Here is a 461373-nt window from a genome sequence, read left to right as displayed (position 1 = left end):
AAGCCGTTTGACGAAGTTGATGGCCCTCATTTCGCGGAGCAAGGACGAATTGAAGCTGATCTCATTGATCCTGTTCTGGAGCGAGGGACCATCGAGCGGGATCTCTTCGCGTTCCAGCGGGTTGATGTTCACAATCAGGATGTCGTCGGGCAAATGCGGAAGATAGAGCGGAAAAAGCGCGGGATTTCCCGTGTAACCGCCATCCCAATAGGATTCCTCGCGCTCGGTCTTTGGGTCGTATATCTCGATCGCTTCGAACAAAGTAGGCAAACAGGCAGAGGCAAGGATCGCCTTTGACGACAACTCGGCCCCCGTGAAAACGCGGATCTTGCCCGTGCGCACATTGGTGGCGCAGATATGGAGCTCGGGCCCCGAGGAGGAACAGATCGCCTCCCAATCGAACCGCGACGTCAGCTTTTCCAAAGGATTGCGGATGAACGGTCCATACATCGCAGGTGTCATCATGCGCGCTGCCGCATCGAAAACCGCATAGAGCGGCGAATATTCGATCGCTTTGGTGACATAGTGCGCCGTATCGCTCCATGGCGTGATCCATTGGGCCATGCGCGGGTCCGTCACTGCTCCGACCTGCTCCCACAGATCGCCGAGCGCGGCGCGCGCGCCGCCCCGTCCGCCCGTCGCCCAACCGCTTTTGAAGGCCGCCGCGTTCAAGGCACCCGCCGAGGTGCCCGAGATCGCCGCGACCTCGATGTCCGTCTCCTCTAGAAGCCGATCCAATGCGCCCCATGTCAGAGCGCCATGCGCCCCGCCTCCCTGAAGCGCGAGGTTGAGACGGATCAAAGCGCCGTCCACCCACCGTCAACGCTGATGGTGGTGCCCGTGATCTGGGCCGCTGCGTCGGAGCACAGGAACACCGTCGTGCCGCCGATTTGCTCTACGGTCGCGAATTCCTTGGACGGCTGGCGCTCAAGCATGACCTTCTTGATCACCTCGTCACGCTCCATCGCGTATTTCTTCATCGTGTCGGGGATCTGCGCCTCGACCAGCGGGGTAAGCACATAGCCCGGACAAATGGCGTTGCAGGTGATCGGCTCTTGGGCGGTTTCCAATGCAGTGACCTTGGTCAGACCGACAACCCCGTGCTTGGCCGCGACATAGGCCGATTTATAGGGCGACGCGGTCAAACCATGAGCCGACGCAATGTTCACCACGCGGCCCCAGCCCGCCTTGCGCATCATCGGCAGAGCGGCCGCGGTCGTGTGAAAAGCAGAAGACATATTGATCGCGATGATCGCGTCCCACTTCTCGAGCGGAAATTCGTCAATCGGCGCGACATGCTGGATACCTGCGTTGTTCACGAGGATATCGCAAACGCCCGCCTTTTCGATCAGGGCCCGCGCCTCTTCGGCTTTGGAGAGGTCCGCTTGGATATAACGCACTGCAACGCCGAACTCTTTGGCAAGCTCGGCGGCAAGGGCATGGTCCTCGTCTCGGTCGGTAAAGGAATTGATGACAAGGTCGGCACCGGCCCGCGCCAGCTCTCTGGCGACGCCCAGACCGATGCCCGAGTTCGATCCTGTCACAACTGCTGTTTTTCCGTTCAACGACATGCGCGCACTCCCTTTGACTTGCACTTACGGGGGATAATGCTGCAGATGCGAAATAGTTCAACACATTGATTCCCTTTTGTGCGATTCTCTGGTTCGAACCGATCAAAAAGCCGTGTCGGAAATCTCTCGAAGCCCAAGAAAAAAACGCCAGCACGAGGCTGGCGTTAAGTTATTGAGGCAGGTTTCATACAGGCAAGAAACCTATCGAGCAGTAAGGCCTTTATAAGCAATCTCTTGCCCGCCTCCAAGCTAAAAGTTTGAAAAGATTCAAAACCCCCTCTACGGTTTGTGCAACGGACATAAGGATTTGGGGGATTGTCTCTGAAATGGCATCAAAGTTTCTAACAGGTTTTCGTGCATCGGTTGCGGCTCTGGCCGTGATCGGCGCGGCCTCTTTCGCAGCAGCAGAACCAAAGCACGCAATAGCTATGTATGGCGAACCGGAGCTCGCACCCGATTTTGTGTCGCTCCCCTATGCCAATCCCGATGCGCCGACAGGCGGGCGGATGGCCACCGCCGAGGTGGGCAGCTTCGACAGCCTCAACCCCTATGTGCTCAAGGGAAACAAACCCTGGCAGCTTCCCTATCTCATGGCCGAGACGTTGATGGGGCGCACTTTGGACGAACCTTTCACGCTTTACGGGCTTTTGGCCGAATCGGTCGAGACGGGTCCCAACCGTGAATGGGTCGAATTCACCCTGCGGCCCGAAGCCAAATTCTCGGACGGGAGCCCCGTGACGGTCGAGGATGTCATGTGGTCCTACGAGACGCTCGGCACCCAAGGCCATCCGCGCTATCGCGGCTTCTGGGGCAAAATCGCCTCGATGGAGCAAACGGGCGAGCGCTCGGTGCGTTTCACCTTCAACACCGAGGACCGCGAACTTGCGCTTCTGGCGGGGATGCGCCCGATCCTTCAAAAGTCGCAGTGGGACGGTGTGAACTTCGAAGAAGACGGCTCGGGCATCGTGCCGATCACGTCGGGTCCCTATGTGGTGAACGGCTATGAAATGGGTCGTTACATCGAATTCACCCGCAATCCCGACTATTGGGGCAAGGATGTGCCCTTCCGTCGTGGCACGGCAAACCTTGATACTCTGCGGCTCGAGTTTTTCGGTGATGAAACCACCGCGTTCGAAGCCTTCAAGACGGGCGTGACCAACTTTACCCGCGAATTCAACGTGGCCCGCTGGGAAAGCCAGTATGATTTCGCCGCCGTCCAGAGCGGGGATATCCTCAAGGCCGAGCTGACCCATCAACGCCCGTCGGGGATGACGGGTTTTGTGATGAACACGCGGCGTGCGCCCTTTGACGACTGGCGCGTGCGCGATGCCTTGCTGCATGCGTTCAACTTCGAATTCATCAACGAAGCGATCACGGGCAGCAAACAAGAGCGGATCACGTCCTATTGGTCCAACTCGCCCTTGGGCATGAGCCATGACGCGGCGACGGGCCGCGTTCTCGAATTCCTCGAACCCTTTGCCGCTGACCTCGTTCCCGGCACGATCGAAGGCTATTCTCTGCCCGTGTCGGACGGGTCGGAGCGCAACCGAGAAGGTATCGGCAATGCGCTTGCCCAGCTTGAAGAAGCCGGATGGAAGGTCGATGCAGGAGGCGTGTTGCGCAATGCCGAAGGCAAGGCTTTCGAGTTCACCGTTCTGTTGCAGACGGGCGCAAGCGAAACCAAAGCGATCATCGACATTTATGTTCAGGCACTCAAGCGGATCGGGATCGACGTTACCGTCAACTCTGTCGACAGCGCCCAGTATAAAGAGCTCACCGACGCCTATAACTTCGATATGACCTATTTCCAGCGCGGTCTGTCGCTGTCTCCGGGGAACGAGCAATATGCCTATTGGGGCAGCGAATACGCCGATACTCCCGGCGGGCGGAACCTCATGGGGATCAAGTCCGAAGCGGTGGATGCGATGATCAACACGCTTCTGACCTCGGAAAGCCAAGAGGATTTCCGCGCGGCAACCCATGCGCTTGACCGCATTCTGACTGCAGGGCGTTATGTGATCCCGATCTATCAGTGGAACATCAACCGCGTGGCCTATGCCAAGGATCTGCATTTCCCCGAGCGTATGCCGATCTTCGGCGATTGGCCCGGTTGGCAGCCCGATGTCTGGTGGTCGGAATAAAACGAAGAAAGGCGGCCTTAGGGCCGCCTTTTTCATTGGCTTGGCAATGAGTTAGACGAGAGATGTCACCCAAAGGATGGTCGCGTCGTCGGCGCTTGTAGAAATGACGTTATGACCCATTGTCGCGTCATAATAGGCGCTGTCGCCGCGCTTCATTTCGACGGGTTCATAGAACTCGGTATAGAGGCGGACCGTGCCCGTGAGCACATAGAGAAACTCTTCCCCGTCATGGCGCACCCATCCGTCAAACTCGTCCATCGAGCGGGCGCGGATGCGGGCACGATACGGAAGCATGTTCTTCTTGGTGAGCTGGTCGGCCAATAGCTCGTGCTCGTAGGTCGCCGTCACCTGCTCTTGTCCGTCGCCCGTGCGGGTTACGGTCATGCGGCCGTTGACCTGACCTTTGGTCGGGGGCGTGAAAAGCTGCGGCACCGAAATCCCGAGCCCCACAGCGAGCTTTTTGAGCGCGTCATAGGTCGGGGACATTTGACCGTTCTCGATCTTGGAGAGCGTCGAACGCGCAAGGCCCGCTTGCTGCGCTGCCTGTTCGAGGGTCCAGTCGCGTTCTTTGCGCAACTCGCGCACCCGAAGCCCGAGATCGAGAGGAACCGAAGTTTCCTCATGGCCGTTTTCGCGGGCAATTCGGATCAGCGATGCGTTTTCACTTTTAACCATGGCGCACATATAGCCTCAGCGATCTCGGTCTTGCAACTGTCATGAGGGACCGCTAGCCAGAGGCATGCTAAGCCTGTTTGACGAGGGCGGATATGCGCCCTGCCCCAACCCATTCAACTTTGCGGCCCATGTCTTGCGCCATGCGTCAAGCCGCCCCGACAAGATCGCTTTGGCGGTGCTTGGTCCTGCGCGCGCCGAACGTTGGAGCTATGCAAAGATCGAAGCCGCCGTGCGCGGCACCGCGACGGGGCTATTGCGGCTCGGACTGCAGACGGGCGACCGCATTCTGATGCGGCTGGGAAATACGCCCGATTTCCCGATCCTCTATCTGGGGGCTATCGCGGCAGGTCTTATCCCCTGTCCAACCTCGGCCATGCTGACGGGTCCCGAAATCACGGGGATGGCCGCAACCTTGAAGCCCGCGCTTGTCGTCGCGGCCCCCGATATTGCGGTTCCCGATGGATACGCGACGCTTGGACTCGAGGATTTGCGTGGGTTTTACGATCTGCCGCCTGCGGACTACGCGATGGGAGACCCCGAGCGCCCCGCCTATATCATCTTTACCTCGGGCACCTCGGGCAAACCGCGCGCAGTGGTGCATGCCCATCGGGCGATCTGGGCGCGTCAGATGATGATCAACGGCTGGTATGATCTTGGCGAGAATGACCGTCTTTTGCACGCAGGTGCGTTCAATTGGACCTACACGCTGGGAACCGGACTCATGGACCCGTGGTCGGTGGGCGCAACCGCGCTCATTCCTGCGGCAGGCATGAAGGCCGAGGCGCTCCCGCTTCTTCTCAAACGCCACGACGCAACTATTTTCGCCGCTGCCCCAGGGGTTTACAGGCAACTTCTTAGAGCGCCGATCCAAGCGATGCCCAAGCTGCGCCATGGCCTGACTGCGGGCGAGAAACTCCCCGAGAGCCTCCGCGCGCAATGGCAGGATGCGACAGGGACCAGCCTTCACGAAGCCTTTGGAATGTCGGAGGTTTCCACCTTTCTGTCGGGAAGCCCCGCGCGACCCGCACCCCAAGGCGCGTTGGGTTATCCCCAAACGGGACGCCGTGTTGCGATCCTGCGCGATGGTGCGCCCGTTCCGCGTGGCACTTCGGGTCAGATTGCGGTGCACAAAGACGACCCCGGTCTCATGTTCGGCTATCTGGACCAAGCCGAAGAAACCCGAGCGCGGTTCGACGGCGACTGGTTCCTCACGGGTGACGAGGGGTATATGTCCGAGGACGGCGCGATATTCTATGCGGGCCGCAATGACGACATGATGAATGCGGGCGGCTATCGCGTCTCGCCGATCGAAGTGGAGAGCGCCCTCGCCCAGCATCCCGCAATTTGCGAGGTCGGCGCCTGTGAAGTCACCGTCAAGGAAGGCACAAGCGTCATCGCCGCCTTCTATGTCGGAACCGAGGATCTGACCGATACTCTTGCCGATTTTGCGGCCGAGCGGCTTGCACGCTACAAATGCCCAAGGATATTCGAGCGCGTCGACGAACTGCCTCGCGGCGCGAACAACAAACTTCTGCGCAAAGTCCTGCGCAAAAACTGGGAGACCGCACATGGTCAAACTTGATATTCTCTCCGATCCCGTTTGCCCGTGGTGCTACATCGGCAAAACCTATCTTGAACGCGCGATGGAAAAGGCGGGGGATCACCCGTTTATCATCGAATGGCACCCCTATCAGCTTGATCCGACGATCCCCGAAGGCGGGGTCGAGCGCACCCCCTATATGGAGCGCAAATTCGGTGGCAAAGAGGGATGGAAAAACGCCTATATGCCGCTTGTCGAACACGCGGCCAAAGCGGGTGTGCAGCTCAACCACGATCTGATCACACGGGTGCCAAACACGCTTGATGCCCACCGCCTCATCCATTGGGCAGGCATCGAGCAAAAGCAGACCTTTGTCGTCAATGCGCTCTTCAAAGCCTATTGGGTCGAGGGGCGCGATATCGGAGACCACGAGGTTCTGGTCGATATCGCTTCAAAAGCAGGGCTCGACGGTGCGATGATCGGGCGGCTCCTTGCCTCGGACGCCGACAAAGACGAAATCAAAGCCCGTCAGGAACATAGCCGCAAGATGGGCGTGTCCTCTGTGCCCACCTTTGTCGTCGCCAACCAGCATGTGGTTCAGGGCGCACAGCCTGCGAGTCTTTGGGAAAACGTCATTGCGGATCTCAACACCCAATTGGCAGAGCGCGAATAGCCCTCTGCCCATCGTTCGACCCAAAGAAAAAGGGCCCACCGAATGGCGGGCCCTTTTCCAATTCCGATATCCGAGCGATTAGCGCTTCGAGAACTGGAACGAACGGCGAGCTTTTGCTTTACCGTACTTCTTACGTTCAACAACGCGGCTGTCGCGGGTCAGGAAGCCAGCGGCCTTGAGAGCAGCGCGGAGCGAGGGATCGTAAAGCTGGAGCGCCTTGGAGATACCGTGCTTGACTGCACCAGCCTGGCCCGAGAGACCGCCACCGGCAACGGTAGCCATCACGTCGAACTGACCGTCAACGCCAGCAACCTGGAACGGCTGACGCAGGATCATCTGGAGAACGGGACGAGCAAAGTAAGCGCTCATCTCTTTGCCGTTCACGGTGACTTTGCCCGAACCCGGCTTGATCCAAACGCGAGCGACAGCGTCTTTACGCTTGCCGGTTGCGTAGGAACGGCCAAGCTCGTCACGAACCGGCTCACGGTTTACCGCTTCTGCAACCTGAGCGGCAGCGCCGCCGGCGATTGCGCCGAGCTCTTCGAGAGAGTTGATTTGATCGGCCATGTCTTAGACCCTCGTGTTTTTCTTGTTCATCGACTTGACGTCGAGAACTTCGGGCTTCTGGGCTTCCATACCGTGCTCGGTGCCAGCAAAGACGCGAAGGTGCGTCATCTGCTTGCGCGAAAGACGGTTGCCGGGGAGCATACGCTTGACCGCCTGCATGACGACGCGCTCGGGGTGTGCACCCTCGAGGATCTGGGCAGTGGTGCGCGACTTGATGCCGCCCGGGTGGTTCGTGTGCCAGTAGTTCGGCTTTTCACGCTTGTTACCCGTGAGCTGGATCTTGTCAGCGTTGATCACGATAACGTTGTCACCCATGTCCATGTGGGGGGTGAAGGAGGGCTTGTGCTTACCGCGCAAGCGCATGGCGATGATCGAAGCGAGACGGCCCAGAACAACGCCTTCAGCGTCGATCAGGATCCATTTCTTTTCGATATCTGCCGGAGTAGCAGAGAAAGTTTTCATGGTTCACCAATAATAGGTCATGGAGGCGAGGCCTCCGTCTTTCGGATGGGCGGGTTATAAACGCACTGCACCCACAGTCAAGCGGACTTATCATAAATAAAATAAGCAAAAACAATAGCTTGCAAAAGTGGTATCAATTTACCCCATAGTTTTAGACAGTTATCCGCTCAGGCGGGTTGTCCAAAAGGGTCCTGAGCGTGACCATCGCCTGTTCAAAACGGTTTTCGGGAATCGATCCGTTGATGGCAATCCGCACCGCATGAACGGTTTTACTCTTTCTCAGGCCGAATTCCTCGGATGATTTGAGGAACACGCCCTGCGCTTCGACTGCGTGACAGAATTCGCCGCTGCGCCAGCCGTAAGGCAATTCGAGCCACAGGAACGGCACGTCCTTTTGCCAGCGCAATTGATAACCGCCGAGATAGTTTACCGCCGTGCGCAGCAAGCGATCCATCTTGTCGCGACAGCGTTCAAGGATTTCAGGAAGATCGGGATGTTCGAGGATCGAAGCATAGGTCGCCGTGATGATCTCGGGCACACCGAATGAATTGAAGGTCATCGAGCGCACCAAAGCATTCGCCCACCCCTGCGGCGCAACCACAAAGCCGATGCGCAGCGCAGCGGAAATCGACTTGGAGGGCGAGGTCGTATACCAGCCGAGTTCGGGGACGAGCTGGCGATAGCTCGGCCCGAGGAACGGCCCGTTGCGGTAACAGTCGTCGTCAATGATATGCACGCCATAGCGGCGGCACATCTCGGCGATCTGGTGACGCCGTGCGACCGACGTCATGCGGGCGGTCGGATTGCAGACATCCGCCGAGGCACAATACATCTGGACGGCGTGTTCCTGAATGAGCGCTTCAAACTCCTCGATGATCGGCCCCTCTTCGTCCCAAGCCACACTATGCACCTGTGCACGGCAAAGCTCGGCGGCACGGCGAAAGCCCGCATAGGTCAATTCGTCTACGATGATCGAAGGCTGGCCACCCTTGAACACGGTTTGCATGATCAAAACGATGGCATGCTGGCCGCCGTGAGTGATCACCACGTCGCTCTCGGAAAACGGCCCGATAGGCGCCGTGCGATTGGCCGCAACAAAGGCGGCATGGGCGGGCGCGTGGCTTTCGCGTGTCGGATACCGCAAGAGCCTGTCGCTTGCGACCGAGTTGGCATAGCGGTGCATCGCCTCGCGGATCAGTTCGGACTGACCTTCATCAGGCAAACGAGGGCTGAGAAGCGTCACCCCCGTTTCATGCATCGAGTCGTTTCTTTCGATCTTTTGTATTGGTACAAACGTGCCCCGCCCCACTGTCGCATCGAGGATCCCCGCATCGACAAGGTTCTTGTAAGCTCGTGCCACAGTCCCCGGTGTGACCCCCGCCTGCCAGCCGAGATCTCGCACCGCAGGAAGCCTATCCCCTTGTTTTAGTTGCCCTGAACGGATGGCCTGACGGATCGCGAGTTCGAGCGCACGGTATTTCGGACCGGTGCAATCCTGCAAATTCGGGAGCCAAATTGTATCCATCACAATGTATTCCTAGACAACCTTTACGGGGATTTGTATCGCTTTCGTATAGGGTATTCCCCCTATTGTATCAATACAAATTGTCGAGAAAGATCATGGCTACGGTTACAAATATCCTCCCGCTCAACACGATTGTCATCCCTGCACCGACGACCACTGTCGCCCGCGCGCTTGTGGCAACCGCGGTGGCGGTCGAGACTTGGGCCATGCGTCGATCGACCCGAAAACATCTCAAGGATATGCCCGACTATCTCTTGCAGGACATCGGCCTCACTCATGTGCAAGCCGATCAAGAGACTCGGAAAGTGTTTTGGAGGGCCTGACATCCCCGGCTCTTCCTGAACTAGGCGGGGATTTCCCCGCCTTTTTTTCTGGCCTTTTCAGCGTTCAGGCGGGATCGAATAGGTCATGGACGCGCGCGCCACGGGTTTTGCTTCGGCGCCTTCGTTGAAGAGCCGCGCTTCGCAAACCGCGAGGGAACGGCCGAGTTTAAGCACCTCGACACGCGCCAAAAGCGTCTTGCCCGCTTCGGGCTTGCGCATGAAATCGATCGCCGCATTGGTGGTGACGGCCAAGGCCTTGGGGCCGATCCGAGCAAGGATCGCGTAATAGATCGCGCAGTCGGCCAGCATGAACATAGCCGGCCCCGAGATCGTGCCACCCGGCCGAAGGTGACGTTCACTCGGAGCGAGGCTGACCAACGTTGTATCTTCGGTCAACTCCAGTATCTCGAACTCAGAGGCCGCTTGCGGGAACTCTGCCGCGATAAAGGCGCTCAGGCCGCTTATGTCGAATGCAAGTGCCATTACAATTCGTAAAGATCGCGGAATTTGGCATCGAGATAGGCCAGGAGCGGCGCTTCACTCGGCGCCTGCCCCGTCGCCCGCGTGACGAGATCGCGCGGTGCATAAAGCCCGCCGTGACGCTGCACCCGCTCGGCCAGCCAGCCTGTGGCGCGCGACAGATTGCCTTGGGCCAGATCATCGTCGAGATCGGGAATATCCGCACGAAGCGCTTGATGCAGGCATCCCGCATAAACGTTGCCCAGCGAATAGGTCGGGAAATATCCGAAGAGCCCGACAGACCAATGCACGTCCTGCAAGACGCCGTTCGCGGGTTTATCCACCGCAAAGCCGAAGTCGGAGGCAAAACGATCGTTCCACGCCCCCTCGAGATCGCGCACTTGCAAATCGCCAGAGACGAGCGCGCGTTCTAGATCAAAGCGCAACAGGACATGAAGGTTATACTGCACCTCGTCGGACTCGGTGCGGATGTAGCCGTTCTCGATCTTGTTGATCGCGCGATACAGCTCTTCGCCCGAGGCAATGCCGAAATCCCCGAAAGCATCGCGCATCTGTCCATAGAGCCAGCCCGTAAAGGCGCGGCTCCGCCCGAGTTGGTTTTCGTAAATACGGCTTTGGCTTTCGTGCACACCCATCGAAACACCGCCCCCAATCGGGCTCAGGAGATATGCGTCGTCGATGTTCTGTTCGTAACAGGCGTGACCGACCTCGTGGATCGTCGAATAGAGACAGTTGAAGGGATCGGTCTTGCTGGTGCGGGTGGTGATGCGCACATCCTGTCCCGACCCGCTTGAAAACGGATGCACGGCCTTGTCGATCCGGCCACGGCTCAGGTCATAGCCGAAGGTCGTCGCAATCTTTTGGGTGAGGACCATCTGGGCCGCTTCGTCGAACTCGCCCGAAACGCCCTTGGGCTTAGGCTGTTCGAGGATCGCGGCGCGCAGGTCCACAAGTCCGGGACGCAGAGCATCGAACATCGCCGCAAGCTCGGCAGAGGTCGCACCCGGTTCGTAATCATCAAGAAGCGCATCATAGATGTTGCCGTCCTTGGCAAGAGCGGCGCCTTCCTCGCGCTTGAGGTCGAGGACTTCAGACAGGGTCGGAGCAAAGGCGGCAAAGTCGTTCGCGGCACGCGCCTCGGCCCAGATACCTTGGGCTTTGGAGGTCACTTTCGCGATCTCTTCGGCAAGTCGCGACGGGATCTTGGACGCGCGCTCGAAACTGCGGCGAATATCGCGCAGGTTCGCGGCTTCCACCTCGGAGCTTGCCTCGGCTTTGGCAAGCCACTCGCCGACCCGTGGATCGGTGCGGCGCGCGTGGAGCACGGATTCGATTGCAGCAAATTCTTCTGCCCGTTGATCCCCCGCCCCGCGCGGCATCATGGTTTCCTGATCCCAGCCCAAACGCCCTGCAATCTGGGCAAGCGCGTTGGTCTGGCGGGTAAAGGCCAAAAGCTCGGAATAAGCGCTCATGCTGCGGCTCCACGAATGGATTGGGCAAGAGGGTAACGCGACAGATAGCGCGCCCGAAGGATCAGCACCCAAAGCAAGACTGCGCCGATCTGGTGCGTGATGGCAAGATGCACGGGCGCCGAATAGAGCGCGGTAACGATCCCCAGCGTGACCTGAAGCAGCATAACTGCGAGAACCGCGTTAAAGGCGAAACGGGTCTTGGCATTGCCCGACTTGGAGGCGCGTCTCCAGACCACGATCCCGTAGATAAAGAGAAGATAACCCGCCATGCGGTGCATGAACTGCACAAGGCCTGCGTCTTCGAAGAAATTGCGCCAGATCGGGCTGAGCGTGAAAGGATCGGGCGGAAAGAACCCGTCCCCCATCAAAGGCCATGTCGGAAAGGCGCGGCCCGCATCGATCCCCGCAACCAGAGCACCAAGGAGGATTTGCAGAAATGCGAAATGCATCAAGCCCGTGGACATGCCGAAAAGTTTCGGCTCGCCCGCCCGTCTCGCCTGCAACAGGTCGGCCTCGCTGCGTCCAAGCAGGAACACATACCAGCCGATAAACCCGAAGATCACGAACGCCATGCCGAGGTGGGTCGCAAGGCGATAGGAGGCAACGTCAAGCATACCTTCCTGAAGCCCAGAATGCACCATCCACCAACCGATCGCGCCCTGACATCCGATCAGAACACCGATGAGGAAAAGCCGTTTGGTCCAGCCCGTCGGGATTTGCTTGCGCAGCGCAAAATAGGCAAAACCAAGCGCCCAAACGAGACCGATAGTGCGGCCAAGCTGGCGATGCCCCCATTCCCACCAATAGATCGTTTTGAACTCTTCGATCGTCATCTGGCTGTTCTGGAGCTTAAATTCGTCCGTCTGCTGATAGAGCGCGAATTCAGAGGCCCAATGCGCATCGCTCAGTGGCGGGATCGCACCCGATACGGGGTTCCATTCCGTAATCGACAAACCGCTGTCGGTCAGTCGCGTCATGCCGCCGACCGCGATGATCAGCGCCACAAGCGCAAAGATCACCATAAGCCAGTTGCGGATGGAATTGCGCGCCCCGCGCCCTTTGGCGTCGATGCCGCCCGGCGCTGCCGTTACCTTGGGTGCGTTGCCGACCTCTTCGAAAATGCTGCGTGGTGTCTTTGCCATGCTTGGGTGCCGCCCTTGAATTCACTTTGGGCTGCAACCTATTGCGGCAAGCCGCCCGCGACAAGGGATCAGCCGCGATCTTTCCAGCGGACCATCTGTCGCATTATTCCGTGCATCATCTGAACATCCGCGCGGGTAAAGGGCATGCGGCTCCAGAGATTGCGCAGGTTCTGCTTCATATGGGCGGCTTTTTGTTCGGGAAAGAAGAAGCCCGCCTCTTCGAGCCGCTCTTCATAATGTTCCGCCAGACGCTCGACTTCGTGCTGTTCGGCCCATTCCCCGCCCATTTCCATGCGCTCGTGCACGATTTCGGTGCTGGCGCGGCGCCATTCATAGGCGCTCAGAAGCACGCATTGACCAAGGTTGAGTGACGAAAACTCGGGGTTCACGGGGACGTTGATAATGGCATTGGCCAGCGCGATATCGTCGTTTTCCATGCCCGCGCGCTCTGGTCCGAACATCACGGCGACTTTACCGCCTGCCGCGATTTTCTCAGCGGCTTCTTTCATCGCCGCTTCGGGCGAAAGCACAGGTTTGGTAAGCCCGCGCGGACGCGCCGTTGTCGCATAGACATAGGTGCAATCGGCCACCGCCTCGGCGGTCGTCTCGTAAAGCTGCGCTTCGTCCAAGAGCCGCCCTGCCCCCGACGCCATCGCAACGGCGCGCGAATTGGGCCAGCCGTCTCGCGGGCTTGTGATCCGCATCCGGTCAAGGCCGAAGTTCCACATTCCGCGCGCGGCGGCTCCGATGTTTTCGCCCATCTGCGGGCGAATGAGAACAAAGGCAGGTTGGGGCAATCCAGTCGGCATGGGCAATCCTTGGCTAATCGCGGCCCTGATAGGACGCACCCGCTTCCAGATCAAGCATACCTTTGCGCAAAGCCTTTGTAGCCAAGCGCAATTTTCCAAGATATACGCCCCCGAGACTCAAATATCGGAGATGTGACATGGCAAGCGATGCAGTAGACCTTCCGCAACTCTATCTGATCACCCCTTCGGATTTCGAACTTTCCACATTCAGCAATGATCTTGCCGCCTGTCTTGATGCGACCGAGATCGCTTGCGTGCGTCTCTCGCTTGCGACGCGCGACGAAGACCGTCTGTCGCGTGCAGCCGATGCGCTCCGCGAAATCACCCATGCGCGCGATATCGCACTGGTGATCGACGATCATGTGGCGATGGTCGAGCGTCTTGGTCTCGACGGTGTGCATCTGACCGACGGAGCACGCTCGGTTGGCAAGGTCCGCAAAACACTTGGCGAGGATGCCATCGTCGGCGCCTATTGCGGCAATTCGCGCCACGACGGCATGACCGCAGGGGAGTTGAACGCCGATTACGTAAGCTTCGGCCCACTTGCGAAAACTGCGCTTGGTCACACAGAGCCCGCAGAGCTCGAGCTTTTCCAATGGTGGTCGATGATGATCGAAGTGCCCTGCGTGGCCGAAGGCGCTCTGTCTCTCGATCTCGTCCGTCAGCTGTCCCAGCACACCGATTTCTTCGGGTTTGGCGACGAAATCTGGAAGACCGACAGCCCAGCCCAGACGCTTCTTGCCTTCCGCAAGGCGATGGAAGGTTAAGCGGTCAGAACACCCGCCTCTTCAAGGCTCGACCGCACCGCCGTTTCCAGATCCCGCGCAAGGACCTTGCGGTCCTTGTAATCGGCGACATTGACGGGGGCATGATAGACCAGTGTCACGCTGCCCTGTTTCGCAGCGGACAGCGTTTCCAAAAGATGGGTGCCGAAATCCATGTCGCCCCACCAGCCGTATTGGCGGGGGTCCTCTCCCTCTGCTGCACGATAAATCACCGAAACAGGCTGGATGGCGAGCGTATCGCGCAGCGCCTCGTCGAAGAACGCCGCAAAGAGCGTCGGCTTGAAGGGCAGGACACGGCGGCCATCGGTCGATGTGCCTTCGGGGAAAAACAAGAGCTTATGACCCGCGGTTAAACGTTCTTTGAAAATCTGGATATGCTTGGCCGCTTCGCGCGGGTCGCGGCGGATAAAGACCGTGCCCGTCGCCCGCGCAAGCCACCCGATCCCCGGCCATTTCGCGACTTCGGCCTTGGACACGAAGTAGATCCGCTTGCGACCATTGAGCGCAAAAATATCGAGCCAACTTGAATGGTTCGCCACCACTGCCCCCGGGCCCGTCATCGGCGTGCCTTGGGAATGATAGCCGATCCCGAGAATGCGAAAGGCATTCAGGCACACAAACTGGGTGATATAGGGGGTCAAGGGGCGCTTGACCCCGAACAGGGGGCGTTCGATCAGACGCACAAGAAGCAAGAGGATCAGGCAGCCGAACACCAAAATCCCGAGCGGAATCCCCCGATAGAGCACACGCACCCAGCCCATCAGGCTGATCGGCTTGTGTTCGGGTTCATCTCCCGGTCTCCATGTCATGCTCATGCTGGGGTCCTTTTGCTGTAAACTGCGCGCTGGCTTTCAGTCATTCGGGCGACATCCAGAATGAGGAGAACATCCGTCGAGTTGAACGCATGGTCAACAAAGGCGCCGTCCCCGACAAATCCACCGAGCCGAAGATAGGCCTTGATCAAAGAAGGAACCTTGAGCATGGCCGCACGGCGATCTTCAACAGGCATTGTAATGTCGGAATAGGCAAGCGCGTCGGGTCCGACAGCCACAGCGCGCAGATCGGGCGGCGCGCGGTGATTTTCGCTCAAGAGCGCAAGAGAAGGCCCGATGGCTTTGGTGTCCGTCCCTTGGAAAGAGGCCGTGCCGAACAGGATTTCCGTCTTGGTTGCGATGACATGATCCGAAACGGCGGACCAAAGCAAAAGCATTGCCTGTCCGCCCCGATAGTCGGGATGAAGGCACGAGCGCCCCAATTCGAGCAGCTTGCGCCCAGAGGACAAAAGCGGGCCCAGATCGAACTCGGCCTCCGAGTAAAACCCGCCCGCAGCCTTGGCCCGTGCCTCGTCCAAGAGACGATAGACACCGACTACCCTGCCCCGATCCTTAAGAAGAAGGTGGAGCGCGTGGGCGTCGAATGCGTCGCTTTCGATGCGTGCCTGATGATCGACCCCCTGACCCGCAGTCCCGAATTCGCGCACAAAGACATCATAGCGCAGCCTCAGCGCTTCCAGATGCTCGTCCTCGGTCTGGGCAAAGGACACGGTGAATTCGGGTTGGGTCAGGGGCATAGAAATTTCAGTAGAATTCGTTCTAGGTTGACGGATTTTTAACTTTATCGCCCAATGATTGCGTTAAGTTTACAGACGAACGATCATGAGCATGACCCGAGACCCATCAATCACCACTTTACCCTCATCGGGAAAGTTCACGGTGATACGGCCATTGATATTGGATTGGACCTGTCCCACGCCCCATTCGGGACAATCGGGATGGCGCACCAACATACCCGGCTCGAGGATCGAATTCAGCTCTTTCATCGCTTTCTCATGTCTTGGGGGCGCCTATGTATGAAGACACATTAGCAGCCTTGATCGGGTCGCGCATCTGTCATGACCTTGTCAGCCCCCTTGGCGCGATCGGCAACGGGGTCGAGCTTTTGGGCATGACGGGTGCCTCTTCGGGTCCTGAAATGGACCTCATCACGCAAAGTGTCCAGCACGCAAATGCGAAACTGTCGTTCTTTCGGCTTGCCTTCGGTGCCCATGGCGAGACTTTGATCAAGCCTGCGGATATGCGCAAGATCATTGCCGATTACACCCAAGGCACCAAGAACGATGTGACTTGGGCCATCGACACTCCGCTGACCCGATCACAAAGCCGACTTGCTCTCTTGGGGGTTCTTTGTCTTGAAACCGCGCTGCCTTTTGGAGGCAAGATCGAGGTGAGCCTGTCGGGAGACGTGTTCTGTCTTTATGCCAAGAGCGAGCGGCTTCTTTGGGACGATGCACTCTGGAAGCGGCTCTACACGCGCGATGTGACGGGGCTCTGCGCTGCGCAGGTGCAATTCGGGCTTTTGGCCAAGGGGCTGCCAGAACTCGGACGCCATGCCACGATTGTCGGCAACGAGACAGAGCGCGTGCTCCGTCTCGCTCCTGCCTGAGTTAGCTGCGGATCGTGCCGTTCCCGCGCACGAGGTATTTGAAGCTGGTCAGCTGTTCGACACCCACGGGGCCACGTGCATGCATTTTACCCGTCGCGATGCCGATTTCAGCGCCCATACCGAATTCACCGCCATCGGCGAACTGGGTCGAAGCGTTGTGCATCAGAATCGCGCTGTCGATCTCGTTGAAGAACCGCGCGACGACGGCGGGATCTTCGGCAATCACGCAATCGGTATGATTGGAGCTGTATGTGCGGATATGGGCAATCGCTCCGTCGATCCCGTCGACGATCTTGGCGGCGATATCCATATCGAGATATTCGCGGCCCCAATCGTCCTCGGTTGCGACATCGGTCCCGACAAGCCCTTCGCCGGCGTGAACGCGAACGCCCTTGTCCATCAAGGCCTTGACCAAATCCGCACCAAGGCTTTGGGCAATTTTGTGATCGAGCAAGAGACACTCGGCTGCGCCGCAAATCCCTGTGCGGCGGGTCTTGGCGTTGAGCACGACCTTCATCGCCTTTTCCGCGTCGGCCGAAGCGTCGACATAGACGTGCACAATGCCTTCGAGATGCGCGAACACAGGAACGCGGGCTTCGCTCTGCACCAGCCCGACCAGTCCCTTACCGCCACGGGGTACGATCACATCGATATACTCGACCGCGTGAAGCATCGCCTGAACGGCGGCGCGGTCACGGGTGGGGACAAGCTGCACACTATCGGCGGGCAAATTGGCTTTGACCAAACCGTCGACGATACAGGCGTGGATCGCGCGCGAGGAGTGGAAGCTCTCGGAGCCGCCGCGCAGGATCACCGCGTTCCCCGCCTTGAGGCAAAGCGCAGCGGCATCGGCGGTCACGTTCGGGCGGCTTTCGTAGATCACGCCGATCACGCCCAACGGCGTGCGCACACGCTGGATGTTGAGCCCAGTCGGACGGTCCCAATCGGCAATGACTTCGCCAACAGGATCACGCAGTTCGGCCACGGCACGAAGACCGTCGACGATGCCGCGAATACGGTCTTCGTCAAGCATCAGGCGGTCCATCATCGCGTCGCTGAGGCCTTTGCCTTTGCCGAACTCAAGATCCTTGAGGTTGGCTTCGATGATATCGTATCGGCCTTTCCAGACGGCCTCGGCCGCACCGATGAGAGCGGCATGTTTGCGCTCGGCACTCGCGGTCGCAAGAACCGTCGCGGCGGTGCGCGCCCGCGACCCCAGATCACGCATCATTTCGGAAATATCGATCGCGTCCGTCATGACACTCTCCTTAAATAACCATGTCGTCACGATGGATGAGCGCGGCTCGACCTTCGTAACCTAAAATGCTTTCGATCTCGGCAGAGCGGCGCCCCATGATCAATCGCGCCTCGGCGGCGGTATAGCGGGCAAGGCCGATGCCCAAATGCTCGCCTTGGGTCCCGAGAATTTCAATCGGATCACCGCGCCCGAATTGCCCCTGAACCGAGGTCACCCCCGCAGGCAAGAGGCTCTTGCCGTTCTGGAGCGCGGTCATCGCGCCCGCATCAAGGTGAACGCTGCCCTTGGGCTTCATCGAGCCGATCCAGCTTTTGCGGGCATCTTTGGGGTCGACATGCGCTTTGAACCACGTGCAGTTCGCACCGTTTTCAAGCGCAGTCAAAGGGTTAATGGTCGATCCTAATGTGATCGCCATATCGCAACCCGCGTCCGTCGCCATCCGCGCAGCAAGAAGTTTGGTGATCATCCCGCCCTTGGAGAGGCCCGAAACGCCCTCTCCTGCCATAGCTTCGATTTCGGGGGTCAAACGCTCGACCACGTCGAAACGCTTGGCGGTGGGGTCGATGTTCGGATTGCCACTGTAAAAACCGTCGACATCCGACAGAAGAATGAGCTGATCCGCCCCGACGGTCACGGCCACCTGAGCGGCAAGCCTGTCGTTGTCGCCATAGCGGATCTCATCGGTCGCGATGGTGTCGTTTTCGTTCACGATCGGCGTAACGCCGAGCGACAAAAGCGTTTCCATCGTGGCGCGCGAATTGAGATAGCGGCGGCGGTCCGCGCTATCTTCGAGCGTGACAAGCACCTGTCCCGTGACGATCCCGAGCGGGGCGAGCACCTCTTCATAGGCCCGCGCAAGCCGGATTTGACCGACAGCCGCAGCCGCTTGCGATTGTTCAAGCGCAAGGTTCCCCTTGGGGAGCCCCAGAACACCGCGACCAAGGGCAATCGACCCCGACGACACAAGGACGACATCGGTGCCACGCGCCCTGATCCGCGCCACATCCTCGGCCAACGACACAAGCCAGTCCTGACGCAATGCGCCGGTGTCACGATTTACAAGAAGCGCCGAACCGATTTTGACAACAAGCCGTTTGGCTTCACTTAGGGTCGCCAAGGCGCATCCTCCTCATCGCCTCCACGTTCGGCGGCGCGGCCCGCTTCGATTTCGCGGCGCAGAGCGCGCAACACATCGGTGACGCCTTCACTCGTCGCGCCCGACATCAAAAGCACTGTCTCGCCTGTCGCCTCTTCCAGTTCGGATTTGAGGAAGGCGCGCTCTTCATCGTCAAGCGTGTCGATCTTGTTCAGCACGGTGACGCGCGGCTTGTCGGCGAGATCGCCACCATAGGCCTCAAGCTCGCCGATGATGGTCTCATAGTCGCCCACCGGATCACCGGAGGTTCCATCCACAAGATGCAAAAGCACGGCGCAACGCTCTACGTGCCCGAGGAACATATCGCCAAGACCGCGCCCTTCGGAGGCGCCTTCGATAAGACCGGGAATATCTGCGACAACGAATTCATGACCATCGACCGCGACGACCCCGAGATTGGGAACGAGCGTGGTAAAGGGGTAATCGGCGATCTTGGGACGTGCGTTGGAGGTCGCGGCAAGGAAGGTCGACTTGCCCGCATTCGGGAGCCCGAGAAGACCCGCATCGGCAATCAGCTTGAGCCGGAGCCAGATGGTCCGCTCGATTGCGTCCTGACCGGGGTTGGCGCGGCGCGGCGCCTGGTTCGTGGCGCTTTTGAAGTGCAAGTTGCCCCATCCGCCGTTGCCACCCTTGGCCAGAACGATCCGCTGACCGACCTCGGTCAGGTCGGCGATGACGGTTTCCTCGTCCTCGTCGATGATCTCTGTGCCGACGGGAACGCGCAGGATGATGTCATCCCCGCTGGGACCCGTCCGACCGTTGCCCATACCAGGGCGTCCGTTCTCGGCAAAGAAGTGCTGTTGATAGCGAAAATCGATCAGCGTGTTCAATCCGTCGACCGCTTCAGCGATCACATCACCGCCGTGGCCGCCGTCGCCGCCGTCTGGGCCGCCGAACTCGATGAACTTTTCTTTTCGGAAGGACACACATCCGTTCCCGCCCGCGCCGGAGCGAATGTAAACTTTTGCCAGATCAAGGAACTTCATGTGTGGTGCTTTCAATAAAAACTTAGGTTGTTGCACTAGTCTATTCGGCAGCGCTTCTCAAGGTGCGGCTTGGCTTGCAACATGCCAAACGACAAAAAGGCCACCGTTCGAGCGGTGGCCCCTTGGAATTTCCATCGGGGCCAGCCGCATGCCGCCCCGTCAGCCGCGTTTTATCGCGTCATCTTGAGCGTATAGGTCCAGGTTGGGACCTTGCTGTTGCGCGCCACCGAAAAGGCTTCGGCGTCGCCCAGATATTCGAACCCGCAATTGGTCAGGACACGCGCCGATCCGGGTGCATCCTGAAACACTTCGGCAAAGAGCGTCGCCGCCCCGTGCGGATTTGCTGCGACCATGGCCTGAACCGCAGCCGTTGCTACACCCGTGTTCCAGAAGGCAGGCGCGACCCAATAGAAGATCTCGCTCTGACTGCGCTCCATCCGCTCGAGGCTGATGATGCCCATCACCTCGGATGAACCGAAATCCGAACCGTCGATCGCCCAGACATCCTCGCTCCGGTCCTCTTTGAGCGCACGCTCGATAAAGGCTTCGGTGCTGCCCGGCGGCAAAGGATGCGGGATCGAGCGTGTGCCAAGTGCCACGCGCTTGTCCGCCGCATACATAGAGATCAGACCTGCATCGGACTTGCGCAGCGGACGCATCACGAAACGCTCTGCCGCAACGACAGGTTGAGACCACGTTTTATCCAACATATGCTTTCCTCCTCGAAAAGCTAACGACCTGTGCACTGCTCCCATTAGGCACCGTCTACAAACTATTTATGTCACTGACGAAAAACAAAAAGGGGACCGGCAGTGCCGATCCCCGATTTTCTGCAACCTTTAGGGTTTCGGCTTACTCAGCGGCCTCCGCCACGGGGAGAACCGAAATAAAGGTGCGGCCCTTGAGGCCGGTGTGGAACTTTACAGCGCCGTTGGCAGTCGCAAAGAGCGTGTGATCTTTGCCCATGCCTACGTTCTGACCAGCCCAGACTTTGGTGCCGCGCTGACGAACGATGATGTTGCCAGCAACAACAACTTCGCCACCGAACTTCTTAACGCCGAGACGACGACCAGCGGAGTCACGACCGTTACGGGATGAACCGCCTGCTTTCTTGTGTGCCATTGGGGATTACTCCTCTACTTTGGCAGCTGCTTTCTTGGCAGCCGGCTTTTTCTTCGGGGCAGCTTCGACGACCTTGGTCGATGCGCCGATCGCAGCTTTTACACCCGACTTGTCTGCACCCGACTCAACGATGTCGGTGATGCGGACGAGGGTAAGTTGCTGACGGTGACCACGGGTACGCTTGGAGCCGTGCTTACGACGACGCTTCACGAAGCTGATGGTCTTTTCGCCTTTGATCTGGTCGATCACTTCAGCCTGAACGCCGGCACCTGCAACAAGCGGAGCACCAACGGTCGAACCGATCATGAGAATCTCGTTGAACTGGATTTTGTCGCCAGCTTCGGCGGCCAGTTTCTCGACACGCAGTACGTCGCCTGCAGCGACTTTATACTGTTTGCCGCCGGTTTTGATAACCGCAAACATATGATATTCCTTCATTTTCCGCGTCGGCAGGTCCCTCTTGCGAGGCGTTCGATGCACCTAAGTGCTACCCTTTGACAGCGCGCCCGTTTGGGCGAGATTTTCAAGTGTCCCGACAGAAGACCTGTCGAGATGGCGGCTTATCGTGAGATTTCCCCCAAAAGTCAACAGCCAATAGGCCCGAAACCCCAGTCTTTCCTAGAGCTCGGATTGTTTCATCCGCGCCGCTGCTGCCGCCCCGACCGCACGATTGAGCGCATTGAAGAGATCGTCATAGGCGACGAACAGCGCCTTGTTGAGCGCCCTGCCCGCCTCGGTTCGGCTAAAGGCGATGTAATTTTCAAGATCGGCTTCGGACAACGGGCTGTAGGCAAGGTTGAGGAACCCATAAATCCATTCGGTCGTCGAGGCGCGGATTTCGGCCTCCTGATTGGCAACATCGCTCAGGAGTGTGTCGGCCGTGGTCTGGCCTTCGAATGCGCCATTGTCGAGGAGCCCCATAAAGAAGGCATAATTCCCGTTCATGCCGCCGACCACATTCATTTCGATCAGGTCGTTTACTTCGACGAACTCCTGAATGAGGCGCATCTTGGCGGAAGGATCGGCAAGAGCCTCGGCCCCCGAGGCCTTGGCCGCGTCCGAGACCGCATCATCAAGCATTGCCGTGCGCGCCGCGACCTCGAGTTCGACAATCCGCGCGCCCGGATCGGTTTCGAAATAGGCCGTGATTGCACCGAGATCTTCGCCGTCGAGTTCACGGGCAAAGCCCGAAATCAACTGTTCACGCATCCAGTCGGCGCGATAGATCGCCTCCAACTGCGCGTCCCAAGCCGCATCGCCCGCGCCAAAGAACATCTCGGCGATATTCTCGCCATAGGCAAAGCTTTCCTGACGCATCACCTCGACGATCTGGTCCTGCCCGAGAAGCGCAAAGAGTTCTTCCATCTCAGCGGGCTGCACTTCGGCGGCGGCCGGCATTGCCGCGGCGCAGGAAAAAGCAACGGCTCTTATAGCATTCATCATCTGCAAAACTCCCCGATCTGCTTCATATACTAATGGGCCAAGCCGAGACTTCCAAGCAAATGACAAAGAGTTCAGCACCTTGGAGAGGGATTTCGCACAAAAATGTAAATTACCTCTTGCACCCGTTTCGAGGTATCAGTAAACGCCCCTCACCAAGACCGCGGAGAGGTGCCGGAGCGGTCGAACGGGGCGGTCTCGAAAACCGTTGTGGGTGCAAGCCCACCCAGGGTTCGAATCCCTGTCTCTCCGCCATTTTGCATCCCAGTTACTAGATGCAATCATTCAAAAAACTGAGTAATATCAGTGCGTTGAAGGCGCAATACCCAAATAAGACGTCCCCAACACCGCATACTGCTTTGATTTTTGCTACGGTTTTTGCTACGGTATCCCATATTTTTTTGGAGCCCGTATGTCTCTTCTTATCCGCAACAATGTTTATTATCTTCGTCGTCACGTTCCAACTCAGTATCAGTCCATTGAGCGGCGAAAAGAGGTTTGGATTTCACTAAAGACTGACTCGCTCAAAGAAGCCCAAGCTAAAGAACCTATAGTCTGGGAAAAAATGATCAGAGGATGGGAGGCGTTGCTGCAAGGCAATAGCGCAGATGCCTACGAACGGTTTGCTGGCGCCAAATCACTCGCAAACAATCATGGCTTCGATTACCTACCCGCGAAACAGGTCGCAGAACTTCCAATCTTCGACCTCCTGAAACGCATCGATGTCGTTAAAAGAGGCGGTGACCACTTGGCGCCCGCCATCCTCGGTGCATATGAGGCCCCCTCCCTAACGATCTCAGGCGCACTTGAAGAATACTTGAAAATCACGCCTGACTTGATCCTCGGAAAAAGCGAAGACCAAAAGCGTAAGTGGGCTAATCCGCGCAAGAAAGCCATCAGTAATTTCATCGACGTCGTAGGTGATATTGAACTCTCAAAGTTGAACCGCACACATATGATGCAGTTCCGCGACTGGTGGGCTGGGAGAATACAAACAGAAAATATGACACCTAACTCAGCGAACAAAGATTTCGTGCACTTGGTTGGCATACTGAAAAAAGTAAATGACCTTCAAGGACTAGGACTAGATCTCCCAATCAACGGCTTGAAGTTGAAGGAAAGACCAAAAGCAGAGCGACTACCGTTCTCCGATGAGTGGATCAAAAACCGTTTGATGCCAGAAGATGCCCTCCGGGGCCTCAACGCGGAAGCAAGAGCAATATTTTTGGGAATGATCAACACCGGTTACCGTCCGAGTGAGGCAGCAGGCCTAACGCCAGAGCGCATTCGCCTCAACCATGAAACTCCTCATATTCTCATCGCTCCAGAGCCGGGCAGGCAGTTAAAGAACAATACCTCTCGCCGTGTGATACCGCTGGTCGGGATCTCATTGAAAGCATTTAGTGATTTCCCAAATGGTTTCCCTCATTATCGAGAACGCACTTCATCTCTATCTGGCACACTCAATAAATTCCTTAGAGAGAATAATTTATTCGAATCCGATAACCAAGTGGTCTACAGCTTACGTCACAGTTTTGAAGATCGGATGATACGAGCGGGTATCGACGAAAGAGTGCGCCGTGAACTCATGGGGCACTCGCTTGGCCGACAAAAATACGGCCAAGCAGGCGGATTAGAATTTATAGCAAGCGAACTTAGCAAGATCGCTCTCTAGGCATCAATTGACCGAAAAGATCTTGCGCGCTCAAGCGCAGCTTTCTCCGCCTTCACAGATTCATGCTCTTTTTCCAGTCTTCTAAAAATCGGCAAGTAAGCCTCATTGCTATCGAGACCCCCTGCAACTGTTGCCATAGATGCTTGTAATTCAGCTTCGAGATCGTCCAACCTGGACCTGTAAGATTCAATTTTTCCTATTCTCATTAATTAATCCTTAGGGCCCTAAGGCGGGCAAACCCGAAGGAACAACTCCTTCCCTAGGTAAAATTGACTCAATGATTTCGTAACTATTAACATCTTGGCCAAAATCGATTTGGCCCTTATAAATAAGCAAAAAAAAGATTGATCAGACATATTTGATTACCTCCAGACCACTGCATGATGACCTTTTGGCTGATCGAATTATTTTCCCATCAATCCGGCTTTGGAACTGGTTGAGGAATTCGCGCCGCACGATCTATTCCACGCGAACGAAATCAACGGTAAGGCTCGAGCCACTCTTTGCCGATCACTCAAAATTATTATTATAAAAATACCACCTGAACCTCGGGCAGTTGCCTGGCTGCAAGGCTCAAAAATAAATTCAGGGAACCTGTAACTTTTAATCGTGGTATGTTGGCAAACAGGTTGGCTACCTGCGTCCTCACATCTAGGCGGTTGCTTCGACTGCGTCTGGATCCTGGTACAGCAGGACAACGGACACCGCACGGATCTGCTCACACACAGGTTGATTGGCTTCCCTGACCCTCGTGATTGGTTAATTCGAATTATCCGCGCGGCTTTCTGCTCGGTCTTGAAGGACAACCGAAAGCACCACTTTAGAGCAAGCACTGATCTGCGTGCTCAAAACCCTTCGTAAGCTTAAGTGGGAAAACTCAACGCTCGGACCAGGGCGTTTTATAATTCGCCACTCCGAAGCTTTTGCAAGCAGTGTTGATTTGCAAAGAGATTCATCACAGCCAGCAACGGCAAACCTACATGGTCGGACACAGATCCCGAGGTTGAATGAATAATTCAAGGACCACTTCGAAAATATTCAGCATCCTTCTCGCCTGACAGGCGACTTGATCAAAATTTATAAAACTGCAGCCTACCTCAGGCACCCCTGTTGCGCGGCTCCACGAAGGCCCTCGGACCAGCATACTACGTTTACTAGCTTCAGGCAGCTCAGCTTACCTGAATCGATCCAAAGTTAAGTCCACTAGTCATTGAGAGCTGGGTAAAAACCTGAAGGACTCGTTAAGATGCAATTTCTTTAAGCAAAAAATTAATACCTTGTAACTATTTTACCGCTTATGGATTTACTTAAGCGGAGGCATGTAATGTGCCATTTTCAAGCATCTGAAGCGAGCCCAAGCATCGCTACGGATAAATTTATTTCGGAGAACTTTGCGGATAAATATCCGACGATCTTTTACGCAGAAGACCTTTTCAAGGAGAGAGTGAATAGCTGCCGAGGGATCATATCAAAGGATCAACTTGATGCGCTCGAAGACGGTAAATTTATTACGCCAACTGCCCATACCAAGCACTTTGCATGGTTAGCAACGATTGAGTTGGCCAATAGAAAAGTCACAGAAGCCATCCAAGGAACATCCGACCCAATAGGTAACATCGCTCATGTTGGCGCTATCAGCGGAAAGGTTCGCCTTGAAACATTCAAGCACGCAAACTCCAACCTAGTCCCTAGCCAGCACTACAAGAAAGCGGCGCAAATCCGAGCAGACTTTGAATCCTATGCTCGTCAAAAGATGCGCAGGAGCAACGGACTAGAATATCACATCTTAACAGTTGGACCCCGCGTCATGGCTGACGGTGTCGGCCAGCAGGTCAACCAGCTCAATGAAAAAATTAAACTTCTGAGGCAAGAACTTAGGAGGCATCATCAGTCAGAAATAATTCTGACCACCATTGAACTTGCCTCTTCAGCAAAAACAAACAGCTTCCATGTCCACGCTAACTGTATTTTGGAGATGCCCCGAAAAGCGCTCTACGACGCCCATGCGCGCCAGAGAAGACTAGACTGCATTGACGATGCGTCTTCTTATCAACCAAACGCTGGGCCTGTTAGAAATATTCAAGCCGTCGCAAAATATATTACAAAATCTGACGACATCCTAAAGATCGCTTCCCTCGATCAATCGACTATCAGAACCCTAGCTATCGCCATGAAAGCAAAGCAAATGTTCCGGCCGGGCGGTCCCTTCGCTGACTATCGGCGCTCGGAACAATATAAACTGGAAGCTCCCGCTAAGGTCAGGAGCGGTAATCGGCAAGCTCTACTTATGGTGAGAAAGGATCCCAGAACGGAAGGTCCCGAAAAATCTAATTATTCAAGAAGACCTTTGGAAGCTGACAAGCATGCCGATGATCGTCCCATAACCAATATCCTATGCGGCAGATATATGGGGTATTCTCCCGGATTTTACTTCAAAGAACCAATTCTCAGGATCAAAAATTATGATCCCAACACATCCGACATAGCGAGCCGGGCTCGGCTTAAATCTCATCTGGCACAGAAAGATTTGTTTTCATTCGAGCGCAACTCTGGGATGACTGCGGCCAAAGCTGTCGAGTTTTCAGACTGCCTGACAGATTTGCTTACCAATATTAGTGATTTGAAAGCCGATATAGAGGCCAAATTGATCTCAGAGGCCCTAGTAGCGACCCTTGAGAGTGACACATCAGATAGAAGACTTTCAGCGAAGCGAGCACCTATCGAAGAGCGGTCGCATGATGAAGTAATCGAACAAATTCTGCCATCAAGCAATGACCTTAAAGAAGTCTGGTCGTGGACATCATGTTTGGCAATTCAGCGTCCGATCGCAGAATTTAAGGACTTTACGCCTGCCAACATGCCTCCCCCAGAAAGAAATAGCTACTTTTACTGAGATAACTCTGCTTACTATATGTTCACTATATCACCGGTAATTATTCATTTTATAAATTTTTCCAACCATAAATATTTATAGACCAACTAGCACTTGCCATGCCCCGAAGTTCTATAAATTCTAGCATAGATATGGGAATGGTATCTATATTAGACCTTCCACCACATCCCTTACTATGCCCGCGAGCTCAAAACCTCTGAGTTCGACCAACGCTTTAAGCCTAGCCCTCTTACCCAATTTCTAGTTCTTAACTCACACAATCGGCGACATCAGCCATTAAACTAGACAGTGTTTCAGGTTGTAGCCTCAGTGCCTCGGGTAACTCCAAAATAACCTCCTCGAGAACCTCTGCAGTAATTAATGCCATTTCACAGCCATAACTGGCTCTCGTCCCGTCTGGGTTTTGCTCTAGCCATTCTTGATAGTCCTGCTCTTCAAAATAGCCCACTGCTGCTAGGCCTATGATTGGGGTCGCAGCTATAAGCCTTTGGAGCCGAGATTTTGCTTTAGCTTTCAGAACAGCCCTAGATATGTCTTTTCGATGAGATATCGCGGACGCCGCGACTGAAGCGGACAGAGCCGCTGATAGGCTAAATACGAATACTGCCAAAGATAATGAAGTTACCGCAAGCGATACAACCAAGATCAGAAGTATGATAGACTTTCGGGCTAGACCTAAGAGCATTCAAACGACCAACCGTGCTTCCTGCTACAAATCATTCGGATGCCTCGCTGACTAGTGAAACTTTCCCAATTTGGGAGTTTGGTCCAAAGTCCTTGTGCTTCAACATCCCATTTTCGATATAGAGCTTATCGATTTCGTATTTTTTCCAGGCAATCGCTTTCAGACTATCATCGTGTTCATCCGCAATCAGAAGGTATCGCTCCCCTTCAAGCTCTACAATTTTCAAGAATTCAGGATCAGCGTTACTAGCAAGATTATCAACAATCTCATTAACTACCTTCGGATCGTCGACCCTATCGACCGCAAAATAACATACGCCTTCGTAAGTCAGCACACCTGCCCCAACAAACAAGCCCGCAATAATGGTTGCAGGTGCCATTACGATCGCAGCGGCTGTGCCTATCAAGCCTCCCGTGCCACCCATGATTCCAACAGTTCCGGCGGCCGAGGCACCTCCTGCAGTGGATCCAATCATAGTGGCACCAGTCACCGCATTAGTTAGTGTGTAGAACCCAGCCGCTTTGGCGCCCAATCCAGCTGTTGCTAGTGCGCCAGCTGATGCCGCCGCGGCACCTGCGCCAATACCACCGATTAATTGACTTGGCCGATAATCACAGGCTCCCGCTGCGACCATTGATGGCACCACAACAACCGCTGACACAAGCGCCAAGCTTGATTTTAACTTAACCATCGAGGTATCCCACAAAAACAAATTATCGTATCAGTTTAGCTCGAAAAATTTATTTATAAAATAATTTTCAATTTCTCCGTCGAGTTACAAAAGTAATGCGTTCCAGTCTCCACATTCAGAATACACTTCAACCGAAGTCGAGCCCCCTTGACCTGCCCCCCACCTGTCCCTCGTTCATAACGAGAGTCTGCGGGTTTGTGCTGATGCGCGCAGAAGTTTGATCTCGCTCCAAGAAGCCTGCATTATGACGCGTCGCGCTTGGGAAAACCATAACGAAAGGTATTTTGGTGGTTCTCTGGTTCGGCTTGGCGCGCCATTCTTTTCGACACCACCGGAAATGCAACACATCACTAACATTGAGCAAACCGGCACGAAGTCGCTCAATGAACTTCTCGCGTATTATCCTGTGTCCGATAACGCCAAACTGGAAGATTGGCATGAATTCATCACGAGGGCGCAGTTGAAATCCACTGAGATCGAAAGGCTAAAATTGAGGCTTGAAGGTCCAAAACCGTTCCCCCGCTGATTAAAAAATTTTTTGAAAGAAACTCATATTTTTTAAACTGCACTGAGTAGATATTCGGTGAAGCTTCATGGCGTGAACGATGCTTGCCCATTGCGGACTTGCCTGACTTGCTTAGCGAACATGCCATTCGTCATTCGCACACGTTCTGATTGCCGAGCTTGTAGCCGCCTTCAGGTTCATCTACTTTCAATCCAGACCCATCTGAAGGGACATTCCCGAATGCTCAAAGATGACTTTATGACGTGAGAGAACTCGCCCACCAGCGCAAATTAGTTGAAAAGACGGCTAATCAGTTCGCGCCCTAAGGTAAAGGGCCCGAATTTAAGGTTGGAGGGGTGTGGTGCTTTCGCAAGAAAGAGATCAACCGCTGGACAGCCCAGCAGCAAAAAGAAGAGAAACAAAAATGACAGGCCAGCAGCAACGAGAAGAATTACACCGCCAGATCTGGGCTATCGCTAATGATGTGCGCGGGGCCGTCGACGGATGGGATTTCAAGCAATTCGTCTTGGGCGCTCTCTTTTACCGGTTCGTCAGCGAGAACTTCACCACCTACATCGAAGGCGGTGATCCGAGCGTCAACTACGCGGCCATGCGTGACGCGGATATCCCCAATGAGGTTGTCGACGATGCTGTAAAGACGAAAGGCTATTTCATCTACCCCTCACAGTTGTTCAAGAATTTGGCCAAATCCGCAAACACCAACGAAAGCCTGAACACGGACCTCGCTGCAGTCTTCAAGGCAATCGAAGGTTCGGCAAATGGCTATGCCTCTGAGCAAGACATCAAAGGCCTGTTCTCGGATTTCGACACCACCAGTAACCGCCTCGGCAATACCGTTGCACAAAAGAACGACCGCCTTGCCAAAGTTCTCAAAGGAGTGGAAGGGCTAAAGCTCGACTTCGCGGACGCGCAAGGCGACCCCTTCGGTGATGCTTACGAATTCCTGATCTCCAACTACGCCGCCAACGCGGGCAAGTCGGGCGGCGAGTTCTTCACGCCCGCGCATGTGTCCAGGCTGATCGCGCAGCTCGCCATGCACGGCCAAACCCGCGTGAACAAGATCTACGACCCCGCTTGCGGCTCTGGCTCGCTCCTCTTGCAGGCCAAGAAGCACTTCGATGACCACATCATTGAAGACGGCTTCTTCGGGCAGGAAATCAACTACACCACCTACAACCTCGCCCGCATGAACATGTTCTTGCACAACATCAACTACGACAAGTTCAACATCCAGCACGGCAACACGCTGGAAGACCCGCATTTTCTGGACGACAAACCCTTTGACGCCATCGTCTCCAACCCGCCCTATTCGGTGAAATGGAAGGGGTCGGACGACCCGACCCTAATCAACGACGAACGCTTTGCCCCCGCGGGCGTCTTGGCCCCAAAATCCAAGGCCGATTTTGCCTTTGTCCTGCACGCGCTGCATTACCTCTCGTCGCGAGGCCGCGCGGCGATTGTCTGCTTCCCAGGCATCTTCTATCGCGGCGGGGCGGAGCAGAAGATCCGCCAATATCTGGTCGACAACAACTATGTCGAAACCATCATCGCGCTGGCGCCCAATCTGTTTTTCGGCACCACCATCGCGGTGACGATCCTTGTGCTGGCGAAAAACAAGCAAAACACCGATGTGCAGTTTATTGATGCCAGCGGCGAGGCGTTTTTCCGCAAAAGCACCAACACCAACCTGATGGAGGACCGCCACATCGACGAGGTGCTGCGGCTCTTTGCCAGCAAAGAGGCAGTGCCGCATGTGGCGCAGAACATCAGCCAGCAAAAGATCATGGATAATGATTATAACCTCTCGGTCAGCGCCTATGTGGAGCCAAAGGATACGCGCGAAGTGACGGATATTGTCACCCTTAACGCCGATATTGCGAAGACGGTGGAACGGATCACCGATCTACGCGCGCAGATCGACGCGATCGTGGCGGAGATCGAGGCGTGAGTGGTTTGGGCTATCTGGAGCGCCTTTTGGATGGGGCGGCGGTGGAATGGCTGCCGCTTGCGAGTATCGCGGGCTACTCAGAAACTCGTATTGGTTTCCAAGCCGTAGATAAATCCAATTATGTAGGAGTTGACAATCTCGTTCAAAACAGGGGCGGACGGGTTGAATCTAATTACGTTCCCACCAGCGGAAACCTAACCGAATACCGTGAAGGCGATATCCTAATCGGTAACATCAGGCCGTATCTTCGAAAAATTTGGCTGGCTGATCGGAGCGGCGGAACGAATGGTGATGTGCTGGTCGTCAATCTCAAATCGCCAAGCATTTCACCCAGCTATCTTTATCAGGTATTGTCCGACGAAAAGTTCTTTGAATACAACATCCAGCATTCTAAAGGGGCGAAAATGCCCCGTGGAAGCAAATCAGATATTCTGCAATACCTCATCCCCATCCCCTGCCCAGAGGACCCGCAGAAGTCATTGGCGATTCAGGGGGAGATTGTGCGGATATTGGACGCGTTCACCGCGCTGACCGCAGAGCTTACCGCAGAGCTTACCGCCCGCAAAACCCAATACAACCACTACCGCAACCAACTCCTCAGCTTTGACGGCGGGGATGTGGAGTGGAAGACGCTGGGGGAGGTTTTCCATCTGCGCGCGGGTCAGCATATTAGCGCAACGGGCATCGAGAAAGAAGCGTCCGATTCACATGCTTTTCCCTGTTTTGGGGGAAATGGAGTTCGTGGCTATGTGCAAGAAAAAAGTCACGTGGGTGATTTCCTGCTAATTGGTCGCCAAGGCGCATTGTGTGGGAATGTCCAGCGAGCCAAGGGCGCTTTTTATGCAACGGAACACGCTGTTGTTGTCAGGGCAACTGAGGCTATGAATGTAGATTGGGCCTATCATTACTTAACGATCATGAACCTAAATCAATATGCATCCCAAGGATCGCTGCCAGGTTTAGCGGTTGGAAACTTGCAAAATCTGAAAATTCCCGTCCCCTCCCTCGCCGAGCAAGCCCGCATCGCTAACATCCTCGACACATTCGACACGCTGACCACCTCCCTCAGCGAAGGCCTGCCCCGCGAAATCGCGCTGCGGCAAAAGCAATATGAGTATTACCGCAATCTGCTGCTGAGCTTTCCCAAGGGGGATAAGGCATGACCAAAACCCTTGAAGAAATCGCCAAGCAGCTGCGCGATGCCAATAAAAAAGTCCAATTGATATACGCTTTCAACGGCACCGGCAAAACCCGCCTGTCCCGCGCGATGAAGAAGCTGATTGCCCCCAGGATCGAGGGTCACGACACCCCCGCCCGTAACAAGATCCTCTACTACAGCGCCTTCACCGAAGACCTGTTCTACTGGGACAATGATCCAGTCGATGATTATGAATATAAACTTATGATCCAGCCCAACACTTTTATTGACTGGATTTTGCAAAACAGAGGTCAAGAGCACAATATCGTCAGCAATTTCCAGCGCTACACGAGCCGGAGCGTCACCCCAACGTTCCCGCCTGAGACTGTGGTTAAAATCATTGATGATAAACGCACCAACGTCCTAACCCACAAAGAAGTGCGATTTGCATACACCGGCGGGAACAACATTCAGGAAAACATAAAGATTTCCAAGGGCGAAGAAAGCAATTTAATTTGGAGCATCTTCTATGCGCTCTTACTAGAGGTCAATGAGATACTCAAAGAGCCCGACCCAGCCAACCGCGACGACAACGAATTTGATCAGCTCGAATATGTGTTCATTGATGATCCTGTCAGCTCCCTTGATGAAAACCACTTAATAGAATTGGCTGTTGATCTCGCAGGTTTGATATCATCTAGTCGATTTGAAAATGGCCGCGGCGTGAAATACGTTGTGACTACACACAATCCGCTGTTCTTTAATGTTCTTTGCAAAGAGTTGAACGGCGCTGCGCGATACCTCCTTAGGAAAAATGCCGCCGGAACATACTCACTTGAGGCCAAGAATGGCGCTGCCAACAAAAGCTTTGCTTACCACCACCATCTTATTAGTGAACTGAAAGAAGCAATTGCCAAAAATGAAGTGCAGAAGTTCCATTTTAATTTACTTCGCAACATATATGAAAAGACAGCGAACTTTTTGGGGTATGAGCATTGGACCAAACTTCTCTCGACGGCTCCAGCCGGTCGTGCGGAATATTTGAAGAAACTGACAAACCACTTTAGTCATCGCGAACTTTCATTTGAAGAAGTAGCGGAACCTACAGATGTTCAAAAGGAAGACGTGGCGGTTCTTTTGGAAAATTTGATTAACAACTACGGTTATTGGAAGCAGGACGCGCAGGATGGTTGAGACTCTGACCCCCATTGCCGAGAGCAAGAATTTCATCGTTCTGGACGCCTACAAGCGCATCGAGGATACCGCCAAGGGCTACCAGAGCGAAGATGATCTGGAGCGTGAACTGGTTCGGGATCTGGTCGATCAGGGCTATGAGTTTCGTTCCGACATCACCTCATCTCAGGCAATGCTCGCCAACATCCGCCTGCAATTGCAGGACCTGAACAGCGTCGTCTTTTCAGATACTGAATGGGCGCGTTTCGTCGAGACTTATTTGGATAGGCCCAGCGAAGGGATCCTCGACAAGACTCGCAAAATCCATGACGATTACATCCATGATTTTGTTTTTGACGATGGGCGTATTCAGAACATCCATTTGGTCGACAAACGCAACAAGGCCCGCAACACGCTGCAGGTGATCAAGCAGTTCGAGCAAACCGGCTCTCATGCGAACCGCTATGATGTGACGATTTTGGTGAACGGTCTGCCGATAGTGCAGATCGAGCTAAAGCGGCGCGGAGTGGCAATCCGTGAGGCATTTAATCAGATCCATCGATACAGCAAAGAGAGCTTCAACAGCGAGAATTCACTCTTTAAGTTCCTGCAGCTCTTCATCATCTCGAACGGCACCGACACCCGATATTTCGCCAACACCACGAAGCGCGACAAAAATAGCTTCGACTTCACGATGAATTGGGCGCAATCAGACAATGGCTTGATCCGGGATCTGAAGGACTTCACCGCGACCTTCTTGCAAAAGCGCACGCTTCTGGATGTGTTGCTGCAATACTCAGTATTCGATGTAAGCGATACCCTGCTGGTCATGCGACCCTACCAGATCGCCGCGACGGAACGCATTCTGTGGAAGATACGCAGTTCTTTTCTGACCAAGACTTGGAGCAAGCCTGAAAGCGGCGGCTTCATCTGGCACACCACGGGTTCAGGAAAGACCCTGACCAGCTTCAAAACCGCAAGACTGGCAACTGAACTTGATTTCATCGACAAAGTGTTCTTCGTAGTCGACCGCAAAGATCTCGATTACCAAACTATGAAGGAATACCAACGATTTTCTCCCGACAGCGTCAACGGATCGGAGAGCACTGCTGGGTTGAAGCGCAATCTGGAGAAGGACGACAACAAGATCATCGTTACCACGATCCAGAAGCTGAACAACTTGATGAAGGCAGAAGCGGATTTGCCTGTCTACGACAAGCAGGTAGTGTTTATCTTCGACGAATGCCACCGTAGCCAGTTCGGCGAGGCGCAAAAGAACCTGAAAAAGAAATTCAAAAGGTTCTATCAGTTTGGTTTCACTGGAACACCGATCTTCCCGGAGAACGCTTTGGGCACGGAAACCACCGCCAGCGTGTTTGGGCGTGAGTTGCATTCATACGTGATAACCGATGCCATCCGTGATGAAAAAGTCCTAAAATTCAAAGTCGACTACAATGATGTGCGGCCGCAATTCAAAGCCTTTGAAAGCGAACAGGACCAGAAAAAGCTAAGTGCTGCAGAAAACAAAGAAGCCCTGCTGCATCCGGAACGGATCACGAAAGTTTCAGAGTATATCCTCAACAATTTCCGCCAGAAGACACACCGATTGAAGTCCGGCAACAATGGCTTCAACGCCATGTTTGCGGTCAGTAGCGTGGATGCCGCAAAGTTATACTATGAGGTGTTGCGCACCTTACAGGTAAGCACCGACAAACCCCTTAAAATCGCGACGATCTTCTCTTTCGCCGCGAATGAAGAGCAAGATGCCGTCGGAGATATTCAGGACGAGAGTTTCGATGTCTCAGCTATGAATAGCAGCGCGAAGGAATTTCTCAGTTCGGCGATCAACGACTATAATGCCAATTTCAAGACAAGCTTCGGCGTCGACGGTCAAGGATTCCAAAACTATTACCGAGACTTGGCGAAGCGCGTTAAGTCCAGAGAAGTCGACCTTCTGATCGTAGTCGGAATGTTCCTTACTGGTTTCGACGCGCCAACTCTAAATACTTTGTTCGTCGACAAGAACCTGCGATTTCACGGGTTGATGCAAGCCTTCTCTAGGACGAACCGGATCTACGACGCGACCAAAGCGTTTGGCAATATAGTCGCCTTCCGCGATCTCGAACAAGCTACCATTGATGCGATCACGCTGTTCGGGGACAAGAACACAAAAAATGTCGTTCTCGAAAAGAGCTATCACGAATACATGAAAGGTTTCCACGATCGGGAAAATGGGGATGCCCGACGCGGTTTCGTCGACATTTTGAATGAACTTGAAAGCAGCTTTCCAAACCCAGGTGAGATCAACAGGGAGACAGATAAGAAAGCGTTTGCGAAGCTGTTTGGTGAGTATTTGAGGGCCGAGAATATCCTGCGGAATTATGATGAGTTTGCAGCGCTTCAAGCTTTTCAAAGTTTGGATGTCAATGATGCAATGGCTGTCGAGAGTTTCAAGGCGCAGCACTATCTGAACGACGACGACCTGCATGAAATGGCGAAAATTAATCTTCCAGCAGAACGCAAGATCCAGGACTACAAGTCGACCTATAACGACATTCGCGACTGGTTGCGGAAAGAGACAAGTGCAAGCGATGACGGAAAGTCTAACATCGACTGGGACGATGTGGTGTTTGAGGTTGATCTCCTCAAGTCGCAGGAAATTAACCTCGATTATATCCTCGAACTGATTTTCGAAAAAAGCAAGAAGTCGAAGGACAAGGCAGGACTGATTGATGAAGCCCGCCGCGCCATTCGAGCCAGCCTCGGCAACCGAGCAAAAGAGAGCCTAATCGTTGACTTCATCAATCTGAAGGACCTTGATCAACTCGACGACAAAGCAAGCCTGATAAATGCGTTCTTCGCCTTCGCTCGGCAAGAGCAACGACGCGAAGTGGAGGAGATCATCGCTTCAGAAGATCTGAATCGCGTGGCGGCAAAACGCTATATCGCAATGTCGGTCAAACGGGAGTTCGCATCTGATAATGGGGCCGACCTAAATGCCATATTGCCTAAAATGAGCCCGCTGAACCCGCAGTTCCGAAGTAAGAAGGCGATAGTATTTGAGAAGATTTCCGCCTTTGTTGATAAGTTCAAAGGTGTCGGTGGCGAGCTATGAGCGATCTGAAACTCTTCCGGATTGGCGGAACGGACGTCTGCGAGGTGCATGGCACTTCGCTCGCGCTTGAGAAATCTCTGCAAACGCTCATCGAGGAGAACCTAGAGACCTTTCTCGGTGTCCACTTCTTGGCGTCCGAGTTTTCCACTGGCCGCGACCATGGAGGGCGGATGGACACGCTCGGCATAGATGAAAATTCCTGCCCTGTGATCATCGAATATAAGCGTTCCTCTAACATGAACGTCATAAATCAGGGCCTGTTTTATCTGGACTGGCTTGTGACGCACCGCGGCGATTTTGAGATGCTGGTATTGAAGAAGTTCGGCGAGAAGGTCGCCCAATCAGTCGAATGGTCATCGCCGCGCCTTATATGCATCGCGGGCGACTTCTCTCGTTATGACGAGCATGCGATCAAGCAGATGAACCGCAACATCGAACTCATCCGCTACATGAAATTCGATGATGACCTGCTGCTGTTGGAACAGGTTAATGCGGCCTCTGCTCCGCTGAACGGCGTGATCGCGGCAGCTAAGGCTGAGAGCGGAGCCGACAGCGGGCAAAAGCAGAAATACACCACCGTGTCGCAGTATCTCGACAGGGCGGACGTTGAGCTGCGCGCCCTCTTTGATACGGTAAAGGAGCATCTTGAAGGGTTGGGGGATGACGTGCAGTTCAAGGTGCTGCGCTTCTATTTCGCGTTCAAGCGGATCAAGAATTTCGCCTGCGTCGAGATCAAGACCCAGGAGCGCAAGTTGATCGTCCACGTCAAGGTTGACCCCGACACTATCGCGCTGGAAGACGGCTTTACCCGCAACGTGCGCAATATCGGCCATTTCGGCACCGGCGATCTGGAAATCACCATCCGTTCGATGGAAGATTTCGAGAAAGCCAAGCCATTGTTCGAGCGCAGCTATGAGAATGCGTGAGGTCGGGTGATGGCGGAACCCCACACCCTCACCCTGCCCGACCCGATGCTGCAACGCGGGTTCTGGCTCTTTGTCTGGCGGATCGACACGCCGAAGGGTGAGCGCCAGTATGTCGGGCGCACCGGGGACAATAGCAGCCCTTATGCGACTACGCCCTACACGCGGATGGGGCAGCATCTGGGATTTCAGAAAGCCTCCAACAGCCTTCGTCGCTTACTTACCGAACAGGGCATCGAACCGGAAAAATGCGCCCAGTTCGATCTGGTATCCTATGGGCCGATTTTTCCGGAGATAGGGAAGACCGATGAGCAGGATCACGGTGAGCAGATGGAGCTGCACAAACCTATTCGCGACCGGATTGCGGCACTGGAACGGGACCTGCGCGACGCATTGTCCGATGCTGGCTATTCGGTTCTCAACGTGGTGCGCAGCAAGGGGCCATCCGATCCGGACAATTGGTCGGCAGTTCTGGCGGCGTTTTCAGCCAACTTCCCGAAGCTGATTGAAGGGCGTGCCGATGGGTGAGCTCCTCCCCGAAGACCGCCAGATCTGGGTGCGCGCATTTTACAGCTTCAACCCCGAAGAAGCCGGTTACATCGGCTTCACCCACGAAGCTCAGCGCGAAGACATGCTGTCAAAGATGAAGGACGGGGATCTTGTCCTCATCTACGGCGCTGTAGACTCTCTCACTGACACCGATCTTCAGCGGCAGGCCCTTGGCTTCATGGAAGTCAAACTGGAGCGATGCCATGATATGGACCGGCAGACTGAGGAGTCGAGGAAATGGAAGCTAGATCATGGTTTTCAGGATCGGTGGACTTACGGCTTGAAGGTTGTCCGTGCATGGCGCGTCACAAACCGGGTTCACATCAAGACGATTGCGCCGATAGCCTATGACAGCAAGAAGCGGTTTGAGAGAACAACCAAGGCTGTCCTGCTTGAGCCAGATGAAAAGCGCAGGGCGCTCAGCCACCATGTCGGGCAGGTGAACGTCTACGGTGAACCGCCCATCGCAGCGTATGAACTCGTCAGCGGCTATATGAACGACCTGCTCAAGCCGTCCAAGGGTATTCCTCCTAGCTTCGGGGACCGCACCTCCACCCATGAAGATGGAGAGAACCACCTCTATCTGATGAAGCTGTCAGCGAATGCGGAGGCGCTGCTTGGAAAAACAGGCCCTCATGTCGGCAAAGCTCTGGTGAAGATAGGCAGATCAAATGATCCGAACCGGCGGTTGCGCGAAGTCAATGGAGGGTTCCCTGATCGCGCGGTTTGCAGATGGGAACTCAAGCATAATCAGCCATTTGAAGACGGCGATACGGCACACAACTACGAAACAGAATTGAAAGAGCTCTTTGACAGAGAATTCACCTCACAAGCTGGAGAGTTCTACACCGGTGATTGGTCTGCGATAGAGCGGGCGTTCCAAACTTTTTGTTTTTCCAAAGTGCCTAAAATTCTCGCTGCGCCTGGTAAAGCCAAGGGCGTGAGATAAAAAACGATTCTGTCATGTAACTGAGCCAGATCGAAATCGAAAACTTCAAAGGCGTTGGCTCTCAACATGGGATCTAGCTACACCCGATCATGCTTTTGTTCGGACCCAATAGAACGGGGAATAGTATGATCTTTAGGACATTATTTTATGTCAGCGAGAATCTGGAAAGGATGAACCCCGACTCGGTTCAAACGATTGCGTGCGGTCTTATCGATCTTGGCGGCTTTTAGAACCTGATCCATGGTTCCAGCCCTGAAGTTCGGATTCAACGTCGATTAGACCGATGATCTCTTCATCGACATCAACTACCTTCAGGATGGCTCACAGTGGCGTTGTTACCCTGTTTTGGGGTTCAATTTACCCCAACTGAAAAATTCACCCAAACCCAACTTGGACGCCAAAGCGCTATACGCCAACAACACTCACTAAAGATTGCAACTATATAATATTAAGAAATAACCCAAAGCCCGCAACTAAACAGGTGCAGGATGTGCGCAGTATGAACTACATTTTTGCCAAACAGCCTTTGTATGCCGAAGCCAACCTAGCTGACATAACCGATACAATCAGTCTCTACCTGGCTTCCAACCAGATTGATGTTTCTATTTTCCTCCATCTTTCAATAACTTAAAGCTTCTTTCAAAGAAAATCCCAGCCGTTTGCGGACATAGGCTTAGGTTCCGACCGACTGTTGGAGCCGAAAACGTAATGCAATTTTCGAAGTTATCGTCATTGCACCTCGGCATAACGGCATCTTCCGGTGATACTGGTTCGTCAGCAATCCAGCTAAGATCGACTTCCTCATCGATACTTTCATGCTTACTCTTGCCTCTCTGCCGCGAATTGCTGCGTCGGGAGACGCTGACAAGTTCCACAACCCTTTCGCCATTAATTCGTCTCAATACGGGCTTGCGATTAAGTGCATCCAAGCTTTCACTTAAAGACTGAAGTGTGCCGCCTAACTCATTGAAACACCGACGATAGCAAAGCTCGTAGTAGCTGCGAATTTCTGGACCGGTGAATTTACTCAGGAAGCTGGTTTCAGTCATTTTGACTGTTCTAGAAACCAGACTTTCAAGGCTTGCTACCTTTTCGACAACGAAGTGATCGCCTAAGTGAAACCTTATGTCGTCTGCTTCACGAAGTGCTTGCCTGCCAAAATTATTATTACCAGCCTCTGAAAAATATTGGACCTCGACCAACATCACCATATTCAACTCGAGTTGCCCCAAACCGGCACTTTCGGTCTCAGTAATTTTCGTGGCGATGGGTGTTGCGTTCGTAAAGCCCTGTAGTGCTGCTGAAATATGGATCTTCGCCTTTCGAACGATATCTCTCTTTTCAAGCAAATCCTCGAGTGTTGCGCTCACCGGGTTGCGCAACGATATGTGGAAGAAGCTCGACCCTAGTTCTTTTGCTGCTTGATAGTGATAAGCAATCAAAGCTGCGAAATCATGTTCTCGCGTTAAGCGGTAGTGCTGCAGGCAGCGTGTCGAAAGCGCGCCATTTTTGGTCCACAAATCTCGGAGCCGTTCATCGTCCAGGAGATGGCTCAGGACATAATCATCCTGAGCTTTTATCCTATCCTCGCCTCTTAGAGTAATTGCACTAATCGTCATCTCCTACTCGCACCACGCCGCTCTTTCGCATGAGACATGGTCGGTAAGATGCAAGAAACGTTTAAGATTTTAGGTTTCTTGCAAAATTTTTCTCAGTTTCCCTCCAAGCATGGAGGATCTCATGAAGACTGGGCAATTCACCGGTGGTGTCGAGCCATCAATGACAGCGGCAACAGCGCAGCGTTACCGAAATACTTGGAGGCAATTCGAAGCTAGGTTCCGGAGAGAAAAAGGGTTGGGCAACGACGCTCTGATTGATCAAAGGGACTTTGGAGAGTTCCTGCTGAGCATCAAGCTTATAGTCAAACCACAGACTTGGCGAAATTATGAAGCAGCGATCCTCTTCGTTATTCTCGAGAACCCCGACTATCAGGATGTTCTGCAATCCATAATCTTTGGTAAGCAAGCCGATAAAGTCATTGCAGGAACTCAGCTCGATACGAGACTCAAAAGGACTAGCGCTCGAAAAGCCCGTTACGTGACACCAGAAGACTTTGAAAAGCTTCACAAGGACATCGGAAGGTCGTTAAAAAATCTCAACCGTGAACGTCTTTATCATCTGATGACGGCCACGCTCCATACTGGTCTCAGACCCTGCGAGTGGCCAAGCGCGAGGCTATTAAGATCGCCAGAAAATGCCGCCCTTTTTCTAAAGGTAAGCAATGCAAAGGCGACCAATGATCGAGCAAATGGGACCAGTCGCACAATCAATCTCACTCGACTGCCGAACAAAGTCATCGAAGCGATTGCCTTTACCGTCGGCTGGGCCTCCCCCTTAAAGGATCACGATCCAGATCTGGCCGCAGGTTATCCGAAGACCCTGAAACGGATCAGGGCGATGCTAGCGCGCTCCTGTCAGCGGGTGTTTCCGAAGCGCAAGTCATTGATATGTCTTTATACCTTAAGACACCAATTCATAGCCAACATGAAGCAGACGCTCCATGAAAGAGCTGAAGCTGGCTTTGACGTCGATCTTCGAACGATTGCTGCGTTAGCAGGTCACTGTTCAACCGCTACCGCCGAGCGACACTACGCGAGGCGTAGCGGTGCCTGGCCGAAAAATTTCCGCAATAGTTACGTTCGGGCGATAACCACAGAAGTTGAAACTGTGAGGCTCGTGGAAAAACCCGCGCCGTGGATAAGCAACCATAAGTCCCAGGATATTCGCAGCAATTGATAGAAGAAAGCTTCGAGCGATTTGGGTCTCGGCGTCGACACACATCCTTTCCCAGCGCTATGAGCGTAAAATCTTGAAATAGCCCTAGTTCCGTGTTTGCATCAAATTGAGACAGCCAAAGGAGGGGCGCATGAAACGGGCTAAAGTCTTCATTAGCATAGTATTCCTGCTTGGCCTCATGTCACCGGCACTCAAAGCCGAGACAACGCGATACGGCGGTCTTTATCATTTTAGCGATACCCCGAGAGCCATCTTCCTTTTGGGAAAGATTGAACAAAATGACTCGTTTGAACTTAGGCGAGCGATGCGCAATCACGATATCGACTTAGTGGTCTTGGGTAGCCCGGGCGGAAATCTCTACGAAGGCCTTCAGATTGCCTCCATTATCCACGACAACAATTTGAATACATATGTTCCTGGAGGTTGGAACTGCGAGTCATCTTGCGCGACGGTCTTCTTAGGCGGAAATGCTCGAATGCTGATCGGCGACCTTGGAGTTCACCAATTTTACACTCCGGATCAAGATCAAAAGAACGCAAACCTTGGCACGGCCACCAAAGATACACTTTATACGACCTCTGAAATTATTGGCATCATGAACGAATTCGAAACCCCACCGTTCGTGTATGAGAAGATGTTTGGCACAACCGATATTTACTACTTCAGTGGTTCTGAGAAACTGCGCTTGAGCCGCAACATAGACGATGCAGCATTCTTGGGTGCCATAGCAGAAGTGGATCCTTTCATCGAACGCAAACGCTCCGAATTGCTCGAACTCAGAAATATTCATCGATATGAGATAGCGTCCTCAACGGCACCACTTCCGCAACCCAAGCCAGAAACTAAGGCCCCTAGCAATGGAACTTCGAACTTTCCAAACGTCGATTTCTTTGGGGGCGACCTTACCCAACAAGGCTATCGCAATGTAAGTATGTCGCAATGCGACGCGATATGCCGATCAAATCCTAGTTGCGCAGCTTGGAGTTACGTAATCTCTACAAATTGGTGCTGGCCAAAATCCAGAGTGACGAACATGTCGATATCGGACGATGTCATAAGCTCAATAATAGATTACTCGCGAATTGACCAAACCATCTTCGATCGCCCATTCCTGGAGGCAACGGGAATCGACATTAGAGGATACGACATATTCCCTCAAGGTTTGAGAAATACGAGCTTGGACCAATGCCGATCAATTTGCGAGCGCAACGATTCATGTCTTGGGTTTTCGTGGGTAGCCAATAAAAATTGGTGCTTCCCGAAGTATGACATAGGCGAGTTCGACAACCGTATCGGAGTGATTTCGGGGGTCTGGGCTCCCAAGTAATCCATCAAGAAAGCTTCATCCGAAAACTATTCGCCAGAGCGATTTGCGCCTGTAACTGGCGCCCATCCAATCCACCCAATGCGAGTTCGACCTCAATCGCACTTCTGACATTTTCAACACTGTCGAGGTCATACTCAGAGCGAAAGTTTGAATAGACTAAGAAGGTGTTGCCTGCATTAATTGCGAGCCTCGCCGCTTCGCTTAACCCATAGCCCTGCGTTATCGCACCCATCTGCATATCATCGCTGAAGACTGGTCCTACATATTTGAGATCCCCCCTGAGAACCGAGCTCAAAGCGGGTGAAAGCGAGAAAGGAACATTTGGTCGCAGAGCAAGCTTATCGTTGATAATATGGCTGCTCATAATAGCATCTACATAGCCGTCTGCGATCATCTGCAAGTATGGCTCAAGTTCATCGGATCGCCAAGTTTCCGAAACGTTCGTCACTCCCATGTGAGAGTCAGAGACAGAGCTACCATGGCCGGGGAAGTGCTTCAGGCATGTGGCAACATTCGCGTTTCGGTGAGCAGCAACAATGATTTTTGCTATCCGGGTAACCAACTCAGGATCATCACCAAAGGATCGACCGAGTTTTCCAATAATCGGGTTATCAGGGTTTAAATTAAGATCTACCACCGGCCCGAAGTTTACATTGATCCCAACCAAGCTCAGTTCTCGAGCTCTCGCAGTAAAATAGTCGAGCATATCATCTTCAGTCATCTCCGATCCCGATATCTCAGATGCGGAGCCCCATTTCAAGAAGCCGTTCTCCGGACCAAGTCTCGCGACCTTTCCTCCTTCTTGGTCGATTGCAATGACTGGCGATAAATCAGCAGCGGCCTCTTTCAGCCTGGAGGTAAGTTCCAACAGTTGTTCTGGAGACTTAATATTGCGCGCCAAGAGTAGGACGCCTGCAAGATTGCCGCTCGCGAGCATCTCGCACACGCGTTCGACTTCCGGATCGCCTGGTTTCGTGCCGCGAAAACCAGCGATAATGACTTTGCCGGTCTCAATCGCATCAGCCTCAGATTGGTATTCCTCAGCTGCAAACAAGGGCCGCAGACAAAAGGCCGAGGCCCCAGAAAGGAAAAGACGCCTGGCTAGCACTTCAACTCCAAAAATTATTATCTATTAAATATAACGCCTTGAGGGGTTTTCTTTATGTTGGAACACCTACTCCTGAACCATGAAGTAATACATTTTTCCGAGGATCGATCAATTGGTAGAGCGCAAAAATATAGTCGCGATTAATTGTGCCGGCGGAATAACGAGAAACATGACGATCTTAGGAAGATCCTGAAAAACTCTGAGACCGAACATACTGCCTTGCTAGGATTGGGCCTGTCGACCGGAACAGTTTTTGCTTGATAGATCACCCTCAAACGCAACCCTAGCAGCCTCCGTTAGACCATACCTCGCTATATATTCCAGCAGAGCCTTCTCAAGCTCAGCAACCCTTTGGGAACATTTACATTGAACTGTCGATCTTGGTTCTGAAACAATCATTCCATCAATATTCATTCAAATTGTTAACGAATTGTTAATGACCACCTTGGACTATCCATCCCACACAACTTGGTTCAAAGAGGTATTCCTATGAGTTTTGTAGAAGGCAAAGCGAAATCTTCAACGAGTAATATCTCCGAGAAAACTATAAAAAGAGACGGGCTGCCCGACAAAGTTCCTGCTTCAATGCGTCAAATCTGGTTGTCATTGCAGTGCAGACTTGAAGAATGCCCATTTAATCGCCAAGAGGAAATTAATCTCCTGGTCCCGAGAACTTACCCCTACTTTTACGGATTAATGACGGGGTATCATATAGGCGTCTATCGACCGGACGAGAGAACCTGCACTTGGATCGCTAGATATCTTGATGCCAACAAGAAATATCACCAACACGCTCTTGGACCTGTTTCACTTCGAAGCCACCAAGGTATCACTCTTGAGCAAGCCATAATAAGTGCACTGATTTGGTTCAACGACCCAAAGGTTCCGGCTCAAGCATCACATGCGCGCGTTCGAGGTAGAATTAAAGAGATTGGATATTGCCCGCTTCCTAACAGCGTTCCGACAATTGGATCGGTGCTTAGAGATTACTTCGAGTGGTGTCAGTTGAGCCGAACCCCGAAAGGTTACTACAACGCATTGGTTCTAATGAACTATCACGTTATCCCAAATTTTGGTTCGATTGCGATCGAAGAGCTAACCGCGGAGCACATCGTCCTCCTTGCCAGACAAGTGGTCAACACCCCGGCACGTTTTGGTTTCATGCCGCATCACATCAATGATATGCACTCTGACCTCAACCCCGATGAACTGCGAAAGCGCAAGCGCACCTATAATGTCGTGATCGGTCTGCTTAGATCAGCTCTTACTTATGCGTATGAAAATGGAACTATCTCAGATGAAAGGAAAATCCGCCTTTTGCGCCGCGTCCCTGTCATCCGTTTCACGCAGGTCCAATTCTTAAACCAGAGCCAAATATCAGCCCTCCTCGAATTTAGCCCTCCGGCTCTTCAGACACTGATAAAAGCGGCACTGTATACTGGTTGTCGAGTTGGTGAATTGGCTCGGATTAAGGTAAAAGATATCGGCAAAGGTGGCTTTGGAATTCGGATAGGCGCCTTCAAGCTCGGTCACGGCAGGTTTGTATTTCTTCCAGAAGAAGGCATGGAGTTCTTCAATGGGCTATGTAAAGGCAAGAGCGCAGATGACCTCGTTTTACTGTCAGCCAATACGAAGCAATGGAGGAGGCAGCATTCGAAACAATTCAACGTCGCTCGAGCTCGAGCAGGTCTCGACAGCACCTTCGTTTTTCATGGGTTACGTCACACTTATGCGAGCCATATGCTGATGAACGGGCTTTCGATTGAAGTCCTCTCCCGGCAGCTTGGACATAGAAGTATCTTGACTACCTTCGAAAGCTACGGCCACATTGCGGACCGCTATCGCGAACAAGCAGTCCGCGATCATTTCTCATCTTATGGGTTTGAAACAAACATTGAAGAGCTCCAAGGACAAAACTGGCTTGCACCGCAGCTATCTGAACTCGAGCTTGGTCAGCATACTCGTCCAGCTGCTCACTGGGCTAAATATCCAGAGGCGCTCTTGAATGCCTTTGGCGATACTTAGTGAAGAACGAGCGTCAGTTTCCACAATCGTTGCACCAGAATTCACAACCATCAGGCCACTCACGAGCGAGACCCTCAGACACAAGAATATTTCCAATATTTATTCCATTGGAGAAAACATCCACCAGGTCACGCCCCCTCGCCCCTTTAATGCCCTTGGGATGAATCGTAATCTCTGTCGTGTTCCATAAATCGATAAATCTGTTACTGGCACGGGCCGCGAGATCGCGTTCGAACTGTCCACCACAGATACCTGTCTGAGGCTCGGGCGTGTCATACCCTGCAATTCGATATTTGGTGCCATCGAGCCAGAATGTGTCGCCGTCGACAACACAAGTAATGCGCTGACCATTTCCGCATTTCTCAATGGCTGCGACGGGTGATGCAAAAAGGGCCCCCGCGAGGCTAAAGCAAACAATTCTTAACATGGGTTGACCGGCATTCGACTTTTTCAAATTTCTTCTCCCTTGAGTTGCAATTTTCCAGAATTTCATTCAACGTATCTAGAGTCTTTTTGACGTATGCACAGCATGATGGTGAGGCATTGCTCCCCCTTTGGCGGCCTCAGGTCAATCTACTAGCGGATGCGAGCATGATTGAAGTGATGAGGAGGTCTGAAGTGCATAGAATAGGCACAACATTGCTGATCTGCCTTTTAGGCAATACCGCCGCAGCCGAGAGTTGCCAGTTCGTGTTCTTACAAACTTTTATCTCGGCTCAACGGGTCGATTTCACGGAAGACCAGTCGAGCGCTGAGCTTACTCTCCGAGAGCCTGCCGTCGGGGATCCGATTACGATCGAATTAAATCGTGAGATCGTCACAGAAGTCGATAAAGCCACTTCGTTCTCTATGCTAATTGGGTCGACGACGATAAAAAGTGGAAAAATCACGAATGAAATCAACGTGTCAATTCAAGATCCCAAAAGCGGTTCAAAAATACGGCTCTTCGGAATCAACTACAAAAACCTGATCGAAGGCTTGAACCCCGAAGAAGGTTTCCTTGGTGGCACGATGTATTGCAATCAGTAGCGAAGTCGATCGCTTGGGGTGGGCCAAATCATTCTCGGGCCCATGTTCAATCCACTTCTGCTAGACCTACAGAATATAGTGATGCAATCCAACTGCGGCTTGGTTGCAGCAGCCAATTAACCTTCGACATCCCCTCGCGGCCCGATGCAGGCATTCGCCGTGAGTGCAAATCTGTCGCCACGGCTTCCAAATTTCGGACCTTGGAACAAACCTTTGCCTTAAAGCGTTTCCATTTTACGTAGAAGCCTATCCGGCCTCGCAAAAGTAGTTCCAGCATTCCTGAGGTGTATAGAGATCGCAGATTTCGCTGATGGCTTCGAACAGTCCGGTGAATGACCGCGCTCCAATGCGCCTCAGGTGGGCTTTGAGTTTTGAGAACGCCATTTCTATGGGGTTCAAGTCCGGGCTGTAGGGCGGCAAAAACAGGAACCAATAGCCGTGAGCGCGAAGGATCGCCTCGGCTTCTTTGTTGCGATGGGTGGCCAAGTTTTCGAGGACGACAGCGGTTCCGGGTTCGATCTCGGGTATCAGGACGTCTCGGACGTTAGCGACAAACGCTGGGCCGTCCATTGCACCCTTGATGACCCAGGGAGCGACAAATTCGGATGGACCCAAGCCGGCAATCAGTGTCTGGGTGCCCCATGATCTAAAAGGAGCGGATGCTGTCAGCCGTGTGCCTTTCAAGGAGCGACCGCGTATCCGCGTCAGATTGGTTTTGACCGATGTTTCGTCAATGAACACAACGCGTTCAGGCATTGCGCTGATCGCAGGAACACGATGTGCAAACCAATCAGCTCGCGCGCGCTTTACCCTTGCGCGCATGCGTTCATCCGCAATGAGGCTCTTTTTTTATAAGTATAACCCAACCGCTTGAGGGCTTGATCTAAGCCGGAGACAGACGCGGTCACGTCATGCCCATCCGCAAGAGCACCCTGAAGCTCCTTGAGCGTGATATCTGGATCTTGATGGATCAATTCAACCAGAAAGACATGGTAGGGGGCCAGCCTGCCATGGCAAGAATTGCGCGGGTTATCGGCTGGTGTCAGGCTCAGCCACCGTTTGAGCTTTTGAGATAGGCGCGACGCCGATGCCGCGGAAATCATCAATCGACGACCGATCTCTCGACCTGTCAAACCTTGACCAAAGAGCAACTCAAAACGGGCTCGAATATCGGCAGAAAGCAGGTTGGGCATGATCTTATCCTCCTAAACAGGATGAATCAGAAAAACAGCCCGACGCGAATCCCATTTGATTCAATGAAAGCTGAAACCGCTTTAGCCACCATTGCGGTATCCTTAGGTGCAGATTGCTCGGCTGCACCTCACTTATGCCTACTGCTGACATAATATCTCTCCTGTCCGAGAAATTTATATTTCTCGGTTGTTTGCTCTTGCCTGATTCTCTGGAGAGATGTAGATTCAACCCATCTTAGCGAGTTGAGTTTGAGGTTAAGTTCTGAGGTTGCTTTGACGCCAATCGCTGCAACCAGACACCAGTTCTCTTCCTTTATCTCTCCAAAATGAAGCGGTCGGGTTTTCCCGGCCGTTTTATTTATTGGATATTCTCTGTGGTCCTCCCTTCATTCGTTTCGTTTGTTGCTACAATCCGGGCGATGTCTTCGCGCGGAATTTCTGGGGACCAATCTGGAATCTCATGCAAATTGATCTCAAGAATATCTCCTTGGGCGTCAGCCGCCCTGAAGACCAGATACTGATGGTCGACTTTAAAGCGTTTCGAGATTAACCTGCGACATATCCTGCAGCTTTGAAGTAGTTCGAGCACTCTTCTGGTTCGTTTTCATCGCAGATTGATCCAATTGCCGCAAAGACTTCGGTGAAGGTTCTGGCACCGATCTTTCGAAGGTGTGCTTTGAGTTTGGAGAAAGCTTGTTCGATCGGGTTCAGATCCGGTGAGTATAGCGGCAGGTAAAGGAACCAGCAGCCGTGTTCGCGCAAAGCCTGCGCGGCCTCCTTGTTCCGATGCGTGGCGAGGTTATCGAGGATTACGACTGTGCCGGGCGCGATCTCGGGGATCAGCACTTCGCGGATGTAGGCGGCAAAGGCGGTGCCGTCCATCGCGCCCTTGATGACCCAAGGTGCAATCAGCGCTTCTTGGCTCAGGCCCGCGATGAGCGTCTGCGTCCCCCAGCTTCCGAAGGGTGCATCCATTGTCAGTCGCTCGCCTCGTTGGGACCTGCCCCGCAAGCGGGTCAAGTTCGTCTTCACTGCAGTTTCATCAATTAAGACAACACGATCCGGCAAGGTGGCTATTGCAGGAAGTCGATGTTTGAACCAGTCCGCTCGCCGTTGTCTTACCTTGGCTCGGCGACGCTCAGTGGCAACCAGCGACTTTTTTTATACGTGAAGCCGAACTGAGACAGTAAGTTGGCGATGGAGGAATGATGCACCCGCACGCCCTCGGCTTCGGCAAGTGAATCGCGAAGCTCGAAGAGAGTAATATCGGGGTCCTGTGCAACCAGTTTTTCGAGAAAGGCCTGATGTGGTGCCAGCTTTCCTTTACCGGGCGGAGGTCCCTGGCGAGCAGGTTCGGCATGGCCTTCTATGCTCACCTGCCGGGCCCACCGCGCACCAGTTGCAGGTGATAATTTAAGACGCAGCGCCGCAGCGCGCCCGCTTAACCCTTCTTCAATCAATCTCTGAAACCGCGACCGAAGAGCCAAAGGAAAAGGTGCCGACATAATCAATCCTCCCAAAGAGGATGAATCACATCTGACCTCAAAAGGGAATCTCCCGCGATTCACGTCAAAACCGAAACGCTCTAACTGCGGGCAACCTTGCAGTTACACCCTGAAAGAACAAAAAGTGAATTCAGGTGTATCAATTACGGTTGTCTCCTACTTAGCATGCAGTCTCGCTTTGTCTTTAAATTTGCTACGAGTTCCGCTACGGTTAGGGATTTTTAATATCACCCAATATACTGATTTTAAACAATAAAATTTTCAAATTTCATTGAGTTGACGGACTGTCTCTCCGCCATATTCCCCCTAGAGCGATGAAAAATCAGCGGGTTGCCGCTGGAGCGGCCCATGCGCTGCATGAGCCGAGGCGTTGCTTTGGCGATTAGAACTGATCCGCTTCGAACACCGTGTGGATCACGTGGCCTTCGAACATTTCGAAAAGCTTTTTGGAAACTTCTTTACTCTCCCAACGGGTGGGCGAAGCAAGGGCTTCTTCGATATGGGTGCGGGTTTCGAATTTCATGGCCATGACAAGCGGAAACGGGCTCTCGGGATCGTCGCTTTCAACCTCGCGGTGCACCCGTAGCTCGAGAAGATGCGGGAAAGCGCCCCAGAGGGGAACGAGATTGTCGCGCCAATGTGCATGGAAGCTCTCCTCCATGCCTTCTTTGATTTTACCTTTGAAGAAGGCGCAGCGAATATACATCTTTCGGTTTCCTTGTGTGGGATGTGCTCGGCACAAGCAGTGCAGGCCGGAACCCAAATATGCAAGGGATTGCATGGGTCGAGAGCGTAAGACTTCCTAAAGTCAGGCTACGGTTTCTCTTCTGCCGCTTCGACCACGGGAACAAAAAAACCGGTTTTCACGCGCTCCATCACCGCACTGCTGCGAAAGCGCTTTACGTTCTCTTCGGCAAAGAAATAGCGGCGGGTAAAAGCTTCGTAGTCGGCCATATCCTTGGCCGAAACGATCAGAATGAAATCAGCGCTCCCCGTCACATAATAGCATTGCATGACCTCGGGCGCGGACTCGATGCGCGCCTTGAAGCGGTCGATATCGGCAATCCGTTCGTTTTCGAGCGAAACCTCGACAATAAAGGTGATCCCCCGCCCGACCTTCTGGGGATTGAGAACTGCGATCTCTTTTTCAATATAGCCGCTTGATCTGAGCCGCGCGAGCCGCTTGCGGCATGCATCGGCAGAGAGCCCGACCAAGGGCGACAAGGCCTCGGCGGTGACGCGCGCGTCACGCTGAATGGCTTCGAGAATAAGGGCGTCGAATCGATCCATAAGCCATCTGGATCGGATTTTCGGCCTGATTGATAGAGAATTCACAATCACGCGCCGAAATTCGGCCTGAACGGGACCGAGATGACCGAAAATCCGCCCACCAAGGGTCAAATCATCCGAAAAGGGGCAGCGTGAATTTGCTAGGCTCCCGGAAAACCATGAGGAGCAGCCTTTGCCCAAGACCATCCCCAACCCGCTACGTGGTCAGACCCTTGATCTTGGCGTTCCGCTTCCCTGTCATGATGCACGCGGGGTCGAGACGCTTCTTGGGCGATGCCCTGCCTATCGGCAAACGCCGCTGATTCAGGTCCCACAGCTTGCCGCCCGAACCGGCGTGAGCGAAGTCTGGGTCAAGGACGAAAGCAACCGCATGGGTCTTGGGAGCTTCAAGGCGCTGGGCGCGGCTTTTGCCATCGCGCGCGAGGCTTGGACCCTTGGAAACACGGGGCCTTCGGCGCTATCGGGGCGGACCTATGTCACCGCCAGCGCGGGAAATCACGGTCTGTCGGTTGCCGCAGGTGCCGCGCTTTTCGGGGCACGTGCCGTGATTTACCTCTCGAAAACCGTTCCCGATGCTTTTGCCGAGCGACTACGCGCAAAGGGCGCCGAGGTTGTGATCCAAGGCGAAACCTATGAAGACAGCATGGCGGCAGCGATGGAGGCCGCTTCGGTTCAGGGGTGGACGCTTTTGTCCGACAGCTCGTGGCAGGGATATATCGAGATGCCCTATCGGGTGATGGAAGGCTATCTCATGCTGGCGGAGGAAACCGTCCGGCAAATGCAAACGCCCCCGACGCATATCCTCCTTCAAGCAGGGGTCGGCGGGCTTGCAGCAGCGGCGGCGGCTCTCTTCCGCAAGGCTTGGGGCGATGCGCCTGTCATCATCGTGGTCGAGCCGGAATACGCCCCCGCCATTCAACAAAGCCTTGTTGCCGGTCGGGCGATCGACACGACAGGCCCCGTGTCGAACATGGGCCGCCTTGATTGCAAAACGCCATCGCTCATTGCGCTTGCAGGACTGGCGCGGGATGCCGATCTTGCTTGCACCATCACCGAAGACGAAGCGACCGAGGGGGTGAGAGTTCTGGCGGAGCTTGGGATCGAGACAACGCCTTCGGGCGGCGCGGGGCTTGCGGCTTTGATCGCGGGGCTTGATCTTTCGCCGGATGCCCGTGTCCTTACCATCGTAAGCGAAGGGGCTGCCTGATGGAGCGCGCCTCGCTCGTCTTTCCTGCCGCCGAGTTCGAGGGCCGTTTGACCCGACTTAAACAACGTATGGAACAGGATACTCTCGATGCGCTGCTTCTCACCGCGCCTTCCGATATCTTTTATGTCACGGGGTTTTTGACGCGGTTTTGGGAAAGCCCCGCTCGGCCGTGGTTTGTCATCGTGCCCGCCTCGGGTGAACCGGTCGCAGTCATTCCCTCGATCGGACGCGATCTTATGGGCAAGACTTGGATCACCGATATCCGCACTTGGGATGCGCCCGATCCCTTTGACGATGGCGTCACCCTTTTGTCGCAGACCCTGAGCGAGGTTACGCCCCAAGGCGCAAGGATCGGAGTTCCGATGGGGCTCGAGACGCATCTGCGCATGCCGCTGGCCGATTTTCACAAGGTCGGGACACAGATCGGGACGCGACGCTTTGTGGACGCCACGCAGACGGTCCAGCGGGTGCGCGAAATCAAAACCGAGCGCGAAATCGAAAAGATCGAAACCGCTTGTTCCATTGCGGGCCGCGCTTTCGATCAGGTGCCCGCATTCGCCACCCAAGGGCAACCGCTCGACAGCGTATTCCGCAGGTTCCAGATCGCACTGCTCGAGCAAGGTGCGGATTGGGTGTCCTATACGGCGGGCGGCGCAGGACCTGACGGATACGGCGATGTCATCTCCCCTGCCCCTGCGGTGCCTTTGCAAAAGGGTGACATCCTCATGCTGGATACGGGCGCGGTCAAAGACGGCTATTTCTGTGATTTCGACCGCAACTACTCCGTCGGCCCGATTTCGGGCGAGGCCAAGCGCGTGCACGAGGCGCTTTGGCTCGCGACCGAACATGTCATTGAAACCCTGACAGTCGGAATGCGGGCCTGTGACGTGCACAGACTGCTTGTGGGATCGCTTGAAAAATCGGGGGTGACGGCAGGCGGGGGTCGGCTCGGCCACGGGCTCGGGGTCACATTGACCGAATGGCCGTCCTTCACGCCGCTCGATTCAACCGAGCTTGTCGCGGGAATGGTTCTCACACTCGAACCTGGAGCAATGGTGCGCGAAGGAACCTATATCGTGCACGAGGAAAACATCCTTTTGACCGAATACGGCGTGCGTCTTTTGTCGCCACGCGCACCCTTTGACATGATCGAGGTCTAGATGGAACGCTCGCCCTATAGTCTTGGAACCGACGCACGCCCCAAAATCGGGGTGATCGTGCTGGAAGCCGACGAAACGCTCGAAGACGATCTGCGCACCGTTTTTCCGGTGTCCGAAGCCAAACTGCACCTGAGCCGCATCCCTTCGGACCCAGAGGTGACGGTGGACACATTGGCTGCGATGGAGCGCGCCCTTCCTGCGGCTGCGCGGCTTCTCCCGACCGAGGCCCATTTCTCCGTCATCGGCTATGGCTGCACGTCGGGCACGAATGTGATCGGCGAGGCCCGCGTCGCCGAACTAGTGAAAAGCACGGCCCACACCGAGGCGGTGACGAACCCACTTACCGCAACATTCGAGGCACTGCGCGCCTTGGGCGTTGCGCGGCTCGGTCTTGTCTCGCCCTATATCGAAGAGGTGGCCGAGCCGCTCAAAGCCACGTTCGAAAGGCGCGGGCTTGTCGTTCCCCATGCGGTTACATTTGGCGAAAGCAGCGAATCTCGGGTTGCCTGTATCGACGAAAACTCGCTGAGGAACGCCGCCTATCGCATTGTTGAAAAAGAAAAAGTCGATGCGATTTTCATGTCCTGCACCAACCTTCGCACGCTTTCGCTCATCGCACCCCTCGAGGCCGAGATCGGCATTCCCGTTCTCAGCTCCAACCAGACTTTGACATGGCATCTTGCACGTCTGGGCGGGGTGACGGCTGAAAAACCACAGTTCGGACGCCTTTGGACCAAACCGCTTCCGCTCTGAGCTTTGCCTTGGTGTTCGAACGGTCTAGACTGCGGCAAGCCCGAGGAGCCCGAGTTTGCGCGAAGCAGATCTATATCCCCCCGTCAAAGCCTATCTCGAAGCCCAAGGCTATGAGGTGAAGTCCGAGATCGGCGCATGTGACGTTGTCGCCATGCGCGGGGACGAGCCGCCCGTCATCGTCGAACTCAAGCTCACCTTCTCGCTCGGCTTGATCTTTCAGGCGATCGAGCGCCAAACCGTCAGCGATGCAGTCTATATGGCGGTTCCCGTTTCGAAAGACCGCGGCTGGAAGCTGCGATACAAGGATATCGTGCGGCTTTGCAAAAGGCTCGGTCTGGGGCTTTTGGCGGTCGATGTCGCAAAAGGCACGGTGCAGGCGCATGTCGATCCAGAGGATCATGCACCCCGCAAGAACCGCAGGCGTCAGACACGGCTTTTAAGGGAGTTCGAACGGCGCGTAGGGGATCCCAATACGGGCGGCACCACGCGCGCAAAACAGATGACCTCCTATCGTCAGGATGCTTTGCGGTGCCTTGTGCGGCTCTCGGTCGGCCCCTCTGCCCCCGCAGCAATCAAAAACGCGCTCGGGGTCGAGCGGGCGGGTGATATTCTGCGCGCAGACCACTATGGCTGGTTCGAAAACATCGAAAGAGGCATATACGGCATCACGCCCAAAGGCCGTGAGGCTTTGGACGAGTTTGCCGAAGACATAAAAGCGCTCGGGCTTTAGTCCGCCATCGGCTCGGAGGTGATCACCTCGGCTCCGTTCTGGATTTCGGTGTAAAAACAGCTGCGCCGATTGGTGTGACAGGCAGGCCCCGTCTGGTTGACCTCGACCAGAATGCAGTCCCGATCACAATCGACGCGGAACGAGACAAGCTCTTGGACATGGCCCGATGTCTCGCCTTTGATCCAGAACGATTGGCGCGAGCGCGACCAATAGGTCACTTTGCCTGTCTCAAGGGTTTTCTGCACCGCTTCAGCATTCATCCAAGCCATCATGAGCACTTCGCCCGAGCTTGCATCCTGTGCGATCGCGGGGATCAGCCCTTTTTCATCATACTTTAGCGTCAAAGGATCGAAGCCCATCGTAAAAACCCTTTTGCCCTCGTCTGTTGCGCCCTATCTATGACATGCAAGTGCGAAAGGTAAACTCCGTGTCCGAGAATTCCGATCTGATCAAACTGTATTCGTCGCGCATTCTGGCGCTGACGGCCGATATTCCGCATACCAAACGGCTGGAAAATCCCGATGCAACGGTCAAGAAACGCTCGCCTTTGTGCGGCTCGACCGTGACCGTGGATATTAATTTCGCCGATGGGGTAATCAAAGACTTCGGACAGGACGTTAAAGCATGTGCGCTCGGTCAGGCATCGGCGGCCATCCTCGGGGCCGTTGTGATCGGCCGGACGCAAGAAGAAATCGAGCGCGCACGCGCTCAACTCCGCGCCATGCTCAAAGACGAAGGGCCAGTGCCGGATGCCCCATTCGACGCGTTGGAAAACCTCATTCCGGCGCGGGACTACAAGAACCGACACGCCTCGATCATGCTGGCGCTTGATGCAACAGCCGAGGCGATAACACAGGCAAAGCTCGCGACCTGACCCCACTTCTCGGGGCGCGAGCCCAAAGGGAGAATTGGATGACGTTGCAAGGACTAATCAGCAAAGCCTCCGATCGGCAGGGAAGCAGCAATCTCGACGAAATCACCAACGTCGGTTCGAGAATGGCTTTCGACGTGGTCGATCTTGCCGGCTTTCTGGATGAGACAGGGGTCAAGGCCCGTAATCAGCTCGTCCAAATGGCCGAGCTTCGGACCCAAGCCGAATTGATCCAGACAGCGAATGCTTCGGTTCAGGAGGCAATCGCGGAATCGACGACCTCCAGCCGTGAAACTCTGTCGAAGCTCAACGAGACGCTGCAAACGATCCGCGCCTCCAACCAGAAGAACGAGGATATCGCGCGTTGGGTCGCCTCGATCAGCGAACGGATGCAAAACATCGAAACGGCACTGCACGGTGTCGAAAAGCTCAACTCCGAAATTTCCGGGATCGCCCGTCAGGTCAATATTCTCGCCATCAATGCCAAGATCGAGGCTGTGCGTGCGGGTCAATCCGGGCGCGGCTTTGCAGTGGTTGCCGAAGCCATCACCGAGCTGTCACGCTCGACGACGCGCGCAGCGGCCGACGTGACCGACGGTATCGCCTCACTCGCCGAAGACCTCCGTGCCTTTGGCGCCGAAGCGCGCGGCGTTGCGAGCGATGCGAAAGTCGTCATCCAGAGCTTCGGCGGCACCAACACCCTTATGGACGGGATCGCGCAGCAAATGCATGGAACCGTTGCCAAGGGCGAAGACATGCAGCACCGCGCCGAGAGTATTTCCATCGCCGTCAGCACCTTTATGCCCGTGATCGAAGCGCTCGAGGATGCCTCTCAGGAAACATCCGATGGCGTGGAGCGATCACGCGAGCGCATCCACAATCTCGTGGATGACAGCGAGCGCGTGGTCAAGCTCGGCATTGCAAGCGGCGGTGTCACCGAAGATCAGAAGTTCATCTCTTATGTGACAAATGCAGCCAAAGAGATCAGCAGCGCCTTTACCCAAGCGGTCGAGCGCGGCGAAATTGCGATGTCGGATCTCTTTGATCGCAACTATGTGCCGATCCAAGGCAGCAATCCCGAACAATATATGACCCGCTTCACCAACTTTACGGATCGGCTTTTGCCCAAGTTCCAGGAACCCGCACTCAATCTCGATTCTAGGATCGTCTTTTGTGCCGCCGTGGACCAGAACGGCTATCTTCCGACCCACAACCACAAATTCGCCCGTCCGCAGAGCCCTGATCCGGTCTGGAACGCAGCAAATGCGCGCAACCGCCGTATGTTCAATGATCGTGTCGGTTTGAAAGCGGGCCAGAACCGCGACCAGTTCCTGATGCAGGTCTATCGCCGCGACATGGGCGGCGGCAATTTCGCATTGATGAAGGACCTTTCCGCTCCGATCATCGTCAAAGGCAAGCTCTGGGGCGGATTGCGCCTCGCCTACATCATCTAAGCCGCAAAAGAAAACCGCCGCACATCCGGGACGGGATGGCGGCGGGCAGGAAACGTATTCGTGTGGGAACCGGACACTTTGGGGTCAAAGACCCCGTGGACGGGACAGGCAGGTCGTCAGCGCGGTTTACGGGACTAAAGCGCGCTCTGTGTCCGGCACGAAACGTCAGGCAGAAAAGAGGCTAGGAAGGCAGAGCGAGCCATAGAGAATGATCGCCAAAGCAGCGACGCCAAGGGCATCTGCAACAAGGGTCTCACGCGAACGGGTCAATACGGTTTTAATGTCTTGGGCCATTGGACTGCTCCTTTGTTCCTGTTGCTACTTTGTTCTCACATGATTAACGTCCTGTAAAGAACTTTTTGAGAACAAAAGTGAACAAAAAGGGTCGTGAGCGCCTAACCCACTGATATTAAACGGATCGCTTTGTCCTGCTCCATCAGCCAAAGGAGAACACGAACCGCTTCTCCGCGCTTGGATCGAAGGCTCGGGTCATCCAGAAGAAGCTTTCTGGCATCGGATTGGGCCACCTGCATGAGTCGCACCTGCGATTCCAAATCGGCGATGCGGAACCGCGGCACACCCGACTGGGCAGTGCCGATCACATCGCCTGCCCCGCGCATGGCAAGATCCTCCTCCGAAATGCGAAAGCCGTCTTCCGTTTCGCGCAGAATTTCAAGACGCCGCTGACCGCTCTGGGTCAGGGGCGGTTGATACATCAATAGACAGGTCGAGGCCGCCGATCCCCGCCCGACGCGGCCGCGCAGCTGGTGAAGTTGCGCAAGACCGAAATGCTCGGCCCGTTCGATCACCATGATTGAGGCATTGGGCACATTGACCCCGACCTCGATTACGGTCGTCGCGACAAGAACCTTGGTCTCGCCCGCCACAAAGCGCGCCATCGCGGCATCCTTGTCGGCCGGCGGCATTTGCCCGTGCACCAGCCCGACATTGCCCTCGCCCAAAGCGGCACGAAGAAGCGCGAAACGCTGTTCTGCGGATACGAGGTCCGAAACCTCGCTCTCCTCGACGAGTGGGCAAACCCAATAGGCCTGCCGCCCCGAAGCCATCGCCGATCGAAGTTTCGCGACCACCTCGTCCAGCCGCCCGGTGCTGACCAGAGCCGTTTGCACCGGCGTTCGTCCGGGCGGCTTCTGGTCAAGAACCGAAACATCCATATCCCCGTATTGCGCAAGCGCCAAAGAGCGCGGGATCGGGGTTGCGGTCATCACCAGAACATCGACCGCATGGCCTTTGGACCCAAGCTCCATACGCTGGGCAACACCGAAGCGATGCTGTTCATCGATCACGGCAAGCCGAAGATCATGGAACTCCACATCCTTTTGGAACACTGCATGGGTGCCGACCAGAATATGGATGTTCCCCTCGCGAAGCGCTTTTAACTTGGCCTCGCGCTCTTTCCCCTTGTCGCGTCCCGTCAAAATCTCGAGAACGACCCCCGCCGCCTCGGCCAAGGGTTGCAATCCATCAAGATGCTGGCGGGCGAGGATCTCGGTCGGGGCCATCATCACGCCTTGCCCGCCCGCCTCGACCGCCACCAAGAGCGCCATAAGGGCCACAAGCGTTTTACCCGAGCCGACATCCCCCTGCAAAAGTCGGTTCATCCGCTGCGGCAACGCCATATCCGCAGCGATTTCATCGATGGAACGGCTCTGAGCGTCGGTTGGGGCATAGGGCAAACTTGCAAGCACCTTGGCCCGCAGCCGCCCATCGCCGCGGTTTTCGATCCCCTTGGCCCGCCGCACCGACTGGCGTGCAAGGGCGAGCGTGACCTGATGGGCAAAGAACTCGTCATAGGCAAGGCGCTGGCGTGCCTTGCTCTGGCCCGATAGATCCGCCCCGCTTTGCGGCGCATGCGCCGCGGTCATCGCCTCGGACCACGTGGGCCAGCCCTCGCTTGCGATCAAAGCCGGATCGGCCCATTCGTCAAGCTCGGGTGCAAGTGCAAGCGCCGAGCGTGACGCGCGATACATCACCTTTTGCGTCACGCCCGCCGTCAAAGGGTAAACAGGCTCATAGGCTGGGATATCGAGCGCCTCGTCGGGCTTCAGGATGAAATCGGGGTGCACCATCTGCGCAACCCCGTCAAAAAGCTCGACCTTACCCGAAACGACGCGCCGTGCCCCGACGGGCAACTGTTTTTCAAGATAATCGCCCCGTGCGTGAAAGAAAACGAGCTGCAATGTGCCGCCTGCATCGCTTGCCGTGATCCGATAGGGGCGCGACTTGTTTGCGGGTTTATGGTGCGACTGAACGGTAATTTCCACCGTGACCGTCGCAGGAAGCAGCGCCTCGCGCACAGACGCGATCGGGCGTCGATCCACCCCGCTGTGCGGCAGCGTAAAGAGCACATCGCGCGGCTTTTCGATATCCAGATGCTCCATCAAGGCAGCGATCTTGGGCCCGACCCCATCGAGAGCAGTCAGCTTGCCGAACAGCGGAAAAAGGATTTCGGGACGTCCGCTCATAGGCCCGCGATGAGCGCGATCCACGCATCTTCGTCAATCGTTTCGATCCCGAGCTCTTCGGCCTTTTTCGCTTTGGAGCCCGCGCCGGGTCCCGCAATCAGAAGATCGGTCTTGGCACTGACCGAGCCTGCAACTTTGGCCCCCAGCGCTTCGGCGCGAGATTTCGCCTCGGCGCGTGTCATTTTTTCGAGGGTGCCCGTAAAGACAAGGGTTTTACCGGCAACAGGGCTTCCGCTCGTATCCCGAAGTTCGACGTCCTCTACGTCGAGCTGCGCCACAAGCCGATCAATCGACGCGCGCTCTGCCGCTTGGTGAAAGGTGGTGACGACCGAGGCGGCAAGGACCGATCCTACGCCGTCGATGCTCACCAACTCCTCCCAAGCGGGACCCGACCCCACCTCGGCCGAGGTCATGGCACTCTCGAATGCGGCCCAGCTGAGGTAATGATTGGCCAAAAGCGCCCCGCCGTTTTCGCCAAGATGACGGATGCCAAGGGCAAAGAGTAACCGCGCAAGCGGTATTTTCCTTTTGCTATCAATCGCCTCAAAGAGTTTCTTCGCGCTCTTTTCACCAAACCCGTCGCGGTTTTTGAGCTTGGCAAGATTGCCGGCATCCCGCTCGGCCAGCGTGAAAATATCCGCAGGTTCCTTGATCGGCAAAACTTCGTCGTGAAAGAACATCTCGATCTGCTTGGCACCAAGCCCTTCAATGTCGAACGCGCCCCGAGAGACAAAGTGTTTCAACTTTTCAATGGCTTGCGCGGGACAAATCATGCCGCCCGTGCAGCGGCGCACAGCGTCGCCCTCTTCTCGGACGGCATCCGATCCACATTCGGGGCAAGTCTTCGGAAAAACATAAGGCTCCGCGTTTGGCGCGCGTTTACCAAGATCGACATCGGCAATTTTCGGGATGACGTCGCCCGCACGGTAAACCTGCACCCAGTCACCGACACGGATGTCGCGGCCTTCGCGGATCGGCTCGCCTTTGCTGTCGCGCCCTTCGATGTAATCCTCGTTGTGGAGCGTGGCGTTCGAGACGACAACGCCGCCGACCGTGACGGGCTTGAGCCGCGCCACAGGGCTGAGTGCGCCCGTTCGGCCGACCTGAATGTCAATGGCCTCGAGGGTCGTCCAAGCAAGCTCGGCGGGAAACTTATGCGCGGTCGCCCAACGGGGCGTGGTCGAGCGGAAACCGAGCCGCTGCTGGAGGCTCAGCGCGTTCACTTTGTAAACGACACCGTCGATGTCATAGCCAAGGGTCGCGCGCTGCGCTTCGATGCTCTTGTAATGGGCCAGCATCTCTTGGGGAGTTTCGCAGAGTTTGGTGAGCGGATTTGTCTGAAAACCCAGCGCCTTGAGCCGCTCGATCGCGCCGAATTGCGTCTCGGCCAGAGGTGCGCTCAGATCCCCCCATGCATAGGCAAAGAACCGCAGCGGGCGCGCTTCGGTGATCTTGGGATCAAGCTGGCGAAGAGACCCCGCCGCAGCATTCCGCGGGTTGGCAAAGGTTTTGCCCCCCGTTTGCGCATGCCGTTCATTGAGCGCGGCGAAATCCGCATGGGACATATAGACTTCGCCCCGCACCTCGAGAACATCGGGCGCACCTTGGAGCGTTTGCGGAATATCCTTGATCGTCAGAGCGTTGGCGGTCACATTTTCACCAACCTCGCCATCACCGCGCGTTGCGGCCTGAACCAGCTTGCCGCCTTCATAGCGGAGCGAAAGCGAGAGCCCGTCGATTTTGGGCTCCGACGTATAGGCCAGAGGGTCTTGGGCGCCCAAGTTCAGGAACTTGCGAACACGGGCATCGAATTCGGCGACTTCGTCATCCTCGAACAGGTTGCCGAGCGAGAGCATGCGCACAACGTGACGCACTTTGCCGAAACCCTCAGAGGGCGCAGCGCCGACCTGATCCGACGGGCTATCGGCACGTTTGAGATCGGGAAAACGGCTTTCTATTTCGGCGTTACGGCGCTTGGCGGCGTCGTAATCGGCATCAGACAAAACCGGCGCATCATCCGTGTGATAGGCAAGGTTGGCCTCTCCCAAGAGACGCGCAAGGCGATCAAGTTCGGCCCGCGCCTCGTCCCGAGTGAGATCGACAACGGCTTTGCTCTCAACAATGGCGTCTTGCACAGTCTTCCCCTAGCTCTATCGCCGCCTGCGCGGCACATCCTAGTTCTAGGGGGAGCCTCCCGCCACGTCCAGAGGGCGCGGCTCAAGCCGTTTGTGCCAGCCGCGCAGGTTCGGGATCGCGCAGCACATAACCCCGCCCCCAAACCGTTTCGATATGGTTTTCGCCACCCGTGGCTTCGGTAAGCTTTTTGCGAAGTTTGCAGATGAAAACGTCGATGATCTTGAGCTCGGGTTCATCCATTCCGCCGTAGAGATGGTTGAGGAACATCTCTTTGGTCAACGTTGTCCCCTTGCGAAGCGACAACAGTTCGAGCATCTGGTATTCCTTGCCCGTCAGGTGAACGGTATTCCCCTCGACATCAACCGTCTTGGCGTCGAGGTTCACATTCACGCGGCCCGTTTTGATCACCGATTGCGAATGCCCTTTGGACCGGCGGATGATCGCATGGATCCTCGCGACAAGCTCTTCGCGGTGGAAGGGCTTGGTCATATAGTCATCCGCTCCGAAGCCGAACCCCTTGAGCTTGCTTTCCGTGTTGTCGTCCCCGCTGAGGATCAGGATCGGCGTCTCGATCCGCGCCATACGCAATTGGCGCAAGACCTCGTGCCCGTTCATATCGGGAAGGTTGAGATCAAGCAGGATCAGATCGTAATCATAGAGTTTGGCAAGATCGATCCCCTCTTCGCCAAGGTCCGTCGAATAGACATTGACGTTGGCGTGGGTGAGCATGAGTTCAATGCTCTTCGAGGTAGTGGGGTCGTCTTCGACAAGCAACACGCGCATCGGCTTCTCCGTTGGATCTCCATTTCGCAACCAGTCTACTCATCAAATGGTTAATCACCCGTTACCGTGGAGAAACGATCGCATACGCAATCTAGGGTTGTCTATAGCGTTGTAGCGCCGTTGCCCGAAGCGCCGCCTCGCCATGGGTGTTGACGGCATTTTCCCATTCAGCGAATTCCTCCTCGCTCAGCCCATAGAGCGCCAGCGCTTCTTCTCTTTCGATCAGTCGGGCCCCGACCGCCCGCACCACGGCCGCCTTGCGCGAGGCCACCCAGCGCCGCACCCCCGCTTTGGGAAGATCGGCGCGGGTCATGGTTGTTCCATCGGCCAGCGTGACGATACGCGGCCCGTTCACCTTTTTCAGATACATGTCTCACCCCTTTGTGATCCGTATCGTGAAAATTACGGCGCGGAATTTAACGAGACCTGAAACCGCCCCTTGAGAGTATCTCGCATTTTCATATATTCCGACGCACCTCGGCCCTATGAACAAGGAGAGGCCCATGCCCCTCGAGACGCCCCTCAATTCCCTCGGCTTTGCCAAGCCGCCCAGCGAAACCCGCGTCGTCGTCGCGATGTCCGGCGGGGTCGACAGCTCTGTCGTGGCCGCGCAGCTTGCCGAAGAGGGCTACGACGTGGTGGGTGTCACGCTCCAGCTTTACGACCACGGGGCGGCGCTTGCGAAAAAGGGCGCCTGCTGTGCGGGCCGCGATATCCATGATGCGCGCCGCGTCGCCGAAGAGATGGGCTTTCCGCATTATGTCCTCGACTACGAGAACATCTTCAAAGACGCGGTGATCGACGAATTCGCCGAGAGTTACCTTGCGGGGGCGACGCCTGTGCCCTGCATCCGCTGCAACGAGCGGGTCAAGTTCAAGGACCTTCTCCAGACCGCCAAGGACCTTGACGCGGACTGTATGGCGACGGGCCATTACATCCAGCGCAAGATGGGCGCCAAGGGCCCCGAGCTGCATTGCGCGACGGATGCGAACCGTGACCAGTCCTATTTCCTCTTTTCCACCACGCCCGAGCAGCTTGATTACCTGCGCTTCCCGCTGGGCCACCTGCCGTCCAAGGACGCGACTCGTGCGCTTGCGGCGAAATACGGGCTGGCCGTGGCGGACAAGCCCGACAGTCAGGACATCTGCTTTGTGCCCAACGGCAACTATGCCTCGGTGATCGAGAAACTCCGCCCCGGTGCCGCCGAGGAAGGCGAGATCGTGGACACCGAAGGCAACGTGCTCGGCACCCATCGCGGCGTGATCCATTACACCATCGGCCAGCGCCGCGGTCTGGGGATCGGGGGCCTTGCCGACCCGCTCTATGTGGTGCGGCTCGATGTGGACAAGAAACAGGTGGTGGTCGGCCCCAAGGACCTCCTTGCCACGCGGACGGTCCCCGTGCGCGAGATCAACTGGCTTGGGGATGAACCCTTCGAGAGCCGCAAGGAGTGGCATGTCTCGGTCAAAGTCCGCTCGACCCGCCCGCCCGCCGAGGCCATCATCCGCCCCCTCTCGGCCACGACAGCCGAGGTCGAACTTATGACCGCCGAAGAAGGCGTCTCCCCCGGTCAGGCCTGTGTCTTCTACGAGACCGACAGCAGCCGCATTCTAGGCGGCGGCTGGATTTGGCGGGGGTGGTGACAACAATCTTGAGTTGCTAAACCAGATGAAAAAAGCAATCCTCGTTGAAAACGGGGAAAAATGCTTTGCTTATAGATTCGCTCGAATACTACAGTGTATTTTCAGAAAATTTTAAGGGAACACCGCATGGGTGGCACCGCATTCTGAATTGCAACTTTCTTGTAGGAGAAAACAGCACTGGAAAATCTAGCTTCACTCAATTGATCGAACTACTAGATTCAAGACACCACCTTCATTACTTTGATGTACTTGGTTCAGTGGACGGTATAGAAACTGTATTTGACGTAGTTTCGAGGTTGAGCGGCTCAAAAGAGTTCACTGTTGGTTTTATCACGAGAAGGAAAAATCAAGAGAACGGCAAATTGAATGGCAGACTGATTACCTATAAAGTAATTGGCGAAAACCTAAAAATACAAAAGATTACACTTCTAAATGAAAATGCTATAAGTCAACTAACAAGGACAAAAAGAAAAGGCAAGAATTCGATAGGTTATCGCTCAAGTCATTTTGATCCTCTTGAATTTGAAAACACTGACGAAGTTCGTAGCCACCTGCAAAAACACCACTTCGAGAAGCCTAAAAGGTTTCAAAAATACAGAGATATCGATTCACCCCCACTAAACGATGGCTGGGATTGGGTATATTCGATCAATCAATTTGAAGAAAATCCAACATGGAGAGAATACCCTCCACTTGAAGGTGTACTTGCTCATGGTCCAATGAGAGCAATACCAAACAGGATGCACCACGGAGTAAAAAATAGATTCACCAAAGATGGCAAGCATACTCCATATATGCTCAAGGACTTGCTGGCTGACAATCCAGCACTTTCGAATTCCATCAATAGCTTTGGACAAAGCAGTGGGCTTTTTGATGCAATTGAAGTAAGCACAATCAAAACAAAAATTAAGGGAAACCCGTTCGTTATCCAAGCAAGAAAAGGAAATAAATACTTCTATATTGATGAACTCGGCTTTGGTGTTGGACAGGTGCTCCCGATTATCGCAGATATTCTTGTCTACGACAGAGGAAGCGCTTTCCTAGTTCAACAACCTGAGCTTCATTTGCACCCCCGCGCGCAAGCCGCGCTCGGAGACTTATTTCACAAAGCCTCAGCAAAACGAAATATATTTATCGTTGAGACACATAGTGATTTTCTAATCGATAGATTTAGAATATCCAATGCCAAATCAGATCAAAAGGTTTCAGCTCAAGTTTTGTTCTTCCACAAAGAAGAGAGTAGAAATGTGGCGTTTGAGATTAATATTGGTGGCGATGGAAAATTTAGCGAAGCACCAACAGAGTTCAGGGATTTCTTTTTAAAAGAAACCCTCGATAAACTGGAGTACCTTTGATGAAAAGGTATATTCTTGACACGTGCGTTGACATAAAACCAGACCAAGCCAACTATCCGAAATATTTTTTTGATGACCTGAAATCGTCTAAATTCACTGTCAAAATAGTAATTGGTGGCTCTAAGTGCTTGAACGAAATCGCAACAAAAAGATCACTCGCTGAGTTAGTGAATTACCTAAGCGATATAGGAAGAGTAATAAAAATAGAAAAAGAAAGAGTTGACAGCTCTGAAACTGAGATAAGAGAACGCATTCTAAGAAAATTTGGAAAAATTGATGCAGCCTGCGATGATCTACATATTTTCGCATTGGCTCGTGAGAGCAATTGCTTATATGTAATCTCACGAGACGACAGAATGGCAAAATGTCGTGACATAATTAGAAACAACATTGGACACAAACACTGCCCCAATATTAAAATTATCGCTAGTGAAGAAACATATAAGATGTCAAAAGTCTAATATTCACTTACCCGCCACCTTCTCCGCCAAGTCCCGCGCAATCGCAAACGCGCCCTTGATCTTGTCGGCGTCCTTCACCCAGTCGCGGCGGATGACGATCTTGTTGTCTTTGACTTTGGCGAGGCCCTTCTGGTCGTTGATGAACTCCACAAGACCCGCAGGGGATGCGAATTTGTCGTTGTGGAAGCGGATCGTCGCGCCTTTGGGGCCGCCGTCGAGGTGGCTGATCCCTGCCTTTTTGCACATGGCCTTGATCCGCACGATGAGGAGGAGCGTGTTGACCTCTTTGGGGAGTTTACCGAAGCGGTCGATCAGCTCGGCGGCAAAGCCTTCGAGTTCCACCTTGGTCGACAGATCCGAGAGGCGGCGATAAAGCCCGAGGCGCACGTCGAGATCGGGGACATAGCTCTCGGGGATGAGAACGGGCACGCCGAGGTTGATCTGCGGCGCCCATTGGCCCGTGTCGTCGCCCAGCATGCCTTCGCCGCCGCCTGACTTGATGCGGGCGATCTCGTCCTCGAGCATCTGTTGATAAAGCTCGAAACCGACCTCGCGCATCTGGCCCGACTGCTCTTCGCCAAGGAGGTTCCCTGCCCCGCGGATATCAAGGTCCTGACTGGCAAGGGTGAAGCCTGCCCCAAGGGTGTCGAGGCTCCCCAGAACGCGCAGACGCTTCTCGGCTTGCGGAGTGAGTTTGGCACGCGGTTTGGTGGTCAGATAGGCATAGGCGCGAATTTTCGAGCGGCCGACGCGCCCCCTGATCTGATAGAGCTGGGCAAGGCCGAACATATCCGCACGGTGCACGATCATCGTGTTGGCGGTCGGAATGTCGAGACCGGATTCCACAATCGTGGTCGCGATGAGCACATCATATTTGCCGTCGTAAAAGGCGTTCATGCGGTCATCAAGCTCACCCGCCGCCATTTGCCCGTGGGCAATGACATAAGTGACCTCGGGGACTTCGCGTTTGACCCAATCCTCGATCTCGGCAAGGTCGGTGATGCGCGGCACCACGAAGAAGGACTGCCCGCCGCGATAATGCTCGCGCAGAAGCGCCTCGCGTAGGGTGACGGTGTCGAACTCGGACACATAGGTGCGGATCGCCAGACGGTCGATGGGCGGTGTGCCGATGATCGAAAGTTCGCGCACGCCCGAGAGCGAAAGCTGGAGCGTGCGGGGGATCGGTGTTGCGGTAAGCGTCAGCACGTGGATGTTCGAGCGCATCTGCTTGAGGCGCTCTTTGTGCTGGACGCCGAAATGCTGTTCCTCGTCGATGATGAGAAGGCCGAGGTTCTTGAACTTCACCGACTTGGCAAGGAGGGCATGGGTGCCGATGACGATATCCACCTGCCCGTTCGTCATGCCCTCGCGGGTGCGGGCGGCGTCACCTGCCGACACAAAGCGCGAGAGCGGCGCGACATTGATCGGAAAGCCGCGGAACCGCTCGGCAAAGCTCTTGTAATGCTGGCGGGCAAGGAGCGTGGTCGGCGCGATAAGCGCAACCTGAACCCCCGACATGGCGGCAACAAAGGCGGCGCGGATCGCGACCTCGGTCTTGCCGAAGCCGACGTCGCCGCAAATAAGACGATCCATCGGCGAACCGCTGTCCAGATCGTCGAGCACATCCGCGATGGCCTGAAGCTGGTCATCGGTCTCGGCATAGGGGAAACGCGCAAGGAATTGGTCCCACATCCCGTCAGGCGGCGTGAGCACGGGCGCTTTGCGCAGGTGACGCTCGGCCGCGACACGGATAAGCCGTTCGGCCATCTGGCGGATGCGTTCCTTGAGCCGTGCCTTTTTCGCCTGCCATGCGCCGCCGCCCAGACGGTCGAGAAGCCCCTCTTCATGGCCAAAGCGCGAGAGGAGTTCGATATTCTCGACAGGCAGATACAGCTTGGCGTTTTCGGCGTATTCCAGTGCAATGCATTCATGTGCTGCGCCGGCCGCAGTAACCACCTCGAGCCCGAGGAAACGACCCACACCGTGATCGACGTGGACGACGAGATCCCCCGGAGAGAGGCTCTGGGTTTCGGTAAGGAAATTCTCGGCGCGGCGCTTTTTGCGGGTCTGGCGGATCAAACGGTCGCCAAGGACGTCCTGCTCTGAAATGACGGTGAGTTCTTTGGTTTCGAACCCGTGGTCAAGCGGCCAGACGGTCAGATGGATACCCGATTTTCCGACGCGAGAATGATCGGTGATCTCGATCGTCTCGCCGATGCCTTCATCCTCGAGAAGTCCCATGAGGCGCTCTCGCGCGCCCTCGGAATAGGAGGCGATGACGACGGGTCCCTTGTCCAGCTTGGTCTTGATATGGGCCGTGAGGGAGCCGAAGAGGCTAATGCTTTCTTGCTGGCGTTCGGGGGCGAAATCGCGACCGATACGACCGCCTGCGTCGATGACGCCCGGACCGAGAGATTGCGGCAGAGCGGTGAATTGCAGAACGCGGCGCGCACCGACCTTGGCGTCCCATGCCACATCATCAAGATAGAGCGTTTCGGGCGGTGCGGGTTTGTAAACGCTGTCCACGCGGCTCTTTTGCTTGAGTGCGAACATACGGGTTTCGTATTGGTCGGTGATCGACGTCCAGCGGGCATCGCGGCTTGCCGCCATTTGATCATCGAGCGTGATCGTTGCTTTGGGCAAATAATCGAACAAGGTTTCAAGCTCGTCATGGAAAAACCCGAGCCAGTGTTCGATCCCTGCGTGTTTGCGCCCGGCAGAAACGGCCTCGTAAAGAGGATCATCGGTGCCAGCGGCCCCGAATTCGATGCGGTAGTTCTGACGGAAACGCGTTATGGCCGCATCGTCGAGGATCACCTCGGAAACGGGCGCAAGTTCGACGACCGAAAGCTTTTCTGTGGTGCGCTGCGTGGCGGGATCAAAACGGCGCGCGGCGTCGAGTGTATCACCGAACAGATCAAGCCGAACAGGCCCCGCTTCGCCTGGTGAATAGATGTCGATGATACCGCCGCGGATCGCGTAATCCCCCGGCTCCATCACGGTCGGGCTTTGGGTAAAGCCCATACGCACGAGGAAACGGCGCAGCCCCTCTTCATCGATGCGGCTCCCCACATGAGCGGTAAAGGCCGCCTCGCGCAGGACCGAGCGCGCGGGGATTTTCTGTGTTGCCGCGTTGAGCGTTGTCAGAAGGATGAACTTTTCAGGCATCCCATGCGCAAGCCCCGCCAAAGTCGCCATCCGCGCCGCAGAAATATCGGCATTGGGAGAGACGCGGTCATAAGGCAAGCAGTCCCATGCAGGAAACACCACGACGGGCATCGAGGGATCGAAATATTCAAGCGCCGCCTGCATCGCCGCCATACGCTTGTCGTCCCGCGCGATATGGAGCACGGGTCCGCCCGACTTGGCGACTTCGTTGAGAATGAGACGGGCGTCAAACCCTTCGGGAGCGCCGCTGACGGTGATATGGTTCATGGATTGCATGGCACTCACCTACCCCGACAACGGGTTTTGTCAATGGCTCCGTACGGGTCAAAATCCGTGGGGCACCAAAAGGTTCTGATACATCCCGAACATCGCGGTCACAAAGATCGTCGCAAGGCCGACGATCTGGACAACAAAGCGATGACGGCGCAGCAGCGAAAAGAGCTGTTCGTCCCGCGGGATTTGCTCGACGATGATCGTCGCAAGCGAAAGACGCAGCGCCGCGACAAAGGCGCTCGGCCCCACAAGAAAGAGAACCGCTTGGGCAAATTCGATGCGGTACCAAGCCGCGAGCACAAGAAGAGATGTGACGATAAAGGAAAAGACCCCAAGGCCCACAAGCCCGACGCCCCGCGATATGGCCAAAAGCCGCCGCGCGTTGATCATCAAAAGGATCTCGAGATCTTCAAGGGCCTGCCCGCCCTCGCGGCGCGCGCGCATCACCATATCGTTCGGCACGCCAAGCACAAAGTAGCTCGCCGAAGACCAAATCACCGCAAGCCCGATCCAATACCAAAGATTGGAAAACGAGCGCAGGTCTATTACTTCGAAAATCGTGTCGAATAGCGTCATATGCGTTAAGCTACGTCTTTAGAGTTGAAGCGGACCCTAACGGCTCGCTTGAACAAAGCCCAGACTTGTCGTGAGGGAAAATACATGGCACCCGTGTGCTGTGACATGAAAGGCATTGAGATGAAACCGACCGTTGCGCCCTATCCGATGACCCGCTTGCGCCGTTTGCGCAAATCCCCCGCTCTGCGCGCTTTGACGCGTGAAAACACGCTCACGCCCGATGATTTCATCTGGCCGGTGTTTCTTATGGCGGGCAAGGATGACGAGACCGTTATTCCGTCGATGCCCGGTGTCACGCGCAAAACCGTCGACCGCGTCGTCAAAGCCGCGCAAGAAGCCTACGACCTCGGGATCCCTGCAATCTGTCTGTTTCCCTATACCTCGATGGAGCATCGCACCGAAGATTGCGCTGAGGCATGGAATCCGAACAATCTCACCAATACGGCCATTCGCGCGATCAAGGACGCAGTCCCCGAGATTGCAATCATGACCGACATCGCGCTCGATCCCTATAACATCAACGGCCATGACGGCTATGTTCAAGACGGTGAAATCCTGAACGATGAAACCGTTGAGGCCTTGGTCAAGATGGCTCTGGCCCAAGCGGAAGCAGGGGCCGATATACTTGGCCCTTCGGATATGATGGACGGCCGGATCGGCGCCATCCGCTCGGCGCTGGAAAGCGAAGGACATCAAAAGGTTGCGATCCTGTCTTACACCGCGAAATACGCCTCGGCCTTTTATGGACCGTTCCGCGACGCGGTGGGCGCAAGCGGCGCGTTGAAGGGCGACAAGAAAACCTATCAGATGGACCCCGCCAATTCCGACGAGGCGCTGCGACTGGTCGAACGCGACCTCATGGAAGGCGCGGATATGGTCATGGTGAAACCCGGAATGCCCTATCTCGACATTTGTCGCCGCGTCAAAGACACCTTTGCCGTGCCGACCTATGCCTATCAGGTTTCGGGCGAATACGCGATGATCCAAGCCGCCGTTCAAAACGGTTGGCTCGACGGTGAAAAAGTCATGCTCGAAAGCCTTTTGGCCTTCAAACGTGCGGGCTGCGACGGCATTCTCACCTATTTCGCGCCCCAAGCGGCAAAGGCGCTATACCGCTGATCCCTCTCGCGCCTGTATCTTGGAGATGACAGGCGCGAAAATACCGCCTATAGTTCAAACCCATAAAGAGCGGCCAAGCCGCCATTCATAACGAGGCAAATATGAGCAGCTTCTCCAGAAGAAACTTCGCACTTGGCGCACTCGCGCTGACGGGACTTGGTGCCTGCGCAAACGGGATCGGGAGCAACGGTGCGTCGATGATCGATGCCCGCGTGAACGAAACACTCCGCTACATGTATGCCAATTACCCGCAAACGCAGGGTCTTTCGCAACAGGCGGCGGGTATGCTTGTCATGCCGCTCGTGACCGAAGTCGGTCTCGGGATCGGCGGCTCTTATGGTCGCGGCGCGCTTCAGGTCGGCGGCACATCGGTTGATTACTACTCCTCAAGCTCGGCAAGCGCAGGTCTTCAGATCGGCGGGCAACAATACAGCCACGTTCTGTTCTTTATGACGCAAGACGCGCTGTTGGACTTCCGCCGTAGCCCCGGTTGGGCGCTGGGCGCGGATGTGGAATATGCCTTTGTCGACGCGGGCGAGACGATCCGCGCAGAAACCACCACGTCGCGTGCGCCCGTCATTGCGGTTGTCTTCGGTCAGGCTGGCTTCCGTGTCGGCGTGTCGCTCGAAGGCACGAAGTATACGCGCATCATCCCGTAACGGTCGCAACCTCGATCCACGCTGCGGCGCGTTTGATCGCGTCGATATCTTGCGGAAAATCAATGACCTGCTCAGAGCGCTCCATGGCGCTTTGGGCAATTTTTTTGGCGGTGTCCCGTATCGCGGGATGTGGATGTGCCGCCAGAGACCTGAGCCTGTTTTGAAGAAAGACCTGCACTTCGACCTTGTCGGCGCCATCGCGGGCGATAAGCTCGAACGGCTCGGACAAAAGCGCAGCGACATCGACCTCGGGCATCCAGACCTTGGTGCAGGGCGCGGGCTTTGTCTCGGTGATCTCCAGATCCATCAGGATTGCGGAAATCCGCCCCATAATGTCGATCGCCGTCCCACCGTCGTTGATCCCCGGAGAAAGCGCTTTGCTGGCAATCTCCGCAAGCATGAGAAGCCCGAACACAGGGTCCTGATCTGCGTCACGTTCGGATGAAATATCAATGTAACTCCAAACCTTTATCGCACGCTCTTCAACTGCAGTGGTAAAACCGACCGGCTCGCCCCGCTGAACATAATCCCCGACACTAATGGTAATATAGACCGCTTCGCCGTCGCTCATCGCCTGATCGAGACCATGGGGAAAAACGCTTTTCACAAAGCCGCTTTTTGGCGCCATGAGAGGGCGTGCGTGGTGCGGAATCTGGACATCGGGCGTTAGGGGATGCGCTCCAAGAGCGGGGTCCTTCACGCGCGCCTCGAGCGCGGTTCGCGCGAGGTCTTCGATACGGTCGGCGGTGTTCCCAAGGCTCCCGAAGGTTTGGAGATGGAAGATCCAAGTCAGGATCATCCAGACGATCAAGCCGAAAACCGCAAGCGTCACCACGTAAAGAACGACAAGCTCCCGCTCGCCGTAGAACCCTGTTTCGCGCAAGATGATCGACAAGAGCGCATAGATATAGGCTCCGACGAATGTCGCCAGAACGGATTGCGTGCGATTGTCGCGAAGCTGCATCCGATGGGCGCGCGGGCTCCATTGAGACGAGACGGACCGATGCACCGACACCATGACGGACAGCGAAAAGGTCGTCACCGCAAGCATGGAGTTGGCGAGGATATTCAAAAGAGTGTCGACGGAACTGGCACCGATCTTTTGCGCCAGCGTCGCGGGGATGAACGCCCCTGCGACCTTGGCCACCAAAGTGGCCAGAATGCTCAGCAATCCGATCAGCAGGACACGGATAAAGAGGTTTCGCGTTAATCTCTTGAAACGTTCAATGAATGTGGTGAACAATTACGGTCCCTCGTTTATGACTTAACCCGTTCCGCTCGGAAAAGTTCCAAGGTGCCCTATGACCCCTATTCTTATTCTTGCTGCCGGTCGTTCGTCACGCATGCGCGGCGCGGACAAGCTGTTGGAAATGGTCGATGGGCTTCCTCTGCTTCGTCGTCAGGTGAACGCGGCGCTTTCGACGGGTGAGCCTGTTTTTGTCGCGCTGCCGTCCCTGACGCATCCCCGCGCCAAAGCGATTGCCGATCTCAGCGCTACGCTGATCGAGGTTCCGACCGCCGATCTGGGCATGTCCGAGAGCCTGAAAACAGGGGTCCGCGCCCTGCCCGCCTCGGCTTGGTTCATGGTTCTTCTCGCTGACCTTGTGGGGCTGACGAGCGCCGATCTGAAACAAATGCTCGACTATATGCCGGGCAGCGACACGCTTATCTTGCGCGGCGCGGATCAATCGGGCGCTCAGGGGCACCCGATCCTCTTTGAAACAACCTTGCGGCCCATGTTTGAAACACTTTCAGGCGACAGCGGAGGCGCCGAGATTATCCGTGCGCACAAAGTGCGCCTTGAACTTGTGACCTTGCCTTCGGATCATGCGACCCTTGATCTTGATACTCCCGAAGATTGGGCCGCTTTTCGCGCAATCCCCCGAACATAGGAAATCCCGCCCGCAAGCCCCCTTGCGGACGGGATTGTGTCTGATCCCCACCAACCAGACGGAGCCTCGGGCGGTCGAACCGCCCGAAGCCTTGTCTCTTACTTGTTGATGAGCAACTTGGCTTCGTGACGCTTGAGGGCGCGGCGGGCCGAGTTGTAGTCCTTGATGCCTTCGCGGGTGCGCAGCTCGGGGAAGAGCTCGAAGATTTCTTCGCGCGAACCGTTGCCGATACCCTTGAGGCTGTAGTCACCGGGCTGGAAGCTTTCAGTCCAGGCCCCGTTCGACAGCACCACTTCGTGACGTTCGAACATGAAGTGGATGTAGGTCGTCTTGGGCTGCTCCACGTTGACGATGCCTTGCGAGCCGACGAGGTGCTTGGCTGCGGCCAGAACTTCGCGCTCTTCGAAGTAGAGCTGCGTCAGGTCCGAGGCCACAAGCACACGGTGGTTCGGCGAGACGATCATATCGCGCTCAGGAAGACCGTTGCCCAGCGAGCCTGCCTTGATGAGAACCGGCTTGAGATGCGGGCTCTGTTCAAGCTGACCGAGCGAAAGCTCTTTCTGACCGATCCAGGCGATTTCCTGGATACCGTTGTCACGGGTGATGACACGGTCGCCGACGCGAAGCTCTTCGACCAGACGTTCGCCCTGCGGGGTCGCGATCGTGGTGCCCGGCGTAAAGCAGGGGATCACGTTCTCGATCTCGGAGAAGTTCATCGTCGAGCCGTCGAGGAAGGTTACGACGCCCTTTTCAGGATCGTTCTGGTCATAGGTGATGAAGTCCACCGCAGAGCCACGCAGATCGAGAACGTCGATATCCTTGTCGTCGGGATCTTCGCCGCCGACCACGACGTCGCCGCCGGTGCCGCCAAGGAAGGTATCCGAGCCGAAGCCGCCGAAGAGGTCGTCTTCGCCTTCGCCGCCGGTGATGGTGTCGGTCCCGTCGCCGCCGTAGACCGCGTCGTCATCGATCCCGCCGTCGAGGAAGTCGTTTCCAAGACCGCCAAAGATCGTGTCGTCGTCGTCTTCGCCGTAAACGGTGTCGTTGCCTTCACCTGCATCGATGGTGTCGCGGCCGTTGTTGACCACACGGTCTCCATCCGCATTCGGGATGTTGATGAAGTCCGGGAAGGACCCGTCAAGTCCGCCGTAGATGAGGTCGTCACCTTTGCCGCCGTCGATGGTGTCGTCGCCTTCACCGCCGATGATGGTGTCGTTGCCGTCACCGCCGTCGATGGTGTCCTTGTCGACGCCCGCGTCGATGTAGTCGTCACCTGCCCCGCCGTCGATGCTGTCGGCATCGTCGCCGGTGGTGATGGTGTCATTGCCATCGCCGCCATAAACGGTGTCGAGATCATCGAGCGGATCGGTGTCCGCAGTCCACAGACCCGGATAACCGAGATCGGGACGCAGCTCGCCGCTGGTGGTGTCGATCACATCGTCACCGTCACCGCCATAGACTTCATCGTCGCCCTGACCCGCAAGGATGGTGTCATCCCCGTCGAAGCCATAGACCAGATCGTCATCACCGACATCACCCGGAAGGATCGCATCGTTGTTGTCGATCATGTCGCCATCGGGATCACCCGTGTAGGCCAGATCGATGAGATCGTCGCCGGCAGTGCCTTCGACCGTGCCGTCAGGCGTCGGCTCGACCGGGATCGTCAGATTGACGGTTGCCGTGTCAAAGCCGCCACGACCATCAGAGATCGTGTAGTCGAAGGTGTCGGTGCCCGTGAAGCCCGCATCCGGCGTATAGGTCAGGGTGCCATCGGGGTTGATGACAACCGTGCCATGCGCAGGATCGGTGACATTGACCACGGTCAGCGGATCGCTGTTCGGGTCGGTGTCGTTCGAGAGAACCTCGATAAGCACCGCTTCGTCCATCGGCGTCGTGGCGTTGTCGTCCACGGCGTCAGGCGCGACATTGGTGTTCTCGACGGTGATCGACACGGTCGCCGTATCGGTCAGGCCTTCTTCGTCTACGATGGTGTATTCGAAGCTGTCCGGACCGGTATAGCCGGGCTCGGGTGTGTAAACGATCGTGCCATCAGGGTTGACCGTTACCGTGCCGTGGAGCGGCTCGGTCACAGTGCCCTCGAGGATGCTGAGCGTATCCCCATCCACGTCGGTGTCGTTGGCCAGAACGTCGATGGTGATCGGGTTGCCCTGATCCACGGTGCGCACATCGTCAACAGCATCGGGCGCGGTGTTGTCCTGAACCGTGACCGTCACGGTGGCCAGATCCGTCGAGCCGTCGTCATCCGTCACCACATAGGTGAAGGTGTCGGTGCCCACGTAATCCTCATCCGGCGTGTAGGTCACAGTGCCATCGGGATTGAGCGTGACGGTGCCATGCTCGGGCTCGCTCAGGCTATTCGGAACAACGCTCAGGGTATCGCCGTCGGCGTCCTCGTCGTTGCCCAGAACATCGATCACCACAGGACGGTTCGGATAGGTCGAGGCCGCGTCATCAACCGCATCGGGCGCAGTGCCCGGAACGATGGTGACGGTGACTTCGGCCACATCAGTGTTCCCGTCGTCGTCGGTGACGGTGTAGCTGAAGGTATCCGTGCCCGTGTAGCCCGTGTCGGGTGTGTAAACGATCGTGCCGTCAGGCTGGATCACAACAGAGCCATGTGCCGGATCGGTCGCGCTGTTCGGAACGACGGTGAGGGTGTCGCCATCCTCGTCCATATCGTTGCCGAGCACGTCGATCGTGACAGGCTGGTCCTGATGCGTGCTCTCGACATCATCGACCGCAACGGGGTTGGTATCGGCGAGCACATCCACAGTGACCTGTGCCGTGTCGGTGTTACCGTCCTCGTCGGTGATGGTGTAGAGGAACGTATCCGTTCCCATGAAGCCCGTATCCGGCGTGTAGGTCACAGTGCCGTCGGGGTTGAGCGTCACAGTGCCGTTCGCAGGATCGGTCAGGCTGTTCGGAACGATGCTGAGGTCATCCCCATCTTCGTCGGTGTCATTGGCCAAGAGGTCCATGACAATCGGCTTTTCAAGATAGGTGGTGTCCTGATCGTCCGCGGCAACCGGATCGGTGTCGGGCGCAACAGTCACAGTCACGGTCGCGGTATCGGTGAGCCCGTCTTCATCCACAATGGTGTAGGTGAAGGTATCGGTGCCCGCGTAACCGGCCTCCGGCGTATAGGTCACGGTGCCGTCGGGGTTGAGAACCACGGTGCCGTGCGACGGGGTGCTCAGGCTGTTGGGAACAACGCTGAGAGTGTCGCCGTCTTCGTCCGTGTCGTTGCCCAGAACGTCGATGATGACAGGAACCTCTTGGAAGGTCTCGTCCGCATCGTCGGTCGCAACCGGTGCCGTGTTCGGAAGAACATTGACCGTAACCGTCGCCGTGTCGGTGTTCCCGTGCTGGTCAACAACCGTGTATTCAAAGGTGTCGGTGCCGGTGAAGCCGTCATCGGGCGTATAGGTGACAGTGCCGTCCTCGTTGAGAACCGCGGTGCCGTTGGCAGGATCGGTGACCGAGTCCTCGACCACATCGAGCGGGCCGCCTTCATCATCGAGATCGTTCGCAAGAACATCGATGGTGATCGGCTTGTCCTCATAGGTGGTGCCTTGATCGGCCACACCATAGGGGTCTTCACCCGTGCTCACAGTGACGGTCGCCACATCGGTCGCACCCTTGGCGTCGGTGATGGTATAGGTGAACGTTTCGGTTCCCATATAGTCATCATTCGGCGTGTAGGTGAATGTGCCGTCCTGGTTGAGAACAACGGTTCCGTTCTGCGGCTGGGTGAAGTCGGTGATCGAGAACGTATCGCCTTCTTCATCCATGTCGTTGGCCAGCGCATCGATGACGACAGGCGTCTCGAAGGGCGTGTAGGCCATATCGTCCACAGCATCGACCGCGTTGTCGGGCTCACCCGCCGTCACATCGATGGTGACCGTTGCAACATCCGTCGCGCCGTTCTCATCGGTGATCGTGTAGGTGAAGCTGTCCGTGCCCGTGTAACCCTCCTCGGGGGTATAGACGATCTTGCCGTCCGGACCCTTCGAGAGCGTGCCATGCTCGGGCAGCGTGTTGATCGCAGTGAGATCGAACGCATCCCCTTCAGGATCGCTGTCGTTGCCGAGCACGTCGATGGTGACAGGCGTACCTTCCTCGGTGCTCGCAGCATCATCGACCGCATCGACCGCGTTGTCGGGCTCACCCGCCGTCACATCGATCGTCACAGTCGCAACATCCGTCGCGCCGTTCTCATCGGTGATCGTATAGGTGAAGCTGTCGGTGCCCGTGTAACCCTCCTCGGGGGTATAGACGATCTTGCCGTCCGGACCCTTCGAGAGCGTGCCATGCTCGGGCAGCGTGTTGATCGCAGTGAGATCGAACGCATCCCCTTCGGGATCGCTGTCGTTGCCGAGCACGTCGATGGTGACAGGCGTACCTTCCTCGGTGCTCGCAGCATCGTCGACGGCATCGACCGCGTTCACATGCTCCACATTCACGATGACGGTCGCCGTATCCGTGCCACCCTGACCGTCCGACACGGTATAGGTGAAGGTATCGGTGCCAGTGTAACCGTCTTCGGGCGTGTAGGTCAAGGTGCCGTCGGGATTGACCACAACCGTGCCGTGCATCGGCGTTGACGTATCGATGATCTCCAGCGGATCGCCGTTCGGGTCCTGATCGTTTTCAAGAACCTTGATGACGACGGGGGTCTCTTCCCCGGTGGTCGCAACATCGTTGCAAGCCTCAGGATCAAGATTTTCCTCCGGTGTCACATTCACCGTGACCGTTGCCGTCGAGGTCAGACCCTCTTCGTCAGCAATCGTATAGGTGAAGGTGTCGGTTCCGGTGAACCCGGCGACAGGCGTGTAAACGAGCTTACCGTCTACGAGCTCGACCGTGCCATTACCGCTCGTTGTGTTCGTGGATTGCACCGCGATGATGTCGCCATCAACGTCGAAGTCATTGCCAAGAACATCAATCGTAACGGGCGTCCCTTCTGTCGTGCTCTCCTCATCGTCGTTCGCCACCGGATCATCGTTCTGCGGCGTGACGGTGACCGTCACCGTGGCGGTGTCGGTGTTGCCGTCGTCATCGCTCACCACATAGGTGATCGTGTCGGTGCCGTTGAAGTTCTCGTCCGGGGTGTAGTTGATCGTGCCGTCGGGGTTGACCGTGACCGTGCCGTGCTCGGCCGTCGGCGTGCCGACGATCGACAGATCATCGCCGTCTTCGTCCGTGTCATTGCCCAGAACATCGAGCGAGGTGATCGGCTCGTCTTCCAGCGTCTCGGCCGTATCATCCGCAGCCACAGGCGTGCTCGAGGGCGTCACGGTGACCGTCACGGTCGCCGTATCGGTGTTCCCTTCCGCATCCACCACCGTATAGGTGAAGCTGTCGGTGCCGGTGTAGTCTTCCTCCGGCTGATAGGTCACGGTGCCGTCGGGATTGAGCGTCACGGTGCCATGCGCCGGCGTGCCGAGCGAGCCCGGAACAACCGTCAGAGGCTGGCCTTCCGCATCCGTGTCGTTGCCGAGCACGTCGATGACCACAGGCTTGTCCTGATAGGTCGTCGCAGCGTCCTCCACCGCATCCGGATCCTGATCGGGCGAGACGCCCACGCTCACCGTCACGGTCGCCGTGTCGGTCGCACCGTTCTCATCGGTGATCGTATAGGTGAAGCTGTCGGTCCCCACAAAGCCGTCTTCCGGCGTGTAGGTCACCTGACCGTTCTGACCCATCGACAATGCGCCATGGCCCGGGATCGAGAAGCCCGTCACCGTGAAGCTGTCGCCTTCGGGGTCCACGTCGTTGCCCGTCAGGTTGATCACGACAGGCGCGCCCTCGGTGGTCTCGGCCGTATCATCGACCGCATCCACTTCGTTCACATCCGCAACAGAGACCGTCACAGAGCCCGTGTCGGTGCCGCCCTGACCGTCCGAGACCGTATAGGTGATCGTGTCGGTGCCGGTATAGCCCTCCTCGGGGGTGTAGACGAGCTGGCCGTTCGGGAGAACCTCGACCGTGCCGTGCTCGGCCGTCGGGGTCCCCAGAACCGAGAGCGGATCGCCGTCCACATCCGTGTCGTTGCCGAGCACGTCGATGGTGACGGGCATATCCTCGTCCGTCGAGGCGGTGTCGTCGTTCGCCACCGGATCATCGTTCTGCGGCGTGACGGTGACCGTCACCGTGGCGGTGTCGGTGTTGCCGTCGTCATCGCTCACCACATAGGTGATCGTGTCGGTGCCGTTGAAGTTCTCGTCCGGGGTGTAGTTGATCGTCCCGTCCGGGTTGACCGTGACCGTGCCGTGCTCCGCCGTCGGCGTGCCGACGATCGAGAGATCATCGCCGTCTTCGTCCGTGTCATTGCCCAGAACATCGAGCGAGGTGATCGGCTCGTCCTCGAGCGTCTCGGCCGTATCATCCGCAGCCACAGGCGTGCTCGAGGGCGTCACGGTGACCGTCACGGTCGCCGTATCGGTGTTCCCTTCCGCATCCACCACCGTATAGGTGAAGCTGTCGGTGCCGGTGTAGTCTTCCTCCGGCTGATAGGTCACGGTGCCGTCGGGATTGAGCGTCACGGTGCCATGCGCCGGCGTGCCGAGCGAGCCCGGAACAACCGTCAGAGGCTGGCCTTCCGCATCCGTGTCGTTGCCGAGCACGTCGATGACCACAGGCTTGTCCTGATAGGTCGTCGCAGCGTCCTCCACCGCATCCGGATCCTGATCAGGCGAGACGCCCACGCTCACCGTCACGGTCGCCGTGTCGGTCGCACCGTTCTCATCGGTGATCGTATAGGTGAAGGTGTCGGTCCCCACAAAGCCGTCTTCCGGCGTGTAGGTCACCTGACCGTTCTGACCCATCGACAATGCGCCGTGGCCCGGGATCGAGAAGCCCGTCACCGTGAAGCTGTCGCCTTCGGGGTCGACGTCGTTGCCCGTCAGGTTGATCACGACAGGCGCGCCCTCGGTGGTCTCGGCCGTATCATCGACCGCATCCACTTCGTTCACATCCGCAACAGAGACCGTCACAGAGCCCGTGTCGGTGCCGCCCTGACCGTCCGAGACCGTATAGGTGATCGTGTCGGTGCCGGTATAGCCCTCCTCGGGGGTGTAGACGAGCTGGCCGTTCGGGAGAACCTCGACCGTGCCGTGCTCGGCCGTCGGGGTGCCCAGAACCGAGAGCGGATCGCCGTCCACATCCGTGTCGTTGCCGAGCACGTCGATGGTGACGGGCATATCCTCGTCCGTCGAGGCGGTGTCGTCGTTCGCCACCGGATCATCGTTCTGCGGCGTGACGGTGACCGTCACCGTGGCGGTGTCGGTGTTGCCGTCGTCATCGCTCACCACATAGGTGATCGTGTCGGTGCCGTTGAAGTTCTCGTCCGGGGTGTAGTTGATCGTGCCGTCGGGGTTGACCGTGACCGTGCCGTGCTCGGCCGTCGGCGTGCCGACGATCGACAGATCATCGCCGTCTTCGTCCGTGTCATTGCCCAGAACATCGAGCGAGGTGATCGGCTCGTCTTCCAGCGTCTCGGCCGTATCATCCGCAGCCACAGGCGTGCTCGAGGGCGTCACGGTGACCGTCACGGTCGCCGTATCGGTGTTCCCTTCCGCATCCACCACCGTATAGGTGAAGCTGTCGGTGCCGGTGTAGTCTTCCTCCGGCTGATAGGTCACGGTGCCGTCGGGATTGAGCGTCACGGTGCCATGCGCCGGCGTGCCGAGCGAGCCCGGAACAACCGTCAGAGGCTGGCCTTCCGCATCCGTGTCGTTGCCGAGCACGTCGATGACCACAGGCTTGTCCTGATAGGTCGTCGCAGCGTCCTCCACCGCATCCGGATCCTGATCGGGCGAGACGCCCACGCTCACCGTCACGGTCGCCGTGTCGGTCGCGCCCTTCGCATCGGTGATCGTATAGGTGAAGGTGTCGGTCCCCACAAAGCCGTCTTCCGGCGTGTAGGTCACCTGACCGTTCTGACCCATCGACAATGCGCCGTGGCCCGGGATCGAGAAGCCCGTCACCGTGAAGCTGTCGCCTTCGGGGTCCACGTCGTTGCCCGTCAGGTTGATCACGACAGGCGCGCCCTCGGTGGTCTCGGCCGTATCATCGACCGCATCCACTTCGTTCACATCCGCAACAGAGACCGTCACAGAGCCCGTGTCGGTGCCGCCCTGACCGTCCGAGACCGTATAGGTGATCGTGTCGGTGCCGGTATAGCCCTCCTCGGGGGTGTAGACGAGCTGGCCGTTCGGGAGAACCTCGACCGTGCCGTGCTCGGCCGTCGGGGTCCCCAGAACCGAGAGCGGATCGCCGTCCACATCCGTGTCGTTGCCGAGCACGTCGATGGTGACGGGCATATCCTCGTCCGTCGAGGCGGTGTCGTCGTTCGCCACCGGATCATCGTTCTGCGGCGTGACGGTGACCGTCACCGTGGCGGTGTCGGTGTTGCCGTCGTCATCGCTCACCACATAGGTGATCGTGTCGGTGCCGTTGAAGTTCTCGTCCGGGGTGTAGTTGATCGTGCCGTCGGGGTTGACCGTGACCGTGCCGTGCTCGGCCGTCGGCGTGCCGACGATCGACAGATCATCGCCGTCTTCGTCCGTGTCATTGCCCAGAACATCGAGCGAGGTGATCGGCTCGTCTTCCAGCGTCTCGGCCGTATCATCCGCAGCCACAGGCGTGCTCGAGGGCGTCACGGTGACCGTCACGGTCGCCGTATCGGTGTTCCCTTCCGCATCCACCACCGTATAGGTGAAGCTGTCGGTGCCGGTGTAGTCTTCCTCCGGCTGATAGGTCACGGTGCCGTCGGGATTGAGCGTCACGGTGCCATGCGCCGGCGTGCCGAGCGAGCCCGGAACAACCGTCAGAGGCTGGCCTTCCGCATCCGTGTCGTTGCCGAGCACGTCGATGACCACAGGCTTGTCCTGATAGGTCGTCGCAGCGTCCTCCACCGCATCCGGATCCTGATCGGGCGAGACGCCCACGCTCACCGTCACGGTCGCCGTGTCGGTCGCACCGTTCTCATCGGTGATCGTATAGGTGAAGCTGTCGGTCCCCACAAAGCCGTCTTCCGGCGTGTAGGTCACCTGACCGTTCTGACCCATCGACAATGCGCCATGGCCCGGGATCGAGAAGCCCGTCACCGTGAAGCTGTCGCCTTCGGGGTCCACGTCGTTGCCCGTCAGGTTGATCACGACAGGCGCGCCCTCGGTGGTCTCGGCCGTATCATCGACCGCATCCACTTCGTTCACATCCGCAACAGAGACCGTCACAGAGCCCGTGTCGGTGCCGCCCTGACCGTCCGAGACCGTATAGGTGATCGTGTCGGTGCCGGTATAGCCCTCCTCGGGGGTGTAGACGAGCTGGCCGTTCGGGAGAACCTCGACCGTGCCGTGCTCGGCCGTCGGGGTCCCCAGAACCGAGAGCGGATCGCCGTCCACATCCGTGTCGTTGCCGAGCACGTCGATGGTGACGGGCATATCCTCGTCCGTCGAGGCGGTGTCGTCGTTCGCCACCGGATCATCGTTCTGCGGCGTGACGGTGACCGTCACCGTGGCGGTGTCGGTGTTGCCGTCGTCATCGCTCACCACATAGGTGATCGTGTCGGTGCCGTTGAAGTTCTCGTCCGGGGTGTAGTTGATCGTCCCGTCCGGGTTGACCGTGACCGTGCCGTGCTCGGCCGTCGGCGTGCCGACGATCGAGAGATCATCACCGTCTTCGTCCGTGTCATTGCCCAGAACATCGAGCGAGGTGATCGGCTCGTCCTCGAGCGTCTCGGCCGTATCATCCGCAGCCACAGGCGTGCTCGAGGGCGTCACGGTGACCGTCACGGTCGCCGTATCGGTGTTCCCTTCCGCATCCACCACCGTATAGGTGAAGCTGTCGGTGCCGGTGTAGTCTTCCTCCGGCTGATAGGTCACGGTGCCGTCGGGATTGAGCGTCACGGTGCCATGCGCCGGCGTGCCGAGCGAGCCCGGAACAACCGTCAGAGGCTGGCCTTCCGCATCCGTGTCGTTGCCGAGCACGTCGATGACCACAGGCTTGTCCTGATAGGTCGTCGCAGCGTCCTCCACCGCATCCGGATCCTGATCGGGCGAGACGCCCACGCTCACCGTCACGGTCGCCGTGTCGGTCGCGCCCTTCGCATCGGTGATCGTATAGGTGAAGGTGTCGGTCCCCACAAAGCCGTCTTCCGGCGTGTAGGTCACCTGACCGTTCTGACCCATCGACAATGCGCCGTGGCCCGGGATCGAGAAGCCCGTCACCGTGAAGCTGTCGCCTTCGGGGTCCACGTCGTTGCCCGTCAGGTTGATCACGACAGGCGCGCCCTCGGTGGTCTCGGCCGTATCATCGACCGCATCCACTTCGTTCACATCCGCAACAGAGACCGTCACAGAGCCCGTGTCGGTGCCGCCCTGACCGTCCGAGACCGTATAGGTGATCGTGTCGGTGCCGGTATAGCCCTCCTCGGGGGTGTAGACGAGCTGGCCGTTCGGGAGAACCTCGACCGTGCCGTGCTCGGCCGTCGGGGTCCCCAGAACCGAGAGCGGATCGCCGTCCACATCCGTGTCGTTGCCGAGCACGTCGATGGTGACGGGCATATCCTCGTCCGTCGAGGCGGTGTCGTCGTTCGCCACCGGATCATCGTTCTGCGGCGTGACGGTGACCGTCACCGTGGCGGTGTCGGTGTTGCCGTCGTCATCGCTCACCACATAGGTGATCGTGTCGGTGCCGTTGAAGTTCTCGTCCGGGGTGTAGTTGATCGTGCCGTCGGGGTTGACCGTGACCGTGCCGTGCTCGGCCGTCGGCGTGCCGACGATCGACAGATCATCGCCGTCTTCGTCCGTGTCATTGCCCAGAACATCGAGCGAGGTGATCGGCTCGTCTTCCAGCGTCTCGGCCGTATCATCCGCAGCCACAGGCGTGCTCGAGGGCGTCACGGTGACCGTCACGGTCGCCGTATCGGTGTTCCCTTCCGCATCCACCACCGTATAGGTGAAGCTGTCGGTGCCGGTGTAGTCTTCCTCCGGCTGATAGGTCACGGTGCCGTCGGGATTGAGCGTCACGGTGCCATGCGCCGGCGTGCCGAGCGAGCCCGGAACAACCGTCAGAGGCTGGCCTTCCGCATCCGTGTCGTTGCCGAGCACGTCGATGACCACAGGCTTGTCCTGATAGGTCGTCGCAGCGTCCTCCACCGCATCCGGATCCTGATCGGGCGAGACGCCCACGCTCACCGTCACGGTCGCCGTGTCGGTCGCGCCCTTCGCATCGGTGATCGTATAGGTGAAGGTGTCGGTCCCCACAAAGCCGTCTTCCGGCGTGTAGGTCACCTGACCGTTCTGACCCATCGACAATGCGCCGTGGCCCGGGATCGAGAAGCCCGTCACCGTGAAGCTGTCGCCTTCGGGGTCCACGTCGTTGCCCGTCAGGTTGATCACGACAGGCGCGCCCTCGGTGGTCTCGGCCGTATCATCGACCGCATCCACTTCGTTCACATCCGCAACAGAGACCGTCACAGAGCCCGTGTCGGTGCCGCCCTGACCGTCCGAGACCGTATAGGTGATCGTGTCGGTGCCGGTATAGCCCTCCTCGGGGGTGTAGACGAGCTGGCCGTTCGGGAGAACCTCGACCGTGCCGTGCTCGGCCGTCGGGGTGCCCAGAACCGAGAGCGGATCGCCGTCCACATCCGTGTCGTTGCCGAGCACGTCGATGGTGACGGGCATATCCTCGTCCGTCGAGGCGGTGTCGTCGTTCGCCACCGGATCATCGTTCTGCGGCGTGACGGTGACCGTCACCGTGGCGGTGTCGGTGTTGCCGTCGTCATCGCTCACCACATAGGTGATCGTGTCGGTGCCGTTGAAGTTCTCGTCCGGGGTGTAGTTGATCGTGCCGTCGGGGTTGACCGTGACCGTGCCGTGCTCCGCCGTCGGCGTGCCGACGATCGACAGATCATCGCCGTCTTCGTCCGTGTCATTGCCCAGAACATCGAGCGAGGTGATCGGCTCGTCTTCCAGCGTCTCGGCCGTATCATCCGCAGCCACAGGCGTGCTCGAGGGCGTCACGGTGACCGTCACGGTCGCCGTATCGGTGTTCCCTTCCGCATCCACCACCGTATAGGTGAAGCTGTCGGTGCCGGTGTAGTCTTCCTCCGGCTGATAGGTCACGGTGCCGTCGGGATTGAGCGTCACGGTGCCATGCGCCGGCGTGCCGAGCGAGCCCGGAACAACCGTCAGAGGCTGGCCTTCCGCATCCGTGTCGTTGCCGAGCACGTCGATGACCACAGGCTTGTCCTGATAGGTCGTCGCAGCGTCCTCCACCGCATCCGGATCCTGATCGGGCGAGACGCCCACGCTCACCGTCACGGTCGCCGTGTCGGTCGCACCGTTCTCATCGGTGATCGTATAGGTGAAGCTGTCCGTGCCCACAAAGCCGTCTTCCGGCGTGTAGGTCACCTGACCGTTCTGACCCATCGACAATGCGCCATGGCCCGGGATCGAGAAGCCCGTCACCGTGAAGCTGTCGCCTTCGGGGTCGACGTCGTTGCCCGTCAGGTTGATCACGACAGGCGCGCCCTCGGTGGTCTCGGCCGTATCATCGACCGCATCCACTTCGTTCACATCCGCAACAGAGACCGTCACAGAGCCCGTGTCGGTGCCGCCCTGACCGTCCGAGACCGTATAGGTGATCGTGTCGGTGCCGGTATAGCCCTCCTCGGGGGTGTAGACGAGCTGGCCGTTCGGGAGAACCTCGACCGTGCCGTGCTCGGCCGTCGGGGTCCCCAGAACCGAGAGCGGATCGCCGTCCACATCCGTGTCGTTGCCGAGCACGTCGATGGTGACGGGCATATCCTCGTCCGTCGAGGCGGTGTCGTCGTTCGCCACCGGATCATCGTTCTGCGGCGTGACGGTGACCGTCACCGTGGCGGTGTCGGTGTTGCCGTCGTCATCGCTCACCACATAGGTGATCGTGTCGGTGCCGTTGAAGTTCTCGTCCGGGGTGTAGTTGATCGTGCCATCGGGGTTGACCGTGACCGTGCCGTGCTCGGCCGTCGGCGTGCCGACGATCGACAGATCATCGCCGTCTTCGTCCGTGTCATTGCCCAGAACATCGAGCGAGGTGATCGGCTCGTCCTCGAGCGTCTCGGCCGTATCGGGGTTCGCAACGGGGCCGTCGTTCACCGGCGTCACCGTCACAGTCACCGTCGAGGTCGAGGTCACGCCCTCTTCGTCGCTGATCACATAGGTGATCGTGTCGGTGCCGTTGAAGTTCTCGTCCGGGGTGTAGTTGATCGTGCCATCGGGGTTGACCGTGACCGTGCCGTGCTCCGCCGTCGGCGTGCCGACGATCGACAGATCATCGCCGTCTTCATCCGTGTCATTGCCCAGAACATCGAGCGAGGTGATCGGCTCGTCCTCGAGCGTCTCGGCCGTATCGGGGTTCGCAACGGGGCCGTCGTTCACCGGCGTCACCGTCACAGTCACCGTCGAGGTCGAGGTCACGCCCTCTTCGTCGCTGATCACATAGGTGATCGTGTCGGTGCCGTTGAAGTTCTCGTCCGGGGTGTAGTTGATCGTGCCATCGGGGTTGACCGTGACCGTGCCGTGCTCCGCCGTCGGCGTGCCGACGATCGACAGATCATCACCGTCTTCGTCCGTGTCATTGCCCAGAACATCGAGCGAGGTGATCGGCTCGTCTTCCAGCGTCTCGGCCGTATCGGGGTTCGCAACGGGGCCGTCGTTCACCGGCGTCACCGTCACAGTCACCGTCGAGGTCGAGGTCACGCCCTCTTCGTCGCTGATCACATAGGTGATCGTGTCGGTGCCGTTGAAGTTCTCGTCCGGGGTGTAGTTGATCGTGCCGTCCGGGTTGACCGTGACCGTGCCGTGCTCCGCCGTCGGCGTGCCGACGATCGACAGATCATCACCGTCTTCGTCCGTGTCATTGCCCAGAACATCGAGCGAGGTGATCGGCTCGTCTTCCAGCGTCTCGGCCGTATCGGGGTTCGCAACGGGGCCGTCGTTCACCGGCGTCACCGTCACAGTCACCGTCGAGGTCGAGGTCACGCCCTCTTCGTCGCTGATCACATAGGTGATCGTGTCGGTGCCGTTGAAGTTCTCGTCCGGGGTGTAGTTGATCGTGCCGTCCGGGTTGACCGTGACCGTGCCGTGCTCCGCCGTCGGCGTGCCGACGATCGACAGATCATCGCCGTCTTCATCCGTGTCATTGCCCAGAACATCGAGCGAAGTGATCGGCTCGTCTTCCAGCGTCTCGGCCGTATCGGGGTTCGCAACGGGGCCGTCGTTCACCGGCGTCACCGTCACAGTCACCGTCGAGGTCGAGGTCACGCCCTCTTCGTCGCTGATCACATAGGTGATCGTGTCGGTGCCGTTGAAGTTCTCGTCCGGGGTGTAGTTGATCGTGCCATCGGGGTTGACCGTGACCGTGCCGTGCTCCGCCGTCGGCGTGCCGACGATCGACAGATCATCGCCGTCTTCGTCCGTGTCATTGCCCAGAACATCGAGCGAGGTGATCGGCTCGTCCTCGAGCGTTTCGGCCGTATCGGGGTTCGCAACGGGGCCGTCGTTCACCGGCGTCACCGTCACAGTCACCGTCGAGGTCGAGGTCACGCCCTCTTCGTCGCTGATCACATAGGTGATCGTGTCGGTGCCGTTGAAGTTCTCGTCCGGGGTGTAGTTGATCGTGCCATCGGGGTTGACCGTGACCGTGCCGTGCTCGGCCGTCGGCGTGCCGACGATCGACAGATCATCGCCGTCTTCGTCCGTGTCATTGCCCAGAACATCGAGCGAGGTGATCGGCTCGTCCTCGAGCGTCTCGGCCGTATCGGGGTTCGCAACGGGACCGTCGTTCACCGGCGTCACCGTCACAGTCACCGTCGAGGTCGAGGTCACGCCCTCTTCGTCGCTGATCACATAGGTGATCGTGTCGGTGCCGTTGAAGTTCTCGTCCGGGGTGTAGTTGATCGTGCCGTCCGGGTTGACCGTGACCGTGCCGTGCTCCGCCGTCGGCGTGCCGACGATCGACAGATCATCGCCGTCTTCGTCCGTGTCATTGCCCAGAACATCGAGCGAAGTGATCGGCTCGTCTTCCAGCGTCTCGGCCGTATCGGGGTTCGCAACAGGGCCGTCGTTCACCGGCGTCACCGTCACAGTCACCGTCGAGGTCGAGGTCACGCCCTCTTCGTCGCTGATCACATAGGTGATCGTGTCGGTGCCGTTGAAGTTCTCGTCCGGGGTGTAGTTGATCGTGCCGTCGGGGTTGACCGTGACCGTGCCGTGCTCCGCCGTCGGCGTGCCGACGATCGACAGATCATCGCCGTCTTCATCCGTGTCATTGCCCAGAACATCGAGCGAGGTGATCGGCTCGTCCTCGAGCGTCTCGGCCGTATCGGGGTTCGCAACGGGGCCGTCGTTCACCGGCGTCACCGTCACAGTCACCGTCGAGGTCGAGGTCACGCCCTCTTCGTCGCTGATCACATAGGTGATCGTGTCGGTGCCGTTGAAGTTCTCGTCCGGGGTGTAGTTGATCGTGCCATCGGGGTTGACCGTGACCGTGCCGTGCTCGGCCGTCGGCGTGCCGACGATCGACAGATCATCACCGTCTTCGTCCGTGTCATTGCCCAGAACATCGAGCGAGGTGATCGGCTCGTCTTCCAGCGTCTCGGCCGTATCGGGGTTCGCAACGGGGCCGTCGTTCACCGGCGTCACCGTCACAGTCACCGTCGAGGTCGAGGTCACGCCCTCTTCGTCGCTGATCACATAGGTGATCGTGTCGGTGCCGTTGAAGTTCTCGTCCGGGGTGTAGTTGATCGTGCCGTCCGGGTTGACCGTGACCGTGCCGTGCTCCGCCGTCGGCGTGCCGACGATCGACAGATCATCGCCGTCTTCATCCGTGTCATTGCCCAGAACATCGAGCGAAGTGATCGGCTCGTCTTCCAGCGTCTCGGCCGTATCGGGGTTCGCAACGGGGCCGTCGTTCACCGGCGTCACCGTCACAGTCACCGTCGAGGTCGAGGTCACGCCCTCTTCGTCGCTGATCACATAGGTGATCGTGTCGGTGCCGTTGAAGTTCTCGTCCGGGGTGTAGTTGATCGTGCCATCGGGGTTGACCGTGACCGTGCCGTGCTCCGCCGTCGGCGTGCCGACGATCGACAGATCATCGCCGTCTTCGTCCGTGTCATTGCCCAGAACATCGAGCGAGGTGATCGGCTCGTCCTCGAGCGTTTCGGCCGTATCGGGGTTCGCAACGGGGCCGTCGTTCACCGGCGTCACCGTCACAGTCACCGTCGAGGTCGAGGTCACGCCCTCTTCGTCGCTGATCACATAGGTGATCGTGTCGGTGCCGTTGAAGTTCTCGTCCGGGGTGTAGTTGATCGTGCCATCGGGGTTGACCGTGACCGTGCCGTGCTCGGCCGTCGGCGTGCCGACGATCGACAGATCATCGCCGTCTTCGTCCGTGTCATTGCCCAGAACATCGAGCGAGGTGATCGGCTCGTCCTCGAGCGTCTCGGCCGTATCGGGGTTCGCAACGGGACCGTCGTTCACCGGCGTCACCGTCACAGTCACCGTCGAGGTCGAGGTCACGCCCTCTTCGTCGCTGATCACATAGGTGATCGTGTCGGTGCCGTTGAAGTTCTCGTCCGGGGTGTAGTTGATCGTGCCGTCCGGGTTGACCGTGACCGTGCCGTGCTCCGCCGTCGGCGTGCCGACGATCGACAGATCATCGCCGTCTTCGTCCGTGTCATTGCCCAGAACATCGAGCGAAGTGATCGGCTCGTCTTCCAGCGTCTCGGCCGTATCGGGGTTCGCAACAGGGCCGTCGTTCACCGGCGTCACCGTCACAGTCACCGTCGAGGTCGAGGTCACGCCCTCTTCGTCGCTGATCACATAGGTGATCGTGTCGGTGCCGTTGAAGTTCTCGTCCGGGGTGTAGTTGATCGTGCCGTCGGGGTTGACCGTGACCGTGCCGTGCTCCGCCGTCGGCGTGCCGACGATCGACAGATCATCGCCGTTCGGATCGGTATCGTTGCCCAGAACGTTGATCGAATTCAGAGGCTCATCTTCGAGCGTGGTGGCAAAATCCGGGTTTGCGGTCGGAGCTTCGTTTTCGGGCAGCAAAATCTGCTCGATTTCGGTGAACTCCATCGTATCGACGACATTGCCGAAGCTATCGAGGAATTCGACAGTGCCCGAAGTGGAGTCACCATCTGCATCCACGGTTTCATTGACGATGCGCACAGCACCTGCACCGCGCAGATCAAGTGTATCGAAGTCGTCACCATCGGTGCCGCCGTCGACGACATCACCTGCGGTGCCGCCGATGAAAGTATCGCGATCATCGCCGCCATAGAGCGTATCAGCGTCCGCGCCGCCCGTGAGGGTGTCGTTGCCTGCGTTCCCGAAGATGACGTCGCTGCCATCACCGCCGTCGATCGTATCGTCACCGGGTTCGCAAGCCTCGACAGGAACGTCCGAATAGACGGGAGCGTCATAGTAGACATCAGTGATGTTGATGCCCGAATTATGGGTGCCGACCTGTTCGTGCGTGATTTCAAGGCGGACGATCGGTCCTGCGATGTTGATGAGGCCCGAGAGGTTCGGATCGGTATCTTCGCCGCTCATCGCTTGCGAGGAGATGAGGGTTTCGGTGCCCGCTACGCCGTCAAGATCCTGAACCGTGATGTTTGCACCGGCTTGAACATCGACAGGCACAAGGTTGCCGTTCGCGTCATAGGCTTTGACCACGACCTTGGAATTGAAGTCGATATCGTTCACACGGAACGAGACATCCCGCACTTCATCCGAGAAATCGAGACTATAGGTGACTTTTTCGCCATGTGCGTCGAGCTCGGAAGAGAGCGAGCTGTAGGGGTCGATGGTTTCGGTGCCCGTGTCGACCGAATGGACCTTTTGCTGGTTGTTCGCAAAAGTCGAAATCGGCGTTCCGCTGTCGGTCGTCGCTTCAAAGGTGACGTTGACGCGGCCCGTATCCTGGGTGAAGCCGCCTGCAAGGTTGTCACCGTTGTCGATCGGGTTGGTCCCGTTCGGATCGTCGGCAAGGTTCCATTCAAAGCTTTCGCGCACATAGCTCTCGACGACGGGCGGGGTCGTGACCATATCGCCGCTGTCACCATAGATCGTGTCGTTGCCGGTGCCGCCCGTGATGCTGTCGTTTCCGCCGTTGCCGTAGATCAGGTCATCGCCTGCTCCGCCGTCGATGGTGTCGTCGCCGCAATCATCGCCGGGGGTCGAGCCGTCGAGAGAAACGAGTTTCACGTTGTCGATCGAAACACCGTAGCTGTCGGCTGTGCCTGCACCTTGGAATTCGAGACGGTCACTGCCGTTGCCACTGCCTGCGGTGACCTGGAAGGTGTAGTGATCCCACGAGGTGTCGCCATTGGCATTATAGGGGTCGATCGTGGCGATGAGCTCGCCGTTCCAATAGACCTTGACGATGTTTTCATCGGGACCGTCGATCGAGGTCTTCTCGGGTGAATCGTTCACATCGAAAGAAACTTCATAGGTTTGACCATCGGTCAGACCCTGAACATCCTGACCAACGCGGATATTGCCCGAAGAGGCATCCAGATCGAGCCAGTTCTGGCCATCGGTCGCCTCGATCCCGTCACGACCGTCATTGTGAATGTCCATGTCGTTCACGGTGCTGGTCGAAGTCCAACCCGGAATAACGCCGTCACCGACATAGCCATAGCTGGTCTGAGTCAGGCCCGAGATGTTCTCGAAAGAGCCGTTGACGATGAAATTGCCGTCGCTCGGCACGTTCGAAGGTTCGTCACCATAGATCGTGTCGTTGCCGATACCGCCCGAAATGCTGTCGTCGCCCGAGCCGCCGAAGAGAACGTCGTTACCCTCGTCACCCGAAACCGAGTCATTGCCGACTTCGCCGAAGATGGTGTCGTCGCCGAGACCGCCCGAAAGCGTGTCATCCCCGCCGACGAGAGTCGCGGGATCAACGGCAATCGGCGTGCCCGTATCGTAGAACACATCCGTGATGATGATGCCCGAGCCGAGCGATCCGGCCTGTGCATGGAGTATTTCGATCCGCGCGACGGGGCCGTTGATTTCGACCAATGCGGAAGTCGAGGCAGTCGTCGGGCTCTGGTCTGCATCATTGGTGCTGGTCAAAAGGTCATTGCCCTTGAGACCATCCGCGTTGGAGACGCTGATATCGCCGCCGACGGTGAATTTCACCGCCACTTCGTTACCGTCCGCGTCAAAGGCGCGAATACGGACCGTGGAATCGGTGTCGATGTCGTTGATCCGGAAATCGACGTTATAAACTTCGTTCGAGAAGGCGAGCTTATAGGTCGCGCTTTCGCCATTGGCGTTGAGATAGGACTTCAGACCCGAGGTCGAGTCGATCGTTTCCGCGCCATCGTCGATGTCGGAGGTCAGCTGGGTGACCTCGGTATAGGTGGTTTCGGGCGAGCCGCTGTAGGCGGTCTTGCTGAACGAAACGTTCACGCTGCCGGTATTTTGGCTGAAGCTGCCGATATGGTCGCCTTCGTCGATCCCGTTAAAGTCCAACAGATCCGGATCGGGGGCTTTGTCCCACTCGAAGCTTTCGCGCGGTCCCGTCGTTTCAACGACGCCTGTCGCGAAATTGCCAAGCGTGCTGTCGCCATAGATGAGGTCGTCGCCTGCGCCACCTGTGGCGATATCGTCGCCTGCACCGGCATAGACTTCGTCATTGTCTGCGCCTGCGTAAATCGTGTCGTTCCCCGCACCCGAAACGATGATGTCGTCGTCACCGACTTCACCCTGCAAAAGGGCGTCGTTGTTGTCGACTTTATCACCGTCGGGATCACCAGTGTAATTCGCGTCGATAAGGTCGCCGTTCTCGGTGCCTTCGACAACACCTTCGCCGTTGATGTTGTATTCCGGCGCAGGCGCGCAGGAGATCGAACCGAACTTGAGATCGAAGTCGTAATCTTTGGAGCAGTTGAACAGCGTGAAGCCGACGCAGGGCACATCGCAGACAACCTTTACAAGACCGTCGATCAGCTCGAATTTCGCATCGACCAGATTGCCGAAGACGTCGGTGAATTTGATATCGCAGAGCTTCCCGGGGCCACAGTCGCTCAGGTCGATGTCAAAAAGATTGAAGCTGATGTCTTTGAGGCAGCTGTCGAAATTCACATCCAGGCTGGTGTCGAACGACCCGCCGCTGAGAAAACCGCAGTCATACCCGTTATAGGTCGTGCTTCCGCAACTTCCCGATGTGGTGGTGTTGTACGAGGTCGAATTCCCGTCGAACCAAGAAAGTCCGTTCCAGAGGCAGCTCGTCCAGTTCAGCAAATACGTCATACTTCAGTCTCCAAAGGCCCCGTCGAATGAAGTCACCCGACGATCTTTGCGAAATACGATGCTGCCCTATTTGTCGGGGCAAGCGAACGCACCTCGCAGCGCACTCAAGGTGCGACACGTTGCACAAATCAGCGTGGAAATAATCTCCGCGCAGACACCACTCGTTCGTTTGGCCGAAACCAAACATAGTCGCCCCATTCGACTATATGCCCCCCAGATGGGCTAGTTATTCATATCCAAAAGTATCAAAGCAAAAAAGAGAAAAAGAGCGCACAACCTACAGGAAACTTTGCCACATTTCAGCAACAACGGCGGATTGTTCGGGAATTGTAGACAAAGTGCGCATTTTGTTTCCAAAACGATCATCAAAATCAGGGCAAAATAACGCATTATCAATAACTTGATCGTTACCAATTCGTGTAAAAAATCTACCTAGGCAAGCCTGATACAGCGGACAGCACACCACCCAGCGTGGAATGCTCTCGGACGATCTTCGAAACAATCGCCGCAGATGCGCTCAAATGTTGGCGAAATGGGGTGTAAACGTGGCGCAGCTCGTCCGGTTTTGGACATAATTCGGAGCGTTTTGAGCCCGAGTCACGAATCGCGATCCCGATTTCGAGCATTGGTGAAAGAAGGGCTGAAACGGGGCCGCGCGCCCCAAAACAAAACGGGGCCCGCGCGACGCGAACCCCGTTTTTGTTGTGGTGCCGGTGGGGAGACTCGAACTCCCACGAGGGGTTACCTCGGCGGATTTTGAATCCGCTGCGTCTACCATTCCGCCACACCGGCACTTGCCCTTCCACTACCGCTCTCGGTTTCCAACGTCAACGGGCATTCAAAACTTATAAGCGATTGACCGAAAACGTATCGCAGCTCGCAAGCTCGCCGCTGTTGAAACCTGTCTGGAACCAACGTTGCCGTTGATCCGAAGTGCCGTGGGTAAAGCTGTCGGGGCGGACCACCTGCCCCGCACCGCGTTGCAGGGCATCGTCTCCAATTTGCCCGGCCGCATTCATTGCCTCGGCAATATCGCCGCGTTCAAGCGTGCCGAGATCGTCTTGGGCCGCTCTGGCCCATATCCCCGAGAAACAGTCGGCCTGAAGCTCGATCCGCACGGAAATCTCGTTCGATCGGGTCTGATCGACCTGAGCGCGGATACGGTTGGCATCCCCCAAAATCCCGAGCTGATCCTGAACCGAATGGGCGACCTCATGCGCGACCACATAGGCAGCGGCAAAGTCACCTTTTGCACCCAGTCGCCCCGAAAGCGTGACAAAGAAATCCGTGTCGAGATAGATCATCTTGTCGGCAGGGCAGTAGAACGGCCCCGTGGCCGCATTGGCCGCGCCACAGGCCGAGCCCGTCGCCCCCGAAAACAGAACGAGACGCGGCGGATCATAGGCTCCGTCGACCTGCTGCTCGAAAATGCGGGTCCAGACGAGTTCGGTATCGGCAAGGGCCACCGTCACGAACTCGGCCCGTTCTTGATCGGCGGCGCTCAGCTCGCCTTGGGTCTTGGGGGCCTGCAGCGACCCTTCGAGCAAGGGTGTGACATCCACCCCCAGAAAATAGCCGATAATCACCACGGCAACGATCCCGAGGCCACTCATTCCACCAACCGAAGTTGCTCCAGACCGCCGCCGGTCGATCACATTGCGGCTCTTGCGCCGACCACGCCACTTCATCCCGAGTTCTCCGTTCACGATTTTTTGCAATTATGAGATGCATGCTGCCGTGCATTTCGCCTTCAAGCAAGGTTGACGTGAACCCGAAGCCGTGGCCTAAGCAGTCGCAAAACGCAGAAAAGAGCACAAATGATCCGTCCTCTCTATAACTGGACCATGTCCCTTGCCGAAAGCCGCTATGCCCTCTGGGCGCTTGCCGCCGTCGCCTTTGTCGAGTCGTCCTTCTTTCCGATCCCGCCCGACGTGCTTTTGATCCCGATGATCATCGCCGCGCCGCGCAAGGCGTTCCTCTTTGCCGCCATCGCGACAGCGGCTTCGGTCTTGGGCGGGCTCTTCGGCTATTTCATCGGCTATGCGCTCTTTGATACCATCGGCCAGTCGATCCTCGAATTCTACGGCAAGGCCGCCTACTTCGAAGAGTTCCGCACCCGCTACAATGAATGGGGCGCTTGGGCGGTGCTGATCGCGGGCGTCACGCCCTTCCCGTTCAAGGTGATCACGATCGCCTCGGGCGTCACCGCACTCAATCTGCCTGTCTTTATCGTGGCATCCATCGTCGCGCGGGCATTGCGCTTTTTCCTTGTCGCGGCGCTTCTTTACCGTTTCGGCGCGCCGATCCGCGACTTTATCGAGCGCCGCCTCGGCCTTGTTTTCATTGCCTTTTGCGTCATTCTCTTGGGCGGCTTCTATCTGGTGAAATTCCTATGACACGCACCAAACTCATTCTTCTGGCCGCAGGCGGCTCTATGGCGCTCCTCGGCGGGGCGTTCCTCTTCCAACTTGCCGGTTATCCGCCTTGTGCCATGTGCATCTGGCAGCGTTGGCCCCATGCAATTGCCATCGTGATCGGCGCCATTGCACTTGCCTATCAGCACCGCATTATGGCGTGGCTCGGTGCTCTTGCGGCCTTTACTACGGGCGGCATCGGCATCTATCACACAGGCGTCGAGCGCGACTGGTGGGAAGGCCCGACAAGCTGCACGAGCGCAGGAAGCGGGATCAGCGGTCTCGGCGCGGGCGATCTGCTCTCGACCGAAGGCCCCAAGTTGATCCTCTGCGACGTCGTCAGTTGGGAGCTCTTCGGCATATCCATGGCGAGCTGGAACGCGATTTTCTCGATCGCACTCGGACTTCTCTGGGTCGCAGCGGCGCGCAAACGCGCCTAACGCCGCCCCCCACGTCTGGTCGAGAGCAGGAGATTGGTCTCGCTGCTCTTGATCCCTTCGATCCGCCGGATCGCGAACAGCACCTGATCGAATTCTTCGAGCGTCTTGGTGCCGATTTCAACGATCAAATCCCAAGTGCCGTTGGTGGTGTGAACGCTTGTCACCTCGGCCAGCCCCGTGATCCGCGTGATGATCCGCTCGATTCCGCGCCCTTCGATCCCGAGCATCATCAGCCCGCGGACGGGCGAGACCACAAGATCACCTTTGGTCAGAACCGTGTAACCCGCGATTTGCCCCGCGTGTTCGAGCCGCGCAATCCGCGCCCGCACCGTCGTGCGCGTCACCCCTAGACGTGCGGCAAGCTCCGAAAGACTGGCACGCCCGTTGCGTTTGAGCGCGGCGATCAGGTCATTATCCAGTTCATCCATCCATGCTGTCCATTTTGATCAATGATGGCTCATTTTGCACATTTTGGTCGCTTAATCCATTCGTATTTCGCGCGCATCTTGGAGGCATGACACAGAACATCTTTCTCATCGGCGCACCTGTAGACAGCGGCAAACGCACGCGCGGTTGTCTTATGGGACCTGACGCCTTTCGCACCGCGGGCCTTGCCGAGGCTCTGGGGACCCTTGGCCATACGGTTACCGATCTGGGCAATATCGCGCCCGACGACGTGCCCCCGATGACACACGCGAACCCTGCGGTTTACCGCATTGCGGAAACGGTGGGCTGGACCACTGCGCTGGCGCGGGCCGCAATTGACACCGCCCCCAAGGGTCTGCCGATCTTTCTGGGCGGGGATCATGCCTTGGCCTTGGGCACGGTTTCGGGCATGGCAGCCCATGCGCATTCCGTCGGCAGACCGCTTTTCGTGCTCTGGCTTGATGCGCACAGCGATTATCACACCCCCCTGACGAGCGAGACGGGCAATCTTCACGGCACGCCTCTGGGCTATGTCACGGGACGCGAAGGCTTTGACGCCTTCCCGCCCCTTGTGGCCCCTGTGCCGACCGAGAACCTCTGTCTGATCGGGCTTCGCTCGGTCGACGCAGAAGAGCGCAGCGCCCTGAGCCGAACAGACGCCGATCTGGTGGATATGCGCCGCATCGACGAGGTCGGGATCAGTGCACCCCTGACCGCGTTTCTCGAGCGCGTCGCGGCGGCGGACGGGCTTTTGCATGTCTCTCTCGATGTGGACTTTCTCGACCCTTCGGTTGCCCCCGCCGTCGGCACCACCGTTCCGGGCGGAGCCACGGTGCGCGAGGCGCATCTCGCCATGGAGCTGCTCTGCGACAGCGGTCTCGTGACCTCGCTTGATCTGGTCGAGCTGAATCCTTTTCTGGACGAGCGCGGCCGCACGGCAAGTCTTATGGTCGACCTTGCCGCTTCGCTCCTTGGGCGGCGCGTCTTCGACAGACCGACGCGGAGCTACGCATGACAGCCCCGTCACAGCGCGCGCTCGTGCCATTCGTGTCGGTAGAGCACATGATGCGGCTCATCCATCACATCGGACTAGAGCCGTTTCTTGTCGATCTTGCCGCGCAGATCGAAGCCGATTTCGAACGGTGGGAGAGCTTTGACAAAACCCCGCGCGTGGCCTCCCATTCGAAAATCGGCGTCATCGAACTCATGCCGACCTCGGACGGAGAGCTTTACGGCTTCAAATATGTCAACGGACATCCGTCGAACGCCAAACACGGGCTTCAGACGGTGACAGCCTTCGGGCTTTTGGCGGATGTGGCGACGGGCTATCCTGTGCTCTTGACTGAAATGACCCTTTTGACGGCGTTGCGCACAGCGGCGACCTCGGCCATGGCGGCAAAGCATCTTGCGCCCAAAAACGCGCGCACCATGGCCATGATCGGCAACGGCGCACAGGCGGAATTCCAATGCATCGCCTTCAAAGCGATCTGCGGGATAGAGGCAGTCAGTCTCTATGACATCGACCCGAAGGCCAGCCGCAAATGCGCCGAAAATCTACAATCATCGGGCTTGGAAGTCACACTCTGCGGCTCGGCGCAAGACGCGCTCTTGGGCGCCGACATCGTCACCACCTGCACCGCAGACAAGCAATATGCCACGATCCTGACCGATAACATGGTCGGAAGCGGCGTCCATATCAACGCGATCGGTGGCGATTGCCCCGGCAAGACCGAGCTTCACCCCGATATCCTTCGCCGAAGCGCGATCTTTGTCGAATATCCCGAACAAACCCGCATCGAAGGCGAAATCCAGCAGCTTGCCCCCGATCATCCGGTCACCGAGCTTTGGAAGGTCATCAGCAAAGCCGAGCCGGGCCGAACGTCGAGCGACCAGATCACACTGTTCGACAGTGTCGGCTTTGCAGTCGAAGATTTCAGTGCGCTTCGGATGATCAAAAGGTGCCTGAGTGGCACCGACTTTTATATCGAGCTCGATCTTCTGGCCGATCCCGACGAGCCGAAAGATCTCTTTGGAATGTTCGCCCGTGCGCGACCCGAATAGCTCGGATCATCGCCCCTTGCGGCGCAGAGTTCCGATGTTCTGGAACCACACCAAAAAGAGGAAATAAGGCAAATCTTTCCAGTGGGTTAACACAAATATACAAATAGCCTTGTGCAATCCGTCCCTCTGGCATTGCACCCTATATGATGGCTCTGTTATAGTCAGCCAAACAACATATAGAAGCCCTTCGGCAGACAGGCGAAAAACGTGAACGATACCCCGGAAACCCCTGAAAACGAAGAAGAAACTGCGCCTTCGCGTCCGGTTTACTCTGGTCCCACCGTTTCGATCATCGACGAGATGAAGACCTCCTATCTCGATTACGCCATGAGCGTGATCGTGTCCCGCGCGATCCCCGATCTGCGCGACGGGTTGAAACCGGTGCACCGCCGCATCCTCTATGCGATGCACGAAGTGGGCAACACGCACGACAAGCCCTATCGCAAATCAGCGCGTCCTGTTGGCGATGTGATGGGTAAATACCACCCGCACGGCGACTCTGCGATCTATGACGCTCTTGCCCGTATGGCGCAGGACTTTTCGATGTCGCTGCCGCTCCTTGATGGTCAGGGCAACTTCGGCTCGATGGACGGCGATAGCCCTGCCGCGATGCGCTATACCGAAGTGCGCATGGACAAACCCGCAGCCTATATCCTTGCCGATATCGACAAGGACACCGTGGATTTCGTCGACAACTATGACGGCAAAGACAAGGAACCGAGCGTTCTGCCCGCCCGCTTCCCCAACATGCTCGTCAATGGTGCGGGCGGTATCGCCGTGGGTATGGCGACCAACATTCCGCCCCACAACCTTGGGGAAGTGGTCGATGCGACCCTTGCTCTGATCGACAATCCCGATCTGTCGATCGAAGAGCTGATCCAATATGTGCCCGGCCCCGACTTTCCGACGGGCGGTCTCATGCTCGGCCGCTCGGGCGCGCGCAAAGCCTATCTCGAAGGGCGCGGCTCGGTGATCATCAGGGCCAAGACCCACACCGAGGAAATCCGCAAGGACCGCTTTGCCATCGTCATCGACGAGATCCCCTATCAGGTGAACAAATCGGCGATGATCGACAAGATCGCCGAAGCCGCGCGCGACAAGCGGATCGAAGGCATCGCCCATGTGCAGGACGAATCCGACCGCAATGGCGTGCGCGTGGTGGTCGAGCTCAAGCGCGACGCGACCGCCGAAGTCGTGCTCAACCAGCTTTTCCGTTACACCCCGATGCAGACCTCCTTCGGCTGTAACATGCTGGCTCTGAACGGCGGCCGTCCTGAAACCCTCACGCTTTACGGGTTCCTTTCGGCCTTTATCAGCTTCCGCGAAGAGGTTGTGGCCCGCCGCACCGCCTATGAACTTCGCAAGGCCCGCGAACGCAGCCACATCCTGTGTGGTCTTGCCGTGGCTGTGACCAACGTTGACGAGGTCGTGGCAACGATCCGCGCCTCTGCCGATGCAGCCGATGCCCGCGACAAGCTCATGACCCGCCGTTGGCCCGCCGAAAGCATCGTCGAATATCTCAAGCTGATCGACGACCCGCTCCACCCTGTGAACGAGGACGGCACCTATAACCTCTCCGAGGCACAGGCGCGCGCGATCCTCGAACTGCGTCTTCAGCGTCTGACCCAGATCGGTGTCAAAGAAGTCACCGACGAGCTTCAGGAATTGGCGGGCAAGATCAAGGAATACCTTGAAATCCTGTCGAGCCGCGAGCGCATCATGGGCATCATCTCGGACGAGCTGCGTGAAGTGCGCGAGCTTTTCGCCGTGCCGCGCCGCACCGAGATCGTGGATTGGGCCGGTGACCTCGAAGACGAAGACCTCATCGAGCGCGAAGACATGGTCGTGACCGTCACCTCGGGCGGCTATATCAAGCGCACCGCTCTGGCCGAATTCCGCAGCCAGAAACGCGGCGGCAAAGGTCTTTCGGGGATGCAGACCAAGGAAGAGGACGTCGTCACGACGCTCTTTGTGGCCAACACGCATACCCAGCTTTTGTTCTTTACGACCGACGGGATGGCCTACAAGCTCAAGACTTGGCGTCTTCCGCTCGGCGGGCGCACGGCCAAAGGCAAGGCGATCATCAACATCCTGCCGATCCCGCAGGGCGTTTCGATTGCCGCGATCATGCCCGTCGACCGTCCGGACGAGGAATGGGACGATCTCCAGATCGTCTTTGCGACCTCGGATGGTGACGTGCGCCGCAACCGCCTTTCAGACTTCACGAATGTCATGCGCAACGGCAAAATCGCCATGAAGCTGCCCGAAGGGGTCGAGCTGGTGAATGCGCGCATCTGTTCGGAAGACGACGATGTGATGCTCGTGACCAACTCGGGCCGTGCGATCCGCTTCCAGTCCACAGATGTGCGCGTCTTCAACAGCCGCGCCTCGACGGGTGTGCGCGGTATTCGTCTCAATGGCAACGACAAGGTCGTGTCCATGTCGGTCATCCGCCACTTCGAAGCCGATCCGCAGGAACGCGCCGCCTATCTCAAGATGCGCCGCGCTATGGCGGGTGTGACCGAGGACGACGCCACCGACGAGGATGACGCTCCCGCAGGCGAGCTTTCGCCCGAGCGTTATGCCGAAATGTCGGCGGCGGAAAACCTGATCCTGACGATCACCGAAAAGGGTCTGGGCAAGCTCACCTCGTCGCATGACTATCCGATCCGCGGACGCGGCGGCATGGGCGTGACCGCCTTTGAAAAGACCATGCGCGGCGGGGATATCGTGTCCTGCTTCCCTGTCGATCTTGAGAACCAGATCATGCTTGTCACTTCGACGGGTCAGTCGATCCGCGTTCCCGTCGAGGGTATCAGCTTCCGCTCGCGCTCGGCGGGCGGGGTCAAGGTCTTCAACACCGCGAACGGTGAAATCGTTGTGTCGGTCGCCCGCGTCGAAGAACAGGCCGAAGACGGCGAAGAGCCAGTTGCGGAATAACGACAGAGACAAACCTTTTGATCAAGGCCGCCGTCAGGCGGCCTTTTCTTTTGTCGGGCCACCGAAATTGGATGTGCGTAAATCCATGGCTGATGTTCGATTTTAGCGAATTCGCGACCGTCCTTTTAGCGACTAGGGTTCCGATGGGGACTTTAACGCAAAGGAAAGACAAATGAATTCTCTCAACACTTACGGCGCACTTCTCGCGCGTGTCTTTATGGCCGCGATTTTCATCATCGCAGGTCTTGGCAAACTTGGAGACGTGCAAGGGTTTGCAGGCTATATGGCCTCGGGCGGCGTGCCTGCCTTCTTGGCGTGGCCTGTTATCCTATTCGAAATCTTGGGCGGCCTTGCGCTTCTGCTCGGGTTCCAGACCTTTATCGTGGCGCTTGCCTTGGCCGGCTTTTCGCTTTTGTCGGGACTTTTGTATCATTTCGTGCCCGCCGATCAGATGCAGATGACCATCTTCTTCAAGAACGTTGCAATGGCCGGCGGCTATATCGCTATCGCTCTTTTGGGGGCAGGTCCGCTCTCGATCGATGCCAAGCGCGGCAAATAATCGAAAAACGGGGTCGCCTCGACGGGCGACCCTTTTCTTTTGGGCTCTTTCCTTTTGAACGGCCCAAGGCTACATCCCGCCTATGACACAGGAACTCCATATCATCGGCGGCGGAATGGCCGGCTCCGAGGCCGCTTGGCAGGCCGCAAACGCAGGCATCAAAGTGGTGATCCACGAGATGCGTCCCAAGGTCGAAACCTTTGCCCATCGAACTGGCAATCTTGCCGAGATGGTCTGTTCGAACTCGTTCCGCTCGGACGACAACGAACAGAACGCAGTGGGCCTTTTGCATTGGGAGATGCGGCAAGCAGGCGGGATCATCATGGAAACGGCGGCCAAGCACCGTCTTCCTGCGGGGGGCGCGCTGGCCGTGGACCGCGATCCGTTTGCCGAGAGCGTGACCGCCGCGCTCAAGGCGCACGAGAACATCAGCGTGTCCTACGAGGAGATCACCGAGCTTCCCAGCGAAGGCCAGTGGATCATCGCCACAGGTCCCCTCACCTCGCCCGAACTTGGCGAAGCGATCCGCCGTGAGACAGGCGCCGAGGCGCTTGCCTTTTTCGACGCCATCGCGCCCATCGTCTATTTCGAGAGCGTCAACATGGACGTGGCGTGGATGCAGTCGCGCTATGACAAGGGCGAGACCGAGGAAGAGCGCACCGCCTATCTCAACTGCCCGATGACCAAGGACGAATACGAGGCCTTTATCGACGCACTACTCGCCGCCGATAAGACCGAGTTCCACGAGGGCGAAACGGCAGGCTATTTCGACGGCTGCCTTCCGATCGAAGTCATGGCCGAACGGGGCCGCGAGACGCTCCGCTTTGGTCCGATGAAGCCCATCGGGCTGACCAACGCGCATGACCCCGACAACAAACCCTATGCCGTTGTGCAGCTGCGCCGCGATAACGCATTGGGAACGCTCTATAATATCGTGGGTTTCCAGACCAAGATGAAATACGGCGCACAGACCGAGGTGCTCCGCATGATCCCCGGTCTTGAGGAGGCTCAATTCGCGCGTCTGGGCGGTATTCACCGCAACACCTTTATCAACTCACCCACGCTGCTTGACGCTGAAATGCGGCTCAAGTCGCGTCCGAACATCCGTTTTGCGGGCCAGATCACAGGCGTCGAAGGCTATGTGGAAAGCGCGGCGATGGGTCTTTTGGCGGGGCGTTTGGCCGCCGCAGAGATGCAGGGCCGCAGCGTTGCGCCGATCCCGAACACCACCGCGATGGGGGCACTCGTGACCCATATCACGGGCGGGGCCGATGCGAAGACCTTCCAGCCGATGAACGTCAACTTCGGGCTTTTCCCTCTGCTCGAAGGGATGCGCGGCGGACGCAAAGGCCGCAAGGACCGCTACAAGGGCTATACCGACCGCGCGAAGGAAGATTTCACCCGTTGGTTGGCGTCTGAATTCGCATGACCTATGTGACCCGATTTGCACCGAGCCCGACGGGACCGCTGCATCTCGGGCACGCTTATTCGGCGATCCTTGCGCATGACATGGCTGTGCAGCACGGCGGGCGATTTCTCTTGCGGATCGAAGATATCGACCGCGAGCGATCCAAGCCCGAATGGGAAGCCCAGATCTACGACGATCTCGCATGGCTTGGTCTGAGTTGGGAGACGCCCGTTTTGCGCCAATCGGATCGGTTGGAAACCTATGGGCAAGCGCTCACCACGCTTTGGGATCGCGGGCTCCTTTATCCCTGCACCTGCACGCGGCGGGATATTTTGGACTCCGCCTCTGCCCCGCAAGAAGGTGTGCCGCACTTCGGTCCCGACGGCATCGTCTATCCCGGAACCTGTCGCGCCGAAGTCTCGGGTCCGCTTCCCTCCGAGGTGACGCTTCGGCTTGATGTTGGCAAGGCGCTTGACCTGATCAAAGAGCCTTTGACCTTTACCGAAGAAGGCCGAGGTCCCGACGGTGAAACAGGAGCCATCATCGCCCAAGACCTTCTTTCTACGGTCGGGGATATCGTCTTGTCGCGCAAAACCTTCCTCGGCTCCTATCACCTCTCAGTGGTTCTCGATGATGCGGCACAAGGCGTGACCCATGTCGTGCGTGGACAGGATCTTTTCGAGGCGACAAAAATACATGTTCTCCTTCAGAGTCTTATGGATCTTCCAACACCGACGTATCACCACCACGCCTTGATCCGCGACGAGAACGGCAAGCGGCTTGCCAAGAGAGACGACGCCAAAGCCATTGCCAAATTCCGCGCCGAGGGTGCAACGCCAGAGGACATCCGCCGCTTGGTCGGCCTTGCCTAGACCACATCTGCGCGAGTGCTTTGTCACATCTCTGGACAACGCCGAAGGGCCAACCATATTGCTTGTTATACAAAGCGCAAAGGAGCCCACATGTCAGGTTACTTCAAGAACCCGGATGTCATCGCCACACTGTCGGACATGGAATTCTATGTCACACAGGAAAGCGGAACCGAGCGGCCCTTTACCGGCAAATACAACGACCACAAGGAACCGGGGATTTACGTCGACATCGTGTCGGGCGAACCCTTGTTCGTCAGCTCCGACAAATTCGAGAGCGGCTGTGGTTGGCCGTCGTTTTCCAAACCTGTCGAGCCTGCGCATGTCACCGAACTTCGCGACACCTCGCACGGCATGATCCGCACCGAAGTGCGCTCGACCCATGGCGACAGCCATCTTGGTCATGTTTTCAACGACGGCCCGCGCGAGCGTGGCGGTCTGCGCTATTGCATCAATTCGGCCTCGCTGCGCTTCATCCATCGCGATGATATGGAGGCAGAAGGCTACGGCGCTTATCTCGATCAAGTGGAGGATATCTGATGGCTCAGGAACGGGCGGTTTTGGCGGGCGGCTGCTTTTGGGGCATGCAGGACCTTATTCGTCGGCACAAAGGTGTGATCGCCACCCGCGTGGGATATACGGGCGGAGATGTGCCCAATGCCACCTATCGCAATCACGGAACCCATGCCGAAGGCATTGAAATCATTTTTGAAAATGCGGTGACAAGCTACCGTGAGATTCTGGAGCTTTTCTTCCAGATTCACGATCCGACGACCCCCAACCGTCAGGGCAACGATCTCGGGATGTCCTATCGCTCGGCGATCTATTATGTGGACGAGGCGCAAAAGGCGACGGCGCTCGATACCATTGCCGATGTGAATGCCTCGGGTCTCTGGCCCGGCAAAGTCGTGACCGAGGTCGCACCCGTCGGCGATTTCTGGGAGGCCGAGGAAGAACATCAGGACTATCTGGTGAAACACCCCAATGGCTACACTTGCCATTTCCCGCGCCCGAATTGGGTGCTTCCCAAACGTGCATAAGAAAACGGCCCCGATCGGGGCCGTTTTTCATTCCTCTTCGTCGGGCGATGCTTCGATGTTCGCATCGACATCGCCGTCCCATTGATTGTCGTCGTCCCTTCCTCTGAACCCGCGCGCGACCACGAATTTTTCGGAGCTGTCCGAACGTGACGACGGCGGCTTGATGTTGACCACCGACTTGAACTTGCGCTTGAGCGTATGCATCAACTCGCCCTCTGCGCCGCCCGCCAACACCTTGGCGACAAAGGTGCCGCCTGGTGAGAGCACGTCGAAGGCAAAATAGGCCGCCGCTTCACAAAGCGCGATGATGCGAAGGTGATCGGTCTGCTTGTGGCCAGAGGCAGAGGCCGCCATGTCGGACATCACCACATCGGCCTCACCGTTGAGCCATTCCTTGACCTGAAGATCCGCATCGTCCGCCAGAAAGTCGAGCGTATACATCTGGGCACCCGCGAGCGGTTCCAGCTCCTGAAGATCGATCCCGAGCACGGTGCCGATACGCTTGTTTTTTCTATCGCCCAAGGCATTGACGCGTTTGACCGCGACCTGACACCATCCCCCCGGTGCACAGCCAAGATCGACAACACGTGCGCCGGGCACGAGAAAGCGGAACTTGTCGTCAAGCTCCATGATCTTGTAAGCCGCGCGCCCACGATAGCCTTCGGCCTTGGCGCGTTTGACATAAGGATCGTTAAGCTGACGCTGGAGCCAACGCGTCGACGAAAGCGTCCGTCCACGCGCAGTTTTGACCTTGACCACAAGATCACGCTGGCCGCGGCCGCTTGTATTCTTTTGTCCCGGTTTCTTTGCCATCGTCTTCTTCCATCTGGTTCAGAGCGCCTAATGCCTTAATACGGCGCGTCTTCCAAGACCCCGTCCGCACTCATCTGCGCATAGAGCAATCCCTCGCGCAGCCCCCGATCCGCAACCGAGAGCCGATTGGTCGGCCAAATCCGCATCAAGGCCTGAAGGATCGCCGAGCCCGACATGATCAGAGCCTGCCGATCCCGCCCGATGCGGGGATCGTTCTTGCGACCGTTGGGCCCGAGATTGAGATAATCGCGGATCACCTTGTCGATCTGATCGCTCGTCATCCGAAGTCCGTCAACCTTGGTGCGGTCATAGCGGCGAAGTCCCAGATGGCTTGCCGCAACCGTAGTAACGGTCCCGCTCGTGCCGATGATCTGGAACCCTTCTTTGGCCTGCTCTTTGGCATAGGGCGAGAATTTCGACAGATGCTCTTCGAAATACCAGCTCATGAGCGCAAAGCGCGCCGCATCGTCATCCACGTCCTGAAACTGGTCACGCAGTGTCGCCACGCCCAAAGGCACGGAAATCCAATCTACCACCCGCGCCGCCGCAAAGGGACCCGGGTCCTGAACAAATCCGCGATGGAGCCGCATGATGGCACCCGGCCGCTCTCGACGCGGGACTTGGGTAAGGTCGATCCAGACAAGCTCGGTCGAGCCGCCGCCGATGTCCACGACAAGAAGCTGGCGCGTCTTGGTCGACACCAGAGGCGCACAAGAGATCACGGCAAGGCGCGCCTCTTCCTCGGGTGAAATGATCTCGAGATTGAGCCCCGTTTCCCGCCGCGCCTGATTGATGAACTGTTGGCCGTTCTTGGCACGCCGACAGGCCTCTGTCGCGACAAGCCGCATATGTTGGACGTTGTGACGCTGAAGCTTCTGGCGACAAATGCGCAACGCATTGATCGTGCGCGTCATCGACGCACGGCTCAGTTTGCCCGAACTTTCGAGCCCTTGGCCCAATTGGACCGATTTCGAAAAGCTGTCGACCACGTGAAACTGACTGCCCTTGGGTTGGGCAATCAACATGCGACAACTATTTGTGCCCAGATCGAGCGCCGCATAGAGCGGTGGCTCGTTCTGAACGAGAGGCGCGGGGCTTTCGACCGCTTTCGGGAATGCGCCCGCACCTTGGGGACGCTTGGGCGCCATAGTTACGCCCTCCAATATCGAGTTACCTCCACCCTATGCCTCTGTCGGCCTCTGTGCAAGTGGCGTGAAGCCCCCTCATCACCGTCATGAGTTTTTTGAGACCAAGCAGAACTCGCCTCCGGCTTTGATCTTTGCTAGGTGGTCCAAGTCGTAAGACGTGCGCACCATGTCGAAAACCGACCATGTGTCGGAAAGCGGCAAGGATAGAAGCAAAGCATAGGTCAGGTGGGAATCAGAATATGCCCGAAGTCACTATCATCTACTGGCGAGACATCCCCGCTCAGGTCAACGTCGGCAAAGGCCGTCGTGCGGCCAAGGTCGTTCTTCCCGAACGGTTCGAGCAGGCGATCGACCGCGCAGCGATGAAAGCCGGCGCGGACAAGACCGACGACTACCTTGCAGACTGGCGCCGCGCCGATCCCGTGAATGTGGAAGGCGAAAGCGATCAGGCTGTTGCCGAGGCAGAGGCCGCAAGGCTCGACGCCGAGTATGACCAAGAGCGTATCAAAGCGCTCATTGCGAATGATGGCTGGAATTGACCGGCCCTATGTCCCTTCACGCCCGTCTTACGGAGGCACTCATGTCCCTTTTGCCGTTCAAGAAAAAAACCGTTGAAACCGGTCCTGCTCCGGTCAATCCGGCTGTCGAGGCCTTCCTCAAGGGCTATTCCATCGAAGTGATGCCGCGCACCGCCGAAAAGGTCGAGAGCTTTGGCGATCTTCTGCCCAAAGGCACACGCGTCTACATCGCCCACATCGACGGCACTCCGATCGAGGACATGGTGGCAACCGCTGCGCGTCTGCGTGACGAAGGCTTTGACCCGATGCCGCATTTCCCTGCCCGCATCATCAAGGATGCCGCAACCCTCGAAGACTGGGTCAACCGCTACTCCTCCGAAGCGGGCGTCACTCAGGGTCTCATCCTTGCGGGCGGAGTTGCCGAACCTGTGGGCGAATTCCACTGTTCGATGCAGCTTCTCGAAACCGGTATCTTCGACCGCGCAGGCTTCAAGCGCCTCCACGTTGCAGGCCACCCCGAGGGCAACAAGGACATCGACCCCGATGGCTCGGACAAGAACGTCATGGACGCGCTGCGCTGGAAGCAGAAATTCCGCGAAACGACCGATGCCGACATGGCGCTGGCGACCCAATTCTGTTTCGATGCTGGCCCCGTGATCGAATGGGCGAATGCACTCAAGACCGCTGGCGTCGAAATTCCGGTGCACATCGGTGTTGCAGGTCCCGCCAAGCTCCAGACGCTGATCAAATTCGCTATTGCCTGCGGCGTGGGCCCCTCGCTCAAGGTTCTGCAAAAGCGCGCTATGGATGTGACCAAGTTGCTCCTGCCCTACGAGCCGAACGAGTTCATCACCGAATTGGCCGAATACAAAGCGGCGCACCCTGATTTCAACATCGAACAGGTCCACTTCTTCCCCCTCGGCGGCATCAAGACCAACGCCGCATGGGTCACCGAAAACGGCGGCGCCTCGGGCGTTCCCGCAAACCAAGCTTAAGGACGTACTATGACCCGCACGGTAATCGAATCCGCAACCAAGACAGCCATCATCGGCTTTGACCAGCCGTTCTGCGTGATCGGCGAGCGTATCAACCCGACGGGCCGTAAAAAGCTCGCGGCCGAGCTTGAAGCGGGCGACTTCTCGACCGTAGAAGCCGACGCTCTGGCGCAGGTGGCCGCTGGTGCGACCGTCCTCGACATCAACTCGGGCGCCGTCTTCACAAACAAGATGGCTGAAGATCCGCGTTATGCCGACAACAACTTCGTCGAGCCGCCCTTGATGAAGGAACTCGTCGAGCGCGTTCAGGCCATCACCGATGCGCCGCTCTGCATCGACAGCTCGGTCCCCGGCGCGCTCGAGTCCGGTCTCGCCGCTGCCAAGGGCCGCCCCCTTCTGAACTCGGTCACGGGCGAAGAAGAGCGTCTCGAACTCGTTCTCCCGCTCGTCAAGAAATACAACGTTCCCGTTGTGGCGATCTCGAACGACGACACCGGCATTTCCGAAGATCCCGATGTCCGCTTTGCCGTCGCCAAGAAAATCGTAGAGCGCGCCGCCGACTTCGGCATTCCCGCCCACGACATCGTCGTTGACCCGCTCGTCATGCCGATCGGCGCAATGGCGACCGCAGGCCTTCAGGTGTTTGCGCTCGTGCGTCGTCTTCGCGAAGAGCTCGGCGTCAATACAACCTGCGGCGCGTCGAACATCTCCTTCGGTCTTCCCAACCGCCACGGCATCAACAACGCCTTCCTCCCGATGGCGATGGGTGCCGGTATGACCTCGGCGATCATGAACCCCTGCGCCCTGCCCGTTGCCGCTTCCAAGATCGAAGCGAAAAAGCTCGAGCTCGCAGAAGCAGGGATCATCGTTCCCGACGATATCGACCTCGAAACCTTCTGCCGCATCACGGGCCTCGGCTCGACCAAATCGCGCGCAGGTTCGGAAATGGAAGCCATCCGCGCCGCCAACTTCCTGACCGACAACGACCCTTCGGGTGGTGAATGGATCCGCTTCAACCGTGCGGTTGCCGCCGGCGGTGCAGATGACGCGGCAGGCGGCCGTCGTCGCGGGGGTCGTCGTCGCTAACAGCGACGACCCTTCAAGTAAAAGCGTAAAGCCCGCGATTTCGCGGGCTTTTCCTTTTGGTCACGCAGGTCGGACGCGAGGGGCGATCCGATCCAGATCAAGATTGAGCTTTGCCTGATAATCATCTGCAATCGCACGGATATTCGGACCGCCGCTCGTGATCAGGTTGACGTGTTCGAACGGATCGGCCTCACTGTCATAAAGCTCTTCTCCGCCCTGCCAATAGACCGTATAGCGATGCGCCCGCGAGCGCAGGGTAAAGGCCAAATTCTCGCTCCCATCTTCGGGCCAGTTGCCCCAGACCGAGACGACATGATCGCGCGCGATCTCTCCTTCGCCGCGCAAAATGGGCGAAAGGTCCAGACCGCTCAGCTTGTGCTTTGCCTGCCCCCCTGCCTGCCCGATCACGGTCGGGAAAATGTCGAGAAGCGACACAGGTGTCCTGCTGCGCCCGCATTCGATCCCGGGACCAGCAAACATCAAAGGCACACGCAGCGCCCGTTCCCAAAGCGTGAACTTACGGAACGCCAGTTTTTCTCCGAATTGCCAGCCATGGTCGGACCAGAGCACGATAAGCGTGTTGTCCATCTGGCCCGTCTCTTCCAAACGGTCGAGCACCTGTCCGAGCAAGGCATCCGCATAAGAGATCGAGGCGAGATAGGCACGGACAAAGTCGTTGTATTCCCCGAATTTCTTGAGAATCCAGCCGATCCGCCGATTGGCGAAGACGGCACTCTCGGGCGGGAGCCCGTCAAGCGCGGCCTTATTTCCGGGCCGGAACTGCTTGCCCGTCAGCCCCGGCGGGACATCCACAACCTCGGGATAGAGGTCGAAGTATTCCTGCGGCACGATAAAGGGCAAATGCGGGCGATAGAGCCCGAAGCCCCAGAATTTGCGATCGTCACCTGCTTTGATCCGCTCGCACAGCCAATCGGTGTTCGCGGCGTCGAAACAGCCTTCGTCATCGGGAACGGGTCCGAAATCGCTCAGACGGCCCAGCTCGCCCGCTCCGACTGCCCGACTGATCACTTCGTATTTCTTGTGATGAACGCCTCTGTGATACTCGTCCCAATCTTCGGGATCATAACCGCGCACATCCTTGTGAAAGATTTTGCCCGCGCCGATGGTTTCATAGCCCGCGTCGCGCATCACTCCCGCAAGCGACAACCGCCCGCCGCTCGGATAGCCGTCGCGCCATGTCTCGTCGTTCGAGTAGATCCCCGTCTCCCACGGCGCCTGCCCGAAAAGCGTGGCGGTTCGCGACGGAGAACAGGCAGGAACGGGCGCATAGGCATTCTCGAACACCATCGCTCTTTTTGCCAAACGCATCAGGTTCGGCGTTTTGACCTGTGGATGACCGCCGAGCGGTTCGATCCAGTCGTTCAGATCTTCGATAGAGGCGAAAAGGATGTTCATAAGGCGACCCTAGCGAAACCGAACCGAGCGGCAAGGGTATTCGCTAGGGTTGTGCCCGCTTTCAACGCAGGTCTCAGTCCTTTTTGACCGCGATCCAGGCGTCCCATGGTCCAAGGGCGATTTCCGCCCCCGACGCTTTGGCCGTTCCAAGGTCTTGGCCCACGTCGTCCCATGCGCCCACGGGCTTGGCAAGGGTTGCGGACGCATCACTCAGGTTAAAGGCACAGAACAGGGTCTCGTCGGTGCCAACGCGAGAGAAATGGACGATGGTCCCCGTCGCGGCCAATCCCTCGTGCGCACCCGAACGGAGCGCCTCGTGCGCATGACGCAGCGCGATGGCCTTGCGGTAATGATGGATCAAAGCGCTCGGGTCCTCTTCCACTGCAGCAACGGCGCGTTCCAGATGTTCGGGCGGCACGGGAAGCCAAGGCTTTGCCTCAGAGAAGCCGCCGTTGCGATTATCCCGCTCCCAGACCATCGGTGTGCGGCACCCGTCACGGCCTTTGAACTCGGGCCAGAACTCGATGCCATAGGGGTCTTGCAGATCCTCGAAGGCGATATCCGCCTCGCCAAGACCAAGCTCTTCGCCTTGATAGAGACAGACCGATCCGCGCAGCGACATGATCAAAGTGAGGAACAAGCGCTGTGCCTTCGGGTCGAGCGACCAGCGCGAGGCATGACGCACGACATCATGGTTCGAAAACGCCCAGCACGCCCAGCCTTCGGGAGCCACGCTATCGAGCCTGTTCAGGACCTCGACGAAACGGGCGGCCGTGGGGCGCTCGGGGGCAAGGAATTCAAAGGCATAGCACATCTGCATGCGGTTATCGCCCTTGGTGTATTCGCCAAGGATTTCGAGCCCCATCTGGCTATCGCCCACTTCTCCGACGGCCGCGGCGCCATAGGTCTGCATCACGGCCCGAAGCCGCTCGAGGAAAACCACGTTCTTGGGGTGGTTCTTGTCATAGAGGTGACGCTGGTGGTTATAGGGATTCACCGCAGGCGCGGTGTCGGCGTTGCGCTCGGCCTTGGGCAGGGGCGGGTTATCGCGCAGCTGTTCGTCATGCATATAGAAGTTGATGGTATCGAGACGGAACCCGTCGACCCCGCGCTCGAGCCAGAAGCGGGCAGCATCAAGGAGCGCGTCCTGAACCTGTGGCTCGTGGAAGTTGAGATCGGGCTGCGAGACGAGGAAGTTGTGCAAGTAATACTGCTCGCGGCGCGCATCCCATTGCCAAGCCGAGCCCCCGAAGATCGACAACCAGTTGTTCGGCGGGGTGCCGTCCTCTTTCGGTTCGGCCCAGACATACCAATTCGATTTATCGTTCTGGCGGCTTGCGCGACTCTCGACAAACCACGGATGCTGGTCAGAGGTATGGCTCAGGACCAGATCGATCAGAACGCGCACCCCATTGGCATGCGCGGTTTCGATCACCGCGTCAAAATCCGTCAAAGTGCCGAAGAGCGGGTCAACATCGCAATAGTCCGACACATCATAGCCGAAGTCCTTCATCGGCGATTTGAAGAACGGAGAAATCCAGATCGCATCAACCCCGAGCGAGGCGATATAAGGCAAACGCTCGACAATACCGCGAAGATCGCCGACGCCGTCACCGTTGCTGTCTTGATAGCTGCGGGGGTAGATTTGATAAATGACGGCACCGCGCCACCAATCGGGGTTTGCGATGTTATCGGCGCGGGTCAGTGCTTTGGCGGACATGGACATTAAACCTTGGGACGCGAGGATGGATCGGATCACTCTTTCTAGGCCGTCTTGACGCCAAAAGAAAGGTTCCGATACTTCTCATATCCAAAGCGATTTGGAAAGGTAGTTTATTAATCGTTTTGGCGTAAAGTTGCGGCAGATGTCATGAAAACCGCGCTAAAATCCTATCCCGTTGCCCCTTTGCTTGCGTCCGCAGTTCTGGCAGTCTAGACCAAATTTGAAGGCGCTTTGGATCGGGAAATGAACCTCAAACAATTGTCGGATATGCTTGGCTTGAGCCCCACAACGGTGAGCCGCGCACTGAATGGTTATCCCGAGGTGAGCGAGGATACCCGCGAACGGGTGCGTCTTGCTGCGCAGAAATACGACTACAAGCCCCATGCAAGGGCACAGAGCCTTGCTACGGGGCGCGCCTTTGCCATCGGTCATGTGATCCCGATTTCGACCCACCAGTTCGTCGTGAACCCCATCTTCGGCGACTTTATCGCGGGTGCGGGCGAAACCTATGCAGCCAACGGATATGAAACCGTCCTGAGCATGGTATCGGATGATGACGAGCTCAGCGCCTATCGCCAGATCAAAGCACGCGGCTCGGTGGACGGCGTGGTCGTGCACGGCGCAAAAAGCCAAGACCCCCGCTTTGATTTGCTACGCGAGATAGGCTTGCCTTTTGTTGCGCATGGGCGATCAAGCGGCGAGACCGAGCCCTATGCATGGGTCGATGTGAACAACCAAGGCGCATTCGAACGGGCAACGGCATTTCTTCTTGATCTCGGGCATCGCAAGATCGGGCTGTTGAACGGCCCCGAGTCCATGGACTTTGCCCTCAGACGTCGTAACGGCTTCGAAGCTGCCCATGCCGCGCGCGGGATTACGCCTCTGGCATCGCTCATGGCCTCGCAAGAGATGACCGAAACTTATGGCTATCGCGAGGCAAGCCGCATGCTGGCCTCGGACACGCCCCCGACCGCCTTTGTGGTCTCTTCGCTGATTTCGGCGCTCGGGGTGCGGCGGGCAATCGAGCGGCTCGGCCTACGGATGGGGCGGGACGTTTCGGTCGTGACCTATGACGACGCCCTCTCCTATCTGCCCAACGGGGATGACGTGCCTGTCTTTACCGCCACCCGTTCGTCGGTGCGCGAAGCAGGACGGATCGCGGGACAGATTTTGATCGATTTGATCAACAATCCGGGCGCTCCCCCAAAAACGCGCCTTCTCGAGGCGGAGCTTATGGTAGGTCAATCGACAGGCCCTTGCCCGACTTCGGGTTGAACCCGCTTTCGCGCTCTACGCTTGCACCTTGAGCGAAAGCGCAATAACAACGCGACTGATAACGCTAACATGATTTTCCCGGAGACTCTCATGGCCCACCCGTCGAACACTCTTTCCCTTGTCGCAGACATCGGCGGCACGAATACGCGCGTGGCCTTGGCGAACGGTGGCGAAGTGCTTGAAAACACGATCCGCCGCTATTCGAACGAAGACTATCCGGGCCTTGAAAGCGTTCTTCGCAAATACATTGCCGAAGAAGGCGACGTCGATCCGATCGCGACCTGCGTTGCCGTTGCGGGCCCCGTTCACGACGGCAAGGCGACGATGACCAATCTTGACTGGACCATCGACAAGGACACTTTGCTGCGCGCCACCAATGCCGAGCATGTGGCCATCCTCAACGATCTTCAGGCACAGGGTCACGCGATTGGCCACATCAAGGCGGACAAACTGCGCGAGATCCTTCCCGGTCAGTCGGGCAACGAACATGCGGCGAAACTTGTGATCGGCGTCGGCACCGGCTTTAACGCTGCGCCCGTGTTCGACACCGAAGCGGGCCGTCTCGTGCCTCCGTCGGAGTCGGGGCACGTGAACCTTCCCGTGCGCGACGAGCGCGACCTGCGCCTCTGTCACTTTATCGAAACCGCACATGGCTTTCCCTCTGTCGAAGATGTGCTTTCGGGGCGCGGCTTGACCCGTCTTTATGCCTTTCTCGGACAGGAAGCCGGGGATTTCCGCGAAAAATCGGGCAAGGACATCATGGCGTCGGTTGCGGCCAAGGATGACCCGCGATCCGTCGAAGCGGCAAAACTCTTCACGCGTTTTCTCGGTGCGGTTGCTGGTAACCTTGCGCTGACCCAGCTCCCCTTTGGCGGCGTCTATATCATCGGCGGGGTTGCCCAGGCCTTTGCGCCTTACCTGAGCGAATTCGGCTTCGGTGACGCGTTCCGCGACAAGGGACGTTTTGCAGGGTTCATGGGGAATTTTGCTGTCTCGGTCGTCGAGGATGATTATGCCGCTCTCACAGGATGCGCGGCCCATCTCGTCGCTCTGCGCAGCAGCCACTAACCAAGCTGGCTCTGGACCGTATCGGTCAAATCCTTGAGCGAGAACGGTTTGGGAAGAAAGACCGAATTGGGGATCCGCTCGCGGTTTTCGCCAAAGGCTTCTTCGGCATAGCCGGATACAAAGACGACCTTTGTCTCGGGGCGTGCGCGAAGGGCTTCGCGCACCCACGTCGGCCCGTCTTTGCCCGGCATGATCACATCCGTCACAAAAAGATCGACGCGGGTTTTGTCGTCGCGCAGAAGATCGAGCGCACTCTCGCCGCATTCCGCCTCGAGAACGGTATAGCCGCGCAGTTTCAAGGCGCGGCTGGCAAAGGCCCGCACGGGGGCCTCATCCTCGACCAGAAGAACCACGCTATCCGTCTCGCGCGGGCCGCTGCGCTCGGGTAAAGTGGTGACTTGGGCGGGGATGACACTTTCGCTCTTGGCGAGATAGGCAGGAAGATAGATCGAAAAGACGGTCCCGACGCCGACCTCGCTCTCTGCAAAGATAAAGCCGCCCGTTTGCTTGACGATCCCATAGGCGGTCGAAAGCCCGAGACCCGTCCCCTCACCCGTGCGCTTGGTGGTAAAAAACGGCTCGAATATTTTGCCGATTTTATCGGGGCTTATACCGACACCTTCATCTATTACCTTGACCAGAACATAGCTGTCGGCGGGCAGCAGAGCCCGATTGCGGCGGATCGGCTTTTCAAGGATGACGTTTTCGGTTTCCACCCGAATTTCACCTCCCGAGGGCATGGCGTCGCGGGCATTGACCACGAGGTTCATGATCACCTGTTCAAGCTGCCGCTTGTCGACGCGGATCGGCCTCAGATCGGGGTCATGGTGCAAGACGAGTTTAACCTTCTCGCCGACCAGCCGATTGAGAAGATAGGTCAGATCGGACAAGGTATCGCGCAGGTCGATCACCTCGAAATTGAGGTTCTGCTTGCGGGAAAACGCCAACAATTGCCCGACAAGAGAGGCCGCCCGATTGGCATTTTGATGGATCTGGATAAGGTCGGCATATTCGCTGTCCTGCTGGTCGTGCTTGAGCAGCAAAAGATCACAGTGCCCAGAGATCGCAGTCAGCAAGTTATTGAAATCATGTGCAACACCACCCGCGAGCTGGCCGATGGCCTGCATCTTCTGGCTTTGGACGAACTGCGCTTCGAGCGATTTGAATTCCGTCATGTCGTTGAGGGTCGCGATCACGTATTTCTCCTCTGGGTCCCCTGCTTGCGCCAAGGCGACCTGCACAAAGAAATCGCGGTTGTCCCCCGTTCCGCGCAGGAATTGCCTTGCGCCGCTGCCACGACCTGCGGCCACTTCGGCGAACCAATCGGTGATCGGGCGTCCCAACCCTTCGAGGATATCCGAGATGCGCGCTCCATCGGGCAGCTGGGCGCCCAAAAGCTTGGACGCCTCGCGATTGCGCGCCACCACCTCTCCCGTATTGGCCACAAGGATCAATGGCACAGGGATCAGCTCGAGCGCGGCCCAGTTTTCGACGATGTTCAGCTTGGGCAGCTTGTCGGCACCTGGGAGGATATAAACCTCGGTGCGGCCACCGCTTTTTTCGAGTGTCGCAACCATCGCCATGACGTTGCGGTCGGCGCATTTCACCTGATGCATCCCGCCCGACACCAGAGGAAGATCGCGAAACACTTGATCGAGCCGTTTCGCGCGTTCTCCGATCAGAACCCGCATCTTGTCGTTCATATAAAGGATCGTGCCGCTTGGCCCCACCGTCATCGTAGGGAGCGCATCCGACCCGCTCCCCGTCGCGCCATCGGGTTCGATCAAGCGCCAGACATAGGCATCGCTCTCGAACTTCGTAACACCCAGCCGAACCGTCCCGCGTTTGGTCGCGATCGTCTCGCTTGCGTGACCAAACTCGTCTGCCTTGGCCTGAAGCTGGATCAGGAGCATGTTCGACTGGGCAATATAGGGAGCAAGTAGCTCGCTCACCGAGACAAGCCCCGAATGTTCGAAAGACGCGTTGGAAAAGAGCACAACGCCGTCCCCGTCCGCCATAAAGCTCGGCACGATGTCGTGTTCAACAAGTCTGCGTGCATCGGAGAGCCGTTTGCGACTGCGCAGAACCCGCGCCCACTGGACGACGAGAATCCCAAGGAACACGCCACCCGAAAGCGCAACCACGCTCCATCCGAAAAGCGCAAGCTCTCGGTCGGTCGCGCGGGCAGAAAACCACGCAACGCAAAACCACGAGACCAAAGAGGCGATAAGTACGTTTCGAGCGTTGAAACGGGCAAAACTTTTCAAGACGGACCTCCAACCTCCGATAGACTAGCGCCCGAATATTACTTCGGAGTTAACGCAAGGCGAGGTTAATCAGGATTGGAGATAAATCAACTATAAGTTGAAATCAGACATTCCGTTCGAGAATTGCCAGATAGAACCCGTCGCCCCGCTCAGAGGGCACAAGCTTCATTCTATCAATAACTTGCCAGCGGCCCTCGCTGCAAAATGCATCGACTATCGCGTCATTCTCGCAGGAAAATACCGAACAAGTCGCATAGGCGAGACGACCGGAGGGCGCGACATAGGCTGCGGCGGAACGAATGACATCTGCCTGAATCCGCGTCAGATCCTCCAACCGCTGGGGTGTCAGCCGCCATTTGGCATCGGGAGTGCGCCGCCATGTTCCCGAACCGGAACAGGGAGCATCGGCAAGGACTAGGTCGTATTCCCCGTCCCCGAGATCGTCAGGACTTCGAAGGTCAACCGTCGCTCCTGCGCGCTGGCTTCTCGCGGGAAGGTCGCCCATCCGTCTCGGATCTATGTCATGAGCAGTGACGCTATACCCCATCGCGGCCAGCGCAAGTGACTTGCCGCCCCCGCCAGCGCAATAATCGAGTGCGGCGCCTTGCCCCGCAAGCCGATGGACCGCCGCTTGCGAAGAGGCGTCCTGAAGCTCGACCAATCCGCTCTCGAACGCGGTCGAGGCGCGAATGCGGCGCTCGTTGGCGGTCACGACAAGTGCGGTTTCGATGCCTTCGATGCGCTTCGCTTCGATGTCGTCGGATGCAAGAGAATTGAGCGCCGTCGCCACATCGGCTTTGAGCGTATTGACCCTCAGGAAAATCGGTGCGCGTTCTCGCAGCGCCATCAGCGCCGGCTCGGCTTGCGCCTCAAGATCGGTCTCGAACATGGGCATGAGCCAATCGGGGCAATCCAGCCGAACTGCAGCGGGAAGGGTCTCTAGGAGAGGAGTGGCGCGCTCGGTCTTGGTGAGAGGCGAAGGGGCATGGCCGATCCCGTTGAATAGATCATCGAGAGGCGCACCCTGCGCTTTGAGCGCACCGATCATGAGGCCCCTGCCCGTTTCAGCCCCGCCAAGCGCGGCAAAGGACCGACGACAGCGCAGCGCATCATAGACATAGTCGCGGATGGCGTTGCGGTCCTTGGACCCCGCAAAACGCGAACGGCGCGCCCAAGCGGTCAAAGACCTCTCGGCAGGCGCGCCGTCCAGAATTTCGTCAAGCAGCTCGATTGCTGCCGCAATGCGGGCTGCCGGTTGCATTAGCCGATCCGGTAGTTCGGGCTTTCGCGGGTGATCTGCACGTCGTGGACGTGGGATTCCTTGAGCCCTGCACCGGTGATTTTGACAAAGGTGCAGTTCTTGCGCATCTCTTCGACGGTCGCGCAGCCGGTATAGCCCATAGATGCACGAAGACCGCCGACCATCTGGTGCAGAACGGTTGCAACGCTGCCCTTATAAGGCACCTGACCTTCGATCCCTTCGGGGACGAGCTTGTCGCTGGCGGCGTCTTTCTGGAAGTAACGATCCGCAGAGCCGCGGGCCATCGCACCAAGCGACCCCATTCCGCGATAGGATTTGAACGAACGGCCCTGATAGAGGATCACTTCACCCGGAGACTCGTCGGTGCCGGCGATCATCGAGCCAACCATCGCGACCGATGCGCCAGCGGCGATTGCCTTGGCGAAGTCGCCCGAAAACTTGATGCCGCCGTCCGCAATGATCGGCACATCTCCTGCGACCGAGGCACAGTCCATCACGGCCGAGAGCTGGGGCACACCGACACCTGCCACCATGCGGGTGGTGCAGATCGAACCCGGCCCGATCCCGCATTTCACGGCGTCCGCACCTGCATCGATAAGGGCTTGGGTCGCAGCAGCCGTTGCCACGTTGCCCGCGATCACCTGGACGTTGCTGACGGCTTTGATGCGGCGCACCGCGTCGATCACGCCAGCCGAGTGACCATGTGCGGTATCGACCACGACGATATCGACGCCTGCGTCGATGAGAGCCATCGACCGCTCAAAGCCTGAATCCCCGACAGATGTCGCGGCAGCCACGCGCAGACGACCAAGTTCGTCCTTGCAGGCGGTGGGGTTGAGCACGGCTTTCTCGGTATCCTTGAGCGTCAAAAGACCCGTCAACTTGCCCTTGCCATCATGAACGAGCAGCTTTTCGATCCGGCGCGCACGCATGAGGCTCTTGGCCTCTTCAAGATCGGCAGGCTCGGCGAGCATCGCCAGATTTTCAGAGGTCATCATCGCCGAAACGGGCGTCTCGGGCGAAGAGGCGAACCGCATGTCACGGTTGGTCAGGATACCGACGACGCGGCCCTCTTTGTCGACGACGGGAAAGCCAGTGAAGTTATACCGCTCGACCAGCTCTTGGGCATCGGCAAGCGTCTGATCCACGGTCAGCGTGACTGGGCTATAGACGATCCCGCTCTCGAAACGCTTGACGCGGCGAACTTCGCGAGCCTGTTCTTCGATGCCGAGGTTCTTGTGGATCACGCCCATGCCGCCAGCCTGCGCCATCGCAATCGCCATGCGCGCCTCGGTCACGGTATCCATGGCTGAGGACAAAAGCGGAATGTTCAGACGAATGGAACGCGTCACATTCGTGCGCGTATCAGCCGTAGAGGGCAGCACGCTCGAGGCGGCTGGGACCAACAATACGTCATCAAAGGTGAGGGCCTCGCGAATCTCCATCTGGCGTCTCCGTGGAATGCTTCGTTTGGCAAGTCCCTATTACATGGATCAACTTGATGGGAAAGGCCTTTGGGCCATTTTATTTGGGCGATGACGGGAACGAGCATATAAATGCCGTGATCCCCCTTTCCCATCCGGTCCTTTTGCCTATCTTGCACCCAAATGCATTTAGGACTGTCCGATGACCAACGACCCTCTCGTCATATTCACGCCCTCGGGTAAACGCGGCCGCTTTGCGGTTGGAACGCCGATCCTGACGGCGGCGCGCCAACTCGGCGTCGACCTTGATTCCGTCTGCGGCGGACGCGGGATCTGCTCCAAGTGCCAGATCACGCCCTCTTACGGCGAATTTCCCAAGCACGGCGTTACGGTGCACGAGGACGCCCTCTCGGTCTGGAACGCCGTCGAAGAACGCTATGACCAGATCCGCGGGCTCAAGGAAGGGCGCCGCTTGGGATGTCAGGCCAAAGTGCAGGGCGATGTGGTGATCGACGTTCCGCCCGAAAGCCAGGTCCACCGCCAAGTGGTGCGCAAAGCCGCAGCCGCCCGCGATATCGTCATGGACCCCGCGACCAAGCTTTACTACGTCGAAGTGGCCGAACCCGATATGCACGAGCCGACGGGCGATTTCGAACGCCTGTGCCGCGCGCTCAAGGACCAATGGCAGGTCGAGGGCGTCACCGCCTCGCTCGCCGTGATGCGCAAACTTCAACCCGCATTGCGCAAGGGCGAGTGGAAAGTCACCGTGGCCCTCAACAAGGGGCACAACGACACCAATTTCCGCGTGCTCGACATTTTCCCCGGCTTTGACGAGGGCCGTATCTACGGCCTCGCCATCGACCTTGGCTCGACGACCATCGCGGCCCATCTTTGCGATCTTCGCAACGGGCTTGTCGTGGCCTCCTCGGGGATCATGAACCCGCAGATCCGCTTTGGCGAAGACCTTATGAGCCGCGTGTCCTATTCCATGATGAACCCCGGCGGGGATCAGGAAATGACGCGAGCGGTGCGCAGCGCCATCAACACGCTTACAATCGAAATCGCGAAAGAGGCCGAAATCGACGCCAAGCGCATCATGGAGACGGTATTCGTCTGCAACCCCGTGATGCACCACCTGTTGTTGGGCATCGATCCTGTCGAACTCGGCCAAGCGCCCTTTGCGCTCGCCACCTCGCACTCGGTCTCGCTCGACGCCATGGAACTCGAACTGGATGCGATCAATGCTTCGGCTCGGGTCTATGTTCTGCCGTGCATTGCGGGCCATGTGGGCGCCGATGCTGCCGCTGTGGCCCTCTCGGAAGAGCCGGGCAAATCCGAAGACCTCGTTCTCATCGTGGACGTGGGCACCAACGCCGAAATCCTTCTAGGCAACACGACACGCGTTCTGGCCTGTTCGTCGCCGACGGGCCCCGCCTTCGAAGGGGCGCAGATCAGCAGCGGCCAGCGCGCCGCGCCTGGCGCCATCGAGCGGATCGAGATCGACCCCATCACCAAAGAACCGCGCTTCCGCGTGATCGGATGCGAGCTGTGGTCGGATGAAGACGGCTTTGCCGAACAGACCAAAGCCACAGGCGTCACGGGGATTTGTGGTTCGGGTATCATCGAAGCGGTTGCCGAGATGCGCGCCGCGGGGCTTGTCGACAACAAGGGCCTCATCGGATCTGCCGAGCAGACGGGCACCGAGCGTGCCATCGCCGAGGGTCGCACCAACAGTTATCTGATCTATGACGGCACCGATGCAGGTGGCCCGCGTATCACTGTTACCCAAGGCGACATCCGCGCCATCCAGCTTGCCAAATCGGCGCTCTATGCGGGCGCGCGGCTTTTGATGGACGAAATGGGCGTGGATGTGGTGGACCGCGTGACGCTCGCAGGGGCGTTCGGCGCACATATCAGCCCCAAACACGCGATGATCCTCGGGATGATCCCCGACGTGCCGCTGGACAAGGTCACCTCTGCGGGCAACGCCGCAGGCACGGGCGCGCGCATTGCGCTCTGCTCCAATGCCGCCCGCGCCGCGATCGAAGAAACCGTCACCAAGATCACAAAGATTGAGACCGCCATCGAGCCGAAATTCCAAGAGCATTTCGTCAATGCGAACGCGATCCCCCACGCGACCGATCCCTTCCCCAACCTGAGCGGTGAGGTCACCCTGCCCCAGTTGAATTTCAACGACGGTGGCGGGGATCGGGGCGGACGTCGCCGTCGCCGCTGATCACGTCAAAAGCCGCTCCTTTCGGGGCGGCTTTTCTCTTTCGGGGCCTCTTGACGATGGGCCTTCGCGGCGATACCTGATCTTTGGAACTGCGGGTATGGTGAAAAGGTATCACGAAAGCTTCCCAAGCTTCAGTTACGGGTTCGATTCCCGTTACCCGCTCCAAACTTTCCCCCGATTACTTGCGCTTTTTCACCCGTCCCGGCGTTGTGCCGAAGCGGCGCGTGAACACCTTGGAAAAATGGTGCTTCGAGGAAAAACCGCAGGCGACGGAAACCTCCCAAAGGCTCATTTCGGTGCTGGCAAGCAGATTGCGCGCATGTTCGAGCCTGAGGTTCAGATAGAAGCGCGCGGGCGGCATTCCGAGGATATCCCCAAAGAGCCTCTCCATCTGGCGACGCGACAGCCCGACCCGCTCCGCGATATCGTCAAGCGGCATCGGGTCCTCGCGGTTTTGCTTCATCAACTCGACCATGGCCGAAAGCGCGGGATTGCTCACCTGCGCCACCGCAGCCAGTGACGAGCGCTGCGGCATATCCCGCCCGATGGTCACACGGCGCAGGCACATGTCCGAGACGACGGCGGCAAAGCGCTGGCCATGGTCAGACGCAACGATATCGAGGAAAAGATCGGTCGCAGCCGCGCCCCCGCCGCTCGTCATCACGCGATCGTCGATCTCGTATTTGTTCAGCGTCGGAGCAAGCTCGGGAAATGTTTCGATAAAGGCGGGTTGGTTTTCCCAATGAAGCGTAAACTTGCGCCCCTCCAGCACACCCGCGAAAGCCAAGGCCACCGCGCCTGTGCACAGCCCGCCGACCTGTCCGCTGTTGCGGTAATGGCCGCGCACGGCGGCCACGATCTGTTGATCCCCCGCAGCGGCGGGTTGATTGCCCGCACATACGACCAGCACGTCATCGCGCGCGGGCGGAGAAAAGGCGCTGTCGACATGGATCGCGATTCCGCTCGAACTCGACACGGGCTGGCCATCCATCGAAACGACGGTCCAGCTGTAGAGCGGTTTTTGCGAAAGCTGGTTGGCGATGCGTAGAGGCTCGACCGCCGAGGAAAAGGCAAGAAGTGTGAAGGACGGACAGAGGACAAAGACAAACCGCTTGGTCCCCTTTGCTTGAATTCCAGAGTCGAAATACGCGGCACCACTCGGCACCAAAGGCTGGCGATCCATCAAGATCACTTCTCCGCTGTTCACAGCGTTCTTAATAGCCAATCTCGACGTTGTTCACCATTGTAAAGATGAAGCCCCTGATATCACCAAAAATTTTGCGCCCCTGCGACAGCTTGCCACTTGGAAGCTTGCGTCTCGGACCCATCTGGAACCCTGCGAACACTAAATGGGGTATCAAATGTTTAAAGGACTGTTTCTCTCGCTCGTTCTCATCATCGGCGGGATGCTCGGATTGCCTGCCCTGATGCTGGCGATGGTCTAACGGAAAAGAGCGGCCCAAGTGCCGCTCTTTTGCTTTCGGGGGGATTAGGTGGGCATCCAGCCTTCATAGGTCGGATCACCGTCCTTCATCGGTAAACTCACAAGAAGCCCGCTGCGCGCCGACTGATAGACCGCGCTCACAAACTCGATCGAGCGTCGCGCCTCTGCGATATTGACGAACTCGGACTCGAGACTTCGCATTGCATTAAAGACCTGACGCGAAAATCCGACCTGCCCACCCTCTTGCTCGGGTGTTGCGGCAATCACAGCATCGACCTGATCCTGAGTGACAGGAGCACGAGCGGTAAAGGTCCAGTCCCCTTCGGCAGGCGCATAAGGATCGGAGCCGCTCTCGGCGGTGAGCCCCTCGAAGCAGAACCGCAAACGCGTCGTGTTCGTCGCGCCGCCCAAAGTCACCGAACTTGTCGCCAAAGCACCAGAGGTCATCTGGATCGCGAGCGCGGCGCAGTCCTCGACCTCGATCTCGTTCACGCGGGTGTCGACCTTGGCATAGACGTTATCGACCGCACCGAGCACAAAAGACAAAAGATCATGCATATGGATGGCATGACCGAGGATGGCGCCGCCCTGCTCACCTTTCCATGTGCCGCGCCAATCGACGGCGTAATAGACCGCATCACGGTTCCAGTGGGTCTCCATCGACGCGACAAAGGCACGCCCCGCAAGTCCGCTCTCGATGAGTGCTTTAAGACGCGCGATGCCGTTCCCGAAACGATACTGAAAGACAGGATAAACCGTGCGTCCCGTTTCCTTGGAAATGGCGATAAGACGATCCACATCGGCCACCGAATTCGACAAAGGCTTTTCGCAGATCACATCCTTGCCCGCCTGCATCGCTTTGGCAGTAAAGGAAAAATGAAGATGTGGCGGAAGACAGATATCGACCAGCTCGATATCGGGGTCGGAAAGGATCTCGTCGAAATCGGCGGTCACTCTGGTTTGGCTTTGCGGCACGACAAACGCCTCGGCCCGTGCGACATTGGTGTCGCAAATCGCCGAGACTTCGAACAGATCGGGCAGTTGAAGATAGGCATTGTAATGCTTTTGCCCGATCCCCGCACCGATGATGGCAACATTCACTTTCTTCATTGCAAGGCTCCTTCGGCCAGCATTTGGGCGCGAATGGCGATGTCCATCGCGCGGAAGGTATGGGCTTGGGTCACAGCCGTTTCGGTGCGGTTTTTGATGTCGGCGCAGATACGGGCAAAATAGGGAAGCGGCATATCGCGGCAGTCGATCACCTCGGCCCCGTCTTCGTTCGCGATCAAAAGCTGGTCGCCTTTGTTCCCGTTCGCCAGATCAATATACTTGCGCAGCTCGATATGGCCCTTGTCGCCCATGATGGTCAGCCGTCCGTCCCCCCACATAGGGAGCCCCTTGGGCGTGAACCAATCAACGCGCACATATCCGTGGCCTTTGTCGCCCTGAAGCACGAATTCGCCAAAGTCCTGCATGCCCGGATAATGCGGAAGGGTCTTGTTCGCCACGGTCGCATGTTTGATGGTCACATCGGTCGAGCCTGTGAAATGCAGGAACTGATCCACCTGATGCGAAGCGATATCGGTGATGATCCCGCCATAGCGTTTGCGCTCGAAGAACCACGCAGGACGGGTCTGAAGATTCTGTTTGTGCGGACCGAGGCCGACGGTCTGGATCACGGTGCCGATGGCCCCAGAAGCCACAAGCTCTTCGGCTTTGGCCACACAAGGCACTTGAAAACGCTCGGAAAAGTTCACGGTCCAGATACGGCCCGTCTCTTCCACGGTCTTGCGGATGTCGGCAAGCTGTTCGAGCGTCGTGCAGCCCGGTTTGTCGACCATCACATCCTTGCCCGCGCGCATCGCCTCGATTGCGAGAGCGGCGCGGTCCTCGGGAACCGCCGCAATCAGGATCATGTCGACCGTCGGATCGTCGAGGATCTCGCGGCGGTCGGCAACGCGGGTCATAGCTGGATATGTCTCGCGAAACTTCTCGGGGAGCGCCCAATCCTCGGAGGTCCACCATTTTTCGGCCGAGCAGCCCTCTTTGAGCATATTGCCGAGCATGCCGAAAATATGGCCGTGGTCGATCCCGATCGCCGCAAGTTTCAAGCCTTGTCCCGAAGACATCTACAATCCCTTTTCTACTATAACGCGCTGTCCCGTCGCGCCAGATTTAACAATTGCCTCGATCAGGGCATGAACGGCCAAGGCGCTTTGCCCGCTCGCTACGGGTGCGCATCCGCTGTCGATGCAGTCGAGAAAGTCTTTGATCACGGCCCTATGCCATGCGGAGGTAAAGGCCATGGGATCGCCCCCCGCCCCCGTCGCTTCGGCGGCGCCGATGGTCTCGGTCTCGCCGCCGTGCCATGCGAGGACAAGCTCGGCAGAGCGCAGCGTGACCGAAACATGCGCATAGTGGAGGATGATCTCTTCGGTGCGTCCCGGATAGGTTGCGGTCGAAGCAAAAATGCTCCCCATCGCGCCGTTTTCGAACCTAAGACCGGCAGTGACGAAATCTTCGGTCTCCATCTTGTGAAAGGCCGAGGTGTGACACATGGCCGTGACCTCGGACACGGGACCCGCAAACTGAAGAGCAAGGTCCATCGTGTGGATCGCCTGACTGATCAGCACGCCGCCACCGTCCCGCGCAATCGTGCCGCGTCCCGGTTCGTCGTAATAAGATTGCCCACGCCACCACGGCACAGAAATCTCGACCAACCGCAGCGGGCCGAAGTCGCGTTCGCTCAAGTGCGCCCGAAGGCGCAGCGCAGAGGGCCGCACGCGATGCTGGAGCACAATCCCCAAAGGCACGCCTTTGGCCTCGCAGAGCGAAACGAGATCACGCGCAGCAGCAAGGTCTCGTTCGACAGGTTTTTCCATAAGGATCGGGATGCCCGCCGCCGCCAATGCCTCGACATAGGGCCGTCTGACGTTTGGCGGTGTGATCAGCACGGCTGCATCGGGTTTAGCACCGATCAGATCGGCGATGTCGGAAAACACAACTGCGCCCGCAAAGTGGTCTTGATGCCGCGCCAGAAAGCGCTCGGCACTTGGCGCGCTTCGGGCAAGCACGCCCAGAAGCGTCAGGTCTTGGTGCAGCGCGGCAAAACTTTCGGCATAGGCGGAAGCCACCATGCCGCAGCCGATCAAGGCGATAGATTTAGGCCTTTGTGTCATGCCCACCCCAGTTTGATACCGCGCGCATCCAGCATCTTTTGCACATCGACGGTGCCGCCGCTTTCGATCGACATATTCGCAGCAATCCCTGTGAGGATGGACCAGCCCCCCGCCACATGATCGGACGCGCGCCCGAAACGGTCGGGCTCCATATTCTCGGGATCGAAAATATATCCAAGCATAACGGGGTCTGCGCCCCCATGATGTCCCTCTGCGGTGGGCACATCGATCTTTTGGGGGGCTTGCCCCGCGAGATGCAGCTCCGTCCAGACAGCGTCCTTGCCCGCACGTGCCCGTTCACCGCCAAAGACGCCGTGCACTTCGACATGTTTGTGGATCAGCTCGCCCTTGGTGCCCTGAAAACGGATTTCCAGACCTTCCCAAGGCGAATAGGCGGTCAGCGTGTAATTCGCACTCGCCCCCGAGGCATAGGCGATATGGGCCTGCATGGTGTCCTCGATCCCGATCTCTTCGTCAAAGACACACAAATCGCGGAAATAGCCGTCCTCGTGCTCGGCCTCGCGGTAGAGCGGACGAAGCGCGGCATCCGCGTCCATATCCAGTTCAAAGTCGCATTTATCCGCAACTTTGCAGGTGGCGCAGCGCGGACCGCGACCTTCTAGCCCGAACTCGACCGCCGTTTCTGGACGATAGAACGCGCGGCGCCCCGAGGCCGTCACTTTGGTCGGAACCGACCCCAGCCACCAGTTCAAAAGATCGAAATGATGCGTGGATTTATGCACCAAAAGACCGCCCGAGTTTTCCTTTTGGCGATGCCAGCGGCGGAAGTAATCGGCGCCGTGCACACGGTCGAGATGCCAGCGAAAATCCACGGCCGTGATCTCGCCGATCGTGCCGGACGCCAGCATCTCCTTGATCTGGGTGCGCGCGGGTGAATAGCGATAGTTGAAGGTCACGCGCACCTGACGACCCGTCCGGCGCTGCGCTTCGGTGATCTGGCGCAGCGACGAGAGGTCGATCGTCATAGGTTTTTCGCAGATCACATCGCAGCCCGCCTCGAAGGCGCGCACGATGTAATCCGCATGGAGGAAATCAGGCGTGGTCACGACCACTGTGTCGGGCTTTTGCTCTTCGATCATCTGATCGAAAGCCGACGCGTCATAGGTGGCGATCCCGTTTGTTCCTTTTTTTGCAGCGGCTTGTGCCGCAATGTTCAAGCGATGGGGGTTGCTGTCGCACATGGCGACGATTTCGTGTTTCCTAGAATAATCCTCGGAAACGGAGTCGCGGAACATCGCATGACGCGAGCCGCAGCCGACGATGGCCAGTTTCATTCTTCCAATGCCTCATGTTCGAACGGGACGCGATCACCATCGTGATCAAAGATATGGACATCACTCGGTTCAAAGCCGAAGCTGACGGTCTGTCCCATCGCGTATTTTTCCTTGCCGTTTGTCTGGACCAGAACCTTCTGACCCGAAGGCAAGGACGTATGGAGAAGGATTTCGCTTCCCAGATACTCGACCAAATCGATCTTTGCCCCGACTGTGACCGACCCTCCGTCCAGCACAAAGGCCTCGGGACGGATACATACGGTTACGCGATCGACGTTCCGCTCGAGTCCCTTGATCTCGAAACCGGAAAAATCGGCCATGGAAATGTGAATGCCGCCCGCACCCTTGGTGGCTTTGGCTTCGAACATATTGATCTTGGGCGAGCCGATGAAACCCGCGACAAAGAGATTGGCAGGACGCGTATAGAGCTCTTGCGGAGTGCCGACCTGTTCGATTGTCCCTTTGCGCAACACAACGATACGGCTGGCCATAGTCATGGCCTCGACCTGATCGTGGGTTACATAGATCATCGTGGTGCCGAGTTTGTTATAAAGCGATGCCAGCTCGACCCGCATTTGCACGCGCAACTCTGCATCAAGGTTCGAGAGAGGTTCGTCGAAGAGAAACAGCTTGGGTTCACGCACGATCGAGCGACCAATCGCGACACGCTGTTTCTGCCCGCCCGACAACTGCCGCGGCTTGCGCTCGAGAAGCGGCTCGATCTGGAGAACACGCGCGGCTTCGTTGACACGGGCGTCGATCTCGGCCTTCGGAAGCTTCATGTTCTGGAGACCGAAGGCAAGGTTCTTGCGCACCGACATATGCGGATAGAGCGCGTAGGACTGGAACACCATCGCAAGCTCGCGCTTGGAGGCGGGCAGATCGTTGACGATCTTGTCCCCGATGGTGATGGTGCCGTCCGTGATGTCCTCAAGGCCCGCGATCATACGCAGCAAGGTAGACTTGCCACAGCCAGAAGGCCCGACAAGCACCAGAAATTCACCATCGACGATGTCGAGTGTCAGGCCCTTCATGACGCTGACTGCGCCATAAGATTTGCCGACATTGCGGAGGGATAATCCTGCCATTTTCATATTTCCTTATTTCATGCCTGACGTGGCAATGCCGCGCACAATCAATTTCTGGAACGCCACAAAGAAGATGATGACAGGCACCAGAGAGAGCACGGACATCGCGAACATCTGCCCGTATTGCGACTGGCCATCCACATCGAGGAAAAGCCGGAGCGCGAGAGGCACGGTGTAAGATTTGATATCGTTGAGATAGATGAGCGGGGCGAGGAAATCCTCCCAGACCCAGATCAGCGAAAAGATCGCAGCTGTGCCCATTGCAGGCAGCGAAAGCGGAAGGATGATTACCCAGTAAATCTTGAACGGCGAACATCCGTCGATCATGGCCGCTTCGTCGAGCTCGCGCGGGAGCTGGCGGAAGAACTGCACCATCAAAAAGATGAAAAACGCATCCGATGCCAGAAAACGCGGCACAATGAGCGGCAAATAGGTATCCACCCAGCCAAGATTGAGGAAGAGCACATACTGCGGGATGAGAACCACGTGATAGGGGATCATCAGGGTCATCATCATCAGCGCGAAAAAGAGGTTCTTGCCGGTAAATTCGAGCCGCGCAAAGGCATAGGCCGCGAACGAACAGGACACGAGATTGCCGATCACCGACAGCACCGTGACAATCGTCGAGTTCGTATAGAACACCGAGAAGGACTTGGGCAGCGCGTTCCAGCCATCGATATAATTCGACCAGACGAACTCGGACGGCCAAAGACCGAGCTGGCCGAAGATCTCGTTCTCGGGCTTGACCGAGGCCGAAAACAGCCACAACAGCGGGTAAAGCATGATGAACGACAAGACGATCAGGAACGCGTGCTTCATCAGCCGAGCTTGACGGGCGCGCTTTTGCTGGACGAGACGCAGCGCATGGGCGACCTCTGCGGCCCGTTCCATTTCGGCGGTCATATCAGTCGCGGTCGTTTTCATAATGCACCCAATACTTCGAGGTCAGGAAGGAAATCGCCGTGAAGAACGCGATGATGATCAAGAGCACCCAAGCCAGTGCCGAGGCATAGCCCATTCGGAAGAACTTGAAGGCTTCGTTGAAGAGATAAACCGTGTAGAACAACAAACTGTCCGCAGGCGCCCCCGTCCCGTTCGAGATGATGAAGGCCGACGAGAAGGTCTTGAAGGCTTCGATCGTCTGCAACACGAGATTGAAGAAGATCACGGGCGCAAGAAGCGGCAGGGTGATACGGAAGAACTGGCGCGGCTTCGAGGTTCCATCGATCTCGGCAGCCTCGTAGAGATCACGCGGAATGCCGCGAAGACCTGCGAGAAAGATCAGCATCGGCGAGCCGAATTGCCACATCGCCAGAATGACCAGAGTATAAAGCGAGGTCGAAGGCTGCGAAATCCAACCGATCCCTTCAATTCCGAAGAGACCGAGAATGCCGTTGATCACGCCGTCGATCTCGAAAAGTTCGCGCCAGAGGATCGCGATTGCAATCGAAGCGCCAAGCAGCGACGGAAGATAGAAAATCGCCCGATAGACCCCGATAGAGCGAAGCCCCTTGTCCAGAAGCATCGCCACCCCGAGCGCCATGGCAAGTCGCGCAGGCACCGAAAGAAACACATAGGTAAAGGTAACGTTCAGCGCCTTCCAGAAACGGCGGTCGCGGGTGAACATGTAATCATAGTTTTTCAAGCCCACCCAGCGCGGGTCCGAGACCATGTCGTAGCGGGTGAACGACAGATAAAGCGAGGCAAGAATGGGTCCGAGAGCCAAAAGGAAAAAGCCCAGAAACCAAGGCGTCAGGAAAATATACCCCGGCGCATTTCGAGCAAGAAAACGTTTCATGACGTGCCAATCGTTAGAAAAGGGCTGACCCGAAAACTCGGATCAGCCTGCAAGGTCTTAGCGCGCGCGGTCGATGATATCCTGCGCTTCCTGAATGAAGTCGGCAGCGGCATCCTGCGCCGACATCTGGCCGAGCACGACCTCGGTTCCCACGCGCATAAAGGCGTCGCGCACTTCGCCTGCGCCTTTGGGCTGCGGAAGCGGCAGCGGGCCGACCTTGTCCTGGATCGCGTTGAAGTAATCGACCGACAGCTTTTCGGCGGGCGTAAAGCTCGGGGCCAGCGCGGCACGCACATTGGCATTTGCGGGAATACCGCGCTCCAGACCGAGAATCTGGGTGCTTTCGGGATCGTTGATCCAATTGTTCATATAGGCAATCGCCGCTTCGGGGTCCTTGGTGTCACGGGTGAGCGACATGAACATCGAAGGTTTGATGAACTGGGCGAAACCGCCACCGGGCTTGTGCGGCACCATGGCGGCGCCGATCTCGTCGGTCATCAGCGACTGGATCGCGACAAGCTGGTTCGACCAGAAGAGCGACATTGCGGTCTCGCCCGTGACGATACCCGAGTCCGACATCTTGACGTCAAGGATCACGGTCTTGTCTGCAGGAGCGACAACACCCGCATTGCGCAGATCGCTCCAATACTGCCAGTAGGAAGCAACGTCTTCGACGGTGCCGGTGATATTGCCGTCAGCGTCATAGAAATCACGGCCTTCCTGACGGGTCCAACCTTCGAGATTTTCGATGGCAAGCGAGAAGTCGTCCGCGCCGCGCGCGCCCGTTTTCGAGGTGATCTGTTCACAGGCTGCGGCAAAGTCGTCGCGGGTCCAGTTGATCACATCCGCCGAGACACCCGCCTCTTCGAAGAGCCGCTTGTTGAAGGGGATCACCTGACTGTTCGAACCGATGTTGAGCGCGTAAAGCTTGCCGTCGACCATGCCGCCCGAAAGCGGACCCTTGTCGAAGTTGGAAAGATCAAGGCCGTTGCCGATATACTCATCCAGCGGCAGAAGCGCGCCACGATAGACGTATTCAAAGAGATACCGATAGTCCATCTGGACCAGATCGGCCATGTTCTTGCCGGCCGTCTGGGTTGCCATTTTGGTCCAGTAGTCGCCCCAACCGATGGTTTCGCCCGACACTTCGATTTCGGGATGGCTCTTCTGGAAGGCTTCGATCACTTTGAACGTGCGCTCGTCACGGTTCGGGTTGCCCCACCAGAAATGGCGGATCGTGCGATCTGCGGCAAATGCAGGCATCGCAGGAAGCGCTGCGGCTGCGGCAAAGCCGCTGATCGTTCCGAGCGCGTGACGCCGAGACATCTTAGTCATTGTATTTCCTCCCTAAGTCCGGTTGTTCCCGGTGTTTTGAAAGTCGCGGCCCGCTCCACCTTTGGGCCGATCAAAGCCTCAGATGTAGGTCCTGAGGTATTCAGACAGACAGAGCATCGCCATCGCCTGCCCGTAGGGCATCGAGGTCCGCGGGATCTGTTTGTAAAAGTCGAAGTCGTGTCCCATCGCCGTGCCGAAGGACACATTGAGAAGCTCGCCTTGCGCGTTGATATTGCCGACGACGGCCTCGACCGCTTTCTCGGCAACGGGTGCGAAACTCGGGTCGAGGTATCGAAGCCGCACCGCCTTCATCAAACCATAGGCAAAGCCCGCGGTTGCCGAAGCCTCGACATAGCTGGACGGATCATCAAGGAGCGTGTGCCACATGCCCGTTTCCTGATCCTGCATGGCCTTGAGCGCCTCGGCCTGACGGCGCAGGGTCGACAAAAGATGCTTGCGGATCGGATCGCCTTCTTTGAGGCCGATCATGTCGATGAACTCGGGGATCGCGATCGTCACCCAAGAGTTGCCCCGCGCCCAAAGTGCACCCGCGAAATTGTGGTTCCCTTCGAAGGTCCAGCCGTGGAACCAAAGGCCCGTCTTGCTGTCCATAAGATATTGAATATGCGTCAGGAACTGGAACTTGGCCTCTTCGACATATTCGGGGCGATCGAGCACCAGACCGATTTTGGCAAGCGGAAGAACACTCATCATCAGCGTGTCGTCCCACATCTGGCCGGGATTGACGCTGTTATAAGTGATGTGCTGGAGCCCCCCTTCCGCGACGCGGGGCATCGTATACATCACCCATTCCGCCCATTCTTCGAGAAGAGGACGCCATTCCATCCGTTCTTCCTGCTCATAAAGACAGGCAAGCGTCAGGAACGGGGCAACCGTATTGATGTTCTTGGTCGGCGTGCCTTCTGCAAGGCGATCACGGAACCAATCGTCGATGATCGTTTTCGCGGTCAGGTCACGGGTTTGCTGATGGTATTTCCAAAGCCCGTAAAGACCGATCCCGTGGGTCCATTCCCACCCAGCCCAGCCTTTGGTGTCGATCTCGCGGCCGTCCTCCAGCTTGAGAATGAACTCGCCCGTCTCGTCCTTGATGTTGATGAGATTGTCCGCAAGGCGGTCGATCAAACCGCAAACCTCTGGGCGCGAGATAAAGTGCTCTCTCTGGCGAAGTAGCGGATGCATTGGGGTGAGGCTCCATCGATCGAAACGTTCAAAATAGTGTTTCGAATAGTTTGGACTCAACTTTCTCGATAAATCAACATATTTCTAAGCTAGTATGCCAGATTTTTAATATTGGTATTTCAATGCTTTAAGGATATACATTCAAAAAAACATGTTCTTCGTGAATTTTTTTCGGAACGGCGTTTCACTTTTTAAGGTGCGGCAAATGACGAATACTGAACACAAATCCGACAATGTCGCAGCCGTTCTCAAGGTTTTTGCGGTGCTGGAATCACTTGTCGACGATCGCCGCGCCAGCCTTGCCGAACTTGCCAGCCGTGCGATGACCTCAAAGGCGACAGCGCACCGCTTGCTCAATACGATGGTGGATCTGGGGTATGTGGAGCGCGACGAGGATACGGATCGCTATGCCCTCACTCTCAAGCTTTTCAGCCTCGGCGCGCGCTCGATCCAGGATCGCTCCGATCTTCTTTGGGCGGCGGATCACGTCATGGCCAAACTGTCGCGTTTGACAGGCGAGTCGATCAATCTCGGCATTCTGGACAACATCGACGAGAGGGTCGTCTACACGCACAAATACGACAGCCACTATAGTCTTTCGATGCAGTCGGTCTTGGGCAAGCGCAATCCGCTGCACTCGACGTCACTGGGCAAAGCGCTGCTCGCATGGCGGGACCCGAGCGAAATCGAAGATCGTATGTCCAGAATGGCGTTCGAGGTCTCTGCGCCCAATACGATCCGAACGCCCGATCAACTCAGAGAGTCGCTCAGACGCGCGCGCGAGCTTGGCTATGCCGAGGAAATCGAGGAAAGCGAAGCCGGGGTGCGCTGTCTTGCGGTCCCGATCTTCGATCATCTGGGACGGACAATCGCCGCAATGTCGATTGCCTTTCCGCTCTTTCGCTTCAGCGAAGAGAAAAAGCCCGCCTTGGTGCAAACACTCAAGGATCTCGGGCTCGAGGCATCGATGTCTCTTGGTTTTACGCCGAACATCCGCGACCGCAAACTCGGCAGCAGATAGAAAAGCCGCCCCTTTCGGGGGCGGCTTCCACAGTCTCAGAGACCGCTTTTCTGGAGATACCCGACCAATTGCGCGGTGGAGCCGTCTTTGCCTGTGGCCGGTTCTTTGCCTTCGACAATCGGCTGGAGCGCAGTGGCGAGCTCTTTGCCAAGCTCCACCCCCCATTGATCATAGGAATTGATCCCGAGGATCACACCTTCGACAAAAACACGATGCTCGTAGAGCGCAATGATCTGCCCAAGGGTAAAGGGATCAAGCTTGGGGTAAGCAATGGTGACAGAGGGGCGATTGCCGCTGAACACGCGGTGACGGGCCTGACGGTCCAATTCATCGCCTTCGAACTTGTCTTTGACCTTGGCGGTTGCCTCGGCAAGATCGCGTCCCTTCATCAGGGCCTCGGATTGCGCAAGACAGTTGGCGACCAAGAGCTGGTGCTGGTGGTGCAAGGCATCATCATGCCCGCGAGCCGCCACAAGGAATTCGCAGGGGATGACCCGCGTGCCTTGGTGGATCAACTGGTAGAAAGCGTGCTGCCCGTTGGTGCCGGGTTCGCCCCAAACCACAGGACCCGAGTTGAACGGCAAGTCCTTGCCGTCCATGCTCACGCCTTTGCCGTTGCTCTCCATCTCAAGCTGTTGGAGATAGGCGGGAAGCCGCGCCAGACGGTTGTCATAAGGCAGCACAGCGCGCGTCGCATAGCCTGCGATCTGGTTGTGCCAGATACCGACGAGAGCGAGGAGCGCAGGTAGGTTTTCGTGCCATGAGGCAGCGCGGAAATGGGTGTCCATTGCCTGACCGCCGCGTAAAAACGCATGGAAAGCGTCCTTGCCGATGGCGATCATCAGCGCAAGACCGATCGGCCCCCACATGGAATAGCGGCCACCGACCCAATCCTCGAACCCGAACACGCGCTCGGCGGCAATGCCGAAGGCTGCGGTTTTGTCGCCCGCCGTGGAAAGCGCCGCAAACTGGGCGGCGGGGTCTTTGACCGTCTCGCTCATCCATGCCTTGGCAGTGCGGGCGTTGGTCATGGTCTCGATGGTGGTAAAAGTCTTAGAGGCGACGATCACCAAAGTGGTTTCGGGGTTACAACCTGCCAGCACCTCGGAAATATCGGCGGGGTCCACGTTCGAGACGAAATGGCAACGCGGTCCGTCATGATAGGGCGAGAGCGCAATCGTCGCCATTTTCGGCCCGAGATCAGATCCACCGATCCCGATGTTGACCACATCCGTGATCTTGCCGCCCTGCCCTGTGTATGCGCCAGAGCGCACGGCTTCGGCAAAGGCACCCATGCGGTCCAGCGTCGCGAGGACTTCGGGCATCACGTCCTGACCATCGACCAGAACAGGCGCGCCATCCAAATTGCGAAGCGCGGTATGAAGCACGGCGCGGCCTTCGGTTTCGTTGATTTTGGCCCCATTGAACATCGCTTCACGCTTTTCGGCGACTTTGGCGGTGTCCAGAAGTTGGATCAAAAGACCGAGGCCTTCTTCGTCGATATTCGTCTTGGAATAATCGAGCAGCATGTCGCCTGCCTGCGCGGAGAACCGACCTGCGCGGGAGGCGTCGAAGAGAGACAGGATCTTACGGTCTTTGACCGAGGCGTAGTGGGAGAGGAGTATATCGAACATCTTATTTTTCAGCCCAGTGCACGGTGGCACCTTGGAGGATTGCAGCAACAGGAGCGTCGGTGGGATCAAGCTTTTGCGCGGCCTCGAGCGCCGCGCGTTTTTCGGCCCCCGTGATCACGATATGGCGGTTGATCGCGCCGTTCAAAACATGCGCCGAAAGGGTGATCCGCGGCTCGGGCGCACCCGGGGCGCGCATCGGATAGAGGATCTCCTCGCCCGTCAAAGCCTCTTGCAGACGGTCCGCCCCCGGGAAGATCGAGGCGGTGTGCATATCCGCCCCCATTCCGAGGAGACACACAGTCAAAGGCAGATGCGGCGCGATACCCGCCGAAAGCGCGGGAAGTTCGTCCTCCGCGCTTCCCCCTTCGGCGAAAAGCGGCAGGAGCCTCGCTGCCGAGGCACGCCCCGTCAGCAAGCGGTTCTTCAAAAGACGCGTGTTCGAACGGTCCGAAGTCTCGGGGACCCAGCGCTCGTCGGTCAGCATCACATTCACACGCGACCAATCCAGATCGGCGGCACAAAGAACGTCGAATATGGGTCCGGGGGTCGTGCCGCCCGGAACCGCTAAAGTCACCGTCTCTTCGTGATCGAGAGCGGCCGTCAGTTCACCTGCGATGATGTTCGCAAGGTCGATCATCATCATTTCGACATCGGGGTATTCTACGAATTGCATCGGCTTACCCCTTGATATCGCGCCAGCGGCGTCCGTCGCGGTGCATCAGCATAAGGGCATCGTCGGGTCCGGCAGACCCCGCGTCATAAAGCTTGGGCACATCGTTGCGCTTTTCCCAGCCCTGAATGATCGGATCTGTCCACGCCCATGCCGCTTCAACCTCGTCGCCGCGCATAAAGAGCGTTTGATTGCCGCGGATCACGTCCATGATCAGACGCTCATAGGCATCGGTGACATCCTCTGCATCGGGGCCGAGCGCTTCGGAGAAGGTCATATCCAAAGGCACGTCGATAAGACGCATACCGCCCGGACCGGGTTCCTTGATCGTCACCTGAAGATCGATCCCCTCGTTCGGCTGAAGCCGGATCGCGAGGATATTGCGGTGACGGGCCTCGTCTCCCTCAAAAATTGAATGGCCAAGATCCTTGAACACGACCGCGATCTCGGAGGAACGGGCCTTCATCTTTTTGCCCGTGCGGATGTAGAACGGCACCCCTGCCCAACGCCAGTTGTTGATATGGCACTTCATGGCAATGAAGCTCTCGGTAAAGGAGCGCGGGTTCTCGGCATCCTGACGATAGCTTTGGCCGCCTTCGTGGGCATCATATTGACCGCGCACGATGTGGTGGTTCTCGACGGGCTGGAGTGCACGGATCACCTTGAGCTTTTCGTTGCGCACTTCGTCCGCTTCGAATTTGCTGGGCGGCTCCATCGCGATCAGGCACAAAAGCTGCATCAGGTGGTTCTGCACCATATCCCGCATCGCACCCGATTTGTCGTAATAGGACCCGCGACCGCCGACCCCGACCGTTTCGGCGACGGTGATCTGGATGTGATCGACATAATGGTTGTTCCAGAGCGGCTCGAAGAGCACGTTGCCGAAACGCACGGCCATAAGGTTCTGGACCGTCTCTTTGCCGAGATAATGGTCGATGCGGTAAATCTGGGTTTCGTTGAAATGCTCGGCCAGCGTTGCGTTCAGCGCCCGCGCGGTCGCCAGATCACGGCCAAAGGGCTTTTCGACAACGATCCTGCTGTCGGCATTGGCGATTTCGTACTTGTGAAGACGCTCGGCGATTGCGCCGAACAGCGATGGCGCGACCGAGAAATAGAACGCCCGCACGACATCCAAGCGCATCAGATCGCGCAGTTGCGTCCAGCCGCCCTCGCCCATCGCGTCGATGGGAACATAGTGGAGACGCTCAACAAACCGCTCGATGCAGTCGGTCTCGTTTTTTTCCCGTCCGCCGAATTCGGCAATCGCTTCGCGAACGAGGGTCCGGAACCCTTCGTCGTCCATTTCGCCCCGCGCTGCGCCGATGATCCGAGACCCTTCGGTCATCTGACCTGACAGAAAACGGCGGAAAAGTCCGGGGAGAATCTTGCGGCGTGCAAGATCACCAGTGCCACCAAAGATCACCAAGTCGAAGTTATCGACGGGAATGACGCGCGAAACCATTTGTATTCTCCGCTGTTTCCTCAGCGCGTTAGCGCTAACGACGCCCTCTTACCGAGTGTGTCAAAAAATGTCTAGCGTTACGGGGCATTTTCCGCGCAACTCTCGAACGAGATTACCTTTCTATGCCGAAGCCGCAGCCGCTACCACTCCTTGAACGACTTGAGCGCTCAAATAATAAGATGGTTTCTTGCGATTTGCTTAATCTTCAAGCTCTGAGTCCCAATATAGGTAATCCAGCCAAGAATTATGAAGCTCGCCGCGCCGAAACGGCACCTTGCGGGCGGTCGCATCGAGTTGATGCACCGACGGCTTGAAGGGTTTGCGCAGAAGCTTCATGCGCGCCTGTTCGGGGGTTTTGTTCGCCTTGCGCAGGTTGTCTTTGGAACAGGCGGTCGCGATATTGTCCCATGTGGTCAACCCGCCCTTGGAGCGCGGCTGCACATGGTCAAAGGTCAACTCTTTGGCGGGGAATTGTTCGCCGCAATATTGGCACCTGAATTCATCCCTCAGAAACACGTGATAGCGGGTGAAAGTGACTCTCTTTCGTTTGCGATAGGACTTGAGAGCAACCACAGACGGAACCTGAAACGTCTCGGAGGCGGAGTGGATCTCCACATCCTCGTAGGCGCGGATCTGGATCACCCGCTCTTGATGCACGGCCACAAAGGCATCCTGCCAGCTCCAGACCGACAAGGGCGCATAGCTAAGGGGTTGCATATCCGCATTGAGAACGAGCGTGCGAAGCCCTTCGATCGGGGAGTGGATCATGCGCCGCCCTCCGACAATGCCGATCCCGAAAAACAACAAAAGCGCGAGACGGCCTCGCGCTTTGCATCGGAATTCAAGTCAGTGCGGCCATCGGCCGTGCCCGTCACTTGGGTGACGGTACAAGGGATGAGGCAGGCCCTCTGCCCCGATCTGCGTCTTTGGGTCGTTCCGGTCATGAGTGAGTCCGTCCTCGCTCTGTCTGCTTCCTACCAGCACCAGAGCGGGAGCCCCGCTCCTGCCGATAAGTCGACTATATATCGCATCACAAAGCTGACAAGCCCTAGATATGCGCGCCAGCCTTGGAAGCATGATTAATGGCCGAATGTCACAGAGCTGTGACGAGAACGCAGGCAAAACGCCGATTATTGGCGTTTGCCGATGATCGCGATGTAGGCAAAATCATCGGTGCCGCGCTGCGCATAGCCCGCCCCTGAAACCACGGTGCCGCTTTTCCCGTGCAGACTTCCGTAAATCGGAACCGAGCGGGTCGAAGCGGCATCGCCGGGAACGGAATAGGTTCCGTTCGCCCCCGAATAGGTGCCGTCGGCGGCAAAAACGAGGTTCGTGTTGCTATAGCTAGCACCTGCCGTGTTGGCGGTGATGTTGCCTTGGTTGGTGATCAGGTTGGCGTTGAGCGTAAAGGTGCCCTCTTCGGTCGTCATCGACGACAAAGCGGCGGTGTCATAGCTCATGACGGCGGCACCCGTATACTCGAAGCTGGTCCCGATCGGCAGCGCACTGGCCTTTTCCCCGCCGACCACGATGGCCTGAGAGGTGTTGTCGCCGAATTTGCCGTAAATTCCCGCCACGTCCTTGTAGAAATAGGCAGGCACATCCAGCACCGAACCATCGGCATATTTGACTTTGACCGTGCCCCGTACAAAGCCGTTTGCGTCCGCACTCAGCCCATCCATCGACGCAAGCGACACCGCGGCCAGCCCCGCCGCATCCTCGACATCGCGGACCGCCGCGACAAAGGTGTTGTCGCCCGAGCTTGCCCGAACAAGACCGAACCCGCTTGTTGTGCCAGAATCCAGAATGGTGACTTTGGGAAGACCGCCGGAACAGGCGGCCAATAGGCTACAGGCGCTCAAAAGCGCAAAGACTCGGGTTTTCATCGGTTTGCCTGCTCGTTTGCTTTTTTCAAAGTCTACAACAGGCAACCCCTTGGGTCCAGCCTTGTGACGGCTCAGGCATAGCCCAAGCGATCCCGCATAAAGGCAAGCGCCACCGAAAGCCCGTCCGGGGCGATACCGTGCGCGGTTCTCTTCATCACATGGGCGTAAACTTCCTTCCATCCCGCCTTCTGGAGCGCCTCGGCGGCCTCTGGAAGAGCCTGGATCGGCACCACATCGTCCTGATCCCCATGCACCAGAAGAACAGGAGGACGGCACTGAAGTTCGTCCTCTAGGAGTTCAGGCTCGAGCAGACGCCCCGAAAAGGCGCAAATCCCCGCAACCTCGTCCTCGCGGCGCGGAAGGACGTGGAGCGCCATCATCGTGCCTTGGGAAAATCCAAGGACCATCACTTGTTCGGGCAAAAGGTCCTCGTCCACCATTACCCCGTCGAGAAAGGCATTCAGATCTTCGGCCGCGCGATAGAGCCCCGCACGCGATTCTTCCTCGCTCGATCCGTCGATCCAAGGGATCGGGAACCACTGATAGCCGAAAGGCGCACCTGCACAGCTTTCCGGGGCATCGGGTGCAAGAAAAAGAGTGTCGGGAAGATGTTCGCCCAAAGGATCGGCAAGCCCCAAAAGATCGGCGCCGTTTGCGCCATAGCCATGGAGAAAAATGACTGCCGAGCGAATCTCGCCCGATACGGGGTCGCGGCGTCCGGATTGTAGGGCTCGTGTCATCGCTGGTCTCCTTTGGTGCGGTCGCGCAAGTAGTAGTCCCACAAAAGCCGACCCGCAACCGCCCGCCACGGCGACCATGCCTCGGACATCGCGCGAAACTCTTTTTCCGTCGGTCGGGTTTCGAGCGCGAAAAGCTCCTGCGCCGCGGCCTGCATCGCCAGATCGCCCGCTGCGATCACATCAGGCCGCCCCAACGCGAACATCAGGTAAATCTCGGCGGTCCAACGCCCGATCCCTGTCACTTCGACCAGACGGGCAAGCGCCTCATTGTCGGGCATCTCATCGAGCGCGTTGAAATCTATTCCGCTGTCCGCCAGAGCTTTGGCGTAACGCTGTTTTTGCCGCGTGAGCCCGAGCGCACCGAGCGTTTCAGCACTCGCCGCTCGGATATTGGCGGGATCGTGCATGTCGGCGGCCACCAGCCGCGCCCAAACGGCTTCGGCCGAGGCCACGCTCACCTGTTGTCCGACAATCGCCCAGAGCAGAGTGGCAAAGCCTCTTTCCTGACGCCTGAGCGTGGGCGCGACCAACCGCAGAACCTCGTTGAAGCGCGGCTCGATCGCGACCAGCGCCTCGACCACTTGGGTCAGAGCCGCATCGGTGAGGATCAGCGGCATCGGGCGCGAACCCATACTTCGGCCTCTTCGACGGTTGCGACCACGGGTCCGACCTCCATCTCGGGCCGCTCGATAACGATGATCGAAAGGCCCAACTCCTCGGCCGCGCGGAGCTTTGCATCGCTGCCACCCGAGTTTTTGGTGACGAGATAGCCAACCCCCAGCATGGACAAAAGCGCCTTTTCCGCCTCCACGGATTTTGAAGGAAGGCCGAAGACAAAGCGGCCCCTCTCGAAAGGAAACTCCGCGCCCGTATCCTCGACGACCCTGACAAAGACTTCGGCTTTGCCCAAGGCGTCGAACTCTTGCAGGGTTTGTCGCCCCGTGGCCAAGAACACCCGTGCGCCTTGCGGCACGGCGGCGGCGGCGGATGCGGCGTCGCGCACGCTGTGCCATGTCGGCTTGACCGTCCATGCAGGGCGCTCAAGCCGCAAATAGGGAATACGCGCCTGCGTGCAGAGCCGATACGTCCGCTCGGTGATCCGCGCTGCAAAGGGATGGGTCGCATCAACAACGACCCCTACCCCATTGTTTTTGCAAAACTCCAGGAAACCGTCACCCCCACCGAAACCACCGATGCGCGTCGGCACGCCAAGCGTCATAGGCGCTTCGGTGACACCTGCGAGAGAAGCCGTGAGCTCGAGATCCGCGATGCGTCGACAAAGCATGCGGGCCTCGGTCGTCCCCGCAAGAACAAGGATCATCGACCCGCACGGGCAAGGATGGTGCCCGCTCTATCGATCACAACCACATCCACCTCGGGCCCTGCGTCCTGCAGGAGCGCGAGCGCACTCAGCCGCGCCTGCTCTGCCACCCAATCCGCCAAGGGCGCACCGATGATCTCATAGGCTTCAAGGACCGTATTCGCACCCGCGATCTCGGGCCGCCCAAGTGCCTCGGCCAGCTTGGCAAAATCGACCTGAGAGCGCGAGGAATGGAGGTCCACCGCCCCTTGGGCAAGTTTGGCAAGCTTGGCGATCCCGCCGCCGATGGTGATCCGCGCGACAGGGTTCTTGCGTAGATATTTGAGCATACCGCCCGCGAAATCTCCCATATCGAGCATGGCATGATCGCTCAGGCCGTGGAGCGCCTGAACGACTTTTTCCGACGTCGCCCCCGTGCACCCCGCCACATGGGTCAGACCGCTTGCACGTGCCACATCGACACCGCGATGAATGGACGCGATCCAGGCCGCGCAGGAAAACGGACGCACAATCCCCGTCGTGCCGAGGATGGAAAGACCGCCGACAATTCCGAGCCTCGGGTTCCATGTCTTTTGCGCGAGCGCAGCTCCGTTGCGAACGCTGATCGTGATTTTGATGTCGGGCACCTGCCCGAATTCCGATGCCAATTCGGCAACGACTTCGTCCATCATGGCGCGCGGCACGGGATTTATCGCAGGCTCGCCAACAGCGATGGGCAATCCCGGCTTGGTCACGGTGCCGACACCTTCGCCCGCCGCAAAGACGACGCCGCCCTCCGAACGCTCGACCCGCGCAAGGACCAAGGCCCCATGCGTGACATCGGGGTCATCGCCCGCATCCTTGATGATTCCCGCTTCGGCCCAATTCTCGCCGACGGCTTGCGTTTCGATTGCAAAGCTCGGTGTTTCCCCACGCGGCAGGGTGATCGAAACCGACGCAACCTCTTGACCGCCCCACAAACGCAAAAGCGCCGCCTTGGTGGCGGCGGTGGCGCAGGCGCCGGTGGTCCAGCCCCGACGCAATTCCTTTGCGGGTGTCTCGGTCATGAAAGGCACTATAGGTCAGCAACTTCGCGCCGCCAATCGCCATCTTGCCGCTCTGAAAAGAGGCGGCAAATCGCCCTAGTAGGTCGCAACTTGCCTTTCCGACAGCGCCGAGAGACTGCATAAGGAACCTATGACTGACTCGCTCTCTCTTCCCGGCCACGATTGGCCCGAACTCAAGCCCGGATGGGTCTGGCTCTGCGGTGCAGGTCCGGGAGACCCCGGCCTTTTGACGCTCCATGCCGTCAATGCCCTGCGTCAGGCCGATGTGGTGGTCTATGACGCATTGGTGCAGGAGAGCATCCTTGAGTGGGCGCCCAAGGCCGAGCATATCTATGCGGGCAAGCGGGGCGGTAAACCCTCGGCGAAACAACGCGACATCTCGCTCCACCTTGTCGAGCTTGCACGAGAAGGCAAACGAGTGCTTCGGCTCAAGGGCGGCGATCCTTTCGTGTTCGGTCGCGGCGGAGAAGAGGCCCAGACCCTGATCCAGCACGATATTCCCGTCCGTATCATTCCCGGCATTTCCGCAGGGATCGGCGGCTTGGCCTATGCGGGTATTCCCGTCACGCACCGCGACGTGAACCAGTCGGTGACCTTTGTCACAGGCCATGACCAGTCGGGCAACACGCCGCAATCCCTCGATTGGAATGCGATCAGCCGCGGCTCGCAGGTGCTTGTGATCTACATGGGGATGAAACATCTCGACCAGATCATGACCTCGCTTCTCGAAGCGGGCCGTCCATCGAGCGAACCCGTTGCCATTGTCACCAACGCCACAACGGACGCGCAACAGGTGCTTGAAACCACCCTTGGAAGCGCCGTTGCGGATGTCGCTGCCTCGGGTCTCGAGCCGCCTGCAATCATCTGTGTCGGGCGCTCGGTTCTCATGCGGCAGGTTTTGGATTGGCAATCCCTTGCCAAGGGAGAGGTGCCGCGCAATCTCGACCCCTTGGGCCGTGGCCGACCCGCCGAAAGCGCATGACCACGGGCGTGATCGTTGCGGCCCCGTCCTCGGGTTCGGGCAAAACGACCCTGACGCTCGGGCTGCTTCGCGCCCTTCGGAACAAGGGCATCGCCATTCGCGGTGCCAAATCGGGTCCCGACTATATCGACCCGCAGTTTCATTCTGCCGCCTGCGGCAGTCCCTGTCTCAACCTCGACGCATGGGCGATGACGCCCGAACGCATCCTGTCCTTGGCCCAAGGGCCGCTTGTGATCGAAGGGGCGATGGGTCTTTTCGACGGCGCTCCGCCCGACGGCAAAGGCGCAACGGCGGACCTTGCGCGGTTCTTGCGATTGCCTGTGATCCTTGTCATCGACGCGGCACATATGGCCCATTCGGTCGCGGCGGTTCTGCGCGGTTTTGCAAGCCATGACCCCGAGGTCCGCGTCGGCGGCGTCATCCTGAACAAGGTCGGCTCGCCGCGACACGAAGCGATGCTGCGCAGCGCAATCGCGCCGCTCGGGATCCCAGTGCTGGGCGCGATTCTGCGGACGCCCACCATCACCCAGCCTTCGCGGCATCTGGGGTTGGTCCAAGCTCTCGAACACCCCGATCTCGAAGCCTTTATCGAAGCAGCTGCGCGTCTTGTGGCGCAGAACGTCGATCTTGACGCGGTTGTCTCGCTTATGGCGCCCCTGCCCAAAGGTCCAACACCCAAACCGCGTGCCCCCGCCCAGCGGATTGCAGTCGCCAGAGACGAGGCCTTTGCCTTTGCCTATCCGCACCAGCTCGGAGATTGGCGCGCGGCGGGTGCCGAGATCACCTTTTTCAGCCCCTTGGCCGATGAAACCGTGCCAAAGGCCGATTTTGTCTTTCTCCCCGGCGGCTATCCCGAGCTGCATGCAGGCCGTCTGGCCGCCAGCCATCGCTTTCTGGATTCGCTAAGGACTGCCGCGCAAGACACTGTTATCTATGGCGAATGCGGGGGGTATATGACCTTGGGCGAAGGGCTGATCGACAAAGACGGCGTGCGCCATCGAATGGCGGGGCTTCTGCCTCTTGAAACCTCGTTCGAGACGCGCAAGTTGCATCTGGGGTATCGGAGTTTGACCTCGGATCACGGGCCCTATCAAGGCTACGCAAAGGCCCATGAATTCCACTATGCAACAACGTTGCGTGCCGAGGGCGATCCCCTTTTTGCCGCCAAAGATGCCGAAGGAAACGACCTCGGCGCGATGGGATTGCGAATGGGTAATGTCTTCGGGTCCTTTGCCCATATCATAGATTTTTGATTATTCGGCTGGACAACCCCGAACCGCCTCAATACCGATTTGGGCATGATGGACTCAGCCTATACCGATGACCGCCGCGCCAAGCGCAACGTAGCCGTTCTTGTCGGAGCGCAAGCGATCATCGGTGCGCAAATGCCGATGATCTTTGCGATCGGCGGCCTTGCGGGGAGTATGCTGGCCCCGAACCCCTGTCTTGCGACGCTGCCGATCTCGGTGATCGTTTTCTCGTCGATGACCACCGCGCCATGGCTTTCGCCCTTGATGCAGCAGAACGGGCGGCGCTTCGGTTTCATGCTCGGTGCCTTTTCGGGCATGGTCGGCGCAATGATCAGCGCCTTGGGGCTCTATATGGGGAACTTCTACCTGTTCCTCGTCGGCGCCTATTTCACAGGCATCTATATGTCCGCCCAAGGCTTCTATCGGTTTGCCGCGACAGATACGGCGTCGGATGCGTTCAAACCCAAAGCCATTTCTTATGTGATGGCTGGGGGGCTGGCTGCGGCCATTGTCGGACCGCAAATGAACAAGGTGATGATGAACGCGCTCGTCGTTCCCTTCCTCGGAAGCTATCTGTCGGTGATCGTGCTCAACCTGATCGGCATGGTGCTCTTTATGGCGCTGGATCTGCCCAAAGGCAGCAAGAACGCCCCGACAAGCGCCACTGAAATGGTCGCCCGCACCCGCAAGGAAATGCTGCGCGACCCCAATATCATCGTCGCGATCATTGTCGGCATGGTGTCCTATGCGCTGATGAACCTTGTCATGACCTCGACTCCGCTTGCGGTGGTGGGCTGCGGGTTCGGCGCAAGCGACGCGAACGATATCGTCTCGGCCCATGTTCTTGCGATGTATATCCCGTCGTTCTTCACCGGTCATCTTATCGCCCGTTTCGGGGTCAAGTCGATCATGACCCTCGGGCTTTTCATCCTCGCCTGCGCAGGCGCGGCAGCGCTTGCGGGTGTCGAACTCTCCGAGGCGGGACAGCCCAGCCTAGTGAGCTTTTACGCAGGCCTGATCCTGTTGGGTATCGGCTGGAACTTCGGCTTTATCGGGGCGACCTCGATGCTTGCCATGGCACATAAGCCGCACGAACGGGGCGTGGTTCAGGGCATGAACGATATGATCGTCTTCGGCTGCGTCACGATCGCCTCGCTCGCGTCTGGCGGTCTGATGAACTGCTCGGGCGGCTCACCGATCGAAGGCTGGACGGCCGTGAACCTTGCGATGCTACCCTTCCTTGCCTTGGCTGGCGGCGCGCTGATCTGGCTCACGATGCGGCCACAGACGAATGACTAAGCGGTATACGACCAATTATACCGATACCCTGATCCGCGTGGCCGAGGACTGCAAGGTGGCCCAAGGCACGGTGCCGGCAAAAGCGGGCACCATAGCTGCGCTCCAATACGAAATGCTCCGCGACGCGCCCTATGCTTTTACGAGCGACGCGCTTTTGATTGCGGTCGAGGCGCGGCGCAAGGACATCCCGAACGAAGACCTTGATGCCCTCGTCGATGCCTTTCACAGCCGCGGCCAAGCCTGTCTTCGCGCCTCGCCTTTGGCCAAGACCTATGGTTGGGGTTTCCACCATGACGCCGAGGGCAAGGTCGCCTTGGTCGATATGGCATCGCCGCGCTACGCCGCCCTCATCGAGGACGAGCAGACCGCCAAAACACAGGCCATGCGGTCGCGCCGCTAGATCACCACGTCCCGCGCAGCGTGCGCCAGACAAGACCCGCCCGACGCTGGAACTCGGATGTGCCGAGCGCGCCTTCGGCGACACGCAGCGGCTCGCGTGCTGCTTGGCCTAGGATCGCCTTCGCCCGCCACGCCGCCCGCAGCGCGGGAGCAGCAGTGCCGAGCGATCCTTTGACCCCAGACAGATCGGCAAGCGCCGCTTTCGCCAGAGCCGCCACCGCCTCGGGTCTTCCGTCGGGGAGCGGCGCCCAGCCCCGCGCTTCAAGGTCGGGAACAGCCATGAACCAAGAGGCCAAGGCCGATGCGCGTCCGACTTTGCGGATATCGGCTTCACGGTCTTTCGGCGCACCGAGGGCAAAGGCCGAAGCCCACATCAACCCGCCCCCCGTTTTTTCCAGATAGTCAAAGAGCTGTGCGTCGTCGTCGAACGTTTCTTTGTAAATGTCCCAGCGCCGCGCCTCGACCATCTGATCCAGAACCACGGGATCAAGCCCTGTCTCGACAACCACTTCGGCCAAGGGCGTCGAGACCTCGTGTGCGCGCACCGGACCACCTTTGGCGATCTCTTCGATCACATCGCGCCACCATTGAAGCCGCATTTCGGCGATCATCGGCTCTTTGGTCATCCAAGGTGCGCGGGCCACTTCGAGGTTGAACGCATAGAGCACAAAAAGACGTCCGCGCACTTCTGCGGGCGCGGCCATCGCCGCCAGAAACCGATCCGGATCGCCGCGCTCGACAAGAGCGGCACAGGCATTGATGCTCATTTTGTGTTCCTAGGCCGTCGCCGCGCCATCGCGCCAGAGTTTCCAGTTGATCGCATCGAGAAGCGCCTCGAATGAGGCATCGATCAGGTTCTGTTTGACGCCGACGGTGGACCAACGACGCCCCTTGGAATCCTCGAAGTCGATGATCACGCGGGTGATCGCCTCGATCCCGCCGCTGGTGATCCGCACCTTGAAGTCGACAAGCTCCATATCCTCGATCAAGGCCTGATAGGGTCCAAGGTCCTTGGCCAATGCGTTCGAGAGCGCATTGACGGGTCCCGCATCCTGTTCCTTGTCGGCATGTTCGTTTTCGTAAAAGCTCGTTACCTTTTGCGTGCCGATCCAGACCGAAACGACGGCTTCAGAGACCGTGATCACCTCACCTTTGGCATTGCGGCGGCGCTCGGAAATCACGCGATACCGATCCACATCGAAGAAGGGGCGCGGCTGATAGAGCATTTCGCGCGCGAGAAGCTCGAACGAGGCTTGCGCGGTGTCATAGGAATAGCCCTGCGCCTCGCGTTCCTTGATCACATCGAGAAGACGCGCCAATGCAGGATCTTTGGGGTCGACCTCGATCCCCGCCTCGGCCAAGCGGCTGCGCAGGTTCGATTGACCCGCCTGATTGGACATCGGGATGATACGGCTGTTGCCCACAAGCGAAGGCTCGACGTGCTCGTAGGTCGTCGGATCCTTGAGGATCGCGCTCGCGTGGAGCCCCGCTTTGTGCGCAAAGGCAGAAGCCCCGACATAGGGCGCCTGTTTTGCAGGGACGCGGTTCAGGATATCATCGAGCATACGGCTGGTTTTGCGCAGACCGACAAGCGCCTCGGCAGTGACGCCCGTGTCATAGGCCGATTTGTAAGGCTCTTTGAGAAGCAGGGTCGGAATGATGGTGGTGAGATTGGCATTGCCGCACCGCTCGCCAAGACCGTTGAGCGTGCCTTGGATCTGGCGCGCGCCCGCATCCACAGCGGCAAGGCTGTTGGCAACCGCGTGGCCCGTGTCGTCATGGGTGTGGATACCGATATGGCTCCCGGGAATGCCCGCTTCGATCACTTTGCCGACGATCTCTTTGACCTCCGACGGGAGCGTGCCTCCGTTGGTGTCACACAAGACAACCCAGCGGGCGCCCGCATCATAGGCCGCACGGGCCGCTTTGAGCGCATAGTCGGGATTGGCTTTATAGCCGTCAAAGAAATGCTCGGCGTCGAACAAGGCCTCGCGCCCTTCGGCCACCATATGCGCGACCGAGGCGCTGATGTTCTCGAGGTTCTCGTCCAATGTGATCCCGAGCGCGGTGGTCACGTGGAAATCGTGGGTCTTACCCACCAGACAGACCGCAGGGGTGCCCGCGTTCATCACAGCCGCCAGAACATCGTCATTCGCAGCAGAGCGCCCTGCCCGTTTGGTCATGCCGAATGCGGTAAGGGTCGCGCGGGTCTTGGGCGGCGCGTTGAAAAAATCGCTGTCGGTCGGGTTCGCACCGGGCCAGCCGCCTTCGATGTAATCGACGCCAAGACGATCAAGCGCCTCGGCAATACGGTTCTTTTCGGCGGTCGAGAACTGCACCCCTTGGGTCTGTTGCCCGTCACGAAGGGTCGTATCAAAGAGATAAAGCTTTTCCTTGGTCATTTGAGACCCTCCAGTTTCGCGGCATCAAAGCCCGCGCTCGGTGCAAGCTCGACGCCTGCTTTGGACATACGCACTTCGACCCCTGCATCGAGAAGCGCGGTTTTGAGCGCATCAACGGCCGAGAAGTCCTTGGTTTCCATGGCAGCTACGCGCAGAGCGGCGAGCTTGTCGGCCAAGGGGGTCAGATCGATGCCCACCTCCACCCAATCTCCCATTTCAGGAAGCAACAGGCCAAGCATCTGTGCCGAGGCGAGCATGACTCCCTTTTCAAAGAAACAATCCTTTTGCGGGTTGGCCGCGATCTCTTTGGCCATCGCGTGTAGACGTGTTATCGCACCAGCGGTGTTGAGGTCGTCGGCAATCGCGTCAACCACATCCTGGTCGGCACCGCTGGCCACGGCGCCCTCCAAAAGCTTGCGCCAGTTGCGCAGGGTTTGCTCTGCTTCTTGGCGCTTTTTCTCGGTCCAATCCATCGGCTTGGAATAATGCGTCGAAAGCATGACGAAGCGGATCACTTCGCCAGCGACGCCCTGATCCAGAAGATCGCGGACGGTAAAGAAGTTGCCCAAGGACTTGGACATCTTCTTGCCCTCGATCTGTAGCATCTCGTTGTGGAGCCAGAACCGCGCGAACTCGCCGTGCGGATGGGCGCATTTGGACTGGGCAATCTCGTTTTCATGGTGCGGGAACTGGAGATCGTTGCCGCCGCCGTGGATGTCGAAGGACGCCCCGAGAAGCTCGTAGGACATGGCCGAGCATTCGATGTGCCATCCTGGACGTCCACGTCCCCACGGGCTGTCCCAGCCGGGGGTATCGGCATCGGAAGGCTTCCAGAGGACGAAATCCATCGGGTCTTCTTTGAAGGGCGCGACCTCGACACGTGCGCCTGCGATCATATCATCGACCGAACGCCCCGAAAGCGCGCCATAGTCCTTGTAGGACCGCACCCGAAAGAGCGCGTGCCCTTCCTTTTCATAAGCATGACCATCGACGATCAGCTTTTCGATCATGGCGATCATCGCCCCGATCCATTCGGTCGCGCGCGGCTCTTGGTTCGGACGCAGCGCCCCGAGCGCATCCATATCCGCGTGATACCAACCGATGGTTTCCTCGGTCCGTTCGACGATCAGCTCTTCGAGCGTGCCCGAGGCCCCTGCCTCTTTGCGGGCAAGTGCGGTCGCGTTGATCTTGTCGTCCACATCGGTGAAGTTGCGCACATAGGTCACCGCATCCGCGCCGTAGACATGGCGAAGCAAACGATAAAGCACATCGAACACCAGCACGGGCCGCGCATTCCCAAGGTGCGCCCGGTCATAAACCGTCGGGCCACAGACATACATGCGCACGTTTTGCGGGTCCAATGGCTCAAAGACCTCTTTGCGGCGGGTCTTGGTGTTGTGAAGCTGGATCGTCGTCATAGGTCTCTCGCACACGGGGTTTCGCCGCGGGCTTAGCAACTTATGCGTCTGAGTGAAACGTGAAAGAGCGGCCCGCGTGACTATGTCAGCAGGTAATAATGCAGCCGATAATGATCTGGTTCATGCTCTTCATGCCGATATCGTTAGCACCGCCGTTACATCGCGTCCAGCATTTCCTTGAGCTTGAGGATGGTGTTCATGTTGCGGGCGGTCATTTTGGTCTTGCCCGTCACCTTGGCAAGCTTCTCGGCCAGCTTGGAACGGCCTATTCCATCGGGCGCATGCAGCCAGAGCATCCGGCCGACTTGGGCAAAGTTTTCAGTGTCCGACCTAAGCTCCTCGACCAACCCCCAATCGACCTCGGGTTCGTCCCAGCAAAAGAAGCCGTGGAGCTGGTTTCCAGCCTCGAACGTGAAAGGATTGCCCGCAATCGCCGCGAGATACCTTGCCTCGTCAAAGCAAAGCGCCTCGACCGTTGCGCCGACCAACTGCGACAGCGTTTCCTCGACCAGCGCTGTGACATCGCCTTGCCCCACAAAAACGATGTTGCCTGACGCGATATAGCTTTTCACCGAAGTCAGCCCCGCCGCTTGCAAGGCGGCGCAGGCCTCCTTCATCGGCATTTTACCGGTGCCGCCGACATTCACGGCGCGTAAAAGGCATACGTAATTGGTCATAGCGTCTCCCAACCTATGGGCGAACTCTAACCTAAACGGGGCAATGCGCCACCCTGCAAAAGAGCGAATTTCAGCGGTTCGCAAGCATCGCAGTCGTCGCAATCCCGCCGCCTAGGACGGGTCTGCTCACTTCACCGCCGCCCACGGGCGCCGCGACACCCGTTGTGGAGGGGCAAGAGGTCGTCAGTCCCCGCGCCACACGGACCGCGAGAAAGGCAAAAGCCTGCGCTTCGAGCATATCACCGTTGAGACCATGGTCCTCGACCGGTGCAACAGGACAGTCGAGCGCCGTTTCCAGCATTTTCATCAGGGTCGCATTATGACGCCCCCCGCCCGTCACAAGAACTTTGGTCGGCAGTTCCGGACAAAACTCCATCGCTTTGACCACACTCATCGCGGCACAGGCCGTCAGTGTCGCCGCCGCATCCTCGGTCGTCAAAGCGGCCACATCCTCTTTCAACGCGGCAAAAGCGTCACGATCGAGCGACTTGGGCGGCACACGGTAAAAGAACGGGTGCTCCAGAAACCTGTCGACGATGTCGGAGATAACCTCGCCTCGGCTGGCAAGCGCCCCGCCCGCATCGCAGTCGATCCCCAAACGCAAGGAGACCAGATCATTGATCGGCGCATTCGCGGGACCTGTGTCGAAAGCGAGCAAGGCGCCCTCTTCGTCGGGACGATCGAAGCGGGGATCGACAAAGGTGATATTGCCCACACCGCCAAGGTTCAAAAAGGCGATAGGTGCGTCCGCTTTGATGAATTTGGCCAAGGCGAAATGGAAAAACGGCGCAAGCGGCGCGCCTTCGCCGCCGAAACGCACGTCGGTCGAGCGGAAATCCCAGACCACGGGTGTTTCAAGAACTTCGGCCAAAAGTGCACCGTTCCCGATCTGGAGCGTGCCGCGTCCCTTGGGGTCATGTGCCACGGTCTGACCGTGAAAGCCGACAATCTCGATATCCTCAAAGCCCGCGAGAACCTCGGCATGGAGGTTTTCGACCACTTCGGCGGCCAGATCGAGAGCCGCCCCTTCCCAGTGGCCCAAGGCCGCGCGAAGCGTTTCGCGCTCGGCCTCGGAATAGGCGCGATAATCGAATTCGCCAAAGGCTTCGATCCGCTCGCCATCGGTGAAAACAACGGCGGCATCAACCCCGTCGAGCGAGGTTCCCGACATCGCTCCGAGCGCCTTTACGATATTGGCCTTCAACATGTGCTTCCCCTTACCCGATCAGGCGCTTATAGAGTGCCGCGAGATTTAACCAAGGACAAGACGATGACCTACCATCCCAAATCCGAATTCATGGCAGTTATGATGGAACGCGGGTTCCTTTCGGACTGCACGGATTATCAAGGCCTCGACGAGGCACTGAGCAAGGGCGTGGTTCCGGCCTATATCGGCTACGACGCGACGGCGAAATCGCTGCACGTCGGCCACCTGCTCAACATCATGATGCTGCGCTGGCTGCAAAAGAGCGGTCACAAGCCGATCACGCTGATGGGCGGCGGCACCACAAAGGTAGGTGATCCGTCCTTTCGCGCAGACGAGCGCCCGCTGCTGACCCCCGCGCAGATCGACGAAAACATCGAGGGTATGAACAAGGTCTTCTCCCGCTACCTCGACTATGGCTCGGGTGCGACAGACGCCGTGATGCTCAACAACGCCGAATGGCTCGACAATCTTAATTACCTCGAGTTCCTGCGTGACATCGGTCGTCATTTCAGCGTCAACCGCATGCTGTCCTTCGAGTCCGTGAAATCCCGCCTTGATCGGGAACAGTCGCTCTCGTTCCTCGAGTTCAACTACATGATCCTTCAGGCCTATGACTTCCTCGAGTTGAACCGCCGTTACGGCTGTCTGCTCCAGATGGGCGGCTCGGACCAGTGGGGCAACATCGTCAACGGGATCGACCTGACGCGCCGTGTGCTCGACAACGAGATTTACGGCCTTACCTCGCCGTTGCTCACGACCTCGGACGGAAAGAAGATGGGCAAGAGCCAAGGCGGCGCAATCTGGCTCAACGCAGAAATGCTGAGCCCCTACGAGTTCTGGCAGTTCTGGCGCAACACCACCGATGCGGACGTTGGCCGCTTCCTCAAGCTCTATACCGAGCTTCCTGTCGAAGAATGCGAACGCCTCGGTGCGCTCGAAGGCTCGCAGATCAACGAGGCCAAGATCGTGCTCGCCAACGAAGTCACCACCCTCTTGCACGGGGCCGAAGCCGCGGCGGATGCCGAGAAAACCGCGCGCGAGGTCTTTGAAAAAGGCGGTGTGGGCGATGATCTCCCCACCCTCTCGCTCGATGCTGCAGAAGTGGCCGAGGGCATTTCTCTTGCGCAACTCGTTGTGCGCTCGGGTCTGGCCAAGACCGGCAAGGACGGGAAGCGTCTGATCTCCGAAGGCGGGCTCAAGGTCAATGACGAGACCTGCACCGATGCGGGCCGTATGTTTGCAGCAGCCGATTTTGCCGAGGCGATCAAGCTTTCGGCCGGCAAAAAGCGCCACGCGCTCGTCAAACTCGGCTAAGCGGGCCTCAAACCTGATGGATAAGGGCGGCCAATGTGCCGCCCTTTTGCTTGGCGTCCCTCCCGATTTGATCTTGCCAGCGGCAGTTATTCGGTAAACCTTGCCGCAAAGTCGGGCGCGCAAAGGCCGCCATTTGATCTAGGAACCAGAACCATGGATAATTTACGCGGCGCGCTCTTGATGGTGCTCGCAATGGCGGGCTTTGCGCTTGAGGATATGTTCATCAAGCAAACCTCGGGAGAGATGCCGACGGGTCAGGTCCTGATGCTCCTTGGACTGGGCGGCGGGCTCGTCTTTGCACTCCTTGCCCGACTGCGCGGCAAATCCATTTTCTCGCGCGATTTCTTTCAAAGAAACGTTCTTGCCCGCAATTTCTTCGAAATGCTGGGCACGGGCGGTTACGTTCTGGCCTTCACCCTCTCGGAACTGACGACCGCTTCGGCGATTGCGCAGGCCATGCCGCTCTTCGTGACACTGGGGGCCGCGATTTTCCTTGGACAAGAGGTCGGCTGGCGGCGATGGAGCGCCATCGGCGTCGGCTTTATCGGGGTTCTGATCGTGATCCGTCCGACCACCGAGGGGATCGAACTGACTGCCCTCCTTGCGGTGATCGGCACTTTCGGTCTGTCGATGCGCGATGTGGTGACGCGCAACATGCCCAAGCATATCGACAGCCTTCAAGTGTCGAGCTGGGCCTTTTTGCTGATCATCCCCGTCGGTTTTCTCATGATGCTTGTGATGGGCCACGACCTTGGACCGATCAGCAGCGCCTCGGCCCTTAGCATGGGGTTTGCGGTCGCGGTCGGCGTGACGGGTTACTATCTTCTGGTGCTTGCGACCCGTATCGGGGACATGGCGGTGATCGCCCCGTTCCGCTATGCGCGGATCATTTTCGCGCTCTTCATCGGGTATACCGTTTTCGATGAAAGACCCGATCTTTTCACTTATGTTGGCGCTATCATAATTATTTCATCGGGACTTTACACTCTCTACCGAGAATCCCGTAGTCGTGCTTCACAGGCACGAACTAAGTGACTATAGAGCACTCGACACAACCCCGCATATCCAGGACAGGACTTGCCCTATGAGCATTATCATCGACATTCACGCCCGCGAAATCCTCGACAGCCGTGGTAACCCCACCGTTGAAGTTGACGTGATCCTTGAAGACGGCACCATGGGCCGCGCAGCCGTTCCTTCGGGTGCCTCGACAGGCGCATACGAAGCCGTGGAAAAGCGCGACGGCGACAAGTCCCGCTACAAAGGCAAAGGCGTCCTCGAGGCCGTCGCAGCCGTGAACGGCGAGATTGCAGAAGCCATCATCGGCATGGACGCAACCGAGCAGGTCGAAATCGACGAAACCATGATCGAGCTTGACGGCACCCCGAACAAGGGCCGTCTTGGTGCGAACGCCATCCTCGGCGTGTCGATGGCCGTAGCCAAGGCCGCAGCAGAATACACCACCCAGCCGCTTTTCCGCTATATCGGCGGCACCTCGGCCCGCGTTCTGCCTGTGCCGATGATGAACATCATCAACGGCGGCGAGCATGCGGACAACCCGATCGACATCCAAGAATTCATGATCATGCCGGTTTCGGCCACGAACATCAAAGAAGCAGTTCGCATGGGTTCGGAGGTGTTCCACACCCTCAAGAAAGAGCTCCACGACGCAGGTCTTGCCACCGGCATCGGCGACGAAGGCGGCTTTGCCCCCAACATCGCCTCCTCGCGCGAAGCACTCGACTTCATCCTCAAGTCGATTGAAAAAGCAGGCTACAAGCCGGGCGAAGACATCTATCTCGCGCTCGATTGTGCCTCGACCGAATACTTCAAGAACGGCAAATACGAGATGAAGGGCGAAGGCCTCTCGCTCACCTCGGCTGAAAACGTCGACTACCTCGAAGCACTCTGCAACGACTATCCGATCATCTCGATCGAAGACGGTTGCGGCGAAGACGACTGGGAAGGCTGGAAGCTCCTGACCGAGCGTCTTGGCGACAAGATCCAGCTCGTCGGCGACGATCTTTTCGTGACCAACCCTGCCCGTCTTGCCGAAGGTATCGAAAAAGGCGTTGCCAACTCGATGCTCGTCAAGGTGAACCAGATCGGTTCGCTCACCGAAACGCTCAAGGCCGTCGATATGGCGCACCGTGCACGTTACACCAACGTCATGTCGCACCGCTCGGGCGAAACCGAAGATGCGACCATCGCCGATCTCGCCGTTGCGACCAACTGCGGCCAGATCAAGACCGGCTCGCTCTCGCGTTCGGACCGTCTGGCCAAGTATAACCAGCTGATCCGTATCGAAGAGATGCTCGGCGCGACCGCACAATACGCGGGCCGCTCGATCCTCAAGAAATAAGACCAACCACAGGTCGAAACGAAAAGCCCCGCGATATGCGGGGCTTTTTTGTTATTCGGTGACTTTCTTGACGAACTGGGACTTGAGCCCGATTTGCCCGATACCGGGCACTTTGCAGTCGATGTCGTGATCCCCTGGAACCAGACGGATACCGCGCACTTTAGTGCCGACTTTGACCACTGTGGACGAGCCCTTGAGCTTGAGATCCTTGATCACCGTGACCGTATCGCCATCGGCCAGAAGATTGCCGACACTGTCGCGGATTTCGCTGCCGCTCTCATCGCCGCCCGCAGCGGTCCATTCGTGCCCGCATTCGGGACAATTGAAGAGCGAATCCACCTCATAGGTGAATTCGGACGAACATTCGGGGCACGGGGGCAAGCTATCAGTCATAGAGCCGCTATAGACCCGCGATCCCCCCATGAACAACAAAATTAATGTCGCATGGCGCTGGCTCTTGAGATCACCCTGCGGTCCGCATATATCTTGGATGTCCTTCGGGACTATGGACATAAACGCGCTCGTAATAAGCGGATCGGACCCGGGGGCGGTACCCGGCGGCTCCACCAAACATCCTTCATTTGGGGATCATGGGGCCGAAACAGGATCGACGAACGTCTAAAGGGGTTTTGCTTTGTCCCGGTGAGATACCACCGTTATCGGTTCAAAAAGTATAGTTGCAAATGACAACCGTGCTCCGGTAGCTCTCGCTGCGTAAGCAGTGCGAAACACCGAAAATTAAGCCCTTAGGCCTAGCAGCTTAAGGCGGGGTTCGGAGGTACCTGGCAACAGAAACCTCCACTTTCTCCTAACTTGACGCTCCTTGAAGCCCACTCAACGCAGAGTGAGACAGTGGTCGATCTTGGTCATATGTGTCACCGACCGACGGTCGGGCGTCCAGACAAGGCGAACCATGACATCCGAAAGCACCAGCTCGCGCAGTTTGCGGTAGCTGCACACCGATGACACGACCATCGTGTCGGGCGGCGGCGTGGCGTCCAACGCAATCGTCAGCTGCGCCGTATCGCTGCGCACCGAGATGATCCGAGCCTCGGCATCCCACGGCAAATGCTCCATGCTTTCAAAGGCTTGATGCTGCGCCGCAAGCATTCGGGCAACCTTTTCCTGATTGCGAACCCCTTCTTCGAAGATATGCGAAAAGAACAGCATGGAGATCAACCCGATAAGAGTAAGACCGCCCAAGACCGACACGATGATTTTCGCCATAGAGACCTCTTGCACCTGAATGCCCCCCAGCCTCTTGCAACTATCATACCGCTTTTCGGCCCGTTCCATAGCCGCTTGTGCAAGCGCAGCGCTCCAAGATACTTTCGCCTCTTTCATCCCCCATCGAATCCCGTATGTTGAGCAAAAGACAACCGAGGGATGGATCCAGTGAGCCGTTCAATTGATTATGGGAACCTGATGCACGCGGCCATGCGTGGCCTCATCCAAAAGGTTCTGACCGAAGTTTCGAAGAACGGGCTTCCCGGGAACCACCATTTCTTCATCACTTTCGATACCATGCACCCCGATGTCGAACTGGCCGATTGGCTTTCGGATCGTTATCCGGGTGATATGACCATTGTTCTCGAACACTGGTTCGAAAACCTCGAAGTCACAGACGAGGGGTTCTCGGTCACGCTCAACTTCGGTGACAGCCCCGAGCCGCTTTATATTCCCTATGACGCAATCCGCACCTTTGTAGACCCGTCGGTCGAATTCGGTCTTCGTTTCGAAACCCAAGAGGATCAGGACGACGAGGATGAAGACGACGAAGAGGCACCGATGGATGTCGACGTCGAAGAAGAAAAAGCCGACAAGCCCCACAAGGCCGAAGTCGTGAGCCTCGATAAATTCCGCAAGTAACGGAAAATAAAAGAGATTTGATGAAACGTCGATCCCTTTGGGGTCGGCGTTTCTGTTTGACCCGATTCATCCACAGAATTCTCGGGGCCGACCGCTTGGCAGATCACCACACGCCGCGCTAGATTGGTCTTCCGCAGACTCACCGAGGATAAGATGTCGTCCATCGTCAACCTGAACAAAGCCCGTAAAGAACGCGACCGCGCCGAAGAGAAAGCGCAGGCCGATGCGAATGCGCTCAAGTTCGGCCGCACCAAGGCACAGCGTCTCCTCGATGCCACGCGCGAGGCAAAGATGCGCAGCCATCTGGACCAACTCAAGTTCGAAGACGAATGACCGAGCGTCCCGTCAAGCGCTCGCTCACGCTTCGGGGGCACCGCACCTCTGTTTCGCTCGAGGATGTATTCTGGACCGCCTTTCGCAACGCGGCCAAAGAGGACGGGATCGCGCTCAACGAGCTTGCCGCGATGATCGACGAAGAGCGCGGAGATATCGGGCTGGCCTCAGCGATCCGCGTCTGGCTTTTCCAGCGCGCCGTTGCGCGGGGTCACGCGTAGCCAGATACCGTCTTTGGCGCGGACAGTGAGATGCGCGACAGGCACAGGATCGCGCCCCTCGACCACCTCGAACCGATAGGACCGGAGCAGCATCGCAAGCAACAGCGGTCCCTCGACCATGGCAAAGCCCGCACCGGTGCAGACCCTCGGACCCGAAGAAAACGGCATATAGGCGTCACGAATGGCGCCGCGATCCGCATCCGCCTCGAAGCGCGTTGGATCAAACGCGTCGGGTCTCTCCCAAAGCCGCTCGTGACGATGTAGATGCCAAGGGCTGAGAACCACCTGGGCACCGGGTTTGACCGCCCTGCCCCTGAACTCTTCGGGACAAGTGGTTTCACGCACCATCATCGGAACGGGCGGATAGAGGCGCAGGGTTTCACTGAAGACATTGCGCGTCACGCGGAGCTTGGCAACGGCCGAAAACTCGGGGACGAGGGCCTCGGCCTCTTTGGCGATCCTCTCCTGCCACTCGGGATAGAGCGCGCAAAGATAGAGCGCCCACGCCAGCGCAGAGGCGCTTGTCTCGTGTCCTGCAAGAAAGAAAATCGCCACCTGATCGACCATTTCAGGCACGTCAAAGGTTTTGCCCGTCAAAGGGTCCTCGGTCGTCATGATCTTGGTCGCAAGATCGTCGGGCGCATTGCCCGTTTCGATCAGAGCCAGACGACGCGTCGTCAGATCGGTGATCAAACGACGGATCACCTTGGCTGTGCGCTTGGTCTCGGACGAGAAAAAGCGCGGCATCCATTTTGGCCCGCGCACGAACGCAGCAAGATTGAGGATGGGCTGACTGCGCTGATGGGCGCGGAATTCTTCGAAAACCCGCGTTGCCGTCTCGTCTTCGATCGGTAGAGAAAAGAGCGTGCGAAAGATCACATCGGCGGCCAGATGGCTTGTCTCTTGCTCGATCTCCAATGGCCCGCCATCGGCCAAAGGAGCAAGCCGCGCCACCGCGCTTTCGCCTGCGGCCCACATCGCGGGAAAGGTATCGCGAAGCCTACCACCTGCGAAACTCGGATCGATGATGCGCCGCTGGCTTTTCCAGACCTCACCATTGGTGAGGAACACCGACTCCCCAAGGATGGGGCGCAATCCTGCTCCGACACGATCCGACTTGGGAAAATCATCGGGCCTTTCGTTGAGGACACAACGGATAAGCGCAGGATCATTGACCAGATAGCTTTGAAAGAACGGCGTGCGGAACTGCGCCATCCAAGCGCGATAGAGTTTGGAAGGCTGGGCCGAAAGGATGTCCTCGCGGAAGAGCCGCAAATAGCGCCAGAGCGACACCTTTTCAGGACGTGAAGGAGGTTTGGGCGGGATCATGTGTTGACCGATGTATAGCGATTGAGCGGCCGCTCGATCCGGCTTTTCGACGGGGGGCGATCCTTGAACCTTTCGGCAAGTGTCTTGGGCCCCGCCGTGATCTGGAAATAGTCGTAATCCTTGGGCCGATCAAAAGCGCAAAGGTATTGAAAGTGGAGACGGAAAAACCGCCAGCGCAATTCCGACCAACGCTCGGGCGAAAGGCTTTGGGTAAAGGCGGCGGAAATGACCAGCGGCCATTTCTTCTTATCCTCGCGCGCGACACCGCTCACCGAAACAGGGTCGCAGAGCGCAAAGGCGCAGCCATCCCCCGGAGCTGTGACATCAACCCAAGCAACAAGGTCCTGTTCGCTCAGCATCCGAAGATCGGCACGCAAACGACCTGCATCACGCAAGAAGGATACCATCGGCACCACCTGACCCAGTGACAGGAACCCCAACGCAGGCCCAACCTCTGGCACTGCGCCCGCGCGCAAGATATCGGCAAGGATCGAGACCGCCAGATGCGCACCCGACGAATGCCCCACAACCAGAACTTCGTCGACATCGGAGGAAAGCGCCTCGATGATTGCGCCCCTGAAGCGGGACATTCTCGCTTTCAACTCGGGTGGGTTCGCCCCGTTCCAATGGGCGGAATAGGCATAGTCATGCATCAGGTAATAGGCGAAAAACCTGTTGTCCTTGGACTTGAACCACCGAAGGACTGCGATCGTGGTCATCGGAAACAAGGGCACGGACAAAAGGAAGAACACAGGCCGATATGCTTCCACCACTTCGGGGATCGGGATCATCAGCCCCGCGACAAAGACCGAGAGCGCTTGGAACACCCAAGTGCAGAACGCCCCGATCAAAAGCGCGACCACCAATTGAAGCAGAAGCATTCCGACGGGATAAAGCGCGGCGATGATCGGCCCCTTGCGCAGAAACATCAGCCGAAAGAGAGCACCGCTCGCCAGATAGGTCCAAGCCGTGCGCACAAGTTGGAGATAGGTCGCGGGGATCGTGTTCTCCATGCTGTCCCGCACAATGTCCGACCAGACCAGCACCTCGACCTTGGTGTCGACCTTCGCCCCGTCGATCTCGGCTTCGATCTGCCAGCCGTAGCGGGCCCCGCTTGCCGGAGACAGTGACAGCGCATACCCCGAAATCGCAGCCTGATCGGCGCCTTCTTTGCGATAGAGTTCGCGATAGCGGCGCGGATGGATCGGATCATAGCCCGGGATATAGAAAACCTGACGCTTTCGCACCGGCCTCGCGGTCTCTTGCTCCGTCATGATGGGTCTCTTGTCCACTCTTTTGGAGCAGTCTAGCGCTCAAAACTTGTAAATATAAGAGTGGAATTTACCCCAAAGTTGCAAGTCCCGGGAACGTCTCAAGTAGCCAGAAGGAAATGTCCGAGAATTTCCCGGTGAGCATGAGGATTCCCACAATCAGGAGCAAGGTTCCCGAGAGTTTTTCCACGGTCCGCATATGCCGCTTGAGCCAATTCATCGGTCCTTTGAGCCGCGGGAAAAAGGCCGCAACAAGAAGGAACGGCAACCCCAAACCGATGGCATAGACTGCAAGTAGAAGCGTGCCTTTGGCCATATCGGCTTCGGAGGCCGCAAGACCGAGGATTGCGCCGAGCACGGGCCCGAGACAGGGTGTCCAGCCAAAGGCGAAGGCCAACCCCAAAAGATAGGCGCCAAAGGCACTCCCGCCTTGATCCCCAGCATCGATCCGCGCCTCGCGGTTCAGGAACGGAATGCGGAAAACCCCGATGAAATGAAGACCGAAAATGATGATGATCACACCGGCTATCGTGATCGCCACATCCTGAAAGGACAGGAAAAGCCGTCCCGCCGCCGAGAATGCGAACCCGAGCAGAAGAAACACGGTCGAAAGCCCGAGCACAAAGAACACGGCAGAAAGAAACACTTTTCCGCGCGCGCTGCTTTCCCCTTCCATTTGGGTCACGGACACGCCGCCCATATAGGCCAGATAGGGCGGCACAACAGGAAGAACGCAGGGGCTAAGAAACGAAAGTACCCCCGCAACAAGCGAAATGCCCATCGCGACGAGAAGTGAAGCGTCAAGAAATGTGCCTGCGTCGAACATATCTGGTCCCCTTTTCCATCGGACATAAGGCAATCCGTGCCCCGCGTCACGCGTCAAGCGGTCACATTCGAGTAAGCGCCTGAAACGAAAACGCCGCCCCGAAGGACGGCGTTCTTATGAACTCAGAGGGTCCACCAGCCCTTGCGTTTGGGCTTTGGCTTTTCCTCGGCTTTGGGGGCCTCGGGCTCTGCCGTCACCAATTCAGGCTCGGGCGCAGCTTCTGCGGGCGGCTCTTCAGCCACAACAGCGACAGCCGCTTCCGCTTTGACCTCGACAGGTGCCTCCGCTTGGGCGGGTTCCGCTTCGATCGGAGTTTCGGCAACAGCCTCTTCCTCGGTCTTTTTCTTGCGGGTTGCGGTGCGCTTGCGCGGGGCGCGCTTCGGTTTTTCCTCGGCCTGAGGCTCTTCGGTCGGAGCGTCGGTCGCAGCTTCGGCGGCAGGCGCTTCTGCCTGTGCCTCGGCCTCTTCGGCGTCCTTTTTCTTGGAGCGGCTACGGGTCGAGCGTGCGCGTGTCTTCTTGGCGGGCTTTTCCTCGGTCTCCGAAGGTGCGTCTGCCTCTTCGGAAGGTGCAGCCTCGCCGGGCTCTTCGGTCACTTCGGCAACGGCTTCGGGCGCTACGGTTTCAGACGTCTCATCGTCCGTTTCATCGCCTTCGGCGTCGTCCGACTCGTCGGACTCGCCGTTTTCGGACCCGTTCTCGGCGTTCTTGCCCGAACCGCGACGACGACGACGACGACGCTTTTTCTTCTTGGGCTTATCCTCTTCCGAAGCCTCGACAGTCTCTTCTTCGACCTCTTCCACCTCTTCTACGATGTCGTCGTCGTCCTCTTCGAGAAGAGCGGCAGACACCATTTGGACGGGAGCGGCTTCGGGAACGATACGCGTTGCGGTCTTGAACTTCTCGACAGCGAAATCGGGCGAGATAAGCGTCGGATCACATTCTATCCGCACGGCCATACCATAGCGCGCTTCGATGTCCGCGATATGCTCGCGCTTCTGGTTCATGAGGAAGTTGGCGATACCGATGGGCGCACGCACGAGAACCTCGCGCGAGCGACCGCGAACGCCTTCTTCTTCGAGCTGGCGAAGGATCAGGAGCGCGACGTTGTCGTCCGAACGCAAAAGGCCCGTTCCATGGCAATGCGGGCACGGCTGGGTCGTGGCCTCGAGCATACCGGGGCGCAGACGCTGACGCGACATTTCCAAGAGGCCAAAGCCCGAAATACGGCCGACCTGAATGCGGGCACGGTCGGTCTTGAGCTTGTCCTTGAGACGCTTTTCAACGGCGGTGTTGTTCTTGCGCTCGTCCATATCGATAAAGTCGATGACGATCAGACCCGCAAGGTCACGAAGGCGCAGTTGACGGGCAACCTCTTCGGCGGCTTCAAGGTTGGTCTTGAGAGCGGTCTGCTCGATCGACCCTTCCTTGGTGGCGCGGCCCGAGTTCACGTCGATCGCAACAAGCGCTTCGGTCACACCGATGACGATATATCCGCCCGAAGGAAGTTGGACCGTCGGGTTGAACATGCCCGAAAGATAGCCCTCGACCTGATAGCGCGCAAAGAGCGGGAGTTGATCGGCATAGGGCTTCACGTTCTTGGCGTGGGACGGCATGATCATTTTCATGAAGTCCTTGGCCGTCCGATAGCCTTCGTCGCCTGCAACGATCACTTCGTCGATCTCTTTGGAGTAAAGATCGCGGATCGTGCGCTTGATGAGGTCGCCCTCTTCGTAAATCTTGGCAGGCGCAGCGGATTTGAGCGTCAGCTCGCGGATCTGCTCCCAAAGGCGCTGAAGATATTCATAGTCGCGCTTGATTTCGGGTTTGGTCCGCTGGCTCCCTGCGGTGCGCACGATAAGACCTGCGCCCTGCGGCACTTCCATCTCGCTCGCGATTTCCTTGAGACGTTTGCGGTCGGCTGCATTGGTGATCTTGCGCGAAATGCCGCCACCGCGTGCGGTGTTGGGCATAAGAACGCAATAACGGCCAGCAAGCGAAAGATAGGTGGTCAGAGCCGCGCCCTTGTTGCCGCGCTCTTCCTTGACGACCTGCACCAGAAGGATCTGGCGCACCTTGATGACTTCCTGGATCTTGTAGCGCTTGGGACGCGGCTTGCGCACGGGGCGCACGTCTTCGCTGTCGTCCTCGTCGGCGACGCTTTCGATCTCGTCGTCTTCGTGCTCTTCGTCGTCCTCGTCTTCATCTTCGTCGACGTCAGAGGCGCTTGCGCCCTCTTCGGTCCCTTGGATGTCGGCGACGTCCTGAGCCTCGACGCCCTCGTCCGAAGGCTCTTCGTCCGCGGTCGGGGTTTCGACGGGAGTCTCGTGAACGGTCATCATCGGGCTGTCGCCCTCGTGATCGTCCTCGTCGTCAAAGTCGATGGTTTCCATGCCCGCAATCTCGCGGCGCGGCGCGCCGTCGTCATCGCCTGCGACCTCTTGGGTTGCGACGATATCGTTCGATGCGGTGTCGGACGCTTTGGAGCGTGTGCGCGAGCGACGACGACGCGAGCGCTTGGGCTTGTCGTCCTCTTCGTGCTCTGCTTCGGCCTTGAGGCTTTCTGCATAGGCACGCTCTTCTTCCATCAGAGCTTCGCGGTCCGCGACAGGGATCTGATAGTAATCGGGGTGAATCTCGGAAAACGCGAGGAACCCGTGACGGTTGCCGCCGTAATCGACAAATGCAGCCTGTAGAGAGGGCTCTACGCGGGTTACTTTTGCGAGATAGATATTACCAGCAAGCTGGCGCTTAGATTGGCTTTCAAAGTCAAATTCCTCGACCTTGTTGCCGTCTACCACGACGACGCGGGTTTCTTCCGCGTGTGTGGCATCGATGAGCATTTTCTTTGCCATTGTATCCGTTTTTCGCACGCAAAAGCGGCCTCTCCCCCGGAGGGGCGGCGGTCGGCTTTGCGTGGTTATCTGTTATGGCGATGAGCGTGTGAACACAAAGCGGGCCCCTCGGGGCCTCCACATTTATGCCTGTTACGAGCACGCGTTGCATCGCGGTTCTTCTCCGACGCCCTTGGGCGCCCGTTAATAGGCCCGGCGCGTCCGATTGAAACCTCGCGCAGCCAGGGCGTTCTTCTGACCATTTCAAGGTCATGTATATCTGCGACAGAGCGGCGCCTTGGCCCGTTTTTCTCTGGAACAGTGAAACTTTCCGAACCTCACCGCGCACCGTAGCGCGAGCGTCCGTAGATCATACATAGCGGAGGGCTGGGGATAATTTCAATGCCCAAGTTACAAAGCCCCGCATTTCGCAGGGCTTTATAGCGAAAATCAGAGATAATCCGAGCGCTGCAGACCGTATTTCGCCATTTTTTCGTTGAGCGTGCGTCGCGGCAGACAAAGTTCGTCCATCACAGCCACGATCGAGCCTTTGTGGCGGCGCATCGTGTTGTCGATCAGCATCCGTTCAAAGGCTTCGACGAATTCCTTGAGCGGCTTGCCCTCGGTGGTCATCGCGGGGCGCCCTTCTTCGTCGCTGTCGCTCATGAGCAACGACGCGATGGTGCCCGAACCGCGACGGCTCTGGAGCACGGCGCGCTCGGCCACATTGATGAGCTGGCGCACGTTGCCGGGCCAAGGCGCTTGCAGGAGCTGTGCGGCCTCTTGCGCGGTGACTTGTGGCGCGTCGCAGCCATATTCATCGGCAAATTGCTCTGACAGCGCGGTAAAGAGCGTGAGGATATCCTCGCCGCGCTGACGCAGCGGCGGGACGGTGATCCGAAGCGCGGCAAGACGGTAAAAGAGATCGGGACGCAGCACGCTTTCGCAGGTTTTGTTCTGTTCCTGAAGGTTACAGATCGCGACGATCCGCGTCTCGGCAGGCGTCCCCTGCTCGTTGATCGCAGTCAAAAGACGGGCCTGAAGCGACTGGCTCAGCGCCTCGATATCCTCGAGCACCAGAGTGCCGCCACGGGCCTCTTCCATTGCGGGGATCGGCTCGTCCTCTTGGGCGGGGCCAAAGAGACGGCGCACAAGCGTATCCTCGTCATAGGCGGCGCAGGAGATCAGAACGAATTTCTTGTTCGCGCGCGAGCCGACTGCGTGGAGCGCGTGGGCGACGAGCGTCTTGCCCGTGCCTGTTTCGCCTTCGATCAGGACGTGACCATCGGCCTGCCCCAGATCGAGAATGTCTTCCTTGAGGCGCACCATCGAGGGGCTTGCCCCGATCAGCTTTTGCATCAGCGCAGAGCCGTCGGAGAGCTCTTTGCGCAAGGCGCGGTTATCAAGCGTCAAGCGCCGCGCGTTCGTCGCCTTTTTCGCAAGCTCGGTCATGCGGTCGGGATTGAACGGTTTTTCAAGGAAATCGAACGCGCCGATCCGCATCGCCTCGACCGCCATAGGCACATCGCCGTGCCCCGTGATCATGATTACGGGAAGAGTGCTGTCCAAACCCTTGATCTTACGGAGGAATTGCATCCCGTCCATACCAGGCATCTTGATGTCGCTGACCACGATACCGGGATAATCCGAGTTGATCCCCTTGAGCGCCTCTTCGGCACTGGCAAAGGTTTCGGTGTCAAAGCCCGACAGCGCGAGCCATTGGCTGATCGACTGGCGCATGTCCTTTTCGTCGTCAACGATCGCGATTTTCATGGCTTTGGTCATTTGGCTTTACTCCGCCGCTTCAAGGTCTTGTCTTAAAATAGGAAGCTGAACTTCAAATACAGCCCCGCCGTGTTGACCATTTCGTGCGGTCAGACGGCCCCCATGGTCGTTGACGATCCCCGAGGAAATGGCAAGCCCCAGCCCCGTGCCGTCGCCGGGCTGCTTGGTTGTGTAGAACGGCTCGAAGAGCGCATCGAGATCATCGACCCCCGGACCATTATCGCGCACCGTCAGACGCACGGTTTCCCCGACTGCAAGGATCACGTCCACTGTGGGTTCGGTCACGCCTTTGGTGGCGTCCAGAGCATTACGAAGCAGGTTGATGATCACCTGCTCAAGGCGCAAACGATCCCCCGAAATCATCGCAGGCTCCGACGGCATCGTGCGGGTGATGAGCACTTGGCGGCTCTTGAGTTGCGGCTCCATCATGGCAAGCGCAGAGGCCACAGCGTCCCTAGTATCAACGGGTTGAAAGCTGTCCGAGCCTTTGCGGGCATAGGATTTGAGCTGCTTGGTGATCGCACCCATCCGCTCGATCAGATCGTCGATCCGCTGGAAGGACGAGAGCGCCTCTTCGGGCCGCTTGCGCTGCAACAGGAGCCGTGCACCCGCCAGATAGGTCTTCATCGCGGCCAAGGGCTGGTTCAACTCGTGGCTGACCGCCGCTGACATCTCGCCCAGAGCGGCAAGCTTTGAGGACTGCGCCAGCGATTGTTCAGCAACTTCGAGGGTCTTTTCGACCTTTTCGCGTTCGGCGATTTCCCGCTGGAGCCGCAGGTTCAATGCGCGAAGCTCCGCCGACTCGCGCTGGAAAAGCCGCATGCGGTTCTCGTTCTTGCGTGAACGGACAAAGAACGAGAGCGCCAGAAGGATCGCAAACCCCATGATTTCGAGCGCCAAGGCCCCGTTGACCTTTTCGCGCACCGAATCATAGGTGGTGAAACTGACCATCTTCCAGCCCTGGAACGGGATGCGCGTCTCGCGGCGCATCACGGCTTCCCCCTTGAGATAGGCATCCACCGAAAGCGCCGCCCAATCCTGTGTCGCGCGAAGCGCGCGTTGGATGGCGGAGGGCGCGGATTGACGGGCAAGCGCTGAGGCTTCATCCAGCCCGCGCCAACGCGGCTCGGTGGCCAGAATGATCTGGCCCGCACTGTCGGCCACGAAAACCGCGTCCGAAATCCCCGCCCAGCCCCGTTCGAGCTTTTGAAGATCGACCTCGACCGTGATCACGCCGAACGCGCCCGTGGTGTCGTCCATTCGGCGGGAATAGAAAAACCCGTAGCCGCCCGTCTCTTTCTGGAAAGTGGTGAAAATGGTCGCATTGGCCCGCAAAGCGTTCACAAAATAAGGCGCGGTGCGGTGGTTTTCGCCAAGTCGGTTGCGGTCGGTCGCGGCGACAGTGCGCCCGTCCTTATCAAGAAGCATCAAGGACGCAGCACCGATCTCGTCGACAAAAGACAAAAGCCTCTGGGTCGAAAGCGTATATTCCTGCGCGCGCAACGCGTTGAGCAGCTCGGGATCGCGGGCCAGAAGCTGCGGCACGATCGAATTACGCTGAAGTTCGGAAATCAGGTTGGCGGCATAAAGCGTCATCCGCAGTTCGGCGCGGTTGCGGGTCGTCTCGGTGAAACGCTCGGTCAGGAAAAGATTGGTGAAATACATCACCCCGATTGCGACAACCATGAACAAAACGAACGCCAAGCGCCCGAGCCAACGCCCGAGCTGCCTTTGCCCATTTCTCATTGTCGCAAATTTTGCCATGCGCCGAGTTTACGCCCGCGCTCAGGCCGCAGCAATACGCAGCCCTTAGGCCGAGACGACCTGATCGATCAATCCGCGGAAAAGCGCCTGTCCGTCGGTGCCGCCGTGCTGGCCGTCTGCGGCGCGCTCGGGGTGCGGCATCATGCCGAGAACGCGGCGGTTTTCCGAGAGCACGCCCGCGATATCGGCTTTTGCACCGTTCGGGTTGTCGACATAGGTAAAGGCGATACGGTCATCACCCTTGAGCGCGGCAAGCGTCTCGTCATCGCAGAAATAGTTGCCGTCATGGTGGGCTACGGGGATCGAAACGACGCTGTCTTTTTCATAGCCGCGGGTAAAGGCGCTGTCCGAGGTTGCAACCTTGAGATCGACGGACTTGCAAACGAACTTGAGCCCTGCGTTGCGCATCAAGGCACCGGGAAGAAGACGGGTCTCGGTCAGAACCTGAAAGCCGTTGCAGACGCCAAGTGCATAACCGCCGCGGTTCACGTGCTCGACAAGACCGTGGCACACGGGCGATTGGGCCGCGATGGCACCGCAGCGCAGGTAATCCCCGAACGAGAAGCCACCAGGCACCGCAACAAGGTCCATTCCCTTGGGAAGCCCTTCGTCCTTGTGCCAGACCATCGTGACGTCGGCGCCTGCATTGCGCAGAGCAACAGCCATATCACGGTCACAGTTGGACCCCGGAAAAACGATGACGGCAGCTTTCATGACAGGGACTCCGCAGCAAGGATCAAAGGTTTGCCCGCGACATACTCCGTGGCCGCCCAAGGCTCAAGTCCTTTGGCTTGCCGAGCGGCGCGGATCGGACGAAAACTGGCGATATTTCGACGCTTCGCCCAAAGAAAAACCGCACCAAAGCATCCTTTGGCGCGGTTTCGTCTCTTATCCCGAAAAGATCAAAGAATTTCGATGGAGTAGCTCTCGATCACGGTATTGGCGAGAAGCTTCTCGCACATTTCCTTGATGGTGGCTTCCGAGGTGCCGTCCGCAAGATCGAGCTCGATGACTTTGCCCTGACGGACGCCTTCGACCCCGCCGAAGCCCAAGGCGCCGAGCGCGTGGCGCACGGCCTCGCCCTGAGGGTCCAGAACACCGTTCTTCAGCATGACATAAACTTTGGCCTTCATCTCGAGAGGCTCCCTTTCTCGTCTTTCTTCAGCGCGATCAGTTGATCAGCGTAGGTTTGGTTGCATGGGTGACGTTCGAAGGCAGAACCCCGAGACGGCGCGCCACTTCAGTGTAGGCGTCTGCTAGGTTGCCCAAGTCGCGACGGAACACGTCCTTGTCGAGCTTCTGGCCCGTTTCGATGTCCCACAGGCGGCAGCTGTCGGGGCTGATCTCGTCGGCAACAACCAGACGCGGGAAATCGTTTTCCCAGATGCGGCCGATCTCGATCTTGAAGTCGATGAGCTTGATCCCGACGCCGTGCATCACGCCGGCAAGGAAGTCGTTCACGCGCAGGGCAATCGACACGATATCGTCGAGATCCTGCTGCGACGCCCAACCAAAGGCGACGATGTATTCTTCGGGCACCAGAGGATCACCCAGAGCGTCATCCTTGTAGGAGAACTCGACGATGGGACGCGGAAGCTGCGTTCCCTCTTCGAGACCGAGGCGCTTGGCCATAGAGCCAGCAGCATAGTTGCGCACGATCACTTCGAGCGGGATGATCTCGACATGACGGCAAAGCTGCTCGCGCATGTTGAGACGCTTGATGAAGTGGGTCGGAATGCCAACAGCCTGAAGTCCGGTCATGAAGAATTCGGACAGACGGTTGTTGAGAACGCCCTTACCCTCGATCACGGCCTTTTTCTCGGCATTGAAGGCGGTCGCGTCATCCTTGAAATACTGGACAATGGTTCCCGGCTCGGGGCCTTCGTACAGAATTTTTGCTTTGCCTTCGTAAATCTTTTTGCGGCGCGCCATGAGCGATCCCTCGTCTTGTCACTGACGTTGGTGCAGTGAGTCATTCGTGCCTATAAGCCAAGCCCCCCGTCACCGCAAGAATTGCCAAGTCCGCAATGCGGTCAAAATCGCACCAAAGCGCATATAGTATGGATCATCGCCCCGAAGGGATGTGATTTTCGGCCTTTTGGGTTTGAAAAAGGACGCACTCCGTGCCATGTGCCAGATCAAAGCTAAACCGAAAAGGCACTTCCCATGACGAACGCGCTTTCAAAGCTGCTTGAGACGAACGACTGGCTGATGGCTGATGGTGCAACGGGCACCAATCTATTCAACATGGGCCTCAGCTCGGGCGAGCCGCCCGAATTCTGGAACGTGGACAAGCCCGACAACATCCGCAAGCTCTACAAGGGCGCGGTGGACGCAGGCTCCGACATCTTCCTGACCAACTCTTTCGGCGGCAATGCCGCGCGTCTCAAACTGCACAACGCGCAAGGTCGCGTGGGCGAATTGAACCGCGTCGCAGCAGAAATCGGCCGCGAGATTGCGGACGCGTCGGGCCGCACTGTCGTTGTTGCAGGCTCGGTCGGCCCCACGGGCGAGATCATGGCACCGATGGGCAACCTCACCCACGAGATTGCTGTCGAGCTGTTCCACGAGCAGGCCGTCGCCCTCAAGGAAGGCGGCTGCGATGTGCTCTGGGTGGAAACCATTTCCGCAGTCGAGGAATTCAAAGCCGCTGCAGAGGCATTCGCCCTTGCCGATATGCCGTGGTGCGGCACCATGAGCTTCGACACCGCAGGACGCACGATGATGGGCGTGACCTCGTCCGATATGGTCAAGATGATCGGCAAGCTACCCAACCCGCCGATCGGCTTTGGCGCGAATTGCGGCGTCGGGGCATCCGACCTGTTGCGCACCGTGCTCGGCTTTGCTGCAGCAGGCGCAGAGCAGCCCATCATTTCCAAGGGCAACGCGGGTATTCCCAAGTATCACGACGGTCATATCCACTATGACGGCACGCCCGCGCTGATGGCCGACTATGCGATCCTTGCCCGCGACTCGGGTGCACGGATCATCGGCGGATGCTGCGGCACCCAGCCCGAGCACCTCGTCTCGATGCGCCGCGCCTTGGAGAACACCCCCAAAGGCGACCGCCCGACGCTTGAAACCATCGCTGAAAAGCTCGGGGCCTTCAGCTCGGCGTCGGATGGCACGGGCGACGACGAAGGATCGGCGCGCCGCACAGGCGGCGGTCGCCGTCGCCGCTGATCGCAAAGACCGAAGGGCGGGAATTTCCCCGCCCTTTTTTATGGCCTCCTGCCGCGCCCTCTTGCGTCGTTGCGCCAGCCGCGCGAAGTCGGGAACCGTGCAAAACACCCTGCCCCGCCCACACATGAATGATCCGCATGATCACCCCGCGAATATTTCATTTGAACCTTAGTCGTTTCGGGTGCAGTCAAGGTCGCAATCGGCCCAGACCAAGCGCCTGATTTGTCGCAAATCGGAAATCAGGGCAGATTGCCGCATCAAAGAGAGTGACCCATGTCCGACGAAGACGATATCATCCTTTCCGACCTGAACGACGAAGATCTTGTCGCCCAGATGTATGACGACCTTTACGACGGTCTCAAAGAAGAGATCGAAGAAGGTGTTCAAATTCTTCTTGAACGCAACTGGACGCCCTACCGCATCCTGACCGAGGCTCTTGTCGGCGGCATGACCATTGTCGGCGCCGACTTCCGTGACGGTATCCTCTTCGTTCCCGAAGTGCTTCAGGCTGCAAACGCGATGAAGGGCGGCATGGCCATCCTCAAGCCGCTGCTTGCTGAAACCGGCGCACCGCGCATGGGCAAGATGGTGATCGGCACCGTCAAGGGCGACATCCACGACATCGGCAAGAACCTTGTTTCGATGATGATGGAAGGCGCAGGCTTTGAAGTCGTCGATCTCGGCATCAACACCGCCGTCGAAGAATACATGGAAGCGCTGAACAACGAAAAGCCCGATATCCTCGGCATGTCCGCTCTTCTGACCACCACCATGCCCTATATGAAGGTCGTGATCGACACGATGGTCGAAATGGGCATCCGTGACGACTATGTGGTTCTCGTCGGCGGCGCACCGCTGAACGAAGAATTCGGTCGCGCGATCGGTGCGGACGCTTACTGCCGCGACGCCGCTGTGGCTGTTGAAACTGCAAAGCAGTTCATCGCCCGCAAGCACAATCAGGGCGTCGGCACGCACTAATTCGGGGTCCAGACCCTCTCTATCGGACCCCGCGCCTTACCCGCGCGGGGTTTTCTTTTTCCCGAGGCACCACATGCTGAACGATCTCGACCTGACCAAAGACGGACTCGAAGCTTCGGGTAAAGGCCGCGTCCTTCTCATCGCCTGCGGTGCGCTTGCCCATGAGATCCTTGCGCTCAAGCGGATCAACGGTTGGGATCACCTCGATCTTCAGTGTCTCCCCGCGATCCTCCATAATTCCCCCGAAAAAATCACCGACGCCGTTGCCGCGATGATTGGCAAACGCGGCGGAGACTATGATCGCACCTTTGTGGTCTATGCCGATTGCGGCACGGGTGGACTTCTCGAAGCGAAATGCGCGGAACTGGGCGTTCAAATGCTCAAGGGACCGCATTGCTATTCTTTCTTCGAAGGCAACGACACATTTGCCGCGCACGGCGAGGTGACGTCCTTCTACCTCACCGACTTTCTCGCACGCCAGTTCGATGCCTTTGTCTGGAAGCCGCTCGGCTTGGACCGTTTTCCCGATTTGCGGGATATGTATTTCGGGAACTACGAAAAGCTGGTCTATCTCGCCCAGACCGACAATCCCGAACTGACCGCGCATGCGGAACGCTGCGCCGAACGCCTCGGCCTTGCCTTCGAGCGGCGTTTTACGGGATACGGCGATCTTGCAACCGAGCTGGCGGCCGTGGCTCAGGCCTGAGCCGCGACCATCTGGATGCGTTCGATCATCGCGCGCACGCCGTTGGAACGCTGCGCGGAAAGATGATCATTCAGCCCGAGCCGACCCAATTCGGCGCGTGCATCGACCCGCGCAACCTCGCCCACCGGCAATCCGTTGAACAAGGCGGCCAGAACAGCGATCAAACCGCGCACGATCATCGCATCACTGTCGCCGCGAAAGCTGAAAACGCCATCCGTCGTATCGGGCAAAAGCCAAACCTGCGAGGCACAGCCGTCGACCTTGGTTGCGGGCACCTTGAACGCGTCTTCGAGTGGCGGCATCGCCTTACCCATGTCGATCACATGGCGATAGCGATCCTCCCAGTCGTCAAGAAATTCAAAGGTCTCGGCAATCTCTTCAAACGCTTCGGTGGCCATTGGTTTTCCTTTCCGCTTGTCCCTGATCTAGGCAACCTCTGTGCAAAGGTCCAGAGGATGCTTTTCAAGTCCTGCGCTTTGAGCTACCCAAGGGGCAAGGAAATGAAAGGGAACCCAATGAACCGCCCTCTTGCTTTGCTGTTGGTTGCTTCGGTCGCCGTGTCCGGCTGCTCGCGCATTTCAAATTCGAAAATCAACCCGATGAATTGGTTCGGAAGCAAATCGGAAACGGCGGTCATCTATGAAGCAGGTCAGGCCCCTGCTCTCGTGCCCACGCGGGGCGCAGCCACAGTCGATCAGCGGGTTCTGATCGAGAGTATTTCGGCGGTCGAGCTGGCCCGGATGCCCTCGGGTGCGATCCTGCGTGCAACGGGCCTTGCTGCCAGTCAGGGTGCCTATAATGCCGAGCTGGTCTTTGTCGGGGCAGAAGGCGCAACCGCGACCTATGACTTCCGCATCGAAACCACGAGCGGCGTTCAGGTTCAGGGCGCTGCCGCGACACGCGAAGTCACCGCAGCAGAAGTGATTTCGCCGGAGGCGCTGCGCACCTATCGCAATTTCGTGGTCAAGGGTGCGCGCAACTCGAAAGCCGCGCGCTGATCTTCAAAGACGGATTGGAACGACCTTGTTCCCTTTGGTGGCAAGAGCAATCTTGCCCTCGCAAAGCAACAGCGCATCCTCGCCGAAGACCTCGCGGCGCCAGCCTTTGAGTGCATCGACATCCCGCTCGCCTGCTGCAATGAGATCAAGATCGGAAGCGGTAGCAATCAGCTTTTGCGCTACGTCTTCCTGATCGGATTTGGCCTTGAGCAGCACCCGCAAAAGATCGGCAAGCGCAGGGTTCACCTGAAGCTTTTCACGCGACAAGTCGGGCTTGGGCATTTTTTCGGCAGGCATCTCGACCCCCGCCTTGATGGCCGCCATGATCCCGTCTGCAATCTCGCCCTTGCGCGCTTCACGCAGCAAAAGCCGCGAACGGCCAAGGTCTTTTTCCGTCATCGGCTTGGTCGAAGCCAGTTCGACAAGGGCATCATCCTTGAACACACGGCTGCGGGGGATGTTGCGTTCTTGGGCGTATGTCTCGCGGAACTTCGCAAGCTCTTTGACGATGGCGAGAAAGCGGCCCGAATTCGTGCGGGTCTTGACCTTTTGCCAGGCTTCGTCAGGGTTCGATTGATAGGTCGCGGGGTCTTTGAGCACCGCCATTTCCTCGGCCACCCAACGTTCGCGGCCCGATTTGGCGAGACGGGCAGAAAGCGATTCATAGATGTCGCGAAGATGGGTCACATCGGCCACGGCATAGGTCAGCTGCGCATCCGTCAAAGGGCGGCGCGACCAATCGGTAAAGCGCGAGGATTTATCGACATCGGCTTTTGCGATCTTGCGCACCAGGGTCTCGTATCCCACCTGCTCGCCATAGCCGCAGACCATCGCGGCCACCTGCGTATCAAAGAGCGGCTCGGGGATTACACCCGCATCAACAAAGAAAATCTCGAGATCCTGACGCGCGGCGTGGAACACTTTGACCACATCGGTGTTTCGGAAAAGAGCGTAAAGCGGTTCAAGAGAAAGCCCCTCGACCAGAGGATCGACGATCACCGCGTCCTTGCCCGATTTGTCCTGATAGGCGAGCTGCACCAGACACAGCTTGGAGTAATAGGTGCGTTCGCGTAGGAACTCGGTGTCCACCGTCACGTAGGGACGTTTTGCGGCCTCTTCACAAAAGGCGGCAAGCGCCTCGGTCGTGGTAATCGTCTTCATGCCAGTCCGTTTCACTGCACCGCTACACGCGGCGATCACCGCTCCTTAATCGAAGCCCGCGCAAATGAAAAGCCGCCCCCATTTGAGGAGGGCCAATCAGGTCGGAATGTCGTAAGAAAGCCCCAAATTCTCGGAAATCCGTCCTAGACGCCCAGTCTGATCGGGGTTTTGTCCCCGAGCGCAAAGCGGCGCAACACCTCGGGATAGAGCTTGTGCTCCCATTCCAGAAGCCGCGCGGCAAGGCTCTCGGCGGTATCGTCGGGACGGATCGCGATCATCGCCTGCCCAAGGATCGGCCCACCATCAAGCTCGGCCGTGACCTCGTGCACAGAGCAACCGTGCTCGGTGTCGCCTGCCTCGATTGCCCGCTCGTGGGTATGAAGCCCCTTGTATTTGGGGAGAAGCGAGGGATGGATATTCAGCGTCTTGCCTTCCCATTTACGGGTGAACTCGGGCGTCAGAATACGCATAAAGCCCGCAAGACAAACGATATCGGGGTCCGCCGCGGCAAGCACGCGGTCAAGCTCGGCTTCGAAAGCCTCGCGGTCTTTGCCAAATGCTTTGTGGTCGACAACGGCGGTCGGCACGCCCAAGGCCTCGGCCTTGGCCAAACCGCCGGCATCCGGAACATTGGAGATCACCAAGACAGGCCGCGCGGGGTGATCGCCGGTCATCGAATTGACCAGCGTCACCATATTCGAACCACCGCCTGAAATCAGGATGGCGACGCGTTTGCTCACAGGATGGAACCCGAGTAGCGCACGCCCTCGCCTTCGGTCACTTTGCCGATGACCGACACTGTTTCACCTTCGGCGCGCAAAAGCTCTGCAAGAGCGTCGGCACGGTCCGCGGCAACAACGGCGATCATACCGATGCCCGAGTTGAAGGTCTTGAGCAGCTCGGCCTCTTCCATGTTGCCGACACCAGCAAGCCATTTGAACACAGGCGGAAGCTCCCACGAAGTAAGGTCGATATCCGCACCAAGCCCTTCGGGAAGAACACGAGGAAGGTTCTCGGTCAAACCGCCGCCCGTGATATGGGCCAGAGCATGCACGCCGCCCGCACGGTAAGCGGCAAGCGCCTGCTTGACGTAAAGACGGGTCGGAGCAAGAAGCGCTTCGCCAAGCGTGCCATCCGAGAAGGGCGATGCATCACCCCACGATAGGCCGGATATTTCGACCAGACGGCGAACAAGCGAATACCCGTTCGAATGCACACCGTTCGAGCCGAGCCCCAAAAGAACGTCGCCCTCTTGCACGCCAGCCGGAAGATCCTGACCGCGTTCCATCGCGCCAACGGCAAAACCTGCTAGATCGAAGTCGCCGTCATGATACATGCCCGGCATTTCGGCAGTCTCGCCCCCGATCAGTGCACAGCCCGACTGCGCACAGCCTTCGGCAATGCCTTCGATGATACGGGTCGCGCTGTCGAGTTCGAGCTTGCCCGTCGCGAAATAGTCGAGGAAGAAGAGCGGCTCCGCCCCTTGGCAGACCAGATCGTTCACACACATTGCAACAAGGTCGATGCCGATCGTGTCGACATTGCCTGTGTCGATGGCGATACGGAGCTTGGTGCCTACGCCGTCGGTTGCGGCGACAAGGATCGGATCGGTATAGCCCGCACCCTTGAGATCGAACAGAGCCCCGAAGCCGCCAAGACCCGACATAACGCCCGAACGCGAAGTACGCTTGGCAGCGGGTTTGATCCGCTCGACCAGAGTGTTGCCTGCGTCGATATCAACGCCAGCATCGGCATAGGTAATTCCGTTTTTACCGCTCATGGGGTCCCCGCTTGCTTGGGCTAAAGATTGGATGGCCGCTCGTTACCGCAACTCGCTCAAAAGGGCCAGTGACAACTTGACCATCGGCCCAGCAATAGCTAGGCAAGCGCTTGGGGGCCTGTAGCTCAACGGTTAGAGCAGAGCGCTCATAACGCTTTGGTTGCGGGTTCAAATCCTGCCGGGCCTACCAAACTTTCCCCTATTGCTATTTGCTTAGAGCGCAATGACAATTTCGGCTTTGAGCCCGCCAAGGGTCGTGCTGTCGGAGAGCCGAAGCACCCCGCCATGAAGCCGCGCGATATCCGCGACAATGGCAAGTCCAAGCCCGACCCCTGTGCCCGCGTTCTGGTTTCGCGCAGGATCGAGCCGCGTAAATGGCTTCATCGCTTCATCTCTGGCTTCGGCGCGAATCCCCGGACCGTTGTCTTCGACCTCGAACCTGAGCGTGCGCTCGGTCCGCACGATCGAAATTTCGACCCGTGTCCCACCATAGCGGAGGCCGTTCTGGATCAGGTTTTCAAGCGCCCGCTTGATCGACAGCGGTCGCATAGGCACAGGTTTGTCGTCAGGGAGTTCCACCCGCCCGATGCCGACATTCTGTCCCGAACGTTCATTTGCCTCGATCACCTCGAGCAAAAGGCTCTTGGGATCGGTCGGGGTAAGAACGGCCCCCGCCTCGGCACGGCCATATTCAAGGAAGGCATCGATCAGATGCTCCATATCCTGAACGTCCTTGCGCATCTCTTCGGCCTCGGCATCGTCGAGAAACGAGAGGGCAAGCTTCAATCGGGTCAATGGCGTGCGTAGGTCATGGCTGATCCCCGAGAACATAAGGTTCCGGCTCTGATTCATCCGCTCGATCCGCGCCCGCATTTCGAGAAAGGCCGTGCCCGCCGCCCTCACTTCAAGTGCGCCTGCGGGGGTATAGGGGCGCAGTCGCCCCTTGCCGAATTCCGTTGCCGCCTCGGCAAGACGGGTGATGGGCCGCAATTGATTGCGCAAGAAAATAAAGGCGATCACAGTCATCAATAGCCCTGTGAGGACGAGAAGCACGATAAGCTGGTGCGGATTCGCCGCCGACACGCGCTGGCGATCCGATCTGATGCGCCATGTCTGCGCACCCGCATCCGCATAAAGGATCACCGCATTCTCTTCGGTCAGATCAACCGCGCGCACCATAGGGATTTTGGCGCGCAGATTTGCAACCACCTGCGCCCCCGTCAGATCGTAAAAGTGCCAGCGGTCCGCGTCGGGGATCGTCTCTGCCTCGGTCAATTCAAGACCCAGGGAGGGCGCCGCCTCGGGGTGGGTCATCGCATAGATGGCGGTTTCGGAGAAACTCACGGTGAGCGCCCCCGTCATCCCCGCGAAATGCTTTTGCACGAATGAAATCGTGACCGCGATCTGGAGCGTGATGACAGGCAACAACAGGATCAAGGCGGCCCGCCCATAGAGCCCGCGCGGCATGTAGGTTTTCAAGCGCTTGAAGATCATGGCCTAGACGCTACCCTGCGCGCAACAAACATGGAAGCAGGATCACATCATGACCCCCTCGCCCGCCGTCGGCATCCCGCATGACCTTGAACCTGATCTGCGCCTGATCATCGCCCCCAATCCCGGACCGCTGACCTTTTGGGGGACCAACACCTATATCCTCGGCCAAGGTCCGTTCGTCGTGATCGATCCCGGCCCTATGTCAGAGTCGCATCTCGGGGCGATCCTTGACGCGACACGAGGGGACATCAGCCATATTCTCGTCAGCCACACCCATGCGGACCACTCCCCCCTTGCCCGCCCGCTCGCCGAGAGGACCAAGGCCAAGACCTATGCCTTCGGCGCGTCGCGTGACGGGATGAGCGCAGTGATGCGCGCGCTCGAAGCAAGCGGGCACGGCCAGAGCAGCGAAGGTCTCGATCACGACTTTCGGCCCGACATCAGACTGGGCGACGGCGAAGCGCTCGAAACTCCTGCAGGACGGATCACCGCCCTCCACACCCCCGGACATCTGGGGAATCATCTTTGCTTTGCATGGCGCGATGTGATCTTCAGCGCAGATCACGTGATGGGCTGGGCCACGAGCCTTGTCTCGCCGCCCTTCGGCGATCTCACCGATTTCATGGCTTCGTGTGAAAAACTGCTCGACCATCCGGCGCGGCGCTATTTTGCGGGACATGGTGCGCCGATTGATCAGCCACTGGATCGCGTGCGGGCCTTGATCGATCACCGCAGACTGCGCGAGTCACAAATTCTGGCAGCCCTCGAATCCGGTCCGACCACGATCGAGGCCCTCACCCCCCGACTTTATGCCGACGTTCCAAGCGATTTGCACCCTGCCGCCGCCCGAAACATCTTTGCGCATCTCATTGATTTGACGCAAAGAAATATGTGCAAAGCCTCAAATCCCCTTAATTTTAAGTCCGTTTTCGAAGGCCTTTGAAGAAAAATCAAAATCGGTGGATTTTTTCACCAAAACCCTCTTGCAGCCCCAAAACACCATAGCTATACACCCCCACATGTTCCGGCGTAGCTCAGCGGTAGAGCAGTTGACTGTTAATCAATTGGTCGTAGGTTCGATCCCTACCGCCGGAGCCATAATCCCAAGATCTGGGATTTGAGAGAGACCCGCTTCGGCGGGTTTTTTCGTTTTTGGTCCCTTGATTTTCTCTGCCTCCATCAGCCGCGCAACGCAGCATGGGGATCAATGCCGCTCCATCTCGGAGTTCGTTGCCCACAGCAAAGGTATAGGGCCGCGGGAAACTGCGAAAATAAGGTTTCACGGGCATACCAAGACGACTATCCTCGAACCCTGCTTACGAGGAGGAAACGTGAAGAACATCCAAGCGCAAGCTCTGATTATCACTGTTGTTTCGGTGCTTTACACCCTGAGCTTTTGGCTCATGGACGTTGTGGTCGTTCCGCTTCAGACGCTGATTTCTCCAAGCCTGACAGACTATGCCTTGCTTGTATTCCTTCCCCATGGGGTGCGCGTTCTGACCGCATGGCTGTTCGGTTGGCGCTCTGTGCTCTATCTCCTTGCGGCTGCGGTCGTCGGTCATTTCGTCGTGACGCCCGATGTCGCAATCACGTCATCCAAAGCTCTGACATGGCTTGTCGGGGCGTCGTCGGGTTGGCTTGGAATATCGGTGCTGCGGCTCTTGGGGGTCCCGCTTGGACCAGATCTTGCTTCGATCGGCCGCGATACTTGGCGCTACCTGATTTTCGGGGGCATCGTGTCGTCGCTCTTCAATTCGATCGGCCACGGGCTCGTTTACCAGACAGAAATCTTTTCCGAGCTCTTGCGCCCCGTGCTCTTCGCCTTTGTTTTCGGGGACACGACGGGAACGATTTTGTGTTTCGGCTTAGCCCTCGGGCTCTTTCGGGCGCGTCATTTGTTCGGACGCCCTTAGGACGGGACGCAAACTCGCCGCATATTGAGACTAGCAGGCCTCAGATCACCTGATACTTGCCGGAACGTTCGGTGCCGATACGCTGGATGATCTTCTTGTCGGACAGCACGGTGAGTGCGCGGAACAGGGTCGGACGGCTGATGAATTGCGTCAGCTCGTGCGACTGGATATCCTCGATATTCGCTATGCCGTCCTTGGCCGACAGGAGCGTGATCGCATAAAGGACGTCGCGCTGCGCCTCGGAGAGCTCGGCAAGACCGAGGTCTTTTTCCATCTCGAGCAACATGGAACGCATTTTCGCAACGGCACTGGTAAGCATAGGTTCCTATCCTTTTGCAAAGATCATTTTGACACTTGGCAACTTGACTTGACTGTCATCTTGATACTACCAAAGAGAGAGGCGGTCAATTTGTGTTCCCATTTTCGTTATGCGTGTAAGACCTCCAGCGTATCGAGTAGAAGCGCCTCTTTTTCGCTCTTGCGGAAAAGAGGCGGGTTTCTCCCGCTCCACCGCCCAAGCCCCTGAACCCGTTATTTGTTTTGGGACGCGGCAGGGAGCGTGAAACAAATCTCTGTCCCCTCCGAACAATCGGGATCAACCCAGATCTTTCCATGATAGGCAGCGACGATCTTGGCACAGATCGCCAGCCCGATACCCGTTCCTGCAATCTGGTCGCGTGCGTGAAGTCTCTTGAAGACGCCGAAGACTTTGTCGCGATGCTTCTCGGGGATACCTATTCCGTTGTCCTTGACCACAAAGACGATATCCCGTCCAACCAGACGGGTGAAATATTCGATCTCGATCGGACCTTCGGAATTGCTGTACTTCACTGCATTGTCGATCAGGTTCTGTGATATCTGCTTGAACTGTAGTCGGTTCACATTCAGCATCGTGAAATTGCCATAGCTGAAACGGGTTTCCCGCTCTGGCTTTATGAGTTTTGCAGACTCGAAGCATTCCTGAATGACGGGCACCGGGTCGATCCGGTCACGCGGGATACTCTCGTCATCGCAAATGGTGTAGGCGAGCAAATCCTCGATCAAGAGCCCTGCCCTGTCGCCGGCATCACTGAGAATATCCAGATACTGCTCGGCGACCTTGTCCTTGAGATCGGTGGAATAAAGTTGGGATCTGAGCCGCTTGGAAAAGGTCGACACCATGCGGAACGGCTCTTTGAGATCGTGCGAACAAATATAGGCGAATTGCGAGAGCTCGCGGTTCTGCTGCTCGAGCTTGGCCATGATCTCCTGATTTTGCTTGTTCAAAGCCTGCAGCTCATGCAACCGCGCACGGGCCAGGATCGTCCGGTTCGCGCCAAACCCGACCACGAAAGCAATGAACGGCACAATCCAGCCAAGCGAGAGCGGTCCGAAGTTCGCGGTAAACACCGGGGTTGCGAAGAGTGATAAGGACCAATTGCGATTTCCCAAAACAAAGTCTTTGACCACGGTCCGATTTGGGTTCAGCTGGCTGACTGCAGTCGATCCGAGCACCTGAATGTCCTCGATCGAAAGCCCGACAAACACCTGCTCCAAAGTGGCGCGAGAGTTGAAAATCACGCCCATCGGCCGCGAAACAACAACGAGGACGGGGCCGTCCTCCGCGTCGCGCTCCATCGCAAAATACAGAAGATAGGGCTTACCGCTTTCCTCGACCCCGCCCATAACCCGTAGATCGAGACTGGAAGTGTCGCTGATCTCCAAGCCCACCGAAAGCCGAGGATCAACCTCGAGCGCAAAGGCTTCCAGAATAAAGGCCTCAAGTGTCCCTCCGTTTCGCCGCACAGGATCATAAAGCGCCAGACCACCGTCCAATGCTTGGAATATCCGTGCATAGCCAAACGCAGATTGCCGCTGAGCGAGGTCGTTTTGTTGCGCAAGAACTTGTGAAGCCGCGCCCGCAACCAGTGCAACGTTTTGCTCGAGCGTATGCGCGACGATCGCAGCGTCGCTTTGAAGGACCTTGGCGGTTGTATCCTGCGCAATCAGCCGCTTTTCCTCGGATGCCAAGACCCCGAAGAAGAGGATCGCAATGGTAATGGCGTACTCCTTGAGACGCAGCACCCGCGAAACATCCTCAAGGTTGCGCACCGTTGCCAGTTTCGGCCATTGCGACAGGCAGAGCAGCACAATCGAGAGGGCTGTCTGGACCGACATCTGATCCGGTTTGCCCGAGAAATGTCCTACGCTCGAAAAGCTCAACAGGTTATCGAGAACACCGATGACCCCCATCCAGAGCGCCAGAAACCGAAACAAGTCGGCGATAGATGTATTCGTTCCCTTGGTGCGGATCACTTGATCGAACGCGATAAACCCCAAAGCCATCGCCGTCTGATCCCCCATCCCGACCCTGTAATGAGCATCGGAATGAAACAGAAAGTCGATGTTGTAATGGGTCAGGCCGACGAAATAGGCCATTTTGGCACCGCAAATCCCGAGTGCGACCAGCGAGAGCGCAAGCCTGAGAGGCAAGACTTTGCCCCCCAAAAGAGCCGATGCGGCAAGCAACGAAACACAGAGAGCCGAATTAAAGGACATGCCGTTGCCCAGAATCTGCGCAAGATCGTTGAGCACGACAGGGCGCATGATCCAGAAGACCAAATCAGTAAGAGCAAGCGACAAGACAAGCACCTGCAACGCGCCGAAGATCAGGCTCTGGACAAGTGTTCTACTGGTGCTTTGGCCCGACATGCTCGATCCCCGCTCGTGCTAAATCGGGATCGTGAGGGTCAGACGCGCTCGCCCCTCCTCGGAAAGATGGATTGCGGCATCCCCCCCGCATTTGACCGCAGCAACCTTGATCAGGAATGCCAAGGGCACATGCCCTTCCGAGCAGTCAAAGTAGTTCTGTTTCACAGGGACAAAAAAGCGCTCGAGCGCGCGCGGCCTGATGGATTGGGTCAGGAAATCGGCGCCAAGAACGATGGCGCTGCCTTTCTCGCTTGCGACGGCTGAGATCCGACCGACGCCGCCCACGCCCCAAACCCGAACCGCATCGGCCAAGAGCCGACAAATTCGGTCGAAAACGCCACGAGGGAGTTGAGGTGCGAGATCGTCGGACAGACAGGTCTCGACGAGAACCGCGCCTCCCAGGGCAAACGATTGGAGCTGCCGCGAAACGGGAACTGCCACCACGTCCTTTGGCTCGATCATAAATTGAAGCGCACCAACCAGAACACCAAGCTGCGCCGCGCCTTCGTCGGACGCGTCGATGATCAGAGGGAGAATCTCGTTCTCGTCACGCCCACCCGAAAGGATCGCGGCGGCCCCGCTGATTGTGCGAAAAGGTGCCGCAATATCGTGACTGAGCGCCCGCACCAAGAGACCCAAAACGTCTGCTTCAATCGGTTGCATGTTACCTCGGGGGAAGGCCGACAATATTAAGCCAGAACTGCTCGATCTGGCGGACAATCGAAAAAAAGGCCTCTGCCCCCAGAGGCTTGGTTACAAAACAATTCGCATGGAGATTATAACTCTTGAGCCGATCTGCCTCGGCTGCCGAACTGGTCAAAACCACAACGGGAACGCGCCTGAGTGTTTCGTCCTGCTTGATGATCTCGAGAACCTCGTAACCGTCCACCCCCGGAAGGTTGAGATCAAGCAAGATCAAATCGACCGGCGAGGCCTCTTCGTAGTCACCGCGCCGATAGAGGAAATCGAGAGCCATTTCGCCTGTGCCGACCACAGTCATATTGTTCCGAATTTTTGAATCCCTGAGTGCCTCTTTCGTCAAAAGGACATCCCCGGGATTGTCCTCGACCAGCAGCATGTGAATTTGATCCATACAATTTACCTTCTCAAATGCATCAAGGCATTGCGGCTGGGGATGTCGGCGGCTCCGACCCGAACCCGAAAACTCTTAACCAGTCACAAAACCAGCGATACTTACTTCACACGTCGTCAGGCCCTTACGAGCCGAAGTCGCAAAGAACTGTCTCTAATATGATTGGGCCAGTATCATTCTGACACGATCAGAATACCCTTTGGGCCATTTTAATACCCCAAAGGATACACCCGCACCCCGAATGCGAAAAGCTTGGTTCGCACCGCTGACGTTTCGATTAAGGATATGTAGATATACTTTGGGATATAAAATACGTCGGAATTGCCGAAAGACAGCAACCTTGAATTGACTCGCCTACGTGCCGCTGAGCCTTAGGGAAGCAAATCGGACAACACCGAACGGCTTTGCGCTCGGCGCTCAAACAGAAACGGTGCAGGTTTGTGTCGAGCCGTGCTTTCTCGGCCTGAAACCGCGCTTTTACTTGGCATCGCAATAGGTCACATCGAATGATGTTGTGGTGGAGATAGCGGATATAAGCGCGGCTCTCGATGATGGGACCTGCGCTGATCTCGACCCGTTCGAATCCCCCATGCCACCGACCAGCGCCGTGCGCAGGGCATTGTCCAAGTTCCGGCCCGCAAGCCAAAATACCCCGAGGTCATATCCGCAGGAAATCAAAGGCCCCGTGCCTTCGCTAGATCAGCTGTAACGCTCCACCGTTTTGGCCATGTCGTCGCTGTAACGGTCGCCGAACGCAAAGCCGACGGGGAGAATGTTTTCGATCTCGGCAATCTCGTCGGCAGTGAGCGTAATGCAATCAGCCGCGACCCAATCCCCGAGATGATCTGCCGTCCGCGTGGCAGGGATCGGTATCTGGTTGTCGCCCTTGGCCAAAAGCCACGCCAAGGCAAGCTCGGCCGTAGTATAGCCCTTGTCGGCAGCATAGGCGCGGAATTTGTCGACGATCGCCTTGTTGCGGATATAGTTATCCCCTTGGAAGCGCGGGATATTGGTGCGGAAATCCTGTGGTTCGAAACTCTCGGGATAGGCGCGACCGAACACGCCGCGCGCGAGCGGCGAGAACGGGACAAAGGCAACGCCCAGCTCTTCACAGGCCTGGATCATTCCGAGTTCGGGTGCACGTGTCCAAAGCGAATACTCGCTCTGAACCGCCATGCAGGGATGCACCTCATGGGCACGGCGGAGCGTATAGGGCGCGACCTCGGAGAGGCCGTAACCGCCGATCTTGCCCTCTTTCACAAGATCGGCAAGCGCCCCGACCGCCTCTTCGATCGGGGTCAGGGGATCACGGCGATGCAGGTAATAGAGATCCACATACTCCACCCCCAGGCGCTTTAGCGACCCTTCAAGTTCCGAGCGAATATGCGCGGGCTCGTTGTTGGTCGGGCGCTCGGGATTGCGCTGGATGCCCACTTTGGTGGCCAGCACCATTTTGGCTTTGCTCTTCTTGAGCCAAGTGCCGATCACTGTTTCGGACCGCCCCATGCCATAGACATTGGCGGTATCGAGGAAATTGATCCCCGCCTCGACAGCGGCATCAAGACAGGCGTGCGATGTGGCTTCGTCGGTTTCACCGAAAACCCCTGCAAAACTCATGCAGCCGAGACCGATTGCCCCGACCATCGGGCCGCCTGTGCCGAGCTGTCGCTGTTTCATCGCCGAACCTCTTTGATATCGCCTTTGCTAAAGTGCCGCGATGACAAACCGTTCAGACAATAGGAGTCAACGCCCCACGTTGGACCATGCACGTAAAACGCATCCATGCATCCGCCCGACTTGGCGGTTTTCAGACGGTGACTTTGGGGCTAAGGTCCGAGCAACGCCATCAAACGGAGGACGCATGTCTTTTCTCGTTTCGCGCTATACCAGCCTCGTTCTGGTCACGTTTCTCTTTGCCGTCACCTTTGCCTTCGAGCAAAGCGCCGCCCTAGTGGTGATACAGGTTCTTCTGGCGGGGATCATCCTGCTCGGGATTTGGGACATGACCCAAACCCGCCACGCGGTGCTTCGCAATTATCCGATCCTCGGACACGTGCGCTATTTCTTCGAAATGATCCGCCCCGAGATCAGACAATATCTGCTCGAAGCCGACGACGAAGAGGTTCCCTTTTCCCGCGATGCCCGCGCGCTGGTCTATCAGCGCGCCAAGAACGTCGAGGACAAGCGGCCCTTCGGCACCAAAAAGGCGGTCTATGGATCGGGCTATCAATGGCTCACCCATTCGATCCAGCCGATCGAGATCAAGAACACGGACTTCCGCACGACCGTGGGTGGACCCGATTGCAAAAAGCCTTATGACATCTCGCTCTACAATATTTCGGCGATGAGCTTTGGCGCTTTGTCGGCCAATGCGATCACCGCGCTCAACCGTGGGGCCAAAATCGGTGGTTTTGCACATGACACGGGCGAAGGCGGGATCAGCCGCTATCACAAACAGGGCGGCGATCTGATCTTTGAAGTGGGGACAGGATATTTCGGATGCCGGGACGACGACGGGAATTTCAGCCCCTCAGTCTTTGCCGAAACCGTCGCCCCCGATCAGGTCAAAATGGTCGAGATCAAACTCAGCCAAGGCGCGAAACCCGGCAAGGGCGGGATGCTGCCCGCCGCCAAGATCACGCCCGAAATCGCCGAAGCCCGCCATATTCCGATGGGCAAGGACTGTCTGTCGCCTTCGAGCCATTCCGCTTTTGACTCGCCCATCGGGCTTTGCAACTTCATCAAGCAACTGCGCGAGTTGTCGGGCGGCAAACCCGTGGGCTTCAAGCTCTGCATCGGCCACCGCCGCGAATTCATGTGTATCGTCAAGGCGATGCTGGAAACAGGCATCACACCCGACTTTATCGTCATCGACGGCAAAGAGGGCGGCACAGGCGCTGCGCCTCTCGAATTTGCCAACCACATGGGCATGCCCTTGGTCGAAGGGCTTGTCTTTGCCCACAACACCCTGCGCGGTGCAGGCCTCCGCGACAGGATCAAGCTTGGCGCGTCGGGCAAGCTCATCAGCTCGTTCGACATCGCGCGCACCCTCGCTCTCGGGGCCGATTGGGTGAACTCAGCCCGTGGCTTCATGTTCGCGGTGGGCTGTATCCAGGCCCAGGCCTGCCACACGAACCACTGCCCGACAGGGGTCGCGACCCAAGACCCGATCCGCCAGCGAGCGCTTGTCCCCGAGGACAAAGCAGAGCGGGTCGCGAACTTCCACCGAAATACGCTCAAGGCACTTGGCGATATGACGGGTTCGGCGGGGCTCACCCATCCGGGTCAATTCAGCCCCTACCACTTCATCGAGCGCGAGAACGACCGCGACATGGTGACGTTGAACGAAATCTATCCCTACATGCCGAACGGCTTTCTTTTGCGCGAAGACGACGAACGCTTCGGCTATCTCAGCCGTTGGAAACGCGCCTCGGCCGATAGTTTCAGACCCAAAGACGACGGCATCTGACATAGCGCCCGAAAACGCGAACGCGGGGCAAAAAAGTGCGCCCCGCGTCAATTGTATACAATGGCACACATTGACAGAAGGCCCCACCTTTTATAAGCCGTGGCCAATCGCGAGCGACATTATCGAATTCGCCACTCGCTAAACCGCACCCCGCCGCTAAGCCATTTGCAACGCGGCCCCACTGGACGGAGAACTGGGCACCATGGCAACGACCAAAACCCCCGATATCATCTACACCATCGTCGACGAAGCTCCCGAACTGGCAAGCGCATCGCTTCTGCCGATCATCCGCTCCTTCGCTGGTGCAGCCGGCCTGAGCGTCGAGACCCGCAACATTTCGGTGGCTGCGCGTATTCTCGCCCTGTTCCCCGAATATCTCACCGAAGAGCAGCGCGTCAGCGACGATCTTGCCGAGCTTGGCCAGATCGTGAAAACGCCCGAAGCCAACGTGATCAAGCTTCCCAACGTGTCCGCTTCGATGCCGCAGCTTTCCGCCGCGATCAAAGAACTCCAGTCCAAGGGATACAACATCCCCGACTATCCGACCGACCCCAAGACCGACGAAGAAAAGTCGGTCGCGGCGCGCTATGATGCGGTCAAGGGCTCGGCTGTGAACCCCGTCCTGCGCGAAGGCAACTCGGACCGCCGTTCGGCCAAAGCCGTCAAGGAATACGCCAAGGCGAACCCGCATTCGATGGGCGAATGGACCGCGGACAGCAAGACCACCGTCGCTTCGATGGCGGGCAACGATTTCTATGCCAACGAAAAATCGGCCACCATCACCGCCGCTCAGGCAGGGGCCGCCAAGATCACCTTTACCGATGCTTCGGGCGCTGAAACCGTGCTCAAGGACGGGCTGAAGTATATCGAAGGTGAAATCGTCGATGCGACCTTCCTCTCGGTCAAAGAGCTGCGCAAATTCATCAAGCAGGAAATCGCTTCGATGGAACCGGGCGTTCTCTTCTCGGTGCACCTCAAGGCCACGATGATGAAGGTTTCGGACCCGATCATCTTTGGGCACTTCGTGTCGGTCTATCTCGAAGACTTCATCGCCAAGCACGGTGCGAAGCTCGCGGAACTCGGCTTCAACCCGAACCAGGGTCTTGGCGACCTCGAAGCCAAAATCGCAGGCCATGCCGATCTCGAAGCCGATTACAAGGCCGCCATGGCCGCCCAGCCCGCCATGTATATGGTGAACTCGGACAAGGGCATCACCAACCTGCACGTCTCGTCCGACGTCATTATCGACGCTTCAATGCCTGCCGTGATCCGCGCGGGCGGCATCGGCTGGGGGCCGGACGGCAAGCCTGCTCCGACCAAGTGCTGCATCCCCGACAACTGCTATGCGCCCGTCTATGACGAGACGATCAACTTCTTCAAAGCCAACGGCAAACTGGACGTCACCACCTGTGGCGCGGTTTCGAACGTCGGCCTGATGGCACAAAAGGCCGAAGAATACGGCTCGCACCCCACCACCTTTGAAATGAAGGCCGACGGGATCGTGCGCATCGTTCTCGCCTCGGGCGAAGTGCTCCACGAGCATGCGGTCGAAAAAGGCGACATCTGGCGTTCGGCCACCGTCAAGAAAGAGCCCATCGACGACTGGATCCGTCTTGCCGTCCGCCGCGTCAAGGCCACCGGCCTCGGTGCTTTCTGGCTCGATGCCAACCGTGCACACGATGCCGAGCTGATCAAATACGTGACCCCCGCGCTCAAGGCAGCAGGTCTCGACATTCCGGTCATGGCGCCGCGTGAAGCAACCCGCTGGACCCTCGAGAACATGGTTGCGGGCAAGGACGTCGTCACCATCACGGGCAACGTTCTGCGCGACTATCTCACCGACCTCTTCCCGATCCTCGAGCTTGGCACCTCGGCCAAGATGCTTTCCATCGTCTCGCTGATGCAGGGCGGCGGTCTGTTTGAAACGGGTGCAGGCGGCACGGCCCCCAAGCACGTCCAGCAGGTTCTCGAAGAAAGCCACCTGCGTTGGGACTCGCTCGGTGAATTCTGTGCGCTCGGTGAAAGCTTTGCCTTCCTCGCCGATGTGCGCGGTGTTGCCAAAGCAGGCGTTTACGCCAAGGCCATCGACGAAGCGATCCAGAAGCTGCTCGTCAACGGCAACTCGCCGCAGGGCCGCGTCGGTCAGAACGACAACCGCACCTCGCACTACTGGTTCGCCCGTTACTGGGCCGAAGCCATGGCCGCCCAGACCGAAGACGCAGGCCTTGCCGCGCATTTCGCTCCGATCGCCAAGGCTCTCGTCGATGGCGAAGCAGCGATCATCGCGGAAATCCATGCGTCGGCCGGCAAGCCTGCCGATCTCGGTGGCTACTACCTCCTCGATGCGGCCAAGACCGCCGCTGTGATGCGTCCTTCGGCAACGCTGAACGCGATCATCGGCTGAGCGCAGTCGACTTAGAAACAGGAGAGAGCAGGCTTCGGCCTGCTTTTTTCATTTGTGCCCGCTCAGGCAGGAAAGAGCCACGCCTCGGCATCCCGCGCGATCATCGCCGCCGCGTCGATCAAAGGCGCTCGGAACACCTCGAGCGCCTCCAGACTGTGACGCTGCACCGACGAAGTCACGGAGAGACCGCCGATCACCCGCCCTGCCCCCGTCAGGATCGGCACCGCGATACAGATGATACCCGCCTCGTGCTCCTCTCGGTCATAGGCCACGCCCGCCTTGCGGATCGCGGCCAATTCTGCCCTCAGCGCCTCGGTCCCCATGAGGGTCGAGCGCGTGTGTTGGTAAAAGGCCTGACGCTTGAGCGCCGCGTCAAGCTCGGCTTCGCCGAGGAAAGCCAGCATCGCCTTGCCGACGCCCGTGCAATAGGCGGGGCCGACTTTGCCCGCTTGGGAAAACATCTCGATGGGCCGAAGCGCGTTGCGCTTGTCCACATAGAGCACCTGCCCCTGATCAAGCTGCGCCAGATGCACCGTTTCCCCAACCTTGGCGGCCAGCGCCTCGATCACGGGACGCGCAACGGGGCCGAGAGAGCTTTGTGACCAAGCCGAATGCGCAAGCCGCACCAGCCGAAGGCCGAGCGCATAGGTCTGGCGTTCGGGCGAAAAGGTCAAAAGCCCCTCTTTCACCAAAGACTGCAAAAGCCGATAGAGCGTTGCCTTGGGATAATCCGCCTCGTCTTGCACCTCGACCAAGCGGACGGGCCGCCCTTTGGAGGCGACAAGGTCGAGAACCGACATTGCTTTGCCGACTGTGCCTTCCGACATGGATTCACCTTGACTCTGACGCGGCCCTGAGGCCAAATTCCATTATTCGATAACGTGTTTCATTATTTGAAACAAGAGCAAAGGATCTCGGATGGCTTCCACCGCTACGTTTCACGATCTTGAAGGGGCTTCGGTCTTTATCACGGGCGGAGGCTCGGGTATCGGAGCGGCTTTGACCGAAGGCTTTCTTCGCCAAGGCGCCAAGGTTGCCTTTATCGGCCGCTCGGATGCTTCGGCCTTTGTCGCGCAGATGGAGCAGGAAACAGGGTCCCGCCCGCTCTTTATCCAAGGCGACATCACCGATACCGCCGCGCTTCAGGCTGCGATCGAAAAGGCCAAAGAAGCACACGGCCCGATTTCGGTTCTTGTGAACAACGCCGCCAACGATCTGCGTCACACCACCGCCTCGGTCACGTCGGACCAGTGGGACGATCTCATTGCGGTGAACCTCAAGGCCTATTTCTTTGCGATTCAGGCCGCCGTGCCCCAGATGAAAGAATTGGGCTTCGGCTCGATCATCAACTTCAGCTCGATCAGCTATATGATGGGCAACGCCGAATATCCCGTCTATGTGACCGCCAATTCGGGCATCAACGGCATGACCCGCGGCATGGCGCGTGAATTCGGTCCCGACCGTATCCGCGTCAATGCTCTCGCTCCGGGATGGGTGCTGACGCAAAAGCAGCTTGATAAATGGGCCACGCCAGCGGGACTCGCTGCGCATCTAGCGCGTCAGTGCCTCAAAGATCATCTCGAACCCCAAGACATCGTGGACGGCGTTCTCTTCCTCGCCTCCAAAACCAGCAAGATGATGACAGGTCAGTCCCTTGTGATCGACGGCGGCGTGGTGGTGACAGGATGAGCGCGCCCGATTGGATTGCCGTTGATTGGGGCACCTCGCAACTTCGCGTCTGGCTGATGAGCGACGCGGGCGAAGTGCTGGCCTCTCATACCTCGCCCAAGGGCATGGGGAAACTCACCCCGCCCGAGTATGAACCCACCCTTCTCGAACTCGTCGTGGCGGCCCTGCCCGAAGGCCGCACAACGCCCGTGGTCATATGCGGGATGGCGGGGGCGCGTCAGGGCTGGCAAGAAGCGCCCTATGCCAAAACGCCCTGCGAGCCGCCTTCGGCGCTCACCGCGACCAAGGTTGCGACAAAAGACCCGCGGCTTTCGGTGCATATCCTTCCCGGCGTATCCCAAGACAAACCCGCAGACGTGATGCGCGGCGAGGAAACCCAGATCAAAGGCTTCCTTGCGAGCGAGCCGAAATTCGACGGTGTGATCTGCCTTCCCGGAACACATTGCAAATGGGTGCATATCAGCGCCAATGAAATCGTCAGCTTCCGCACCTTTATGACGGGAGAGGTTTTTGCCGCGCTCAGCGAACACACGGTCATCAGGCATTCGATGGGCGAAGGCTGGAACGCCGAAGTTTTCGAGGAGGCGGTCTCGCGCGCCATCTCGTCGCCCGCAACGGCCCTTGGCGATCTCTTTTCATTGCGGGCGGAAACACTGCTCTACGGACTGGACCAAGCCTCTGTGCGCGCACGGCTCTCGGGACTTTTGATCGGGGCGGAGCTTGCCGCTGCAAAACCCTATTGGCTCGGCCAAGACGTTGTGATCCTTGGGGAAAACAAGCTTGCCGAAGCCTATCTCTCGGCGCTCGGCGCCCAAGGCGCAATGGCCCGCCTCGCCCCTTCGGGTCCGACCACTCTCGCGGGCCTCGCTTCCGCTTATCTTAGCCTCAAGGACACCAAATGACCCGCGAAATCATCGCCATTCTGCGCGGCCTCACCCCCAAGGACTGCATCGAGATCACCGATGCGCTCATCGAAAACGGGATCACCAAGATCGAGGTCCCGCTCAACTCGCCCGATCCCTTCGACAGCATCGCGCGGATGGTCGAGCACGCGGGCAACGCCGCGCTTATCGGTGCGGGCACGGTGCTCACTACGGCTGACGTTGGCCGTCTGGCCGAAATCGGCGCTCAGATGGTCGTCTCGCCCGATGCGAACCCCGACGTGATCCGCGAAACCAAAGCGCGGGGTCTTCTCTCTTATCCCGGCGTTCTGACCCCGACCGAGTGCTTTTCGGCGCTGCGGGCCGGCGCCGACGGGCTCAAGATTTTTCCAGCCTTCAAACTTGGCACCGACGGGCTCAAGGCCATTCGCGCTGTTCTCCCGTCCCAGACCCCGATCTATGCGGTGGGCGGGGTTGGCCCCAGTGATTTTGCCGACTGGCGCACAGCGGGCGCGCAGGGCTTCGGCATCGGAACAAGCCTCTACACTCCTGGTCTGAGCGCGACCGAGGTCGGCAAACGGGCCAAGGCCATGTCGGATGCTTTTGACGCAGCATTCGGCTGAGAGCTGGATTGCTACACCATTAAACCGAAAAATATGAGCGATTTTGCGCCGTATTTACAGAATTGATACAAAAATCCCAATGACATAGGGCATCGGGACCGCTATCCCTTTGCGCGAGTTCATACTAATTGCGTTGGGATAAGGTCATGAAAATTGCAGTTCTCGGTGGTGACGGTTTTTGCGGATGGCCGACCGCGCTTCATCTTTCGAATGCGGGACACGAGATCCATATTCTCGACAACCTGAGCCGCCGCTGGATCGACACCGAGCTTGGGGTCCAGTCGCTCACTCCGATGGACTCGATTCAGGAGCGCTGCCGCATCTGGAAGGAAGTGACGGGCGAGACGCTCCATTTCCACCTTCTGGACATTGCCAAGGACTACCAGCGCCTGCGCCAATGGCTCGACGCCGAGCGGCCCGATGCGATCATCCACTTCGCCGAGCAGCGCGCCGCGCCCTATTCGATGAAGTCGGACATCCACAAGACTTATACCGTGAACAACAATGTCGGCGCGACGCATAACCTTTTGACCGCGATGGTCGAAGCAGGGATCGACGCGCATCTCGTGCATCTTGGAACGATGGGCGTCTACGGCTATTCCACTGTCGGGGCTGCGATCCCCGAAGGCTATCTTGATGTCGAGGTCGAAAAGATCGACGGCGGCAAGGCCGAGCTTGAAATCCTTTATCCCACGCGCCCGGGATCGGTCTATCACATGACCAAATCGCTCGATCAGATCCTGTTCCAATTCTATGCCCAGAACGACGGACTGCGGATCACCGACCTGCATCAGGGCATCGTCTGGGGCACGCATACAGACCAGACCCGCCGCCACGAACAACTTATCAACCGCTTCGACTATGACGGCGATTATGGAACGGTGCTGAACCGCTTCCTCATTCAGGCCGCGATCGACTATCCTTTGACCGTGCATGGCACGGGCGGCCAGACCCGCGCCTTTATCCATATTCAGGACACGGTGCGTTGTATCGAGCTTGCGCTTCAGGACGCGCCCAAATCTGGCGAGCGCGTCAAGATCTTCAACCAGATGACCGAAACGCACCGCGTGCGCGACCTGGCCGAACTGGTGGCGGGACTCACGGGGGCCAAGGTCGCCTATCTTCCCAATCCGCGCAAAGAGGCGGCCGAGAATGACCTTATCGTCAAGAACAACGGCTTCCTTGCCTTGGGATTGAAGCCCACCACCCTTGCCGACGGACTTCTGACCGAAGTGGTCGAGGTCGCCAAGAAATACGCCCACCGCATCGACCGCAAGCGCGTCCCCGCCGTATCGGCATGGACCAAGGACATCGCCAAGCGCGTTGAAATCGATCCCGAGGGCAAGCGCCTTAGATCGGTATCATGAACGGTCTGACCGCAGAGAGAGAGGCGCGGTCGCCCCGCGCCTTTGTCACGCTTGTGACCAATGCCGATTTTGCGCGCGGGGCCAAGGCCTTGGTGCGGTCTTTGACGCTCACAGGTACAAAGGCGGACATCGTTGTCCTACACACAGGCGGCGTCGATGCGGCATCGCTTGCCCCGCTCCGCGATCTTGGGGCGCGGCTCGTTGCGACCGAGCTTCTTCCCACGTCAGAGGCATTCAACGCGGCCCACACCCGCGACAGGCTCCACGCAAACGCGCCCTTTACCAAAGGCACCAAGCCCGCGTTCCATACCCCGCTCGATAATTTCTGCAAACTGCGGCTCTGGCAGCTCGACTATGAGGCTTGCGTCTTTCTCGACGCCGATACGCTGGTGCTTCGGAACATCGACAGGCTGTTCGACTATCCCGAGTTTTGCGCCGCGCCCAATGTTTACGAAAGCCTTGCCGATTTCCATCGGATGAATTCGGGCGTCTTTACCGCGCGTCCCTCGGGCGCGACATTCGACGCCATGCTCGAACGGCTTGATACACCTGATGCCTTTTGGCGGCGCACCGATCAGACCTTTCTCGAAGCTTATTTCCCCGACTGGCACGGGCTTCCTGTGTTTTACAACATGTTGCAATACGTCTGGTTCGCCATGCCCGAGCTTTGGGACTGGAAGGCGATCAAAGTCCTTCATTTCCAATATGAAAAACCGTGGGAAGACCATGCCAAGGCCGAGAGGCTTCGCCCCTTGATCGACCTGTGGCGGGCCTATGAAAGCGGGATCGACATCCCCGATCTTGCGTCACTCAAGGGCCCCAAGGAATGAAAGTCGCAATCACAGGCGCAAGCGGCCTTGTCGGGCGCTTCTTTGTGGATTGGGCTTCGGGTGCGGGTCACGAGGTCCGCATCCTATCGCGCGAGACGGGCTATCGGCTTGGGGATCGCCCCGATCTCGGGGGGATGGATCTTGTCGTCCATTGCGCCTTTGCCCATGTCAAAGGGCGGTATCGGGGCGGCGAAGGCGACGATCCCGAAGGCTTCATCCGCGCCAACCTCGACGGCAGCATTGTGCTCTTCGAAGCGGCGAAAACCTCTGACGTGCCCCGTGTGGTATTCCTGTCCTCGCGGGCGGTTTACGGCGATTATCCCGCAGGGACCGAATTGGCCGAAGATCTGCCCCCCCGCCCCGACACGCTCTACGGGCGGGTCAAACTCCAAGCGGAAGAGGCGCTTTTGACGCTTTCGGACACCCATTTCATCGGTCAGTGCCTTAGGGCTACTGGCGTTTATGGCGCGCTAGGGGCCGACAACAAATGGGCGGGCCTGTTCGAGGATTTCGCAAGCGGCCTTACGCCGCCGCCCCGTGCCGCCACCGAAGTGCACGGCGCCGACCTTGCCCGAACGATCGAGGCTCTCGCGCTTGCTCCTAGCGGGGTCTATAACGTGTCGGACATCACAATTGATACACATGATATCCTTGGACGTGTGGCGGCCCTGACGGGCTGCGCCACACCTCTTCCCGCCCGACAAACGACCCCGGTCAGCGCGATGAACACCGCGCGGCTCGAAGGTTTGGGCTGGAAGAAAGGCGGATGGGAGCGACTGGACGAGACGCTCCCTCTCCTCATCAGGCGTTGAGACGGCGAAGCTCCGCTTCGTCGCGCACAACCGCCGTAAGGGGCAGATTGCTCACCTGCATGATCCCGGGAAGTCGGGTGTCCTTGGACGGTAGGTTCAGAACCTTTTCCTGCATGATCGCGCTGCATGCCTCGATGTCATCAGGAAGATCAGAAGGCTGGACCAACTCGCCGATGGTGATGTTGAACTGCTGTTTGCCCTTGTTGAACATCTCGTAGAACAGGGTGATGTCACGCAGGTTGGTATGCACCTTGTCGAAAAGGTAGAAGAGCCACGAATTGCGCGCCTGCATGTTGATCGGCAGGATCGGCACGTCGAACTTCTTGGCAAAGGAGAACGCACCCGCCATCCACGCCCGCTCGTGAAGCGTGATCCCGCGCCGTTTGGCAATTCGGCCCGATGGGAAAATCACACAGATCTGCCCCTCTTCATAGGTCTTGCGATAGGCCGCCATGGTCTGCCGCACCGTTGCGACCGACCGCTTGTCGGCGCGCCATTCGACGGGAACGATGAACTCCTCGAACTGGGGCAGAACCTTGAGAATGTCGCGGTTCGTGAACACACGAAGATCGCTGCGCACCTGCGAGATCACATAGTCCATAATGATCCCGTCACCGATCCCCGTGGGATGGTTGGCCACAACGAGAACGGGTCCCTCCTTGGGGAGGTTCTCAAGTCCTTTGATCGTGACTTTCTTGGCGAGCTTGTCTTTGAGATCGCCCATCAACTGGTCGATCGGCAAATCCTTGTAGTATTCCCCGACTTCGAGCGTCGGCTCGAACCGCAGGAGTTTCGACAGAAATTCACGCAAAACCCAGATGTGCGGCTTCTTATCAAAGAACCATGGTGCGCGTTCCAATAGAAGCGTTTCAAATCTCTGTCGCACTACAATTTCCTCGTCGAGACATCTTGCGCAGGATTTATCGTATCGCGCGTGAACAAGAAAGCCCTATCAGAGCCAGTCGAAATCGGTTTCCCAGTGGATTGATACACCGATCTGGGGCTTATCATTGCTGAGCAAAGAGCCGATCCCGTTCAGACCCGCCGCATTGGTGGAAAAGAGATCAACCGTAAAGGGAACATCGTCAAAGCTCTTGCGCAGACCGACCGCCCAGACGGGGTCGTCGTTCCGCAGCGGCGTAACTTCGGCAATAGCGGTCAAGCTGTCGCTGAAGTCATAGGACAGTCCAAGACCAAGCCCTGCCCGCAGCTCTTTTGCAAAGGCCGCAAAGCGCGGGTTGAGGGTCACTTCAAGATCGCCGAACCGCTTGGAGGCCGAGCCTTCGGCATAAATCACGCCATTGGTCGGTTTCTGGATGTCACGGCCCGCAAAGACACGGAAGCCGAGGTTGAACGGATGGCCATAGGCCACGTCCATCGCCTGCCACCGCCCCCCGACGAAAAAGCGCGTATCCTCAACCGCTTCACTGCGGAAATTCGATCCCGTGCCGAGCGCGAAATCCTCGAAGGCGAGTTCGAACTGGAAATCGGGGTCGATAGTATGGAAAAGGGCAATCTCTTTTTGTCCTGCCGATCCGTAAGAGAGCCGCGCGCGGAAACGGTCCGAGGCAAGCGTATGGGGCGAGGTCACGGTAAAGCCATCGGCAAAACGCTTTGCCACAGGGGCGTTGCGCTCTGCGGGGCGGAAGGTGACGGCGCTTTCGCCGACCCCTTTGCCGCTCGGGATATAGGTCAGAAGGAAGCCGAAGACGGGATTGACCTTGTCCGGATAAAAGAGCCAGTCATCACCGACGGGCAATGGGCTATAGGCATTGGTCACATAGACGTTGATCGCACTTTGCGGGGTCAATGTGTATTGACCGCCCAAGGTATAGAGATAGGATTTGCCGCCCTGATCCTGTGCGTCGATCCCACCTGCGAGATTGCGTTTGAGGACCTTGGCCGCGCCATAGGCAAAAACGCGGTCCGACACACGATACGCCGCCCCGAGCGAGGCAAAGCCGCGACCGCCGAAGCCCGTTTCGCCCTCGACCGTGGTGCCCGCGTGGGAATAGCCCACCTCGCCCGACACCCAAAGATCGTCCGAAAGCCGATAGGTCACAGGAAGGCTGAGCGTGCCCGAGAAGAACTGCGGCTTGGCCCCCGCGCCCAGAACCGCACCACTGCGGTAATAGTTGAACTCGCCTCCGGCAAAGACCGACGCCGACAGGCGCTCGGTCTCGAGCAGCTGGTATTTGAAATCCAAACCCATCGTCAGTTGGGTGATGTTCTCGCTGCGCGAATGGATCGGCGCGGCAGGCGGATCGTCATAGATCGACGTATTCCAGCCCAATTGCCAATCGCCCTGACCGCGATAGCGCCAGCCACCGAAATAAACCTGACGGCCCGTGCCACCGCCCGACACGCTCGGCGCGGTCTGGGCAGAGCCCACATAGGGCCTGAAGGTGGATTTGGGTTGCAGCTGACCATTCATCATGCCGACAAAGCTCTCGGGGAGGTCGGCAAAGGGATAGCGATCCTCGGCCAGCGCTGCGCCCCCAGTCACAAGAGCCAGAGCACTGAGAGCGGATGTAAGAAAGCGGCGGGCACCCGCTGCATTGGTCTTGGATGAAAACGTCATGGCAATCCCACCTTTAGAATGATGCCCTCCTGCGCCCCTATTGCCCGTTTTTCAAGCAACGAGACCGCAAAAACCCGCATCAAACCCGAACTGTGACTTTTGCGCTGGCTTACTTGCGCTCGGCAGAGAGCCCGAACCCCATAAGCCGCGTTTCGATCGATGAGACAGGGGCCGTGGCCGACGGGAAATGGAGCGTCATCGGAAGACTGCGGATATTGAGGATCGAGCCGTGCCCCGGTCCGCGGCGGATATGATAACGCCCGCTACAAACAAAGCCCTCCTCGCCTTCTTTGGTTGCGCCCTGCATCTCAAGGTCGACAATGCGGCGGCCATCGTAAAAGGTCAGCGTCTTGCCGCAAATCTGCGCGCTCATCGCGGCGGCGAGAACCTCCATAGGCGATACAACGGGCTCGTCCACCGCGCCTGGCACCGAAAACTCGGTCCGGTCCTCCACAGGATCGACCGACACGGTGGCCACGCTCTGGCCCGCGAACCCGATTTCGATGAGGCGGCGATCTCCTTTGGCGCTGATACGGTCCGCGACATAAGCGTCACCGCTACGCTCGGCCTTGAAGGTGCCGTTGAACGCATCAAGCGGCATCCCGTCGGTCACTGCATCCACGGCATTCACCGTGACCGTCATAGAGCCGATCGAGCCGCCGAAACCGCGCAGATCGAAGTCGAGACTTTCCGCACTCAGAGCGGTCGCACAACAGCAGCCGATCAGCAACCCAACCAATTTACCCGAAAAAGTCATGAATACCTGAACGTTCTTAAAATATCTGGCCCTGAGTGCCACAGCGCTTTGCGTTCACCAAGCCCAAATCGCGGCATCGGCGAAAAGTCGAGCATCGCTACCACGCTGCGGCGTCCGATCCGAGATGCCGCGCAGGCTTTGCCCAGTCCAAGGTGCGCCCTCCGATGGTCAAAGGCGCATGGATACGCCGCGCAGGCCCCCAGTCGGTCGCCTCAACCTGCGCTGCAAGGTCGTGCTCCGTCTCGGGCGCAAGATCGACCTGCGGGCCACCGCTGGAGGACATCAGAAGATCCGCCGTTTTCGCAAGCGAGAGGCGCAGCGTGCACCCCCGTCCCGTGGCTTGGCGCAGAGCCAGACCATGCAGCACAGCCGCCGCATCGAGATAGCCGCACCCATGATCGAGCGCCTGAACGGGAAGCGGGACGGGGCGCGTCTTTTGCGCGTGGACCATCCCACGATGCGCAATCCCTGAACTCATCTGCACGAGACTGTCGAAGCCGCGCCGCTTGGCCCAAGGGCCGCTCCAGCCATAGGCACTGTGCGAAACCTCGACCAATCCCGGACGGATCGCATGCATCTCTTCTGAGGACAGCCCGAACCGCGCAAGAGCGTCGGGCCGATAACCATGCACGATCACATCGGCCTGTCGAAGCAGATCGCAAAATCGGGTGCGTCCCTCTTTCGCTCCAAGATCAAGACGCGCAAGTCGCTTGCCGAGCGTAACTTCGGGGATCACAGCGCCTTCGTCCCAGTCAAGCGGATCGATGCGCAGGACATCCGCGCCCAGCCCCGCCAGAAAGCGCGTTGCGATGGGCCCAGCGAGAATCCGCGTGAGATCAAGCACCTTGAGCCCCGAGAGCGTCGCGCCACGCGGGGTCCAGCCCCCGCCCTCTGCGCGAGTGATTTTGTGGAACAGGGGTTCGAGCGCAACGGCCGCGCCTTGCGGATGGGCGCGCCATGCCTCGGTCGAGCGCATTTGCGCGGCAACCCCGCCTTGGGCGATCACAGCCGTTTCAAGAGCCTCTGCGTCCCATTTTGCGACCGCTCGGGCCACGGTGTCACGCGACCTGTGCGGGCCGAGCACCTTGAGCGCGGCGTCGCGGTGGTGGGGGGCATTGGTGTGAAGTCTGATCCAGCCGTTTTCGGTTTCGTAATCCCCCGCGATCGGGTCCCAAAGCGGCGGCAGTTCCCAGCCTTGTGGCCGGATCGTCATGCCGAACCAGAGCGAGGCAAGACGGCGGTCCACCGTGACCCCGTCCCCGCCGAAAAGGCGCGCCGCAGCCCGACCCGCCGCACCGACCGTCACAACCGCAAAGTCGCTGACAGGGAAAGCCGAGGGCAAATCGCCGATGCCGGTCACTGTCAGGACCGTTTCGTCCGAAACGCCGAGAGCCGCTTCGACCCGCTCCAAAATAGCCTGCATCACATACTCCAAGCCGATGAGGCCAGAGTGCTGCACCGCAGAACCAAGATCAAGCCGCTAGATCGATACCCGCTCGAGAAGCCGCGCGCGATCGATTTTGGCCTTGGGCTCGTGCAAAACGACCTCGCCGCGATTGACGGCATAGAACTCGTCGGCAAGACCAAAGGCAAAGTCGAAATACTGTTCGACCAGCACCACCGCAATCTCGCCCTCGTCCCGAAGCTGCGCAATCACGCGGCCGATCTGCTGGATGATATTGGGCTGGATCCCTTCGGTCGGCTCGTCCAGCAGCAACACCCGCGGCCTTGTGATCAACGCCCGCGCAATCGCCAATTGCTGTTGCTGGCCGCCCGAAAGATCCCCGCCGCGCCGATGGAGGAAATCCTTGAGGATCGGAAAGAGGTCGAAGATCCTATCGGGCACCTTGTGCTCCGACTTGGGAAGGCACGCAAACCCGCTTTCGAGGTTTTCCTGCACCGTCATCAACGGGAACACCTCGCGTCCTTGCGGCACATAGGCGATCCCCGCCCGCGCAGCCCCGAAAGCGCTCAGATGATCGAGCGGTTTGCCATCGAGCGTGATCGTGCCCCCCGCATAGGGGTGACGCCCTGCAATCGCCTTGAGCAGCGAGGTTTTGCCCACCCCGTTGGTGCCCATCACCGCCGTCACCTGACCGGGCTTGGCCGTCATGGAAATGCCGTTGAGAATTTGGCTCTGGCCGTATTTGAGAGTGAGGTCTTTTATTTCCAGCATCTTAGCGCCCCAAATAGACGTCGATCACGTCCTGGTTCTTGGTCACATGGTCAAGCGAGCCTTCGGCAAGGACCGAGCCTTCGTGAAGGACTGTGACCTTGCAATTGAGGCGGCGCACGAATTCCATGTCATGTTCCACCACGATCACCGCCCGCGTTCGGGCCGCCCGCACCAGAAGATCGGTGGTCTGCTCGCGCTCGGCGGGGGTCATCCCTGCGGCAGGTTCATCGACCAACAGCAGCCGCGGGTCCTGTGCAAGAAGCATCCCGATTTCGAGCCATTGCTTTTGCCCGTGCGAAAGCTCCCCCGAGGGGCGGTCGAGGTGATCGAAGAGTCCGATTTCCTGCGCAAGCTCTTCGATCCGCGCGGCATCCTGTGCCGAACGGCGATAGAACAGCACGGCAAAGGGGCCACGATCCCCCTTTAGGGCCATCGCAAGGTTCTCGCGCACGCTTTGCGCCTCGAAGACGGTGGGTTTCTGGAACTTGCGGCCGATGCCCGCGCGGGCAATCTGGCTCTCGCTCATCCCGAGGAGGTTTTCGGACCGCTCGCCCCACAAAACGCGCCCTTCGTCGGGTTTGGTTTTGCCGGTGATGATGTCCATAAAGGTCGTCTTGCCCGCCCCGTTCGGACCGATCACGGCGCGCAGCTCGGGCTGGCCGATCTGGAGCGAGAGGTTGTTGATCGCGCGAAATCCGTCGAAGGTCACCGAGATGCCCGAAACTTCCAACAAAGTGCTCATGGCTGACCCTCCTCTTGACGCCATGCGCCGTCATCGGGGCCGAAATCCCCCTGCCTGTTGATCGCGACATAATCGAAGAGACCGCCGATCCCTTTGGGGAAGAAAAGCGTGACCGCGACAAAGGAGAGCCCAAGCAGCACCAGCCACCAATCGGTCCATTTGATCACGTAAAATCCGAGATTGATGTCGGGGGCGCTCCCGCCTGTGAACCACGACGACAGGAGCGAGACAAAGGCCGCACCGATGACAGCGCCGTAAAGCCGTCCGCGCCCGCCGATGGCGACCCAAACCGCGAGATAGATCGAGGCGATAGGAGCGATTTCGGCGGGGTTGATGATGCCTGCCTGCGGGTAATAGAGAGCGCCCGCGACACCGGCGACCATCGCAGTTACCGTAAAGACAAAGAGCTTATAGGTTTCAACGTGATAGCCAAGGAACCTCACGCGGGATTCGTCGTCGCGGATGGCACGGATCACGCTGCCCATCCTGCCCGAGGTAATGAAGGCGAAGAACACATACCCGAGACCGAGCGCCAGCGCCGAAGCCCAGAAGAACCAGACCGAGAGGACATCCTGTCCGATGTGGGCAAGGCCGGGAATATTCTGGAGCCCCGAAAGGCCGTTGTTCCCGCGCAACCCGCTGTCGTTCTGAAAGAGATAAAGCGAAAGCGCGAGGGTCATCGCTTGGGTCAGGATCGAGAGGTAAACCCCCGTCACGCGGCTTCGGAAGGCAAGCCAGCCGAAGACCAGCGCCAAGAGCCCCGGAACGATCAGGATGGCGAGAAGCTGAAGCCCGAGGCTATCGGCAAAGGACCAGATCAGCGGGAATTCGGACGAGCCGACAACCCCGAAGATCTGGGTGCCGATGGCGTCGGAAAGCTCCTGCGGCGTGGCGGGGAGCGCACCTTGGGTGAGCGAGCCTGCGACGATCTCCTCGGTGCGGGCATACATCAGCCACATGCCGATGGCATAGCCGCCGATCCCGAAGAAGGCGAAATGCCCAAGGCTGAGGATACCGCAGTAGCCCCAAACCACATCCATCGCGATGGCGATGAGACACAGACACAGGGTCTTGCCCAGAGTTTTGACAAAAGAGGTCGAGATGAGCCCTGCCCCCGTCGATTCGGAGAGCACGGTCACGCCAAGCGTAAAGACCGCAAGCGCCAGAAGGAACCAGAGCGTCGAGGGGTTGCGGGTGAGGAACTTTGTCAACATCGGTTCAGTTCCCTGCTGCGCGGCCCTTGAGTGCGACGATGCCGCGGGGCCGGAATTGGATGAAGATGATGATGAAGAGGATCATATAGGTCTGGGCCGCCAGCGTGTTCGACGGGTTGAACCATTCGATCCCCTTTTGCAGGAAGCCGATCAGAGAGGCGCCTGCCAGCGTGCCCCAGACGTTGCCGACACCGCCGACAACCACGGTCATAAAGGACTGGACGATATAGTCCGCGCCCATTTCCGAAGTGACCTTGGCATAAAGACCGATGGCGACGCCTGCGATCCCTGCGATCCCCGACCCAAGGCCGAAGGTGAGCATGTTGATCCGATCGGGATTGATCCCCATCGAAGCCGCCATCCCCGGATTCTGGGTTACGGCGCGCACTTCAAGACCGAGACGCGTGCGCTTGAGGATATAAAGGATCAGGCCGAGGAAGAGCACAGCAAGGACGAAAATCGCGATGCGGATATAGCTGATCGAGACCACATCATTGAACACCAAAGCCCCGTCAAGCCACGAAGGCGACGTCAGGGGACGGGCTTGGGTGCCGAAAATGTTCTTGGCAAGCTGTTGCAAAGCCACGGAAATCCCGAAGGTCGCAAGAAGCGTCTCGAGCGGGCGGTGATAGAGGTGACGGATCACCAGACGCTCCATCGTCACGCCCGCCGCAAAGGTGATGGCAAAGGCCACAGGGAGCGCGACGAGGATCGAAATGGTATAATCGGGGATCACCTGCTGGATCACATAGCCCGTATAGGCGCCCATCATAATGAACTCGCCATGGGCCATATTGATCACGCCCATCACGCCAAAGGTGATGGCAAGACCGATGGCCGCAAGGAAATAGATCGAGGCAAGCGACAGACCGTCAAGCGTCAGGTCTGCCATCTGCATCAGCCCCACGCGGGTTTCGATCCCGTTCAGCGCATCAAGCGCAGCGGCCGTCACTTCGGCATCAGGCTCGGCGTATTGGGTATAAAAGACATGCGAGGCGATGGCCGCATCACGCACCTCGTCGGTGACAAAGGGCGGCACAAGACCGACTTCGGCCAAAGCGGAGTATGCCTTGATCCTTGCCTCTTCGGTATCGAGCTGGTGCACCGGAATGCCCGCCACTTGGCCCTCGACGATATTGGCAACAAGGGCCGCCTTGAGCGCCTCGGGCGTGATGCGCGGCTGCGCCAGACCTGCGGCGGCAAGCTCGGCATAGGCGGTTTCGGCGTCCATGTCCTTTGAAACACGGCGGATCGCGGCGATATTGCCTTCGGGCGCGGTGGCCGCAACGCCATCGGTGGACACCAGAAGCTGGTTGAAGACGGCACGCACATCCACGCTCACGTCTTGCGACAGCCGCTCGATTGCGGTGATCCGCATTTCGGTGTCATCGCCAAAGCGTGCGGTGACAATGTCGAGAAGGCGCGTTTTGCGGGCAAGGATCGCGGTATCCGTTTCGCCTTCGATCGAGGCGGCAAGCGGCGCGAGTTGCTCTGCACTGGGGTCGCGCGCGATCGAGTCGAGCGCCGCCGTGCGCGTCGATGGATCGGGGTCGGACAGTTGGAACTGGACGAGTGCGCTCCCTAGGACGCCGCGCACGCCTGCATTGGGTTTGAGCTGTTCAAGGTCGCGCTTGTCGGCGGTGCCGACCTCTTGGCCCGTTTCGATGTCGACGAGCGTGAGCGGGTCCGTTCCCGCCACATAGTAGAAAAGCCCGTCCGTTTTGCTTTGGTAAACATCTTTGTTCTGCCAGCGCAGAAGAAACTCGGGCGCGGCCTCGAGCCCGCTTTGGGCGAGATCCTGCACCACCACTTCGACGGATCGACGCGAGGGCTTGGCGACCTCGTCTGCGTGGGTTTGGAGAAGGGACTGAAGATCTTGCGCTGCGGCCGAAAGAGCACCGAGGCTCAGGGCACAAGCGATCATAAGGGCGCGGAACATGAGCGCTCTCCTTGGGGGCGGCAGGGCCGCGAGGGGGTATTACGAAGAGGAAGAGACAGGCAGGGAGCGACGCACGCCCCCTGCCCTTTGGGGTCTTAGTAGTTCGAGGTCAGCTGAACACAGGTCTGGGTTTCGGTGTTGTACATACCGCAGCCAAGGTCCTTCCAATCCGAGATCAGAACAGCGCTCTCGGGGAGGTAGTCGGTCCAAGCGTCACCCGCCACTTCTGCGGTCTGCGAGATGATGTCGAACTGGCCGTCTGCGCGGATTTCACCGATCAGAACAGGCTTGGAGAGGTGGTGGTTCACGTTCATCACAGCAGTGCCGCCCGTGAGGTTCGGGAACTCTTGACCATACATCGCGGTGCGAACGGCATCGACATCGGTGGTGCCTGCTGCGGTCACAGCGTTCGCCCACATGTTGAAGCCGATGTAATGCGCTTCCATCGGGTCGTTGGTCACGCGGGCTTCATCACCGATGAACTCGTGCCAAGCCGAGATAAAGGCCTCGTTCTCGGGGGTTTCTGCCGACATGAAGTAGTTCCAAGCGGCAAGGTGACCGACGAGGTTCGAGGTATCGAGACCCGAAAGCTCTTCTTCACCGACCGAGAAGGCCACCACGGGGATGTCTTCGGCCGAAACGCCTTGGGCGGCGAGTTCTTTGTAGAAGCCGATGTTGGCGTCGCCGTTGATGGTCGAGATCACGCCGACCGATTTACCATCCGCGCCAAGCGCCTTGACGTCCGACACAATGGTCGCCCAGTCCGAGTGGCCAAAGGGCGTGTAGTTCACAAAGATGTCTTCGGCGGCAATGCCTTTGGACTGCAGGTAGCTTTCCAGAATGTTGTTCGTGGTGCGCGGATAGACATAGTCGGTGCCAAGCAGCGCAAACTTTTCAACGCCGAGTTCTTCGAGGAAGTAATCGACCGCAGGGATAGCCTGCTGGTTCGGGGCAGCGCCGGTGTAGAAGACGTTCTTGGACGATTCCTCGCCCTCGTACTGGACGGGATAGAACAGAAGTCCGTTGAGTTCCTCGATCACGGGAAGAACCGATTTACGCGATACCGAAGTCCAGTTTCCGAACATCACGTCCACTTCGTGCACGGTGAGCAGCTCGCGGGCTTTTTCCGCAAAGAGCGGCCAGTCGGATGCGGGATCGACAACTACGGCTTCAAGCTCGCAACCGAGGAGGCCGCCCTTGGCGTTCTGTTGCTCGACGAGCATGAGCATCGTGTCTTTGAGAGTGGTTTCGGAAATCGCCATCGTCCCCGAAAGCGAATGCAGCACGCCAACCTTGATCGGACAATCTTGCGCCATGGCCGAGCCGGCGCCCGCGATAATGGCAGCAGTCGAAAGAGCAGAAAGAGAAAGTTTCTTGAACATGTGTTCCCCGTTTTCCGCTACGCAACGTCACAGGTCCAACGAACGCTATGCAACATTCGGTCGGATGCGCTATGAAGGGGCGCAGCATTTTTTGCTGTTGTCGCGTGGGGGTCGGTATCTGCCAGGATGTGGCCCCCCGCGGCTCTTGAGCGATGATCTCGCACCAGCAATCTGCGATTACTCTCGCCCGACCTGCAATCTATCGATTAATAAATAAGCGTTGTTTTCAGGGTCACCGCCTTAAAAACGGTCGATTTACCAGATATCGCCTAAAGATTGTGCGACGCTTCGATGCCCCTGTCGCAATCATGCTTCAAACTGTCCGAATTGATCCCCCTGAACATCTCCCGAGTCATGCCGTTAAGGACTGCATGGTCTGGCACGTTACATGCACCGCGGGTCTTTGCTCGCGCGACGGCTCGGTCCGATATACTCTTTAGGATATATTAATATACAAAATATCCATCACATCCCTCGGTTTGGAGGGTATACTACGTTGAAGTATAGCTATGCCGGAAAGGTCGAAATTGCAGGCGTCCACCTCCCCAAATGAAAAACGCGGGCCCAAGTTACCAAACAGTATCGAGCTCGGTCGGATTTTGGGTGACAACTTCGTCTTCCGTGATTTCGAGATGTCGCAGATCGACGGAATGCGGCGTGCGTTCGAAGTCGATACGGTCAAGCTTTCGCTCTATTCGTTCATCGTGATCGCGTTCTGGCAACTCTGCATCACCTTTGGCGGAAGCCAATTCTATACCGACAATCTTGCGCTTGGCCTTCTTCCCAGCGGGGCGCATATCGTTCTTGTCGCAGGAGCCGTGGTTTTTCCGCTCAGGCTCTGGCATCTGCTTTTTGTCGCCTACACCTTCACCTATTTCACCCCGCTCCTCTTCGACATCTGGAGCTTTCCTCCCCCCGTAGAAAACGGGCTCTCGAAGAGCGAACTCGTCACGTTCCTGTTCGTGCTCAATGTCGGGATCTGTTTGGCAACCGTCGTGCTGATCCGGACGCTTTTCAGCGAACTCAAGAAATACAGCTCTCCGATCAAGATCGATCTCGTGGCGGCGGTCGCGACACAGATCGTCTTTACGACGCTGTTCTTTCTTGCGGTGCTGTTCATCCAGAAATCCGCCACTGTCTTTGCCGCTGACCTTCGCGCGGCTTTCGGGTTCGACGATGCGCTCTGGTCGCTGGCCTATCGGCGGATCGCCTTGGGCGGTGTGACCGCGACGGCCTTTCTCATCGCCATGATCCAGCGCCCGCGCCTCTCCTATCTGCCGAAGATCCTCGTCCTGTCGAGTATCTTTGTGGTTTATGTCGTGGCTCACAGATTGGGTTTTACGGTCCTTCCCGAACTTGAAATCGCGCTCATCATCGCGATTGTCGCACAGGCAGCGAACATCAAATTCGCGCCGCTGGCAATTCTTATCGGTATGTCGCTCTTCACGGGTCTGACGGGCTATGCGATCGGAAGCGCGCCGCCGATCAGCGACATCGACAAATCCATTCTGACCTATGCGACGCTGGTGGTGGCTCTGGCGGGTCTCAACCTCACGTTCCGAAGCTATTCGAGCCACGTCAATCAACAACGCAATTCGAGTCTGCGCCGCCTCAATGCGGTGCGCAACTTTGCCAACGTCGGTCTCTTTGCGGTCAATGTCGATGCCCGCCAGATCAGGTTCGACGCTGTGACCCAAAAGATCTTCGACGCCCCGCCCAAGATGGACCTTGGCACGCTCATGCAGCGCTTCCCCAGAGAAGAACAGACCGAGCTGCGCAATATCCTCTATTACGGTCCGAACGAGACAGGCGATATTCTGGCGCGCTTCAAACACATGGAACAAGACGATGTTTTCTACATCCGTCTGTTCTTGTGGAACGAGATCAACAGCAACGGCCAGCCGATGGTCTATGGTCTGGCCATCGACGTGACGGCGGAGCACAACAACGAAAAGGTCCTCTCGGAGACGCTGGACGAGCTTGAATACCGTTCGGAAAAGATGACCCAGATGTTCTCGATCATCTCGCATGAAATCAGAAGCCCCGCAGCCGTCATTTCGATGCTTATCGACGATCTCGAAGGCAACGACGCCGTGGCAGCGACCAAGCAGAACCTACGCGACGCGACGGACCATCTCTTGAACGTGCTCAACGACATGCGCCAAGCGGTGAACCCCGAAAAGAACCTTCCTGTGAACCTCAAGCCCTTCAACGCCGAAGAGATCACCACCTCGGTTCGCAACACCTTTGCCTTTCAGGCGCGGGACGCGGGTTTCGACATCAGCCTTCATTTCGGCAGCGGCGCTCAGGACGCACGGATCGGGGACTCGACGCGGATCAAGCAGATCCTTGGAAACGTCCTGCGCAATGCGATCGTCCATTCGGGGGGCTCACGCGTCAAGATCAGCTATTCCACCGAAGAAGTCGGCGAGCGGCGGATCGAACATGCGGTCTGGACCATCACCGACAACGGCGTCGGGATCGCCGACAACCAGATCGAGCGTCTCTTCGAGCCGTTCCAGCGCGGCGAGGTTGATCCCCGCAACCGCGTCGACGGAAGCGGTCTCGGTCTTTACATCGTCAAAATCTCGGCTCAGGTGCTGGGCGGTTCGGTCAAATATTTCAGCCCCGTCGAAGGCGGCGCAGGCTATCGCATTTCGATCCCCGCCCCGCTCTATGTCCCTGCCGCCGAAATCGCCGAAGGCGATGCCGTCGACCCGCGCTTCAACCTCAACCGCATCAAGGTGCTCTTGGTCGAGGACAACCGACTTGTCTCGCAGGTTGTCGAAAGCCGCCTTCGCAAGATCGTCAAGGACATCAAGGTCGCGGGCAACGGGCTTCAGGCGCTCGACGTGCTCAAGAGCTATGAGCCCGACCTCATCATCAGCGATCTCTTTATGCCGCAAATGGCGGGGGACGAACTTTGTGCGCAGCTCAGGTCGGACGGTTTCGACAAACCGATTATCGGTCTGACGGCGGCCACGGTGGGCGACGAGATGCATGACTTCCTTGAAGCAGGTGCGACGATCGTTCTGCCCAAGCCTCTTGAAGTGAAACAGCTTACCGGCTTCCTGTGGGGCTATTACAAGAACCACCCCGATCAAGCCGAAGCGGTGTTCGGCGCCGCTCCTTCGGTGAAATCCCATGGCGGAACGCCCGCAAAAGTTTAAGCTCTTTGCATGGAATCGGATCTGACCACCATAAAGGGCATCGGTGACGCCGTTGCAGGCCAGCTTATCGCGGCGGGCATCCGCACGAGCGAAGAGCTCCGCGCCATCGGCGCGCACGCGGCCTATGGCAAGATGCTGCAAAACGGCCTTCGACCGCATTTCATCGGCTATTATGCCTTGGAAATGGCGCTTCAGGGGCGATCTTGGAACGATTGCACGGGGGTGGAGAAGGATCGGTTGCGCATCCGCTTCGATCAACTGAAATCCGAGTGTGCGGGGGACGCGAGCTTGATCCACGAGCTGCGCGCCATCGGCGTGATGATCTGACGCCCTCTGACCTGTGACCAAACGAAAACCGCCCACATGTTTCCATGAGGGCGGTCAATCGTTTCAGGTCAGATCAGCCGATTAGCCGACCAGTTCGAGACCCGAGAAGAAGAATGCGATTTCCTGAGCAGCGGTCTCGGGAGCATCCGAGCCGTGAACCGAGTTTTCGCCGACCGAAAGAGCGAACTCTGCGCGGATCGTGCCGGCAGCAGCGTCGGCGGGGTTGGTTGCGCCCATGACTTCACGGTTCTTGGCGATTGCGCCTTCACCTTCGAGAACCTGAACAACAACAGGAGCCGAAGCCATGAATTCACACAGTTCGCCATAGAACGGACGTGCAGCGTGCACTTCGTAGAACTTGCCGGCCTGCTCCATCGAGAGCTTGATGCGCTTTTGCGCAACGATACGAAGACCTGCGTCTTCGAACTTTGCGTTGATCTTGCCGGTCAGGTTGCGGTTGGTTGCATCGGGTTTGATGATCGAGAGAGTGCGTTCAATAGCCATATCAGAGCCTCGTAAGCGGGGGAGCGATTGCTCCCGATGTTGAAATTGGCGCTGCCCTAACATGGCGCGACCGACTTGAAAAGCCGTGATTGACCGCGCCCCTCGCATGAGGCAAGCAACACCCATGCTCAGGATCAAAGATATCTCGTATTCCATCGACGGCCGCGTTCTGATCGAGAACGCCACCGCCACCATTCCCACCGGCCACAAGGTCGGCCTCGTTGGTCGCAACGGGACAGGGAAAACCACACTTTTCAAGATGATACGGGGTGAACTCCATCTTGATACGGGCGAGATCGAGATCCCGCGCGGCTGGCGGATCGGCGGTGTATCGCAGGAAGTCCCCGGAAACGAGGTCTCACTCATCGACACGGTGCTCAAGGCCGACACCGAGCGCGACTCGCTTCTGGCCGAGTCGGCAACAGCGACCGACCCGACCCGTATCGCCGAGATCCAGACCCGTCTGACCGATATCGACGCGTGGTCGGCAGAAGCGCGGGCAAGTTCGATCCTCAAGGGTTTGGGCTTTACCGACGACGAGCAAAAGATGCCCTGCTCTGCCTTTTCGGGCGGCTGGCGGATGCGCGTTGCATTGGCGGCGGTTCTATTCTCGGAGCCTGACCTTCTCTTGCTTGACGAACCGACCAACTATCTCGACCTTGAAGGGGCGCTCTGGCTCGAAGCTTACCTCGTGCGCTATCCTCATACGGTGCTGATCGTCTCGCACGACCGCGAACTGCTCAACCGTTCGGTGGGCGGGATTCTGCACCTCGAAGACAAGAAGCTCACCTTTTATACCGGCACCTATGACAGCTTTGCCCGCCAGCGGGCCGAAAAGCGCGCCCTGATGGCGCAGGCCGCCAAAAAGCAAGAGGCGAAGCGCGCACACCTGCAAAGCTTCGTCGACCGCTTCAAGGCCAAGGCCTCCAAAGCGAAACAGGCCCAGTCCCGGGTGAAAATGCTTGAAAAGATGGAAACGATCCGTGTGCCCGAGGATGCGGCCCGCACCGTTTTCACCTTTCCTTCGCCCGAAGAACTCTCGCCTCCCATCATCGCGATGGAAGGCGCCTCCGTCGGCTATGGCGAGCGCGTGGTTCTCGACCGTCTCAACCTTCGGATCGATCAGGACGACCGTATCGCTCTGCTCGGTCGCAACGGCGAGGGCAAATCAACGCTGGCCAAGCTTCTGTCGGGTCGTCTTGAAAAGATGAGCGGCGCGATGGTGACCTCCTCCAAGCTGCGCATCGGGTTCTTTGCCCAGCATCAGGTGGACGAGCTTCGCGTTGAAGAAACCCCGCTCCAGCACCTCCTTCGCGAACGCCCCGAAGAAGGCCAGGCCAAGCTTCGTGCCCGTCTTGCAGGCTTTGGCCTTATGGCGGCGCAGGCCGAGACCGAAGTGGGCCGTCTGTCAGGCGGTCAAAAGGCGCGTCTGTCGCTCTTGCTCTCGACCCTTGATGCACCGCATCTTCTCATCCTCGACGAACCGACCAACCACCTTGATATCGAGAGCCGCGAAGCGCTTGTCGAAGCTCTGACCGCTTACACGGGCGCCGTGATCCTCGTCAGCCACGATATGCATCTTCTCAGCCTTGTGGCCGACCGCCTCTGGCTCGTCAAAGACGGCCGCGTTGCGCCCTATGAAGAGGACCTCGAAGCCTATCGAAAGATGCTGTTGAGCGTCGATAAGCCCGAGCAAAAGCAAAAGGCCGAAAAGCCCAAGACCCCCAAGCCGAGCCGAGACGAAATCCTTGCGCTTCGTGCCGAGGTGCGCAAATCCGAAGAGCGCTACAACAAGATCGTCGAAATGCAAGACAAATTGGCGGCCAAGCTTGCCAACCCTGATCTGTATGAATCCGACAAAGTCGGCGAGCTCGAAGTCTGGAACCGCAAATACGCCGAAGTCATGGACGGTTTGGCCCGCGCCGAAGCGCTCTGGATGGCGGCTTTGGAAAAACTCGAGAGAGCCGAAGCTCTTTAGCGGTAAGACACGGTTTCCAATTGCATTTCCCCATTTGTCTCGCGACAGTGCGCGCAAGCAAATGGGAGAGATGCATGACCACGCGCACCGAAGCCACCTTTCCGCCGCCCGTGATGGAAGCCCGCCGCTGGCTCGAGGCCGCGACCTTCACGGCGGACCGCCCGTTGATCAACGTGTCTCAGGCCGCGCCCGTTGCGCCGCCGCCCCCCGAAATGCTCGAGGCGATGGCCGAGATCATCAAGACCGATCCCGCCGCCCATCTTTATGGTCCTGTGCTCGGTCTGCCCGACCTTCGGGCCGAAGTCGCCGCCCGCTGGACGCGTCTCTACAACGGTAGGGTCGAGGCCGCGAATATCGCCATTACGTCGGGCTGCAATCAGGCCTTTGCCGCCACCATCGCCACGCTTTGCACCGAAGGCGACGAGGTGATCCTTCCGATCCCCTATTACTTCAACCACCGCATGTGGCTCGACATGGCGGGCGTCAAAACCGTGGCCTTGCAAACGGGCGCGGGTCTTATCCCAGATGTGGGGGCAGCCGAGGCGCTGATCACTCCGCGCACAAAGGCCATCGTTCTCGTTACGCCCAACAATCCCGGTGGTGCCGAATATCCCAAAGAGACAGTGGCAGCCTTTTATGATCTGTGCCGTGCCCGCGGACTGGCATTGATCCTTGATGAAACCTATCGCGATTTCGACAGTCGCGAAGAGGCCCCACATGCACTTTTCGAACATTTCGACTGGGACCAGACGCTGATTCAGCTCTATTCCTTTTCAAAAGCCTACAGATTGACGGGGCACCGCGTCGGTGCGATCTGCTGTTCGCCCGCGCGTCTTGCGCAAGTCGAGAAGTTCCTCGACACCGTGACGATCTGTGCCAACCAGCTTGGGCAACGCGCCGCGCTTTGGGGCATGCGGAACCTTGACGACTGGCTCAAGGGCGAGCGGGCCGAGATCCTTGATCGGCGCAAAGCCATCGAAGAGCACTTTCCCCGACTTGCGGCCAAGGGCTGGAAGCTTCTCGGGTGCGGTGCCTATTTCGCCTATGTCGAGCACCCTTTCGAGATGCCAAGCCACGCGCTTGCGCCCAAACTCGTGCAGGAAATCGGCGTTCTTTTGCTTCCGGGGACGATGTTCATGCCGCAAAACCACCCCGAGGCGGAACGGCAATTGCGCATCGCCTTTGCCAATGTGGACCGCGCTGGCATTGCCGCCTTGTTCGAGCGCCTCGAAACGCTTGCGCTCTGATCTTGCACCCCCGCCTCTGACCGCCTATTCAGTGGCGGTCGTCGCATCGGCAAAACACGTATTGAAGGACAGGTAAAATGGCAGCGAGCAAGGGAAGCAAGGTCTTTGTATGGATCATCCTCGGCCTCCTTTTCGTAGGTCTCATGGGCTTTGGCACGGTGAACCTCTCGGGAAGCGCAACGCGCCTCGGCACGGTCGGCGAGAAGGACATCTCGATCAACCGCTATTACCGCACGCTCAGTGAACAGCTGAACGCCTTCTCGGCTCAGGTCGGCACCACGGTCAGCTTTACCCAAGCGCAGTCGCTCGGCCTTGACCGTCAGGTCCTTAATGACCTTGTGAACCAGCGCGTCCTTGACAACGCCGCCTTTGAACTCGGCCTTTCGGTCGGTGACGAGCGCGTGCGCGAACAGGTGCTCAACATCTCCGCGTTTCAGGGCTTTGACGGCAAATTCGACCGCGATGCCTATCGCGATGCGCTCAGCCGTATCGGCGAGAGCGAAGCCGAATTCGAAGCAAGCCTGCGCGAAGAAATGGCCCGCACTATGGTTCAGGCCGCAATCATCGGCGGTGTTGCCCCGAGCGAAGCCTATGCCGATCTTCTGCTCGGCTATATTTCCGAGCGCCGCGACGTGACCTATGCCTTTATCGATCCCGCGCTGGTCTCGGCCCCGATTGCCGAACCGACCGAGGCCGATCTGACCGCCTATTACGAGGCGAACCCCGAAGAGTTCACGATCCCCGAAACCAAGGAAATCACCTATGCGTGGCTCACGCCCGAAATGCTGATGGACAAGGTCGAGGTGGACGAACAGGCGCTGCGCGATCTCTATGAAGAACGCTCCGCCGATTACATCTTCCCCGAGCGCCGACTTGTCGAGCGCCTGATCTATGGTGATGCCGCGAGCGCCGAAGCAGCGATTGCGCGTGTCACGGCAGGCGAAGCCACCTTCGAGGATCTCGTTGCCGAGCGCGGCCTTGCCATGACCGACACAGATATGGGCGACGTGGCGATCGACGATCTCGGCGCTGCGGGCGAGACGATTTTTGCTGCCGAAACGGGCGCTGTCGTCGGCCCGCTCGATACGGACCTCGGCCCTGCCCTGTTCCGCGTGAACGCGATCCTTGCGGCCGAAGAAACCACCTTTGAAGAGGCCCGCGACGATCTTCGGGCAGAGCTTGCGACCGCGCGCGCACGCCGCCAGATCACCGACACCGTCGAGAGCCTCACCGACCTGATTGCAGGCGGCGCAACGATCGAAGATCTGGTCGAGCGCTCTGATCTCGAACTCGGAACCATCGAATTCAATGAGACTGTGATCGATGGCATCGCCGCCTATGACAGCTTCCGCACCGCTGCGGCTTCGGCCTCTATCGGCGACTATCCCGAAATCATCGAGATGGCGGACGGCGGCGTGTTTGCGCTCCGCGTCGATGCACTGCGCGAACCCGCGCTTCAGGAACAGGCGGATGTCGCCGATGCGGTTCTCGCTGGCTGGCAGGAAGAGGCCGCGTCGAATGCGCTCTTCAATGCCGCCGAAGCGCTGATCGCCCGTCTCGAGGCAGGCGAGAGCTATGCCGATCTCGGGCTTGTGCCGATGCGCGAAACCGACCTCACCCGCCGCAGCTTTATCGAAGGCACCCCCGTCGGGTTCGGCGCTGCGATCTTCAACATGGACCAAGGCACGAGCCGCTCTTTGGCCGATGATACGGGTCTGACGGTGGTGATCACCCTTGATACGATCAAGGCCCCCGATCTGAACGATACCGACACCATCGCACAGCGTGCCTCGCTTCTGGAGCAATCGGCCGCAGGTCTGTCGCAGGACCTTTTCGATGCGACCCTCGCAACGATCCGCAAGAACACCGAGATCACCCTTGATCAGGCGGCGATCAATGCCGTGCACACCCAACTCCAGTAAGCAGGCGGCACTATGGCACTAAGCCCCGATTTCGAGACCTTCAAAGCCGCTTACGAAGCGGGCAAGCATCAGGTCGTCTATACCCGTCTGGCGGCCGATCTGGACACCACCGTGTCCCTGATGCTCAAGCTTTCGGGAGCGGCCAAGCACAGCTTTATGCTTGAAAGCGTCACGGGCGGGGAAGTGCGCGGGCGTTATTCGATCATCGGGATGAACCCCGACCTGATCTGGAGCTGTGACGGAACCAAGGCGCGCATCAACCGTGAAGCGCGCTATGACGAAGACGCGTTTCGGGACGAGAGCGTTGATCCCCTGACCTCGCTCCGCAATCTGATTGCAGAGAGCAAGATCGAGCTTCCCTCCGATATTCCTGCCTCTTCCGCCGGTCTCTTCGGCTATCTCGGCTATGACATGATCCGTCTGGTCGAGCGTCTCCCCGATGCGAAACCCGATCCGATTTTCGTGCCCGATGCCGTGATGATGCGCCCCACCCTCGTTGCGGTGCTCGACGGCGTCAAAGGCGATGTGATCCTCGTCTCGCCCGCCTATGTGGGCAGCGGGCTTTCGGCGCGTGCCGCCTATGCCCAAGCCGCCGAGAGGGTGATGGACGCGCAGCGCGCGCTTGACCGCCCGATCCCCCACGACAGCCGCGAATACTCCGAGCCGCATCAGGTCGGCGAGCCGACGTCGAACTTCACCCGCGACGGCTTCAAGGCCGCCGTGGAAAAAGCCAAGGATTACATCCGTGCAGGCGACATCTTTCAGGTGGTCCCCTCGCAGCGCTGGACCCAAGAGTTCAAGGAACCGCCCTTCTCTCTCTATCGCAGTCTGCGCCGCACCAATCCGTCGCCCTATATGTTCTATTTCAACTTCGGCACCTATCAGGTGATCGGCGCAAGCCCCGAGATCCTTGTTCAGGTGGCAGGAAGCCGCGTCACGATCCGCCCCATTGCGGGCACCCGTCCGCGCGGCGCCACCCCCGAAGAGGACAAGGCGAACGAGCTCGATCTTTTGTCCGACAAGAAGGAACTTGCCGAGCATCTCATGCTTCTCGATCTGGGGCGCAACGACACGGCCAAGGTCTCCAAGATCGGGACCGTGCATCCCACCGATCAGTTCTTTGTCGAGCGCTATAGCCACGTGATGCACATCGTCTCGAACGTCGTGGGCGAGATAGCCGACGGCGAAGACGCGCTTACCGCCTTTTTCGCAGGTATGCCCGCAGGCACCGTCTCGGGGGCGCCCAAGGTCCGCGCGATGGAGATCATCAACGAGCTTGAGCCTGAAAAGCGCGGCATCTACGGCGGCGGCGTCGGCTATTTCAGCGCGGGCGGCGATATGGATATGTGCATCGCGCTGCGCACCGCCGTTCTCAAGGATGCAAAGCTCTATATTCAGGCGGGCGCAGGCATCGTTTACGACAGCGATCCCGAGTCCGAATATATGGAGACCGTTCACAAATCGAACGCCATCCGCAAAGCCGCTCAGGACGCTACGATTTTCCGAACAGGCAACTGATCCGGTCAGACGAAACGAAAACGCCGCCCCTTGGGGCGGCGTTGCGTTATTGGGCTTTGAGAACCGCCGAAACAGGGGCCTGAGCGACTTGCTCGGCGCGATTGGCCGTCGCCCAGAGGATCAGCGCCGAGAGCGTATCTGGCCGCACGCGCCCCAACAGGACGACGCCGCTTTCCTGCCGCGCGCGAAAGGCGGCTTGGTCGAGGAAACGGCGGATCACCTGCGCCGATTGCCCCTCGCCGTCGAGATCACGATAGACGACGGCAGCGGGCACTTCGGTGTCCTCGGCGGTGCGCAGCGCGGCATTCAGACCGCGTGCGATCGTCACGAACCCGCGCCCTTCGGCGGCAAGCGCGGCCATCCCCTGTTCGGTTGCGGCAAGGCTTCCGAAATCGCCGCTTCCCGTGTCGATCAGCCCGATCGCTTCGGGAAGAATGTTGAAGGTAGCCCCCAGAAGCATCTCGACATCGCTCGCCGTGGCCCCGCTTGCGATATTCGCGACCGCAAGAACTTCGATCCCCGCATTGCGATAGGTCTGCATCCGTTCCGTCGCGTTCGGAAGGCTCGGATCAAGCGCCACCGTCACAGGGAACGGCGAGCCGCGCAGCGCGGCATCCGCATTCGCCATCGACCCGTCATCGAGCAGGACGATGGACATCAGCGGAAGATCATTCGGATTGGCAAATTCGGCCGAGAATTCTTCGAGCGCTTTGACGGTTTCCCGCTCAGTGTCTTCACCTTGGCCCAGACGGATGACCTTGACCCCTTCGGAGCCGCTTGGCATCTGGCCGGCCAAAGTCCCGCTGAGCGAGGTCGGCGGCTTGGACGTAACGGGTTCGGGCGTCACATTGGCCGTGAGATCGACGACCTCTTCGGGAGCCGCTTCCATGCTCTCTTCGCTCGGTGTCGCGGGCTCTTCGGTCACGATGATGATCGGCTCGACCTGAACCTCGAGATTCGTTTCCCCCTCGGGCGTGCTCGGCGGGGTCGCTGCAGGATTGGGAAGCACAGGCTCTTCCGTCGACATATCGACGTTTGCGCCCCCTTCGACTTCGGGAGCGGCCATAGTGCCTTCGGTGCCAGCGACCACGGGCGGTGCGCTGGGTGAGGTATCCGCATCGGGCAAAGCGCTGCCTTCGGGCTGGGCGACGGGTGCCGATACCCCAACCGACGGCGCACTCAGCGCGGGCGGGTCAATCAGGATCTCGGTGTTTTGCGCGGGGGCAATATCGACGGGCACTGCCGCCTCGGGCGCAGGCGCGTCCTCGGTAGGTTCGACTTCGAGTGCCGCATCGCTTGTCGCTTCGGGTGCGGCCACCTCGGCGGGGCGTGTTTCGGCAACATCGGCCGCCACGCTCGGTGCCTCCGCACCGTCCCGCACAGGCGGGTCGAACATCAAGGATGCGACCGAAAATCCTGTCCCTGCAACGACTACCCCAACCAATCCGCCTGAAATCAGTCCTTTCAGCACCAATCCGCCCCCGTTCTTGACTTCATTATTGTCTCTGGACCTTGACGCTGCTTGCACAGTCGGCCCATGTATGGCCCGACTATACATTTATGGGGAGGCCCAACGGTAGCCCCCTTTTTGAACAAGGCCGACCATGCTGCTTTTGATCGATAACTACGACAGCTTCACCTATAATCTGGTGCATTACATCGGCGAGCTTGGTGCCGATGTTGTGGTGCGCCGCAATGATGCGCTCAGCGTCGAAGAGGCGCTCGCGATGAAGCCCGAAGCGATCCTGCTTTCGCCCGGACCCTGCGATCCTGCGCAAGCGGGTATTTGCATTCCGCTGACCATCGCCGCCGCCGAAGCAAAGATCCCGCTCATGGGCGTATGCCTTGGCCATCAGACCATCGGCGAGGCTTTTGGCGGCAAGGTCGTGCGCTGCCACGAAATCGTCCACGGCAAAATGGGCACCATGCACCACGAGGGCAAGGGCGTGTTCAAAGACCTTCCCAGTCCCTTCGAGGCGACCCGCTACCATAGTCTTGTTGTCGAGCGCGACAGCCTACCCGACTGTCTCGAGGTGACCGCATGGCTTGAGGACGGCACGATCATGGGCCTTCAGCACCGCACACTTCCGATCCAAGGGGTGCAATTCCACCCCGAAAGCATCGCAAGCCAGCATGGCCACAAGCTTTTGAACAACTTCCTCGAACTGGCCAACCTCAAGACGAAAGAGACAGCATGAGCGACGCAATCAAACCCCTCATCTATGCCGCTTCCGAAGGTCCGTTGAGCCGCTCGCAGGCCAATCAGGCCTTTGAAATCCTGTTCGAGGGGCAAGCCACGCCTGCACAGGTCGCGGGTCTCCTTATGTCGATGCGGGCACGCGGCGAATCCGTCTCCGAATATTCCGCCGCCGCCGCTGCGATGCGCGCCAAATGCATACCCGTCTCCGCCCCCCAAGGCGCGATGGATATCGTCGGCACGGGTGGTGACGGGATCGGCACGCTCAATATTTCGACCGCGACTGCCTTTGTGGTCGCAGGCGCAGGCGTCCCCGTAGCCAAACACGGCAACCGCAACCTCTCGTCCAAATCGGGCGCAGCAGATGCGCTTGGCCAGCTTGGTATCGACGTGATGGTCGGAGCCGAAGTGGTGGAGCAAGGCATCCTTGAGGCCGGCATCGGCTTTATGATGGCACCGATGCACCACCCCGCGATGAAGCATGTGATGCCCGTCCGTCAGGAACTCGGCTGCAAGACGATTTTCAACATTCTCGGCCCGCTCACAAACCCCGCAGGCGTCAAGCGTCAGCTCACTGGGGCCTTTGCCGTGGACCTCATTTTCCCGATGGCGGAAACGCTGATGGAACTGGGGAGCGAAAAGGCCTGGCTCGTGCATGGCTCGGACGGCACAGACGAGATGTCGATCACGGGCACCACATCGGTGGCGGCCCTTGCCAACGGCAAGATCGAAGGCCTTGAAGTGCATCCCGAAGACGCGGGTCTTCCTGTGCACCGTCTGCGCGACATCCTCGGCGGCTCGCCCGAGGAAAACGGCAAGGCGCTGATCGCCCTTCTGGAAGGTGAAAAAGGAGCCTATCGCGACGCGGTTCTCCTTAATGCGGCGGCGGCCCTTGTGGTCGCGGACAAGGCTGCAACGCTCAAAGAGGGCGTGGAAATCGCCTCGGAAAGCATCGACAGCGGCAAAGCCAAGACCGCCGTCGAAACCCTTGCCCGTATCACCCAAGGGGCCAAGAAATGAGCGATATTCTCGACAAGATCAAAGCCTATAAACTCGAGGAAGTCGCCGAGCGCAAAGCCCGCGTGCCCCTCTCCGAGGTCGAGGCACGCGCCAAAGAGGCCCCCGAGACCCGCGGCTTTCATGCCCGCCTTCAGGACGCCAGCCGCGAAGGCTATGGCCTTATCGCCGAGATCAAAAAGGCCAGCCCTTCCAAGGGTCTGATCCGTCCCGATTTCGATCCGCCCGCGCTCGCCAAGGCTTATGAAGCGGGCGGCGCGACCTGTCTTTCGGTTCTGACCGATACGCCCTCGTTCCAAGGCGCGGACGAATACCTCACGGCGGCCCGCTCGGCTGTGCGCCTGCCTGCCCTGCGCAAGGACTTCATGTATGACACCTATCAGGTCGCCGAAGCGCGTGCGCTTCACGCGGACTGCATCCTGATCATCATGGCATCGGTTTCGGACGCGCAGGCCCAAGAGCTTGAGGACGCAGCCTTTTCTTGGGGCATGGACGTTCTGATCGAGGTGCACGACGCCGAAGAGCTCGAGCGTGCCATCCACCTCAAGAGCCCGATGATCGGCATCAACAACCGCAATCTCAAGACCTTCGAGGTCACGCTCGACACCACGCGCACGCTTGCCAAACGCATTCCTGCCGACCGTATGGTCGTGTGCGAGAGCGGGCTTTTCGTGCCCGAAGACCTCGCCGATATGGCCCGTTACGGCTCGCGCACTTTCCTCATCGGTGAGAGCCTAATGCGGCAAGAGGACGTTGAAGCCGCAACGCGCACGCTCCTTGCCAATCCGCTCCAAGCGGGGGCGATATAAGATGTCGGGCCTTACCCATTTCGACGAGGGCGGCAAAGCCCATATGGTCGACGTTTCAGACAAAGAGATCACCTCTCGCGTCGCCGTCGCCGAAGGCTATATCACGATGAACCCCGCGACCTTTGCGCTCGTGGCCGAGGGACGCGCCGAAAAGGGCGATGTCCTCGGCATCGCGCGGCTGGCGGGGATCATGGCGGCGAAACAGACTTCGACCCTGATCCCGCTGTGTCATCCGCTCCCGATCACCAAAGTGACCGTCGATCTCACCCCCGATGATACGCTTCCTGGCGTGCGCATCTCGGCCACGGTGAAAACCACAGGCAAAACGGGCGTCGAGATGGAGGCCCTCACTGCCGTGAGCGTTGCGGCCCTCACCGTTCACGACATGGTCAAGGCCGTGCAAAAGGACATGGTGATCGGCGGGATCCGCGTCACGCTCAAGGACGGCGGCAAATCGGGAAGGTATGAAGCCGAATGATCAGCGTCGCGGAGGCCCTTGAAAAGCTTTTCGATCTGGCAAAACCGCTCGACAGCGAAGAGGTGCCTCTTCTGGACGCCATGGGCCGCGTGCTGGCCTCGGATGTCAAAGCGCGGCGCACCCAGCCGCCGTTTTCGGCCTCGGCCATGGACGGCTATGCGGTGCGCGGACGCGACGTAAAAGTCGGCGCGACGTTCACCCTGATCGGGGAAAGCGCCGCAGGTCACGCCTTTGCGGGCAAGGTCCCCGAAGGCCACGCCGTGCGCATTTTCACGGGCGCCCCCATGCCCGAAGGCACCGACCACGTGGTCATTCAGGAAGATACCGCGCGCGACGGTGACACGATCACACTGACCGAAAAGCTCGAGTTCGACAGCAACGTGCGCCCCGCCGGCGGGGATTTTCACGAAGGCGATACGCTCGGAGCGCCGCGCATCCTCGGTGCCGCCGATATCGCCCTTCTGGCGGCGATGAACATCGCGCGTGTGCCTGTTGTCCGCCGCCCAGAGGTTGCGATCATCGCCACAGGGGACGAGCTTGTCCAACCGGGGGAAACCCCTGCGCCCGATCAGATCATCGCCTCGAACAACTATGGCATCGCGGCGCGGTTGACCCAATTCGGAGCCCGTGTCCGGCTCTTGCCGATTGCCAAGGACACCGAAAGCGCGCTGCGGCAAACGCTCTTGCTTGCCAAAGGTGCGGATCTTGTCATCACCATCGGGGGAGCCTCGGTCGGGGATTATGATCTTGTCGGCCGCGTGGCCGAAGACATGGGCCTTGAACGCGCCTTCTACAAAATCGCGATGCGTCCGGGAAAGCCGCTCATGGCAGGGCGGATCGACGGCGCGACGATGATCGGACTTCCGGGCAATCCCGTTTCGGCGATGGTCTGCAACGAAATCTTCATTATTCCCTACCTCAGAGCCGTTCTCGGCCTCGGCACATCGCCTGTTCCGCGCCAGATCGCGACCCTTGCCGCGCCCATCGGCGCGAATGGGCCGCGCGAACATTATATGCGCGGGACGCTGGCGCGGGGCCGCGTAACGGTCGCGGACAATCAGGACAGCTCGCTCCTGAGCGTCCTTGCGGCCTCTAACTGCCTCGTCGTACGCGCACCCCGCGATCCTGCCCGAGCGGAAGGCGAAGAGGTCGAGATCATTACAATTTGATCCAAGTTGACACAAAGCAAGAACACCTGTAGAACATAATGCAAACGCGGAGCAGTTGCCGCCTATGTTCGAGGGAGTTCCTCCATGCTGACCAAAAAACAGCTCGACCTTTTGGAGTTCATCCACAAGCGCGTCCAAAAGGACGGTGTGCCCCCGTCGTTCGACGAAATGAAAGAGGCGCTCGATCTTCGGTCGAAATCGGGCATTCACCGTTTGATCACTGCTCTGGAAGAGCGCGGCTTTATCCGCCGTTTGGCCCATCGCGCCCGTGCGCTTGAAATCGTCAAGCTGCCCGACACGATGCAAGGCAAGACCGAAGCCCGCGGGTTCACTCCGCGCGTGATCGAAGGGGATCGCCCCGACAGCATTCCCCCCAAAGCGAAACAGGTCGAGAGCGTCGGCGCGATGGAGCTTCCCGTGATGGGCCGCATCGCAGCGGGTGTGCCGATCGCCGCCATTTCCGAAGTGTCGCACAATGTGGCCGTGCCCGCCTCGATGCTGGGCAAAGGCGAGCACTATGCGCTCGAGGTCAAGGGCGACTCGATGATCGATCTTGGGATCAATGACGGTGACGTTGTGATCATCCGCGAGACGCGCACCGCCGACAACGGCGACATCGTTGTCGCTCTGGTCGAAGACAGCGAAGCCACCCTCAAGCGGTTCCGCCGCCAGAACGGGATGATCGCGCTCGAAGCGGCCAACCCCGCCTATGAAACCCGCGTTCTGCGCGAGGATCAGGTCAAGGTTCAGGGCCGTCTTGTCGGTCTGATCCGCTCCTACTAGTCCAGAGCCTTTCCCCGCTGATATCCCGCACCGAGGTCAGGACGCCGTTGCCCGAGATGGCAAGGGCTCCTGTCTCGGACAATGCCCTTTGGTCAAAGACGCGACAGGGGCGGTCCGCGCTATCCCTCTGATTGGTCACAAGGATCTGCGCCCCGCCGCAACCCTCGAGCGCCAAAAGTGCGGTCTTTCCACTGACGAGCAGCACCTCTGTCGCGCCGACCCCGACGCGCCAGACGCGCGTGCGCTCCTGCGCGATCAGGGGGGCTTCCTCCTGCGCGCGGGGCATCCCGTCATTCTCGAGCCAGCCTTCGGCGGAAAAGCCATCACCCCGCCCTTTGCTGAGGGCGCGCCCCTCGGGTCCGAGAACCCCGATCAATCCGCCCGTATCGCTGATCAATAGGGCGGGTCGCTCGGTCTGGGCCCAAAGCAGTGCCGCCACCAAAAGCGGCACAAGCCCGATCCCGCGCAGCGGCCCTCGGATCACAAGGAGAAGCAGCCCCCCCACTCCGACAAGCGGCAGCACCCAAGGCATCGGCGCGATCACTCCCGATGTCGCACCCTCCAGCCCTGCGACGTGATGTGCAACACCAAGGATCCAGTCGATCCCCGCCGCCATCACGGCGAGTGCGACACCCTCTGCGCCGAACGGCAAAAGGACAAAAGCGGCAAGCGCGGCGGGCATAATGACCAACCCCATCAGAGGCACCGAGACAAGATTGGCCACAAGCCCGTAGTGCGAGACCATATTGAAATGCGCCGCTCCGAAGGGCGCGGTGGCAAGCCCTGCGACCAGCGACGAGGTCAAGAGCGTCACAGGCCAACGCAACAGCCGATTCAAACGTCGAAGGCGCCCGTTCGCTTCGGCAAAGACGGCCACAAGCGCGGTCGTCGCGGCAAAGGACATCTGGAACCCCGGCCCCGTCAGGGCCACGGGCGAGAGCGAAAGCACGATCAGCCCCGCAATCGCCACCGTTCGGAGCGTCAAAGCGCGCCGATCCAGAAGTATCGCGCCAAAGACCAGCGCGACCATGACAAAGGCCCGCTGCGTTGCCACATTGGCCCCTGAAACCGCGAGATAAAGCGCTCCGACCGCCAGAGCGCCGATGGCGGCCCCCTTTTTCGCGCTCCACTCGGGCGGCATCCAAGGTAGCACCACCAAGAAAAGCCTCAAAGTGCCAAAGACTAGCCCCGTCAAAAGCCCCATATGCAGCCCCGATATCGCCAGAAGATGCGCGAGGTTGGTGGCACGAAGCTCTTCGAGCGTTCGGGGATCAAGACCGCTTCGGTCGCCGACGATGAGCGCCGCTGCGACATCCCCTGCCTCGCCGTCCATCCGTGCGCGCAGCCATGCCGCAACGCTCTGGCGGAACCGATAAAGGCCGAGCCCCGCGCCTTCGCCTTCGCGCAGCGCGAGCGCGGGGGTGCGTGTATAGCCCACCGCCCCAAGCCGATCGAACCACGCACTTCGGCGAAAATCAAAACCATGAGGCTCGATCGGACCCGAGGGCGGCGACAGATGCGCGGTCATCCCGACATAGACGCCGGGCTTGGGGTCTATCCATCGTTGATCCCCGTGGAGTGACACCCGCACCCGCTCGGGTGTCTTTTGCGGGTCCATCCATGCCAGAACCACATGGTCGAGGGTCAGCCGCACCGCGTCCGACTGGGATTTGTCGATCTCGACGATCCGCCCCTCGACGGGGCCGTAATAGCGAAACCCGAGCACAGGGGCGGCGGCGAGATAGGCCGACAGACCCGCCGCCGCGAATCCATAGGCGGCAAAGGACGTCACAAAGACCCACCCCTGCCAATCGCGTCCCATCACGGCCAAAGAAACCACGCCACAGACCGCCGCAGGCAAAACCAGCATCCAGACCGACGGCTCCACCCGAAGTGCAAAGAACACTCCGATCCCGCAGGCATAGGAAATAACCTGCCAATAGAGCATCGTGCCCCGCTGGCGCCTCCACGCATGTGCGATTGCATCCTTCACCGCACTTGTCCTTTGTTCGGTGGCTTAGTATCCCCACGCTAAGCCGATCCAGGTTCACGAAAGGTTAAGTCATGTCCGCTCCCGTCGTTACGCGCATCGCGCCCTCGCCCACCGGCTATATGCACATCGGAACCGCGCGCACCGCGCTCTTCAACTGGCTCTTTGCCCGTGGACGCGGAGGCAAGTTCCTCTTGCGGATCGAAGACACCGACCGCGAACGCTCGACCCCCGAAGCCACCGATGCGATCCTGCGCGGCATGGAGTGGCTCGGTCTCGACTATGACGGCGAAGCGGTAAGCCAATTCGAGCGCGCAGGCCGCCACGCCGAAGTTGCGCACGAGATGCTGGCCAAGGGCCATGCCTATAAGTGCTTTGCCACGCAGGACGAGATTCAGGCCTTCCGCGATCAGGCCAAGGAAGAAGGACGTTCGACCCTTTATCGCAGCCCGTGGCGTGACGCAGACCCCGCAACCCACCCCGACGCGCCCTATGTCATCCGTATGAAGGCGCCGCAGGACGGCACGACCGTGATCCGTGATCAGGTGCAGGGCGATGTGACCATCCGCAACGACCAGCTCGATGATATGATCGTGCTGCGCTCGGACGGCACGCCCACCTATATGCTTGCCGTTGTAGTCGATGACCACGACATGGGCGTCACCCATGTGATCCGCGGTGACGACCACCTCAACAACGCTGCACGCCAGATGCTCGTTTACGAAGCGATGGGCTGGCCGCTTCCCGTCTATGCCCATATCCCTCTGATTTTCGGGCCGGACGGCAAGAAACTCTCCAAGCGCCATGGCGCGACGGGTGTCGAGGAATATCAAGGCATGGGGTATCCCGCTGCCGGTATGCGCAACTATCTCGCCCGTCTAGGCTGGAGCCACGGGGATGATGAATTTTTCAGCGATGCCCAAGCGATGGAGTGGTTCGACCTTGGTGGAATCGGTAAATCTCCCTCGCGTTTCGACTTCAAGAAGCTCGAAAACCTCTGCGGTCAGCACATTGCCGCCTCGGACGATGCTGCATTGCTGCAAGAATTGACCGCTTTTACCGAAGCAAGCGGTGAAATTCAGCTTGATGATAGCGATAAAGCTTTGCTTGCCAAAGGTATGTACTGCCTCAAGGAGCGCGCCAAGACATTCCCCGAACTTCTTGAAAAGGCTCACTTTATCCTTGCAAAACGTCCGCTCGAGCTTGACGAGAAGGCGCAAGCGGCGCTCGATACTGTATCCCGTGGTATACTGAATGAATTGACGCCGCAGCTGCAAAATGCTAGCTGGGAGCGCGAGGCACTGGAGGGGGTTGTTGCCGCTGTTGCGGAGGCCCACGGAACCAAACTCGGCAAGCTTGCTGGACCGCTTCGGGCCGCGCTTGCAGGACGTTCCGTCACACCCAGTGTGTTCGATATGATGCTTGTCATCGGACGGGATGAGACTATCAACCGTCTAAAGGATGTGGTCGGCTAATCTGGCGTCCTTGACGGACGTTAACGGAAGCTGGACCGAGTAAACGCACCCCGAGGACGCGATCCTGCGCTTCGGGCCTTTTAGAGGGAAAAGTGATGGCCGATACCAATAAGACTGCGAAACTGACGATCGACGGCAAGGACTATGAACTTCCGATCCTGTCGCCCACTTCGGGGCCTGATGTAATCGACATCCGCAAGCTCTATGCCCAAGCGGGTGTGTTCACCTATGATCCGGGCTTCACCTCGACCGCGGCCTGCGACTCGACCATCACCTATATCGACGGCGACAAGGGCGAGCTTCAGCATCGCGGCTATTCGATCGAAGATCTGGCAAGCAAGTCGCATTATCTCGAAGTTTGCTACCTTCTCCTCTACGGTGAGCTGCCGACCCGCGCCGAGATGGAAAAGTTCGAAACGACGATCACCCGTCACACGATGATCCACGAGCAGATGCACTATTTCTTCCGTGGGTTCCGTCGTGACAGCCACCCGATGGCAACCATGGTCGGCGTCGTCGGCGCAATGTCCGCCTTCTATCACGACTCCACCGATGTCAGCGACGAGCGTCAGCGCGAAGTCGCCTCGCACCGTCTTATCGCCAAGATGCCGACGATTGCTGCGATGGCCTATAAGTATTCGATCGGCCAGCCGTTCGTCTATCCGCGCAACGATCTCGATTATGCGGCGAACTTCATCCACATGTGCTTTGCCGTTCCCGCCGAGGACTACAAAGTCGATCCGATCCTTGCCCGTGCGATGGACCGTATCTTCACGCTTCACGCCGACCACGAGCAGAACGCCTCGACCTCGACCGTGCGTCTTGCCTCGTCTTCGGGCGCGAACCCCTTTGCCTGTATCGCTGCAGGTATCGCCTGCCTTTGGGGTCCCGCACACGGCGGCGCCAACCAGGCCTGCCTCGAGATGCTCAAGGAAATCGGCACCGTTGACCGCATTCCCGAATTCATCGCCCGCGCCAAGGACAAGAACGACCCGTTCCGTCTCATGGGCTTCGGCCACCGCGTCTACAAGAACATGGACCCGCGCGCCATCGTGATGAAAGAGTCGGCTGACGAGGTGCTCGAGCTTCTCGGCGTCGAAGACAACCCGCTTCTTCAGGTCGCCAAAGAGCTTGAAAAGATCGCACTCTCGGACCCCTATTTCATCGAGAAGAAGCTGTTCCCGAACGTCGACTTCTATTCGGGCATCATCCTCGAAGCGATGGGTTTCCCGACCTCGATGTTCACCCCGATCTTTGCGCTTTCGCGCACCGTCGGCTGGATTTCGCAGTGGAAAGAACAGCTTGGTGATCCGCAGATGAAGATCGGCCGCCCGCGCCAGCTTTTCCTCGGCGAAAACCTTCGCAAGTATGTTCCGGTAGACGAACGCTAATTCAGGATCGGGCCGCCTTCGGGCGGCCTTTTCTTTTTCCGATGCCTGCGCTAGGATCGTCCTACGGTCCGCAGTTCACCAAGGCGTCGCCGGTCGCAAGACCACGCTAAACCTGCTTTCATAAAGTTTGATTGCACCTCTTTCGTGCCAATCGACAAGGGCGACCATCGAAGGTCCTTTCGGGACCCACGCGCACACGAGAAAGCAAGTGCTATGTCACGCGATGTGATTCCATTTACCGTGGCCGACATCTCGGTCTTTTCCAAAACGCTCCGCGCCTCTCTCGAAGGCAGCGATCCTTTTCCGACCCATGCCCAGTTTCTGGGGCTGGTTGCCAAGGCGGCGGGCTATCAGAACTATCAACATCTGCGCGCCGAACTCACGGGCGAGATCGAGCTTAACGAAAAACGCCTCAAGGAAGCGCTTCGTGTTTTTGACGCGCAGGGGCGGATGCACCATTGGCCCAAGAAATACTCGATCAGGGCACTTTCGCTCTGGGTGTTCTGGTCGCGTATGCCGCGCAAAGAACTCAGCGAACCCGAGGTCAATGCGATCCTGATCGACGGAAATACCTTTGGCGATCATGTTCTCTTGCGCCGCGAGTTGATCGATCACGGGTTGATGACGCGCACGCCGAACGGGTCGGCCTATCGCAAAGTCGAAAAAGCCCCGCCCCCCGAGGCGCAGGCGCTCATTAGGCGGCTCAAGGGACGCGGCTAGCGTCCCTCGAACTTGGGCGCGCGTTTTTCGAGAAAGGCTTGGACGCCCTCGCGGAAATCGCGCGTCTTGCCCGCTTCGCCCTGAAGTCGGGCCTCGAGCACCAACTGCTCTTCGAGCGTGTTGTTGAGCGAGGCCCTCAGCGCCTCTTTGACAAGGCCATAGGTTCGACTTGGTCCTTGGGCGAGCTGGGCCGCACGTTTGCGCCAATGGGCCTCGAATTCGGCATCCTGAGCGGTCTCGTAGATCATGCCCCAGTCGCGCGCCGTGGCAGCGCTGATCTTGTCGGCGAACAGAGCCGCGCCCATCGCGCGGGCAAGCCCGATCTGACGCGGAAGGTAATAGGTCCCGCCCGCATCGGGGATCAGTGCGATTTTGGTAAAGGCTTGGGTGAAATAGGCGCTCTCGGCGGCCATCACCACATCACAGGCAAGCGCAAGGTTCGCCCCTGCCCCCACAGCCGCGCCATTGACCGCCGCTATCGTCGGCACGGGGCAGTCGTAGATCGCGTTCAGCATCGGCACATATTCGTCACGCAGCACCGCTTCGAGATCAAGGTCGGCGGCATTGCCGCCATCGGCCAGATCCTGCCCCGCACAAAAGGCGGGCGCTGCTCCCGTAAGCATGATCACCCGCGCTTGGGTGCCCATTTTCTCGAACGCATCGCGGATCTCGGAGCGCATCAGGGTGTTGAGCGAATTCATTCGCTCCGGACGGTTCAGCGTGATCACCGCCACGCCGTCCGACTGCTCGAGTGTAATCGCGTGATACTGCATACCCGCCCCCGCTGAAACCATTACAGGTAGCAGACTACAGGATCGCTCCCGCAGGTGAAGCGAAACCGAACGTCAAGCGTCGAGAATTTCCCGAAGTCTTTTTTGCTCGTCTTCGCTCAAATCATCCTCGGGCTTGGCGGTGGCGCGATTGCGCACGGTGACAAAACCGATCCCGCCTGCCAGCACCAGCATCAGGGGTGCGGCCCACCACAAGATGAGATTTGCGCCCGATTTCACAGGTTCGAGCAGGACGTATTCGCCATACCGCGCGACGATGAAATCGACTACTTCCTGATCGGTATCGCCTTCGACAAGACGCTCACGAAGCAGGATGCGCAATTCGCGCGAAATCGGCGCGTTGGAATCGTCGATGTTTTCGTTCTGGCACACAGGGCAGCGCAGGCCTTGGGAAATCTCGCGCGCCCGCGCTTCGAGCGCGGGGTCAGAGAGGATTTCGTCGGGCTGCACCGCGTAGAGCGGTGTTGCGAGAAAGGCGAGAAGGATCAGAAAACGCTTCATTCCGCAGGCACCGCTCTGGTTTTGGATTTGGCGGCACCCGCAGCCACGCGCAAACGCCGATCCGTCAAAGAGATGAACCCGCCGAGTGCCATGAGGATACAGCCGCCCCAGATCCAGTTGGCAAAGGGTTTGATATAGGTGCGCACGGCGTAACCGCCGTCGCTCTGGGGATCACCGATCACCAGATAGATATCACTCAGGAACCCGTTGCGGATCGAGGCTTCGGTCGTCGGCATAGCGGCCACAGGATAGACACGCTTTTCAGGCGTGAGCACCGCGACGACATCCGCCCCGCTGCGAACCGTCATCGTCGCCATCGTCGAGATGTAGTTCGGACCCTGAACCCGCTCGACCCCGTCGAGCGTGATGTCATAGGCCCCAACGGTAAAGGGCACGCCGACCTGCGCCGTGCGGATGTCCTCTTGTTCCCAAGCCGTAAGACCCGCGATTGCAAAGATGGTGACGCCAAGGCCGATATGGGCGGTGGCCTTGCCCCAGTCGGCACGCGGCATACGGGTCATGCGGGCAAGACGCGCAGCAATGCCCTGACGCCCCGAACGCGCCCAGAGATCATAGAGCGCCCCCAGAACAACCCAGAGACCGAGCATGACACCCACGGGGCCAAGCGCGCTCTTGCCGGTCTGGAGCGCAAAGACAAGCGCGCCCAAAGCCACCGACAGGATCGCAATCGGGGTCATCTCCTTGAAGGCGCGCCCCATGCTCCCGCGTTTCCACGCAAGGACCGCACCCAGCGGCAGGACAAGCGCCAGCACCACCATAAAGGGCGTAAAGGCCGCGTTGAAGAAGGGTGCACCGACCGAAAGCGCACGGCCCATGGTCATTTCGGCGACAAGCGGCCAGATCGTCCCGATAAAGACGACAAAGGCCGAGACGGCGAGCAGGATGTTGTTCACCACAAGTGCGGACTCGCGGCTCACAAGGGAAAAGACGCCCTTGGCCTCCATCGCGCCAGCGCACAGGGCATAGAGCGTGAGCGCACCCCCGACAAACACGAACAGGATCGCAAGGATAAAGACCCCGCGCTCGGGATCATTGGCAAAGGCGTGCACCGAAGTGATCACCCCCGAACGCACGATAAAGGTGCCCAGAAGCGAAAAGCCGAAAGCAAGAATGGCAAGCAGGATCGTCCAGCTTTTGAGCGCCTCGCGCTTTTCAACGACAATCGCGGAATGGAGGAGCGCCGCTGCCAGAAGCCAAGGCATGAAGGAGGCGTTTTCGACAGGGTCCCAGAACCAGAAACCGCCCCAGCCCAGCTCGTAATAGGCCCACCAAGAGCCAAGCGCGATCCCGATGGTCAGAAAGACCCAAGCAGCAAGCGTCCACGGACGCACCCAGCGAGCCCAAGCCGCATCGACGCGCCCTTCGATCAGAGCGGCGACTGCAAAAGAGAACGCCATCGAAAGTCCGACATAGCCGAGATAGAGGAACGGCGGATGGAAGGCGAGACCGGGGTCCTGCAAGAGCGGGTTGAGATCCTGACCGTCAAAGGGCGGCACTTCGAGACGGATGAACGGGTTCGAGGTGAGCAGGATAAAGAGATAGAAGGCAACTGAAACCGTGGATTGCACAGCCAAGACCCGCGCCTTGAGCGTTGCGGGAAGATTGCCGCCAAAGAACACGGCACAGGCCCCGAAGAGCGTGAGGATCAAGAGCCAGAGGAGCATCGACCCCTCGTGGTTGCCCCAAACCCCCGAGATTTTATAGAGCATCGGCTTGGCGCTGTGCGAGTTGAGCACCACGAGCCGAAGCGAAAAATCCGAGACCACAAAGGAATAGGTCAAAGCGGCAAAGGCCACCCCGACCAAGAGTAATTGGGACACCGCGGCGGGGTCGCCGACGGCCATCCAGTTGCGCCACCCTTTGTGGGCACCGATCATGGGAACAATCATCTGGACCAAGGCGATGCCGAAGGCCAGAATCAGCGAAAAATGTCCGAGTTCTGCTATCATGTATTCTGTTTACCGCATTCGTTGATAAGGCCCAATCAATTTGGAGCGAGGAGACCCGCGACCACTGGCCTCAGGTCCCGACGATGAACATGCCGCTGAAGGCAATTCCCATAAGAGCCGTCACAAAAGCCCCGACGATCAACCGCACCAACCATTTGAGCGTATCTTCGATCGCGGCAAGTCGCGCCTCGACCGAGAGGCGGTGGACCTCTTCAACGGCGCAATGGGTTTCGAGCGCACCGATCCTGCGCTCTGCGATCTGGTTCCAAGGCTCGGTCACTGTTTCGCCCTCCATTCCTCGAGCGCGGCGTTGCGACCTGGTTCGGCGAGGGTCGCCGCTTCAAGCGGCAACGGCACCTGCAAAGCGTCAAGCGCCTCGACCCGCGCCCTCACCTCGCCCGCCATCCCAGCCGTTTGAAGAACTGACGTCTGGAAATCCTGCGCCTTTGCCTGATGACGGGCGCCGAAGTAGAAGCTGATGATCGCCCCCATGAGCCACCACATCGGTTCGGGCACAAGGACGATGCCCTGCATCCGCCCCGCAAACCAGACCGGATCGCTCATCGCCATGACGAAAAGCCCGATGGTGCCAAAGGCAAGAATGGGACGCGGAAGACGGTTGAGCCCGTCGATCACCCGATCAAAAAGCCCGACGCGGGGCTGACCGAACTCGGCGGCATATTGCGCCAGCGCTTGGGCGCGCATCGCCGCCTCTCGGTCTGCGCCTTTTTCGGCGTTTTCGCGGAAAATGCCCGCCGTTTCGACAATGGCATTGCGCCCTCCGCCAAAGAGAACGTCAAGGAGTTTTCCCATTAGGCCCATTGCGCAACCCTCTGATTATGTTGATCTTCCGTCAGGTGAAAGCGGGTGGAAATGAACGCTTCGGCGCGGGTGATCCAGCCGCCCTTGCCGCCATCCCGCCGCCGCGCGAATTTACGCAAAGGCGCTCGGCGATCGGCCAGAGCGTAGTAGTAATTGCGCCGTTCGATCCCGTAGGCATCGACGAAAAGCGTGCCCGCAGCGCGGAACGCGCGTTCGGTCGCCGCGATGGTCTGCGGCCCGATGGCGCCATCCACGGCAATGCTCTCGCCCATCTGCACCAAAAGCCGCTGGAGAATGCGGATCGCCTGTCCCCCCGCGTTCACATACATGTCGAAGACCGAAGGCTGAAGCGCCTCGGGAAGCTGCGAAATACGCGGCGCATGGAAATAATGTTCGAGGAAAATGTCGGCCGCCAATTCGGGCGTCATAGCCCGCACGTCGGATTTGTCGATGCGCCCGTCGGCGTTCAGATCGCGCCCCAAGCGCCTCAGCGTGCCCAAGGTCACGCCCTGGTTCGTTGCGCCGCCCGGATCATCGGGATCGTCGACAAAGCCGCCTTCTCGGGCGACGATTTCTTTTGCGATGTCTTGGATGTGTGTCATGCTCGGTCCCCAAGTTGATGGGACCAAGCATCACATTCAAAGGTTAATTGGTCGCTGCAGCAGCGTCCGGCTCGACGTAAACGCCCTGTTCCTTGAGCGCGTCGATCACCTCTTTGGGCATATAGGTCTCGTCATGTTTGGCAAGGATTTCAGTCGCTTGGAAGACACCCTCCACATAGCGGCCCTGCCCGACCATGCCCTGACCCTCTTCGAAAAGGTCGGGGAGAATCCCCTTATAGGCAACGGGAATCGATGCGCCTCCGTCTGTGACGCTAAATGTTACGGTCTCGCCTTCGCCGCGCACAAGCGTGCCCTCTTCGACAAGACCGCCGACGCGGAACACCTCGTTCGCAGCGGGCGGCTCGGCAACGATCTGGCTGGGCGAACGGAAGAAGTTGATCCCGTCGCGCATCGCATAGCCGATCAGGCCCGTCGAAACGGCCAGAGCGACAAAGGCCAGAACGATGATCTGGACGCGGCGGCGTTTTTTAAGGGATTTGAGACCACTCATGGGAATACCGGCGCGAGCATCAAGCCCGCTGTTTCGGGAAGGCCGAGCATCAGGTTGGCGTTTTGCACCGCCTGCCCCGATGAGCCTTTGTTGAGGTTGTCGAGCGTCGAGACGACAAGGCCGCGGCCCTTGATCCGGTCGCCCGTGACGCCAAGGAAGCAGAAGTTCGATCCCGTCACATTGCCCATCGAGGGCAGTTTGCCAAAGGGCAGCACTTCGATGAACGGCTCGTCCTTGTATTGGGCGACAAGAGCGGCGTGCATCGCTTCGGGGTCACCCTTGAGATAGCAGCTTGCCAGAATGCCGCGATTGACGGGCACGAGGTGCGGCGTGAACATGATCTCGACCTTGCGGCCCGCAATCAGCGAAAACTCCTGATCGAATTCGCCAAGGTGACGGTGCTTGCCGCCTTGGGAATAACCGGCAACATCGGTCGAACGCTCGGCAAAGAGCATGTTTTCCTTGAGGCTGCGGCCTGCGCCCGAAATTCCGTTCTTGAGATCGCAGATGATGTCGTCAAGATCGATCACACCCGCCGCAATCAGCGGGCGGAGTGCGAATTGAACGGTGGCCGCGTTACACCCCGTCCCCGCAACCAGTCGCGCGGACTTGATATCGTCGCGATAGAATTCGGTCAGACCGTAAACGGCCTCTTTCTGCAACTCGACCGCCACATGCGGCGCACCATACCATTTTTCGTATTCCGCAGGATCACGCAGACGGAAATCGGCACCAAGGTCCACGACCTTGACGGTCTCGGGCAGATCACGCACGAGCGCTTGGCTCAGACCGTGCGGAAGCGCCGCAAAGGCCAGATCAATGCCCGAAAAGTCGATCTCGTCGATGGTGCAAAGCTTGGGAAGGTCGATGTGGCGCAGATGCGGAAACACATCGGCCATCTCCATGCCCGCTTTGCGGTCGGCGGAAAGCGCCGCAATCTTGAGGTCGGGATGTGTCGCGATGATCCGCACCAGCTCTGCGCCGGTGTAGCCGGAAGCACCAAGAATAGCGACGTTATAGCTCATTCGTTTTCCCCTTTGGGACAGAGGTAGTCATCGGTTGCGGGTCTCGCAACGCGAAAGGTTGACGCATCACGCGGATTGGAACTCGACCTTGCGGCGCATGAACTGGGTCGCACGGGCCGAGACCTTTTTCGGATCGCCCGTGGTGAGGAACATGCTCTGGGTGCCCGAGCCGATGAATTCGGGGCGGCGGGCAAGGTAATCGGCAAAGCTTTCAGCCACGATATTGGCTTGGGAGAACACTTTGACATCCGCGCCCAGCGCGTCCTGGAACACCTCTTCCATGATCGGATAATGGGTGCAGCCGAGGATCGCGGCATCGGGGCTCGGCATTTTGCGCTGGAGCGCTTCGACATGGCTGCGCACCAAAGCTTCGGCAAGGATCATATCGCCTTCTTCGATCGCATCGACGACACCGCCACAGGCTTGCGCTTCGACATCCACGCCGATGGCGCGAAACGCAAGCTCGCGCTGGAAGGCACGGCTGCGCACGGTGGCGGGGGTCGCAAAGAGTGCCACATGTTTGACCGCAACCTCGCGCGGCGGCGAGTTGTCGCCCCATTGCCGTTCGGTCAAAGCCTCTATCAGAGGCACAAAGACGCCAAGCACGCGCTTTTCGCGGGGAATCCAGCTTTCCTGCATCCGGCGCAGCGCTGCAGCGCTTGCGGTGTTGCACGCAAGGATCACAAGATCGCAGCCTGCCTCCCAGAGCCGTTCGACGGCAGCGGTGGTCAGGTTATAGACGTCATCGGCATCGCGCACGCCATAGGGCGCGTGCTTGTTGTCGCCGAAATAGACAAAGGGAACATCGGGCAAACGTTTTTCGAGTGCGTTGAGCACCGTCAATCCGCCAAGCCCGCTATCAAATACACCGACAGCCATAATATTTTCCGATCCTGCCTCACGAGTCCCCCGCAAACGCTGGGGTGTTTTCCAACACATAAGACCCTTTGCAGCGGAAATCCATCCGCCGAAACCGCCCTTTTTCTATTCGGCAGCACGGAGCTCCTTGCTGTCAAGACTTGCGAGCAGCGCGGCGCGCTTTTGCGCGGCCTCCTCCATCGCCTTCATCTTGACGGGACCAAAGCCGCGGATGTCCATGGGCAGTCCCGCCAGAGCAAGGGCGGCGGCACTGTTCTGCGCTTCGAGGATGCGTGGAAGGTCGGCCTCGAACTCTTTGATGAGCCGCCGTTCGGCGCGGCGCTCCGCGCTATAGCCAAACACATCGAGCGGCGTGCCCCGCAGCCGTCTCGCACCTGCCAGCGCCTTGAAGAGCGGTGTCATCCCGCGTTTGAATGCCCGTTTCTTTGGGCGACCGTTCTGGTCGGTGCCCCCAAGGATCGGCGGAGCGAGATGATAGGTCAGCCCCCTTACCCCCTCGAACCGCGCTTCGACTTGGGCTGCGGTTTCAAGATGGAGCCGCGCGACCTCGTATTCGTCCTTATAGGTCAACAGCTTGTGATAGGAGCGCGCCACCACTTCCCTAAGCACCGGATCGTGGACCTTGCCCACCAGACGTTCGAACCGTTTGACAAGCCGCTTGCCCTGATAGGCGGCAAGATGGGCCTTGGCTTCGGTCATAAAGTCGGGCGCGGCTTCGGCGGCCTCTGGAGCAAGCTGCGCCTGAAGTCCTGCGAAATCCGTTACCGCCCAGCGCCCGAGCTCGAAGGCCATCAGGTTCTTGTCGACACTGGCCCCGTTAAGACGGATGGCCTCGCGGATCGCCTCGTATCCGATCGGGACAAGTCCCGCCTGAAATCCCGCCCCGAACATCACCATATTCGAAAAGATCGTATCCCCGAGACCCCGTTTGGCAATCTCGGAGGCATCGAGAAACTGTGCCGCCTCGCCGATCCGCGCCTCGAGCGCGACACCGAGCTCGGCGCTCGGGATGCTGAAATCTCGCTTGCGGGTGAATTCGCCGGTCATGACCACATGGCTGTTCACAACCGCTTTTGACCGCCCCTTTTGCAAAAGGTCGAGCGTGCCGGCCCCCGCGCTCACCACAAGATCACCGCCGATGAGCGCATCGCATTCGCCCGTGGCGACCCGAATAGCGGCGATATCCTCGGGGCGTTCGGCGATACGGCAATGGATGAGCACCGCGCCGCCCTTTTGCGCAAGCCCCGCCATTTCCATCATCGAAGCGCCTTTGCCGTCGAGATGCGCGGCCATGGCAAGGATTGCACCGATGGTCACGACACCCGTTCCGCCGATCCCCGTAATGACGAGGTTATGGGTGCGGGCAATCGCGGGCAGGTTCGGCTCTTCGATCTGCGGCAGAGAGAGGGCCTTTGCTTCGGCTTTGCGCGGGATACCGCCCTCAACCGTGACAAAGGAGGGGCAAAAGCCCTTGAGACAGGAAAAGTCCTTGTTACAGGCGCTTTGGTCGATCTCTCGTTTACGGCCAAAGGGCGTTTCAAGCGGAAGCACCGCGACGCAGTTGGACTGCACCCCGCAGTCTCCGCAGCCTTCGCAAACCTTGGGGTTGATATAGACCCGCTTGTCGGGATCGGGGAACTTGCCCTTCTTGCGACGGCGTCGCTTTTCGGCGGCACAGGTCTGGGCATAGACGATGGCCGTGACGCCCTTGGTCTCGCGCATGTCGCGCTGCACCTGATCGAGCTTGGCGCGCTCTTCGACCCGCACGACAGGCGGAAGGCGCTTGCGATCGACCTCTTCCTTTTCGTCATGGACCAGCGCAACCGCTTTGACCCCCATGGCCACAAGTTCGGAGCAGATCTGCTCGGCAGTGAGCTCTCCATCCATCCCCTGCCCGCCCGTCATGGCGACGGCATCGTTATAGAGGATCTTGAAGGTGATATTGGCTTCGGAACTCAGCGCAAAGCGGATCGCCTGAACACCCGAGTGGTTATAGGTGCCGTCCCCCATATTCTGGAACACATGTTCCGTCTTGGAGAACGGCGCTTCCCCCACCCAATTCGCGCCCTCGCCGCCCATATGGGTCGAACCGATGGTATCGCGCTCCATGAACTGTACAAGGTAATGACACCCGATCCCCGCATAGGCGCGGCTCCCTTCGGGCACGCGGGTCGAGGAGTTGTGCGGACAGCCAGCACAGAAATACGGTGTGCGGGCGGCAATCTGGGGGGCGTTGGGGGCACGTAGCCCCGCTTGGACCTTTTCCAGCCCCGCGCGGAGACGGTCCGAGCCGCAGCCTTCTTCTTCGATGATCTGGCCGAGTTTTGCGGCAATGCTGACGGGATCAAGCGCGTATTTCTCGGTAAAAAGAACCTCGGCTTCCTTTTTGCCGCCATAGATACGGGGACGCGCGGGATCGTTATAGAGCGCCTCTTTGATCTGGCCTTCGATCAGTTTGCGCTTTTCCTCGACCACGACGATCAGATCGAGACCCTCTGCCCAGTCGCGGAAGCTCTCCATGTCCAAGGGCCAGACCTGTGCAACCTTATAGGTGGTGATCCCCGCCGATCTGGCGCTTTGCTCGTCAAACCCGAGAAGGTCGAGCGCATGCACAAGATCGAGCCAGTTCTTGCCCGCAGCGACAAACCCTATCTTTGCGCCCTTTTCGCCCCAGACCCGCTTGTCGATCCGGTTGGCACGAGCAAAGGCAAGCGCGGCCTTGCGACGATAATCAAGCGTGCGCGCCTCTTGCGAGACGGGCGATTCATAGAGCCGGATATGAAGCCCGTCCTCGGGTCCATCGAACTTGGGCTCGACGAACTGGAGCCTTTCGGGATCGCCATTGACGACAGACGTCACCTCTACCGTGTCCTTCATGGTCTTGAGACCGACCCAAAGACCGCAGAACCGTGAAAGCGCATAGCCGTAAAGCCCGAGGTCGAGGATTTCCTGAACCCCCGCAGGCGAGACGATCGGCATATTGCTGTCGATCATCGTCATGTCCGATTGGTGCAGCGAGGTCGAGGATTCGCCCGTGTGGTCGTCCCCCATCGCCATGATCACACCGCCCAAGGGCGCGGTTCCGGCGAAATTCACATGCCGCATGACATCGCCCGAACGGTCGACCCCCGGGCCCTTGCCATACCAGAGGCCGAAAACGCCATCGACGCGCCCGTCACCGCGCAAATGCACTTGTTGGGTGCCCCAGAGCGCTGTGGCGGCAAGATCTTCGTTCAGGCCCGCATGGAATTTGATGTCCGCCTTGTCGAGATACGCCTTGGCCAGCGTCATCTGCATATCGACCGCACCCAAGGGCGAGCCGCGATAGCCCGACACATAGCCTGCGGTCCTCAGTCCCCGTTTTTCATCACGGGCCTTTTGCATCAACATCAGCCGCACAAGCGCTTGGGTTCCGTTCAAAAGAACATGCGTCTTTCCCAGATCATATCGATCTTCGAGGGTTACGGCTTCACGACGCATGTTGATCTCCCTTTACTGCCTATAAATTAAACCTAGGTCACACCCTCTGACCTACAAAGTAATATTTCGGTCACATACGCCGTTGCATTTACTTTGGGGACAAGAGTACTGAGCGATTCTTGTGTATGTTAGGGCTGTTTATTCGGGGGCACTATGGACTGGGACAAGCTCAGAATTTTTCACGCCGTTGCGGATGCAGGCTCACTCACCCATGCGGGTGACACGCTTCACCTGTCCCAATCGGCTGTGAGCCGCCAGATCCGTGCCCTTGAAGAGTCGCTTGGAACCACGCTGTTCCACCGCCATGCCCGCGGCCTTATCCTTACCGAACAGGGCGAGCTACTCTTTGATGCCACACGCTCGATGCAAAAGCGTCTCGATGCCGCCGCCGCGCGGATCAAGGACAGCGAAGAAGAAGTGTTCGGCGAACTCAAGGTCACGACGACGACGGGCTTCGGCTCGCTCTGGCTTGCCCCGCGTCTGCACAAGCTCTACGAGAAATACCCCGATCTCAAGATCGACCTCATGCTCGAAGAGCGCGTGCTCGACCTTCCCATGCGTGAAGCCGACGTTGCCATCCGAATGAAAGAGCCCTCGCAGGCCGACCTGATCCGCAAACGGCTTATGTCGGTGCGCATGCGGCTTTATGCGACGCGCGAATATCTCGACACGCACCCGCCCTTCGAAAAGGTCGAGGATGTGCGTCACCACCGTCTGATCAGCCAGAACCCGAACTCTGCCCAAGTCGCGGCAGGGGCTTCGCTCGTTCAGCACCTGATGAACTACGACGTTCATTCGATGCTGACCGTGAACAACTATTTCGGCGTGCTTCAGGCGGTCCTTGCGAATGTGGGCGTCGGCGTACTGCCCGACTATCTTGCCGAGGACTTCACCCAGCTCGTCCGCGTTCTGCCCGATGTCGAGAGCGGCGAGGTGCCTGTCTTCCTCGCCTATCCCGAAGAACTCCGCCAATCGCGGCGCGTTTCGGCCTTCCGCGACTTTGTTCAGGAAGAGATTATCGCGCATCGTCAACGCATTCGCGATAATGCCGCCGCAGCCGAGGCCGCACAGACCCTCTAAGCTATGCGCTTGACGCATAGCGGGGTTGACCAAAACTGAGCCTATTAATTCTTGATCGAACATAGTCTGCACAATATGTGCACAAATGAAGCCGATGATGCTTTCGCGCTCATCACTTCAAACCTCCCTGTTGGACTTCGCCGGGCTGTGTGCCCGGCGTTTTTTTTTGCTTCAACGCTTTTCCAATCTAATCGGGAAAAGCATTTGCCGACCATGCGCCAGATCAAAGACAGCGCTTACGGCTCTTGCCTTTCGTCGACTCGAAGCTGCATGAAAACAAGATCGAGCCAGCGCCCGAATTTTTGCCCGACCTGAGGCAAACGCCCCGTCTCTTCGAAACCGAGTTTGCGGTGCAGGGCGATAGAGCCTTCGTTCTCGGCGGCAATCCCGCCGATCATGACGTGAACCTTGCCCTTGCGGGCGCGTTCGATCAGCTTCTCCATCAAGAGACGCCCCAGACCGCGCCCATGGTAATCTGTGCGCAGATAGACCGAATGTTCGACCGAATACTTATATCCGTCAAAGGGACGGAACGGACCGTAGGACGCATATCCGACGACTTCGCCCTCATCTTCCAGCACCAGAACAGGATAGCCCGCCACCTGACGATCCGCGATCCATGCCCGCCGATTTGCAACATCGACCTCGGTGTCGTTCCAGATTGCAACGGTCTCTCGAACTGCCTGATTGTAGATGCCTGCTACTGGGCCCGCATCTTTGGCAAGCGCGTCACGAATTATCATTTGTTATCCCGGTGTGATCCGCCGCCAGTTAGCTTGGAATAATGGGCCAAAGCAAGCGGCGCATTTGCGAATTTTTTGCCTGAAATCGGCGTCTCGCTCTTTCCCATTTGCCCTCCTTGCCCTAAGAGGTGCGCAATTCCAGCCTCCGGGGGATATCATGGACGAACCGCAAATCACCGATGAACTGATCGCAGCCCACGGCCTCAAGCCCGACGAATACGAGCGCATTCTGGAAATCATCGGTCGCGAACCGACATTCACCGAGCTCGGTATCTTCTCGGCCATGTGGAACGAGCACTGTTCCTACAAATCCTCCAAGCGCTGGCTCCGCACGCTTCCGACCAGCGGCCCTCAGGTCATTTGCGGCCCCGGCGAGAACGCGGGCGTTGTCGATATCGGCGACAATCAGGCCATCGTCTTCAAGATGGAAAGCCACAACCACCCGTCCTACATCGAACCCTATCAGGGTGCGGCAACGGGTGTGGGCGGCATTCTGCGTGACGTCTTCACCATGGGTGCACGTCCCATCGCAGCGATGAACTCGCTGTCCTTCGGCTCGCCCGAGCACCACAAGACGCGCCAGCTCGTCAACGGCGTTGTCGAGGGCGTCGGCGGTTACGGCAACTGCTTCGGCGTTCCGACCGTGGGCGGCGAAGTGCGCTTCCACCCTGCCTATAACGGCAACTGCCTTGTGAACGCATTTGCGGCGGGTCTCGCCGATGCGGACAAGATTTTCTATTCCGCCGCTTCGGGCGTCGGCATGCCTGTGGTTTACCTCGGCGCCAAGACGGGCCGCGACGGTGTTGGCGGCGCGACGATGGCTTCTGCCGAATTCGACGACACGATCGAAGAAAAGCGTCCCACCGTTCAGGTCGGCGACCCCTTCACCGAAAAGCGCCTCATGGAAGCTTGCATGGAACTGATGCAGACCGGCGCCGTGATTTCGATCCAGGACATGGGCGCTGCGGGCCTCACCTGCTCTGCCGTTGAAATGGGCGACAAGGGCGAGCTGGGCATCCGTCTCGATCTTGAAAAGGTTCCCTGCCGCGAAGAAGGCATGACCGCCTATGAAATGATGCTCTCGGAAAGCCAGGAGCGGATGCTCATGGTGCTCAAGCCCGAGCTTGAAGCCGAAGCAAAAGCCGTGTTCGACAAATGGGACCTCGACTTCGCCATCGTGGGCGAGACCATTGCCGAAGACCGCTTCCTCATCATGCACAACAACGTGTGCAAGGCCGATCTCCCGCTCTCCAAACTGTCGTCCACCGCGCCCGAATACGACCGCCCGTGGGTCGAAACGCCCGCCGCCGCACCGATGGCCGATGTTCCGGGCGTTGATCCGATCGACGGCCTCAAGGCGCTTATTTCCTCGCCGAACTATGCGTCCAAGAGCTGGGTCTATCAGCAATACGACACCCAAGTGGGCGGCGACACCGTCAACCGTCCGGGCGTCGGCGCAGGTATTATCCGCGTGCACGGCACGGGCAAATCGATCGCCTTCACCTCGGACGTGACCCCGCGCTATGTCAAAGCCAACCCCTTCGAGGGCGGCAAACAGGCCGTGGCCGAAGCCTATCGCAACCTGACCGCCGTCGGCGCCAAGCCGCTTGCCACCACCGATAACCTGAACTTCGGAAACCCCGAAAAGCCCGCGATCATGGGCCAGTTCGTCGGTGCGATCAAAGGGATCGGTGAAGCCTGCCTTGCGCTCGATACCCCCATCGTTTCGGGCAACGTCTCGCTCTATAACGAGACCGATGGTCAGGCGATTTTGCCGACCCCCACGATCTGTGCGGTCGGTCTTATCGAAAAGACCGAAGACGCGATCCTCGGCAAAGCCAAAGATGGCCATGTCGCCCTCCTCGTCGGCACGACGAACGGCCACCTCGGTCAGTCCGCTCTGCTCGCAGAAGTGTTCAACCGCGAGGACGGCGATGCACCGCATGTGGATCTTGCGGCCGAAAAGGCGAACGGCGACTTCATTCGCGCCAACCGCGCAATGATCGAAGCCTGTTCCGATCTTTCGGACGGCGGCCTTGCGCTTGCCGCCTTCGAGATGGCGGAAACCGCTGGCGTGGGCGTCACGCTCGACGCAGGCGATACCCCCACACTCTTTGGTGAGGATCAGGCGCGTTACCTTATCGCCGCTTCCTTCGATCAGGCCGAAGCCCTGATGGCTGCTGCAGCTTCCGCCGGCGTGCCCATTGCGACCGTCGGCAAGTTCGGCGGCTCGGACGTGAGCTTCGGCGGTGTGTCGGCACCGCTTGCCGAGCTTTCGGCAACGTTCCGTAGCACCTTCGGCGCGATCTTCGGCTAAACGCCGCGTCAAGACCTATCAAAGCGCCGGTGGGGCAACTCACTGGCGCTTTTCTTTTACGCCATCGCTGCTAGGGTCCTGCCATGACTGATATGACCGCACTCATCACCGCCTTCACCACGCTCTTTGTGATCATCGATCCCATCGGCCTTACGCCCTTGTTCGTGGCTCTGACCCAAGGGATGGAACCGTCGCGCCGCCGCGCGATTGCGATCCGCTCTTGTGTGACGGGGGCGCTCATCCTGATCGTCTTTGCCATTTTCGGCGAGGCCTTGCTCGGGTTTGTCGGAATTTCCATGCCCGCGTTCCGCATTGCGGGCGGTATCCTTCTATTCCTCACCGCGCTCGAGATGCTGTTCCAGAAACGAGCGACCCGCCGCAAATCCAACGCGGACGAGGCCAGTGCCGAGGACCACCACGACGACCCTTCGGTCTTTCCCATCGGCATTCCCTTGATCGCAGGACCGGGCGCGATTGCCTCTATGATCCTTCTCACGGGCTCCACCGACAGCGTTGCAGGTTTTGCCGCCGTGATCGGCGTGATGCTTGCCGTTCTGGTGATCGTCTACATCCTCTTTACCTTTGCGGGACTGATCGAGCGCGGGCTGGGCAAGACGGGCGTCGATGTGGTCACGCGTCTTTTGGGCATGCTGCTCGCCGCGCTTGCCATCCAGTTCATTCTTGATGGGCTTGCCACTTTCGGTTTGATCGGATGATCCCTATCTAGGTGATATGGACACCGCAAACTGGCCCTCGATCATCTATCTTCTTTTGCTCCTCTTCTTTATCGGAGGGAGTGCCTTTTCCGCGCGTGGCCGTCAGATCGGCACGACCTTTCGGCAAGTCGGCATTTGGGCGGTGATCTTTGCCGTCACCATCGGTGGCGTCGCGTGGTACGAGAAGAACTCCCAAACGAGTTATGCGGTGAGCGACACCTCGGGCGTCATCGAACTGCGCAAACGCTTTGACGGGCATTTCCACCTTGATGCGGTGATCAACGGTGTCACCGTTCCATTCATCGTCGACACGGGCGCAAGCCAGATCGTGCTGACCCAAGAGGATGCCGAGCGCGTCGGTCTTGATCTGGGCCGCCTTGATTTCACGATGCGCGCACAGACGGCCAACGGCACAGTCGCCACTGCCCCCGTCTTGCTTGAAACCATGGAAGTCGAAGGGCTCCGCGACAGGAATGTCCGCGCCGTTGTCAACGGCGGAGATATGGCGGGATCGCTGCTCGGGATGAGCTATCTCAGCCGCTTCGAAAGCATCGAAATTCAGGGCGAACGGCTGATCCTGCGCCGTTAGCTTTCCGCCTTTTTGATCCAGCGTCCCATGTCCTGCGCCCAGTATTTCGCGGCGCATCCCCCACCCGTAAGCGATTTCCATTGGACGCGCGCCCGCGCCACCGCGTCAGGGTCCATGCCGTCGAATATGACCATAACCCGTTGTGAAGATAGGGTTTCGTCGGGTGAAATCTCGCTCCCGCCGACGCTGACGATACAGCTGGCGCCGTTCGCAGCCGCCTGATCGGGCAAGGTCAGAAGCACGGGCTGAAATGCGTCATGATCGCCGCCCGCGACGCCATGCGGCAGAAAGCTGTCCTTGCCCCCCTGCCAGAGGGCAAGATCGAGATGCTCGGCCATTTCGGCGTTCGAAGTGCGCACTTCCACCGCCCAACCCGCTTCGACCGCCTTGCCCACCAGAATGGGCAAAGTGGTTTCAAGGTTGTCTTCGGTCAGATGGTAAAAGAACGCCTCGCCCATCCCTTAGCCTTCGAAGTTGTCGGCGATAAGACGGTTGAGTGCCATGACGCCCCAGCCCGTCGCCCCCGCAGGCGCAAGGGCGGTCTCGGACTTGACCGACGCCGTCCCCGCAATATCAAGGTGACACCACGGCGTTTCCTCTTTCACAAACCGCTGGAGGAACTGGGCCGCGGTGATCGAACCCGCGGGACGTCCGCCCACGTTCTTCATATCGGCAACCGATGATTTGAGCAGTTTGTCATAGGCCTTGGACAACGGAAGACGCCAAGCGCCTTCGCCCTCGTCGGCAGCCGCTTTGAGGAACTTGCTTGCAAGCACGTCATTGTTCGAAAAGACGCCCGTGTTCTCGTGGCCCAAAGCGATGATGATCGCGCCCGTAAGGGTCGCAAGGTTGATCATCCCGACGGGCTTGAACCGCTCTTGGGCATACCAGAGTACATCGGCAAGAACGAGACGGCCTTCGGCGTCGGTGTTGATCACCTCGATCGTGTCGCCTTTCATGGATTTGACCACATCGCCGGGACGCGTGGCATTGCCGCTAGGCATATTCTCGACCAGACCGACAAGACCGACGACATTGGCCTTGGCCTTGCGCAGCGCGAGTGCTTTCATCACGCCCGTCACGACCCCCGCGCCGCCCATGTCCATGGTCATTTCTTCCATGCCTGCAGCGGGTTTGAGGCTGATGCCGCCCGTGTCGAAGACAACGCCCTTACCGACGAGCGCAAAGGGTGCCTCGTCCGCGCCACCCTTCCATTGCATTACTGCGACATAGGACGGGCTGTCCGAGCCTTGACCGACGCAGAGCAGCGAGCCCATGCCCAATTCGGCCAACTTGTCCTCTGCGAGAATTTCGACCTCGAGCCCAAGATCGCGCAGCCCCTCGATACGGCGCGCAAATTCCGTGGTGGTCAAGACGTTGGCGGGATCATTGGTCAGATCGCGGGTGAGAAAGACCCCTTGGGCCACCGCGTGCAATGTGCTCCATGCCGCTTCTGCCTCGGCAGGATCGGTGAGAGCGATGGTCAAAGCGCCCTTCTCCGCCACAGCTTCGGTCTTTAGCCCATTGTAATTATAGGATTTCAGGGCACACCCGAATGCGACTTCCTCGGCCTTTTTCAAGGCAGGCGCAACGAGCGTGATGCCTGATTTGCCCAGACGTTTTGCCAACGAAGCCCCCGCTTTGCGCAGGGTCTCCGCATCGGCGCGGCGATCGAGTTTTGCAATGATCAGCGCCTCGGCCTCGAGCCCGACTGGGGCGAGAATTTCAGCCACCTCGCCTTCGGAGAGTTTTTCGAAACCTTCGCCCGAAATGAATTTTTCCACCGTTTTGCGGGTGAGCGAGTTCACCTTGCGCCCCGCAAGGTCGAGCTTGCCATCGCTCGTGACAACGATTGCGAGCTTTCCGGTAAGTGCAGCCAGAGCGGTTGCGTCATGGGATACAAAACGGACATCAATCAAATCGGTCAAAGCGGCGCTCCTTCATCGGCGGGTTTACGCAATAGGTAGCCCTTGCCCGCGCCGATTGCCAGATTGGAGTTCAATCGTCTTTTGTATTGGGCTAGTGTCCGCACAAAGAACGACTGCAAATTGGGGGAAATCGAAGCGTGGGAAGATTCGACAGATACATGCTGTCGCGTATGCTGACGCTTTTCGGCTTTTTCGCGCTTGTTCTGGTGTTGATCTATTGGATCAACAATGCCGTCCAGCTCTTTGACAGGCTGATTGCGGACGGCCAATCGACACTCGTTTTTCTTGAATTCAGTGCGCTTTCGCTTCCTGCGGTGATCTTGCGGATTTTGCCGATCGCCGCTTTTGCGGCCGCGCTCTATGCCACCGACCGTCTTGCCGCCGACTCGGAGCTTGTCGTGGTTCAGGCAACGGGCTTCTCGCCGTTCCGCCTCGCGCGTCCCGCGATGGCCTATGCGTTGATCACAGCGCTCTTTACCGCGGTTCTGGCCAATTATCTCGTGCCCACTTCGCTCAAGATCTATTACCAGCGTATTACCGAAGTCTCGGAGAGTTTGACCGCCCGCCTTTTCACCGAAGGCGAGTTCCAGACACCTGTGGACGGTGTGACTGTCTTTATCCGCGACGTGACACCCCAAGGCGAGTTGGTCGATATCTTTGTCTCGGACGCCCGCGATCCCGAGGTGCGCCACACCTATACCGCCTCGCGCGCCTATCTGGTGCGCAATGAAGACCGCCCCCAGCTTGTGATGATCGACGGGATGGCCCAGAGCCTTCGGCTTGGAAACGACAGTCTTCTCGTCACGCAATTCGACGATTTCTCTTATGATCTGAGCGCCTTTGTGACGGGCAACCCATCGCGCACGATCAAGGTCGAGGAATTGACCACCTCTGCGCTTCTGAAGGCCGATGCGGATCTGAGTGCAGCGACAGGTCTTACCATCGAACGACTGACCTATCTGGGGCACGAGCGGATCGCTCTGAGCGGTTTGACCATTGCCGCCTGCATGATCGGCTTCGCGACGCTCCTTTTGGGGGGCTTCAGCCGCTTTGGCGTCTGGCGTCAGATGGTTTTTGCCGTGTTCCTGATTATCCTCGTCAAGCTTGTGGACAGCGCCGCGATCAGCCTTTCCGCGCAGTATCCGCAGGCATGGGCACTTGCCTATGTGCCCTCGCTCTTCGGGTTCGTGATCGTCTGGGTCCTCTTGAGCCTTTCGGGCCGACCCTTCAGCCTTGGTGCGCTTTTGAGAAGGCAGTCGACATGATCCTTCACCGCTATTTCGCGCTTCGCTTTTTCATGTCCTTTCTCACTGTTTTTGCGGTGTTTTTCCTGATTGTCGGTTTTATCGGTGTGGTCGAGCAGATCCGCATTCTGGAAAGTGCGGGACTTGCCGCGACCGAGCTGGGGGCGATGACGCTCCTCGACACCCCAAGACAGATCTATCAGTTCATGCCGCTCATCATGATCATCGCGGCGATCAATATGTTCTTGCGACTGGCCAAAAGCTCCGAGCTGGTCGTCACCCGTGCGGCGGGGCGCTCCGCGCTCAAGACCCTTGTCGCGCCCGCTCTTGTCGCTTTGGCGCTGGGGTGCCTGTCGATGGCGCTCTTCAACCCGATCGTTGCCGCGACCTCCAAGGAATACGAGCGCCGCGCCGCCGTCTATCTCGGGGAAGGCACCATCCTTTCGGTGGCCAAGGACTCGCTCTGGCTGCGTCAGGGCAGCGGCGGCGAGCAAACCGTGATCCGCGCCGAAGGGTCAAACCTCGACGGAACCGAGCTGCGGGATGCGACCTTTATCTCGTTCATCGAAGGCCAAGGCCCGACCCTGCGGATCGAAGCGGCCTCTGCGCAACTGTCGAACGGGGAATGGTTGATCAAGGACGCCAAAGTCTGGCCGCTCAGCGACACGATCAACCCCGAAGCCGATGCAAAACGCTATGCAACCTATACGCTCGCTTCGACCCTGACAGCCGACCAGATCCGCGACAGCTTCGGTTCGCCCTCTTCGATCACGATCTGGGAGTTGCCGCAATTCATCTCGCGGCTGCGCGATGCGGGACTGGCTGCGCGTCGCCACGAGGTCTGGTTCCAGAGCGAGCTTGCCCAGCCGCTTTTCTTGATGGTGATGGTGCTGATCGGCGCGGGGTTCACCATGCGCCACCAGCGCGGCGGCGGCGTGGGACTTTGGGTCATGGGCGGCATCGGCGTCAGCTTCGCGATCTATTTCCTCTATAACTTCTCGAAAATTCTGGGCGAAAACGGGCAAATTCCCATCGCCCTCTCGGTCTGGTCGGTTCCGATCGCAGGGCTGTTTCTGGCCCTTGGCCTGCTTTTGCATCTGGAGGATGGCTAATGTTCCGCGCGCTCCTTCTTGTGCTTCTAGCTCTTTGGCCGCTCCGGGCTGCGGCCCAACAGGCCGCGACCCTGATCGCGGACCGGATCGAAGCAACCGCAGACCGCAAACTGCTCGCCTCGGGCTCTGTCGAAGTGTTTTTCGACGGAACTCTCCTGAGCGCCGAGCGGATTATCTACGACCAGACCGAGGATCGGCTCAGCATCGAAGGGCCTATTCTCATCACCTCGGACGACGGGCAGATCCTGACTGCGCGTCAGGCGACACTGGATGCCAAACTCGAAACGGGCATTTTGCTCGGCGCGCGGCTTGTGCTTAACGAGCGGCTCCAGATCGCGGCCAATCAGGTCACGCGCTTGGGCACCTCGACCACCCAAGCCTATAAGGTCGCCGCGACCTCTTGTGCGGTGTGCGGCACCCGTGCGCCGCTCTGGCAGATCCGCGCGCGCGAAGTCACCCACGATCAAGAGGCCAAGCTTCTCTATTTCAAAGACACCGAGTTCCTGTTGCGCGGCGTTCCGATTGTCGCGCTGCCGCGCTTGCGCATGCCCGATCCAACCCAGACCCGCGCGACCGGTTTTCTCATCCCCGAAATCAGGAGCAACGATCAGCTCGGCATCGGGATCAGGACCCCCTATTTCATCAAGTGGGGCGAGCGGCGGGACGTGACGATCGCGCCTTTCCTGACGGAAACATCCTCGACGCTCGAGCTGAGATACCGTCAGGCCTTTGATCGCGGCACAATCCAGGTCGACGCGGCGGCAAGCCGCGACACGCTGGTTCCGGATCGGCTCCGCAGCTACATCGACGCCCAAGGCCGTTTCGACGTGGGTCAGGACTATGTGCTTGATCTATCGCTGCGCGCCGTCAGCGACAGCGGCTACTTGCTGCAATACGGCTATTCCGACTCGAACCGCCTCGACAGTTCGATCAAACTCTCGCGCTATCTTCCCGATCGGCTGAGCGAGGTCGAATTGGCCTATTATTCGACGCTGACCTCGACCCTGCAAAACTCGAACCCGCCGCCGACGGTGTTCGAATGGCAAAGCGAACGCAAGTTCGACTCCATCGCGGGCGGGACCGCAGTTATCGGCGCCAAACTCGAAGGCGTCGTGCGCAGCGGCACGACCACCGCCTCGTCGCGTGACATCTTCCACTTCGGAGCACGGGCGAGCTGGGATCGTCAGTGGATCGCCCCTCTCGGCCTTGTGGTGGAAAGCGAGGCGGGCTTGATCCTTGATCAATATGCGTTCCGCGATGATACGGTCTTTACCCGCCCCGTGGCACGCGCCACCCCGCGCGGTCAGATCACCCTGCGCTGGCCCTTGGCCAAGAACGGGGCACGGTTCCAGCACGTCATCGAACCTGTGGTCTCGCTCGGATGGTCGCGCACCTATGGAGGCGCGATTCCGAACGAAGACTCGGTGCGCACCGAACTCGACGAAGGGAACCTCTTGAGCCTTGGGCGCTTTGCGGGGGACGATGGGACGGAAAACGGCCCGCGCGGGGCCATCGGGCTTGCTTGGCAGAGTTTCGACGAAAACGGCTTTGCCACGCGGCTTTTGGCGGGACGTGCGTTTCGTGGGACATCGACCGACTTCAGCGCCTCGAGCGGGCTCGAGAGCCTTCGGAGCGACTGGCTGATTGCGGGTCGTCTCGGGCTTGCCAACGGATTCTCGGCGGCAGGTCGCGCCTTGATCAAAGATGACCTTTCGACCGCCAAAGCCTCGGCCGAGATTGCTTGGGCGAACGATCGCGTGGCGCTGACCGCGGCCTATGTCTATCTCGATCCCGATGCGGTCGAAGGGCGGACACAGGCCGTTTCGGAATGGACTTTCGACGGATCGGTGCGCGTCAATGCGCAATGGACCCTTGCCGCGAACGGGCGGTATGACATCGTCACGCGCAAAGCCGCACGCGCAGGGGTCGGTTTCGGCTGGGAAAATGAATGCATCAAAGTCAATCTGACCGCCGACAAACGCTTTACATCATCTTCTACAGTAGAACCGACAACCGATTTCGGTTTATCTATTGAATTGCTCGGCTTTGGTGCCGGACCTGTCGGGGTTGCCGCAGTGCAATCCTGTAAACAATAAAAGAATGAGGCATGCATGCGCTCTTTGACCCGTATGATTTCCGCACTGGCTCTTGGGGCCACTCTTGCGCTTCCGATGACGGCCGCGGCACAGGGGCTTTTCTCGGCGCAGATCACGGTCAACGGCACCGCGATCACGGGCTACGAGATCGAACAGCGCAAACTGTTGCTTCAGGCTTTCAACACCCCCGGTGATCTCGACAAAGTCGCGCGCGAGCAGCTTCTGGATGAAGCGCTCAAAGAGCAGATCTTTTCGCGTGCTGGGCTTCAGATCACCGCAGAATCCCTCGAAGCGGAACTGACCGCTTTTGCTGGGCGCGCCGAGCTTGATCTCGAGCGGTTTGTCGAAATGCTGAGCCAATTCGGCGTCGACCGCGATACATTCGTGACCTTTGTGCGCCGCAACGTGACTTGGCGCGACTATATCCGCTCGCGCTATTCGGATCGCGTTTCCGTAACGGATGCGGACGTCGATGCGGCCCTGAGCACCTCGGGCGGCACAGGCGCGAGCATTCAGGTGCTCTTGTCCGAGATCATCCTCCCTGCTCCGCCCGAATTCGCAGAAGCCGCGATGGAAGAGGCGCAGAACATCGCGCAGATCAAATCCTTTGACGTCTTTTCTTCGGCTGCAGAGCAGCTTTCCGCCGCGCAGAGCCGCGGGGACGGCGGGCGTCTGAGCTGGACCGCGATCGACAATTACCCGCCTGCCATCGGCGCGCTTTTGCTTGAACTCGAACCGGGGGATGTGACCGCACCGATCCCGATCGAAAACGGCATCGTGCTGTTCCAGATGCGCGGCGTGCGCGAGGTGACGGAAAAGCTTCCGACGCCCGTTTCGCTTGAATATGCCGCGCTCTACCTTGCGGGCGGCAAAACCGAAGAGGGCCTTCGGGCTGCGGCAGATGTGACGGCCCGTGTCGACACCTGCGACGATCTTTATACCGTGGCGCGTGATCTTGCGCCCGAGCAGCTTGAGCGCTCGACCCTTGCACTCAGCGAAATCCCGCAAGATGTCGCCATCGAACTGGCCAAGCTCGACGTGAATGAAGTGAGCACCAATCTCACCCGCGCGGATGGGAAAACGCTTGTTTACCTGATGCTCTGCAATCGCAATTTCGCCGCTCCCGAAGAGATCGACCGCGAAGCGGTGCGTGCCGAGTTGTTGTCGCAGCGTCTGTCGGGCTATGCGGACGGTCTCCTCGAGAACGAACGCGCCAGCTCGACCATCGTCGAGCGATGACCATCGCGATCAGTTGCGGCGAACCTGCGGGGATCGGCCCCGAGGTTGCCGCCAAAGCTTGGGCCGCGCTCAAGGATGAACTGCCGATGCTCTGGATCGGCGACCCGTCGCATTTGCCCGATGGTACGCCTTTTGTTTGCGTGGACAGCGCCCGAGATGCCGAACGGCTTAGCGCCAAGGCGCTTCCTGTTCTGGCGATGGATTTCGGAGCGCCCGTGACACGCGGTGTCGCACAACCCGCTCATGCCAAGGGCGTGATCGCCGCGATCGAAACGGCGGTCGGCCTTGTGCAACGTGGGGAATGCTCGGCTCTTTGCACCGCGCCCATCCATAAAAAGGCGCTCGCTGACGGTGCGGGCTTTGCCTATCCCGGACATACCGAGTTTCTTGCGGCCTTGGGCGGCGTCGAGAGGGTCGTGATGATGCTGGCTTGCGACGAGCTGCGCGTTGTGCCGACGACGATCCATATCCCGCTCGAGGATGTGCCGACCGCGTTCACGCCCGAGCTTTTGACCGACACCATCCGCATCACCGCCAAAGCGCTGCAGAGCGACTTCGGCCTTGCCGCGCCGCGCATCGCCGTTGCAGGGCTCAACCCCCATGCGGGCGAAGGCGGCAAGATGGGCTGGCAGGAAATCCGTATGATGCAACCCGTTCTGGACCAGCTTCGCTCCGAAGGCTTCGACCTCATCGGTCCGATGCCGCCAGACACCATGTTCCACAAGCGTGCGCGTGAGGGCTATGACGTCGCCATCTGCGCCTATCATGATCAGGCGCTTATCCCGATCAAGACCATCGACTTTGACGGCGGGGTGAATGTGACGCTCGGGCTTCCCTTTATCCGCACCTCGCCCGATCACGGAACGGCCTTTGGAATCGCGGGACAAGGGATCGCCAACCCCGACTCCATGATCGCGGCGCTTCGTATGGCGCGGAAATTGGCTCTATCGCGCGGCGCCCACACGGGTTAGAGCGGCCCAGAGACTTTAGGCAGAGTGACATCATGAGCCAGATCGACGGACTCCCCCCTCTTCGCGAGGTGATCGCGACCCACCAGCTGAGCGCCAAAAAATCGCTCGGCCAGAACTTTTTGCTCGATCTCAACCTGACCGCAAAAATCGCGCGTCAGGCGGGGGACCTTGCAGGGTCGGATGTTCTTGAAATCGGACCGGGTCCGGGTGGTCTGACCCGTGGGCTTCTTGCCGAGGGCGCGCGCCGCGTTCTGGCCATCGAAAAGGACGAACGGTGTCTGCCTGCGCTGGCCGAAATCGCGGCGGCCTATGACGGGCGGCTCAAGGTGATCAACGGCGATGCGCTCGAGATTGACCCGCTCGAATATCTTACCCCGCCGATCAAGATTGCCGCCAACCTGCCCTATAACGTGGGCACCGAACTTCTGGTGCGCTGGCTTACCCCCAAGGAATGGCCGCCGTTCTGGACCTCGCTTACGCTCATGTTCCAAAAGGAAGTGGCCGAACGCATTGTCGCCAAACCGGGAAGCAAGGCCTATGGCCGTCTTGCTCTTCTGGCGCAATGGCGGGCGGATGCGCGGATCGTGATCGACCTTCCGCCCCAAGCCTTTACCCCGCCCCCCAAAGTGTCTTCGGCCGTGGTGCATCTGACCGCCCTGCCCGCGCCCCGCTTCGAAGCGGATGCCCAGACGCTGTCGCGGGTCGTTGCTGCGGCCTTCAACCAGCGCCGCAAGATGCTTCGGGCCTCGCTCAAGGGTGTTGCCCCCGATATCGAGGATCACCTTGCCGCAGCGGGCATTCCGCCGACCGAGCGGGCCGAGCAGATCGGGCTCGAAGCGTTCTGCGCTTTGGCCCGTTCGATCAAAGGCAACTGACCAAAGAAAAACCCCGCTCCGAAGAGCGGGGTTTTTGTTATTCGGCGGCGGCAGGCTTTTCAGCGTTCTGCGGCTCGCCCCCAGCCTCTTTCGGGGCGCGGGGTTTACGTGGCGCGCGCGGCTTGCGCGGCGCTTTGGCCTTGGCAGGCTTGTTCTCGGGGGTTTCGACGAGCGTGCTTTCGTCGTCGTCCAAAGCCTCGGCACCCTCGTTGAAGTTGCTCGCATCGTCGGCTTGATCGTCGGTCTCGGCCATGTCTTCGGCGTCAGAGCCGCCCGAGGCCTCTTCCTGAGCTTTCATCCGCTCGGAACGTTCACGATCCCGCTCCGCTTGGCGCTGGCGGTTCTGCTCTTCCTGCTCTTCACGGGCTTTGTCGACTTCGCGCTGTGCCTCGGCGAGCATCCGCAAATAGTGCTCGGCGTGCTGTGCAAAGTTTTCAGCGGCCACACGGTCACCAGCAAGCTGTGCATCGCGGTGAAGCTGTGTGTATTTGTCGATGATCTGCTGCGGGGTGCCGCGCACTTTGCCATCGGGGCCCGAGCTGTCGAACACTCGGTTGATGATATTGCCGCCCGAAGGACGATTGTTGCGGTTTTTATTCCGCGACCGTGACTTGGATGATCTCATGAACGCACTTTCGTTCAGCTAATGCTCGTTGCGCTTTAGTCCATCTACGCGCCTGAGGCGGTGTTTGGTCCGTGCGATGTATTGGCGAACATCGGGGGTGAGGCTCAACCTCTCTCCTACCGATGTCGCTGAGTAAACATCTTGAGAGGGCAAACACAAGCGGAAAGTGAGAACAAACCGTCGAAATGCGCCAAAAGTCGCCCTTAGGCGCCGATTTTCCCGAAACAGGCGACAACGCGGTCGCGCCCGTCAAGATCTTTGATGATTTCGATCCGCTCGAATCCCTGTGCGGCAAAAATGGCCCTGACCGCCATGCCTTGGGTCGGCCCGATCTCGAGGAGGACGTCCCCTCCTGTGCGCAGCGGATGGAGCCCTTTTGCGATGGCGCGATAGGCATCGAGCCCGTCCGCCCCATCGGTCAAAGCCATCTCGGGTTCGAAATCGCGGACCTCGGGGGCGAGGTCTGGCATTTCAGAGGCTGCAATATAGGGCGGGTTCGACACGATAAGATCAAAGCTGCCGTCGATCGCTTGGGTCCAGTTGGAGGCGACGAATTGAACCCGATCCTCAAGCCCCAGCGTTCGGGCATTACGCGCCGCCACCAAAAGCGCTTCGGGCGACAGGTCCGCACCGATCCCCACAGCCTCGGGCACTTCGGCCAAGAGCGTGAGAAGGATACACCCCGACCCCGTCCCGAGATCCAGAACCCGCGCAAAAGAGCGGCGCAAAGCCGCTTCGACGAGGATTTCCGTTTCGGGGCGCGGATCGAGCACGAACCTGTTCACTTCGAACGTGCGGCCATAGAACATACGCGAGCCGATCAGATGCGATACGGGCTCGCGCGCACAGCGACGCTGGAGCAAGGCGGCGAATTCCGCCTCGACCTCGATGCTGACAGGCTCGGGAAGAACGAGAGTGAGACGCCCCGCCTCGACCCCCGACGCAAAGGCCAAGAGCCGCCGCGCATCGCGGGGGGCATCGGGAATGCCTGCCTCGGACAACTGACGCACGCCGCGTGCAAGCAGCATAGAGCCGCTTGGACGTGTCACCCTTCCATCTCCGCAAGCATCGTCGCTTGGGCGTCCGAGATCAGCCCGTCGATCACTTCGTCCAGATCGCCCTGCATGATCTGGTCAAGCCGATAGAGCGTCATGTTGATACGGTGATCGGTCATGCGGCCTTGGGGGAAGTTATAGGTGCGGATGCGCTCCGAGCGGTCCCCTGTTCCAACTTGCGACTTGCGATCCGCCGACCGTTCATCGGCAAGGCGCTGGCGCTCCATATCAAAGAGCCGCGTCTTGAGAACCTGCATCGCGATCTCGCGGTTGCGGTGCTGGGATTTCTCGGAAGAGGTCACAACGATCCCCGAAGGAATATGCGTGATCCGCACGGCCGAGTCGGTGGTGTTCACGTGCTGGCCGCCCGCGCCCGAGGACCGCATCGTGTCGATGCGGATGTCGTTGGCGTTGATCTGGATGTCCACGTCCTGTGCTTCGGGCAGAACCGCGACCGTGGCCGCCGAGGTGTGGATACGCCCGCCGCTCTCGGTTTCGGGAACGCGCTGCACGCGGTGCACGCCGCTTTCGTATTTGAGACGGGCAAAGACGCCGTCCCCGACGATGCGGGCCGTGACTTCCTTGATGCCGCCAAGCTCGGTCTGTTGTTCTTCGAGAATTTCGAACTTCCAGCCCTGCCCTTCGGCATAGCGCTGATACATCCGCAACAGGTCCCCCGCAAACAGCGAAGCTTCGTCGCCGCCCGTTCCGGGTCGGATTTCGATAAGCGCGGGACGGCCATCGGCGGCGTCTTTGGGCAAAAGCGCAAGCTGGACAGCCCGCTCTTTTTCCTCGCGCTCCTCTTTGAGACGGGGGAGCTCTTCTTCGGCAAGCTCGCGCATGTCGGGATCACGAAGCATGGCTTCGGCTTCCCCCAGATCGGCGATCACGCGGCGATAGTCGGTGATGGTTTCCACCACGGGCTTTAGCTCGGAATACTCACGGCTCAATTCGGCGATTTCAGCGCCCGAAACCCCGCTCGAGAGTTTGGCCTCTACGAACTGGAAGCGCGCGATGATCTGGTCAAGTTTGTCATTGGGTATCATGGCTCTGCTTTCCCTTATGGGATGCAAACCGTCAAGTGGGTCAAAGCCCCAATTCGCCGAGCCATGCCTTTACGCGTCTGCCGTTGACACCCATATCCGAGCGCCCGAAGCGAAGACGAGCCTCGATCACAAGCTTGCCGTCGACCAGCGAAACCGTCGTATAGTCGGGGAACCCCCAAAGAAGCGAGCGGGTCTCATAGGTGATCCGCCCCTCCTCGACCGAGCCTGCGATCCGCTTGGTGCGCGGCGTAGCAAGCGCAACGCGCTCGACATCGAGCAAGTTGACGGACCCCGCTTCGCGCACGGCGGTAAAGCCGCCCATCTGCGGGTAATCCCCCACAGCGAGCGCCTGAGGCGCTACATGCCAATCCTCGGCGCTCGTGGGGGACAGGCGCACGTAAAAGAGTGCGAAAACAAAAGCGGCGAGGATCAGAAATACGGCGGTTTTCACGAAGGATCAGTCCTTTTTGCGGTGCTTGAGGTTCCAACAGTAGAGCGCGCAAAGCTCCATGGCCACATGTGCCCCTGCGACAGCCGTGATATTTCCATGATCAAAGGGCGGCGAGACCTCGACCACATCGGCGCCGACAAGATTGATCCCAGCAAGATCGCGCAGCATCGCCGCCGCCTGCCAGCTTGCCAGACCGCCCCAGACGGGCGTCCCTGTTCCGGGGGCAAAGGCGGGGTCAAGCGCGTCGATGTCGAAGGTGATATAGGTCGGACGATCCCCGACCATCTTTTTCGCCTCTTCCACCACCCAAGCCGTGCCTTTTTCATGCACCGTGCGAGCATCGATGTAGCGCATACCATGGTAGTCCTCGCATTCGGTGCGGATACCGATCTGGAGCGAGTGCTCTACATCCACGAGGCCTGACTTGACGGCCTTGTACATGAACGTCCCGTGATCGAGACGGTCCATGTCGTCGTCCTGCCAGAGATCGGAATGCGCGTCGAAATGGATCACCGCAACGGGTCCGAACTTTTCGGCATAGGCGCGCAGGATCGGCAGCGTCACAAAGTGATCCCCGCCAAGCACGACAGACCCCGCCCCTGCATTCAGGATCGTGCGGATATGATCGGTGAGCTTTTCGGGAAAGCTCGGTGTATGGGCATAGTCAAAGGCGAGATCACCATAGTCGATGATCGAATAGTCGCCCAACGGATCAAAGCCCCAACCATAGGGCGGATCATAGGGCTGAAGCGTCGAAGCCTCGCGGATAGCGCGGGGGCCAAAGCGCGGTCCAGTGCGGTTCGTCACGCCTTGATCGAAGGGCACGCCCGTGACCGCAAGATCAACGCCGCCAAGGTCCTTGGTATAGAGCCGTCGCAGAAACGAAGTCGCACCGCCAAAAGCGTTCTCATAGGCGAGCCCGCGCTTTTCCTTGCGGGTAAAAGCCAAGTCGATTTGGGTCTTTGCGTCTTCGAGCGCCATTGCTCTCTCCTTTTGATCAAATTATCGAAAGAAAGACCTCTGTCGCAGGTTTCGTCAAGAGCCGAGTGGCAACGCCCGCTCGACAAGTGTCGCAAAGAACGATGCCCCAAGGGGCGCGGCTTCGTCGTTGAAGTTGTATTCGGGGTGATGGAGCCCCGCCGAATCCCCGTTGCCGATAAAAAGATAGGCTCCTGCGCATTGTTCTAGGAAATAGGCAAAATCCTCTGCGCCCATCTCGCGGCCTGCGTTGCGGTCGACGCGGCCCTGACCTGCGACCTCTTCGGCGACATCGGCCGCGAAATCGGTTTTCGCAGGATCGTTGATCGTGGCGGGGTATTCCTTGTGATAGTCGAGCTCGGCCGTGACCCCAAAGGCGGCGGCCTGCCCTGCAACGACCTCGTGCATGCGGCGGATCACCATGTCCTGCACGTCTTTGTCAAAGGTGCGCACCGTGCCGTTGATAAAGGCTCCTTCGGGCACCACGTTGTTTGCACTGCCCGCATGGATTTGCGTTACCGAAAGCACCAGATCCTGAAGCGCATAGTGATTGCGGCTCGGGATGGTCTGGAGCGCTTGGACAATCCCCACAGCCGCCATGATCGGATCGACCGTTTCATGGGGCATTGCGGCGTGCCCGCCCTTGCCCTTGATGTGGATCGAAAAGTCATCGACCGCCGCCATGATCGGACCGGGGGTCGTGTAGAATTCGCCCAATCTGGTGCCGGGCGCGCTGTGGATGGCGTAGATTTCCTTGATCCCGAAACGGTTCAGGACCCCTTCTTCGACCATAATGCCCGCCCCGCCACCGTCCTCTTCGGCAGGTTGGAACACAAGAGCCACGCGTCCCTTGAACCGTCGCGTCTCGGCCAGATAGCGCGCCGCCCCAAGAAGCATGGTCGTATGCCCGTCATGTCCGCAGGCATGCATCCGCCCCTCCACTTCGGAGGCATAGGGCAGCCCCGTCTGCTCTTGCATCGGGAGCGCGTCCATGTCGGCCCGAAGTCCGATCGTCGGTCCTTCGCCCGTGCCGTTGATGATCGCAACGACACCGCTACGGGCAATCCCCTCGTGGATCTCATCGACGCCGAATTCACGAAGACGTTCGGCCACAAAGGCAGCGGTCCCATGGCAATCAAAACCGATTTCGGGGTGGCGGTGCAGCCATTGACGCCAGACTTTCATGTCCTCGGCATAATCGGCGATGCGGTTCAGAACCGGCATGGGTGGACTCTCTGGTTTGTGCGAGTAGGTTTTGATCAAAGAACCCCAAATCGCGAGCCGCCGCAATGGACCAAACGACTTCTGACGCTCTTGTGCACGACCCGAACGGCGGCCTTCCACGGCTTTTGGAGATCATGCGCCGACTTCGGGACCGCGAAACGGGGTGCCCTTGGGACATCGAACAGGATTTCTCGACCATTGCGCCCTATACCATCGAAGAGGCCTATGAGGTCGCCGATGCCATAGAACGCGAGGCATGGGACGAACTTGAAGGCGAATTGGGGGATTTGCTGCTCCAGACCGTTTTCCATTCGCAAATGGCGTCCGAGGCGGGGCTCTTCGATTTTGAGGCCGTGGCCAAGAATGTCTCGGACAAGATGATCAGCCGTCATCCCCATGTGTTCGGGGATGAAAGCCGCGAGAAGAGCGCCGAGCAGCAGACACTTGATTGGGAAAAGATCAAAGCGGCAGAGCGTGCGGGCAAAAAGGAAACCCGAACGCTCGACGGGGTCGCGCGCGGACTTCCTGCACTCATGCGGGCCTTGAAACTCCAAAAACGCGCGGCGCGGGTGGGGTTCGACTGGCCCTCGACCGATGAGGTGATCGACAAGATCGTCGAGGAAAGCCGAGAATTGGTCGAAGCCCGCGACACACTCACCCAGACCGAGATCGAAGAGGAATTCGGCGATCTCTTGTTCGTGATGGTGAACCTCGGGCGGCACCTCGGCGTTGATCCCGAAACCGCGCTTCGCGCCACCAACGCCAAGTTCACGCGGCGCTTCAATGCGGTCGAGGACGCACTTGCCGCGCGCGGGAAAATCCCGAGCGAAAGCACCCTTGCGGAAATGGACGACCTCTGGAACGCCGTGAAAAAGGCAGAAAAATCGGGATCACAAATTTCCGATTAAAAAAATCAGGTATTGACCAAAGTAAAAGACTCAGGTTTATGGGGCCCAGATTTAACAAGGAGCTTCCAATGACTCTTCGCACTCTTCTTCTCGCCGGCGCAGCTGCTGCAACTGCTGTTCCCGCTCTTGCAGACGTCAACATTTACACCACCCGTCAGCCCGAATTGATCCAGCCCGTGATGGACGCTTTCACCGCCGAAACGGGCATTGCCGTCAATCTCGCCTATGTCGAAAGCGGCATCGTTGAACGTCTCAAGTCCGAAGGCGCACGCTCGCCCGCCGATCTCGTCATGACCGTCGATATCGCAAACCTGCAACAGATCGTCGACGCAGACGTCATCCAGCCCGTCGAGAGCGAGGTTCTCACCGCTGCGGTTCCTGCCCCGCTGCGCAGTGCCGATAACCTCTGGTTCGGCCTTACCAGCCGCGCGCGTGTGGTCTATGCCTCCAAGGATCGCGTTGCCGATGGCGAAGTCACCACCTACGAAGACCTCGCCTCGGACAAATGGCAGGGCCGTATCTGTACCCGTTCGGGCGTTCATAACTACAACCTCGCCATGCTGGCTGCTGTGATTGCCCACCACGGCGAGGATTACGCCCGCGAATGGGCCGCCGGCATCAAAGAGAACCTCGCCCGCAAGCCCGAGGGCAACGACCGCGCACAGGTCAAAGCCATCTGGGCGGGTGAATGCGACATCTCGCTCGGCAACACCTATTACATGGGCCAGATGCTTGCCGATCCCGAACAGACCGAATGGGCCAATTCCGTCCGCATCGTTTTCCCGACCTTCGAAGGCTCGGGCACGCATATCAACATCTCGGGCGTTGCGATGACCAAAGCCGCGCCGAACAAGGACGAAGCGCTCCAGCTCATGGAATACCTCGTTTCGCCCGAAGCGCAGGCGATCTATGCCGACATCAACAACGAATACCCCGTTCTCGAAGGGGCCGAGTGGTCCGAACTTGTCCAGAGCTGGGGCAGCTTTGACGCGGACACCACCGATCTGACCGAAGTGGCAAGCCACCGTCCCGCCGCCCTTCGGATCATGGAAGAAGTGAACTTCGACGGCTAATCATCTGAAAATATACATGAAACGACAAGGGGCGCATGAAAGCGCCCCTTTTGCTTTGTTCCGAAAGAGGTGCGACAGGGCACCACATCGTGCCATACCCGAAAATACATAAATAAAATGGCATGAGTATTTTGACCCCCATCCCGCCCCAAGCGCCGCTCTTTGTCAGACTGGCTTTGTCTATCCCCTTGATCGGCTGGATCGCACGCGATGTGATCTATGGCGCACAAGAGAACATCTATTACGCACTCGTCATCGCTTTGGCGGTCTGGGTGCTGGCCATCATGAAATGGGGCATCATCGCTCTGATGATCCCCTATCTCGCTGCGGTCCCGCTGATGTTCATCCTGTTGATCGCGATCTCGAAAGGTTAGCCTTCGGCCTTTTCCTCGAGCGCCAGCCATTCGTCCTCGGCCTCGGCCAAGGCGGTCTGGCGCTGGACGAGCGCGTCGGTTGCCTTTTGGAACTTGGCGGGCTCTTTGGTGAAAAGCTCGGGGTCGGCCATGAGCTCTTCGAGCTTGGCGATCTCGGCCTGAAGCTTGTCCATGATGCCGGGAAGCGCCTCGAGACGGTGCTTTTCGGTAAAGCTCAGGCCCGACTTCTTGGTCTGCGCTTTGGGCGCGGGCTTCTCTGCCTCTTTGGGGGCGGGCTTATCCTTGGCCTCGGGGGTGTCGGCCTCGGGCTTTTGCGCCTGATAGTCGGACCAGCCGCCCGCATAGACCGTCGCCTTGCCGTTGCCTTCCATCGCAATCGTGGTCGTCGCCACGCGGTCAAGGAAGTCACGGTCGTGGCTCACAAGGATCACGGTGCCGTCATAGGTGTCCAACAGCTCCTGCAACAGATCGAGCGTTTCGATATCAAGATCGTTGGTCGGTTCGTCGAGCACGAGAAAGTTCGATTCCTTGGCCATCAGTTTGGCCAGCAAAAGACGCGCCTTCTCCCCGCCCGAGAGCGATTTTACAGGCGCGCGCGCTTGCCGTTCGTCAAAAAGGAAATCCTTGAGGTAAGCCACGACATGCTTGGGCGTGCCGCGCACCATCACCTGATCGGCCTGCCCGCCGACGCGCATATCGGGATCGCCCGTCAGACTGTCCCAAAGCGTCATTTCGGGATCAAGCTGCGCACGGGTCTGATCGAAGATCGCCGTTTCAAGATTGGTGCCGAGCTTGATTGTTCCGCTGTCGGGCTGTTCCTGCCCCAGAAGCATCTTGATAAGGGTCGTCTTGCCGACGCCATTGGGTCCGACAAAAGCGACGCGGTCGCCCCGCTGCACGGTGAGCGAAAAATTCTGGACGATCTGTTTGTCGGCGAAAGCCTTGGAAATCCCGAAGGCTTCGACAACTTTCTTACCTGAAGTCGTCCCCCCTTCGAGCGTCAGAGCTGCGGTGCCCTGACGGCGGATCTGGCCGGCGCGGTCCGCGCGCAGATCCTGAAGCGCGCGCACACGGCCCATGTTGCGCTTGCGGCGGGCAGAGATGCCCTCGACCGCCCAACGCGCCTCGGCCTTGATCTTGCGATCAAGTTTGTGGCGGGCGATGTCTTCTTCTTCCCAGATCTTGTCGCGCCAGGCTTCAAAGCCCTCGAATCCCGTCTCCTGACGGCGCACCTCGCCGCGGTCGATCCAGAGCGTCGCGCGGGTGAGATTGCGCAAGAACGTGCGGTCGTGCGAAATGATCACATAGCCCGCACGGGTGGTCTTGAGCTCCTCTTCAAGCCAGGCGATCGCCTCGATATCGAGATGGTTGGTCGGCTCGTCGAGCAGCATCAACTCGGGTGCCTCGGCCATGAGTTTGGCGAGCGCGGCGCGGCGGCGTTCGCCGCCAGACGCCGTTTCGACCGAGCGCGTGGGATCGAATTTGAGCCCTTCCGCCACCATCTCGACGCGGTAGCGCTCGCTTTCATCAAGCCCGCTTGCCGCATAATCCCCAAGGGTCGCGAACCCCTCCATCGTGGGCTCTTGCTCCATATAACCGACCGTCACCCCGGGAGAAACGACACGGTCCCCCGCATCGGGCTCGACAAGCCCTGCCATGACTTTCATCAGCGTGGATTTGCCCGAGCCGTTCCGCCCGACCAGAGCCACACGGTCCGAAGGCTGGACCACGAGCGAGAGGTCGGAAAACACAGGGTTTCCGCCAAAAGTGAGAGAGATATCGGTGATTTGAAGAAGAGGTGCGCGTGCCATGGCGTCCAGCTAGAACGGCGCGGGCAATCCTGCAAGGGGTTTCATGCGCAAGCGGCGCGGATCGAGCGCTCTCTTGCCCGCGAAATTGCGGCAACGGGCACGGCCGTGAACACATGGAGCGTGCCCATATCGGGGTCGATGACGCCGTGATCACTCACCCAGCCGCCCATCATCAGATAGGTGCGCAAGAGCGAAGGAAGTTCTCTGACCGCCGCCTTTGGGTCTGCCTCGACTTGGGGAAAGTCGAAGCACAGCGGCGCTTTGCGGCGCGGACGCAGCGCTTCGGGTCCAAGGTGATGTGCGTTCAGATGGGCAAATCCGTGGCAAAAGGCCTCGGGATCGGTGCCCTTGAAACTCGTGCACCCGATGAGAAGCCTTGCACCCGTTTGGTCGACGATCTCGGCCAAAGCCCCCCACACCACCCGCAGGACATCGGCATCGCGCACAGAAGGCTCAACGCAAAAGCGGCCCAATTCGAGCATCGGCCCGCTCGCCGCGAGAGGAGAGAGGTCATAGAACTGCGCAACATAGCTTTCGGCGTCAATCCGCTCTTTGGTCAAAAGATGCAAGCGACAGGTCGCCACGAGCGCGCCCTGAGCGGTTTCCACGAGGATATGTTCGAAATGGGGATCAAACCGGTCCGCGTCGCGCCCCTCTCGCCCGATAAAGCACCGATGACGCAATCTCTGGGCCGCATCACGGTCTGCTCCGGTCTCGGCGAGGCGAACACGATATCGCCCCCGCACCAACGAATGCTGCATTCCACGCTCTCCGCGCCAACTGGCCTGCATGTGTTCCATAGGGCAAGTTTACGCCGCGCGGGCGGCGGGGCCTAATGAAATTTCGGTAACGCGCGGCGGGTCGGCGACCTAGTTGATGAACTGGCCCGTATCGATATTGCCGAGGTTTCCGAGCAGCTGACGCAAGAAGGTCTTGTCTGCGGTCGCGCTCGTGGTCACGCGCCGCGAGAGCGTAACGACGTTCCCGTCCTCGAGACCATAGCGCTCGACGTTGGCCACTGCACCTTTGCCGTCAAAGACGACCACGACGACGTCACGTTGGATTTCTTGCGGCTTGAGCGGGCCATAATGGCGGAAATGGCTGGCGACATAATAATAATCGCCACCTTCGAGGAGACCCGTCGCAACAGGTGCACCGATCACATCGACAACGGTTTCGCGGGTATCGACACCGACCTGCACAAGGGCGAGGTCCTCTTCCACGGGGACATAGCCATGTTTACGCACGATCGGGCTACAGGCCACGAGTGCGGTCACAAGCGCCGCGCCAAGAACAAAGCGGCGAAGACCTGCGATCTTGCGACGATGGATGACTGACATGGCTGCTCCCTTGCGTTGGCTTGATGTGCCTTAACATCCCGCTTACATCATCGGGACCCTTTAGTTCAAGAATGGAAGCAGAATGTCCGCCCTGCCCACACATGTCATCCGCCTTGCCGATCTTGCCGGCCGTAAAGATACGGCCTTTGTGCTCACCCCCGAAGCCGAAGAGCGTGCGGCAATCGCCGAGGATCTGGGAATCATCGGCGTCAAAAAGCTCCGCTTCGAGGGCAGTCTGGAGCCTTTGGGCCAGTTCGATTGGGTTCTGAGCGGTAAAATCGGTGCAACCGTGGTGCAGGAATGCGTCGTCACACTCGAACCCGTAAGCACCCGCATCGACGAAGAGGTGCGCCGCACCTATCTGCGCGATTTCATCGAACCCGAAGGCGATGAAGTCGAAATGCCCGAGGACGACTCGGCTGAAGAGCTGCCCAATACGCTTGATATTGCGGCGGTCATGATCGAGTCGCTGGCCCTCGCTCTGCCCCAGTTTCCGCGCAAAGACGGCGCAGAACTTGGCGAAGCGGTCTATTCCAAGCCCGGAACAGCCCCGATGCGCGACGAAGATGCGCGTCCTTTTGCGGGTCTCGCCTCGCTAAAAGAAAGCCTTGAAAAGAAGGACAAAGACGGGCAATAGGGGCCTCGCTTAATTGGGGTTGCGAAATAGCTGAATCGCAGTATGTTCGCGGCCTCTTTCGGATCGAGTCTCGACAGGGTCCGTCATTTGACATATGACGCCCGAGAATTTCATCCGAGACACGAAACAACGGGCCATGGTGCCCCCTAAATCCAAAGGTTGAGACATGGCCGTCCAGCAGAACAAAGTTTCTAAATCGCGCCGCAACATGCGCCGTGCACATGACGCGCTCGTTGCCGCTAACCCCAACGAATGCCCGTCCTGCGGCGAACTCAAGCGTCCGCACCACGTATGCCCGTCCTGCGGCCACTACGCTGATCGCGAAGTCGTTGCACAGGCAAACGAGATCGATCTGGAAGACGACGCAGCGTAAGCTGACGGGATCCGACAGAGATGACGAACGCCCATCAGGATACGTCCGAGGCTAGCGCCAAAACTGTCGTTCTTTCGATTGACGCCATGGGTGGCGATAAAGGGCCTGCGGCTGTGGTCGCGGGCCTCTCTCTGTTTCTGAAACAGGAACCGAGCGCCCGCGCCCTCGTCTTTGGCCGTCAAGAAGAACTTACTCCGCTCATCATCAAAACGGGTCTCGCCACGCGCATCGAAGTGCGCCATGCCGACGACGTCGTAAAGATGACGGACAAGCCGAGCCAGATTCTGCGCTCGGGCAAGAATACCTCGATGTGGCTCGCCATCGATGCAGTCCGCGAGGGCCAAGCCGATGTCGTCGTCTCCTGTGGCAACACGGGCGCATTGATGGCGATGTCCATGCTTCGCCTGCGCAAAGCCGAAGGCGTGAGCCGTCCCGCGATCGCCTGTTTGTGGCCGTCGTTCAACAAGAACGGGTTCAACGTTGTTCTTGATGTGGGCGCCGACATCCGCGCCGATCAGGATGATCTTTTGACCTATGCGCTGATGGGGGCCTCTTATGCTCGCAACGGCATGGGGCTCGACCGTCCGCGCGTCGGTCTTCTCAACGTCGGCGTCGAAGAGCACAAGGGCCGCGCCGAGCTCAAGGTCGCGCACGAGATGATCCATTCCGTCGCCGACAAGGGCGAGTTCGATTATATCGGCTTTGTCGAGGGCGGAGACATCCCGTCCAAAAAGGTCGATGTGATCGTCACCGACGGTTTTACCGGCAACGTTGCGCTTAAAACGGGTGAAGGCACCGCAAACCTGATTTCGGGTGTTTTGCGCGAATCCTTCAAGGCGACGATCTTCAGCAAGATCGCCGCGCTCTTTGCGCTCGGCACATTGAACCGTATGCGCAAGCGGGTCGATCCGCGCCGCGTCAACGGCGGTGTGTTCCTCGGACTGAACAAGACGGTTGTCAAAAGCCACGGCTCTGCCGATGCCACAGGCGTGAGCGCGGCCATCGCGCTTGCCCATCGTCTTGCAAAGGCGGGCTTTTCGGATCGTTTGGCCGCGCGGGTTGCATCTGCCGCTGCCCTTGCGCAAGATACCGTATCAAACGGCAACGCATCGCAAGCCAGCGATAGCTAAGGCGGATAGAAAAATGACTTTGAGAGCAGTGGTCAAGGGCGTCGGGCATTACCTCCCCGAGCGGGTGGTTCCCAACTCTTATTTCGAAGAGAGTCTCGACACCTCGAACGAATGGATTGTCGCACGCTCGGGCATCGAACGCCGCCACTTTGCCGCCGAAGGGGAAACAACCTCCGATCTGGCGACCAAAGCCGCCGAAATGGCACTGGCTTCGGCGGGGATGACGGGCGCGGACCTTGATGCCATCATCATCGCGACTTCGACCGCCGATCTGACCTTTCCCTCTGCCGCAACCATGGTTCAGGCGCGCATCGGCAACACCAAGGGCTTTGCCTTTGACGTGCAAGCGGTCTGTGCGGGCTTTGTCTTTGCGCTGACCAATGCGAATGCTCTGATCCTTTCGGGTCAGGCCCGCCGCGTGATGGTGATCGGTGCCGAAACCTTTAGCCGCATCATGGATTGGACCGACCGTTCGACCTGTGTGCTGTTCGGGGACGGCGCGGGCGCTGTGATCCTCGAAGCCGAAGAGGGCACGGGCGCGAACACCGACCGCGGCATTCTGGCGACGGACCTCAATTCCGACGGCTCTTACCGCGATCTTCTCTATGTCGACGGCGGCGTTTCGACCAAAACGACGGGCGTTCTTCGCATGGAAGGCAAGGAAGTGTTCCGCCATGCTGTCGAAAAGCTTGCCGAAACCGCCCATACCGCATTGGAGAAGGTCGGGCTAGGCTCCGACGATGTGAACTGGGTTGTGCCGCATCAGGCCAATATCCGCATCATCCAGTCCACCGCCAAAAAGCTTGGCGTCGGGATGGATCGCGTGGTCGTCACGGTTCAGGACCACGGCAATACCTCGGCGGCGTCGATTCCCCTTGCTCTGTCGGTCGGGGTCCAGAACGGCCAGATCAAAAAGGGCGATTTGGTCGTAACCGAAGCTATCGGCGGTGGTTTGGCTTGGGGTTCGGTCGTTTTGCGCTGGTAAAATACCGTATTTCCAAGCGCCTCCCCTTCTCTTGGATGTGTTCTTGTTGACTCGGCTTCCTTGCCTCGCCTAGGCTTGCACCGTTACCGAGGGGTTAATGATGTCTAATAAAACACTTACGCGTATGGATTTGGCCGAAGCGGTTCATGCAGAGGTCGGGCTCTCCCGTAACGACAGCGCCAATCTTGTCGAAGCCGTGCTTGGCCACGTTTCCGATGCGCTCGTCAAAGGTGAAACCGTCAAGATCAGCTCGTTCGGCACTTTCTCGGTTCGGGACAAAGCAGCCCGCGTCGGTCGCAACCCGAAAACGGGCGAAGAGGTTCCGATCTCGCCGCGCCGCGTTCTGACGTTCCGCCCGTCTCACCTCATGCGCGACCGCGTAGCTGCAGGAAACAAGAGCTAAGGCAAGCCGATGGGCAAATCTCCCGATGCGTTCCGGACCATCAGTGAAGTCTCGGAGTGGTTAGACACGCCAGCACATGTGCTGCGGTTCTGGGAAAGCAAGTTCACCCAAATCAAACCCGTCAAACGTGCCGGCGGCCGTCGGTATTATCGTCCCGAAGACATGGAACTTTTGGGCGGTATCAAGGCTTTGCTGCATGATCAAGGAATGACGATCAAGGGCGTCCAGCGCCTCTTGCGGCAAGAAGGCGTCAAGCATGTTGCGAGCCTTGGGATGTCCTTGGCCGAAAGTGACGCAATCGAAATCGAAGCGGTGGAAACGGCACCGCAGTCCGATCTAGCAACCCCGCCCTTGCCCGATACGCCGCAGGAGCCGCCCGTGATGGACAGCCCCGCGTCGCAAGAAGCGACCCCGCCGAAGCCCCAACGCAAAATCGAGCGTGCGGTCGACGCGCGCCAGATCGACATGTTCGCAGAAGCCTCGAACGTCGTGCCTTTGACGCCCAAAACGGCTGACCCCGTCAAACCCGATCCTGCTGCGATCCCGAGCGATCCCGAAGACGACGATATCAACGCACCTGCGCGGTTTTTCCGTGTCTATCGCGGTGCCACCAGAGAAGGACTCAGGGCCAAGGCCAAAGACATCGCGCCGCACCTTGATCGACTTCAAACCGTTCTCGACCGCATCCAAAAAGACATCTGAACATGCCTGACATATCTGCGGTCGTTTTCGACCTTGACGGGACGTTGATCGACAGCGCCCCCGATATCCGTCTTTGCCTTAACGCCGTGCTCGCCGATCTGGGTGCCCCCGCGCTGACGCTGCCGCAGGTGCACAGCTTTATCGGCAATGGCGCGCCGCATCTTGTCAAACTTGCGCTTGCCGCCTCGGATCTTGATCCCGCGTTGCATGCCAGCGCTCTGGCGGCTTTCCTTGCGCTTTATGATGATGCGCATGTGGAAACCGTGCTTTACCCGCATGTCATCGAAACACTTGAAACCCTTGAGGCCATGGGCCATCGGCTTGGTCTTTGCACCAACAAACCGGAAGGCCCGACCCGTTTCGTGCTGGAGCGTTTCGGCCTTGCCCGCTTTTTCGACGCGGTGGTTGCGGGCGATACATTGGCGCAGCGCAAACCCGATCCTGCGCCGCTCTTGCATACGCTCGACATGCTGGGCGCGACCCGTGCCGTCTATGTGGGTGACAGCGATGTGGATGCCGAAACCGCGACGCGTTCGGCGATTCCCTTTGTGCTTTTCACCGAAGGTTATCGCAAATCCCCAGTCGAAGCGCTCGACTTTGCGGGCAAGTTCAATGACTTCCGTCTGTTGCCGCAGATCGTTTCGGATCTGATCGGCTAAAGCCGCCGCTTTTCTCGCATTCTATTTCAAATTTCGCCGATTCACGTCTTGCTCTTACCGGCAAATCGGTTAAGAACGCCCTCAGTCGGGCTATAGCGCAGCCTGGTAGCGCGTCCGTCTGGGGGACGGAAGGTCGCAGGTTCAAGTCCTGCTAGCCCGACCAACAAAACCGCCCGCCCGTCCATCGGGCGGGCGTTTTGCTATAGCGCGAGGGGGACAGCATGACCGGAGTTCTTTCATCTCAGGAAATTCGCGGGCTCATTGCCAGCGCCGCCCTTACCGCGACCCCAGAGATCATCGACGCCCAGATCCAGCCCGCGTCGCTCGATCTGCGCCTTGGCACCGTTGCCTATCGCGTCCGCGCCTCTTTCCTCGCTGGCGAAGGCCGCACCGTCGCCGAGCGCATTGCCGAATTCGAAATGCACCGTGTCGATCTGACCAAGGGCGCCGTTCTTGAAAAAGGCTGCGTCTACGTGGTTCCGCTGATGGAGAGCCTCGCCCTACCCCATGGCATCCAAGCGGTCGCCAATGCCAAGAGCTCCACCGGGCGGCTTGACCTTCTGACCCGCACGATCACCGACGGTGGTGTTGAATTCGACAGGATCGCCCCCGGCTACAACGGGCCGCTCTATGCCGAGATATGTCCGCGCTCTTTCTCGGTGCTGGTGCGCCCGGGAATGCGGCTCAACCAGATCCGCTTCCGTCTTGGCGGTGCCGCGCTCTCGGACGAGGAACTTCGCACGCTTCACGCTGAAACACCGCTTGTGAACGGCACAGCCGTCATCGACGACGGTCTTGGGTTTTCGGTCGATCTTGCTCCGAGCCAAGGAACCCTTGTCGGCTATCGCGCCAAACCGCACACGGGCGTCATCGACCTTGACCTGATCGGCCATTACGACCCCGCCGACTTCTGGGAAGAGGTCCACAGCAGCGACGGTCGCATCATTCTCGATCCCGGTGCGTTCTATATCCTCGTCAGCCGCGAAGCCGTGACGATCCCGCCCGCCTATGCCGCCGAAATGGCGCCCTATCTCGCGATGGTGGGGGAATTCCGCGTGCATTACGCAGGCTTCTTCGACCCCGGTTTCGGCCACGCCGATGCAGGCGGCCAAGGCTCGCGCGGTGTTCTCGAAGTGCGCTGCCACGAAGCGCCCTTCGTGCTCGAACATGGTCAAGTCGTCGGCCGTCTTGTCTATGAAAAGATGAGCCATATCCCCGAGACGCTCTATGGCCGCGAGATCAAGTCGAACTATCAGGGTCAGGGTCTCAAGCTCTCGAAGCACTTCAAGAGCTGATCCGTTCAGCGCATTCGCGTAAACATGCGGATCAAGCGGATCGCCTGATTTGCCCGTTTCATATTGGCCTGCGCCGAGGCGCGACGCTGCCGTTCCTGCCCTGTTTCGGCGGGACCCGTCGCGCTCAGTATCTTTTGCACGCCCTTGTTCATCCCCTGCCGCAACAGGCGGCGGAAAATCATGTTGGCTAGTCCGTTCGGGTTCATTTTACTGCTCCGTTCAGTCCTCGAACAATTCGGCCTGATCATCGATGACGTCTTCCTGGTCATCTTCATCATCAGGCGCATCAAAACCGGGTCTGGGCCGGTTATCCAGTAGCCCCGCAGAGCGAAGTTCTTTCAGCCCCGGCAGATCGCGCGCGCTTTCAAGACCGAAGTGGTCGAGGAACTCTTGCGTCACGACAAAGGTCACGGGGCGGCCCGGTGTCATCTTGCGGCGGCCAAAGCGGATCCATTCCATCTCGATCAGCTGGTCAATCGTGCCGCGCGACACCGACACCCCACGGATTTCCTCGATTTCGGCGCGGGTGACGGGCTGATGATAGGCCACGATGGCCAGCGTCTCGATGGCCGCGCGGCTGAGCTTTTTGACCTCGACCGTTTCCTTTTGCATCAGGAACCCGAGATCGGGCGCGGTGCGAATGGCCCAAGCCTCGCCCACACGCACCACCCGAACGCCACGCCCTTCATAGCGGCGCTGCACATGGGCCACGGCCTCGCTCGGGTTGCAGCCGTGCGGCATACGGGTTTCCAACTCGCGCAGGGTCACGGGTTCGGCGGAAGCAAAGAGGATCGCTTCGACCATCCGCTCCTGCTCGCCCATGGGAGGGGCGTCAAAGAGGCTTTCTTCTTTTGGGGTCTCAGCCATCAATCCCTCTTTCTCGGTCGTATCTGGATGGGCGCGAACAATTCGGACTGGCGGATGTCGGCCAGACCTTCCTTGACCAGTTCGAGCGAAGCGGCAAAGGTTGCCGCAGTCGACGAACGGCGGCGGACTTTGTCCCTGTGCCAGCCTTCGGGCAAAAAGGCCGCGATCTCGACCCAATCGCCCGTAAAGCCGATCATGCCGCGCATACGCTCGAGCGCTTGCTCCATCGTGAACACCGCTTCGCGGTCAAGCACAAAGGGGCGGAACTCATCCTTGGTGCGGATACGCGCATAGCCCTGCATGAGATCAAGGAGTGTTGCGGTATAGCGCGTCTTGCGCACGCGCTCGACATTCTCGCCCAAGCCGCGCACAAAGAAATCGCGTCCCTTCTGGTCCCGCGCCATCAGCTTGGCCGCTTGTTCGCGCATGGCCTGAAGCCGTTCAAGCTGGAAGGCAAGGTGTGCGGCAAGCTCTTCGCCCGATGGCCCCTCTTCTTCGGGGTCGGGCGGCAAGAGGAGACGCGATTTCAGGAAGGCAAGCCAAGCCGCCATCACAAGATAATCGGCGGCAAGTTCGAGCCGTAGCTCTTTGGCCTTTTCCACAAAGGACAGATATTGCTCGGCAAGGGCAAGGATCGAGATTTGGCGCAGGTCCACCTTTTGGGTGCGGCTCAGCGTCAGGAGAAGGTCGAGAGGGCCTTCGAATGCACCCACGTCCACAATAAGCGCCTCGGCGGCAAGCCGTTCGCTGACGCTCATCTTGTCTTCGTGGAACAGGTCCTCTTCCATACCCCTCACCGCACCAAAAGCGCTTCAAGTTCCGCTTCAAGCGCCTTTATGTCAACCGTTTCGGGTGGTCTACGCTGCGAGAGCGCGTATTCTGCACGATCCTGCCCCGCAGCGGAGAGGCTGCCGCAGGTCCTAGCGATTGCTTCCATATCTGCGCGTTCGCCGTTGCAGTGGAGCACAAGATCACATCCTGCGCGAAGAGCGGCGACACCCCGTTCCTCGACACTGCCCGAAAGCGCCTCCATCGAAATATCATCGGTCATGATCAACCCGCCAAAACCGATTTCCTCGCGGATCAGGGTCATCATGCGGGGAGAAGTGGTCGCGGGCGCTTCGGGGTCGATGTCCGAAAACACGATATGCGCTGTCATTCCCATGGCCAAGTCGTTCAGCGCTATGAACGGCGCAAAGTCGCGTTCGAAAAGTTCGGCACGTGGAATGCTCACGGACGGAAGCGCCTTGTGGCTGTCCACCGACGCCCGCCCATAGCCGGGAATATGTTTCAGGATCGGAAGAACCCCGCCCGCAAGAAAGGCATCGGCGCACTGCCGCGCGGCTGCAACCACAGTCTCGACATCGCCGCCGTAAAGACGGTTGAGAAGAACGGGATGGGTCTCGGATTCGGTGAGATCGGCCAACGGCGCACAGTTCACATCGATCCCAACGCTCGAAAGATCGTTCGCAATCAAACGGTTGCGCACCCACTGCGCCCGCATCGGATCACGCGCAAGCCGCATCTGGTCCAAAGCAGGAAGAAACTCGCGCCAGTGCGGGGCGCGCATCCGCTGGACCCGTCCGCCCTCTTGATCAATGAGAATAGGGGCGTTCCAGCCCACCGCCTCGCGCAGATCGCGGGTCAGGCGGATGAGCTGCTCAGGCTCGACGATATTGCGCGCAAACAGAATGAACCCCCAAGGCTGGGCGTCCCGAAAGAACGCCTTTTCCCATGCGGAGAGTTCAGGTCCTTCGCATCCAAAGATGAACGCGCCCTTTGGCACTTATCGCACCACGACGGGAACGCAGTCGGTGCCCTCGGCCATCAGAGCGGCGCAGAAGCGGCGCGCGTCCGCGATGTCGGTAAAACCCTTGGCCCGCAAACGGAAGAAGGTCTTGCCGCCGCGTTCTGCTTCTTGGATCACGCGGTCCTTGCCCGCCATAAAATCCGAGAAACGGCCATTGAAGCGCACCCACTCCTGAGCGGCGATCTCGGGGCTTTCATAGGCACCGAGCTGCACAAGGTTTGTCCCGACGGGCAAAGCCTCGGTCGTGACGCTTGCATCGGTGGGCACGGAGACCGAGGCCTGAACCACAGGCGCAGCAGGAGCCGCCGTGCGGGGGCGCAAAATCGGACGCAGCGAAGAGGCGACACCGGGAACGCTGGCGGGAACGATGTCGGCGATGAACTCGGACGAGACGCCGTTGACCGAGGTTTTCGCGGGGATCGCCTCGACCTCGGCTGCGTCGATGGTCACAGCGCCGGCAGCGAGCTGATCGGCAAGGGCGAGAATCTGTTCGGGTGTCAAAGGCGCATCGGATGACGCTTCGACCATCGGCGCGGCTTGGGGTTCCTCGATCGCGGCGGTCATCTGCGACGGCGCAACGGCGCTCGCCGCATCGACCGAAGAGGGCTCAACGCGTTCAGGCATCGGGGCATCATTGGCAACGGCGGCGACAACCTCGCCAGCTTCTGCTGTGGATTGAACCTCGAGATCCTCTTGCGAGAGCGACACAACGGGCGGCGCAAGGACGAGCACTTCGGAATCTTCGGGAGCAGCAGCGCCGCCTTCGGCTGCCACGGCATTGACCGCAAGACCGACGTTGGACGCAATCTCGCCACCGGGGTTTTCGGGCGAAAGCCGCATCGGACCTTCGATGGCACGCACCACGGGAATGCCCGAGACATCCCGCATCACAAGCTTGTAGCCCCATACACCGATGCCGACGATCAGCCCGAGTGAGACTGCCGCTCCTGCAAAGTGAACAAGTTTACCTGCGCTATAAGGGGCACGCGTTCCCGCATACCCTTGAGTGTAGTCTGCCATTTTCGCCTCACTGCCGCCGCGCATTCCTCGCGGCTGGTTTCTTGCGTTGCCTCGATATCCGGCAGCAGCGTGCGCTTTAGCGCATCTCTTTGGCCGGAGTTACGCCCAAGATACCCAGACCGTGCGAAATAACAATGGAAACAGCACGAATGAGTGCAATTTTGACCAAAGTTGTTGCTTGATCGTCCTCTTGGAAGAAGCGGAGCGACGGATCGTCGTTGCCGCGGTTCCAAAGACCGTGGAAATCGGACGCGAGCTCATACAAGTAGAACGCGATACGATGCGGCTCGTGCCCGCGGGCGGCGATTTCCACCAGACGCGGCCATTCGGCAAGCTTCTTGGCGACGTTGATCTCGGCCTCGTGGGTGAGCGACGACAGATCGACGCCCGCCAGAACCGCATCGGACACATCCATGCCCACCTCGGTCGCCTTGCGCATCACGGAATGTACACGCGCACTTGCGTATTGGACATAAAAGACGGGGTTGTCCTTGGATTGCTCCAGCACCTTGTCAAAGTCGAAATCCAGCGGCGCATCGTTCTTGCGGGTGAGCATGTGGAAACGGGTCACATCTGCGCCTGCCTGTTCGACCACATCGCGCAGGGTGACAAAGGTCCCTGCCCGCTTGGACATCTTGAAAGGCTCGCCGTTCTTGAAGAGCTTAACGAGCTGGATCAGCTTGATATCGAGCGGCACGCGGTTGTTCGAGAGCGCCGAAACCGCCGCTTTCATCCGTTTGACATAGCCGCCGTGGTCGGCACCGAAAACGTCGATCAGCTGGTCAAAGCCGCGCTGGCACTTGTCATAGTGATAGGCGATGTCGGGCGCGAAATAGGTCCATGAGCCATCCGATTTCTTGACGGGACGGTCGACGTCGTCGCCATGCTCGCTCGATTTAAAGAGCGTCTGTTCGCGCGGCTCCCAATCTTCTGGCGTTTTGCCCTTGGGCGGCTCGAGCACGCCTTCGTAGATGAGACCATCGCCGCGCAACTGTTCGATCGCGCCTTCGATCTTACCCGTTCCATAGAGCGCCTTTTCCGAAGAAAAGACATCCATTTTGACGCCCAAAAGCGCAAGATCCTCGCGGATCATGTCCATCATGGCAGATGTCGAAAGCTCGCGAACTGTCTCGAGCCATTCGCTTTCGGGCTTATCAAGAAGGCTCTCGCCGAACTTGTCCTTGAGCATCTGGCCCACGGGGATCAGATAATCGCCCGGATAGAGACCTTCGGCAATGGCAGGTTCCAGCCCGTTCGCCTCGCGGTAGCGTTCATAAGCGGAGCGCGCCAGTACGTCGACCTGAGCGCCACCATCGTTGATGTAATATTCCCGCGTGACGTCATAACCCGCGTATTGCAGCAGGCTGGCCAGAGCGTCACCGAACACCGCGCCGCGCGTATGGCCCACATGCATCGGCCCCGTGGGGTTAGCCGATACAAACTCGATGTTAACCTTTGTGCCGCTACCAAGGGTCGAGCGACCAAAGGAGGCATCTGTCAGAGCCTTGGAAACTACCTCGTGCCAGAGTGCGTTCGACAGACGCAGGTTGATGAAACCCGGTCCCGCCACTTCGGCGGTTTCGATCCGTGCATCGCCCACAAGCTTGCCGACAAGCGCCTCTGCGATGTCGCGTGGCTTGAGGCCGGCAGGTTTGGAAAGCACCATCGCTGCGTTGGTCGCCATATCCCCGTGCAGAGCATCGCGGGGCGGTTCGACGGCAACGTTCGCATAATCAAGACCGGCGGGCAGCACGCCATCGGCAACCAAAGCATCAAGGCAGGTTACAACGAAAGAGCGGATATCTGAGAAAAGGTTCATATTTCGACTTTCTGGAGGTTGCCGCGGGTTTAGCACGACCTACGATAAGGTCAACGCTTGTAGTACTTGCGTTTTATTTGATCACGGATGATTACTGTAATTATGAGATTATTCGCTCTTTGCAATCTGGTGCTTATCGGTGTTTTGACCGCTTTTGTCGGCCTCGTCCAAGTGATCGAGCTCAACACGGACGGTTACAGCATCTTCGCGCGGCTCATTTCCCCACAAGACGCGCAAAACGGCGTCAATCTCATCGTGCATTTGCCCGAAGATCTTGCAACCTGCGTCTTTTTGCTGAACGCTGCGTTTGTCTGTTATGTCGCTCGGTCGCTTGGAGCGCCCTTGGCCCATTATTTCGGAGCAACAGGCATCGTGCTTGCCTATCTGAAACTGGGGCTTGAAATCGACCATCACTTGCTCCCCAACAGCCCTTTGTCGGGCATGAGAGGTCATATTCTGACCTCCAATGAGTTCTTTCGCGCAATGGGGTTCTCGCTGACCATTCTGGGATCGGCCGCGATGATCTGTAGTGATCGCGTCTACAAGATCGGGGCCTATGCCATCGCGATCATGACCGCGTTTTCTTTTGCGATTTACAGTTATCTCTATATGACGGTTGATGTTTTCGCTGCCGAGATTTTCCTCGTGGTGCCCTGTATCGGGCTTTTGGCGCTCTACTTCATCCGAACGCTGGACGAAGATCAGAATGATCTGCCGCATATGACCGTCGGCGTCGCGGTTCTCATGGTGTCGAGCTTCGGGATCGAACTCTTCGGTTCGATCCAGAGCGGTAACTTTCAGGCCGAAACGATCTACACAGTCGAGGCACGCAATCTGACCCAGAACAGTTTCTTGATCATGACCTTTTTCGGATCGCTGATCATCTATCTCGGGAAATCCTTCAGCATCCGCGATCAATGGGCGCATGCGACGCTTCTGTCCTTCGGGCTACTGTTGACGTTTTTCCCTGCTTTGTCGCGGGCGCGCTCGGCCGAGGTGGTCCCGACCGTCGAAGATCTCGGAAACTATATTCCGATGCATCCCCTCACCCTCTTGGGCGTCCTGCTGACGGGTGTGTGCATCCTCTATGGCATTTACGCGCTCTTTTTGCCGCAACGCCGCCTCGGGGCGACCTGATCAGTCTTGCTCCTTGGCTGCTTTGTCGGCCTCGGCAACCGCTTGGGCGAGGTCGGGCGGAAGCATCGAAATGATGAATGCGCCCTCGCCTGCTTTGAGCCCTTCGCTGGATGTAACAAGCCGGATCGCGCCCGAGGCTGAAACCACTGCGACCACGAGCGCCCCAGGACGCGCTTCTTGCCAATCGAGAAGGGTGTATTCTTTGGTCAGGCGGGTCACCCGAAAGGCCCATCCTTCCGCGATCTTTCGGGCAAGGCCGTTGAAGGTCTCGCCGCCCGCGAACCCGCGCCCACCGAGCGTCGAGGGGAGCGAGTGGCGCGCACTTTCCCCTTTGCTGCGCGTGACCTGATAGACGTTGTCGCGCCCGAATTCGGGGGCAAGGTCGGTCGCCACAAGGGTATTGTAGGCATCGTTATCGGTCGCCGCGACGATCGTGGCATAGCTCACGAGCTCGATCCGGTCCTCTGCCGCCTCCGACAAAAGATCACCGCTGAACGTCGAGATACCCGCACTGCGGGCCTCGCGCAGATGGCCGTGATTGGGGTCGGTCATAAGCACTGGAACATCGGCTTTCGCGAGCGCCTCTGCGAAACGCACCGACCATGTGGAGCCGCCCACAAGGATGACCCCCGGACGCTCGCCGCCCGTAAGGCCAAGCGCGCGAGCCACAGGACCTAGGGTAAAGCCGTGGAGCACCACCGTCACGGCCACCAGCACAAAAGCAAGCGGGCCGACGAGCGCGCCGCCCTCGATGCCAAGCTCTGTCAACCGCTCGCCGAAGAGACCTGCAACCGCGACAAGAACCACACCGCGCGGCCCTGTGAAGGCCACCAGAAGCTGTTCGCGAAAGGGCACGCCCGACCCGATCAGCGACAAAAACACCGTCGCAGGACGAGCGATCAGGATCACGGCCAGCACAAAGACCGCAGCCCGCCAATCCAGCGCCCCCAAAGCCGCCACATCGAGATTGGCCGCCAGAAGGATGAAAACCCCCGAGACAAGAAGGATCGTCGCGTGTTCCTTGAAGCGCCGCAGCTCTTCGTAGGAGGGAAGCTCGGAGTTCGCGATCACGATCCCCATGATCGTCACCGCCAGAAGCCCGCTTTCATGGAGCATCATATCCGAGACCCCGAAGGTCAAAAGCAGGATCGCGAAGAGGACAGGGACTTTCATGTATTCGGGCACGCGCCCCGCCTTGAACGCGCGGACGAGACCGAAACCACCCGCAAGCCCGAGCAGCGTCGCCATGGCGATTCCGAGACCGAGTTCGAAGACGGCACCCGATGGGCTGACTGCCGTATGCCGCACCACCACATATTCAAAGGCAAAGACCGCCGCCAAAGCCCCGATCGGGTCATTGATGATGGCTTCCCATTGGAGCAGCGCTGCAGGACGTTTGGACAGCCGCGCCTGACGCAAGAGCGGCGCGATGACCGTCGGACCCGTGACGATCATGATGCCACCGAACACCGCTGCGGGCTCCCATCCGAGACCCGCGCCGTAATGCAGGGCAAGCGTCGAAAAGAGCCACCCCAAGGGTGCACCGACAAAAACCAGCCGCCGCACGCCCTTGGCGCGATCCTTGAGCGTATGGAAATTGAGCGTCAGACCGCCTTCGAACAGGATGATGGCCACAGCCACCGAAATCATCGGCGACAGAAGCGGCCCGATATCCCTTGCGGGATCAAGAACGCCCGTGACAGGGCCGATCAGGACCCCCGCAACCAGCATCAGAACGATGGCGGGCATCCTCAAGCGCCAAGCAAGCCACTGTGACCCCACGCCCAAGGCCCCCACCAAGGCAAAGGCCATGACCGTCGGCAGTGCGCCGCTTGCTGCTTCAACCGCCATTTGTAACGCGTGTCCTTTCGATAATATCCGATCCGGTGAGACGCGCATGCTCCTGAATTGCGAAACGATCCGTCATCCCTGCGATATAATCCGAAACGATCCGTGCAAGTTCCACTTCGCTGCGAATTTCGGCAACATCCTTGCGCCATTGTTTGGGAAGGTTCTCGGGGTGCGCCATGAAAAGCGGGAAAAGATCGCGCACCGCGCTGGTCACATGCTTGCGCATCTCCACCACCGAAGGGGCGCGATACATCCGATAAAACAGGAACTTACGGATGACTTTCAAGTCCTCCCAAAGGTCGGGATTGAACTGGATCATCATCCGCCCTGCGTGACGCACATCGGCCACCGAGCGCGGATCGAGATCGGCGAGATTGCGGCGCGAAACCTTGATCACATCCTCGACCAGAATGCCGAAAAAGCGGCGCAGCGCCTCGTGGCGGCGGCGGTAATAGTTGAGATCGGGGTATTTGCGATCCACCTCGGCAAAGCAGTCGTGAAGGATCGGCATCTCGGCGAGTTCATCCGTGCTGAAAAGCTCGGCCCGAAGCCCGTCGTGCAAGTCGTGGTTGTTATAGGCGATATCGTCCGAGAGCGCGGCGACTTGCGCCTCGGCGCTGGCGTGGGTTTCAAGTTCCAGATCGTGGCGCTTGTTGTATTCGGCCAAAGCCCAAGGAATATCGCCCGTCACAGGGCCGTTGTGCTTGGCGATGCCTTCAAGCGTCTCCCACGTGAGGTTCAAGCCGTCCCATTCGGCATAGTGCCGTTCAAGATGGGTGACGATGCGGATGGCCTGCGCGTTGTGGTCAAAGCCGCCATAGGGCCTCATCAACTCTTCGAGAGCGTCCTCGCCCGTATGTCCGAACGGCGGGTGCCCGAGATCATGGGCAAGCGCCACCGCTTCGGTCAACGACTGATCGAGATCGAGCGCCCCCGCGATGGTGCGGGCGACCTGCGCGACCTCGATCGAATGGGTCAGGCGCGTTCGGAAATAATCGCCTTCGTGCTCTACAAAGACTTGGGTCTTGTGCTTGAGACGGCGAAAGGCACTGGCGTGGATGATGCGGTCACGGTCACGCTGGAACGGCGAGCGGAAAAAGCTCTCTTCTTCGGGGAAAAGCCGTCCACGGGCGTCTTCTGCGCGCGTTGCATAGCGGGCTGTCATGCTGTGCCTCAGTCTTGTTGTTTGCCTGTTACCTCTTATATAATCAAAGCACGCTGCAACCGATAGGCCTGAAAATGCTGACGATTCCCCCGACAGTTACCGAACGCGCTTTTACCCGCCTGACCGAAATCGGCGCGGCCTCCGAAGGCAAGGCGCTTCGCATCGCGGTCGAAGGTGGAGGATGCTCGGGGTTCCAATACGAGATCGCGCTTGATGAGCCCAAGGATGACGATCTTGTGCTTGAGGGACATGGCGAAAAGGTCGTGATCGACAGCGTTTCGCTTCCGTTTCTCGCTGGAGCGACCATCGACTTTACCGAAGAGCTGATCGGCGCGCGGTTTGCCATCGACAATCCCAACGCAAGCTCGTCTTGCGGATGCGGAACATCCTTCTCGATGTAAGATTACTTGCGGCCGCCCCGCCAATGGGTCGGCACGATGATCAGCGCCCCGATTGATGAAGCAATCGCGTTCAGACCCGCGCTTCCAAAGCCGACGTTGAACATCACGCGCACGAAATAGAACAGGAACGCGCCCCCCACGCAAATGATGATCGACTGGAGAATCCCGTTGCGGGTAAAGCCGGACTTTTCCGACAGATAGCCGACAATACCTGCAATAACGACGGTTCCGATCAGGGTGGGAAACATGGGGCGGGCTCCGATTGCTCTTGTTGCTTGCATCCTGCCCCTATGTCTTCTCCCTTTGCAAGAGCCGCGCCACGGCGGCGGCTTGTCTTTCGCCGCAGAACCGTTAACGCTTGCGTGAGTGGAGACAGAGGGGGGCTGCGCGCTATGTCCAAGCGCCCGAACGGAAATCTTTGGCAGGCAAGCTGCGCAGAGCGGATCGAGACCGCTCCCTTGATGACGGATCGCCATGTCGATCTTGCCATCGTCGGTGGCGGGTTTACGGGCTGTTCTGCGGCGCTCTTTGCCGCCGAGCGCGGGGCCTCGGTCTGTCTCCTAGAGGGTGCCACGATCGGCTTTGGCGGATCGGGGCGCAACGTGGGGCTTGCCAATGCGGGGCTGTGGCTCCCGCCCGAGGATATCATCGCGGCTTTGGGGCACGAGGCAGGCAACCATCTGCTCGGTGCACTTGCCGCCGCGCCGGATCGGGTCTTCGGCACCATCGAAAAATACGCAATTGCCTGCGAGCCCGTGCGCAAGGGCACGCTTCACCTCGCCCATAGCGCCAAAGGGCTTGCCGATCTCCAGACCCGACATCGCCAAGGGATCGCGCGGGGCTATCCCCTCGCTCTCTTGTCGCAAGAGGAAACCGCTGCCCGCACGGGGGCTTCGGGGTTTCACGGCGCTTTGTTCGATCCGAGGGCAGGCACGATCCAGCCGCTTGCCTATTGCATCGGATTGGCCCGCGCCGCCCAAAGCCTCGGAGCCGAGATTTTCGAACAGACGCCCGTGTTCTCCTATCGCCACGACGGTGCAAATTGGCGGATCGAAACCAAGGAGGCCACGGTCTATGCCAAGGCGCTCCTACTGGCGACGAATGCCTATCACGATTGGATGGGGGACGAGAGCAAACCGCCTCTGGCCCATGTGCATTACTCGCAATATGCCACAGCGCCCCTGAGCGCGGCGCAGCGCGAGACCGTCCTTTCGGGCGGCGAAGGATGCTGGGACACTGCAACCGTGATGAGTTCATTCCGCTTGGATGCCGCAGGGCGGCTGATTTTCGGCGGTATGTGCGACCGCGAAAGCGCTGTCGGCGGTGTGCATGACGTTTGGGCACAAAAGAGCCTTGCGCGGCTCTTCCCCGATCTGGGTCCGGTGTCGTTCGACCATGCGTGGCAGGGCCGGATCACCATGAGCAAGGACTATATCCCGAAAATTCTGGAGCTTGGCCCCAAGGGGCTTTGCTGCATCGGTTACTCGGGACGCGGGATCGGTCCCGGAACCGTCTTTGGGGCCGAATGCGCAAGGGCGCTTCTCGGCAATGACCAATCGGGGCTGCCGCTTGCCTCGATCGCGGGTTACGAGGACCGCTTTGCGAGCGCCAAGAGCCTCTACTATGAAACAGGCGCAACACTCGCCCATGCGATCGCGCCTTCCCCCCTCTCGAGGTGAGCCATGCAGACCGATACCTTTACCCATCAAGCCGAAGAAGACGCGCGCAATGAAAACATCCTGATCTGGGTGAACGGCGCCCTGAAGCCCAAAGCCGAAGCCACGGTTTCGGTCTATGACAGCGGCTTCATGCTCGGGGACGGGGTATGGGAAGGGATGCGGCTCTATCATGGGAAATGGGCCTTTCTGGATGAGCATATGGACCGCTTGTTCGAAGCGGCCAAAGCCATCGATCTCGACATCGGAATGACCCGCGACGCGGTGGTCGCCGCTCTGGAAGAGACACGCGCCGCAAACGGAATGACCCATGATACGCACGCGCGCCTCATGATCACGCGCGGCACCAAAGTAAGACCCTTCCAGCACCCTGCCCTGTCGCGTTCGGGTCCGACGATCGTGGTCATCATGGAGCATTCGCGCCCCGCGATCGGTCGCCCGATCACACTTGCCACCGTGCCGCATTTGCGCGGCTTGCCGATGACCCAAGACCCTAAGCTCAACTCGCACTCCAAGCTGAACTGCATCCTTGCTTGTATCGCCGCAGAAAAGGCGGGCGCGGACGAGGCGCTGATGCTTGATGTGCATGGGTTCGTGAACACCACGAACGCCTGTAACTTCTTTATCGTGCGAAAAGGCGAGGTTTGGACCTCGACGGGGGATTATTGCATGAACGGGATCACGCGGCGCAAGGTGATCGAGCTGTGCCGCGCCAACGGCATTCCCGTCTTTGAAAAGAACTTTTCGCTGGTCGATACCTATGGCGCGGACGAAGCGTTCCTGACAGGCTCGTTTGGGGCACAAACGCCCGTGGCCTCGATCGACGGGCGCAGGATCGGGGACGGGACGCTCGGGCCTGTCACCGCTCGTATCCGCGCACTCTATCACACGTTGGTGGGCGCATGACAAAGCGGATCGCCATGTGGTCGGGGCCAAGGAACCTCTCGACCGCGATGATGTATGCCTTTGCCGCGCGCGGCGACACGAGGGTCTGGGACGAGCCGTTTTATGCGGCATATCTCGACAAAACGGGGCTTGATCACCCGATGCGCGAAGAGGTGATCGCAAACGGCGAGCGTGACGCGGACAAGGTGGCCGAGGCGCTTCTTGCCCCATGTGCGGAGCCGATCTTCTATCAAAAGCACATGTGCCAGCACATGATCGACGGTGTGCCGCGGGGATGGATGAAAGAGGTCACGAACGCCTTTCTTATCCGCCACCCTGCCCGCGTGGTGGCAAGCTTTGCGGCCAAGCATGACGTGCTTTCGCTGACCGATATCGGCTTTGCCCAGCAGACCGAGCTTTTCGAAGAGGTGGCGGATCATCTGGGCCATGCGCCCGTCGTGATCGATTCTGCAGACATCCGCCGCGCGCCCGAAGCGGCTCTGACCAAGCTCTGCGCGGCGCTCGGCATTCCTTTTACCAAGGACATGCTGACATGGGAGGCGGGACCCAAACCCTTTGACGGGGTCTGGGCTTCGCATTGGTATAACGCGGTCCACCGCTCGACCGATCTTCACGCGCCCGAGGGCGAGTATCCGCCCCTCTCGGCAGAGCAATCCCGAACAGTCGAGGCCGCGCTCCCTCATTACGAGCGGCTCGCGGCCTTTCGGATCATCCCGTGATGTGATCGACAAGCGCGAGGTGCTGGGCCAGACCGCCCACCTCGCCAAGCCAATCGGCCACAAGCGCAGGATCATGGGGCGCAGCGCTCACCCCATGCGGGAGCTTGCCATCAAGCGCAGCTTCGACGGCCAGCGACACAGGCACCGACACCAGCCGCGCCATGGCCGTGCCGCGTTCATCGCCCCAAGCATCCATGACATAGGTCTTGTGCCAGAGGGTCTTGCCGTCCTTTTCCGCTTTGAGTGCAACGCACATGATCACGCGGTCGGGCTCGCCCTCGTCATAGGCGTTGTCTTTCCAGAACTGCGCCGACATTTCTCGCATGCGGGCATCACCCTCGGGTCCTTTGAGCGTTTCGATCTCGCGGAACACGGATGCCCATGCCTCGGACCAGCCGTTCAGGCGCAGCGTCCCGCGAACGAAGTCCCGCACTTTCCAAGCAGGATCAAAGCGATAGTCCTTGATAAAGGGAAGCGAGTCACGGTTCGGATAGACCTCGAACGACTCGGGTGTCGGCAAGGGAGCCTCGTAGCTGCTGATCGCATCCCACGGACGGGCCACGTTCAGTTCGGCAAAATCCTTGAGCGATTTCGAGGGCGAGCTGAGCGCCTTGAGCACGCCGTAAGGCGACCAGCTGAATTTGTATTTGAAAGCGTTCGGGATCTTGGGAACGCCGCCACAATAGGAAATGAACGAAAGCGCATTGTCCGCGTCACAGGCCTCGCTTGCGCGATACTCGGCCACTAGCTGATGCGCCATGAGATGGTCGATCCCCGGATCAAGACCGACTTCGTTGACAAAGCAAAGCCCCTTGGCCGCCGCCGCGTCATGCAGGGCGCGCATTTCGGGGGCGATATAGCTCGATGTGACGAAATGCGCATCCGCGGCAAGGCAAAGTTTGGCCAAGGGGACATGCATATCGGCAGGCAGCATGGAGATCACGACATCCCCCGCCGCAACCTCGGCCCCGAGAGCCGCCATATCAAAGGCCGCGATGTTGTCCGTCAGGTCGCCGACCTCTTCCCTGGCCTTTTCGACCGTGCGGTTCCAGACCTTGACGGGATGCCCCCGCGACAAAAGACGGCGGAGGCCGGGCACTGCGGAAAGTCCCGTTCCGCACCAATGGATCGTCATGTTTCTCTCCCTATGTCGGCCCGTCTTAGACGCGGGCGCTGTGTGTATCGAAAAAGGCTTTCGCCCGCGCCCAGACACCCGCGTCGATGTCGGTAAGCGTCAGGAGCGACGGCAAAAGTTGGCCCGCATAGTCGATCGAGCTTTCAACCGGCAGCATCGACGGCAGATTGTCGATGGCGGTCACATCCAGCACAGGATCGCTTGCAACGCGAAGCGCGGGTGCGGCCCAGCTCGTCGTGCGGTCATAGACCTTGATCGGCGAAAAGTCCGAAGTCGGATCACAGGCAATATCCCCGATCACCGAAAGACGGCGCGCGGCGGTCTTGGCGGATGCAGGCACAAAAACAGGACAGCCTTCGTTCGCAAGAATGCAATTGAGGAAGATCTCGTGTTCGAGCACTTCGGGGAATGGACCGCCGGACGCGGTTTCGGCCATATCCCATTTGGTGACGCCAAGACCGAGTTCCGTGCACAGATCGCTTGCGCCCGTCCCCACGCGGCCCAAAGCGCCGATCACGATCACATCGGGACGCCCTGAAACGGCGGCAAGTTCGGACTTGAGTTCATCGACCAGAGCATCGCGCCCCGCATAGACCCCGACAGGACCGCAAAGCGCCCCATGCGCCTGTGCAAGCCATGTCTTGACCGAAACCGCAGCCCCCGCAAATCCTGCCCAATACCCAAAGGCTGCGACGCGGCGACCGTTCTCGGCAATAAGATACTCGAGATCGTAGAGCGTGCCGCCGCCCGCCTTGAACCGTTTCAAGAGCTCTTGGCCTGCGGGCTGGCCTTTGTAGGCGTGGCCAAACATGATGTGGCGATGCCCCAAGGGCGTGCCGTCCTCGGGGAGTTCCTTGAGACCGAAGACGATGGCATCGCGCGGCGCTTCGGGCCAGCTGTTCTCTTCGGCGATTTCGGCGCCTGCTTCGCGGTAACCGTCGATCGCGATGGCACGAACGCTCGAGTCTTCGACGGTGACGCGCAGCCCCTTGTCGATCAATGCGCGCACGCCTTCGGGGGTCAATCCCACCCGTTCTTCGTTTGCGCGCTGTTCGGCGCGAACCCATAAATGCGTCATGTCTCGTTCCCTCTTGGCCGCAGATCACGCGGTCGGCCCGAATATCGGGCCGGTGTGTCGAGAGAGACCTTTCACAACCCGCTCGCGGAATGCAAGCGCTCTAAGGCGGTGCGCCGATCTCAAAGTGGATGGGACTGAAATCGGCGCACCAGAGCAAGTCGGTGTCGACCGCTCATCTTTGCTCTCTCAACCGAAAGAGACGAAACTGGCAAAAGTTTACGGCAACAAAACGGAATAAAACCAATGCGCTAACAAAGGCTTTTCTTTCAGATGATTGTTGACGATCCCCTCATAATCCTCGGCCAAAAACGCGCACGACAGCGCATCTCAGGTTTGGGTCGCAAGAAACCATTTCGGAAAATTCTTGTCTAGAGGGAAAATTCTAGTTTCAACTCTCACATAGGTTAGGATCACACATCGCTGTGCTCGCCCACAAAGGGGCTGCCGCGTCGCGCGGTTTCCCGATATTTCGCGGGCGACATACCGTTTGCCTTGGTGAATGCCTCGTAAAAAGCCGAAAGCGAGGGAAAGCCGCTATCAAGCCCGACCGCCGCGATCTTGTGCGAGGTTTCCGACAGAAGCATGCGCGCATGAGAGAGACGCGCCCGTTGTAGATGCTGCTTGATACTCAGGCCCATCACAAGCTTGAACAGATGCCCCGCGCGCCCCGTCGAGAGGTTCGCCGCTTCTGCGATGTCCGACACGTTGATCGGGATCGTGAAGTTGTCGGCGATGAATTTGAGCATGGCTTCGACATGGAGCATCGCCTGAGCGGTGATCTCCTGTTGGAGCGTCACGATCTTGGGCTCCCTGAGCACCTCCCACCCTTCGAGCGCCATACGGCGGAGCCGATTCTCGATTTCATCAAGATGCATGCGCCGCCATTGCGCGGACTTCTGGCCTTTTTCCGCGATCAGGCGATCGAAAAAGGCGACATCGCTCGCCCCCAGGGATTTCGCCCCAAGAACCGCGCCCGACAGAATCGGTTCGACCATTTCGGTCGGAAGCCCCCAGCGGATGAACTGGCCCAGAGAGAGATAGATGTTGGTGATTTTTCCCGTGCCGTAAACGTTCGCGACCTTGTGCGGCGCAGCCCCCCAAAAGAGGGTGAGTCGCTCGGATTTCAGCGCGATTTCCTCGCCCGAGAAGGAGTAATCCATCGCGCAGCCCTGAAGAAAATTGATCTCGACCGAGGTGTGATGGTGGTAAGGCGTGTCGAAAAGAGAGGGGGTGTGGCGCTCGATCAGGTAGTCATTCGCCTGAGGCACCCGCGTTTTGTCGACTTGTTCGGAAAATGGGACAACATCCGAAATATCAAGTTTTTCACGCTTTACCATGCACTTACCTCCCGAACCTCAACCAACCTATCAAGATGTATTTCCATGGATAATACGATTTCCGGAAAACATCAGTCCGTTTCAGGAAGTCAGGGAATTCGCGCCGCGTCAAGTTGAGCACGTCATTAGGGAGGAAAAATCTGTGACACATACTTTCAAACTTTCCGGATGGTTGCTCACCGGTGTGTGCGCTGCCGCACTGGGCGCTTCGGTCGCGAATGCTGATCCGATGCCCGCCGAAACCTCGCTTTCCGGTCTCGAATACGAATTGATCGGGCGCGACGACATTTACGACTATCGCAAGCTCGACAGCTATGCGCAGGCGCCGTTCCTTGACGAGCTGGTCGCGGCTGGCAAGCTGCCCCCCGTCGAAGAGCGTCTTCCCGCAGAGCCGCTGGTCTTCAAGACCGCTGCGATGTCGGACGGCGTCGGCGTTTATGGCGGCGTCTTCCGTCACGTGATCGGCGGCCGTCCCGAAGGCTTCAACTGGCTTGCCGGCCAGCATCAGGGCTGGGGTGGTATCAACCTCGCCATTCAGGAATGTCTCGTCCGTCAGGGTCCGCGTTGGCAGATCAAAGGCGAAGACCAATCGGGTCCGCTTCCGAACCTTGCCAAGAGCTGGGAATGGAACGCCGATATGACCGAGCTGACCATGCACCTCGTCGAGGGCATCAAGTGGTCCGACGGTGATGCGTTCGACACCGAAGACATCGCCTTCTGGTATGACGACAACGTTCAGGACGAAAACATCGCGTCCCGTATCTCTGCCAACTCCTTCGGCGGCGGTGCCAAGCTTGAAGTAATCGACGCCTATACCTTCAAGTTCGTGTTCCCGACCGCACAGTCGAACACCATTCTCGAAGGTCTTGCCTATATCCAAGGCTGCCCCGGCCCGAGCCATGTTCTCAAGGCCAGCCACCCCAAGTATGACCCGTCCAAGTCCTATGACGACTATCTAAACGCCCTGCCGTCCGACAAAGTGCCTGTTCCGGTTCTCGGCGCTTGGGTGCCCGTCGAGCATCGTCCCGACGAAATCGTGATCATGCGTCGCAACCCCTACTACTGGAAGGTTGACGAAGCAGGGAACCAGCTTCCCTACATCAACGAGATGCACTTCAAGCTCACCACTTGGGACGACCGCACGACGCAGGCCGTGGCCGGCACAGGCGACTGGTCGAACATGGAGAACCCCGGCAACTTTGTCGAAGCGCTCAAGCAGAGCCAGGACCCTGCTGCTCCTGTTTCCGCGAAATTCGGCCCGCGCACCCTTGCTTGGCGCATCGAGCTGAACTTTGCACAGAACATGGCCGAGTCCGATTACGACAAGGAACTCCGCGGTCTCTTCCGCGAGCTGGACTTCCGTAAAGCCGTCAGCCATGCAATCGACCGTGACGCGGTTGGTCAGGCTCTTGCCCGTGGACCGTTCGCCTATGCCTATATGGGCGGATATCCCACCGGTTCGCCCTATTATGACGCGGATGCGACCAACTTCACCCCCTACAACGTAGATGGTGCAAAGGCGCTTCTGGCGGGTCTCGGTCTCACCGACACCGACGGAAACGGCATCCTGAACCTTCCCGGAACCGGCGAAGATCTTGTCATCGACGTGACCTACAAGTCGCAGCGTAACGAAGACCGCAAGCAGGTCGATGCGATCACCTCGCAGCTTGCCGAGGTCGGTATCCGCGTGCTGCCCAAGTCGATCGACGAAACCAGCTTCGATCCGATGCGCAACTCGGGTGACTTCTCCGCAATCCTGCAGCGCGCCAACTTCGTGCTTCCGACCCGTGAAGCCTGTGGCAACCTGCCTGTTTCGGACATCTGCCCTGCGTTCCACCTCACCGGTGCCGAAGGTCGTGACCTTCTGCCGTTCGAAGGTGAACTGGCCAGCCTCGTGACCGAGTTCAACTCGACCGACGATGCTGCCGCTCAGGCCGCAACCGCAAGCAAGATGCAGGCGATCCTGACCGACAACCTTTACAACATCGGTCTGGTTCAGGTTCCTGCCGCGCTTCTGGTCAACAAGCGGATCAAGAACGCCCACCCGGGCACCCCCGTGTTCATGTATGAATGGGCCGAGGATGCTGTCATCCGCGAGCGCCTCTGGGTGCCTGCCGACCAGCAAATCGAAGAGCTCCTCCCCGGAACTGTAGCTGAATACTAAGCTATAGCTTCGCTCGACACCCGCTCCGATGGCCAATCACATCGGGGCGGGACTTTACCAGACCGGGCCGATGTGCCCTCGGGGACGACCAATGGACTTTGTGATTTTCTTCTTCAAACGGATCATCGTCGCGATACCACTCCTGCTTGGCATCTCGATCGTGTCCTTTGCCATTATCCAAGCCGTTCCGGGTGATTATGTGGACACCTGGATCGCGAACACCTCGGCCCAGACGGGCAAATCCTATGACGAGCTTCTGCCGCAGGCGACTGCGATGCGTGAACGTCTCGGGCTGGATCAGCCTGTGGCCATCCAGTATCTCGACTGGCTCAAGAACATTGTCACCGCAGGTGATTTCGGGATGTCGTTCGAACAGAACCGCCCCGTCACCGAAGTGATCGGCACGCGCCTTCCCCGCACCTTGATCCTTGCTGTTTTGACGCTTGTGATCGGTCAGGTGATGGGCGTGCTCCTCGGCATCTATGCCGCCACCAACCAATACAAGCTGGGTGATAACCTCGCGACGCTGATTGCCTTCCTCGGCATTGTGATCCCCAAATTCGTGATCAGCCTCGTGATCCTCTATTTCCTCGCCATTGTCTGGCACTCGCCCTACATCGGCGCCGTGAACTCGCCGCAATACATCCTTCAGGACGGATGGACGCTCGATAAGTTCTGGGACTTCCTCAAGCACGTCTGGCCGGTGCTTCTTGTGTCGGTCTGGGCCGGTCAGGCCTATACGACCCGCATGATGCGCGGCAACCTGCTCGATGTGATGAACATGCAATATATCGAGACAGCACGTGCCAAGGGGCTCTCGCGCGGCAAGGTTCTCTTCAAGCACGCCGTTCCCAATGCGCTCCACCCCGTGATCATGAACCTCGGCACCCGCTTCGATTACATGATCAAGGGCGAAATCGAGATTGCCATCGTGCTCGGCATTCCGACGGTCGGCCCGCTCATCCTCGGCGCCGTTGGAGACCGCGATATGTATGTCGTCTCGGCGATTTTCATGATGGTCGCGATCCTTCTCGTCCTCGGGAATATCTTTGCCGACCTCATGCTTGCCCTTCTCGATCCGCGCGTGCGTCGCGCCACTCTGACCCGGACCTGATGCAATGACCGATATAAACCTCAATGCAGAAGCTGTCAGCGCAGGCGCGAACCTCTCGTATTGGCAACTCGTGCGCCGCCGCTTCATGCGCAACAAATACGGGATGGTGGGCCTGATCGGCTGCCTCTTCATCATCATCACGGCGGTCTTTTCAGGGTTCATCGCCCCCTATGGCCCCGAAACCAAGGACCGCACGGCGATCTATTCGCCGCCGCAAACCATCCGCTTCTTTGCGCCCGAAGGCGGCCTGACCCGCCCCTATGTCATGGGCTTTACCGAAGAGATGGATATGAACACCTTCGAGATCACCTTTGTGCCCGACGAGGCACAGGTGCATCCGTTGGCTCTCTTCGTCAAAGGCGATCCTTGGACCTTTCTCGGGATGACCTTCGAAACCCGCCTGATCGGAACCACGGACGGAAGTTTCGTGCACTTCCTCGGGACGGACTCGCTTGGTCGTGACGTGCTCTCGCGGATGATCCTCGGGACACGCATCACCCTCCTCATGGGGTTTCTGGTGATGGTTGCCGCCTGTTTCATCGGCACGATCGTCGGCGTGGCTTCGGGGTATTTCGGCGGGCGTTTCGATATGATCGTCCAAAGGATCGTGGAATTCGTCAAATCCTTCCCCGATCTTCCGCTCTATCTTGCGCTTGTGGCGATTCTGCCGCGCCGCGCAGAGCCGATGAGTATCTTCATCATGTTCGCGGCGATCCTCGTTCTGCTCCGCTGGGCGGACCTCAGCCGCGAGCTACGCGGCAAGGTGATCTCGATCCGCTCGATGGAATATGTGCGCTCGGCGGTGGCTGTCGGCGCGTCGGACAATCGCATCATCGCCCGTCATATCGTGCCGAACACCTCGTCGCATATCATCGTCTGGGCGACCTATCAGCTCCCCGAAGTGATCCTTCTGGAAAGCTTCCTATCGTTCCTAGGTGTCGGGGTTCAGGCTCCGATGGTGAGCTGGGGTTCCATGCTCAATCAGGTGCGCGACTTCCAGTCTTTTGCCGCCGCCCCTTGGCTCATGGCGCCTGTCGGTATGATCGTAATTTCCGTGTTGGCCTTCAACGCCTTTGGCGATGGTCTGCGCGACGCAATGGACCCCTATTCCAATGACTGATCCCTTGCTCAAAATCGAAAACGTCGTCGTCGACTTCAAGACGGTCACAGGCACGGTCAACGCGGTGCGCGGTGTGTCCTACGAGGTCGCGCGCGGCAAAACTTTGGCGGTCGTGGGCGAATCCGGTTCGGGTAAATCCGTCACCGCGCGTGCGATCATGTCGATGCTGGCCGAGAACGCCCGCGTTGGTCGGGACAGCAAAATCTGGTTCGACGGAGAGGACATCTCGAGTTTTTCCGAGCTTCAGATGCAGAAAATCCGCGGCAACCGGATTTCGATGATCTTTCAGGAACCGCTGACCTCGCTCAACCCGATCTATACCGTGGGCGATCAGGTGGCCGAGATCATCCAGATCCACCGCCCGATGCCCAAAAAGGACGCGCAGGCCGAGGTGCTCCGTCTCTTCAAGGAGGTGCAGCTTCCCAACCCCGAGGCGCGGCTTGGCCAATATCCGCACGAGATGTCGGGCGGTCAGCGTCAGCGCGTGATGATCGCGATGGCTCTTGCCAACAAACCCGACCTTCTGATTGCGGACGAGCCGACGACCGCGCTCGATGTGACGGTGCAGGCGGAAATCCTGACGCTGCTCAAAGACCTCCAGAAAAGCCACAACATGGCGGTGATCCTGATCACCCACGATCTGACCGTGGTGGAAAAGACCTCGGACGATGTGGTGGTGATGCGCTATGGCGAAGTGGTGGAGCGCGGCGCGACCCGAGACGTGTTCTCGAACCCGCAGCACCCCTATACCAAGCACCTTCTGGCAAGCGAGCCAAAGGGGCGTCCCGGACCTCTTGATCCCGATGCGCCCGTGCTGATGGAAGCCAAGGATATGCGGGTGGCCTTTACGCTGGCCTATGGCGGGATCTTCAGCCGCAAAAAGACCGACCTCGTGGCCGTCAACAATCTCGACGTCACGCTCCGCAAAGGCGAGACGCTCGGGATCGTGGGCGAGTCCGGTTCAGGCAAGACCACGCTCGGCATGTCGATGATCCGTCTTCAGGACGCGAACGGCGGGAAAATCCTCTTTGACGGCAAGGACATCAGCACCCTGAGCCGCAAAGAACTCCGCCCGATGCGCACGCGGATGCAGGTCGTCTTTCAGGACCCCTTCTCCTCGCTCAATCCGCGCATGATCATTCGGCAGATCATCGAGGAAGGTCTCATCGTCAACGGGATCGGCGCGAATGCCGCCGAGCGCGAAGAGATGGTGGCCAAGGCGCTCGAGGATGTGCAGATGCCGCGCGACGCGATGCAGCGCTTCCCGCACGAGTTTTCGGGTGGTCAGCGCCAGCGTCTTGCCATCGCCCGCGCGATCGTTCTCAAGCCCGAGTTCATTCTCCTCGACGAGCCGACCTCGGCACTCGATCTGTCCATTCAGGCACAGATCATCGACCTCCTTCGTGACCTTCGCGAAAAACACGATCTCACTTACATGTTCATCAGCCACGACCTCAAAGTCGTCAAAGCGCTCTGTCACAACGTCATCGTGATGCAGCATGGCAATGTCGTGGAAGCGGGTCCCACCGCTCAGGTCCTCGAAACCCCTCAAACCGAATACACGCAGCGTCTTGTCAACGCGGCGTTCAACGTGACTGCCGCCTGACGGGGCGGTGCATTTAGAAGGAAACATCCATGCGTGCACATCCAAAAATCGCTTTTATCGGCGCCGGATCCACGGTTTTTATGAAGAACATTATCGGCGACGTGCTGCAGCGTCCCGCTCTGGCCAATTCGCATGTCGCTTTGATGGACATCAACGAACAGCGCCTCAAGGAAAGCGAGATCGTTTTTGAAAAGCTGGTCTCTTCGATCGGCGCGGGCGCGACACACTCGCTCCACACCAACCAGCGCGAGGCATTGACGGATGCCGACTTCGTCGTCGTCGCCTTCCAGATCGGCGGCTACGAGCCATGCACCGTCACCGATTTTGAAGTGCCGAAAAAGTTCGGCCTGCGCCAGACCATTGCCGACACACTCGGGATCGGCGGCATCATGCGCGGGCTTCGCACCGTGCCGCACCTCTGGTCGATCTGTGAAGATATGACCGATGTGTGCCCCGATGCGCTTATGCTTCAATATGTGAACCCGATGGCGATCAACACTTGGGCGATTGCGGCGAAATATCCGCATATCAAGCAGGTCGGCCTTTGCCATTCGGTCCAGCACACCGCCCACGAGCTTGCCAGCGATTTGCAGATCCCCGACAGCAAGATCCGCTATCTCTCGGCGGGTATCAACCACGTCGCCTATTTCCTCAAGTTCGAGGAAATCATGGAAGACGGCAGCTATCGCGATCTTTATCCCGCGCTGCACAAAGGCTATGCCGAAGGCATCTATCCGCGCCCCGAAAGCAGCTGGAACCCGCGCTGCCCGAACAAGGTGCGCTACGAGATGATGAAGCGCGTCGGCTACTTTGCAACGGAAAGCTCCGAGCACTTTGCCGAATATGTGCCGTGGTTCATCAAGCGCGGCCGCGACGACATCATCGAGCGTTTCGGCATTCCGCTGGACGAATACCCCAAGCGCTGTGTCGAGCAGATCGCGCGCTGGAAAGACCAGCTCGAGGAATACAAGACCTCGGACAGCATCGAAGTGCCGAACTCGGTCGAATATGCCTCCGAGATCATCAACTCGGTCTGGACCGGAACGCCGAGCGTGATTTACGGCAACGTTGCGAACAAGGGCTATATCCCCGCCCTGCCCGAAGGCTGCGCCGTCGAAGTGGCGTGCCTTGTGGACCGCAACGGCATCCAGCCAACCCGCGTCGAGAACCTTCCGCCGCAGCTTGCCGCGATCATGCGTTCGAACATCAACGTGCAGGAACTCACCGTCAAGGCGCTCCTCACCGAGAACCGCGAGCACATCTATCACGCCGCCATGATGGACCCCCATACGGGTGCAGAGCTTGACCTCGACCAAATCTGGGAGATGGTGGACGAATTGATCGAAGCGCACGGCGCATGGCTTCCCGAATGGATTTCGGGGGGCGCAAAGAAAAAGGTAGCCTAAGATGACCGCAGCAGACGGCCAGCCCCCCTTGCACATTGCCATCGTCGGTGGAGGCACGGCGGGTTGGCTGTCTGCGCATCTTTTGCAGGCCGAAGCGAAACGCCTTGGGCGCGCGCTTCGGCTGACCTTGATCGAAAGCTCCAAGATCCCGACCATCGGGGTTGGAGAAGGCACCACCTCGATTTTCGGCGGCGTGCTTCAGGCGCTCGGGTTCGACGAGCGCGATTTCCTTGCCAATACCGATGCCACGATCAAATTTGGCATCAGGCACCGTGACTGGCGGCGCTTGGGTCATTCCTATGACGGGCCGATTGACGATGCCTATGCACTGGCAGACCGCGTGCCGAACGGCGGCGCCTGGATCGACACCTTTTGCGTGGCGGCAGGCCGCTCGGTGACCGAACCCCATGTCTTTGCGGCACTGATGGCGGGCGGCAAAGCACCCGTTGCACAGGCGGGGGGCCGCGATGTGCCGATCAGCCGCTTTCACCACGCCTATCACTTCGATCAGGCCAAGGTGGGCGCCTATCTACGGAGCAAGGCCGAGGGGATCGAAACCCTCGACGCCTTGGTCGAGAGCGCCGAGCGGGACGCGCAAACGGGCGATATTACGGCGCTACGGCTTGATAACGGTCAGACATTCTCGGCGGATTTCTTTATCGACTGCACCGGATTTCGCCGCTCGCTCATCGCCGGCGCTATGGGCGCGAGTTGGGTCGGTTATGGTGACGTGCTCCCCGTCAATCGTGCGATGCCCTTCTGGCTCGACCTCAAAGAGGGCGAGGAACTTCCCGCCTATACGCTCGCTTGGGCGCAAAAGTCGGGCTGGATGTGGCAGATCCCGACCCAAGGGCGGATCGGCTGCGGCTATGTCTATTCCGACCGCCATGTCACCCCCGATCAGGCGCAGGCCGAGATCGAGACCGCGCTCGGCCATCCCATCGAGCCGCGCAACGACATCAAGATCAACGCAGGCCGCCTCTCCGAGGTGTGGAAGGGCAATGTCCTCGCCCTCGGGCTGGCCTCCAGCTTTCTGGAACCGCTCGAGGCGACGTCGATCCACGGGACGATCGTATCGCTCCTTTTGTTCATCAAGCGTCATCTGGCGACGCTCGGCACGCCCGACTCCAAGGGACAAGAGCGCTATAACGCGGCGATAGCGGGACAGGTCGACGATTTCCGCGATTTCATCAACTTGCACTATGTAAGCGAGCGCGACGATAGCCCGTTCTGGCGCGATGTGGCGACGACCTTTATCCAGCCGCAGACCCGCGAGAGGGTCGCCCATTGGCAAAAGCAAATGCCCAAGGCCAGCGATTTCCGCAATGATCTCGATGGGTTACCCCATGTGGAGGAATTGCTCCATTATCCCGTTCTCGACGGGCTTGGCCTTCTGTCGCAAGAGGTCGCCCGCAAAGCGATGGCCGCCGACCCCAAGCTGAGGGACTTTGCGCGGCAAACGGTGGATCACCTGACGCGGCAAGCGAAAGACGCCGCAAGACAGGCAAGATCGCACCGCGACTGGCTTGCCAGCCTGTCCATCTAGGCAAAGAAAAAGGGGGGCCAATCGGCCCCCCAGTGTCACGGATCGGGTGGATTTTTTACCGCCCGGTGGTTTATTGCCTGTATCCCGATCCGCGTCGGGGGCGAACGCATCCGCCCCTGAATTTCATCAGCTGCAACCGCTCGTGCCGCCGCAGGTGTTGCACTTCATGCAGGTGCCGTTGCGCACGAGCGTGTAGTTGCCGCATTCCCCGCAAGGATCACCCTCATAGCCCTGCATCTTGGCCTTGTCGCGGGCCGAGAGGCTGACCGTGCCGCTGGCGACTGCGGTCGAGGCCATTTGCGAGACGGCCGTCGTGGGCACAACGGTTTCGATCACCTCGGCCGTTGCCGCCGATCCGAAGGCAACGCTGCCCCCTGCTCCGCCCTGAAGCACCATCAGCTCTTGGGGCAGACGCTTGCGCAGATAGCCCGTCGAAGAGATCTGCTTGAGCACTTCGAGCGACTTGGTCGCGGCGCTCTCGCTCGGCTGGGCGACGTTGGTTGCCTGATCCTCTTTGTGCAGGTCGTCGAAAGACGCGCCCGACGGCTTCACATGCGCAAGATCGGTGCGGTCAAGGTAAGACACGGCCAATTCGCGGAAGATGTAGTCGAGGATCGACGTTGCTTGTTTGATCGAGTCGTTGCCCTGCACCATGCCCGCGGGTTCGAACTTAGTGAAGGTAAAGGCATCGACGAACTCCTCAAGCGGCACGCCATACTGAAGACCGACCGACACCGCGATGGCGAAGTTGTTCATCATTGCGCGAAAGCCTGCGCCTTCCTTGTGCATATCAAGGAAGATCTCGCCCAGACGGCCATCGCCGTATTCACCCGTGCGAAGATAGACCTTGTGACCACCGACGACCGCCTTTTGAGTATAGCCTTTGCGGCGCTCGGGCATCTTTTCGCGGTGCGAACGCACGGCTTCCTTGATGACGATCTTTTCGATCACCTTCTCGGCAAGCACGGCGGCCTTTTCCTGCGGGTTGCCCGTGGCGAGCACTTCGGCGGCTTCGTCGTCATCCTCGACCAGAGCGGCAGCAAGAGGCTGGGACAGCTTGGAGCCGTCGCGGTAGAGCGCATTCGCCTTGATCCCGAGCGACCAGCTCAGTTCATAGGCCTTTTGGCAATCCTCGATTGTCGCATCATTGGGCATGTTGATCGTCTTGGAAATCGCACCCGAGATAAAGGACTGGGCCGCGGCCATCATGGTGATATGGCTGTTGACCGAGAGGAAGCGCTTGCCCTTCTTGCCACAGGGGTTGGCGCAGTCGAAGACATTCAGATGCTCGTCCTTGAGGTGCGGCGCCCCTTCGAGCGTCATCGTGCCGCAAACATGGTCGTTGGCGGCGTCGATTTCGGCCTTGGAATAGCCGAGGTGACGCAGAAGATCGAAGCTCGGGTCGACAAGTTTCGCAGCGGGAATGCCGAGCGTGTTCTTGCAGAAATCCTCGCCGAGCGTCCATTGATTGAAGACGAAGCGGATATCGAAGGCGGACTTGAGCGCGGACTCGACCTTTTTGATTTCCGCCGGACCGAAGCCGTTGCCGATGAGCGAGGTGTGGTTGATGCCGGGAGCCTGACCGAGCGAGCCATGACCGACCGCATAGGCCACAATCTCTTCGACCTGAGCGGGGCTATAGCCAAGCTTGGTCAAGGCGGCAGGCACCGACTGGTTGATGATCTTGAAGTAACCGCCGCCCGCAAGTTTCTTGAACTTGACGAGTGCGAAATCGGGTTCGATGCCTGTGGTGTCACAATCCATCACAAGACCGATGGTGCCCGTCGGGGCGATCACCGACACCTGAGCATTGCGGTAGCCGTGCTTTTCCCCAAGGGCGAGCGCTTCGTCCCAAGCGGTTTTCGCCAGAGCGACAAGACGCTGGTCGGGGCAATTTGCGTGATCGAGCGGCACGGGCTTGACTTCGAGCGCCTCGTAACCGTCCGAGTTGCCATAGGCGGCGTTGCGGTGGTTGCGAATGACGCGGAGCATGTGCTCTTTGTTGCGGGCATAGCCCGAGAAGGCACCGAGTTCGCCCGCCATCTCGGCCGAAGTCGCATAGGACACGCCCGTCATGATCGCAGTCAAAGCCCCACCAAGTGCGCGGCCTTCGTCGCTGTCATAGCCGAAGCCCATGTTCATCAGCAAACCGCCGATGTTGGCATAGCCAAGACCGAGGGTGCGGAAGTCATAGGAAAGCTGCGCGATTTCCTTGGAGGGGAACTGCGCCATCATCACCGAGATTTCCAGCGTCACGGTCCAAAGGCGCGTGGCATGCATGTATTCTTCGACCTGGAACTGACCGTCCTTGTAGAAGGTCAACAGGTTCATCGAAGCGAGGTTACAAGCCGTATCGTCAAGGAACATATATTCCGAGCACGGGTTGGAGCCACGGATCGAGCCGTCTTCGGGGCAGGTGTGCCATGCATTGACGGTGTCGTGGAACTGGATGCCCGGATCGGCACAGGCCCAAGCGGCGTGGCCGACCTGATCCCACAGATCGCGCGCCTTGATGGTCTTGGCGACGGTGCCGTCCTTGCGGTTGATGAGGTTCCAGTCCGCATCCTCGCGCACCGCTTTGAGGAAGCCATCGGTAACACGGATCGAGTTGTTCGAGTTCTGGCCCGACACGCTCGAATAGGCTTCGCTGTCCCAATCGGTGTTGTAGGTCGGGAATTCGATGCTCGTGTGACCCTGCTTGGCATAGTCGAGCACGCGCTTGATATAGGTCTCGGGGATCGCAACCTTTTTGGCTTCGCGGATCGCGGTTTTCAGACCCTCGTTCACCTTGGGGTCATAAGCATCGGCCTCTGCGCCGTCCCAAGCCTTGATCGCGGCAAAAATACCGTTGAGCTTCTGCTCGTGCATCTTGGAGCCGGCCACGATCGAAGCGACCTTTTGCTCTTCGATGACCTTCCAGTTGATGAATTCCTCGATATCGGGGTGATCCGCATCGACGATAACCATCTTGGCCGCGCGGCGCGTGGTGCCGCCCGACTTGATCGCGCCCGCTGCACGGTCACCGATCTTGAGGAACCCCATAAGGCCCGACGATTTACCGCCACCCGAAAGCTTTTCGCCCTCGCCGCGCAGCGACGAGAAGTTGGTGCCCGTGCCCGAGCCGTATTTGAAGAGACGCGCTTCGCGGACCCACAGGTCCATGATGCCGCCTTCGTTCACGAGGTCATCGGCAACGGACTGGATGAAGCAGGCATGCGGCTGGGGGTGTTCATACGAGGACTTGGATTTGGTCAGAACGCCCGTTTCGTGGTCCACATAGTGGTGCCCTTGCGCAGGGCCGTCGATGCCGTAAGCCCAATGCAGACCCGTGTTGAACCACTGCGGCGAGTTCGGCGCGGCGCGCTGCGTCGCGAGCATATAGCGCATTTCGTCGAAATAGGCGCGCGCGTCTTCCTCGGTGGTGAAATAGCCACCCTTCCAGCCCCAATAGGCCCACGCTCCTGCGAGACGGTCGAACACCTGCTTGGCAGAGGTTTCGCCGCCCATCTCGGCGCCATCGGCAGGCACCGAACGCCAGAGAAATTCAGGCACGCCCTTTTCCTTGACGCGCTTGAGAGCCGAAGGAACGCCCGCCTTGCGGAAGTATTTCTGTGCGATCACGTCGCTCGCAACCTGACTCCACTTGGACGGGATTTCACAATTGTCGAGCTTGAAGACGATCGTGCCGTCAGGATTGCGAATTTCGGAAGTCGCAGATTTGAACTCGATGCTCGCGTAAGCGTCTTGACCGGATTGAGTAAAAAGCCGTTCGATTTTCATTCGACCTATGCCCCTGTAGCGGACCGTCTGAAGCAGCCCTTGATGTTCAACTTTGCAGCGCAGTCCGCGCAGCCCCTACACAACCGACCCGAGGTCAGGGACAAAAAGGTCGTCCGCTCAAGAGCGTTCGTCTCGCCTTTCGGCCTGAAAATCCAAGTTTTGTCCCTAACCGATGCTCACTACATCTAGTGGCAACCCCATCGGCACGCACAAAGTGGCAATCAATGGCTAGTAGGTCAACTTTCTTTTTTGACGAAATATAGCAGATTGCCGCTTGACCGACATTCCGTCGCAGCATCCACCGATTCATCCGCAGACTTATGCACAGCGCTATACTTTGGGGACGAATAGCTCCATCCGAGAAACGCCTTTAGTCCAAGCCGTTTAGAACCCCAGATTGCAGTCGATACAACCTATACCCTAAGCATACGGCTCGGCAGTGATGAAAGTTTAGGCAAAATCAGCAGGTGGAATTTTTTTTTGCGCTCCCCTACTGCCTGTGTCCCTTTGAGAGCAAGCGGCGCACCCGCGCCCTCGCTCGACGAGCGATGGCTAAGTATCTAGAACAATAAGAGTTTTGATCTGCTGCTCTGTTTGCCACTCACACCCCAGAGTTGCAAACCGATTTGCGACACCTCATCGGGCCAAAAGAATCACACTCCCAAGTTTTGTGCATCCAGCCGCGCGAGAGGGACGACACCCGAGGCGCCTTGTGCTATCAACCGAAGCGAAGACCACATCAAAGTGGCGAAGACTTGAGGCGCGAGATGGTTCTACCACATATCGGAATGCTCTGGATCGGCGGCGATCTCAGTTTCCTCGAAATCCTGTGCATCAAATCCTTTGTCGATGCGGGCCATCCTGTGCATCTCTTTACCTATGGAGATGTCGGCAACGCGCCCGAGGGGGTCGATCTTCAGGATGCGCGCGATATCCTCGAGGGACCGCCGTTTCTCAAATACGAGCGCAACGACAGCCTTGCGCTTCATGCCGATCTGTTCCGCCTTCGAATGCTTGATCTGTTGCCGGGGATCATCTGGGCCGATACGGATGCCTATTGTCTTCGCCCGTGGATGCCTGAAAACGGGCATTATTACGCCTTTCAGGCCGAGAACAGCATCGCCAGCGGCGTTCTCGCCTTTCCGTCCCAGAGCGAAACGCTCAAGGCACTGCTTGCTGCGACGAACACCGAATATCCGATCCCCGATTGGTTCAACGACAGGCAAAAGATGGAATTGCTCGCCCGCAAGGAAGCGGGGGACCCTCTCCATGTGTCCCAGATGCCTTGGGGCGTCTGGGGGCCTACGGCGGTGAGCTATTACCTCATGAAAACGGGGGAAATCGAGCACGCTTTACCGCAAGAGGTGCTTTACCCCGTCAGTTTCGAAGAGCGCGGCAAGATGCTTTGGCCCGATCACCTCTCGCCCGAGGATTTCGGCCCCGAAACCACGTCGATCCATTTCTACGGCAGCCGGATGCGGCGGATGATCTCGCGGCGGCACGAAGGACTTGCACCCCAAGGCTCATTGATCGCCAAGCTGCTCGAACGTCACGGCCTTGATAGCCGCGACGCCCCCCTCCCCAACGAAGAACGGGTTGCCCCCGTGGTGGTCCAGACGTCCAAGCGTGACAAGCCCGCCCGCAAGGACCCCTCTGACGAGCGCTTTATCGCCATCACCTGCATGAAAGACGAAGGCGTCTTTATCCCAGAATGGATCGCCTTTCACAAAGCCATCGGGTTCGATCATTTCCTTGTCTATACAAACGATTGCAGCGACGGCACCGATCTTATCCTTGAACGGCTCGCGCAATCGGGGCTCGTCACCCACCGCGACAACACCCGTCAGGACGGGCAGCGCGCCTCCTACCAGATCCGCGCGTTTCGCAAGGCATTCAAGGAAGAGGTCTTTGCCCGTCACGACTGGGCTATGATCCTTGACGTGGACGAGTTCACCAATGTGCATGCGGGCGACAAAAGCATCCGCGATCTGGTCAGAGCCGCGCCGGAAGGGAGCGACATTATCTCGCTGACTTGGAGGCTCTTCGGCAATGGGGGCGTCGAAACGTTCAGCAACGCCTTTCTGACCGAGCAATTCCGGAAAGCCGCGCCCTATCATTGCCCCCGTCCCGCTCAGGCATGGGGTTTCAAGTCGCTGTTCCGCACCGATCGCGTGGAGCGGCTCGGCACGCATCGTCCGCTCATTCCTCTGGGTGCGGATTGGTCCAATGTTCTTTGGGTCAACGGCTCGGGTCAGGAAATGCCCGCACGCTATCATGAACAAACCAAGGGCGGTTGGCGGAGCGGTCCCGATTGCGTCGGCTATGATCTGGGGCAGCTGAACCACTATGCCGTCCGCTCGCGCGAGAGTTTCCTTTTGAAATCCCTCAAGGGCACAGTGCACGGCGGGATCGACCGCAATCGCGACTATTGGGACCGTATGAACCGCAATGAAGAAGAGGACACCTCGATCCAGAGCCTCCTCCCGCGGGTGCGCGAGATTTACGACGAATTGCTGTCCGATCCTGTGCTCAAGGACCTCCATGACAAGGCCGTTGCGTGGCATCAGGAGCGCATCGCAACAGCGCTCTCTATTCCCGAAATCCGCGAGATGTATGACGCTTTAATCTGAGAGAGAGTGGTCGGGGCGATAGGATTCGAACCTACGACCTACGGTACCCAAAACCGTCGCGCTACCAGGCTGCGCTACGCCCCGACTTGTGCGTCTCTACGCGTTCGTTTCGGATTTGAAAACCCCTAACCGTCACAGGGGAAGGCAGCTTTTTCACCGATAGACGGATGCTGGAGCACGTCGCCGACCTTGAGGCCGAGACGCTTGGCCAAGCCCCCGTTGATCTCGAGCACAAAGAGCACGCCCTGCCCGCCGTCGATGATCGTTTCATCCAGCGGTTTGGCGTTCGGATGGATGTGCGTGATCGTTCCCGTCTGGTCCATGAAAATCATATCGAGAGGGATCAGCGTGTTGCGCATCCAGAAGGTAGCGTGTTGCGGGGCGTCATAAACGAAAAGCATGCCCGACATGGTCGGCATGGTTTCGACATACATAAGACCTTTGGCGCGTTCTTCGCCTGAATCGGCAAGATCGACGGAAAAGCGCGCCTGCCCGAAGTCCCCTTTGACAAGAACCTGGTCAGGCGCACATTGCGCGAAAGCACCCGACCCTGCGCCGATTAGCGCAAGGACAAAGCCTGCGATCAAAGAGAGTTTGCGCTTTCCCAGACCAACACCTCGGCGGCCATCTTGCCGCGTTTTCCGTCAAGCACTTTGATACCGATTGCCTCTCCGGGCAAGAGGTCTGCAAGACCGGAACGCCGCAACACTTCAATGTGAACGAAAACATCCTCGGGCGAGCCGAAGACATTCGCAAAGCCGAAGCCTTTGCCTTTGTCGAACCATTTGACGCGCGCCGGCTGCAATTTGGCGGCGGCAAGTTCTGCCGGATCGACTTCTGCAAGATCGGCAAGCGGGGTCACGCTTGGACCTTCGGGCGGGGTGATCTCGACCACTTCGGTGGCCTGAATTCCGCGCTCGGTCTTTTGGGCACGCAGCTGGATCAAGGATCCGTCTGCAATAGTGCTCTGGCCGAAATTGCGCAGAACATTTGCGTGTAGCAGAATGTCCGGCCCTCCGTCGTCAGAGACCACAAATCCGAAACCTTTGGCGGTGTCGAACCATTTGACACGCCCTTGCAACAGGCGGTCTTCACTTAACACTTCAGTCATTTTTTATTCTCCAGCCGCGCCCCCCATCCGGGCGCAACTTTCGTAAGCGACAACAGACCCCTTTTGGTCGGGAAAAACAACCCATTTCCAACACGATGCCATTCACGAAGCGTGAAATTCAGGGGTATAAACGGGTCTCGACCCAAGGGTCATGCAGACTATTGCGCGACCACCTGAAGCGGTCGTGCAACCTAAAGGCGCCATCCGCCCATAGCTCTATCTCGAGAGGCGAAATCCGATAGCCTCCCCAGAACGGCGGGCGCGCGGGATTGATTCCTTCGCGGGCGGTGACCTTGGCCACTTCGGCCATGAGAGTGCCGCGGCTATCGAGCGGCTGCGACTGCTGCGAAGCCCAAGCCCCGAGCCTGCTTTTGAGCGAACGGGAGGCGTAATATTCATCCGCCTTCGGTCCGTCCTCGCGGCTGACAAGCCCGCGCACGCGCACTTGGCGGCGCAGTGTTTTCCAATGCATGACGAATGCGGCTTTGCCCGCACCATCAAGCTCTTGGGCCTTCTTGCTGCCGTAGTTGGTGTAAACGACAAATGCATCGTCTTCGATGTCCTTGAGAAGAACCATCCGCGCATTAGGAAGCCCATTCTCGTCCACCGTCGACAAAGCGATAGCGTTCGGATCGTTCAATTCGGTCTTCTCGGCCTCGGCAAGCCAAGTCCGTGCGATCTCGATCGGATCATCGCCGGCAAAAATGCCAGTCCTATCGCTCATTTGTCCATCCTCGTTAAATCACTAGGGAACGCCCCTTAGATTCTTGCCGCTCACCAATCAATAGTGACGCTACGTTGTAGTAATTCTTGAAGCGTTGGTTTCAATAGCCTAAAGGTCCTCAAAAGCACTATTGGGGCATAGGGGAAGAAGATGTCATCTAATTTGATGCAGGGAAAACGCGGCCTGATCATGGGCCTTGCGAACGACAAATCCATCGCATGGGGTATCGCCAAGGCGCTTGCCGACAACGGGGCGGAGCTTGCCTTCTCATATCAGGGCGATGCGCTGCTCAAGCGCGTGCAACCTCTCGCGGCCCAACTCGGCAGCGATACGGTTCTGCCCTGTGATGTGAGCGATATGGCAAGCATCGACGCTCTTTTTGGCGAGCTTGAAAAGAAGTGGGGCAAGCTCGACTTCATCGTCCACGCCATCGGCTTCTCGGACAAGAACGAGCTTCGTGGCCGCTATGTCGACACCAGCCGTGAAAACTTTACGATGACCATGGATATTTCCGTGTTCTCCTTCACCGCCGTGGTGAACCGCGCCGAAAAGCTCATGACCGATGGCGGCTCGTGCCTGACCCTCACCTACTACGGCGCAGAGCGTGTGATGCCGCACTATAACGTTATGGGTGTTGCCAAGGCCGCTTTGGAAGCCTCGGTCCGTTACCTTGCAGAGGATCTTGGCAAGAAGAACATCCGCGTCAACTCGATCTCGGCCGGTCCGATCAAGACCCTTGCCGCTTCGGGCATCGGCGACTTCCGTTATATCCTCAAGTGGAACGAGTATAACTCGCCGCTGCGCAAGAACGTCACGATCGAAGAGGTCGGCAACTCGGCCCTCTATCTGCTCTCCGATCTCGGAAGCGCGGTGACGGGCGAAACCCACCACGTGGACGCGGGCTATCACGTTGTCGGCATGAAGGCCGTCGACGCGCCCGATATGAACAAAGACTAAGACATGACGGCCGCCGTATTCCTTTCGATCGTTCTGATCCATCTTGCGGCGGCCATTTCGCCAGGCCCCAGTTTCGTAGTCGCGGTCCGCATGGCTGCCTCCGAAGGTTTCAAGGTCGCGACCGCCCTTGCGCTCGGCTTCGGACTGGGCGCGGTGCTTTGGGCCGCAGCGGCGATGCTCGGCCTTGCGCTTGTCTTCCAGCTCGTGCCTGCGCTCTTCATCGGGATGAAGCTCTTGGGCGCGGCCTTCCTGTTCTGGATCGCCTACAACATGTGGAAACACGCCAAGGACCCGCTGGCGGAAGCGCAGCTCGGCACCGAGCCGCGTTCGCTTCTTTCGGCGGTGCGCTTCGGTTTCCTGACCTTTGCGACCAATCCCAAGCCCGCAGTCTTTTTCGGAGCGGTTTTTGTGGGACTCGTGCCCATGGACACGCCAATGCCGTGGCGTCTTGCCATACTTGCAGCGGTTTTCGCCAACGAAACGCTCTGGTATATCTTTGTTGCGCGCGTCTTCTCGACGTCGCGCGCCCGCAACACATATCTGCGTCTCAAAGCCGTAGTCGATCGCACTTTCGGAGGGCTGATGGCTCTCCTCGGCCTCAAGATCGCGCTGACCTAAAGGATCGTTCAATGCCCGTCACAGACCGCCTCCCGCATGAAAAAGGCTTTCACGTCTCGTGGGACCAAATCCATCGCGACAGCCGCGCTCTGGCTTGGCGGCTTGATGGTCAAAGCCCTCTCGAGGGCGGGGCATGGAAGGCCGTTGTCGCGATCACTCGCGGCGGTATGGCCCCCGCAATGATCGTCGCCCGCGAGCTTGATATCCGCACCGTGGATACGATCAGCGTCAAATCCTACAACCACCAGTCCCAGACCGAAGCTCAGGTGCTCAAGGCCCCTGATGCAGAGATGATGGGCGACGGCACGGGCGTGCTGATCATCGACGATCTGGTGGACTCGGGCAAAACGCTTGAACTGTGCCGCGAACTCTATCCGAACGCCCATTTCGCCACCGTCTATGCAAAGCCCAAGGGCCGCCCGCAGGTGGACACCTTCATCACCGAAGTGAGCCAGGATACGTGGATTTTCTTCCCGTGGGATATGGCACTTCAATACGTCCAACCCTATCGCGGCAAGGACTGATCCCGCCTCGATGCCCTGTCTGACGCCAAGCCTCAAATCAGAGTGCAGCCGGTGCGCTGCGCTCTGTTGCGTCGCGCTCAGCTTTGACAAGGGCCCCAAATTCGCCATCTCGAAAGAGGCAGGCACCCCCTGCCCCAACCTCGGCCCCGATCATCGCTGCACGATCCACGAAAACCTTGCCGAACGGGGGTTTCAGGGCTGCATCGACTATGATTGCGCGGGCGCGGGCCAACGCGTGATCGAAGAGCGCTTCAACGGCGAGGACTGGCGGAGCGCCCCCGAGCTTTTGACCGCGATGATGCGCGACTTCGGCGCGCTGCGCCCGCTGCATGAACGGATGCTGATGCTGGAAGCGGCGGGGAAATACGATTTGCCGCCCGAGCTTGAAGCGCAGTGCCAAAGCCTGATCAAGCGTTCGGCGCGAAGCTGGTCCTCGTCGGTCGAGTTGAACAGGGACTTCAAAGCCTTCATTGAAGCGCTGCGACCGATTGCGCAGCCCGATCAATAAAGCGAAGTCTTGGGCCGCTGGCCCTTGCAGCCCCTGAATTGGCGCTCTACATTTTGAGCAACAACAGGAGAAAGACCACATGGCCATTACGGCACTTGAAATCGAAAACCTGATCCGCGAATCCTTTCCTTCGGCCAAGATCACGGTCGAAGGCGATGACGGCCAGCACTTTGCCGCCATGGTCATCGACGAAAGCTTCCGCGGCCAGAACCGCGTGCAACAACAGCGCGCCGTTTATGCCGCGCTCAAGGGTAAAATGGATGGCTCGCAAGGCGAGCTTCACGCGCTCGCACTGACCACAAAGGCTCCCGAATGATGATCACAGCAACCGCTCTCCTGCTCGCGGGCGCGTTGATCGCGATCATTGCCGCCCCTGCCCCTCAACGCCGTCCGGTGCCTGTGCGCGTCGAGCGGCATCGCAACACCCAATTCCGCAAGAAAGGCTGACGCCATGTCTGCTCTGGACCAGATCAAAGAAACCGTAACTTCGAACGATGTCGTGCTTTTCATGAAAGGCACCAAAACCATGCCGCAGTGCGGGTTCTCGAGCCGCGTCGCCGGCATTCTGAACTTTATGGGCGTTGAATATCTCGACGTGAACGTTCTGGCCGACGAGGAAATCCGCGCAGGCATCAAGGAATATTCCGACTGGCCGACCATTCCGCAGCTCTATGTCAAAGGCGAATTCGTCGGCGGCTGCGACATCATCACCGAGATGACGCTCTCGTCCGAGCTCGACACGCTTTTTGCCGACAACGGCGTGACCTTCGACAAGGAAAAGGCGGACGAAATCCGGAAGCACAACAGCTAAGCGGCCCGCCACACCAAAACAAAAGGGCGTCCCTCGGGGCGCCCTTAGTCGTTGAACTCGGTCCTGCTTTCGATCAGCCGACAGGCGCTATAGAGGGTGAACTCCTCGCCGCTGTCGCTGTCGATGGCGTTCACCATCGCCGCGTCGCCCTTGATCCACCAGACATAGCCGGGCATGAACTCGGGCGGGGTGAAACGCACGCCCGATCCCGATACGGAGTGCCTGAGAACCGAGGTATATCCATCCACGGTCACGATGACGTCTTCGCTCTCGAGCGGATAGACCGCTGTGGCGGCCCCGCCGTTCTCGCATTCATAGAGATCGACCTGATACCCTTGGGCGAGTGAAACCGAGGGGAACAGGAGAAGGGCGAAAGCCGCTCCCCTCACTTCGCTTTTGCCTCGACCTGATCGGCAAGGGCTTCGGCGCGCGCGGCAAGTTCGGCAAGCGTTTCTCCGACCGAAGCAGGCACGACGGGCACTTCGACCTTTTCTTTGGGCGCATCAAGGCGGGCTTGCATCTCGGCAATCTTCGCCTCTGCCTCGCGAAGCCGGTCTTCAAGCCCTGCGGTCTTGTCCGCCAGCATCAGCCCCGACATCAGAAGCATCCGCGCTTCGGGCATACGGCCGATCTGCGCGCTTAGCGAACTTGCTTCGATGTCGAGCATTGCGGCGGCAGAGTGCAGGAACTGTTCTTCACCTTCCTGACAGGCGACCTCGAACACACGGCCCCCGATTTTGATCTCGACCTGCGGCATCAGTTTGCTCCTCCTACGATCGGTCGCAATTCGCTGATGATCGCTTCGATCTCGGCGGCATCGGTTGCCCGCGTGACGCGAAGCGCTTCAAGTTCGGCCTGCATGGCGCGGTTGATCAGATGCGGCTCGCTGACATGGGTCTCGGCAACCTGACGGAGTTTGTCGTTGATCTCGCGCAGCTCGGCATTCACCTGACGGAGCTTTTGCAGCTCGCGGTCGAAACGGACGAGTTGCTTTTTGGTGGCATCGGCGGCTTGGGCAACATCGGTCACTTGCGCATCCTGACGTTCCTTAAGCGCTTTGACCCGCTCTTCAAGCTGTGCATTGACGGCGCGCTCTTCGGCAAGTTTCGCTTCGAGTTCGGCGATTTTGGCCGCATTGTCCCCAGTATCATCAGGCGCATCGACGGGCGCAGCCGCCGACGAAAGTTGCGCCACACCGAGCCCGATCCGATCCAGCGCAGCCGTCAATCGTCGTTCCAGTTCAACAATGTCGCTCATGTGCCTGTCCTTCTGCCCGCGGCTCTCCCGAAAGAAGAGCGGCTCAGGTGTCATTCCACTTCCCCTGCATTCGAAGGCAAAAACCCGAATCGGAAGCCGTTTTTCAAAGCGTATGCCATCCCCGCCCCCCCCGCAAATCACTGGATTGGAGCGCGCAACAGGTCACTCGTGCTTGATCTTGCGTCCAACGCTGGTATGACACTGGGCAACACGAAACCCCACGCAGATAAAGGATCGTAGCTTTGGATATTTCCGCTCTACGCCAGGCGCACCCCGAGCACTGGATGAAGGCCACCGCAATTCGGACCCTCACCCTCGATGCAGTCGCAGCCGCAAACTCCGGTCACTCGGGCATGCCGATGGGCATGGCCGACGTTGCGACTGTGCTTTTCGAAAAGCACCTGCGCTTTGACCCCAAGGCTCCGAACTGGCCCGACCGTGACCGCTTCATCCTGTCGGCAGGTCACGGCTCGATGCTGATCTACTCGCTCCTGTATCTCACCGGCTACGAACAAGTGACCCTCGACGAGATCAAGAACTTCCGTCAGTGGGGCGCGAAAACCGCAGGCCACCCCGAGAATTTCCTTCTCGACGGCGTCGAAACCACCACCGGTCCGCTCGGTCAGGGGATCGCCAACTCGGTCGGCTTTGCCATCGCCGAAGAAGTCCAGCGCGCCCGCTACGGCAAGAAAATCGTCAACCACCGCACCTATGTGATGGCAGGTGACGGCTGTCTCATGGAAGGCGTCAGCCAAGAGGCCATCGGCCTTGCCGGTATGCAGCAGCTCGGCCATCTGATCGTCTTCTGGGACAACAACAACATCACCATCGACGGCACCGTCGACATCGCGGACAAGACCGATCAGGTCGCCCGCTTCGCCGCCTCGGGCTGGCACGTCCAGTCGATCGACGGCCACGACCCCGTCGCCATCGATGCCGCGATCGAGGCCGCCAAGGCAGACCCGCGCCCCTCGATGATTGCGTGCAAGACCCACATCGCGCTCGGCCACAAGGCACAAGACACCTCCAAGGGCCACGGCGCTCTGACCGACAAGGACCAGCTTGCCGCCGCCAAGGCCAACTACGGCGTCAACTGGGGCCCCTTCGAAGTGCCCGCAGAGATCAAGGCCCAGTGGGAAGCCATGGGTGCTCGCGGCGCTCAGGCCCGCACCGAATGGGAAGTGGAGTTCTCCAAACTCTCCGAAGCGCGCCAGATGGAATTCAACCGCGCCTATGCAGGCGAGGCCCCCAAGAAGCTCGCCGGCACGATCCGCGCGATGAAAAAGCAGATTTCGGAATCCGCGCCCAAGGTTGCAACCCGCAAATCCTCCGAGATGGTGCTCGAAGTGATCAACCCGATCATGCTCGAAACCATCGGTGGCTCGGCTGACCTAACGGGCTCGAACAACACCAAGACCGCCGATCTCGGCGTCTTCCACCCCGAGAACCGCAAGGGCCGTTATGTCTATTACGGCATCCGCGAACACGGTATGGCGGCGGCGATGAACGGTATGGCTCTGCACGGCGGCGTGCGTCCCTACGGCGGCACCTTCATGTGCTTCACCGACTATGCCCGCGGCTCGATGCGTCTCTCGGCGCTGATGGATCTGCCCGTCACCTATGTGATGACCCACGACTCCATCGGTCTGGGCGAAGACGGTCCGACCCACCAGCCGGTCGAACATCTCGCCATGCTTCGCGCGACCCCGAACACGCTTGTGTTCCGTCCTGCGGACACCGTCGAAACCGCCGAAGCCTGGGAGGTTGCTCTCACCTCGACGCAAACGCCGACCGTTCTGGCTCTCTCGCGCCAGAACCTGCCGACCGTCCGTCTCGAGCACAAGGCCAAGAACCTTTCGGCCCAAGGCGCCTATATCCTGCGCGACGCAGAGGCCGGCAAACGTCAGGTCATCCTGATGGCCACGGGCTCCGAAGTGGAAATCGCACTTGCAGCGCGTGACCTCCTCGAAGCAGAAGGCATCGGCACCCGCGTTGTCTCCATGCCCTGCATGGAGCTCTTCGCGCAGCAGGACGAAGCATACCGCAAGCGTGTCCTGCCCGCAGGGCCCGTCCGCGTCGCCGTCGAAGCCGCAGTCCGTCAGGGCTGGGACCAGTGGCTCCTCGGTGAACGTGGCCGCGAGCAAAAGGCCGCTTTTGTGGGCATGGATGGCTTCGGCGCCTCTGCGCCCGCCGAAACGCTCTATGAAAAATTCGGCATCACAGCCGCCAATGTGGCCGCGAAAGCCAAGGCCCTCCTCGGCTAAGCTCCACGAAAAAGCAAAACAAAAGCCGCGCGAGCATCCCTCGCGCGGCTTTTTCTTGGCCCCGGTTTTCCTTGCCTTTGTGCCTCAAATATCCCGGGGTGAATGCGCCAAAGGCGCAGAGGGGCAGCGCCCCTCCCCCTTCCTGCCGTCTCAGTGCGCGCCCTTCCCCGTCACCAGAGCCAGCGCAGGCCCCACAACGCGGGTTGCGACAGGAATGAGCAGCAGACCGAAAACCACCCCGAAGATCCCGTCGAAAAACGCCGTCACGGCCCAAGCGACAAGCCCTTGCATTCCGCCGACCGCCTCGGCCGCGACCTCTGCCGCATGATCGATCGGCTCATAGGGCCAATGAAGACCGAACTCGTGCAAACCGTGGATCACGATATTCCCGCCGACCCAGAGCATCGCAAGCGTTCCGACAAAAGACAAAAGCACCAGCAAATGCGGCATCGCCTTGACAAGACCGCGACCGAACGCGCGGGTGAGCGACAGCCGTCCGACCTGCGCAAGGTGCAGCCCCACGTCATCGGCCTTTACAATCAAGGCCACCGACCCATAGACCAGAACCGTGATAAAGACCGCCACCACGGCCAAAGTGGCCGCCTCCATCCATATTCCGCTCGGCGGCAGCGACGATAGCGCGATCGTCATGATCTCGGCCGACAGAATGAAGTCCGTCTTGATCGCCCCTGCGACCTTCTCCTCTTCAAGATGGGCTGGGTCCTTAATGTCCATATCCTCTTCGACCGCATGATCGGCATGGGGAAAGACCTTGTGAAAAACCTTTTCCGCCCCTTCGAAACACAGATAGGCTCCGCCCAGCATCAAGAGCGGCGTGATCGCAGCCGGAAGGAAATTGGACAAAATGAGCGCGAGCGGCAAGAGAATGACCAGCTTGTTGCGCAACGAGCCAAGAGTGATCTTGCCGATGATCGGCAATTCCCGCTCGGCCTTGAAACCCGTCACATAGCTCGGCGTCACGGCCGCATCGTCGATCAAGACCCCCGCCGTCTTGCTGCCTGCCTTGGCTGCCGCTGCCGCCACATCGTCGACACTTGCCGCCGCAACCTTTGCAATTCCGGCCACATCATCAAGTAGTGCGAGTAATCCGCTCATGAAAATCCCCTTCTGATTCTCTTGAAATAGATAACGTCCAAAGTTTGCTTGCAACTCGATTGAGTGTTGGCGCAACCGTTAGCGCCAACCTGTGACCCTCGCACGAAGTTACCGCTAACACTTTGACGCTAATTCATTTTTTTCTTCCCTCACAATGATTGACCCGCTACGGGCAGATCAATCTGGACGCTCACAAGGGATCACGAGATGACTGTAACGGTAGGGATCAACGGGTTTGGACGTATCGGCCGCTGCACGCTGGCGCATATCACCGAAGCGGCACGCAACGACATTCAGGTCGTCAAGATCAACGCCACAGGCCCGATCGAGACGAATGCCCACCTTCTCAAATACGACAGCGTCCACGGCCGTTTCGGCAGCCCGATCAAGATCCAGGGCAACACGATGGACCTCGGTCGTGGCCCAATCGATGTGATGTCCACCTATAACCCCGAAGAGCTCGATTGGTCGGGCTGTGACGTGGTTCTCGAATGCACCGGCAAGTTCAACGACGGTCTGAAGTCGGACATCCACCTCAAGCGCGGTGCGAAAAAGGTGCTGATCTCGGCCCCCGCCAAGAATGTCCAGCGCACCGTGGTCTACGGCGTGAACCACCGTCAGCTTCTGGCCGACGACAAGATGGTTTCGAACGGCTCCTGCACCACCAACTGCCTTGCCCCGCTCGCCAAAGTTCTCAACGATGCCATCGGGATCGAGAGCGGCATCATGACGACGATCCACTCCTACACCGGCGACCAGCCCACGCTCGACCGCCGCCACAGTGATCTCTACCGCGCCCGCGCCGCTGCCATGGCGATGATCCCGACCTCGACCGGTGCGGCCAAGGCCCTCGGCGAAGTGCTGCCCGAACTTGCAGGGAAGCTTGACGGCACCGCAATGCGCGTGCCCACCCCGAACGTCTCGGCCGTGGATCTGACGTTCCAGGCGGCAAAGGACGTGACTGTGCACGATGTGAACGAGATCGTACGCGAAGCCGCCCAAGGCTACATGGGCATGGTAATGGCCTATGACCCCGAGCCCAAGGTTTCGATCGACTTCAACCATACCACCCAATCGTCGATCTTCGCTCCCGACCAAACCAAGGTCGTCGGTCGCACCGTCCGCGTGCTGGCATGGTATGACAACGAATGGGGCTTCTCTGCCCGCATGGCCGATGTCGCCGCTGCCATGGGCCGCCTGATCTGATCGAAAGCGGTTGATTTTTGTCTGGTCGCGGCTAGGGTCGCGACCATGAAACCGCTCCTACCCTCCTTCCTGATCTTTGCACTCTTGGTGGCTTTCGTGGTCACAGATCAGGTGCTCGACCTCGGGTTGGGCCTTTTCCTGCTCAAAAAGATTTCAGACCTCATCGAATATGTGAGCTTCTGGCGCTGATTGCCGCTGATTATTGCACTCAGCGGTTGACCTTTTGTCGTGAATCGCGATGTTAGCGCCAACGGTGGCCGGTGGGCGGCCATCCAAGATGTTCCAATCGGAGGTCATCCCAATGGCAATCAAGGTTGCAATCAATGGCTTCGGCCGCATCGGCCGCAACGTTCTGCGCGGCATCATCGAGTCGGGCCGCACCGACATCGAAGTCGTCGCCATCAACGATCTCGGTCCTGTCGAGACCAACGCGCACCTGCTGCGCTTCGACTCGGTCCATGGCCGCTTCCCGCACGAGGTCACCACGACCGAAACCACCATCGACGCAGGCCGCGGCCCGATCGAAGTGACCGCGATCCGTAACCCCGCCGAACTGCCTTGGGGCCACATCGACATCGTGCTCGAATGCACGGGCATTTTCACCGACCGCGACAAAGCTGCGATCCACCTCGAAAACGGCGCATCGCGCGTGCTCGTCTCGGCCCCCTCCAAAGGCGCCGACAAGACCATCGTTTACGGTGTCAACCATGACGTTCTGACCGCCGATGATATCGTCGTGTCCAACGCCTCCTGCACCACCAACTGCCTCTCGCCCGTTGCCAAGGTGCTCAACGACACTGTCGGCATCACCAAAGGCTTCATGACCACCATCCACTCCTACACGGGCGACCAGCCGACGCTCGACACGATGCACAAGGATCTCTACCGCGCGCGCGCTGCTGCGCTTTCGATGATCCCGACCTCGACCGGCGCTGCTGCGGCTGTGGGCCTCGTCCTTCCGGCGCTCAACGGCAAGCTCGACGGCGTTGCCATTCGCGTGCCGACCCCGAACGTCTCGGTTGTCGATCTGACCTTCGAAGCTTCGCGTCCCACCACGATCGCGGAAATCAACGAAGCCATCGTTGCCGCCGCCAACGGACCGCTCAAGGGCATTCTGGGCTACACCGACAAGCCCAATGTATCGATCGACTTCAACCACGACCCGCATTCCTCGACCTTCGCTCTCGACCAGACCAAGGTCATGGACGGAACGATGGTGCGTATCCTGTCGTGGTACGACAACGAATGGGGCTTCTCAAACCGCATGGCCGACACGGCCGTCGCGATGGGCAAGTTCCTCTAAAACGATCAAAGCCGCCCTTCGGGGCGGCTTTTTTATCGGGCCTGGTTGCCTTTGTGCCGAAAATATCCCGGGGGAGTCCGCCAAAGGCGGACGGGGGCAGCGCCCCCCTTTTTTAGCGCAGCTTTTCGTCCAGACGGTCCTTGACCAAAGGCGGCACGAACTTCGTCACATCCCCCCCCAAACGACAGATTTCCTTAACGAGCTTGGACGCAATCGCCTGGTTCTTCGCATCGGCCATCAAAAAGACCGTTTCAATCCGCGCATCAAGAGCGCGGTTCATGCCGACCATCTGGAATTCATATTCGAAATCCGCCACAGCCCTGAGCCCCCGAACGATCACGGTCGCATTCACGTCACGGGCACAATCGATGAGCAGGTTCTCGAACGGGTGCACGATGATTTCACAGCCTGCCGCCGCGCCGATAGGGAGGATTTCGGACTGGATCATTTCGACCCGCTCGTCGAGAGAGAACAAGGGCCCTTTGTCACGGTTGATCGCAACCCCGATCACAAGCCGATCCACCAAGCGGCACGCACGACGAATAATGTCGATATGTCCGTGAGTTACCGGATCAAACGTGCCGGGATACAAGCCAATACGCATAGGGCCCTCGTCAGTGTGTTCTTTCGGGCGCACGCAACATTATTGCGCTGCAAATTGCAAGGGGACGTTTCGTCTCAATTCCCCCTCAGTGCCCCATGATCATTCCTTCGAGCGCATCTTTTTCCATGGAGAGTTCCTGAAGCCGCGCTTTCACCACGTCCCCGATCGAGATAAGTCCAATCACGCGCTCGCCCTCCATCACGGGCATATGGCGGAACCGTCCCTCGGTCATGGTGGCAAGCACGCGATCCGATGTTTCGGCAACGGTGCAGGTGACGATTTTGCGTGTCATGATCGAAGCGATGTCCTGATCCAGCACCGACACGCCGTTCTTGCCGATTTCGCGCACGATGTCGCGCTCGGAAAGGATGCCTTCAAGATCATCGCCTTCGCACGACACAAGACAGGTGCCGATGCGATTGGCCGACATCATCCGCGCGGCATCTGCAACACTGGCCTCTGGCCGAAGCCAATAGAGGTCGTTATTCCCTTTGGAAACAAGTATTTGCTTTACTAACATCGACGCCTCCCTAGTGTTGCTTCATACCTCCAGCGTCCTCCCAACTGCCCTGATCTGTCAAGTGACCTGTAGTTCGAGCCGTTGCACCTCGGATTTCAGTCCTGCGACAAGTGCCGCGGCAAATCGGTTGAGACGCTCCGAGCGCCTGTCCGAAGCGTGGCGCACAAGATAGAAACTGCGCCTGAGCGAGACCGCATCGACCAGCACTTTGCCAAGCTCGGGCGCATAGGGAAGCGCAAAATCGTGCACGATCCCGACCCCGCCTTGCCTGAGCATCTGGAGCTGCACCGCAACCGAATTGCTGGCGCGCTGCACCCCCTGAGCGGCAAGGCTGCCGAGATAATCGAGTTCCTTGTCGAAAATCATATCAGCGATATAGCCGACCACAGGAAGGTTCCTGATATCCTCAAGGTTTGCGGGGCGCGGCAAATCCTGCCGCATCGCCAGATGCAGTTTGTAATCCGTGATCTTTTGCACCGTGAGCCGCCCCGCATCGGGCGGACTCACCGTTATCGCTAAATCCGCCTCGCGTTTCGAGAGGTTGACCACACGCGGCAAGGCGAGGATCTGGAGTTCCAGGTTCGGGTTTTCTTCCTGAATCCTTGCGCAAACCTGCGGCAGCACAAAGTTTGCACAGCCATCGGGCGCCCCGATCCTAATCTGGCCCGAAAGACCGCGCTCGTTGCGCTGTCCCTGATCAAAGGCTTGGGCCAAGGCATCCTCGGCCGCCAGTGCGTGTTCGCGCACCCCCTGCCCCAGATCGGTGAGCGCATAACCCTGTGGCGATTTGACGAACAGCGCCCCGCCGAAGCGTTCTTCGAGCCGTGCGATCCTGCGGCTCAGCGTTGCAGGGTCAAGTCCTGCCATCGGCGCGGCTTTGGACAGGCTCTCGGCGCGGGCAACCGCCAAAAAGACACGCATATCATCCCAGTTGGACATCACCCTACCCTTGCAAAAACGCAAACTGATTTTGAAATACTGCCTCTTTTTCATCAAAAAATGCAAGGCTAAGGTGATCTCAATCCAAACTTCACTCCAGGAGAGTTCGATGCAGGAAATCAGCCATCTGATTAACGGCGAATATGTCAAAGGCACTTCGGGCCGTTTTACCGATGTGTTCAACCCCGCAACGGGCGAAGTTCAGGGCAAAGTGCCGCTCGCTTCGGTCGAAGAAGTCAACGCCGCCGTTGAAAAGGCCGCCGTTGCACAGCGCGCATGGGCTGCCACCAACCCGCAGCGCCGCGCCCGTGTGTTCATGAAGTTCGGCCAGCTGATCAACGAGAACATGGACAAACTTGCCGAAGCGGTCAGCCGTGAACACGGCAAGACGCTGCCTGACGCCCGCGGCGACGTTCAGCGTGGCCTTGAAGTCGTCGAGGTCTGCATGGGCCTTCCGAGCCTCCTCAAGGGCGAATACACCGACAGTGCGGGTCCGGGCATCGACCTTTATTCCATGCGCCAGCCGCTCGGCGTTGTTGCGGGCATCACGCCCTTCAACTTCCCTGCGATGATCCCGCTTTGGAAAATGGCCCCCGCGATTGCCGCAGGTAACGCCATGATCCTCAAGCCCTCCGAGCGCACGCCCTCGACCTCGCTCATGCTGGCCGAGCTCTTCATGGAAGCCGGTCTTCCCAAAGGCGTTCTTCAAGTTGTTCACGGCGACAAAGAAGCCGTGGATGCGATCCTCGACAATGAAACCATTCAGGCCGTTGGCTTTGTCGGCTCGACCCCGATCGCCCAATACATCTATGGCCGCGCCGCCACCAACGGCAAGCGCGCACAGTGCTTCGGCGGCGCCAAGAACCACATGTTGATCATGCCTGACGCGGACATGGAAAAGGCCGCGGATGCGCTTATCGGCGCGGGCTATGGCGCGGCTGGCGAACGCTGCATGGCGATCTCGGTCGCCGTTCCCGTCGGTCAGGAAACCGCCGATCGCCTCATTGCGGCTCTCGTGCCCCGCATCGAAAAGCTCAAAGTCGGGCCTTACACCGCTGGCGACGACGTGGACTACGGTCCGCTGATCACCAAGCAGGCAATGGACCGCGTTCTTGGTCTTATCGACAAGGGCGTTGAGCAAGGCGCAACCCTTGTCACCGACGGTCGTAACTTCAAGCTTCAGGGATATGAGAACGGCTTCTTCGTCGGCCCGACCCTTTTCGACAACGTGACCCCCGATATGGAGATCTATAAGCAAGAGATCTTCGGCCCCGTTCTGTCGACTGTTCGCGCCGAAACCTATGAAGACGCGCTCAACCTTGTGATCGACAACGAATACGGCAACGGCACCGCGATTTTCACCGCCGATGGCGATACCGCGCGCGACTTTGCCAGCCGTGTGAACGTCGGCATGGTCGGTATCAACTTCCCGATCCCTGTTCCGCTGTCCTATTACACCTTCGGCGGTTGGAAAAAGTCGGCCTTCGGCGATCTCAACCAATACGGCCCCGATGCGTTCCGCTTCTACACCAAGACCAAGACCGTCACCGCACGTTGGTTCTCGGGCATCAAGGATGGCGCTGCGCTGAACTTCAAGCCGATGGACTAAGCTGCTGTTCCCTGAGGCAATTTGACTTATGCGGGGCAGCTTCGGCTGCCCTTGCTATTTCAGGCTATGCCTGTGACCTTACCTGCAACCCGTGGATTTTTGGGAGGAGAGCCATGGATTTCGATCTGAGCGAAGAGCAACAGGCGATCTTTGATCTGGCCTATGACTTCGGACAGGACAATATCGCCCCCTATGCCGCCGAATGGGAAACGATGGGCACCATTCCGCGTGACCTATGGACCAAAGCGGCAGAGCTGGGCTTTGGCGCGCTTTATGTCGGCGAAGACCATGGCGGCACGGGGCTGTCGCGGCTTGATGCGGCGCTCGTGTTCGAGGGGCTGGCCATGGCCTGTCCTTCGGTGGCGGCCTTCCTGAGCATTCACAACATGGGCGCAAAGATGATCGAGCTTTACGGCTCGGACGATCTCAAGGCGCGGTTCCTGCCCAAAGTGGCAGGCATGGAAACCGTCGTGTCCTATTGCCTGACCGAGCCGTCCTGCGGATCGGATGCCGCCGCACTCAAGACCCGCGCCGAGCGGGGTGCCGACGGGTATTCGCTCACAGGCACCAAGACCTTTATCTCGGGCGGCGGATACTCTGACGCCTATATCGTCATGTGTCGCACAGGCGAAGCAGGTCCCAAGGGGATCTCTGCCGTGATCGTCGAGAACGGTGCCGAGGGGCTGAGTTTCGGCGGGCTGGAGAAAAAGATGGGCTGGAAGGCCCAACCGACCCGACAAGTGCAGCTCGACGCCGCCAAAGCTCCGCTCGGCAATCTCCTCGGCGAGGAAGGCAAGGGCTTTCGCTATGCGATGGCGGGCTTGGATGGGGGACGGATCAACATCACCGCCTGTTCCATCGGTGCCGCGCAATCCGCCTTGGACAAGACGCTCGCCTATATGAAGGAACGCCGCGCCTTCGGGAGCGCCCTGACCGAGTTCCAAGCGCTGCAATTCAAGCTTGCCGATATGGAGATCGAACTTCAGGCCGCGCGCACCTTCTTGCGTCAAGCGGCGTGGAAGCTCGACCAAGGCGCGCCTGACGCCACCAAGTTCTGTGCCATGGCCAAGGCCTTTGCGACCGAAGCGTCAAGCCGTGTGGCGGATGGCTGTCTCCAGATGCATGGGGGCTATGGCTATCTCGAGGATTACGGCATCGAAAAGATCGTCCGCGATTTGCGCGTGCATCAGATCCTTGAAGGCACAAATGAAATCATGCGCCACATCGTAGCGCGTCAGATGGTGGCAGAATGACCGAGATACACATCCGCAAAGAAGGCCGTGCAGGTCGCATCACCCTTACCCGTGCCGAAGCGCTCAACGCCCTCAGCCACGAAATGTGCCGAGAGATCGAAACCGCGCTCGATGCATGGCGCGATGACCCCGATGTCGCTCTCATTGTGATGGATGCGGACGGCGACCGTGCTTTCTGTGCAGGCGGCGATATTGGTGCGGTTTACCGCTCTGCCAAAGAGGGACGCGCGAACGAGACGGCCGAGTTCTGGAGCGAAGAATACCGCATGAACGCCAAGCTGGCGGAATACCCCAAGCCGATCATCAGCCTGATGCAGGGCTTTGTGATGGGCGGCGGTGTCGGGATCGGCTGTCACGGCTCGCACCGCGTGGTCGAAGAGAAAACCCAGATCGCCATGCCCGAATGCGGGATCGGGCTTGTGCCTGACGTGGGCGGGAGCTTTCTTTTGGCCGAAGCGCCGGGATTTTTGGGGGAATACCTCGGGATCACGGGGGAACGTATGGCTGCGGGCGACGCAATCTATTGCGGCTTTGCCGACTACTTCGTCCCGCGCGAGAAATGGCCCGAGTTGATCGATGTGCTTTGCGCCACGGGTGAAGCCTCACTCGTTCCCGCCATGGCGAGCGCCCATCCGCCCGCTCCCCTCGCTGCGCTCCAAGGCGAAGTCGACGCGGCTTTCAGCGGCGATACCTTCACCGAAGTGGCCGAGACTGTCGAGGCATCGACCTCGGACGCCCTTGCCCGCGCCCGCGCCGCCTTTGCCAAGAATTCACCGCTCTCCATGCGCTGCACCTTCGAGCTGATCCGCCGCGTGCGGACCGAGCCGAACATTCGCTTTGCGCTTGAGATGGAGCATCGCTTTACCACCCGCTCGGTCACAACCGCAGACATCGTCGAGGGCGTGCGCGCCCAGATCATCGACAAAGACCGCAATCCTCAGTGGAAACATAAAAGCTGGCGCGATGTGAGCGACGAAGAGGTCGCCGCATTCTACGCCCCGCAAGACAACCCGAAACTGGAGTTCTAAGCCATGAAGATCGCATTTATCGGACTTGGAAATATGGGCGGCCCGATGGCGCTCAACCTTGTGAAAGCCGGCCACGAGGTCGTGGGCTTCGACCTCGCCGCACGGCCCGAAGGCCTCACCATAGCCGCAACAGGCGCCGAGGCCGCCAAGGGGGCAGACGTGGTGATCACCATGCTCCCGAACGGGGCAATCCTTCGCGCGGTGGCCGCAGAAGTGATCCCAGCGATGGAAAAGGGCGCCGTGCTCTGTGATTGCTCGACCGTCGATGTAGAGAGCGCCCGCTCAGTGGCTGCAGAGGCGGCTGATGCGGGGCTACTGGCTTTGGACGCGCCCGTTTCGGGCGGGATCGGTGGCGCATCCGCAGGCACACTCACCTTTATGGTCGGCGGCACGGACGAGGCCTTTGCCAAGGTCAAACCGCTTTTCGACGTTATGGGACAAAAGGCCGTGCACTGCGGTGCTTCGGGCAACGGTCAAGCGGCCAAGATCTGCAACAACATGATCCTCGGTGTCACGATGATCGCCACCTGCGAGGCTTTTGCCTTGGCCGACAAGCTCGGCCTTGATCGTCAGGCGATGTTCGATGTGGTCTCCACCTCCTCGGGATATAGCTGGACGATGAACGCCTATTGCCCCGCACCCGGGGTTGGGCCCAAGTCGCCTGCCGACAACGGCTATCTGCCCGGTTTTGCCTCGGAACTCATGCTCAAGGATCTGGGTCTGTCGCAGATGGCCGCCGAAGCGGTGGACGCCGATACCCCGATGGGGGAGCGCGCGCTCGAGCTTTACCGCCGCTTCGTCGAGGACGAGGACGGACGCGGCAAGGACTTCTCGGCGATGCTTCCCCGTTTCGAGAAACTTAGCCGCAACGCCTAAATATGATATAAGTCAATTACGGGATGTGTTGGACGATCTAGTATCCCGAATGAAATTCAACAGAATTGGGGCTAAATCAGATGTTTAAGACAAACGAAGGCAAGCTTGACCGCATCATCCGAGTCGTCGTCGGCGCGGCTTTGATCCTTGGGTACTTCATGAACGGGGACGGAGCCTATAGCTGGCTCTATCTTCTCGGGATCATTCCCTTGATCACGGGCCTCATCGGAAGCTGCCCGCTCTATACGATCTTCGGGATCAGCACCTGCCCGATGAAGAAATAAAGCAAAAGGCGCCCCATCGGGCGCCTTTTCTTATTCTGCGGCGATCTTGGACTTGAGCATGGGGCCAAGGTAGCGGCCCGTATGACTTTCCTCGACCTTGGCGACATCTTCGGGCGTGCCCGTTGCGACAACGCGCCCCCCGCCATCCCCGCCTTCGGGGCCGATATCGATGATCCAGTCAGCGGTTTTCACCACGTCGAGATTGTGTTCGATCACCACGACCGTGTTCCCCTGATCCACAAGCTCGTGAAGCACTTCTAGCAGTTTTCGAACATCTTCGAAGTGCAAACCGGTCGTCGGCTCGTCCAGAATGTACAAAGTCCGACCTGTGGACCTCTTGGCCAGTTCCTTGGAGAGCTTGACGCGCTGCGCCTCGCCACCTGAAAGGGTCGTCGCCTGCTGGCCGACTTTGATATAGCCAAGGCCCACGCGGACAAGCGCATCCATCTTTTCGCGGATGCTCGGAACCGCCTTGAAGAACTCTTGCGCGTCCTCGACGGTCATATCGAGAACATCGGCAATGCTCTTGCCCTTGAACTTGATTTCGAGCGTTTCGCGGTTGTAGCGCGCGCCCTTGCAGGTCTCGCAGGTGACATAGACATCGGGAAGGAAGTGCATCTCGATCTTGATGACACCGTCCCCCTGACAGGCCTCGCAGCGGCCGCCTTTCACGTTGAACGAGAAGCGACCGGGTTTATAGCCACGCGCCTTGGCTTCGGGCAGCCCCGCGAACCAGTCGCGGATCGGGGTAAAGGCGCCCGTATAGGTCGCAGGGTTCGAACGCGGTGTGCGCCCGATGGGACGCTGGTCGATGTCGATCACCTTATCAAGATGCTCGAACCCCTTGATCGTCTCGCAAGGTGCGGGGGTTTCGCGTGCCCCGTTCAGCTTCATCGCCGCGTTCTTATAGAGCGTCTCGATGGTCAGCGTGGATTTCCCGCCGCCCGATACGCCCGTCACGCTCACGAATTTGCCGAGCGGGAAATCGACCGTCACATCATGAAGGTTGTTGCCCGAAGCCTTGACCACGGTGAGTTGTTTGCCATTGCCCTTGCGGCGGTCGGTCGGAACCGAAATCTCGCGCTTGCCCGACAGATATTGCCCCGTCACGGAATTGGGGTTGGCGGCAATCTCGGCGGGCGTGCCATGGGCAACCACTTGGCCGCCGTGAACACCTGCCCCCGGACCGATGTCAAAGACATAGTCGGCCTCGCGGATCGCGTCCTCGTCGTGTTCGACGACGATCACCGTGTTCCCCTGATCGCGCAGGTTCTTGAGCGTGGTCAATAGACGGTCGTTGTCCCGCTGATGAAGACCGATGGACGGCTCGTCGAGCACATAAAGAACCCCCGTCAGACCCGAACCGATCTGGCTGGCCAGACGGATACGCTGGCTTTCCCCACCCGAGAGCGTGCCCGCGTTGCGGCTGAGCGTCAGGTAATCGAGACCCACGTTGTTGAGGAATCCCAGACGCTCGCGGATTTCCTTGAGGATGGCGCGGGCAATCTCGTTCTTCTGGTTGGTGAGGCTTTCAGGAACGGTTCCGATCCAGGCATAGGCCTCTTTGATCGACATCTGCACGACTTGGCCAACGTGCAAACCGGCGATCTTGACCGCCAGCGCTTCTTCGCGAAGACGATAACCGCCGCAAGAGCCGCAAGGACGGTTGTTCTGGTATTGCTCGAACTCTTCACGCACCCAAGAGCTATCGGTTTCGCGATAGCGGCGCTGCATGTTCGGGATCACGCCTTCGAACGGTCGCGTGACCTGATAGACGCGGCCGCCTTCATCATAACGGAACATGATCTCTTCGGTGCCCGAGCCATAGAGGAACACCTTTTGCGCGGCCTCGGGAATATCCTTCCAACGGGCGCTCTTGTTAAAGCCGTAATGCTTGGCAATCGCCTCAATCGTCTGGAGGAAGTAGGGCGATTTGCCTTTGCGCCACGGCGCAATCGCGCCATCGGCCACTTTGAGCGTCACATCGGGAACGACAAGACGTTCGTCGAAGAAAAGCTCGACCCCAAGGCCATCACAGGACGGACAAGCGCCGAAAGGCGCGTTGAACGAGAAAAGGCGCGGTTCGATCTCGGGAATGGTGAAGCCGCTTACCGGACAGGCGAATTTTTCCGAGAAGGTAAAGCGCTCGGGCTCCCCCTCGCTTGGAGCGGTTTCAAGGATCGCAATCCCGTCCGCCAGATCAAGCGCGGTGCGCAAACTGTCGGCAAGTCGTGTCTCAAGCCCCTCGCGCACAACGATACGGTCGACCACAACGTCGATGTCGTGGCGGAATTTTTTGTCGAGGGTCGGCGGCTCGTCCAGCTCATAGAAGGTGCCGTCCACCTTGACCCGCTGGAAACCCTGCTTACGCAGCTCGAGCATTTCCTTGCGGTATTCGCCCTTGCGGTCCCGCACGATCGGCGCAAGGAGATAGCCGCGCGTGCCCTCTTCCATCGCCATGACCCTGTCGACCATGTCCTGCACCTGTTGCGCCTCAATCGGAAGGCCCGTAGCGGGGCTATAGGGGGTGCCGACCCGCGCAAACAAAAGACGCATATAGTCATAGATTTCGGTGACGGTGCCGACAGTCGAACGCGGGTTCTTGGAGGTGGTCTTCTGCTCGATCGAGATCGCAGGAGACAGACCCGAGATGTGATCCACATCGGGCTTTTCCATCATGTCGAGGAACTGGCGCGCATAGGCCGAGAGCGATTCCACGTAACGGCGCTGGCCTTCGGCATAGATGGTATCAAAGGCCAGTGAAGACTTGCCCGACCCCGAAAGCCCTGTAATCACAACAAGTTCGTCACGCGGAATATCAACATCGATGTTCTTGAGATTGTGCTCGCGCGCGCCGCGCACTTCGATCTTTTTCAGCTCAGCCATTCTGGCCCCCAAATTGTGCCTGCTACACATAGTCGAGCGGGCGCGAGTCTCCAATGAAAACTGGAGAACATTTAACGAACACGACAAGAAATTACCAGCGTTTTGGCATCTTTTGCGGGAAAGCGGGCAAAATTGATCAGCGCCCCTTTACATTTCATTTTCCTTATATATATATCTTCCACAAGCGAACAGCAAACCAAAGGTGTGTCATGCTCTCGATGTTCAAGTCCTCCTCCCGCCCTGCCCCTCTTGATGTGCAGACCGCGATCTCCAAGCACGCAGCCGACGAAATCGTCGTGATCGACGTCCGCGAAGCCGGTGAAGTCGCGGCCTCCGGCAAAGCCAAGAATGCTGTGCATGTGCCCCTTGCGACCCTGCGTATGAAGGCCGATCCGCGCAGCCCCGAATGTCTTGAAATCTTCAAGAGCGGCAAGCCGATCGCCGTCTATTGCGCGGCAGGTGGCCGTGCAGGCATGGCGATGCAAACCCTCGAACAACTGGGCCATGCCGAAGTGCATAACATCGGTGGCTTCGGTCACTGGGTCCAAGCAGGTGGCCCTATCGGCTGATGTTCCCTTGCCGATAGACCAAAAAAGCCCGCCGAATTGGCGGGCTTTTTCTTTGGTTCCAGCTTCGATCAGAAGTGAAGCGCACGGCCATAGGCATCAAGCACGGCTTCATGCATCATCTCGGACAAGGTCGGGTGCGGGAAGACCGTGTTCATCAGGTCCTCTTCCGTCGTCTCGAGCGCACGACCCACAACATAGCCCTGGATCAGCTCGGTGACTTCTGCGCCGACCATATGCGCGCCCAAAAGCTCGCCCGTTTTCGCATCGAACACCGTCTTGATAAGGCCCTCGGGCTCGCCCAGAGCAATCGCCTTGCCGTTGCCGATAAAGGGGAAGCGGCCGACTTTGATCTCGTAGCCTGCCTCTTTTGCCTTGGCCTCGGTAAGACCGACGGATGCGACCTGCGGATGGCAATAGGTGCAGCCCGCAATCGAGTTAGGCTTGATCGGGTGCGGATGCTTGCCGGCGATCAGTTCGGCCACCATGACGCCTTCGTGGCTGGCTTTGTGAGCAAGCCACGGCGCACCAGCGATATCGCCGATTGCAAAGAGCCCTTCGACACCCGTGCGGCAGTATTCATCCGTCACAACATGTGTGCGGTCGATCTTGACGCCCATTTCCTCAAGACCGAGGTTTTCGACGTTCCCGACGATGCCAACGGCGGAAATGACCGTATCGAATTCCTGCGTTTCGACTTTGCCGCCAACCTCGATATGGGCGGTGACTTTGCCTTTGCCGCGATCAAGCTGTTTGACCATGGCTTTTTCCATGATCTTCATGCCTTGCTTGACGAATTGCTTCTTCGCAAAGGCGCTGATCTCGGCGTCCTCGACGGGAAGCACGCGGTCCATGACCTCGACCACAGTCGTGTCGGCACCTAGCGTGTTATAAAAGCTGGCAAACTCGATCCCAATCGCACCCGAGCCGATAACGAGGAGCTTTTTCGGCATACGCGGCGGCGTCAGAGCGGTTTTATAAGTCCAGACGAGATCCCCATCCGCTTCAAGACCGGGAAGCTCGCGGGCACGCGCGCCCGTTGCAACGACAATCGCCTTGGCGGTGAGCTCTTCGGTGCCCTTGTCGGTTTTGACCGTGACTTTGCCTTTGCCCGAAAGCTTGGCCTCGCCCATGATCGAGGTGATCTTGTTCTTCTTGAAGAGGTGGCCGATCCCGCCCGACAGCTGCTTGGCCACACCGCGCGAGCGCTTGACCACGGCGTCGAGATCATAGCCGATACCGTCCGCCTTGAGGCCGAATTCCTTGGCGCGGTGCATCAGATGGAAAACTTCGGAGGAGCGGAGCATCGCCTTGGTCGGGATACAGCCCCAGTTGAGACAGATACCGCCCAAATGTTCGCGCTCTACACAGGCGACATTCAGACCAAGCTGCGCACCACGGATCGCGGCAACATAACCGCCCGGTCCTGCACCAATGACGATCATGTCGAAATTCTTAGCGGCCATGAGACCCTCCTCCGGTTTCAAAATTAGTTTGACGTTAAACTATTTTTCCAAATTGCGGAATAGGGTCGTTAGCATGGCAGCTATCGAAAATGCGCAAGGCTTGTTTCCTTGTTTTATTTCAAACATTTAAGGGGAAACAAAAGCTGTCTTTGCGCCCTCCGACATCCGCTTGACCAGACCGCCGTATGCTCCTGCATCCAGAAATCTCTGTTCCTCGGACGTTGTTTCACGTCCCAATGCCTCGTTCCGATAGGGAAACCTGCCAAAGGCGCGGATGACGGCGCGGTGCGCTTCGGCGTGGATCACATTGCCGTCCTCGCCGTCCATCGCCGTTCGGAACAGCTCGACCGAACGGTCCTGATCCACGAGGTTTTCCGAATGCATCAGCGGCAGGAAAAAGAACTGGCGGCTTTGCGGCTCGACCTTTTGATCCCAGCCTTCGGCAATGGCATGTTTGGCTGCAGCCCGCGCCAAGGCGTCCGAGGCAAAGGACCGCGCATCACCGCGAAACATATTGCGCGGGAACTGATCGGTCAGGATGAGATAGGCAAGAGCGCCCTTTGCATCCATCAACCAAGGGCCGAAAGCCCCTTCCATCGCATCGATCCAGTGTTTCTCAAATCGCTCGCGGATCTCGGTATCGAGCGCCTCGCCGCCCATATACCATCCCTTGGGCCCGACTTCGTTGATCCAATACTCGGTGATCTGCTCGGCAAGCGTCATTCCTTGGCCCCTTGGCTGTCATCGAGATCGGCGTCGAAATAGACCTCTTGGGCAAGCTCGACTGCGACAGGGGTCGCCGACGGCAGGATCGGCGCATAAGAGACCGTGTCCGACACCGGCGTAAGCGACTTGCGACGCGTCATCCGCCACAGACCATAAACGCCCAGCGCGAGAAGCTGGCTGCCGACATAGAGCCAATAGGCCTCGGCAGAGACGGAGGTCATCACCCAACCGAGGATCAGCGGCCCCGCAATAGCGCCCACCCCGTTGATAAAGAGGAACCCCGCAGAGGCCGCAGCCATATCGGAGCGGTCCAGATAATCATTCGCATAAGCGATAAGGAGCGCGTAAAGCGGGTTCGACGCACCGCCCACAACGGCCGCGCTCACGATGATAAGCCAATAGTGCCCAGGGAAGAGGAACGACAACAGCGCTCCCGCACCGCCCAAGAGCGACAGGATGATGATCAGGAGCCTGCGGTCCATGCGATCTGACAGCCAGCCGACGGGATATTGCAGGAAAAGCGCCATCACATAGATCGACGAGACCATGATCGAAATCTCGCTCACCGTCAGCCCTACACGTGTGCCGTAAACCGCAGACATCCCGAACTGGGCCGCAAAGACCCCGCCGAGAAGCAGCATCCCCATGCAGGCAAGCGGAGAGGTCTTGATCAAGCGGCGCAGCGTGAGCGGCTTGGTCGTCTCGAAGGCGGGCACGGGGCGCACCGACAGAAGGATCGGCGCAAAGGAAAGCGACACGAGGACCGAGGGGATAATAAAGAGCACATAGCCGCTCACATCGCCCAGAACCACAAGGTATTGCGCCAGAATGATCGCGCCCATCTGGGTGATCATATAGAGCGAAAGCGCCTTGCCGCGGTTTTCGTTCGAGGCGGCGTCATTCAGCCAGCTTTCCGACGTGATATAGACCCCGCAAAAGCAAAACCCGATCAACACGCGGCCGATCATCCATGCCCAAGGTTCGGTCAGGGTCGGATAGAGGATGAGAACCGCTGAAATCGTCGAGCCCAGCGCGGCAAAGACGCGAATATGGCCGACGCGGCGAATGAGCGTCGGTGCAATTCTCGAAGCAAAGAGAAAACCGACGAAATAGGCCGACATGACCAACGACATCTGAAAGGTCGTAAACCCTTCAAGTTCGCCGCGCAGACCGAGCAACGTGCCCTGAAGGCCGTTGCCGATCATAAGCATGAAAAGCCCGAGCAAAAGCGCCCATGAGCTACTGAGAACTTGAAACATTAGACGTCCTTTTCCGCGTTATTGGCAAAGCGGATGTTGTATATCGGGTGCGCAGCGGATCAAAACGACCCTAGCGACGCGGCAAAAGCAGCGAAGAGTCCCCGTATGAAAAGAAACGGTATCCACTCGCTATGGCGTGAGAATAGATCGTTTTCACGGTTTCCACTCCCATCAATGCCGACACTAACATCATTAAAGTCGACTTGGGCAGGTGAAAGTTCGTCATAAGGCCGTCCGCCGCTTTGAACGCGAAGCCGGGCGTGATGAAAATATCGGTCGGACCCTCCCAAGGGGCCACGCCAGCGTCCGTCGCCGCGCTCTCGATCAGCCGAAGCGCGGTGGTGCCGACGGGGATCACGCGGCCACCTTTTGCCTTGGTCTCGTTGATCTCTCGGGCCGCAGTCTCGCTTACTTTGCCCCATTCGGCATGCATCTTGTGCTCGGCGATATTGTCGACCTTGACAGGAAGGAACGTCCCCGCCCCGACGTGGAGTGTGACATGCGTAAAGCTCACGCCCTTGGCCCGAAGCCGCTCGAGAAGCGGCTCATCGAAATGGAGCGAGGCCGTCGGGGCGGCAACGGCGCCGAGGTTTTTGGCCCATACTGTCTGATAGTCCGATTTGTCCTTCTCGTCCGCAGGCCGCTTGGCCGCGATATAGGGCGGCAGAGGCATCGCCCCTGCCTCGGCCAGAGCGGCGTCGAAATCATCCCCGACAAGGTTGAACCGCAAAAGCGCCTGCCCGTCGCTTCGTGCCACAACCTCGGCGCTCAGCGCCTCGCTGAAATGGATGGTCTCTGCGTCCTGCACTTTCTTGAGAGGCTTGACGAGCGCGCTCCATGTCCCGTCGGCCTTGGGCTCGAGCAGGGTGACTTCGATCCGTGCGGACACCGGACCCTGCGCGCTCTCGCGGTGCCGAAGCCCCGACAGCCGCGCGGGAATGACCTTGGTGTCATTGAGAACAAGTCGATCCCCAGCCTCAAGCAGATCGACAAGGTCCGTGACGCGCAGATCGGTGATTCTGTCCCCTTGGGCGAGCAAAAGACGCGCGGAAGACCGGGGCGAAGCGGGACGTGTCGCGATAAGCTCCTCGGGGAGGTGAAAATCGAAGTCGCTGAGTTTCAAGGTCAAATCCTATTGGTTCACGGTCGAAGACGGGCGTCGGAAGATGTTGCGTAACATACCAGGCGCAAGAACCGAAAGGGGGTTCACGGAAACCTGAGGCGCGGATGTCGTCCCGCCGAGGAAATAGTTGAACCCGATAAGCCCCTCACCCGGACGGGTCAGCGCCGCCCCTACCCCATTGATAAGATAGACGGGCGAAACAACCCCCTGAAGATCAAGCGCCGAGGTCTTGATCCCGTATGTGCCGTCAACGGATATCCCCATGGATGCCCCCGTTGCCGCGCCTTGGGTGATGATGATCTGATCGGGTGTGAGATGGAAACGCGCCTCTATGTCGTCAAAGACGATCCCCGGCCCGTCGATCCCCTGCAACAGGCCGACGACGGACACCGCGTTGAGAAGCTCGGCAATGGTCGGCACTTTGCGCACGCGGATGTCCGAGATTTTCAATTCGCCGTCATATTCACCGCGTGGCCCGCGCGGCGTCAGCAAAAGATCGAGCGCGCCACCCTCGGTTTCCTTGGTGATCGCAGCCGAGGCAAGAAAGCGTCCCGCATTCGCGGACTGGAGCCGCACGGCGGTGCCTTGTTGATGGGGGGCAATGGCGCCTGAAACTTGGGCCCCGTCGTTCATCAAAGCGGTGAAAGAGCCGTTCAAACCGCCGTTCGTCTCAAACTGGCCCAGAAAATTGGTCAGGGCCATATTATCGGTGATGACCAGACGATCCAGTGCGACATTCAAAGGCGCGCCGCCACTCCCGTCTCCTCCGCCCGTTTTGGCTGAACGGATATCCAACGTGCCGCCCCTTACTTCGATGCCGACCGCTCGCCCCGCCCCGCGCGAGACAAGCTCGACCGAAGCGTCGAGCCACCCCCCGACCCGAAGCCTGTCGAACCGCGCACGGTCGAATTGCCCTGCTGGGGTCAGAGTGATGCGCCCCTCCGCCTCGAGCCCTGCGGCTTCGAGCGAAAGACGGTTGACCCTCGCGGGCTTGTCCAGCGTGACCCCGAGACGGAAGTCGCCCGCCTCGGACGCCGATTTGGCCCAACCGATCGACGGAATTTCGAGCTCGACCCCCCGAAGATCGGAACGCAGTGTTAGTTCTGGTGCACGTTCGGCCTCGAGAGCAACGTCGATGCGCGCGCTGCCCCGTCCACCGACCATCTCGGGAGGCAGCGCGATGCGGAATTCGTCAAGCGTCCGCTGCGAAAGTTCGACCGTCCCCGAAAGGTTCGAGCGCTGCGCGTTTTCAGGATCGAACCCTTTGGTCCATGTCACCGTTGCAGGCACGTCACCGATCCGCACGTCACCCGCGATTTCAAGCCCGCCTTGGGTCCCGTCCACCACCAGACGCGCCGCGGATAGTCGATGCCCCTCGAGAATGACGTCGCTGCGCAGGTTGCTCAGGTCCGAGTGATACTTCACGTCGATATCCGTGAGCTTGAGATCCTTCTTGAGCGGAAGCGCCAGCGAGACCAGTGTCTCTGCGGTTCCATCGGCAAGCGTGACTTCGCGGTTTGCACGGCTGAGGAATTCGAAGGGCGGCAGGTCGAGCAGCGACAAAGAGGCCGTAATCGTGCTTGTCAAATCAAGGTCAATCTCGGCAAGCGCCGGTTTCTGTCCCAGATTGCCGATGTGGAACACCGACCCCGTTGCATCTATCTCGCCGCCTTGCGGCGCTGCGACTTTGCCCCCGTTCAGCACGGCGGTGAACTCGCCCCGTGCCATTTCCGCAAATCCATAAGCGCCTGTGATCGGGGGAAAGGATTTGAGATAGCGGATCGACATATCCGCAAACTGCCAACTGATCCCGAGATCGGGTTTCCGGTTCGGCCTGAGACGCAGCGCCAGTCCGCCGTCGAACGCATACCCCCCCGAGAGATTGTTCATGATCCAGAGCCGCGTCCCCGGTTTGACGGTATTGGGCCAGAAAGCGGCAAGGTTTTCGGGGCTGACCCGATCCGAAACCGCATCGAGATCAACGCTCCACCCGTCATCGGCGACACGCACATGGGCCGAGCCATTCACGCGGTCAGCGCCCGTGCGGGCATAGAACTCGCCCACTTCGACCTCGAAAGGAGCAAGTCGCAGGCGGAAATCGACACTGGCTTCATCCACGCGCTGGGGTGCATCGTAATAACCCGCAGGATCGAGCACCACGTTGGTCAGCGACAATTGCGAGACCAAGGCCTGCGGAAAATCGCCCTGAAACTCGCGCAGATAGGCCTGACCTTCGGCATCGAACTGCCCCCATTCCGTGCGTGCGCTCACGCGGTCAAAGCTGATGCGCTGCTCATCGGGATGATAGGTCAGATAGGTGCTCAGCCGCTCGAAGGGCACGGGGTCGACATTGGGGTTGGGCCGCAGCGATCCCTCTTCGATCGCAAGCGAGGCATATAGGCTTTCGATCTCGCCCGTCTCGTTGGTCGAGGCTCGCAAGGCCGCCGACACAGGCGCATCGAGCACGCTGAGCCAATTGAGAACAGGCGCTTGCGAGGCGATATCGGTCGCAAAGGCGTTCTGGACCGTGACCGACATCACCGCTTTGCGGCTGTTGCGCAGGCTCTCGTAATTCATCGAGACGGTCGTCACCTCGGACCGCCCCGAAAGAAGCCCCGCTTCGCCGCGCAGACCGATCACCTGTCCGCGAAGATCGAGCGACAGCTCGCCCCCGTCCACGATCCAGCTGCGGCCCACGCGAGCATCGTCGAAATTGACGATAAGTCCTTCAGCCTGCACTTCGCGCAAAGCTTCAAGTGCGGGACGCTCGAAGGCATCGTCGAAACTGTCGAGCAGCGCGAGAAAGTTCACCGCCTCGCGCGTGGTCTCACCCGCTTCAAAGGTGACGGCCACAGTCCCGTCGGCAGACCGCCGAACAGTGAATTGCGCTCCCGAAATCCGCAGGTCCTGCACCAGAAGCTCACGCCGGAACACAAGACCGCGCGGCGAGACCTGTGCCTCGACCCTCGGAACCCGCGCAAGGACACGCTCCTCTGCGTCGCGCAGCACGATATTGTTCATGCGGATGATCGGGTGGAAATCGCGCTGCACCGTCACCGAAATTTCCCCGAGACGCACCGACCCGCCGCCAAGAACCGCGGCAGCCTCTTTTTCAATGCGGTCTTTGACCCAGCTTGGAGCTGTAACCTCGCGGTCATAGAGCATCAGGACCACAACCATGGTCAAAACGATCGGAACCGAAACCAGCGCCATCGCCAAGCGCCACCCCCAACGCATCAGCGCCACCCGCTTGCGCGGTCGCGGCTCTTTGGGATCGGGTCTGGCCGTTTCGTCGGTCATAGGCGGATAAAGCTTTCCTTGCGCGCCGAACGGCACTTTCCATCTGGTTCAAGTGAACTAAAACAAAGCCGAAAGCCAGTCACAACACAATCAAGAAGGGAACCTGCACCCATGAGCAATGCTATGCCGAACCAAGGCGATATGGCCCCTGAATTCACCCTTCCGACCAATGGCGGCGAGACGGTCACCCTGTCCGCTCTCAAAGGCCAAAAGGTGGTTGTCTATTTCTATCCAAAGGACAACACACCCGGCTGCACCACCGAAGCCAAGGACTTTACCGCGCTCAAGTCCGAATTCGCCGCTGCGGGCTGCAAGGTGATCGGTATTTCCAAAGACAGCGTGAAAAAGCACGACAATTTCATCGCCAAGCAAGAACTCGATCTCATCCTTGCATCGGATGAAAACAGCGATACCTGCGAGCGCTACGGCGCTTGGGGTGAAAAGCAGATGTATGGCAAAACCTACGAAGGGATCACCCGCGCGACCTTCCTTATTGCCGAGGACGGCACCATTGCTGCCACTTGGCCCAAGGTCTCGGTCAAGGGTCATGCCGAGGAGGTCCTTGCCGCCGCCAAAGCGCTCTGATCCTGCGTTTTGACAAACCCAGCGGTTTTGCGGCAGATACGGCCGCAAAACCGCAAAGGGGCCAAAGATGAAAACACTTGCGCAAATGGCGACCGAGGTTCTGACCACGGCGGACGGACGGGAAAAGACCGCGCTGTCTCATCGCTATGCCGCGCTCTGGTTTGCATCCAGAGCCGGGGGCGCCGCGCCGATCGAAGTCGGCACGGCATCGCCTCCGCTCAGGCCCGCCCGCCCTGACAAGCCCGAACTCCTTGCACCGCGCGACGTGCCGCGCCGCCGTCCCGGAACGCCCCAAGGGCGGCTCGCGCTTCTTCATGCGGTGGCGCATATCGAATTGAACGCCGTCGATCTGCATTGGGATATCATCGCGCGCTTTTCGGACACCAGACTTCCGCTCGGATTCTTTGATGACTGGGTCAAATCCGCAAACGAAGAATCCAAGCATTTCAATCTCGTCTGCGACAGACTTGAAGCATTGGGGAGCTATTACGGCGCAATGCCCGCCCATGCGGGGATGTGGCGCGCCGCCGAAGACACGGTTGACGATCTTTTGGGCCGTCTTGCCGTCGTGCCCATGGTGCTCGAGGCTCGCGGCCTTGATGTGACACCCGGGATGATCGGGATCTTTGAAAAAGCGGGCGACACGGAATCGGTCGAAGCGCTCAAAGTCATCTACGCCGAAGAGGTCCATCACGTCGCCTATGGCTCCAAATGGTTCCATTTCCTTTGCGGTCGCCATGATCTCGACCCCAAAGAGGTGTTCCATAGCCTTGTCCGCAAGCACTTCCACGGCGCACTGAAACCGCCCTTCAACGAAGAAAAACGGGCCGAAGCGGGTATTCCGCCAGATTTCTATTGGCCACTTGCGGAAGAAACCCCAATCAAAGAGCGCCTCTAAGCAGATTTCTGCTCACTTCGGCACATAAATGCCTATGAGCGCTCATTTCTGCGCAAATTTGTTGCCACGCGAATCTATGCCCGTTAACAACCTTCGAGTGGCTGTGGGGACAGCCTTCGGATGGGACAAGACAGGGATTGGGACGTGCGTTCTCGACTACTCCAGAAAGTGCATGCGGCGCTCGAACGTCGCTTTCCTGAAAAACGGCTTTTCCTAAGATCGGATACCGAGACGCGATTCATCCGTCTCAAGCCCGAAACGCAGCTTGTCATCTGGACGGGCGGCACGCTTTTGGTGGCGTGGACGATCATCGCGACCGCGATACTCTTGATGGACTCGATCGGGTCGGGGAACTTCCGTGCCCAAGCACAGCGCGATCAGTATATTTACGAACAGCGCCTGAATGCGCTCTCTTCCGAGCGTGACATCCGCGCCGAAGAGGCCGTGGCCGCGCAGGAACGTTTCACCAAAGCGCTCCAGCAAATCTCTCTCATGCAGTCGGAGCTTCTCGCCTCTGAAGATCGCCGCCGCGAACTCGAAACGGGGATCGAAGTCATTCAGGCCACGCTCCGCCGCACGATGAACGAACGCGAAGGGATCAAAGAGGATCTTGCGGCGCTGCGTGATCGGATCGAAGGCAATGCCGATGGCGGTGCCATCGCCTTTGCAAGCTCGGAGATGACGGGAACGGTCGACATGCTGACCGAAGCGCTGGCCCAGACCGCCGCCGAGCGCGACCAGATCAAGACCGATGCCCAATCCGCCATCGACCAAGCCGCCGAAATGCAGCTTGAATTGCGCCTCCTCCAAGAGCGCAACGACGAGATTTTCCGCCAACTCGAAGAGGCGATGCTCGTCTCGGTCGAACCGCTCGACAAGATGTTCAAAGCCGCAGGCATGGACCCCGAGCAAATTCTCGATCAGGTGCGGCGCGGCTATTCGGGCACGGGCGGCCCCTTGATGCCGATCCAGTTCTCGACGCGCGGCGCCGAACCCGATGCGGATGCCCTGCGTGCCAACAACATCCTCGGCAATCTGGACCGTATCAACCTCTACCGTATCGCCGCCGAGCGCGCGCCGTTTGCGATGCCCGTCAAAAGCAACTATCGCCTGACCTCGGGCTTCGGCACCCGCTGGGGCCGTCTACACGCAGGCACCGATTTCGCCGGTCCCGTCGGCACACCGATCTATTCGACCGCCGACGGCGTCGTCACCCATGCAGGCTGGTCCTCGGGCTATGGCCGCTTGGTCAAGATCCAACACGAGTTCGGAATCGAAACACGTTACGGACATTTGAACGCAATTCGCGTCAACGTGGGCCAAAGGGTCTCGCGCGGGGACCGAATTGGTGATATGGGGAACTCTGGACGTTCGACCGGACCCCACCTTCACTACGAGGTCCGCGTTGGCGGCAAAGCTGTGAACCCGATGATCTATATAAGAGCTGGACAAGATGTTTTCTAAGAGCAAAATCAACGAGCCTGGCCCCAAGGCCACCGAAACCAACACTCCGGTGACACCGGCTGCCGCTCCTGCTGCTTCGAGCGAATTCAAGGCATCTGCGCCCAAGGCAAAGCCGCCTGCGTCGGTTCTCTCGGCTGACCTTCACGTCAAGGGCAACCTCAAGACCACCGGCGATATCCAGGTCGAAGGCCAAGTGGACGGCGACATCCGCGCCCACCTTCTCACCATCGGTGAAACCGCCACGATCAAGGGCGAAGTGGTTGCCGACGACGTCGTCATCAACGGCCGCATCATCGGCCGCGTGCGTGGTCTCAAGGTCCGTCTGACCTCGACCGCCCGTGTCGAAGGCGACATCATCCACAAGACCATCGCGATTGAATCGGGTGCCCATTTCGAAGGCTCTGTCCAGCGTCAGGACAACCCCCTCGACACCACCGGCGCGGCCAAGAAGCCTGCCGCACCCTCGGCGGAATAAGCCCACACCGACAGTCAAAGAAAAGGCGCCCCAAGAGGCGCCTTTTTCATTTTCGGAAGCTGCCGCCCCTAGACGGGGTCGTAAAGCGCCCGCCGATAGAGATGCCACGTGGCATGACCAAAGATCGGCAAAACAACCATCAGCCCCAGAAAATACGGCGCAAGCGCGATCAGACTCATCACCGCGATGATCGCCGCCCAGACGAGCATGATCCAAAGATTGGAAGCAACCGTGCGGAGCGACAACAGCATTGCGCTCACAAAATCGATCTCTTTCTCGAGAACGAGCGGGATACTCACCACCGTGAGCGAAAAGAGAAGAAAGGCCAATATCGCCCCGATGCCAAGCTCGACCGCAATCATGCTCAGCCCCCGCGTGGTCAGAAACACATCAAGGCTAGTCGAAACGCTGGTCATCACGGCAAGCCCCATAAAGACGGCAAAGATCATATGGGCAAGAAACGTCCAGAACAGGAAATAGATCACGATCACAGCGCCAAGCCACGGCACTTGCCGCGTGCGCTCCTGCCAGACGACGCCCAGCACATCGCGCCAGACCAGCGGCTTGCCTGCCTCTAGCCTGCGGCTCACTTCGTAAAGCCCCACCGCCGCGAACGGCGCAGCCAGCGGAAACCCAAGCGAGGTCACAAGCACCCAGCTCACATGCCCTGCCCCGAGCGTGATGAGCATAAAACCGATCACCACATAAACCGCAGAAAAGAACAGCCCGAAGAGAGGCGCGCGGCGGAAATCATAGATCCCCGCTTTGAGCGAGGCGATGATATCGCCAAGCGTCAAGTCTCCGACCAAGGGCATCTGTGAGGGGGGCGGTGCATCAACGGTTGCGGACATAAACGGACTCCCTGAATTTGAAATCAGGCTAATCCAAAGAGGTCTGAACGCAAAACATTTTTGGAATATTTGACCGAGGGCGCAAAAGCAAAAGGCCCCGCATGGGGGCCTTTGGATCAGTCTTCCGCGTTGGCGTCGGCGCGGGATTTGCCCGAAACCTGAAGTGCGAGTGTCGCCGCCATGAACCCGTCGAGATCCCCGTCAAGAACCCCTTGGGTGTCCGATGTCTCGTGACCGGTGCGAAGATCTTTGACCATCTGATAGGGCTGGAGCACATAGGAGCGGATCTGGTTGCCCCAGCCTGCTTCGCCCTTGGCTTCGTGGGCTTCGTTGATCGCCGCGTTCCGCTTATCAAGCTCCATCTGGTAAAGGCGCGATTTGAGAGCCTTCATCGCGATGTCACGGTTCTGGTGCTGCGACTTTTCCGAGGAGGTCGTCACGATCCCCGTCGGAAGGTGGGTGATCCGCACGGCCGAGTCGGTCGTGTTCACGTGCTGACCGCCCGCACCCGAGGAACGATAGGTGTCGATACGGATGTCGTTCGGCTTGATCTCGATCTCGATGTTGTCGTCGACCACGGGGTAAACCCAAACCGACGAGAACGACGTGTGACGGCGCGCAGCAGAGTCATAAGGCGAGATGCGCACAAGGCGATGCACGCCGCTTTCCGACTTGAGCCAACCATAGGCGTTGGGACCGCTGATCTTGTAGGCGGCGGATTTGATCCCCGCTTCTTCGCCCGCGCTTTCGGACTGAAGCTCGACCTTATAGCCCTTTTTCTCGGCCCAGCGGACATACATCCGCGCAAGGATCGACGCCCAGTCACAGCTTTCCGTGCCGCCCGCGCCCGAGTTGATTTCGAGGAAGGTATCGTTGCCGTCGGCTTCCCCATCAAGAAGCGCTTCGATCTCTTTCTGGGCGGCCTTGGCCTTGAGCTCCTTGAGAGCGGCTTCGGCGTCTTTGACGACATCCGCGTCGTCTTCCATCTCGCCAAGCTCGATAAGCTCGATGTTGTCGGCCAGCTCTTGCTTGATCGCCTTGAACCCGTCGATCGCATCGACCAGCATCTGACGCTCGCGCATCAGCTTTTGCGCGGCTTCCGGATCATCCCAGAGGCTCGGGTCCTCGACACGGGCGTTGAATTCCTCGAGCCGGTATTCAGCCGTTTCCCAATCCAGACGCTGGACCAAGAGCTTGAGCGATTTTTCGATGGCGGAAACAACGTTGAGAATTTCGGCGCGCATGGGACTTTCCGGTCTTGATCATCTGGTCCGGCGCCAAAGCGCGCCGGAGTGTTTGTGGGGTCTTAGTCGGCAAGACCCCAAACAGCAAGGGGTGGGTCAGTAAAGACCGCCCGAAGAGAGGGTTCCGAACGACGCATTGGGGCCGACGGTCGCCGTCTCACCGGTCGATGTGGTGACTTGCTTGGCGGCGCTCGGCACTTCGTCAAAGAGAGGAAGGTCGGCCGACATCGCAAAACCACCGTCGAACATGATCCCGAAGACAGGCTCTTCGCCCGCACGGAAACATTCCGCAATCACGTTGTCGCCGCTTGCATCATCAGGAAGACGGCCGCCCGTGTAGCGGTCGATTTTGATGAACTGACAGTCCTCGGGCACCTTGAAGGCTCCGCCACCGAACTTGTCGACGGCCACTTCCATGAAGTCCTGGAACACAGGGCCACAGACCGACGCCCCAAAGGCACCGCGGCCAAGGCTGCGAGGGTTATCATACCCGATGTAACAGCCCGCGACGATGTTCGACGAGAAGCCGACGAACCAGACGTCCTTGGCATCGTTCGTGGTCCCCGTCTTGCCTGCAATCGGCACAGGAAGGTTGATCGCTCCGCTTGCCGTGCCGCGCTCGACCACGCCGCGCATCATCGAGGTCAGCTGGTAGGCGGTGACGGCGTTCATGATCCGGTCACGGTTCGTCTGGATCTCGGGCGCTTCGCCCGCAGGCAGGCTGGCCAAGGAACAATCGACACAGGCGCGCTGATCGTGGCGGTAAATGGTTTTGCCCGAACGGTCCTGAACGCGGTCGACCAAGGTCGGCTCTACCCGCTCGCCCCCGTTGGCGAACATCGCATAGGCAGCCACAACACGATAGAGTGTCGTCTCTTGCGCCCCGAGCGAGTTCGAGAGGAAGGGGTTCATCTTTTCATAAATGTCGAAGCGCTCGGCATAGGCGCCCACCACGTCCATGCCCACTTCCTGAGCCAGTCGGATCGTCATGAGGTTCCGCGATTGCTCGATCCCCGTGCGCAGAGGCGTAGGGCCATAGAACTTTTCCGACGAGTTCTGCGGACGCCACAGACCTTGGGGCGTGTTCACTTCGATCGGCGCGTCGACGATGATCGTTGCGGGGGAATAGCCGCTGTCCAGCGCTGCGGCATAGACGAAGGGCTTGAAGGACGAACCGGGTTGGCGCATCGCTTGGGTCGCGCGGTTGAAGTTGGATTCCTGATAGGAAAAGCCCCCCTGCATCGCAAGAACACGGCCCGTGTTCACGTCCATCGCCATAAAGCCGCCCTGCACTTCGGGCACCTGACGCAAGGACCAGCGCACGAAGGCCCCGTCCGAGGTGACGCGGCGCACTAGCACCACATCGCCACGTTCGAAATTGTCGAAGAAGTCACCCGACATCCATTTGATATCGTCGCGCGGCACCTCGAACGGTTCGCTTTCTGTCGCCTCGACACCTTCGATCCCGATCACAAGGCGCTGTTCTTCGACACCGAGCACGACCGCAGGATACCACTGACCATCGAGCGTGATGTCACGCGGGACCGAAAGCGCGGAGAGCGCAGCACGCCATGCGTCTTCGGACCCGAGGTTCTCTTCCGCGATCTTTTCGCTTGTTCCGCGCCATTTGCCCAAGGATCGGTCAAAATCCTCAAGCTGGCGTTGCAGCGCATGGGCGGCCACGACCTGAAGCTCGGCATCGACGGTGGCACGGATTGCGTAACCTTCGGACGAGAACTGTTCCTGAGTGAGACCGAAGAGCTGCGTCACCTGACGGCGGACCTCTTCGGTGAAATAGTCGCGCGATTGTCGCGAGCTTTGATAGCTCGGGAAATCACCGTTCTGCACCGTGCGCAAGGGATCGTTGCGCGCCTCTTCATATTCAGCGTCGGTCAGATACCCATTCTCGAACATCTCGCGAAGAATGAAATTACGGCGCTCGAGCGCGGCTTCGCGGTTCTTGACGGGATGATAGCTGTAGGGCGCTTTGGGATGCACAGCGAGAAAGGCCGCCTCGGCGGGCGAAAGCTGGCTCAGCGGCTTGTTGAAATAGGACTGCGCGGCGGCCGTGACACCGAAGCTGCGCACACCAAGATCGATCTCGTTGAGATAAAGTTCGAGAATGCGCTCTTTATCCATCGCCTTTTCAATACGCGCGGCAAGGATGAGTTCCTTGATCTTGCGTTCGGCGGAACGCGATCCGTCGAGAAGGAAGTTCTTCATCACCTGCTGCGTGATGGTCGACGCCCCGCGAAGATCGGCCCCGCGCGATTTGACCGCATCGATAAAGGCCGCAGCCATCCCACGCACGTCATAACCGGGGTGGGTATAGAAGTTCTTGTCTTCGGCGGAAATAAACGCCTGCTTGACGATATCGGGAATCTCTTCCGCAGGGGTAAAGACGCGCCGCTCGGTGGCGAATTCGTCGATGATCTGACCTTCGCCCGAATAGATGCGGCTGATCGTCTTGGGACGATACTGCGAGAGCACCTCGTAGCTCGGCAAGTCCTTGCCATACATATAGAAAATAGCGCCAAGCGAAAGCGCGGCCAGACCGATGCCAAGCGTGATCATAGAAAAAATTGTTCCGAAGAACGATAAAATGAAACGCAGCACGCGCTTGCCCCCGATAGAATGTGCGCCGCTTATAAGTTGTAGGCCGCGTTTCGTCAAAACCGAGATTGGAAAAATCGGCGTGATCGTGCCTTATTGCCGTAGCAGCGTCTTGTTTGCCGCCCATTCCGCCTGCCAACGCTGAACCGCAACGACAAGTCCCGCAACAATCGGCGCGCGTCCGATCGCGCTCGAAAGCCGCTCGCGGTCCCCTACGTCCGACAGAAAGCCGACTTCGACAAGCACCGAAGGGAAATCGGCGGCATTGAGAACCGCCAACTCGGCCGTGCGACGGGGCCGCGAATTGAGCGGTGCGCCTATTTCGTCAAAGGCTTCGACGATTTCCAGCGCAAGGCTCTCGCTTTGGGGCATGGTTTCGAGCCGCACCAGATCCATCAAGGCGGTCGCGATCCGGTCGTCCTGCCCCGCAAGATCGACCCCCGCCAGAAGATCGCCGCGCTCGTGCCGCTCGGCCATCCGCTGCGATGCCTCGTCCGCTGCTGATGGGCTGAGCGTATAGACAGAGGCCCCGCTCGCGCCGCCCTCTTCCAAGGCATCGGCATGAAGCGAGATAAACACATCCGCCCCCGCCGCCCGCGCAATGGTCATCCGCTCTTCGAGGGGAACGAAAATGTCGCTCGAACGGGTCAGCACAGCTTGAAATCCATCAATCCGTTCAAGGGTTTGGGCAACCTCTTGCGCAAGAGCAAGCATCAGATCGGCCTCTTTGCTCGCTCCCCTCTCCGCACCGGGATCAATGCCCCCATGCCCCGGATCGATGACAACCACCGTATCGCCAAAGTCAGGCTTGGGCGCAGGACCAAGTGTCGGATCAGCGGCTATCAGCTCCCAATCGGGATCGACGGGCGCGCCGCTTTTCTCCGCAAAGGTCGCCTCGTCGACGCGTTCAAGTTCAAGGCTGAGTTTGGCGGTGCCGTCCACCTCGGACACGGTCATACTGGCAAGTTTGACCGCCAGAGGCTCGGCAAGATCGGCCACCATCCGCGACCATCCGGGGCGAAGGGTGCCAAAGCGCACATCGCGCACCTTTTGCCCTTGGAGGAGGGTATCTGCCCCGACACCACGCCAATCCACCTCGCGGAAATCGATCACAAGTCGCATCGGCTCGGTGAGCGTAAAGACGCGGAACGGCACAGGTTGCGAGAGGAAAAGATCGATCGCCACGCCCCGTGTCTTGTCCGAAATCCGGCTCGCTGCCGCATCGATGCGCGCCAGAGCGGTAAAGTCCTGCGCTGCAAGAGGCGACGCCAAGAGCGCAAGTGCGAGGATCAGGCCCTTCATGCGCTGCGCTCCAACATAAAGCGCTCGAGCCGCGCAAGGCCCTCGGCGATGTCGGCCGTGCTGCGCGCATAGGAAAACCGGAGCCAGCGCCCCCCTTCCACAGGATCGAAATCCAGACCGGGCGTGACGGCAACCCCCGCTTTTTCAAGAATTTCCGCCGCAAAGCCAAGGCTGTCGTCGGTAAACTCGCTCACGTCGGCATAGACGTAAAAGGCCCCGTCAGGCGGCGCAATCTTCGTAAATCCCGCTTTGGGCAAACCTTGGAGCATCAGATCACGGTTGGCGCGATAGACGTCGAGATTGGCCTTGAGTTCAGGATCACAGTCCATCGCATAGAGCGCCAAGAGCTGCGAGGCATGGCTCGAACAGATGAACTGGTTCTGGGCGATCCGCTCGACGCGGCGCACGTGATCTTCGGGCACGACCATCCAGCCCACGCGCCAGCCCGTCATCGAGAAATACTTGGAGAAAGAGTTGATGACATAGACCTCGTCCGTCACCTCGAGTGCGCTCACGGGGCGGGTGTCATAGTCGATCCCGTGGTAAATCTCGTCCGAGACAAAGGCGGCATTCTGCAAAGCGCAAGCCTCGGCCAGCGCCGAGAGTTCGCCCGTTCCAAGCATCGTTCCCGTCGGATTGGCGGGCGAAGCAACGATAAGCCCCTGAAGATCAAAGGCCGCGACATCCTCGGGCACGGGCTGGAACCGCGCGGCAAGTGTCGTAGGCATCGCAACGGCCTCGAGATCGAAGGACTTCAGTATCTGCCGATACGAAGGATAGCACGGCGCCCCGAGACCCACGCGGTCGCCCGTATCAAAGAGCGAAGTGAACCCGAGGATAAACCCGCCCGATGCCCCCGACGTGACGATCACCCGCGCAGGATCAAGATCGACGTTATACCACTCGCCGTAATGGCGGGCGATGCGCGCGCGCAACTCGGGCAGACCAAGCGCGACGGTATAGCCCAAAGGCCCCTTGGCCATATCGGCGGCAAGACGGTCGAGCGCCTCTTTCGGTGCGCCCGTGCCAGGTTGCCCGACTTCCATATGGATGATGTGACGGCCCGCACTTTCGGCTTTGCGCGCCGCTTCCATCACGTCCATCACAATAAAGGGATCAACCTCACCGCGTCTTGAGTTCCGCATCGCCTGTCCTTTAGGTTTCGCCTCGTGTTTGCCTTGTTAGGAACCGCTTCGTCAATGCACCTTTGTGTAAGGCGCCCTCTTGCTCTTGCCACCTGTATGTGGTGACTTCATCCGACCAATCACGGAGTTCTTATGTTAAAGCCCCTCGCCTTCGCAGCTGCCTTTGCCCTTGCCTCGCCTCTCGCCGCTCTGGACCTTTCGTCCATGAGTGATGACGAACGCGCGGCGTTCCGCTCGGAAGTGCGCGCCTATCTGCTCGACAATCCCGAAGTCCTCATGGAAGCCATCGGCGTGCTCGAACAGCGTCAGGCCGAGATGGCGGCGGCAGGCGATCAGCAAATGCTCGTCGACAATGCCGAGGCGCTTTACGAGGACGGCTTCTCCTTTGTGGGCGGCAACCCCGATGGCGACATCACCATCGTCGAATTCATGGACTACCGCTGCGGCTATTGCAAAAAGGCCTTCCCCGAAGTCGAAGAGCTGATCAATGCCGACGGCAACATCCGCTTTATCGTCAAGGAATATCCGATCCTCGGAGATCAATCCGTTCTGGCTGCGCGCTTTGCCATTGCGGTCAAGAACCTTCACGGCACCGAGGTCTACAAGGACCTTCACGACACGCTGATGACGATGAAAACCGACATCACGCCCGAAGCCCTCGTCCGTCTGGCCGAGAGTTTTGCGCTTGATGCCAATGAAATCATTGCGAAAATGGAGAGCGATGACGTCACCCGCGAAATCCGCGAAACCGCACTCCTCGGCCAGCGGATGCAGGTCACGGGCACTCCGACGTTCATCATCGGCAACGAGGTGCTGCGCGGCTATGTCCCGCTCTCCGCAATGGAAGAGATCGTCACCAAAGCCCGTCAAGACGGTTGAAAAAAGGGGGCCAAGCCCCCTTTGAACTTTGGTTTATTCGGATTGGGCCGCCTCGATTTCGGCGGCCTTTTTCTCGACCTGTTCGACGATGTGATCGACCATGCGGGCATTGTCGAGCTTGTGGCTCTGCTTGCCCGCAAGATAGACCATCCCCGACCCCGCGCCACCGCCCGTAAAGCCGACATCGGTCATCAGCGCTTCGCCCGGTCCGTTGACCACGCAGCCGATGATCGAAAGGCTCATCGGTGTCTTGATATGGGCAAGCCGTTGTTCAAGCGCCTCGACCGTCTTGATCACGTCAAAGCCTTGACGCGCGCAGGAGGGGCAGGAAATGATGTTGACCCCGCGATGGCGCAGCCCCAGCGATTTGAGGATCTCGTAGCCGACCTTGACCTCTTCTACAGGATCAGCCGAAAGGCTCACACGGATGGTGTCACCGATCCCCGACCACAGAAGATTGCCAAGCCCGATGGCCGATTTGATCGTGCCCGACATGAGCCCGCCCGCCTCGGTGATCCCGAGATGGATCGGCGCATCGGTTGCATCCGCAAGCGCCTGATAGGCAGCAGCGGCAAGGAACACGTCGGAGGCTTTGACCGAAATCTTGAACTCGTGAAAATCGTTATCCTGAAGAATGCGGATATGCTCTAGCCCGCTTTCCACCATCGCTTCGGGGCACGGCTCGCCGTATTTTTCCAAGAGATGCTTTTCAAGCGACCCTGCGTTCACCCCGATGCGGATGGAACAGTTATGATCGCGCGCCGCTTTGATCACCTCGCGCACGCGGCTTTCGTCGCCGATGTTGCCCGGATTGATCCGAAGACAGGCCGCGCCCGCCTCTGCCGCTTCGATCCCGCGCTTATAGTGGAAATGGATATCGGCCACGATCGGAACGGGGCTTTCGGCAACAATCTCTTTGAGCGCGCGGCTCGACGCCTCGTCGGGGACCGAAACCCGCACGATATCCGCTCCCGCCTCTGCCGCGGCAAGCACTTGGGCAATGGTCCCTTTCACGTCGGTGGTGAGGGTGTTGGTCATTGTCTGCACCGAAATCGGTGCATCCCCGCCGACAGGCACATTCCCGACCATGATCTGACGCGATTTGCGGCGCTCGATGTTGCGCCAGGGACGAACGGGATTATGCGACATTGCAAACCTCTTTGGCCAGTTTCACCCCTACCTAAGGCTCCTGCCCGAAAACGGCAACGGCCCGCGCATCACGAAATGCACGGGCCGTTACGAAAGGATGGCTTTGCAGCTTATTGCGTGTCGGCTTGCGCGACGTTCACGACCTTGGCAAGATCGTTGTCCGCCGTGATGTCGGCAACCGCATAGGTCTGGGTCAGGCTGTCCACCGAAAGCGGAAGGTTCGACGTCACAGTGCCCGTTGCACCCGCAGGGCCATAGTGCGTGCCGTTGATCGCGAAATAAACGGCACCGGATTCGCCCACACGCAGGGTCGGTGCTTCTTCGAGCATCGGCACGGCATAAGTGTCGCCCGCGTTCATGATGCCTTCAAAGAGAACAGAGCCATCGGCGCCGCGCACGCGCACCCATGCGGGACGCACAGCGACCATCTGGAGTCCGGGAGCAGCGGTTTCAAGAACCTGCACTTCGGATTGGGCCGCGACAGAGTCGGCAACGGATTGGGCCACAAGCTCGGCAACTTCATATGCGCTCTCGACATCGGCGGTGGGCGCAAGCGTGCCGACCGACGCAGGGTTGAGCGTCGAAATCGGTGCATCGCGGGCCACCATCACAGGCACATCAAGCGCTTGCGGACGGTAAAGACGATCAAGCTCTTCGGTGCTCGGAGCCTGGAAGGTTGCGACCTGCTCGACCGAAGCATCCGCATCGGTTGCAGCCGCGGCACCTGCCAGCGGATCAATATCCGAGACCACAATCGGCGCATTCTCGACGGGTGCGAATTGCACGCGCTGCACTTCTTGAAGAACGGTCCAGCCGCCATAGCCAAGGCCACAGATCAGAGCGACAAGCACCATAACCGATCCGACTGCACCCGGCTCGATCCGCGACAGGAAAGCTTCACTGGCGGGGATAAAGGGCGTCTGCGACGACGAGAAAATATCACGCGGTGCATTGGGGTCGATCGCGGCCTTTGCAGGGCGACGCGACGAGGCTGCGGCGGACATCCCGTGCGCCGTGCTGAATCCGCTCTCGCGGCAAAACTGTTCGAAAGCGCGATCGGGGTCCATGTTGAGATAGCGCGCATAGGACCGCACATAACCCGCAATGAAACCGGGCGTATCAAAGGCATCGGGATCGGCGTTTTCGATCGCGGCAATATACGAGGCCTTGATCTTGAGCTCGCGTTGGACGTCGAGAAGCGATTTACCGAGGGTCGCACGTTCACCGCGCATGGCATCGCCAAGCTTCATATCAAAGGAGTCAAAGCCTTTGACTTCCGGTTCAACTAGCGTTTTTGCACGCTTGAAGCTTTTGCCAATCATTAGGCCGTCCCACTGCCCGAATTCAATAGCGCTTTAGCTCGATTCGTCCCGACTCAGCGCTTGATTGACGCCTAGCATACACCAAAAAGATGTGCACTCGCAGAAAATTGTTAACCCGCCATTTCGGCACGATTCAGCGCACAATGGGACCAGAGCGCGTCCATAGCCTGTACCAATTTGTCGATTTCGGGCGCGCCATGCACAGGGGATGGTGTAAAGCGCAAACGCTCGGTGCCACGCGGAACCGTGGGGAAGTTGATCGGCTGCACATAGATGCCGAATTCCGACAAGAGCATATCGGACAACTTTTTGGTGTGAACGGGATCACCCACGATCACGGGCACAATATGCGAGCCATGATCGATGATCGGAAGGCCAAGCCCCTTGAGCCGCAGCTTGAGCACGCGGGCGCGCTCTTGGTGCAGATCGCGGATCGACTGATCGGTCTTGAGATGTGCGACCGACGCGGCCGCCCCTGCCGCGACAACGGGCGGAAGCGAGGTGGTAAAGATAAAGCCCGGCGCATAAGACCGGATCGCATCACACATCCGCGCAGAGGCCGCGATATAGCCGCCGTGCACGCCAAAAGCCTTGCCCAGCGTGCCGTTGATGATGTCGATACGGTCAAGAAGTCCGTCACGTTCGGCCACACCGCCACCGCGCGGGCCATACATGCCGACCGCGTGCACTTCGTCGAGATAGGTGAGCGCACCGAATTCCTCGGCAAGATCGCAAAGCTCTTTGAGCGGGCCGAAGTCGCCGTCCATCGAATAGACCGATTCAAAGGCGATCAGCTTGGGCGCTTTGGGATCATCTGCCATGAGCTTGGCGCGCAGATCATCGAGATCATTGTGCTTCCAGACGCGCTTTGCGCCGTTGTTGCGGCGAATGCCTTCGATCATCGAGGCATGGTTCAGCTCGTCCGAATAGATGATCAAACCGGGGAAAAGCCGATGCAGCGTCGAAAGGGTCGCGTCATTGGCGACATAGGCGCTGGTGAACAGAAGCGCCGCTTCTTTCTGGTGAAGATCGGCAAGTTCGGCTTCGAGACGGTTATGGTAAACCGTGGTGCCCGAAATATTGCGCGTGCCGCCCGAGCCTGCGCCGGTGGCGTCCAATGCCTCATGCATGGCTTTGAGCACGACAGGGTGCTGCCCCATCCCGAGATAGTCATTGCCGCACCATACGGTGATTTCGGCCTCGGTCCCGTCGGGCTTGCGCCAGATCGCATGGGGAAACTGACCATTGCGGCGCTCGATATCGATGAACGTGCGATAACGGCCCTCTTTGTGGAGGGTTCCAAGAGCGGCATCAAGAATGGCGTTATAGTCCAATGGTCTATCCTTCACGTCAGGCGGCGGCAGTTCTCTAACGGCGGGTTTGCGCGTATCTATAACTTTAGACCAGTTCTAACAATACGCTACCTTTTGACGCCCCCTGACGATTTTTGCACAGCCGAGCCTTCTGGACACGCCGATCGAGACGCGTAGTCTCCTATCGGAAACAAAAGGAAGTCCCATGACCCTCGAAAAGATTCTCGACCGGATCGATGCCGATCTCGACCACACTGTCGATCGCCTGTTCGACTTGCTGCGAATCCCGTCGATCTCGACCGATCCCGCCTATAAAACCGACTGCGACCGCGCTGCAGACTGGCTTGTCAACGATTTGAAAACACTGGGCTTTGATGCCTCCAAGCGCCCCACGCCCGGTCATCCGATGGTGGTCGCGCATGGCGGCGACGGCGGCCCGCATCTTCTGTTCTACGGGCATTATGACGTGCAGCCCGTGGACCCGATCACCCTCTGGCACCGCGACCCCTTTGATCCCGCGCTGGAAGACACCGCTAACGGGAAAGTGATCCGCGCCCGCGGTGCATCCGACGACAAAGGCCAGCTGATGACCTTTATCGAAGCGCTGCGCGCCTGGAAGGCCGAGACGGGCACCCTCCCCTGTCGCATCACGATCTTTCTCGAAGGCGAAGAGGAAAGCGGGTCACCCTCGCTCATTCCTTTCCTCCAAGAGAACAAGGACGAGCTCAAGGCCGACATCGCCCTGATCTGCGACACGGGTATGTTCAACCGCGATACGCCCGCGATCACGACGATGCTACGCGGTCTTTGCGGCGAAGAGCTGACCGTCACGGGTCCGAACAAGGACCTTCATTCGGGCATGTTCGGCGGGCCCGCTGCGAACCCGATCCGCGTTCTGACCCGCATCCTTGCGGGGCTTCACGACGACAATGGCCGCGTCACGCTCCCCGGCTTCTATGATGGCGTAGAGGAGCTTACCGACGCGCTCAAAGCGCAATGGGAGGGCCTCGGCTTCGACGCAGACGGCTTCCTCGGCGGCGTCGGCCTCAGCACCCCTGCGGGCGAAAAAGGCTATACTGCGCTCGAGCAGATCTGGTCGCGCCCGACCTGCGAATTCAACGGGATCACGGGCGGCTACACGGGTGAAGGCTTCAAGACCGTGCTTCCCTCGATCGCTTCGGCCAAGGTCAGCTTCCGTCTGGTCGGCACCCAAGACCCCCATGCGATCCGCAAGGCCTTTCGCGCCTATGTGGCGGACATGTTGCCGCCCGATTGCTCGGTCTCGTTCAAGGAACACGGCGCAGGTCCCGCCAGCGTGATGTCTCTCGACCATCCCGCCTTTGAACAGGCACGCGGCGCACTCAGCGACGAATGGCCGGATGCGGCTGCCTTTGTGGGCGCTGGCGGCTCCATTCCCGTGGCGGGCTATTTCAAGACCTATCTCGATATGGACGCGATGCTCATCGGCTTTGCCAATGGTGACGACCAGATCCATTCGCCGAACGAGAAATACGACCTTCGCTCCTTCCACAAAGGGATCAGAAGCTGGGCGCGTATCCTCGCCGCCGTCAACGGCTAAGCACTTCGCGGGCGATCTTGGCCAAGAGCAAAAGCCAAGGCGCGCCGTGCAGCACCAGATCGAAAATATCGAGCGGGCGGGTCAATGATCCGCCCGCAAGCATTTTGAGCTTTTCCCAGATATGCGGCTCGGGAAAGAACGGCGCCAACCCTAGCGTCAATGCGGCGAGAATGGCGATATTCCACGGGATCGTATCGAGCAGTTGCATTTGGAACTCCTTAAACATTTCAAAAATAAAATATATTAAGACAACAAAAAACGCCAGAGGCAAAAGCCTTGGCGTCAAAGTTTCCCCACGGGGAAGAAGTGGCGCGGTTGACGGGGCTCGAACCCGCGACCCCCGGCGTGACAGGCCGGTACTCTAACCAACTGAGCTACAACCGCGCACTTACGGTAAGTCGTTCTAAATGGGCAGTGGCGCGGTTGACGGGGCTCGAACCCGCGACCCCCGGCGTGACAGGCCGGTACTCTAACCAACTGAGCTACAACCGCGTATCTGCCATTCGGTGAACGACCGAACGTGAGGGGCCTTCTATGGTGAGTGGCGAAGGTCGTCAAGCACTTCGGAGGGCAAAAATGCTCAGTTTGTGAAATTCATTTCGGGCCCGTTCTCATACCCCCAATAAAACATAGAAAAACCTAGGGTTAGCTATGCGATATATGGGCGATGAGAGCCATCTTCGATCCACTTATTCGAGGAACAGATTGACCGACTTCGCCCTTGCGAGAATCAAGAGGGCATCCCTAGGATTCGTGACAACGTGGTTCAGAAAGCAACGGGATATCAATACGATGACGGAGTTACCCAAGGCATCCGCCCCCGCTGGTCGCGCACTTGCTTCTGCAGGGATAGACAGCCTCGAAACACTTGCGCACTTCAAACGGTCCCAGATTGCGTCACTCCATGGCATCGGACCAAATGCGCTCGGCAAATTGGAAACAGCAATGCGTGCAGCAGGGCTGAGATTTCAAGACGACTAGCAAAGAGAGGGGTAAATGGTGGGTCGTGAGAGGCTCGAACTCCCGACATCTTCGGTGTAAACGAAGCGCTCTACCAACTGAGCTAACGACCCGATGCGCGGCTGATACAAAGAGCCGCCGCCGGTGGCAAGAGGCTTTTGCAGAAAAATTTCACAAAGCCGCGTCAGAGCTTGAAATGTTGGCCATTGGTGATGTGAAAGACCGCCCCCTGCCCGCCTTCGACCGCACGTAAGTCCTTGAGACCGAGACCCAAAACCCGCGTACGCAAGAATCGCGACGTCATCCCATGGGTGACGATGACGGTCGGCCGCTTGATCCGCGCGATGACCCCGCCCATGCGGTCCCAGAAGGCCTCGAATGAGTCGCCGTTGGGGGCACGCGCATAGAAATCGACAAAGTCTTCGTCGGGCTTGGGCGCGGGCCATTTCGCCTCGATCTCGGCCTTGCTCAGGCCGACCCAATCGCCGACCGATATTTCGCGCAAGTCCTCGTCGATCCGTGCCACAAGGCCCGTCGCCTCTTGCACATAGCGCGCGGTTTCAATTGCGCGGCCCTTGGGGCTTGTCCATAGGTCAAAGCCCTCCGGCCCGACCCCACGCGCCCGAAGCACTTCGGCCATGCGCTCTGCCTGTGCATGCCCCTTTTCGGTCAGAGCCGAATCCAGACCACCCTGCATCCTCTCTTCGAGGTTCCAGAGCGTCTCACCGTGGCGGAGGATATAAAGATCAGGGAGCTGTTCAGTCATGGCCAAATAAAAAGCGCACCCGCAAGAGGTGCGCAAGGTATTCTGGTGGGTCGTGAGAGGCTCGAACTCCCGACATCTTCGGTGTAAACGAAGCGCTCTACCAACTGAGCTAACGACCCGATGGGTGCCGTTTAACGCTACTCTGCGGCCTCTGCAATAGCTTCTTCGGCATTATCGGCGTCTTCGGGATCGCTCGCGTTCGGCACGCGGATTTTCACCACATAGGCGGTTCCGTTCGCAAAGTCCTTTTCGCGGCTGACCTTGATTTTCCCCAGAGGCGGAAGGATGAGCTCCTCACCGTTGGCAATGGCTTCGGCCAGAACGGCAAGAGCCGCCTCAACCGCCGGTTTGACCTCCCGCTTGCGCATCTCGGAGCGCTCGACCACGCGGTCGATGAACCGGGGCTTGCGGGTAACGCCCGTGTTGCTGTCGGGCGTCGCCGAGGCGATCACCACATCGGGTTCACCCTCGACAAGGTGAAGCTCGGGCTTGGGCGCCTCTTCGGTCGCCGCTTTCGCGACGGTTTTGGTTTTGGATTTCGTGGCCATCTGTCTGCTCTTTCCGCTGGTAGCTGTCGGTCTTGCGCCGATTTTTGGTTGATTGACCGATAGCTTACATCACCCAAGGATTTAATCAACACGCCAATAGATAAGGGCGCGGAATTCACCGCGCCCCCAACATCTAGTCAACCAAAGCGTGCAAGGTCAGTGCGCAACCGCCCCTTTGCCGCCCTCTTTTGCCGCCAGAGCAGCGGCTGCAGCGGCTTCTTCGGCCTCCTCGTCCCACTCGATCGGAGAGGGCTTGCCGACAAGAGCATGCTCCAGAACCTCGGAGACATGTTTGACGGCGATGATCTCGAGCCCCTCTTTGACGTTGTCGGGGATCTCGGGGAGATCCTTGAGGTTTTCCTCGGGGATCAGCACGGTTTTGATCCCGCCGCGCAGCGCCGCAAGAAGCTTTTCCTTGAGCCCGCCGATGGCGGTCGCATTGCCGCGCAGTGTCACCTCGCCCGTCATGGCAATGTCTTTGCGCACGGGGATCTGGGTCAGCACCGAAACGATCGCGGTGACCATGGCGAGACCGGCCGATGGGCCGTCCTTGGGCGTTGCGCCATCAGGCACGTGCACGTGGATGTCCCAATTGTCGAACTTGGTCGGCTTGACGCCGAGTTGCGGCGAAATGGAACGCACATAGCTTGATGCCGCGTCGATGGACTCCTTCATCACATCGCCGAGCTTGCCCGTGGTCTTCATACGGCCCTTGCCCGGAAGACGCAGCGCTTCGATGCTCAGAAGCTCGCCGCCGACCGACGTATATGCAAGACCGGTGACGACGCCGACCTGATCCTCTTTTTCGGCCAGCCCGTGGCGATAGCGCGGCACGCCGAGATAGTCATCGACGTTGCTTTCCGTCACTTCGACGCGATCGACCTCTTTCTTGACGATCTTGGTCAGAGCCTTGCGGCAGATCTTGGCAATCTCGCGCTCAAGGTTCCGCACGCCTGCTTCGCGGGTATAGGTGCGGATGACCTCGGTCAGCGCGCCGTCGGACATCGCGAACTCTTTGGACTTGAGCCCGTGGTTCTTGATCTGCTTGGGCAGAAGATGCTGCTTGGCGATCTCGCGCTTTTCGTCTTCGGTATAGCCCGAAAGCGGGATGATCTCCATACGGTCGAGAAGCGGCCCAGGCATGTTGTAGCTGTTCGAGGTGGTCAGGAACATCACGTTCGACAGATCGTATTCCACTTCGAGATAGTGGTCGACAAAGGTCGAGTTCTGTTCCGGATCAAGCACTTCGAGCATGGCCGAGGCCGGATCGCCACGGAAGTCCTGCCCCATCTTGTCGATTTCGTCGAGCAGGATGAGCGGGTTCGTGGTCTTGGCCTTTTTCAACGCCTGAATGATCTTGCCAGGCATGGAGCCGATATAGGTCCGACGGTGGCCGCGGATCTCGGATTCGTCGCGCACCCCGCCGAGCGAGATGCGAATGAACTCGCGTCCCGTGGCCTTGGCGACCGACTTACCGAGCGAGGTCTTGCCGACACCCGGAGGGCCGACGAGGCACATGATCGGACCCTTGAGCTTGGCCGAACGCTGCTGCACCGCGAGATATTCGACGATGCGTTCCTTGACCTTTTCAAGACCATAGTGATCGGCATCGAGGATCGCTTCGGCATTGCCGAGGTTCTTTTTGGTGCGCGATTTGACGCCCCACGGGATCGAGAGCATCCAGTCGAGATAATTGCGCACGACGGTCGCTTCGGCGCTCATCGGGCTCATGGACTTGAGCTTCTTGAGTTCGGCCTCGGCCTTTTCCTTGGCTTCCTTTGAAAGCTTGGTTTCGGCGATGCGGGCTTCAAGCTCGGCGATCTCGTTCTGACCGTCCTCGCCGTCGCCGAGTTCCTTCTGAATGGCCTTCATCTGCTCATTCAGGTAATACTCGCGCTGGGTGCGCTCCATCTGGCTCTTGACGCGGGTCTTGATCTTCTTCTCGACCTGAAGGACGGACATTTCGCCCTGCATCAGGCCATAGACCTTTTCCAGACGCTCGCTGATCGACAGCGTTTCAAGAAGCCCCTGCTTCTGGCCGACTTCTACTCCGAGGTGGCCCGCCACAAGATCGGCGAGCTTGGCGGGATCGGTCGCTTCGGACACGGCGGCCATCGCCTCTTCGGGGATGTTCTTCTTGATCTTGGCGTAACGCTCGAACTCTTCTCCGACCGAACGCACCAGAGCGGCGACCTCGGTTTCGTCGCCCGTGAACTCCTCGAGGGGTTCGATCGTGGCTTCGAAGAAATTGGCATTGTCCTGAATGTCGGTGATGCGCACGCGGCTCTTGCCCTCGACAAGCACCTTGACGGTGCCATCGGGCAACTTGAGAAGCTGGAGCACATTGGCAAGCACACCGACTTTGTAGATGTCGTCGCGGGTCGGATCATCCTGCGAGGGATCGACCTGGCTCGACAACAGAATTTGCTTGTCGTCCTGCATCACCTCTTCGAGGGCGCGGACGGATTTCTCTCGACCGACAAAGAGCGGCACGATCATGTGCGGGAACACAACGATATCGCGCAGCGGCAGCACGGGGTAAGACATGGCGAGAGGTTCTTGCATGCTCGTATCCTTTTTTATGGCAAGACACCAAGGTCCCGATCAACGGCAACCGACGGCGTCTCCGCTAGGACGCTAAACATGGTGCAGTTGCGCACCGAGTTCAAGCATCCTTGCTGGGTAAACTGTGCCTCTTTGGTGCAGGAACAGCAAGGGCAGGAAACCGTAAAATACCCCTCATTCGCCGCCCAATCGCCATATTTCAAGGCAAATATCGTCTGCAAGTTCGGTGCCACTCCAGAAATGCACAAAGGTATGTGCAAGGCTACACGAGGTCGTGATGCAGGTAAAAAGACTTGCGCGTCAAAAGCGAAGATATGCGGTGACGGGACTTGGTTGTCTCCTCGCGGGGCTTTTGGGCTTTGGCGCCGGTTGGCAGGCGCTGGTCTGCGGTTTTACGGGGCTCGCCTGCCTCTCTCTGGTGCTTATCCTGCAACCTGCGCTTCGCAACTGGGCCGAAACGCTCACCACAGGTTTCGTGATTGCAACGGCGCTTCCACTGACGCCCGATGTCGCCGCTTCGGCGGGATTGGTGACGGGCTGGCTTGTCCATCAGCTTGCTTATGGCCGCGTGGCCGAGCACTTCGGCTTCCACTTCCGGACCCTGTCCGAGCAACGCGCCACGATAGAAGGCCCTGCCCGCGCGATCTGGGCCGCCATCATTCCCGGTGAAGCGCATCCCGAAGATGTCAAATCCTGCGCGCTCGTAGATTTCGATCGGGACAAGGACGACCCCGACACCTTTTATTTGCGCTTGGAAACGGGTGACACATTGCTCGAAGAGATGACCCTTACCCATCTCGAGCGGAACCGCTATGAACGGGCCCGCTTTCTGATCGAGCGCGACAGCGACCGAGGGGAACAGACCTATTACACCCTCGTTCTCGAAGACACGGGCGAAGGCGCAACCCATGCCCATCTTGCCATGGAGCTCTCGAACGCAAGCCTCGGCAATGCGCTCTTGCATTGGTTCGACGACGACCTGACCTTTAGTCTTCGCGCCGTGCAGCGCGCTTTTCGCGCGAACCCAAAGGGCGTTCCGGCCTAACGCTCTGCTCAGAGCGGCTCGATATCGCCCATTGCGCGCTGCGCGTGGAAATCGGCTTCGAAATCGGCAAATCGGCCTTGGGCGATGGCGTCACGCATGCCCTGCATAAGCTCTTGGTAGTAATGGAGATTATGCCAAGTCAGTAGCATGCCAGAGATCATCTCCTGCGCGCGGAATACATGGTGAAGATAGGCGCGGCTATAGTTGCGGCAGGCAGGACAGGTGCAGCTCTCGTCCAAGGGACGGGGGTCGTCCTGATGGCGCGCGTTCTTGATGTTCACCTGACCGCGACGCGTCCAGGCTTGCCCTGTGCGGCCCGACCGCGAGGGGAGAACACAGTCCATCATGTCGATCCCGCGCTTGACGGCTCCGACGATATCATCGGGCTTGCCCACGCCCATAAGATAGCGCGGCTTGTCAGTGGGGAGCATATCAGGCGCATAGTCAAGCACGCCGAACATCGCCTCTTGGCCTTCGCCGACGGCAAGACCGCCGACCGCGTAGCCGTCAAAACCGATCTCGACGAGCGCTTTGGCGCTTTCTTCGCGCAGCTCTTGGGTCACGCCGCCCTGTTGAATGCCGAACAGCGCATGGCCGGGGCGATCCCCGAAGGCATCGCGCGAACGCTGCGCCCACCGCATCGACAGACGCATAGAGGCCGCGACCGCCTCGTCCGTGGCGGGCAATGCGGGACATTCGTCAAAGCACATTACGATGTCCGACCCGAGAAGCTTCTGGATTTCCATCGAACGCTCGGGCGTCAATTCATGCTTGGACCCGTCGATGTGGCTTTTGAAGGTCACGCCTTTTTCCGTGAGCTTGCGCAGATCGGCAAGGCTCATCACCTGAAACCCGCCCGAGTCCGTCAGGATCGGCCCCTCCCAGTTCATGAACTTGTGCAGACCCCCCAGACGGTCGATCCGCTCGGCCGTCGGCCGCAGCATCAGGTGATAGGTGTTCCCGAGGAGAATATCGGCCCCCGTCGCCTTGACGCTTTCGGGCATCATCGCTTTGACCGTGGCGGCAGTGCCGACGGGCATAAAGGCGGGCGTGCGAATGTCACCGCGCGGTGTATGGATGACACCTGTGCGGGCTTTGCCATCTGTGGCCTTGAGATCAAAACTAAAGCGGGTCATCGTCGGTCTCCTTGGGCAATGTGCCCCAGATACCTAAATCTCCGAGGATGCCAAGCGGAACCTTACGAGAGAATGGCGGCAAGGTCTTGTCTGAGAAGCTGCGCGGCAGAGCGTGTCTCGATCACATAAGAGGCCATCCGCGCCACCCGCAACAGTGCGTCTTTGTCCGCCGCAGCCAAAGGCCCCACCTTGACGCTGTCCCCGACCCCGAGCGCACCGACCCGTTTGCCAAAACAGGTGACTTCGCAAATCGTCATAGAGGCGACTTGGTAAGTCTTGCCGTATTCCTTGGCGATCTTTTCCATGTAGGGGCGCGCATCGGGCACATCGAGAAAGGCGTAATTGCGGAAAACCTCTTTCTGCATGAGAGGCCACGTTTTGCGCGCGAGATTGTATCCGCCGATCACGTAGTTCTTGTCGTGCATTTCGAGATAGAGCGACGCGATGTTGCGCCCGACCACTTTTGCGCCGAGCTCTGCAATCGAGTCGAAGAAGACATTCCGTTCAAGCTCATAGGCCGCAGCACGCTGCGGATCGTCCATTTGCCCAAGAATTGCCGAGAGATCTGGGGTCATATCGGGCCTATGCGTTCGCCAAGGCAAAAACATCGGCAAGCATCAGTTTGAACGCGATCTTCTCGCGTAGAACTTCGCTTGTGATGTCTGCGAGTTTAATCAATTCATCCTGAGCGTCCCCAAAATCGGTCCGACGTTCAGTGAAGATGCCGACAATATTGCCGACGTTTTCGCCGTTGAGCCGCAGGGCGCAGAAAACCGCACTTTTCGCTCTTGCTTGCTTGCCGTTCACAAGGTGCGAATTTGGATATTGGATGTCGAAATCACTCATGACCTCGTAGACTTGGGCGCTTGTTCTATCCATGCTTCGCTGGAAGTTGGAGAACTCTCCCCCATGTACACCGACCACATGAAGTTCGTCCGGACCGACCAAAATAACGAGTGAAGCATCGGCTTGGGTCAGCCTAACAAAAGTTGCCGCAACGTCGTCAAAGAATTGGGATCGTCCAAGATCCAGCTCTTGCACAGCCTCGCTCGGCGACATCTCGGTAAGGAGTTTTTGTATAGCAGTCGTCATCTTCGCCACAAATTTCGGTTCAATGGTCGAAACACCTCAAAAAGATGCAACGTGCGATCCGCGGACCTTGAACCAATAAAGCGCGAATGCCGATACATCCTTTCGCATACCGCCCCAGTCCTATGACTAGGCGTCCATTTCGCATTTCTGTGAGAGCGGGCCTTGCCCTCTTTACCCCAGCGCCCCAAAACCCTATATGAACACTCAGGAATTTTATGGACGCTGCAATGAACGATACGACTGGCACTGTAGAGGGCGCTCCTCTGATCAAACCGTCAAGCACCGAGCACCCGCTTTATGACGCGGTGGTCGAGGCATGCCGCACGGTCTATGACCCCGAAATTCCTGTGAATATCTTTGATCTCGGTCTCGTTTACACCGTTGATATCAATGAAGAAAATGACGTCAAAGTGATCATGACCCTGACTGCGCCGGGATGTCCCGTCGCGGGCGAGATGCCGGGATGGGTCGCCGATGCGGTCGGACCTGTTGCAGGGGTCAAATCCATTGACGTCGAACTGACCTGGGAGCCGCAGTGGGGCATGGACATGATGTCCGACGAAGCCCGCCTTGAACTCGGGTTTATGTGATCGACACTTGAGCGCAAAGTCTGCGCATCCTAGATTAGGTCTCAAAGGAGATCCAAATGTTCGGCATTCCGGGAAGCTCACCCGTCACCATCACGCCGCGTGCGGCCTCGCAAATCGCCAAGCTCATGGAGCGCGGCGGGCACATGGGGCTCAAGATCGGGGTGAAAAAAGGCGGCTGCGCGGGCATGGAATACACCATGGACTATGTCGACGAGATCGCCGCCCACGATGAAGTGGTCGAGCTGAACGGCGCTCGCGTGATCATCGCGCCAATGGCCCAGATGTTCCTCTTCGGCACCGAGATCGACTATGAAACCTCGCTTTTGGAAAGCGGGTTCAAGTTCAAGAACCCCAATGTTGTGGATGCCTGCGGCTGCGGCGAGTCGATCAAATTCGACGAAAGCCTGACGGCCGATAAATGAGCGTTTCGGACGAACAGATCGAGTTCGCGCTCGACCTGTTCCGTCATGTCGGCCCGTTGAGCACTCGCAAGATGATGGGTGGGCTCTGCATTTATGCGAGCGGCACGATTTTTTCCCTGATCATGTCCGATGGCCTCATCCTGCTCAAGGGTGCGGGCGGCTTTGCCGATTGGATGACCGCCCAAGGCTGGGAGCGCTGGAGCTATGAGCGCAAGAACGGGGGGATCACCCAGATGCCCTATTGGGCGCTCCCCGAGGATGTTCTCGACCATCCCGACGAAGCAAGTGCCTTGGCACGGCGGGCTTTGGAGTATCTTTGAGCGCTTGCAACCTCTTGGTGGATTGTTAGACATAACAGAACCCACAAAGGAGGATCAAAATGCGCCGCAAACTCGCCGCCGGGAATTGGAAAATGAACGGGACCGCCGCTGACCTGACCGAGGTCAAAGCGCTCATTGCGGCCAATCCGACACCGACGGTCGATCTTCTCCTTTGCCCGCCTGCCACGCTTCTGTCGCGCATGAGCGACATCACCAAAGACAGCGCAATTGCGACGGGCGGTCAGGATTGCCACATGAACGGCAAAGGGGCTCACACGGGCGATATCTCGGCCGCGATGCTCAAGGATGCGGGCGCAACCTATGTCATCCTCGGCCATTCCGAGCGCCGCGCCGATCACGGTGAAACCGATGCCATCGTCCATGCCAAGAGCGAGGCCGCGATTTCGGGCGGGCTTATTGCCGTGATCTGCATCGGAGAAACGCTGGACGAACGCGAAAGCGGCGCAACTCTCGGCGTTGTGGAAACCCAGCTTTCGGGGTCGGTGCCCGCGACTGCGACTGCGGCGAATACGGTGATCGCCTATGAACCCGTCTGGGCCATCGGCACGGGCAAGATTCCGACCCTTGAGCAGATCGCAGAAGTTCACGCCCATATCCGCACCCTGCTTGTCACCCGCTTCGGCGAGGAAGGCCAAGGTATGCGCGTTCTTTATGGCGGATCGGTCAAACCTTCGAACGCCACCGAGATTTTCGCGGTCGAGGATGTGGACGGTGCGCTCGTCGGGGGTGCGTCTCTCAAAGCGGCTGACTTCGGGCCGATCATCACGGCGCTTGAAAACGCCTGAGGTGTGAGGGGGCGGCGACGCCCCCTTTTGCATCAGAGCGCGACTTTGGCGCCCTCGGGGATGGTGCGGGGCGCGTCGTTGAGCTTGTCCTTGGCAAAACCGGCGGCGGATTTGTATTTCGCCATGAATTCGCTGCGCTCGGCCTCGGGGATCACATCGTCGATGTTGTCAAAGGTGCCGCCGCACCGTTCGTCGACCATGTTCAACAGACCAAACGGCCCTGCCCCGCGATTTCGCAAAATCAACTCGGACACGGGTCCGCAGAGCGCGGTGTCGTAATCGGCGAGCGCAGCTGTGTTCACCCCGTGCTCAAGGAAGGCAGCGCCCAAGGTGCGCGCGTCGATGATCGCTTGGCTCGCGCCGTTCGAGCCTGTGGGATACATGGCATGGGCCGCATCCCCCATAAGAACGACAGGGCCGTCCTGCCAAGTCGCCACCGGATCGCGGTCGATCATCGGGTTTTCGTAAGCCACATCGCCGCCACGCAAGAGTGTGGGCACGTCGAGCCATTCATAGGTCCAGCCCTCGAAATGATGGATGAAGTCCTCGATCTTGGCGGGTTTGAACCAGCCTGTGCGCTGATCGAGGTCTTTGAACGTCACTTCCGCGATCCAGTTCACATCGGCATAGCCGTCGGCGTCGGGCTGCGAGATGGGATAGATCACCATGCGGTGTTCATGCGTACCGAGACCGATGAACGAGGACCCCGTGCGGATCGGCTTGGCCCGCGTGGTGCCGCGCCACATGACTGCGCCGCCCCAATGGATCGGCGGCTGGTCGGGGTGCATCTGGGCACGGATCGCCGAGTGGATGCCATCCGCACCGACGAGGAGTGTTCCCTCCTCGCGCAGCATTTCGCCGTTCGGGCGCTCGATCAAGGCAACGACGCCTGTCTCGGTCTTTTCATAACCCGTCACGCGGCATCCCAGACGCAAGGCCCCCGCGCCTGCCCGTTCGACGAATTTGTCGCGCAGCATGAGATGGAAGCGCCCGCGGTGGACGGCATACTGCGGCCAGTTATAGCCAGCGTCGAGCCCGCGGGGTTCGGCATAGATGTCATTGCCGTTGAGCCCTACGAGCGCCCATTCTTTGGCGCTGATCCCGACCCCGTCGAGATCCTCTGCCGTGATCCCGAGATCGAAAAGCTCGCGCACCGCATTGGGTTGAATGTTGATACCCACGCCCAAGGGTTTGAGATCGGAGACGCTCTCGAACACGGTGCAGGGCACGCCGATCTGCTCAAGGGTGAGCGCCAAAGCAAGACCGCCGATACCGCCTCCGGCGATCAGAACATGGGGGTGGGACATCATCTATTCCGTTTCTAAAATTCCGTCCGGTTCTTAGCACCTGTCGGGATTTACGCAACCTTTGCCAATGTGTCGCGGCCCAACAGAAAAGGGGCCGCGCAATGCGCAGCCCCTTTCGATCACCACTCGTCAAGGAGGAGAACTAGTTGGTGATAATTTCAGGCCCCATTATGGCGTTCGGAATGGCCGTCGAAATCCAGGGCACATAGGTGATCAGGATCAGGAAGACGAAGAGCACGGCGAGGAAAGGAAGTGCTGCACGCACGACCGCCATCATCGGCATTCCTGCTACGCCCGAAGTCACGAAGAGGTTGAGACCTACGGGCGGAGTGATCATCCCGATTTCCATGTTCACCACCATGATGATACCGAGGTGGATCGGGTCGATCCCAAGCTCGATCGCAATCGGGAACACCAGCGGAGCCACGATCACGATGAGACCCGAAGGCTCCATGAACTGGCCGCCGATGAGCAGGATCACGTTCACAACGATAAGGAACATGACGGGTCCGAAGCCTGCATCGAGCATCGCGCCTGCAATGTGCTGCGGGATCTGTTCGTCCGTCAGCACGTGCTTGAGGATCAGCGCGTTGGCGATGATGAACATCAGGGTGACCGTCAGCTTACCCGCTTCAAAGAGCGTGTTGCGGGTGTCGCGGTGGAACAGGGCCGTGATCAGAGCCTGCGGCTTGCGCAGCAGCGAAATCGGACCATTCTCCGTGGCCAAGGGCCCCATGTCGCGATAGACGAATGTCGCAATGAAGAAGGCATAGATCGCTGCAACGGCTGCCGCTTCGGTCGGAGTAAACGCACCGCCGCGCCAGTAAATGAAGCCTTCTTCGCCGCCCGAGAAGTTGATCCACGGATGGCCGTAGATGCCGCCCATGATGATCGCGATGAGGAACAGGCCCCAGATCGCTTCGCGGAAGGCCCCGAAGACTTCGCCCCAGCCGAGCCATTCGCCTTTGGGCATGTTCTTGAGCTTGGCCATCACATAGATGGTGATCATGAGCATAAGGCCAGCCAGAAGACCGGGAATAACCCCTGCAAGGAACATGCGGCCAACCGAAACGTCCGTCGCCGAGGCGTAGACAACCATCACGATCGAGGGCGGGATCAGAATACCCAAGGTCCCTGCGTTACAGATGACGCCTGCCGCGAATTCCTTGGTATAACCGACCTGACGCATTGCGGCGATCACGATGGAACCGATGGCAACCACGGTCGCAGGCGAAGACCCCGACAGCGCGGCGAACATCATACAGGCAAGAACACCAGCAATCGCCAGACCGCCCTGAAGGTGGCCCACACAGGCAATCGCGAAACGGATGATCCGTTTAGCCACACCGCCCGTCGACATGAACGACGACGCAAGGATGAAGAACGGGATGGCAAGAAGCGTGTAGTGACCGGCCATCGCCTGATACATGGACTGTGCCACCGACCCCAGCGAGGTTTCCGAGAACCCCAACAGGAAGATGATCGACGACAGACCAAGGCTGACGGCAATCGGCACGCCGATCAGAAGCAGGCCAACGATCAGTGTAAAAAGGAGAAGTACTTCCATCGGAATTAAGCCTCGCGGTTCATAGCGGCAACTTCTTCGACCGCGTCTTCTGCTTCGTGGCTGACGATCAGGCTATTCTGTTCGCCTTTGATAATGCGCAGAGTGGCCTGCACGATGCGCACCAAAATCAGGAGCGCGGAAATCGGCAGGATCACATAGGGAACGACCCGCGGCATCTTGGAGTAGGTCTCGCCGTAGTTGATCGCGTCCTCGAGCCACTTAAGAAAGCCCGGCATAGGGATCTGGTCCGTTTCAAAATAGGAGGTGCCCCGTGCGCCCCAGTCGATCCCCGTGGGGAACCAGCGGCCTGTCGTCGGCTTGAGCTCGGCAAATGGGGCCCAGTAGTCCCATGCGCCTTTCAAAAGCAAAACTGCATAGAAAAGGCAGATCGCTGCGGACAGCAGGCCCGCTATACGGCGGCCACGGTGCGAAAGAAGGTTAGTGACCGCGTCGACGCCAAGGTGTGCAGTGACCTTGAAACCGTAGGCAATCCCGAAAAGCACCAACCAAGCGAACAGCACGAGAACGACCTCGAGGCTCCAAATCAGGCTGGCGTTGAAGACATAGCGGCGAATGACGTTGATGAATGTCAGTGCCGTCATAAGGCCCAGCATCAGGGCAATAGCATTTTCTTCGAACTCATGGACGAAGCGTCCCAGTTTCGTCTTCGGTTCATATTTCCACGATGCGCTCATGGTCCCCTCGCTCAAACAGCGTATTAGGTATGAAATGGCCCGGCAGAGAATGCCGCCGGGCCACGCTTTTCGACGTCCGTGAAAGGATTACATGCTGTCGTTGATAGCCAGCGCTGCGTCGATGTTGTCCTGGCCTACTTCTTCGGCGAAACGGCTCCAGACCGGCGACATGGCGTCGAGCCACTGAGCGCGGGTTGCGTCGTCCAGCTCGCGGATCACGCCGCCAGCATCGAGGATGGCCTGACGTGCATCGGCGTCAACCTGAGCCACGGCAGCGTTACGCTCTGCAGTGACTTCGTTGAAGATGTTCAGGAGCTGGTCACGAACGGCCGGATCAAGGCTGTCGAGGAAGTCGACCGACGAGATGACCATATAGTCAAGAACGCCATGGTTGGTTTCGGTGATACCGTCCTGAACTTCGAAGAACTTCTGGCCGTAGATGTTCGACCAGGTGTTCTCCTGACCGTCGACAACGCCGGTTTGCAGTGCGCCGTAAACTTCCGAGAAGGCCATCGGCTGCGGCGAAGCACCCAGTGCTTCCATCTGGGCAACCAGAACGTCCGAAGGCTGGACGCGGAACTTGAGGCCGGCAGCGTCAGCAGGCGTGATCAGCGGCTTGTTGGCCGACATCTGCTTCATGCCGTTGTGCCAGTAGCCCAGACCCTGAACGCCGCGGCGCTGCATCGAGTCGAGCATAGCCATACCGGTTTCCGAAGCCTGGAACGCGTCGACAGCTTCGATCGACTTGAACAGGAACGGAAGGTCGAACAGACGGAACGACTTGGTGATCGATTCAAAGAGCGACAGCGACGGAGCAGCCATCTGCACGTCACCGCGAAGCATTGCTTCGATAACCTGTTCGTCGGTGTAGAGGGTCGAGTTCGGGAACACTTCCATGCACATGGTGCCGTCCATCTCGGCGTTCACGCGCTCCATCAGAAGGTTGGCAGCGATGCCCTTGGGGTGCTTGTCGCTGTTGGTAACGTGGCTGAACTTTACGACGATTTCGCCTTCGTCACAGCCAGCGGTGTCGGCAAAAGCGCCCGAAGCAGCAACAGCAAGAGCAGCAGCGGAAGCTGCGAGCTTAAAGAATTTCATGGTTTCCTCCCAAAGAAACTTAATTTGCACCCGAAATGGATGACTGGGATCACAAAAGAGGCAGGAGAAGACTCCGACAAGCAAAAATTCAACTCTACGTGAGAGGGAGTGAATTATAATTACATTCAGATACTTAACAGCCAACCGCCCCGGCAACGTCGCAAAAGTTCTTGATGGGTGGCGAAAATCCGCACATCGGTTTGCGATAACTGTGCGGATTTCCGCACAGCCCGACTCAATCCCGATAAATCTCGGCTTTGATTCCGTGGCGCACCAGCTTGTCGTAGAAGGTCTTGCGCGGGAGCTTCAGGCCTCTGGCCGCTTCGGTCGCATTGCCGCCGTGACGCTGAAGCGCCGCAATCAACAGGCTCCGCTCCACTTGTGCCATCTGTTCGGCAAGGCCAAGTTCTTCGGGCTGCTGGTCACCGATCTCGCTAAGCCCCATGGCAAAGCGCATGGCCGCATTCATCAGCGAGCGCGCATTGCCGGGCCAATCTTGTGCCATGAGGCGCGAGAGAACCTCTGGCGTGATTTCGGGCGTCGGCAAATCGGACTGCTCGCAGGCAATGTCGACATAGTGCTTGAACAGCTCGGGGATATCTTCGGGCCGCTCCCGCAGCGGTGGAATTCGGATCGTCGCTGCTTGAAGGATATAGAAGAGATCAGGCGAGAACCGTCCTTCTTTCACCTCTTGGCCCAGATCGGCATAGGTGCCCGCAATAACGCGCGGACGGCTTGGCCTTTCCATCGCTTCAAGAAGCGAGAATTGCGCGGAGGGAGTCATTCGCGCCACTTCGTCCAGAAAGAGGGAGCCACCGATCGCCGCTTCAAAGGCACGATCCATGGTTTCACCGCCAAACGTGGAGGCGCTGAATTTGAGGAAAGGCGCGTTGGACCCTGCAGAGAGAAAATGCACCACCTCGGCCATTTTTGCAGTGCCGACCCCGGGCTCGCCCGTGATGAGCACGTCGGCGCTCGTACGGGCCACCGCTCGGGCATCCGATCGCATTTTCCGTGAAAGCTCGGATCTTCCCCGCAACATACGGGCAGCCGCGTCCCCTGTTTCGGCCTCGCGTTTGAGGCGGCGATTTTCCTGAACCAATGCGCGGGTGCGCAATGCCTTTTCTACAACAGCGAGAAAGTCCTTGGGTGCGCAGGGTTTTTCAAGGAAGCCGAAGGCGCCGCTCGATATTCCTTTGACCGCCATGGGAATATCCCCTTCCCCCGTCAAAAGGATGACGGGAAGTTCGGGATCGACGCTATGGGTATAGGACAAAAGATGGAACCCGTCCCGCCCCGGCATGCGGATATCTGTCACGATGATCCCGTCAAAGCCCGCAACGATGTGGTCCTTTGCCTCGACGAACGAACCCGCAAGGATGGGATCAAGGTCGGCAAGTTCAAGCGTCTGGCCCAAAGCCTCGCGGACTTCACGATCATCATCGACCATCAAAACCTTGCGGGTCATGCGTTCTCCTGCATTTGGGATGCGGTCAATTCGATGGTAAAGACCGCTCCCCCTTCTGGGTGGTTGCGGCCCTGAATCGCGCCGCCGAAACTCTGGACGAGACCATAGCTGATCGAGAGCCCAAGCCCCATACCCTCGGCTGCGCCGATCTTTTTCGTCGAATAGAAGGGATCGAATATCTTTTCGGGTTCGGCAATCCCCGGACCATGGTCGCGCACTGAAACGGCAACACGCTTGCCGAGGTCTTGGGTCATAACCTCGACGCGTTTGTCGCCAAGGCCTTCCATTGCGTCGATCGCGTTCGAAATCAGGTTGAGAACCACTTGCTGAAGACGCACTTCGCCCGCACGGACCTTCGGGAGACCCGCCTGTGCCTCCCAGAAGAGCGCGACACCTTCATGTTGGGCTTTGCTCGCGATTATCTCGAAACAGGCCTCGATCACCCCGTTCACATCGACATCGGTCAGAGGTTCGTCCTCTTGTTTGGCAAAGGCGCGCAAATTGCGGATGATCCGTCCCATGCGCCGCGCGAGTTCGGAGATACGTCCGAGGTTCTGGGCGGCAACGTCGACCTTACCACGCTCGAGGAAAGTCTCGGCATTTTCGGCAAAGGAGCGGATTGCCATAAGCGGTTGGTTCAGCTCGTGACTGATACCCGCCGACATCTGACCCAAAGCGGAGAGTTTTCCGGCTTGGACCAATTCCGCCTGCATCTGCTTGAGCCGCGCCTCGGCGGCGATGCGTTCGGCCACCTCGCGACGAAGCGACTCGTTCGCCGCCTGAAGCTCTTCTGTGCGCCGTTCGACACGCGCTTCGAGGCTTTGGTTGAGACGCGAAAGCGTCCGCCGTCTCTCGGTCGCAAGAAAGAGGAGCGCACCAAAAGCAAGGCAAAGCGCCGCCGTGATCGCCGCCTGAAGAAAGGCAAGCTGGCGTGCGGGCGCGACATCGAGCAACGCCTCGACCCGAAGTCCGATTGTCGGCAAGAGCTTCTCGAAGTGGAGCGCTTGGGATGGAAGATACCTCCCACCGTCCACGCCCCAAAGATCATAGCCGGCCCGATCCTGCCTGACATAGTCGACAAAGGGCGTCACACGGACCGTCTCATAGACATCACTCGGCACTTGATCGCTCGAGGTGCCCTCTCGCGCGCGGAATAAAAGCTCGGAGCGGTTCGAAACGAAAATCACGCCGTATTCGTCGGTGAAGAACACGGTCGGCCTGTCCCCGCGCCATGCGGCCTCGACGGCCTCGACATCGGTAATCGCAACGACGGCTCCAAGAACGGGCCCCTGCGCGCCGAAAACGGGCGCAGCAAAGCGAAATATCCGCCGCCCGTAGAGTTTGCTCATGGCGTGGGAGACCCCCAAAGCACCGTCCATCGCCCGCACGAAATCCTCGCGCGAGGCATGATCCTCAGGGGGAAGCTCGCGCGCATGGGCCAAGGTTTCGCCATCGGGCGTGACCACGACAAGGTCCATCAAACCTGCTTTGTCGGCGATCTCTTGTAGAACCCTGTTCGTGGCTTCACGGGTCTGGGAACCGTAGAGCAGCCCTTTGACCATCGGGTGCGCGGCGACGAACACCGCCAATTCGCGCGAGGACTGGAGTTCGGACGTCAGACGATCCCCCGCAAGCGCGAGGTCGGATCGACCGCGACTGGCAAGCTGGTCCAGCGCCGAGTCGAAGCCATAGTTCCACACCGCTCTTGACCCTACGGCCACCGCCGAGAGAAAGAGCAAAATCACGACGAGACGTTGGACCAGATATCTTTTCATTGAGGACAGGATAGCAAAGAGCCCGTTGCAAATACCAGAGCCTGCTGCCACCTTGCGCACATGAAATCGATCAAACAGTCCCCGACCGATCCGGACTTTGTCCAAAACCCCTATGCGTTTTACGACAGCGCGCGGGAACATGGACCGTTGGTTTACTGGGAAGACTATCAAACGATCTGTGCGGTCTCGTTCGAAGCGGTGTCCGCTTTGCTCAAGGATCGGCGGTTCGGGCGGGAACTGCCTTCCGATCTTGCGCCGCCCATCGCACCTCATACCAAGCCTTTCTACGATCTCGAAGCGCATTCCATGCTTGAACTGGAACCACCGCGCCATACGCAGTTACGGGCGCTGGTGCTGCGGGCCTTTACCTCGCGGCGGATCAAATCGCTCGAGCCCGAAATTCGGGCGCTGGCGCATGGTTTGATCGACGCCTTCCCCTCGGGTGACTTCGATCTGCTCAAGGCGTTTTGCACTCCGATTCCCGTCATCATCATTTGCAGGTTGCTCGGTGTGCCCGAAAAGGACGCCGTGCAACTCCTTGATTGGTCGGCCAAAATGGTCTCGATGTATCAGGCGCGGCGCACCCGCGAAATCGAAGAGGATGCGGCGCAAGCTTCGACCGAATTCGCCGACTATATCCGTCGCCATATCCAGACCAAACGTGCGGCTCCTGCCGACGATCTTATTTCCGAATTGATCCGCGCCCGCGACGAGGGCGGCTCTCTCTCCGAAGACGAGCTGATAACCACCTGCATTCTATTGCTTAACGCAGGTCACGAGGCCACCGTTCACACGATGGGCAATACGGTGAAACTTCTGATGTCGCTCGGGATCACCGACATCACCGCCGAGGTCGTCGAAGAAGCCATCCGCTTCGATCCGCCGCTCCATTCCTTTACCAGATATGCCAAAGAGGATGTCACCGTCTTTGGCCACGCATTCCGACGGGGCGAGGCTGTGAATTGCCTTCTGGCCTCGGCCAATCGCGATCCTGCGGCCTATCCTTACCCCAATGTCTTCGATCCCGCCCGCAAAGGCCCCGTGAACACCAGCTTCGGCGGCGGCATCCATTTTTGCGTCGGCGCTCCGCTCGCGCGGCTCGAGCTTGTGACAGCGCTCAAAGTGCTCTTCGAGCGCTGCCCGACCCTGTCACCCGCAGACCCGTCGGAGTTTGCGAATGTCTATCACTTCCACGGGCTCAAGGCCTTGATGGTGCGCCGCTAGAGCGGAAGATCAAGCGTCGATTTGATCTCTTCCATCGAGAGGAGTGCAGTGACGTTGTGGATTTTCACTTCGGAAATAAGCGCCTGATAGAACTCATCATAGGCGCGGGCGTTTTTCACGCGCACCTTGAGGATATAGTCGATATCCCCCGCCAAACGGTGTGCCTCCTGCACTTCGGGACGGGCACGCAGCGCGGCAAGGAATTTGCGCTGCCACTCTACTTCGTGCTCGCTGGTGCGGATCAGAACAAAGAAACAGGCTTCGAACCCAAGAGCCTCGGCATCAAGGAAAACCGTCTGACGGCCGATGATCCCCGCTTCTTTCATCTTGCGGATTCGGTTCCAGACGGGTGTCTTGGACGACCCCACATTTCTTGAAATATCGTCCAGCGATTGGGCGGCGTCCCTTTGCAGCTCGCAAAGGATTTTCCGATCCGTTTCATCAATACGAAAAGACATTCCTGTTTTTCCCGACTTATAGAACATTCAAAGCGATCCACCGCCTGAATAGAACATACGTCCTTATTCTTGCCGTACAATAGGCAAAATACGGAAAAATGTTCTATATAGACAGGGAAACCTTCAGGAGTATGCGATGCAACACTTCCCCATCTTTCTCTCGGTCGCCGGTCGGCGCATCGTCCTTTCGGGCGGTGGAGAGGCTGCGATGGCGAAACTTCGTCTTTTGCTCAAGACGGAAGCGCGTATCGCCGTCTATGCCGACGCCCCCCATGCCGACATCGAAAAGCTGGGCCTTGAGGGGAAAATCATCCTGACCCGCCGCGCATTGCGCCGCGGAGACGTGCTTTGCGCTGCCCTTTTCTATGCCGCGAACGAGGATGACGCAGAGGACGCCCGCGTTGCGGCAATCGCCCGCGCCGAAGGAGCGCTGGTCAATATCGTTGATAACCTCGAAGACAGCGCATTCATCACCCCCGCCATCGTCGACCGTGATCCTGTGACGGTCGCCATCGGCACCGAAGGCGCGGCCCCTGTTCTGGCCCGTGCCATCAAAGCGGACCTTGAAGAGCGGCTCCCCGTGACGCTCGGCCTTTTGGCGCGTGTGGGGAAATCCTTCCGTCATGCGGTCGAGACGCTGCCTTTGGGTCGCAAGCGTCGTGACTTCTGGGCCGACTATTATTTCAAAGCAGGTCCCAAAGCCGTCGAGGCCAATGGGGCAAAAGGGGCGAGCGCGGCGCTCGAAGCGCTTCTCGATCAGCATATCATGACCGCCCAAAAGGAAGGCCATGTCGATCTTGTCGGCGCAGGTCCCGGTGATCCCGAACTTCTGACGCTCAAGGCGCGCAAGGCGCTCGATGAGGCGGATGTGGTGATCTATGACCGTCTGGTCAGCCGCGAGATCCTCGAACTTGCCCGCCGCGAAGCGCTGATGATCAACGTCGGCAAAGAGGGTTTCGGTCCTTCGACCACACAGGACGAGATCAACCGTCTTATCGTCGAACATGCGGCACAAGGGGCCCATGTCGTGCGTCTCAAGGCCGGTGATCCCACCGTTTTCGGTCGCCTCGACGAAGAGATCGAAGCTATTGAAGACGCAGGTATTTCCTATCGCATCGTGCCCGGCATCACAGCGGCCTCTGCGGCTGTGGCGCAAATCGGCCAGAGCCTGACCAAGCGGGGCCGCAACGCCTCGGTCAGGCTTCTGACGGGTCACGATATGAAGGGCTTTGCCGACCATGACTGGCGCGCTCTTGCCAAAGACGGCGAGGTTGCCGCGATCTATATGGGCAAGCGCGCCGCGCGGTTCGTGCAGGGTCGCCTAATCATGCATGGCGCAAACCCCGACACCCCGATCACCGTGGTTGAAAACGCCTCGCGCCCCGAAAGCCGCGTTCTGTCCACCACCCTTGCCGAGCTGGAGCCCGCGCTGTCGCGCAGCGACCTGCACGGCCCCGCCATCCTTCTCTATGGCCTTGCGCCGCGCCACGCGGCCGAGGTCCTCACGTCCCTAGACCTAAAGGAGGCCGCTCAATGAGCCGCCAATTCACACCCAAAGTCGTCACAGCCAACCATCTGCTCGAAGGAGATGCCGTTTGGCTCACCGCCGATGATCGCTGGACCCGCAATATGTGTGAGGCCGAGCTGATCGAGGATGAGGCCCATGCCGAAATCCGTCTTCTGGACGCCCAGCGTGATGCCGCAACCGTTGTCGGCCCCTATCTCGTCGAGGCCAAGGCGGGCGCGAACGGCCCCGAGCCGACCCATTTCCGAGAAGCCTTCCGCACCCGCGGGCCTTCGAACTATGCCCACGGCAAGCAGGTGGAGATTTAAGAATGTATAAGTATAACGACTTTGACGAAGCTTTCGTCCGCGAGCGCGTTGCGCAATTCCGCGCGCAGGTCGAGCGCCGCATCGACGGCTCGCTGACCGAGGACGAGTTCCGCCCCCTGCGCCTTATGAACGGGCTCTATCTCCAGCTTCACGCCTATATGCTCCGCGTGGCCGTGCCCTATGGGACGATCAACCCCTCGCAGATGCGTCAGCTCGCCTATATCGCGGACAAGTGGGACAAGGGCTATGGCCATTTCACCACCCGCCAGAACATCCAGTTCAACTGGCCCAAGCTTGCCGATGTGCCCGATATCCTGAGCGCGCTTGCCGATGTCGAAATGCACGCGATCCAGACCTCGGGCAATACGATCCGAAACGTAACCGCTGACCATTTCGCTGGAGCCGCCGCCGACGAGATCGAAGACCCCCGTCCCGTTGCCGAATTGCTGCGCCAGTGGTCCACCGACCATCCCGAATTCCAGTTCTTGCCGCGCAAGTTCAAGATCGCGATCACCGGCTCGCCCAACGACCGCGCCGTCACCAAAGCGCATGACATCGGCCTGCGCATGGTGCGCAACGCGGCGGGTGAACTCGGATTTGAAGTCATCGTCGGTGGCGGTCTCGGCCGCACGCCGATGGTCGGCAAGGTGATCAAGGACTTCCTGCCCAAAGCGGACCTTCTTCCCTATGTCGAAGCTGTTGTTTCGGTCTGGAACCTCCTTGGCCGCCGCGACAACAAGTATAAGGCGCGGATCAAGATCACCGTCCACGAGAACGGTCTCGATACCTTTGCGGCCCTTGTCGACGAGCGTTTCGCGGCGATCCGTCCGACCTTTACGGGTGTGGATCAGGACATTCTTGCGCAAATCCAAAAGCACTTTGCCGCGCCCGAATTCGTGACCAAAGGCACGGAGGCCTATGACGCTTACCGTCTGGCCAACCCTGCCTTTGCGTCGTGGAGCGACACCAACCTTGCCGAGCACCGTGTCGACGGCTATGCCATCGTGTCGATCTCGATCAAAAAGCATGGCCAGACCCCCGGGGATGCAACATCGCACCAGATGCGCGTGATGGCCGATCTGGCCGAGGCATACGGTCACGGCGAGCTGCGGATCAGCCACGAGCAGAACGTGATCCTGCCGCATGTCCATAAATCGGATCTTCCGGCGGTGTACCAAGCCCTGCGCGAAGCCGACCTTGCGACTGCGAACATCGGTCTCATCTCGGACATCATTGCTTGCCCCGGTATGGATTACTGCGCCCTTGCAACCGCGCGTTCGATCCCGATCGCGCAAGAGATCGCAACCCGTTTCGAGGAGCTCAAGCTCGAGCACGAGGTCGGCCCGCTCAAGATCAAAATTTCGGGCTGCATCAACGCTTGCGGACACCACCACGTTGGCCACATCGGAATTCTGGGCCTCGACCGCGCCGGCGTCGAGAATTACCAGATCACCCTTGGCGGCGACGGCACCGAAGACGCGGTGATCGGCACCAAAACGGGACCCGGTTTCTCGTATGAGGACATCACCGATGCGATCGAACGCATTGTTCTTGCCTATCTCGACCTGCGCGAAAGCCCCGAAGAAACCTTCCTCGAAGCGTTCAAGCGGGTCGGTATGGAGCCGTTCAAGACCGCACTCTACGATGCGGAGGCCCGTGCCCATGCCGCTGAGTGAACCCGTCGCAAAACGCGTCACGGCGCTCAACACCCGCTACAAGCACCACAGTGCGACTTCGGTTCTCGAAGGCGCATTGCGGGACGCTCAGGTGGGCAAGACTGCGCTCGTGTCGTCGTTCGGCGCGGAGTCGGTGGTGCTCTTGCACCTCGTGTCCGTGATCGACCGCACGACGCCCGTTCTGTTCATCGATACCGAGATGCTCTTTGCCGAGACGCTCGACTATCAACACGAATTGACCGAGCGCCTTCACCTCAAGAACGTGAAAGTGATCCGCGCCTCCGACGAGATGAAGAAGCTCCACGATCCCGACGGCACCTTGCATCAGTATAACACCGATGCTTGCTGCGATTTGCGCAAGACGATCCCGCTCCAGAACGCATTGAACGACTATGATGCGTGGATCACGGGGCGCAAACGGTATCAAAGCTCGACCCGCGCGGCGCTCGACTTCTTTGAGAACGAGGACGACACGCGGATCAAGATCAACCCGCTCTGCCACTGGGACATGAGCGATCTTCAGGACTATATGACCGAAAACCGCCTACCCCGTCACCCGCTGGTGGCCAAGGGCTATCCATCCATCGGTTGCGCCCCTTGCACCTCGCCCGTCAAAGAAGGCGAAGACCCGCGTGCGGGACGCTGGCGGAACTCGAACAAAGAAGAATGCGGCATCCACTTTGTGAACGGCAAAGTCGTTCGCGGTGGCGGTGTTGCGGCCTGAAAGGGATAAATGATGACTGTGATTGTAACCGACAGCGGCTTTGCCGCAGATGACTTCGAGGGAACCTTTGTCGCGCTTGACGATGCGACGACGGACACCCCCGCAATCGAAGTGCCCTCCAACGCAGAGATCCGCGACCTTGCCGCCCGTCTTTCGGGGGCATCCTTCGTGCGTATCCTTTTCCCCTCGTTTTCGGACGGGCGCGGCTTTACCCTTGCCGCGCAGTTGCGCCGCGAGGGGTTCAAGGGCCGCCTGCGTGCCAAGGGCCATGTGATCGCCGATCAATACGCGATGGCCCGTCGCTCGGGTTTCGACGAGGTCGAGATCAGCGATGATCTCGCTGCGCGTCAGCCCGAAGATCAATGGCTCGCCCGTGCAAAATGGCAGGCCCATGACTATCAGTCGCGGATGCGGGCCTGATCGGCCCCTTCCCCTGATCCAGATCAACGCGTATGACAAAGGCGCGCCCCATGGTGTGGCGCGAGAGAGATATGACCGAGCAAGCCCTAGTGACCGAAGCACCCGCACCCGCCAAAGCCGTGACCATGCCGGACGCACAGACCGTGACCGCTGTGGCACATTATACCGACCGCCTGTTTTCCTTCCGCTGCACGCGCCCTGCGTCGATGCGGTTCCGCTCGGGCGAGTTCGTGATGATCGGCCTGATGGGCGACCCTGATCCCGTGACGGGCAAGCAAAAGCCATTGCTGCGCGCCTATTCCATCGCCTCGCCCTCTTGGGACGAAGAGCTGGAGTTCTACTCGATCAAGGTGCAAGACGGCCCACTGACCTCCAAGCTCCAGCACATCAAGGTCGGGGACGAAATCATCCTGCGCCCCAAGCCCGTCGGCACACTTGTGCATGACGCGCTCCTTCCCGGCAAGCGCATCTGGTTCTTTGCCACGGGCACAGGGTTTGCGCCGTTTGCCTCGCTCTTGCGCGAGCCGCAGACCTATGAGGATTATGACGAGGTCATCATCACCCATACCTGCCGCGAAGTGGGCGAGCTGACCTATGGCCGCGACCTGATCGAAAGCCTCAAGACGGACGAGCTTTTGAACGAAGTCATCGGAGACGGCTTCTGGAAGAAGATCAAATACTATCCGACCACCACCCGCGAAGAGAGCCCCAAGATGGGCCGCATCACCGATCTGATGCGCTCGGGCGAGGCGTTTGCCGATCTCGGCGTGCCGCAAATCAACCCCGAGACCGACCGTGCGATGGTCTGCGGCAACCTTGCCTTCAACCTCGAGATCAAAGAGATGCTCGAAGGCTATGGCCTTGAGGAAGGTGCGAACTCGAAGCCCGCGCAATATGTCGTAGAAAAGGCGTTCCTCGACTGATTTTACCGACAGTTCAACGAAAAAGGGCCGCTCGATCGAGCGGCCCTTTCTTTTGGGACGGGTTGGATCAGAGACCCAGAGCCGCCTTGATCTGATCGATCACGCCCTGAATGAGCTCGGGGTTGTCGCCGGCTGCGTTCACAGCGGTGACAAGCGTGCCCTTGGTGCCGTCTTCGAGCGACGAGGCTTCGATGTAGGATACGACAGCGGCCGCATCGAAGTTCTCGACGTTCAGGAGAGTAGCGGGATCAAGAGCAGCAGCAACCGAACCGAGGGCGTTGGTTGCAGCGTCGGTGGCGGCAGTTGCGGCCTCGGTGGCAGCAGCAGCGGCGCCTTCGGCAGCTACAGCGGCGTCGGTTGCAGCCTCAGTGGCGGCATCGGTCGCAGCTTCGGTCGCAGCGGTCGCCGCATCAGTCGCAGCTTCGGTCGCAGCGGCAGCGGCATCGGTGGCAGCAGCGCCAGCCTCGGCAGCAGCTTCTACCGCGTCGGTCGCAGCTTCTGCAGCAGCTTCTACAGCACCGGCAGCCGCATCGGTGGCAGCCTCGGCAGCAGCTTCGGTCGCCTCAGCAGCAGCGGTCGCAGCTTCGGTTGCGGCGGTGGCGGCTTCGGTGGCAGCCTCGGTCGCGGTTGCAGCAGCTTCGGTCGCTGCTTCGGTCGCGCCTTCTGCAGCGGTTTCTGCCTTTTCGGTCACGGTTTCGACCGCTTCGACAGGTGCCTTACCATTGGCAAAATACTGATAGCCGAAGAAACCGGCGATCGCAGCGATAGCAATGATGATAATCGCTCTCATGATACACTTCCTTTTTTGGACGGAGCCCCCAATCCGGGTTCCGCGGCCCCTATGACAGATGCAACATGAAAGGGAAAGAGACAACTCATGGGGGAAAACAGGACTTTAGCCCAATGCCTCAATAGCGGGTTGCGCGCAGCGCTAAGGGCCTATATTTTGCGCAAGAAATTGCTAACAGCCGAAAGGACAAGGCCATAGCCCGCAGACCTCATAACGCACCTCCGGTGCGTGAAACTGGACCCCGTATCAACGACCGTATTCGGGGCACTGAAATCCGTCTTATTGGCGCCGAAGGCGAGAACGTCGGAGTGGTCTCTCCCGCTCGCGCTCTTGAAATGGCCGAAGAAGCCGGTCTCGATCTTGTAGAAATCTCGCCCAATGCTGTGCCGCCCGTGTGTAAAATCATGGACTTCGGCAAGTACAAGTACGAGACCCAGAAGAAAGAGGCCGAGGCTCGCAAGAAGCAAAAGATCATCGAAATCAAAGAGGTAAAGTTCCGTCCCAACACGGATACCCACGATTACGAAGTGAAAATGCGCTCGGTCCTCAAGTTCCTCGAGAACGGCGACAAGGTCAAAGTTACGCTGCGTTTCCGTGGCCGCGAAATGGCCCACCAGGATCTTGGACGGAATCTGCTGGAGCGTGTGGCTTCCGACATTACCGAACACGGCAAGGTCGACAACATGCCCAAAATGGAAGGCCGTCAGATGGTCATGATGCTGAGCCCGACCAAGTAAGGCTCGCACGAATCCCCTGATACGAGAAAGCCGCCCCGAAGGGCGGCTTTTTTGTTGGACCTGCCCGCATGAAGCGCGAGCAGGACGGTCTTACTTGGCCGCAGCGACAGCGCGCTTGGTCATGACCTTGATCAGATGGGCGCGATATTCCGCGTCCCCGTGAAGGTCGTTGATCAAGCCATCCGCCGAAGCGGTGAGCCCCTCGAGAGCCGCTGCCGAGAAGTTCGCAGAAAGCGCAGCCTCTGCTTCGGACCAGCGGAACACGCCGTTCTCGGATGCGCCCGTGACCGCCACGCGAACACCGTCGGCGTATTTGGCCACAAACACCCCGACAAGGCTGAAGCGCGATGCAGGCTGGACGAACTTTTGATAGTTCGCGGCCTGCGGGATCGGGAATTTCACGCCCGTGATGATCTCGCCTTCGTTCAGAGCGGTGGTGAACAGCCCTTGGAAGTAGTCATCCGCTGCGATCTCGCGAGTGTTGGTCACGATGGTCGCATTGGAAGCCAGAGCCGCCGAAGGGTAGCACGCCGAAGGATCGTTGTTGGCAAGCGAGCCACCGATGGTCCCGCGGCTGCGCACCGCAGGATCACCGATGTTCGCGGCCAAGGCCGCCAGCGCGGGATAGGCCCCCGCCTCTGCCGCAACCGTTGCGTGGGTCGTTCCGCCGCCGATGCTCAGGACACTGCCGTCTTGGCAAACGCCCTTGATCTCGTCGATGGCCGAAAGGCTCACCAGCACTGCAGGAGAGGCCAGACGCTGTTTCAGGGTCGGGATGAGGGTTTGCCCCCCACCCAGTGCCTGAGCGTCTTCGCCAGCAAGAGCAGCAACTGCATCGGCCACGGTTTTCGGACGGGTTACGTCGAATGCATACATGATGTCGTCCTCCTCTTACTGGTTCATTGCTTTCCAGACGCGATGCGGCGTCAGGGGCATGTCGATATGGCCGACGTTCTTGCCACCCGATGCGAGCGCGTCGATGACGGCGTTCACAACGGCGGGCGGCGAGCCGATGGCCCCTGCTTCACCACAGCCTTTGACCCCAAGGGGGTTATGGGTGCAGGGCGTGCAGGACGAATGGTCGACGATATAGAACGGAAGATCATCCGCACGCGGCATCGCATAGTCCATATAGGACGCCGACTGGAGCTGACCGTTTTCATCGTAGACAGCGGCTTCGAGAAGCGCCTGGCCGATACCTTGGGCGATACCGCCGTGGACCTGACCTTCGACGATCATCGGGTTCACAACGTTACCAAAGTCGTCGGCGGCTGCGAACTTCTCGATCGTGACCTTGCCCGTTTCGGGGTCGACTTCCACTTCGCAGGCATAGGCGCCCGACGGATAGGTGAAGTTGGCCGGATCGTAGAACGCGGTTTCTTCGAGACCGGGTTCGATCTCTTCGAGCGGGTAGTTATGCGGCACATAGGCCGCAAGAGTGACCCCAGCCCAATCGACCGACTTATCGGTGCCCGCGACCGAGAATTTGCCGTTCTTGAGCTCGATATCGGCTTCCGATGCTTCGAGCAGGTGAGCGGCGATCTTCTTGGCCTTGCGGATGACCTTTTCGGTTGCGCGAACCATGGCGGAGCCACAGACCGCAAGCGACCGCGAACCATAGGTGCCCATGCCGAAGGGGATCTTGGACGAGTCGCCGTGCACGATGTCGATCTGGCTTTCGTCGATGCCGATCATCTCGGCGATCACCTGCGGGAAGGTCGTCTCGTGACCCTGACCGTGGCTGTGCGCCCCGACCATGACCGAGATGGAGCCCGTCGCATTCACACGGACCGTCGCAGCGTCATAGAGACCTGCACGCGCCCCGAGTTGCCCGACAAGGTTCGACGGTGCGATGCCGCAAGCCTCGATGTAGCAGTTGACGCCGAGACCGCGCCATTTGCCCTTGGCTTCGGAGGCCTTGCGGCGCGCGGCAAACCCCGAAAGATCCATGATCTCTTCGAGCTTGTCCATCGTCGCGGTATAGTCGCCGGTATCGTACTCCACAGCCACAGGAGTGGCATAGGGGAACTGGGTGATGAAGTTCTGACGACGCAGTTTGATCGGATCAACGCCAAGCTCGCGCGCGGCTTTGTCGATCACCCGCTCAAGCTGGAAGGTCGCCTCGGGACGTCCCGCACCGCGATATGCGTCCACAGGAACGGTGTTGGTGAACACGGCCTTGACGTTCACATAGATGAGCGGGGTCTTGTAGTTGCCCGCCATCAGGGTGCCGTGGAGCCACGTCGGAACCGAAGGCGCAAAGGTGGACAGATAAGCGCCCATGTTTGCATAGGTCTCGGTGCGAACAGCGGTGAAGTTGTTGTCCTTGTCGAGCGCGAGCTCGATCTTGGTCACGTGGTCACGGCCATGGGCATCCGACATAAAGGCTTCGGAACGGGTCGAGGTCCATTTGACGGGACGCTTGATCTGACGGGCCGCAAAGGTCACAAAGGCTTCTTCCGCATAGTGGAAGATCTTGGTGCCGAAACCGCCGCCGACATCGGGCGCCACAACGCGGAGCTTGTGCTCGGGGATTCCCAGAACGAAGGCCCCCATCAGAAGACGGATCACATGCGGGTTCTGCGAGGTGGTGTAGAGCGTCGATTCATCGTTGGCGGCGTTATAGTCGCCCACGGCCACACGCGGTTCCATCGGGTTGGCAACCAGACGGTTGTTCACCAGTTCGAGCGTGGTGACATGGGCCGCATTCTTGATGGCTTCATCAACGGCGGCTTTGTTGTCTTCCACGAAACCCCAGTCATAGCAGAGGTTCGAGCTCAGATCGTCGTGAACCTTCGGGGCACCGTCCTTGAGCGCCTCTTTCATATTCACGACAGCCGGAAGCTCTTCGAGATCGAGACCGATGGCTTCTGCCGCATCGCGGGCCTGTTCGCGGGTTTCCGCGACAACGGCTGCGATCGGGTCGCCCACGTGGCGGACCTTGCCCTGTGCCAGAACGGGGTGTCCCGGTTCCTGCATGGGCTGACCGTGACGGTCGGTGACCTGCCAACCGCAGGGCAAACCGCCGATACCTTCAAAATCCTTGCCCGTGAAAATACGCACAACACCCGGCATCGCTTCTGCGGCCGAGGTATCGATCCCGTTGATCCGTGCATGCGCCACATCCGAGCGCAGGAAATGCACATAGGTCTGACCGTAAACATTCACGTCGTCGGTATACTGACCCTTACCGGTCAGGAACCGCACGTCCTCGCGCCGTTTAGAGCTGGCGCCAATACCACTATCCTTGGGCATCTCATTCCTCCCTGAATAAACTATTCCGCGCGGCTCCCTCCGCACGGCCTCTTGGTGCGCCCGCCTTATTCGGCGGCAATCTTGCTCACATCCTGACCGCTTGCGGCCATGATCGCTTTGACGATGTTGTGATAACCCGTGCAGCGGCAGATATTGCCTTCAAGATGATGACGGATTTCGGCTTCGGTGGGCTTGGGGTTGACCTTGAGCAGCGAAGACGCCGCCATGATCATGCCAGGCGTGCAGAACCCGCACTGAAGTCCGTGATGCTCCTGAAACGCTGCCTGAAGCGTCGAGAGCGAGCCGTCGGCGTTCTGCTGGCCTTCGACGGTGCCGACCTCGGCGCCATCGGCCTCGACAGCGAACATGGTGCAGGATTTGACCTGAAGACCGTTCACATGAACGGTGCAGGCCCCACACTGCGACGTGTCACAGCCGACGTGGGTCCCCGTGAGACGCAGGTTCTCGCGCAGGAAATCAACAAGCAACGTGCGTCCTTCGACGTCGCCCGTGACCTGACGGCCATTCACCGTCATGGAAATTTTGGTCATGGTTACTCCTCCCTAATGGATAACGGGATCTTACGAGAAAACTCGCTTGATCCAGCCTTTCTTTTCTCCCTCCGCCTGAACCGGCTCCTCTCCGGCCTCTGCCTCGGGCGCAGGGCCTTCGACAACGGATTGAAATTTCGCAAAAAATTCGTCTGCAAGCTTGCGGGCCACACCGTCGATGATGCGGCTACCGAGTTGGGCGATCTTGCCGCCGATACGGGCTTCGACCGTGTAGTCGAGCTGCGTTCCGCCTTCGACAGGGGTCAAGGTCACTTTGGCGCCGCCGTTCGCGAATCCCGCAGGACCGCCCTTGCCCTCGCCCGAAATGGTGCAGCTTTTGCCTTCGACGATGTCGGACAGTTGAACCGCGCCTTTGAAGGTCGCTTTGACGGGACCAATCTTCTGGACGACGACGGCTTCGAACCCGTCGGCGACAGAGCCGTTCATCTCCTGACATCCCGGAATACAGGCTTTGAGCACCTCGGGGTCCAAAAGCGCCGACCAAACGGCTTCGGGGGCGGCATTGATGACACGGGAATCAGATAGTTCCACGGCTTCCTCCATCTTCTCGTCAAAAGGCTAGTGCGGGGTTGCGACCCTGCATATACGACCAAAGGCCGATAGCTATCTCTCGGGTGCCGTGAACGTGAGTCCGTAATCGGCAAAAATCTGTTCGATTCGCCCATCTTGGAGGGCGGCGTATATCGCGTCATCCACAGCATACCCGAGTGGACGATAAGCGAAATGGACAGCAACACCGACTGTCCACTGGCCGACACCGAAGTTCACGAGCGGCGGCTGATGGACCTCGACGCCGTCGCCCGCGAAATACTCGAGCTGCGCCTTCGGTCCCATCGCACCGCGCACCTCGCCCGTTCCGATCGCAGCGACTGCTTCGCCGATTTCAGGGAAGCGGCGCACATTGGCCGAGGCCCCTGCCCCAAGAAGGTTCGTCAGATAGAAGTCGGCAATCGTATCGTTCTGGACCGCGACGGGATCGAAACGGAAAAACGGTGGTGTGGGTTTGTCACCTTCATAAAAGGCCGCATCATAGGCGATGGCAATACCCTCTTTGTAGTATTGGCCCGTAAAGACCACTTGCTCCACGCGGCAGGCAAAGTCGCTGTTGTAAGGAACGTGCATCATCACGTTCGCGACCGCGCCCCCGACGACGGGGCCTTTCCAGATCCAGTTGCGTAGATCCGCTTCAAGATTCTCGTCCGCCTGCACGAATTTGAACTTGGGCGCGACGCCGATGCTCTCGGCGATAAGCTTGGCGATTTCGATGTCGACGCCCCTCGGTTGCCCCGCCTCTTCAAAGGAATAGGGCGCAAAGTCCTCGAACACCGCGAATTCGATGAAGCCGCGCTCGATGATCGTGTCGAGATCCTGCCCGACGATATCACGGCTCACGTTCTGCGGTTTGGCCTGCGGGACGTAATCCTCGCATCTGGCCGATGCCGGCGTGGCAAGCCCCCCCGCCGCAAGGGTCATCATCACAAGGCTGAGGGGCAAGCGTTTCATCATCAGTGCGCCGCCGAAAGTCCGACCGTCAGGATTTCAGAGGCGTGTTTGTAGCCTGTCGCGCTTCCGTCGAGAGCGCGGGCCGCCTCCCAAGCGATCGAAACCGCAATCGGCGCACCTGAAAGTGTTTCGATATTATCGGCAATCGCGTTGAGTTCGGCGCGCAGGGCCTCTGTATCCGCCTCGCCTCCCGTCGCAAGCTCGGCCAGCTTGTCCCGAAGGGCGCCAAGTTCACCGGCGTTTTCAGTCACTTGCTGATCATCGGGACGGGTTTCGACATAGGTGCGGATCGCCCAGCCTGCTTTTTGACCGAGCACTTCCTCGAAGGCGGGCATCTTGGTGGTGCCGTTCTGGGTATAGCCATGGCGGAAACGCTCCATGAACCATTCATCCCCGTATTCTTCCGCTTCAAGGAACCGCAGATCGGGAGCAAGCCCGCCCGAGATGGCCCCGAGGCCATGGCAGCGCGCGCAATTCTGGTTGAAGCCCGACGATCCGATTTCGACCGCTTTGAGCCAGACGTCCTCGCCCACGGCCTCTGCGCGATAGGGATTCTCGATCAGCCATTCCTCACCGATGTCGGGCAAGGCGTCGGTGTTGACAGGCTGTGGGGCGACATCCCCATGAGCGTTGACGAAACCCGCAACGGCGATAAGGCCTGCGGAAATAAGAATGGCGTGGCGCGCTTTGAGCATGGGGCGATCTCCTCAATCTAATGCAGCATGCGTTCGAAGGTTGGCTTTTTGACTACCCGCGCTTTGCTGATCAAATCTATGCGACCTTGGTTCAAGCCAGCAGCCTAGACGATGGTCGCATTTCTCGGACGGCATCCGACTTGATAGCCTTTTCCAAAGGGAGAAGAGGATGCCACTCAAAACGCTTGTTTTTTGGCTCGGTCTGGTCGGCGTTTGCGCGGGCGGTCCTGCTGCATCCGAGACGGCGATCACGATCACCTATCTCAAACAGGAGGTGGAGCGCCCCCCCGTTCTCTCAAATCTCGATGCGATTCCCGAGGACGAGGGATGGCGCGGAGCCGAGATCGGGCTTCAGGACAACGCAACGACGGGCAAATTCCTCGGTCAGACTTGGAGCCTGCAAGAGCGGATCGTGCCCGTGGGCGGCGATCTTCTTGCGGCGGGACGCGAGAGTGCGGCGCAAACACGGTTTCTGATCATCGACGCCCCGCGCGAGGGTCTGTTGGCTTTGGCCGACCTTGCCGAGCTTGAAGACGCTCTGTTGTTCAACGTAGCCGCCGAAGAACCCGATCTTCGGGACGAGGCTTGCCGCGCCAATGTGCTGCACACCGCCGCAAGTCTGACCATGCGCAGTGATGCCTTGATGCAGTTTCTCGCGCAGCGGCGGTGGCCCGATCTTGCCATGGTTACGGGGCCTCATGCCTCCGATATGGCCTTTGCCGAGGCGCTGCGCGGATCGGCGCGGAAATTCGGTCTTAAAATCAAAGGGGAAAAGGAATGGCGCTTCGATGCGAACATGCGCCGCGCTGCCACGGCCGAGGTGCCTCTTTTCACCCAAGAGCTTCCCGATCACGATGTCCTTTTGGCCGCCGACGAGATCGGCGATTTTGCCCGCTACCTCCCCTATAACACCTGGGACCCCGTCCTTTTGGCGGGCTCCGAAGGGCTCCGGCCTTTGGGGTGGAGCCATGTGATGGAGCAATGGGGTGCGGTCCAGCTCCAGAACCGCTTCGAAGACCATGCAGGGCGGAATATGCGCTCCAAGGATTATGCCGCCTGGGCCGCCCTTCGTGCCTTGGGCGAGGCCGTGACGCGCACCGCGAGCGATGATCCAAGCGTGCTTCGCGCTTATATGCTCTCGGACGAATTCGAGCTTGCCGCATTCAAAGGACGGCCGCTTTCGTTCCGAAGCTGGAACGGACAACTGCGCCAGCCCATTCCCGTCGTTCATCCGGGCGCCGTGGTCGCGGTCGCCCCGCTCGAGGGGTTTCTTCATCCCACATCGGATCTCGACACACTCGGGCTCGACGCGCCCCAGAGCCGCTGCACCGCTTTTTCGGAGTAATTCATGAAACGCCTTTTATCGACGCTCTCCTGTCTTGCACTTCTGGCCGCTCTGCCCGCAACGGCGAGCGAGATTTGGGTCACGAACGAACATGACGACACGATCAGCGTGATCGACATTGACACGCTCGAAGTCGTGCGCACCATCGAAACGGGCGAGCGGCCGCGCGGGATTACCTTTAGCAAGGATTATTCGGTGGTTTATGTCTGTGCCTCGGACAGCGACACGGTTCAGGTGATCGATCCCGAAACAGGCGAGATTCTCCACGATCTTCCATCGGGCGAGGACCCCGAACAATTCGTGCTCCACCCCGACAATAGGCATCTTTACATTGCCAACGAAGATGATGCGATCACCACGGTGGTGGACACCGTCGAGCGCAAGGTGATCGCCCAGATCGACGTCGGAATCGAACCCGAAGGCATGGCGGTGTCACCGGACGGCAAGATTGCGATCACCACCTCGGAAACCACGAATATGGCCCATTGGATCGACACCGAGACGAATCAGCTTTTTGCCAACACTCTGGTGGATGCGCGTCCGCGCCACGCCGAGTTCGCCAAAGAGGGGAGCGAGCTTTGGGTCAGCTCCGAAATCGGCGGAACGGTGACGGTTTTCGCCGTCGCGGATCAGGCCCCGCTTGCCAAAATCAGCTTCGAGATCAAAGGCGTGCATCAGGACAACATCCAGCCCGTAGGATTCGAGTTCTCGGAGGACGGCAAGACCGCATTCGTCGCGCTTGGCCCGTCCAACCATGTGGCTGCGGTGAACACCGAAACCTACGAAGTCGAGGACTATATCCTTGTCGGGCGTCGGGTGTGGCATATGGCGTTTTCGCCGGATCACACGATGCTTTTCACGACGAACGGCGTTTCGGGCGATGTCACGGTGATCGACGTGGCAAGCCGCACCCCCGTCAAAACAATCAAAGTTGGCCGTTTCCCTTGGGGCGCGGCTGTTCGGCCGTAGAGGGTTTCCTAATGTCATTCAGAACAATCGCTTTTGCCGCGCTTATCGCTAGCGCTCCCTTCGCAGCGAACGCAGAGGATCAGCCATCCCCATTCGGTTTGGCGGGGATTCTCTCGGCCAAGAACAAAGAGGATTTGCCCCCGATCCTTCTCTCGGCGGGAGAGCCCCTTGCCGACGCGCCGCTGGTCCTTAAATCCGGCGTTTATTACGAGATCGAGATCACCTCGGACGGCTCTGCCGAAATCGGATTGGTGGGTCCCGAATTCTTTCGCGCGATCTGGATCGACGAGATCGTGATCGAAGGTCTCGAAATCCGCCCGCTGGGGCTCGACAGTGTGGAATTCGACGATCCCGGAACGATGGAAATCGGTTTTCTCGCCATCAAGCCGGGGTCCTATAATCTCCACGTCCCGAACAGCACAGGCGCACTGCAACGGTTGGAGATTACAATAGAGTGAGCGGTCTTCGCGTTCAGAACCTGTCGCACAGCTATGGGGCCAAACAGGCGCTGAAGGATGTGGGATTCGAGATCGAACGCGGCAGGTTTTGCGCGCTTCTCGGGCCGAATGGTGCAGGAAAATCGACGCTCTACGCCATTCTCACAGGGCTGCTCGTGCCGAACGGTGGCACGATCGAGATTGCCGATACGCCCCTTCGTGAAACACCTTTGCGCGCACTCGCCAAGATGGGCATCGTGTTCCAGCAAACGACGCTCGACCTTGATCTGAGCGTGCGGCAGAACCTTCGGTATTTTGCCGCTTTGCATGGCTTTGCAGGCAAAGCCGCAGACATCAAGATAGATGCCGCTCTTGACCGTCTTGGCATGTTGGAACGCGCGGGCGAAAAGGTCCGCGCCCTTAACGGTGGGCACAAACGCCGCACGGAAATCGCCCGCGCTCTGCTTCATGCACCCGAAGTGCTTCTTCTTGACGAGCCGACCGTCGGGCTCGACAGCCAGACGCGGATCGCCATCACCGAACATGTGCACCGTCTTTGCACCGAAGACGGGCTTACCGTGCTTTGGGCGACCCATCTGACGGACGAAGTGCGCCCGACGGACGATCTGATCCTTCTGCACAAGGGCGAAGTCCTCGAGCGCGGAACGGCGGCGCAAATCTGCGGCGGCCTCCCCCTGTCCGAGGTTTTCATGCGCAAAGTGGGCGAGCCGCTATGAGAGCCTTTGGGATCGCCCTGCACGCCATCATCACCCGCGAGACACTCCGCTATGTCGGCCAGCGCGAAAGGTTCCTCGCCGCCTTGGTGCGTCCCTTGGTCTGGCTTCTCGTCTTTGCCGCAGGCTTTCGCGCCGCGCTCGGTCTCTCGATCATCCCACCCTATCAGACCTATATCACCTACGAGACTTATATCGTTCCGGGATTATGCGGAATGATATTGCTTTTCAATGGGATGCAGACCTCTCTTAGTCTTGTTTACGACCGCGAGATGGGATCGATGAAGGTCCTTTTGACCGCGCCGCTCCCACGGGGATGGTTGCTCTTTTGCAAATTGGTTGCGAGCACGCTCATCTCGGCGCTTCAAGCCTATAGCTTCCTCGCGATTGCCTGGCTCTTCGAGATCCGCCTCGACCCTTGGGGGTATCTCGCGGTCTTTCCCGCACTTTGCCTTGGCGGATTGATGCTCGGCGCTTTGGGACTTGCGATCTCGTCACAGGTCAAGCAGCTCGAGAATTTCGCGGGGGTTATGAACTTTGTGATCTTTCCGATGTTCTTTTTGTCCTCTGCGCTCTACCCGCTCTGGAAGATGGCCGAGGCAGGCGAGCTGCTGTTCTGGATTTGCACGATCAACCCCTTTACCCATGCGGTCGAGCTGATCCGCTTTGCGCTTTATCTCGAGGTCAATCTTGCCGCTTTGGGCTGGACGAGCCTGAGCCTTGGGGTGTTTCTCGCGCTTGCACTCTATGGCTATGACCCCGCACGCGGCATCACGAGAGACGGCAAATAGCCGAACTACGACCATAGCAAGCCTGACAAATTCACCCAATTTTGCTAGGATGAGAGGGGTTGGAGGACTGGACATGCGATATCTCATTTTTGCCTTGGCTCTTGCGGCCACGCCTTTGGCGGCCGAAGAAGAGGACCCAAGCCAATTCGGGGATCTGAACCGAGAAGAGCTGACCCTCAACCGCGTGATCGAAAATATCAGGCGGGGAGAGGTGTCGATGACCTCCTGCGCCGCGGGGTATTTCATGACCAAAAAGGGCGATCACAGCGATGCCCGCCTCACCTTTGAAACCTGTGCCAATGCGGGCAACACGGCCGCGATGGCATGGATGGGCTATCTTGATGATAACGGTCTTGGCAACGGGACGGGGATCGACCCCCAAGGCGCAGCCGAATGGAACAAACGCGCTGCCGAACTCGGCGATCCTGTCGGAATGTTCAATCACGGGATCGATCTGATGCGCGGCTGGGGCGTGGCAGAAGATAGCGAAGCAGGCCGACGCTTTATCGACCGCGCCGCCGATGAAGGTGTCGCCATTGCCGAGCGTCTTCGCGGGGCGGACTATGATCTCAACGAGATCACGCCCGATGCGGACAACTGGAAATTCAGCCCGCTCTTTTGACGTCTGAGATGATAGACGCGGGATGCCCGCCAAGCGTGATGGCCCGTTCGGTCAGCCGCTCGGCTTCGGCATCATCATGGGTCACCAACAGCAGCGCAGGCCGATAGATCGCGCGCAGACTTTCAAGAAGCCCCATCATCTGATCGGCAAGCTCCGCATCGAGCGAGACGAAAGGTTCATCCAAGAGCAAAAGATCCGGTTCCACCGCAAAGGCACGCGCGATGGCAAGCCTGCGCTGTTGCCCAAGTGAAAGCTGATCGGGGAAAAGCGCCTCTTTCCCGATCAGACCGACTTGGTCCAGAAGCGTCAGAGCGCGCCTGTCATCGACGCCCGTCGTCAGCGTGATGTTCCTTAGCACCGAGCGCCAACGCAACAGATGCGGCTCCTGAAACACCATCCCCATACGGCCATTGACGATCAGTCGGCTCTTTGGCGCGACCTCGAGACCCGCAACCAGCCGCAGCAACGTGGTTTTGCCGATCCCGCTCTCCCCGCGCAGCGCAACGCTTTCACCTGCCGCAATATCAAAAGACAGCGCCCCGAGGATCGGAGCGCTGCCAAAGCCAAAGGACTCGAGCGAGAGGGAGAGAAGTGGGCTTTGCTCTTCCGCCGAAAGCGGCGCGGTCCCTTGGGCGATTGCTTGCATTATTGTCCTGTCCAAAACACTCCGTCAGGCAATGCGTCCATATCCCCGACGAGTTCGTCACCGCCCAAGTCTATCATCACCGCCATCATTTTGGCAGCCGCCGCGACATCTACCGCGCCTTGGGCGGGAATACCTGCGATAAAGCCTGCTTTGAGCTCTTCGAACTCGGCGTCATTTCCTGCCCGCATACGTTCGCGCAGTGGCTCCCATGCGGCGGGATCGGAGGCAAGAAGCGCCTTGGCATCCCGCGACGCGTCAGCGAGTGCGGCGACAAGCTCGGGGTGCTCTGCAACCATGGAGCCGCGGACGACATAACCCAGAAGCGGCGTTTCGGGATCAAGGCCCAGCGCGCGGGCAGCCTCGTCCACCGAGACCAGCTCGCGCATACCTGCTGCCTTCATTTTTGCAGCGAAATGCCAGAAGTTGATCGCCCCGTCGACATCGCCCGCAAGCGCGGTTTCAGCGATGAGCGGCGGCGCACCAAAGACCTGCTCGGTCTCTTCCTTGAGGTCGAACCCCGACTGGTTCTGCGCATAGGCCCGCAGGATAAGCCAGCTCTTGTCGAGCGGACCGCCCGCGATACCGATTTTGCCGCCCCGAAGGTCCGCAAGCGATGTGGCCGTGCTGTCGCCTGCGACAAGAACGCCGCCTACGGCTTTGGAATACGGGATAAAAACAAAGTCTTCGCCGTTCGCGCGCTGGCGTGCCACCCAGAGCCAATCCGATACGATCGTATCGACTTCGCCCGCCAGAAGCGCGATCTGGGCCGCATCTCCACCTGCCACGCCCATGACCTCGAGTTCGAAGCCGTGAGCGCCGTCGAAGTCTTGGTTCAGGATCGTGTCGAGTTCCCAGTTCACCGTCCCCGACTGCAAGACAGCCGCTTTGATGACAGGGGTCTCGGCAAGAGCGATCCCCGCGGTAAGCGCAAGCGTTGCGGCCCCTGCAAGCAGCGTCCGAAAATAAGTCATTCAGTCCTCCCAAAGTTCCCCGTCAGGTTGGCAAAACGGGCCGCGCCGCGAAATACGACCTTTTGGTTGTGGGTCGTAGAAATGCTGCGCCTGCATCTACGACCACAGCTACGACCAAGGTTCAATTCCCATCTCACGAAGTCGTTATCCATACTCTTCCCAGTTCCGGTTCGGCCTTTTGCGCAGCTCCGAACTTCGAAAATCAACGGGAGGATTCCAATGAAGCGCTTCATTCTGGCTGCAACCGTCAGCCTTATGGCTCTGTCTACCGCACAAGCTGCGGTGACAGAAGCCGACGTCGCAAACGACCAGACAATTACCTCGCAGGTCGTCACCAACGGTATGGGGCGCAATCTGCAGCGCTTCTCTCCGCTTGAGGCTATCAACAAAGACACCGTCGGCAGCCTTGTTCCCGCTTGGGCCTTTTCCATGGGCGGCGAAAAACAGCGCGGTCAGGAAACCCAGCCGCTTGTCTATGACGGCATCATGTATGTGACGGGCTCCTACTCGCGTCTTTATGCGATCGACGTCAAAACAGGCAAAGAGATCTGGCAATACGACGCGCGTCTGCCCGAAGGCATCCTGCCCTGCTGTGACGTGATCAACCGCGGTGCCGCGATCTATGGCGACAACATCTACTTCGGCACGCTCGATGCGCGTCTGGTGGCCCTCAACCTCAAGACGGGCGACGTGGTCTGGAACAAGAAGATCGCCGATTATCGTGCTGGTTATTCCTATACTGCTGCGCCCCTGATCGTGAACGGTCTGATCGTCACGGGTAACTCGGGCGGTGAATTCGGCATCGTCGGCGAGGTTCAGGCCCGCAACGCGGAAACGGGCGATCTCGTTTGGACCCGCCCCGTGATCGAAGGCCATATGGGCACGCTCAACGGCGAAGAATCGACCATGACGGGCACGCTCAATGCGACCTGGCCGGGCGATATGTGGAAAACAGGCGGCGGCGCGACGTGGCTTGGCGGCTCTTATGACGCCGACACCGACACGCTGGTCTTCGGCACGGGCAACCCTGCCCCGTGGAACTCGCACTTGCGCAACGCAGGCGCGCCGACTGAAGGAAACGTGGGTGACAACCTCTACGCCGCTTCGCGTCTGGGCATCGACCCCGCAACAGGCGAAATCAAGTGGCACTTCCAGACCACCCCGCGCGAAGGCTGGGACTTTGACGGTGTGAACGAAGTGGTGGCCTATACCGACCGCGAGGGCAACGACCGCTTTGCAACCGCCGACCGCAACGGGTTCTTCTATGTTCTGAACCGCGCCGACGGCAAGTTCGTCTCGGCTGTGCCTTTCGTCAAAGACATCTCTTGGGCTTCGGGCATCGATGAAAACGGCCGCCCGATCTATAACGAGGACAACCGTCCGGGCGATCCTTCGGCCGCGACCGACGGCGATAAGGGCGAGATGGTCTTTGCGATCCCGTCGTTCCTTGGCGGCAAGAACTGGATGCCGATGGCCTATTCGCAGCGCACAGGCAACTTCTATGTGCCGTCGAACGAATGGGGCATGGACATCTGGAACGAGCCTGTGACCTATCGCGAGGGCGCGGCCTATCTCGGTTCCGGCTTTACCATCAAGCCGCTCTTCGAGGACTATATCGGTTCGCTCAAGGCCATTGACCCGGATTCGGGTGAAATCAAGTGGGAATACAAGAACGACGCCCCGCTCTGGGCAGGCGTTATGACCACTGCAGGCGGCCTTGTCTTTACCGGTACCCCCGAAGGTGAATTCATCGCGCTCGACGACGAAACCGGTGAAAAGCTTTGGTCCTTCCAGACCGGCTCGGGCATCGTCGGCCAGCCGATCACTTGGGAAATGGACGGCGAACAGTATGTCTCGGTCGCATCGGGCTGGGGCGGCGCTGTTCCGCTCTGGGGCGGCGAAGTCGCAAACCGCGTCAACTACCTCAATCAGGGCGGTATGATCTGGACATTCAAACTGGCCAAGTAAACCGCTTTGAAACAAAGGGGAAAGCGCGCCATCGGGCGCGCTTTTCTTATGTCGGGGCTAAGACCATAGTGTCGTTTGCCGAATAGAGACTTATGGGTAGGATAGATCCATACCATGTCACTTGCGAAGCAGACACCATGCCCATGACTTTCAATACCGCACTGATTGTTGACGATCATCCGCTCTTTCTCGACGCGCTGTCGATGACGCTTCAAACGGTTGCGGGCATCCGAAAAGTCGAAACCGCCGAACATCTCGAAGCGGCGCTCGAAAAGATCGGCGCGGGGCTGAGACCCGAGGTGGTGGTGCTTGACCTGAATTTGCCCGATGTGAACGGGCTTGACGGGTTGATCCGTCTGCAGAAGGTCGTGGCTCCCATTCCGATCGTCGTCGTCAGCTCGATGGCCGATCACCGCATGATCGCATCGACGATCCGCGCAGGCGCATCGGGTTTTGTGCCCAAGCACAGCCAGCGCGAAGTCTTCCGTGCCGCTTTTGAGGCCATCGCCCGCGGCGAGCGCTATGTTCCCGAGGGCGTGCCGCTCGACAATAACGCCAGCAGCCCCGCCACCGATCAGGACGAAGCAATCTCGCGTATGTCGCGGCTGACACGGCAACAGGCAAAAATTCTGCAACTCATCTGCGAAGGCAAGTTGAACAAGCAAATCGCTTATGATCTGTCGATTGCTGAAACGACGGTCAAAGCCCATGTCACCGCGATCATGCGTAAACTGGGCGTTCAAAGCCGCACCCAAGCCGTGCTGATTGCAAAGGAGGCCAGTTTCGCTTCGGTCTTGCAAGACAGCCAGTAACCAATACGATTGCGTCTGACCAATGGTGCCGGTCAAAGTCAGCCTAGGAGGAGGCTATGGGAGGAACCGGGCAACCGCTTGACGCGGTGGCGCATCTGACGGGCATCGTCCGATCAGCTCATATCGAGTGCACGCACCCCGATGCTGTCGCCGAACTCGCCAAGGCCCTCGGCCCCGAGATCGACTTTGCGCTGGTGGTTCTTTATGTAAGCCCCGATGCGAAATTCCGCACGATCGTCGCCCAAGCGGTCGAGATTTGGGGGCCCGAACGGGTCATCGCCTGCACCACGGCGGGCGAGCTTGGCGAGCACGGATATACCGAAGGCACCATTGCCGCCATCGGCCTTCCGCGCGCGAATTTCTGTGTCGGCTCGATCCTCATCAATCATCTGGAAAAACTCGACCCCCAAGAAATCGTGGGAAGCATGATCAGGCTCCGCACCGATCTGAACGCCCAAGAACCCGAGTGGCAGCATGAATTCGCCTTTGTCGCCATCGACGGGCTTTCGATCAAAGAGGACGAAGTCGTCGCGGCTGTGGTTTCGGGTCTTGGACCTGTGCCGCTCTTCGGCGGCTCGGCAGGTGATGGGGACCGCTTTCAAGAGACCTATATTGCGGTCGGCGGACAGGTCTATACCCACGCCGCAGTGCTTTGTTTTGTGAGGACAAACTGCCCTGTTCATGTCTTCAGTCTCGATCATTTGACCCCGACCGAAACGCGGATGGTGGTCACCGAGGCGGATTCGCGCCGCCGGATCGTGCGCCGCATCAATGCCGAACCCGCCGCGCGTGAATATGCACGCATTCTCGGCAAGGACCCTGAACAGCTTTCCGCCTTTACCTTTGCCGCGCATCCCGTGGTCGTGCGCTTTGGCGGGACCCATCACGTGCGGGCAATCCAGCGGGTGCTCGACAATGGGGACCTCGTGTTCTTCTCGGCCATCGACGAAGGCCTTGTCCTGACGCTTGCCGAGCCCGAGGATATGGCCGTGCATCTCGACCGCGAACTTGCGCGGATCGCGCGGGGGCGCACGCCTCAAGCCATCATCGCTTGTGACTGTATCCTGCGCCGTCTCGAAGCCGAGCAGAAACAACGCACGGGCGCAATCTCGGACATCCTTGCACGCAACAAAGTCGTCGGCTTCAGCACCTATGGCGAACAGATCAACGGTATGCATGTCAACCAGACCATGACGGGAGTCGCGATCTTTGCACCGGAGGACGGGCTGTGATCCCTTCGGCACGCGCGCTGATCAACCCCAGTGACCCGATCGAACGGCAGAATGAAAAACTGTTCGAAATCTGTAGCGCGCTCATGCGTAGGATCGAACAGATCAACGATGACCACGGCGCGGCCTATACCCAGTTCCAGAGGGCCGTTCTTCTCGAAGAACAGGTGCGCGAACGCACCCGCGATCTCGAGAATGCGCTCGATCTGTTGAACGTCTCGAACAGCCGCCTAGCCTCGGCCAACCGCGAAACGGAGAAAGCGCGTCTCGATCTGGCAAATGCCATCGAGAACATCCAGGAAGGCTTTGCGCTCTTTGATGCGGATGGAGCCTTGAACCTGTGCAACAGCCGTTTCGGCATGCATATGCCCGACATTCGGCAAGAGCTGAAACCGGGTTTGACCTTTGACGATTATATCCGCCTCGTCAGCAAGAGCCGCTATCTGCATCTCCCCGACGGCGTAAGCCCCGAGGACTGGGTGCAAAAGCGCATGACCCATCATGCCGAAGAACATGTGATGTTCAACGTGCGCATGATCTGGGACCGCTGGGTGCAGGTGTCCGAACACCGCATGCCGGGCGGTCAGACCGTCATCATGCAGACCGATATCTCGGATATCATCCGCATGGAACGGATGGAGCGCGGCAAGATCATCGACGATCAGGCCCGCCTCATCCGCGCAACGCTTGAACATATCAATCAAGGTGTCGGCATCTTCGACCACGAGCGGCGGCTGGTCGGCTTCAATCAACGACTGGCAAGTCTCTTGTCGATCCCGCTGACCCAAATGCGCGCGGGGCTCGACTTCGAAACCATTTTCCGGCTCTTCGAAAACCAGATCACCTATGTGAGCGATCTTTCAGGCCAAGGTTTTCTCGATTGGGTCAATCGCTCGGATCGCCGCCCCCCGCTTCGGTTCGAATTCCGGCGCGGCGAAAGACGGTATTTCGATGTTTTTGCCGAAGAGATGCCCGACAAGGGCTTTGTGGTTTCGATCACCGATGTCACCCCCGAACGCGAAGCGGCGCTTGCTCTGAGCGAGGCCAACGAACGGCTTGAACAAAGGGTGACGGAACGCACGCTCGAACTTGAGGACGCTCTGGCCGTGGCCGAACGGGCCATGTCGTCACGCTCTCGCTTTGTCGCGGCGGCCAGTCACGATCTGCTCCAACCTCTCTCTGCGGCGACGCTCTATCTGTCGTCGATTGCAGAAGAGCTTGGCGAACAGCGCCACCGCGATATCGTGGGCAAAGCCCAGAATGCGCTCTCTTCGGTGCAATCCATCATCGAAGCCCTTCTCGACATCTCCAAACTTGAGAGCGGCCGCGCTGCGGTGGACATGCACACCATCGATCTTGCCGCCCTGTTGCGCCAGTTGCGCGACGAATTCCAACCCTTGGCCGAGCGCAAAGGTCTGGAACTGAGCGTCATCCCGAGCCGTGTGCGCATCCGCTCGGATGCGACCTATATCCGCCGCATTCTTCAGAACCTCATTTCGAACGCGATCCGCTACACCGAAACAGGACGGGTGCTTGTCGGTGTGCGCCGTATGCGCCGCTCGGTCAGGATAGAGGTCTGGGACACAGGACCCGGTATCCCGCAGGCCGAACACGAGGCGATTTTCCGCGAATTCCACCGGTTGAACGCAAGGTCGAGCGCGTCCGAGGGTCTTGGCCTTGGGCTTGCGATCGTGGATCGCGCCTGTGCCCTTTTGCGCCATCCACTCAGCGTCGAATCCGAAGAAGGTGTCGGGACGGTGTTCCGTGTCACCGTGCCTCTGGTCGACCGTCTGGGTGCGGCGCCCCCCGAAGAGGACACGCTTCCGCCCCAAGCCCAATGGCGTCACGACGGGCTTGTCGTTCTCCTGATCGAGAACGATCTCGATATGCGCCGTGCTTTGACGCTCCTTCTGGAGAAATGGAATGTCGAAGTGCTCGACGTGGCCTCGGGCGACGAAGCGATACAGCTTCTCGAGGAAATCGACCTTGTTCCCGATGCGATGCTTGTCGATCTCCAGCTCGATGACGGCGAACTCGGCACCGATGTGGTGAGCAAGATCTATGATCTTATCGGTCATGTGCCCGCGCGGATCATTTCCGCCAATCGCTCGCCCGAAGCGATTGCTCAGGTCGAAGCGCGGGACATGGGATTGCTGCACAAACCGATCAACCCGATCTCGCTGCATCTCTTCCTTGAAACCGCAGGCGCGGATACCTGAGGGGCGAACGCGCCGCCCCTCGGGACTTTGATCAGCTGTCCGATTTGACGAGCGCGCCTGCGCCCTTCTCGGAGACCAGACCGAAGATATTGCCGATGATGAGCGAGAGCACGATCATACCCGCCGCCTTGAGCATCGCGGCAGGCTCGCCGATCGCAACGCCTGTGAGCAAGGCAAAAGCTGCGGTCGAGGCATAGCCGTAAACCGCTGCAGGAATTGTCGCCAAGAGCGGCAGATGTGCGCCGAGAACAAGCACGACCACCGAGACCCCGACGATGATGGATGTCACGACGACGCTTCCTGCGACCGTGCCGACGACGATCAAAGCCACTGAGGCGACAAGAGCGCCCCAGATATGGTTCACGGCAGATTTGGTGAGGCCGTCGGTCTTGCCGCCCGTATGGTAAAAACTTCCCCAACCGATAAAGAGCGCCCAGACCTGAAGCCCGAAACCCGTCCCCAGACACAGCCAAGTGGCCACAGCGGCAAGAACGCCGATAGAAATCGCAAGTGCATTGATAAGGTTCATGTTTTCCTCCCATTACCTTCCCCGCTTCTTCGAGCAGGTGACGGGAGCTTAGAAACTTGCAACCAACGGGAGAATTGGACCTTGGTTCAAGCGACTTTGGTGCAAGAGACCTTTGTCGCGGTCAACGCCGCCAACGTCTCGCTCGGGCCTCCAAAGGCTGGATAACAAGGTATTCGATACAAAGCATCAGGGCGATAAAGGTCAGTGAATAGGCAAGGACCGCTGTCACATCGAACATCTGGAAGTTGAGATGGATCTGGAACCCCACTCCATCGCCGCGCCCTAGAAACTCGACCACCAGAACCAACTTCCAGATAATGGCAAGCCCGTTGCGGGCGCTTGCGGCGATATAGGGCGCAAGTTGGGGAAGGATCACATGACGCACGCGCGCGGATGCGGACATACCGAAGACCGACGCCATTTCCGAGACATGACGATCAAGCGCGCGTGTCCCCTCGCGCAGGGTCACGACGACGAGCGCGGTTTTGTTGAACGATACCGCAAGGATCGCGGCAAGGTCATTGAGCCCGAACCACAGGTAACACAGCACAATCACCACCAAAGCAGGCATGTTCTGGGCTAGGACGACCCAAGGCTCGGCAAAACGGTTCAAGCGCGGCAAAAGCCCGAGCGAAACCCCGATCACCAGCCCGAGCGCCATCGACAGCCCGAAGGCCGCAGTCACCCGAAAAAGCGTAACCAGCGTATGGTCGAAAAGACGCCCGCTTGCCGCCTCTTTGAGCACCACGCGCCAGACCTCCCACGGCATAGGAAGAACGTTGGGGCGGCCCATGCCCCAAGAGAGCGCGATCCAGAGGAAAAACATCGCCAGAAGCGAGGCGATAAACACCGCGCCCCGTGACGAGCGGCTCTGGTTTTCTGCGTTGGACATGGCTCTCTCCTTGGACCAAGGTTTCAAGAGCATCAAGCGTCAAGTCAATGGTCCCAGGCGGGCCTTGAGACCTTTGTCTTATGTGTTGCGTTGCGTGTCGGTATTACTGTCGGCGCATGTTGTTCCGTGCCCTCGCCCTTTTGTCGTCGCTCCTGATGCTTGCCCTTTTTCCCAAAGGGTCGAGCGCCGAAATCCTGACCCGCGAAGCGATGCAGGACTTCGTAATCGCGCCGATGGCTCTGGGCGAGCGCCTGACCGATGACGGCGTCTGGGAGCTTCAGAATTCAGGCGGCTCGCTTGCGGGCTATGTCTTTGAAACGGGTGAAATGGCCCCTCTTCCCGGATTTGCGGGCGTGCCGATCAATCTCTTTGTGGCGGTGGACCTTGAGGGTCGCTTCATCGACGTGCGTCTGATCGATCACCATGAACCGATTTTCGTCTCGGGGTTGGGCGAAGCCCCCCTTCGCCAGTTTCTCGAACAATACCGAGGTCTTTCGATTTCCCAGACCATGGTGGTCGGAACCCCATACGGCGACGGCTCGGCGGGGTCCTCGCTTGTCTATCTCGACGGCGTGACCAAAGCGACGGCAAGTGTGCGCATCGCACACGAGTCGATCCTTGCTGCGACCCGTAAAGTGGCCCGCGAAAGGCTCGCGGGGATCGCATCCGCGCCGCCTGCCTCACCCAATTTCGCGCTGACCGAACCGCTTGGCTTTGACGAACTCGAAAAACGGGGGCTTATCGCGCGCCTGACCGTCACCAATGCAGAGGTCGACGCAGCCTTTGCGGGCACAAGATGGGCCAATGAGGACCCGATCGCGAAAGAGGACCCGAACGGTATCTTTCTTGATCTTTGGGTGATCGACATCGGCTCGCCTGCGGTGGCGCGCTCGGTGCTGACCGCGTTCACCCAAGAGCAGCTCGACCGCTTTCTCGAACTGACCCCCTTTGCGGAACCCTTCCTGCTTTTGGAGACGGGACGTCACGGGCTTGTGGATGCGGATTTCATCCGCAATACATCGCCCGACTGGATTTCCGCCTCGCAAGACGGACTTCCTGTTGCGCTGCGTGACGCCGACTTGAACGTGGAACTTGTGCCCGACTTCCCCGAAGGCGTCGCCATGATCCTGCGCACGGATCGACGGCTCGGCTTTAATCCGTCGCGGCCATGGACGCTTGGCATCGATGCCCTGCGGGCGCGCGGCATGTTCCAGCCCGAGATCGGCACCACGAGTTTCTCGGTCGAGATCGGCACCGACCCCACGCTCTATATAACCGAAGCAGAGATCAAACCCGTCTCGCCGCTCTTCGAAGCCGTCCGCAACCGTGCTGTCGATCTTATCATCGGGCTCATTTTCCTTGGGGGTTTGTTCTGGCTTGTCGGTCCCAACATGCATTGGGTGGCGCGCAAAGCCACTCTGACCAAGTATCGGCTCATCATTCTCGGCTTTGTCACCGTCTTTGTCGGTTGGTGGGGCCAAGGACAGTTGTCGGTCGTCACCGTGCTCGGCACGCTTCAGGCTCTGGTTTGGAAGCAAAGCCTCGAATTTCTGCTGTATGACCCGTTCTCGCTCCTGATTTGGGGCGCCGCGGCCATCGGTTTCGTGTTTTGGGGGCGCGGTCTGTTCTGTGGTTGGCTTTGTCCGTTCGGCGCTCTTCAGGAATTTGCCCATCACCTCGGCCGTCTCTTGAAAATCCCGCAAATCAGGATTCCCGAACGGATCGACCAGAGGCTCAAGGGGCTGAAATACATCGCGCTTCTCGGTCTTGCGGCAACCGCGCTCATCACCCCCGAGAACCTCGTTGTTGCGGCAGAGCTTGAACCCTTCAAGACCGCGATCTCGGTCTTTTTCGTGCGCGATTGGTATTACGTGGTTTACGCCGTGTTCTGGCTGGTGCTGGCCACATCCGTGTTCAAGGGCTTTTGCCGCTATGTCTGCCCGCTCGGAGCGTTCATGGCGATTATGGGTCTCTTCCGAACACGCGACTGGATCGACAGGCGCAAGGCCTGCGGCACGCCCTGTCAGCTTTGCAAAGTGAAATGCAACTATGGCGCAATCAACAAGTCAGGCAAAGTGGCCTATTCCGAATGTTTCCAATGTCTCGATTGCGTCCAGATCTTCGACGATAAAGCGCAATGTGTTCCGCTGATCCTTGCTGCCAAGAAAGAGGCCCGCACATGATTTCCCGAAGACGCGCGCTCCAGATTTTCGCAGCGGCCAGTTTGATGCCGTCGAACCTGCGCGCCACGCAAAAGCGCGTGGCCTTCGGAGCCGAGGTGTCCCTCACGCTCGACGGACCTGCGCATGTGACAGGCCCCGCGCTCGATGCCGTTTGGGCCGAGATCGAAGCGATGGAAAAGGCCTTCAGTCTTTATGACCCGACCTCGGAATTGCGCCGTCTCAACAGCCAAGGCAGGCTTGAACGCCCCAGTGCCGCGATGCTCGAAATTCTGGCTTTGTCGGCGAAACTCTATCGTGCGACGGAAGGACGTTTCGATCCGACCGTCCAGCACCTCTGGCAAGCCCATGCGAACGGCGAAAACACCCAAAGCGCCCGTTCCTCCATCGGCTTTGATCGGGTCCGCTTCGACGAAACCCGCGTGCAACTCGGTGCGGGGCAAGCCCTGACGCTGAACGGGATCGCCCAAGGCTATTCGACCGACCGCGTGATCTCCGTTTTGCGGGCCCACGGGTTGGAACGCTCGCTTGTCAATATCGGGGAATATCGCGCGTTGTCGGGGCCTTGGCGGCTCGGGATCGAAGACCCGTCCTTTGGCCGTGTCGGGATGATTTCGCTCACCGATCGAGCAGTCGCAACCTCAAGCCCTGCGGCCATGCGGCTTGCGACGGGCGCCGCGCATATCCTTGATCCGAGGGGCGTTTCCGCTGTGCCGAGCTGGTCCACGGTGAGTGTGATTGCAGAGCGAGCAGCCGTTGCCGATGGGCTTTCGACCGCGCTCTGTTTTGCCACGCTGAACCAAGTGCGCGGGATCGCTGCCCGTCTCGGGGCGCCTGTTTCCATCCGCCTCGTGGACCTGACGGGCAATCTACGGAGCCTTTAACCCTCGCGCGGGGCGGGTCTTGTCGGGATTTCCTTGAGCAGCCCGCCGACCCCCATTGCGGCGATGTCCGCGTGGCTTACCTCGATCCCGCAGAGCACCCGCTCAAGCACCCAATCCGCGCCGTTCAGGGCAATCGAGCGCGCACATCCGGGAAGCCCGATCACGGGCCGTCCCCCCTGTGCGCCCAGAAAGAGCAGGTTCCCGGGATCGACAGGCATGCCGAACCGCGTCACCGTCCCGCCAGCCAAGCGCACGGCGTCGGGCGCGACATCACGCGGATCGGAGGTCGCCGAGGCGGTGAGGATCATGACAAGGTCAGAGCGACTTGAGCGGATTGCCTCGGCAATGTCCGCGCTGCGATGGGGCACGATCACCCGTTCGTCCATCCGGACGCCGAAACGGTCAAGCCGTCCGATCATCGCGTGACGTCCCTTGGGCGAAGGGTCTTCGCCATCGGTCGTGGTCTCGATCAGGGTGGCCGTCCCGATTTTCGGCGGCACCACTCGGATCGCTGCGGGCGCGGCTTTGGCGGCGCGCTCGACATCGCTTTGACGCACGGCATAGGAAATGATCTTGATCGTCGCAACAAGCCCGTCGGCGTCGGCGCGGTGATAATTGGGGACCGTCGCGATCGTGATCATAGGATCAATCGCGTTGAGCGCCCCGAGCGCCGCGACTTCCACAAGAACAAGTCCCGCGCCCGTTGCATAGAGATTTACACGGCCCGTGGTCGCCGTGGTCAGTCGCAGCCCTTCGCCCGCGACGGCCTCGGCTATCGTGGTCGCTGCGGCATCCTCGTGAAGGTCGCCCTCTTCGAGCCGCGCTGTTGTGATTTCCACATGCCCCGCACGGGCAAGATCCCCCAGAGCCGCCGCGTCAAGCACTTTGCCCTTCTTGTGCGACTGGCTTGCGCCCCTGAGAGAATGGGCAAGGATCGCGCCTTGGGACTCGGCAATCGGGGTGAGGCCGAATTTCATTTCTTCCCTCGAAGCGTTTCGGTGATCTGCGCCATGATGCTGACCGCAATCTCGGCAGGCGAAAGCGCCCCGATATTGAGACCGACGGGCGCATGGATGCGGGCGATTTCCGCCTCATTGAACCCTTCGGCAACGAGACGCTCGACACGCTTGGCGTGGGTGCGCTTGGAGCCAAGGCAACCAAGATAGAAACACTCGGAGCGGATCGCGACCTTGATCGCGGGATCGTCAAGCTTGGGATCATGGGTCAGCGTGACAACGGCGGTTCGGGCGTCAAGACCATGCGCCGCGAGCGCCTCATCCGGCCAATCATCGAGGATCGGGTATCCGGTAAAGCGTTCCTCCGAGCCGAAGACGGGGCGCGGGTCGATCAGCGTCGGATCATAACCGCAGGCCCGCGCCATCATGACCAAGGGCTGGGCGATATGCACCGCGCCCACGACCACCATCCGAAGCGGGGGATTGTGGATCGCCACAAAGGTGCGCCCGTCCTCTTCGACGCCCGAGCGATCAAGACGGAAGCGGTCGGCAAATTCCTCGCGCCCTGCAAGTCTGCGGCTGTCCGACTGAAGGTCTACGACATAGGCGATCTGGCGGCGTTTGGCGCGCGCCTCGACCAATTCGGCAAGAAGCGCTTCGGGAAGAACGCCGCCCACAGGCTCGACCAGAACGCGGATACGTCCGCCGCAGGCAAGTCCCACGGCAAAAGCCTCGTCATCCGAAACGCCGAAGTCGAGAAGACGGGATTTGCCGTCCTCGATTGCTTCCATCGCTTCGGTGATCACGGCGCCTTCGACACAGCCGCCCGAAACGGAACCTTCCATCGCTCCATCGCGGTCGATGACGAGCTGGCTTCCGACGGGGCGCGGCGCCGAGCCCCAAGTCTCGACCACCGTTGCCAGAACCGCACCACGGCCCGAACGGTGCCACTCGAGCGCGAGCGCAGGATAATCCATCGTATGAGACATTGAAATCTCCTCCCCCGTTCAAACTATGATGCGCGGCAAGACTTGCAAGCCGATACCGCTGGAAACCTATTCGATGAGCCGCATCAGACGTGCCTTTTCGCCGGTGTCGCCAAGATTGTAGATTGCCTCGGACAGCCCTTGAAGCGAAGCGATATTATGCCCAGCGCGGAAGCTCGTCACATGGGGCAGCATCTCTTTGATCCCGCGCGCCTTGGGGGCAAAGCCTTCCCAGCGCAAAAGCGGGTTCAGCCAGATCAGTTGCCGCGACGAGAGCGAGAGCCGCTCCATCGCCTTGCCGAGCCCGCCTTCGGGGTCGCGGTCAAGCCCATCGGTGATGAGGATCACAACGGCCCCCTGCCCCAAAACGCGGCGCGACCAGTCGCGGTTGAAACGGTCGATGCATTCCCCGATCCGCGTGCCGCCTTCCCAGTCCTGTGCCTCGGCCCCTGCAGCGGCAAGGGCGGCATCGACATCGCGCTGGCGCAGGTGTCGGGTGATGTTGGTCAGCCGCGTGCCGAAGGTAAAGGCATGTACCTTGGCCCAGCCCTGACCTTTGGCGTTCGACACCGCGTGGAGGAAATGAAGCACGGCGCGGGAATATTGGCTCATCGACCCCGAAATGTCACAGATCACGACAAGGTTGGGATACCGCTCGCGCCGCTTCTTCGTTTCGAACGCCATGATCTCGCCGCCCTGACGGAGCGCTTTGCGCATGGTGGCGCGCCAATCGGCAAGATCACCGCGCCCCGCCATCGTGCGGCGCGACTTGATCGGACGCACGGGTAATGTCATCCGAGCCAGAATCCGCTTGGCCTCCGCCATTTCGGCGGTGGACATCTGTTCAAAGTCGAGCGTGCGCAGCTTTTCTTCGGTCGAGATGGTCTTGGAGGCGTCTATGTCGATCAGCGCCTCTTCGTTCTCGTCTTCCTCGTCCTCTTTCTTGGGCATCGGAACGTTCTGATCGTCAAGAAGCGCTTCGGCGGCTCTCTTTTCCCCTGCCTTGGCTTTGCGCTCTTCCTGAACACCGCGCACCGAGGGGAGCATCATCGACATCATGTGCTCCAGATAGCGCGGGTCGCGCCAATAGAGCCGAAAAACCTGTCCAAAAACGGCACGGTGCTCAGGCCGCGAGACGAAACAGGCCTCGAGCGTCCAGTAAAAATCGATCTTTTCGGTGAACCCCGCCGCCTCGACTGCGCGGATCGCGTCGATCACACGGCCGGGCCCCACGGGGAGACCCGCCTTTCGCAGCGCGCGGGCGAAATGGGTAATGTTGTGCGCAAGCTTGCCGTCTTCGGGAATGTTCAGGGGGATGTATTCAGCCATCGCGTCCCCTATCCCCTATGCCTCTTTGGACCCTCATACGGGGGCAAGCTCGGCACGTGCCTCTTTCAACAGGCGCTGCGCCTCGCTCCCTTCGATGCGGGAGATGTCGTCCTGATATTTCAAGATCGCGCCCAAAGTGTCTGCGATGACTTCGGGCGAGAGGTCGATGACATCCAGAGCCAAAAGGCATTTCGCCCAGTCGATCGTCTCGGCCACACCCGGTTTCTTGAACAGATCCTCGGTGCGGAGCTTCTGGACAAAGGCGACGACCTCGCGGCTGAGCGTTTCCTGTGCCTCGGGGGCCTTGGCCGCAAGGATTTCAAGCTCTCGGTCGAAGGTGGGATAATCGACCCAGTGGTAAAGACAGCGGCGCTTGAGCGCGTCATGCACTTCACGCGTGCGGTTCGACGTGAGGATCACGATCGGCGGCTCGGGCGCTTTGATCGTGCCGAGTTCGGGGATCGTCACCTGAAAATCCGAGAGTGCCTCAAGCAGGAAGGCTTCGAACGGCTCATCCGTGCGGTCGATCTCGTCGATCAGGAGCACAGGCGCACCCTTGGGATTGGGGCGCATCGCCTGAAGCAAGGGACGCTCGATCAGATAGTCCGAAGAGAAAAGCTCGGATTTGAGTTCTTTGCGATCCGCGCCGCCCGTCGCTTCTGCGGTGCGAATGGCGATCATCTGCTCGGCAAAGTTCCATTCATAGACGGCAGAGGCCGCATCGAGCCCCTCGTAACACTGCAAACGGATCAGATCACGCCCCAAGGCCGACGCGATGGCTTTGGCGATCTCGGTCTTGCCTGTTCCCGCTTCCCCTTCGAGAAACAGGGGCCGCCCGAGTTTGAGGGAAAGGAACATGACCGTGGCAAGCGAACGGCCACATACATAGTTCTCTGCGCCGAGTGCGCTTTGCACGTCGTCGATGCTCTGGAAATTCATGTCTCTCCTCCGTTTGTTAAGGATGCTGCATTCCGCCGCGCTCGGGTCAAGTGCTCCCTTGGTCTTAGAGAGAAGATGTTGTCCGACTGTTTCACCCAATGGTTGACGAGGCACTCCAAGACCTATTCAAAAGCAGTATAACCCCACCGAAATGATTTCCCATATCGTGAAATATTCGCTCAAACTGCACAATTTTGCCCAAGTTCGCTGGCATCCGAACCCTAGCCCGAATGTATGACTATGAGTGGATTTATGAGTGAGTTTTCCCCCGATCTGTCTGATCTCGATCAAGACGAATGGTTCGACGCCCTTGATGCCCTAAGCGAAGAGCATGGACATTACGAAGAGCTTGGGGCCGATCACGTCGCGATTCTCACGGATGCGGGACCGAGGCTTCTCGTGACATTCGAAAGCTATCCCGAGATCACCGCAGGGTCCGATACCGACGAGCCGCGCGGCTTCCACTTTGTCAAACGTCTCGGTTGGTCGCATCTTGCGATTATTTCGCGCGGCCAGAGCTTTTTCCGCGCCTCGGAAATCCATCGATATTTCGACCGACTGATCGATGACGGTTTTTTCGAGGACTTCGACCGCGTGCTCTTTTTCGGGGTGCACGAAGCAGGCTATGCCGCAAGTGCCTATTCGGTTTGCGCACCAGGTGCCGAGGTTTTGGCGCTTCGGCCTTTCGCCACGCTTGCGCCGCATGTGGCCAATTGGGATGAACGCTACCCCGAAGCGCGGCGGCTCGATTGGACCAAACGGTTCGGATACGCGCCCGACATGCTTGATGCCGCAAAACATGCGACGGTGATCTTTGATCCGCGTATCAAAGAGGACGCCATGCACGGCGCCCTCTTCCGGCGCAAGAACGTCACGACGCTTTGGGCGCGCGGCGCGGGCGCGATGATCGAAAGCATGCTCGATGGCGTCGGCGTGCTGAACAAATTGATCGTTCTTGCAATGGATGGCGGACTGACCGCCAAGAGCTTCCACGCGCTCTATCGCAAACGCCGAGAAAGCTTCCCCTATCTGCGGTCACTGGACCAGATGGTTTTCGGAAAAGGCAAATTCGCCCTGAGCAAAGCGCTTTGCACCAAGATGATGGAAGAGCGCCCGCATCGCTATTTCAACCGACGTCTTGCACAGCTTCAGGAGCTTGAAAGCCAGACATGAAAAAGGCGGCCAAAGGGCCGCCCTTTCTCTTCGCAGTCGCGACCTGACTCAGTAGGCAAAGCAGTCGCGGAAAACGTGATAAACGATCATGTCGCGCGAAATGCCGAGTTTGGCAAGTTCAGCGTCCGAAAGCGCTTCGAGCTTGGCAATGCGCTTTGCGCGGCCGCTCGATTGGTAGTTGGCTTCACCAAGTGCGACAAGGCGATCAAAGAAGGCCGACAGACGTGCAGCAAGCGAAGGCGACGACGAAGGAACGATCGACGGAGAGATAAAGGTCATTTGCGGTTTCCGTTTCAAAAGAGTTCGGCTGTTGGAGAACGTGTAACCCTTGCTGCTCTGCAGAAAAACAGACAAAGCCGAAATGCCGCGTTGCAGCAAGCGCATAGCTCCCGCTTGGAGTGGCGCAGAGCTTAGGCTATGGTGCAGCGTCACAAATTTGTGTAAGCGAGCCCCATGACCGCACAGCCCATCACCCGCCTCACGATCCGTCGCCCCGATGACTGGCACTTGCATTTGCGCGACGGCGCGATGCTCGAAGCCGTCCTGCCCCATTCGGCAGAGCATTTCGGCCGCGCCATCATCATGCCGAACCTCGTCCCGCCCGTCGTGACCGCCGAACAGGCCGCTGCCTATCGCGACCGCATTCTCAAGGCGCTCCCCGAAGGCAAGTCGTTCAAGCCGCTGATGACGCTCTATCTGACCGAGAACACCGATCCTGCGGATGTGGCGCGCGCCCATGCCGACGGCATCGCGACAGCGGTCAAGCTTTACCCTGCGGGCGCGACGACCAACTCGGCTTCGGGCGTGCGGGATTTCGACAAAGTGCGCCCTGTCTTGGAAAAAATGGCTGAAATCGGTATGCCGCTTTGTGTGCATGGCGAAGTCACCGACAGCGACATCGACATCTTTGACCGCGAAGCCGTCTTTATCGACCGAGTGCTGAGGCCGATCCGCAAAAAGGTCCCCGAGCTCAAGGTCGTGATGGAGCATGTCACCACCGCCGATGCAGTGGACTATGTGCGCGACAGTTCCAAGAACCTTGCCGCGACGATCACCACGCATCACCTGATCATCAACCGCAACCATATCCTTGCGGGCGGGATCAAGCCGCACTTCTACTGCCTCCCCGTGGCCAAGCGCGAAAAGCATCGCATTGCTCTCGTGCAGGCGGCGGTTTCGGGGGACAAGCGGTTCTTCCTCGGCACCGACTCGGCGCCGCACACGGACCCTGCCAAGCTTCAGCCCTGCGGCTGCGCGGGCATCTATACCTCGATCAACACCATGTCCTGTCTCGCCGAAGTCTTCGAAGCGGCAGGCGCGCTCAAGGAGCTTGAGGCCTTCACCTCGCTCAATGGGCCGCGCTACTATGGACTTCCCGTGAACGAGGAAACCATCACCCTCGTCAAAGGGGACCCCGTCGCCTATCCGACCACGATCGAAACGGGCGTTGGTCCCCTTACCGTCTTTGATCCCGGTTTCCCGCTCCATTGGCGGGTCGAAGCCTGATCTGCCCACTTTAAAGGAAGAATAAATGATCCCCTCGTCCTTTCCCTCCAAAGAAGAGATCGCGCGCCTGTCCGCAGGTATGCTCCTTGAAATCGGCGCAGTGCACTTCAACTCGCGCGAGCCGTTCACCCACGCAAGCGGCAAGAAAGCCCCGACCTATATCGATTGCCGCAAGTTGATCTCTTTCCCGCGCATCCGCTCGACGCTGATGGATTTCCTTGCCGTCACCATCATGCGCGAAGCGGGCTTCGAGGCCTTCGACAACGTTGCAGGCGGCGAAACCGCTGGTATCCCGTTTTCGGCCCTGATCGCCGAGCGCCTTGCGCTCCCGATGACCTATGTCCGCAAAAAACCCAAAGGCTATGGCCGTAACGCCCGCATCGAAGGCGTGATGACCGAAGGTCAGCGGGTGCTTTTGGTCGAGGACCTCACCACCGACGGCGGCTCCAAACTGTCGTTCGTGGACGCCATCCGCGAAACGGGCGCGACCTGCTCGGCCACGGCGGTGATCTTCTATTACGGGATTTTCGAAGGCGTCGAGGAAACGCTCGCCAACCACGGTGTCCAGCTTCTATCGCTCTGCACGTGGTGGGACGTTCTGGCCGTCGCCAAAGAGCGCGGCGCATTCGACGCCGAGACCCTCTCGGCGGTCGAGGATTATCTCAACGACCCCGCGGGTTGGTCGGCCAAACACGCCTGATCCTTGCAATAGCACATCCCGAAGGCCCCGTTCGGCAGCACGCCGTCGGGGCCTTTGACTTATCCACAGCTTATACAATTTGAAGCCCGCCCCTGCCTTGGGTTACAACAGAGACCGAAAAGAGTCGGAGTGGTTCGCGTGAACGAGATCAGAAGTTTTGATGCCAAGATGCCCGAAGTCGCGGGGGAAAACGTTGATCTGCTGCCGCATTCCATCGAAGCCGAGCAACAGCTTCTCGGCGCGATCCTGACCAACAACGACATCTTTGACCGCGTCAATTCGATCGTCTCGGCACAGCACTTTTACGACCCCGTGCACCAGCGGATTTTCAGCGTTTGCCACAGCCGCATCTCGCAAAACGCGCTTGCCTCGCCCGTCACGCTCAAGACCTTTATGGAAGACGACGCAGGGCTTCAGGAACTCGGCGGCGCGGCCTATCTTGCGCGACTGGCGGGATCGGCGATCTCTGCCTTTGCCGCCCGCGATTACGCCCAGATGATCTATGATCTGGCGGTGCGGCGCGAGCTGATCCAGGTGGGCCGCGACATCGCCGCCAAAGCCGCCAAGGTCGACGTCGACAGCGAACCGAAAGAGCAAATCGTCGAAGCCGAACAGGCGCTCTACAAACTTGCCGAGCAAGGCACATCCGAGAGCGGTTTCGTCAGCTTTCTCAAGGCCGTAACCGATGCCGTCAACGTCGCCAACGCCGCCTATCAGCGCGAAGGCGGCCTGTCGGGGGTTTCGACGGGCCTGATCGACATGGACAAAAAGCTTGGTGGTTTGCACAAGTCCGACCTTTTGATCCTCGCGGGGCGTCCCTCGATGGGGAAAACCTCGCTTGCGACCAATATCGCCTTCAACATCGCCAAGGCCTATAAAAAGGGCCGCTTGCCCGACGGCACCGAAGGCGCGGTCGAAGGCGGCGTCGTGGGCTTTTATTCGCTCGAAATGAGCGCAGAGCAGCTTGCCGCCCGTATCCTCTCCGAAGCCTCGGAAGTTCCGTCCGAACAGATCCGCCGCGGTGACATGACCGAAGCCGAATTCCGTCGTTTCGTCGATGCGGCCAAATCGCTTGAAAGCTGCCCGCTTTTCATCGACGACACACCCGCGATCCCGATCAGCCAGCTTGCCGCGCGTGCGCGCCGTCTCAAGCGGACCCACGGGCTTGATGCGCTTTTCGTGGACTATCTCCAGCTTGTGCGCGGCACGGGCAAAACGGAAAGCCGCGTGAACGAAATCGCCGAAATTTCGATGGGTCTCAAGGCCATTGCCAAGGAACTCCACATCCCCGTTGTCGCGCTCTCGCAGTTGTCGCGTCAGGTGGAAAGCCGCGACGATAAACGCCCCCAACTCTCGGATCTTCGTGAATCGGGCTCGATCGAGCAGGACGCCGACGTGGTGATGTTCGTGTTCCGCGAGGAATATTATAAGGAACGCGAAAAGCCGGGCGATCACGAGCTCGAGAAAATGGCGCAGTGGCAAGAAGAGATGGATCGTCTGCACGGCAAGGCCGAGGTTATCATCGGCAAGCAGCGACATGGTCCCATCGGCACGGTCGAATTGTCCTTTGAAGGGCGCTTCACCAAGTTCGGCAACCTTGTCAAAGCATGGCAGCAGAACGCGGAAGACAACTTCCACTAGGCGCCCCTGCCCTCCGATTGACCCCGTAATTCCAAGGTAAAAGGCTCCAATGAGCACAGGTAAACTTCGTATCGATCTCGACGCCATCGTCGCCAACTGGCGTGCTTTGGATGCCAAAACCGCCGTTGAAACGGGCGCAGTCGTCAAGGCGGACGGCTATGGCCTCGGGTCGGACTATGTGGCGCGTGCGCTTTATCGCGCCGGTGCCCGCAAGTTTTTTGTCGCCGCCGCAGAAGAAGGCGGCAAGGTCCGTTCGGCCATCGGGTCGGATGCCGATGTCTTTGTCTTTTCCGGGCATATGGCGGGCGACACCGATATGATCGCGGATCTGCACCTGACGCCGATGCTCAACAGTCTCGACCAGATGACCCGCCATTTCGAAGCGCTTCCCGGTCATCCTTTCGGTATCCAGCTTGATACAGGCATGAACCGGCTCGGGATGGAGTGGTCGGAATGGTCGGCGGTGTCCTCGCTCGCCCTGGAGCAAGGCCCCGCTCTGGTGATGAGCCATCTTGCCTGCGCCGACGAACCCGATCACCCGATGAATGCCTATCAGCTTGATATGTTCAAGCGCATGACGGACGGCATCAATGTGCCCCGTTCGCTCTCGGCGACGGGGGGGCTTTTGCTTGGCCCCGACTATCATTTCGATCTGACCCGTCCCGGTATCGGGCTTTACGGTGGTCGGCCCTTTGACGCCGCGCACAAGGTCGTGCAGCTCGATCTTCCTGTAGTGCAGGTCCGCGAGCTCGAAGAAGGTGAAGTGGTCGGCTATTCCAACACATGGCAGGCCAAACGCCCCAGCCGCATCGCAACCGTTTCTGCGGGCTATGCCGACGGCCTCCTCCGCTCGCTCTCGAACAAGGTCAGGCTTTTTGCCAACGGCGTTCCGGTCCAGCTTGTCGGGCGGGTGTCGATGGATCTTCTGACCATTGATGTGACCGATCTGGACAGCGTCCCCGAGTATCTCACCCTGATGGGCGACATGCAGGGCGTAGACGATCTGGCCGATATCGCGGGCACCATCGGGTATGAATTCCTGACCTCGCTCGGCGCCCGATACAGCCGTCACTACGTCGCCAATTAACCCCCAAGAGAAACAGTCCGAGGCACTCCTTCGGACTGTTTCCGCTTTGGAATATTTTCGGAGCATTCCGTAAAAAGTGTTCCAAACCCAACGTTTACAACCTATCATCCCCTCAAGATGTCGTGCTGGGGGGCACAAATGAATGGGATCGGAGCACTACGGGCCTTTGCCCGTCTTTGTCATATTGCATCGTTCATGCTGCTCGCGGCGCTTGCGCTCTCGCTGTTGTTCTACACCTGTCTAAGCGCCTTCGGCATTACACCTTGGCTCACCTTGCCGCTGCACTTCGGAGAGATCGAGGTGGTGAACGGCGGCCTTTATGTCCAAAGCGCGGTCACCCTTCTGGGGATTGCGCTTCTGGCCTATCTGCCAAGCAATTTCCGCGTGCTTCAACTCGAGAAAAGCCACCGCGATTTTCATCTGAACATGGAAGACGTGGCGCGCGCCTATCAGATTTGCCATCATGCAGATCGTCAGGGGGTGTTTTCCCTCAGCTCGGAGTTCGACGCGGTGCGGGAACGTCTGTCCTATCTGCGCGATCACCCCGATCTTGGCCGACTGGAGAGCGACGTTCTGACGCTCGCGGCGCAAATGAGCGAGAAATCCCGCGACATCGCCGAGATCTATTCGGACGCCAAAGTCGCCCGCGCGAAAAAGTTCCTGAGCGAACGCCAGCGCGAGATCGAGGACCAGCAGGAACGGATCATCGACGCCCTTCACATCTGTGACGAGGTGCGCAAATGGAAACGGCAAATCGAAGCAGAAGAAGATGTGCTGCAACGCCAACTTGCCCGACTGGACAAGAGGCTTCGGCTGATCCTTCCCGATCTCGGCTATGATTTCGAACGTGAAGAACGGTCGAATGTGGTGCAACTCGCCAGCAAGCCTGCTGCAGAATAACCTTGTAATCAGCCCGTCCGCCCCTCAGATGTTGCCCAAAGCGCGGGGTCGGACTTGGGGGCGGACATGAAAACATTGATCAAATGGGCAAACCTGTCGCTGCTCGTTCTGTTTCCCGTGGCTTGGTTTGCGCCGCTGCTGCGGGCGGGTCTTTTGCCGCTCTTCGGTCTTTCTGAAATCAGCGTCATTTCGGGGCTCCAGAGCCTATGGGAGACCGATGTCGCTCTGGCTTTGATCGTGACAGGCTTTGCTCTTTTCGCACCCTATCTCAAAACCATCGGGCTTGCGCTTGTCCATGCGGGACTTTTGCACCGCAAACTGCTGCCCTTGCTGAATATCATGGGCAAATTGGCGATGGCGGATGTGTTCCTGATCGCGCTTTATGTGGTGCTCGTCAAAGGCATCGGCCTTGCCACGGTCGAGGTCGCTTGGGGCCTCTATCTCTTTACGGGCTGCATCCTCGCCTCGCTCGGCATCTCGGCGCTTTCGGGCAAAGCCAGACGCTAGAAACATGTTGCTCCGCCCCGAAAATTGGGACAAAAGGAGAACATGGCAAAAGATCTGAGCTTCTCCTGTTCTGACTGCGGCGCAGTGTTTTCCAAGTGGTCGGGCCGCTGTGACGGTTGCGGCGCGTGGAACACGATCACCGAGGATAAACCGATTTCCACAGGGCCCGCCTCTAAAACACTTGGCGGCAAAAAGGGGCATGTGCTCGAGCTTACCGATCTTGCCAGTCAGGAACCCGAACCGCCCCGCACGGCTGCGGGTGTGGCAGAGCTTGACCGCGTGCTCGGCGGCGGCCTCGTCAAAGCCTCGGCGCTTTTGGTCGGCGGCGATCCCGGGATCGGCAAGTCCACGCTCCTTCTTCAGGCGGCGGCGCGTTTTGCCCGCAACGGCCTCAAGGTCATCTATATTTCGGGCGAAGAGAGCGCGTCACAGGTCCAGATGCGTGCGCGGCGCTTGGGGCTGGAACAAAGCCCCGTCAAGCTCGCCTCCGAAACCAATTTGCGCGACATTCTCACCACGCTTGATGCCGAGCACCCCGAACTTGTGATCATCGACTCGATCCAGACCATGTGGGCCGACAATGTTGAAAGCGCTCCGGGGTCCGTGTCGCAGGTGCGCGCCTGTGCGCATGAGCTGACCACCTTCGCCAAAAAGCGTGACATCGCGGTTATCATGGTCAGCCACGTCACCAAAGAGGGCAACCTCGCAGGGCCGCGCGTGGTCGAACATATGGTCGACACCGTGCTCTATTTCGAAGGCGAGCGCGGCCACCAGTTCCGCATTCTGCGCGCCGTGAAAAACCGCTTCGGCCCCGCAGACGAGATCGGCGTCTTCGAAATGACGGGCAAGGGATTGGCAGAAGTCAAAAGCCCCTCGGCTCTTTTCCTGTCGGAACGCGGCAAGCCCGCTCCGGGTTCGGTGGTGTTTGCGGGGATCGAGGGCACGCGCCCCGTTTTGTGCGAAATCCAGGCGCTTGTCGCCCCTGCGCCCGGTGGCACGCCCCGCCGCTCTGTGGTCGGCTGGGATGGTGGCCGCCTTGCGATGATCCTTGCGGTTCTGGAATCGCGTTGCGGGATCGCCTTTGCCGGACTTGATGTCTATCTCAACGTGGCGGGCGGGCTGCGGATCACCGAACCTGCGGCGGACCTTGCGGTTGCGGCTGCGCTGATTTCTGCCCGAGAAGACGCGACGCTCCCCTCTGATTGTGCAATTTTTGGAGAAATTTCGCTCTCTGGGGGTATTCGTCCCGTGTCCCAGATGGAAAATCGGTTGAAAGAGGCGCAAAAACTTGGTTTCTCCTCTGCTATCCTTCCGGTGCTTCCGAAAAGAAGCTCGGTTTCGGGTGACGCTTTGCGACAGATGACCGATGTCGCTCAGTTCGTAGAAGAAATTTTCGGCGCGCGGTGATCTCCCGCGCCTGCGGGGGAAGAAGATGGAAGGTTTCACTATCGTCGACGGGATTGTCGCGGTCGTTATCGTGGTTTCGGCACTTTTGGCCTATTCGCGCGGCCTCGTCCGCGAGGCGCTTGCGATTGCGGGCTGGATCGGTGCAACGGTTCTTGCGTTTCTCTTTGCCGACAAGGCCACCCCGCTCATCAAACAAATCCCGATGGTCGGCGATTTCATCGGGGACAGCTGCGAACTTTCGGTGATTGCTTCCTTTGCGGCTGTGTTCGGCGTGGCGCTCATCCTCTTTTCGATTTTCACCCCGCTCTTTTCCTCGGTTGTCCAACGCTCGGTCCTCGGCGGTCTCGATCAGGGGCTCGGATTCATGTTCGGGGTGGTGCGCGGCATTCTTCTCGTGGCTGTCGCCTATTTCGTCTACAGCACGATTCTCTCGGCCCAAGGCGTGCCGATGATCGACGACAGCCGCTCTGCCAAAGTTTTCAGCAAGCTGACAGGCTCGGTCGAAGATCAGGACCCCGAACAGGCTTTGGGTTGGATTACAGGCCAATACGAGCAACTTGTAGGCCAGTGCAGCGCCTCCTGATCGCATAAAACAACATCGTGAAGCAGTCTTTTGGCCCAACAGCCAAAATAATCATGATAGTTTCGTGACACCGCGCTCTTGAAGGACTATCAGGAGCGCGACCCCAACTTGTCGGATTCGGAGCCTTCACTCGTGTCCAAAACGATGCCCCTCGCCCACCCCTTTGACGATGATAAGCTCAAGGAGGAGTGCGGGATCTTTGGCGCGGTTGGCGTAGCTGATGCTGCCAACTTTGTCGCTCTTGGTCTCCACGCCCTGCAGCACCGAGGACAGGAGGCCGGTGGGATCGTGGTTCACGACCCCGTGCACGGTTTCAACTCTGCCCGCCGTATGGGGTATGTCCGTGACAACTTCACCTCTCACGAGGTGATGCAGACTCTCCCCGGAAATGTCGGGATCGGCCATGTTCGCTACTCGACCGCAGGCAACAAAGGCCAGACCGCGATCCGCGACGTTCAGCCCTTCTTCGGCGAATTTTCGATGGGCGGGGCTGCGATTGCGCATAACGGCAACATCACCAACGCCGATGCGCTGCGCCGCGAATTGATCGAACGCGGCTCGATTTTCCAGTCCTCGTCGGATTCCGAGTGCATCATCCACCTGATGGCGCGTTCGATGGGCCGCACCATTCCCGACCGCATGGAAGAAGCGCTACGCAAGGTCGAAGGCGCCTTCTCGGTCGTTGCCATGACGCGCACCAAACTCATCGGGGTGCGCGATCCTTTGGGCGTGCGTCCGCTGGTTCTGGGCAAATTCGGGGACGGCTATATGCTGGCCTCCGAGACCTGTGCGCTCGATATCGTCGGTGCAGAATTCATCCGCGAGGTTGAGCCTGGCGAAATGGTTGTCATCAGCGCCAAGAGCGGCGTTCAGAGCCATTTCCCCTTCCGCCGCCGTCAATCGCGCTTCTGCATTTTCGAGCATGTCTATTTCTCGCGCCCCGACTCGATCCTTGGTGGTCGCTCGGTCTACGAGACCCGCGAGAATATCGGCCGCGAACTGGCCAAGGAAAGCCCTGTTGAAGCCGATCTCGTTTGCCCAGTGCCCGACTCCGGGACGCCTGCGGCGATCGGTTTCAGCCTCCAGTCGGGCATCCCCTATGCAATGGGGATCATCCGCAACCAATACATGGGCCGCACCTTCATCGAGCCGTCCGAACAGATCCGCAACATGGGTGTGCGTCTCAAGCTCAACGTGAACCGCGCCCTGATCCGCAACAAGCGCATCATCCTTGTGGACGACTCGGTTGTGCGCGGCACCACCAGCCGCAAGATCAAGGACATGCTGCTTGATGCAGGTGCCGCAGAAGTGCACTTCCGCATCGCCTCCCCGCCCACCGCTTGGCCGTGTTTCTATGGTGTGGACACGCCGCAGCGCGAAAAGCTGCTCGCTGCGACCATGACCGAAGACGAAATGCGTGACCATCTCGGGGTCGATAGCCTCAAGTTCATTTCGCTCGACGGTCTTTATCGTGCCGTAGGCGAAGCCGAAGGCCGCGATCCCAAGGCGCCGAAGTATTGCGACGCCTGTTTCTCGGGCGAATACCCAGTTGCGCCGACCGATATGATCGAAAAAGGCTTCCAGCTCAAAGCTGCCGAGTAAAAACGACAAAACCATCCAGAGACCCCGCCCTCGCGCGGGGTCTCTTGCGTTTAACGCTTGCCGAACGATCCGCATGGGCGCACCTTGGGCGAAACCGAGGACAATGATGACACACGCCGCGCCCCATGATGCCTATCTTGCGACCATCACAGGATGGCAGCGTCCCGCACTGGACGATCTACGGGCAAGGCTCACGGCCCTCTTACCTATGGCCGAAGAGGTTATTTCCTACGCCATCCCCGGCTTTCGCGTGAACGATAAGGTCGTCATGGGCTATGCGGGCTTCAAGGCGCATTGCTCGCTTTTCCCGCACAGCGGCTCGCTCTTTCCGAAATTCGAACAGGAATTGACCGCCATCGGGTATAAGTTCAACAAAGGCACGCTCCAGTTCACCGAGCACACTCCGATTTCGGACGATCTCTTGGCCCGTCTTGTCGCCGCACGGCTCGAGATGGTGTAATCTCGTCGCAGATGCGCGATCCATCTTGCGCAAATTCGGCGCTAGTGACAAATGAAGCCCATGTCGAACACAGATCAAAAACCCGTCGCTCTTATCACCGGTGCATCCCGCGGCCTTGGCGCTGCTTTGGCCGAGGCGCTCGCTTCCACCCATCACATCGTTGCCGTGGGCAAGACAACGGGCGCACTAGAAGAGCTGGACGATCGGATCAAGGCCAAGGGCGGCGAAGCGACTTTGGCCCCCATGGACATTACGGTTGAACCCGCGATGCAGCAACTGTGCCGCTCGATCTTTGATCGTTGGGGCAAAATCGACCTCTGGCTTCATACGGCGATTTTTGCAGCACCGCTTTCGCCCGCAGGGCACATGCCGCCCAAAGATCTCACCAAATCCATCGACACCAACATCGGTGCAACGGCTCGCCTGATCTCTTATGTCGAGCCGCTCTTGGGTGCGGAGGGCAAAGCCGTGTTCTTTGACGACCCCCGCGCGGGCGAGAAGTTCTTTGGTGCCTATGGATCGACCAAGGGCGCACAGATCGCGATGGCCAAAAGCTGGCAAGCCGAGACGGAAAAGACAGGCCCTTCGGTGCGCATTCTGACCCCCGCCGCCATGCCGACCGCAACGCGTGGACGGTTCTTTCCGGGCGAAGATCGCAGCAAACTTGCCTCGATCCATGATGAAGCGGCACGACTTCTGCCTGAAATCCTCGGCTGATCGGCATAAACCGAGTCCCCACCGTCACGCTTTGATCAAAATGCCTCTCCAAGGGCGGGTCGTGCTTGCCGCGCCGACTTCGGTTGCGTAGGAAAGACAAAAAGGGGGCTTTATGCGCATTCTCATTACCAACGACGACGGTATCAACGCACCCGGACTCAAGGTCATCGAGCGCATCGCGCAAGACATTGCAGGCCCCAAGGGTGAGGTTTGGACTGTTGCCCCCGCCTTTGAGCAATCCGGCGTCGCGCATACGATCAGCTATACGCACCCCACGATGATAGCCGAACTTGGCCCGCGCCGCTTTGCCGCCGAAGGCTCGCCCGCCGACTGCGTTCTTGCGGCCATCCATGACGTGATGAAGGATTGCCCGCCCGATCTGGTGCTCTCGGGTGTGAACCGTGGCAACAATTCTGCGGAAAACGTGCTCTATTCTGGGACCATCGGCGCGGTGATCGAAGCCGCGCTCCAAGGTGTGCCCGCTATCGCCATGTCGCAATACTTCGGCCCCGACAACGCAAATCTCGACGACAGCTTCGAAGCTGCGGGCGCCCATGGTGCCGAGATCGTGCGCAAAATTCTTTCGGTCGGCAAATGGCAGGACGAAGATTACCGCGTCTTTTACAACGTGAACTTCCCGCCGACCTCGGCCAAGGGTGTTCTGGGGACCAAGGTCACGACCCAAGGGTTCCGCCGTGGCACCTCCTTCTCGGTCGAGCCGCACCTTTCGCCCTCGGGGCGCCGCTTTCTTTGGGTGCGCGGCGGGGATCAGCGCATCGCCACGCTCGAAGGCAGCGATGCCAAGGCCAACCTCGACGGTTATATCTCGGTCACGCCGATGCGTGCTGACCTCACGGCACATGACGTGCTAAGCGAATTGAAAGCAACTTTCGAGTGAACAGCGCCGAACTCAAGATGCAGTTTCTCTTTGCCCTCCGCTCCAAGGGGGTCACGGATGCACGTGTTCTGACGGCGATGGAAAAGACCGATCGCGCGCTTTTCGTGCGCGGACTTTTTGCCGAGCGCGCCTATGAGGATATGCCGCTTCCCATTGCAGCAGGTCAGACCATCAGCCAACCCTCGGTCGTCGGCCTCATGACCCAAGCGCTCAATGTCCAGCCGCGCGACAAGGTGCTCGAAGTCGGCACGGGCTCAGGCTATCAGGCCGCCATTCTCAGCCATCTGGCCCGCCGCGTCTATACAGTCGACCGCTACAAGCGCCTTGTCGCCGATGCTCGGGTGCTCTTCGAACAGCTCAATCTAGTCAATATCACCGCGATTTCGGGCGATGGAAGCTTTGGTTTGCCCGAACAAGCTCCCTTTGATCGCATTCTCGTGACCGCAGCAGCCGAAGACCCGCCCGGCCCGCTCTTGGCCCAGCTGCGGATCGGGGGTATCATGGTGTTACCCGTGGGCCAGTCCGACACGGTTCAAAGCCTCATCCGCGTCACGCGCACCGAAGAGGGTTTCGACTATGAAGAGCTTCGGCCCGTGCGGTTTGTCCCGCTGATCGAGGGCATGGGCGACTAGAAATTGCGACGGCCAACCAATGGCCGCAAGAACGAGGAACGAGCGATGCACAACGCGAGCACTCTCAAGCGTATCTTGGTGGCAGGGGCAGCCCTGACGGCTCTGACCGCCTGTAGCCAGAATTTCGACATGGATTTCCGCGATCTGGCAGGGAGCAAGGTCGACACGACGCAGGCGGCGCAAAATCTTCCTGCTCGTCCAAGGCCCGATGCACGCGGGGTGATTTCCTATCCGACCTATCAGGTCGTCGTCGCCCAGAGCAACGACACCGTCAGAAGCGTCGCCTCTCGCCTTGGGGTGGATGCCAACCAGCTTGCGACCTATAACGGAATCGACCCCGACACCAAACTGCGCCGTGACGAGATTTTGGCACTCCCGAACCGCGTGGCCGAGCCGACCGCAGCCAGCGGCGCTCAGATTGCCTCGGCGCCTCTCGGAACGCCGCAGGTCGATGTGACGACCCTTGCAAGCTCGGCCATCGACCGCGCCCAGACCAGCACACCGTCGAGCACGCAGGCCACGACGGCCACCACCGCCAAGCCCGCGACGACCACCGCAAGCACGCCCGTGATCCAACAAGGCAGCGAGCCGCTGCGCCACCGCGTCCAACGCGGCGAAACCGTTTATTCCATTGCGCGCCTTTACGGTGTGCCGGTCAAGAATATCGCCGAATGGAACGGCCTCGGGGCGGATCTGACCGTGCGTGAAGGTCAATTCCTCCTTATTCCGCGCGGCGACGCCCGTCCGCCTTCGTCCGTTGCCCCTGCGACGGTCGAAACACCGGGAACGGGGAGCAGCACGCCCACGCCCCCCAGTGCAGCCGAACCTCTGCCCGCCGAAAAGGTGGCGTCGGCTTCGACCGCTGCCGCCGCTGCGGTGACGCCCACGGCGACCGCCCCCGCGACGCCCGATCTGAGCGCCTCCAAGCCCTCGGGCAACCCCAATGCGCCCCTCGCCTATCCGGTTCAAGGCTCGATCATCCGCGCCTATGCCGCAGGCAAGAACGAAGGCATCGACATCGGAGCTGCGGCGGGAACTGCGGTCAAGGCGGCAGCCGACGGCACGGTCGCGGCCATCACCAAAGACACGAACGGCGTTCCGATTATGGTGATCCGCCACGCCAACAACCTGCTCACGGTTTATACGAACCTTGACGGGCTGACCGTGGCCAAGGATTCTGCCGTCACCAAAGGACAGACCATTGGTCGCGTCCGTGACGGAAGCCCGTCCTTCCTCCATTTCGAAGTCCGACAGGGCCTAAATTCCGTCGATCCCATGGGCTACCTGCCCTAACGACAAAGGGGAGGCTCGCGCCTCCCCTTTTCAGTTCTAGCCCAGCGATACGCCGCGCCGCCCCGCAAGGTCGGTAAAGTATTGCCATGCGACACGTCCCGAACGGCTCCCTCGTGTTGCCTGCCACTCGATGGCCTCGGCCCAAAGGGTTTGCTCGTCGATCTCGATACCGTATTCCCTGCAATACCCGCGGATCATCTCGAGATACTGATCCTGATCACAGGGATGGAAACCCAGCCAGAGACCGAAACGATCCGAGAGCGAGACCTTTTCCTCGACTGCTTCGGCGGGATTGATCGCGCTCGAGCGTTCATTCTCGATCATATCGCGCGGCATGAGGTGGCGACGGTTCGACGTGGCATAGAGCACGACGTTATCGGGCCGACCTTCGATCCCGCCATCCAGAACCGCCTTGAGCGATTTGTAGTGCGCGTCATCGTGGCTGAACGAAAGATCATCGCAAAAAAGCACAAACCGCTCGGGACGACCGCGCAAGAGATTCAGACAGCGGCCGATGCTCTCGAGATCCTCGCGCTGGATCTCGACGATCTTGAGCAGCGGATAATCCGCCGAAACCTTGCCGTGGATCGCCTTTACGAGGCTCGACTTGCCCATGCCGCGAGCGCCCCAAAGCAGCGCGTTGTTGGCGGGCATACCGCGCGCGAACTGTTCAGTATTCGCAAGAAGCGTATCGCGTGAACGATCCACCCCTACAAGGAGCGAGACATCGACACGGGCGACCTTTTGAACGGGAACAAGCCGATCGGGTTCGGTGTGCCAGACAAAAGCCGAGGCCCCGAAATCCGGGGCCTCAAGCGGCGCAGGTGCCAAACGCTCGAGAGCTTCGGCAATGCGTTTGAGAACTTTCTTGGTCATGTCTTTTTGACTTCTTTCTCGTCGTCTTCGTCTTCGTCGAACTCGTCAAAGAGGCTTTCGTCCTCGCCTAGAACGCCCTCTTCGCGGAGTTTGGCTTCGCGCTGGCGTTCTACACGCGCCACAAGGTGGATCGAAATCTCGTAAAGCCCGAAGACCACGACAAAGAGGATCACCTGCGAGACAACGTCAGGGGGCGTTGCAAGCGCGGCAAGCACGAGAATGCCGACCACCGCGTATTTACGCATGTTGCGCAACCCGCGCGAGCTGACCAGCCCCGCCTTGCCCATCAGGGTCAGCAGAACGGGAAGTTGGAAGCAGAGGCCAAAGGCCACGATGAATTTGATCGTGAGCGAGAGATAGGCCTGCGCCGAGCCCTGGAAGGCAATCCCCGCAATGGCACCGCTGCCCTCTTCAGAGAGAAGCGCACCGGGCTGCTGGAAGCCGAGGAAGAAGTCGAAGGCCAGCGGCGTGATCCCATAATAGGCAAAGGCCGCGCCGAGAAAGAACATGAAGGGCGAAGCCACAAGGAACGGCAAAAATGCGTTCTTCTCGCTCTTGTAGAGTCCGGGCGCCACGAAACGCCACATCTGATAGCTGATGAAGGGAAAAGACAGCACCAATCCGCCAAGAAGCGAGATGGAAACCGCAACAAAGAACCCTTCTTGCAGTGCGATGAGCACAAGACCGCAGTCGTCCTGACCACGCGCGGCAAGCGCCGAACACAAAGGTTCAGTCAGGAAATTGAAGAGCGGGTTCCAGAACGCAAAGCAGATCACCATGCCGATGATAAAGGCCACCAGCGATTTGATGAGGCGATTGCGCAGCTCGGCCAGATGCTCGATCAGCGGGGCGGAGCTGTCTTCTATGTCGTCGGTCTTGCTCATTCGCTTGCCTCGGATGTCTTGGGGGCGGCCTTTTTACGCGGGGCGGCTTTGGGTTTCGCCTCGGCCTTGGGTTTGGCAGGGGCTTTCGGCTTTGCCGCAGCTTTGGCTTTGACGGGAGCTTGGGCAGAGGCTGCGGGGGCTTCCTCTACCTTTGCCGCCGCCGCAGCAGCCTCGGCGGCCTCGCGTTCCTTGCGCTCTGTCGCAGCCTTGGCGGTCGCCGCAGCGATCTTGTCCTTGGCCTCTTGGCGATCAGGGGACAGCGCCGAGGTTGCGGCCTCTTTCACCTTGTCCATACCGAACTTTTGCGGGTTCGCGGCAGCTTTGAGCGTCTTGGAGATATCCTTGACGCCTGCTTCATCCGCTGCCGATTCCATCGCGCGGCTAAATTCTCGTGCCATCATTCGCGCTTTGCCCGTGAACTGACCAAGGGTCCGAAACAAATTCGGAAGATCCTTTGGCCCGACAACGATCAAGGCAACGATGCCGATCAGCACCATTTCGCTCCAGCCCATGCCAAACATGTGCGGCTCCTATTAAGTCGGCCCCGAAAATGGGGCGCGAGGATCAGGCTTTGTCTTTTTCGTCGGCGGGGGTCACATCGCGGGCCGCGTCGGCTGCGTTGTTCTCGATCTCGGATTTGCCTTCGTCCAGACCCTTTTTGAACGAGGTGATGCCCTTGCCCACTTCGCCCATCAGCGACGAGATTTTGCCGCGACCAAAGAGGACGAGAACGACAACAGCGATGAGAAGAAGACCGGGAAGGCCGATGTTGTTAAGCATGTGAAATCTCCATAATGCGGCGCGACGGCCGAACCTTTGCTTGTCTCGAGCCTAGTTGCGCTTTTGGGAAGGGAAAAGCGCGATGCGCCTTTCCAGCCCGACTTTCACACAGAAAAGGCTTCACTTGGTGACAAAAAACTGTCAGTTGAAATGTGCAACTCTCGAAAGACGCAGATGAAACGCAAAGAAAGGCTCGCCAAGCTTACCGCTCTTTTGCGCAGCGATGACCAGCACCAAGGAGAGGCACTCGCCGCGCAGCTTGGGGTGTCGCTGCGCACCCTTTACCGCGACATGGACACGCTGGCGGCCTCTGGCGTTTCGGTGCAAGGCGAGCGGGGCAAAGGCTATCGCGTGAACCGCGCTATCGACCTTCCGCCCTTGCAGCTCAGCGATCTGGAAATGGAGGCGCTCCAGCTCGGCCTTGCGGCGGTATCCCAGTCCAATGACCGAGATCTGGCCGAGGCCGCGCGCGCTTTGGGCCGGAAGCTCGACGCCCATCTGTCAGAGGTCGAGAATGCCCCGCGTCTGACCGAACTTCCCCAAGGGTTTGCGCATCTGACGACCATCCGCCACGCGATCCGCGCACGGCAAAAGCTTTTGTTGACCCTCGACGGTGCCCCGCGCACGCTGCGCCCGCTGGCGCTCGAATACTGGGGGCGGATCTGGCTGGTTCAGGGATGGTGCGAAACAACGCGCGGGTTTGCCGAATACCCGATTGGCGAGATCAGCGCCCTGCGCGTGCTCCCCGGTCTCTTTGTCGAAGAAGCGGGCAAAACGCTCGGGGATTTGCGGCGCGCACTCTAGCGGCGCGGAAAGACGAAACAGCGGTCGCGGCGGATCATCAGCCAGAGCGGCGTTCCGGCCTTGGGCAAAAAGACCGAAGGCACAGCCGCCCGCAGGATCGAGCCGTCATAATCCATGCGAAACTCGACAAGGCTTTCCGCGCCCATGAACCGCGCCCGCTCGACGACGCCTCGCGCGGGGGTGCCGTCTTGGGCGGTCGGGTTGGGCCCGCGTCCCGCGCGGTCAAAGTCGATCCGGATATGCTGCGGACGGATAACGATATCCACCTCGGTGCCGTCGGCAATGCCGGGCGTCAGGAATTGCCCAAAAGGCGTATCGGTCAAAGCGCCGCGAACTTTGCCCGATATCACATTGATATCACTAAAGAAGGCGGCAGCACTCCGATCCACGGGCGAGTTATAGATGTTATAGGGCGCGCCCTGCTGCACGATCTTGCCCGACCGCATCAGCGCGATTTCATCGGCCATGCGCATCGCCTCGGATGGCTCGTGCGTGACGAGCAAAACCGCTGCCCCCTCGGATTTGAGCACTTCGAGCGTTTGATCGCGGATTTCATCGCGCAGTCGGTCGTCCAAACCACTAAAGGGTTCATCCATCAGCATAATGCGCGGACGCGGCGCAAGCGCACGGGCCAAGGCCACACGCTGTTGTTCGCCGCCCGAAAGCTGGTGCGGATAGCTGTCGATATGGCGGCTCATGTTGACCTTGGCCAAGAGCTCTTCGACGCGGGCGCGGTTCTCGGCCTTGTCTCCTTTGAGGCCAAAGGCGACATTGCCTGCGACGCTCAGATGGGGAAAGAGGGCAAAGTCCTGAAACATGAGCCCGATCGAGCGCCCCTCTGGGGGAATGCGAAAGCGGGTGTCGCAGACCAGAGCGCCGTCGACGTAAATCTCGCCGCTGTCCTGCATCTCGACGCCTGCGATGATACGCAGGGTCGTCGATTTGCCGCATCCCGATGGTCCCAAAAGACAGGTGACCTGTCCCGGCATGACCGACAAAGAAACATTGTCCACAACGGCTTGACCGTCGAAACGGCGGACAATGTTCCTGATTTCAAGGCGCGGTATTTGCGTCACGACGTATTTCCGACCAAACCTATCGGGCTTCTTTCAAAGTGTCCTAACAGGCTGGTCGGGCAACGGCAAGCCTATCGGCCTACATGGTCGTATTCGTCGCGCCCCCATCGAGAAGGATGTTTTGCCCCACGATAAAGCCGGCATGTTGCGAGCAGAGGAACGCACAGGTGGCGCCGAATTCATCCGAGGTGCCGTAACGCCCTGCTGGGATCGATGCGAGACGCTGCTTTTGCACGTCTGCAAGCGGGATGCCTTGGGTCTTGGCGGCCGCGCCGTCGAGATTGACCATACGGTCGGTCGCGTGGATGCCCGGCTGGAGGTTGTTGATCGTCACGCCCTTGCTTGCCACTTGACGCGAAACCCCCGCCACATAGCCCGTCAGACCAGCGCGCGACGAGTTCGAAAGCCCGAGCGCAGGGATCGGGGATTTGACCGAAACAGAGGTGATATTGACCACACGGCCCCACCCTTTTTCGATCATTTGCGGCACGAGCGCTTTGATAAGCGCAATCGGGGTCAACATGTTCGCGTCAAGTGCCTTGATGAAGTCTTCGCGGTCCCAATCGGTCCAGCTCCCCGGAGGCGGGCCACCGGCGTTGGTCACAAGAATATCGACATTCGAGGCGGCATCGATGACGGCGGCTTGCCCTTCTGGGGTGGTGACATCGGTTGCAACGGTCACAACATCGACGCCGAACTCCTTGCGGATGGCCTCGGCGCTGGCTTCAAGCGCTTCGGAGCCGCGTGCATTCATCACAAGATCGACGCCCGCAGCCGCAAGAGCACGCGCACATCCAAGCCCGAGCCCTTTGGACGAGGCACAGACCAGTGCCCGCTTTCCTTTGATTCCCAAATCCATGCGGATTTCTCCCTTTTGCTAATCGCTTTTCACTTGGCCGATGTCGTCTTAAATGACATTGACCAGAGCATTGCCTCCAATTGTGGGGTGCATCGCAGAATTGTCCAGCCGATAGACCGTTAAATGTCATACCACGAAGACCAACCCGACGTTCAAAAGCTTCCTGTTTATCCGTCAGGACATTTCATCTGCGAAAACGGTGTGGCCGAAGGCGATGCCATCAGTTTTGCCGACGAATTGGTCATGGATGACATCTACGAGATGCGCACCGATGCCCAAAAGCAGCGCCTTGCCGTGCGTCCCGCGCTTGACGACCGCTCCTTTGTGATCGCCCAGTCAAGCGAGACGGGCACGGTCGGCAACGCGGTTTATGTGGACAGCTGCGTGACCTTCATGGCCCCCGACAGCTCTACCTTCGAAGCGGTCATACTTGTCGAGGTCGAGGACGGCGGGGTCGTCGAAGTCTATTTCATGCCCTTCGCGGCGCTCGAGCCGAAAACGGGGTATCGGCTTGTCGGTATCGACCGCCACACGGCCACGACACGGCTTGCCGAAGTGGCGTGCATGTCCTTTGCGCGCGGAACGCATATCACCATGGCCTCGGGGGCTCAGGTCAAGGTCGAGGATCTCAAGGTCGGTGATCGGGTCCTGACCCGCGACGAAGGCCCCCGCCCCATCCGCTGGATCGGCACCAATACCATCCGCGCGGTCGGAGACTTTGCGCCTGTGGTGATCCGCAAAGGAGCGCTGAGCAATGAACACGACCTTTGGCTCAGCCCCGAACACAGGATCTTTGTCTACCAACGCGAAGATAACCTTGGAGTGGGCCGCTCGGAGGTGCTGATCAAGGTCCGCCACCTGATCAACGGCGAGACGGTTGTCCAGATAGACGGTGGTTTTGTCGATTATTTCCAACTTCTCTTCGACGAGCACCAGATCATCTATGCAGAGGGGATCGCAACCGAGACGCTCTTTGTCGATCCACGCACACGCGGTGTTCTTCCCGAAGAACTCAGCCGCGAGCTCAGCGGCAATCGCGGGAGCCAGCTGCGCCCAGCCCATCTCGACTATGAGGTTCAGGAAACCCTAATTTCTCGCCCCGATGCGGCCGAACTACTGCGCAGAGCTTCGCGGAGCTGAGGCTGTTTGAAAAAGCTCACAAAAGTTCAATTTCAACCCTAAGGAAAATGCGCCTCTCGCCGTTGAACTAGCTGACAAGTTCAAGAGGACGCAAATGCTCGACGCAGGTAATACAGAAACTTATTCAGTCGATATTGATAAACGGATCGAATTTCTCGGTCTGACCCAAAAGGATTTTGCCTTTCTGCGGGCCAACCGTGGTCTTTCGATGAGCGTGCTTCCGGATGTGCTCGAGCGGTTTCGCGACCGCTTGCTGGCCATTCCGAAGTTGAAACACAACTTTGCCAACACCTCGATGGTCAATCTGGATGGCTCGCTGCTGACCCATTTCACGTATTTGATCGAGGGCGATCTTGGCGAAGCCTACAAAACGTCCGTCACGCGCGTGGGCAAAGTGCATGCGAACATGAGCCTCGAACCCGTGTGGCAGGTCAATGCAAGCGGGCTTCTCGTTGCAGACCTCAACCGCTCTATCATGCGCAAGGCGGGTTTCTTGCGCCGTAGAAGCGCCATCAAGCTTACGGGCATACTCACACGGCTGATCATGATGGATCTCGAGATCGCCTTGTCGATCACCGAAGAGATGCTCAAAGACCGCACGAATACGCGGAAGCTGCGCATAGCCCAGAATTTCCGAACGAATGTTTCGAATACAGTCGAGACCCTTGCGGCGACTTCGGTGCAAACTTCGGACAGCATCCGCACCGCGTCCACCGCAGCCGAGCAGCTTTCGACCTCGATCATTGCCATTCGGGACCAGATGAACGACGCGACGTCCAAGACACGCTCGGCTGCCTCGCTGGCCAGCGTCTCGAACACTCAGGTGACGGAACTGGCAAACAAGGTGTCGGACATCTCCGATGCCGTGCGCATGATTTCCGAAATTGCCAACAAGACCAATCTCTTGGCGCTCAATGCTTCGATCGAAGCGGCGCGTGCAGGTCAGGTCGGGCGCGGCTTCAGCGTTGTGGCGGGAGAGGTCAAGAACCTTGCCGCACAGACCACGCATGTGACCGAGAACATCAACAACCACATCGCTGCCATTCGCGACGCGACCGAGCGCACGGTGCACAATGTGACGACCATCTCGAAGGAATGCGATCAGGTGGACAGCATCGCCCAATCCGTTCGCTCGGCACTCGACGAACAGGCGAGCGCGACGCGCGACATCACTTTGAGCGTGGGACAAGCACGGACGGGGTCCGAAGCCTCGGTCCAGCAAAGCCGCAGCCTGCAAGAAACGACCGAAGATTTCTTTACCACGTTGGGTTAGAAAAACCTTGCACAAGAAAAAGGGCCGAAGACGACTTCGGCCCTTTTGATTTCTTGCCAGAGGGCCCTTGCGGGACTATACGCGCGGCCATGCTAGACACCGCTTCAAACCGCCCCGACCTCCCTGCCGAAATCGCCCGCCGCCGGACTTTTGCGATCATCTCGCACCCCGACGCAGGCAAGACGACTCTCACTGAAAAGTTCCTCCTTTTCGGGGGCGCAATCCAGATGGCAGGTCAGGTCCGCGCCAAGGGCGAAGCGCGCCGCACACGGTCCGACTTCATGCAGATGGAAAAGGACCGCGGGATCTCGGTCTCGGCCTCGGCCATGTCCTTCGATTTCGGCAAATTCCGCTTCAACCTTGTCGATACCCCCGGTCACTCGGACTTTTCCGAAGACACCTATCGCACGCTGACGGCGGTGGACGCTGCGGTCATGGTGATCGACGGGGCAAAGGGTGTGGAGAGCCAAACCCAGAAACTCTTCGAGGTTTGCCGTCTGCGCGATCTTCCGATCCTGACCTTCTGTAACAAGATGGACCGCGAAAGCCGCGATACCTTTGAAATCATCGACGAGATTCAGGAAAACCTCGCGATCGACGTGACCCCCGCCTCTTGGCCCATCGGCGTCGGGCGCGAGTTTTTGGGGTGCTACGACCTTTTGCGCAACCGTCTTGAGTTGATGGACCGCGCGGATCGTAACCGCGTCGCCGAAAGCATCAAGATCGAAGGTCTGGATGATCCCAAACTCAAAGAGCACGTGCCTGCGCATCTTCTCGAAAAGTTCTTTGAAGAGATCGAGATGGCGCGCGAGCTGCTGCCTGCGCTCGATCACAAGGCCGTTCTCGAAGGCACGATGACCCCGATCTGGTTCGGATCGGCCATCAACTCTTTCGGCGTCAAAGAGCTTATGGAAGGCATCGGAACCTATGGCCCCGAACCCCAGCCCCAAAGCGCCGATCCCCGCGCCATTGCACCGGAAGAGACCAAAGTCACAGGCTTTGTGTTCAAGGTTCAGGCGAACATGGACCCCAAGCACCGCGACCGTGTGGCCTTTGTCCGTCTGGCTTCGGGTCACTTCCAGCGCGGCATGAAGCTCACCCATGTGCGGTCGAAAAAGCCGATGGCGATCTCGAACCCTGTGCTCTTTCTCGCGTCCGACCGCGAATTGGCGGAAGAGGCATGGGCCGGCGATATTATCGGCATCCCCAACCACGGACAGCTTCGCATCGGTGATACCTTGACCGAGGGCGAGAACCTCAAGGTCACGGGCATTCCGTCCTTTGCGCCCGAACTCCTCCAGAATTGCCGTGCAGGCGATCCGATGAAAGCCAAGCACCTTGAAAAGGCGCTCATGCAGTTCGCCGAAGAAGGCGCGGCCAAGGTGTTCAAACCAGCCTTCGGGTCGGGTTTTATCGTCGGCGTCGTCGGCCAGCTTCAATTCGAAGTGCTGGCCAGCCGGATCGAGCTTGAATACGGGCTTCCCGTGCGGTTCGAGCCGTCACAGTTCACCTCGGCCCGCTGGGTCTCGGGCGAGAAAACTGCAGTCGAGAAATTCATCGCCGCCAACAAACAACACATCAGCCATGACAATGACGGCGATGTCGTCTTCCTTACCCGCCTCCAGTGGGACATCGACCGCGTGATACGCGACTATCCCGATGTCAAACTGACGGCGACCAAGGAAATGATGGTCTAAGACGGGGGCGGCGCAAGCTGCCCTTTTTCTTTGGCCCTTTGCACGCCCTGCCCCTTCGCCTATTGATTGAACACCAAAAGCGGGAGCGTGACTTGGCCGATATCGACAAGACATTCAACGAAGGCCTTTGGCCGCTGGTCCAGATCTGGCGCAAGCGGCGCGCGCCGATCAATATCGCGCCCGAAGACGGGTTTCCCGAAATCGACGTGGATTTCGGCCCGATGGCGCGTCGCACGATCCTTGCGCAGACCGAACTCAACACGACAAGCGACTCGGGCCTTGTGCGCCGTGCGTCGGAAATGATCCCCGAATTCGTCGGCAAATCCTATCTGTCCTTCTTCAACTCGCTCCTGATCATGATCCTGCGCAAACGCGATTGGCCCGCGCACGCGCCCGCGCTCTTCAACCGTCTTTGGCGCGAACAGGGCGAGTTCTTGTGTGACGAGCTGAACCCGCGCTGGCTCATCTCCTCGATCATCACCTTTGCCGATCATGGCGAAACCGAGATGGACCGCAAAGTCGGGCAAACGCTCAACGTCATGTTTTCCATGATGAAACTCTATGAGAGCGAGCGGCTTTATTCGGGTTACGATCCGTCCCAGCCCTTTCCTTTGACCCAGCGGCGCAATGCGCCCTTACCCCTGACCATGCCGCATTTCTCGCTTCTGGAAGGGGATCTCGAAGTCAACCTCATCGCTCCGATCATGGAGGACGCACGCATGGCGCCGACCGCCGGACCGCTCTCCATCCACCTGCTTCGGGTGCTCAACCTTGATGGTCGAAACATGTTCCGAAGGCTTGCCGTGATGCGACAAGAAGCAGAGAGCGAACAAAAAAAGGGCTAAACCCCTCTCAGATTGACGTTTTGCCAAGATAGGGCTATGTGGACACATCCCTGCAAGGGGATTCCGCCGAGGGGCGCCCTGACTATTGCGCTCCATAACTCATAGGCACGAGGACCGCCCGTGCCCAAGCTTGGACGCTAATGACCACATTCTCAGAACTGAACCTCGATCCGAAGGTTCTCAAGGCCATCTCTGAAGCCGGCTACGAGACCCCCACCCCCATTCAGGCAGGCGCCATTCCCGCCGCCCTTACCGGCCAGGACGTGCTTGGCATCGCCCAAACGGGCACAGGTAAGACCGCGAGCTTTACGCTCCCGATGATCCATCTTCTTGGCCGAGGCCGCGCGCGGGCGCGTATGCCGCGCAGCTTGGTGCTCTGCCCCACGCGCGAGCTCGCTGCTCAGGTGGCCGAGAACTTCGACATCTACGCCAAACATACCAAACTGACCAAGGCTCTCTTGATCGGTGGTGTGTCGTTCAAGGATCAGGACGCCCTGATCGATCGCGGTGTCGATGTGCTTATCGCCACCCCCGGCCGTCTTCTTGACCATTTCGAACGCGGCAAGCTGCTCCTGACGGGCGTTCAGATCATGGTCGTGGACGAGGCCGACCGTATGCTCGACATGGGGTTCATCCCCGACATCGAACGCATCTTCAACCTGACGCCCTTTACCCGTCAGACGCTGTTCTTCTCGGCCACTATGGCCCCCGAGATCGAGCGCATCACCAATACGTTCCTTTCGAACCCTGCAAAGGTCGAAGTGGCGCGCGCTGCGACGACCTCGGAAAACATCACCCAAGGCGTGGTGATGTTCAAAGCCTCGCGCCGCGATCGCGAAGGCAGTGAAAAGCGCAAGCTCCTGCGCGCCCTGATCGACAAAGAGGGTGACGCTTGCACCAACGCGATCATCTTCTGCAATCGCAAGGCCGACGTCGATATCACAGCAAAATCGCTCCGCAAATACGGCTATAACGCCGAAGCGATCCACGGCGATCTTGAGCAATCGCACCGTATGAAGACGCTCGAAGGCTTCCGCAACGGCGACGTGCGTTTCCTTTGCGCCTCGGATGTGGCAGCCCGCGGGCTCGATATCCCTGCTGTTAGCCATGTGTTCAACTTCGACGTGCCCAGCCATGCCGAGGACTATGTCCACCGCATCGGCCGCACAGGTCGCGCAGGCCGCAAGGGTGCCGCGATCATGATCTGTTCGCCGCGTGACGAAAAGTATTTCGACGCTGTGGAAAAGCTGGTCCAGATCGAAATTCCGCGTCTGGAAAACCCTGTTCCGACCGAAGCGGCCGATCCGCGCGAAGAGGAAGGCGACGACAAGCGGCGTTCGCGGTCCCGCCGTGGCAAGCGCGGAGAGGACAAGCGCAGCGATGCGCCCCACGCCGCCAACACCAATGAAGTTCAAGAGGTTGAAGCCAAAGAAGAGCGCCAACCCCGTCACGAGCACAAGCGTGAAGACCGTCACGAGCACAAGCGTGATGATCGCCGTGAAGAGCGCAACCACGACCGCAATGAACGCGGCAACCGTGGCAATCCGCGTCGCAACGCCCGCGAGGACAGCTTTATCGGGATGGGCGACGATGTGCCCGAGTTCATCCGCCTGAGCTTTGCCGAGCGCCAAGCCAGCTAAGCGCCCCACAGAACGAAAAAGGCCCGCTCAATCGGCGGGCCTTTTGCTTTTGTGTCGCCTTGATCAGCTCAAACGGCTGATCACGACCACCACTTCGGGCTTTTTGCCGATCTCGGATTGCGCGACACGGCGCGCCACCTGAGACAGTTCTTTCTCGAGCTTGTCGTCGTCTGTCAGGATCTTGTCGTCGGCGCGCATGAGGAACTGGTTCAATTCACCCTCGAGGACTTCGACCAGAGCGGCGTTGTTGCGCCCCGTTTCAGGAAGACCCTGAATTTCGCACCACGGTTCGCCCAAGGGCTCGTCGTTCTCGTCCATGATGAGGGTGACGACCACAAGCCCGTTGAGCGCCATGCGGATACGGTCGCGCACGATCCCATCAAGCGCTCCGATCTGGACCGAACCATCAAGATAGGTGCGCCCCGTTTCGACATATTCGGCCACATGGGGGTAATTGCTCGTCAGGTCGATCATCATGCCGTTGACGGCAACGATAGAGCCGATCCCCTTGGCCTCGCCGAGTTTGGCATGTTCGCGCAAATGGCGATGCTCGCCGTGCATGGGCACAAGCATCTTGGGCTTGACGATGTCGTGCATCTTTTCAAGGTCGGGACGGTTCGCATGGCCCGAGACGTGGTAAAGACCGCCGCGATCGTCGATCACGTCAACGCCCTTTTCCGAGAGCTGGTTCATGATACGGATCACGCCCCGCTCGTTCCCGGGAATGGTCTTGGACGAAAAGAGGAACGTGTCCCCCTCTTTCAGGGTCAGACCCATATATTTCCCGTTGGCAAGCTGGGCCGAAGCGGCGCGGCGTTCGCCTTGGGACCCCGTGACCAGAAGCAACAGGTTCTGGCGCGGCACGTCGACAGCATCTTCGGCAAGGATGGTCTTGGGGAAGCCGTCGAGCACGCCCGTTTCAAGCCCTGCTTCGACCATACGGCGCATCGCACGGCCCAAAAGACAGACGCTCCGCCCTGCCTTTTCCGCCGCTGTCGCAATGGTTTTCAAACGTGCGATGTTGGAGGCGAATGTCGTGGCGACCACCATGCCCGTTGCAGTCTTGAGCAGCTCTTCAATCGGTTCGGCAAGCGTTGCTTCGGACCGTCCTGGAGCGGGAGAAAAGACGTTGGTCGAGTCGCACATCAAAGCGCGCACGCCGTCCTTTGCGGCCTCGGCCCAAAGCGCCTCGTCAAAGGGATCACCCACAACGGGCGTGTGGTCGATCTTGAAGTCGCCCGAATGGATCACACGTCCCGCAGGCGTGTCGATCACAAGCCCCGCGCTTTCAGGGATCGAGTGGGACACGGGGATAAAGCCGACTTTGAACGGGCCAAAGGTCGACATATGCGGCCAAGCGGCAACCGTGTGCACGGTGCCGTCAGGAAGACCAACGTCAGCCATCTTGAGACGCGCGATATGGGCGGTGAACTCGCGGGCATAGACGGGTGCGCCAAGACGCTCCCAAAGATGCCCGACGCCGCCCACGTGGTCTTCGTGCGCGTGGGTGATCAGGATTGCTTCGATACGGTCCTTACGCGCTTCGAGCCAAGCCACATCGGGCATAATCAGATCGACACCCGGAGAGGTGTCCATATCTGGGAAGGTCACGCCAAGGTCGACAACGATCAGACGTTCTTTGTCGGGTTCGCCATAGCCGTAAACATAGGCGTTCATCCCGATTTCTCCGGCGCCGCCGAGCGGCAAGTAAATCAGGCGGTTGGTGCTTTTCGCACTGCTCATGTAGTTTCCTTATTAAAGTCATGGATGACGGTCAGCCCGTGCATCGTGAGGTCGTCTTCTATTGCGTCGAACAAATTTTCGGCCTGTTCGAACAGGCGGGCGAGCCCGCCGGTGCCAATAATTTTCATGGGCTTTGCATATTCGGCGCGGATACGCGCGCAAATCTCGCGCACGACGCCCACATAGCCCCAGTAAACGCCCGACTGCATGCAGGCGACGGTGTTGGTGCCGATCACCCCCGAGGGGCGACTTATATCGACATGAGGTAGAGCCGCTGCCGCATGGTGCAAGGCTTCGAGACTGAGGTTTACCCCCGGCGCGATGACACCTCCGACATAGGCGCCATCCTCGGCCACAACGTCAAAGGTCGTCGCGGTGCCGAAATCGACAACGATGAGATTGCCGCCGTGACGGTCGAACGCCCCAGCCGAATTGACAAGACGGTCGGGGCCGACCGTGGTGCCCGCATCGACGCGCGGCGGCATCGGAAGCGCGCATTCGGGTTTTCCCACGACAAGGGGGCGGCAATTGAAATAGCGATCCGCCAGAACCCGAAGGTTGAACACAACGCGCGGAACGGTCGATGAGATGATCACTTCGTCGATTTCGACATCTACCTTGCGATGCTGCATCAAAGTTGCAAGCCAGACGTAATACTGATCCGCCGTCCGCTGCCATTCGGTCGAGGTGCGCCACGTGGCAAGGAACTCGGTCCCGTCCCAGATCGAGAAAACGGTATTTGTATTTCCGCAATCAATGGCCAGAAGCATGGACCACTCCCTCGTTAGAAATAGACATCGGCAGCCGTGACCGTGACATGTCCTCTCCCCGTCAATAGGACCAGATTGCCCTCGATGTCGATGGTTTCGAAGATGCCCGAGATGTTTTCCTTGGGCAGGCGCGCCGTAATCACCTCACCCAGTTTGATCGCATGGCGGAGCCAGTCTTCCCTTATGCGCTCGAACCCGAAGTAGCGGAGCTTGTCTTCTTGGGTGGCATAGGTGTCGGCAAGAACCGTGAGGAACTCCTGCTGCGGGACGGTCTGCCCGATGGCCTCGGCAAGAGAGACGGGTCCGAAGTCGGCATCGGGCGCACGGGGCGGTGTATGGGCAAGGTTCACGCCGATACCGAGCGAAAGCCATTCAAGCCGCTCTGCGGTGCCGCTGCTTTCCAGAAGGATGCCCGCGATCTTGCGGCCGTCCAAGAGCACGTCATTCGGCCATTTGAGCCCGAGCCGCGTGCGATCCACATAAAACGACAGGGCCTCATAGAGCGCCAGCGCTGCGAGGAAAGAGCGCTTTGCCCCATCGGCAGGGGTAGCTGCGGGTTTGAAGATCAGCGTCGCGGCAAGGTTGCCCACGGGATCGGCCCAAGGGCGACCACGCCGCCCCCGCCCGTTGGTTTGCCGCAGCGCCAATATCCATGTGGGAGAACGGACAAAAGCCGCGCGTCGCGCGGCTTCTGCCATTGTGCTGTCCACCTCATCAAGGACTACGAGTTCGTAGCCCTCGGGCCAGACGGCCTTTGCTTGCTCGTTAGTTGACAAGCGTCTGTGCCGCTGCCGCTGCGAGAGGCTCGATACCGAAGAGGTTCACGATGCCGACGACCATGATGAGTGCCGAACCCATGAGCATTGCCCAAGCGGTCGGAGCCATGTTGGTTTCGATGCCGTCGCCTTCCTTGCCGAAATACATGAAGTAAACGACGCGGAGATAGTAAAACGCACCGATCACCGAAGCGATCACACCCGCAATGGCAAGCCATGCAAGACCTGCATCATAAGCGGCACGAAGCACATAGAACTTGCCCATAAAGCCAACCATCGGCGGAACACCAGCAAGGCTGAACATCAGGACCAGAACAGCCAGCGCCTTGAGCGGCTCTTTCTTGGCATATTGGTTGAGAGCGGCGATTTCGGTGACGGGAGAACCGTTCTTTTCCATCGACAGGATGAAAGCAAAGGTGCCGATGTTCATGGTGACATAGATCGCAAGATAGATCAGCATCGCCTGAACGCCAAAGGCCGACCCCGCCGCAAGACCCATCATCGCAAAGCCCATATGGGCGATGGACGAATAGGCCATAAGACGCTTGATGTTCTTTTGACCGATTGCGGCAAAGGCACCAAGGAACATCGAGATGACCGAGAGGAAGGCCACGATCTGTTGCCAGTCACCGACCACATGGCCGAAGGCGTCAAAGACAACGCGCGCAAAGAGCCCCATCGCCGCAACCTTGGGGGCCGTCGCAAAGAAGGCCGTCACGGGCGTGGGCGAGCCTTCGTAAACGTCGGGGGTCCACATGTGGAACGGCGCTGCCGAGACCTTGAAGGCAAAGCCCGAGATCAGGAACACCAGACCGAAGAGAAGACCGAGCGACACGCCGTCATGGGTTGCTTCGATGATGCCCGAGAAGAGCGTGGTGCCCGCGAAACCATAGGTCAGCGATGCGCCATAGAGCAGCAGACCCGAGGAGAGAGCGCCAAGCACGAAGTACTTGAGACCTGCTTCGGTCGACTTGATGCTGTCGCGGCGGAGCGAAGCGACGACATAGAGCGCGAGCGACTGAAGCTCGAGACCCATGTAGAGCGCCATGAGGTCTCCAGCCGAGACCATGACCATCATACCAACAGCGGCAAGCGCGATCAGCAGCGGGTATTCGAAACGGGCCAGATCACGGCGCGCCATATAGTCCTGGCTCATGACGAGAACGGCAGCAGCCGAAAGCAGGATCACGACCTTGGCAAAGCGCGAGAACGCATCATCCACGAACGACCCCGAGAAGGCGACATTCGTGCCAGAGCCGTTGACCGCAATCCAGAAGGCAACCGCCGCAAAGAGCCCAGCGGTGAGCCACGTCAGGAACGGCGCGGCTTTGTCTTTGGTCGTGTAGACAGCACCAAGCAGAGCGAGCATCGCATAAACAGCAATGACGATTTCCGGAAGAACGGTCTGGATATCAGAAGAGATCATTTATCCGGCTCCTTAGTGCGCTGCGGTTTCGACGACTTCGGCCACGACTGCGAGGCCGGAAGCGTCTACCGAGTGATTGAAGTGTTCGACAAGAGCGCCGACGCTCGGCCCGATGATGTCGGTCGCAAGGCTCGGGTAAACGCCGAGAAGGATCGTCATCGCGACGAGCGGTGCAAAGATCATCTTTTCACGGCCCGTCATATCGGTGATCGACTTGAGGCTTTCCTTGATCAGGTCGCCCATGACGACGCGGCGATAAAGCCAGAGCGCATAGGCAGCCGAGAAGATCACACCGGTGGTCGCAATGGCTGCAACCCAGGTGTTCGCCTGGAAGGCGCCCATCAGCGTCAGGAATTCGCCGACAAAGCCCGAGGTTCCCGGAAGACCGACGTTTGCCATCGTGAAGAACATGAAAATCAGCGCATAGGCGGGCATGCGGTTCACAAGGCCGCCGTAAGCGTCGATCTCGCGGGTGTGCATACGGTCATAGATCACACCGACGCAAAGGAAGAGCGCGCCCGAGATGAAACCGTGCGAAAGCATCTGGAAGATCGCACCGTCGATACCCTGCTGGTTCACCGCAAAGATACCCATGGTCACATAGCCCATGTGCGCAACCGACGAATAGGCGATAAGCTTCTTCATGTCTTCCTGCACCATCGCAACGAGCGAGGTGTAGACAATCGCGATCGCCGACATCCAGAGCACAAGATCGCTCATCACATAGGAGCCGACGGGGAACATCGGGAGCGAGAAGCGGAGGAAGCCGTAGCCGCCCATCTTGAGAAGGATCGCAGCAAGAACCACGGAACCTGCGGTCGGCGCCTGAACGTGCGCATCAGGAAGCCAGGTGTGGACGGGCCACATCGGCATCTTGACCGCAAAGGAGGCGAAGAACGCGAGGAACAGGAGGGTCTGCATCCCGCCGACAACCTGAATGCCGAGGATCGAGAAAGTCTCGGTACCGAAGCTGTGGGTAAGAAGGGTCGGAATATCGGTGGTGCCTGCATCCGCATACATCGCAACCATGGCAACCAGCATGAGAACCGAACCAAGGAAGGTGTAGAGGAAGAACTTGAAAGCCGCATAAATACGGTTCGCACCGCCCCAGATCCCGATGATGAGGAACATGGGGATAAGGCCCGCTTCGAAGAAGACGTAGAAGAGAACGAGGTCCAGCGCCATGAACACGCCGAGCATCAGCGTTTCAAGGAGAAGGAAGGCGATCATGTATTCCTTGACGCGCGTTTCGACGTTCCAAGCCGACCAGATCACCAGCGGCATAAGGAAGGTGGTGAGCATCACAAACAGAACCGAGATGCCGTCAACGCCCATCTTATAGGTGAGGCCCGCGATCCAAGCGCGTTCTTCAACGAACTGGAAGCCCGTGTTCGAAGGATCGAACTCGGCCAGAATGAAGAGCGAAACCAGGAAGGTGGCAACGGTTGCGATCATGGCAACCCATTTTGCGTTCCGCTGGGCGCTTGCGTCATCACCGCGAAGGAAGAGCGCCAGAATAGCGGCTGCCAGAAGCGGAATGAAAGTTACGATGGAGAGAAGGTTTTCCATTAGTGTGCACCCCCGGTGAGCGTCACCCAGGTCAGAATAAGCGCGATCCCCAGAACCATCGCAAAGGCATAGTGGAAGACATAGCCGGACTGGGCGCGGCCTGCGAGACGGGTCAGGAAGGGCACGATGCCCATCGCAAGACCGTTGATCCCGCCGTCGATGATCGCCGTGTCACCACGCTTCCAGAAGAGACGGCCAAGCGCGAGCGCGGGACGCACAAAGAGGAAGTTGTAGATCTCGTCGAAATACCACTTGTTGAGCAGGAAGAGGTAAAGCGGACGCTGGTTCGCAGCGAGCTTTGCCGGAAGGTCGGGACGACGGATATACATCTGGTAGGCCAGAGCAAGTCCGAGGATCATCGCGATGAACGGGCTCACCTTGACCCAAGTCGGGACGTGGTGCGCATCATCGAGAGTGGTGTTGTCGGCGCCCATATAGATCGCGCCCTGCCCCGGAACCGCGGCATGTGCCTCGGCAGGTGCGGCGTGATCTGTCGCGGCAGCTTCGGTGCCATGCTCTTCGGTCTTGGCAGCGTCGTGACCTTCGGTCGCTTCGCCGTGGCCAGCATCAGCCGAAGCCTCTGCGTGGGCGGGCATGCCGAAGAACGTGTTGACTGCGTTATGGTCGCCGAAGAACGAGTTATACCAAACCATACCCGAGAAGATCGCACCGATCGCCAGAACGCCGAGCGGAATGGTCATGACAGCAGGGCTTTCATGCGCGTGGTCGTGGGTGTGATGATCACCGCGCGGCTTGCCGAAGAACGTCATGAACATCAGGCGCCACGAGTAGAAGCTCGTGAAGAAGGCCGCGATGACAAGCATCCAGAAGGCATAGGCCGAACCGCCTGCATAGGCGCTTTCGATCACGGCGTCCTTGGAGAGGAAGCCAGCGAACCCGAAGTGGGTGAGCGGGATACCGACGCCTGTGATGGCGAGCGTGCCGATCAGCATGGCCCAGAAGGTCAGCGGGAGCTTTTTGCGAAGACCGCCATAGTTCCGCATGTCCTGCTCGTGGTGCATGCCGTGGATCACGGAACCTGCCCCGAGGAAGAGCATCGCCTTGAAGAAAGCGTGCGTCAGAAGGTGGAACATAGCGACCGAATAAACGCCCGAGCCTGCAGCCACGAACATATAACCGAGCTGCGAACAGGTCGAATAGGCAATCACGCGCTTGATGTCGTTCTGAACAAGACCGACTGTAGCGGCAAAGAATGCGGTGGTCGCACCGAGGAAGACGATGAACGACTTGGTATCGGCTGCGAATTCATAGAGCGGAGACATACGGCAAACGAGGAATACGCCTGCGGTCACCATGGTTGCCGCGTGGATAAGAGCCGAAACAGGGGTCGGGCCTTCCATCGCGTCGGGAAGCCATGTGTGCAGTATCAGCTGGGCCGATTTACCCATCGCACCGATAAAGAGCAGGAACGCGAGAAGGTTCGCAGCATTCCATTCAGTCCAGAGGAACGAAAGCTGGGTCTCGGCAAGATGCGGAGCCGCTGCAAAGACGTCGTCGAACTTGATCGAGTCCACAAGGAAGAAGAGACCGAAGATGCCGAGCGCAAAGCCGAAGTCACCAACACGGTTCACAACGAAAGCCTTGATAGCGGCAGCGTTGGCCGAAGGCTTTTTGTAGTAGAAACCGATGAGAAGGTAGGACGCGACACCGACGCCTTCCCAGCCGAAGAACATCTGGACAAGGTTGTCCGACGTCACCAGCATGAGCATGGCGAAGGTAAAGAACGACAGATAGGCAAAGAAGCGCGCCTTATAATGGCCATGCTCACCGAAGTGGTCGTCATGGGCCATGTAGCCCAGCGAATACATGTGCACGAGAGCCGAAACCGAGGTCACGACGATCAGCATGATCGCGGTCAAACGGTCCAGACGGATCGCCCAGTCGGTCGAGAGCGAACCGGACTCGATCCAGCGCAGGATCTGGATGTGCTGGGTTTCGCCGTCGAAATTCAGGAACACGATCCACGACAGAGCCGCAGCAAGGAACAAGAGACCCGTGGTCAGATACTGGGCAGCGGTTTCGCCGATGATACGCCAGCCAAAGCCGCCGATGATCGCGCCGACAAGCGGAGCAAAAAGGATGATGGTTTCCATTTCGGTCAGCCTTTCATCACGTTGACGTCTTCAACGTCGATGGTCCCGCGGTTGCGGAAGAAACAGACGAGGATCGCCAGACCGATCGCAGCCTCGGCGGCGGCAACGGTCAGAACGAACAAGGTGAATACCTGGCCCACGAGATCGTTCAGATAGGACGAGAAGGCCACGAAGTTGATGTTCACGCTCAGAAGCATGAGTTCGATAGACATCAACAGGATGATGATGTTTTTCCGGTTCAGAAAGAGGCCGAAAATACCGATGACAAACAAAGCGCCTGCCACTGTGAGATAATGTTCAATTCCGATCATTTCGTCCGTCCCTCGCTTTTGTCTTGCGCGAATTTTGGCATCACAGGCCCTGCCCCGGTTTAACGTTCTTGAGCTCCATCGCCTTGGCCGGATCGCGATACATCTGGGCCAGAACGTTCTGGCGCTTGATGTCCTTGCGGTGGCGCAGGGTCAGAACGATGGCGCCAATCATGGCAACCAGCAGGATCAGACCGGCGAGTTGGAAGAGCATGATGTATTTGTCATAGATAAGCTGGCCGAGACCTGCGGTGTTCTCGACGCTGGCGTCGATGGGCGCTGCGATGCGGCCTTCGAACCCGTGCGAGTAATCCCAAGCGCCATAAGCCATCGCAAGCTGGATCAAGAGGATCACACCGATCAGGAGAGCGAGCGGCATATAGCGGCTCATCTCTGCTTTGAGTTCGGCAAAGTCCACGTCGAGCATCATCACGACGAAGAGGAAGAGCACCGCAACTGCGCCCACATAAACGATCATCAAAAGCATCGCGACGAATTCGGCGCCGAGGAGGACGAAAAGCCCTGCCGACGACAGAAACGCGAGGATCAGCCACAGAACCGAGTGAACCGGATTACGGCTCACCACGGTCAGGAGGCCCCCGACGATGGTGCTTAGCGCAAAGGCATAAAAGGCAAAATCAGCAACGGTCATTCGTCCCGGTCCTTATCAGTTCCCTCTGCCATGGCCTCGGTTGCGAGTTCCATAGCTTTGGTCATTGCTGGAACGCCTCCGAACATCGCAGCCTGCGCGATGGTCTCGGCGATTTCCTGTTTGGTCGCCCCCGCCTCGCGTGCGTGGCGCACGGTAAGACGGACTTGGCTTTCTGCTTGGGCGCCCATGATGGTCAGCCCGTGCAAGGTGAGAAGCAGACGCGACTTTGCATCAAGCCCCTCGGGGTTAAAGGTCTTGCCCATCATGGCTTCCATCATCTCTGCGGACATGGTCGGCCACATGGTCTCGAAACCCTTGGGCATGAAAGACTCGAGAGCAGGATTAAGCGTCTTGGCCCAATCCTGTCCGACTTTCATCATAGCCTCGAAGGGGTTCGTAGGAGTGCTCATCGGTAGGGCGCATCCATTTCAAGGTTACGGGCGATTTCGGCTTCCCAGCGCTCACCGTTGGCAAGGAGTTTTTCCTTGTCATAGAACAGCTCTTCGCGGGTCTCGGTCGAGAATTCGAAATTCGGACCTTCGACGATGGCGTCCACGGGGCACGCTTCCTGACAGAAACCACAGTAGATGCACTTGGTCATGTCGATGTCATAGCGCGTGGTGCGGCGCGAGCCGTCTTCGCGGGGTTCGGCGTCGATGGTGATCGCCTGTGCGGGGCACACGGCTTCACAAAGCTTACATGCGATGCAGCGCTCTTCCCCGTTGGGATAGCGGCGCAGCGCATGTTCACCGCGGAAACGCGGCGACAGCGGGCCCTTTTCGTGCGGATAGTTGATCGTCGACTTGGGCGAGAAGAAATACTTCAGGCCCAGTTTGAAACCGACGATGAAATCCGAAAGCAGGAAGTATTTGGCCGCGCGGCCGTAATCGATCTGCGTCATGGTTTAGCCTCCGATCGCCCAGCGAGCCCAGAACCCGCCGAGAACTTCGAATTTTGCGAGGAATGCAACAAGCACGACCCAAGCGAGCGACATGGGAAGGAAAACCTTCCAGCCGATACGCATCAGTTGGTCATAGCGGTAACGCGGGGTGATCGCCTTCACCATCGAGAAGATGAAGAAACAGAAGGCCATCTTGAGGATCATCCAGATGATACCATCGGGCAGGAATTCGACGGGCGACAGCCAGCCACCGAAGAACAGCAGCGAGATGAGCGCACACATCAGAACGACCGCCATAAGTTCGCCGATCATAAAGAGCAGGAACGGGGTCGAAGAATATTCCACCTGATAACCGGCCACGAGTTCCGATTCCGCTTCGGGAAGGTCGAACGGCGGGCGGTTGGTTTCGGCAAGCGCCGAGATCAGGAAGAGGAACAGCATCGGGAAGTGCGGGATGAAATACCACGACAGGATGCCATAGCCGTCCTGAGCGGCAACGATATCGCCGAAGTTCATCGAGCCGGTCGAGATGATCACACCGATGATGATGAGACCGATCGACACTTCGTAGGAAATCATCTGTGCTGCAGAGCGGAGCGATCCAAGGAAGGGATACTTGGAGTTCGACGCCCAGCCGCCCATGATCACGCCGTAAACTTCAAGCGAGGAGACCGCAAAGACATAAAGGATGGCGACGTTGATGTCCGAGATGACCCAGCCGTCTCCAAACGGAATAACTGCCCAAGCAATGACGGCGAGGACGAAAGAAATCATCGGCGCAAGGAAGAAGACCCCCTTGTCGGCACCGGCGGGAACCACCACTTCCTTTACGATATACTTCAAGAAGTCGGCAAAGGATTGCAGCAGACCAAAGACACCCACGATATTCGGGCCTTTGCGCATCTGGACGGCGGCCCAGATCTTGCGGTCAGCATACATAAGGAAGGCGAGTGCCACGAGGAGCGGCACCAGCACCAAGAGACACTGCCCGAGAATCATCAGGAAAATGCCAAGGTAGGTGGTGGTGAAGAATTCAACCATGTCTGTCCCCTCACACCGTCGGTATGCCCGATACGCCGCAATCGGCGACCGTCACTTCGGCGTCTATTGTTCTAAGCCCGCGCGGGAGCGCCGGCGAGATGGTGTAAACAGCATCCGCGCGCCAAATTCCAGCCTCTTCCTTGACTGTCGTGCGGACGTGTCGTGCAAACCCGTAACCACGGATCAGCGTGTATTGTGCGGCGGCGCATTCGGCGTATCTCTCAACGTCTTCTACGCTGCGTGCCCCCGACATCGCGACCCGGAAATTGACCAGATCGCCATCCAGAAGGCGGGTCTGAACCCCTTGGTAGCTTGGGGCAAACGTGCCTTGGGCCACTTCGGGAGCGGGTTGCGCCGAAACGCAGCCCGCAAGAGCGAGGATGCCGATGACAGCAACCCGCATGTTTTTACTCCGCAGCAATCGCCGCGTCGTTGCGTTCCTTGGCGGCAGCCGAAAGCTCGGCCATCAGCGCGGACGCACGTGCAATCGGGTTCGTCAGATAGAAATCCTTGACCGCATTGCGGAAAGTCGCAGTGCCGAGTTTCCCTGCAGGCAGCGGGGCCCACTCGTTTTCGATCACGGTGTCGATCTTGGCGAGATGCGGAACGGCTGCGACAAGAGCCTGACGGAGTTGCGCAAGGCTGTCATAGGGCAGCGTCTGCCCCAATTCAGCCGAGAGCGCGCGCAGGATCGCCCAGTTCTCTTTCGCTTCACCCGGTGCGAAACCAGCACGCATAGCAAGCTGAGGACGACCTTCGGTGTTCACAAAGAGACCGTTCTCTTCGGTGTAGGCCGCTGCGGGAAGGATGATATCGGCGCGATGTGCACCACGATCCCCGTGCGAGCCCTGATAGATCACGGTCGCACCTTCGCCGATTTCAACCTCGTCGGCGCCGAGGTTGTAGACGACTTCTGCGCCATTGAGAGCGGCTTCAAGACCGCCTTCGGTCACGGCACCCACATCAAGCGCGCCGACGCGGCTTGCAGCGGTGTGCAGAACAAGGAACTTGGAGCTTCCCTTTTCGGCAAGCTGCATCGCGGTGCCGAGAACGGCAGCGCCGTCTGCTTCCTGAAGCGCGCCCTGACCGATGATCATAACGCCCTTGAGGTTCTTTTTGTCCGAATGGTCCATGCCCATCAGCATGTCGAGCGCTGCGCGATCGGTGCCGATATGGGTGTAGTCATAGGTCAGATCCGCAGCTTCACCGATCATCCCGACCGTCGCACCGCGAAGCCATGCCTTGCGGATACGGGCGTTCAGAACCGGCGCTTCGACGCGCGGGTTGGTGCCGATGAGGAAGATCATATCGGCGCTGTCGATGTCTTCGATCGACGCGGTGCCGACATAGGCCGAGCGGTTGTCTGCGGGCAGCTTGGCGTTGTCGGTGCGCGATTCGACCGTACCACCCAGCGATTCAACAAGCTGCTTGAGGGCAAAGGTTGCCTCGACAGGTGCGAGATCGCCGACGAGACCTGCAACCTTTTTGCCCTTCATCGCGGCAGCGGCGGCGGCCAGAGCCTCGCCCCATGTCGCTTTGCGCAGTTTGCCGTTCTCGCGGATATAAGGTGTATCAAGACGCTGGCGACGCAGACCGTCCCAAACGAAACGGGTCTTGTCCGAAATCCACTCTTCGTTCACGCCGTCGTGGTTGCGCGGCAGAATGCGCATCACTTCGCGGCCCTTGGTGTCAACGCGGATGTTCGAACCGAGGGCGTCCATCACGTCGATGGTTTCGGTTTTGGTGAGTTCCCACGGACGCGCTGTAAAGGCGTAAGGCTTGGACACCAGAGCACCAACGGGGCAAAGGTCGATCACGTTGCCCTGAAGGTTCGAATCGAGCGTCTGGTTGAGATAGGAGGTGATCTCCGAATCTTCGCCACGGCCTGTTTGGCCCATCTGGGTGATCCCTGCGACTTCGGTCGTGAAGCGCACACAGCGGGTGCAGGAGATGCAGCGGGTCATGTGTGTTTCGACGAGCGGCCCGAGGTTCAGATCCTCGGCGGCACGCTTGGGTTCGCGGTAACGTGAAAAGTCGACGCCATAGGCCATCGCTTGGTCTTGAAGATCGCACTCGCCGCCCTGATCGCAGATCGGGCAATCCAGCGGGTGGTTGATCAACAGGAATTCCATAACGCCTTCGCGGGCCTTTTTGACCATCGGCGAGTTCGTCTTGACGACGGGGGGCTGTCCTTCGGGGCCGGGGCGCAGGTCGCGAACCTGCATCGCGCAGGATGCTGCGGGCTTGGGCGGACCGCCCACTACCTCGACAAGGCACATGCGGCAGTTGCCTGCGATTGACAGACGTTCATGATAGCAGAAGCGCGGGACTTCGACCCCGGCTTGCTCGCAGGCTTGAATGAGGGTCATCGCCCCCGGAACTTCAAGCTCAATTCCGTCAATGATGATCTTGCGCAAATCGGACATGGCCAGCCTTTTGGTTCGTGTCGCCTCGACGCGGCACCCGACGAGATGCGTCGCCTGGATGCAGTCAGTCGCGGGCGTTCTAACGCGGCTCGGCCAGCTATGCCAGAAGGAACGTCACCTAAAAGGTGGGAAAAATGCATTTTTGCCGCAGCAGGGGCGCAATTAGTTTCCTGTGAAAAAGAAGAAACCCGCCAAAGTCAGCAAAAAGATCAACACAGGCGCAAGAATCCCGAGGAGCAAAAGAACAAATGGAGTGTTGAGCGAGTCTTTCACCTGTGCGGTGATCGTCTCGTCCTCCCGCTCGGGCTGATTGCCCTGCCCTACCACAAGAAGCCACCGATCAGCGTGCCCTGTTCGATTTCCGAGCGACCGACCTTGCAATAGGCCTCGCCCGCGTCGCCAGAGGCTCCCTTTTCGGCAAGACGGCGCACGCCCTCGGCCTCGAGCGCCTGTTTTTCCTGCGGCGAATTCACATAGGCTTCGATGGCGGCATCGGAATACCCCAGCTCGCGGGCGCGGTTCTTGATGGCATTAAGGTAACTGATACCCTTGATATAGCGCGGGTGAAGGTTCGCGCATTTCTCGGTGATCCGATAGGCCATCCCGACAGCGAGAAGACTTTCACGGATTTCGGTCACTTCGCCCAAGGGCTTGGTCGGCTCGGCATAAAGCGGGGCCGCAAAGATCGCCGAACACAAAAGGATTGCCTGCAAACGCATTGTTTTTCTCCAGAAACTCTTGGCCGTGATGTGGCGCTTTCTGCCTTGCTATTCAATAACAACGCGCAAAAACCATTCCGGTTGCCGAATTTCCGCCGATCTCAAAAGACACGTGCGAGGGTCAGGACGGCAAGCACCGTATACGCTAGCCAACTGCCCATGTAAAAAACGGTCCTGATCGAGCGATCCGGTTTGCCGATCCCTCCGATATGGGTGACGACCATGCCGATCCGAAACACAAGAGAGCCAATGGCCAGCCTGTTGACCCACACCGGATCGACGCCGGCGAGGACCGCCGCCCCGACAACCGCCGCAAAAATACCCATCGTCTCGATGGCGTTTCCCGATGCGCGGCTGGTGCGATAGAGCCAGTCGCTGTAATCGGCGACGGGCATGGAACCCGGCACGAGTCCCCGACTGGTTTTTCCCATCCCCGCCATCACAGCGACGATCTGGGTCAAAATGGCAAAGAGCGCCACAGCGCCCAATGCAGGGTAATAGACTTCGAATCCCACGACTTCCCCCTAGGTAAAAATACAAAGCATGCAATCAATTCAGGATTGCACGGGGGAAAAGAAGAAGGCAACGAAAACCGCCGCGTTATCTCGCGTTACGGATTTGGTCCCACCCGAAGGCGCGGTCAGAGGGGCCGTTCATCCGAAGATCTTCGAGTCGCGCCATCGCCTCTTGGAAGGTCGGCCGATGGCCTTTGGGAATCCACCACATGACAAAGTGCATCTTGTCCAGTACTGTGAACCACTCGGCGCGTCTTTGGAAAAACTGTTTGTGAAGGGTTCCAAAGACAAAGGTCTCCAGCTGTTCGGCACTTTCCCAAACGCTCAGATTGAAAATGAATTTCGGATCGTCGGTCAAAACGGTGCCCGTGTTCCCGACCGCGCCCTCGCCCGATCCTTCCATCATCCAGATGAAACCCGGCATGCGCTTTCCAAGTCCGTTGATGCGTTCGACGTTGGTCTTGAACTCGGCAACCAGGGGATCGTCAATCGGGGCAAGCAATTGTCCGACGTTCAATTCGGCAAGATGAAATTCGCTCATGAAATAGCCTTCGGTGAAAAGAAAAAGGCGACCCGAGAGCCGCCCTTTTGAACTTTATTCCGCTGCGATGGACCGCTTGTGCTTGATGCGATCCTCGATCTCGTCGCGGAAATTGCGGATGAGACCCTGGATCGGCCAAGCGGCAGCGTCGCCAAGCGCACAGATGGTGTGGCCTTCGACCTGCTTGGTGACCGAGAAGAGCATATCGATCTCTTCGACCGAGGCATTGCCCTGCACGAGACGTTCCATCACGCGCATCATCCAGCCCGTGCCTTCGCGGCAGGGGGTGCACTGGCCGCAGCTTTCGTGCTTGTAGAATTTGGACAGGCGCCAGATCGCTTTGATGATGTCGGTGGACTGGTCCATGACGATCACAGCCGCAGTGCCGAGACCCGAACCGAGCTCGCCGCGCAGATAATCGAAGTCCATGATGGCTTCGCGCATCTTTTCGCCGCGCACCACAGGAACCGAGGAACCACCGGGGATCACGGCCTTGAGGTTGTCCCAACCGCCACGAATGCCGCCGCAGTGCTTTTCGATCAGCTCTTCAAAGGTGATCGACATCGATTCTTCGACGACGCAGGGATTGTTGACGTGACCCGAGATTGCGAACAGCTTGGTGCCGACGTTGTTCGGGCGACCGAAGGACGAGAACCACGATGCACCGCGACGCAGAATGGTCGGCACGACAGCAATCGATTCGACGTTGTTCACAGTGGTCGGGCAGCCATAGAGACCCGCGCCAGCCGGGAACGGCGGCTTCATGCGGGGCATGCCCTTTTTGCCTTCGAGCGATTCAATGAGAGCGGTTTCTTCGCCGCAGATATAGGCGCCTGCCCCGTGGTGCAGATAGAGATCGAAATCCCAGCCCGACTTGGCGGCGTTTTTCCCGAGAAGCCCAGCATCATACGCCTCGTTGATGGCGTTCTGGAGCGCTTCTTTTTCGCGGATATATTCACCGCGGATATAGATGTAGCACGCATGCGCACCCATAGCGAAAGACGCGATCAGCGCGCCTTCGATCAGGGTGTGCGGATCGTGACGCATGATTTCACGGTCTTTACAGGTGCCCGGCTCGGATTCGTCGGCGTTGATGACGAGATACGAAGGACGACCGTCCGATTCCTTGGGCATGAACGACCACTTGAGACCGGTCGGGAAGCCAGCGCCGCCACGGCCACGCAGACCCGAGGCTTTCATCTCGTCGACGATCCAGTCGCGGCCTTTTTTGATGATGTTCGCTGTCCCATCCCAGTGGCCACGAGCCATCGCACCCTTAAGCGTGCGCTCGTGCATACCGTAGATGTTGGTGAAAATGCGGTCCTGATCCTTGAGCATGGCTCACCCTTTATCATTCTGGCGTGCCCGCCAGATGCCATAAGTCATCCATAAAGCCCAGCCGAAACCGGCAAGAGCGATAAGGTCAAATAGGGCCATGGTCCGATTGGACCAGCCCAGCTTCTCGCCAGCAAAGGTTGCGCCCACCCAGATGAGGGCAACAACGGCAATAGCCAGCGCGATGCGCTGGCCTGTCTTTTGCTCTTTTTCGTGTTTGGGTGCAACCATCTGTCTGTCGAGTCTCAGTAGTTATTGGTTTTGGCGCGTTCGAGGAATTCTTCAATCCCCACCTCGCCGATCAGACGCGCCTGTGCAACCCATTTGTCGCGGCTGACGCGACCACGAAAGCGCGGCATGTTCTGATTCATGAACGCAACCTCGTCGGGACCCCATTTCGCGATCTGGTCGTAGTGATAGATCCCGAGATCATTGCACAGCTTTTCAAGCACCGGCCCGATCCCTTCGATCAGCTTGAGATCGTCGGCCTGCCCTTTGCGGGGCTCTTTGAGACCGCGCGGCTTTTTGCCTGCACCCGCAGCCTCTACCGCAGCGTCATCCACGACGGGGGCTTCGGCAGCTTTCGCAGGAGCTTTTGCCTTGGCGGGCGCCTTGGCTTTGGCTGGCGCTTTTTCAGCCTTGGCCTTGGCAGGAGCCTTTTCGGCCTTGGCCTTGGCAGGCGCTTTCTCGGCCTTCGGCGCAGCAGCTTTCTTGGCTTTCGGCTCGGCGGGAACGGAAGCTGCCGGGGCGGCTTCGTATTTCCAGTCGCCCTTGGCGGCCGCAAGTTCCTCTTCGCCCTTGAGCGGCTTGGAGGGCTTGATCAAAGGCTCGGACGATGTGGTGGCAGCGGCGGGCGCTGCGGCTTCGGCCTTGGCCGCAGGTGCAGCTTCGGCGGCGCTTTCGCTCGCGCTGGTGTCGGCCATGGCCTTGGCCGGTGCCGCGCTCGACACTGTCGCAGAATTCGACGCAGAGCCTGACGCCATGGGGGCGGCCACACTGGAAGAGGATTGGGTCGCATCAGACGCCGTGCAGAAGAAATACTTGAGCACATAGGCACAGATCAAAGCGATCACGATCCCGCCGATCAGAGCCCAGAGGAGCCCCCAGTGCATCGGTCCTTTGAGCACAAAGAACGCGATAATTCCAAGAACGATGCCTGCGATCCAGCATCCCTTTGGACAGTTGTTAGTTTCCGCCATTACACTTCTCCTTAGTCCCTATTGTGGTTATCGGTTCTTATTCGGGATAACCTTACGAGAGTTATGCTAGAGCATATGTCATGGCGTTTGAATAATTTCTTACCGCTACGCGCCTAAGGTGTAAGAGAAAGGCCCCGAATTGGGGCCTTTGCATCACATTTTGACGATTATTTGCCTTCTTCGGCGTATTGAGTGGCCTGTCCGACCCAATCATCGCGCTCGATACGGCCCTTGAACTTGAGACGGGCATCAACCCAAGCGATCTCTTCCGAGGTCCATTTTGCGATCTGGTCGAAGTGCCAGAAACCCATTTCGTTCAAGAGAGCTTCGAGCTTGGGACCGACGCCCGAGATACGCTTGAGATCGTCGGCACCTGCTTTGCGCGGGGCGCTCATGGTGCGGGGCTTTTTCTCGGCAACAACGGCTTCGGCTTTGGGGGCTTCGGCTGCTTCTGCTTTCGGCGCTGCGGCTTTGGCTGCAGGCTTTGCTGCCGGTTTGGCTTCGGCCTTGGGAGCAGCCTTCGGCGCCGCCTTGGCCGCACCTTTGACCCAAGGGGTCAGGATCGGAACTTCGGTGCCGTCGATGCGCTTGACCGTATCACCGATGTCGGTGGCCAGCTGGGCGCTTGCATTGAACTGGTGACGACCGCTTTCGTGCTCGGTCAGCGAGGTCAGACCCGACAGCGGCTCGGCTGCATAACGGCCGTTCTGCGGACCAGGGGTCGGAACCTTGCCCGCGGCAAGATCCTTGAGGAGTGCGCGGAGTTTGTCGGCGGTCAGATCCTCGTAGTAATCCTTGCCGATCTGCGCCATCGGCGCGTTGGTGCAGGACCCGAGGCATTCCACCTCTTCCCAAGAGAATTTGCCGTCGGCGGAAAGCGTATGCGGCTTTTCGTTGATCGCTTCCTTGCAGACCGCGACAAGATCCTCTGCCCCGCAGAGCATACAGGATAGCGTGCCGCAAATCTGGATATGCGCGATCGAACCCGTCGGCTGGAGCTGGAACATGAAGTAGAACGAAGCCACTTCCAATGCGCGGATATAGGCGAGGCCGAGCATATCCGCAACGTATTCGATCGCGGGACGGGTCAGCCAACCCTCTTGCTCCTGTGCGCGCCACAGCAACGGAATGATCGCCGAGGCCTGACGACCTTCGGGATATTTGGTGATCTGGCCCTCGGCCCATGCTTGGTTGGCAGGGGTAAAGGCAAAGCTCTCGGGCTGTTCGTGGTGAAGGCGGCGAAGCATGAGGCTACGGCTCCGATCTTACTAGAGACGACGGGCGCCTCTTTAGTGGTTACAGTTCAAAGGACCAAGCCGATTATTGGCAAACGTCCGATTTGAGAGACATGCTCCCGTCAGCCTCGAGAGATACGAGGCCCTGTTCATAAAGCTTCTGCACGGCCGCAAAGATTTCCTCTTCGCTCAGACCGCTTGCGGCATAAACGGCGTCGCCGTTCTGCATCGTGACAACGCAGCCCGCCTCTTCGATCGCAACGACGAGCTTGTCCACCGCCTCGTCCGCAAAGACGGGTGTGGCAAGCGCCAGTGCAATGAACGGGAATGCCAAACGCATTTTGATCATCTGTCGATTTCCCCGAACACAACGTCCATGGTGCCGATGATGGCGGCCACGTCGGCAAGCTGGTGCCCTGTTGCGATGTGATCCATCGCTTGGAGGTGCAGATAGCCGGGCGCGCGCAGCTTGGCGCGATAGGGTTTGTTGGTGCCGTCGGACTTGAGATAGACGCCGAATTCGCCCTTGGGGGCTTCGACACAGGCGTAAACTTCGCCCTCGGGGACGTGGAAGCCTTCGGTGTAAAGCTTGAAGTGATGGATGAGTGCTTCCATCGAAGTCTTCATATCGCCACGCTTGGGCGGGGTCAGCTTGCCGCGGGCCAGAACGTCGCCAGCTTCGCCGCGCAGCTTCGCGATCGCCTGACGGATGATCGAGGTCGACTGACGCATCTCTTCCATGCGGACGAGGTAGCGGTCATAGCAGTCGCCGTTCTTGCCAACGGGGATCTGGAAGTCGAATTCGTCGTAGCATTCATAGGGCTGCGCACGGCGCAAGTCCCAAGCAAAGCCCGAACCACGGACCATCACGCCCGAGAAGCCCCACTTCTGGATGTCTTCTTCGGTGACGACGCCGATGTCGACGTTACGCTGCTTGAAAATACGGTTCTCGGTCAAAAGACCGTCGATGTCGTCAAGCACCTTGGGGAAATTCGCGGCCCATTCTTCGATATCATCAAGAAGCGCGTCGGGAAGATCCTGATGCACACCGCCCGGACGGAAGTAAGCGGCGTGAAGACGCGCACCGCAAGCACGCTCATAGAAAATCATGAGCTTTTCACGCTCTTCGAAGCCCCAGAGCGGCGGCGTCAAGGCACCAACGTCCATAGCCTGAGTGGTGACGTTCAGAAGGTGGTTCAAAACGCGGCCGATTTCCGAGTAAAGCACACGGATGAGCGAGGCGCGGCGCGGCACCACGGTGCCCGTCAGACGCTCGATCGCAAGACACCAAGCATGCTCCTGGTTCATCGGCGCCACATAGTCGAGGCGGTCGAAATAGGGCAAGTTCTGGAGATAGGTGCGGCTCTCCATCAGCTTTTCGGTGCCGCGGTGAAGCAGACCGATGTGCGGATCGCAACGCTCTACGATCTCGCCGTCGAGCTCCAGCACGAGACGCAAAACGCCGTGCGCCGCAGGGTGCTGCGGACCAAAGTTGATGTTGAAGTTGCGGATCTTCTGTTCGCCCGTCAGAGCGTCTTCGAAGCCTTTTGCACCATCCATCATGCGCGTACCCTCGCAAGGTTGGCCTGCCACTCTTGCGGCAGGGGGGCGACATGTTTTGCCACCCATTCGTATTGATCTTTCAAGAACCTGACCGCTTCTACGGCCAAATCCTCGTGCAGGCGGGCGCGATTGCCCTCGTGCACTTTACGGGTCTGGTCTACGCCGAGGTCCGTAATCCCGAGAAAGCGGCACATACGGGCCCACCCTTCTGCGGTAAAGAGGTTCTCGGCAAATTCGATCATCAGATCGGATGCAGGCACAATGCGGCGCAGCTTCTCGATCACGGCGGCATAATCACCGCGCTTGGTAATGTGTTTCTGTGCGCCTTCGCGGATCACCGAAGCCAGAACAGCGTTCGAGCGTTCGTCAAAGCTTGCGTCACTGTCATCGTCCGAGCGGGTCACGGTCATGCGCACATGGCTCCACAGACGGGCAAGCGGGTCGCGGATCAGATAGACGACCTTGGTCACGGGGCGCAGCGCCAGCATGCGCTTGAGCATATCACCGTTCACCAGAGCATAGCTCGGGGTCATATCGGCAATGAGCTTGGCCCCTTCCGCATCACGCGACAGCCACTCCCAATAGGCCGCGTCATCCGAACGGCTTGCCGCGATCACGTCACGCAGACGGGCGAGTTCGTCGATCTGGAGCGCAAGATTCTCGGCGCGTGCGGTGTTGCCGTTCACTTCGGCACGCACCTGCATCATCGTGAATTCGGCAATGCGGCGGTCGAAAGCAGCGGTCTGGTTCGCCTGCATCTTGGGACCCATGGTGTCCCAATAATGCGCCTCCTTCACATCACGGAGTTTGCACTCCGGATGATCGTGCAGAACGCGGTAAAGCCAGGACGTGCCTGCCTTTGTCGCGCCTACACAGTAAAGGAGGGTTTGAGCGGTCATCGGATCAGGCCTTGGCCTTGTCGTCACCGGGGAGGATGTATTCGGCACCTTCCCACGGGCTCATAAAGTCGAACTGACGGTATTCCTGAACCAGCTTGACGGGTTCGTAGACAACGCGCTTTTGCGCTTCGTCATAGCGAACTTCGGTGTAGCCGGTGGTCGGGAAGTCCTTGCGGAGCGGATACCCGCGGAAACCATAATCCGTCAGAATGCGGCGCAGGTCGGGATGGCCCGAGAAAAGGATACCGAACATATCGAAGACTTCACGCTCGAACCAGTTGGCCGAAGGGTGAACCTCGACGATCGAAGGCACCATATCCTCTTCACGCACAGAGACGCGAAGACGGATGCGGTGGTTCTGATACATCGACAAGAAGTGGTAAACCACGTCGAAGCGCTTGGCGCGGCCCGGATAGTCAACCGCCGTGATGTCGACAAGCGACGAAAACTGGCAATTGCTGTCGGCCTTGAGGAATTCCACGAACGCCACAAGATGGGCAGGCGCGACATCGACGGTCAGCTCGCCAAAGGACACCTCGTAACCGAGGACCGCGTCATTGCGCTTGAGTTCGAGAAGCGCGCCGAGTTCGTTAAGTGCGTCAGACATGTCTTCTCTCCTTAGCGAACGATCGTGCCGGTGCGGCGGATTTTGCGCTGGAGCTGGAGGATACCGTAAAGCAGAGCCTCAGCCGTCGGGGGGCACCCAGGAACGTAAACGTCCACAGGAACGATACGGTCACAGCCCCGCACCACCGAATAGGAATAGTGGTAATAGCCGCCGCCGTTTGCGCAGGAACCCATCGAGATCACATAACGCGGCTCAGGCATCTGGTCGTAAACCTTACGCAGCGCAGGGGCCATCTTGTTGGTGAGCGTGCCTGCAACGATCATGAGGTCCGACTGGCGCGGGGAAGCGCGCGGCGCAGTGCCGAAACGCTCGAGGTCATAGCGCGGCATCGAGGTGTGCATCATCTCGACGGCGCAGCATGCAAGACCAAAGGTCATCCAGTGGAGCGAGCCGGTGCGCGCCCAGTTGATCATGTCCGCGGTCGAAGTGACGAGGAAGCCCTTGTCCTGAAGCTCGCGGTTCAGCTCTTGGGTGACGACTTCCTTGTCGACACCAGCCGTGTTTGCGCCGGTCATCACTCCCATTCGAGAGCTCCCTTCTTCCATTCATATGCAAAGCCGATCGTGAGAACGGCAAGGAACACCATCATCGACCAGAAACCGACCATGCTCACATCCTGGAAGGCAACCGCCCAAGGGAAGAGGAAAGCCACTTCGAGATCGAAGATGATGAAGAGGATCGAGACGAGATAGAAGCGCACGTCGAATTTCATCCGCGCGTCATCAAAGGCGTTAAATCCACATTCATACGCCGAAACCTTTTCGGGATCGGGGTTACGAACAGCGACGACGATCGCAGCAAGGATCAGAATCGCACCCAAAACAATGGCGAGCCCCAAAAAGATGATGATTGGGAGATATTCGCGAAGCATTTCTTCCACGACAATTCCTTTCGCAAGGGACATGCGCCAAAAGGGCACGGGTCCGTTGGTTTGCCAAGGCTTTACCCTCGTGCATTGAGAGGGTCAACCAAGCGAGAGCGGTTCTCACGGCTTTTCGCTCGGTTTTTTCACCGAAGGCCGCCAAAGGCGATGCCTCGCCCGAGGCCAAGAGCGCAAGAGACGCGGAACCGCCGTTGCTGTGTGCAGGATTTACGATTCGAGTCGGATCAGGGAAGGAGCCGCTCGACCACTTCGGGCAGCGCGTCGAAATGATCGATATGTGCCGCACACTCGAGCATCCTCGCGCCCGCGCCCGAAGGCCCGAAGGTCACAAGAACACAAGGCACCCCCGCCGCGTGAGAGGTATAGAGATCGGTCGTCGTGTCCCCCACGATCAGCGAACGCTCGACAACGCCCCCTGCCCGCTTGACCGCCTCTTGATAGGGGAGCGGATCGGGTTTGCGCACGGGCAAGGTATCGGCCCCGATCAGCGAATGGAATTCACCCAGCACCCCCATCTCGGTCAGAAGCTGAAGGGCGAGCGCTTCGGGTTTGTTGGTGCAGATACCGACCTTCGTGCCCTTGGCCTTGAGCGTGCGGACCGCCTCCATCGCTCCGTCGAAAAAGAAGGTATGGCGATTGATGTTCGCTTTGTAATGCTCAAGCAAAACGGGATGCTGGCGGTCGACCTCTTCGGCGCCATGCGTGCCGCTTCGTTCGAACCCGAGCGTCAGCATCGCTTTGCCCCCTTTGAGAGCAACAGGCCCATCCGCGACGGGATCGAGAAGATCGCCGAGCCCCAAGCCCCGAAAACAAGCGTTGGCCGCTTCGATCAGGTCAAAGCTGGTGTCGGCCAAGGTTCCATCAAGATCAAAGATCACAGTCCGCATTTGCGCTCCTTCGGGTTTCCACACCAAGGGTGTAACGATCCGAAAACTGTTGTGAACCCCTCTGTGGTTGCGCAAACGCTACTTTCAGGTAAGAACGGCGCAAGAATTGTTGAGGCACCGATGAGTATTTCCCTTATTATCTTGGCCGCGGGCATGGGCACGCGGATGAATTCCGATCTTCCCAAAGTTCTCCACAAAATCGCAGGTGCCCCTCTCGTCGTGCATGCGATGAAGTCGGGACAGGCCCTGGACCCCGTCAAGACTGTGGTCGTTGCAGGCCATGGCGCAGAGCTGGTCGAGAAGGCCGTCAAAGCCTATGACCCCGATGCGGAAGTGGTTCTTCAGGAAGAGCAACTGGGCACCGCCCATGCCGTCGCTCAGGCGCGCGCTGCGCTCGACGGTGTCGAAGGCGATGCCATCGTGCTCTATGGCGACACCCCCTTTATCCGCCCTGAAACCATCGAGGCGATGATCGAGGCCCGCAAGGAAAATGCCGTGGTCGTGCTTGGCTTCGAAGCCGCAGATCCGGGTCGATACGGGCGACTGATCACCAAGGGTGACGCCCTTGAAGCGATCGTCGAATTCAAGGACGCTTCGGACGAGGAACGCGCCATAACGCTCTGTAATTCCGGCGTTATTGCAGCCGATGCTACAGTTCTGTTTAACCTGATCGACGCGGTGGGCAACGAGAATGCGTCCGGCGAATACTATCTCACCGACATTGTGGGGATTGCGCGCTCGCGGGGGCTTCGGGCCGCTGTGGTGCGGTGTGACGAGGCCGAAACTCTTGGCGTCAACACCCGTGCGCAACTTGCCCAAGCCGAAGCACTCTTCCAGACCATCGCTCGCAATGCAGCCATGGAAGACGGCGTCACGCTCTATGAACCCGAGACCGTATATTTCGCCCATGACACCGTCATCGGTCGCGATACGATCATCGAGCCGAATGTCGTCTTCGGTCCCGAAGTCACCATCGAATCCTCGGCCACCATCCGCGCCTTTTCGCATCTCGAAGGGTGCCATGTGAGCCGCGGCGCGACCGTTGGTCCCTTTGCCCGTCTGCGCCCCGGCGCGGAACTCGCCGAGGACGTGCACATCGGCAACTTTGTCGAGATCAAGAACGCCATCGTGGACGAAGGCGCCAAGGTCAACCACCTCACCTACATCGGGGACGCGGCAATCGGAGCAGGCACCAACATCGGCGCAGGCACGATCACCTGCAACTATGACGGCGTCTTCAAACACAAGACGACCATCGGCAAGAACGTCTTCATCGGCTCGAACACGATGCTCGTCGCACCGGTGACGGTGGGCAATAATGCGATGACTGCAACGGGCACAATCGTGACCTCGGACGTGCCCGACGGGGCGCTTTCCATCGGTCGGGTCAAACAAACGAACAAAGACGGCCTCGCTGTGCGGATGTTCGAAAAGTTAAAGCAAATGAAGCAAAACAAGCAGTCTGGAGCCTAATTATGTGTGGTATTGTAGGGGTCCTTGGAAATAACGAAGTCGCACCGATCCTTGTCGAGGCGCTCAAGCGTCTCGAGTATCGCGGCTATGACAGCGCAGGTATCGCCAC

The 461373-nt window shown here is 58.8% G+C and carries 418 protein-coding genes, 11 tRNA genes, 1 other RNA gene and 1 pseudogene (2 of these 431 cut by a window edge); 198 read left to right on the top strand and 233 right to left on the bottom strand.

Annotated features, from left to right (window positions below):
- Both QQG91_RS06550 and QQG91_RS06545 read right to left on the bottom strand, forming a co-directional pair.
- On the bottom strand, positions 1 to 801 hold the 5' portion of the coding sequence (locus tag QQG91_RS06550; protein ID WP_285772165.1) for a patatin-like phospholipase family protein. The gene continues 231 nt to the left of window position 1, outside the view; the window shows 801 of its 1032 coding nt (coding positions 1–801); it begins with the start codon at positions 799 to 801; its stop codon lies off the left edge, out of view.
- Positions 798 to 1571 (bottom strand): 3-hydroxybutyrate dehydrogenase, encoded by a 774-nt coding sequence (locus QQG91_RS06545; RefSeq protein ID WP_285772164.1) that lies wholly within the window; start codon positions 1569 to 1571, stop codon positions 798 to 800. The genes QQG91_RS06550 and QQG91_RS06545 overlap by 4 nt, the downstream gene beginning before the upstream one ends.
- Before the next feature lie 326 nt (positions 1572 to 1897).
- Here QQG91_RS06545 and QQG91_RS06540 point away from each other — a divergent pair, with 326 nt between their 5' ends.
- The gene (locus tag QQG91_RS06540; RefSeq protein WP_285772163.1) at positions 1898 to 3712 is read left to right on the top strand and encodes an extracellular solute-binding protein; all 1815 of its coding nucleotides are present in this window, start codon (positions 1898 to 1900) and stop codon (positions 3710 to 3712) included.
- Positions 3713 to 3763: 51 nt separating this feature from the next.
- Here QQG91_RS06540 and QQG91_RS06535 read toward each other — a convergent pair whose 3' ends face one another.
- Positions 3764 to 4387: a helix-turn-helix domain-containing protein gene (locus QQG91_RS06535; RefSeq protein WP_285772162.1), complete on the bottom strand. Its 624-nt coding sequence runs from the start codon at positions 4385 to 4387 to the stop codon at positions 3764 to 3766.
- 64 nt (positions 4388 to 4451) lie between these two features.
- Between QQG91_RS06535 and QQG91_RS06530 the strand changes: the two genes are divergently transcribed.
- Positions 4452 to 5969 (top strand): class I adenylate-forming enzyme family protein, encoded by a 1518-nt coding sequence (locus tag QQG91_RS06530; protein WP_285772161.1) that lies wholly within the window; start codon positions 4452 to 4454, stop codon positions 5967 to 5969.
- Positions 5956 to 6600, top strand: coding sequence for a DsbA family oxidoreductase (locus tag QQG91_RS06525; RefSeq protein ID WP_285772160.1), 645 nt, complete (start codon positions 5956 to 5958; stop codon positions 6598 to 6600). The genes QQG91_RS06530 and QQG91_RS06525 overlap by 14 nt, the downstream gene beginning before the upstream one ends.
- Before the next feature lie 78 nt (positions 6601 to 6678).
- Here QQG91_RS06525 and rpsI read toward each other — a convergent pair whose 3' ends face one another.
- The 3 genes from rpsI to QQG91_RS06510 form a co-directional block, all read right to left on the bottom strand.
- Positions 6679 to 7167 carry a 30S ribosomal protein S9 gene (gene rpsI / locus QQG91_RS06520; protein WP_285772159.1) on the bottom strand — a complete coding sequence of 163 codons (489 nt, stop codon included), beginning with the start codon at positions 7165 to 7167 and terminating at the stop codon, positions 6679 to 6681.
- A gap of 3 nt (positions 7168 to 7170) precedes the next feature.
- Complete coding sequence (gene rplM, locus QQG91_RS06515) at positions 7171 to 7629, bottom strand: 50S ribosomal protein L13 (RefSeq protein ID WP_285772158.1); 459 nt, start codon at positions 7627 to 7629, stop codon at positions 7171 to 7173.
- Positions 7630 to 7780: 151 nt separating this feature from the next.
- Positions 7781 to 9154 carry an aminotransferase-like domain-containing protein gene (locus QQG91_RS06510; protein WP_285772324.1) on the bottom strand — a complete coding sequence of 458 codons (1374 nt, stop codon included), beginning with the start codon at positions 9152 to 9154 and terminating at the stop codon, positions 7781 to 7783.
- Between the two features lie 95 nt (positions 9155 to 9249).
- Here QQG91_RS06510 and QQG91_RS06505 point away from each other — a divergent pair, with 95 nt between their 5' ends.
- On the top strand, positions 9250 to 9477 hold the full coding sequence (locus QQG91_RS06505; protein WP_285772157.1) for a DUF1127 domain-containing protein: 228 nt from the start codon (positions 9250 to 9252) through the stop codon (positions 9475 to 9477).
- Positions 9478 to 9534: 57 nt separating this feature from the next.
- Here QQG91_RS06505 and QQG91_RS06500 read toward each other — a convergent pair whose 3' ends face one another.
- From QQG91_RS06500 to QQG91_RS06485, 4 genes are all read right to left on the bottom strand, one after another.
- Complete coding sequence (locus QQG91_RS06500) at positions 9535 to 9960, bottom strand: PaaI family thioesterase (RefSeq protein WP_285772156.1); 426 nt, start codon at positions 9958 to 9960, stop codon at positions 9535 to 9537.
- A complete protein-coding gene (locus QQG91_RS06495; RefSeq protein WP_285772155.1) occupies positions 9960 to 11429 on the bottom strand; it encodes a carboxypeptidase M32 in 1470 nt (489 codons plus the stop codon). Before QQG91_RS06495 ends, QQG91_RS06500 begins: the two co-directional genes overlap by 1 nt.
- The gene (gene ctaA, locus QQG91_RS06490) at positions 11426 to 12571 is read right to left on the bottom strand and encodes a heme A synthase (RefSeq protein WP_285772154.1); all 1146 of its coding nucleotides are present in this window, start codon (positions 12569 to 12571) and stop codon (positions 11426 to 11428) included. Before ctaA ends, QQG91_RS06495 begins: the two co-directional genes overlap by 4 nt.
- Positions 12572 to 12639: 68 nt before the next feature.
- Positions 12640 to 13380 (bottom strand): RNA methyltransferase, encoded by a 741-nt coding sequence (locus QQG91_RS06485; protein WP_285772153.1) that lies wholly within the window; start codon positions 13378 to 13380, stop codon positions 12640 to 12642.
- 137 nt (positions 13381 to 13517) lie between these two features.
- Between QQG91_RS06485 and QQG91_RS06480 the strand changes: the two genes are divergently transcribed.
- Positions 13518 to 14147, top strand: coding sequence for a thiamine phosphate synthase (locus tag QQG91_RS06480; RefSeq protein WP_285772152.1), 630 nt, complete (start codon positions 13518 to 13520; stop codon positions 14145 to 14147).
- Here QQG91_RS06480 and olsA read toward each other — a convergent pair.
- From olsA to QQG91_RS06465, 3 genes are all read right to left on the bottom strand, one after another.
- Positions 14144 to 14980, bottom strand: coding sequence for a lyso-ornithine lipid O-acyltransferase (olsA, locus tag QQG91_RS06475; protein WP_285772151.1), 837 nt, complete (start codon positions 14978 to 14980; stop codon positions 14144 to 14146). The two genes, QQG91_RS06480 and olsA, sit on opposite strands and share 4 nt — an antisense overlap.
- Positions 14977 to 15735, bottom strand: coding sequence for a GNAT family N-acetyltransferase (locus QQG91_RS06470; protein WP_285772150.1), 759 nt, complete (start codon positions 15733 to 15735; stop codon positions 14977 to 14979). Before QQG91_RS06470 ends, olsA begins: the two co-directional genes overlap by 4 nt.
- 69 nt (positions 15736 to 15804) lie before the next feature.
- A complete protein-coding gene (locus QQG91_RS06465) occupies positions 15805 to 15984 on the bottom strand; it encodes a DUF3553 domain-containing protein (RefSeq protein ID WP_285772149.1) in 180 nt (59 codons plus the stop codon).
- 26 nt (positions 15985 to 16010) lie between these two features.
- Between QQG91_RS06465 and QQG91_RS06460 the strand changes: the two genes are divergently transcribed.
- The gene (locus QQG91_RS06460; RefSeq protein ID WP_285772148.1) at positions 16011 to 16607 is read left to right on the top strand and encodes a histidine phosphotransferase family protein; all 597 of its coding nucleotides are present in this window, start codon (positions 16011 to 16013) and stop codon (positions 16605 to 16607) included.
- A 1-nt stretch (position 16608) separates the two neighbouring features.
- Here the strand turns inward: QQG91_RS06460 and QQG91_RS06455 are convergent, their stop codons facing one another.
- From QQG91_RS06455 to QQG91_RS06425, 7 genes and pseudogenes are all read right to left on the bottom strand, one after another.
- Positions 16609 to 17865 (bottom strand): glutamate-5-semialdehyde dehydrogenase, encoded by a 1257-nt coding sequence (locus QQG91_RS06455; protein ID WP_285772147.1) that lies wholly within the window; start codon positions 17863 to 17865, stop codon positions 16609 to 16611.
- A 10-nt stretch (positions 17866 to 17875) separates the two neighbouring features.
- A complete protein-coding gene (gene proB, locus QQG91_RS06450) occupies positions 17876 to 18982 on the bottom strand; it encodes a glutamate 5-kinase (protein ID WP_285772146.1) in 1107 nt (368 codons plus the stop codon).
- A complete protein-coding gene (obgE, locus tag QQG91_RS06445) occupies positions 18970 to 20007 on the bottom strand; it encodes a GTPase ObgE (RefSeq protein WP_285772145.1) in 1038 nt (345 codons plus the stop codon). The genes proB and obgE overlap by 13 nt, the downstream gene beginning before the upstream one ends.
- Before the next feature lie 170 nt (positions 20008 to 20177).
- Positions 20178 to 20717: a GNAT family N-acetyltransferase gene (locus QQG91_RS06440; protein ID WP_285772144.1), complete on the bottom strand. Its 540-nt coding sequence runs from the start codon at positions 20715 to 20717 to the stop codon at positions 20178 to 20180.
- 142 nt (positions 20718 to 20859) lie between these two features.
- Entirely contained in the window at positions 20860 to 21129 is a 270-nt protein-coding gene (gene rpmA, locus QQG91_RS06435; protein WP_285772143.1) for a 50S ribosomal protein L27, read from the bottom strand.
- Positions 21130 to 21147: 18 nt separating this feature from the next.
- A pseudogene (gene rplU / locus QQG91_RS06430) lies at positions 21148 to 21552 on the bottom strand (50S ribosomal protein L21); the annotation flags it as partial.
- Between the two features lie 195 nt (positions 21553 to 21747).
- On the bottom strand, positions 21748 to 22572 hold the full coding sequence (locus tag QQG91_RS06425) for a DUF2059 domain-containing protein (protein ID WP_285772142.1): 825 nt from the start codon (positions 22570 to 22572) through the stop codon (positions 21748 to 21750).
- Positions 22573 to 22734: 162 nt separating this feature from the next.
- Between QQG91_RS06425 and QQG91_RS06420 the strand changes: the two genes are divergently transcribed.
- From QQG91_RS06420 to QQG91_RS06410, 3 genes are all read left to right on the top strand, one after another.
- Positions 22735 to 22824 (top strand) — tRNA-Ser (locus QQG91_RS06420).
- Between the two features lie 157 nt (positions 22825 to 22981).
- Complete coding sequence (locus tag QQG91_RS06415; RefSeq protein WP_285772141.1) at positions 22982 to 24244, top strand: DUF6538 domain-containing protein; 1263 nt, start codon at positions 22982 to 22984, stop codon at positions 24242 to 24244.
- Positions 24245 to 25568: 1324 nt separating this feature from the next.
- Positions 25569 to 27137 (top strand): hypothetical protein, encoded by a 1569-nt coding sequence (locus tag QQG91_RS06410; RefSeq protein ID WP_285772140.1) that lies wholly within the window; start codon positions 25569 to 25571, stop codon positions 27135 to 27137.
- 716 nt (positions 27138 to 27853) lie between these two features.
- Here QQG91_RS06410 and QQG91_RS06405 read toward each other — a convergent pair.
- Positions 27854 to 28513 (bottom strand): hypothetical protein, encoded by a 660-nt coding sequence (locus QQG91_RS06405; protein ID WP_285772139.1) that lies wholly within the window; start codon positions 28511 to 28513, stop codon positions 27854 to 27856.
- A 244-nt stretch (positions 28514 to 28757) separates the two neighbouring features.
- Between QQG91_RS06405 and QQG91_RS06400 the strand changes: the two genes are divergently transcribed.
- From QQG91_RS06400 to QQG91_RS06365, 8 genes are all read left to right on the top strand, one after another.
- Complete coding sequence (locus QQG91_RS06400; RefSeq protein WP_285772138.1) at positions 28758 to 29039, top strand: hypothetical protein; 282 nt, start codon at positions 28758 to 28760, stop codon at positions 29037 to 29039.
- 403 nt (positions 29040 to 29442) lie between these two features.
- Positions 29443 to 30987, top strand: coding sequence for a type I restriction-modification system subunit M (locus tag QQG91_RS06395; protein ID WP_285772137.1), 1545 nt, complete (start codon positions 29443 to 29445; stop codon positions 30985 to 30987).
- Positions 30984 to 32150 carry a restriction endonuclease subunit S gene (locus QQG91_RS06390; RefSeq protein WP_285772136.1) on the top strand — a complete coding sequence of 389 codons (1167 nt, stop codon included), beginning with the start codon at positions 30984 to 30986 and terminating at the stop codon, positions 32148 to 32150. Before QQG91_RS06395 ends, QQG91_RS06390 begins: the two co-directional genes overlap by 4 nt.
- Positions 32147 to 33319, top strand: coding sequence for an AAA family ATPase (locus QQG91_RS06385; RefSeq protein ID WP_285772135.1), 1173 nt, complete (start codon positions 32147 to 32149; stop codon positions 33317 to 33319). Before QQG91_RS06390 ends, QQG91_RS06385 begins: the two co-directional genes overlap by 4 nt.
- The gene (locus QQG91_RS06380; protein ID WP_285772134.1) at positions 33312 to 36413 is read left to right on the top strand and encodes an HsdR family type I site-specific deoxyribonuclease; all 3102 of its coding nucleotides are present in this window, start codon (positions 33312 to 33314) and stop codon (positions 36411 to 36413) included. The genes QQG91_RS06385 and QQG91_RS06380 overlap by 8 nt, the downstream gene beginning before the upstream one ends.
- On the top strand, positions 36410 to 37339 hold the full coding sequence (locus tag QQG91_RS06375) for a DUF5655 domain-containing protein (RefSeq protein ID WP_285772133.1): 930 nt from the start codon (positions 36410 to 36412) through the stop codon (positions 37337 to 37339). Before QQG91_RS06380 ends, QQG91_RS06375 begins: the two co-directional genes overlap by 4 nt.
- A 9-nt stretch (positions 37340 to 37348) precedes the next feature.
- Positions 37349 to 37864 (top strand): hypothetical protein, encoded by a 516-nt coding sequence (locus tag QQG91_RS06370; protein WP_285772132.1) that lies wholly within the window; start codon positions 37349 to 37351, stop codon positions 37862 to 37864.
- Complete coding sequence (locus QQG91_RS06365; protein WP_285772131.1) at positions 37857 to 38834, top strand: GIY-YIG nuclease family protein; 978 nt, start codon at positions 37857 to 37859, stop codon at positions 38832 to 38834. The genes QQG91_RS06370 and QQG91_RS06365 overlap by 8 nt, the downstream gene beginning before the upstream one ends.
- 602 nt (positions 38835 to 39436) lie before the next feature.
- On the opposite strand, the gene QQG91_RS06360 is transcribed toward QQG91_RS06365, so the two are convergent.
- Positions 39437 to 40453: a hypothetical protein gene (locus QQG91_RS06360; RefSeq protein ID WP_285772130.1), complete on the bottom strand. Its 1017-nt coding sequence runs from the start codon at positions 40451 to 40453 to the stop codon at positions 39437 to 39439.
- A 121-nt stretch (positions 40454 to 40574) separates the two neighbouring features.
- On the opposite strand from QQG91_RS06360, the gene QQG91_RS06355 reads away from it, so the two are divergent.
- Together QQG91_RS06355 and QQG91_RS06350 are read left to right on the top strand one after the other, a co-directional pair.
- Positions 40575 to 41630, top strand: coding sequence for a site-specific integrase (locus QQG91_RS06355; protein WP_285772129.1), 1056 nt, complete (start codon positions 40575 to 40577; stop codon positions 41628 to 41630).
- A gap of 130 nt (positions 41631 to 41760) precedes the next feature.
- Positions 41761 to 42957: a PAN domain-containing protein gene (locus tag QQG91_RS06350; RefSeq protein ID WP_285772128.1), complete on the top strand. Its 1197-nt coding sequence runs from the start codon at positions 41761 to 41763 to the stop codon at positions 42955 to 42957.
- A 4-nt stretch (positions 42958 to 42961) separates the two neighbouring features.
- On the opposite strand, the gene QQG91_RS06345 is transcribed toward QQG91_RS06350, so the two are convergent.
- Entirely contained in the window at positions 42962 to 44011 is a 1050-nt protein-coding gene (locus tag QQG91_RS06345; RefSeq protein ID WP_285772127.1) for a glycoside hydrolase family 3 N-terminal domain-containing protein, read from the bottom strand.
- Positions 44012 to 44554: 543 nt separating this feature from the next.
- Between QQG91_RS06345 and QQG91_RS06340 the strand changes: the two genes are divergently transcribed.
- Positions 44555 to 46090 carry a tyrosine-type recombinase/integrase gene (locus QQG91_RS06340; protein WP_285772126.1) on the top strand — a complete coding sequence of 512 codons (1536 nt, stop codon included), beginning with the start codon at positions 44555 to 44557 and terminating at the stop codon, positions 46088 to 46090.
- A 13-nt stretch (positions 46091 to 46103) separates the two neighbouring features.
- On the opposite strand, the gene QQG91_RS06335 is transcribed toward QQG91_RS06340, so the two are convergent.
- A complete protein-coding gene (locus QQG91_RS06335) occupies positions 46104 to 46583 on the bottom strand; it encodes a thermonuclease family protein (RefSeq protein WP_285772125.1) in 480 nt (159 codons plus the stop codon).
- Positions 46584 to 46681: 98 nt separating this feature from the next.
- Between QQG91_RS06335 and QQG91_RS06330 the strand changes: the two genes are divergently transcribed.
- Complete coding sequence (locus QQG91_RS06330; protein WP_285772124.1) at positions 46682 to 47119, top strand: hypothetical protein; 438 nt, start codon at positions 46682 to 46684, stop codon at positions 47117 to 47119.
- 246 nt (positions 47120 to 47365) lie between these two features.
- Here the strand turns inward: QQG91_RS06330 and QQG91_RS06325 are convergent.
- From QQG91_RS06325 to QQG91_RS06310, 4 genes are all read right to left on the bottom strand, one after another.
- Positions 47366 to 48312 (bottom strand): IS630 family transposase gene (locus QQG91_RS06325; RefSeq protein WP_285772123.1). Its coding sequence is split into 2 segments (ribosomal slippage): positions 47366 to 47968 and positions 47971 to 48312, totalling 945 coding nucleotides; the frame shifts between segments, so codons are not numbered across the junction.
- A 546-nt stretch (positions 48313 to 48858) separates the two neighbouring features.
- A protein-coding gene (locus tag QQG91_RS06320) for an IS630 family transposase (protein ID WP_285772122.1) occupies positions 48859 to 49817 on the bottom strand; the annotation gives its coding sequence in 2 pieces (ribosomal slippage) (positions 48859 to 49473 and positions 49476 to 49817; 957 coding nt in all).
- 382 nt (positions 49818 to 50199) lie between these two features.
- Positions 50200 to 50523: an EthD domain-containing protein gene (locus QQG91_RS06315; protein WP_285772121.1), complete on the bottom strand. Its 324-nt coding sequence runs from the start codon at positions 50521 to 50523 to the stop codon at positions 50200 to 50202.
- A 107-nt stretch (positions 50524 to 50630) separates the two neighbouring features.
- Complete coding sequence (locus QQG91_RS06310; protein ID WP_285772120.1) at positions 50631 to 51107, bottom strand: Lrp/AsnC family transcriptional regulator; 477 nt, start codon at positions 51105 to 51107, stop codon at positions 50631 to 50633.
- Positions 51108 to 51279: 172 nt separating this feature from the next.
- Here QQG91_RS06310 and QQG91_RS06305 point away from each other — a divergent pair, with 172 nt between their 5' ends.
- Genes QQG91_RS06305 through QQG91_RS06290 form a run of 4 tightly spaced genes read left to right on the top strand, consistent with a single transcriptional unit; the run spans position 51280 to position 54957 of the window.
- Entirely contained in the window at positions 51280 to 52314 is a 1035-nt protein-coding gene (locus tag QQG91_RS06305) for a pyridoxal-phosphate dependent enzyme (RefSeq protein ID WP_285772119.1), read from the top strand.
- Complete coding sequence (locus QQG91_RS06300) at positions 52314 to 53474, top strand: M24 family metallopeptidase (protein ID WP_285772118.1); 1161 nt, start codon at positions 52314 to 52316, stop codon at positions 53472 to 53474. Before QQG91_RS06305 ends, QQG91_RS06300 begins: the two co-directional genes overlap by 1 nt.
- Positions 53475 to 54227 carry a maleate cis-trans isomerase family protein gene (locus QQG91_RS06295; RefSeq protein WP_285772117.1) on the top strand — a complete coding sequence of 251 codons (753 nt, stop codon included), beginning with the start codon at positions 53475 to 53477 and terminating at the stop codon, positions 54225 to 54227.
- 55 nt (positions 54228 to 54282) lie between these two features.
- Positions 54283 to 54957 (top strand): DUF2161 domain-containing phosphodiesterase, encoded by a 675-nt coding sequence (locus QQG91_RS06290; RefSeq protein ID WP_285772116.1) that lies wholly within the window; start codon positions 54283 to 54285, stop codon positions 54955 to 54957.
- On the opposite strand, the gene hisI is transcribed toward QQG91_RS06290, so the two are convergent.
- Complete coding sequence (gene hisI, locus QQG91_RS06285) at positions 54954 to 55316, bottom strand: phosphoribosyl-AMP cyclohydrolase (protein WP_285772115.1); 363 nt, start codon at positions 55314 to 55316, stop codon at positions 54954 to 54956. The genes QQG91_RS06290 and hisI overlap by 4 nt on opposite strands.
- A 68-nt stretch (positions 55317 to 55384) precedes the next feature.
- Here hisI and QQG91_RS06280 point away from each other — a divergent pair, with 68 nt between their 5' ends.
- Both QQG91_RS06280 and QQG91_RS06275 read left to right on the top strand, forming a co-directional pair.
- Entirely contained in the window at positions 55385 to 55831 is a 447-nt protein-coding gene (locus QQG91_RS06280; protein WP_285772114.1) for an iron-sulfur cluster assembly scaffold protein, read from the top strand.
- 38 nt (positions 55832 to 55869) lie between these two features.
- Positions 55870 to 57282: a methyl-accepting chemotaxis protein gene (locus QQG91_RS06275; RefSeq protein ID WP_285772113.1), complete on the top strand. Its 1413-nt coding sequence runs from the start codon at positions 55870 to 55872 to the stop codon at positions 57280 to 57282.
- 165 nt (positions 57283 to 57447) lie between these two features.
- On the opposite strand, the gene QQG91_RS06270 is transcribed toward QQG91_RS06275, so the two are convergent.
- From QQG91_RS06270 to sciP, 5 genes are all read right to left on the bottom strand, one after another.
- Entirely contained in the window at positions 57448 to 57576 is a 129-nt protein-coding gene (locus QQG91_RS06270; RefSeq protein ID WP_285772112.1) for a hypothetical protein, read from the bottom strand.
- 101 nt (positions 57577 to 57677) lie between these two features.
- Entirely contained in the window at positions 57678 to 59768 is a 2091-nt protein-coding gene (gene recG, locus QQG91_RS06265; RefSeq protein WP_285772111.1) for an ATP-dependent DNA helicase RecG, read from the bottom strand.
- The gene (gene ligA, locus QQG91_RS06260; RefSeq protein WP_502881589.1) at positions 59765 to 61903 is read right to left on the bottom strand and encodes an NAD-dependent DNA ligase LigA; all 2139 of its coding nucleotides are present in this window, start codon (positions 61901 to 61903) and stop codon (positions 59765 to 59767) included. The genes recG and ligA overlap by 4 nt, the downstream gene beginning before the upstream one ends.
- Before the next feature lie 82 nt (positions 61904 to 61985).
- Complete coding sequence (ctrA, locus tag QQG91_RS06255) at positions 61986 to 62687, bottom strand: response regulator transcription factor CtrA (RefSeq protein ID WP_285772110.1); 702 nt, start codon at positions 62685 to 62687, stop codon at positions 61986 to 61988.
- A 91-nt stretch (positions 62688 to 62778) separates the two neighbouring features.
- Complete coding sequence (sciP, locus tag QQG91_RS06250) at positions 62779 to 63057, bottom strand: CtrA inhibitor SciP (RefSeq protein WP_285772109.1); 279 nt, start codon at positions 63055 to 63057, stop codon at positions 62779 to 62781.
- 133 nt (positions 63058 to 63190) lie between these two features.
- Between sciP and mnmA the strand changes: the two genes are divergently transcribed.
- From mnmA to QQG91_RS06235, 3 genes are read left to right on the top strand one after another with little or no spacing between them, the layout of a single operon-like run.
- Complete coding sequence (mnmA, locus tag QQG91_RS06245) at positions 63191 to 64330, top strand: tRNA 2-thiouridine(34) synthase MnmA (RefSeq protein WP_285772108.1); 1140 nt, start codon at positions 63191 to 63193, stop codon at positions 64328 to 64330.
- 44 nt (positions 64331 to 64374) lie between these two features.
- Positions 64375 to 65685: an AAA family ATPase gene (locus QQG91_RS06240; protein WP_285772107.1), complete on the top strand. Its 1311-nt coding sequence runs from the start codon at positions 64375 to 64377 to the stop codon at positions 65683 to 65685.
- Positions 65685 to 66146: a hypothetical protein gene (locus QQG91_RS06235; protein WP_285772106.1), complete on the top strand. Its 462-nt coding sequence runs from the start codon at positions 65685 to 65687 to the stop codon at positions 66144 to 66146. Before QQG91_RS06240 ends, QQG91_RS06235 begins: the two co-directional genes overlap by 1 nt.
- 3 nt (positions 66147 to 66149) lie before the next feature.
- Here the strand turns inward: QQG91_RS06235 and mfd are convergent, their stop codons facing one another.
- Positions 66150 to 69590: a transcription-repair coupling factor gene (mfd, locus tag QQG91_RS06230; protein WP_285772105.1), complete on the bottom strand. Its 3441-nt coding sequence runs from the start codon at positions 69588 to 69590 to the stop codon at positions 66150 to 66152.
- 48 nt (positions 69591 to 69638) lie between these two features.
- Entirely contained in the window at positions 69639 to 70163 is a 525-nt protein-coding gene (locus QQG91_RS06225) for a component of SufBCD complex (RefSeq protein WP_285772104.1), read from the bottom strand.
- A gap of 120 nt (positions 70164 to 70283) precedes the next feature.
- Here QQG91_RS06225 and hemB point away from each other — a divergent pair, with 120 nt between their 5' ends.
- On the top strand, positions 70284 to 71282 hold the full coding sequence (gene hemB / locus QQG91_RS06220) for a porphobilinogen synthase (RefSeq protein WP_285772103.1): 999 nt from the start codon (positions 70284 to 70286) through the stop codon (positions 71280 to 71282).
- A 101-nt stretch (positions 71283 to 71383) separates the two neighbouring features.
- Positions 71384 to 71941, top strand: a complete 558-nt coding sequence (locus QQG91_RS06215) for a lipid-binding SYLF domain-containing protein (protein ID WP_285772102.1) — start codon at positions 71384 to 71386, stop codon at positions 71939 to 71941.
- Here QQG91_RS06215 and QQG91_RS06210 read toward each other — a convergent pair.
- The gene (locus QQG91_RS06210) at positions 71931 to 73184 is read right to left on the bottom strand and encodes a DUF2254 domain-containing protein (protein WP_285772101.1); all 1254 of its coding nucleotides are present in this window, start codon (positions 73182 to 73184) and stop codon (positions 71931 to 71933) included. The two genes, QQG91_RS06215 and QQG91_RS06210, sit on opposite strands and share 11 nt — an antisense overlap.
- A 58-nt stretch (positions 73185 to 73242) precedes the next feature.
- On the opposite strand from QQG91_RS06210, the gene QQG91_RS06205 reads away from it, so the two are divergent.
- Positions 73243 to 73833 carry a nucleotidyltransferase family protein gene (locus tag QQG91_RS06205; RefSeq protein ID WP_285772100.1) on the top strand — a complete coding sequence of 197 codons (591 nt, stop codon included), beginning with the start codon at positions 73243 to 73245 and terminating at the stop codon, positions 73831 to 73833.
- A gap of 98 nt (positions 73834 to 73931) precedes the next feature.
- Here QQG91_RS06205 and QQG91_RS06200 read toward each other — a convergent pair whose 3' ends face one another.
- The 3 genes from QQG91_RS06200 to ypfJ form a co-directional block, all read right to left on the bottom strand.
- A complete protein-coding gene (locus QQG91_RS06200) occupies positions 73932 to 94166 on the bottom strand; it encodes an Ig-like domain-containing protein (protein WP_285772099.1) in 20235 nt (6744 codons plus the stop codon).
- 705 nt (positions 94167 to 94871) lie between these two features.
- A tRNA-Leu gene (locus tag QQG91_RS06195) sits at positions 94872 to 94958 on the bottom strand.
- A 53-nt stretch (positions 94959 to 95011) separates the two neighbouring features.
- Positions 95012 to 95854: a KPN_02809 family neutral zinc metallopeptidase gene (ypfJ, locus tag QQG91_RS06190; RefSeq protein ID WP_285772322.1), complete on the bottom strand. Its 843-nt coding sequence runs from the start codon at positions 95852 to 95854 to the stop codon at positions 95012 to 95014.
- 129 nt (positions 95855 to 95983) lie between these two features.
- On the opposite strand from ypfJ, the gene QQG91_RS06185 reads away from it, so the two are divergent.
- Positions 95984 to 96562: a YqaA family protein gene (locus tag QQG91_RS06185; protein WP_285772098.1), complete on the top strand. Its 579-nt coding sequence runs from the start codon at positions 95984 to 95986 to the stop codon at positions 96560 to 96562.
- Positions 96559 to 97020 (top strand): disulfide bond formation protein B, encoded by a 462-nt coding sequence (locus tag QQG91_RS06180; RefSeq protein ID WP_285772097.1) that lies wholly within the window; start codon positions 96559 to 96561, stop codon positions 97018 to 97020. The genes QQG91_RS06185 and QQG91_RS06180 overlap by 4 nt, the downstream gene beginning before the upstream one ends.
- Here QQG91_RS06180 and QQG91_RS06175 read toward each other — a convergent pair.
- The gene (locus QQG91_RS06175; RefSeq protein ID WP_285772096.1) at positions 97017 to 97448 is read right to left on the bottom strand and encodes an Lrp/AsnC family transcriptional regulator; all 432 of its coding nucleotides are present in this window, start codon (positions 97446 to 97448) and stop codon (positions 97017 to 97019) included. The two genes, QQG91_RS06180 and QQG91_RS06175, sit on opposite strands and share 4 nt — an antisense overlap.
- An 86-nt stretch (positions 97449 to 97534) precedes the next feature.
- On the opposite strand from QQG91_RS06175, the gene rocF reads away from it, so the two are divergent.
- From rocF to msrA, 8 genes are all read left to right on the top strand, one after another.
- Complete coding sequence (gene rocF, locus QQG91_RS06170; RefSeq protein WP_285772095.1) at positions 97535 to 98461, top strand: arginase; 927 nt, start codon at positions 97535 to 97537, stop codon at positions 98459 to 98461.
- Positions 98458 to 99507 (top strand): ornithine cyclodeaminase, encoded by a 1050-nt coding sequence (ocd, locus tag QQG91_RS06165; RefSeq protein WP_285772094.1) that lies wholly within the window; start codon positions 98458 to 98460, stop codon positions 99505 to 99507. The genes rocF and ocd overlap by 4 nt, the downstream gene beginning before the upstream one ends.
- 207 nt (positions 99508 to 99714) lie before the next feature.
- Complete coding sequence (gene gyrA, locus QQG91_RS06160) at positions 99715 to 102447, top strand: DNA gyrase subunit A (protein WP_285772093.1); 2733 nt, start codon at positions 99715 to 99717, stop codon at positions 102445 to 102447.
- 172 nt (positions 102448 to 102619) lie between these two features.
- Positions 102620 to 103006: a DoxX family protein gene (locus QQG91_RS06155; protein WP_285772092.1), complete on the top strand. Its 387-nt coding sequence runs from the start codon at positions 102620 to 102622 to the stop codon at positions 103004 to 103006.
- An 82-nt stretch (positions 103007 to 103088) separates the two neighbouring features.
- Positions 103089 to 104435 (top strand): methylenetetrahydrofolate--tRNA-(uracil(54)-C(5))-methyltransferase (FADH(2)-oxidizing) TrmFO, encoded by a 1347-nt coding sequence (trmFO, locus tag QQG91_RS06150; RefSeq protein ID WP_285772091.1) that lies wholly within the window; start codon positions 103089 to 103091, stop codon positions 104433 to 104435.
- Positions 104432 to 105286 carry a tRNA glutamyl-Q(34) synthetase GluQRS gene (gene gluQRS / locus QQG91_RS06145; RefSeq protein ID WP_285772090.1) on the top strand — a complete coding sequence of 285 codons (855 nt, stop codon included), beginning with the start codon at positions 104432 to 104434 and terminating at the stop codon, positions 105284 to 105286. Before trmFO ends, gluQRS begins: the two co-directional genes overlap by 4 nt.
- Before the next feature lie 90 nt (positions 105287 to 105376).
- A complete protein-coding gene (msrB, locus tag QQG91_RS06140; RefSeq protein ID WP_285772089.1) occupies positions 105377 to 105823 on the top strand; it encodes a peptide-methionine (R)-S-oxide reductase MsrB in 447 nt (148 codons plus the stop codon).
- Complete coding sequence (msrA, locus tag QQG91_RS06135) at positions 105823 to 106323, top strand: peptide-methionine (S)-S-oxide reductase MsrA (RefSeq protein WP_285772088.1); 501 nt, start codon at positions 105823 to 105825, stop codon at positions 106321 to 106323. Before msrB ends, msrA begins: the two co-directional genes overlap by 1 nt.
- A gap of 27 nt (positions 106324 to 106350) precedes the next feature.
- Here the strand turns inward: msrA and QQG91_RS06130 are convergent, their stop codons facing one another.
- Together QQG91_RS06130 and QQG91_RS06125 are read right to left on the bottom strand one after the other, a co-directional pair.
- A complete protein-coding gene (locus QQG91_RS06130; protein WP_285772087.1) occupies positions 106351 to 107136 on the bottom strand; it encodes an RlmE family RNA methyltransferase in 786 nt (261 codons plus the stop codon).
- 35 nt (positions 107137 to 107171) lie between these two features.
- On the bottom strand, positions 107172 to 108284 hold the full coding sequence (locus tag QQG91_RS06125; protein ID WP_285772086.1) for a Ppx/GppA phosphatase family protein: 1113 nt from the start codon (positions 108282 to 108284) through the stop codon (positions 107172 to 107174).
- Positions 108285 to 108523: 239 nt separating this feature from the next.
- On the opposite strand from QQG91_RS06125, the gene QQG91_RS06120 reads away from it, so the two are divergent.
- From QQG91_RS06120 to QQG91_RS06110, 3 genes are read left to right on the top strand one after another with little or no spacing between them, the layout of a single operon-like run.
- On the top strand, positions 108524 to 108823 hold the full coding sequence (locus QQG91_RS06120) for a virulence factor (protein WP_285772085.1): 300 nt from the start codon (positions 108524 to 108526) through the stop codon (positions 108821 to 108823).
- Between the two features lie 41 nt (positions 108824 to 108864).
- Positions 108865 to 109797, top strand: a complete 933-nt coding sequence (locus QQG91_RS06115; RefSeq protein WP_285772084.1) for a methylenetetrahydrofolate reductase — start codon at positions 108865 to 108867, stop codon at positions 109795 to 109797.
- A 9-nt stretch (positions 109798 to 109806) separates the two neighbouring features.
- Positions 109807 to 110883: a methyltetrahydrofolate cobalamin methyltransferase gene (locus QQG91_RS06110; protein ID WP_285772083.1), complete on the top strand. Its 1077-nt coding sequence runs from the start codon at positions 109807 to 109809 to the stop codon at positions 110881 to 110883.
- A gap of 60 nt (positions 110884 to 110943) precedes the next feature.
- Here the strand turns inward: QQG91_RS06110 and QQG91_RS06105 are convergent, their stop codons facing one another.
- Positions 110944 to 112299 carry a sulfatase gene (locus tag QQG91_RS06105; protein WP_285772082.1) on the bottom strand — a complete coding sequence of 452 codons (1356 nt, stop codon included), beginning with the start codon at positions 112297 to 112299 and terminating at the stop codon, positions 110944 to 110946.
- 73 nt (positions 112300 to 112372) lie between these two features.
- Positions 112373 to 114019, bottom strand: coding sequence for an alpha-amylase family glycosyl hydrolase (locus QQG91_RS06100; RefSeq protein ID WP_285772081.1), 1647 nt, complete (start codon positions 114017 to 114019; stop codon positions 112373 to 112375).
- A gap of 246 nt (positions 114020 to 114265) precedes the next feature.
- Between QQG91_RS06100 and QQG91_RS06095 the strand changes: the two genes are divergently transcribed.
- Both QQG91_RS06095 and QQG91_RS06090 read left to right on the top strand, forming a co-directional pair.
- Positions 114266 to 115297, top strand: coding sequence for a substrate-binding domain-containing protein (locus QQG91_RS06095; protein WP_285772080.1), 1032 nt, complete (start codon positions 114266 to 114268; stop codon positions 115295 to 115297).
- Positions 115298 to 115387: 90 nt separating this feature from the next.
- On the top strand, positions 115388 to 116365 hold the full coding sequence (locus QQG91_RS06090; protein ID WP_285772079.1) for a glucokinase: 978 nt from the start codon (positions 115388 to 115390) through the stop codon (positions 116363 to 116365).
- On the opposite strand, the gene QQG91_RS06085 is transcribed toward QQG91_RS06090, so the two are convergent.
- From QQG91_RS06085 to guaB, 3 genes are all read right to left on the bottom strand, one after another.
- Positions 116362 to 118632, bottom strand: a complete 2271-nt coding sequence (locus QQG91_RS06085; RefSeq protein ID WP_285772078.1) for an ATP-binding protein — start codon at positions 118630 to 118632, stop codon at positions 116362 to 116364. The two genes, QQG91_RS06090 and QQG91_RS06085, sit on opposite strands and share 4 nt — an antisense overlap.
- A gap of 103 nt (positions 118633 to 118735) precedes the next feature.
- Positions 118736 to 119893: an RsmB/NOP family class I SAM-dependent RNA methyltransferase gene (locus tag QQG91_RS06080; protein WP_285772077.1), complete on the bottom strand. Its 1158-nt coding sequence runs from the start codon at positions 119891 to 119893 to the stop codon at positions 118736 to 118738.
- On the bottom strand, positions 119893 to 121338 hold the full coding sequence (gene guaB, locus QQG91_RS06075) for an IMP dehydrogenase (protein WP_285772076.1): 1446 nt from the start codon (positions 121336 to 121338) through the stop codon (positions 119893 to 119895). The genes QQG91_RS06080 and guaB overlap by 1 nt, the downstream gene beginning before the upstream one ends.
- A 181-nt stretch (positions 121339 to 121519) precedes the next feature.
- On the opposite strand from guaB, the gene QQG91_RS06070 reads away from it, so the two are divergent.
- Together QQG91_RS06070 and QQG91_RS06065 are read left to right on the top strand one after the other, a co-directional pair.
- A complete protein-coding gene (locus QQG91_RS06070) occupies positions 121520 to 123553 on the top strand; it encodes an ASKHA domain-containing protein (RefSeq protein ID WP_285772075.1) in 2034 nt (677 codons plus the stop codon).
- A gap of 91 nt (positions 123554 to 123644) precedes the next feature.
- Positions 123645 to 123718: transfer RNA gene (locus tag QQG91_RS06065), tRNA-Gly, on the top strand.
- Between the two features lie 13 nt (positions 123719 to 123731).
- On the opposite strand, the gene QQG91_RS06060 is transcribed toward QQG91_RS06065, so the two are convergent.
- From QQG91_RS06060 to bglB, 10 genes are all read right to left on the bottom strand, one after another.
- Complete coding sequence (locus QQG91_RS06060) at positions 123732 to 124778, bottom strand: GlxA family transcriptional regulator (RefSeq protein WP_285772074.1); 1047 nt, start codon at positions 124776 to 124778, stop codon at positions 123732 to 123734.
- Between the two features lie 264 nt (positions 124779 to 125042).
- Positions 125043 to 126107 carry a Gfo/Idh/MocA family protein gene (locus QQG91_RS06055; RefSeq protein WP_285772073.1) on the bottom strand — a complete coding sequence of 355 codons (1065 nt, stop codon included), beginning with the start codon at positions 126105 to 126107 and terminating at the stop codon, positions 125043 to 125045.
- The gene (locus tag QQG91_RS06050) at positions 126104 to 127126 is read right to left on the bottom strand and encodes a Gfo/Idh/MocA family protein (protein WP_285772072.1); all 1023 of its coding nucleotides are present in this window, start codon (positions 127124 to 127126) and stop codon (positions 126104 to 126106) included. Before QQG91_RS06050 ends, QQG91_RS06055 begins: the two co-directional genes overlap by 4 nt.
- Complete coding sequence (locus QQG91_RS06045) at positions 127127 to 128176, bottom strand: Gfo/Idh/MocA family protein (protein WP_285772071.1); 1050 nt, start codon at positions 128174 to 128176, stop codon at positions 127127 to 127129.
- Positions 128173 to 129471 (bottom strand): Gfo/Idh/MocA family protein, encoded by a 1299-nt coding sequence (locus QQG91_RS06040; RefSeq protein ID WP_285772070.1) that lies wholly within the window; start codon positions 129469 to 129471, stop codon positions 128173 to 128175. The genes QQG91_RS06045 and QQG91_RS06040 overlap by 4 nt, the downstream gene beginning before the upstream one ends.
- Complete coding sequence (locus QQG91_RS06035; protein ID WP_285772069.1) at positions 129468 to 130559, bottom strand: ABC transporter ATP-binding protein; 1092 nt, start codon at positions 130557 to 130559, stop codon at positions 129468 to 129470. Before QQG91_RS06035 ends, QQG91_RS06040 begins: the two co-directional genes overlap by 4 nt.
- 12 nt (positions 130560 to 130571) lie before the next feature.
- On the bottom strand, positions 130572 to 131483 hold the full coding sequence (locus QQG91_RS06030) for a carbohydrate ABC transporter permease (protein ID WP_285772068.1): 912 nt from the start codon (positions 131481 to 131483) through the stop codon (positions 130572 to 130574).
- Positions 131464 to 132357: a carbohydrate ABC transporter permease gene (locus QQG91_RS06025; protein ID WP_285772067.1), complete on the bottom strand. Its 894-nt coding sequence runs from the start codon at positions 132355 to 132357 to the stop codon at positions 131464 to 131466. The genes QQG91_RS06030 and QQG91_RS06025 overlap by 20 nt, the downstream gene beginning before the upstream one ends.
- A 57-nt stretch (positions 132358 to 132414) precedes the next feature.
- Positions 132415 to 133692: an ABC transporter substrate-binding protein gene (locus tag QQG91_RS06020; protein WP_285772066.1), complete on the bottom strand. Its 1278-nt coding sequence runs from the start codon at positions 133690 to 133692 to the stop codon at positions 132415 to 132417.
- Between the two features lie 78 nt (positions 133693 to 133770).
- On the bottom strand, positions 133771 to 134892 hold the full coding sequence (gene bglB / locus QQG91_RS06015; protein WP_285772065.1) for a beta-galactosidase BglB: 1122 nt from the start codon (positions 134890 to 134892) through the stop codon (positions 133771 to 133773).
- Positions 134893 to 135097: 205 nt separating this feature from the next.
- On the opposite strand from bglB, the gene kdgR reads away from it, so the two are divergent.
- A complete protein-coding gene (kdgR, locus tag QQG91_RS06010; protein ID WP_285772064.1) occupies positions 135098 to 135913 on the top strand; it encodes a DNA-binding transcriptional regulator KdgR in 816 nt (271 codons plus the stop codon).
- A gap of 35 nt (positions 135914 to 135948) precedes the next feature.
- Here kdgR and pgi read toward each other — a convergent pair whose 3' ends face one another.
- The 9 genes from pgi to QQG91_RS05965 all read right to left on the bottom strand — a co-directional run bounded on the left by pgi (position 135949) and on the right by QQG91_RS05965 (position 144672).
- Entirely contained in the window at positions 135949 to 137547 is a 1599-nt protein-coding gene (gene pgi, locus QQG91_RS06005; protein WP_285772063.1) for a glucose-6-phosphate isomerase, read from the bottom strand.
- A gap of 1 nt (position 137548) precedes the next feature.
- Positions 137549 to 138220, bottom strand: coding sequence for a 6-phosphogluconolactonase (gene pgl, locus QQG91_RS06000; RefSeq protein ID WP_285772062.1), 672 nt, complete (start codon positions 138218 to 138220; stop codon positions 137549 to 137551).
- Positions 138221 to 138224: 4 nt separating this feature from the next.
- Positions 138225 to 139679, bottom strand: coding sequence for a glucose-6-phosphate dehydrogenase (gene zwf, locus QQG91_RS05995; protein ID WP_285772061.1), 1455 nt, complete (start codon positions 139677 to 139679; stop codon positions 138225 to 138227).
- Positions 139680 to 139877: 198 nt separating this feature from the next.
- Positions 139878 to 140447: an HNH endonuclease gene (locus tag QQG91_RS05990; protein WP_285772060.1), complete on the bottom strand. Its 570-nt coding sequence runs from the start codon at positions 140445 to 140447 to the stop codon at positions 139878 to 139880.
- A 362-nt stretch (positions 140448 to 140809) separates the two neighbouring features.
- Entirely contained in the window at positions 140810 to 141565 is a 756-nt protein-coding gene (locus QQG91_RS05985) for a hypothetical protein (RefSeq protein WP_285772059.1), read from the bottom strand.
- A gap of 71 nt (positions 141566 to 141636) precedes the next feature.
- Positions 141637 to 142305 (bottom strand): alpha/beta hydrolase, encoded by a 669-nt coding sequence (locus tag QQG91_RS05980; protein ID WP_285772058.1) that lies wholly within the window; start codon positions 142303 to 142305, stop codon positions 141637 to 141639.
- The gene (locus QQG91_RS05975; RefSeq protein ID WP_285772057.1) at positions 142302 to 142937 is read right to left on the bottom strand and encodes a DNA-3-methyladenine glycosylase family protein; all 636 of its coding nucleotides are present in this window, start codon (positions 142935 to 142937) and stop codon (positions 142302 to 142304) included. Before QQG91_RS05975 ends, QQG91_RS05980 begins: the two co-directional genes overlap by 4 nt.
- On the bottom strand, positions 142913 to 143626 hold the full coding sequence (gene cobK, locus QQG91_RS05970; protein WP_285772056.1) for a precorrin-6A reductase: 714 nt from the start codon (positions 143624 to 143626) through the stop codon (positions 142913 to 142915). Before cobK ends, QQG91_RS05975 begins: the two co-directional genes overlap by 25 nt.
- Positions 143623 to 144672: a cobalt-precorrin-5B (C(1))-methyltransferase gene (locus QQG91_RS05965; protein ID WP_285772055.1), complete on the bottom strand. Its 1050-nt coding sequence runs from the start codon at positions 144670 to 144672 to the stop codon at positions 143623 to 143625. The genes cobK and QQG91_RS05965 overlap by 4 nt, the downstream gene beginning before the upstream one ends.
- 130 nt (positions 144673 to 144802) lie before the next feature.
- Between QQG91_RS05965 and cobA the strand changes: the two genes are divergently transcribed.
- Genes cobA through QQG91_RS05945 form a run of 4 tightly spaced genes read left to right on the top strand, consistent with a single transcriptional unit; the run spans position 144803 to position 148603 of the window.
- On the top strand, positions 144803 to 145654 hold the full coding sequence (gene cobA, locus QQG91_RS05960) for a uroporphyrinogen-III C-methyltransferase (RefSeq protein WP_285772054.1): 852 nt from the start codon (positions 144803 to 144805) through the stop codon (positions 145652 to 145654).
- Complete coding sequence (locus QQG91_RS05955) at positions 145651 to 146907, top strand: cobyrinic acid a,c-diamide synthase CobB (protein ID WP_285772053.1); 1257 nt, start codon at positions 145651 to 145653, stop codon at positions 146905 to 146907. Before cobA ends, QQG91_RS05955 begins: the two co-directional genes overlap by 4 nt.
- Positions 146908 to 146952: 45 nt before the next feature.
- On the top strand, positions 146953 to 148203 hold the full coding sequence (locus QQG91_RS05950) for an MFS transporter (RefSeq protein WP_285772052.1): 1251 nt from the start codon (positions 146953 to 146955) through the stop codon (positions 148201 to 148203).
- A complete protein-coding gene (locus QQG91_RS05945; RefSeq protein ID WP_285772051.1) occupies positions 148196 to 148603 on the top strand; it encodes a DUF6157 family protein in 408 nt (135 codons plus the stop codon). Before QQG91_RS05950 ends, QQG91_RS05945 begins: the two co-directional genes overlap by 8 nt.
- 1 nt (position 148604) lies before the next feature.
- Here QQG91_RS05945 and QQG91_RS05940 read toward each other — a convergent pair whose 3' ends face one another.
- The 5 genes from QQG91_RS05940 to QQG91_RS05920 all read right to left on the bottom strand — a co-directional run bounded on the left by QQG91_RS05940 (position 148605) and on the right by QQG91_RS05920 (position 154306).
- A complete protein-coding gene (locus QQG91_RS05940) occupies positions 148605 to 149369 on the bottom strand; it encodes a phytoene/squalene synthase family protein (protein ID WP_285772050.1) in 765 nt (254 codons plus the stop codon).
- 9 nt (positions 149370 to 149378) lie between these two features.
- The gene (gene cimA, locus QQG91_RS05935; RefSeq protein ID WP_285772049.1) at positions 149379 to 151004 is read right to left on the bottom strand and encodes a citramalate synthase; all 1626 of its coding nucleotides are present in this window, start codon (positions 151002 to 151004) and stop codon (positions 149379 to 149381) included.
- Positions 151001 to 152422: a cysteine--tRNA ligase gene (cysS, locus tag QQG91_RS05930; protein WP_285772048.1), complete on the bottom strand. Its 1422-nt coding sequence runs from the start codon at positions 152420 to 152422 to the stop codon at positions 151001 to 151003. Before cysS ends, cimA begins: the two co-directional genes overlap by 4 nt.
- Before the next feature lie 155 nt (positions 152423 to 152577).
- A complete protein-coding gene (locus QQG91_RS05925) occupies positions 152578 to 153099 on the bottom strand; it encodes a DUF1697 domain-containing protein (RefSeq protein WP_285772047.1) in 522 nt (173 codons plus the stop codon).
- 70 nt (positions 153100 to 153169) lie between these two features.
- Positions 153170 to 154306 carry an anhydro-N-acetylmuramic acid kinase gene (locus QQG91_RS05920; RefSeq protein WP_285772046.1) on the bottom strand — a complete coding sequence of 379 codons (1137 nt, stop codon included), beginning with the start codon at positions 154304 to 154306 and terminating at the stop codon, positions 153170 to 153172.
- 63 nt (positions 154307 to 154369) lie between these two features.
- Here QQG91_RS05920 and tyrS point away from each other — a divergent pair, with 63 nt between their 5' ends.
- The 3 genes from tyrS to eno all read left to right on the top strand — a co-directional run bounded on the left by tyrS (position 154370) and on the right by eno (position 157982).
- On the top strand, positions 154370 to 155620 hold the full coding sequence (gene tyrS, locus QQG91_RS05915; protein ID WP_285772045.1) for a tyrosine--tRNA ligase: 1251 nt from the start codon (positions 154370 to 154372) through the stop codon (positions 155618 to 155620).
- Between the two features lie 153 nt (positions 155621 to 155773).
- Positions 155774 to 156655 (top strand): DMT family transporter, encoded by an 882-nt coding sequence (locus QQG91_RS05910; protein ID WP_285772044.1) that lies wholly within the window; start codon positions 155774 to 155776, stop codon positions 156653 to 156655.
- A gap of 49 nt (positions 156656 to 156704) precedes the next feature.
- Positions 156705 to 157982, top strand: coding sequence for a phosphopyruvate hydratase (gene eno, locus QQG91_RS05905; RefSeq protein ID WP_285772043.1), 1278 nt, complete (start codon positions 156705 to 156707; stop codon positions 157980 to 157982).
- Between the two features lie 51 nt (positions 157983 to 158033).
- Here eno and QQG91_RS05900 read toward each other — a convergent pair whose 3' ends face one another.
- A complete protein-coding gene (locus QQG91_RS05900) occupies positions 158034 to 158375 on the bottom strand; it encodes a zinc ribbon domain-containing protein YjdM (protein WP_285772042.1) in 342 nt (113 codons plus the stop codon).
- A gap of 60 nt (positions 158376 to 158435) precedes the next feature.
- Between QQG91_RS05900 and ssrA the strand changes: the two genes are divergently transcribed.
- Positions 158436 to 158785: a transfer-messenger RNA gene (gene ssrA / locus QQG91_RS05895) on the top strand.
- 31 nt (positions 158786 to 158816) lie between these two features.
- Here ssrA and QQG91_RS05890 read toward each other — a convergent pair.
- Positions 158817 to 159326, bottom strand: a complete 510-nt coding sequence (locus QQG91_RS05890) for a hypothetical protein (RefSeq protein WP_285772041.1) — start codon at positions 159324 to 159326, stop codon at positions 158817 to 158819.
- Between the two features lie 51 nt (positions 159327 to 159377).
- Here QQG91_RS05890 and QQG91_RS05885 point away from each other — a divergent pair, with 51 nt between their 5' ends.
- From QQG91_RS05885 to QQG91_RS05875, 3 genes are all read left to right on the top strand, one after another.
- Entirely contained in the window at positions 159378 to 159851 is a 474-nt protein-coding gene (locus QQG91_RS05885; protein ID WP_285772040.1) for an SspB family protein, read from the top strand.
- Positions 159852 to 160004: 153 nt separating this feature from the next.
- Positions 160005 to 160184, top strand: coding sequence for a DUF4169 family protein (locus tag QQG91_RS05880; protein WP_285772039.1), 180 nt, complete (start codon positions 160005 to 160007; stop codon positions 160182 to 160184).
- Entirely contained in the window at positions 160181 to 160405 is a 225-nt protein-coding gene (locus QQG91_RS05875; RefSeq protein ID WP_285772038.1) for a ribbon-helix-helix domain-containing protein, read from the top strand. The genes QQG91_RS05880 and QQG91_RS05875 overlap by 4 nt, the downstream gene beginning before the upstream one ends.
- Here QQG91_RS05875 and QQG91_RS05870 read toward each other — a convergent pair.
- From QQG91_RS05870 to purC, 9 genes are all read right to left on the bottom strand, one after another.
- Positions 160352 to 161734, bottom strand: a complete 1383-nt coding sequence (locus tag QQG91_RS05870; RefSeq protein WP_285772037.1) for a cytochrome P450 — start codon at positions 161732 to 161734, stop codon at positions 160352 to 160354. The genes QQG91_RS05875 and QQG91_RS05870 overlap by 54 nt on opposite strands.
- On the bottom strand, positions 161731 to 163008 hold the full coding sequence (locus QQG91_RS05865; RefSeq protein ID WP_285772036.1) for a hypothetical protein: 1278 nt from the start codon (positions 163006 to 163008) through the stop codon (positions 161731 to 161733). Before QQG91_RS05865 ends, QQG91_RS05870 begins: the two co-directional genes overlap by 4 nt.
- A 67-nt stretch (positions 163009 to 163075) precedes the next feature.
- Positions 163076 to 163831 carry a cytochrome c biogenesis CcdA family protein gene (locus QQG91_RS05860; RefSeq protein WP_285772035.1) on the bottom strand — a complete coding sequence of 252 codons (756 nt, stop codon included), beginning with the start codon at positions 163829 to 163831 and terminating at the stop codon, positions 163076 to 163078.
- Between the two features lie 122 nt (positions 163832 to 163953).
- Positions 163954 to 166683: an Rne/Rng family ribonuclease gene (locus QQG91_RS05855; RefSeq protein WP_285772034.1), complete on the bottom strand. Its 2730-nt coding sequence runs from the start codon at positions 166681 to 166683 to the stop codon at positions 163954 to 163956.
- Between the two features lie 429 nt (positions 166684 to 167112).
- A complete protein-coding gene (locus tag QQG91_RS05850; protein WP_285772033.1) occupies positions 167113 to 168447 on the bottom strand; it encodes a sigma-54-dependent transcriptional regulator in 1335 nt (444 codons plus the stop codon).
- Between the two features lie 6 nt (positions 168448 to 168453).
- Complete coding sequence (locus tag QQG91_RS05845) at positions 168454 to 170193, bottom strand: sensor histidine kinase (RefSeq protein WP_285772032.1); 1740 nt, start codon at positions 170191 to 170193, stop codon at positions 168454 to 168456.
- A gap of 63 nt (positions 170194 to 170256) precedes the next feature.
- Positions 170257 to 170925, bottom strand: a complete 669-nt coding sequence (purQ, locus tag QQG91_RS05840) for a phosphoribosylformylglycinamidine synthase subunit PurQ (protein WP_285772031.1) — start codon at positions 170923 to 170925, stop codon at positions 170257 to 170259.
- A gap of 188 nt (positions 170926 to 171113) precedes the next feature.
- Positions 171114 to 171344, bottom strand: a complete 231-nt coding sequence (gene purS / locus QQG91_RS05835; RefSeq protein WP_285772030.1) for a phosphoribosylformylglycinamidine synthase subunit PurS — start codon at positions 171342 to 171344, stop codon at positions 171114 to 171116.
- A gap of 37 nt (positions 171345 to 171381) precedes the next feature.
- The gene (gene purC, locus QQG91_RS05830; protein ID WP_285772029.1) at positions 171382 to 172143 is read right to left on the bottom strand and encodes a phosphoribosylaminoimidazolesuccinocarboxamide synthase; all 762 of its coding nucleotides are present in this window, start codon (positions 172141 to 172143) and stop codon (positions 171382 to 171384) included.
- A gap of 234 nt (positions 172144 to 172377) precedes the next feature.
- On the opposite strand from purC, the gene bmt reads away from it, so the two are divergent.
- From bmt to QQG91_RS05815, 3 genes are all read left to right on the top strand, one after another.
- Positions 172378 to 173394, top strand: coding sequence for a betaine--homocysteine S-methyltransferase (bmt, locus tag QQG91_RS05825; protein ID WP_285772028.1), 1017 nt, complete (start codon positions 172378 to 172380; stop codon positions 173392 to 173394).
- A 273-nt stretch (positions 173395 to 173667) separates the two neighbouring features.
- Positions 173668 to 174372, top strand: coding sequence for a cobalamin B12-binding domain-containing protein (locus tag QQG91_RS05820; protein WP_285772027.1), 705 nt, complete (start codon positions 173668 to 173670; stop codon positions 174370 to 174372).
- A 73-nt stretch (positions 174373 to 174445) separates the two neighbouring features.
- Positions 174446 to 175078, top strand: a complete 633-nt coding sequence (locus QQG91_RS05815; protein WP_285772026.1) for a DUF1638 domain-containing protein — start codon at positions 174446 to 174448, stop codon at positions 175076 to 175078.
- Here QQG91_RS05815 and QQG91_RS05810 read toward each other — a convergent pair.
- Entirely contained in the window at positions 175069 to 175476 is a 408-nt protein-coding gene (locus tag QQG91_RS05810; RefSeq protein WP_285772025.1) for a SufE family protein, read from the bottom strand. The two genes, QQG91_RS05815 and QQG91_RS05810, sit on opposite strands and share 10 nt — an antisense overlap.
- 117 nt (positions 175477 to 175593) lie before the next feature.
- On the opposite strand from QQG91_RS05810, the gene QQG91_RS05805 reads away from it, so the two are divergent.
- Positions 175594 to 176076, top strand: a complete 483-nt coding sequence (locus QQG91_RS05805; RefSeq protein WP_285772024.1) for a hypothetical protein — start codon at positions 175594 to 175596, stop codon at positions 176074 to 176076.
- Between the two features lie 3 nt (positions 176077 to 176079).
- Here the strand turns inward: QQG91_RS05805 and rnd are convergent, their stop codons facing one another.
- The 3 genes from rnd to purM all read right to left on the bottom strand — a co-directional run bounded on the left by rnd (position 176080) and on the right by purM (position 179017).
- A complete protein-coding gene (gene rnd / locus QQG91_RS05800; protein WP_285772023.1) occupies positions 176080 to 177237 on the bottom strand; it encodes a ribonuclease D in 1158 nt (385 codons plus the stop codon).
- 143 nt (positions 177238 to 177380) lie between these two features.
- Complete coding sequence (purN, locus tag QQG91_RS05795) at positions 177381 to 177977, bottom strand: phosphoribosylglycinamide formyltransferase (RefSeq protein ID WP_285772022.1); 597 nt, start codon at positions 177975 to 177977, stop codon at positions 177381 to 177383.
- On the bottom strand, positions 177974 to 179017 hold the full coding sequence (gene purM, locus QQG91_RS05790) for a phosphoribosylformylglycinamidine cyclo-ligase (RefSeq protein ID WP_285772021.1): 1044 nt from the start codon (positions 179015 to 179017) through the stop codon (positions 177974 to 177976). The genes purN and purM overlap by 4 nt, the downstream gene beginning before the upstream one ends.
- Before the next feature lie 114 nt (positions 179018 to 179131).
- Here purM and QQG91_RS05785 point away from each other — a divergent pair.
- Positions 179132 to 179207 (top strand) — tRNA-Ile (locus QQG91_RS05785).
- Between the two features lie 23 nt (positions 179208 to 179230).
- On the opposite strand, the gene QQG91_RS05780 is transcribed toward QQG91_RS05785, so the two are convergent.
- Entirely contained in the window at positions 179231 to 180511 is a 1281-nt protein-coding gene (locus QQG91_RS05780) for an ATP-binding protein (protein WP_285772020.1), read from the bottom strand.
- A gap of 49 nt (positions 180512 to 180560) precedes the next feature.
- Here QQG91_RS05780 and QQG91_RS05775 point away from each other — a divergent pair, with 49 nt between their 5' ends.
- The 3 genes from QQG91_RS05775 to QQG91_RS05765 all read left to right on the top strand — a co-directional run bounded on the left by QQG91_RS05775 (position 180561) and on the right by QQG91_RS05765 (position 182424).
- Complete coding sequence (locus QQG91_RS05775) at positions 180561 to 181454, top strand: MBL fold metallo-hydrolase (protein WP_285772019.1); 894 nt, start codon at positions 180561 to 180563, stop codon at positions 181452 to 181454.
- Positions 181455 to 181534: 80 nt separating this feature from the next.
- Positions 181535 to 181609, top strand: a tRNA-Asn gene (locus tag QQG91_RS05770).
- Positions 181610 to 181842: 233 nt separating this feature from the next.
- The gene (locus QQG91_RS05765; RefSeq protein WP_285772018.1) at positions 181843 to 182424 is read left to right on the top strand and encodes a hypothetical protein; all 582 of its coding nucleotides are present in this window, start codon (positions 181843 to 181845) and stop codon (positions 182422 to 182424) included.
- A 40-nt stretch (positions 182425 to 182464) separates the two neighbouring features.
- Here the strand turns inward: QQG91_RS05765 and QQG91_RS05760 are convergent, their stop codons facing one another.
- The 5 genes from QQG91_RS05760 to QQG91_RS05740 form a co-directional block, all read right to left on the bottom strand.
- A complete protein-coding gene (locus QQG91_RS05760) occupies positions 182465 to 182743 on the bottom strand; it encodes a hypothetical protein (protein WP_285772017.1) in 279 nt (92 codons plus the stop codon).
- Positions 182744 to 182955: 212 nt separating this feature from the next.
- Positions 182956 to 185115 carry a sensor histidine kinase gene (locus tag QQG91_RS05755; protein ID WP_285772016.1) on the bottom strand — a complete coding sequence of 720 codons (2160 nt, stop codon included), beginning with the start codon at positions 185113 to 185115 and terminating at the stop codon, positions 182956 to 182958.
- A gap of 18 nt (positions 185116 to 185133) precedes the next feature.
- Positions 185134 to 185778: a hypothetical protein gene (locus QQG91_RS05750; RefSeq protein ID WP_285772015.1), complete on the bottom strand. Its 645-nt coding sequence runs from the start codon at positions 185776 to 185778 to the stop codon at positions 185134 to 185136.
- A gap of 1 nt (position 185779) precedes the next feature.
- The gene (locus tag QQG91_RS05745) at positions 185780 to 186208 is read right to left on the bottom strand and encodes a response regulator (RefSeq protein WP_285772014.1); all 429 of its coding nucleotides are present in this window, start codon (positions 186206 to 186208) and stop codon (positions 185780 to 185782) included.
- A gap of 699 nt (positions 186209 to 186907) precedes the next feature.
- Positions 186908 to 187885 carry an aldo/keto reductase gene (locus QQG91_RS05740; protein WP_285772013.1) on the bottom strand — a complete coding sequence of 326 codons (978 nt, stop codon included), beginning with the start codon at positions 187883 to 187885 and terminating at the stop codon, positions 186908 to 186910.
- Positions 187886 to 188069: 184 nt separating this feature from the next.
- Between QQG91_RS05740 and QQG91_RS05735 the strand changes: the two genes are divergently transcribed.
- Together QQG91_RS05735 and QQG91_RS05730 are read left to right on the top strand one after the other, a co-directional pair.
- Complete coding sequence (locus QQG91_RS05735) at positions 188070 to 189677, top strand: FMN-binding glutamate synthase family protein (RefSeq protein ID WP_285772012.1); 1608 nt, start codon at positions 188070 to 188072, stop codon at positions 189675 to 189677.
- A gap of 202 nt (positions 189678 to 189879) precedes the next feature.
- On the top strand, positions 189880 to 192081 hold the full coding sequence (locus QQG91_RS05730) for an NADP-dependent isocitrate dehydrogenase (protein ID WP_285772011.1): 2202 nt from the start codon (positions 189880 to 189882) through the stop codon (positions 192079 to 192081).
- 62 nt (positions 192082 to 192143) lie between these two features.
- On the opposite strand, the gene QQG91_RS05725 is transcribed toward QQG91_RS05730, so the two are convergent.
- Positions 192144 to 192908 carry an IclR family transcriptional regulator gene (locus QQG91_RS05725; RefSeq protein WP_285772010.1) on the bottom strand — a complete coding sequence of 255 codons (765 nt, stop codon included), beginning with the start codon at positions 192906 to 192908 and terminating at the stop codon, positions 192144 to 192146.
- Positions 192909 to 192999: 91 nt separating this feature from the next.
- Here QQG91_RS05725 and QQG91_RS05720 point away from each other — a divergent pair, with 91 nt between their 5' ends.
- From QQG91_RS05720 to QQG91_RS05695, 6 genes are all read left to right on the top strand, one after another.
- A complete protein-coding gene (locus QQG91_RS05720) occupies positions 193000 to 193770 on the top strand; it encodes an SDR family NAD(P)-dependent oxidoreductase (protein ID WP_285772009.1) in 771 nt (256 codons plus the stop codon).
- On the top strand, positions 193767 to 194672 hold the full coding sequence (locus QQG91_RS05715; protein WP_285772008.1) for a 2-dehydro-3-deoxygalactonokinase: 906 nt from the start codon (positions 193767 to 193769) through the stop codon (positions 194670 to 194672). Before QQG91_RS05720 ends, QQG91_RS05715 begins: the two co-directional genes overlap by 4 nt.
- Positions 194669 to 195274 carry a 2-dehydro-3-deoxy-6-phosphogalactonate aldolase gene (locus QQG91_RS05710; protein WP_285772007.1) on the top strand — a complete coding sequence of 202 codons (606 nt, stop codon included), beginning with the start codon at positions 194669 to 194671 and terminating at the stop codon, positions 195272 to 195274. Before QQG91_RS05715 ends, QQG91_RS05710 begins: the two co-directional genes overlap by 4 nt.
- Positions 195275 to 195420: 146 nt before the next feature.
- Positions 195421 to 196641: an NAD-dependent epimerase/dehydratase family protein gene (locus QQG91_RS05705; protein ID WP_285772006.1), complete on the top strand. Its 1221-nt coding sequence runs from the start codon at positions 195421 to 195423 to the stop codon at positions 196639 to 196641.
- The gene (locus QQG91_RS05700; protein ID WP_285772005.1) at positions 196638 to 197471 is read left to right on the top strand and encodes a glycosyltransferase; all 834 of its coding nucleotides are present in this window, start codon (positions 196638 to 196640) and stop codon (positions 197469 to 197471) included. The genes QQG91_RS05705 and QQG91_RS05700 overlap by 4 nt, the downstream gene beginning before the upstream one ends.
- Positions 197468 to 198283 (top strand): NAD-dependent epimerase/dehydratase family protein, encoded by an 816-nt coding sequence (locus QQG91_RS05695; RefSeq protein ID WP_285772004.1) that lies wholly within the window; start codon positions 197468 to 197470, stop codon positions 198281 to 198283. Before QQG91_RS05700 ends, QQG91_RS05695 begins: the two co-directional genes overlap by 4 nt.
- Here QQG91_RS05695 and QQG91_RS05690 read toward each other — a convergent pair.
- From QQG91_RS05690 to urtA, 9 genes are all read right to left on the bottom strand, one after another.
- The gene (locus QQG91_RS05690) at positions 198273 to 199169 is read right to left on the bottom strand and encodes a 1-acyl-sn-glycerol-3-phosphate acyltransferase (protein ID WP_285772003.1); all 897 of its coding nucleotides are present in this window, start codon (positions 199167 to 199169) and stop codon (positions 198273 to 198275) included. The two genes, QQG91_RS05695 and QQG91_RS05690, sit on opposite strands and share 11 nt — an antisense overlap.
- A 66-nt stretch (positions 199170 to 199235) precedes the next feature.
- Positions 199236 to 200864, bottom strand: a complete 1629-nt coding sequence (locus QQG91_RS05685; RefSeq protein WP_285772002.1) for a hypothetical protein — start codon at positions 200862 to 200864, stop codon at positions 199236 to 199238.
- A gap of 109 nt (positions 200865 to 200973) precedes the next feature.
- Complete coding sequence (locus tag QQG91_RS05680) at positions 200974 to 201621, bottom strand: hypothetical protein (protein ID WP_285772001.1); 648 nt, start codon at positions 201619 to 201621, stop codon at positions 200974 to 200976.
- A gap of 97 nt (positions 201622 to 201718) precedes the next feature.
- Positions 201719 to 203044: a CoA transferase gene (locus QQG91_RS05675; RefSeq protein ID WP_285772000.1), complete on the bottom strand. Its 1326-nt coding sequence runs from the start codon at positions 203042 to 203044 to the stop codon at positions 201719 to 201721.
- 57 nt (positions 203045 to 203101) lie between these two features.
- On the bottom strand, positions 203102 to 203797 hold the full coding sequence (gene urtE / locus QQG91_RS05670; RefSeq protein ID WP_285771999.1) for an urea ABC transporter ATP-binding subunit UrtE: 696 nt from the start codon (positions 203795 to 203797) through the stop codon (positions 203102 to 203104).
- A 1-nt stretch (position 203798) separates the two neighbouring features.
- Complete coding sequence (gene urtD / locus QQG91_RS05665; RefSeq protein ID WP_285771998.1) at positions 203799 to 204539, bottom strand: urea ABC transporter ATP-binding protein UrtD; 741 nt, start codon at positions 204537 to 204539, stop codon at positions 203799 to 203801.
- Positions 204536 to 205753: an urea ABC transporter permease subunit UrtC gene (gene urtC, locus QQG91_RS05660; RefSeq protein ID WP_285771997.1), complete on the bottom strand. Its 1218-nt coding sequence runs from the start codon at positions 205751 to 205753 to the stop codon at positions 204536 to 204538. The genes urtD and urtC overlap by 4 nt, the downstream gene beginning before the upstream one ends.
- 4 nt (positions 205754 to 205757) lie before the next feature.
- A complete protein-coding gene (gene urtB / locus QQG91_RS05655) occupies positions 205758 to 207692 on the bottom strand; it encodes an urea ABC transporter permease subunit UrtB (RefSeq protein WP_285771996.1) in 1935 nt (644 codons plus the stop codon).
- A 95-nt stretch (positions 207693 to 207787) separates the two neighbouring features.
- Positions 207788 to 209074: an urea ABC transporter substrate-binding protein gene (gene urtA, locus QQG91_RS05650; RefSeq protein ID WP_285771995.1), complete on the bottom strand. Its 1287-nt coding sequence runs from the start codon at positions 209072 to 209074 to the stop codon at positions 207788 to 207790.
- 599 nt (positions 209075 to 209673) lie between these two features.
- On the opposite strand from urtA, the gene QQG91_RS05645 reads away from it, so the two are divergent.
- Both QQG91_RS05645 and QQG91_RS05640 read left to right on the top strand, forming a co-directional pair.
- On the top strand, positions 209674 to 212244 hold the full coding sequence (locus tag QQG91_RS05645) for a hybrid sensor histidine kinase/response regulator (protein ID WP_285771994.1): 2571 nt from the start codon (positions 209674 to 209676) through the stop codon (positions 212242 to 212244).
- 9 nt (positions 212245 to 212253) lie between these two features.
- Positions 212254 to 212571, top strand: a complete 318-nt coding sequence (locus QQG91_RS05640) for a TfoX/Sxy family DNA transformation protein (RefSeq protein WP_285771993.1) — start codon at positions 212254 to 212256, stop codon at positions 212569 to 212571.
- Between the two features lie 81 nt (positions 212572 to 212652).
- On the opposite strand, the gene ndk is transcribed toward QQG91_RS05640, so the two are convergent.
- Entirely contained in the window at positions 212653 to 213075 is a 423-nt protein-coding gene (ndk, locus tag QQG91_RS05635) for a nucleoside-diphosphate kinase (protein ID WP_285771992.1), read from the bottom strand.
- Between the two features lie 124 nt (positions 213076 to 213199).
- On the opposite strand from ndk, the gene QQG91_RS05630 reads away from it, so the two are divergent.
- From QQG91_RS05630 to trpE, 4 genes are all read left to right on the top strand, one after another.
- Positions 213200 to 215053, top strand: coding sequence for an ABC-F family ATP-binding cassette domain-containing protein (locus QQG91_RS05630; protein WP_285772321.1), 1854 nt, complete (start codon positions 213200 to 213202; stop codon positions 215051 to 215053).
- 74 nt (positions 215054 to 215127) lie between these two features.
- The gene (locus QQG91_RS05625; protein WP_285771991.1) at positions 215128 to 216300 is read left to right on the top strand and encodes an aminotransferase; all 1173 of its coding nucleotides are present in this window, start codon (positions 215128 to 215130) and stop codon (positions 216298 to 216300) included.
- Positions 216301 to 216377: 77 nt separating this feature from the next.
- Positions 216378 to 218222, top strand: a complete 1845-nt coding sequence (locus QQG91_RS05620) for a peptidylprolyl isomerase (RefSeq protein WP_285771990.1) — start codon at positions 216378 to 216380, stop codon at positions 218220 to 218222.
- A gap of 12 nt (positions 218223 to 218234) precedes the next feature.
- Positions 218235 to 219740 carry an anthranilate synthase component I gene (gene trpE / locus QQG91_RS05615; protein ID WP_285771989.1) on the top strand — a complete coding sequence of 502 codons (1506 nt, stop codon included), beginning with the start codon at positions 218235 to 218237 and terminating at the stop codon, positions 219738 to 219740.
- Between the two features lie 46 nt (positions 219741 to 219786).
- On the opposite strand, the gene QQG91_RS05610 is transcribed toward trpE, so the two are convergent.
- Positions 219787 to 221211: a divergent polysaccharide deacetylase family protein gene (locus QQG91_RS05610; RefSeq protein ID WP_285771988.1), complete on the bottom strand. Its 1425-nt coding sequence runs from the start codon at positions 221209 to 221211 to the stop codon at positions 219787 to 219789.
- A gap of 133 nt (positions 221212 to 221344) precedes the next feature.
- On the opposite strand from QQG91_RS05610, the gene QQG91_RS05605 reads away from it, so the two are divergent.
- The 6 genes from QQG91_RS05605 (at position 221345) to lexA (ending at position 226193) form a co-directional block, all read left to right on the top strand.
- A complete protein-coding gene (locus tag QQG91_RS05605) occupies positions 221345 to 221938 on the top strand; it encodes an anthranilate synthase component II (RefSeq protein WP_285771987.1) in 594 nt (197 codons plus the stop codon).
- Entirely contained in the window at positions 221935 to 222957 is a 1023-nt protein-coding gene (trpD, locus tag QQG91_RS05600) for an anthranilate phosphoribosyltransferase (protein ID WP_285771986.1), read from the top strand. Before QQG91_RS05605 ends, trpD begins: the two co-directional genes overlap by 4 nt.
- Positions 222954 to 223763 (top strand): indole-3-glycerol phosphate synthase TrpC, encoded by an 810-nt coding sequence (trpC, locus tag QQG91_RS05595; protein WP_285771985.1) that lies wholly within the window; start codon positions 222954 to 222956, stop codon positions 223761 to 223763. Before trpD ends, trpC begins: the two co-directional genes overlap by 4 nt.
- A 1-nt stretch (position 223764) precedes the next feature.
- Positions 223765 to 224241 (top strand): cyclic pyranopterin monophosphate synthase MoaC, encoded by a 477-nt coding sequence (gene moaC / locus QQG91_RS05590; RefSeq protein ID WP_285771984.1) that lies wholly within the window; start codon positions 223765 to 223767, stop codon positions 224239 to 224241.
- Positions 224238 to 225410: a molybdopterin molybdotransferase MoeA gene (locus tag QQG91_RS05585; protein ID WP_285771983.1), complete on the top strand. Its 1173-nt coding sequence runs from the start codon at positions 224238 to 224240 to the stop codon at positions 225408 to 225410. Before moaC ends, QQG91_RS05585 begins: the two co-directional genes overlap by 4 nt.
- 84 nt (positions 225411 to 225494) lie before the next feature.
- Complete coding sequence (gene lexA / locus QQG91_RS05580; protein ID WP_285771982.1) at positions 225495 to 226193, top strand: transcriptional repressor LexA; 699 nt, start codon at positions 225495 to 225497, stop codon at positions 226191 to 226193.
- Here the strand turns inward: lexA and QQG91_RS05575 are convergent.
- Entirely contained in the window at positions 226150 to 228186 is a 2037-nt protein-coding gene (locus QQG91_RS05575) for a ComEC/Rec2 family competence protein (protein WP_285771981.1), read from the bottom strand. The two genes, lexA and QQG91_RS05575, sit on opposite strands and share 44 nt — an antisense overlap.
- 71 nt (positions 228187 to 228257) lie before the next feature.
- Between QQG91_RS05575 and gltX the strand changes: the two genes are divergently transcribed.
- From gltX to QQG91_RS05560, 3 genes are all read left to right on the top strand, one after another.
- Positions 228258 to 229658 carry a glutamate--tRNA ligase gene (gene gltX / locus QQG91_RS05570; protein ID WP_285771980.1) on the top strand — a complete coding sequence of 467 codons (1401 nt, stop codon included), beginning with the start codon at positions 228258 to 228260 and terminating at the stop codon, positions 229656 to 229658.
- Positions 229659 to 229753: 95 nt separating this feature from the next.
- Positions 229754 to 231049 (top strand): citrate synthase, encoded by a 1296-nt coding sequence (locus tag QQG91_RS05565; RefSeq protein ID WP_285771979.1) that lies wholly within the window; start codon positions 229754 to 229756, stop codon positions 231047 to 231049.
- Positions 231050 to 231262: 213 nt separating this feature from the next.
- Complete coding sequence (locus QQG91_RS05560; protein WP_285771978.1) at positions 231263 to 231769, top strand: DUF2087 domain-containing protein; 507 nt, start codon at positions 231263 to 231265, stop codon at positions 231767 to 231769.
- Here QQG91_RS05560 and QQG91_RS05555 read toward each other — a convergent pair.
- From QQG91_RS05555 to QQG91_RS05510, 10 genes are all read right to left on the bottom strand, one after another.
- Positions 231766 to 232542 carry an enoyl-CoA hydratase-related protein gene (locus tag QQG91_RS05555; RefSeq protein WP_285771977.1) on the bottom strand — a complete coding sequence of 259 codons (777 nt, stop codon included), beginning with the start codon at positions 232540 to 232542 and terminating at the stop codon, positions 231766 to 231768. The two genes, QQG91_RS05560 and QQG91_RS05555, sit on opposite strands and share 4 nt — an antisense overlap.
- 72 nt (positions 232543 to 232614) lie before the next feature.
- Entirely contained in the window at positions 232615 to 233061 is a 447-nt protein-coding gene (locus QQG91_RS05550) for a cytochrome c-type biogenesis protein (protein WP_285771976.1), read from the bottom strand.
- Positions 233058 to 235031, bottom strand: coding sequence for a heme lyase CcmF/NrfE family subunit (locus tag QQG91_RS05545; protein ID WP_285771975.1), 1974 nt, complete (start codon positions 235029 to 235031; stop codon positions 233058 to 233060). Before QQG91_RS05545 ends, QQG91_RS05550 begins: the two co-directional genes overlap by 4 nt.
- Before the next feature lie 70 nt (positions 235032 to 235101).
- The gene (locus QQG91_RS05540) at positions 235102 to 235326 is read right to left on the bottom strand and encodes a pseudouridine synthase (protein ID WP_285771974.1); all 225 of its coding nucleotides are present in this window, start codon (positions 235324 to 235326) and stop codon (positions 235102 to 235104) included.
- The gene (locus tag QQG91_RS05535; protein ID WP_285771973.1) at positions 235308 to 235853 is read right to left on the bottom strand and encodes a holin family protein; all 546 of its coding nucleotides are present in this window, start codon (positions 235851 to 235853) and stop codon (positions 235308 to 235310) included. Before QQG91_RS05535 ends, QQG91_RS05540 begins: the two co-directional genes overlap by 19 nt.
- A complete protein-coding gene (locus QQG91_RS05530) occupies positions 235844 to 236455 on the bottom strand; it encodes a holin-associated N-acetylmuramidase (protein WP_285771972.1) in 612 nt (203 codons plus the stop codon). Before QQG91_RS05530 ends, QQG91_RS05535 begins: the two co-directional genes overlap by 10 nt.
- Positions 236456 to 236498: 43 nt before the next feature.
- Complete coding sequence (gene ccmE / locus QQG91_RS05525; RefSeq protein WP_285771971.1) at positions 236499 to 236966, bottom strand: cytochrome c maturation protein CcmE; 468 nt, start codon at positions 236964 to 236966, stop codon at positions 236499 to 236501.
- Positions 236963 to 237991, bottom strand: a complete 1029-nt coding sequence (gene argC / locus QQG91_RS05520; RefSeq protein ID WP_285771970.1) for an N-acetyl-gamma-glutamyl-phosphate reductase — start codon at positions 237989 to 237991, stop codon at positions 236963 to 236965. The genes ccmE and argC overlap by 4 nt, the downstream gene beginning before the upstream one ends.
- Before the next feature lie 66 nt (positions 237992 to 238057).
- Entirely contained in the window at positions 238058 to 238870 is an 813-nt protein-coding gene (gene murI, locus QQG91_RS05515; protein WP_285771969.1) for a glutamate racemase, read from the bottom strand.
- Between the two features lie 105 nt (positions 238871 to 238975).
- A complete protein-coding gene (locus tag QQG91_RS05510; protein WP_285771968.1) occupies positions 238976 to 242350 on the bottom strand; it encodes an indolepyruvate ferredoxin oxidoreductase family protein in 3375 nt (1124 codons plus the stop codon).
- Between the two features lie 153 nt (positions 242351 to 242503).
- Between QQG91_RS05510 and QQG91_RS05505 the strand changes: the two genes are divergently transcribed.
- Positions 242504 to 243430 carry a LysR family transcriptional regulator gene (locus QQG91_RS05505; protein ID WP_285771967.1) on the top strand — a complete coding sequence of 309 codons (927 nt, stop codon included), beginning with the start codon at positions 242504 to 242506 and terminating at the stop codon, positions 243428 to 243430.
- Between the two features lie 236 nt (positions 243431 to 243666).
- On the opposite strand, the gene QQG91_RS05500 is transcribed toward QQG91_RS05505, so the two are convergent.
- On the bottom strand, positions 243667 to 244173 hold the full coding sequence (locus QQG91_RS05500) for a GNAT family N-acetyltransferase (RefSeq protein ID WP_285771966.1): 507 nt from the start codon (positions 244171 to 244173) through the stop codon (positions 243667 to 243669).
- Positions 244174 to 244330: 157 nt separating this feature from the next.
- Here QQG91_RS05500 and purL point away from each other — a divergent pair, with 157 nt between their 5' ends.
- From purL to QQG91_RS05485, 3 genes are all read left to right on the top strand, one after another.
- Positions 244331 to 246490: a phosphoribosylformylglycinamidine synthase subunit PurL gene (gene purL, locus QQG91_RS05495; RefSeq protein WP_285771965.1), complete on the top strand. Its 2160-nt coding sequence runs from the start codon at positions 244331 to 244333 to the stop codon at positions 246488 to 246490.
- Between the two features lie 83 nt (positions 246491 to 246573).
- Entirely contained in the window at positions 246574 to 247206 is a 633-nt protein-coding gene (locus tag QQG91_RS05490) for a MarC family protein (RefSeq protein WP_285771964.1), read from the top strand.
- 16 nt (positions 247207 to 247222) lie between these two features.
- Entirely contained in the window at positions 247223 to 247795 is a 573-nt protein-coding gene (locus tag QQG91_RS05485; RefSeq protein ID WP_285771963.1) for a retropepsin-like aspartic protease family protein, read from the top strand.
- Here QQG91_RS05485 and QQG91_RS05480 read toward each other — a convergent pair.
- Both QQG91_RS05480 and QQG91_RS05475 read right to left on the bottom strand, forming a co-directional pair.
- A complete protein-coding gene (locus QQG91_RS05480) occupies positions 247792 to 248253 on the bottom strand; it encodes a DNA polymerase III subunit chi (protein ID WP_285771962.1) in 462 nt (153 codons plus the stop codon). The two genes, QQG91_RS05485 and QQG91_RS05480, sit on opposite strands and share 4 nt — an antisense overlap.
- Positions 248254 to 248256: 3 nt before the next feature.
- Entirely contained in the window at positions 248257 to 249723 is a 1467-nt protein-coding gene (locus QQG91_RS05475; RefSeq protein WP_285771961.1) for a leucyl aminopeptidase, read from the bottom strand.
- 158 nt (positions 249724 to 249881) lie between these two features.
- On the opposite strand from QQG91_RS05475, the gene lptF reads away from it, so the two are divergent.
- From lptF to rsmA, 6 genes are read left to right on the top strand one after another with little or no spacing between them, the layout of a single operon-like run.
- On the top strand, positions 249882 to 250988 hold the full coding sequence (gene lptF, locus QQG91_RS05470; RefSeq protein WP_285771960.1) for an LPS export ABC transporter permease LptF: 1107 nt from the start codon (positions 249882 to 249884) through the stop codon (positions 250986 to 250988).
- A complete protein-coding gene (lptG, locus tag QQG91_RS05465; protein ID WP_285771959.1) occupies positions 250985 to 252079 on the top strand; it encodes an LPS export ABC transporter permease LptG in 1095 nt (364 codons plus the stop codon). Before lptF ends, lptG begins: the two co-directional genes overlap by 4 nt.
- Positions 252079 to 254175 (top strand): LPS-assembly protein LptD, encoded by a 2097-nt coding sequence (locus QQG91_RS05460; protein WP_285771958.1) that lies wholly within the window; start codon positions 252079 to 252081, stop codon positions 254173 to 254175. The genes lptG and QQG91_RS05460 overlap by 1 nt, the downstream gene beginning before the upstream one ends.
- A gap of 15 nt (positions 254176 to 254190) precedes the next feature.
- Complete coding sequence (locus QQG91_RS05455) at positions 254191 to 255414, top strand: peptidylprolyl isomerase (protein ID WP_285771957.1); 1224 nt, start codon at positions 254191 to 254193, stop codon at positions 255412 to 255414.
- On the top strand, positions 255411 to 256385 hold the full coding sequence (gene pdxA, locus QQG91_RS05450; RefSeq protein ID WP_285771956.1) for a 4-hydroxythreonine-4-phosphate dehydrogenase PdxA: 975 nt from the start codon (positions 255411 to 255413) through the stop codon (positions 256383 to 256385). The genes QQG91_RS05455 and pdxA overlap by 4 nt, the downstream gene beginning before the upstream one ends.
- Before the next feature lie 32 nt (positions 256386 to 256417).
- Positions 256418 to 257260: a 16S rRNA (adenine(1518)-N(6)/adenine(1519)-N(6))-dimethyltransferase RsmA gene (rsmA, locus tag QQG91_RS05445; RefSeq protein WP_285771955.1), complete on the top strand. Its 843-nt coding sequence runs from the start codon at positions 256418 to 256420 to the stop codon at positions 257258 to 257260.
- Between the two features lie 37 nt (positions 257261 to 257297).
- Here rsmA and QQG91_RS05440 read toward each other — a convergent pair whose 3' ends face one another.
- The 6 genes from QQG91_RS05440 to QQG91_RS05415 form a co-directional block, all read right to left on the bottom strand.
- Positions 257298 to 257885, bottom strand: coding sequence for a DUF4167 domain-containing protein (locus QQG91_RS05440; protein ID WP_285771954.1), 588 nt, complete (start codon positions 257883 to 257885; stop codon positions 257298 to 257300).
- A 203-nt stretch (positions 257886 to 258088) separates the two neighbouring features.
- Entirely contained in the window at positions 258089 to 258934 is an 846-nt protein-coding gene (gene prmC / locus QQG91_RS05435; RefSeq protein ID WP_502881588.1) for a peptide chain release factor N(5)-glutamine methyltransferase, read from the bottom strand.
- Positions 258931 to 259986 (bottom strand): peptide chain release factor 1, encoded by a 1056-nt coding sequence (gene prfA, locus QQG91_RS05430; protein ID WP_285771953.1) that lies wholly within the window; start codon positions 259984 to 259986, stop codon positions 258931 to 258933. The genes prmC and prfA overlap by 4 nt, the downstream gene beginning before the upstream one ends.
- A gap of 40 nt (positions 259987 to 260026) precedes the next feature.
- Entirely contained in the window at positions 260027 to 260437 is a 411-nt protein-coding gene (locus QQG91_RS05425) for a DUF1499 domain-containing protein (RefSeq protein ID WP_285771952.1), read from the bottom strand.
- A 6-nt stretch (positions 260438 to 260443) separates the two neighbouring features.
- Entirely contained in the window at positions 260444 to 261418 is a 975-nt protein-coding gene (gene speB, locus QQG91_RS05420; RefSeq protein WP_285771951.1) for an agmatinase, read from the bottom strand.
- Positions 261419 to 261472: 54 nt separating this feature from the next.
- Positions 261473 to 262639, bottom strand: coding sequence for a M20 aminoacylase family protein (locus QQG91_RS05415; RefSeq protein ID WP_285771950.1), 1167 nt, complete (start codon positions 262637 to 262639; stop codon positions 261473 to 261475).
- Between the two features lie 65 nt (positions 262640 to 262704).
- Here QQG91_RS05415 and mazG point away from each other — a divergent pair, with 65 nt between their 5' ends.
- From mazG to QQG91_RS05400, 3 genes are all read left to right on the top strand, one after another.
- A complete protein-coding gene (gene mazG, locus QQG91_RS05410) occupies positions 262705 to 263547 on the top strand; it encodes a nucleoside triphosphate pyrophosphohydrolase (protein ID WP_285771949.1) in 843 nt (280 codons plus the stop codon).
- A 68-nt stretch (positions 263548 to 263615) separates the two neighbouring features.
- Complete coding sequence (locus QQG91_RS05405) at positions 263616 to 264620, top strand: Fe(3+) ABC transporter substrate-binding protein (protein ID WP_285771948.1); 1005 nt, start codon at positions 263616 to 263618, stop codon at positions 264618 to 264620.
- A 122-nt stretch (positions 264621 to 264742) separates the two neighbouring features.
- Positions 264743 to 264994 (top strand): hypothetical protein, encoded by a 252-nt coding sequence (locus tag QQG91_RS05400; RefSeq protein WP_285771947.1) that lies wholly within the window; start codon positions 264743 to 264745, stop codon positions 264992 to 264994.
- Here QQG91_RS05400 and QQG91_RS05395 read toward each other — a convergent pair.
- From QQG91_RS05395 to QQG91_RS05385, 3 genes are all read right to left on the bottom strand, one after another.
- On the bottom strand, positions 264991 to 266805 hold the full coding sequence (locus tag QQG91_RS05395; RefSeq protein ID WP_285771946.1) for an ABC-F family ATP-binding cassette domain-containing protein: 1815 nt from the start codon (positions 266803 to 266805) through the stop codon (positions 264991 to 264993). The genes QQG91_RS05400 and QQG91_RS05395 overlap by 4 nt on opposite strands.
- Before the next feature lie 41 nt (positions 266806 to 266846).
- Entirely contained in the window at positions 266847 to 267566 is a 720-nt protein-coding gene (locus tag QQG91_RS05390) for a GNAT family N-acetyltransferase (RefSeq protein WP_285771945.1), read from the bottom strand.
- 108 nt (positions 267567 to 267674) lie between these two features.
- A complete protein-coding gene (locus QQG91_RS05385; RefSeq protein ID WP_285771944.1) occupies positions 267675 to 268145 on the bottom strand; it encodes an outer membrane protein assembly factor BamE in 471 nt (156 codons plus the stop codon).
- An 82-nt stretch (positions 268146 to 268227) separates the two neighbouring features.
- Here QQG91_RS05385 and QQG91_RS05380 point away from each other — a divergent pair, with 82 nt between their 5' ends.
- The 9 genes from QQG91_RS05380 (at position 268228) to QQG91_RS05340 (ending at position 274329) form a co-directional block, all read left to right on the top strand.
- The gene (locus tag QQG91_RS05380) at positions 268228 to 268782 is read left to right on the top strand and encodes a YceD family protein (RefSeq protein WP_285771943.1); all 555 of its coding nucleotides are present in this window, start codon (positions 268228 to 268230) and stop codon (positions 268780 to 268782) included.
- A gap of 166 nt (positions 268783 to 268948) precedes the next feature.
- Complete coding sequence (rpmF, locus tag QQG91_RS05375; protein WP_285771942.1) at positions 268949 to 269155, top strand: 50S ribosomal protein L32; 207 nt, start codon at positions 268949 to 268951, stop codon at positions 269153 to 269155.
- Between the two features lie 20 nt (positions 269156 to 269175).
- The gene (plsX, locus tag QQG91_RS05370; RefSeq protein ID WP_285771941.1) at positions 269176 to 270285 is read left to right on the top strand and encodes a phosphate acyltransferase PlsX; all 1110 of its coding nucleotides are present in this window, start codon (positions 269176 to 269178) and stop codon (positions 270283 to 270285) included.
- Positions 270286 to 270298: 13 nt separating this feature from the next.
- Positions 270299 to 271270, top strand: a complete 972-nt coding sequence (locus QQG91_RS05365; RefSeq protein ID WP_285771940.1) for a beta-ketoacyl-ACP synthase III — start codon at positions 270299 to 270301, stop codon at positions 271268 to 271270.
- 100 nt (positions 271271 to 271370) lie between these two features.
- Positions 271371 to 271673, top strand: a complete 303-nt coding sequence (gene ihfA / locus QQG91_RS05360; RefSeq protein WP_285771939.1) for an integration host factor subunit alpha — start codon at positions 271371 to 271373, stop codon at positions 271671 to 271673.
- Between the two features lie 9 nt (positions 271674 to 271682).
- Positions 271683 to 272375: a MerR family transcriptional regulator gene (locus tag QQG91_RS05355; RefSeq protein ID WP_285771938.1), complete on the top strand. Its 693-nt coding sequence runs from the start codon at positions 271683 to 271685 to the stop codon at positions 272373 to 272375.
- A 2-nt stretch (positions 272376 to 272377) separates the two neighbouring features.
- Positions 272378 to 273034, top strand: coding sequence for a phosphoglycolate phosphatase (gene gph, locus QQG91_RS05350; RefSeq protein ID WP_285771937.1), 657 nt, complete (start codon positions 272378 to 272380; stop codon positions 273032 to 273034).
- Positions 273035 to 273120: 86 nt separating this feature from the next.
- Positions 273121 to 273197 (top strand) — tRNA-Pro (locus QQG91_RS05345).
- Positions 273198 to 273255: 58 nt separating this feature from the next.
- Positions 273256 to 274329, top strand: a complete 1074-nt coding sequence (locus tag QQG91_RS05340) for a 2'-deoxycytidine 5'-triphosphate deaminase (RefSeq protein ID WP_285771936.1) — start codon at positions 273256 to 273258, stop codon at positions 274327 to 274329.
- 5 nt (positions 274330 to 274334) lie between these two features.
- On the opposite strand, the gene QQG91_RS05335 is transcribed toward QQG91_RS05340, so the two are convergent.
- The 6 genes from QQG91_RS05335 to argS all read right to left on the bottom strand — a co-directional run bounded on the left by QQG91_RS05335 (position 274335) and on the right by argS (position 279845).
- Positions 274335 to 274535 carry a hypothetical protein gene (locus QQG91_RS05335; protein ID WP_285771935.1) on the bottom strand — a complete coding sequence of 67 codons (201 nt, stop codon included), beginning with the start codon at positions 274533 to 274535 and terminating at the stop codon, positions 274335 to 274337.
- 13 nt (positions 274536 to 274548) lie between these two features.
- Positions 274549 to 275196, bottom strand: coding sequence for an SMC-Scp complex subunit ScpB (scpB, locus tag QQG91_RS05330; protein ID WP_285771934.1), 648 nt, complete (start codon positions 275194 to 275196; stop codon positions 274549 to 274551).
- Positions 275196 to 275984, bottom strand: coding sequence for a segregation and condensation protein A (locus QQG91_RS05325; RefSeq protein WP_285771933.1), 789 nt, complete (start codon positions 275982 to 275984; stop codon positions 275196 to 275198). Before QQG91_RS05325 ends, scpB begins: the two co-directional genes overlap by 1 nt.
- Positions 275985 to 275989: 5 nt before the next feature.
- On the bottom strand, positions 275990 to 276982 hold the full coding sequence (locus QQG91_RS05320; RefSeq protein ID WP_285771932.1) for a glycoside hydrolase family 3 N-terminal domain-containing protein: 993 nt from the start codon (positions 276980 to 276982) through the stop codon (positions 275990 to 275992).
- Positions 276983 to 278026 carry an SPOR domain-containing protein gene (locus QQG91_RS05315; protein ID WP_285771931.1) on the bottom strand — a complete coding sequence of 348 codons (1044 nt, stop codon included), beginning with the start codon at positions 278024 to 278026 and terminating at the stop codon, positions 276983 to 276985.
- Between the two features lie 76 nt (positions 278027 to 278102).
- A complete protein-coding gene (argS, locus tag QQG91_RS05310; protein ID WP_285771930.1) occupies positions 278103 to 279845 on the bottom strand; it encodes an arginine--tRNA ligase in 1743 nt (580 codons plus the stop codon).
- 102 nt (positions 279846 to 279947) lie between these two features.
- Between argS and QQG91_RS05305 the strand changes: the two genes are divergently transcribed.
- A complete protein-coding gene (locus tag QQG91_RS05305; RefSeq protein WP_285771929.1) occupies positions 279948 to 280982 on the top strand; it encodes a hypothetical protein in 1035 nt (344 codons plus the stop codon).
- On the opposite strand, the gene QQG91_RS05300 is transcribed toward QQG91_RS05305, so the two are convergent.
- Positions 280983 to 282833, bottom strand: coding sequence for a cation:proton antiporter (locus tag QQG91_RS05300; protein WP_285771928.1), 1851 nt, complete (start codon positions 282831 to 282833; stop codon positions 280983 to 280985). It abuts the gene before it with no gap.
- Complete coding sequence (locus tag QQG91_RS05295) at positions 282823 to 284010, bottom strand: deoxyguanosinetriphosphate triphosphohydrolase (protein WP_285772319.1); 1188 nt, start codon at positions 284008 to 284010, stop codon at positions 282823 to 282825. Before QQG91_RS05295 ends, QQG91_RS05300 begins: the two co-directional genes overlap by 11 nt.
- A 65-nt stretch (positions 284011 to 284075) precedes the next feature.
- Between QQG91_RS05295 and QQG91_RS05290 the strand changes: the two genes are divergently transcribed.
- A complete protein-coding gene (locus tag QQG91_RS05290; protein ID WP_285772318.1) occupies positions 284076 to 284399 on the top strand; it encodes a HesB/IscA family protein in 324 nt (107 codons plus the stop codon).
- 2 nt (positions 284400 to 284401) lie between these two features.
- Here QQG91_RS05290 and QQG91_RS05285 read toward each other — a convergent pair whose 3' ends face one another.
- Positions 284402 to 284647, bottom strand: a complete 246-nt coding sequence (locus QQG91_RS05285; protein ID WP_285771927.1) for a hypothetical protein — start codon at positions 284645 to 284647, stop codon at positions 284402 to 284404.
- Between the two features lie 144 nt (positions 284648 to 284791).
- Here QQG91_RS05285 and QQG91_RS05280 point away from each other — a divergent pair, with 144 nt between their 5' ends.
- The 3 genes from QQG91_RS05280 to QQG91_RS05270 are packed head-to-tail and all read left to right on the top strand — an operon-like array spanning position 284792 to position 287700.
- Positions 284792 to 286078: an NAD(P)/FAD-dependent oxidoreductase gene (locus QQG91_RS05280; RefSeq protein WP_285771926.1), complete on the top strand. Its 1287-nt coding sequence runs from the start codon at positions 284792 to 284794 to the stop codon at positions 286076 to 286078.
- A gap of 3 nt (positions 286079 to 286081) precedes the next feature.
- The gene (locus tag QQG91_RS05275; protein WP_285771925.1) at positions 286082 to 286981 is read left to right on the top strand and encodes a D-amino acid aminotransferase; all 900 of its coding nucleotides are present in this window, start codon (positions 286082 to 286084) and stop codon (positions 286979 to 286981) included.
- Entirely contained in the window at positions 286978 to 287700 is a 723-nt protein-coding gene (locus QQG91_RS05270) for a sulfotransferase-like domain-containing protein (protein ID WP_502881587.1), read from the top strand. Before QQG91_RS05275 ends, QQG91_RS05270 begins: the two co-directional genes overlap by 4 nt.
- On the opposite strand, the gene QQG91_RS05265 is transcribed toward QQG91_RS05270, so the two are convergent.
- The 3 genes from QQG91_RS05265 to QQG91_RS05255 form a co-directional block, all read right to left on the bottom strand.
- On the bottom strand, positions 287690 to 288835 hold the full coding sequence (locus tag QQG91_RS05265; protein WP_285771924.1) for a saccharopine dehydrogenase family protein: 1146 nt from the start codon (positions 288833 to 288835) through the stop codon (positions 287690 to 287692). The genes QQG91_RS05270 and QQG91_RS05265 overlap by 11 nt on opposite strands.
- A 25-nt stretch (positions 288836 to 288860) precedes the next feature.
- A complete protein-coding gene (locus QQG91_RS05260) occupies positions 288861 to 289913 on the bottom strand; it encodes a saccharopine dehydrogenase (protein ID WP_285771923.1) in 1053 nt (350 codons plus the stop codon).
- Positions 289914 to 290323: 410 nt separating this feature from the next.
- Positions 290324 to 291250, bottom strand: coding sequence for a helix-turn-helix domain-containing protein (locus tag QQG91_RS05255; RefSeq protein ID WP_285771922.1), 927 nt, complete (start codon positions 291248 to 291250; stop codon positions 290324 to 290326).
- A gap of 142 nt (positions 291251 to 291392) precedes the next feature.
- On the opposite strand from QQG91_RS05255, the gene QQG91_RS05250 reads away from it, so the two are divergent.
- The 6 genes from QQG91_RS05250 (at position 291393) to QQG91_RS05225 (ending at position 300206) form a co-directional block, all read left to right on the top strand.
- A complete protein-coding gene (locus QQG91_RS05250; RefSeq protein ID WP_285771921.1) occupies positions 291393 to 293414 on the top strand; it encodes an ABC transporter substrate-binding protein in 2022 nt (673 codons plus the stop codon).
- A gap of 91 nt (positions 293415 to 293505) precedes the next feature.
- Positions 293506 to 294528 carry an ABC transporter permease gene (locus QQG91_RS05245; protein ID WP_285771920.1) on the top strand — a complete coding sequence of 341 codons (1023 nt, stop codon included), beginning with the start codon at positions 293506 to 293508 and terminating at the stop codon, positions 294526 to 294528.
- Between the two features lie 4 nt (positions 294529 to 294532).
- Positions 294533 to 295648 (top strand): ABC transporter permease, encoded by a 1116-nt coding sequence (locus tag QQG91_RS05240; protein WP_285771919.1) that lies wholly within the window; start codon positions 294533 to 294535, stop codon positions 295646 to 295648.
- Positions 295641 to 297254 (top strand): ABC transporter ATP-binding protein, encoded by a 1614-nt coding sequence (locus QQG91_RS05235; protein WP_285771918.1) that lies wholly within the window; start codon positions 295641 to 295643, stop codon positions 297252 to 297254. The genes QQG91_RS05240 and QQG91_RS05235 overlap by 8 nt, the downstream gene beginning before the upstream one ends.
- A 29-nt stretch (positions 297255 to 297283) precedes the next feature.
- Positions 297284 to 298660 (top strand): alpha-glucosidase/alpha-galactosidase, encoded by a 1377-nt coding sequence (locus QQG91_RS05230; protein ID WP_285771917.1) that lies wholly within the window; start codon positions 297284 to 297286, stop codon positions 298658 to 298660.
- 1 nt (position 298661) lies between these two features.
- Positions 298662 to 300206 carry a tryptophan halogenase family protein gene (locus tag QQG91_RS05225; RefSeq protein WP_285771916.1) on the top strand — a complete coding sequence of 515 codons (1545 nt, stop codon included), beginning with the start codon at positions 298662 to 298664 and terminating at the stop codon, positions 300204 to 300206.
- A gap of 126 nt (positions 300207 to 300332) precedes the next feature.
- Here the strand turns inward: QQG91_RS05225 and QQG91_RS05220 are convergent, their stop codons facing one another.
- Complete coding sequence (locus QQG91_RS05220; protein ID WP_285771915.1) at positions 300333 to 303986, bottom strand: vitamin B12-dependent ribonucleotide reductase; 3654 nt, start codon at positions 303984 to 303986, stop codon at positions 300333 to 300335.
- Positions 303987 to 304753: 767 nt separating this feature from the next.
- Between QQG91_RS05220 and QQG91_RS05215 the strand changes: the two genes are divergently transcribed.
- Positions 304754 to 306616, top strand: coding sequence for a glycosyltransferase family 2 protein (locus QQG91_RS05215; protein WP_285771914.1), 1863 nt, complete (start codon positions 304754 to 304756; stop codon positions 306614 to 306616).
- Between the two features lie 7 nt (positions 306617 to 306623).
- Here QQG91_RS05215 and QQG91_RS05210 read toward each other — a convergent pair.
- The 4 genes from QQG91_RS05210 to pdxH form a co-directional block, all read right to left on the bottom strand.
- Positions 306624 to 306700, bottom strand: a tRNA-Pro gene (locus QQG91_RS05210).
- Positions 306701 to 306741: 41 nt separating this feature from the next.
- Positions 306742 to 307203, bottom strand: coding sequence for a DUF192 domain-containing protein (locus QQG91_RS05205; protein WP_352232123.1), 462 nt, complete (start codon positions 307201 to 307203; stop codon positions 306742 to 306744).
- Entirely contained in the window at positions 307200 to 307727 is a 528-nt protein-coding gene (locus QQG91_RS05200) for a cold-shock protein (RefSeq protein WP_285771913.1), read from the bottom strand. The genes QQG91_RS05205 and QQG91_RS05200 overlap by 4 nt, the downstream gene beginning before the upstream one ends.
- 118 nt (positions 307728 to 307845) lie before the next feature.
- Positions 307846 to 308451, bottom strand: a complete 606-nt coding sequence (gene pdxH / locus QQG91_RS05195; protein ID WP_285771912.1) for a pyridoxamine 5'-phosphate oxidase — start codon at positions 308449 to 308451, stop codon at positions 307846 to 307848.
- A gap of 150 nt (positions 308452 to 308601) precedes the next feature.
- Between pdxH and fabI the strand changes: the two genes are divergently transcribed.
- The 7 genes from fabI to grxD all read left to right on the top strand — a co-directional run bounded on the left by fabI (position 308602) and on the right by grxD (position 311869).
- Positions 308602 to 309408, top strand: coding sequence for an enoyl-ACP reductase FabI (gene fabI, locus QQG91_RS05190; protein WP_285771911.1), 807 nt, complete (start codon positions 308602 to 308604; stop codon positions 309406 to 309408).
- 3 nt (positions 309409 to 309411) lie between these two features.
- Entirely contained in the window at positions 309412 to 310026 is a 615-nt protein-coding gene (locus tag QQG91_RS05185; RefSeq protein ID WP_285771910.1) for a LysE family translocator, read from the top strand.
- 11 nt (positions 310027 to 310037) lie between these two features.
- The gene (gene gpt / locus QQG91_RS05180) at positions 310038 to 310550 is read left to right on the top strand and encodes a xanthine phosphoribosyltransferase (protein ID WP_285771909.1); all 513 of its coding nucleotides are present in this window, start codon (positions 310038 to 310040) and stop codon (positions 310548 to 310550) included.
- A gap of 10 nt (positions 310551 to 310560) precedes the next feature.
- Positions 310561 to 311058 carry a hypothetical protein gene (locus tag QQG91_RS05175; RefSeq protein ID WP_285771908.1) on the top strand — a complete coding sequence of 166 codons (498 nt, stop codon included), beginning with the start codon at positions 310561 to 310563 and terminating at the stop codon, positions 311056 to 311058.
- Positions 311059 to 311137: 79 nt separating this feature from the next.
- On the top strand, positions 311138 to 311374 hold the full coding sequence (locus QQG91_RS05170; RefSeq protein ID WP_285771907.1) for a BolA/IbaG family iron-sulfur metabolism protein: 237 nt from the start codon (positions 311138 to 311140) through the stop codon (positions 311372 to 311374).
- A complete protein-coding gene (locus tag QQG91_RS05165) occupies positions 311371 to 311505 on the top strand; it encodes a hypothetical protein (protein WP_285771906.1) in 135 nt (44 codons plus the stop codon). Before QQG91_RS05170 ends, QQG91_RS05165 begins: the two co-directional genes overlap by 4 nt.
- 4 nt (positions 311506 to 311509) lie before the next feature.
- Positions 311510 to 311869: a Grx4 family monothiol glutaredoxin gene (gene grxD / locus QQG91_RS05160; RefSeq protein ID WP_285771905.1), complete on the top strand. Its 360-nt coding sequence runs from the start codon at positions 311510 to 311512 to the stop codon at positions 311867 to 311869.
- A 44-nt stretch (positions 311870 to 311913) separates the two neighbouring features.
- Here grxD and QQG91_RS05155 read toward each other — a convergent pair whose 3' ends face one another.
- From QQG91_RS05155 to QQG91_RS05145, 3 genes are read right to left on the bottom strand one after another with little or no spacing between them, the layout of a single operon-like run.
- Positions 311914 to 312258: an MliC family protein gene (locus QQG91_RS05155; RefSeq protein ID WP_285771904.1), complete on the bottom strand. Its 345-nt coding sequence runs from the start codon at positions 312256 to 312258 to the stop codon at positions 311914 to 311916.
- The gene (locus QQG91_RS05150; protein WP_285771903.1) at positions 312255 to 312626 is read right to left on the bottom strand and encodes a cell division protein ZapA; all 372 of its coding nucleotides are present in this window, start codon (positions 312624 to 312626) and stop codon (positions 312255 to 312257) included. Before QQG91_RS05150 ends, QQG91_RS05155 begins: the two co-directional genes overlap by 4 nt.
- Positions 312626 to 313126: a hypothetical protein gene (locus QQG91_RS05145; protein WP_285771902.1), complete on the bottom strand. Its 501-nt coding sequence runs from the start codon at positions 313124 to 313126 to the stop codon at positions 312626 to 312628. Before QQG91_RS05145 ends, QQG91_RS05150 begins: the two co-directional genes overlap by 1 nt.
- 242 nt (positions 313127 to 313368) lie before the next feature.
- Here QQG91_RS05145 and tkt point away from each other — a divergent pair, with 242 nt between their 5' ends.
- Positions 313369 to 315390 carry a transketolase gene (tkt, locus tag QQG91_RS05140; RefSeq protein WP_285771901.1) on the top strand — a complete coding sequence of 674 codons (2022 nt, stop codon included), beginning with the start codon at positions 313369 to 313371 and terminating at the stop codon, positions 315388 to 315390.
- 150 nt (positions 315391 to 315540) lie between these two features.
- Here the strand turns inward: tkt and QQG91_RS05135 are convergent, their stop codons facing one another.
- Positions 315541 to 316506, bottom strand: a complete 966-nt coding sequence (locus QQG91_RS05135) for a DUF808 domain-containing protein (RefSeq protein ID WP_285771900.1) — start codon at positions 316504 to 316506, stop codon at positions 315541 to 315543.
- Between the two features lie 207 nt (positions 316507 to 316713).
- Between QQG91_RS05135 and gap (QQG91_RS05130) the strand changes: the two genes are divergently transcribed.
- From gap (QQG91_RS05130) to gap (QQG91_RS05120), 3 genes are all read left to right on the top strand, one after another.
- Positions 316714 to 317712, top strand: a complete 999-nt coding sequence (gene gap, locus QQG91_RS05130) for a type I glyceraldehyde-3-phosphate dehydrogenase (protein ID WP_285771899.1) — start codon at positions 316714 to 316716, stop codon at positions 317710 to 317712.
- 45 nt (positions 317713 to 317757) lie between these two features.
- Positions 317758 to 317901, top strand: a complete 144-nt coding sequence (locus QQG91_RS05125) for a hypothetical protein (protein WP_285771898.1) — start codon at positions 317758 to 317760, stop codon at positions 317899 to 317901.
- Between the two features lie 112 nt (positions 317902 to 318013).
- Positions 318014 to 319015, top strand: a complete 1002-nt coding sequence (gene gap, locus QQG91_RS05120; RefSeq protein ID WP_285771897.1) for a type I glyceraldehyde-3-phosphate dehydrogenase — start codon at positions 318014 to 318016, stop codon at positions 319013 to 319015.
- A gap of 112 nt (positions 319016 to 319127) precedes the next feature.
- On the opposite strand, the gene coaD is transcribed toward gap (QQG91_RS05120), so the two are convergent.
- From coaD to QQG91_RS05105, 3 genes are all read right to left on the bottom strand, one after another.
- Positions 319128 to 319619, bottom strand: a complete 492-nt coding sequence (gene coaD / locus QQG91_RS05115; protein WP_285771896.1) for a pantetheine-phosphate adenylyltransferase — start codon at positions 319617 to 319619, stop codon at positions 319128 to 319130.
- Positions 319620 to 319704: 85 nt separating this feature from the next.
- Positions 319705 to 320139, bottom strand: coding sequence for a CBS domain-containing protein (locus tag QQG91_RS05110; protein WP_285771895.1), 435 nt, complete (start codon positions 320137 to 320139; stop codon positions 319705 to 319707).
- 57 nt (positions 320140 to 320196) lie between these two features.
- Positions 320197 to 321078, bottom strand: a complete 882-nt coding sequence (locus QQG91_RS05105; RefSeq protein ID WP_285771894.1) for a LysR family transcriptional regulator — start codon at positions 321076 to 321078, stop codon at positions 320197 to 320199.
- A 109-nt stretch (positions 321079 to 321187) separates the two neighbouring features.
- Between QQG91_RS05105 and QQG91_RS05100 the strand changes: the two genes are divergently transcribed.
- From QQG91_RS05100 to QQG91_RS05080, 5 genes are all read left to right on the top strand, one after another.
- Complete coding sequence (locus QQG91_RS05100) at positions 321188 to 322687, top strand: CoA-acylating methylmalonate-semialdehyde dehydrogenase (protein WP_285771893.1); 1500 nt, start codon at positions 321188 to 321190, stop codon at positions 322685 to 322687.
- 113 nt (positions 322688 to 322800) lie between these two features.
- Positions 322801 to 323940, top strand: coding sequence for an acyl-CoA dehydrogenase family protein (locus tag QQG91_RS05095; protein ID WP_285771892.1), 1140 nt, complete (start codon positions 322801 to 322803; stop codon positions 323938 to 323940).
- A complete protein-coding gene (locus QQG91_RS05090) occupies positions 323937 to 324968 on the top strand; it encodes an enoyl-CoA hydratase/isomerase family protein (RefSeq protein WP_285771891.1) in 1032 nt (343 codons plus the stop codon). Before QQG91_RS05095 ends, QQG91_RS05090 begins: the two co-directional genes overlap by 4 nt.
- 3 nt (positions 324969 to 324971) lie before the next feature.
- Positions 324972 to 325844: a 3-hydroxyisobutyrate dehydrogenase gene (gene mmsB, locus QQG91_RS05085; RefSeq protein ID WP_285771890.1), complete on the top strand. Its 873-nt coding sequence runs from the start codon at positions 324972 to 324974 to the stop codon at positions 325842 to 325844.
- Positions 325845 to 325924: 80 nt separating this feature from the next.
- On the top strand, positions 325925 to 326128 hold the full coding sequence (locus QQG91_RS05080; RefSeq protein ID WP_285771889.1) for a YgaP family membrane protein: 204 nt from the start codon (positions 325925 to 325927) through the stop codon (positions 326126 to 326128).
- A gap of 30 nt (positions 326129 to 326158) precedes the next feature.
- Here the strand turns inward: QQG91_RS05080 and uvrA are convergent, their stop codons facing one another.
- Positions 326159 to 329014: an excinuclease ABC subunit UvrA gene (uvrA, locus tag QQG91_RS05075; protein ID WP_285771888.1), complete on the bottom strand. Its 2856-nt coding sequence runs from the start codon at positions 329012 to 329014 to the stop codon at positions 326159 to 326161.
- 218 nt (positions 329015 to 329232) lie between these two features.
- On the opposite strand from uvrA, the gene QQG91_RS05070 reads away from it, so the two are divergent.
- A complete protein-coding gene (locus tag QQG91_RS05070; RefSeq protein WP_285771887.1) occupies positions 329233 to 329583 on the top strand; it encodes a rhodanese-like domain-containing protein in 351 nt (116 codons plus the stop codon).
- Positions 329584 to 329651: 68 nt separating this feature from the next.
- Here the strand turns inward: QQG91_RS05070 and lpdA are convergent, their stop codons facing one another.
- From lpdA to QQG91_RS05045, 5 genes are all read right to left on the bottom strand, one after another.
- Complete coding sequence (gene lpdA / locus QQG91_RS05065) at positions 329652 to 331046, bottom strand: dihydrolipoyl dehydrogenase (protein ID WP_285771886.1); 1395 nt, start codon at positions 331044 to 331046, stop codon at positions 329652 to 329654.
- A 126-nt stretch (positions 331047 to 331172) separates the two neighbouring features.
- Entirely contained in the window at positions 331173 to 331769 is a 597-nt protein-coding gene (locus QQG91_RS05060) for a DUF924 family protein (RefSeq protein WP_285771885.1), read from the bottom strand.
- Positions 331766 to 333031 (bottom strand): MFS transporter, encoded by a 1266-nt coding sequence (locus QQG91_RS05055; protein WP_285771884.1) that lies wholly within the window; start codon positions 333029 to 333031, stop codon positions 331766 to 331768. The genes QQG91_RS05060 and QQG91_RS05055 overlap by 4 nt, the downstream gene beginning before the upstream one ends.
- Positions 333032 to 333101: 70 nt before the next feature.
- On the bottom strand, positions 333102 to 334154 hold the full coding sequence (gene queA, locus QQG91_RS05050) for a tRNA preQ1(34) S-adenosylmethionine ribosyltransferase-isomerase QueA (protein WP_285771883.1): 1053 nt from the start codon (positions 334152 to 334154) through the stop codon (positions 333102 to 333104).
- 9 nt (positions 334155 to 334163) lie between these two features.
- Positions 334164 to 337454, bottom strand: a complete 3291-nt coding sequence (locus tag QQG91_RS05045) for a YhdP family protein (protein WP_285771882.1) — start codon at positions 337452 to 337454, stop codon at positions 334164 to 334166.
- A gap of 111 nt (positions 337455 to 337565) precedes the next feature.
- Here QQG91_RS05045 and bcp point away from each other — a divergent pair, with 111 nt between their 5' ends.
- The 4 genes from bcp to QQG91_RS05025 all read left to right on the top strand — a co-directional run bounded on the left by bcp (position 337566) and on the right by QQG91_RS05025 (position 340876).
- Positions 337566 to 338039, top strand: a complete 474-nt coding sequence (bcp, locus tag QQG91_RS05040; RefSeq protein ID WP_502881586.1) for a thioredoxin-dependent thiol peroxidase — start codon at positions 337566 to 337568, stop codon at positions 338037 to 338039.
- Positions 338040 to 338106: 67 nt separating this feature from the next.
- Positions 338107 to 338937: a ferritin-like domain-containing protein gene (locus QQG91_RS05035; RefSeq protein WP_285771881.1), complete on the top strand. Its 831-nt coding sequence runs from the start codon at positions 338107 to 338109 to the stop codon at positions 338935 to 338937.
- A gap of 144 nt (positions 338938 to 339081) precedes the next feature.
- Positions 339082 to 340401 carry a M23 family metallopeptidase gene (locus tag QQG91_RS05030; protein ID WP_285771880.1) on the top strand — a complete coding sequence of 440 codons (1320 nt, stop codon included), beginning with the start codon at positions 339082 to 339084 and terminating at the stop codon, positions 340399 to 340401.
- Positions 340391 to 340876 carry a bactofilin family protein gene (locus QQG91_RS05025; RefSeq protein ID WP_285771879.1) on the top strand — a complete coding sequence of 162 codons (486 nt, stop codon included), beginning with the start codon at positions 340391 to 340393 and terminating at the stop codon, positions 340874 to 340876. Before QQG91_RS05030 ends, QQG91_RS05025 begins: the two co-directional genes overlap by 11 nt.
- A gap of 68 nt (positions 340877 to 340944) precedes the next feature.
- Here the strand turns inward: QQG91_RS05025 and QQG91_RS05020 are convergent, their stop codons facing one another.
- From QQG91_RS05020 to QQG91_RS05000, 5 genes are all read right to left on the bottom strand, one after another.
- The gene (locus tag QQG91_RS05020; RefSeq protein WP_285771878.1) at positions 340945 to 341727 is read right to left on the bottom strand and encodes a DUF2189 domain-containing protein; all 783 of its coding nucleotides are present in this window, start codon (positions 341725 to 341727) and stop codon (positions 340945 to 340947) included.
- A 116-nt stretch (positions 341728 to 341843) separates the two neighbouring features.
- Positions 341844 to 342971: a peptide chain release factor 2 gene (gene prfB / locus QQG91_RS05015; RefSeq protein WP_285771877.1), complete on the bottom strand. Its 1128-nt coding sequence runs from the start codon at positions 342969 to 342971 to the stop codon at positions 341844 to 341846.
- Between the two features lie 96 nt (positions 342972 to 343067).
- Positions 343068 to 345587, bottom strand: a complete 2520-nt coding sequence (locus QQG91_RS05010) for a penicillin-binding protein 1A (protein WP_352232122.1) — start codon at positions 345585 to 345587, stop codon at positions 343068 to 343070.
- 90 nt (positions 345588 to 345677) lie between these two features.
- Positions 345678 to 346886 (bottom strand): N-acetylmuramoyl-L-alanine amidase, encoded by a 1209-nt coding sequence (locus QQG91_RS05005; RefSeq protein ID WP_285771875.1) that lies wholly within the window; start codon positions 346884 to 346886, stop codon positions 345678 to 345680.
- Positions 346883 to 348031, bottom strand: coding sequence for a pyridoxal phosphate-dependent aminotransferase (locus tag QQG91_RS05000; protein ID WP_285771874.1), 1149 nt, complete (start codon positions 348029 to 348031; stop codon positions 346883 to 346885). Before QQG91_RS05000 ends, QQG91_RS05005 begins: the two co-directional genes overlap by 4 nt.
- 132 nt (positions 348032 to 348163) lie before the next feature.
- On the opposite strand from QQG91_RS05000, the gene QQG91_RS04995 reads away from it, so the two are divergent.
- Positions 348164 to 348910 (top strand): DsbA family protein, encoded by a 747-nt coding sequence (locus QQG91_RS04995; protein ID WP_285771873.1) that lies wholly within the window; start codon positions 348164 to 348166, stop codon positions 348908 to 348910.
- Positions 348911 to 348943: 33 nt separating this feature from the next.
- Here the strand turns inward: QQG91_RS04995 and ispG are convergent, their stop codons facing one another.
- The 3 genes from ispG to hemA all read right to left on the bottom strand — a co-directional run bounded on the left by ispG (position 348944) and on the right by hemA (position 352715).
- Positions 348944 to 350059: a flavodoxin-dependent (E)-4-hydroxy-3-methylbut-2-enyl-diphosphate synthase gene (gene ispG, locus QQG91_RS04990; protein WP_285771872.1), complete on the bottom strand. Its 1116-nt coding sequence runs from the start codon at positions 350057 to 350059 to the stop codon at positions 348944 to 348946.
- A 110-nt stretch (positions 350060 to 350169) separates the two neighbouring features.
- Positions 350170 to 351381, bottom strand: a complete 1212-nt coding sequence (locus tag QQG91_RS04985; protein WP_285771871.1) for a helix-turn-helix domain-containing protein — start codon at positions 351379 to 351381, stop codon at positions 350170 to 350172.
- Positions 351382 to 351491: 110 nt separating this feature from the next.
- Positions 351492 to 352715: a 5-aminolevulinate synthase gene (gene hemA / locus QQG91_RS04980; RefSeq protein ID WP_285771870.1), complete on the bottom strand. Its 1224-nt coding sequence runs from the start codon at positions 352713 to 352715 to the stop codon at positions 351492 to 351494.
- Between the two features lie 184 nt (positions 352716 to 352899).
- Here hemA and QQG91_RS04975 point away from each other — a divergent pair, with 184 nt between their 5' ends.
- Complete coding sequence (locus QQG91_RS04975) at positions 352900 to 354273, top strand: M20/M25/M40 family metallo-hydrolase (RefSeq protein ID WP_285771869.1); 1374 nt, start codon at positions 352900 to 352902, stop codon at positions 354271 to 354273.
- On the opposite strand, the gene QQG91_RS04970 is transcribed toward QQG91_RS04975, so the two are convergent.
- The 8 genes from QQG91_RS04970 to lon all read right to left on the bottom strand — a co-directional run bounded on the left by QQG91_RS04970 (position 354263) and on the right by lon (position 359112).
- A complete protein-coding gene (locus QQG91_RS04970) occupies positions 354263 to 354481 on the bottom strand; it encodes an RND transporter (protein WP_285771868.1) in 219 nt (72 codons plus the stop codon). The two genes, QQG91_RS04975 and QQG91_RS04970, sit on opposite strands and share 11 nt — an antisense overlap.
- Positions 354482 to 354580: 99 nt before the next feature.
- Positions 354581 to 354657 (bottom strand) — tRNA-Asp (locus tag QQG91_RS04965).
- 31 nt (positions 354658 to 354688) lie between these two features.
- Positions 354689 to 354765, bottom strand: a tRNA-Asp gene (locus tag QQG91_RS04960).
- Positions 354766 to 355270: 505 nt separating this feature from the next.
- A tRNA-Val gene (locus QQG91_RS04955) sits at positions 355271 to 355346 on the bottom strand.
- Between the two features lie 71 nt (positions 355347 to 355417).
- Positions 355418 to 355999, bottom strand: a complete 582-nt coding sequence (locus QQG91_RS04950) for a histidine phosphatase family protein (RefSeq protein WP_285771867.1) — start codon at positions 355997 to 355999, stop codon at positions 355418 to 355420.
- 43 nt (positions 356000 to 356042) lie between these two features.
- Positions 356043 to 356118 (bottom strand) — tRNA-Val (locus tag QQG91_RS04945).
- 18 nt (positions 356119 to 356136) lie between these two features.
- Positions 356137 to 356547, bottom strand: coding sequence for an HU family DNA-binding protein (locus QQG91_RS04940; protein ID WP_285771866.1), 411 nt, complete (start codon positions 356545 to 356547; stop codon positions 356137 to 356139).
- Positions 356548 to 356703: 156 nt separating this feature from the next.
- Complete coding sequence (gene lon / locus QQG91_RS04935; RefSeq protein ID WP_285771865.1) at positions 356704 to 359112, bottom strand: endopeptidase La; 2409 nt, start codon at positions 359110 to 359112, stop codon at positions 356704 to 356706.
- A 319-nt stretch (positions 359113 to 359431) separates the two neighbouring features.
- On the opposite strand from lon, the gene QQG91_RS04930 reads away from it, so the two are divergent.
- Positions 359432 to 360157: a hypothetical protein gene (locus QQG91_RS04930; protein WP_285771864.1), complete on the top strand. Its 726-nt coding sequence runs from the start codon at positions 359432 to 359434 to the stop codon at positions 360155 to 360157.
- Positions 360158 to 360165: 8 nt separating this feature from the next.
- Here QQG91_RS04930 and tgt read toward each other — a convergent pair whose 3' ends face one another.
- The 3 genes from tgt to QQG91_RS04915 all read right to left on the bottom strand — a co-directional run bounded on the left by tgt (position 360166) and on the right by QQG91_RS04915 (position 362394).
- Positions 360166 to 361293, bottom strand: a complete 1128-nt coding sequence (tgt, locus tag QQG91_RS04925; protein WP_285771863.1) for a tRNA guanosine(34) transglycosylase Tgt — start codon at positions 361291 to 361293, stop codon at positions 360166 to 360168.
- A gap of 62 nt (positions 361294 to 361355) precedes the next feature.
- Complete coding sequence (locus QQG91_RS04920) at positions 361356 to 361868, bottom strand: hypothetical protein (protein WP_285771862.1); 513 nt, start codon at positions 361866 to 361868, stop codon at positions 361356 to 361358.
- 7 nt (positions 361869 to 361875) lie between these two features.
- Entirely contained in the window at positions 361876 to 362394 is a 519-nt protein-coding gene (locus tag QQG91_RS04915) for a hypothetical protein (protein WP_285771861.1), read from the bottom strand.
- A gap of 218 nt (positions 362395 to 362612) precedes the next feature.
- On the opposite strand from QQG91_RS04915, the gene QQG91_RS04910 reads away from it, so the two are divergent.
- The 4 genes from QQG91_RS04910 to tpiA are packed head-to-tail and all read left to right on the top strand — an operon-like array spanning position 362613 to position 364523.
- A complete protein-coding gene (locus QQG91_RS04910; protein WP_285771860.1) occupies positions 362613 to 362975 on the top strand; it encodes an SUF system Fe-S cluster assembly protein in 363 nt (120 codons plus the stop codon).
- Positions 362976 to 363031: 56 nt separating this feature from the next.
- Positions 363032 to 363397 (top strand): HesB/IscA family protein, encoded by a 366-nt coding sequence (locus QQG91_RS04905; protein WP_285771859.1) that lies wholly within the window; start codon positions 363032 to 363034, stop codon positions 363395 to 363397.
- Positions 363394 to 363717 carry a TfoX/Sxy family protein gene (locus tag QQG91_RS04900; protein ID WP_285771858.1) on the top strand — a complete coding sequence of 108 codons (324 nt, stop codon included), beginning with the start codon at positions 363394 to 363396 and terminating at the stop codon, positions 363715 to 363717. Before QQG91_RS04905 ends, QQG91_RS04900 begins: the two co-directional genes overlap by 4 nt.
- Positions 363718 to 363776: 59 nt before the next feature.
- Positions 363777 to 364523 (top strand): triose-phosphate isomerase, encoded by a 747-nt coding sequence (gene tpiA / locus QQG91_RS04895; RefSeq protein ID WP_285771857.1) that lies wholly within the window; start codon positions 363777 to 363779, stop codon positions 364521 to 364523.
- Between the two features lie 32 nt (positions 364524 to 364555).
- Here tpiA and QQG91_RS04890 read toward each other — a convergent pair whose 3' ends face one another.
- The 6 genes from QQG91_RS04890 to QQG91_RS04865 form a co-directional block, all read right to left on the bottom strand.
- A complete protein-coding gene (locus QQG91_RS04890; protein ID WP_285772314.1) occupies positions 364556 to 365830 on the bottom strand; it encodes a flavin-dependent oxidoreductase in 1275 nt (424 codons plus the stop codon).
- A gap of 142 nt (positions 365831 to 365972) precedes the next feature.
- Positions 365973 to 367397, bottom strand: coding sequence for a TRAP transporter large permease (locus tag QQG91_RS04885; RefSeq protein ID WP_285771856.1), 1425 nt, complete (start codon positions 367395 to 367397; stop codon positions 365973 to 365975).
- Between the two features lie 5 nt (positions 367398 to 367402).
- Positions 367403 to 368092, bottom strand: a complete 690-nt coding sequence (locus QQG91_RS04880; RefSeq protein ID WP_285771855.1) for a TRAP transporter small permease — start codon at positions 368090 to 368092, stop codon at positions 367403 to 367405.
- 87 nt (positions 368093 to 368179) lie between these two features.
- Positions 368180 to 369190 (bottom strand): DctP family TRAP transporter solute-binding subunit, encoded by a 1011-nt coding sequence (locus QQG91_RS04875; RefSeq protein ID WP_285771854.1) that lies wholly within the window; start codon positions 369188 to 369190, stop codon positions 368180 to 368182.
- Positions 369191 to 369425: 235 nt separating this feature from the next.
- Positions 369426 to 370658, bottom strand: a complete 1233-nt coding sequence (locus QQG91_RS04870) for a sigma-54-dependent transcriptional regulator (RefSeq protein WP_285771853.1) — start codon at positions 370656 to 370658, stop codon at positions 369426 to 369428.
- A complete protein-coding gene (locus tag QQG91_RS04865; RefSeq protein WP_285771852.1) occupies positions 370655 to 372433 on the bottom strand; it encodes a sensor histidine kinase in 1779 nt (592 codons plus the stop codon). Before QQG91_RS04865 ends, QQG91_RS04870 begins: the two co-directional genes overlap by 4 nt.
- Before the next feature lie 60 nt (positions 372434 to 372493).
- On the opposite strand from QQG91_RS04865, the gene QQG91_RS04860 reads away from it, so the two are divergent.
- Entirely contained in the window at positions 372494 to 373657 is a 1164-nt protein-coding gene (locus QQG91_RS04860; RefSeq protein ID WP_285771851.1) for a cytochrome P450, read from the top strand.
- Here the strand turns inward: QQG91_RS04860 and QQG91_RS04855 are convergent.
- Positions 373654 to 374115, bottom strand: a complete 462-nt coding sequence (locus QQG91_RS04855) for an Lrp/AsnC family transcriptional regulator (protein WP_285771850.1) — start codon at positions 374113 to 374115, stop codon at positions 373654 to 373656. The genes QQG91_RS04860 and QQG91_RS04855 overlap by 4 nt on opposite strands.
- A 136-nt stretch (positions 374116 to 374251) precedes the next feature.
- Here QQG91_RS04855 and cysG point away from each other — a divergent pair, with 136 nt between their 5' ends.
- The 6 genes from cysG (at position 374252) to QQG91_RS04825 (ending at position 379691) form a co-directional block, all read left to right on the top strand.
- On the top strand, positions 374252 to 375652 hold the full coding sequence (gene cysG, locus QQG91_RS04850) for a siroheme synthase CysG (RefSeq protein WP_285771849.1): 1401 nt from the start codon (positions 374252 to 374254) through the stop codon (positions 375650 to 375652).
- Positions 375649 to 375948 carry a DUF2849 domain-containing protein gene (locus tag QQG91_RS04845; protein ID WP_285771848.1) on the top strand — a complete coding sequence of 100 codons (300 nt, stop codon included), beginning with the start codon at positions 375649 to 375651 and terminating at the stop codon, positions 375946 to 375948. The genes cysG and QQG91_RS04845 overlap by 4 nt, the downstream gene beginning before the upstream one ends.
- A gap of 2 nt (positions 375949 to 375950) precedes the next feature.
- Positions 375951 to 377624, top strand: coding sequence for a nitrite/sulfite reductase (locus tag QQG91_RS04840; RefSeq protein WP_285771847.1), 1674 nt, complete (start codon positions 375951 to 375953; stop codon positions 377622 to 377624).
- Positions 377593 to 378348: a phosphoadenylyl-sulfate reductase gene (locus QQG91_RS04835; RefSeq protein ID WP_502881585.1), complete on the top strand. Its 756-nt coding sequence runs from the start codon at positions 377593 to 377595 to the stop codon at positions 378346 to 378348. Before QQG91_RS04840 ends, QQG91_RS04835 begins: the two co-directional genes overlap by 32 nt.
- Before the next feature lie 12 nt (positions 378349 to 378360).
- Positions 378361 to 378768 carry a DUF934 domain-containing protein gene (locus QQG91_RS04830; protein ID WP_285771845.1) on the top strand — a complete coding sequence of 136 codons (408 nt, stop codon included), beginning with the start codon at positions 378361 to 378363 and terminating at the stop codon, positions 378766 to 378768.
- A gap of 71 nt (positions 378769 to 378839) precedes the next feature.
- Entirely contained in the window at positions 378840 to 379691 is an 852-nt protein-coding gene (locus QQG91_RS04825; protein ID WP_285772313.1) for a ferredoxin--NADP reductase, read from the top strand.
- A gap of 67 nt (positions 379692 to 379758) precedes the next feature.
- Here the strand turns inward: QQG91_RS04825 and QQG91_RS04820 are convergent, their stop codons facing one another.
- Positions 379759 to 380481, bottom strand: coding sequence for a translation initiation factor 3 (locus QQG91_RS04820; RefSeq protein WP_285771844.1), 723 nt, complete (start codon positions 380479 to 380481; stop codon positions 379759 to 379761).
- 224 nt (positions 380482 to 380705) lie between these two features.
- On the opposite strand from QQG91_RS04820, the gene infC reads away from it, so the two are divergent.
- A complete protein-coding gene (gene infC / locus QQG91_RS04815; protein WP_285771843.1) occupies positions 380706 to 381218 on the top strand; it encodes a translation initiation factor IF-3 in 513 nt (170 codons plus the stop codon).
- 90 nt (positions 381219 to 381308) lie between these two features.
- On the opposite strand, the gene QQG91_RS04810 is transcribed toward infC, so the two are convergent.
- The 6 genes from QQG91_RS04810 to pedF all read right to left on the bottom strand — a co-directional run bounded on the left by QQG91_RS04810 (position 381309) and on the right by pedF (position 387243).
- Positions 381309 to 382094, bottom strand: coding sequence for an FAD binding domain-containing protein (locus QQG91_RS04810; protein ID WP_285771842.1), 786 nt, complete (start codon positions 382092 to 382094; stop codon positions 381309 to 381311).
- Positions 382095 to 382109: 15 nt separating this feature from the next.
- Positions 382110 to 384473: a xanthine dehydrogenase family protein molybdopterin-binding subunit gene (locus QQG91_RS04805; RefSeq protein WP_285771841.1), complete on the bottom strand. Its 2364-nt coding sequence runs from the start codon at positions 384471 to 384473 to the stop codon at positions 382110 to 382112.
- 65 nt (positions 384474 to 384538) lie between these two features.
- Positions 384539 to 385024 carry a (2Fe-2S)-binding protein gene (locus QQG91_RS04800; RefSeq protein WP_285771840.1) on the bottom strand — a complete coding sequence of 162 codons (486 nt, stop codon included), beginning with the start codon at positions 385022 to 385024 and terminating at the stop codon, positions 384539 to 384541.
- 30 nt (positions 385025 to 385054) lie between these two features.
- The gene (locus QQG91_RS04795) at positions 385055 to 385576 is read right to left on the bottom strand and encodes an SRPBCC family protein (protein ID WP_285771839.1); all 522 of its coding nucleotides are present in this window, start codon (positions 385574 to 385576) and stop codon (positions 385055 to 385057) included.
- Positions 385577 to 385648: 72 nt separating this feature from the next.
- A complete protein-coding gene (locus tag QQG91_RS04790; protein ID WP_285771838.1) occupies positions 385649 to 386548 on the bottom strand; it encodes a substrate-binding periplasmic protein in 900 nt (299 codons plus the stop codon).
- 2 nt (positions 386549 to 386550) lie between these two features.
- Complete coding sequence (gene pedF / locus QQG91_RS04785; protein WP_285771837.1) at positions 386551 to 387243, bottom strand: cytochrome c-550 PedF; 693 nt, start codon at positions 387241 to 387243, stop codon at positions 386551 to 386553.
- A gap of 169 nt (positions 387244 to 387412) precedes the next feature.
- On the opposite strand from pedF, the gene QQG91_RS04780 reads away from it, so the two are divergent.
- The 6 genes from QQG91_RS04780 (at position 387413) to QQG91_RS04755 (ending at position 392141) form a co-directional block, all read left to right on the top strand.
- A complete protein-coding gene (locus QQG91_RS04780) occupies positions 387413 to 388588 on the top strand; it encodes a lanthanide ABC transporter ABC transporter substrate-binding protein PedA1 (protein WP_285771836.1) in 1176 nt (391 codons plus the stop codon).
- Between the two features lie 3 nt (positions 388589 to 388591).
- Positions 388592 to 389557: a YVTN family beta-propeller repeat protein gene (locus QQG91_RS04775; protein WP_285771835.1), complete on the top strand. Its 966-nt coding sequence runs from the start codon at positions 388592 to 388594 to the stop codon at positions 389555 to 389557.
- Positions 389558 to 389568: 11 nt separating this feature from the next.
- Positions 389569 to 390015, top strand: coding sequence for a hypothetical protein (locus QQG91_RS04770; RefSeq protein ID WP_285771834.1), 447 nt, complete (start codon positions 389569 to 389571; stop codon positions 390013 to 390015).
- Positions 390012 to 390731 (top strand): lanthanide ABC transporter ATP-binding protein PedB/LutE, encoded by a 720-nt coding sequence (locus QQG91_RS04765; RefSeq protein WP_285771833.1) that lies wholly within the window; start codon positions 390012 to 390014, stop codon positions 390729 to 390731. Before QQG91_RS04770 ends, QQG91_RS04765 begins: the two co-directional genes overlap by 4 nt.
- A complete protein-coding gene (locus QQG91_RS04760) occupies positions 390728 to 391519 on the top strand; it encodes a lanthanide ABC transporter permease protein PedC (RefSeq protein WP_285771832.1) in 792 nt (263 codons plus the stop codon). Before QQG91_RS04765 ends, QQG91_RS04760 begins: the two co-directional genes overlap by 4 nt.
- 73 nt (positions 391520 to 391592) lie before the next feature.
- Complete coding sequence (locus QQG91_RS04755; protein ID WP_285771831.1) at positions 391593 to 392141, top strand: tetratricopeptide repeat protein; 549 nt, start codon at positions 391593 to 391595, stop codon at positions 392139 to 392141.
- On the opposite strand, the gene QQG91_RS04750 is transcribed toward QQG91_RS04755, so the two are convergent.
- Complete coding sequence (locus tag QQG91_RS04750) at positions 392125 to 392787, bottom strand: ABC transporter ATP-binding protein (protein ID WP_285771830.1); 663 nt, start codon at positions 392785 to 392787, stop codon at positions 392125 to 392127. The two genes, QQG91_RS04755 and QQG91_RS04750, sit on opposite strands and share 17 nt — an antisense overlap.
- A complete protein-coding gene (locus QQG91_RS04745) occupies positions 392787 to 393758 on the bottom strand; it encodes an ABC transporter substrate-binding protein (RefSeq protein ID WP_285771829.1) in 972 nt (323 codons plus the stop codon). Before QQG91_RS04745 ends, QQG91_RS04750 begins: the two co-directional genes overlap by 1 nt.
- 219 nt (positions 393759 to 393977) lie before the next feature.
- On the opposite strand from QQG91_RS04745, the gene QQG91_RS04740 reads away from it, so the two are divergent.
- From QQG91_RS04740 to QQG91_RS04725, 4 genes are all read left to right on the top strand, one after another.
- Positions 393978 to 395726 carry a PQQ-dependent methanol/ethanol family dehydrogenase gene (locus QQG91_RS04740; protein WP_285771828.1) on the top strand — a complete coding sequence of 583 codons (1749 nt, stop codon included), beginning with the start codon at positions 393978 to 393980 and terminating at the stop codon, positions 395724 to 395726.
- A gap of 143 nt (positions 395727 to 395869) precedes the next feature.
- A complete protein-coding gene (locus QQG91_RS04735; protein ID WP_285772312.1) occupies positions 395870 to 396538 on the top strand; it encodes a response regulator in 669 nt (222 codons plus the stop codon).
- Between the two features lie 56 nt (positions 396539 to 396594).
- Positions 396595 to 397770, top strand: coding sequence for an FIST N-terminal domain-containing protein (locus tag QQG91_RS04730; protein WP_285771827.1), 1176 nt, complete (start codon positions 396595 to 396597; stop codon positions 397768 to 397770).
- A complete protein-coding gene (locus QQG91_RS04725) occupies positions 397767 to 399986 on the top strand; it encodes a hybrid sensor histidine kinase/response regulator (protein WP_285771826.1) in 2220 nt (739 codons plus the stop codon). Before QQG91_RS04730 ends, QQG91_RS04725 begins: the two co-directional genes overlap by 4 nt.
- A 31-nt stretch (positions 399987 to 400017) precedes the next feature.
- On the opposite strand, the gene QQG91_RS04720 is transcribed toward QQG91_RS04725, so the two are convergent.
- Positions 400018 to 400515, bottom strand: a complete 498-nt coding sequence (locus QQG91_RS04720; RefSeq protein WP_285771825.1) for a DUF1097 domain-containing protein — start codon at positions 400513 to 400515, stop codon at positions 400018 to 400020.
- Between the two features lie 121 nt (positions 400516 to 400636).
- A complete protein-coding gene (locus tag QQG91_RS04715; protein ID WP_285771824.1) occupies positions 400637 to 401407 on the bottom strand; it encodes an ABC transporter permease in 771 nt (256 codons plus the stop codon).
- Between the two features lie 116 nt (positions 401408 to 401523).
- On the opposite strand from QQG91_RS04715, the gene QQG91_RS04710 reads away from it, so the two are divergent.
- Positions 401524 to 403590, top strand: a complete 2067-nt coding sequence (locus tag QQG91_RS04710; protein WP_285771823.1) for a 4Fe-4S binding protein — start codon at positions 401524 to 401526, stop codon at positions 403588 to 403590.
- On the top strand, positions 403587 to 404471 hold the full coding sequence (locus QQG91_RS04705; RefSeq protein WP_285771822.1) for an FAD:protein FMN transferase: 885 nt from the start codon (positions 403587 to 403589) through the stop codon (positions 404469 to 404471). Before QQG91_RS04710 ends, QQG91_RS04705 begins: the two co-directional genes overlap by 4 nt.
- Here the strand turns inward: QQG91_RS04705 and QQG91_RS04700 are convergent.
- The 4 genes from QQG91_RS04700 to QQG91_RS04685 all read right to left on the bottom strand — a co-directional run bounded on the left by QQG91_RS04700 (position 404468) and on the right by QQG91_RS04685 (position 408681).
- Positions 404468 to 405448, bottom strand: coding sequence for a molybdopterin-binding protein (locus tag QQG91_RS04700; protein ID WP_285771821.1), 981 nt, complete (start codon positions 405446 to 405448; stop codon positions 404468 to 404470). The genes QQG91_RS04705 and QQG91_RS04700 overlap by 4 nt on opposite strands.
- Positions 405445 to 406416: an XdhC family protein gene (locus tag QQG91_RS04695; protein ID WP_285771820.1), complete on the bottom strand. Its 972-nt coding sequence runs from the start codon at positions 406414 to 406416 to the stop codon at positions 405445 to 405447. Before QQG91_RS04695 ends, QQG91_RS04700 begins: the two co-directional genes overlap by 4 nt.
- A 66-nt stretch (positions 406417 to 406482) precedes the next feature.
- A complete protein-coding gene (locus tag QQG91_RS04690) occupies positions 406483 to 407742 on the bottom strand; it encodes a vWA domain-containing protein (protein ID WP_285771819.1) in 1260 nt (419 codons plus the stop codon).
- Positions 407743 to 407775: 33 nt separating this feature from the next.
- Positions 407776 to 408681 (bottom strand): AAA family ATPase, encoded by a 906-nt coding sequence (locus tag QQG91_RS04685; RefSeq protein WP_285771818.1) that lies wholly within the window; start codon positions 408679 to 408681, stop codon positions 407776 to 407778.
- Between the two features lie 252 nt (positions 408682 to 408933).
- On the opposite strand from QQG91_RS04685, the gene QQG91_RS04680 reads away from it, so the two are divergent.
- Entirely contained in the window at positions 408934 to 409854 is a 921-nt protein-coding gene (locus tag QQG91_RS04680) for a hypothetical protein (protein WP_285771817.1), read from the top strand.
- A gap of 48 nt (positions 409855 to 409902) precedes the next feature.
- On the opposite strand, the gene QQG91_RS04675 is transcribed toward QQG91_RS04680, so the two are convergent.
- Positions 409903 to 410133, bottom strand: coding sequence for a hypothetical protein (locus QQG91_RS04675; protein ID WP_285771816.1), 231 nt, complete (start codon positions 410131 to 410133; stop codon positions 409903 to 409905).
- 174 nt (positions 410134 to 410307) lie between these two features.
- Between QQG91_RS04675 and pyrC the strand changes: the two genes are divergently transcribed.
- From pyrC to QQG91_RS04605, 14 genes are all read left to right on the top strand, one after another.
- Positions 410308 to 411360 carry a dihydroorotase gene (pyrC, locus tag QQG91_RS04670; RefSeq protein WP_285771815.1) on the top strand — a complete coding sequence of 351 codons (1053 nt, stop codon included), beginning with the start codon at positions 410308 to 410310 and terminating at the stop codon, positions 411358 to 411360.
- A 25-nt stretch (positions 411361 to 411385) separates the two neighbouring features.
- Positions 411386 to 412060, top strand: a complete 675-nt coding sequence (locus QQG91_RS04665) for an orotate phosphoribosyltransferase (RefSeq protein WP_285771814.1) — start codon at positions 411386 to 411388, stop codon at positions 412058 to 412060.
- A 168-nt stretch (positions 412061 to 412228) separates the two neighbouring features.
- On the top strand, positions 412229 to 413701 hold the full coding sequence (locus tag QQG91_RS04660; protein ID WP_502881597.1) for a replicative DNA helicase: 1473 nt from the start codon (positions 412229 to 412231) through the stop codon (positions 413699 to 413701).
- Positions 413702 to 413750: 49 nt separating this feature from the next.
- Positions 413751 to 414788, top strand: a complete 1038-nt coding sequence (gene alr / locus QQG91_RS04655; RefSeq protein ID WP_285771812.1) for an alanine racemase — start codon at positions 413751 to 413753, stop codon at positions 414786 to 414788.
- 138 nt (positions 414789 to 414926) lie between these two features.
- Positions 414927 to 415688, top strand: a complete 762-nt coding sequence (locus tag QQG91_RS04650; RefSeq protein WP_285771811.1) for a DNA repair protein — start codon at positions 414927 to 414929, stop codon at positions 415686 to 415688.
- Positions 415689 to 415763: 75 nt separating this feature from the next.
- Positions 415764 to 416195 (top strand): paraquat-inducible protein A, encoded by a 432-nt coding sequence (locus tag QQG91_RS04645; RefSeq protein ID WP_502881596.1) that lies wholly within the window; start codon positions 415764 to 415766, stop codon positions 416193 to 416195.
- 42 nt (positions 416196 to 416237) lie between these two features.
- Complete coding sequence (gene radA / locus QQG91_RS04640) at positions 416238 to 417602, top strand: DNA repair protein RadA (protein WP_285771809.1); 1365 nt, start codon at positions 416238 to 416240, stop codon at positions 417600 to 417602.
- A 25-nt stretch (positions 417603 to 417627) separates the two neighbouring features.
- Positions 417628 to 418185, top strand: a complete 558-nt coding sequence (locus QQG91_RS04635) for a CvpA family protein (protein ID WP_285771808.1) — start codon at positions 417628 to 417630, stop codon at positions 418183 to 418185.
- A 144-nt stretch (positions 418186 to 418329) separates the two neighbouring features.
- Positions 418330 to 419787, top strand: a complete 1458-nt coding sequence (gene purF, locus QQG91_RS04630) for an amidophosphoribosyltransferase (RefSeq protein WP_285771807.1) — start codon at positions 418330 to 418332, stop codon at positions 419785 to 419787.
- Positions 419788 to 419890: 103 nt separating this feature from the next.
- Entirely contained in the window at positions 419891 to 420247 is a 357-nt protein-coding gene (locus QQG91_RS04625) for an iron chaperone (RefSeq protein WP_285771806.1), read from the top strand.
- A 60-nt stretch (positions 420248 to 420307) separates the two neighbouring features.
- Positions 420308 to 420964: an SDR family NAD(P)-dependent oxidoreductase gene (locus tag QQG91_RS04620; protein ID WP_285771805.1), complete on the top strand. Its 657-nt coding sequence runs from the start codon at positions 420308 to 420310 to the stop codon at positions 420962 to 420964.
- 112 nt (positions 420965 to 421076) lie between these two features.
- On the top strand, positions 421077 to 421862 hold the full coding sequence (surE, locus tag QQG91_RS04615; RefSeq protein ID WP_285771804.1) for a 5'/3'-nucleotidase SurE: 786 nt from the start codon (positions 421077 to 421079) through the stop codon (positions 421860 to 421862).
- Between the two features lie 17 nt (positions 421863 to 421879).
- A complete protein-coding gene (locus tag QQG91_RS04610; protein ID WP_285772311.1) occupies positions 421880 to 422494 on the top strand; it encodes a protein-L-isoaspartate(D-aspartate) O-methyltransferase in 615 nt (204 codons plus the stop codon).
- A 45-nt stretch (positions 422495 to 422539) separates the two neighbouring features.
- On the top strand, positions 422540 to 423787 hold the full coding sequence (locus tag QQG91_RS04605) for a M23 family metallopeptidase (RefSeq protein ID WP_285771803.1): 1248 nt from the start codon (positions 422540 to 422542) through the stop codon (positions 423785 to 423787).
- A 36-nt stretch (positions 423788 to 423823) separates the two neighbouring features.
- Here QQG91_RS04605 and QQG91_RS04600 read toward each other — a convergent pair whose 3' ends face one another.
- The 4 genes from QQG91_RS04600 to QQG91_RS04585 are packed head-to-tail and all read right to left on the bottom strand — an operon-like array spanning position 423824 to position 426327.
- A complete protein-coding gene (locus QQG91_RS04600) occupies positions 423824 to 424663 on the bottom strand; it encodes an ATP-binding protein (RefSeq protein WP_285771802.1) in 840 nt (279 codons plus the stop codon).
- Positions 424660 to 425547 carry a twin-arginine translocase subunit TatC gene (gene tatC / locus QQG91_RS04595; RefSeq protein WP_285771801.1) on the bottom strand — a complete coding sequence of 296 codons (888 nt, stop codon included), beginning with the start codon at positions 425545 to 425547 and terminating at the stop codon, positions 424660 to 424662. Before tatC ends, QQG91_RS04600 begins: the two co-directional genes overlap by 4 nt.
- Complete coding sequence (tatB, locus tag QQG91_RS04590; RefSeq protein ID WP_285771800.1) at positions 425544 to 426068, bottom strand: Sec-independent protein translocase protein TatB; 525 nt, start codon at positions 426066 to 426068, stop codon at positions 425544 to 425546. The genes tatC and tatB overlap by 4 nt, the downstream gene beginning before the upstream one ends.
- A gap of 43 nt (positions 426069 to 426111) precedes the next feature.
- The gene (locus QQG91_RS04585; protein WP_285771799.1) at positions 426112 to 426327 is read right to left on the bottom strand and encodes a twin-arginine translocase TatA/TatE family subunit; all 216 of its coding nucleotides are present in this window, start codon (positions 426325 to 426327) and stop codon (positions 426112 to 426114) included.
- A 174-nt stretch (positions 426328 to 426501) separates the two neighbouring features.
- Between QQG91_RS04585 and QQG91_RS04580 the strand changes: the two genes are divergently transcribed.
- Complete coding sequence (locus tag QQG91_RS04580; protein ID WP_502881584.1) at positions 426502 to 427131, top strand: helix-turn-helix transcriptional regulator; 630 nt, start codon at positions 426502 to 426504, stop codon at positions 427129 to 427131.
- Here QQG91_RS04580 and QQG91_RS04575 read toward each other — a convergent pair.
- Complete coding sequence (locus tag QQG91_RS04575) at positions 427128 to 428207, bottom strand: ABC transporter ATP-binding protein (protein WP_285771798.1); 1080 nt, start codon at positions 428205 to 428207, stop codon at positions 427128 to 427130. The two genes, QQG91_RS04580 and QQG91_RS04575, sit on opposite strands and share 4 nt — an antisense overlap.
- A gap of 79 nt (positions 428208 to 428286) precedes the next feature.
- Positions 428287 to 429066 (bottom strand): SDR family oxidoreductase, encoded by a 780-nt coding sequence (locus QQG91_RS04570; RefSeq protein ID WP_285771797.1) that lies wholly within the window; start codon positions 429064 to 429066, stop codon positions 428287 to 428289.
- A 123-nt stretch (positions 429067 to 429189) separates the two neighbouring features.
- Here QQG91_RS04570 and QQG91_RS04565 point away from each other — a divergent pair, with 123 nt between their 5' ends.
- The 5 genes from QQG91_RS04565 (at position 429190) to QQG91_RS04545 (ending at position 435661) form a co-directional block, all read left to right on the top strand.
- Positions 429190 to 430206 (top strand): Hint domain-containing protein, encoded by a 1017-nt coding sequence (locus QQG91_RS04565; RefSeq protein ID WP_285771796.1) that lies wholly within the window; start codon positions 429190 to 429192, stop codon positions 430204 to 430206.
- Between the two features lie 94 nt (positions 430207 to 430300).
- Entirely contained in the window at positions 430301 to 431479 is a 1179-nt protein-coding gene (locus QQG91_RS04560; RefSeq protein ID WP_285771795.1) for a globin-coupled sensor protein, read from the top strand.
- An 89-nt stretch (positions 431480 to 431568) separates the two neighbouring features.
- A complete protein-coding gene (locus QQG91_RS04555; RefSeq protein WP_285771794.1) occupies positions 431569 to 433176 on the top strand; it encodes a peptide chain release factor 3 in 1608 nt (535 codons plus the stop codon).
- A gap of 92 nt (positions 433177 to 433268) precedes the next feature.
- A complete protein-coding gene (locus tag QQG91_RS04550; protein WP_285771793.1) occupies positions 433269 to 434021 on the top strand; it encodes a hypothetical protein in 753 nt (250 codons plus the stop codon).
- Between the two features lie 140 nt (positions 434022 to 434161).
- Positions 434162 to 435661, top strand: coding sequence for a DEAD/DEAH box helicase (locus QQG91_RS04545; RefSeq protein WP_285771792.1), 1500 nt, complete (start codon positions 434162 to 434164; stop codon positions 435659 to 435661).
- 63 nt (positions 435662 to 435724) lie between these two features.
- On the opposite strand, the gene QQG91_RS04540 is transcribed toward QQG91_RS04545, so the two are convergent.
- The 27 genes from QQG91_RS04540 to QQG91_RS04410 all read right to left on the bottom strand — a co-directional run bounded on the left by QQG91_RS04540 (position 435725) and on the right by QQG91_RS04410 (position 459791).
- Positions 435725 to 437404 (bottom strand): ribonuclease J, encoded by a 1680-nt coding sequence (locus tag QQG91_RS04540; protein ID WP_285771791.1) that lies wholly within the window; start codon positions 437402 to 437404, stop codon positions 435725 to 435727.
- Complete coding sequence (locus QQG91_RS04535; RefSeq protein ID WP_285771790.1) at positions 437401 to 438174, bottom strand: type III pantothenate kinase; 774 nt, start codon at positions 438172 to 438174, stop codon at positions 437401 to 437403. The genes QQG91_RS04540 and QQG91_RS04535 overlap by 4 nt, the downstream gene beginning before the upstream one ends.
- A gap of 14 nt (positions 438175 to 438188) precedes the next feature.
- On the bottom strand, positions 438189 to 438950 hold the full coding sequence (locus QQG91_RS04530; RefSeq protein ID WP_285771789.1) for a biotin--[acetyl-CoA-carboxylase] ligase: 762 nt from the start codon (positions 438948 to 438950) through the stop codon (positions 438189 to 438191).
- Complete coding sequence (nuoN, locus tag QQG91_RS04525; RefSeq protein WP_285771788.1) at positions 438940 to 440376, bottom strand: NADH-quinone oxidoreductase subunit NuoN; 1437 nt, start codon at positions 440374 to 440376, stop codon at positions 438940 to 438942. Before nuoN ends, QQG91_RS04530 begins: the two co-directional genes overlap by 11 nt.
- Before the next feature lie 12 nt (positions 440377 to 440388).
- Positions 440389 to 441945, bottom strand: coding sequence for an NADH-quinone oxidoreductase subunit M (locus QQG91_RS04520; protein WP_285771787.1), 1557 nt, complete (start codon positions 441943 to 441945; stop codon positions 440389 to 440391).
- Positions 441945 to 444059 carry an NADH-quinone oxidoreductase subunit L gene (gene nuoL / locus QQG91_RS04515; protein WP_285771786.1) on the bottom strand — a complete coding sequence of 705 codons (2115 nt, stop codon included), beginning with the start codon at positions 444057 to 444059 and terminating at the stop codon, positions 441945 to 441947. Before nuoL ends, QQG91_RS04520 begins: the two co-directional genes overlap by 1 nt.
- 5 nt (positions 444060 to 444064) lie before the next feature.
- Positions 444065 to 444370 carry an NADH-quinone oxidoreductase subunit NuoK gene (gene nuoK / locus QQG91_RS04510; RefSeq protein WP_285771785.1) on the bottom strand — a complete coding sequence of 102 codons (306 nt, stop codon included), beginning with the start codon at positions 444368 to 444370 and terminating at the stop codon, positions 444065 to 444067.
- 40 nt (positions 444371 to 444410) lie between these two features.
- Positions 444411 to 445019 (bottom strand): NADH-quinone oxidoreductase subunit J, encoded by a 609-nt coding sequence (locus QQG91_RS04505; protein WP_285771784.1) that lies wholly within the window; start codon positions 445017 to 445019, stop codon positions 444411 to 444413.
- A complete protein-coding gene (locus QQG91_RS04500; RefSeq protein ID WP_285771783.1) occupies positions 445016 to 445429 on the bottom strand; it encodes a carboxymuconolactone decarboxylase family protein in 414 nt (137 codons plus the stop codon). Before QQG91_RS04500 ends, QQG91_RS04505 begins: the two co-directional genes overlap by 4 nt.
- Positions 445426 to 445920: an NADH-quinone oxidoreductase subunit NuoI gene (gene nuoI, locus QQG91_RS04495; RefSeq protein WP_285771782.1), complete on the bottom strand. Its 495-nt coding sequence runs from the start codon at positions 445918 to 445920 to the stop codon at positions 445426 to 445428. Before nuoI ends, QQG91_RS04500 begins: the two co-directional genes overlap by 4 nt.
- A 3-nt stretch (positions 445921 to 445923) precedes the next feature.
- Positions 445924 to 446961, bottom strand: coding sequence for an NADH-quinone oxidoreductase subunit NuoH (gene nuoH, locus QQG91_RS04490; RefSeq protein ID WP_285771781.1), 1038 nt, complete (start codon positions 446959 to 446961; stop codon positions 445924 to 445926).
- A 10-nt stretch (positions 446962 to 446971) separates the two neighbouring features.
- On the bottom strand, positions 446972 to 447364 hold the full coding sequence (locus tag QQG91_RS04485; RefSeq protein WP_285771780.1) for a YNQ4 family lipoprotein: 393 nt from the start codon (positions 447362 to 447364) through the stop codon (positions 446972 to 446974).
- A gap of 4 nt (positions 447365 to 447368) precedes the next feature.
- Positions 447369 to 449387 carry an NADH-quinone oxidoreductase subunit NuoG gene (gene nuoG / locus QQG91_RS04480; RefSeq protein WP_285771779.1) on the bottom strand — a complete coding sequence of 673 codons (2019 nt, stop codon included), beginning with the start codon at positions 449385 to 449387 and terminating at the stop codon, positions 447369 to 447371.
- Between the two features lie 320 nt (positions 449388 to 449707).
- Positions 449708 to 450106: a DUF5333 domain-containing protein gene (locus tag QQG91_RS04475; RefSeq protein ID WP_285771778.1), complete on the bottom strand. Its 399-nt coding sequence runs from the start codon at positions 450104 to 450106 to the stop codon at positions 449708 to 449710.
- A gap of 101 nt (positions 450107 to 450207) precedes the next feature.
- Complete coding sequence (locus QQG91_RS04470) at positions 450208 to 450621, bottom strand: MAPEG family protein (RefSeq protein ID WP_285771777.1); 414 nt, start codon at positions 450619 to 450621, stop codon at positions 450208 to 450210.
- Between the two features lie 85 nt (positions 450622 to 450706).
- Positions 450707 to 451162: a DUF3291 domain-containing protein gene (locus tag QQG91_RS04465; RefSeq protein ID WP_285771776.1), complete on the bottom strand. Its 456-nt coding sequence runs from the start codon at positions 451160 to 451162 to the stop codon at positions 450707 to 450709.
- Positions 451163 to 451216: 54 nt separating this feature from the next.
- Positions 451217 to 452500: an NADH-quinone oxidoreductase subunit NuoF gene (nuoF, locus tag QQG91_RS04460; RefSeq protein WP_285771775.1), complete on the bottom strand. Its 1284-nt coding sequence runs from the start codon at positions 452498 to 452500 to the stop codon at positions 451217 to 451219.
- Positions 452501 to 452503: 3 nt separating this feature from the next.
- Positions 452504 to 452728 (bottom strand): DUF5337 domain-containing protein, encoded by a 225-nt coding sequence (locus tag QQG91_RS04455; protein ID WP_285771774.1) that lies wholly within the window; start codon positions 452726 to 452728, stop codon positions 452504 to 452506.
- 14 nt (positions 452729 to 452742) lie between these two features.
- A complete protein-coding gene (locus QQG91_RS04450) occupies positions 452743 to 453696 on the bottom strand; it encodes a helix-hairpin-helix domain-containing protein (RefSeq protein WP_285771773.1) in 954 nt (317 codons plus the stop codon).
- 167 nt (positions 453697 to 453863) lie between these two features.
- On the bottom strand, positions 453864 to 454943 hold the full coding sequence (nuoE, locus tag QQG91_RS04445) for an NADH-quinone oxidoreductase subunit NuoE (protein ID WP_285771772.1): 1080 nt from the start codon (positions 454941 to 454943) through the stop codon (positions 453864 to 453866).
- Positions 454944 to 455016: 73 nt separating this feature from the next.
- The gene (locus QQG91_RS04440) at positions 455017 to 455280 is read right to left on the bottom strand and encodes a hypothetical protein (protein ID WP_285771771.1); all 264 of its coding nucleotides are present in this window, start codon (positions 455278 to 455280) and stop codon (positions 455017 to 455019) included.
- The gene (locus tag QQG91_RS04435; RefSeq protein ID WP_285772310.1) at positions 455277 to 456491 is read right to left on the bottom strand and encodes an NADH-quinone oxidoreductase subunit D; all 1215 of its coding nucleotides are present in this window, start codon (positions 456489 to 456491) and stop codon (positions 455277 to 455279) included. The genes QQG91_RS04440 and QQG91_RS04435 overlap by 4 nt, the downstream gene beginning before the upstream one ends.
- Complete coding sequence (locus tag QQG91_RS04430) at positions 456491 to 457393, bottom strand: sulfotransferase (protein WP_285771770.1); 903 nt, start codon at positions 457391 to 457393, stop codon at positions 456491 to 456493. Before QQG91_RS04430 ends, QQG91_RS04435 begins: the two co-directional genes overlap by 1 nt.
- A 4-nt stretch (positions 457394 to 457397) precedes the next feature.
- Positions 457398 to 458000 (bottom strand): NADH-quinone oxidoreductase subunit C, encoded by a 603-nt coding sequence (locus QQG91_RS04425; RefSeq protein ID WP_285771769.1) that lies wholly within the window; start codon positions 457998 to 458000, stop codon positions 457398 to 457400.
- Between the two features lie 11 nt (positions 458001 to 458011).
- Entirely contained in the window at positions 458012 to 458545 is a 534-nt protein-coding gene (locus QQG91_RS04420; RefSeq protein ID WP_285771768.1) for a NuoB/complex I 20 kDa subunit family protein, read from the bottom strand.
- Positions 458536 to 458901, bottom strand: coding sequence for an NADH-quinone oxidoreductase subunit A (locus QQG91_RS04415; RefSeq protein ID WP_285772309.1), 366 nt, complete (start codon positions 458899 to 458901; stop codon positions 458536 to 458538). Before QQG91_RS04415 ends, QQG91_RS04420 begins: the two co-directional genes overlap by 10 nt.
- Positions 458902 to 459128: 227 nt before the next feature.
- Positions 459129 to 459791 (bottom strand): HAD-IA family hydrolase, encoded by a 663-nt coding sequence (locus QQG91_RS04410; protein WP_285771767.1) that lies wholly within the window; start codon positions 459789 to 459791, stop codon positions 459129 to 459131.
- 120 nt (positions 459792 to 459911) lie between these two features.
- Here QQG91_RS04410 and glmU point away from each other — a divergent pair, with 120 nt between their 5' ends.
- The gene (gene glmU / locus QQG91_RS04405; RefSeq protein WP_285771766.1) at positions 459912 to 461264 is read left to right on the top strand and encodes a bifunctional UDP-N-acetylglucosamine diphosphorylase/glucosamine-1-phosphate N-acetyltransferase GlmU; all 1353 of its coding nucleotides are present in this window, start codon (positions 459912 to 459914) and stop codon (positions 461262 to 461264) included.
- 2 nt (positions 461265 to 461266) lie between these two features.
- Positions 461267 to 461373 carry the 5' end (the start) of a glutamine--fructose-6-phosphate transaminase (isomerizing) gene (gene glmS / locus QQG91_RS04400; protein ID WP_285771765.1) on the top strand. Its footprint extends 1711 nt past the window's final position, so 107 of the gene's 1818 nt are visible here — the first part of the coding sequence; its start codon is at positions 461267 to 461269; the stop codon falls past the right edge of the window.

This window comes from Marivivens sp. LCG002, assembly GCF_030264275.1.
In the GTDB taxonomy this organism is placed as follows: Bacteria; Pseudomonadota; Alphaproteobacteria; order Rhodobacterales; family Rhodobacteraceae; genus Marivivens.
Note: the sequence above shows the minus strand (reverse complement) of the source record. Positions and strands in the feature narration are given on the sequence as shown.

What these genes read in the sequence shown, in the direction of transcription:
- QQG91_RS04855 (WP_285771850.1), bottom strand. Translation starts at nt 374,115, where the DNA reads ATGTCTTTTCGTATTGATGAAACGGATCGGAAAATCCTTTGCGAGCTG.
- QQG91_RS04820 (WP_285771844.1), bottom strand. Translation starts at nt 380,481, where the DNA reads ATGAGAGCGATTATCATCATTGCTATCGCTGCGATCGCCGGTTTCTTC.
- QQG91_RS05535 (WP_285771973.1), bottom strand. Translation starts at nt 235,853, where the DNA reads ATGGGCCTAATGGGAAAACTCCTTGACGTTCTCTTTGGCGGAGGGCGC.
- QQG91_RS04620 (WP_285771805.1), top strand. Translation starts at nt 420,308, where the DNA reads ATGTCGAACACAGATCAAAAACCCGTCGCTCTTATCACCGGTGCATCC.
- QQG91_RS05925 (WP_285772047.1), bottom strand. Translation starts at nt 153,099, where the DNA reads ATGACCAATTACGTATGCCTTTTACGCGCCGTGAATGTCGGCGGCACC.
- QQG91_RS06185 (WP_285772098.1), top strand. Translation starts at nt 95,984, where the DNA reads ATGATCCGTCCTCTCTATAACTGGACCATGTCCCTTGCCGAAAGCCGC.
- QQG91_RS05260 (WP_285771923.1), bottom strand. Translation starts at nt 289,913, where the DNA reads ATGACGCATTTATGGGTTCGCGCCGAACAGCGCGCAAACGAAGAACGG.
- QQG91_RS04605 (WP_285771803.1), top strand. Translation starts at nt 422,540, where the DNA reads ATGCACAACGCGAGCACTCTCAAGCGTATCTTGGTGGCAGGGGCAGCC.
- QQG91_RS05505 (WP_285771967.1), top strand. Translation starts at nt 242,504, where the DNA reads ATGGACTGGGACAAGCTCAGAATTTTTCACGCCGTTGCGGATGCAGGC.
- lptG (WP_285771959.1), top strand. Translation starts at nt 250,985, where the DNA reads ATGATCCTTCACCGCTATTTCGCGCTTCGCTTTTTCATGTCCTTTCTC.
- QQG91_RS06425 (WP_285772142.1), bottom strand. Translation starts at nt 22,572, where the DNA reads ATGATGAATGCTATAAGAGCCGTTGCTTTTTCCTGCGCCGCGGCAATG.
- ihfA (WP_285771939.1), top strand. Translation starts at nt 271,371, where the DNA reads ATGTCTAATAAAACACTTACGCGTATGGATTTGGCCGAAGCGGTTCAT.
- QQG91_RS05675 (WP_285772000.1), bottom strand. Translation starts at nt 203,044, where the DNA reads ATGCAGGCTATTTTGGAGCGGGTCGAAGCGGCTCTCGGCGTTTCGGAC.
- QQG91_RS04950 (WP_285771867.1), bottom strand. Translation starts at nt 355,999, where the DNA reads ATGACTGAACAGCTCCCTGATCTTTATATCCTCCGCCACGGTGAGACG.
- QQG91_RS05735 (WP_285772012.1), top strand. Translation starts at nt 188,070, where the DNA reads ATGTCTTTTCTCGTTTCGCGCTATACCAGCCTCGTTCTGGTCACGTTT.
- QQG91_RS04800 (WP_285771840.1), bottom strand. Translation starts at nt 385,024, where the DNA reads ATGACCAAAATTTCCATGACGGTGAATGGCCGTCAGGTCACGGGCGAC.
- QQG91_RS05745 (WP_285772014.1), bottom strand. Translation starts at nt 186,208, where the DNA reads ATGGATCAAATTCACATGCTGCTGGTCGAGGACAATCCCGGGGATGTC.
- nuoK (WP_285771785.1), bottom strand. Translation starts at nt 444,370, where the DNA reads ATGATCGGAATTGAACATTATCTCACAGTGGCAGGCGCTTTGTTTGTC.
- QQG91_RS04790 (WP_285771838.1), bottom strand. Translation starts at nt 386,548, where the DNA reads ATGAAACGCTTGCCCCTCAGCCTTGTGATGATGACCCTTGCGGCGGGG.
- QQG91_RS05170 (WP_285771907.1), top strand. Translation starts at nt 311,138, where the DNA reads ATGGCCATTACGGCACTTGAAATCGAAAACCTGATCCGCGAATCCTTT.
- QQG91_RS04705 (WP_285771822.1), top strand. Translation starts at nt 403,587, where the DNA reads ATGATTTCCCGAAGACGCGCGCTCCAGATTTTCGCAGCGGCCAGTTTG.
- purL (WP_285771965.1), top strand. Translation starts at nt 244,331, where the DNA reads ATGGACGAACCGCAAATCACCGATGAACTGATCGCAGCCCACGGCCTC.
- QQG91_RS04650 (WP_285771811.1), top strand. Translation starts at nt 414,927, where the DNA reads ATGAATGGGATCGGAGCACTACGGGCCTTTGCCCGTCTTTGTCATATT.
- guaB (WP_285772076.1), bottom strand. Translation starts at nt 121,338, where the DNA reads ATGGAGATTCGCGAGGCCCTCACCTTTGATGACGTATTGTTGGTCCCA.
- QQG91_RS06525 (WP_285772160.1), top strand. Translation starts at nt 5,956, where the DNA reads ATGGTCAAACTTGATATTCTCTCCGATCCCGTTTGCCCGTGGTGCTAC.
- olsA (WP_285772151.1), bottom strand. Translation starts at nt 14,980, where the DNA reads ATGAGCATGACATGGAGACCGGGAGATGAACCCGAACACAAGCCGATC.
- QQG91_RS06300 (WP_285772118.1), top strand. Translation starts at nt 52,314, where the DNA reads ATGGAGCGCGCCTCGCTCGTCTTTCCTGCCGCCGAGTTCGAGGGCCGT.
- moaC (WP_285771984.1), top strand. Translation starts at nt 223,765, where the DNA reads ATGTCGGGCCTTACCCATTTCGACGAGGGCGGCAAAGCCCATATGGTC.
- QQG91_RS05105 (WP_285771894.1), bottom strand. Translation starts at nt 321,078, where the DNA reads ATGTCCAACTGGGATGATATGCGTGTCTTTTTGGCGGTTGCCCGCGCC.
- QQG91_RS05255 (WP_285771922.1), bottom strand. Translation starts at nt 291,250, where the DNA reads ATGGTAAAGCGTGAAAAACTTGATATTTCGGATGTTGTCCCATTTTCC.
- trmFO (WP_285772091.1), top strand. Translation starts at nt 103,089, where the DNA reads ATGACACAGGAACTCCATATCATCGGCGGCGGAATGGCCGGCTCCGAG.
- QQG91_RS06495 (WP_285772155.1), bottom strand. Translation starts at nt 11,429, where the DNA reads ATGAGCGCTTATTCCGAGCTTTTGGCCTTTACCCGCCAGACCAACGCG.
- QQG91_RS06395 (WP_285772137.1), top strand. Translation starts at nt 29,443, where the DNA reads ATGACAGGCCAGCAGCAACGAGAAGAATTACACCGCCAGATCTGGGCT.
- nuoN (WP_285771788.1), bottom strand. Translation starts at nt 440,376, where the DNA reads ATGATCTCTTCTGATATCCAGACCGTTCTTCCGGAAATCGTCATTGCT.
- QQG91_RS05080 (WP_285771889.1), top strand. Translation starts at nt 325,925, where the DNA reads ATGTTTAAGACAAACGAAGGCAAGCTTGACCGCATCATCCGAGTCGTC.
- QQG91_RS05865 (WP_285772036.1), bottom strand. Translation starts at nt 163,008, where the DNA reads ATGACGGAGCAAGAGACCGCGAGGCCGGTGCGAAAGCGTCAGGTTTTC.
- QQG91_RS06130 (WP_285772087.1), bottom strand. Translation starts at nt 107,136, where the DNA reads ATGGCAAAGAAACCGGGACAAAAGAATACAAGCGGCCGCGGCCAGCGT.
- QQG91_RS04570 (WP_285771797.1), bottom strand. Translation starts at nt 429,066, where the DNA reads ATGGATTTGGGAATCAAAGGAAAGCGGGCACTGGTCTGTGCCTCGTCC.
- QQG91_RS05685 (WP_285772002.1), bottom strand. Translation starts at nt 200,864, where the DNA reads ATGACGTTTTCATCCAAGACCAATGCAGCGGGTGCCCGCCGCTTTCTT.
- QQG91_RS04485 (WP_285771780.1), bottom strand. Translation starts at nt 447,364, where the DNA reads ATGCGGGTTGCTGTCATCGGCATCCTCGCTCTTGCGGGCTGCGTTTCG.
- QQG91_RS04430 (WP_285771770.1), bottom strand. Translation starts at nt 457,393, where the DNA reads ATGACCGCTCAAACCCTCCTTTACTGTGTAGGCGCGACAAAGGCAGGC.
- QQG91_RS06045 (WP_285772071.1), bottom strand. Translation starts at nt 128,176, where the DNA reads ATGACACAAAGGCCTAAATCTATCGCCTTGATCGGCTGCGGCATGGTG.
- QQG91_RS04715 (WP_285771824.1), bottom strand. Translation starts at nt 401,407, where the DNA reads ATGTCCAACGCAGAAAACCAGAGCCGCTCGTCACGGGGCGCGGTGTTT.
- QQG91_RS06480 (WP_285772152.1), top strand. Translation starts at nt 13,518, where the DNA reads ATGGCAAGCGATGCAGTAGACCTTCCGCAACTCTATCTGATCACCCCT.
- ypfJ (WP_285772322.1), bottom strand. Translation starts at nt 95,854, where the DNA reads ATGAAGTGGCGTGGTCGGCGCAAGAGCCGCAATGTGATCGACCGGCGG.
- QQG91_RS05985 (WP_285772059.1), bottom strand. Translation starts at nt 141,565, where the DNA reads ATGAAAACCCGAGTCTTTGCGCTTTTGAGCGCCTGTAGCCTATTGGCC.
- QQG91_RS05265 (WP_285771924.1), bottom strand. Translation starts at nt 288,835, where the DNA reads ATGACGATCCATTGGTGCGGAACGGGACTTTCCGCAGTGCCCGGCCTC.
- bglB (WP_285772065.1), bottom strand. Translation starts at nt 134,892, where the DNA reads ATGCATCCGCTACTTCGCCAGAGAGAGCACTTTATCTCGCGCCCAGAG.
- mnmA (WP_285772108.1), top strand. Translation starts at nt 63,191, where the DNA reads ATGCCCCTCGAGACGCCCCTCAATTCCCTCGGCTTTGCCAAGCCGCCC.
- rocF (WP_285772095.1), top strand. Translation starts at nt 97,535, where the DNA reads ATGACACAGAACATCTTTCTCATCGGCGCACCTGTAGACAGCGGCAAA.
- QQG91_RS05285 (WP_285771927.1), bottom strand. Translation starts at nt 284,647, where the DNA reads ATGTTTCCCACCCTGATCGGAACCGTCGTTATTGCAGGTATTGTCGGC.
- QQG91_RS05245 (WP_285771920.1), top strand. Translation starts at nt 293,506, where the DNA reads ATGGACTTTGTGATTTTCTTCTTCAAACGGATCATCGTCGCGATACCA.
- QQG91_RS04625 (WP_285771806.1), top strand. Translation starts at nt 419,891, where the DNA reads ATGATGACACACGCCGCGCCCCATGATGCCTATCTTGCGACCATCACA.
- QQG91_RS05510 (WP_285771968.1), bottom strand. Translation starts at nt 242,350, where the DNA reads ATGCGTCGTGAAGCCGTAACCCTCGAAGATCGATATGATCTGGGAAAG.
- QQG91_RS06200 (WP_285772099.1), bottom strand. Translation starts at nt 94,166, where the DNA reads ATGACGTATTTGCTGAACTGGACGAGCTGCCTCTGGAACGGACTTTCT.
- rpmF (WP_285771942.1), top strand. Translation starts at nt 268,949, where the DNA reads ATGGCCGTCCAGCAGAACAAAGTTTCTAAATCGCGCCGCAACATGCGC.
- QQG91_RS05200 (WP_285771913.1), bottom strand. Translation starts at nt 307,727, where the DNA reads ATGACTGAAGTGTTAAGTGAAGACCGCCTGTTGCAAGGGCGTGTCAAA.
- QQG91_RS04830 (WP_285771845.1), top strand. Translation starts at nt 378,361, where the DNA reads ATGACTGTGATTGTAACCGACAGCGGCTTTGCCGCAGATGACTTCGAG.
- QQG91_RS06315 (WP_285772121.1), bottom strand. Translation starts at nt 50,523, where the DNA reads ATGTATATTCGCTGCGCCTTCTTCAAAGGTAAAATCAAAGAAGGCATG.
- QQG91_RS04610 (WP_285772311.1), top strand. Translation starts at nt 421,880, where the DNA reads ATGCAGTTTCTCTTTGCCCTCCGCTCCAAGGGGGTCACGGATGCACGT.
- pgi (WP_285772063.1), bottom strand. Translation starts at nt 137,547, where the DNA reads ATGTTCGATATACTCCTCTCCCACTACGCCTCGGTCAAAGACCGTAAG.
- QQG91_RS05990 (WP_285772060.1), bottom strand. Translation starts at nt 140,447, where the DNA reads ATGATCCACTCCCCGATCGAAGGGCTTCGCACGCTCGTTCTCAATGCG.
- ctrA (WP_285772110.1), bottom strand. Translation starts at nt 62,687, where the DNA reads ATGCGCGTGTTGCTTGTCGAAGACGACCCCACTACCTCGAAGAGCATT.
- QQG91_RS04665 (WP_285771814.1), top strand. Translation starts at nt 411,386, where the DNA reads ATGATCCCCTCGTCCTTTCCCTCCAAAGAAGAGATCGCGCGCCTGTCC.
- QQG91_RS05125 (WP_285771898.1), top strand. Translation starts at nt 317,758, where the DNA reads ATGAAACCGCTCCTACCCTCCTTCCTGATCTTTGCACTCTTGGTGGCT.
- zwf (WP_285772061.1), bottom strand. Translation starts at nt 139,679, where the DNA reads ATGGTTTCGCGCGTCATTCCCGTCGATAACTTCGACTTGGTGATCTTT.
- scpB (WP_285771934.1), bottom strand. Translation starts at nt 275,196, where the DNA reads ATGGCTGAGACCCCAAAAGAAGAAAGCCTCTTTGACGCCCCTCCCATG.
- QQG91_RS06115 (WP_285772084.1), top strand. Translation starts at nt 108,865, where the DNA reads ATGTCCCTTTTGCCGTTCAAGAAAAAAACCGTTGAAACCGGTCCTGCT.
- QQG91_RS05950 (WP_285772052.1), top strand. Translation starts at nt 146,953, where the DNA reads ATGATGGACTCAGCCTATACCGATGACCGCCGCGCCAAGCGCAACGTA.
- gltX (WP_285771980.1), top strand. Translation starts at nt 228,258, where the DNA reads ATGTCCGCTCCCGTCGTTACGCGCATCGCGCCCTCGCCCACCGGCTAT.
- QQG91_RS04505 (WP_285771784.1), bottom strand. Translation starts at nt 445,019, where the DNA reads ATGACCGTTGCTGATTTTGCCTTTTATGCCTTTGCGCTAAGCACCATC.
- QQG91_RS05055 (WP_285771884.1), bottom strand. Translation starts at nt 333,031, where the DNA reads ATGTTTCAAGTTCTCAGTAGCTCATGGGCGCTTTTGCTCGGGCTTTTC.
- QQG91_RS06470 (WP_285772150.1), bottom strand. Translation starts at nt 15,735, where the DNA reads ATGCCCCTGACCCAACCCGAATTCACCGTGTCCTTTGCCCAGACCGAG.
- QQG91_RS05220 (WP_285771915.1), bottom strand. Translation starts at nt 303,986, where the DNA reads ATGAAAATCGAACGGCTTTTTACTCAATCCGGTCAAGACGCTTACGCG.
- lpdA (WP_285771886.1), bottom strand. Translation starts at nt 331,046, where the DNA reads ATGGCCGCTAAGAATTTCGACATGATCGTCATTGGTGCAGGACCGGGC.
- QQG91_RS06335 (WP_285772125.1), bottom strand. Translation starts at nt 46,583, where the DNA reads ATGAAATTCTGGAAAATTGCAACTCAAGGGAGAAGAAATTTGAAAAAG.
- QQG91_RS04450 (WP_285771773.1), bottom strand. Translation starts at nt 453,696, where the DNA reads ATGGCGGAAACTAACAACTGTCCAAAGGGATGCTGGATCGCAGGCATC.
- QQG91_RS06235 (WP_285772106.1), top strand. Translation starts at nt 65,685, where the DNA reads ATGAAAAGGTATATTCTTGACACGTGCGTTGACATAAAACCAGACCAA.
- QQG91_RS05760 (WP_285772017.1), bottom strand. Translation starts at nt 182,743, where the DNA reads ATGCTTACCAGTGCCGTTGCGAAAATGCGTTCCATGTTGCTCGAGATG.
- QQG91_RS04995 (WP_285771873.1), top strand. Translation starts at nt 348,164, where the DNA reads ATGTTAAAGCCCCTCGCCTTCGCAGCTGCCTTTGCCCTTGCCTCGCCT.
- QQG91_RS05045 (WP_285771882.1), bottom strand. Translation starts at nt 337,454, where the DNA reads ATGACCGACGAAACGGCCAGACCCGATCCCAAAGAGCCGCGACCGCGC.
- pdxA (WP_285771956.1), top strand. Translation starts at nt 255,411, where the DNA reads ATGACCATCGCGATCAGTTGCGGCGAACCTGCGGGGATCGGCCCCGAG.
- pdxH (WP_285771912.1), bottom strand. Translation starts at nt 308,451, where the DNA reads ATGAGCGATAGGACTGGCATTTTTGCCGGCGATGATCCGATCGAGATC.
- QQG91_RS05565 (WP_285771979.1), top strand. Translation starts at nt 229,754, where the DNA reads ATGGCCGATACCAATAAGACTGCGAAACTGACGATCGACGGCAAGGAC.
- QQG91_RS05940 (WP_285772050.1), bottom strand. Translation starts at nt 149,369, where the DNA reads ATGAGCATCAATGCCTGTGCCGCTCTTGTCGAGCGCGGCGATCCGGAT.
- QQG91_RS05455 (WP_285771957.1), top strand. Translation starts at nt 254,191, where the DNA reads ATGCGCTCTTTGACCCGTATGATTTCCGCACTGGCTCTTGGGGCCACT.
- hemB (WP_285772103.1), top strand. Translation starts at nt 70,284, where the DNA reads ATGAAACCGACCGTTGCGCCCTATCCGATGACCCGCTTGCGCCGTTTG.
- QQG91_RS06110 (WP_285772083.1), top strand. Translation starts at nt 109,807, where the DNA reads ATGACCCGCACGGTAATCGAATCCGCAACCAAGACAGCCATCATCGGC.
- QQG91_RS04455 (WP_285771774.1), bottom strand. Translation starts at nt 452,728, where the DNA reads ATGGTTGCACCCAAACACGAAAAAGAGCAAAAGACAGGCCAGCGCATC.
- QQG91_RS05300 (WP_285771928.1), bottom strand. Translation starts at nt 282,833, where the DNA reads ATGGCGGTTGAAGCAGCAAGCGGCGCACTGCCGACGGTCATGGCCTTT.
- QQG91_RS05305 (WP_285771929.1), top strand. Translation starts at nt 279,948, where the DNA reads ATGAGATTATTCGCTCTTTGCAATCTGGTGCTTATCGGTGTTTTGACC.
- QQG91_RS04905 (WP_285771859.1), top strand. Translation starts at nt 363,032, where the DNA reads ATGTTCGGCATTCCGGGAAGCTCACCCGTCACCATCACGCCGCGTGCG.
- QQG91_RS04975 (WP_285771869.1), top strand. Translation starts at nt 352,900, where the DNA reads ATGACCCTCGAAAAGATTCTCGACCGGATCGATGCCGATCTCGACCAC.
- QQG91_RS06535 (WP_285772162.1), bottom strand. Translation starts at nt 4,387, where the DNA reads ATGGTTAAAAGTGAAAACGCATCGCTGATCCGAATTGCCCGCGAAAAC.
- QQG91_RS05700 (WP_285772005.1), top strand. Translation starts at nt 196,638, where the DNA reads ATGAACGGTCTGACCGCAGAGAGAGAGGCGCGGTCGCCCCGCGCCTTT.
- purF (WP_285771807.1), top strand. Translation starts at nt 418,330, where the DNA reads ATGCCCCTCGCCCACCCCTTTGACGATGATAAGCTCAAGGAGGAGTGC.
- purQ (WP_285772031.1), bottom strand. Translation starts at nt 170,925, where the DNA reads ATGAAAGCTGCCGTCATCGTTTTTCCGGGGTCCAACTGTGACCGTGAT.
- msrA (WP_285772088.1), top strand. Translation starts at nt 105,823, where the DNA reads ATGGCTCAGGAACGGGCGGTTTTGGCGGGCGGCTGCTTTTGGGGCATG.
- QQG91_RS05680 (WP_285772001.1), bottom strand. Translation starts at nt 201,621, where the DNA reads ATGACTTTTTCGGGTAAATTGGTTGGGTTGCTGATCGGCTGCTGTTGT.
- QQG91_RS06340 (WP_285772126.1), top strand. Translation starts at nt 44,555, where the DNA reads ATGAGTTTTGTAGAAGGCAAAGCGAAATCTTCAACGAGTAATATCTCC.
- speB (WP_285771951.1), bottom strand. Translation starts at nt 261,418, where the DNA reads ATGGCGCTCGAAGACGCAAAGACCCAAATCGACTTGGCTTTTACCCGC.
- QQG91_RS05150 (WP_285771903.1), bottom strand. Translation starts at nt 312,626, where the DNA reads ATGCCGCAGGTCGAGATCAAAATCGGGGGCCGTGTGTTCGAGGTCGCC.
- urtE (WP_285771999.1), bottom strand. Translation starts at nt 203,797, where the DNA reads ATGCTGGAAATAAAAGACCTCACTCTCAAATACGGCCAGAGCCAAATT.
- QQG91_RS05270 (WP_502881587.1), top strand. Translation starts at nt 286,978, where the DNA reads ATGACAAAGCGGATCGCCATGTGGTCGGGGCCAAGGAACCTCTCGACC.
- QQG91_RS06020 (WP_285772066.1), bottom strand. Translation starts at nt 133,692, where the DNA reads ATGACTAAGATGTCTCGGCGTCACGCGCTCGGAACGATCAGCGGCTTT.
- QQG91_RS05215 (WP_285771914.1), top strand. Translation starts at nt 304,754, where the DNA reads ATGGTTCTACCACATATCGGAATGCTCTGGATCGGCGGCGATCTCAGT.
- radA (WP_285771809.1), top strand. Translation starts at nt 416,238, where the DNA reads ATGGCAAAAGATCTGAGCTTCTCCTGTTCTGACTGCGGCGCAGTGTTT.
- QQG91_RS05870 (WP_285772037.1), bottom strand. Translation starts at nt 161,734, where the DNA reads ATGATCCCGCCCAAACCTCCTTCACGTCCTGAAAAGGTGTCGCTCTGG.
- QQG91_RS04755 (WP_285771831.1), top strand. Translation starts at nt 391,593, where the DNA reads ATGCGATATCTCATTTTTGCCTTGGCTCTTGCGGCCACGCCTTTGGCG.
- QQG91_RS05385 (WP_285771944.1), bottom strand. Translation starts at nt 268,145, where the DNA reads ATGTCAGTCATCCATCGTCGCAAGATCGCAGGTCTTCGCCGCTTTGTT.
- nuoF (WP_285771775.1), bottom strand. Translation starts at nt 452,500, where the DNA reads ATGCTCAAGGATCAGGACCGCATTTTCACCAACATCTACGGTATGCAC.
- QQG91_RS05715 (WP_285772008.1), top strand. Translation starts at nt 193,767, where the DNA reads ATGAGCGCGCCCGATTGGATTGCCGTTGATTGGGGCACCTCGCAACTT.
- QQG91_RS04735 (WP_285772312.1), top strand. Translation starts at nt 395,870, where the DNA reads ATGACTTTCAATACCGCACTGATTGTTGACGATCATCCGCTCTTTCTC.
- QQG91_RS05640 (WP_285771993.1), top strand. Translation starts at nt 212,254, where the DNA reads ATGGAATCGGATCTGACCACCATAAAGGGCATCGGTGACGCCGTTGCA.
- QQG91_RS06375 (WP_285772133.1), top strand. Translation starts at nt 36,410, where the DNA reads ATGAGCGATCTGAAACTCTTCCGGATTGGCGGAACGGACGTCTGCGAG.
- QQG91_RS04435 (WP_285772310.1), bottom strand. Translation starts at nt 456,491, where the DNA reads ATGGATGGTGCAAAAGGCTTCGAAGACGCTCTGACGGGCGAACAGAAG.
- QQG91_RS06205 (WP_285772100.1), top strand. Translation starts at nt 73,243, where the DNA reads ATGACCCCTATTCTTATTCTTGCTGCCGGTCGTTCGTCACGCATGCGC.
- QQG91_RS04970 (WP_285771868.1), bottom strand. Translation starts at nt 354,481, where the DNA reads ATGCAACTGCTCGATACGATCCCGTGGAATATCGCCATTCTCGCCGCA.
- QQG91_RS05165 (WP_285771906.1), top strand. Translation starts at nt 311,371, where the DNA reads ATGATGATCACAGCAACCGCTCTCCTGCTCGCGGGCGCGTTGATCGCG.
- QQG91_RS04585 (WP_285771799.1), bottom strand. Translation starts at nt 426,327, where the DNA reads ATGCTTAACAACATCGGCCTTCCCGGTCTTCTTCTCATCGCTGTTGTC.
- QQG91_RS05630 (WP_285772321.1), top strand. Translation starts at nt 213,200, where the DNA reads ATGCTCAGGATCAAAGATATCTCGTATTCCATCGACGGCCGCGTTCTG.
- QQG91_RS05775 (WP_285772019.1), top strand. Translation starts at nt 180,561, where the DNA reads ATGACCCCCTCGCCCGCCGTCGGCATCCCGCATGACCTTGAACCTGAT.
- pedF (WP_285771837.1), bottom strand. Translation starts at nt 387,243, where the DNA reads ATGCTCAAAGCGCGCCACGCCATTCTTATTTCCGCAGGCCTTATCGCC.
- QQG91_RS06215 (WP_285772102.1), top strand. Translation starts at nt 71,384, where the DNA reads ATGAGCAGCTTCTCCAGAAGAAACTTCGCACTTGGCGCACTCGCGCTG.
- QQG91_RS04565 (WP_285771796.1), top strand. Translation starts at nt 429,190, where the DNA reads ATGTCATACCACGAAGACCAACCCGACGTTCAAAAGCTTCCTGTTTAT.
- QQG91_RS04540 (WP_285771791.1), bottom strand. Translation starts at nt 437,404, where the DNA reads ATGAGCAGTGCGAAAAGCACCAACCGCCTGATTTACTTGCCGCTCGGC.
- QQG91_RS04690 (WP_285771819.1), bottom strand. Translation starts at nt 407,742, where the DNA reads ATGGCTGAATACATCCCCCTGAACATTCCCGAAGACGGCAAGCTTGCG.
- QQG91_RS05415 (WP_285771950.1), bottom strand. Translation starts at nt 262,639, where the DNA reads ATGCCGGTTCTGAACCGCATCGCCGATTATGCCGAGGACATGAAAGTC.
- QQG91_RS06070 (WP_285772075.1), top strand. Translation starts at nt 121,520, where the DNA reads ATGACCAACGACCCTCTCGTCATATTCACGCCCTCGGGTAAACGCGGC.
- QQG91_RS04660 (WP_502881597.1), top strand. Translation starts at nt 412,229, where the DNA reads ATGCCCGAAGTCGCGGGGGAAAACGTTGATCTGCTGCCGCATTCCATC.
- QQG91_RS04840 (WP_285771847.1), top strand. Translation starts at nt 375,951, where the DNA reads ATGTATAAGTATAACGACTTTGACGAAGCTTTCGTCCGCGAGCGCGTT.
- QQG91_RS04600 (WP_285771802.1), bottom strand. Translation starts at nt 424,663, where the DNA reads ATGACCAAGAAAGTTCTCAAACGCATTGCCGAAGCTCTCGAGCGTTTG.
- QQG91_RS04465 (WP_285771776.1), bottom strand. Translation starts at nt 451,162, where the DNA reads ATGAGCGAATTTCATCTTGCCGAATTGAACGTCGGACAATTGCTTGCC.
- QQG91_RS05480 (WP_285771962.1), bottom strand. Translation starts at nt 248,253, where the DNA reads ATGGGCGAGGCGTTCTTTTACCATCTGACCGAAGACAACCTTGAAACC.
- QQG91_RS04865 (WP_285771852.1), bottom strand. Translation starts at nt 372,433, where the DNA reads ATGAAAAGATATCTGGTCCAACGTCTCGTCGTGATTTTGCTCTTTCTC.
- QQG91_RS05975 (WP_285772057.1), bottom strand. Translation starts at nt 142,937, where the DNA reads ATGGGTTCGCGCCCGATGCCGCTGATCCTCACCGATGCGGCTCTGACC.
- kdgR (WP_285772064.1), top strand. Translation starts at nt 135,098, where the DNA reads ATGACGAATACTGAACACAAATCCGACAATGTCGCAGCCGTTCTCAAG.
- QQG91_RS05100 (WP_285771893.1), top strand. Translation starts at nt 321,188, where the DNA reads ATGCAGGAAATCAGCCATCTGATTAACGGCGAATATGTCAAAGGCACT.
- QQG91_RS04535 (WP_285771790.1), bottom strand. Translation starts at nt 438,174, where the DNA reads ATGCTTCTGGCCATTGATTGCGGAAATACAAATACCGTTTTCTCGATC.
- QQG91_RS05850 (WP_285772033.1), bottom strand. Translation starts at nt 168,447, where the DNA reads ATGACCAAAGCCATGAAAATCGCGATCGTTGACGACGAAAAGGACATG.
- QQG91_RS06510 (WP_285772324.1), bottom strand. Translation starts at nt 9,154, where the DNA reads ATGGATACAATTTGGCTCCCGAATTTGCAGGATTGCACCGGTCCGAAA.
- QQG91_RS06105 (WP_285772082.1), bottom strand. Translation starts at nt 112,299, where the DNA reads ATGAACATCCTTTTCGCCTCTATCGAAGATCTGAACGACTGGATCGAA.
- QQG91_RS05945 (WP_285772051.1), top strand. Translation starts at nt 148,196, where the DNA reads ATGACTAAGCGGTATACGACCAATTATACCGATACCCTGATCCGCGTG.
- QQG91_RS04685 (WP_285771818.1), bottom strand. Translation starts at nt 408,681, where the DNA reads ATGAATTTCCAGAGCATCGACGACGTGCAAAGCGCACTCGGCGCAGAG.
- QQG91_RS05875 (WP_285772038.1), top strand. Translation starts at nt 160,181, where the DNA reads ATGACCGAGCGTCCCGTCAAGCGCTCGCTCACGCTTCGGGGGCACCGC.
- rnd (WP_285772023.1), bottom strand. Translation starts at nt 177,237, where the DNA reads ATGAAGACGATTACCACGACCGAGGCGCTTGCCGCCTTTTGTGAAGAG.
- QQG91_RS06270 (WP_285772112.1), bottom strand. Translation starts at nt 57,576, where the DNA reads ATGGCCCAAGACATTAAAACCGTATTGACCCGTTCGCGTGAGACCCTT.
- QQG91_RS05390 (WP_285771945.1), bottom strand. Translation starts at nt 267,566, where the DNA reads ATGCAGCATTCGTTGGTGCGGGGGCGATATCGTGTTCGCCTCGCCGAG.
- QQG91_RS06360 (WP_285772130.1), bottom strand. Translation starts at nt 40,453, where the DNA reads ATGACGATTAGTGCAATTACTCTAAGAGGCGAGGATAGGATAAAAGCT.
- QQG91_RS05750 (WP_285772015.1), bottom strand. Translation starts at nt 185,778, where the DNA reads ATGCAACCGATTGAAGCAGACGTTTTGGGTCTCTTGGTGCGGGCGCTC.
- cobK (WP_285772056.1), bottom strand. Translation starts at nt 143,626, where the DNA reads ATGATCCTTGTTCTTGCGGGGACGACCGAGGCCCGCATGCTTTGTCGA.
- grxD (WP_285771905.1), top strand. Translation starts at nt 311,510, where the DNA reads ATGTCTGCTCTGGACCAGATCAAAGAAACCGTAACTTCGAACGATGTC.
- pyrC (WP_285771815.1), top strand. Translation starts at nt 410,308, where the DNA reads ATGACCGCACAGCCCATCACCCGCCTCACGATCCGTCGCCCCGATGAC.
- QQG91_RS05175 (WP_285771908.1), top strand. Translation starts at nt 310,561, where the DNA reads ATGCCCTGTCTGACGCCAAGCCTCAAATCAGAGTGCAGCCGGTGCGCT.
- glmU (WP_285771766.1), top strand. Translation starts at nt 459,912, where the DNA reads ATGAGTATTTCCCTTATTATCTTGGCCGCGGGCATGGGCACGCGGATG.
- QQG91_RS05815 (WP_285772026.1), top strand. Translation starts at nt 174,446, where the DNA reads ATGCTGAACGATCTCGACCTGACCAAAGACGGACTCGAAGCTTCGGGT.
- QQG91_RS05710 (WP_285772007.1), top strand. Translation starts at nt 194,669, where the DNA reads ATGACCCGCGAAATCATCGCCATTCTGCGCGGCCTCACCCCCAAGGAC.
- QQG91_RS04730 (WP_285771827.1), top strand. Translation starts at nt 396,595, where the DNA reads ATGGGAGGAACCGGGCAACCGCTTGACGCGGTGGCGCATCTGACGGGC.
- QQG91_RS04890 (WP_285772314.1), bottom strand. Translation starts at nt 365,830, where the DNA reads ATGTCCCACCCCCATGTTCTGATCGCCGGAGGCGGTATCGGCGGTCTT.
- QQG91_RS06400 (WP_285772138.1), top strand. Translation starts at nt 28,758, where the DNA reads ATGACGCGTCGCGCTTGGGAAAACCATAACGAAAGGTATTTTGGTGGT.
- QQG91_RS06440 (WP_285772144.1), bottom strand. Translation starts at nt 20,717, where the DNA reads ATGTTGGATAAAACGTGGTCTCAACCTGTCGTTGCGGCAGAGCGTTTC.
- QQG91_RS05225 (WP_285771916.1), top strand. Translation starts at nt 298,662, where the DNA reads ATGACCGCAGCAGACGGCCAGCCCCCCTTGCACATTGCCATCGTCGGT.
- QQG91_RS04710 (WP_285771823.1), top strand. Translation starts at nt 401,524, where the DNA reads ATGTTGTTCCGTGCCCTCGCCCTTTTGTCGTCGCTCCTGATGCTTGCC.
- QQG91_RS04700 (WP_285771821.1), bottom strand. Translation starts at nt 405,448, where the DNA reads ATGAAATTCGGCCTCACCCCGATTGCCGAGTCCCAAGGCGCGATCCTT.
- QQG91_RS05540 (WP_285771974.1), bottom strand. Translation starts at nt 235,326, where the DNA reads ATGGAGGGCGAAACAGTGACCGAGCCTTGGAACCAGATCGCAGAGCGC.
- recG (WP_285772111.1), bottom strand. Translation starts at nt 59,768, where the DNA reads ATGAGCGGACGTCCCGAAATCCTTTTTCCGCTGTTCGGCAAGCTGACT.
- QQG91_RS04740 (WP_285771828.1), top strand. Translation starts at nt 393,978, where the DNA reads ATGAAGCGCTTCATTCTGGCTGCAACCGTCAGCCTTATGGCTCTGTCT.
- QQG91_RS05705 (WP_285772006.1), top strand. Translation starts at nt 195,421, where the DNA reads ATGAAAATTGCAGTTCTCGGTGGTGACGGTTTTTGCGGATGGCCGACC.
- lexA (WP_285771982.1), top strand. Translation starts at nt 225,495, where the DNA reads ATGCTGACCAAAAAACAGCTCGACCTTTTGGAGTTCATCCACAAGCGC.
- QQG91_RS05545 (WP_285771975.1), bottom strand. Translation starts at nt 235,031, where the DNA reads ATGATAGCAGAACTCGGACATTTTTCGCTGATTCTGGCCTTCGGCATC.
- QQG91_RS06050 (WP_285772072.1), bottom strand. Translation starts at nt 127,126, where the DNA reads ATGTCTTCGGGACAAGGCTTGAAACTTGCGGCGATCGGGATCGACCAC.
- QQG91_RS05230 (WP_285771917.1), top strand. Translation starts at nt 297,284, where the DNA reads ATGCGTGCACATCCAAAAATCGCTTTTATCGGCGCCGGATCCACGGTT.
- urtA (WP_285771995.1), bottom strand. Translation starts at nt 209,074, where the DNA reads ATGTTCAAGAAACTTTCTCTTTCTGCTCTTTCGACTGCTGCCATTATC.
- QQG91_RS05110 (WP_285771895.1), bottom strand. Translation starts at nt 320,139, where the DNA reads ATGTTAGTAAAGCAAATACTTGTTTCCAAAGGGAATAACGACCTCTAT.
- QQG91_RS06415 (WP_285772141.1), top strand. Translation starts at nt 22,982, where the DNA reads ATGTCTCTTCTTATCCGCAACAATGTTTATTATCTTCGTCGTCACGTT.
- QQG91_RS04520 (WP_285771787.1), bottom strand. Translation starts at nt 441,945, where the DNA reads ATGGAAAACCTTCTCTCCATCGTAACTTTCATTCCGCTTCTGGCAGCC.
- cysS (WP_285772048.1), bottom strand. Translation starts at nt 152,422, where the DNA reads ATGACGACGATCCAGCTTCACAACACCAAGACCCGCCGCAAAGAGGTC.
- QQG91_RS04555 (WP_285771794.1), top strand. Translation starts at nt 431,569, where the DNA reads ATGCTAGACACCGCTTCAAACCGCCCCGACCTCCCTGCCGAAATCGCC.
- argC (WP_285771970.1), bottom strand. Translation starts at nt 237,991, where the DNA reads ATGAGCTATAACGTCGCTATTCTTGGTGCTTCCGGCTACACCGGCGCA.
- uvrA (WP_285771888.1), bottom strand. Translation starts at nt 329,014, where the DNA reads ATGGCTGAGCTGAAAAAGATCGAAGTGCGCGGCGCGCGCGAGCACAAT.
- QQG91_RS05625 (WP_285771991.1), top strand. Translation starts at nt 215,128, where the DNA reads ATGACCACGCGCACCGAAGCCACCTTTCCGCCGCCCGTGATGGAAGCC.
- purC (WP_285772029.1), bottom strand. Translation starts at nt 172,143, where the DNA reads ATGGCGCGCCGCAAAAAGATTTACGAAGGCAAAGCAAAAATTCTGTAC.
- QQG91_RS05890 (WP_285772041.1), bottom strand. Translation starts at nt 159,326, where the DNA reads ATGAAAGAGGCGAAAGTATCTTGGAGCGCTGCGCTTGCACAAGCGGCT.
- QQG91_RS05620 (WP_285771990.1), top strand. Translation starts at nt 216,378, where the DNA reads ATGGCAGCGAGCAAGGGAAGCAAGGTCTTTGTATGGATCATCCTCGGC.
- QQG91_RS06275 (WP_285772113.1), top strand. Translation starts at nt 55,870, where the DNA reads ATGACGTTGCAAGGACTAATCAGCAAAGCCTCCGATCGGCAGGGAAGC.
- lon (WP_285771865.1), bottom strand. Translation starts at nt 359,112, where the DNA reads ATGCAAGAACCTCTCGCCATGTCTTACCCCGTGCTGCCGCTGCGCGAT.
- QQG91_RS05805 (WP_285772024.1), top strand. Translation starts at nt 175,594, where the DNA reads ATGAACCGCCCTCTTGCTTTGCTGTTGGTTGCTTCGGTCGCCGTGTCC.
- QQG91_RS06465 (WP_285772149.1), bottom strand. Translation starts at nt 15,984, where the DNA reads ATGAAAGAGCTGAATTCGATCCTCGAGCCGGGTATGTTGGTGCGCCAT.
- ccmE (WP_285771971.1), bottom strand. Translation starts at nt 236,966, where the DNA reads ATGAGTGGTCTCAAATCCCTTAAAAAACGCCGCCGCGTCCAGATCATC.
- rplM (WP_285772158.1), bottom strand. Translation starts at nt 7,629, where the DNA reads ATGAAAACTTTCTCTGCTACTCCGGCAGATATCGAAAAGAAATGGATC.
- QQG91_RS06540 (WP_285772163.1), top strand. Translation starts at nt 1,898, where the DNA reads ATGGCATCAAAGTTTCTAACAGGTTTTCGTGCATCGGTTGCGGCTCTG.
- cysG (WP_285771849.1), top strand. Translation starts at nt 374,252, where the DNA reads ATGCAACACTTCCCCATCTTTCTCTCGGTCGCCGGTCGGCGCATCGTC.
- QQG91_RS04880 (WP_285771855.1), bottom strand. Translation starts at nt 368,092, where the DNA reads ATGAGCGCATCGTGGAAATATGAACCGAAGACGAAACTGGGACGCTTC.
- QQG91_RS05355 (WP_285771938.1), top strand. Translation starts at nt 271,683, where the DNA reads ATGGGCAAATCTCCCGATGCGTTCCGGACCATCAGTGAAGTCTCGGAG.
- QQG91_RS05060 (WP_285771885.1), bottom strand. Translation starts at nt 331,769, where the DNA reads ATGACGCTTGCCGAGCAGATCACCGAGTATTGGATCAACGAAGTCGGG.
- surE (WP_285771804.1), top strand. Translation starts at nt 421,077, where the DNA reads ATGCGCATTCTCATTACCAACGACGACGGTATCAACGCACCCGGACTC.
- QQG91_RS05235 (WP_285771918.1), top strand. Translation starts at nt 295,641, where the DNA reads ATGACTGATCCCTTGCTCAAAATCGAAAACGTCGTCGTCGACTTCAAG.
- plsX (WP_285771941.1), top strand. Translation starts at nt 269,176, where the DNA reads ATGACGAACGCCCATCAGGATACGTCCGAGGCTAGCGCCAAAACTGTC.
- nuoG (WP_285771779.1), bottom strand. Translation starts at nt 449,387, where the DNA reads ATGTCCGATTTGCGCAAGATCATCATTGACGGAATTGAGCTTGAAGTT.
- QQG91_RS04870 (WP_285771853.1), bottom strand. Translation starts at nt 370,658, where the DNA reads ATGACCCGCAAGGTTTTGATGGTCGATGATGATCGTGAAGTCCGCGAG.
- eno (WP_285772043.1), top strand. Translation starts at nt 156,705, where the DNA reads ATGAGCATTATCATCGACATTCACGCCCGCGAAATCCTCGACAGCCGT.
- QQG91_RS06175 (WP_285772096.1), bottom strand. Translation starts at nt 97,448, where the DNA reads ATGGATGAACTGGATAATGACCTGATCGCCGCGCTCAAACGCAACGGG.
- nuoH (WP_285771781.1), bottom strand. Translation starts at nt 446,961, where the DNA reads ATGGTTGAATTCTTCACCACCACCTACCTTGGCATTTTCCTGATGATT.
- QQG91_RS04885 (WP_285771856.1), bottom strand. Translation starts at nt 367,397, where the DNA reads ATGGAAGTACTTCTCCTTTTTACACTGATCGTTGGCCTGCTTCTGATC.
- bmt (WP_285772028.1), top strand. Translation starts at nt 172,378, where the DNA reads ATGACGAACGCGCTTTCAAAGCTGCTTGAGACGAACGACTGGCTGATG.
- QQG91_RS04910 (WP_285771860.1), top strand. Translation starts at nt 362,613, where the DNA reads ATGAACGATACGACTGGCACTGTAGAGGGCGCTCCTCTGATCAAACCG.
- purM (WP_285772021.1), bottom strand. Translation starts at nt 179,017, where the DNA reads ATGAGCGGTAAAAACGGAATTACCTATGCCGATGCTGGCGTTGATATC.
- QQG91_RS06295 (WP_285772117.1), top strand. Translation starts at nt 53,475, where the DNA reads ATGGAACGCTCGCCCTATAGTCTTGGAACCGACGCACGCCCCAAAATC.
- QQG91_RS06180 (WP_285772097.1), top strand. Translation starts at nt 96,559, where the DNA reads ATGACACGCACCAAACTCATTCTTCTGGCCGCAGGCGGCTCTATGGCG.
- QQG91_RS05340 (WP_285771936.1), top strand. Translation starts at nt 273,256, where the DNA reads ATGACCGGAGTTCTTTCATCTCAGGAAATTCGCGGGCTCATTGCCAGC.
- QQG91_RS04940 (WP_285771866.1), bottom strand. Translation starts at nt 356,547, where the DNA reads ATGGCCACGAAATCCAAAACCAAAACCGTCGCGAAAGCGGCGACCGAA.
- QQG91_RS04425 (WP_285771769.1), bottom strand. Translation starts at nt 458,000, where the DNA reads ATGTCTGACGCACTTAACGAACTCGGCGCGCTTCTCGAACTCAAGCGC.
- QQG91_RS04825 (WP_285772313.1), top strand. Translation starts at nt 378,840, where the DNA reads ATGACCGAGCAAGCCCTAGTGACCGAAGCACCCGCACCCGCCAAAGCC.
- QQG91_RS05485 (WP_285771963.1), top strand. Translation starts at nt 247,223, where the DNA reads ATGGACACCGCAAACTGGCCCTCGATCATCTATCTTCTTTTGCTCCTC.
- QQG91_RS05845 (WP_285772032.1), bottom strand. Translation starts at nt 170,193, where the DNA reads ATGAGAAATGGGCAAAGGCAGCTCGGGCGTTGGCTCGGGCGCTTGGCG.
- QQG91_RS06380 (WP_285772134.1), top strand. Translation starts at nt 33,312, where the DNA reads ATGGTTGAGACTCTGACCCCCATTGCCGAGAGCAAGAATTTCATCGTT.
- QQG91_RS05145 (WP_285771902.1), bottom strand. Translation starts at nt 313,126, where the DNA reads ATGAGCGACATTGTTGAACTGGAACGACGATTGACGGCTGCGCTGGAT.
- obgE (WP_285772145.1), bottom strand. Translation starts at nt 20,007, where the DNA reads ATGAAGTTCCTTGATCTGGCAAAAGTTTACATTCGCTCCGGCGCGGGC.
- QQG91_RS05005 (WP_285771875.1), bottom strand. Translation starts at nt 346,886, where the DNA reads ATGAAGGGCCTGATCCTCGCACTTGCGCTCTTGGCGTCGCCTCTTGCA.
- QQG91_RS04860 (WP_285771851.1), top strand. Translation starts at nt 372,494, where the DNA reads ATGAAATCGATCAAACAGTCCCCGACCGATCCGGACTTTGTCCAAAAC.
- QQG91_RS05880 (WP_285772039.1), top strand. Translation starts at nt 160,005, where the DNA reads ATGTCGTCCATCGTCAACCTGAACAAAGCCCGTAAAGAACGCGACCGC.
- QQG91_RS04845 (WP_285771848.1), top strand. Translation starts at nt 375,649, where the DNA reads ATGAGCCGCCAATTCACACCCAAAGTCGTCACAGCCAACCATCTGCTC.
- QQG91_RS05380 (WP_285771943.1), top strand. Translation starts at nt 268,228, where the DNA reads ATGTCCGCCCTGCCCACACATGTCATCCGCCTTGCCGATCTTGCCGGC.
- QQG91_RS04420 (WP_285771768.1), bottom strand. Translation starts at nt 458,545, where the DNA reads ATGGGAGTGATGACCGGCGCAAACACGGCTGGTGTCGACAAGGAAGTC.
- QQG91_RS04580 (WP_502881584.1), top strand. Translation starts at nt 426,502, where the DNA reads ATGAAACGCAAAGAAAGGCTCGCCAAGCTTACCGCTCTTTTGCGCAGC.
- QQG91_RS04475 (WP_285771778.1), bottom strand. Translation starts at nt 450,106, where the DNA reads ATGCGTTTGCAGGCAATCCTTTTGTGTTCGGCGATCTTTGCGGCCCCG.
- trpE (WP_285771989.1), top strand. Translation starts at nt 218,235, where the DNA reads ATGGCACTAAGCCCCGATTTCGAGACCTTCAAAGCCGCTTACGAAGCG.
- QQG91_RS06095 (WP_285772080.1), top strand. Translation starts at nt 114,266, where the DNA reads ATGAACCTCAAACAATTGTCGGATATGCTTGGCTTGAGCCCCACAACG.
- trpD (WP_285771986.1), top strand. Translation starts at nt 221,935, where the DNA reads ATGAGCGACGCAATCAAACCCCTCATCTATGCCGCTTCCGAAGGTCCG.
- QQG91_RS06505 (WP_285772157.1), top strand. Translation starts at nt 9,250, where the DNA reads ATGGCTACGGTTACAAATATCCTCCCGCTCAACACGATTGTCATCCCT.
- QQG91_RS04745 (WP_285771829.1), bottom strand. Translation starts at nt 393,758, where the DNA reads ATGACTTATTTTCGGACGCTGCTTGCAGGGGCCGCAACGCTTGCGCTT.
- pgl (WP_285772062.1), bottom strand. Translation starts at nt 138,220, where the DNA reads ATGCAATTCGTAGAATACCCCGATGTCGAAATGATGATGATCGACCTT.
- gph (WP_285771937.1), top strand. Translation starts at nt 272,378, where the DNA reads ATGCCTGACATATCTGCGGTCGTTTTCGACCTTGACGGGACGTTGATC.
- gpt (WP_285771909.1), top strand. Translation starts at nt 310,038, where the DNA reads ATGCCCGTCACAGACCGCCTCCCGCATGAAAAAGGCTTTCACGTCTCG.
- QQG91_RS04810 (WP_285771842.1), bottom strand. Translation starts at nt 382,094, where the DNA reads ATGTATGCATTCGACGTAACCCGTCCGAAAACCGTGGCCGATGCAGTT.
- QQG91_RS05955 (WP_285772053.1), top strand. Translation starts at nt 145,651, where the DNA reads ATGACCACGGGCGTGATCGTTGCGGCCCCGTCCTCGGGTTCGGGCAAA.
- QQG91_RS04760 (WP_285771832.1), top strand. Translation starts at nt 390,728, where the DNA reads ATGAGAGCCTTTGGGATCGCCCTGCACGCCATCATCACCCGCGAGACA.
- coaD (WP_285771896.1), bottom strand. Translation starts at nt 319,619, where the DNA reads ATGCGTATTGGCTTGTATCCCGGCACGTTTGATCCGGTAACTCACGGA.
- QQG91_RS04560 (WP_285771795.1), top strand. Translation starts at nt 430,301, where the DNA reads ATGCTCGACGCAGGTAATACAGAAACTTATTCAGTCGATATTGATAAA.
- QQG91_RS05440 (WP_285771954.1), bottom strand. Translation starts at nt 257,885, where the DNA reads ATGAGATCATCCAAGTCACGGTCGCGGAATAAAAACCGCAACAATCGT.
- QQG91_RS05490 (WP_285771964.1), top strand. Translation starts at nt 246,574, where the DNA reads ATGACTGATATGACCGCACTCATCACCGCCTTCACCACGCTCTTTGTG.
- QQG91_RS05325 (WP_285771933.1), bottom strand. Translation starts at nt 275,984, where the DNA reads ATGGAAGAGGACCTGTTCCACGAAGACAAGATGAGCGTCAGCGAACGG.
- QQG91_RS05900 (WP_285772042.1), bottom strand. Translation starts at nt 158,375, where the DNA reads ATGACTGATAGCTTGCCCCCGTGCCCCGAATGTTCGTCCGAATTCACC.
- urtB (WP_285771996.1), bottom strand. Translation starts at nt 207,692, where the DNA reads ATGTTCCGCGCCCTTATGATCGCTTGTGCCCTGAGCCTCGGTGCTCTT.
- QQG91_RS05400 (WP_285771947.1), top strand. Translation starts at nt 264,743, where the DNA reads ATGAGTATTTTGACCCCCATCCCGCCCCAAGCGCCGCTCTTTGTCAGA.
- nuoL (WP_285771786.1), bottom strand. Translation starts at nt 444,059, where the DNA reads ATGGAAACCATCATCCTTTTTGCTCCGCTTGTCGGCGCGATCATCGGC.
- ocd (WP_285772094.1), top strand. Translation starts at nt 98,458, where the DNA reads ATGACAGCCCCGTCACAGCGCGCGCTCGTGCCATTCGTGTCGGTAGAG.
- QQG91_RS05500 (WP_285771966.1), bottom strand. Translation starts at nt 244,173, where the DNA reads ATGATAATTCGTGACGCGCTTGCCAAAGATGCGGGCCCAGTAGCAGGC.
- msrB (WP_285772089.1), top strand. Translation starts at nt 105,377, where the DNA reads ATGTCAGGTTACTTCAAGAACCCGGATGTCATCGCCACACTGTCGGAC.
- QQG91_RS05755 (WP_285772016.1), bottom strand. Translation starts at nt 185,115, where the DNA reads ATGTCGGGCCAAAGCACCAGTAGAACACTTGTCCAGAGCCTGATCTTC.
- QQG91_RS05135 (WP_285771900.1), bottom strand. Translation starts at nt 316,506, where the DNA reads ATGAGCGGATTACTCGCACTACTTGATGATGTGGCCGGAATTGCAAAG.
- urtD (WP_285771998.1), bottom strand. Translation starts at nt 204,539, where the DNA reads ATGAGCACTTTGTTGGAAGTTTCGGGCATCTCGGTGACCTTCGACGGA.
- QQG91_RS05335 (WP_285771935.1), bottom strand. Translation starts at nt 274,535, where the DNA reads ATGAACCCGAACGGACTAGCCAACATGATTTTCCGCCGCCTGTTGCGG.
- QQG91_RS04675 (WP_285771816.1), bottom strand. Translation starts at nt 410,133, where the DNA reads ATGACCTTTATCTCTCCGTCGATCGTTCCTTCGTCGTCGCCTTCGCTT.
- QQG91_RS06100 (WP_285772081.1), bottom strand. Translation starts at nt 114,019, where the DNA reads ATGTCCGCCAAAGCACTGACCCGCGCCGATAACATCGCAAACCCCGAT.
- QQG91_RS06365 (WP_285772131.1), top strand. Translation starts at nt 37,857, where the DNA reads ATGGGTGAGCTCCTCCCCGAAGACCGCCAGATCTGGGTGCGCGCATTT.
- QQG91_RS05530 (WP_285771972.1), bottom strand. Translation starts at nt 236,455, where the DNA reads ATGACACACATCCAAGACATCGCAAAAGAAATCGTCGCCCGAGAAGGC.
- QQG91_RS06485 (WP_285772153.1), bottom strand. Translation starts at nt 13,380, where the DNA reads ATGCCGACTGGATTGCCCCAACCTGCCTTTGTTCTCATTCGCCCGCAG.
- QQG91_RS05070 (WP_285771887.1), top strand. Translation starts at nt 329,233, where the DNA reads ATGTTCAAGTCCTCCTCCCGCCCTGCCCCTCTTGATGTGCAGACCGCG.
- prfB (WP_285771877.1), bottom strand. Translation starts at nt 342,971, where the DNA reads ATGCGCGCCGAAATTCTCAACGTTGTTTCCGCCATCGAAAAATCGCTC.
- rpsI (WP_285772159.1), bottom strand. Translation starts at nt 7,167, where the DNA reads ATGGCCGATCAAATCAACTCTCTCGAAGAGCTCGGCGCAATCGCCGGC.
- QQG91_RS05910 (WP_285772044.1), top strand. Translation starts at nt 155,774, where the DNA reads ATGGATAATTTACGCGGCGCGCTCTTGATGGTGCTCGCAATGGCGGGC.
- QQG91_RS05965 (WP_285772055.1), bottom strand. Translation starts at nt 144,672, where the DNA reads ATGACCGAGACACCCGCAAAGGAATTGCGTCGGGGCTGGACCACCGGC.
- trpC (WP_285771985.1), top strand. Translation starts at nt 222,954, where the DNA reads ATGAGCGATATTCTCGACAAGATCAAAGCCTATAAACTCGAGGAAGTC.
- QQG91_RS04500 (WP_285771783.1), bottom strand. Translation starts at nt 445,429, where the DNA reads ATGAGCACTCCTACGAACCCCTTCGAGGCTATGATGAAAGTCGGACAG.
- mazG (WP_285771949.1), top strand. Translation starts at nt 262,705, where the DNA reads ATGGACCAAACGACTTCTGACGCTCTTGTGCACGACCCGAACGGCGGC.
- QQG91_RS06120 (WP_285772085.1), top strand. Translation starts at nt 108,524, where the DNA reads ATGCCCGAAGTCACTATCATCTACTGGCGAGACATCCCCGCTCAGGTC.
- QQG91_RS05980 (WP_285772058.1), bottom strand. Translation starts at nt 142,305, where the DNA reads ATGACACGAGCCCTACAATCCGGACGCCGCGACCCCGTATCGGGCGAG.
- QQG91_RS06090 (WP_285772079.1), top strand. Translation starts at nt 115,388, where the DNA reads ATGGCCCACCCGTCGAACACTCTTTCCCTTGTCGCAGACATCGGCGGC.
- tgt (WP_285771863.1), bottom strand. Translation starts at nt 361,293, where the DNA reads ATGACCCGCTTTAGTTTTGATCTCAAGGCCACAGATGGCAAAGCCCGC.
- gap (WP_285771899.1), top strand. Translation starts at nt 316,714, where the DNA reads ATGACTGTAACGGTAGGGATCAACGGGTTTGGACGTATCGGCCGCTGC.
- QQG91_RS06025 (WP_285772067.1), bottom strand. Translation starts at nt 132,357, where the DNA reads ATGAAACGTTTTCTTGCTCGAAATGCGCCGGGGTATATTTTCCTGACG.
- fabI (WP_285771911.1), top strand. Translation starts at nt 308,602, where the DNA reads ATGTCATCTAATTTGATGCAGGGAAAACGCGGCCTGATCATGGGCCTT.
- QQG91_RS05395 (WP_285771946.1), bottom strand. Translation starts at nt 266,805, where the DNA reads ATGGCACGCGCACCTCTTCTTCAAATCACCGATATCTCTCTCACTTTT.
- gluQRS (WP_285772090.1), top strand. Translation starts at nt 104,432, where the DNA reads ATGACCTATGTGACCCGATTTGCACCGAGCCCGACGGGACCGCTGCAT.
- QQG91_RS04750 (WP_285771830.1), bottom strand. Translation starts at nt 392,787, where the DNA reads ATGCAAGCAATCGCCCAAGGGACCGCGCCGCTTTCGGCGGAAGAGCAA.
- QQG91_RS05720 (WP_285772009.1), top strand. Translation starts at nt 193,000, where the DNA reads ATGGCTTCCACCGCTACGTTTCACGATCTTGAAGGGGCTTCGGTCTTT.
- alr (WP_285771812.1), top strand. Translation starts at nt 413,751, where the DNA reads ATGAGCACAGGTAAACTTCGTATCGATCTCGACGCCATCGTCGCCAAC.
- QQG91_RS05315 (WP_285771931.1), bottom strand. Translation starts at nt 278,026, where the DNA reads ATGGCAGACTACACTCAAGGGTATGCGGGAACGCGTGCCCCTTATAGC.
- urtC (WP_285771997.1), bottom strand. Translation starts at nt 205,753, where the DNA reads ATGTTGACAAAGTTCCTCACCCGCAACCCCTCGACGCTCTGGTTCCTT.
- QQG91_RS05090 (WP_285771891.1), top strand. Translation starts at nt 323,937, where the DNA reads ATGACCGAGATACACATCCGCAAAGAAGGCCGTGCAGGTCGCATCACC.
- QQG91_RS05740 (WP_285772013.1), bottom strand. Translation starts at nt 187,885, where the DNA reads ATGAAACAGCGACAGCTCGGCACAGGCGGCCCGATGGTCGGGGCAATC.
- hisI (WP_285772115.1), bottom strand. Translation starts at nt 55,316, where the DNA reads ATGGGCTTCGATCCTTTGACGCTAAAGTATGATGAAAAAGGGCTGATC.
- QQG91_RS06405 (WP_285772139.1), bottom strand. Translation starts at nt 28,513, where the DNA reads ATGGTTAAGTTAAAATCAAGCTTGGCGCTTGTGTCAGCGGTTGTTGTG.
- QQG91_RS06035 (WP_285772069.1), bottom strand. Translation starts at nt 130,559, where the DNA reads ATGGCAGGATTATCCCTCCGCAATGTCGGCAAATCTTATGGCGCAGTC.
- QQG91_RS05020 (WP_285771878.1), bottom strand. Translation starts at nt 341,727, where the DNA reads ATGTCCGCAACCGTTGATGCACCGCCCCCCTCACAGATGCCCTTGGTC.
- cimA (WP_285772049.1), bottom strand. Translation starts at nt 151,004, where the DNA reads ATGACCAAGGAAAAGCTTTATCTCTTTGATACGACCCTTCGTGACGGG.
- QQG91_RS05730 (WP_285772011.1), top strand. Translation starts at nt 189,880, where the DNA reads ATGGCAACGACCAAAACCCCCGATATCATCTACACCATCGTCGACGAA.
- QQG91_RS06225 (WP_285772104.1), bottom strand. Translation starts at nt 70,163, where the DNA reads ATGACGCTATTCGACACGATTTTCGAAGTAATAGACCTGCGCTCGTTT.
- purS (WP_285772030.1), bottom strand. Translation starts at nt 171,344, where the DNA reads ATGAAGGCCAAAGTTTATGTCATGCTGAAGAACGGTGTTCTGGACCCT.
- QQG91_RS05025 (WP_285771879.1), top strand. Translation starts at nt 340,391, where the DNA reads ATGTTTTCTAAGAGCAAAATCAACGAGCCTGGCCCCAAGGCCACCGAA.
- QQG91_RS06530 (WP_285772161.1), top strand. Translation starts at nt 4,452, where the DNA reads ATGCTAAGCCTGTTTGACGAGGGCGGATATGCGCCCTGCCCCAACCCA.
- QQG91_RS04440 (WP_285771771.1), bottom strand. Translation starts at nt 455,280, where the DNA reads ATGATCAAAATGCGTTTGGCATTCCCGTTCATTGCACTGGCGCTTGCC.
- QQG91_RS05185 (WP_285771910.1), top strand. Translation starts at nt 309,412, where the DNA reads ATGACGGCCGCCGTATTCCTTTCGATCGTTCTGATCCATCTTGCGGCG.
- tatC (WP_285771801.1), bottom strand. Translation starts at nt 425,547, where the DNA reads ATGAGCAAGACCGACGACATAGAAGACAGCTCCGCCCCGCTGATCGAG.
- QQG91_RS06545 (WP_285772164.1), bottom strand. Translation starts at nt 1,571, where the DNA reads ATGTCGTTGAACGGAAAAACAGCAGTTGTGACAGGATCGAACTCGGGC.
- QQG91_RS04410 (WP_285771767.1), bottom strand. Translation starts at nt 459,791, where the DNA reads ATGCGGACTGTGATCTTTGATCTTGATGGAACCTTGGCCGACACCAGC.
- QQG91_RS05725 (WP_285772010.1), bottom strand. Translation starts at nt 192,908, where the DNA reads ATGTCGGAAGGCACAGTCGGCAAAGCAATGTCGGTTCTCGACCTTGTC.
- QQG91_RS06310 (WP_285772120.1), bottom strand. Translation starts at nt 51,107, where the DNA reads ATGGATCGATTCGACGCCCTTATTCTCGAAGCCATTCAGCGTGACGCG.
- QQG91_RS05405 (WP_285771948.1), top strand. Translation starts at nt 263,616, where the DNA reads ATGACTCTTCGCACTCTTCTTCTCGCCGGCGCAGCTGCTGCAACTGCT.
- QQG91_RS04805 (WP_285771841.1), bottom strand. Translation starts at nt 384,473, where the DNA reads ATGCCCAAGGATAGTGGTATTGGCGCCAGCTCTAAACGGCGCGAGGAC.
- QQG91_RS06080 (WP_285772077.1), bottom strand. Translation starts at nt 119,893, where the DNA reads ATGCAACCGGCAGCCCGCATTGCGGCAGCAATCGAGCTGCTTGACGAA.
- QQG91_RS05095 (WP_285771892.1), top strand. Translation starts at nt 322,801, where the DNA reads ATGGATTTCGATCTGAGCGAAGAGCAACAGGCGATCTTTGATCTGGCC.
- QQG91_RS05820 (WP_285772027.1), top strand. Translation starts at nt 173,668, where the DNA reads ATGTCCGACGAAGACGATATCATCCTTTCCGACCTGAACGACGAAGAT.
- QQG91_RS05920 (WP_285772046.1), bottom strand. Translation starts at nt 154,306, where the DNA reads ATGTTGAAGGCCAATATCGTAAAGGCGCTCGGAGCGATGTCGGGAACC.
- gap (WP_285771897.1), top strand. Translation starts at nt 318,014, where the DNA reads ATGGCAATCAAGGTTGCAATCAATGGCTTCGGCCGCATCGGCCGCAAC.
- ndk (WP_285771992.1), bottom strand. Translation starts at nt 213,075, where the DNA reads ATGGCTATTGAACGCACTCTCTCGATCATCAAACCCGATGCAACCAAC.
- QQG91_RS06410 (WP_285772140.1), top strand. Translation starts at nt 25,569, where the DNA reads ATGTGCCATTTTCAAGCATCTGAAGCGAGCCCAAGCATCGCTACGGAT.
- QQG91_RS04920 (WP_285771862.1), bottom strand. Translation starts at nt 361,868, where the DNA reads ATGACCCCAGATCTCTCGGCAATTCTTGGGCAAATGGACGATCCGCAG.
- tyrS (WP_285772045.1), top strand. Translation starts at nt 154,370, where the DNA reads ATGACCTACCATCCCAAATCCGAATTCATGGCAGTTATGATGGAACGC.
- tatB (WP_285771800.1), bottom strand. Translation starts at nt 426,068, where the DNA reads ATGTTTGGCATGGGCTGGAGCGAAATGGTGCTGATCGGCATCGTTGCC.
- sciP (WP_285772109.1), bottom strand. Translation starts at nt 63,057, where the DNA reads ATGTATCTGAAAAAGGTGAACGGGCCGCGTATCGTCACGCTGGCCGAT.
- QQG91_RS06455 (WP_285772147.1), bottom strand. Translation starts at nt 17,865, where the DNA reads ATGACGGACGCGATCGATATTTCCGAAATGATGCGTGATCTGGGGTCG.
- rsmA (WP_285771955.1), top strand. Translation starts at nt 256,418, where the DNA reads ATGAGCCAGATCGACGGACTCCCCCCTCTTCGCGAGGTGATCGCGACC.
- QQG91_RS05240 (WP_285771919.1), top strand. Translation starts at nt 294,533, where the DNA reads ATGACCGATATAAACCTCAATGCAGAAGCTGTCAGCGCAGGCGCGAAC.
- QQG91_RS06330 (WP_285772124.1), top strand. Translation starts at nt 46,682, where the DNA reads ATGATTGAAGTGATGAGGAGGTCTGAAGTGCATAGAATAGGCACAACA.
- QQG91_RS05860 (WP_285772035.1), bottom strand. Translation starts at nt 163,831, where the DNA reads ATGTTCGACGCAGGCACATTTCTTGACGCTTCACTTCTCGTCGCGATG.
- QQG91_RS06500 (WP_285772156.1), bottom strand. Translation starts at nt 9,960, where the DNA reads ATGGCACTTGCATTCGACATAAGCGGCCTGAGCGCCTTTATCGCGGCA.
- QQG91_RS05560 (WP_285771978.1), top strand. Translation starts at nt 231,263, where the DNA reads ATGTCACGCGATGTGATTCCATTTACCGTGGCCGACATCTCGGTCTTT.
- QQG91_RS05585 (WP_285771983.1), top strand. Translation starts at nt 224,238, where the DNA reads ATGATCAGCGTCGCGGAGGCCCTTGAAAAGCTTTTCGATCTGGCAAAA.
- QQG91_RS04900 (WP_285771858.1), top strand. Translation starts at nt 363,394, where the DNA reads ATGAGCGTTTCGGACGAACAGATCGAGTTCGCGCTCGACCTGTTCCGT.
- QQG91_RS05780 (WP_285772020.1), bottom strand. Translation starts at nt 180,511, where the DNA reads ATGATCTTCAAGCGCTTGAAAACCTACATGCCGCGCGGGCTCTATGGG.
- bcp (WP_502881586.1), top strand. Translation starts at nt 337,566, where the DNA reads ATGAGCAATGCTATGCCGAACCAAGGCGATATGGCCCCTGAATTCACC.
- QQG91_RS05000 (WP_285771874.1), bottom strand. Translation starts at nt 348,031, where the DNA reads ATGCGGAACTCAAGACGCGGTGAGGTTGATCCCTTTATTGTGATGGAC.
- QQG91_RS05035 (WP_285771881.1), top strand. Translation starts at nt 338,107, where the DNA reads ATGAAAACACTTGCGCAAATGGCGACCGAGGTTCTGACCACGGCGGAC.
- QQG91_RS04985 (WP_285771871.1), bottom strand. Translation starts at nt 351,381, where the DNA reads ATGATTGGCAAAAGCTTCAAGCGTGCAAAAACGCTAGTTGAACCGGAA.
- QQG91_RS05695 (WP_285772004.1), top strand. Translation starts at nt 197,468, where the DNA reads ATGAAAGTCGCAATCACAGGCGCAAGCGGCCTTGTCGGGCGCTTCTTT.
- QQG91_RS06370 (WP_285772132.1), top strand. Translation starts at nt 37,349, where the DNA reads ATGGCGGAACCCCACACCCTCACCCTGCCCGACCCGATGCTGCAACGC.
- QQG91_RS05460 (WP_285771958.1), top strand. Translation starts at nt 252,079, where the DNA reads ATGTTCCGCGCGCTCCTTCTTGTGCTTCTAGCTCTTTGGCCGCTCCGG.
- QQG91_RS04635 (WP_285771808.1), top strand. Translation starts at nt 417,628, where the DNA reads ATGGAAGGTTTCACTATCGTCGACGGGATTGTCGCGGTCGTTATCGTG.
- QQG91_RS04680 (WP_285771817.1), top strand. Translation starts at nt 408,934, where the DNA reads ATGAGTGAGTTTTCCCCCGATCTGTCTGATCTCGATCAAGACGAATGG.
- QQG91_RS04780 (WP_285771836.1), top strand. Translation starts at nt 387,413, where the DNA reads ATGCCACTCAAAACGCTTGTTTTTTGGCTCGGTCTGGTCGGCGTTTGC.
- nuoE (WP_285771772.1), bottom strand. Translation starts at nt 454,943, where the DNA reads ATGCTTCGCCGCCTTCACCACGAACAGCCCGAGAGCTTTGCCTTTACC.
- QQG91_RS04695 (WP_285771820.1), bottom strand. Translation starts at nt 406,416, where the DNA reads ATGTCTCATACGATGGATTATCCTGCGCTCGCGCTCGAGTGGCACCGT.
- QQG91_RS06355 (WP_285772129.1), top strand. Translation starts at nt 40,575, where the DNA reads ATGAAGACTGGGCAATTCACCGGTGGTGTCGAGCCATCAATGACAGCG.
- QQG91_RS06155 (WP_285772092.1), top strand. Translation starts at nt 102,620, where the DNA reads ATGAATTCTCTCAACACTTACGGCGCACTTCTCGCGCGTGTCTTTATG.
- QQG91_RS04545 (WP_285771792.1), top strand. Translation starts at nt 434,162, where the DNA reads ATGACCACATTCTCAGAACTGAACCTCGATCCGAAGGTTCTCAAGGCC.
- QQG91_RS06460 (WP_285772148.1), top strand. Translation starts at nt 16,011, where the DNA reads ATGTATGAAGACACATTAGCAGCCTTGATCGGGTCGCGCATCTGTCAT.
- QQG91_RS04875 (WP_285771854.1), bottom strand. Translation starts at nt 369,190, where the DNA reads ATGAAATTCTTTAAGCTCGCAGCTTCCGCTGCTGCTCTTGCTGTTGCT.
- ispG (WP_285771872.1), bottom strand. Translation starts at nt 350,059, where the DNA reads ATGTCGCATAATCCCGTTCGTCCCTGGCGCAACATCGAGCGCCGCAAA.
- rpmA (WP_285772143.1), bottom strand. Translation starts at nt 21,129, where the DNA reads ATGGCACACAAGAAAGCAGGCGGTTCATCCCGTAACGGTCGTGACTCC.
- nuoI (WP_285771782.1), bottom strand. Translation starts at nt 445,920, where the DNA reads ATGACGCAGATCGATTACGGCCGCGCGGCCAAATACTTCCTGCTTTCG.
- QQG91_RS05365 (WP_285771940.1), top strand. Translation starts at nt 270,299, where the DNA reads ATGACTTTGAGAGCAGTGGTCAAGGGCGTCGGGCATTACCTCCCCGAG.
- mmsB (WP_285771890.1), top strand. Translation starts at nt 324,972, where the DNA reads ATGAAGATCGCATTTATCGGACTTGGAAATATGGGCGGCCCGATGGCG.
- QQG91_RS05605 (WP_285771987.1), top strand. Translation starts at nt 221,345, where the DNA reads ATGCTGCTTTTGATCGATAACTACGACAGCTTCACCTATAATCTGGTG.
- mfd (WP_285772105.1), bottom strand. Translation starts at nt 69,590, where the DNA reads ATGCAATCCATGAACCATATCACCGTCAGCGGCGCTCCCGAAGGGTTT.
- QQG91_RS06030 (WP_285772068.1), bottom strand. Translation starts at nt 131,483, where the DNA reads ATGAAAACGACCGCGACTGATATGACCGCCGAAATGGAACGGGCCGCA.
- murI (WP_285771969.1), bottom strand. Translation starts at nt 238,870, where the DNA reads ATGGCTGTCGGTGTATTTGATAGCGGGCTTGGCGGATTGACGGTGCTC.
- QQG91_RS06125 (WP_285772086.1), bottom strand. Translation starts at nt 108,284, where the DNA reads ATGGCGCCCAAGCGTCCCCAAGGTGCGGGCGCATTCCCGAAAGCGGTC.
- cobA (WP_285772054.1), top strand. Translation starts at nt 144,803, where the DNA reads ATGACTGACTCGCTCTCTCTTCCCGGCCACGATTGGCCCGAACTCAAG.
- QQG91_RS05280 (WP_285771926.1), top strand. Translation starts at nt 284,792, where the DNA reads ATGTCCAAGCGCCCGAACGGAAATCTTTGGCAGGCAAGCTGCGCAGAG.
- QQG91_RS05810 (WP_285772025.1), bottom strand. Translation starts at nt 175,476, where the DNA reads ATGGCCACCGAAGCGTTTGAAGAGATTGCCGAGACCTTTGAATTTCTT.
- QQG91_RS05555 (WP_285771977.1), bottom strand. Translation starts at nt 232,542, where the DNA reads ATGCAGTATCACGCGATTACACTCGAGCAGTCGGACGGCGTGGCGGTG.
- ctaA (WP_285772154.1), bottom strand. Translation starts at nt 12,571, where the DNA reads ATGGCAAAGACACCACGCAGCATTTTCGAAGAGGTCGGCAACGCACCC.
- QQG91_RS06040 (WP_285772070.1), bottom strand. Translation starts at nt 129,471, where the DNA reads ATGAAACTGGCCATCGTCGGCTGCGGCTCGCGTCATGCGATGTTCCGC.
- QQG91_RS06385 (WP_285772135.1), top strand. Translation starts at nt 32,147, where the DNA reads ATGACCAAAACCCTTGAAGAAATCGCCAAGCAGCTGCGCGATGCCAAT.
- QQG91_RS05855 (WP_285772034.1), bottom strand. Translation starts at nt 166,683, where the DNA reads ATGGCAAAGAAAATGCTCATCGATGCCACACACGCGGAAGAAACCCGC.
- QQG91_RS05275 (WP_285771925.1), top strand. Translation starts at nt 286,082, where the DNA reads ATGCAGACCGATACCTTTACCCATCAAGCCGAAGAAGACGCGCGCAAT.
- QQG91_RS05550 (WP_285771976.1), bottom strand. Translation starts at nt 233,061, where the DNA reads ATGAAGCGTTTTCTGATCCTTCTCGCCTTTCTCGCAACACCGCTCTAC.
- prfA (WP_285771953.1), bottom strand. Translation starts at nt 259,986, where the DNA reads ATGATACCCAATGACAAACTTGACCAGATCATCGCGCGCTTCCAGTTC.
- QQG91_RS04775 (WP_285771835.1), top strand. Translation starts at nt 388,592, where the DNA reads ATGAAACGCCTTTTATCGACGCTCTCCTGTCTTGCACTTCTGGCCGCT.
- argS (WP_285771930.1), bottom strand. Translation starts at nt 279,845, where the DNA reads ATGAACCTTTTCTCAGATATCCGCTCTTTCGTTGTAACCTGCCTTGAT.
- tpiA (WP_285771857.1), top strand. Translation starts at nt 363,777, where the DNA reads ATGCGCCGCAAACTCGCCGCCGGGAATTGGAAAATGAACGGGACCGCC.
- QQG91_RS06350 (WP_285772128.1), top strand. Translation starts at nt 41,761, where the DNA reads ATGAAACGGGCTAAAGTCTTCATTAGCATAGTATTCCTGCTTGGCCTC.
- QQG91_RS04770 (WP_285771834.1), top strand. Translation starts at nt 389,569, where the DNA reads ATGTCATTCAGAACAATCGCTTTTGCCGCGCTTATCGCTAGCGCTCCC.
- QQG91_RS04720 (WP_285771825.1), bottom strand. Translation starts at nt 400,515, where the DNA reads ATGAACCTTATCAATGCACTTGCGATTTCTATCGGCGTTCTTGCCGCT.
- lptF (WP_285771960.1), top strand. Translation starts at nt 249,882, where the DNA reads ATGCTGTCGCGTATGCTGACGCTTTTCGGCTTTTTCGCGCTTGTTCTG.
- QQG91_RS06055 (WP_285772073.1), bottom strand. Translation starts at nt 126,107, where the DNA reads ATGAAGAAAGTGAATGTTGCCATCATCGGTGCGGGGATCGGGCAAAAG.
- QQG91_RS04835 (WP_502881585.1), top strand. Translation starts at nt 377,593, where the DNA reads ATGCGGAGGCCCGTGCCCATGCCGCTGAGTGAACCCGTCGCAAAACGC.